This window comes from Corynebacterium durum (assembly GCF_030408675.1).
GTDB classification, from domain to species: Bacteria; Actinomycetota; Actinomycetes; order Mycobacteriales; family Mycobacteriaceae; genus Corynebacterium; species Corynebacterium durum.
The window spans coordinates 518635-980007 of the sequence record NZ_CP047200.1; the positions used below are offsets into that span (position 1 = coordinate 518635).

General features: G+C 57.3%; 444 protein-coding genes, 4 tRNA genes, 6 rRNA genes, 1 other RNA gene, 6 pseudogenes and 1 riboswitch (2 of these 462 cut by a window edge). Of the genes and pseudogenes, 258 read left to right on the plus strand and 203 right to left on the minus strand.

Features of this window, described 5'->3' with window-relative positions; translation table 11 throughout:
• Both CDUR_RS02390 and CDUR_RS02395 read left to right on the plus strand, forming a co-directional pair.
• Positions 1-42 carry the final stretch of an NAD(P)H-hydrate epimerase gene (locus CDUR_RS02390; protein WP_179418841.1) on the plus strand. It extends 1305 nt beyond the left edge of the window, so only the last 42 of its 1347 coding nucleotides appear in the window; the start codon falls outside the window, past its left edge; the stop codon is at positions 40-42.
• Positions 43-179: 137 nt separating this feature from the next.
• Entirely contained in the window at positions 180-791 is a 612-nt protein-coding gene (locus CDUR_RS02395; RefSeq protein ID WP_179418842.1) for a hypothetical protein, read from the plus strand.
• Between the two features lie 38 nt (positions 792-829).
• Here CDUR_RS02395 and CDUR_RS02400 read toward each other — a convergent pair whose 3' ends face one another.
• Positions 830-1183: a hypothetical protein gene (locus CDUR_RS02400; RefSeq protein WP_290208018.1), complete on the minus strand. Its 354-nt coding sequence runs from the start codon at positions 1181-1183 to the stop codon at positions 830-832.
• A gap of 28 nt (positions 1184-1211) precedes the next feature.
• Between CDUR_RS02400 and CDUR_RS02405 the strand changes: the two genes are divergently transcribed.
• On the plus strand, positions 1212-1505 hold the full coding sequence (locus CDUR_RS02405; RefSeq protein ID WP_060996048.1) for a hypothetical protein: 294 nt from the start codon (positions 1212-1214) through the stop codon (positions 1503-1505).
• A 39-nt stretch (positions 1506-1544) separates the two neighbouring features.
• Positions 1545-3113, plus strand: a complete 1569-nt coding sequence (gene guaA / locus CDUR_RS02410) for a glutamine-hydrolyzing GMP synthase (RefSeq protein ID WP_179418844.1) — start codon at positions 1545-1547, stop codon at positions 3111-3113.
• Here the strand turns inward: guaA and CDUR_RS02415 are convergent.
• The 3 genes from CDUR_RS02415 to CDUR_RS02425 form a co-directional block, all read right to left on the minus strand.
• Complete coding sequence (locus tag CDUR_RS02415; protein WP_179418845.1) at positions 3097-4377, minus strand: DUF418 domain-containing protein; 1281 nt, start codon at positions 4375-4377, stop codon at positions 3097-3099. The genes guaA and CDUR_RS02415 overlap by 17 nt on opposite strands.
• A 119-nt stretch (positions 4378-4496) precedes the next feature.
• Complete coding sequence (locus CDUR_RS02420) at positions 4497-5747, minus strand: DUF418 domain-containing protein (RefSeq protein ID WP_179418846.1); 1251 nt, start codon at positions 5745-5747, stop codon at positions 4497-4499.
• 50 nt (positions 5748-5797) lie between these two features.
• A complete protein-coding gene (locus CDUR_RS02425; RefSeq protein WP_179418847.1) occupies positions 5798-6928 on the minus strand; it encodes a PspC domain-containing protein in 1131 nt (376 codons plus the stop codon).
• 126 nt (positions 6929-7054) lie between these two features.
• On the opposite strand from CDUR_RS02425, the gene CDUR_RS02430 reads away from it, so the two are divergent.
• The 4 genes from CDUR_RS02430 to CDUR_RS02445 all read left to right on the plus strand — a co-directional run bounded on the left by CDUR_RS02430 (position 7055) and on the right by CDUR_RS02445 (position 11518).
• Positions 7055-8266 (plus strand): ATP-binding protein, encoded by a 1212-nt coding sequence (locus tag CDUR_RS02430; RefSeq protein ID WP_006062629.1) that lies wholly within the window; start codon positions 7055-7057, stop codon positions 8264-8266.
• Positions 8267-8365: 99 nt separating this feature from the next.
• On the plus strand, positions 8366-9082 hold the full coding sequence (locus tag CDUR_RS02435) for a LuxR C-terminal-related transcriptional regulator (protein WP_040359131.1): 717 nt from the start codon (positions 8366-8368) through the stop codon (positions 9080-9082).
• Positions 9083-9176: 94 nt separating this feature from the next.
• On the plus strand, positions 9177-9887 hold the full coding sequence (imuA', locus tag CDUR_RS02440) for a DnaE2-dependent mutagenesis accessory factor ImuA' (protein WP_290208019.1): 711 nt from the start codon (positions 9177-9179) through the stop codon (positions 9885-9887).
• Positions 9884-11518 (plus strand): DNA polymerase Y family protein, encoded by a 1635-nt coding sequence (locus CDUR_RS02445; RefSeq protein ID WP_179418849.1) that lies wholly within the window; start codon positions 9884-9886, stop codon positions 11516-11518. The genes imuA' and CDUR_RS02445 overlap by 4 nt, the downstream gene beginning before the upstream one ends.
• On the opposite strand, the gene CDUR_RS02450 is transcribed toward CDUR_RS02445, so the two are convergent.
• A complete protein-coding gene (locus CDUR_RS02450; RefSeq protein WP_179418850.1) occupies positions 11515-12162 on the minus strand; it encodes an AMIN-like domain-containing (lipo)protein in 648 nt (215 codons plus the stop codon). The two genes, CDUR_RS02445 and CDUR_RS02450, sit on opposite strands and share 4 nt — an antisense overlap.
• Positions 12163-12342: 180 nt before the next feature.
• On the opposite strand from CDUR_RS02450, the gene CDUR_RS02455 reads away from it, so the two are divergent.
• The gene (locus tag CDUR_RS02455; protein ID WP_179418851.1) at positions 12343-13299 is read left to right on the plus strand and encodes a ferredoxin family protein; all 957 of its coding nucleotides are present in this window, start codon (positions 12343-12345) and stop codon (positions 13297-13299) included.
• A 1-nt stretch (position 13300) separates the two neighbouring features.
• Here the strand turns inward: CDUR_RS02455 and CDUR_RS02460 are convergent, their stop codons facing one another.
• The 3 genes from CDUR_RS02460 to CDUR_RS02470 form a co-directional block, all read right to left on the minus strand.
• Entirely contained in the window at positions 13301-13969 is a 669-nt protein-coding gene (locus CDUR_RS02460) for a methionine ABC transporter permease (protein ID WP_179418852.1), read from the minus strand.
• Positions 13966-15057: a methionine ABC transporter ATP-binding protein gene (locus CDUR_RS02465; RefSeq protein WP_390886541.1), complete on the minus strand. Its 1092-nt coding sequence runs from the start codon at positions 15055-15057 to the stop codon at positions 13966-13968. The genes CDUR_RS02460 and CDUR_RS02465 overlap by 4 nt, the downstream gene beginning before the upstream one ends.
• Positions 15058-15123: 66 nt before the next feature.
• Positions 15124-16002, minus strand: a complete 879-nt coding sequence (locus CDUR_RS02470) for a MetQ/NlpA family ABC transporter substrate-binding protein (RefSeq protein WP_179418854.1) — start codon at positions 16000-16002, stop codon at positions 15124-15126.
• Between the two features lie 349 nt (positions 16003-16351).
• Here CDUR_RS02470 and CDUR_RS02475 point away from each other — a divergent pair, with 349 nt between their 5' ends.
• Complete coding sequence (locus tag CDUR_RS02475) at positions 16352-19582, plus strand: error-prone DNA polymerase (RefSeq protein ID WP_179418855.1); 3231 nt, start codon at positions 16352-16354, stop codon at positions 19580-19582.
• Here the strand turns inward: CDUR_RS02475 and CDUR_RS02480 are convergent, their stop codons facing one another.
• The 4 genes and pseudogenes from CDUR_RS02480 to CDUR_RS02495 form a co-directional block, all read right to left on the minus strand.
• Positions 19583-19999 (minus strand): hypothetical protein, encoded by a 417-nt coding sequence (locus CDUR_RS02480; protein WP_179418856.1) that lies wholly within the window; start codon positions 19997-19999, stop codon positions 19583-19585.
• Positions 19992-20798 carry an HAD-IIB family hydrolase gene (locus CDUR_RS02485; RefSeq protein WP_179418857.1) on the minus strand — a complete coding sequence of 269 codons (807 nt, stop codon included), beginning with the start codon at positions 20796-20798 and terminating at the stop codon, positions 19992-19994. The genes CDUR_RS02480 and CDUR_RS02485 overlap by 8 nt, the downstream gene beginning before the upstream one ends.
• A 208-nt stretch (positions 20799-21006) precedes the next feature.
• On the minus strand, positions 21007-22353 hold the full coding sequence (gene manZ, locus CDUR_RS02490) for a PTS mannose transporter subunit IID (protein WP_290208104.1): 1347 nt from the start codon (positions 22351-22353) through the stop codon (positions 21007-21009).
• Positions 22354-22524: 171 nt separating this feature from the next.
• Positions 22525-22860 (minus strand): annotated as a pseudogene (locus tag CDUR_RS02495) (PTS sugar transporter subunit IIA); the annotation flags it as partial.
• 258 nt (positions 22861-23118) lie between these two features.
• On the opposite strand from CDUR_RS02495, the gene CDUR_RS02500 reads away from it, so the two are divergent.
• The 5 genes from CDUR_RS02500 to CDUR_RS02520 all read left to right on the plus strand — a co-directional run bounded on the left by CDUR_RS02500 (position 23119) and on the right by CDUR_RS02520 (position 27427).
• Positions 23119-24240, plus strand: coding sequence for a metal ABC transporter substrate-binding protein (locus CDUR_RS02500; protein ID WP_179418858.1), 1122 nt, complete (start codon positions 23119-23121; stop codon positions 24238-24240).
• Between the two features lie 27 nt (positions 24241-24267).
• Complete coding sequence (locus tag CDUR_RS02505) at positions 24268-24972, plus strand: metal ABC transporter ATP-binding protein (RefSeq protein WP_179418859.1); 705 nt, start codon at positions 24268-24270, stop codon at positions 24970-24972.
• Positions 24962-25840: a metal ABC transporter permease gene (locus tag CDUR_RS02510; RefSeq protein WP_179418860.1), complete on the plus strand. Its 879-nt coding sequence runs from the start codon at positions 24962-24964 to the stop codon at positions 25838-25840. Before CDUR_RS02505 ends, CDUR_RS02510 begins: the two co-directional genes overlap by 11 nt.
• On the plus strand, positions 25840-26697 hold the full coding sequence (locus tag CDUR_RS02515) for a metal ABC transporter permease (protein ID WP_179418861.1): 858 nt from the start codon (positions 25840-25842) through the stop codon (positions 26695-26697). Before CDUR_RS02510 ends, CDUR_RS02515 begins: the two co-directional genes overlap by 1 nt.
• Positions 26698-26758: 61 nt before the next feature.
• Positions 26759-27427 carry a metal-dependent transcriptional regulator gene (locus CDUR_RS02520; RefSeq protein ID WP_179418862.1) on the plus strand — a complete coding sequence of 223 codons (669 nt, stop codon included), beginning with the start codon at positions 26759-26761 and terminating at the stop codon, positions 27425-27427.
• Here CDUR_RS02520 and CDUR_RS02525 read toward each other — a convergent pair.
• Positions 27377-28312 carry a CPBP family intramembrane glutamic endopeptidase gene (locus CDUR_RS02525; protein ID WP_179418863.1) on the minus strand — a complete coding sequence of 312 codons (936 nt, stop codon included), beginning with the start codon at positions 28310-28312 and terminating at the stop codon, positions 27377-27379. The two genes, CDUR_RS02520 and CDUR_RS02525, sit on opposite strands and share 51 nt — an antisense overlap.
• Positions 28313-28336: 24 nt before the next feature.
• The gene (locus tag CDUR_RS02530) at positions 28337-28807 is read right to left on the minus strand and encodes a tRNA (cytidine(34)-2'-O)-methyltransferase (RefSeq protein ID WP_179418864.1); all 471 of its coding nucleotides are present in this window, start codon (positions 28805-28807) and stop codon (positions 28337-28339) included.
• 44 nt (positions 28808-28851) lie between these two features.
• Here CDUR_RS02530 and CDUR_RS02535 point away from each other — a divergent pair, with 44 nt between their 5' ends.
• Together CDUR_RS02535 and CDUR_RS02540 are read left to right on the plus strand one after the other, a co-directional pair.
• A complete protein-coding gene (locus CDUR_RS02535) occupies positions 28852-29709 on the plus strand; it encodes a bifunctional methylenetetrahydrofolate dehydrogenase/methenyltetrahydrofolate cyclohydrolase (RefSeq protein WP_179418865.1) in 858 nt (285 codons plus the stop codon).
• A complete protein-coding gene (locus tag CDUR_RS02540) occupies positions 29693-30061 on the plus strand; it encodes a DUF3017 domain-containing protein (protein WP_006062603.1) in 369 nt (122 codons plus the stop codon). Before CDUR_RS02535 ends, CDUR_RS02540 begins: the two co-directional genes overlap by 17 nt.
• Here the strand turns inward: CDUR_RS02540 and metX are convergent, their stop codons facing one another.
• Positions 30062-31156 carry a homoserine O-acetyltransferase MetX gene (gene metX / locus CDUR_RS02545; protein WP_179418866.1) on the minus strand — a complete coding sequence of 365 codons (1095 nt, stop codon included), beginning with the start codon at positions 31154-31156 and terminating at the stop codon, positions 30062-30064.
• 65 nt (positions 31157-31221) lie between these two features.
• Positions 31222-31821 (minus strand): hypothetical protein, encoded by a 600-nt coding sequence (locus CDUR_RS02550; protein ID WP_179418867.1) that lies wholly within the window; start codon positions 31819-31821, stop codon positions 31222-31224.
• Between the two features lie 186 nt (positions 31822-32007).
• Here CDUR_RS02550 and CDUR_RS02555 point away from each other — a divergent pair, with 186 nt between their 5' ends.
• From CDUR_RS02555 to CDUR_RS02575, 5 genes are all read left to right on the plus strand, one after another.
• The gene (locus CDUR_RS02555) at positions 32008-34035 is read left to right on the plus strand and encodes an HtaA domain-containing protein (RefSeq protein ID WP_179418868.1); all 2028 of its coding nucleotides are present in this window, start codon (positions 32008-32010) and stop codon (positions 34033-34035) included.
• 66 nt (positions 34036-34101) lie between these two features.
• Positions 34102-35205, plus strand: coding sequence for a heme/hemin ABC transporter substrate-binding protein (locus CDUR_RS02560; RefSeq protein ID WP_233452981.1), 1104 nt, complete (start codon positions 34102-34104; stop codon positions 35203-35205).
• A 132-nt stretch (positions 35206-35337) separates the two neighbouring features.
• Positions 35338-36315, plus strand: a complete 978-nt coding sequence (locus CDUR_RS02565) for a FecCD family ABC transporter permease (protein WP_179419185.1) — start codon at positions 35338-35340, stop codon at positions 36313-36315.
• Positions 36315-37157, plus strand: a complete 843-nt coding sequence (locus tag CDUR_RS02570; RefSeq protein WP_179418869.1) for a heme ABC transporter ATP-binding protein — start codon at positions 36315-36317, stop codon at positions 37155-37157. Before CDUR_RS02565 ends, CDUR_RS02570 begins: the two co-directional genes overlap by 1 nt.
• Positions 37158-37277: 120 nt before the next feature.
• Positions 37278-38135: an HtaA domain-containing protein gene (locus CDUR_RS02575; protein ID WP_179418870.1), complete on the plus strand. Its 858-nt coding sequence runs from the start codon at positions 37278-37280 to the stop codon at positions 38133-38135.
• 74 nt (positions 38136-38209) lie between these two features.
• Here CDUR_RS02575 and CDUR_RS02580 read toward each other — a convergent pair whose 3' ends face one another.
• Both CDUR_RS02580 and CDUR_RS02585 read right to left on the minus strand, forming a co-directional pair.
• Positions 38210-39526, minus strand: coding sequence for an O-acetylhomoserine/O-acetylserine sulfhydrylase (locus CDUR_RS02580; RefSeq protein WP_179418871.1), 1317 nt, complete (start codon positions 39524-39526; stop codon positions 38210-38212).
• Positions 39527-39607: 81 nt separating this feature from the next.
• Complete coding sequence (locus CDUR_RS02585) at positions 39608-40384, minus strand: hypothetical protein (protein WP_179418872.1); 777 nt, start codon at positions 40382-40384, stop codon at positions 39608-39610.
• Between the two features lie 217 nt (positions 40385-40601).
• Between CDUR_RS02585 and CDUR_RS02590 the strand changes: the two genes are divergently transcribed.
• Positions 40602-42893: a carbon starvation CstA family protein gene (locus tag CDUR_RS02590; protein WP_179418873.1), complete on the plus strand. Its 2292-nt coding sequence runs from the start codon at positions 40602-40604 to the stop codon at positions 42891-42893.
• Positions 42894-42933: 40 nt separating this feature from the next.
• Entirely contained in the window at positions 42934-43104 is a 171-nt protein-coding gene (locus tag CDUR_RS02595; protein ID WP_233453122.1) for a YbdD/YjiX family protein, read from the plus strand.
• Between the two features lie 492 nt (positions 43105-43596).
• On the opposite strand, the gene CDUR_RS02600 is transcribed toward CDUR_RS02595, so the two are convergent.
• From CDUR_RS02600 to CDUR_RS02625, 6 genes are all read right to left on the minus strand, one after another.
• Entirely contained in the window at positions 43597-44949 is a 1353-nt protein-coding gene (locus CDUR_RS02600; RefSeq protein ID WP_179418875.1) for a DUF6620 family protein, read from the minus strand.
• A gap of 31 nt (positions 44950-44980) precedes the next feature.
• Positions 44981-46006, minus strand: coding sequence for a hypothetical protein (locus tag CDUR_RS02605; RefSeq protein WP_179418876.1), 1026 nt, complete (start codon positions 46004-46006; stop codon positions 44981-44983).
• Between the two features lie 45 nt (positions 46007-46051).
• Positions 46052-46243, minus strand: a complete 192-nt coding sequence (locus tag CDUR_RS02610; protein ID WP_006062593.1) for a hypothetical protein — start codon at positions 46241-46243, stop codon at positions 46052-46054.
• On the minus strand, positions 46244-47227 hold the full coding sequence (locus tag CDUR_RS02615; RefSeq protein WP_179418877.1) for an SPFH domain-containing protein: 984 nt from the start codon (positions 47225-47227) through the stop codon (positions 46244-46246).
• A gap of 246 nt (positions 47228-47473) precedes the next feature.
• Positions 47474-48322 (minus strand): MerR family transcriptional regulator, encoded by an 849-nt coding sequence (locus CDUR_RS02620; RefSeq protein WP_179418878.1) that lies wholly within the window; start codon positions 48320-48322, stop codon positions 47474-47476.
• A gap of 109 nt (positions 48323-48431) precedes the next feature.
• A complete protein-coding gene (locus tag CDUR_RS02625; RefSeq protein ID WP_179418879.1) occupies positions 48432-50648 on the minus strand; it encodes an NADP-dependent isocitrate dehydrogenase in 2217 nt (738 codons plus the stop codon).
• Positions 50649-50788: 140 nt separating this feature from the next.
• On the opposite strand from CDUR_RS02625, the gene CDUR_RS02630 reads away from it, so the two are divergent.
• Entirely contained in the window at positions 50789-51130 is a 342-nt protein-coding gene (locus CDUR_RS02630; RefSeq protein WP_179418880.1) for a helix-turn-helix domain-containing protein, read from the plus strand.
• Here CDUR_RS02630 and CDUR_RS02635 read toward each other — a convergent pair.
• Both CDUR_RS02635 and CDUR_RS02640 read right to left on the minus strand, forming a co-directional pair.
• Entirely contained in the window at positions 51127-51735 is a 609-nt protein-coding gene (locus tag CDUR_RS02635; RefSeq protein WP_179418881.1) for a ClpP family protease, read from the minus strand. The genes CDUR_RS02630 and CDUR_RS02635 overlap by 4 nt on opposite strands.
• Complete coding sequence (locus CDUR_RS02640) at positions 51732-52364, minus strand: ClpP family protease (protein WP_179418882.1); 633 nt, start codon at positions 52362-52364, stop codon at positions 51732-51734. Before CDUR_RS02640 ends, CDUR_RS02635 begins: the two co-directional genes overlap by 4 nt.
• Before the next feature lie 117 nt (positions 52365-52481).
• Between CDUR_RS02640 and CDUR_RS02645 the strand changes: the two genes are divergently transcribed.
• The 6 genes from CDUR_RS02645 to CDUR_RS02670 all read left to right on the plus strand — a co-directional run bounded on the left by CDUR_RS02645 (position 52482) and on the right by CDUR_RS02670 (position 58219).
• Positions 52482-53660 (plus strand): serine hydrolase domain-containing protein, encoded by a 1179-nt coding sequence (locus CDUR_RS02645; RefSeq protein ID WP_179418883.1) that lies wholly within the window; start codon positions 52482-52484, stop codon positions 53658-53660.
• Positions 53661-53947: 287 nt separating this feature from the next.
• Positions 53948-54301: a VOC family protein gene (locus CDUR_RS02650; protein ID WP_179418884.1), complete on the plus strand. Its 354-nt coding sequence runs from the start codon at positions 53948-53950 to the stop codon at positions 54299-54301.
• 34 nt (positions 54302-54335) lie between these two features.
• A complete protein-coding gene (locus tag CDUR_RS02655) occupies positions 54336-55181 on the plus strand; it encodes a DUF4261 domain-containing protein (RefSeq protein WP_179418885.1) in 846 nt (281 codons plus the stop codon).
• A 124-nt stretch (positions 55182-55305) separates the two neighbouring features.
• Positions 55306-56250: an RDD family protein gene (locus CDUR_RS02660; RefSeq protein ID WP_179418886.1), complete on the plus strand. Its 945-nt coding sequence runs from the start codon at positions 55306-55308 to the stop codon at positions 56248-56250.
• 213 nt (positions 56251-56463) lie between these two features.
• Complete coding sequence (locus tag CDUR_RS02665) at positions 56464-57291, plus strand: DUF4261 domain-containing protein (protein ID WP_040359120.1); 828 nt, start codon at positions 56464-56466, stop codon at positions 57289-57291.
• A gap of 16 nt (positions 57292-57307) precedes the next feature.
• On the plus strand, positions 57308-58219 hold the full coding sequence (locus CDUR_RS02670; protein WP_179419186.1) for an exodeoxyribonuclease III: 912 nt from the start codon (positions 57308-57310) through the stop codon (positions 58217-58219).
• 10 nt (positions 58220-58229) lie between these two features.
• Here the strand turns inward: CDUR_RS02670 and CDUR_RS02675 are convergent, their stop codons facing one another.
• Positions 58230-58805 (minus strand): hypothetical protein, encoded by a 576-nt coding sequence (locus CDUR_RS02675; RefSeq protein ID WP_051033913.1) that lies wholly within the window; start codon positions 58803-58805, stop codon positions 58230-58232.
• 159 nt (positions 58806-58964) lie between these two features.
• Here CDUR_RS02675 and CDUR_RS02680 point away from each other — a divergent pair, with 159 nt between their 5' ends.
• Together CDUR_RS02680 and trpS are read left to right on the plus strand one after the other, a co-directional pair.
• Entirely contained in the window at positions 58965-59858 is an 894-nt protein-coding gene (locus tag CDUR_RS02680; RefSeq protein WP_179418887.1) for an LGFP repeat-containing protein, read from the plus strand.
• Positions 59859-59884: 26 nt separating this feature from the next.
• The gene (gene trpS, locus CDUR_RS02685; protein ID WP_006062577.1) at positions 59885-60907 is read left to right on the plus strand and encodes a tryptophan--tRNA ligase; all 1023 of its coding nucleotides are present in this window, start codon (positions 59885-59887) and stop codon (positions 60905-60907) included.
• Between the two features lie 4 nt (positions 60908-60911).
• Here the strand turns inward: trpS and CDUR_RS02690 are convergent, their stop codons facing one another.
• From CDUR_RS02690 to CDUR_RS02700, 3 genes are read right to left on the minus strand one after another with little or no spacing between them, the layout of a single operon-like run.
• The gene (locus CDUR_RS02690; RefSeq protein WP_179418888.1) at positions 60912-62468 is read right to left on the minus strand and encodes a polyamine aminopropyltransferase; all 1557 of its coding nucleotides are present in this window, start codon (positions 62466-62468) and stop codon (positions 60912-60914) included.
• Positions 62465-62956 carry a DUF2617 family protein gene (locus tag CDUR_RS02695; protein ID WP_179418889.1) on the minus strand — a complete coding sequence of 164 codons (492 nt, stop codon included), beginning with the start codon at positions 62954-62956 and terminating at the stop codon, positions 62465-62467. The genes CDUR_RS02690 and CDUR_RS02695 overlap by 4 nt, the downstream gene beginning before the upstream one ends.
• Before the next feature lie 15 nt (positions 62957-62971).
• On the minus strand, positions 62972-63586 hold the full coding sequence (locus tag CDUR_RS02700) for a DUF4178 domain-containing protein (protein ID WP_233452982.1): 615 nt from the start codon (positions 63584-63586) through the stop codon (positions 62972-62974).
• 565 nt (positions 63587-64151) lie between these two features.
• Between CDUR_RS02700 and CDUR_RS02705 the strand changes: the two genes are divergently transcribed.
• On the plus strand, positions 64152-65279 hold the full coding sequence (locus CDUR_RS02705; protein WP_179418891.1) for a YhjD/YihY/BrkB family envelope integrity protein: 1128 nt from the start codon (positions 64152-64154) through the stop codon (positions 65277-65279).
• A gap of 16 nt (positions 65280-65295) precedes the next feature.
• On the opposite strand, the gene CDUR_RS02710 is transcribed toward CDUR_RS02705, so the two are convergent.
• Positions 65296-66621, minus strand: coding sequence for a D-alanyl-D-alanine carboxypeptidase family protein (locus CDUR_RS02710; RefSeq protein WP_233452983.1), 1326 nt, complete (start codon positions 66619-66621; stop codon positions 65296-65298).
• 62 nt (positions 66622-66683) lie between these two features.
• On the opposite strand from CDUR_RS02710, the gene CDUR_RS02715 reads away from it, so the two are divergent.
• A complete protein-coding gene (locus tag CDUR_RS02715) occupies positions 66684-67973 on the plus strand; it encodes an adenosine deaminase (protein ID WP_179418892.1) in 1290 nt (429 codons plus the stop codon).
• 40 nt (positions 67974-68013) lie between these two features.
• Here the strand turns inward: CDUR_RS02715 and CDUR_RS02720 are convergent, their stop codons facing one another.
• The 3 genes from CDUR_RS02720 to CDUR_RS02730 are packed head-to-tail and all read right to left on the minus strand — an operon-like array spanning position 68014 to position 70453.
• On the minus strand, positions 68014-69237 hold the full coding sequence (locus CDUR_RS02720; RefSeq protein ID WP_179418893.1) for a SatS C-terminal domain-containing protein: 1224 nt from the start codon (positions 69235-69237) through the stop codon (positions 68014-68016).
• Positions 69238-69257: 20 nt separating this feature from the next.
• Complete coding sequence (locus CDUR_RS02725; RefSeq protein WP_179418894.1) at positions 69258-70172, minus strand: C40 family peptidase; 915 nt, start codon at positions 70170-70172, stop codon at positions 69258-69260.
• Positions 70169-70453 (minus strand): hypothetical protein, encoded by a 285-nt coding sequence (locus tag CDUR_RS02730; RefSeq protein WP_179418895.1) that lies wholly within the window; start codon positions 70451-70453, stop codon positions 70169-70171. Before CDUR_RS02730 ends, CDUR_RS02725 begins: the two co-directional genes overlap by 4 nt.
• 78 nt (positions 70454-70531) lie before the next feature.
• Between CDUR_RS02730 and upp the strand changes: the two genes are divergently transcribed.
• Complete coding sequence (gene upp / locus CDUR_RS02735; RefSeq protein WP_040359118.1) at positions 70532-71167, plus strand: uracil phosphoribosyltransferase; 636 nt, start codon at positions 70532-70534, stop codon at positions 71165-71167.
• Positions 71168-71170: 3 nt separating this feature from the next.
• Here upp and CDUR_RS02740 read toward each other — a convergent pair whose 3' ends face one another.
• The gene (locus CDUR_RS02740; RefSeq protein ID WP_179418896.1) at positions 71171-72739 is read right to left on the minus strand and encodes a phospho-sugar mutase; all 1569 of its coding nucleotides are present in this window, start codon (positions 72737-72739) and stop codon (positions 71171-71173) included.
• Between the two features lie 153 nt (positions 72740-72892).
• Between CDUR_RS02740 and CDUR_RS02745 the strand changes: the two genes are divergently transcribed.
• The gene (locus CDUR_RS02745) at positions 72893-74059 is read left to right on the plus strand and encodes an amidohydrolase (RefSeq protein ID WP_006062564.1); all 1167 of its coding nucleotides are present in this window, start codon (positions 72893-72895) and stop codon (positions 74057-74059) included.
• A gap of 79 nt (positions 74060-74138) precedes the next feature.
• Positions 74139-75551, plus strand: a complete 1413-nt coding sequence (locus CDUR_RS02750) for an NAD(P)H-quinone dehydrogenase (protein ID WP_179418897.1) — start codon at positions 74139-74141, stop codon at positions 75549-75551.
• A 25-nt stretch (positions 75552-75576) separates the two neighbouring features.
• Here the strand turns inward: CDUR_RS02750 and CDUR_RS02755 are convergent, their stop codons facing one another.
• The 6 genes from CDUR_RS02755 to CDUR_RS02780 form a co-directional block, all read right to left on the minus strand.
• Positions 75577-76926 carry a phytoene desaturase family protein gene (locus CDUR_RS02755; RefSeq protein ID WP_179417164.1) on the minus strand — a complete coding sequence of 450 codons (1350 nt, stop codon included), beginning with the start codon at positions 76924-76926 and terminating at the stop codon, positions 75577-75579.
• Positions 76927-76957: 31 nt separating this feature from the next.
• Positions 76958-78475: a glycerol kinase GlpK gene (gene glpK / locus CDUR_RS02760; protein ID WP_179418898.1), complete on the minus strand. Its 1518-nt coding sequence runs from the start codon at positions 78473-78475 to the stop codon at positions 76958-76960.
• A 1-nt stretch (position 78476) separates the two neighbouring features.
• Complete coding sequence (locus CDUR_RS02765) at positions 78477-78866, minus strand: hypothetical protein (protein ID WP_179418899.1); 390 nt, start codon at positions 78864-78866, stop codon at positions 78477-78479.
• An 11-nt stretch (positions 78867-78877) separates the two neighbouring features.
• Entirely contained in the window at positions 78878-79429 is a 552-nt protein-coding gene (locus CDUR_RS02770; RefSeq protein ID WP_179418900.1) for a DUF1707 SHOCT-like domain-containing protein, read from the minus strand.
• Between the two features lie 139 nt (positions 79430-79568).
• The gene (locus tag CDUR_RS02775; RefSeq protein ID WP_179418901.1) at positions 79569-81350 is read right to left on the minus strand and encodes an acetyl/propionyl/methylcrotonyl-CoA carboxylase subunit alpha; all 1782 of its coding nucleotides are present in this window, start codon (positions 81348-81350) and stop codon (positions 79569-79571) included.
• Between the two features lie 274 nt (positions 81351-81624).
• Complete coding sequence (locus CDUR_RS02780) at positions 81625-82515, minus strand: sulfurtransferase (protein WP_179418902.1); 891 nt, start codon at positions 82513-82515, stop codon at positions 81625-81627.
• 533 nt (positions 82516-83048) lie between these two features.
• Here CDUR_RS02780 and CDUR_RS02785 point away from each other — a divergent pair.
• The 4 genes from CDUR_RS02785 to CDUR_RS02800 all read left to right on the plus strand — a co-directional run bounded on the left by CDUR_RS02785 (position 83049) and on the right by CDUR_RS02800 (position 88195).
• Positions 83049-84113 (plus strand): Cj0069 family protein, encoded by a 1065-nt coding sequence (locus CDUR_RS02785; protein ID WP_006062555.1) that lies wholly within the window; start codon positions 83049-83051, stop codon positions 84111-84113.
• 153 nt (positions 84114-84266) lie between these two features.
• A complete protein-coding gene (locus tag CDUR_RS02790) occupies positions 84267-84824 on the plus strand; it encodes a PadR family transcriptional regulator (RefSeq protein ID WP_179418903.1) in 558 nt (185 codons plus the stop codon).
• Positions 84808-85515 (plus strand): ABC transporter ATP-binding protein, encoded by a 708-nt coding sequence (locus tag CDUR_RS02795; protein WP_179418904.1) that lies wholly within the window; start codon positions 84808-84810, stop codon positions 85513-85515. Before CDUR_RS02790 ends, CDUR_RS02795 begins: the two co-directional genes overlap by 17 nt.
• Positions 85508-88195: an FtsX-like permease family protein gene (locus CDUR_RS02800; RefSeq protein WP_179418905.1), complete on the plus strand. Its 2688-nt coding sequence runs from the start codon at positions 85508-85510 to the stop codon at positions 88193-88195. The genes CDUR_RS02795 and CDUR_RS02800 overlap by 8 nt, the downstream gene beginning before the upstream one ends.
• A gap of 94 nt (positions 88196-88289) precedes the next feature.
• On the opposite strand, the gene CDUR_RS02805 is transcribed toward CDUR_RS02800, so the two are convergent.
• From CDUR_RS02805 to CDUR_RS02815, 3 genes are all read right to left on the minus strand, one after another.
• The gene (locus CDUR_RS02805; protein ID WP_006062551.1) at positions 88290-88871 is read right to left on the minus strand and encodes a hypothetical protein; all 582 of its coding nucleotides are present in this window, start codon (positions 88869-88871) and stop codon (positions 88290-88292) included.
• A gap of 247 nt (positions 88872-89118) precedes the next feature.
• The gene (locus CDUR_RS02810) at positions 89119-89715 is read right to left on the minus strand and encodes a Maf family protein (protein ID WP_179418906.1); all 597 of its coding nucleotides are present in this window, start codon (positions 89713-89715) and stop codon (positions 89119-89121) included.
• Between the two features lie 9 nt (positions 89716-89724).
• Complete coding sequence (locus CDUR_RS02815; protein ID WP_179418907.1) at positions 89725-90612, minus strand: NAD-dependent epimerase/dehydratase family protein; 888 nt, start codon at positions 90610-90612, stop codon at positions 89725-89727.
• A 105-nt stretch (positions 90613-90717) separates the two neighbouring features.
• Here CDUR_RS02815 and CDUR_RS02820 point away from each other — a divergent pair, with 105 nt between their 5' ends.
• Positions 90718-91395, plus strand: a complete 678-nt coding sequence (locus CDUR_RS02820; protein WP_179418908.1) for a TetR/AcrR family transcriptional regulator — start codon at positions 90718-90720, stop codon at positions 91393-91395.
• Between the two features lie 99 nt (positions 91396-91494).
• Here CDUR_RS02820 and CDUR_RS02825 read toward each other — a convergent pair whose 3' ends face one another.
• The 3 genes from CDUR_RS02825 to CDUR_RS02835 all read right to left on the minus strand — a co-directional run bounded on the left by CDUR_RS02825 (position 91495) and on the right by CDUR_RS02835 (position 95190).
• A complete protein-coding gene (locus CDUR_RS02825) occupies positions 91495-91743 on the minus strand; it encodes an acyl-CoA carboxylase subunit epsilon (protein ID WP_006062547.1) in 249 nt (82 codons plus the stop codon).
• A gap of 26 nt (positions 91744-91769) precedes the next feature.
• The gene (locus CDUR_RS02830) at positions 91770-93404 is read right to left on the minus strand and encodes an acyl-CoA carboxylase subunit beta (RefSeq protein ID WP_179418909.1); all 1635 of its coding nucleotides are present in this window, start codon (positions 93402-93404) and stop codon (positions 91770-91772) included.
• Positions 93405-93558: 154 nt separating this feature from the next.
• A complete protein-coding gene (locus CDUR_RS02835; protein WP_179418910.1) occupies positions 93559-95190 on the minus strand; it encodes an acyl-CoA carboxylase subunit beta in 1632 nt (543 codons plus the stop codon).
• Positions 95191-95531: 341 nt separating this feature from the next.
• Here CDUR_RS02835 and CDUR_RS02840 point away from each other — a divergent pair, with 341 nt between their 5' ends.
• From CDUR_RS02840 to purE, 4 genes are read left to right on the plus strand one after another with little or no spacing between them, the layout of a single operon-like run.
• Positions 95532-96359, plus strand: a complete 828-nt coding sequence (locus tag CDUR_RS02840; RefSeq protein ID WP_179418911.1) for a biotin--[acetyl-CoA-carboxylase] ligase — start codon at positions 95532-95534, stop codon at positions 96357-96359.
• A 1-nt stretch (position 96360) separates the two neighbouring features.
• Positions 96361-96942, plus strand: coding sequence for a hypothetical protein (locus tag CDUR_RS02845; protein WP_006062543.1), 582 nt, complete (start codon positions 96361-96363; stop codon positions 96940-96942).
• A gap of 36 nt (positions 96943-96978) precedes the next feature.
• Entirely contained in the window at positions 96979-98202 is a 1224-nt protein-coding gene (locus tag CDUR_RS02850) for a 5-(carboxyamino)imidazole ribonucleotide synthase (RefSeq protein ID WP_290208027.1), read from the plus strand.
• A gap of 20 nt (positions 98203-98222) precedes the next feature.
• A complete protein-coding gene (purE, locus tag CDUR_RS02855) occupies positions 98223-98720 on the plus strand; it encodes a 5-(carboxyamino)imidazole ribonucleotide mutase (protein ID WP_179418912.1) in 498 nt (165 codons plus the stop codon).
• On the opposite strand, the gene CDUR_RS02860 is transcribed toward purE, so the two are convergent.
• The 5 genes from CDUR_RS02860 to CDUR_RS02880 all read right to left on the minus strand — a co-directional run bounded on the left by CDUR_RS02860 (position 98710) and on the right by CDUR_RS02880 (position 103777).
• On the minus strand, positions 98710-99246 hold the full coding sequence (locus CDUR_RS02860; RefSeq protein ID WP_179418913.1) for a MarR family winged helix-turn-helix transcriptional regulator: 537 nt from the start codon (positions 99244-99246) through the stop codon (positions 98710-98712). The genes purE and CDUR_RS02860 overlap by 11 nt on opposite strands.
• 467 nt (positions 99247-99713) lie before the next feature.
• Positions 99714-101615 carry a vWA domain-containing protein gene (locus CDUR_RS02865; protein WP_179418914.1) on the minus strand — a complete coding sequence of 634 codons (1902 nt, stop codon included), beginning with the start codon at positions 101613-101615 and terminating at the stop codon, positions 99714-99716.
• A 106-nt stretch (positions 101616-101721) separates the two neighbouring features.
• On the minus strand, positions 101722-102348 hold the full coding sequence (locus CDUR_RS02870) for a Type 1 glutamine amidotransferase-like domain-containing protein (RefSeq protein ID WP_179418915.1): 627 nt from the start codon (positions 102346-102348) through the stop codon (positions 101722-101724).
• A 2-nt stretch (positions 102349-102350) separates the two neighbouring features.
• Positions 102351-103499: a hydrogenase formation protein HypD gene (gene hypD, locus CDUR_RS02875; RefSeq protein ID WP_179418916.1), complete on the minus strand. Its 1149-nt coding sequence runs from the start codon at positions 103497-103499 to the stop codon at positions 102351-102353.
• Positions 103500-103507: 8 nt separating this feature from the next.
• Positions 103508-103777, minus strand: coding sequence for a HypC/HybG/HupF family hydrogenase formation chaperone (locus CDUR_RS02880; protein ID WP_179418917.1), 270 nt, complete (start codon positions 103775-103777; stop codon positions 103508-103510).
• A gap of 69 nt (positions 103778-103846) precedes the next feature.
• Here CDUR_RS02880 and hypE point away from each other — a divergent pair, with 69 nt between their 5' ends.
• On the plus strand, positions 103847-104974 hold the full coding sequence (gene hypE / locus CDUR_RS02885) for a hydrogenase expression/formation protein HypE (protein ID WP_179418918.1): 1128 nt from the start codon (positions 103847-103849) through the stop codon (positions 104972-104974).
• Between the two features lie 10 nt (positions 104975-104984).
• Here hypE and CDUR_RS02890 read toward each other — a convergent pair whose 3' ends face one another.
• Together CDUR_RS02890 and hypF are read right to left on the minus strand one after the other, a co-directional pair.
• Positions 104985-105335, minus strand: coding sequence for a DUF2185 domain-containing protein (locus CDUR_RS02890; RefSeq protein ID WP_179418919.1), 351 nt, complete (start codon positions 105333-105335; stop codon positions 104985-104987).
• Between the two features lie 47 nt (positions 105336-105382).
• On the minus strand, positions 105383-107533 hold the full coding sequence (hypF, locus tag CDUR_RS02895; RefSeq protein ID WP_411763068.1) for a carbamoyltransferase HypF: 2151 nt from the start codon (positions 107531-107533) through the stop codon (positions 105383-105385).
• Between the two features lie 172 nt (positions 107534-107705).
• Between hypF and CDUR_RS02900 the strand changes: the two genes are divergently transcribed.
• The 6 genes from CDUR_RS02900 (at position 107706) to CDUR_RS02925 (ending at position 113929) form a co-directional block, all read left to right on the plus strand.
• Positions 107706-108104, plus strand: coding sequence for a hydrogenase maturation nickel metallochaperone HypA (locus CDUR_RS02900; protein WP_179418921.1), 399 nt, complete (start codon positions 107706-107708; stop codon positions 108102-108104).
• Positions 108105-108122: 18 nt separating this feature from the next.
• A complete protein-coding gene (hypB, locus tag CDUR_RS02905) occupies positions 108123-108908 on the plus strand; it encodes a hydrogenase nickel incorporation protein HypB (protein ID WP_179418922.1) in 786 nt (261 codons plus the stop codon).
• A gap of 243 nt (positions 108909-109151) precedes the next feature.
• Positions 109152-110468: a hydrogenase small subunit gene (locus tag CDUR_RS02910; RefSeq protein ID WP_233452984.1), complete on the plus strand. Its 1317-nt coding sequence runs from the start codon at positions 109152-109154 to the stop codon at positions 110466-110468.
• 5 nt (positions 110469-110473) lie between these two features.
• Positions 110474-112219, plus strand: coding sequence for a nickel-dependent hydrogenase large subunit (locus CDUR_RS02915; protein WP_179418924.1), 1746 nt, complete (start codon positions 110474-110476; stop codon positions 112217-112219).
• A complete protein-coding gene (cybH, locus tag CDUR_RS02920) occupies positions 112216-113427 on the plus strand; it encodes a Ni/Fe-hydrogenase, b-type cytochrome subunit (protein ID WP_179418925.1) in 1212 nt (403 codons plus the stop codon). Before CDUR_RS02915 ends, cybH begins: the two co-directional genes overlap by 4 nt.
• Positions 113428-113440: 13 nt before the next feature.
• A complete protein-coding gene (locus CDUR_RS02925) occupies positions 113441-113929 on the plus strand; it encodes a HyaD/HybD family hydrogenase maturation endopeptidase (RefSeq protein WP_179418926.1) in 489 nt (162 codons plus the stop codon).
• On the opposite strand, the gene CDUR_RS02930 is transcribed toward CDUR_RS02925, so the two are convergent.
• The gene (locus tag CDUR_RS02930) at positions 113911-114246 is read right to left on the minus strand and encodes a hydrogenase maturation nickel metallochaperone HypA/HybF (RefSeq protein WP_290208028.1); all 336 of its coding nucleotides are present in this window, start codon (positions 114244-114246) and stop codon (positions 113911-113913) included. The two genes, CDUR_RS02925 and CDUR_RS02930, sit on opposite strands and share 19 nt — an antisense overlap.
• 37 nt (positions 114247-114283) lie before the next feature.
• Here CDUR_RS02930 and CDUR_RS02935 point away from each other — a divergent pair, with 37 nt between their 5' ends.
• Both CDUR_RS02935 and CDUR_RS02940 read left to right on the plus strand, forming a co-directional pair.
• Positions 114284-115390: a nickel-dependent hydrogenase large subunit gene (locus CDUR_RS02935; RefSeq protein ID WP_179418928.1), complete on the plus strand. Its 1107-nt coding sequence runs from the start codon at positions 114284-114286 to the stop codon at positions 115388-115390.
• Between the two features lie 2 nt (positions 115391-115392).
• Complete coding sequence (locus CDUR_RS02940; RefSeq protein WP_006062521.1) at positions 115393-115626, plus strand: HypC/HybG/HupF family hydrogenase formation chaperone; 234 nt, start codon at positions 115393-115395, stop codon at positions 115624-115626.
• 120 nt (positions 115627-115746) lie between these two features.
• Here the strand turns inward: CDUR_RS02940 and CDUR_RS02945 are convergent, their stop codons facing one another.
• From CDUR_RS02945 to CDUR_RS02970, 6 genes are all read right to left on the minus strand, one after another.
• The gene (locus tag CDUR_RS02945; protein ID WP_179418929.1) at positions 115747-115962 is read right to left on the minus strand and encodes a hypothetical protein; all 216 of its coding nucleotides are present in this window, start codon (positions 115960-115962) and stop codon (positions 115747-115749) included.
• Positions 115963-115964: 2 nt separating this feature from the next.
• Entirely contained in the window at positions 115965-116786 is an 822-nt protein-coding gene (locus CDUR_RS02950) for a carbohydrate ABC transporter permease (RefSeq protein WP_179419189.1), read from the minus strand.
• Positions 116786-117835 (minus strand): carbohydrate ABC transporter permease, encoded by a 1050-nt coding sequence (locus CDUR_RS02955; RefSeq protein ID WP_218865903.1) that lies wholly within the window; start codon positions 117833-117835, stop codon positions 116786-116788. Before CDUR_RS02955 ends, CDUR_RS02950 begins: the two co-directional genes overlap by 1 nt.
• 101 nt (positions 117836-117936) lie before the next feature.
• Positions 117937-119202 carry an ABC transporter substrate-binding protein gene (locus CDUR_RS02960; RefSeq protein ID WP_179418931.1) on the minus strand — a complete coding sequence of 422 codons (1266 nt, stop codon included), beginning with the start codon at positions 119200-119202 and terminating at the stop codon, positions 117937-117939.
• 143 nt (positions 119203-119345) lie between these two features.
• Positions 119346-120014 (minus strand): TIGR03089 family protein, encoded by a 669-nt coding sequence (locus CDUR_RS02965; RefSeq protein ID WP_179418932.1) that lies wholly within the window; start codon positions 120012-120014, stop codon positions 119346-119348.
• Between the two features lie 47 nt (positions 120015-120061).
• Positions 120062-121618, minus strand: a complete 1557-nt coding sequence (locus tag CDUR_RS02970; protein ID WP_179418933.1) for an LCP family protein — start codon at positions 121616-121618, stop codon at positions 120062-120064.
• Positions 121619-121731: 113 nt separating this feature from the next.
• On the opposite strand from CDUR_RS02970, the gene rfbD reads away from it, so the two are divergent.
• The 4 genes from rfbD to CDUR_RS02990 all read left to right on the plus strand — a co-directional run bounded on the left by rfbD (position 121732) and on the right by CDUR_RS02990 (position 125249).
• Complete coding sequence (gene rfbD, locus CDUR_RS02975; protein WP_179418934.1) at positions 121732-122598, plus strand: dTDP-4-dehydrorhamnose reductase; 867 nt, start codon at positions 121732-121734, stop codon at positions 122596-122598.
• On the plus strand, positions 122595-123482 hold the full coding sequence (locus CDUR_RS02980) for a glycosyltransferase family 2 protein (protein ID WP_006062513.1): 888 nt from the start codon (positions 122595-122597) through the stop codon (positions 123480-123482). The genes rfbD and CDUR_RS02980 overlap by 4 nt, the downstream gene beginning before the upstream one ends.
• A 35-nt stretch (positions 123483-123517) precedes the next feature.
• On the plus strand, positions 123518-124609 hold the full coding sequence (gene manB, locus CDUR_RS02985; protein ID WP_006062512.1) for a mannose-1-phosphate guanylyltransferase: 1092 nt from the start codon (positions 123518-123520) through the stop codon (positions 124607-124609).
• Between the two features lie 286 nt (positions 124610-124895).
• The gene (locus CDUR_RS02990) at positions 124896-125249 is read left to right on the plus strand and encodes a WhiB family transcriptional regulator (protein ID WP_375379369.1); all 354 of its coding nucleotides are present in this window, start codon (positions 124896-124898) and stop codon (positions 125247-125249) included.
• 24 nt (positions 125250-125273) lie between these two features.
• Here the strand turns inward: CDUR_RS02990 and CDUR_RS02995 are convergent, their stop codons facing one another.
• Positions 125274-125729: a metallopeptidase family protein gene (locus tag CDUR_RS02995; RefSeq protein ID WP_040359105.1), complete on the minus strand. Its 456-nt coding sequence runs from the start codon at positions 125727-125729 to the stop codon at positions 125274-125276.
• A 97-nt stretch (positions 125730-125826) separates the two neighbouring features.
• On the opposite strand from CDUR_RS02995, the gene CDUR_RS03000 reads away from it, so the two are divergent.
• The 4 genes from CDUR_RS03000 to manA all read left to right on the plus strand — a co-directional run bounded on the left by CDUR_RS03000 (position 125827) and on the right by manA (position 130132).
• Positions 125827-126300: a DUF3499 domain-containing protein gene (locus CDUR_RS03000; RefSeq protein ID WP_040359104.1), complete on the plus strand. Its 474-nt coding sequence runs from the start codon at positions 125827-125829 to the stop codon at positions 126298-126300.
• A gap of 164 nt (positions 126301-126464) precedes the next feature.
• Positions 126465-127838, plus strand: a complete 1374-nt coding sequence (locus tag CDUR_RS03005; protein ID WP_179418935.1) for a phosphomannomutase/phosphoglucomutase — start codon at positions 126465-126467, stop codon at positions 127836-127838.
• A 10-nt stretch (positions 127839-127848) separates the two neighbouring features.
• Complete coding sequence (locus CDUR_RS03010) at positions 127849-128856, plus strand: hypothetical protein (RefSeq protein WP_179418936.1); 1008 nt, start codon at positions 127849-127851, stop codon at positions 128854-128856.
• A 40-nt stretch (positions 128857-128896) separates the two neighbouring features.
• Positions 128897-130132, plus strand: a complete 1236-nt coding sequence (gene manA, locus CDUR_RS03015) for a mannose-6-phosphate isomerase, class I (protein ID WP_179418937.1) — start codon at positions 128897-128899, stop codon at positions 130130-130132.
• 136 nt (positions 130133-130268) lie between these two features.
• On the opposite strand, the gene CDUR_RS03020 is transcribed toward manA, so the two are convergent.
• On the minus strand, positions 130269-131384 hold the full coding sequence (locus CDUR_RS03020) for a hypothetical protein (protein WP_179418938.1): 1116 nt from the start codon (positions 131382-131384) through the stop codon (positions 130269-130271).
• Between the two features lie 125 nt (positions 131385-131509).
• Between CDUR_RS03020 and CDUR_RS03025 the strand changes: the two genes are divergently transcribed.
• From CDUR_RS03025 to secA, 9 genes are all read left to right on the plus strand, one after another.
• Positions 131510-131863, plus strand: a complete 354-nt coding sequence (locus CDUR_RS03025; RefSeq protein ID WP_179419191.1) for a DUF4259 domain-containing protein — start codon at positions 131510-131512, stop codon at positions 131861-131863.
• A gap of 87 nt (positions 131864-131950) precedes the next feature.
• Positions 131951-133393, plus strand: coding sequence for an adenosylhomocysteinase (ahcY, locus tag CDUR_RS03030; RefSeq protein WP_179418939.1), 1443 nt, complete (start codon positions 131951-131953; stop codon positions 133391-133393).
• A gap of 2 nt (positions 133394-133395) precedes the next feature.
• Positions 133396-134004 carry a dTMP kinase gene (locus CDUR_RS03035; protein ID WP_006062502.1) on the plus strand — a complete coding sequence of 203 codons (609 nt, stop codon included), beginning with the start codon at positions 133396-133398 and terminating at the stop codon, positions 134002-134004.
• Between the two features lie 19 nt (positions 134005-134023).
• The gene (gene mtrA / locus CDUR_RS03040; protein ID WP_179418940.1) at positions 134024-134704 is read left to right on the plus strand and encodes an MtrAB system response regulator MtrA; all 681 of its coding nucleotides are present in this window, start codon (positions 134024-134026) and stop codon (positions 134702-134704) included.
• A gap of 26 nt (positions 134705-134730) precedes the next feature.
• The gene (gene mtrB / locus CDUR_RS03045; protein WP_179419192.1) at positions 134731-136620 is read left to right on the plus strand and encodes an MtrAB system histidine kinase MtrB; all 1890 of its coding nucleotides are present in this window, start codon (positions 134731-134733) and stop codon (positions 136618-136620) included.
• Entirely contained in the window at positions 136617-138377 is a 1761-nt protein-coding gene (lpqB, locus tag CDUR_RS03050; protein WP_290208029.1) for an MtrAB system accessory lipoprotein LpqB, read from the plus strand. Before mtrB ends, lpqB begins: the two co-directional genes overlap by 4 nt.
• A 23-nt stretch (positions 138378-138400) precedes the next feature.
• Positions 138401-139012 carry a ComF family protein gene (locus CDUR_RS03055; protein ID WP_179418941.1) on the plus strand — a complete coding sequence of 204 codons (612 nt, stop codon included), beginning with the start codon at positions 138401-138403 and terminating at the stop codon, positions 139010-139012.
• Positions 139013-139142: 130 nt separating this feature from the next.
• A complete protein-coding gene (gene hpf / locus CDUR_RS03060) occupies positions 139143-139808 on the plus strand; it encodes a ribosome hibernation-promoting factor, HPF/YfiA family (protein ID WP_179418942.1) in 666 nt (221 codons plus the stop codon).
• Positions 139809-139971: 163 nt separating this feature from the next.
• Positions 139972-142506 (plus strand): preprotein translocase subunit SecA, encoded by a 2535-nt coding sequence (gene secA, locus CDUR_RS03065; protein WP_179418943.1) that lies wholly within the window; start codon positions 139972-139974, stop codon positions 142504-142506.
• 9 nt (positions 142507-142515) lie between these two features.
• On the opposite strand, the gene CDUR_RS03070 is transcribed toward secA, so the two are convergent.
• On the minus strand, positions 142516-143025 hold the full coding sequence (locus tag CDUR_RS03070) for a hypothetical protein (RefSeq protein WP_179418944.1): 510 nt from the start codon (positions 143023-143025) through the stop codon (positions 142516-142518).
• A gap of 172 nt (positions 143026-143197) precedes the next feature.
• Between CDUR_RS03070 and CDUR_RS03075 the strand changes: the two genes are divergently transcribed.
• The 3 genes from CDUR_RS03075 (at position 143198) to CDUR_RS03085 (ending at position 144773) form a co-directional block, all read left to right on the plus strand.
• On the plus strand, positions 143198-143608 hold the full coding sequence (locus CDUR_RS03075) for an HAD family hydrolase (RefSeq protein WP_006062493.1): 411 nt from the start codon (positions 143198-143200) through the stop codon (positions 143606-143608).
• A gap of 3 nt (positions 143609-143611) precedes the next feature.
• Entirely contained in the window at positions 143612-144118 is a 507-nt protein-coding gene (locus CDUR_RS03080) for a DUF6912 family protein (protein WP_179418945.1), read from the plus strand.
• Positions 144119-144329: 211 nt separating this feature from the next.
• Complete coding sequence (locus tag CDUR_RS03085; protein ID WP_179418946.1) at positions 144330-144773, plus strand: hypothetical protein; 444 nt, start codon at positions 144330-144332, stop codon at positions 144771-144773.
• 101 nt (positions 144774-144874) lie between these two features.
• Here CDUR_RS03085 and CDUR_RS03090 read toward each other — a convergent pair whose 3' ends face one another.
• From CDUR_RS03090 to aroA, 5 genes are all read right to left on the minus strand, one after another.
• Entirely contained in the window at positions 144875-148354 is a 3480-nt protein-coding gene (locus CDUR_RS03090) for a DUF5979 domain-containing protein (RefSeq protein WP_179418947.1), read from the minus strand.
• A gap of 388 nt (positions 148355-148742) precedes the next feature.
• The gene (locus CDUR_RS03095; RefSeq protein ID WP_179418948.1) at positions 148743-149312 is read right to left on the minus strand and encodes a phosphoesterase; all 570 of its coding nucleotides are present in this window, start codon (positions 149310-149312) and stop codon (positions 148743-148745) included.
• Between the two features lie 45 nt (positions 149313-149357).
• On the minus strand, positions 149358-150641 hold the full coding sequence (locus tag CDUR_RS03100) for a chloride channel protein (protein WP_179418949.1): 1284 nt from the start codon (positions 150639-150641) through the stop codon (positions 149358-149360).
• Between the two features lie 63 nt (positions 150642-150704).
• Positions 150705-151712, minus strand: a complete 1008-nt coding sequence (rsgA, locus tag CDUR_RS03105; protein ID WP_179418950.1) for a ribosome small subunit-dependent GTPase A — start codon at positions 151710-151712, stop codon at positions 150705-150707.
• Positions 151705-153036 carry a 3-phosphoshikimate 1-carboxyvinyltransferase gene (aroA, locus tag CDUR_RS03110; RefSeq protein WP_179418951.1) on the minus strand — a complete coding sequence of 444 codons (1332 nt, stop codon included), beginning with the start codon at positions 153034-153036 and terminating at the stop codon, positions 151705-151707. Before aroA ends, rsgA begins: the two co-directional genes overlap by 8 nt.
• 128 nt (positions 153037-153164) lie before the next feature.
• On the opposite strand from aroA, the gene CDUR_RS03115 reads away from it, so the two are divergent.
• Both CDUR_RS03115 and rsrA read left to right on the plus strand, forming a co-directional pair.
• Positions 153165-153764, plus strand: coding sequence for a sigma-70 family RNA polymerase sigma factor (locus CDUR_RS03115; protein WP_179418952.1), 600 nt, complete (start codon positions 153165-153167; stop codon positions 153762-153764).
• Positions 153761-154027, plus strand: a complete 267-nt coding sequence (gene rsrA, locus CDUR_RS03120) for a mycothiol system anti-sigma-R factor (RefSeq protein WP_179418953.1) — start codon at positions 153761-153763, stop codon at positions 154025-154027. Before CDUR_RS03115 ends, rsrA begins: the two co-directional genes overlap by 4 nt.
• Positions 154028-154501: 474 nt before the next feature.
• Here the strand turns inward: rsrA and CDUR_RS12955 are convergent, their stop codons facing one another.
• Together CDUR_RS12955 and CDUR_RS03125 are read right to left on the minus strand one after the other, a co-directional pair.
• Positions 154502-154576 carry a 50S ribosomal protein bL37 gene (locus CDUR_RS12955; protein WP_011274008.1) on the minus strand — a complete coding sequence of 25 codons (75 nt, stop codon included), beginning with the start codon at positions 154574-154576 and terminating at the stop codon, positions 154502-154504.
• Positions 154577-154712: 136 nt separating this feature from the next.
• Entirely contained in the window at positions 154713-154973 is a 261-nt protein-coding gene (locus CDUR_RS03125) for a WhiB family transcriptional regulator (RefSeq protein ID WP_040359724.1), read from the minus strand.
• 481 nt (positions 154974-155454) lie between these two features.
• Here CDUR_RS03125 and CDUR_RS03130 point away from each other — a divergent pair, with 481 nt between their 5' ends.
• A complete protein-coding gene (locus tag CDUR_RS03130; protein ID WP_179418954.1) occupies positions 155455-155904 on the plus strand; it encodes a hypothetical protein in 450 nt (149 codons plus the stop codon).
• Between the two features lie 18 nt (positions 155905-155922).
• Here the strand turns inward: CDUR_RS03130 and CDUR_RS03135 are convergent, their stop codons facing one another.
• Positions 155923-157188, minus strand: a complete 1266-nt coding sequence (locus tag CDUR_RS03135) for an Rv3212 family protein (RefSeq protein WP_179418955.1) — start codon at positions 157186-157188, stop codon at positions 155923-155925.
• Positions 157189-157190: 2 nt separating this feature from the next.
• Positions 157191-158531, minus strand: coding sequence for a DEAD/DEAH box helicase (locus CDUR_RS03140; RefSeq protein WP_179418956.1), 1341 nt, complete (start codon positions 158529-158531; stop codon positions 157191-157193).
• A gap of 73 nt (positions 158532-158604) precedes the next feature.
• On the opposite strand from CDUR_RS03140, the gene CDUR_RS03145 reads away from it, so the two are divergent.
• The 8 genes from CDUR_RS03145 (at position 158605) to CDUR_RS03180 (ending at position 171595) form a co-directional block, all read left to right on the plus strand.
• Complete coding sequence (locus tag CDUR_RS03145; protein WP_040359728.1) at positions 158605-158853, plus strand: DUF3107 domain-containing protein; 249 nt, start codon at positions 158605-158607, stop codon at positions 158851-158853.
• Positions 158853-159740: a DUF3152 domain-containing protein gene (locus CDUR_RS03150; RefSeq protein WP_179418957.1), complete on the plus strand. Its 888-nt coding sequence runs from the start codon at positions 158853-158855 to the stop codon at positions 159738-159740. Before CDUR_RS03145 ends, CDUR_RS03150 begins: the two co-directional genes overlap by 1 nt.
• A gap of 149 nt (positions 159741-159889) precedes the next feature.
• The gene (locus CDUR_RS03155) at positions 159890-160753 is read left to right on the plus strand and encodes a TIGR02569 family protein (protein WP_179418958.1); all 864 of its coding nucleotides are present in this window, start codon (positions 159890-159892) and stop codon (positions 160751-160753) included.
• Positions 160754-160915: 162 nt separating this feature from the next.
• Entirely contained in the window at positions 160916-164134 is a 3219-nt protein-coding gene (locus tag CDUR_RS03160) for an ATP-dependent helicase (protein ID WP_179418959.1), read from the plus strand.
• Positions 164124-167627, plus strand: coding sequence for an ATP-dependent helicase (locus CDUR_RS03165; protein ID WP_179418960.1), 3504 nt, complete (start codon positions 164124-164126; stop codon positions 167625-167627). The genes CDUR_RS03160 and CDUR_RS03165 overlap by 11 nt, the downstream gene beginning before the upstream one ends.
• Positions 167620-168705: a potassium channel family protein gene (locus CDUR_RS03170; protein ID WP_179418961.1), complete on the plus strand. Its 1086-nt coding sequence runs from the start codon at positions 167620-167622 to the stop codon at positions 168703-168705. Before CDUR_RS03165 ends, CDUR_RS03170 begins: the two co-directional genes overlap by 8 nt.
• On the plus strand, positions 168698-169507 hold the full coding sequence (nudC, locus tag CDUR_RS03175) for an NAD(+) diphosphatase (protein ID WP_179418962.1): 810 nt from the start codon (positions 168698-168700) through the stop codon (positions 169505-169507). The genes CDUR_RS03170 and nudC overlap by 8 nt, the downstream gene beginning before the upstream one ends.
• A 9-nt stretch (positions 169508-169516) precedes the next feature.
• A complete protein-coding gene (locus CDUR_RS03180) occupies positions 169517-171595 on the plus strand; it encodes an ATP-dependent DNA helicase UvrD2 (protein ID WP_179418963.1) in 2079 nt (692 codons plus the stop codon).
• Between the two features lie 618 nt (positions 171596-172213).
• Here CDUR_RS03180 and CDUR_RS03185 read toward each other — a convergent pair.
• A complete protein-coding gene (locus CDUR_RS03185) occupies positions 172214-173074 on the minus strand; it encodes a hypothetical protein (protein ID WP_179418964.1) in 861 nt (286 codons plus the stop codon).
• Between the two features lie 55 nt (positions 173075-173129).
• Here CDUR_RS03185 and CDUR_RS03190 point away from each other — a divergent pair, with 55 nt between their 5' ends.
• Entirely contained in the window at positions 173130-173684 is a 555-nt protein-coding gene (locus CDUR_RS03190) for a M48 metallopeptidase family protein (RefSeq protein WP_179418965.1), read from the plus strand.
• A 271-nt stretch (positions 173685-173955) separates the two neighbouring features.
• Here the strand turns inward: CDUR_RS03190 and CDUR_RS03195 are convergent, their stop codons facing one another.
• The gene (locus tag CDUR_RS03195) at positions 173956-174195 is read right to left on the minus strand and encodes a helix-hairpin-helix domain-containing protein (RefSeq protein ID WP_179418966.1); all 240 of its coding nucleotides are present in this window, start codon (positions 174193-174195) and stop codon (positions 173956-173958) included.
• On the minus strand, positions 174195-175739 hold the full coding sequence (locus CDUR_RS03200) for a zinc-dependent metalloprotease (RefSeq protein WP_179418967.1): 1545 nt from the start codon (positions 175737-175739) through the stop codon (positions 174195-174197). The genes CDUR_RS03195 and CDUR_RS03200 overlap by 1 nt, the downstream gene beginning before the upstream one ends.
• A 156-nt stretch (positions 175740-175895) precedes the next feature.
• Here CDUR_RS03200 and CDUR_RS03205 point away from each other — a divergent pair, with 156 nt between their 5' ends.
• Complete coding sequence (locus tag CDUR_RS03205; protein ID WP_179418968.1) at positions 175896-176948, plus strand: YlbL family protein; 1053 nt, start codon at positions 175896-175898, stop codon at positions 176946-176948.
• 7 nt (positions 176949-176955) lie between these two features.
• Here CDUR_RS03205 and CDUR_RS12960 read toward each other — a convergent pair whose 3' ends face one another.
• The gene (locus CDUR_RS12960) at positions 176956-177345 is read right to left on the minus strand and encodes a hypothetical protein (RefSeq protein WP_375379396.1); all 390 of its coding nucleotides are present in this window, start codon (positions 177343-177345) and stop codon (positions 176956-176958) included.
• On the opposite strand from CDUR_RS12960, the gene CDUR_RS12965 reads away from it, so the two are divergent.
• Entirely contained in the window at positions 177344-177646 is a 303-nt protein-coding gene (locus tag CDUR_RS12965) for a hypothetical protein (RefSeq protein ID WP_375379397.1), read from the plus strand. The two genes, CDUR_RS12960 and CDUR_RS12965, sit on opposite strands and share 2 nt — an antisense overlap.
• A gap of 19 nt (positions 177647-177665) precedes the next feature.
• Here CDUR_RS12965 and CDUR_RS03215 read toward each other — a convergent pair whose 3' ends face one another.
• Positions 177666-178151, minus strand: a complete 486-nt coding sequence (locus CDUR_RS03215; protein ID WP_179419195.1) for a PPA1309 family protein — start codon at positions 178149-178151, stop codon at positions 177666-177668.
• 115 nt (positions 178152-178266) lie between these two features.
• Here CDUR_RS03215 and CDUR_RS03220 point away from each other — a divergent pair, with 115 nt between their 5' ends.
• Positions 178267-181266 carry a UPF0182 family protein gene (locus tag CDUR_RS03220; RefSeq protein WP_179419196.1) on the plus strand — a complete coding sequence of 1000 codons (3000 nt, stop codon included), beginning with the start codon at positions 178267-178269 and terminating at the stop codon, positions 181264-181266.
• A gap of 118 nt (positions 181267-181384) precedes the next feature.
• Positions 181385-181458: transfer RNA gene (locus CDUR_RS03225), tRNA-Met, on the plus strand.
• 88 nt (positions 181459-181546) lie between these two features.
• On the opposite strand, the gene CDUR_RS03230 is transcribed toward CDUR_RS03225, so the two are convergent.
• A complete protein-coding gene (locus CDUR_RS03230) occupies positions 181547-182047 on the minus strand; it encodes a hypothetical protein (protein ID WP_179418969.1) in 501 nt (166 codons plus the stop codon).
• Positions 182048-182335: 288 nt separating this feature from the next.
• Here CDUR_RS03230 and CDUR_RS03235 point away from each other — a divergent pair, with 288 nt between their 5' ends.
• Positions 182336-182653, plus strand: coding sequence for a hypothetical protein (locus tag CDUR_RS03235; RefSeq protein WP_006063254.1), 318 nt, complete (start codon positions 182336-182338; stop codon positions 182651-182653).
• 720 nt (positions 182654-183373) lie between these two features.
• On the opposite strand, the gene CDUR_RS03240 is transcribed toward CDUR_RS03235, so the two are convergent.
• Positions 183374-183733, minus strand: coding sequence for an aldo/keto reductase (locus CDUR_RS03240; RefSeq protein WP_006063257.1), 360 nt, complete (start codon positions 183731-183733; stop codon positions 183374-183376).
• 390 nt (positions 183734-184123) lie between these two features.
• Here CDUR_RS03240 and CDUR_RS03245 point away from each other — a divergent pair, with 390 nt between their 5' ends.
• The 5 genes from CDUR_RS03245 (at position 184124) to CDUR_RS03265 (ending at position 188826) form a co-directional block, all read left to right on the plus strand.
• Entirely contained in the window at positions 184124-185620 is a 1497-nt protein-coding gene (locus CDUR_RS03245; RefSeq protein ID WP_006063260.1) for a methylmalonyl-CoA carboxytransferase subunit 5S, read from the plus strand.
• A 13-nt stretch (positions 185621-185633) separates the two neighbouring features.
• Complete coding sequence (locus CDUR_RS03250) at positions 185634-187190, plus strand: acyl-CoA carboxylase subunit beta (RefSeq protein ID WP_040359747.1); 1557 nt, start codon at positions 185634-185636, stop codon at positions 187188-187190.
• An 11-nt stretch (positions 187191-187201) separates the two neighbouring features.
• Positions 187202-187462: a hypothetical protein gene (locus CDUR_RS03255; RefSeq protein ID WP_006063262.1), complete on the plus strand. Its 261-nt coding sequence runs from the start codon at positions 187202-187204 to the stop codon at positions 187460-187462.
• Positions 187463-187480: 18 nt separating this feature from the next.
• The gene (locus CDUR_RS03260) at positions 187481-187849 is read left to right on the plus strand and encodes a biotin/lipoyl-containing protein (RefSeq protein ID WP_006063263.1); all 369 of its coding nucleotides are present in this window, start codon (positions 187481-187483) and stop codon (positions 187847-187849) included.
• 182 nt (positions 187850-188031) lie between these two features.
• Positions 188032-188826, plus strand: coding sequence for a S1 family peptidase (locus tag CDUR_RS03265; RefSeq protein ID WP_081598654.1), 795 nt, complete (start codon positions 188032-188034; stop codon positions 188824-188826).
• Positions 188827-188864: 38 nt separating this feature from the next.
• Here CDUR_RS03265 and hisN read toward each other — a convergent pair whose 3' ends face one another.
• Complete coding sequence (gene hisN / locus CDUR_RS03270) at positions 188865-189650, minus strand: histidinol-phosphatase (RefSeq protein WP_006063265.1); 786 nt, start codon at positions 189648-189650, stop codon at positions 188865-188867.
• Positions 189651-189656: 6 nt separating this feature from the next.
• Positions 189657-190526, minus strand: coding sequence for an inositol monophosphatase family protein (locus tag CDUR_RS03275; protein ID WP_179418970.1), 870 nt, complete (start codon positions 190524-190526; stop codon positions 189657-189659).
• A gap of 54 nt (positions 190527-190580) precedes the next feature.
• On the opposite strand from CDUR_RS03275, the gene prfB reads away from it, so the two are divergent.
• The 6 genes from prfB (at position 190581) to CDUR_RS03305 (ending at position 194961) form a co-directional block, all read left to right on the plus strand.
• Entirely contained in the window at positions 190581-191687 is a 1107-nt protein-coding gene (prfB, locus tag CDUR_RS03280) for a peptide chain release factor 2 (RefSeq protein ID WP_040359754.1), read from the plus strand.
• Between the two features lie 70 nt (positions 191688-191757).
• A complete protein-coding gene (gene ftsE, locus CDUR_RS03285) occupies positions 191758-192447 on the plus strand; it encodes a cell division ATP-binding protein FtsE (RefSeq protein WP_006063268.1) in 690 nt (229 codons plus the stop codon).
• Positions 192448-192481: 34 nt separating this feature from the next.
• Positions 192482-193384 (plus strand): permease-like cell division protein FtsX, encoded by a 903-nt coding sequence (gene ftsX / locus CDUR_RS03290; RefSeq protein WP_179418971.1) that lies wholly within the window; start codon positions 192482-192484, stop codon positions 193382-193384.
• 29 nt (positions 193385-193413) lie between these two features.
• A complete protein-coding gene (locus CDUR_RS03295; RefSeq protein WP_179418972.1) occupies positions 193414-194043 on the plus strand; it encodes a flagellar basal body-associated FliL family protein in 630 nt (209 codons plus the stop codon).
• A gap of 34 nt (positions 194044-194077) precedes the next feature.
• On the plus strand, positions 194078-194575 hold the full coding sequence (gene smpB, locus CDUR_RS03300; RefSeq protein ID WP_006063271.1) for an SsrA-binding protein SmpB: 498 nt from the start codon (positions 194078-194080) through the stop codon (positions 194573-194575).
• Positions 194572-194961 carry a DUF488 domain-containing protein gene (locus CDUR_RS03305; protein WP_006063272.1) on the plus strand — a complete coding sequence of 130 codons (390 nt, stop codon included), beginning with the start codon at positions 194572-194574 and terminating at the stop codon, positions 194959-194961. The genes smpB and CDUR_RS03305 overlap by 4 nt, the downstream gene beginning before the upstream one ends.
• On the opposite strand, the gene CDUR_RS03310 is transcribed toward CDUR_RS03305, so the two are convergent.
• On the minus strand, positions 194942-195394 hold the full coding sequence (locus CDUR_RS03310; RefSeq protein WP_179418973.1) for a YheV family putative zinc ribbon protein: 453 nt from the start codon (positions 195392-195394) through the stop codon (positions 194942-194944). The genes CDUR_RS03305 and CDUR_RS03310 overlap by 20 nt on opposite strands.
• Positions 195395-195478: 84 nt before the next feature.
• On the opposite strand from CDUR_RS03310, the gene ssrA reads away from it, so the two are divergent.
• Together ssrA and CDUR_RS03320 are read left to right on the plus strand one after the other, a co-directional pair.
• Positions 195479-195855: a transfer-messenger RNA gene (ssrA, locus tag CDUR_RS03315) on the plus strand.
• A gap of 157 nt (positions 195856-196012) precedes the next feature.
• The gene (locus CDUR_RS03320; protein WP_179418974.1) at positions 196013-197173 is read left to right on the plus strand and encodes a tyrosine-type recombinase/integrase; all 1161 of its coding nucleotides are present in this window, start codon (positions 196013-196015) and stop codon (positions 197171-197173) included.
• On the opposite strand, the gene CDUR_RS03325 is transcribed toward CDUR_RS03320, so the two are convergent.
• The 4 genes from CDUR_RS03325 to CDUR_RS03340 all read right to left on the minus strand — a co-directional run bounded on the left by CDUR_RS03325 (position 197163) and on the right by CDUR_RS03340 (position 199414).
• The gene (locus tag CDUR_RS03325) at positions 197163-197402 is read right to left on the minus strand and encodes a hypothetical protein (protein ID WP_233452985.1); all 240 of its coding nucleotides are present in this window, start codon (positions 197400-197402) and stop codon (positions 197163-197165) included. The genes CDUR_RS03320 and CDUR_RS03325 overlap by 11 nt on opposite strands.
• Entirely contained in the window at positions 197402-197671 is a 270-nt protein-coding gene (locus tag CDUR_RS03330; RefSeq protein WP_179418975.1) for a hypothetical protein, read from the minus strand. The genes CDUR_RS03325 and CDUR_RS03330 overlap by 1 nt, the downstream gene beginning before the upstream one ends.
• A 56-nt stretch (positions 197672-197727) precedes the next feature.
• Complete coding sequence (locus CDUR_RS03335; protein ID WP_179418976.1) at positions 197728-197934, minus strand: hypothetical protein; 207 nt, start codon at positions 197932-197934, stop codon at positions 197728-197730.
• Positions 197935-198616: 682 nt separating this feature from the next.
• Entirely contained in the window at positions 198617-199414 is a 798-nt protein-coding gene (locus tag CDUR_RS03340) for a hypothetical protein (protein ID WP_179418977.1), read from the minus strand.
• Between the two features lie 325 nt (positions 199415-199739).
• On the opposite strand from CDUR_RS03340, the gene CDUR_RS03345 reads away from it, so the two are divergent.
• The 48 genes and pseudogenes from CDUR_RS03345 (at position 199740) to CDUR_RS03575 (ending at position 234089) form a co-directional block, all read left to right on the plus strand.
• On the plus strand, positions 199740-200189 hold the full coding sequence (locus CDUR_RS03345; RefSeq protein ID WP_179418978.1) for a hypothetical protein: 450 nt from the start codon (positions 199740-199742) through the stop codon (positions 200187-200189).
• A complete protein-coding gene (locus tag CDUR_RS03350) occupies positions 200177-200959 on the plus strand; it encodes a phage antirepressor KilAC domain-containing protein (protein WP_179418979.1) in 783 nt (260 codons plus the stop codon). The genes CDUR_RS03345 and CDUR_RS03350 overlap by 13 nt, the downstream gene beginning before the upstream one ends.
• A gap of 96 nt (positions 200960-201055) precedes the next feature.
• Entirely contained in the window at positions 201056-201682 is a 627-nt protein-coding gene (locus tag CDUR_RS03355; protein ID WP_179418980.1) for a hypothetical protein, read from the plus strand.
• Entirely contained in the window at positions 201679-202533 is an 855-nt protein-coding gene (locus CDUR_RS03360) for a YqaJ viral recombinase family protein (protein ID WP_179418981.1), read from the plus strand. The genes CDUR_RS03355 and CDUR_RS03360 overlap by 4 nt, the downstream gene beginning before the upstream one ends.
• Entirely contained in the window at positions 202534-203043 is a 510-nt protein-coding gene (locus CDUR_RS03365; RefSeq protein ID WP_179418982.1) for a hypothetical protein, read from the plus strand.
• Entirely contained in the window at positions 203030-203212 is a 183-nt protein-coding gene (locus tag CDUR_RS03370; protein WP_179418983.1) for a helix-turn-helix domain-containing protein, read from the plus strand. Before CDUR_RS03365 ends, CDUR_RS03370 begins: the two co-directional genes overlap by 14 nt.
• Positions 203209-203565: a hypothetical protein gene (locus CDUR_RS03375; RefSeq protein ID WP_290208030.1), complete on the plus strand. Its 357-nt coding sequence runs from the start codon at positions 203209-203211 to the stop codon at positions 203563-203565. The genes CDUR_RS03370 and CDUR_RS03375 overlap by 4 nt, the downstream gene beginning before the upstream one ends.
• On the plus strand, positions 203565-203966 hold the full coding sequence (locus CDUR_RS03380) for a hypothetical protein (RefSeq protein WP_179418984.1): 402 nt from the start codon (positions 203565-203567) through the stop codon (positions 203964-203966). The genes CDUR_RS03375 and CDUR_RS03380 overlap by 1 nt, the downstream gene beginning before the upstream one ends.
• Complete coding sequence (locus tag CDUR_RS03385; RefSeq protein ID WP_179418985.1) at positions 203967-204269, plus strand: hypothetical protein; 303 nt, start codon at positions 203967-203969, stop codon at positions 204267-204269.
• 446 nt (positions 204270-204715) lie between these two features.
• Positions 204716-204877 (plus strand): annotated as a pseudogene (locus CDUR_RS12930) (helix-turn-helix domain-containing protein); the annotation flags it as partial.
• 324 nt (positions 204878-205201) lie between these two features.
• Complete coding sequence (locus CDUR_RS03390) at positions 205202-205567, plus strand: LvrA C-terminal domain-related protein (RefSeq protein WP_290208031.1); 366 nt, start codon at positions 205202-205204, stop codon at positions 205565-205567.
• Positions 205568-205682: 115 nt separating this feature from the next.
• A complete protein-coding gene (locus CDUR_RS03395; RefSeq protein ID WP_179418987.1) occupies positions 205683-206183 on the plus strand; it encodes a hypothetical protein in 501 nt (166 codons plus the stop codon).
• Between the two features lie 14 nt (positions 206184-206197).
• Positions 206198-206677 (plus strand): single-stranded DNA-binding protein, encoded by a 480-nt coding sequence (locus CDUR_RS03400; RefSeq protein ID WP_179418988.1) that lies wholly within the window; start codon positions 206198-206200, stop codon positions 206675-206677.
• Positions 206658-207068: a RusA family crossover junction endodeoxyribonuclease gene (locus CDUR_RS03405; protein ID WP_179418989.1), complete on the plus strand. Its 411-nt coding sequence runs from the start codon at positions 206658-206660 to the stop codon at positions 207066-207068. The genes CDUR_RS03400 and CDUR_RS03405 overlap by 20 nt, the downstream gene beginning before the upstream one ends.
• On the plus strand, positions 207068-207328 hold the full coding sequence (locus CDUR_RS03410; RefSeq protein ID WP_290208032.1) for a glutaredoxin family protein: 261 nt from the start codon (positions 207068-207070) through the stop codon (positions 207326-207328). Before CDUR_RS03405 ends, CDUR_RS03410 begins: the two co-directional genes overlap by 1 nt.
• Positions 207321-207452, plus strand: coding sequence for a hypothetical protein (locus CDUR_RS03415; RefSeq protein ID WP_267903402.1), 132 nt, complete (start codon positions 207321-207323; stop codon positions 207450-207452). The genes CDUR_RS03410 and CDUR_RS03415 overlap by 8 nt, the downstream gene beginning before the upstream one ends.
• The gene (locus tag CDUR_RS03420; RefSeq protein ID WP_179418991.1) at positions 207440-207967 is read left to right on the plus strand and encodes an MmcB family DNA repair protein; all 528 of its coding nucleotides are present in this window, start codon (positions 207440-207442) and stop codon (positions 207965-207967) included. The genes CDUR_RS03415 and CDUR_RS03420 overlap by 13 nt, the downstream gene beginning before the upstream one ends.
• 306 nt (positions 207968-208273) lie before the next feature.
• Positions 208274-209332: a DNA cytosine methyltransferase gene (locus CDUR_RS03425; protein ID WP_179418992.1), complete on the plus strand. Its 1059-nt coding sequence runs from the start codon at positions 208274-208276 to the stop codon at positions 209330-209332.
• Position 209333: 1 nt separating this feature from the next.
• A complete protein-coding gene (locus CDUR_RS03430; RefSeq protein ID WP_179418993.1) occupies positions 209334-209819 on the plus strand; it encodes a hypothetical protein in 486 nt (161 codons plus the stop codon).
• Complete coding sequence (locus CDUR_RS03435) at positions 209812-210129, plus strand: hypothetical protein (protein ID WP_179418994.1); 318 nt, start codon at positions 209812-209814, stop codon at positions 210127-210129. Before CDUR_RS03430 ends, CDUR_RS03435 begins: the two co-directional genes overlap by 8 nt.
• Before the next feature lie 11 nt (positions 210130-210140).
• Positions 210141-210509 (plus strand): hypothetical protein, encoded by a 369-nt coding sequence (locus CDUR_RS03440; protein ID WP_179418995.1) that lies wholly within the window; start codon positions 210141-210143, stop codon positions 210507-210509.
• A gap of 8 nt (positions 210510-210517) precedes the next feature.
• Positions 210518-210688 carry a hypothetical protein gene (locus tag CDUR_RS03445; protein WP_179418996.1) on the plus strand — a complete coding sequence of 57 codons (171 nt, stop codon included), beginning with the start codon at positions 210518-210520 and terminating at the stop codon, positions 210686-210688.
• Positions 210685-211284, plus strand: coding sequence for a hypothetical protein (locus CDUR_RS03450; protein WP_179418997.1), 600 nt, complete (start codon positions 210685-210687; stop codon positions 211282-211284). Before CDUR_RS03445 ends, CDUR_RS03450 begins: the two co-directional genes overlap by 4 nt.
• A 112-nt stretch (positions 211285-211396) precedes the next feature.
• Positions 211397-211582 (plus strand): hypothetical protein, encoded by a 186-nt coding sequence (locus tag CDUR_RS03455; protein ID WP_179418998.1) that lies wholly within the window; start codon positions 211397-211399, stop codon positions 211580-211582.
• Positions 211572-211853 carry an HNH endonuclease gene (locus tag CDUR_RS03460; protein WP_179418999.1) on the plus strand — a complete coding sequence of 94 codons (282 nt, stop codon included), beginning with the start codon at positions 211572-211574 and terminating at the stop codon, positions 211851-211853. Before CDUR_RS03455 ends, CDUR_RS03460 begins: the two co-directional genes overlap by 11 nt.
• A gap of 612 nt (positions 211854-212465) precedes the next feature.
• Entirely contained in the window at positions 212466-212774 is a 309-nt protein-coding gene (locus CDUR_RS03465; RefSeq protein WP_179419000.1) for a terminase small subunit, read from the plus strand.
• Positions 212758-214359, plus strand: coding sequence for a terminase large subunit domain-containing protein (locus tag CDUR_RS03470; RefSeq protein ID WP_290208033.1), 1602 nt, complete (start codon positions 212758-212760; stop codon positions 214357-214359). Before CDUR_RS03465 ends, CDUR_RS03470 begins: the two co-directional genes overlap by 17 nt.
• Positions 214360-214372: 13 nt before the next feature.
• Positions 214373-215623 carry a phage portal protein gene (locus tag CDUR_RS03475; protein ID WP_233452986.1) on the plus strand — a complete coding sequence of 417 codons (1251 nt, stop codon included), beginning with the start codon at positions 214373-214375 and terminating at the stop codon, positions 215621-215623.
• The gene (locus CDUR_RS03480; RefSeq protein WP_179417165.1) at positions 215624-216199 is read left to right on the plus strand and encodes an HK97 family phage prohead protease; all 576 of its coding nucleotides are present in this window, start codon (positions 215624-215626) and stop codon (positions 216197-216199) included.
• A gap of 2 nt (positions 216200-216201) precedes the next feature.
• The gene (locus CDUR_RS03485) at positions 216202-217416 is read left to right on the plus strand and encodes a phage major capsid protein (protein ID WP_179419001.1); all 1215 of its coding nucleotides are present in this window, start codon (positions 216202-216204) and stop codon (positions 217414-217416) included.
• Positions 217417-217428: 12 nt separating this feature from the next.
• On the plus strand, positions 217429-217584 hold the full coding sequence (locus CDUR_RS03490) for a hypothetical protein (protein WP_179419002.1): 156 nt from the start codon (positions 217429-217431) through the stop codon (positions 217582-217584).
• 7 nt (positions 217585-217591) lie between these two features.
• Entirely contained in the window at positions 217592-218089 is a 498-nt protein-coding gene (locus CDUR_RS03495; protein WP_179419003.1) for a hypothetical protein, read from the plus strand.
• On the plus strand, positions 218086-218436 hold the full coding sequence (locus tag CDUR_RS03500; protein ID WP_179419004.1) for a hypothetical protein: 351 nt from the start codon (positions 218086-218088) through the stop codon (positions 218434-218436). The genes CDUR_RS03495 and CDUR_RS03500 overlap by 4 nt, the downstream gene beginning before the upstream one ends.
• Complete coding sequence (locus tag CDUR_RS03505) at positions 218429-218701, plus strand: hypothetical protein (protein WP_179419005.1); 273 nt, start codon at positions 218429-218431, stop codon at positions 218699-218701. The genes CDUR_RS03500 and CDUR_RS03505 overlap by 8 nt, the downstream gene beginning before the upstream one ends.
• Entirely contained in the window at positions 218701-219096 is a 396-nt protein-coding gene (locus CDUR_RS03510) for a hypothetical protein (RefSeq protein ID WP_179419006.1), read from the plus strand. The genes CDUR_RS03505 and CDUR_RS03510 overlap by 1 nt, the downstream gene beginning before the upstream one ends.
• Positions 219093-220046: a phage tail tube protein gene (locus CDUR_RS03515; RefSeq protein ID WP_179419007.1), complete on the plus strand. Its 954-nt coding sequence runs from the start codon at positions 219093-219095 to the stop codon at positions 220044-220046. Before CDUR_RS03510 ends, CDUR_RS03515 begins: the two co-directional genes overlap by 4 nt.
• A gap of 95 nt (positions 220047-220141) precedes the next feature.
• Entirely contained in the window at positions 220142-220525 is a 384-nt protein-coding gene (locus tag CDUR_RS03520) for a hypothetical protein (RefSeq protein WP_179419008.1), read from the plus strand.
• Positions 220526-220551: 26 nt separating this feature from the next.
• Positions 220552-220884: a hypothetical protein gene (locus tag CDUR_RS03525; RefSeq protein ID WP_179419009.1), complete on the plus strand. Its 333-nt coding sequence runs from the start codon at positions 220552-220554 to the stop codon at positions 220882-220884.
• Positions 220885-220891: 7 nt separating this feature from the next.
• Positions 220892-226846 (plus strand): phage tail tape measure protein, encoded by a 5955-nt coding sequence (locus tag CDUR_RS03530; protein ID WP_290208035.1) that lies wholly within the window; start codon positions 220892-220894, stop codon positions 226844-226846.
• A 10-nt stretch (positions 226847-226856) separates the two neighbouring features.
• Complete coding sequence (locus tag CDUR_RS03535; protein WP_179417167.1) at positions 226857-227645, plus strand: hypothetical protein; 789 nt, start codon at positions 226857-226859, stop codon at positions 227643-227645.
• 3 nt (positions 227646-227648) lie between these two features.
• Positions 227649-229256, plus strand: a complete 1608-nt coding sequence (locus CDUR_RS03540) for a Gp37-like protein (RefSeq protein WP_218865394.1) — start codon at positions 227649-227651, stop codon at positions 229254-229256.
• Between the two features lie 12 nt (positions 229257-229268).
• Entirely contained in the window at positions 229269-229664 is a 396-nt protein-coding gene (locus tag CDUR_RS03545; protein ID WP_179419012.1) for a phage gene 29 protein family protein, read from the plus strand.
• A complete protein-coding gene (locus tag CDUR_RS03550; protein WP_179417168.1) occupies positions 229654-230346 on the plus strand; it encodes a hypothetical protein in 693 nt (230 codons plus the stop codon). Before CDUR_RS03545 ends, CDUR_RS03550 begins: the two co-directional genes overlap by 11 nt.
• Before the next feature lie 11 nt (positions 230347-230357).
• The gene (locus tag CDUR_RS03555; RefSeq protein ID WP_179417169.1) at positions 230358-231779 is read left to right on the plus strand and encodes a hypothetical protein; all 1422 of its coding nucleotides are present in this window, start codon (positions 230358-230360) and stop codon (positions 231777-231779) included.
• A 29-nt stretch (positions 231780-231808) separates the two neighbouring features.
• Positions 231809-233125 (plus strand): GH25 family lysozyme, encoded by a 1317-nt coding sequence (locus CDUR_RS03560; RefSeq protein WP_179417170.1) that lies wholly within the window; start codon positions 231809-231811, stop codon positions 233123-233125.
• Positions 233126-233135: 10 nt separating this feature from the next.
• A complete protein-coding gene (locus tag CDUR_RS03565; protein WP_179417171.1) occupies positions 233136-233447 on the plus strand; it encodes a hypothetical protein in 312 nt (103 codons plus the stop codon).
• Positions 233444-233797, plus strand: a complete 354-nt coding sequence (locus CDUR_RS03570) for a hypothetical protein (protein WP_179417172.1) — start codon at positions 233444-233446, stop codon at positions 233795-233797. Before CDUR_RS03565 ends, CDUR_RS03570 begins: the two co-directional genes overlap by 4 nt.
• A 79-nt stretch (positions 233798-233876) precedes the next feature.
• The gene (locus CDUR_RS03575; protein ID WP_179417173.1) at positions 233877-234089 is read left to right on the plus strand and encodes a helix-turn-helix transcriptional regulator; all 213 of its coding nucleotides are present in this window, start codon (positions 233877-233879) and stop codon (positions 234087-234089) included.
• A gap of 159 nt (positions 234090-234248) precedes the next feature.
• Here the strand turns inward: CDUR_RS03575 and CDUR_RS03580 are convergent, their stop codons facing one another.
• Together CDUR_RS03580 and CDUR_RS03585 are read right to left on the minus strand one after the other, a co-directional pair.
• Positions 234249-234719 (minus strand): roadblock/LC7 domain-containing protein, encoded by a 471-nt coding sequence (locus CDUR_RS03580; RefSeq protein WP_006063274.1) that lies wholly within the window; start codon positions 234717-234719, stop codon positions 234249-234251.
• A 3-nt stretch (positions 234720-234722) separates the two neighbouring features.
• A complete protein-coding gene (locus CDUR_RS03585; protein WP_179417174.1) occupies positions 234723-235352 on the minus strand; it encodes a hypothetical protein in 630 nt (209 codons plus the stop codon).
• A gap of 96 nt (positions 235353-235448) precedes the next feature.
• Here CDUR_RS03585 and CDUR_RS03590 point away from each other — a divergent pair, with 96 nt between their 5' ends.
• Both CDUR_RS03590 and CDUR_RS03595 read left to right on the plus strand, forming a co-directional pair.
• On the plus strand, positions 235449-235817 hold the full coding sequence (locus tag CDUR_RS03590; protein ID WP_006063276.1) for a roadblock/LC7 domain-containing protein: 369 nt from the start codon (positions 235449-235451) through the stop codon (positions 235815-235817).
• A 159-nt stretch (positions 235818-235976) separates the two neighbouring features.
• Positions 235977-236378 (plus strand): YbaN family protein, encoded by a 402-nt coding sequence (locus tag CDUR_RS03595; protein WP_290208043.1) that lies wholly within the window; start codon positions 235977-235979, stop codon positions 236376-236378.
• Here the strand turns inward: CDUR_RS03595 and deoD are convergent.
• Entirely contained in the window at positions 236335-237051 is a 717-nt protein-coding gene (gene deoD / locus CDUR_RS03600) for a purine-nucleoside phosphorylase (RefSeq protein ID WP_179417176.1), read from the minus strand. The genes CDUR_RS03595 and deoD overlap by 44 nt on opposite strands.
• Before the next feature lie 499 nt (positions 237052-237550).
• On the opposite strand from deoD, the gene CDUR_RS03605 reads away from it, so the two are divergent.
• The 3 genes from CDUR_RS03605 (at position 237551) to rrf (CDUR_RS03615) (ending at position 242791) form a co-directional block, all read left to right on the plus strand.
• Positions 237551-239093: ribosomal RNA gene (locus CDUR_RS03605) — 16S ribosomal RNA — on the plus strand.
• A gap of 271 nt (positions 239094-239364) precedes the next feature.
• Positions 239365-242490, plus strand: a 23S ribosomal RNA gene (locus tag CDUR_RS03610).
• A gap of 182 nt (positions 242491-242672) precedes the next feature.
• Positions 242673-242791 (plus strand): 5S ribosomal RNA (gene rrf / locus CDUR_RS03615).
• Together the 16S, 23S and 5S rRNA genes form the textbook arrangement of a ribosomal RNA operon.
• A 242-nt stretch (positions 242792-243033) precedes the next feature.
• Here the strand turns inward: rrf (CDUR_RS03615) and CDUR_RS03620 are convergent.
• From CDUR_RS03620 to CDUR_RS03630, 3 genes are read right to left on the minus strand one after another with little or no spacing between them, the layout of a single operon-like run.
• Positions 243034-243675 (minus strand): DUF3239 domain-containing protein, encoded by a 642-nt coding sequence (locus CDUR_RS03620; protein WP_179417177.1) that lies wholly within the window; start codon positions 243673-243675, stop codon positions 243034-243036.
• A 1-nt stretch (position 243676) separates the two neighbouring features.
• A complete protein-coding gene (locus CDUR_RS03625; RefSeq protein WP_179417178.1) occupies positions 243677-245338 on the minus strand; it encodes a DNA repair helicase XPB in 1662 nt (553 codons plus the stop codon).
• Positions 245339-245374: 36 nt separating this feature from the next.
• The gene (locus CDUR_RS03630; protein WP_179417179.1) at positions 245375-247759 is read right to left on the minus strand and encodes a helicase-associated domain-containing protein; all 2385 of its coding nucleotides are present in this window, start codon (positions 247757-247759) and stop codon (positions 245375-245377) included.
• A 76-nt stretch (positions 247760-247835) separates the two neighbouring features.
• On the opposite strand from CDUR_RS03630, the gene CDUR_RS03635 reads away from it, so the two are divergent.
• Positions 247836-248027 carry a hypothetical protein gene (locus tag CDUR_RS03635; RefSeq protein WP_006061432.1) on the plus strand — a complete coding sequence of 64 codons (192 nt, stop codon included), beginning with the start codon at positions 247836-247838 and terminating at the stop codon, positions 248025-248027.
• 107 nt (positions 248028-248134) lie between these two features.
• Here the strand turns inward: CDUR_RS03635 and CDUR_RS03640 are convergent, their stop codons facing one another.
• The 4 genes and pseudogenes from CDUR_RS03640 to CDUR_RS03655 form a co-directional block, all read right to left on the minus strand.
• Positions 248135-249763, minus strand: a complete 1629-nt coding sequence (locus CDUR_RS03640; RefSeq protein WP_179417180.1) for a monocarboxylic acid transporter — start codon at positions 249761-249763, stop codon at positions 248135-248137.
• Positions 249763-250122 (minus strand): DUF485 domain-containing protein, encoded by a 360-nt coding sequence (locus CDUR_RS03645; RefSeq protein WP_179417181.1) that lies wholly within the window; start codon positions 250120-250122, stop codon positions 249763-249765. The genes CDUR_RS03640 and CDUR_RS03645 overlap by 1 nt, the downstream gene beginning before the upstream one ends.
• 361 nt (positions 250123-250483) lie before the next feature.
• Positions 250484-251077 (minus strand): resuscitation-promoting factor Rpf1 domain-containing protein, encoded by a 594-nt coding sequence (locus tag CDUR_RS03650; protein ID WP_179417182.1) that lies wholly within the window; start codon positions 251075-251077, stop codon positions 250484-250486.
• Positions 251078-252022: 945 nt separating this feature from the next.
• Positions 252023-252404, minus strand: a pseudogene (locus tag CDUR_RS03655) (transglycosylase family protein); the annotation flags it as partial.
• A 506-nt stretch (positions 252405-252910) separates the two neighbouring features.
• On the opposite strand from CDUR_RS03655, the gene CDUR_RS03660 reads away from it, so the two are divergent.
• Positions 252911-253300, plus strand: coding sequence for a cold-shock protein (locus CDUR_RS03660; RefSeq protein WP_040358180.1), 390 nt, complete (start codon positions 252911-252913; stop codon positions 253298-253300).
• Positions 253301-253327: 27 nt separating this feature from the next.
• Here CDUR_RS03660 and CDUR_RS03665 read toward each other — a convergent pair whose 3' ends face one another.
• Both CDUR_RS03665 and CDUR_RS03670 read right to left on the minus strand, forming a co-directional pair.
• Positions 253328-253870 (minus strand): DUF2771 domain-containing protein, encoded by a 543-nt coding sequence (locus tag CDUR_RS03665; RefSeq protein WP_006061425.1) that lies wholly within the window; start codon positions 253868-253870, stop codon positions 253328-253330.
• A gap of 36 nt (positions 253871-253906) precedes the next feature.
• A complete protein-coding gene (locus CDUR_RS03670) occupies positions 253907-254755 on the minus strand; it encodes a glutaminyl-peptide cyclotransferase (protein ID WP_233452897.1) in 849 nt (282 codons plus the stop codon).
• A gap of 28 nt (positions 254756-254783) precedes the next feature.
• Between CDUR_RS03670 and CDUR_RS03675 the strand changes: the two genes are divergently transcribed.
• Entirely contained in the window at positions 254784-255503 is a 720-nt protein-coding gene (locus CDUR_RS03675; protein WP_290208047.1) for a DUF3027 domain-containing protein, read from the plus strand.
• A gap of 13 nt (positions 255504-255516) precedes the next feature.
• Here CDUR_RS03675 and CDUR_RS03680 read toward each other — a convergent pair whose 3' ends face one another.
• A complete protein-coding gene (locus CDUR_RS03680; protein ID WP_179417184.1) occupies positions 255517-256230 on the minus strand; it encodes an aminotransferase class IV in 714 nt (237 codons plus the stop codon).
• Positions 256227-258146, minus strand: coding sequence for a chorismate-binding protein (locus CDUR_RS03685; protein ID WP_179417185.1), 1920 nt, complete (start codon positions 258144-258146; stop codon positions 256227-256229). The genes CDUR_RS03680 and CDUR_RS03685 overlap by 4 nt, the downstream gene beginning before the upstream one ends.
• A gap of 136 nt (positions 258147-258282) precedes the next feature.
• Here CDUR_RS03685 and CDUR_RS03690 point away from each other — a divergent pair, with 136 nt between their 5' ends.
• Positions 258283-259746: an NCS2 family permease gene (locus CDUR_RS03690; RefSeq protein ID WP_179417186.1), complete on the plus strand. Its 1464-nt coding sequence runs from the start codon at positions 258283-258285 to the stop codon at positions 259744-259746.
• Complete coding sequence (locus tag CDUR_RS03695; RefSeq protein ID WP_179417187.1) at positions 259746-260573, plus strand: TrmH family RNA methyltransferase; 828 nt, start codon at positions 259746-259748, stop codon at positions 260571-260573. The genes CDUR_RS03690 and CDUR_RS03695 overlap by 1 nt, the downstream gene beginning before the upstream one ends.
• Before the next feature lie 236 nt (positions 260574-260809).
• Here the strand turns inward: CDUR_RS03695 and CDUR_RS03700 are convergent.
• The 3 genes and pseudogenes from CDUR_RS03700 to serC all read right to left on the minus strand — a co-directional run.
• Positions 260810-261673, minus strand: a pseudogene (locus CDUR_RS03700) (DUF6928 family protein); the annotation flags it as partial.
• A 5-nt stretch (positions 261674-261678) separates the two neighbouring features.
• A complete protein-coding gene (sepH, locus tag CDUR_RS03705; RefSeq protein ID WP_179417188.1) occupies positions 261679-262725 on the minus strand; it encodes a septation protein SepH in 1047 nt (348 codons plus the stop codon).
• Between the two features lie 114 nt (positions 262726-262839).
• Positions 262840-263970 carry a phosphoserine transaminase gene (serC, locus tag CDUR_RS03710; protein WP_179417189.1) on the minus strand — a complete coding sequence of 377 codons (1131 nt, stop codon included), beginning with the start codon at positions 263968-263970 and terminating at the stop codon, positions 262840-262842.
• Between the two features lie 562 nt (positions 263971-264532).
• Between serC and CDUR_RS03715 the strand changes: the two genes are divergently transcribed.
• Positions 264533-265894 (plus strand): citrate synthase, encoded by a 1362-nt coding sequence (locus tag CDUR_RS03715; RefSeq protein WP_179417190.1) that lies wholly within the window; start codon positions 264533-264535, stop codon positions 265892-265894.
• Between the two features lie 108 nt (positions 265895-266002).
• Positions 266003-266362, plus strand: a complete 360-nt coding sequence (locus CDUR_RS03720; RefSeq protein ID WP_179417191.1) for an FKBP-type peptidyl-prolyl cis-trans isomerase — start codon at positions 266003-266005, stop codon at positions 266360-266362.
• Between the two features lie 37 nt (positions 266363-266399).
• Here CDUR_RS03720 and CDUR_RS03725 read toward each other — a convergent pair whose 3' ends face one another.
• The 3 genes from CDUR_RS03725 to CDUR_RS03735 all read right to left on the minus strand — a co-directional run bounded on the left by CDUR_RS03725 (position 266400) and on the right by CDUR_RS03735 (position 270043).
• Positions 266400-267620, minus strand: coding sequence for an NAD(P)-dependent malic enzyme (locus tag CDUR_RS03725; protein ID WP_006061413.1), 1221 nt, complete (start codon positions 267618-267620; stop codon positions 266400-266402).
• A 146-nt stretch (positions 267621-267766) separates the two neighbouring features.
• The gene (locus CDUR_RS03730; RefSeq protein ID WP_006061412.1) at positions 267767-268519 is read right to left on the minus strand and encodes a hypothetical protein; all 753 of its coding nucleotides are present in this window, start codon (positions 268517-268519) and stop codon (positions 267767-267769) included.
• Between the two features lie 15 nt (positions 268520-268534).
• Positions 268535-270043 (minus strand): carboxyl transferase domain-containing protein, encoded by a 1509-nt coding sequence (locus CDUR_RS03735; RefSeq protein WP_179417192.1) that lies wholly within the window; start codon positions 270041-270043, stop codon positions 268535-268537.
• 109 nt (positions 270044-270152) lie between these two features.
• On the opposite strand from CDUR_RS03735, the gene CDUR_RS03740 reads away from it, so the two are divergent.
• Entirely contained in the window at positions 270153-272528 is a 2376-nt protein-coding gene (locus CDUR_RS03740; RefSeq protein ID WP_179417193.1) for an HAD-IC family P-type ATPase, read from the plus strand.
• Here the strand turns inward: CDUR_RS03740 and CDUR_RS03745 are convergent.
• A complete protein-coding gene (locus tag CDUR_RS03745) occupies positions 272525-273478 on the minus strand; it encodes a DUF1906 domain-containing protein (RefSeq protein WP_179417194.1) in 954 nt (317 codons plus the stop codon). The two genes, CDUR_RS03740 and CDUR_RS03745, sit on opposite strands and share 4 nt — an antisense overlap.
• Positions 273479-273948: 470 nt before the next feature.
• Entirely contained in the window at positions 273949-274593 is a 645-nt protein-coding gene (locus CDUR_RS03750; protein ID WP_179417195.1) for a DUF4291 domain-containing protein, read from the minus strand.
• A 78-nt stretch (positions 274594-274671) separates the two neighbouring features.
• Between CDUR_RS03750 and CDUR_RS03755 the strand changes: the two genes are divergently transcribed.
• A tRNA-Arg gene (locus CDUR_RS03755) sits at positions 274672-274744 on the plus strand.
• Positions 274745-274763: 19 nt separating this feature from the next.
• Here the strand turns inward: CDUR_RS03755 and CDUR_RS03760 are convergent.
• Both CDUR_RS03760 and CDUR_RS03765 read right to left on the minus strand, forming a co-directional pair.
• Positions 274764-275228, minus strand: coding sequence for a P-loop nucleotide/nucleoside kinase family protein (locus CDUR_RS03760; protein WP_233452899.1), 465 nt, complete (start codon positions 275226-275228; stop codon positions 274764-274766).
• The gene (locus tag CDUR_RS03765; RefSeq protein WP_179417197.1) at positions 275225-276334 is read right to left on the minus strand and encodes an LbetaH domain-containing protein; all 1110 of its coding nucleotides are present in this window, start codon (positions 276332-276334) and stop codon (positions 275225-275227) included. Before CDUR_RS03765 ends, CDUR_RS03760 begins: the two co-directional genes overlap by 4 nt.
• Between CDUR_RS03765 and CDUR_RS03770 the strand changes: the two genes are divergently transcribed.
• The 3 genes from CDUR_RS03770 to cobF all read left to right on the plus strand — a co-directional run bounded on the left by CDUR_RS03770 (position 276333) and on the right by cobF (position 278068).
• Positions 276333-276836 carry a DUF1877 family protein gene (locus CDUR_RS03770; protein ID WP_179417198.1) on the plus strand — a complete coding sequence of 168 codons (504 nt, stop codon included), beginning with the start codon at positions 276333-276335 and terminating at the stop codon, positions 276834-276836. The two genes, CDUR_RS03765 and CDUR_RS03770, sit on opposite strands and share 2 nt — an antisense overlap.
• A gap of 144 nt (positions 276837-276980) precedes the next feature.
• Positions 276981-277259, plus strand: a complete 279-nt coding sequence (locus tag CDUR_RS03775; protein WP_006063220.1) for a cg0963 family protein — start codon at positions 276981-276983, stop codon at positions 277257-277259.
• A 56-nt stretch (positions 277260-277315) separates the two neighbouring features.
• Positions 277316-278068 carry a precorrin-6A synthase (deacetylating) gene (cobF, locus tag CDUR_RS03780; protein WP_179417199.1) on the plus strand — a complete coding sequence of 251 codons (753 nt, stop codon included), beginning with the start codon at positions 277316-277318 and terminating at the stop codon, positions 278066-278068.
• 38 nt (positions 278069-278106) lie between these two features.
• Here cobF and CDUR_RS03785 read toward each other — a convergent pair whose 3' ends face one another.
• The 6 genes from CDUR_RS03785 to CDUR_RS03810 all read right to left on the minus strand — a co-directional run bounded on the left by CDUR_RS03785 (position 278107) and on the right by CDUR_RS03810 (position 284016).
• On the minus strand, positions 278107-278748 hold the full coding sequence (locus CDUR_RS03785; RefSeq protein ID WP_179417200.1) for a hypothetical protein: 642 nt from the start codon (positions 278746-278748) through the stop codon (positions 278107-278109).
• Between the two features lie 93 nt (positions 278749-278841).
• The gene (locus tag CDUR_RS03790) at positions 278842-281064 is read right to left on the minus strand and encodes a hypothetical protein (protein WP_179417201.1); all 2223 of its coding nucleotides are present in this window, start codon (positions 281062-281064) and stop codon (positions 278842-278844) included.
• Positions 281065-281376: 312 nt separating this feature from the next.
• Positions 281377-281625 (minus strand): mycoredoxin, encoded by a 249-nt coding sequence (locus CDUR_RS03795; protein WP_006063215.1) that lies wholly within the window; start codon positions 281623-281625, stop codon positions 281377-281379.
• Between the two features lie 3 nt (positions 281626-281628).
• Positions 281629-282156, minus strand: coding sequence for a dihydrofolate reductase (locus tag CDUR_RS03800; RefSeq protein WP_179417202.1), 528 nt, complete (start codon positions 282154-282156; stop codon positions 281629-281631).
• A complete protein-coding gene (locus CDUR_RS03805; protein WP_179417203.1) occupies positions 282156-282959 on the minus strand; it encodes a thymidylate synthase in 804 nt (267 codons plus the stop codon). Before CDUR_RS03805 ends, CDUR_RS03800 begins: the two co-directional genes overlap by 1 nt.
• 298 nt (positions 282960-283257) lie before the next feature.
• On the minus strand, positions 283258-284016 hold the full coding sequence (locus CDUR_RS03810) for a 3'(2'),5'-bisphosphate nucleotidase CysQ (protein ID WP_006063208.1): 759 nt from the start codon (positions 284014-284016) through the stop codon (positions 283258-283260).
• Between the two features lie 34 nt (positions 284017-284050).
• Between CDUR_RS03810 and CDUR_RS03815 the strand changes: the two genes are divergently transcribed.
• The 3 genes from CDUR_RS03815 to CDUR_RS03825 all read left to right on the plus strand — a co-directional run bounded on the left by CDUR_RS03815 (position 284051) and on the right by CDUR_RS03825 (position 290081).
• Positions 284051-288748: an ATP-dependent helicase gene (locus CDUR_RS03815; protein ID WP_179417204.1), complete on the plus strand. Its 4698-nt coding sequence runs from the start codon at positions 284051-284053 to the stop codon at positions 288746-288748.
• A gap of 119 nt (positions 288749-288867) precedes the next feature.
• Positions 288868-289686, plus strand: coding sequence for an Fpg/Nei family DNA glycosylase (locus CDUR_RS03820; RefSeq protein WP_179417205.1), 819 nt, complete (start codon positions 288868-288870; stop codon positions 289684-289686).
• Between the two features lie 20 nt (positions 289687-289706).
• Positions 289707-290081 carry a YccF domain-containing protein gene (locus CDUR_RS03825; RefSeq protein WP_179417206.1) on the plus strand — a complete coding sequence of 125 codons (375 nt, stop codon included), beginning with the start codon at positions 289707-289709 and terminating at the stop codon, positions 290079-290081.
• A gap of 23 nt (positions 290082-290104) precedes the next feature.
• On the opposite strand, the gene CDUR_RS03830 is transcribed toward CDUR_RS03825, so the two are convergent.
• Both CDUR_RS03830 and pgi read right to left on the minus strand, forming a co-directional pair.
• Positions 290105-291346, minus strand: a complete 1242-nt coding sequence (locus CDUR_RS03830) for a HipA domain-containing protein (RefSeq protein WP_179417207.1) — start codon at positions 291344-291346, stop codon at positions 290105-290107.
• A gap of 556 nt (positions 291347-291902) precedes the next feature.
• Positions 291903-293543: a glucose-6-phosphate isomerase gene (gene pgi / locus CDUR_RS03835; protein ID WP_006063202.1), complete on the minus strand. Its 1641-nt coding sequence runs from the start codon at positions 293541-293543 to the stop codon at positions 291903-291905.
• 307 nt (positions 293544-293850) lie between these two features.
• On the opposite strand from pgi, the gene CDUR_RS03840 reads away from it, so the two are divergent.
• Positions 293851-295287, plus strand: a complete 1437-nt coding sequence (locus tag CDUR_RS03840; RefSeq protein ID WP_179419014.1) for an NAD-dependent succinate-semialdehyde dehydrogenase — start codon at positions 293851-293853, stop codon at positions 295285-295287.
• A 26-nt stretch (positions 295288-295313) separates the two neighbouring features.
• On the opposite strand, the gene CDUR_RS03845 is transcribed toward CDUR_RS03840, so the two are convergent.
• Positions 295314-295610, minus strand: coding sequence for a chorismate mutase (locus CDUR_RS03845; protein WP_006063200.1), 297 nt, complete (start codon positions 295608-295610; stop codon positions 295314-295316).
• 51 nt (positions 295611-295661) lie between these two features.
• Between CDUR_RS03845 and pcrA the strand changes: the two genes are divergently transcribed.
• Positions 295662-298013 carry a DNA helicase PcrA gene (gene pcrA / locus CDUR_RS03850; RefSeq protein ID WP_179417208.1) on the plus strand — a complete coding sequence of 784 codons (2352 nt, stop codon included), beginning with the start codon at positions 295662-295664 and terminating at the stop codon, positions 298011-298013.
• Here pcrA and CDUR_RS03855 read toward each other — a convergent pair.
• Entirely contained in the window at positions 297982-298566 is a 585-nt protein-coding gene (locus CDUR_RS03855; protein WP_231287142.1) for a TetR/AcrR family transcriptional regulator, read from the minus strand. The genes pcrA and CDUR_RS03855 overlap by 32 nt on opposite strands.
• A gap of 116 nt (positions 298567-298682) precedes the next feature.
• Between CDUR_RS03855 and CDUR_RS03860 the strand changes: the two genes are divergently transcribed.
• Complete coding sequence (locus CDUR_RS03860; RefSeq protein WP_179417209.1) at positions 298683-299180, plus strand: flavodoxin family protein; 498 nt, start codon at positions 298683-298685, stop codon at positions 299178-299180.
• Positions 299181-299330: 150 nt separating this feature from the next.
• Here the strand turns inward: CDUR_RS03860 and CDUR_RS03865 are convergent, their stop codons facing one another.
• Complete coding sequence (locus CDUR_RS03865) at positions 299331-300056, minus strand: M23 family metallopeptidase (protein ID WP_179417210.1); 726 nt, start codon at positions 300054-300056, stop codon at positions 299331-299333.
• A 287-nt stretch (positions 300057-300343) separates the two neighbouring features.
• Between CDUR_RS03865 and CDUR_RS03870 the strand changes: the two genes are divergently transcribed.
• The 4 genes from CDUR_RS03870 to CDUR_RS03885 all read left to right on the plus strand — a co-directional run bounded on the left by CDUR_RS03870 (position 300344) and on the right by CDUR_RS03885 (position 304936).
• Positions 300344-301843, plus strand: coding sequence for a cell division protein PerM (locus CDUR_RS03870; protein ID WP_179417211.1), 1500 nt, complete (start codon positions 300344-300346; stop codon positions 301841-301843).
• A 31-nt stretch (positions 301844-301874) separates the two neighbouring features.
• Complete coding sequence (purN, locus tag CDUR_RS03875) at positions 301875-302426, plus strand: phosphoribosylglycinamide formyltransferase (RefSeq protein ID WP_179419015.1); 552 nt, start codon at positions 301875-301877, stop codon at positions 302424-302426.
• The gene (purH, locus tag CDUR_RS03880; RefSeq protein WP_179417212.1) at positions 302423-304006 is read left to right on the plus strand and encodes a bifunctional phosphoribosylaminoimidazolecarboxamide formyltransferase/IMP cyclohydrolase; all 1584 of its coding nucleotides are present in this window, start codon (positions 302423-302425) and stop codon (positions 304004-304006) included. The genes purN and purH overlap by 4 nt, the downstream gene beginning before the upstream one ends.
• Before the next feature lie 75 nt (positions 304007-304081).
• Complete coding sequence (locus tag CDUR_RS03885; protein WP_179417213.1) at positions 304082-304936, plus strand: HpcH/HpaI aldolase/citrate lyase family protein; 855 nt, start codon at positions 304082-304084, stop codon at positions 304934-304936.
• 3 nt (positions 304937-304939) lie between these two features.
• Here CDUR_RS03885 and CDUR_RS03890 read toward each other — a convergent pair whose 3' ends face one another.
• The 5 genes from CDUR_RS03890 to CDUR_RS03910 are packed head-to-tail and all read right to left on the minus strand — an operon-like array spanning position 304940 to position 310134.
• Positions 304940-305755: a class II aldolase/adducin family protein gene (locus tag CDUR_RS03890; protein WP_179417214.1), complete on the minus strand. Its 816-nt coding sequence runs from the start codon at positions 305753-305755 to the stop codon at positions 304940-304942.
• A gap of 16 nt (positions 305756-305771) precedes the next feature.
• Positions 305772-307223, minus strand: a complete 1452-nt coding sequence (locus tag CDUR_RS03895) for a rhamnulokinase (protein ID WP_179417215.1) — start codon at positions 307221-307223, stop codon at positions 305772-305774.
• Positions 307224-307228: 5 nt separating this feature from the next.
• Positions 307229-308407 carry an L-rhamnose isomerase gene (rhaI, locus tag CDUR_RS03900; RefSeq protein ID WP_179417216.1) on the minus strand — a complete coding sequence of 393 codons (1179 nt, stop codon included), beginning with the start codon at positions 308405-308407 and terminating at the stop codon, positions 307229-307231.
• 28 nt (positions 308408-308435) lie between these two features.
• Positions 308436-309734 (minus strand): MFS transporter, encoded by a 1299-nt coding sequence (locus CDUR_RS03905; protein ID WP_006063187.1) that lies wholly within the window; start codon positions 309732-309734, stop codon positions 308436-308438.
• A 25-nt stretch (positions 309735-309759) separates the two neighbouring features.
• Complete coding sequence (locus CDUR_RS03910; protein WP_179417217.1) at positions 309760-310134, minus strand: L-rhamnose mutarotase; 375 nt, start codon at positions 310132-310134, stop codon at positions 309760-309762.
• 389 nt (positions 310135-310523) lie between these two features.
• On the opposite strand from CDUR_RS03910, the gene CDUR_RS03915 reads away from it, so the two are divergent.
• A complete protein-coding gene (locus tag CDUR_RS03915; RefSeq protein ID WP_218865396.1) occupies positions 310524-311591 on the plus strand; it encodes a LacI family DNA-binding transcriptional regulator in 1068 nt (355 codons plus the stop codon).
• A gap of 15 nt (positions 311592-311606) precedes the next feature.
• Here CDUR_RS03915 and CDUR_RS03920 read toward each other — a convergent pair whose 3' ends face one another.
• The 6 genes from CDUR_RS03920 to rpmB all read right to left on the minus strand — a co-directional run bounded on the left by CDUR_RS03920 (position 311607) and on the right by rpmB (position 314390).
• Positions 311607-312263, minus strand: coding sequence for a TetR/AcrR family transcriptional regulator (locus CDUR_RS03920; protein WP_179417218.1), 657 nt, complete (start codon positions 312261-312263; stop codon positions 311607-311609).
• A gap of 42 nt (positions 312264-312305) precedes the next feature.
• Positions 312306-313220: a putative nucleotidyltransferase substrate binding domain-containing protein gene (locus tag CDUR_RS03925; protein WP_006063182.1), complete on the minus strand. Its 915-nt coding sequence runs from the start codon at positions 313218-313220 to the stop codon at positions 312306-312308.
• Between the two features lie 193 nt (positions 313221-313413).
• Positions 313414-313662, minus strand: coding sequence for a 30S ribosomal protein S18 (gene rpsR, locus CDUR_RS03930; protein WP_006063181.1), 249 nt, complete (start codon positions 313660-313662; stop codon positions 313414-313416).
• Positions 313663-313674: 12 nt separating this feature from the next.
• Positions 313675-313980 carry a 30S ribosomal protein S14 gene (gene rpsN / locus CDUR_RS03935; RefSeq protein ID WP_006063180.1) on the minus strand — a complete coding sequence of 102 codons (306 nt, stop codon included), beginning with the start codon at positions 313978-313980 and terminating at the stop codon, positions 313675-313677.
• Between the two features lie 3 nt (positions 313981-313983).
• The gene (gene rpmG, locus CDUR_RS03940) at positions 313984-314148 is read right to left on the minus strand and encodes a 50S ribosomal protein L33 (protein ID WP_006063179.1); all 165 of its coding nucleotides are present in this window, start codon (positions 314146-314148) and stop codon (positions 313984-313986) included.
• 5 nt (positions 314149-314153) lie between these two features.
• A complete protein-coding gene (gene rpmB, locus CDUR_RS03945; protein ID WP_006063178.1) occupies positions 314154-314390 on the minus strand; it encodes a 50S ribosomal protein L28 in 237 nt (78 codons plus the stop codon).
• A gap of 490 nt (positions 314391-314880) precedes the next feature.
• On the opposite strand from rpmB, the gene CDUR_RS03950 reads away from it, so the two are divergent.
• The 7 genes from CDUR_RS03950 to CDUR_RS03980 all read left to right on the plus strand — a co-directional run bounded on the left by CDUR_RS03950 (position 314881) and on the right by CDUR_RS03980 (position 320364).
• Positions 314881-315147, plus strand: coding sequence for a type B 50S ribosomal protein L31 (locus tag CDUR_RS03950; protein ID WP_040359706.1), 267 nt, complete (start codon positions 314881-314883; stop codon positions 315145-315147).
• Positions 315148-315161: 14 nt separating this feature from the next.
• On the plus strand, positions 315162-315335 hold the full coding sequence (gene rpmF, locus CDUR_RS03955; RefSeq protein ID WP_040359703.1) for a 50S ribosomal protein L32: 174 nt from the start codon (positions 315162-315164) through the stop codon (positions 315333-315335).
• 171 nt (positions 315336-315506) lie between these two features.
• A complete protein-coding gene (locus CDUR_RS03960; protein ID WP_040359801.1) occupies positions 315507-316199 on the plus strand; it encodes a response regulator transcription factor in 693 nt (230 codons plus the stop codon).
• Complete coding sequence (locus CDUR_RS03965) at positions 316199-317842, plus strand: HAMP domain-containing sensor histidine kinase (RefSeq protein ID WP_179419017.1); 1644 nt, start codon at positions 316199-316201, stop codon at positions 317840-317842. The genes CDUR_RS03960 and CDUR_RS03965 overlap by 1 nt, the downstream gene beginning before the upstream one ends.
• 212 nt (positions 317843-318054) lie before the next feature.
• Entirely contained in the window at positions 318055-319539 is a 1485-nt protein-coding gene (locus CDUR_RS03970) for a S1C family serine protease (protein WP_233452900.1), read from the plus strand.
• 26 nt (positions 319540-319565) lie between these two features.
• Positions 319566-320132: a MogA/MoaB family molybdenum cofactor biosynthesis protein gene (locus CDUR_RS03975; protein ID WP_006063170.1), complete on the plus strand. Its 567-nt coding sequence runs from the start codon at positions 319566-319568 to the stop codon at positions 320130-320132.
• Between the two features lie 7 nt (positions 320133-320139).
• A complete protein-coding gene (locus CDUR_RS03980; RefSeq protein WP_006063169.1) occupies positions 320140-320364 on the plus strand; it encodes a hypothetical protein in 225 nt (74 codons plus the stop codon).
• Positions 320365-320498: 134 nt separating this feature from the next.
• Here the strand turns inward: CDUR_RS03980 and mscL are convergent, their stop codons facing one another.
• The 3 genes from mscL to CDUR_RS03995 form a co-directional block, all read right to left on the minus strand.
• Entirely contained in the window at positions 320499-320915 is a 417-nt protein-coding gene (gene mscL, locus CDUR_RS03985; protein WP_179417219.1) for a large conductance mechanosensitive channel protein MscL, read from the minus strand.
• Between the two features lie 193 nt (positions 320916-321108).
• A complete protein-coding gene (locus CDUR_RS03990; protein WP_233452901.1) occupies positions 321109-321846 on the minus strand; it encodes an SAF domain-containing protein in 738 nt (245 codons plus the stop codon).
• 12 nt (positions 321847-321858) lie between these two features.
• Positions 321859-322557: a 5-formyltetrahydrofolate cyclo-ligase gene (locus CDUR_RS03995; protein ID WP_179417220.1), complete on the minus strand. Its 699-nt coding sequence runs from the start codon at positions 322555-322557 to the stop codon at positions 321859-321861.
• A 114-nt stretch (positions 322558-322671) separates the two neighbouring features.
• Between CDUR_RS03995 and CDUR_RS04000 the strand changes: the two genes are divergently transcribed.
• From CDUR_RS04000 to CDUR_RS04025, 6 genes are all read left to right on the plus strand, one after another.
• Positions 322672-323580 carry a UTP--glucose-1-phosphate uridylyltransferase gene (locus CDUR_RS04000; protein WP_006063165.1) on the plus strand — a complete coding sequence of 303 codons (909 nt, stop codon included), beginning with the start codon at positions 322672-322674 and terminating at the stop codon, positions 323578-323580.
• Positions 323581-323604: 24 nt separating this feature from the next.
• Positions 323605-324936, plus strand: coding sequence for a molybdotransferase-like divisome protein Glp (glp, locus tag CDUR_RS04005; RefSeq protein ID WP_179417221.1), 1332 nt, complete (start codon positions 323605-323607; stop codon positions 324934-324936).
• Positions 324937-324941: 5 nt separating this feature from the next.
• The gene (locus CDUR_RS04010; RefSeq protein ID WP_390885468.1) at positions 324942-325661 is read left to right on the plus strand and encodes a GNAT family N-acetyltransferase; all 720 of its coding nucleotides are present in this window, start codon (positions 324942-324944) and stop codon (positions 325659-325661) included.
• Between the two features lie 151 nt (positions 325662-325812).
• Entirely contained in the window at positions 325813-327132 is a 1320-nt protein-coding gene (gene sepX, locus CDUR_RS04015) for a divisome protein SepX/GlpR (protein WP_179417223.1), read from the plus strand.
• A 109-nt stretch (positions 327133-327241) separates the two neighbouring features.
• Positions 327242-327646 carry a DoxX family protein gene (locus CDUR_RS04020; protein ID WP_006063161.1) on the plus strand — a complete coding sequence of 135 codons (405 nt, stop codon included), beginning with the start codon at positions 327242-327244 and terminating at the stop codon, positions 327644-327646.
• Positions 327643-328326, plus strand: coding sequence for a zf-HC2 domain-containing protein (locus CDUR_RS04025; RefSeq protein WP_179417224.1), 684 nt, complete (start codon positions 327643-327645; stop codon positions 328324-328326). Before CDUR_RS04020 ends, CDUR_RS04025 begins: the two co-directional genes overlap by 4 nt.
• Positions 328327-328345: 19 nt before the next feature.
• Here the strand turns inward: CDUR_RS04025 and pmt are convergent, their stop codons facing one another.
• The gene (pmt, locus tag CDUR_RS04030; RefSeq protein ID WP_179417225.1) at positions 328346-330010 is read right to left on the minus strand and encodes a protein O-mannosyltransferase; all 1665 of its coding nucleotides are present in this window, start codon (positions 330008-330010) and stop codon (positions 328346-328348) included.
• A gap of 82 nt (positions 330011-330092) precedes the next feature.
• Here pmt and rsmI point away from each other — a divergent pair, with 82 nt between their 5' ends.
• The 3 genes from rsmI (at position 330093) to metG (ending at position 334772) form a co-directional block, all read left to right on the plus strand.
• Positions 330093-330941 carry a 16S rRNA (cytidine(1402)-2'-O)-methyltransferase gene (gene rsmI, locus CDUR_RS04035; protein WP_179417226.1) on the plus strand — a complete coding sequence of 283 codons (849 nt, stop codon included), beginning with the start codon at positions 330093-330095 and terminating at the stop codon, positions 330939-330941.
• 148 nt (positions 330942-331089) lie between these two features.
• Positions 331090-332889: a BCCT family transporter gene (locus CDUR_RS04040; RefSeq protein WP_179417227.1), complete on the plus strand. Its 1800-nt coding sequence runs from the start codon at positions 331090-331092 to the stop codon at positions 332887-332889.
• 50 nt (positions 332890-332939) lie between these two features.
• Complete coding sequence (gene metG, locus CDUR_RS04045; protein WP_179417228.1) at positions 332940-334772, plus strand: methionine--tRNA ligase; 1833 nt, start codon at positions 332940-332942, stop codon at positions 334770-334772.
• 99 nt (positions 334773-334871) lie between these two features.
• On the opposite strand, the gene CDUR_RS04050 is transcribed toward metG, so the two are convergent.
• Both CDUR_RS04050 and CDUR_RS04055 read right to left on the minus strand, forming a co-directional pair.
• Entirely contained in the window at positions 334872-335330 is a 459-nt protein-coding gene (locus CDUR_RS04050; RefSeq protein ID WP_290208051.1) for a hypothetical protein, read from the minus strand.
• A 408-nt stretch (positions 335331-335738) separates the two neighbouring features.
• The gene (locus CDUR_RS04055) at positions 335739-336380 is read right to left on the minus strand and encodes a sugar transferase (RefSeq protein ID WP_179417230.1); all 642 of its coding nucleotides are present in this window, start codon (positions 336378-336380) and stop codon (positions 335739-335741) included.
• A 193-nt stretch (positions 336381-336573) separates the two neighbouring features.
• On the opposite strand from CDUR_RS04055, the gene CDUR_RS04060 reads away from it, so the two are divergent.
• Positions 336574-337398: a TatD family hydrolase gene (locus CDUR_RS04060; protein WP_179417231.1), complete on the plus strand. Its 825-nt coding sequence runs from the start codon at positions 336574-336576 to the stop codon at positions 337396-337398.
• Here CDUR_RS04060 and CDUR_RS04065 read toward each other — a convergent pair whose 3' ends face one another.
• Entirely contained in the window at positions 337399-338025 is a 627-nt protein-coding gene (locus CDUR_RS04065; RefSeq protein ID WP_179417232.1) for a TetR/AcrR family transcriptional regulator, read from the minus strand. It lies immediately after the preceding gene.
• A 90-nt stretch (positions 338026-338115) separates the two neighbouring features.
• Between CDUR_RS04065 and CDUR_RS04070 the strand changes: the two genes are divergently transcribed.
• From CDUR_RS04070 to CDUR_RS04110, 9 genes and pseudogenes are all read left to right on the plus strand, one after another.
• On the plus strand, positions 338116-338976 hold the full coding sequence (locus tag CDUR_RS04070; protein WP_179417233.1) for a siderophore-interacting protein: 861 nt from the start codon (positions 338116-338118) through the stop codon (positions 338974-338976).
• A gap of 240 nt (positions 338977-339216) precedes the next feature.
• Positions 339217-340371 (plus strand): resuscitation-promoting factor, encoded by a 1155-nt coding sequence (locus tag CDUR_RS04075; RefSeq protein ID WP_179417234.1) that lies wholly within the window; start codon positions 339217-339219, stop codon positions 340369-340371.
• 168 nt (positions 340372-340539) lie between these two features.
• Complete coding sequence (locus CDUR_RS04080) at positions 340540-341973, plus strand: hypothetical protein (RefSeq protein ID WP_179417235.1); 1434 nt, start codon at positions 340540-340542, stop codon at positions 341971-341973.
• Positions 341974-342000: 27 nt separating this feature from the next.
• Positions 342001-342861, plus strand: a pseudogene (gene rsmA / locus CDUR_RS04085) (16S rRNA (adenine(1518)-N(6)/adenine(1519)-N(6))-dimethyltransferase RsmA); the annotation flags it as partial.
• A gap of 15 nt (positions 342862-342876) precedes the next feature.
• Positions 342877-343767, plus strand: a pseudogene (locus tag CDUR_RS04090) (4-(cytidine 5'-diphospho)-2-C-methyl-D-erythritol kinase); the annotation flags it as partial.
• An 8-nt stretch (positions 343768-343775) separates the two neighbouring features.
• Positions 343776-345554, plus strand: a complete 1779-nt coding sequence (locus CDUR_RS04095) for an ABC-F family ATP-binding cassette domain-containing protein (protein ID WP_179417237.1) — start codon at positions 343776-343778, stop codon at positions 345552-345554.
• A gap of 69 nt (positions 345555-345623) precedes the next feature.
• On the plus strand, positions 345624-345947 hold the full coding sequence (locus CDUR_RS04100) for a putative quinol monooxygenase (protein ID WP_179417238.1): 324 nt from the start codon (positions 345624-345626) through the stop codon (positions 345945-345947).
• Positions 345948-346032: 85 nt separating this feature from the next.
• A complete protein-coding gene (ppk2, locus tag CDUR_RS04105; protein WP_179417239.1) occupies positions 346033-346950 on the plus strand; it encodes a polyphosphate kinase 2 in 918 nt (305 codons plus the stop codon).
• A gap of 39 nt (positions 346951-346989) precedes the next feature.
• A complete protein-coding gene (locus CDUR_RS04110) occupies positions 346990-348033 on the plus strand; it encodes an enoyl-CoA hydratase/isomerase family protein (protein WP_006063143.1) in 1044 nt (347 codons plus the stop codon).
• Positions 348034-348553: 520 nt separating this feature from the next.
• Here the strand turns inward: CDUR_RS04110 and CDUR_RS04115 are convergent.
• Together CDUR_RS04115 and CDUR_RS04120 are read right to left on the minus strand one after the other, a co-directional pair.
• Positions 348554-349282, minus strand: a complete 729-nt coding sequence (locus tag CDUR_RS04115; protein WP_179417240.1) for a nicotinamide mononucleotide transporter family protein — start codon at positions 349280-349282, stop codon at positions 348554-348556.
• Between the two features lie 7 nt (positions 349283-349289).
• Positions 349290-350570, minus strand: a complete 1281-nt coding sequence (locus CDUR_RS04120) for a DUF6882 domain-containing protein (protein ID WP_179417241.1) — start codon at positions 350568-350570, stop codon at positions 349290-349292.
• Positions 350571-350671: 101 nt separating this feature from the next.
• Here CDUR_RS04120 and CDUR_RS04125 point away from each other — a divergent pair, with 101 nt between their 5' ends.
• Entirely contained in the window at positions 350672-352036 is a 1365-nt protein-coding gene (locus tag CDUR_RS04125) for an alpha/beta hydrolase (protein WP_290208052.1), read from the plus strand.
• Positions 352037-352041: 5 nt separating this feature from the next.
• On the opposite strand, the gene CDUR_RS04130 is transcribed toward CDUR_RS04125, so the two are convergent.
• From CDUR_RS04130 to CDUR_RS04145, 4 genes are all read right to left on the minus strand, one after another.
• The gene (locus CDUR_RS04130; RefSeq protein WP_179417243.1) at positions 352042-352629 is read right to left on the minus strand and encodes a TetR/AcrR family transcriptional regulator; all 588 of its coding nucleotides are present in this window, start codon (positions 352627-352629) and stop codon (positions 352042-352044) included.
• The gene (locus CDUR_RS04135) at positions 352629-354938 is read right to left on the minus strand and encodes an MMPL family transporter (protein WP_179417244.1); all 2310 of its coding nucleotides are present in this window, start codon (positions 354936-354938) and stop codon (positions 352629-352631) included. The genes CDUR_RS04130 and CDUR_RS04135 overlap by 1 nt, the downstream gene beginning before the upstream one ends.
• A gap of 124 nt (positions 354939-355062) precedes the next feature.
• Positions 355063-355659 carry a response regulator transcription factor gene (locus tag CDUR_RS04140; protein ID WP_179417245.1) on the minus strand — a complete coding sequence of 199 codons (597 nt, stop codon included), beginning with the start codon at positions 355657-355659 and terminating at the stop codon, positions 355063-355065.
• Between the two features lie 4 nt (positions 355660-355663).
• Positions 355664-356362 (minus strand): sensor histidine kinase, encoded by a 699-nt coding sequence (locus CDUR_RS04145; protein WP_233452904.1) that lies wholly within the window; start codon positions 356360-356362, stop codon positions 355664-355666.
• A 565-nt stretch (positions 356363-356927) separates the two neighbouring features.
• Between CDUR_RS04145 and CDUR_RS04150 the strand changes: the two genes are divergently transcribed.
• A complete protein-coding gene (locus tag CDUR_RS04150) occupies positions 356928-357779 on the plus strand; it encodes a CPBP family intramembrane glutamic endopeptidase (protein WP_290208053.1) in 852 nt (283 codons plus the stop codon).
• Complete coding sequence (locus tag CDUR_RS04155) at positions 357776-358468, plus strand: DUF1648 domain-containing protein (protein ID WP_179417248.1); 693 nt, start codon at positions 357776-357778, stop codon at positions 358466-358468. The genes CDUR_RS04150 and CDUR_RS04155 overlap by 4 nt, the downstream gene beginning before the upstream one ends.
• Here the strand turns inward: CDUR_RS04155 and CDUR_RS04160 are convergent.
• The 4 genes from CDUR_RS04160 to CDUR_RS04175 all read right to left on the minus strand — a co-directional run bounded on the left by CDUR_RS04160 (position 358465) and on the right by CDUR_RS04175 (position 364761).
• The gene (locus tag CDUR_RS04160; protein ID WP_179417249.1) at positions 358465-360102 is read right to left on the minus strand and encodes a peptide chain release factor 3; all 1638 of its coding nucleotides are present in this window, start codon (positions 360100-360102) and stop codon (positions 358465-358467) included. The two genes, CDUR_RS04155 and CDUR_RS04160, sit on opposite strands and share 4 nt — an antisense overlap.
• Positions 360103-361258: 1156 nt before the next feature.
• Positions 361259-361636 (minus strand): AAA family ATPase, encoded by a 378-nt coding sequence (locus CDUR_RS04165; protein ID WP_179417251.1) that lies wholly within the window; start codon positions 361634-361636, stop codon positions 361259-361261.
• Positions 361637-361946: 310 nt separating this feature from the next.
• A complete protein-coding gene (locus CDUR_RS04170) occupies positions 361947-364550 on the minus strand; it encodes a multicopper oxidase domain-containing protein (protein WP_179417252.1) in 2604 nt (867 codons plus the stop codon).
• Positions 364551-364629: 79 nt separating this feature from the next.
• A complete protein-coding gene (locus tag CDUR_RS04175) occupies positions 364630-364761 on the minus strand; it encodes a hypothetical protein (RefSeq protein WP_006063126.1) in 132 nt (43 codons plus the stop codon).
• Positions 364762-365429: 668 nt separating this feature from the next.
• On the opposite strand from CDUR_RS04175, the gene CDUR_RS04180 reads away from it, so the two are divergent.
• The 6 genes from CDUR_RS04180 to CDUR_RS04205 all read left to right on the plus strand — a co-directional run bounded on the left by CDUR_RS04180 (position 365430) and on the right by CDUR_RS04205 (position 372304).
• Positions 365430-366972 (plus strand): 16S ribosomal RNA (locus CDUR_RS04180).
• Positions 366973-367210: 238 nt separating this feature from the next.
• Positions 367211-370337, plus strand: a 23S ribosomal RNA gene (locus tag CDUR_RS04185).
• A gap of 174 nt (positions 370338-370511) precedes the next feature.
• Positions 370512-370630, plus strand: a 5S ribosomal RNA gene (gene rrf, locus CDUR_RS04190).
• A 210-nt stretch (positions 370631-370840) separates the two neighbouring features.
• A complete protein-coding gene (locus tag CDUR_RS04195) occupies positions 370841-371272 on the plus strand; it encodes a hypothetical protein (RefSeq protein WP_179417253.1) in 432 nt (143 codons plus the stop codon).
• Complete coding sequence (locus CDUR_RS04200; RefSeq protein ID WP_179417254.1) at positions 371269-371607, plus strand: nitronate monooxygenase; 339 nt, start codon at positions 371269-371271, stop codon at positions 371605-371607. The genes CDUR_RS04195 and CDUR_RS04200 overlap by 4 nt, the downstream gene beginning before the upstream one ends.
• Positions 371579-372304, plus strand: a complete 726-nt coding sequence (locus tag CDUR_RS04205; protein ID WP_179417255.1) for a nitronate monooxygenase — start codon at positions 371579-371581, stop codon at positions 372302-372304. Before CDUR_RS04200 ends, CDUR_RS04205 begins: the two co-directional genes overlap by 29 nt.
• Before the next feature lie 35 nt (positions 372305-372339).
• Here the strand turns inward: CDUR_RS04205 and CDUR_RS04210 are convergent, their stop codons facing one another.
• From CDUR_RS04210 to CDUR_RS04220, 3 genes are read right to left on the minus strand one after another with little or no spacing between them, the layout of a single operon-like run.
• Positions 372340-373104, minus strand: coding sequence for an ABC transporter permease (locus CDUR_RS04210; RefSeq protein ID WP_290208054.1), 765 nt, complete (start codon positions 373102-373104; stop codon positions 372340-372342).
• Positions 373105-373134: 30 nt separating this feature from the next.
• Positions 373135-373812, minus strand: a complete 678-nt coding sequence (locus CDUR_RS04215; RefSeq protein WP_179417257.1) for an ABC transporter ATP-binding protein — start codon at positions 373810-373812, stop codon at positions 373135-373137.
• Positions 373805-374365 carry a TetR/AcrR family transcriptional regulator gene (locus CDUR_RS04220; protein ID WP_179417258.1) on the minus strand — a complete coding sequence of 187 codons (561 nt, stop codon included), beginning with the start codon at positions 374363-374365 and terminating at the stop codon, positions 373805-373807. The genes CDUR_RS04215 and CDUR_RS04220 overlap by 8 nt, the downstream gene beginning before the upstream one ends.
• 54 nt (positions 374366-374419) lie before the next feature.
• On the opposite strand from CDUR_RS04220, the gene CDUR_RS04225 reads away from it, so the two are divergent.
• Positions 374420-374731 carry a hypothetical protein gene (locus CDUR_RS04225; protein WP_179417259.1) on the plus strand — a complete coding sequence of 104 codons (312 nt, stop codon included), beginning with the start codon at positions 374420-374422 and terminating at the stop codon, positions 374729-374731.
• Positions 374732-374812: 81 nt separating this feature from the next.
• Positions 374813-376255, plus strand: a complete 1443-nt coding sequence (locus CDUR_RS04230) for a glyceraldehyde-3-phosphate dehydrogenase (protein WP_179417260.1) — start codon at positions 374813-374815, stop codon at positions 376253-376255.
• Positions 376256-376327: 72 nt separating this feature from the next.
• Here CDUR_RS04230 and CDUR_RS04235 read toward each other — a convergent pair whose 3' ends face one another.
• From CDUR_RS04235 to pth, 3 genes are all read right to left on the minus strand, one after another.
• A complete protein-coding gene (locus CDUR_RS04235) occupies positions 376328-377770 on the minus strand; it encodes a serine hydrolase domain-containing protein (RefSeq protein ID WP_179417261.1) in 1443 nt (480 codons plus the stop codon).
• A gap of 177 nt (positions 377771-377947) precedes the next feature.
• On the minus strand, positions 377948-378607 hold the full coding sequence (locus CDUR_RS04240) for a DUF6891 domain-containing protein (protein ID WP_179417262.1): 660 nt from the start codon (positions 378605-378607) through the stop codon (positions 377948-377950).
• 266 nt (positions 378608-378873) lie between these two features.
• Positions 378874-379473 (minus strand): aminoacyl-tRNA hydrolase, encoded by a 600-nt coding sequence (gene pth / locus CDUR_RS04245; protein WP_179417263.1) that lies wholly within the window; start codon positions 379471-379473, stop codon positions 378874-378876.
• A 101-nt stretch (positions 379474-379574) separates the two neighbouring features.
• On the opposite strand from pth, the gene CDUR_RS04250 reads away from it, so the two are divergent.
• The gene (locus CDUR_RS04250) at positions 379575-380096 is read left to right on the plus strand and encodes a hypothetical protein (protein ID WP_179417264.1); all 522 of its coding nucleotides are present in this window, start codon (positions 379575-379577) and stop codon (positions 380094-380096) included.
• Between the two features lie 63 nt (positions 380097-380159).
• Here CDUR_RS04250 and CDUR_RS04255 read toward each other — a convergent pair whose 3' ends face one another.
• From CDUR_RS04255 to CDUR_RS04270, 4 genes are all read right to left on the minus strand, one after another.
• Complete coding sequence (locus tag CDUR_RS04255; RefSeq protein ID WP_179417265.1) at positions 380160-380768, minus strand: 50S ribosomal protein L25/general stress protein Ctc; 609 nt, start codon at positions 380766-380768, stop codon at positions 380160-380162.
• 213 nt (positions 380769-380981) lie between these two features.
• Positions 380982-381959 carry a ribose-phosphate diphosphokinase gene (locus CDUR_RS04260; protein ID WP_006061738.1) on the minus strand — a complete coding sequence of 326 codons (978 nt, stop codon included), beginning with the start codon at positions 381957-381959 and terminating at the stop codon, positions 380982-380984.
• A gap of 10 nt (positions 381960-381969) precedes the next feature.
• Positions 381970-383460: a bifunctional UDP-N-acetylglucosamine diphosphorylase/glucosamine-1-phosphate N-acetyltransferase GlmU gene (gene glmU, locus CDUR_RS04265; RefSeq protein WP_006061739.1), complete on the minus strand. Its 1491-nt coding sequence runs from the start codon at positions 383458-383460 to the stop codon at positions 381970-381972.
• Positions 383461-383589: 129 nt separating this feature from the next.
• Complete coding sequence (locus CDUR_RS04270) at positions 383590-384462, minus strand: CAP domain-containing protein (RefSeq protein WP_179417266.1); 873 nt, start codon at positions 384460-384462, stop codon at positions 383590-383592.
• Positions 384463-385239: 777 nt separating this feature from the next.
• Between CDUR_RS04270 and CDUR_RS04275 the strand changes: the two genes are divergently transcribed.
• On the plus strand, positions 385240-386067 hold the full coding sequence (locus CDUR_RS04275) for a hypothetical protein (RefSeq protein WP_179417267.1): 828 nt from the start codon (positions 385240-385242) through the stop codon (positions 386065-386067).
• A 185-nt stretch (positions 386068-386252) separates the two neighbouring features.
• Here the strand turns inward: CDUR_RS04275 and CDUR_RS04280 are convergent.
• Positions 386253-386324 (minus strand) — tRNA-Gln (locus CDUR_RS04280).
• Positions 386325-386503: 179 nt separating this feature from the next.
• Here CDUR_RS04280 and CDUR_RS04285 point away from each other — a divergent pair.
• From CDUR_RS04285 to CDUR_RS04295, 3 genes are all read left to right on the plus strand, one after another.
• Positions 386504-387178, plus strand: a complete 675-nt coding sequence (locus CDUR_RS04285) for a TetR/AcrR family transcriptional regulator (RefSeq protein WP_179417268.1) — start codon at positions 386504-386506, stop codon at positions 387176-387178.
• Between the two features lie 150 nt (positions 387179-387328).
• Positions 387329-391015: a transcription-repair coupling factor gene (mfd, locus tag CDUR_RS04290; protein WP_179419020.1), complete on the plus strand. Its 3687-nt coding sequence runs from the start codon at positions 387329-387331 to the stop codon at positions 391013-391015.
• Positions 391016-391034: 19 nt separating this feature from the next.
• On the plus strand, positions 391035-391910 hold the full coding sequence (locus CDUR_RS04295) for a DUF4261 domain-containing protein (RefSeq protein WP_179417269.1): 876 nt from the start codon (positions 391035-391037) through the stop codon (positions 391908-391910).
• 4 nt (positions 391911-391914) lie between these two features.
• Here CDUR_RS04295 and CDUR_RS04300 read toward each other — a convergent pair whose 3' ends face one another.
• The 4 genes from CDUR_RS04300 to CDUR_RS04315 form a co-directional block, all read right to left on the minus strand.
• Positions 391915-392385: a hypothetical protein gene (locus tag CDUR_RS04300; RefSeq protein WP_006061747.1), complete on the minus strand. Its 471-nt coding sequence runs from the start codon at positions 392383-392385 to the stop codon at positions 391915-391917.
• A gap of 121 nt (positions 392386-392506) precedes the next feature.
• Positions 392507-392740 carry a hypothetical protein gene (locus CDUR_RS04305; protein WP_179417270.1) on the minus strand — a complete coding sequence of 78 codons (234 nt, stop codon included), beginning with the start codon at positions 392738-392740 and terminating at the stop codon, positions 392507-392509.
• 6 nt (positions 392741-392746) lie between these two features.
• Complete coding sequence (locus CDUR_RS04310; protein WP_179417271.1) at positions 392747-393679, minus strand: AEC family transporter; 933 nt, start codon at positions 393677-393679, stop codon at positions 392747-392749.
• Positions 393680-393728: 49 nt separating this feature from the next.
• Positions 393729-395219 carry an amino acid permease gene (locus CDUR_RS04315; protein ID WP_179417272.1) on the minus strand — a complete coding sequence of 497 codons (1491 nt, stop codon included), beginning with the start codon at positions 395217-395219 and terminating at the stop codon, positions 393729-393731.
• 67 nt (positions 395220-395286) lie between these two features.
• Here CDUR_RS04315 and CDUR_RS04320 point away from each other — a divergent pair, with 67 nt between their 5' ends.
• From CDUR_RS04320 to CDUR_RS04360, 9 genes are all read left to right on the plus strand, one after another.
• Positions 395287-396030, plus strand: a complete 744-nt coding sequence (locus tag CDUR_RS04320) for a MazG nucleotide pyrophosphohydrolase domain-containing protein (RefSeq protein ID WP_179417273.1) — start codon at positions 395287-395289, stop codon at positions 396028-396030.
• Positions 396031-396214: 184 nt separating this feature from the next.
• Positions 396215-396991, plus strand: a complete 777-nt coding sequence (locus tag CDUR_RS04325) for a lytic transglycosylase domain-containing protein (RefSeq protein ID WP_040358540.1) — start codon at positions 396215-396217, stop codon at positions 396989-396991.
• 199 nt (positions 396992-397190) lie between these two features.
• Positions 397191-398468: a phosphopyruvate hydratase gene (gene eno, locus CDUR_RS04330; protein WP_179417274.1), complete on the plus strand. Its 1278-nt coding sequence runs from the start codon at positions 397191-397193 to the stop codon at positions 398466-398468.
• A gap of 109 nt (positions 398469-398577) precedes the next feature.
• Entirely contained in the window at positions 398578-399147 is a 570-nt protein-coding gene (locus CDUR_RS04335; protein ID WP_179417275.1) for a septum formation initiator family protein, read from the plus strand.
• Positions 399148-399161: 14 nt separating this feature from the next.
• Entirely contained in the window at positions 399162-399719 is a 558-nt protein-coding gene (locus CDUR_RS04340) for a DUF501 domain-containing protein (RefSeq protein ID WP_006061756.1), read from the plus strand.
• The gene (locus CDUR_RS04345; RefSeq protein WP_006061757.1) at positions 399716-400666 is read left to right on the plus strand and encodes a Ppx/GppA phosphatase family protein; all 951 of its coding nucleotides are present in this window, start codon (positions 399716-399718) and stop codon (positions 400664-400666) included. Before CDUR_RS04340 ends, CDUR_RS04345 begins: the two co-directional genes overlap by 4 nt.
• A 63-nt stretch (positions 400667-400729) precedes the next feature.
• Positions 400730-400806: transfer RNA gene (locus CDUR_RS04350), tRNA-Leu, on the plus strand.
• Between the two features lie 250 nt (positions 400807-401056).
• Positions 401057-402019, plus strand: a complete 963-nt coding sequence (locus tag CDUR_RS04355; RefSeq protein WP_179417276.1) for a helix-turn-helix domain-containing protein — start codon at positions 401057-401059, stop codon at positions 402017-402019.
• Positions 402020-402101: 82 nt separating this feature from the next.
• Entirely contained in the window at positions 402102-402911 is an 810-nt protein-coding gene (locus CDUR_RS04360; protein WP_179417277.1) for a Bax inhibitor-1/YccA family protein, read from the plus strand.
• A 59-nt stretch (positions 402912-402970) separates the two neighbouring features.
• Here CDUR_RS04360 and CDUR_RS04365 read toward each other — a convergent pair whose 3' ends face one another.
• From CDUR_RS04365 to CDUR_RS04375, 3 genes are read right to left on the minus strand one after another with little or no spacing between them, the layout of a single operon-like run.
• On the minus strand, positions 402971-403471 hold the full coding sequence (locus CDUR_RS04365; protein ID WP_179417278.1) for a hypothetical protein: 501 nt from the start codon (positions 403469-403471) through the stop codon (positions 402971-402973).
• A gap of 29 nt (positions 403472-403500) precedes the next feature.
• Positions 403501-404025: a transcription elongation factor GreA gene (gene greA, locus CDUR_RS04370; RefSeq protein ID WP_006061761.1), complete on the minus strand. Its 525-nt coding sequence runs from the start codon at positions 404023-404025 to the stop codon at positions 403501-403503.
• A 53-nt stretch (positions 404026-404078) separates the two neighbouring features.
• Entirely contained in the window at positions 404079-404525 is a 447-nt protein-coding gene (locus CDUR_RS04375; protein ID WP_006061762.1) for a DUF4307 domain-containing protein, read from the minus strand.
• Between the two features lie 139 nt (positions 404526-404664).
• On the opposite strand from CDUR_RS04375, the gene mca reads away from it, so the two are divergent.
• Genes mca through CDUR_RS04395 form a run of 4 tightly spaced genes read left to right on the plus strand, consistent with a single transcriptional unit; the run spans position 404665 to position 407218 of the window.
• Complete coding sequence (mca, locus tag CDUR_RS04380) at positions 404665-405567, plus strand: mycothiol conjugate amidase Mca (RefSeq protein WP_179417279.1); 903 nt, start codon at positions 404665-404667, stop codon at positions 405565-405567.
• Positions 405568-405573: 6 nt separating this feature from the next.
• Positions 405574-405855, plus strand: a complete 282-nt coding sequence (locus tag CDUR_RS04385; RefSeq protein WP_006061764.1) for a hypothetical protein — start codon at positions 405574-405576, stop codon at positions 405853-405855.
• 48 nt (positions 405856-405903) lie between these two features.
• Positions 405904-406680, plus strand: coding sequence for an isoprenyl transferase (locus CDUR_RS04390; RefSeq protein ID WP_006061765.1), 777 nt, complete (start codon positions 405904-405906; stop codon positions 406678-406680).
• 10 nt (positions 406681-406690) lie between these two features.
• Complete coding sequence (locus CDUR_RS04395) at positions 406691-407218, plus strand: flavodoxin domain-containing protein (RefSeq protein ID WP_179417280.1); 528 nt, start codon at positions 406691-406693, stop codon at positions 407216-407218.
• Between the two features lie 14 nt (positions 407219-407232).
• On the opposite strand, the gene coaA is transcribed toward CDUR_RS04395, so the two are convergent.
• On the minus strand, positions 407233-408177 hold the full coding sequence (gene coaA, locus CDUR_RS04400) for a type I pantothenate kinase (RefSeq protein ID WP_179417281.1): 945 nt from the start codon (positions 408175-408177) through the stop codon (positions 407233-407235).
• 159 nt (positions 408178-408336) lie between these two features.
• Here coaA and glyA point away from each other — a divergent pair, with 159 nt between their 5' ends.
• Positions 408337-409638, plus strand: a complete 1302-nt coding sequence (gene glyA / locus CDUR_RS04405; protein WP_060995924.1) for a serine hydroxymethyltransferase — start codon at positions 408337-408339, stop codon at positions 409636-409638.
• A 1-nt stretch (position 409639) separates the two neighbouring features.
• Here glyA and CDUR_RS04410 read toward each other — a convergent pair whose 3' ends face one another.
• Positions 409640-410014: a DoxX family protein gene (locus CDUR_RS04410; RefSeq protein ID WP_179417282.1), complete on the minus strand. Its 375-nt coding sequence runs from the start codon at positions 410012-410014 to the stop codon at positions 409640-409642.
• Between the two features lie 232 nt (positions 410015-410246).
• Here CDUR_RS04410 and CDUR_RS04415 point away from each other — a divergent pair, with 232 nt between their 5' ends.
• Complete coding sequence (locus CDUR_RS04415; protein WP_179417283.1) at positions 410247-412226, plus strand: vWA domain-containing protein; 1980 nt, start codon at positions 410247-410249, stop codon at positions 412224-412226.
• Between the two features lie 5 nt (positions 412227-412231).
• On the opposite strand, the gene CDUR_RS04420 is transcribed toward CDUR_RS04415, so the two are convergent.
• Positions 412232-412879 (minus strand): hypothetical protein, encoded by a 648-nt coding sequence (locus CDUR_RS04420; protein WP_179417284.1) that lies wholly within the window; start codon positions 412877-412879, stop codon positions 412232-412234.
• 120 nt (positions 412880-412999) lie between these two features.
• Here CDUR_RS04420 and CDUR_RS04425 point away from each other — a divergent pair, with 120 nt between their 5' ends.
• Positions 413000-413491 carry a MerR family transcriptional regulator gene (locus tag CDUR_RS04425; protein ID WP_179417285.1) on the plus strand — a complete coding sequence of 164 codons (492 nt, stop codon included), beginning with the start codon at positions 413000-413002 and terminating at the stop codon, positions 413489-413491.
• Positions 413472-414515, plus strand: a complete 1044-nt coding sequence (locus tag CDUR_RS04430; protein ID WP_179417286.1) for a zinc-dependent alcohol dehydrogenase family protein — start codon at positions 413472-413474, stop codon at positions 414513-414515. Before CDUR_RS04425 ends, CDUR_RS04430 begins: the two co-directional genes overlap by 20 nt.
• 49 nt (positions 414516-414564) lie before the next feature.
• On the opposite strand, the gene CDUR_RS04435 is transcribed toward CDUR_RS04430, so the two are convergent.
• The gene (locus CDUR_RS04435; protein WP_179419021.1) at positions 414565-414915 is read right to left on the minus strand and encodes a DUF5997 family protein; all 351 of its coding nucleotides are present in this window, start codon (positions 414913-414915) and stop codon (positions 414565-414567) included.
• Positions 414916-414977: 62 nt separating this feature from the next.
• Here CDUR_RS04435 and CDUR_RS04440 point away from each other — a divergent pair, with 62 nt between their 5' ends.
• Positions 414978-415655: a LysR family transcriptional regulator substrate-binding protein gene (locus tag CDUR_RS04440; RefSeq protein WP_179417287.1), complete on the plus strand. Its 678-nt coding sequence runs from the start codon at positions 414978-414980 to the stop codon at positions 415653-415655.
• Positions 415656-415663: 8 nt separating this feature from the next.
• On the opposite strand, the gene CDUR_RS04445 is transcribed toward CDUR_RS04440, so the two are convergent.
• The 6 genes from CDUR_RS04445 to CDUR_RS04470 all read right to left on the minus strand — a co-directional run bounded on the left by CDUR_RS04445 (position 415664) and on the right by CDUR_RS04470 (position 421626).
• Positions 415664-417247 (minus strand): MDR family MFS transporter, encoded by a 1584-nt coding sequence (locus tag CDUR_RS04445; RefSeq protein WP_179417288.1) that lies wholly within the window; start codon positions 417245-417247, stop codon positions 415664-415666.
• Entirely contained in the window at positions 417228-417926 is a 699-nt protein-coding gene (locus CDUR_RS04450; RefSeq protein WP_179417289.1) for a TetR family transcriptional regulator, read from the minus strand. Before CDUR_RS04450 ends, CDUR_RS04445 begins: the two co-directional genes overlap by 20 nt.
• Before the next feature lie 114 nt (positions 417927-418040).
• Positions 418041-418928 (minus strand): 5-oxoprolinase subunit C family protein, encoded by an 888-nt coding sequence (locus CDUR_RS04455; RefSeq protein ID WP_179417290.1) that lies wholly within the window; start codon positions 418926-418928, stop codon positions 418041-418043.
• Positions 418921-419544: a 5-oxoprolinase subunit B family protein gene (locus tag CDUR_RS04460; protein WP_179417291.1), complete on the minus strand. Its 624-nt coding sequence runs from the start codon at positions 419542-419544 to the stop codon at positions 418921-418923. Before CDUR_RS04460 ends, CDUR_RS04455 begins: the two co-directional genes overlap by 8 nt.
• Entirely contained in the window at positions 419541-420329 is a 789-nt protein-coding gene (locus CDUR_RS04465) for a LamB/YcsF family protein (RefSeq protein WP_179417292.1), read from the minus strand. Before CDUR_RS04465 ends, CDUR_RS04460 begins: the two co-directional genes overlap by 4 nt.
• A 52-nt stretch (positions 420330-420381) precedes the next feature.
• Positions 420382-421626 carry an NRAMP family divalent metal transporter gene (locus tag CDUR_RS04470; RefSeq protein ID WP_040358563.1) on the minus strand — a complete coding sequence of 415 codons (1245 nt, stop codon included), beginning with the start codon at positions 421624-421626 and terminating at the stop codon, positions 420382-420384.
• Between the two features lie 352 nt (positions 421627-421978).
• On the opposite strand from CDUR_RS04470, the gene CDUR_RS04475 reads away from it, so the two are divergent.
• Positions 421979-422662, plus strand: a complete 684-nt coding sequence (locus CDUR_RS04475; protein ID WP_290208061.1) for a GntR family transcriptional regulator — start codon at positions 421979-421981, stop codon at positions 422660-422662.
• A gap of 61 nt (positions 422663-422723) precedes the next feature.
• Here the strand turns inward: CDUR_RS04475 and CDUR_RS04480 are convergent, their stop codons facing one another.
• Together CDUR_RS04480 and glpX are read right to left on the minus strand one after the other, a co-directional pair.
• Positions 422724-424127 (minus strand): class II fumarate hydratase, encoded by a 1404-nt coding sequence (locus CDUR_RS04480; RefSeq protein ID WP_006061783.1) that lies wholly within the window; start codon positions 424125-424127, stop codon positions 422724-422726.
• Positions 424128-424268: 141 nt separating this feature from the next.
• A complete protein-coding gene (gene glpX / locus CDUR_RS04485) occupies positions 424269-425276 on the minus strand; it encodes a class II fructose-bisphosphatase (protein ID WP_179417294.1) in 1008 nt (335 codons plus the stop codon).
• 179 nt (positions 425277-425455) lie between these two features.
• Here glpX and CDUR_RS04490 point away from each other — a divergent pair, with 179 nt between their 5' ends.
• Positions 425456-426031, plus strand: coding sequence for a DUF4245 domain-containing protein (locus CDUR_RS04490; RefSeq protein WP_179417295.1), 576 nt, complete (start codon positions 425456-425458; stop codon positions 426029-426031).
• Here CDUR_RS04490 and CDUR_RS04495 read toward each other — a convergent pair.
• Both CDUR_RS04495 and xseA read right to left on the minus strand, forming a co-directional pair.
• On the minus strand, positions 426028-426261 hold the full coding sequence (locus CDUR_RS04495; protein ID WP_006061786.1) for an exodeoxyribonuclease VII small subunit: 234 nt from the start codon (positions 426259-426261) through the stop codon (positions 426028-426030). The genes CDUR_RS04490 and CDUR_RS04495 overlap by 4 nt on opposite strands.
• 21 nt (positions 426262-426282) lie before the next feature.
• A complete protein-coding gene (gene xseA / locus CDUR_RS04500; protein WP_179417296.1) occupies positions 426283-427524 on the minus strand; it encodes an exodeoxyribonuclease VII large subunit in 1242 nt (413 codons plus the stop codon).
• A 154-nt stretch (positions 427525-427678) separates the two neighbouring features.
• Between xseA and CDUR_RS04505 the strand changes: the two genes are divergently transcribed.
• Entirely contained in the window at positions 427679-428653 is a 975-nt protein-coding gene (locus tag CDUR_RS04505) for a 4-hydroxy-3-methylbut-2-enyl diphosphate reductase (RefSeq protein ID WP_006061788.1), read from the plus strand.
• On the opposite strand, the gene CDUR_RS04510 is transcribed toward CDUR_RS04505, so the two are convergent.
• From CDUR_RS04510 to CDUR_RS04525, 4 genes are all read right to left on the minus strand, one after another.
• On the minus strand, positions 428654-430105 hold the full coding sequence (locus tag CDUR_RS04510) for a DUF6542 domain-containing protein (protein ID WP_179417297.1): 1452 nt from the start codon (positions 430103-430105) through the stop codon (positions 428654-428656).
• A gap of 11 nt (positions 430106-430116) precedes the next feature.
• Entirely contained in the window at positions 430117-431661 is a 1545-nt protein-coding gene (locus tag CDUR_RS04515) for an AI-2E family transporter (RefSeq protein ID WP_233452996.1), read from the minus strand.
• A 79-nt stretch (positions 431662-431740) separates the two neighbouring features.
• A complete protein-coding gene (metS, locus tag CDUR_RS04520) occupies positions 431741-431905 on the minus strand; it encodes a methionine/alanine import NSS transporter subunit MetS (RefSeq protein ID WP_006061791.1) in 165 nt (54 codons plus the stop codon).
• A gap of 61 nt (positions 431906-431966) precedes the next feature.
• Positions 431967-433592, minus strand: coding sequence for a sodium-dependent transporter (locus CDUR_RS04525; RefSeq protein ID WP_179417299.1), 1626 nt, complete (start codon positions 433590-433592; stop codon positions 431967-431969).
• A gap of 310 nt (positions 433593-433902) precedes the next feature.
• Between CDUR_RS04525 and ychF the strand changes: the two genes are divergently transcribed.
• Positions 433903-434988, plus strand: a complete 1086-nt coding sequence (gene ychF, locus CDUR_RS04530) for a redox-regulated ATPase YchF (protein WP_179417300.1) — start codon at positions 433903-433905, stop codon at positions 434986-434988.
• A gap of 91 nt (positions 434989-435079) precedes the next feature.
• A complete protein-coding gene (locus tag CDUR_RS04535; protein WP_179417301.1) occupies positions 435080-435643 on the plus strand; it encodes a hypothetical protein in 564 nt (187 codons plus the stop codon).
• A 119-nt stretch (positions 435644-435762) separates the two neighbouring features.
• On the opposite strand, the gene CDUR_RS04540 is transcribed toward CDUR_RS04535, so the two are convergent.
• Positions 435763-437253 carry an ATP-dependent nuclease gene (locus CDUR_RS04540; RefSeq protein WP_179417302.1) on the minus strand — a complete coding sequence of 497 codons (1491 nt, stop codon included), beginning with the start codon at positions 437251-437253 and terminating at the stop codon, positions 435763-435765.
• A gap of 658 nt (positions 437254-437911) precedes the next feature.
• On the opposite strand from CDUR_RS04540, the gene CDUR_RS04545 reads away from it, so the two are divergent.
• Complete coding sequence (locus tag CDUR_RS04545; RefSeq protein ID WP_179417303.1) at positions 437912-438373, plus strand: hypothetical protein; 462 nt, start codon at positions 437912-437914, stop codon at positions 438371-438373.
• A 77-nt stretch (positions 438374-438450) separates the two neighbouring features.
• On the opposite strand, the gene CDUR_RS04550 is transcribed toward CDUR_RS04545, so the two are convergent.
• The 11 genes from CDUR_RS04550 to CDUR_RS04600 all read right to left on the minus strand — a co-directional run bounded on the left by CDUR_RS04550 (position 438451) and on the right by CDUR_RS04600 (position 445117).
• Complete coding sequence (locus CDUR_RS04550; RefSeq protein WP_179417304.1) at positions 438451-438771, minus strand: transcriptional regulator; 321 nt, start codon at positions 438769-438771, stop codon at positions 438451-438453.
• Positions 438761-439324, minus strand: a complete 564-nt coding sequence (locus tag CDUR_RS04555) for an Asp23/Gls24 family envelope stress response protein (RefSeq protein ID WP_179417305.1) — start codon at positions 439322-439324, stop codon at positions 438761-438763. Before CDUR_RS04555 ends, CDUR_RS04550 begins: the two co-directional genes overlap by 11 nt.
• Positions 439321-439896, minus strand: a complete 576-nt coding sequence (locus CDUR_RS04560; RefSeq protein ID WP_179417306.1) for an RNA polymerase sigma factor — start codon at positions 439894-439896, stop codon at positions 439321-439323. Before CDUR_RS04560 ends, CDUR_RS04555 begins: the two co-directional genes overlap by 4 nt.
• Positions 439886-440557, minus strand: a complete 672-nt coding sequence (locus CDUR_RS04565) for an Asp23/Gls24 family envelope stress response protein (protein ID WP_179417307.1) — start codon at positions 440555-440557, stop codon at positions 439886-439888. The genes CDUR_RS04560 and CDUR_RS04565 overlap by 11 nt, the downstream gene beginning before the upstream one ends.
• A gap of 11 nt (positions 440558-440568) precedes the next feature.
• Entirely contained in the window at positions 440569-441117 is a 549-nt protein-coding gene (locus CDUR_RS04570) for a DUF6286 domain-containing protein (RefSeq protein ID WP_179417308.1), read from the minus strand.
• Positions 441114-441476 carry a hypothetical protein gene (locus CDUR_RS04575; RefSeq protein ID WP_233452905.1) on the minus strand — a complete coding sequence of 121 codons (363 nt, stop codon included), beginning with the start codon at positions 441474-441476 and terminating at the stop codon, positions 441114-441116. The genes CDUR_RS04570 and CDUR_RS04575 overlap by 4 nt, the downstream gene beginning before the upstream one ends.
• The gene (locus tag CDUR_RS04580; RefSeq protein WP_179417310.1) at positions 441473-441649 is read right to left on the minus strand and encodes a hypothetical protein; all 177 of its coding nucleotides are present in this window, start codon (positions 441647-441649) and stop codon (positions 441473-441475) included. Before CDUR_RS04580 ends, CDUR_RS04575 begins: the two co-directional genes overlap by 4 nt.
• Before the next feature lie 20 nt (positions 441650-441669).
• Entirely contained in the window at positions 441670-442161 is a 492-nt protein-coding gene (locus CDUR_RS04585; protein ID WP_179417311.1) for an Asp23/Gls24 family envelope stress response protein, read from the minus strand.
• Between the two features lie 12 nt (positions 442162-442173).
• Positions 442174-442431 (minus strand): GlsB/YeaQ/YmgE family stress response membrane protein, encoded by a 258-nt coding sequence (locus CDUR_RS04590; protein ID WP_179417312.1) that lies wholly within the window; start codon positions 442429-442431, stop codon positions 442174-442176.
• 308 nt (positions 442432-442739) lie between these two features.
• On the minus strand, positions 442740-444131 hold the full coding sequence (locus CDUR_RS04595) for an NAD-dependent succinate-semialdehyde dehydrogenase (protein ID WP_006061806.1): 1392 nt from the start codon (positions 444129-444131) through the stop codon (positions 442740-442742).
• Between the two features lie 92 nt (positions 444132-444223).
• Positions 444224-445117, minus strand: coding sequence for a CPBP family intramembrane glutamic endopeptidase (locus CDUR_RS04600; RefSeq protein WP_179417313.1), 894 nt, complete (start codon positions 445115-445117; stop codon positions 444224-444226).
• Positions 445118-445445: 328 nt separating this feature from the next.
• Here CDUR_RS04600 and CDUR_RS04605 point away from each other — a divergent pair, with 328 nt between their 5' ends.
• From CDUR_RS04605 to CDUR_RS04620, 4 genes are read left to right on the plus strand one after another with little or no spacing between them, the layout of a single operon-like run.
• Complete coding sequence (locus tag CDUR_RS04605) at positions 445446-446228, plus strand: SDR family oxidoreductase (RefSeq protein WP_179417314.1); 783 nt, start codon at positions 445446-445448, stop codon at positions 446226-446228.
• A gap of 41 nt (positions 446229-446269) precedes the next feature.
• On the plus strand, positions 446270-448072 hold the full coding sequence (gene nhaA, locus CDUR_RS04610) for a Na+/H+ antiporter NhaA (protein WP_290208067.1): 1803 nt from the start codon (positions 446270-446272) through the stop codon (positions 448070-448072).
• A 1-nt stretch (position 448073) separates the two neighbouring features.
• Positions 448074-448781 carry an SDR family oxidoreductase gene (locus tag CDUR_RS04615; RefSeq protein WP_179417316.1) on the plus strand — a complete coding sequence of 236 codons (708 nt, stop codon included), beginning with the start codon at positions 448074-448076 and terminating at the stop codon, positions 448779-448781.
• 46 nt (positions 448782-448827) lie between these two features.
• Positions 448828-449037 carry a type II toxin-antitoxin system VapB family antitoxin gene (locus tag CDUR_RS04620; protein WP_006061811.1) on the plus strand — a complete coding sequence of 70 codons (210 nt, stop codon included), beginning with the start codon at positions 448828-448830 and terminating at the stop codon, positions 449035-449037.
• A gap of 749 nt (positions 449038-449786) precedes the next feature.
• Here CDUR_RS04620 and CDUR_RS04625 read toward each other — a convergent pair.
• Positions 449787-450023, minus strand: a complete 237-nt coding sequence (locus CDUR_RS04625) for an AbrB/MazE/SpoVT family DNA-binding domain-containing protein (RefSeq protein ID WP_040358653.1) — start codon at positions 450021-450023, stop codon at positions 449787-449789.
• Between the two features lie 180 nt (positions 450024-450203).
• Between CDUR_RS04625 and CDUR_RS04630 the strand changes: the two genes are divergently transcribed.
• Together CDUR_RS04630 and CDUR_RS04635 are read left to right on the plus strand one after the other, a co-directional pair.
• Positions 450204-450755: an isochorismatase family protein gene (locus CDUR_RS04630; RefSeq protein ID WP_179417317.1), complete on the plus strand. Its 552-nt coding sequence runs from the start codon at positions 450204-450206 to the stop codon at positions 450753-450755.
• Positions 450752-451642 (plus strand): GlxA family transcriptional regulator, encoded by an 891-nt coding sequence (locus CDUR_RS04635; RefSeq protein WP_179417318.1) that lies wholly within the window; start codon positions 450752-450754, stop codon positions 451640-451642. Before CDUR_RS04630 ends, CDUR_RS04635 begins: the two co-directional genes overlap by 4 nt.
• Positions 451643-451648: 6 nt before the next feature.
• On the opposite strand, the gene CDUR_RS04640 is transcribed toward CDUR_RS04635, so the two are convergent.
• From CDUR_RS04640 to CDUR_RS04650, 3 genes are read right to left on the minus strand one after another with little or no spacing between them, the layout of a single operon-like run.
• Entirely contained in the window at positions 451649-452545 is an 897-nt protein-coding gene (locus CDUR_RS04640) for a patatin-like phospholipase family protein (RefSeq protein ID WP_179417319.1), read from the minus strand.
• 4 nt (positions 452546-452549) lie between these two features.
• Entirely contained in the window at positions 452550-453470 is a 921-nt protein-coding gene (locus tag CDUR_RS04645; RefSeq protein WP_179417320.1) for a DUF808 domain-containing protein, read from the minus strand.
• A 52-nt stretch (positions 453471-453522) separates the two neighbouring features.
• On the minus strand, positions 453523-456183 hold the full coding sequence (locus CDUR_RS04650) for a cation-translocating P-type ATPase (protein ID WP_179417321.1): 2661 nt from the start codon (positions 456181-456183) through the stop codon (positions 453523-453525).
• Between the two features lie 304 nt (positions 456184-456487).
• On the opposite strand from CDUR_RS04650, the gene CDUR_RS04655 reads away from it, so the two are divergent.
• The gene (locus CDUR_RS04655) at positions 456488-457912 is read left to right on the plus strand and encodes a subtype B tannase (RefSeq protein WP_290208105.1); all 1425 of its coding nucleotides are present in this window, start codon (positions 456488-456490) and stop codon (positions 457910-457912) included.
• A gap of 3 nt (positions 457913-457915) precedes the next feature.
• Here CDUR_RS04655 and CDUR_RS04660 read toward each other — a convergent pair whose 3' ends face one another.
• Complete coding sequence (locus tag CDUR_RS04660; protein ID WP_179417323.1) at positions 457916-458524, minus strand: DUF4232 domain-containing protein; 609 nt, start codon at positions 458522-458524, stop codon at positions 457916-457918.
• A gap of 23 nt (positions 458525-458547) precedes the next feature.
• A riboswitch (TPP riboswitch) is annotated at positions 458548-458651 on the plus strand.
• On the opposite strand from CDUR_RS04660, the gene CDUR_RS04665 reads away from it, so the two are divergent.
• From CDUR_RS04665 to CDUR_RS04675, 3 genes are all read left to right on the plus strand, one after another.
• Positions 458641-459231, plus strand: coding sequence for an ECF transporter S component (locus CDUR_RS04665; protein WP_179417324.1), 591 nt, complete (start codon positions 458641-458643; stop codon positions 459229-459231). Its footprint overlaps the riboswitch before it by 11 nt.
• A gap of 4 nt (positions 459232-459235) precedes the next feature.
• Complete coding sequence (locus CDUR_RS04670; RefSeq protein WP_179417325.1) at positions 459236-460711, plus strand: ABC transporter ATP-binding protein; 1476 nt, start codon at positions 459236-459238, stop codon at positions 460709-460711.
• On the plus strand, positions 460712-461373 hold the 5' portion of the coding sequence (locus CDUR_RS04675; protein ID WP_179417326.1) for an energy-coupling factor transporter transmembrane component T family protein. Its footprint extends 97 nt past the window's final position; the window shows 662 of its 759 coding nt (coding positions 1-662); the start codon lies at positions 460712-460714; its stop codon lies beyond the right edge, outside the window. It abuts the gene before it with no gap.

Consider the following 461373-nt stretch of genomic DNA (forward strand, 5'->3'; position numbering starts at 1 on the left):
GAAGCGCTCACACTGGTGGTCAGCCAAGCGGTGGCGCGCTAGGATTCCCGTAGATTTCATGCCTTAGCGCTATGGCTATACCCACAGAAAGATGTGTAAGCCGTCTCAAAAATAGGGAAACCCTGAATGAATTCTGTACTGTAAATGAAATTAGTGTTTTGTATGGGAAGGATTTTTGGGTGCGCAAGCAACTTTTGGCAGTGGCGACCATCGTCTCGGCACTGCTCCTCACCTCTTGTACCCAAGCTGGACAACGCTCCACCGCTGACGCGGCCACCGGCACGGCATCAGCAACTGCCGTGAACGTGAATTCGGCTGCGGAATCCTTAAGTGGAAGCACTGAGGGGGGCGTAGGTGGCGCAACGGGTGAGTCTGAGACCTCCACAGAGACCCCCACAAGCACCACGCCAGCGGTCAAACAAATAGGCATCTACGGCACTGCCGGTGACTATGATCCACTCAACACGGGACATATGTTCAACGGGCAGATCGCGGGCGTGGTCACCAACGCTCGTGACCTCAACCCCGACTATGTGGTAGACAGTGGACAGATCTACCTAGATCTCTCCGGTATGGAAACCCTGACCGAGCCAAAAACCGTATCCATCTACATCAACTCAGGGCATTTTGACCTCAAAATGCCCAAAAACGTTCCCGTGGACTTGACCTGTAAAGTTCCTTCGGAAAAAAGCAACTGTAAGACCAAAAAATACAATTCCGACGCGCCGGGAAGTATTTTCACACTCAACATCACAAGCAACACTGCTCGGGTTACTATTGCAAAGAAGTAGTTGTAGCAAAAGTTCTTTGCGGTGACTGCTCATAGATGTCAGGGCGGCACCACGTCGCCCGTCATAGGGGCGACATTCGCCTCAGAGAGGAAAAGATCGGTGACTAAGAAGATTCTTGGCGCAGGTGTCATTGCCTCTGCTGCACTGCTGTTGGCGGCATGTGGCGGTGGCGGAAGCTCCTCAGGAGGATCAGGATCCTCCAGCAGTGCCATGGCCTCCAGCTCAATGTCAACCTCGGAAAGCAGCAGTTCTAGCAGCTCAAGCGGTTCTGGTTCTTCTGGGGCTAGTGCTGGCGCGAGTGCGTCGGGCGGGTCGTCGTCAGGTTCCCATAGCGCTGCCACCGCCGTTGGTGTTGATGTTCCTGCTACCAACGGATTCGATCCACTGGGCACAGGCACCGTGTTTCAGGGGTCCATTGATGTGAGCACCAGTGATGCCAATGCCTTGGATGAGAATTACGCTGTTTCCAACGGTCAGGTGACACTGAACCTGCAGGATCTAAAACCCTTGGATAAAGACAAGACCGTCAACGTATACGTGGACGTGGGGACTGTATCGGTAACGCTGCCAGACGATGTTCCGGTGGAGATGACCGCGAAGGATTCCGTGACGCTAACGACCCCCAGCCACAAGACCTACAATGAGAGCGCTTCTGGCAAGAAGCTAACACTGAACGTTCAGGTCAACAACGGTCCCGTTACTATCGCTGAGTAGTAGTGGTGGCTGCGGGGTGATGAAGTAGAATCGTGTAGCGTGACACAGCAGACTCATCGCCCCGTTCTTGTTATTGATTTCGGCGCGCAATATGCACAACTTATTGCGCGCCGTGTGCGTGAAGCCCGGATTTATTCTGAGGTTGTTCCCCACACAGCATCCGCTGAGGACATTAAAGCTAAAAACCCGGCTGCCCTGATTCTTTCGGGCGGCCCTTCTTCTGTCTATGCCGAGGGTGCACCGTCGCTTGATGCCGGGATTTTTGATCTCGATATTCCGGTTTTTGGCATTTGTTATGGTTTCCAGGCTATGACGCATGCGCTGGGCGGCACGGTGGCTAACACGGGTAACCGTGAATATGGTCGCACTGACATGACTATTGACGGCGGTCTGCTGCACGAGGGGTTTGAACAGACGCACAAGGTGTGGATGAGCCACGGTGATGCCGTTTCCACTGCTCCCGAAGGGTTTGCTGTGACGGCTCAATCGGCGGGTGCGCCTGTCGCCGCTTTTGAAAACCTCGAACGTCGCATGGCTGGGGTGCAGTACCACCCTGAGGTAATGCACTCCCCGCACGGCCAGGAGGTGCTGGTCCGCTTTCTCACCCAGATTGCCGGGTTGGAGCAGGATTGGACCCCGGCGAACATTGCTGAGGAGCTTATCGACGCCGTACGCACCCAGGTCGGCGAGAATGGTCGCGCGATCTGCGGCCTCTCGGGTGGGGTGGATTCTGCCGTCGCCGCCGCCATCGTGCAGCGCGCCATCGGTGACCGCTTGACCTGTGTGTTTGTTGACCATGGCCTGTTGCGTGCAGGCGAGCGCGAGCAGGTGCAGAATGATTTCGTCGCCGCCACCGGCGCAAAACTGGTGACGCTGGATGAGCGTAAGGCATTTTTAGCCAAACTCGCCGGGGTAACTGACCCGGAGGATAAACGTAAGGCCATCGGTCACGAGTTCATTCGTGCCTTCGAACGCGCCGTTGCCGGAGTGCTTGCCGACGCCCCGGAAAACTCCAGCGTGGACTTCCTAGTGCAGGGAACGCTGTACCCGGATGTGGTGGAATCCGGTGGTGGGTCCGGTACCGCCAACATCAAGAGCCACCACAATGTGGGTGGTCTGCCTGATGATGTGGAATTTGACCTTGTTGAGCCATTACGCCTGCTGTTTAAAGACGAAGTGCGTGCGGTGGGTCGTGAACTTGGTCTGCCGGAGGAAATTGTCAACCGCCAGCCTTTCCCTGGCCCTGGGCTGGGGATTCGCATTATCGGCGAGGTGACCGAGGACCGCTTGGACACACTGCGTGCCGCCGATCTTATCGCCCGCACCGAGCTGACTGCAGCGGGCTTGGACTCCAAGATTTGGCAATGTCCGGTGGTGTTGCTCGCCGATGTTCGTTCCGTTGGTGTGCAGGGAGACGGACGAACCTACGGCCACCCCATTGTGTTGCGACCGGTGTCCTCCGAAGACGCCATGACTGCGGATTGGACGCGTCTGCCCTACGACGTCCTGGAACGCATCTCTACCCGCATCACCAACGAAGTCTCCGACGTGAACCGCGTTGTGCTGGACTGCACCTCCAAGCCCCCGGGAACTATTGAGTGGGAGTAAAAGTAGTGAGGCCGGTGCGTCCGTAGGAGAGTCTGCGGTGCACCACCTCGAAGGGGCCGCGCAGGTTGGCCTTTTCAAGGGCGTAGGCGATGACCAGGGTGATGGCCCAGATGAAGATGGCGATCAGCGTTGCTTCCCAGGCTCCCTGCCCCCTGCCCAGGCCGAAAGTAAACTTAGAGGTCAGCAGGACAAAGAGAATGGATTGCAGGAGGTATCCGGTCATAGACCGCTTGCCCAAGGCAATAATGGCCTGGAGCGGGACGGGCAGGGTGTAGTCGGTGTTGCTTGTCTGGGCGGCGTCGATACGCCGCTGGAAGGGGATGGTTGCCAGAGCGATGATGGCAACAATGCCGGGGCCAGTGAATTGCCCGCCGAACTGATTGAACACAAATAGTGACAGTCCGAGCCTTTCGGGCAGGGCACCAGTATCCGCCAGTCCGATGGGAATGCCGACGCCAAAGGATATGGCAACAGCGATAGTACCGGCCCATGTTAGTTGCTTCTTGTATTTTTCAGGTTGGCCCAGGACATTATTACGGGCGGCGACCATACCCAGAATCATGATTGGGCTAATGCTGAATATGCTGCTGGGGATTGCGGTGCCGAGTTGGAATCGCAGGGCGAGGCCAGTATCCCCCACAAGTGCGAGATAACTATCAGGATTGGCTAGCGTCAAGGCGGAATGGTTATTGGTCATGGAATGCAATGTGTCGGCGGGGATGAAAAAGATACTCGCAGCCATTGCAAGTGCAGAGAGCAAACACAACCCGCCCAAAACTCCGGCGATGATGAGTAACGTTTTATCTTTGAAGCGGCTCAGTAGTGCGAGAATCATGCCCATAATTCCATAGAAAAGCATGATGTCGCCGTAGAAAAGGAACGTGATGTGGAGGATGCCGAATATCGCGAGAAAGAAATAGCGCCTGATTAGTACCAGTCGTGCTTTCTTTGGTGGATAATTGCGGCGTTGCAAGCTTACAGTAATCATGCCCACGCCGTATCCCAGTAGGGTGGCGAACATGGGTAGGCCGCGCACGTGGGTGAAAATAGTGCCAATGAAGATGGCTATTTTGTCAAGAATGCTGTCATTGACAATGCCGCCAGATAGGAATCCAGGCGTGCCAACTGGCATAAGCAACCATGCTGTGGTGGCGTTGGCGGCAGCGATGCCTAATAATGTGAATCCGCGGGCACAATCGGGCGCTAACATGCGGGGTTGTGTGACTTGTATTTCGGAGCTCATGGTGTTTTTACTGTCTGTCATTCGCTTCATCTCGAAAATATATATCGCTGCGGTGAACCATCAAGTGCAGTAGTTATCGGTGCAATAATTGTATGGCTGAGATTTACGTGGTGGCGCACAGTGTGATGAAGGTCAACCCGTTATTGGGTTGTGAATTGGTTGAGTTGTCCGGTGCGTCCGTAGGAGAGTCTGCGGTGCACGGATTCGAAGGGGCCGCGTAGGTTGGCTTTTTCGAGGACGTAGGCGATGACCAGGGTGATGGCCCAGATGAGGATGGCGATCAGCGTTGCCTCCCAAGCTCCCTGGCCTCTGCCCAGGCCAATGGTGAAGGTAGAGGTCAGCAGGACAAAGAGAATGGATTGCAGCAGGTATCCGGTCATAGACCGCTTGCCCAAAGCGATAAGTGCCTGGAGTGGCACAGGCAGAATGTACTCGGTGTCGTTGGTGTGGGCGGCGTCGATACGTCGTTGCAGGGGGAGGGTGGCCAGAGCGATGGATGCGACAATGCCTGGGCCTGCCCATATGCCAGCAACCTGGTTAAGGCTTTGGAGATGCAGCACGGTGTTTTCTGGCAGGACGCCGATTTCCGCGAGTCCAAGAGGAATTCCCACACCGAAAGAAATAATGACTGCGACAATAGCGAAGCGGGTGAGTAGTGTCTTGTATTTTTCGGGTTGTACCAAAACATTGTGGCGGGCAGCCACCATGCCCAGAATCATGATAGGGAAAAAGAAAAGGAATCCTGTTAATAGATTGCCAATTTGAAAACTCAATGCAGTAAAGGCATGGCTGACCAACGTAGCATAGCTATCTGGTGCTGATAGAGTTTGCATAGCCGAGATCATTACCTCGGTTCTGGATGATCCACCTCCGGCTGAGATGTAAATCATCATAACGGCGGTGAGTATGAGGCCAAGGGTGCCCAAAACGCCAGTAATGATGAGTAGGGTTTTATCTTTGAAGCGGTAGAGCAGTGCGAGGATGATGCCCATTATCCCGTAGACGAACATGATGTCGCCGAAAAACAGCAGACTCAGATGAAGTATGCCGAATATCGCTAGGAAGAAGTAGCGCCTGATTAGTACCAGTCGTGCCTTTTTGGGCGGGTAGTTGCGGCGTTGCAGGCTCATGGCGATCATACCCACGCCGTACCCCAGCAGTGTGGCAAACATAGGTAGGCCACGCACATGGGTGAATATGGAACCAAGAATGATGGCGATTTTGTCCAGGATGCTGTTATCAACAACACCGCCGGCTGTTGATCCAGGTGTGTCGGGTGAGATGTATAGCCAGGCCGTGGTGGCATTGGCGATGGCGATTCCGAGCATGGTGAATCCTCGGGCGACGTCGGGTGCCAAAATGCGGGGTTGTGTTACTGCTGCGGAATTCATGATGGGGTTCCTATGCCTTATGCGTGTGACTTACATAGTTGTGCTTGGTGTTAGTTGCCCGCTGGCTTTTGCTCTTCTGGGTAGTGGATGGTGGTCGTTCCAACCCCAGATTTGAGATCAATGGTGAGGGTCTTTCCTTGTGCTTTGTTGTTGTAGGTTCCGGCGATGCAGTTAGTGTCGCCGATGCCGTTGGTGCAGGTTAGGGTGACAGGCATGGTACTGGGAAGATACACATCGGTATCACCCACGCCAGTATCAATGGTGATTTTCTTGTCTTCGGGCAGGGGTTCCAACCTCTGAAGGTTGAGGTTAAAAGAGCCAACACCTGCGGAGTAGTGGTCTTGGAGGTCGGTGGCCCTAGTGGCAACGTAATGCTGATCACCCACGCCACTTCTGGAACCACCGTCACCTTCTGACATGCCGGCGGCAATGATGATGCCCACGGTTCCCAACGAGCACACAGCGACGATGCCTGCAATGATCACGACAAAGGGGTTACGCTTTTTCTTCTTGGGCTTCTCTTGGACGACTGGTGTAGGTTCCGGCAGATCCCAGGCGAAGGGGGCGACTCCCAGCGGATCCCACGCGGGTGGAGTGGACGGGGAGTAAGGGGCGGTAAATCCTTCAACGGGCTGGAGCGTGGAGAGGTAGGTCTTCAGGTCTTCTGGTCGGTTGACGTCCATTTCTGTATCTTTCTCAATTAACAATCCTGCAGGTGGAGTGGGGTGTTGTGTGTGCAGGAAGTACCACGCTCCGAAGAACACTAGGTAGGCGATGAAGGCTGGGGCGATGAAGATAGTGGTAAAGGTGCCTCCGCTACCGCCGCTGAAGATCAGGAACCCAATGAGAAGAGCAATTCCTAGGTTGCGTTCCTTTCTCAGTTGAGGGTTGTTGTTTTTGTTGCCAAATAACGCTTCGGCGGGTGATATCGGTAGGGAATAGCGAGGCATGAACGCCCAGGCCAATAGGTATAGTGCGATGCCCGTGGAGTTGGCGAAGAGCACACCGATGACAAACAGCACCCGCACAATGATCGGGTCAATGTTGTAACGGACACCGATGCCTTCACACACGCCAGCGATTTTCCCTTTCCCGCCCTGGTCAGAGGGCAGTCGCACGGGTCGGGTGGCCCACATGTCGCGGAGTGTGGTGGAGGCTGTTGCAGTTGATGTATCGCTCATGGTTTTTATTGTGGCCTGCCGGGGTCTGGTTGCACATCAGGGAAAACCCCGATTTTTCCCCGATCTGTGGGAAATAAGGGATAACCCTGATGCCATCAGGGATGAAGGCATGAGAGTATCTGGAGTATGACCAACTCTGTGCAGACTGTTCAGTACCCGTACCGCACATTCACACGTCCAAAAAAGGATCGCGTGGTGGCGGGGGTTGCGGCTGGACTGAGTCAGCAACTGCGTGTCGACGTCCTGTTGGTTCGGCTGGTGCTTGTATTTTTCGCCCTTCTCAGTGGTGCAGGTTTACTGTTTTATGCCTGCCTATGGATCTGGACCAAGCCAGGAGATGCTTCAGACGGAAATGCCTACATATCTCAGGATGATGTGCGTATCCGCACTAAACACACCCTGAATCGTGCTGGTTACCTCGTGTTGGTTGTTGTGGCCATTGCGGGTGCGCTGCTTTCGTTTAGTTCCCTCACTGGGTTCGCCGGGGCGAATGTTGTGCCGTTTGGGGTGGTGGGGGTGGGTGCACTCGTCGTGTGGACCACCTACGACCGTGGCCTTGACCGGCTATGGAACGGCAATAATGCCCTTCTCATTGTGGCGGGCGTGTTACTCATGAGCATTGGCGTTGTGCTGGTGACCATAAACTGGGAAAGCCAAAAGGTATTCGGATCCACTCTTGTGGCTGTCGTGCTGACCCTGTTGGGTGTGGCTGCACTGGGATTACCGTTGTGGCTGCGCACATGGGATGCCTTGACCAAGGAGCGTTCTGAAATTGCCGCTGCCGCCGAGCGCGAGGAGATTGCGTCGAGGCTGCATGACTCGGTGCTGCAAACCCTGGCGCTGATTCAAAAACGTGCCGAGGAACCCAGTGAGGTTGCCCGTTTAGCGCGAAGCCAGGAGCGTGAACTACGCCAGTGGCTTTTTGGGTCGCAGGACAATCTCTCCGGCGGGGCATCCACTGTGTTTAAGGCCGTTGAGTTGGCGTGCGGCGAAGTGGAGGACTTGTTTGGCCTGCGCATCGCTCCGGTTTTGGTGGGGGAGGACCATCCCCTTGATGACCACACTCAGGCCGCCGTGCTGGCCTCGCGCGAGGCTATGGTCAATGCTGCGAAGCACGCGGGTGTGGCTGAGATCAATGTGTACGCAGAATCCCTGGGTGAGCATATACAGATTTACGTTCGTGACCGTGGAGCGGGCTTCAATCCCGATGAGGTGGGAGAGGATAGGCATGGTCTCCGGGAGTCCATTTACGGTCGAGTCGAGCGCGCGGGCGGCACTGTTGAGGTGAAAACAGGCGTTGGTCAAGGTACGGAAATTGTGGTTGATATGCCGGTGTAAGGTTATGTTCACCACGCGTGGAAGCGTATGTGCTGCACAATGATAAATCGCGCATGATGCTGGATTCATGAGAGGGCGAGAAACGTTAGCATGGAAGGTATGCTCTCTGTCTTCCTTGTCGATGACCACTCTGTTTTTCGGTCCGGTGTACGTGCGGAATTATCTCAAGCCGTCAACATTGTTGGTGAGGCGGGTGGTGTCACGGAAGCTATCGCGGGTATTTGCACAACACATCCCGATGTTGTGCTTCTTGACGTGCACATGCCGGATGGTGGAGGACAGGCCGTGATCCAGGGCGTCGATACGCCGACGACGTTTCTGGCGTTGAGCGTGTCTGACGCTGCTGAAGACGTCATTTCGGTTATTCGTGCCGGTGCCCGGGGGTATGTGACCAAAACCATTTCTGGGCCTGAGCTTATCGACGCTGTGCGCCGCGTCCACGACGGTGACGCCGTGTTTTCGCCGCGGCTTGCGGGGTTTGTGCTGGATGCCTTTTGTGCGCCAGACAAGCACGTGGGGGTGGGGGTTGTGGATGCTCCAGAGAAAGATGCTGCTGTAGAAGAGCGAGTCGCTGCTGGTGAATCTGCGCATGAGGATATGGAAGATCCTGATGATGATGTTCTTGATGCCCTTACGCGCCGGGAATTGGAGGTGTTGAGGCTGCTTGCCCGCGGCTACACCTATAAGGAGATTGCGGCAGATTTGTTTATTTCTGTAAAGACGGTGGAGACGCATTCTTCGAACATTCTGCGCAAGACTCAGCAGTCTAACCGCCATGCATTGACTCGATGGGCGCATTCCAGGGATTTGGACTAGGGGTGTTGCGCATGTCTGTTCGATCTATTTTAATGAAGGTGTGCCTAGAACAGAGTTTCGACTAAGTCGCGAGCCATATGAATCTCTGCGCGACTTGCCAAAGGAGCGGCGTATCGCCGCTTTACGTGAGCGAATGGCTGTCATGGGTGCTGCGGTGGGGGCGGATATGGCTGCGGCTCGACTGGATAGGGGAGCGCCGGAGCGCTTTTTCGATGTAGTTCAGCTGCCAGAACGTTTAGCGCGATGTTTTCCTGGGGGTGGTTTGCCACGTAAGGCGGTGAGCCAGGTATCTGACTGTGCCACGTTGGTGATAGAGATTATTTCGGCAGTGACGGAACAGGGCGGGTATGTTGCCGTGGTGGGGTGGGCTGATCTGTTGTTCGCTGGTGTGGTCGATTCGGGTGGAGATGTGTCAAAAATTGTGTCGGTACCCGATCCGGGTATTGACGCCCTGCCTGTCGCCGCAGTGTTCGCAGAGGGGATGGATATGGTGGTATGTCGCTCAGCCGCGCCCCGTCGGCTCACTCCCACGAATGCTCGGCCTTTCTTGGCAAAAGTGCGTCAGGGTTCCGCAGCAATGCTCCTTGCGGGAATCAGTGTTCCCAGCCCCGCACTCACCGTGTCTGCGCAGGTCACAAAGATCTATGGACTTCACCGTGGGGGCGGGCGCATTCGGGGACTGGACGTGGAGGTAGAGGCGGCGTCGAAAAGCGCCGATCATCAGCGGATACGCACGCTTCTCAGGTGCGGGGAAGCCGCCCAGATGGAACCATCGCCGGGGCCTGGACTGCAAGCGGTGTCATGACCGTAACATCAGAGCAGCGCTTTTTGGCGTTGTGGTTTCCCGATTGGCCTGCCCAAGCGGTGGCGTGCGCAGACCATCACGATAACCAAGCCCCCAGGGTGGTGACAGGTGAGGGGAAAAACCGTGCCGTTGTGTGGGTCTGCTCAGCATCGGCGCGGGCGATGGGGATTCGGCGTGGCATGAAGCTTCGGTACGCCCAGGCGCTCTGCCCAAACCTGGAGATCGCGGGCTACGACCAGGAACGCGACGCGTGCATGTTTGAACCTATCCTCGCAGGTCTGGACCAGATCGCCGCAGGCGTGGAGGTACTGCGACCTGGTTTGGCGGTGGTGGATGCAGGGGCGGCAGCACGTTACCACGGCTCGGAACACACGGCGGCCCAGCTGCTTATCGACGCCTCCGCCTCCGCAGGCATCGATTCCTGCGCGGGTATTGCCGGAGAACTGTTCACGGCACTCATTGCCGCGCGTGTCGGTGCGGTCGTTCCGCCTGGGGTGGGTGAAGGGCGGGCTTTCCTCCGCCCGCTGTCCATCACCCTGCTGTCAGCGGAAGAAGCCTTGGGCTGTGATCCCGAAACCGTGGCAAGCTTCCAGCAGCTTGGCATCCGCACCCTTGGGGAACTGGCGGACTTGCCCTACAAGAAGGTGGTCACCCGTTTTGGAGAGGCGGGTCAGCGCTGCCACGATATTGCCCATGCGCACCCCAGTCGTAGCATCGCACCGCCGCTTCCCACTGATGATCTGCGCGTCATGCACGAACCCGATGACCCCATCGTGCGTGTCGACGTCGCGGCCTTCCTCGCACGCCAACTAGCCACCGCTCTGCACGCACGCCTTGCGCGCGCCGGGGTGGTATGCCACCTGCTGACGGTGCGCGCCACCATGGCGAATGGTGACACCGTGGAGCGGACCTGGCGCACTCGCGATGCGCTCACAGAACACGCCACGGCTGATCGGGTGCGGTGGCAACTGGATGGCTGGTTGACTACGCGGCGTACAGGGGGTGACTGGGCGTCGACAAGCAGTGATGACGGTGTGGTCCGCCTAGAGCTTGACCCCGTCGAATGCGTTGCGCCGCAACAGGATGCCTCAGGGTTGTGGGGCGCACGGGGGGAGCGTGAAGCGGCGGTGCAGCGTGTGGTCGCCCGAGTCCAATCAACACTGGGTACGGACGCGGTGCTGCAACCACGGCATGTCGGTGGGCGAGGTCCTGCTGAACGTATTGACTATGTTCCCTTTGGCGAGGAACGTCCCTACCCCCGTGATCCTGACGGGGCGTGGCCTGGGCGGATACCGGCACCACACCCGGCACAAGGGTATGCAACTGCGGAACCCGGCGGTTCATGCGTGGCACTGTACGACCAGCATGACCGGGCCATTATTGTGACCCAAGACGTGCAACTGAGTGCCCAGCCTGCAACGCTGCAGTGGGGCCAGCGTCGCTTTGACATATGCGGATGGGCGGGGCCATGGGGAGTGGATGAACGCTGGTGGACGCCCCACGGAAAGACATACGCACGCCTGCACGTTGCGGGGACAGAAACGGGTGATGATGCGTCACAGAAACGTGAAACGGCCTGGCTCCTGGTGTGGAGCGCAGGCCGGTGGGGGATAGAAGGAAGCTACAGTTAAGAGGAAATATCCAACACTAGGCGCACAGGATCCTTCAGCACCTGTACCGAATACGGCTTGGCGGAACCCTTGATGCCCACCACGAATTGTGAACGCCCCTCAAACGTTCCTGCGCTTACCACTTCCGTGACAATCCCACCTGAGCCGGGGACGGGGTTGAGCCGCGGGTCAGGAATGCCCACCTCAAATGGATATGCGGTGCCATCAATATTGATGTTCAATGCCGTGTCACCCGTGTACTCCACGGGACTGCCGCTGCCCTGCTGGGTGGGGGAATCAGAGTAATCAATGAACCACCCTGGGTCGCCTGACCCATGGAACTCAAAGACGATACGCTCGAACCCCTCATGAGTACCCACGCGCACATTCGTCACGACTAACTGTGCCGGGGCGCCCGGTCGCTGAGTTTTAAGGTTCGTATTAGCGCTTCCCAAGGAACGCATGCCGGCATCGGGGGCTGGTGGTGTGGTTTCGGAACTGCCGGAACCGGAAGAAGCGGACAATGTAGAAGCAACAGAATCGGAACCACTGTGGGCGGTAGATGTGCCTGAATCAACACAGGCGGTCACACAGGCTGCAAAAACGATAGTGCCCACGACGGCAACTGCAGCACGACCAAAAACAAAAGCCGGGGATGCGGTCATGCACCCAACCGTAGTACCAAATAATTGTGTAGAAAACTCAGAAAGGTACAAAAACAGAAAACTTTAACAAAACGTGATAAAAACGTGAGCGTTCGGTGTTTTTTGGACGATTTTCGGGTGGTTTGTAGCAGATTTCTGGAAGATTTCTAGCGGCCTGCGACGCACACTATTGTGGACACCATGACCACAACCACACCTGAAACTCGTTGCTCACAAGTGGTGCGTGAACCCCTTCCCGGAACGGCAAAAACTGGGACGACCTACGTGGCGCTCGAACACCTCCGTGGCTGGGGCAGGGACGTGCTGGACGGTGAAGCGTTAGGGGAAGAACTCACACCACTCGTGGCGGCGCACCTCAAAAAATGGAGTGCAAGCCTGCAGCTCATCCGCAAACCCGGGCGGGCGGGGCAACATCGGCCCCGCCGAAAGATGTATCTCATCTACACCGGCGATGGCGACACCCCGCCCGCCATGGAAGAACTCGATGTAGATGGGCCGGAAACAATACTTGAACTGGATCTTTCCGGTCCCGGTGCGAATGCTAGCCTTGGTGCGCGGTCTGTGGACCACCCCATCCTGCTCGTCTGTTCTCACGGCAAACGCGATACCTGCTGTGCCCTCAAAGGACGTCCCGTAGCAGCCGCCCTGCAGACCTGTTTTTACGGTGATGAAATATGGGAGTCCTCCCACACCAAGGGGCATCGCTTTGCGGCATCCATGCTGCTCATGCCCTGGGGATACTCCTATGGCAGGCTCAACTCTGCCGCTGCCATCGATATGCTGAAGCACGCGACCCGTGGTGAGATGTTCCTCCCTGGTAATCGCGGACGGGGCTGTTTTGATGCGCCTGGGCAGGTTGCAGAGCTTGTGGTTGCCGACAGGGTGATCAGCGCTGAAGGCTCGTTGGACGTGGGGACTCTGCGAGTGGACGCGGAACTCAACGAGCCTGGGGACGTTGACGGAATGGCGGCTGATGAAATGGTGGTGCGCCGCGTGGCCCATTCGGACGGGAGGGTGTGGCGGGTACAACTGAAACAACGCCCTGTGGAGGGCGTTGTGGCGTCATGCGGGGATGCTCCCAAACAGGGCAGCACGTGGGTGGTTGTGGACGTACAACCGATGGAGGACATCGAGTAGTTTAGCGGCGCATGATTTTTTTGGACAGGAAATTGCCCAGGAGCTGCGCCACCTGAACAATGAGGATGATCACGATGGTGCCGGCAAGTGTAATTGTCGGATTGAATGCGTTGTAGCCGTAGGTAATGGCAAAGTCGCCAAGTCCGCCGCCGCCGATGTAGCCCGCCATGGCGGACATATCAACCACAGCAATGAAGATGAACGTGAATCCCAAAATCAGGGGACCGAGCGCTTCACGAATGATCACTGAGACAATGATCTGCAAGGGGGAGGCGCCCATGGCACGAGCCGCTTCAATGACCCCAGGGTCAATAGACACAAGGTTTTGTTCCACGATGCGGGCGACACCAAATGTGGCCGCGATGGACATGACGAAAATGGCGGCTTCAGTACCGATCGTGGTACCAATGACGCTGCGGGTCAGGGGGCCGATGGCAGCAATCAGAATGATGAACGGAATGGGACGAACAAAGTTCACCAGAATGTTGAGGATTGTGTAGACGAACTTGTTGCTCAGTACGCCGTTTTCACGCGTGGTGTAGAGCAGTGTTCCCAGTGCTAAGCCAGCTATGCCGCCAATGAGGATGGTGAGGCTCACCATCACTAGTGTTTCCCCGAATGCTGTGCTGAAGTCTTCGCCGGAAAAAACCTCCAGAATGTCGTTGATCATCGTACGATCTCCTCAATGTCAGTGTTGCGGGAAATGCGCTCGTAGAACTCGTTGATAACATCGTCCGGTCCGGTCAGGCGGACCGTGACTTTGCCAAAAGAATGCCCTTGAAGGGTGGTGATACCGCCGTGGACAATACTGATGCCTACCCCCTTTTCACGGGCCGCAGCCGAGGAAGCGAAAAAACCAGAATTTTCACTGAGGTCGATGGTGAATAACCGTCCCTCATGGATGAGAAGATCGTCCGCCTCTACCAGATCCGGGGTGTTGCGGAGGCTGGTGGCAACAAACTTCTTGGCTACATCGGTGCGTGGGTTGGAGAAAACCTCGTACACGCTGCCGTATTCGACGATACGGCCGCTTTCCATCACGGCAACACGATCAGCAATGGAGCGCACGACGTCCATTTCGTGAGTAATCACCACGATGGTGATGCCGAACTCTTTGTTTACTCGTCGCAGCAATTCCAACACGTCGTGCGTGGTTTCAGGATCAAGGGCCGAGGTGGATTCGTCTGCAAGGAGGAGACGGGGGTTTGTGGCTAGAGCTCGGGCGATACCAACGCGCTGTTTCTGACCACCGGACAATTCCTCTGGGTAGCTTGTTCCCTTGTCTGCCAGGCCCACGAATTCAAGCAGTTCCTGCACGCGTTGCTCACGCTTGTGCTTATCGACACCCGCCAGCTTCAGCGGATACGCAATGTTTCCAGCTGCGGTACGTGAGGAAAATAGGTTGAACTGCTGGAAGATCATTCCAATCTTGCGGCGCAAGCCACGCAGTTCACGCTCGGGCATGTTCACGATATTGACGCCGTCCAGCAGTACATCGCCTGAGGTGGGTGTGTCTAGGCCGTTGATCATGCGCACGAGGGTAGATTTACCTGCGCCAGAGTAGCCAATGATGCCAATAATCTCACCCGGTTCAATGGTGAGGTTTACATCGGACAGTGCGGTGGTGGTGCGGTTGAACACCTTGGATAGGTTGCGGAACTCGACTCGGGTTCCTTGGGGAGTATCTGGAGACGTCACGGGATTCTTTCCTGTAGGGGGAGAGGCTGGCTGTCTATCGGGGCGTCGATAAGCAGCCATGAGGCGTGAGTGAAATGCGGAAACCCCGCGGCGGGCGCGGGGGAGAGCTGCGGGGTTTAAGCAGCCTTATTTCTTTTCCGCTTCTTCGAGACGCTTCAAAATGTCCTTCAGCTCTGCTTTGGGGCGGTTGACCTCAATGGCAGTGCCTTTGGAATCTTCCTGGTTGGCGGCAATAACCTCTGGGTCGTGCCACAGTTCCACAAGCTTGGCTATTTTCTCATCATCTTGCTTATCGGCCTTAGTGACAAACACATTGATGTAGGGCTCGGCCTCGGGGGAATCAGGGTTGTCCTTGAATACTGCTGTTGTGGGATCAATTCCGGCACGCTCAAGGAAGGAGTTATTGATGATCGCGGGGCGGCCCTCGCCATATGCCGATGTGGTTTGGGCGGCGTTAACTGGAGTGACCTTGACTTTAGAGGCGCCTTCATCGATATCGCCAGGAGTGGGGGTGACGATATTTTCGGACTTCAGTTTCACAAGTTCCGCCTGTACAAGAACGTTAATCGCGCGTCCCTGGTTAGAAGGGTCGTTGGGAATGACGATATCTTGACCGTCAATTCCATCGAGCGATGAGTGGTCTTTCCAATAGATGGCCAGCGGTACGATCTGCGTGGAGCCGACGGGTGTGAGATCATCTTCGGCACCTGTGTTGTATTCGGCGAGGAATTTCAGGTGCTGGAATAGGTTAGCGTCCAATTGTCCCTCGGACAGGGCGCGGTTAGGGGCGTTGTAATCGCTAAATGCCTGGAGTTTGATGTTGATGTCGTTGTCTTTGGCTTTTTTCTCCAGCACTTTCCAGGACTTTAATTGTGGTTCCGTGGTGCCGATGCGGATGGTGGAACTGTCAGTGGATCCGCCTGAGCATGCCACCAGAGTAGCAGCGGCGAAGGCGCTAGCAATGGTGATGGCGGCGGCGCGGCGAAGGAAACGACGTGCAGACATGATTGATTCCTTAAGGTTTGTTTTTTGGGGTGTATCGTACGCGGTTATCGATATAGACAGAGCTTTCTAGTTGGTTGTCTACCGTAGCATTGTGGTGGTTATATGTACAGCTCGGTCTATATTATATTGGCTTCATTGTGGGATAAATCACTATAGTGGACTTGCTTGGGGAGGGGTGTCCATGTTTTCGATTATGTATGTTATCCGTTGGCTGATGGCTGGGGACGTGGGGGATTATTTCTCGTGTTTGTAGCGGTGATGAATGCTATTGCCGGAATATTCATTAGGTCACTATGCGCTGATGTGTTCGAGTAAAGTGTAGATGTGATCGTTACTATGGGAGGTAGGCATGGAGTGGGATAGTGCCGGGCGCGGCTTCAATGGTACAAAGCTACGGTGGTCGCAACTGGAGCAGATTCTGTCAGGATCCGCACCATCAGCTGACGATGCTGCATCTGTACATTCACCTGCACGTGAAGCGCCAGAGATGGATACAGACCCGCAGCCTAGACCGCACCTGAGCCTTGTCCGCGACACGGACATGCCAGCAGCGCCCCCAGAAACAACCAACATCCCCTTCGCGGAACTCCATGCCTACAGCAACTACCACTTCCTCAATGGAGCATCAGAGGCAGAGGACATGGTGCGTCAGGCACAACGCCTCGGGTTGAGCGGACTGGCCTTGATAGAGCGTGATGGATTCTATGGTGCCATGCGTTTTGCTGAAGCGGCCGCCGAAGAAAAATTAAGCACCATTTTCGGTGCGGAACTCAGCACAGACAATGGTGTTCTGACCGTGCTGTGCCGTGGCCCTGAAGGCTACCGCAGGCTCAGCCGCGTCATCACGGCGGCGCACATGCAGCAAGGAAACCACAACAGGCAACCTCGTTATCCGGATTTCACAGAGTTAGCGCGAGTCGCCGATAACCACTGGTACGTGCTGCTCAATGCAGCACTTGCCAACAATGCCGAAGATATCGTCACTGCGTTTGGTGCCAACAACGTCATCGCAGAATGCCACGTGGGATTCATCCCAGAGGACGCCGATAATATTCGCCTTGTCACAGACATGGCTGCCACCTGGGGGCTGATCACCATTGTTAGCTGTACCCCCAACGCTGCAACCCGTGCGGATGCGCGTCTCGCGGCGGCAAAACATGCACTCAGTGACCGCCGTGACCTGAACAATGCGGAGGCGGACTGCCCGCCCCTTGGGGGCACATGGCTCCGCAACGGGGCACACATCCGCGCGGCCCTCCCGCCCCTCCCGCACAGTGATGACATGATTGCTAATACAGTGCACATCGCCAGTGAATGCGCCTTCACCCTCAACCTCATTGCCCCCGAGCTTCCCACAACTGACGTACCCGCTGGACACAATGAAATGTCCTGGCTGGAGCACACAGTATGGGGGCGCGCAGAGGCGCGATACGCCACACGCACGCCTGAACTCTGGGAACAAGCCCGTGCACAAATCACCTACGAACTAGACGTGATTAAGCAGCTCAATTTCCCCGGATACTTCCTCATCGTGTGCGGCATTGTTGATTTCTGCAAAGGCAACAACATCCTGTGCCAAGGACGCGGATCCGCCGCGAACTCCGCAGTGTGCTTTGCCCTGGGGATCACCAACGTGGAACCCATATCCGCTGGCCTGCTGTTTGAACGATTTCTCTCCCCAGAACGTGACGGCCCGCCCGATATTGATATTGACATTGAATCCGGGCGCAGGGAAGAAGCCATACAGTACGTATACAACCGGTACGGTCGGGACTACGCCGCTCAGGTGGCCAACGTCAATACGTATCGACGCCGCGGTGCCATCCGCGATGCTGCCCGCGCGTTAGGCTATCCACAAGGAAGCATTGATGCCTGGGCGCGCCGGGCTGCGGATCCGCCTGAGCAGGTTATTCGCTTGGCAGAGCAGTTTCGGGGACACCCCAGGCACCTCAGCATTCATTCAGGTGGCATGGTGATATGCGACCGGCCCATTGCTGATGTTGTGCCCGTGCAATGGTCCGCTATGGAAAACCGTAGTGTGGTGCAGTGGGATAAAGACGATTGCGCCTCCGCTGGGTTAGTAAAATTTGACCTGCTGGGATTGGGAATGCTGGAGGCGCTGCACCACATGGTTGACCTGGTGCAAGAGCATCATGGAAAAACCATTAACTTGTGGGAATTGGATCTCACTGACAGCAATATTTACGCCATGTTGTCCCGCGCTGATGCGGTGGGGGTATTCCAGGTGGAGTCGAGGGCGCAGTTGGCAACGTTGCCGCGGCTCAAACCACGGACTTTCTTTGATCTGGTGGTGGAGGTTGCGTTGATCCGTCCAGGCCCCATCCAGGGTGGAAGTGTGCATCCGTATATTAAGCGCCGCAATGGTGTTGATCTCGTGACGTTTGACCATCCATGCCTTAAACCTGCGTTGGAAAAAACACTGGGTATCCCGCTTTTTCAGGAACAGCTCATGCAGATTGCCAAAGATGCTGCTGGGTTTAGCGCGGCGGAGGCAGATAATTTGCGGCGGGCCATGGGGTCGAAACGTTCCCCGGCGCGTATGGCGGCGTTGAAGAAAAGGTTCTATGACGGTTTGTTCCAGACCAATGGCATCGAAGGCCAGGTGGCGGATGTGTTGTGGAACAAGATGACGGCGTTTGCGGCGTATGGCTTTCCAGAGTCGCATTCACAGTCGTTTGCGGCGTTGGTGTTTTTCTCTGCGTGGTTTAAGTTCTATTATCCGGCGGAGTTTTGCGTGGGGTTGCTGCGGGCACAGCCCATGGGGTTCTACTCTCCGCAGTCGCTTATTTCTGATGCTCGCCGCCATGGGGTGACGATCCTGCCAGTGTGCGTGAACCAGTCGAAGAAGGAGTCAGATTGCCCCAGTGGACAGATCCGGTTGGGATTGAACCTGGTCAAAGGCGTTGGCGATGCGGCTGCCGAGCGGATTGAAGCGGAAGCTCCGTTTAGCGGGATTGCGGACCTGGCGAGGAGGGCGTCGTTAAGCGTCCGCCAGGTTGAGGCATTGGCGAGGGCGGGGGCGCTGGAGTGTTTCGGGGTGGATCGTCGGCAGGCGCAGTGGGCGGCGGGGATTGCGGCGACGGAGAGTGCGGACATGCTTCCGGGGTTGAGCTCTGTGGATGTGCCATCCTTACCGGGAATGTCGGCGTTTGAGCTGTTGGCCGCCGATGTGGCACACACAGGGGTAACGTCCACGCAGCAACCGATGGCGTTGCTGCGTTCGCTTTTCGATGCCCGCGGCATCACCCCCGCCGCGCGTTTGCTTGAGGTTGCCGACGGTACCCGAATCGTTGTGGCGGGAGTGGTGACCCACCGACAGCGGCCGCAGACCGCCAGTGACGTGACCTTCATGGGGTTGGAAGATGAGACGGGTTTGATGAATGTGCTGGTGTCTCCTGGTTTGTGGGCGAGGTATCAGCGTGTGGCTGGAACGGCAAAGGCACTGGTTATTCGCGGAATAATTCGGAATTCAACGGGGGCTCCAACGCTCATTGCCGATAAATTGGAGCCGCTTGCTGTTGCTGAGGCACTTGCTGGTGGGTCGCGTGATTTTCGGTAGCTAGGTTGTGTGCGACGCTGCCCAGTCCATAAGTTGTGTGATTTCTTGTTTGGCTAGTGGGGTGAGTGCTTTGTTGTCGTTGAGCATTTGCTCACCACGGAGGCGGATAAACTCCAGGTATTCCGCGTTTTCTGTGGCGGTGTAGCCTTCTTTGGCTGTTCGCATGTCGGCGAAATCCTGAGTGACTTGCCGCAGGATGATCCATCGGCCCCACATCACAATGATGGCGCACACCAACGCCACAATGGAGGCGATGGGGGTGAGAAAATACAGTAGGCCCGCCAGCACCATCAGGCCGGTGACAAGGACACCTACGGAGTACACATAGTCGGTACGCCGCTTGGACAGGGTTTGTTGGCCAACAGCAATGAAGGTGTCTTTGAAACCTGGTCGGTCATTTTCTGGGGTGTTATTCATGGGCAAGAACGCTCTGGATGTAGTCGGCGGCGGTGGGGGCAACAGTTTCGGTGAGTTCCTGGATTTCTGCGGGGGAGTGTGGGAATGAGACGGAGTGGTCGGCCCAGTGGTGCATGTCAATGTCGTTCCAGGAATCACCGAGGGAATAGGTTTCGTATGTGGCACTGGTGGTGCTTCGCAGGTGCTTCATCAGCCACGCAAGCCCAGTTGCTTTTGTGCAGTTCGGTGGCACAATGTCCAGGAAATCCTGGTTTCGGTGGCAGTCGAGGACATCTCCGTAAGTGTCCAGAATCCAGGTATGCAGGCGTTGGATGGTCTTTTCTGTCTCGTCGCCAGCACTGACCCAGATGGGAATGCCCACGAAGGTGTGGTGGGGAATGTCCTCGTACTTTAGGGGATCGAAATACTGCAGAATATCAGTGCTGAGTTCGGGTGGGATGCTGCTGTAGAGCCGTACATCGTTGGTGTCCAGGGTGGTGGCGAAGACGCTGATGCCTTGTTCCTCTGATAGTTTTTGCACAAGCTCAGAGACCAGTGCGCTGGGCAGGGTGTGGCTCATCAACACGTTGTAGTTCTTGTCGGTAACAACGGCCCCGGTGTAGAGCACGTTGTAGTCGAATTCGAGGCCACTATCGCGGAGTGCAAAGCGGGTGGCTTCAATAGACTTTCCGGTGGAACACACCGCGATGTTGCCGGCTTGTTGCCATTGGTGAATTGCCTGAATGCTGTCGGGGCCGATGGCCCGGTCGAAGATGATGGTGCCGTCAAGGTCACTGCTGAGGAGCTTGATAGGTGCCATGATTCCAGTATTCCTAAGATTATGTGCTGTGGTTGTGAAGGCTTATGCCCTGGGAAAGTCATGGAAAACTAGTGCAAGAAACTAGTACAGGGAGCTGGTGCATATGGCGACAGCTATGACGGCTGGTACCAGTGATGCATCAACTCCCTTTTCTTGCTTTCCCCGTTAGTGCAGGAGAAGCGCAGGACTGCAGGCGATCAGTGTGTGATCAGGATCCGGGAGCAAGGATTCCGCCCCAGTATCCAAAGATGCCGATTGCGAACATGCCGAAGATGATCCAGATGGCGTTGATCTTTTTGCGGAGTAGCCACATGCAGAGGAAAGTGAGCAGCAGGGCAGCCAGGCCAGGCAGGAGAGTGTCCAGGATGTCTTGGACAGTAGTGGTGACTTCCTTGCCGTCCTTCTCGTAGGTAGCTATTGCCACTGGGATGTTGATAGTTGTCCATTTGGACACCAGTGACCCCATAACAAACAGGCCCATGATGGACGCCGTTTGCGTGAGTTTACGCAGCGTGTTGCCACCGGCTTCGGAGACTATTTCCACGCCTTTTTCGTAGCCAAGTTTGAACCCGTACCACCGGGTGGCCATGCGGATGATGCAGAGGCCGAAGAAGAACAATAGGGGGCCAAGGATGTTTCCGTCGGCAGCGATGGAGGCGCCGAGGGCGGCGAAGACTGGGCGGGCGGTTCCCCAGAAGAGCGGATCGCCAACACCGGCAAGGGGACCCATGAGTCCGATTTTGACGTTGGTGATGTCGGCATCGGAAATGTCTTCACCTGCTGCTTTTTGCCGTTCCATGGCGGCGGTGACACCAAAGATTGAGGAAGAAATCCAGGGGTGTGTGTTGTAGAACTCCAGGTGCCGTGTCAGCGCGGCTGCCTGGTCTTCTTTTTTGGTGTAAAAGCGCCGGATGGCTGGCATCATGGTGACGCACACGCCAATGGCTTGCATGCGCTCGAAGTTGAAGGAGCCGAGCATGAATGTGGAACGAATGTAGGTGGATATGTAATCCCGCCTTGTGAGGTGCGGCACCCCGTCTTGCCCTGCAACCTCGTTCGATGGGGTTGTTGTCGTCATGATTGTGTTTCCTTTACTCAGAAGCTCATTCAAGCTCGTTGGCACTTGTTGCAGTGTCATGGTGACTCCTAGATCGTTGATGGCTTTGTATGCTTCGACGTGTTCGTCGTTGACTGAGACGGCTTCGGTGATCAGTGTCATTCCTGGTTTGAAGGTGACACCGCCGACGTTGACTTCGTCTACTGTCACCCCTGCTTCTAGTAGTTTGAGTGCGTCCATGGGGCTTTCAACGACGATCATGGTTCGCATGTCTTTGTATTCTGGGTTGAAGTACACGCGAATGGTTTTTGCGATGTCCAGCACGTTTGTTCGTGCTGACGCGGGTCCCACTTGGAGGAGCAAGGTTTTGCGCAGCTCATCGCTCGCGGCGCTATCAGAGGCAGCGATGAGTGTTTGCGGTGCCACATAGCTGACCCATGCTCCGGCGACTTGCCCGTGGATGAGGCGGGAATCGATGCGCAGTGCCGCCACCTTCATAGTGGCGTTGGGGTCGCGGGGGAAATTGGGGTCGATCTCTGTTGCCTCGCTTGTTGACGCCGTGCTTTCCGCTTCTGCATTCTGTGGGGTAGAGGTCTGCGCGGGTTTCGCGGGTTTTCCTGCCTTGAAGGCCCGTACTCCGGTGCTGCCTGCTTTGAGGGCTTTTGCGACAAGTTTGTCTATGGTGGCGTTGGGCCGCCGGGCGGCGGTAAATACTTCTACTAACATGGGAATGTTCACGCCTGAAACAACGTCGGAGCCTTCGCGTTCGGCGACGAAGCGCGCTCCCGCGTTGTAGGGGCTGCCACCGAATAGGTCAACCAGGATGAGGACGTCGTCGTCGCTGTCGCCGATGGCGTTGCCTTAGGCTTCCAGGAGGTCGTCGGGGCCCTGGCCTGGGACGAAGGTCACGGCGTGGACGTTGTCGACATCGCCGACGATCATGGTGGTGGAGCCGAGTAGTGCGGGGGCTGATTCCCCGTGAGCCGCGACGATAATCGCAACCATATGGTCCTCCAAATTCCGAATATGGGATCTTTAATAACACCTAAACTGCGCTTCATGGTATTCCCGGAATGTTAGGTACACAACGCTTCACCTTCAATTGTGGCTTTGGTCATAAAACTTTAGTTCTCGCTTGTATGGGGGTTTGCAGGGGTGCTTCGTGGAGGAATTATGCCATTTTCATTGTTCAAACACATGAACTCTGTATATGGTGCTAATGAAGACTGAATATCAAGAGCGTTTTCTGCCGTGGAGGAACTCATGAAATCTAGACAACCTTGGGCTGTGATCTTGGGGGCTGTAGCAGCATCGTCGTTGCTGTTAGCAGGTTGTTCGTCGAGTACTGGTGAAAAGTCAGATGGCCTCAACGTTGTGGCCACAACGACTCAACTCTGTGACTATGTCACCCAGATCGGTCGGGCGGCTGCCGAGAAAGAAGATTCACTGTCCTTCACCAAAGTGGATGCTGCGGGGACGTCTACAACCGTCGGGGGGGATAGTGGCACACGTGCAAGCACGTTGAATTTAACGTGTCTTCTTGCCCCTAACGCCTCCGCGCATAGTCATGAAATGACTGTGAATCAGATGAAGGCACTGAGCAGCGCCGACCTGTTCCTGGTGAATGGCGTGGACCTAGAGCACTTCCTTGATGACGCCGTGTCGTCCTCGGGTTTCCACGGCACCATGGTGGTTTCTTCCGGCGTTGCCAGTGCCAACAACGCCAAGGCGAAGGACGCTGCGTACACCCTTGATGAAGGGGACGAAAAAGTGCAGGTCGCCCCGTGGCCTTTCCCGCCGGAACACGGCGACACCCCCGAGTTCCAGTACGATCCTCACGTGTGGACAAGTCCTGCCAACGCCGCGATACAAGTGCATAACATTGGCGCGGCATTGACCGATAAGCAGCCGGTTCTCAAGCCCTATGTCACTGAGTATGAGAATCGTCTCACTAAGCTGGACGATTGGGCTCGGCAGTCGCTGGAGTCTGTTCCGAAGGACAGCCGGGTGCTGTTTACCTCGCATGATGCTTTTGGGTATTTTTCCCACCATTACGATGTCACGTTCATCGGTGCAGCCCTGTCTGACTTCAACGAACAGCAAGATGCCACGGCCGAGCATATCCGTGCTGCCGCTGATGAGGTGAAAAAGTCGGGCGCGAAAGCGCTTTTTGCGGAGAACTCCAACAACTCGAAATCAATTGAGGCGATTGCGCAGGCCGCTGGTGTGAAGGCAATCGTGGGGGATGATGCCCTCTACGGGGATTCTCTCGGCCCGGAGGGAAGTCCCGGGGAGACGTATGTAGGCTCCATTGTGCACAATGTGTCCACCTTGGTTGATGCCTGGGGTGGTACGCCTGCTGAGTTGCCCGCTGACCTGTACTAACCCCACCACATAACAGGAAGAAGCCCTATGTCTGCTGCACTTGCTTTTGATAACGCTGCGTTCAGTTACGGCGGCCCGCCGTCACTTACTGGCGTGACGGGAGAAGTGGAACCGGGTGAAGCACTCGCGCTTATCGGTCCTAATGGTGCTGGTAAAACTACATTGCTGAAAGGCATCGTGGGATCCACTGCGCTTGCGGATGGGACGATGAGCATTGATCGTCGCGGTGCCTTGGGCTATGTGCCGCAGGTGGCTGATCTTGACCCAACTTTTCCTGTTACGGTCGCTCAGGTTGTGGGCATGGGGTTGTATGGCGAGCTGGGGTGGTTTCAGCGTCTGAGTCGGCGGCATAAGGAGCGCATCGCTCAAGCTCTGGATCGCGTGGGTTTTGCTGATAGGGGGGACGTTCATTTTGGGACGCTGTCGGGTGGTCAGCGTCAACGCGTGTTGCTTGCTCGGGCGATTGTTGCGGATCCAACGATCATCCTGCTTGACGAACCCTTTAACGGCCTCGACCAGCCCAACCGCGCCGCCTTGATGGAAATTATCCAGTGGGTAAAAGGCCGTGGTGTCGCGCTCGTTATATCCACCCACGATTTTGATTTGGCTGAGCAGACTTGCGACAAGGTGGCGTTGCTTGCTGGGCATCAAGTGGCGTTTGGTCCGCTGCAGGAGGTCTTCACGCCCGAGTTGTTGGACCGCGCGTTTGGGCGGGTGCCTCATGTGGGTTGAGCAGATCCGGATATTGCTTCTCGACGCCCCGTTCATCGGTGATTTCACCCAGGCACCGTTTCTATTTCGCCCGTTCCTTATGCTTGTTACCTTGGGCGTGGTGTCTGGGGTGGTGGGCGTCGTAGTGAATCTGCGTCGTTTGGAGTTTAATGCTGAAGCCATGGTGCATTCGGTTTTTCCGGGCGTGGTTGCGGGAGCTGTGTTTGGTGGGCTGGACATGATCATCCCTGGTGCTGGACTAGTGGGGATCGTCGTGGCGGTGGTGCTCACGGTCGTCGGAAAGCGTGGGGTACATACCTCTGAGGCTGGCACTGCGGTGGTGCTGACCTCGTTTTTTTCGCTGGGTATTGTGTTGTCCCTACGGTTGGGCGACAAGTCTGGGCAGTTGGAGGCGTTGATGTTTGGTCGGCTGCTGGAGGTGACCAATCAACGTCTTGAGCAGTCGCTGATTGTGTGTGCGGTCGCGTTGCTGATGGTGGCAGTGACGTGGAAGAGGCAGATTTTTGTTGCTTTTGATCGTGTTCAAGCGCAGGCACAGGGCGTCAATGTGCTTGCCATCGACCTTATTATCAATGTTGCTATTGCTGCGGTGGTGATTGCAGCGGCATCAGCGGTGGGGGTGCTGCTGGTGGTGGGATACCTGGTGGTTCCTGGAGCAACAGCGCGGTTGCTGGCGCGCACGGTCCGCACCATGGTGATTATCGCGATCGTCGTGGGGGTGGCGGGTGGTCTGATCGGTATGAAGATCATGCTCGCGGACACTCCGCACCCCGTATCGCCGCAGGCGGCCGTGGCATTGTCGGTGATAGGGGCATATTTTGCCGCGCTTCCAGTCGCTTATGTGCGCAGCAGGATCGGGGCACGCTAATGGACACATCGCTGGTACACACGTCACTGTGGGAGATTGTCAGACTTCCCCTTGTGGAAATATGCATCGTGGGCGCGTTGGCGGGCCTTGTTGGCGTATTCGCGGTGCTGAAACGCCGCGTGTTTTTTGCCGAATCGGTCACACATGGCACGTTCCCCGGCGCGGTCCTCGGTGTCGTCGTGGGCAGTTCCTTGTCTCAGGGGGATCATCATGTGTTGTCGCTGTGGCTGTTCGCCGGGGCATTCGCACTATGCGTTCCCCTCGCTGGTGTGATGTACGCGCTGGCGCGCATCCCAGGACAATCGTCCCAGGCAGCGGCGGGAGTTGTGCTGACGGTGGGGTTTGCGCTCGGTTACTTCTTAAACACCTGGTTTGCCCCGCTGCCACTGAAAATTGAGGGATTTCTGGCTGGATCAGTGCTAAATGTCAACGTGCTGGATGTGAGCGTCGCGTTTGCAGTGCTGGCCGTGGTGATGGTGATCGTGGTGGGCTACGGCAAGCAACTCGTGTTCTATGCCTTTGATGAGCAGGGATTTCGGGCAGCCGGGTTCAGTGCGTCCCGCGCGGAACTGCTCATCCTCGGCATGGTGGTGGTCACGGTGGTTGCTGTCATTCCGGCCATTGGGACGGTGCTGTCCATCGCTCTGATCGCGGCACCCGCAGCGGGGTTGATACCACTGATGAAGAACTCCACAGCGCTGATTGTCGCGGCTCCGCTAGCAGGAGCACTCATCGGCGTCGTCGGTTTAGGGTGTGCGCTGTTGTGGCATCTTTCCGTTGGCGGTTGCATCGCGGTCCTAGCGGGAGTGTTCTACGCCGGATGTTGGTGCCTGCGAAAGGTGCTTTTTACGTCATGACCGCACACGTTATACACGTGTCTAGCGGCGGGAAAAGCGCCTCTTGGATAGACTGATTTCTATGCATGTAACCCATTTGCCTGAAAAAACTCAGGATTATTTGAAAACGGTGTGGGATATTTGCGAACGCACCGGTGCCCCAGCCGCGCTGGGTAAAATTGCAGAGCAAATGGGCCAGAAAACCTCCACCACATCCGAGGCCATTAAACGCCTCACCGAACGTGGGTTACTTGTGCATCCAAAATATGGGGGCATTTCCCTCACCCCAGAGGGCAACGCATTCGCCATGGCCATGGTGCGCCGCCACCGACTTGTGGAAATGTTTCTCTACACCACCCTTGGCTACACCTGGGACGAAGTGCATGACGAAGCTGACCTGCTCGAACACGCGATTTCAGACACCCTGCTTGCGCGTATCGACGCCCACCTGGGTCACCCTACCCGCGACCCCCACGGCGACCCCATTCCTGATGTGCACGGCAGCATCGAAACCGTGGCTGAACTTGACTTAAGCCAAATTGAACCTGGGCAGACCGTCACCGTTGACCGCATCCATGACCGCGACCCCGAACTGCTCCGCTACCTTGCGGAACATAACATTTGCCCTGGCGTGCGCATTACTGTGTCTACCGACAATTTTCCGGGAATGCGCGTGGTGCATGTTAACGGTAATGGCGCATCAGTGCCGCTCGCGCATTCCAGCCTGTGGGCGATCAACGTTCATGCTTGAGGCTTGTGGCGGTCGTGCCGGTATTCGCCGCAGCACTAGCGTGATGACGACCAAGATGACGCACCCCACTACCCCAGTCGGTGAATACACCAACCACATTGTCGGGGAGGAATCCATGAGCAAAACATGTACTCCAGCAAGCCCGTTGATCGTGCCGTGCGCAACGGCAGCGGGATAAATCGAATGGCTACGATTCCGCAGTTCCAGCAGTAGCGCCCCTGCGCATATGCAATACACCACAAACATGCTGCAAGCAGCCACGCGATTGACCCCAGGGTAGTTGTAGCCAACCATATTGATCGGTAGGTGCCACAACCCCCATATCGTTCCAATGACAATAGTATTTACCCAAAAATTCTGTTCCTGGCGTTGAGTTGCCCACCAGCCGCGCCAGCCGACTTCTTCACCCAACCCTGCTACTGCGTTTAACGAAAATCCTCCGACAATACCGCTGACCAGTGCGATGACGAGCAACACCCAGGCGGGTGGCAATGTCGAAGGATCCAACTCTGAAGAGATACCTGGAGCATCAAGCACCCGAGCGTGGACCGCTGCGTCAGAAAAGCTAAAGTTACCAGCACCGGATAATGCCCCCACCATAATCGTTGCTATCAATTGAATAACAAGAGAAAACGACGCCACGCAACACCACCACAACACTGTCAATGGCTTTCCACCCCGCAACGCTGCGACGTCGATAAACGGTTTACCAGAGCGATATATGCAGTGCGCTATTATCGCCGCCAATGTTGGCATTAACATCATCCCAAGCGCGGTTACCTGCAACAACCAAGAGGGTCGCGATTGCGACAGCCATAAAGGCAGGGCCACCAACCACGCCAATACGAGACTTAAAACAACAAAAACAATCTCCTTGCGTGTCATGAACTCATCGTAATAAGCAACACGCTATAAAGCACCAGGAAAACCCAATTGCCGCCACGCCTCATAAGCTGCCACTGCAGCGGCATTAGACAAATTCATGGACCGCCGACCCGGCAACATGGGAATGCGTACATGCTTTGTCATGCGCGGATGTACCAACGCAGTCTCCGATAATCCTGTGGGTTCCGTGCCAAACAACAACACATCTCCCTCCACATATGCGATGTCGGTGTGACGAACCATACCCCCAGTTGTGAATGCAAAGACCCGCGCGCCGGGAAGTGCATCCAGGGCGGCGTCGAGATCTGCATGTACCGTCACATCCGCAAGATCGTGATAGTCCAAGCCTGCGCGACGCAGGTTCTTTTCCTCCAGGTTGAACCCCAGTGGCCCGGCCAAGTGCAGGTGAGCCCCTGTTCCTGCGCACATGCGGATGGCGTTACCAGTGTTAGGTGGGATGCAGGGCTGGTCGAAGATAATGTGCGCAAATGGCATGTTCAGGATGTTACAGGCATGGGTATGCGTGCAATAATGGGCGCGTGACTGCGATCAAATTGGATGGAAATCTTTACCGCGACGAAATTTTTGCCGACCTCTCCACGCGGGTTGCAGCGTTGAAGGCACAGGGAATAACCCCTGGTTTGGCCACAGTTCTGGTGGGGGATGATCCGGCAAGCCACGCGTATGTGAAGATGAAGCATCGCGACTGCGAACAGATTGGCGTTCGGTCCATTCGTAGAGATCTTCCCGCAGACATCAGTCAAGAAGACCTGCTTCGGGTACTCGACGAACTGAATGCGGACCCAGACTGCACCGGCTACATCGTGCAGTTACCACTGCCGAAACACCTGGATGAAAATGCGGTGCTGGAGCACATCGATCCGAGTAAAGATGCTGACGGCCTCCACCCGGTGAACCTTGGAAAGCTGGTGCTGAACGACCCTGCCCCCTTGCCCTGCACCCCCCATGGCGCGATTGCTTTGTTACGGCGCTTCGACGTTGAGCTGAACGGCGCGAAAGTGGTGGTGATCGGCCGCGGTGTGACCGTGGGTCGCCCCATCGGACTCATGCTGACGCGGCGCAGTGAAAACTCCACTGTCACGCTGTGCCACACAGGTACCAAGGACTTAGCTGCGGAAACCCAGACCGCCGACGTGGTTATCGCCGCAGCGGGACAGCCGCACATGCTGACTGCTGACATGATCAAACCTGGTGCCGCTGTTCTTGACGTGGGAGTGTCGCGCCGGGATGGGAAGCTGCTTGGCGACGTCCACCCTGATGTGTGGGATGTTGCTGGTTATGTCTCGCCCAACCCCGGTGGGGTAGGGCCCCTGACTCGCGCGTTTTTGGTGCGCAATGTCGTGGAACGAGCGGAACAGCGTGCTGCAGGGAATTAGGGGAATTAAGCATCCGGCTAAGGATCCACAGCTGGAGCGGGCGCTAGCCAACCCGCACGATGCCGGTGCACCCCCGTCATTACTGCCCCCAGTTTTGCAGTACTGTGGCCTGGGCATTTTTGGGGCGCTGCTGGTATTTGCGCTGGTATGCGGGGTGACGGATCACTGGCGGCGCGCCACGTTCGCCCTTGGTGTTGCGTTGACGTGGCTTGCGGGGTTGCGACTGGTGTGTGACAGCCGAGTTATGGGTGTTCTGGGCGTGAGGTCGCGGCGTTTCGACGCCGCCTTTACCACCACGCTGGGGGTCAGCATGATGTTTGTGGCGGGTACCGTCGATTCCTTGGGAAGCTAGTTAAATACCGGCAAGCACGCGGAACCTGCGGATGATGCGGTCCACTTGGCGTATTTCGGCGAGAAAGGCGTCGTGTCCGACGGGGGAGACGATTTTGGCTACTCCCAAGAGGTTTCCCAGGTTCCGCGACAAGTGTTCTTGCTGGTGGTACGGGTACAGAATGTCGGTGTCCACGCCTACCACCATGGTGGGAACCGTGGAGGATGCCAGCGCTTTGTTCAAGCCACCGCGCCCCAGTCCAATATCGTGCCGGTTGAGGGAGTCAGTGAGCGTCACGTAGGAACCTGCGCAGAAGCGTTCCACCAGTTTCTTAGCTTGGTGGTCTAGGTAGCTATCCACCGCGAAGCGCTGCGTGGAACTGCGGAACTGACCTCGGGGATTTTCGCCGGGTTGGGCGTCCGCACCGAACCGTTCATCAACCTCTTGCTCGCCGCGATAGGTCAGGTGCGCGATGCGACGCGCGGTGGCCAGCCCCTGATCTGGGGTGCGACCGGTGTTGTGGAAATCTCCGCCTTGCCAGTTAGGATCATGCTCAATGGCGGCGATCTGCGAGGACTGAATGCCGATCTGCCATGCACTCGCTCTAGCGGATACGGCCATCACCAGTGCGGATCGTACAACGGAGGGATAGAGGAGCGACCATTCGAGGCACCGCGCCCCGCCCATGGATCCACCCACGACGGCGGTGATGGAATCAATGCCGAGTGAGTCAAGAAATTGTTTTTCAGTAGATACCTGGTCGCGGATGGATATTCCCGGGAATCGCGAACCCCACGCCGCACCGTCGGGATGAATCGAGCTGGGGCCTGTGCTGCCGCTGCAACCGCCAATGACATTGGTACACATCACGCAGTAGATGTCGGTGTCTAGCGCTTTGCCGGGGCCGATGATGCCCGGCCACCACGCAACTGCGTTGGAATCACCGGTGAGGGCATGTTCGACGAGGATGATGTTGCTGGTTCCCGAGGCGTCGATACGCAGTTCCCCCCACCGTTGGTAAGCAATGACAACGTCGGCGATCTCTGCCCCCGCTTCGGTGCGTACCGTGCCAATGCGCTGGTGGCCGAGAGTGTTCTCCTCAACGAGTGGTTGCATGCATCCACCTCAGATCGTAGGGGGCGTGGTTTTTTCGAAATTGTAGACGTACAGCTCTGTCTAGTCTAGTTGCTGTGGTTGTCGGTCCCCGTAATGTCGAACTCGGCGGTATCCGCAACGCTGGGTTGGGGATGCGCTGATGAAGTTTCCTCAAGAAAACCTGAGTCAACATCAAAAAAACCTGTGTCATCTGATGTGTTAGTAGTCTCACCCCACAGAGGGGAGAGGCCGGGCAAAAACAACATAATCACACATGCGGCTGCGGCTGCCCCACAGGCTCCCCAGTAGGTGTATTGCGCGGGGACGTACCAGAGGCATGCGCCGGTGATCACGCTGATAATAAGCCACCCAACAGGAACGATGATATCGGTACGTAAATGACGGGCGGTTCGGTACTCAATCCAGTCTTCACCGGGAAAGCGTGATCGTGCTTCGTGTCGGATCCTACGGTTCGTTTTGGAGGCAGTGATAATAATGCTGAGCAGGAATAATGCAAAACCTGCTCCTGTGATTCGGAGGTCTCCAGCGGCGGCGCCAAACACGAGGATGCCGGTTGAGGCTACGATCGCAAAGTGCTCTCCCCGTCCGAGTCGGATGGGTGTGGTGGGGTCAACCTCTGGGTAGAGATTACGGAAGTTTTGCGAGGGTGTTTCTGTCGCAGTCATGGCACTAAAATCCGGTCCTTTGCTGTTGCGGATAAGGGGTAGGGACGGGGTTAGACAAATGGTTTCTTATGAATCTTCTGTGGGTTAGGTTAGTCTAACCTTGAACTAATTTGAAAGGATGCATGGACTGATCTCTGAGAATGAGATTAGAGAAGCTGAGTATCTTAGTTTAAGGAGAGTACCCGAATGTTGTCTGTGAGCCGCACGGCACGCGCTTTCCGACGCCCCCTCGCGGCCGCTGCCATCGCAGCTGCGGCGTGTGTGACCGTCACTCCTATCGTGTCCCCCCATAACACACTGATGGGATCGGCAGGTGCCCAAGCAGGCGAGAAGTGTGCAGTCTCGCAGGTGGGCTGGGGCGTGCGCCAGTCCTTCCGCAGCTACATTGAAGGCAGGATTGCCAAGGGCGGTTGGAAAACGGAAGGGACCGTCAATTACAACGGCGATGAGTTCGTGTTCAACGAGCCGTTCCCACCGATTGAAACCACCGATGACGGCACTACCATCGTGCCCCTTGGGGAGGACAACGGCATCCGCTTTTATGGGCACAGCTATAACGACAAGCCCAAACTCGACATGACGCTCAAAGATTTCAGGATTGCGGTCAACGGAAGCTCCGCCAAGATTCTGGTGGATTACGATGCCAACCTGCCGGATGATATGAGTGCAGATTCCCCGGACAACTTTGTGCGAGGCGACGACGTTGCTATCGCCGAGGTTGCCTTGAACGGTACACCTGACTTCACCTCGGATGCCGTTGATTTGAGCGGTGACGTCACCCTTACCGATATTGGTGACAAGCTCTTCTTAGGCAACTACGGCACCGGCGGCGAGATGGATCCGCTGAACGCCAACATCAACCTTGGCGCCGAATGCGCAGCTCGTGTGGCTAACGTCACCAACGGCAATAGCAGCGGCGGACGTGGCAACGGCGGTGGTTCCAAGACGACCTCGACCAAGAAGAACAACGCCCCGGGTCTCGATGCCCTGAAAACAGCCAATGACTACGGCACCGCGGTGAACAACCTGCTGTCCACCACGGATAAGATCATCACCAACATTGATAAGTTGGGTGCCCGTTTCAACCAGAACGGTGCGTCCGTCAATGGCCCTGGCCCTGGCCCTGGCGGTGGCACAGTTAACCGCGCAAGCGGTGCGTCCGGCACCGGGAACGGTGGTGGAGCCGCAAAAGGTGGGGATACCGCTGGGCGAGCTGTTGCCACCGCAGGGACTGCGGGTGGAGGTCACCAAGGTGCCGCAGGAGGCGCGGCGTCGACAAGCGGTGGCGGTGCCGGATCTGTGTGTACAGCCGAAAGTTCGCTAGGCGTGACGGAAGCTAGCGCGGCCTGGGGTGTTAAGCAGTCCTTCCAGTCCTACATCACTGGTTCCATCGCGAAGGGTTCGTGGGAACTGAGCGGTGTGTCCCACAGCGATGGCGAATTTCACTTCGCCGGCAACTCCGGGGCCGTGGACCCAAAGGCGAACACGGGTACCATCCTGTTCCCTGGATCCATGCACTTCACAGGTCATAAAGGGGTGCTTCAACTGAACATGTCCAACCTGGAAATTCAGTGGAGCGGCAACTCAGGTTCCCTGGTGGCTACCGTTTCCTCCAACAATATGGAGGGACACAACACGGACTTTGGGCGAGTTGCACTGGCGAATCTTTCCTTCAACCAGCTCAACGTAGGTGACAATGCAGCATCAGGTTCTGCCACAGCGTCGCTGACTCAAGCCGGTGCCCAAGCGTTCGCCGACTTTTACCCTGAAGGCACCCAGCTAGACCCAATTAGTTTCACCGCATCTCTTGGTGGTGCAGCAAGCTGTACTGCGGGGCAGGGGTCTGGTGCTTCTGGTGGGGGAGTTGCCGGTGCCGGCGGCAATGCTGCGGCTGCCGCTGCAACCAAAGCCGGTGGTTCGTCCGGCGCAAACGGTGCAAAAAGCGGGAATGCCGCTGGCGGTACCAACGCCAAGTCGGGGTCTGCTGCCGCAGCGAAGCTTGGCGTGAAGACCAATGGGGCACAAGATTCCTCCGAGGGAGCAGGATTTGACAGCAAAGGCTCGTTCAAAATCAAATCCGCAGCGGCGGACGCTGATGGTGCAGGCACTGGCGGTTCGCCTTTTACCACTCCCATCCTGATGATCCTGGGTGCGTTTGTGATTGCCGGAGCCACCCTATCCCAGTTTGTTTCCCGAAATCCCAACAGCCGTTAACCACCCATGCGTTTCACCATTCACCACACCACTAGGAAAGGTCCGCTTGTGATCCCAGCAGCGACTATGCGTACTACGTTCACAGCAGTGCTCATGTGTGCTGCCTTAGCTTTCACCGGGGCGCTCGCCGGATGCAACGCGCCGTTGTCCACGAATGCCTTAGGGGACAGCCAGGCAACAACCAGCGATCAGGAACTCCGGGAATCGTTACCCGACCGTGCTTCATTGAAAGACCCGCGCACGTTTACCGGAATTTCAACTGTTCCAGACATGGGTGACGTGGTTCCTGTGACCGATAATGCTCAGCCTCAGCTCCCTGTTGAACTCAACGATGCTGATGGTTATAACGTCACCGTCAAGGATGTGTCGCGCATTCTTGCCCTCGATTTGTACGGAACCTACACCAAAACCCTCATGGGCCTCGGGCTGCAGAACAACATCGTTGGCCGCACAGTTAGTTCAACCGAACCGGCACTGGCTGATCTTCCCGTGGTCACTCAAGGTGGGCACAACATCAACGTTGAAGCTGTGCTCCAACTGTCCCCAAGCCTGGTGATTGTTGACCACAGCATTGGCCCCCGCGAGGCTATCGATCAGATCCGTGATGCGGGCGTGACCGTGGTTGTCATGGAGCCGACTCGAAACATCGCCTCCATCGGCGATGACATTAAGAACCTTGGTTCGGTGGTCGGCCTGCCTGATGAAGCCGACAAACTGGCAGAGCGCAGCAAAAAAGACCTTGATGCCGATATGGAAGCAGTGAAGAAACTTGCACCAGACCAGCCGCTACGTATGGCGTTCTTGTACGCGCGTGGTAACGGTGGCGTGTTCTTCATCCTGGGCGAAGGCACTGGTGCGCAGGATTTGATTGAGGGCATTGGTGCGGTGGATGTGGCCGCAGAAAACGGTTTGAAAGATGCCGCCCCAGCAAACGCTGAGGCACTGGCCAAACTCAACCCTGACGTGTTCATCATGATGACGGAGGGGTTGAAATCCACCGGCGGCATTGAAGGATTGATGCAGCGACCTGGAGTAGAGCAGACCACGGCTGGGCAGCATCAACGCGTTGTTGCACTGCCGGATGGGCAGTCGCTGGCGTTTGGTCCGCAAACCGGTGAATTGTTACTGCGAACGGCGCAGGCAGTGTATAACCCAGATCAGGCTCAGTAAAAGGCGCTGACAGTGACGAATACGAGTATCGTTCAGTGCCCAGAGTACAGTCGGGATACGGCGAAGGCAGGAAGACCCGCTGCGAGTGAGGTGTTCCGCACCCGAACGCGGCGTCGAGTAGTGCTGTTTGCCATGCTCCTTGTGCTGTTAGTTGGTGGTGTCCTGTTTTCTGTGTCGGTGGGGCAATACCACATTCCTGTTGGTGACGTGCCGCGTATCCTTATCGCAGGTCCAGAGGGCGTTAGCCTTGCCGAATCTGTGGTGTGGAAGATTAGGCTGCCGCGCCTAGTGCTGGGACTGCTGGTGGGAGCCGCGTTGGGCGTCAGCGGTGCGCTGATGCAGGCGGTTTTTGCTAACCCACTGGCGGAACCGAGTGTCATTGGCGTGACCAGCGGCGCGGGCGTTGGCGCCGCCTTGGTTATTGTTTTCAACATTACGATTTTTGGCACGTCCACTGTGCCTGCTGCGGCGTTTATCACGGCTGTAGCGACCACCGCAGTTGTGTACCAGCTGGCGCGTCACGACGGCCGCGTGCACGTGATCAACCTCATTCTTACAGGCATTGCCATTAATGCCGTGGCAGGTGCGATCATTTCCTTCCTCGTTTACCTTGCTCCCACGACATCGCGTGAGCAGATTATCTTTTGGCAAATGGGGTCACTGAACGGTTCGCAATGGAAGCATGTAATTGTGGTCGCGCCGATCATTATTGCGGGTGCGGCTATTTCGCTGCGCATTGGTGGGCAGCTTGATGTGTTGGCACTGGGTGAAAAAGCTGCGGGGCACATTGGCATCAATGTTTCCAGGCTGCGCATTACCGCCATTGGTGCCTCCACATTGCTCACAGCTGGTGCCGTGGCCTACGCCGGACTGATCGGCTTTGTTGGTCTAATTGTTCCGCATCTGCTCCGTGGAATTACGGGACCTGCGAATAAGGTTCTCATTCCCGCGTCTGCGTTGGCTGGCGCGGTGCTCATTGGGTTATCGGATATTGCTGCGCGCACGCTTATTCCCTTTGCCGATTTGCCCATCGGTATTTTCACCGCCCTGGTGGGTGGACCGACGTTCTTTGTTCTGCTTCGGCGGATGCTGATGAAAGGAAGGCACTGATGCCTGCTGAGGCTTTGCTCTCTGCCACTGGTATTACGGTGGTCATGGGGGAGAAAACGCTGCTTAACGACGTCTCGGTGGTTGCTCGCCGCGGTGAAGTACTGGGCCTCATTGGTCCGAATGGTGCAGGAAAATCCACGCTACTGTCTGTCCTGAGCGGTGATCTCATTCCTTTCTCAGGTTCGGTTTCTATCTGTGGATACGATCCCGTGCAGGCATCGGCGTTGGAGTTGGCGAAGTCGCGCTCGGTGATGCTTCAGGATGTGTCTGTTTCTTTTGCTTTCTTGGTTCGCGATGTGGTGTCCATGGGTAGGCGTCCATGGGCACGCACGGACCAATCTGTGCGCGACGATGCGATTATCGATGCCGCGCTTGCTGCCACTGAGGTAAGCCACCTGTCGGATCGTGACATTATGACCCTCTCGGGCGGGGAGCGGGCGCGAGTGGCGCTGTCGCGTGTGTTGGCGCAACAAACACCCGTTGTTCTGCTTGATGAACCTACCGCTGCCCTGGATATTGGGCATCAGGAGCAGGCGTTGGGCTTGGTTCGGGCACTCGCAAAAAATGGCGCTGCCGTGATTGTGGTGTTGCATGATCTTAATGCCGCCGCTGCGTATTGTGACCGCATTGTGTGCCTTGCTGACGGTACTGTGGCGGCGCAGGGGACTGTTGCTGAGGTGTATACCAAAGAGACGCTGAGTGCGGTGTACGGCTGGGATATTCAGGTTGTGCTGTCGCCTGCAGGAGATGTTCAAGTTTTCCCAAAGCGGGGGAGGGAAGCGGGGGTAGGTGATGGTCTACAGGAAACCCTTAGTGAGCTGTTCAATCTTACATTTAACTAAATGTTTTATTAACAAATACAGAGCTAAAGCTTGATTTTTACTAAGTTTTTAAGCTAAGGTGTGCCTATCCTAAATATTGTTTTCCGGGTGGTTGACGCCCGCTCACTACAGGAGTCTCGTATGACAAGCGCAAGTCGTTTCCAGCATTCATTAGCCGCTTTTATGGCGGCATCCATCGCTGCTGGGGCAGTAGTTGTCCCAACCACTGCAATCGCGCAGCAGCAAACAACCTGCACCGATGACAAGGCTGTTTTCAAAGTCACTGGTGGCGAATTTGAGTGGGATTTCCGCGATAGTTGGAATAATTACATCCACGGTACGATCGCTCATGGAACATCAGAACTCACGGGCGGAATCACCAACCTGAACGAGGCCAATAAGGCCAAAAGCAACTACAAGTTTGTTGCCTCTAAGGGGGTTTCTACAGGCGTCAACCAGGCGGAATTGAATGTGGATGGCACCATGCACTACCAGGGACATAAGCATGGTGATAACTATGTTCTGGACAATACGTTCAGCAACTTCAACCTCAAGGCTGAGGGAAGCAAGCTTGAGCTGTACGCAGACGTTCACTACCGCAAGCGTGTAGATAACAACACTGCCGGAGAATGGCAAGACGCAAAGCAAATTAAGGTCTCCGAGTGGACCTTGAAGGAACCGCTCGCGCTCAAGGCCGGTGATGTTGCATTTGCTTCCAATGGTCAAGGCAAGTTTGGTTCCCAGGACGTTATCAGCGCTTTGGGTGACTTCTATAAAGACGACATTCACACCGGCGCAATTACCGGCAAGGTGAAAGTCTCCCAGAACTGCTCTCCGGCACCCGCTCCCAACCCGAATCCAGGTGAGCCGACTGCGCCTGGCAGCAGTAACTCTCAGTTCGTCAAGGTTCTTGCAGGTCTGGGCGTCGCTGGCGCGATCCTTGCGGCTATCTTTGGGTTCTTGCGGCACTCCAACATTCCGCTGCCGTTCCGCATCTAGTCTTCTTCGTTGAAGCGTAAAAATCCCTCTCCCAGCACCAGGGACGAGGGATTTTTTCGTTCCGCTAACAGGTCTTAGCTGATGGCAGCGAAGCCCGCTTCGAGGTCGGCGATGATGTCATCAATGTTTTCAATGCCCACCGAGAGTCGGATGGTGGACTGGTTGATCCCGGCGCGGCGGAGTTCTTCCTCGTTTGACTGCGAGTGTGTTGTGGTGGCGGGATGGACAACGAGGGAGCGCACATCACCGACGTTGGCGACGTTGGAGTGGAGTTTCAGGGCGTCGATAAACGCCCATGCTGCATCCTTGTCGCCTTTGATGTCAAAGGAAAGGACGGAGCCGGTGTAGTCGAGTCCTAGTTTTTCTTTGATGCTGTACCAGGGGGATGTTTCAAGTCCGGCGTAGTTGACAGTGGCGACTTTGGGGTGGCGTGCCAAAAATTCGGCGACTTTCTTGGCGTTGCTGTTGTGTCGTTCAACGCGCAGGGACAGTGTTTCCAAGCCTTGGGCAGTGACCCATGCGTTGAAGGCCGAGGGGGCTGCACCGGTGTCGCGAAGGAGTCCGACTCGGGCTTTGAGCCCGAAGGCAGCGGGGCCGAGGTCGGCGTAGCGGAGGCCGTGGTAGGCGGGGTCGGGTGTGACAAAGTCGGGGAATACGGGGGCACCATTGCGTTCAATGGTCCAGTCGAATTGCCCACCGTCGACGAGGACACCGCCGAGCGCGGAGCCGTTGCCGGTGTAGAACTTGGTCAGGGATGCGACAACGATGTCAGCACCCAGTTCGAGGGGACGGACGAGTGCTGCGGTGGCGAGCGTGTTGTCCACAATGAACGGGACGTTGTTGGCGTGTGCCACCTCGGCAATAGCGGGAATGTCGAGGATGTCGGCCTGGGGGTTGGCGAAGGTTTCGCCGTAGAAGGCGACGGTGTTGTCTTGGACGGCAGCCTGCCAGGAGGCAGGATCGTCGGGGTCGTCCACGAAGGTGGTTTCTATTCCCAGGCGGGCGAGGGTGACGGTGAATAGCGTGGTTGTGCCGCCGTAAAGCCGCGGGGAGGAGACGATATGGGAGCCTGCGCGGGCGAGATTGAGGATTGCTGCTGTTTCGGCCGCCTGCCCGGAAGCGAAGAGGACAGCATGCACGCCACCTTCCAGTGAAGCGAGTCGGTTTTCTACGACTTCAACGGTGGGGTTGGTGAGGCGGCTGTATACAGGGCCGAGGTTTTCGAGGGCGAAGCGTTGTTTAGCGTGTTCGGCGTTGTCGAATACGTAAGAGGAGGTGAGGAAGATGGGAAGGTTGCGTGCACTGGTGTCGCTGTCGACTGTTTGACCCGCGTGGATGGAGCGGGTGTCGAAGCCCCAGTCGGCTGCATTGCTGTTGTCGTATTGTGGCATGGGTAGCAATCCTTAGTATCGATGAATTTTACACCAACATAGTGAACAGCTCGGTCTAGTGCAAACCGCTCTGTCTGTCCATTATCGTTGTGCCTGGTGTCGGCTTGGTTTTCTCGAATTAAACCAAGCTTTTACCCCTACAAGGAGGGCGGCGACGATCGCTGCTGCGATGAGTGCCTTTTGTTGCCAGGGCATGGGGCGTGCGTCAGCTAGTTCATCGGCGCAGTGTGTGAGGTTGGTCTTCAGGGTTTGTTGTGCGGAGTTGTAGTCAGCAGCGCGGGTGCTGAAGAGTTCGGATCGGAGGGCGTCGATACGCATGCCGGAGGATGCTTGGCTCTGCAGGGTTCCGGAAATGGCTGCGGCGGGGTTGTCGCCGATGTCCTGCGCGGCAGTGCGTGCCTGCTGCTCGGTGTATTCGGTTCTAAAACCGGGGTCGGTGGCGGCATCAATTCCGGCATCGGCCGCGGTTTGTGTGGTGAGCATACCTAAGCCTTCCTGTCCGCCCGTATTGGTGATGCGCTGTTGCAGGTCGTTGACAGTTGGCGCTCCTTCCCTGCCTGATTCGTAGGCGGCCAGGTCGGCGGCAAACCCTGGGGAGGCTTTGTCGATTTCTGCGATGCGTGCCTTGCGGACATCGTTTTCCAGCTTGTTCCAGAAGTCCCGTACCTGCGAGGGGGAGTTAGGGTCTACCCGACACAGCTGCTTCTCTGTGTCGGCTGTCACCGTGAAAGCGTTGCTTGCTGGCGGCGTTAGGAGTGCGGCAAGCGTAACGACGGCCGCCGTACCCACTGTTGTCACGATGGGCCTGCGGGTGACGGGGGTAGGTGGCAGGGGTGGTTGATGAAAAGAAAACCTCATAACACAAGCCTACGTTGTGGGTTTGGTTATGTGATTTGTTCCTCGCGCCGTGTGGCTGAGCAGTGTTTATGCGCGGTTTGATGGATTTTTTTCAGTAGCAGTGACCTAAAACCCCTTTTAAAGTCCCATCATTCGGGATACGGTGTGACCAGGCGCATAATTTTGAGCTAAGTATGACTCACCTCATATTTTTGGAGTTTGGAAAGGAAGGGCTGTCATGACAAAACAGGATGTCAAGGACAGACTCACGGTTCCTGACGGAGTGGAACTGGTCTATTCAGATGCGTGTGACCTGCCTGTTGGTGTCCACGACCACAGACGCATGTCGTTGAAGAAAAAGATCGTGCTTCTCCTTGTGGCCATCGCAGCAGCAGCCGGGTGGGGAACCATCGCGTTATCCCGTGGCGAAACAGTCAACGCAGTGTGGTTGGTGCTTGCTGCAGTTGGTTCCTACATCATCGGCTTCACGTTCTACGCGCGGCTTATCGAATACAAGGTGGTGAAGCCTCGCGACGATCGCGCTACCCCTGCCGAATACGCCAATGACGGCAAGGACTTTATGCCAACTGACCGGCGAGTGCTATTCGGGCACCACTTTGCTGCGATTGCGGGTGCTGGCCCGCTGGTGGGGCCTGTCATGGCAGCCCAGATGGGGTATCTTCCCGGTACTATCTGGATTGTTGTGGGCGTTATCCTGGCTGGTGCTGTGCAGGACTACCTGGTCTTGTGGGTGTCAACGCGCAGGAAAGGTCGCTCACTGGGGCAGATGATCCGCGATGAAATGGGAGTCGTTGGTGGCACTGCCGGCATCCTCGCCGTGATTACCATCATGATCATCATCATTGCGGTGTTGGCACTTGTGGTGGTCAACGCCCTTGCAGAAAGCCCATGGGGTGTGTTCTCCATCACCATGACTGTGCCGATTGCGCTGTTCATGGGCGTGTACCTACGCTATCTGCGCCCCGGACGCGTGAGTGAAGTTTCCGTCATCGGTGTTGTCCTGCTGCTTCTGTCTATCGTCGCTGGTGGCTGGGTTGCTGATACCTCCTGGGGTGTGGAAATGTTCACCTGGTCCAAGATCGTGCTTGCCTGGGTGCTTATTGGTTACGGCATTGTCGCAGCCATCCTGCCCGTGTGGTTACTGCTTGCGCCACGCGATTACCTGTCCACCTTTATGAAGGTTGGCGTGATCGGGCTGCTTGCAGTGGGTATTCTCATTGACCGCCCCGAGGTGCACATGCCCGCCATCACCGACTTTGCTAAAAACGGCAACGGGCCAGTTTTTGCCGGCAATCTGTTCCCCTTCCTTTTCATCACCATCGCTTGCGGTGCTCTCTCTGGGTTCCACGCGCTGATTTCCTCTGGGACCACGCCCAAGCTGGTGGAAAAAGAAACGCAAATGCGCGTGATCGGGTACGGCGGCATGCTCATGGAGTCCTTCGTGGCCATCATGGCTCTCATCACCGCCGTTATTTTGGACCGTCATGTGTACTTCGCGATGAACGCTCCAGCCTCCATGACTGGTGGAAAACCCGAAAGTGCTGCTGAGTTTGTGAACTCCCTGGGACTTCCTGGCTCTAACCTTATGCCCGAACAACTCACCAGTGCTGCTGCGGCGGTGGGGGAGCACACCATCATTTCCAGAACTGGTGGTGCGCCGACGCTCGCGTTCGGTATGTCGCACATTCTGACCGACATTTTCGGGCACCCCGAGATGCAGTCCTTCTGGTACCACTTTGCCATCATGTTCGAGGCACTGTTTATCCTTACCACCGTGGACGCTGGTACCCGTGTCGCACGCTTCATGATGACCGACACCCTCGCCAACGTCCCCGGCCTCGCGCGTTTCAAAGATCCCACCTGGACTGTGGGCAACTGGATTTCCACCATTGCGGTGTGCGCTTTGTGGGGAGCCATTCTGCTCATGGGTGTGACTGATCCGCTCGGCGGCATCAACGTCCTGTTCCCGCTTTTCGGCATTGCAAACCAGTTGCTTGCGGCCATCGCCTTGTCCCTTGTCCTCGTGGTTGTGGTGAAGAAAGGTATGTACAAGTGGGCGTGGATCCCTGCCATTCCGTTGTTCTGGGACGTGATTGTGACTATGACTGCGTCGTGGGAGAAGGTATTCTCCAGCAACCCATCCATTGGGTACTGGGCCCAGCACAACCGCTTTAAAGAAGCTGCCGCTCAAGGACTCACCACATTTAAGAGTGCCAAGTCCCCAGCGGAAATCGACGCCGTGGTTCGCAACACCGCAATCCAAGGCGTGCTGTCCATACTCTTCGCGGTGCTTGTGCTTATCGTTATCGCTGCGGCTGCAGTAGCCTGCTACAAAGCCATTGTTGCACGCCAGCGGGGCGAAGAGATTGCTACGAGTGAAGAACCCTTCAGCCCGTCCGCGTTTTTTGCTCCTAGTGGTTTGGGGGCGACGAGCATAGAAAAGAGTGTTGCTCAGGTGTGGGCAACAGAGGCGCCGCCGACGGAACGAACAGCACATGCTCACCACTAATCGCATCATTGTGAGCGCAGTGGCGAAGGTGTGGCAGCTCATGCGCAGCTGCTGGGTGTATATCGGTGATGTGATGGGGGAACGTGACTATGAAAAATACGTCACGTACCTACAACAACACCACCCTTGTGCACCCATACCCACCGAGCGAGAATACTGGCGTATGCGGTGGGCTGAGCAAGAACTCAATCCGAAAGGACGGTGCTGTTAGAGGAAAACAGCTGAAACCATCCGCCCTGGTTCTATTTGCCTTTATCTGGCGAGGATCACGGGCGGATTGCGTACTATTATGGGGGCGTCGGGGGTGTTTTAATTCGTGTGACTAGTTTATTAAAATCCCAGTTCAAGGCCAGTTACGGGGGTATGGGTGGATGATTGTTATGCAAAAATTTTCCCGATTATCCATGCCAAGTGTTAACCTTTCTTTAAATCTGCTGAACACATAAGGGGTGTGGCGCGGACCGTGGAGATTCGGGGGAATCTCTGCAAATGATATTTCCATTATGGAAATGCATGTGATGATATAATTCGTGCATTTTCATAGTGGAAATATTTTTCTATTGATGGCACTATTGAGCTGATGTGCATGGGCTTATCAGACGTGCGGGTGTACGCGGCGTCGCTAAGCAAGAGTTTTTGAGCCACTGTGGCATGGAAAACGGGGCGGCAGAAAGGTGAACTGCTGCCCCGTTTTATGTGTTACTTAGAACTCGATATCATCTGCGGCACCTGGGCCAGCAAGTTGTGCAATCTCCTTGGCTATCTCTGCTTGTCGAGACTGAATCAGAGTGGTGAGTTCGCCCGCCTGAGTAAAATCAGACATCCACGTCACGCCTGCGGCCCCAGCCTCAGCTATGGAGACGCCGTAGTGCTCATGAAGGTAGCCGTCAGTGTCAATGCCAGCTTCACCAGCTGCACCCATAGCTGCAGCAACCTCAACGTAGAAATTGCGGTCGGTGCTCAGTCGAGCCGAGTTATTCCCGGCCTGCCCCGTTTGGGAGGAGCCGGCCCCAGCTGCCCCACTGAACAGCGGATGCGGCTGCGACATAAGGTTGCTGTACTCCACCCCCACGGTCATCGGGTGAGTACCAATGCGGTGCTGCCATTCCGCTGCTGCCTGATCCCATTGCGGGCGCTCAATGCCCAGTATGGTGGTGACTTCTTCAATGGGCGCGTTGGCGTGAAGCCTCTGTGAACCAGCAACGAAGTCGTGCAGGCTCACGCCAGCAATTGGCTGGAGCTCGGGTGCGGAGGTATCCACGTTGCGCATGGCCATTAACGGTGCAAATGCCTCTTCCTCCGCCTGTCGCGCAGCTTGGCCGCTGGGATCCTGGTAGAAACCAGCGAGAATTTCATTACGCCTCGTGTAGAACCCAAACAATGTACCAATGCAGTCGTAGATGATCTCCTGCTTGTCTTCTTGATCAAGGGAGTCCCAGTCGATGCGCTTGGCCAGGTAATCCCTGGATACCTCAATGTAGGTGTCCACAGATTCGTGCATGTCACTGTTGCCCAGCACAAGGTTGCGAGCGCCCTTGAAATCGCCGAGCTGGGTGGCCTCAGTATCAATGGCGCGCAAGACCCCCTCCCAGCGCTCTAGTGCATCCTGGGCTCCTGGAACAGACTTATTGGTGTCGATCTGCTCATAAAACTCGAACTGCGGCTCCAGGGCACGTTCCCACAGGTCAAGCCATTTATCTGCGTACTCGTACGCATCTGCAGGGAAGCCTGCCGGGGGTTGTGGTTTGGGCAGCCATGCGAGTGCTTCCTCATCGAAGCTGTCATGAAGAAACTCTCCGGTGATGGCAACGCTGAAGGGGTGCACAAAGAACAGTTCGCCGTTCGGTCGGTATCCGAAGGTGGAGCCGTCCGGATTCGGAACTCCGGTTTCCTTGGAGTTGGGGCGTGCATTATAGGCGGCAGCGGGTGCTTTGCCAGGGTTGGCGCCTGCTGCTTGGGCTGTGCGGGATCCACCGGCGGAGCGCCCAGAAGATGCGGTAGAAGAGGGAGCATCCTCGGAAGCGCCACCGAAGAGCTTTTTCAGAAAATCAAACATGTATGTGTCCTTTGCTGGGGTTGAGTAGGGGTTAGTAGTCCTCAGGACTGCGGGACGCTATAGCGGCGTATTTTTCCCACAGTTCGTCCGTGTATGTTCCGTTGATGATGGCGTTTGCGACTTCGCACCCAGGTCGCGCAAGGTCACGGACAATGAGTTCAACAATGTTGGCGAACTGCGTGTCCTGTGCTGCACGTAGGTTGCGCATCGTGTCGCCGAGGCTGCCCATCACGTTGTAGTAGGTGACGTCAGCTTCGCGAGTTCCTGCTGGTTCAAGTTTCGTGTGTCCCTTGGTTCTTGCTTCTTCCACAATGGATTTGCGGAGGAAATCAACCCGGGTTTCTGCGTATGCTGGCAGTAGACGCACAAGCTCGCGATGCTGCGCCAGTTCATAGTTGATGTGCAGCATGATAACTTGACCAACCCAGCCACCGGGGGAAGTGGCAATGCGGTAATTTTCTTCCTCTATATGACGAGTACGAAGTTCCGCGAGTGCCTCCGCCGCTTGTGGTGCGTTCCGCATTGCCGTTGACGGCATGAATGTTGTTTGCGTTCCGCATCCTGTGCAGGTGAGGTATTGTGCCTGGTAGTACAGTTGCGTGACCGGAATCGGGGCACTGCACTGCGAACAGGTAAAACGTGCAGCAGCTTCCTTCCAATCGGCAACAGCCTGGTTGTACTGTTTTTCGGCGTCGTCGGTTTCTGACTCCATGAAAATGGATTCGGTGAGCGTGTCAATGTAGTCGCTGAAGTCCTCAACGGCGTCCTCTGCCTCTAAGAAGACGGCGCGGACGTTCTGGTCTTCAACACTCATATACACAGAGAACTGCTTGTGGAACACCTGCTCTGCCTTCTCCACCAACTGGTGCATCTGGTTGCCAATTCCAGTTTGAAAAGCCAGGAATGAGCGTTTGTACTCATCGGTGTCGTTTGCTTTGATCTCTGGTGCCGTAGCTCGGGCTTCGGCGGCGATTTCTTCGCCGCGCTGCCGGAGCTTGCCCAGAAATACGTCAAGGCGTTCCCGTAATTCTGTAATCATCTGGAGAGATTGCCCCATAATGTCCTTCAATCCTTCTTAAAAATTATGTTGTTTGTTGTGCTGCTACAGGTCGGCGCTGATAAACACGTACCCGCAGTAGCGACATTCCTTAACGCCGTGTTCTTCCGCACGGCCGGCGCCGCACCCAGGGCACACTGTCGTTTCAGTGGTGAGTTGTTCCTCTTCGTAGTGCACGTCACGTTTTGTGCTGGCGAACGCCTGTCGGCGCATGCGCTCAACGATCGATTCAGCCATTTACATCTCCTCCAAGATCGCGGCTTTCTTGGCGGCGTATTCCTGTTCGGTGATGAGATCCGCGTCGAACATCTGCTTCAATGTGGTCAGCTTCTCCATGGGGTTAGCTGCCGCAGGTGTTGCCGCTGGAGCGGGCGCCGGCGCCGCCTGTTGTGTCTGTTGCTGGGTCGCCGCCATCTCGCTGAACAACAGTCCCATGGCCATGCCGTCTTGCGCGCCAGCACCTGCGGCAGTCCGGGCGTCGCCAGTAGCGAGCGCGGTGTTGAATCGCTGGAACTTGTCCATGTCGCCGATCATGTTCATACCGGTGACTTTGTCGTAGTATTCGTTGACCTCGTCGGGGAGGGTGACGGAAGCGATGCTGAATTGCGTGACGGAAACCCCCAGGTCCTCGAAGTATGGGGCTATGGCGGGGGCGAGGCGTGCGTTTACCATCGACAGGTTCGCGGCGAAATCCATGACGCTGATGCCGGAGGTGGCCATGATCTCGCCGAACTTTGCGGCAATGTAGTCGCGTAGCTGAATCTCAAGGTCGCGGATGCACAGTAATGGGTATGAGCCCGCGTATTCACGGAAGAACCGCGCGGCGTCGGTAATGCGGACGTTGTACGAACCGAAAGCTCGAACGCGAACCTGGCCGAACTTGGGGTCGTGCATCATGACGGGGGCGGGGGTGCCCCATTTCAGGTCTACGAATTGGCGCGTGACCATGAAAAATACGTCGTAAATATTGGGTGAGGCGAACCCGTATTTCCAGCCCTTCAACTGGTCTAAAACCGGTATGTTCACGCTGGGAAGCGTGTGGCGGCCGGGGCCATACACCGCGCTTGCTTGGCCGTGTGCCAGCGTCAACGCGATCTGGTTTTCGCGGACGATAAGTTGGGCACCCGTTTTGATTTGCCCGTTTTCAACAGGCCATTTCCACATAACAAGCTGCGGATCTGGGTCAAGGCATTCAATGAGGTCGACAAAAGGGATGCCCATATGTGTCCTTTCATGCGGAAGTAGCTCAATCTCTACTAGTATGCACTATTGCTACTTGAAGTATTGAATCGGTGCCTTTTTCTGCGGTAACGCCTATCGATACCGCGGACCGTCCAGGCGCTCAGTGCATAACTGTAGTAAATCCGCTATGGTAGACATTGCTATTTATTTTTCGTATATAAGTTCGATAGCCGGGTAAAAGATAATGGGTGCGCACGCTTTGGTGCACACCCGTACGGTAGGCGGTTATAGTGATGCTTCTGTTACTGGGAAGCACACATCAGTGATCCAGCTGCTGGGGTCTGGATTCTGGGCTGGGCTGACGCGATAGATATTGAACATGGGGCCAGTGGTGAGTCCATGGTCAGCGATGTATGCGCCAATCGCTTGGGTGACAGCTGGCATCTGAGAGTAATCGCCATGTAGCGTGGCCATGACAACATCGCGCTCGGGTACGCTGCGGCACTCCAATCGGGCAGTGCCAGTGAATGGCTCAGTTACCTGAATCCACACCTCAATGTCCACATCGTTGTCGCGGAATTCGGGGTCGTAGAACGTTGCTCCAGAGATGCCTCCGGCGGGGAAGGATACTCCAGCTTCCTGGAGCAGGGGCATGATTTCCTGCCACAGGATGCCTTCGTCGTGGTAGCCGGGTACGACATGGCGGAGACTAGCAATGGTTAGTGCTGGCAGTGTGGTCCTGATGACATCAGTCATTTCAGGGTGTCCTTTCAGGGTGGTGGTGACGAGGTCAAGCGCCGCCTGCTGTGCATTCAGTTCAGCTCGATGCTGGGCGAGAAGGTCGCGTTGGGCGCTCAGAATATGCTCAATACGAGCGGAGCCACCAGAAGACTCTTCAACTGCATCAAGGACATCGGACATTGCGTCGATGGAAAAACCCGCCTCACGCAACTGGACGATCAAGTGTGCTGTGCCAAGCTGGTCGCTTGTGTAAAACCGGTATCCACTGAACTGGTCAATATGCGCGGGAATGAGAAGTCCACGTTCCTGGTAGTGACGCAGCATCCGCACGCTGATCCTAGATAGCGTGGAAAACGTTCCTATCTGCAGTAAGCCATTGTCCTGGTGACTCATGTCTTCATCACACACCCTCACATCATGTCAGACACAAGTAACGCAACAACCCCTGACCACACAACTAGGGGTAGTGCGTATCAGGGGTTGTGCTGCGTGAAAAGCAGAGTTACTTCTTCACGCCATCAATAATCGCGTTGAACGTTGCGGAAGGACGCATCACAGCGTTGGTTTTTTCCTCAGAGGGGCTGTAGTATCCGCCAAGGTCCGCAGGGGATCCCTGAACATCAATAAACGTTGCGGTGATCTCTGATTCTGCAGCGGCCAGTGCTTCTGCCACCGGAGCAAACACCGCAGCCAAATCCGCGTCCTCGGTCTGGGTGGCCAGTTCCTTAGCCCAGTTCAAGGTCAGGTAGAAGTGGGAGCCGCGGTTATCAATTTCACCGGCCTTGCGGGAGGGGGATTTGCCCTCGTTGAGCAGGGTTTCGGTGGCGCGGTCCAGGGCGTCGGCAAGCACGGCGGCCTTGGCATTGCCGTCGGTGTTGGCAAAGTGGCGCAAGGACTCGGCCAATGCCAGGAACTCACCCAGTGAATCCCAGCGCAGGTGGTTCTCCTCCACCAGTTGCTGGACGTGCTTCGGGGCGGAGCCACCGGCACCGGTTTCGAACAGGCCACCGCCGGCCATGAGAGGAACAACTGACAGCATTTTCGCAGATGTCCCTAGCTCCAGGATGGGGAAGAGGTCGGTGTTGTAGTCACGCAACACATTGCCTGTGACGGAGATGGTGTCTTTGCCCTCACGGATACGGTCAATGGACACCTGAGTTGCCTCCACTGGAGACTTGATGCTGATGTCCAGCCCCTCGGTGTCGTGATCCTTCAGGTATTTTTCCACCAACGTGGTGAGGTTGCGGTCATGCGCACGCTCGGGATCAAGCCAGAAGATAGCGGGCATGCCAGACAACCGTGAGCGAGTAACGGCGAGCTTGACCCAGTCCTGAATGGGTGCGTCTTTGGTTTGGCAGGCGCGCCAAACATCGCCAGCCTCCACGGCGTGCTCAATCAGCACGTCGCCAGCGGAATTAACCACCTGGACAGTGCCATCGGCCGGGATTTTGAAGGTCTTGTCATGGGAGCCGTATTCCTCAGCCTTCTGTGCCATGAGGCCGACGTTGGGAACAGTGCCCATGGTGCTGGGATCGAAGGCCCCGTGAGCACGGCAATCATCAATCACCGTCTGGTACACGCCTGCATAGGAGGAGTCAGGAATAACAGCCAGCGTATCCTGCTCTTCACCAGCGGCGTTCCACATGTGACCGGAGGTGCGGATCATGGCGGGCATGGAAGCATCCACAATCACATCGGAAGGAACATGCAGGTTGGTGATGCCTTTATCTGAGTTGACCATGGCTAACGCCGGGCCCTCGGCCAGGGCCTTATCAAACGCGGCTTTGATTTCAGTACCGTTATCGAGGGAATCCAGGCCGGCATAAATGGCGGCCAAGCCGTTCTCGCCATTCAGACCAGCCGCGTTCAGCTGGTCACCGTACTGATCAAACACATCAGCAAAATAAGCGCGCACCACATGGCCGAACAGCACCGGATCGGACACCTTCATCATGGTGGCCTTCAGGTGTGTGGAGAACAGCACACCCTCTTCCTTAGCGCGTGCAACCTGCGCAGCTAGGAACTGGTCGAGTGCTTTTGCCGACATGAAGGTTCCATCAATGACCTCACCGGCTAGCACCTTCAAATCAGACTTGAGAACGGTCTCAGTTCCATCGGCACCAACAAGCTTGATCGTGAGCACATCGTCGGCGGGCATAATCACCGACTTCTCGTTGTGACGGAAGTCGTGGTCGTCCATGGTGGCCACGTTGGTCTTAGAGGACTGCGACCACACGCCCATACGGTGTGGATGTGCCTTGGCAAAGTTCTTCACAGCGATGGGGGCACGGCGGTCGGAATTACCCTCGCGCAACACCGGATTAACTGCGGAACCCTTCACGGCGTCGTAACGCGCGCGAACATCCTTCTCTTCATCGGTGCTGGGGGAGTCCGGGTAGTTAGGGAGCGCGTACCCTTGGCTCTGCAGCTCGGCGATTGCGGCCTTCATCTGTGGGACGGATGCCGAGATATTGGGAAGTTTGATGATGTTCGCTTCGGGGGTCTGGGCCAGCTTGCCCAGTTCAGCGAGTGCGTCGTCCGCACGCTGTTCTTCAGAAAGATAGTCGCTGAACTGAGACAGGATGCGGCCCGCGAGGGAAATATCACGGGTCTCAACATCAATTCCGGCGGTGGCGGCGAATGCCTCAACAACTGGTTTTAGTGAGTACGTGGCCAACAACGGTGCTTCGTCGGTGCGGGTGTAAATAATTTTTGCCAATGTTGCTCCCTGCAAGAAAAAAGTTTGCGATACGGCATACTAGGATACCCCTGTTTGCGCCGCTGCAACCACTTTTTTCGCGTATCGACGCCCACAGGGGTACCCGACTTCAACCCCGAATACGCGTGTACACTTTCCACATGTACGTCATCTGCTCCGAACCACAAACGCCACCCACCAAGGACACCAGTATCACTGGTGAGTTGTGGCGGGAAATGCTTGGCAAAGAAATCCGATCAGCGCGCACGCAGCGCGGGGATCGTCTCTCTGACCTTGCTGAACGTTCGGGAGTTTCGCCTCAGTACCTGTCCGAAATCGAGCGCGGAATGAAAGATCCGTCCTCTGAAATGATTGATGCCATTGCTGGAGCATTAGGAATGTCTACGCTTGACCTGGCGAAATCCGTGGTGGAGAAGGGTGACAGTGGGAACGGCGACATCCACAACGCCGCGAGCACGCCGGTGTTGTTGCTGGCGGCCTAACTATCGGGGCGTCGAGAAGTGGCAACAATATTATCCGCCAGGCCGTAATCCACGGCCTGCTGTGCGGTAAGAACCAGTTTCCTTTCGGTGTCTTTGCGGACCTGCTCGGCAGAAACGCCGCAGTGCTGGGCAAGAATCTCTTCCTGCATGCTGCGGATACGCTCAATTTCCTCGGCTTCAATGATCAGGTCTGGGATCGCGCCACGACCGCCCTCTGTGACGGGTGCATGCAGTACCACCCGGCCGTGCGGCAGGATCAGTCGGTGCCCGTGCGTGCCTCCAGCAAGGAGCAACGCAGAGGACGACACAACTTGGCCGACGCATGTTGTTTCAAGGGTGGGGTGAACAAATTGCATGCAATCGTAAATTGCCAACGTCGCGGACATGGAGCCGCCAGCGGAATTGAGGTATAGGGAAATGGGCATGTCGGCGTTGTCGTTTTCCAGATGTAATAGCTGGGCAATAACGGCATTAGCTACGCCATCATCAATGGGGGTGCCGATGTAAATGATGCGCTCATCAAGCAAGCGGCTATAAATGTCAACCGTCTTTTCGGTGTTTCCACTGCGGGTTGTCACATAGGGGATTGTGTACGTCGAACTCATGAGTGCGCATGTCCTTTCGCTGAAAGCCCCATGACCCGGGTGGGACGTTGAAGAAACTGGGAGACATCTGCGGTGATGTGATCAACGAAGCCGTACTCCAAAGCTTGCTTGGCGGTGAACCAACGATCACGCAGGGAATCATGGGTGACCTCCGCGAGGCTGCGTCCGGTATCCTCCGAAATGCACTCCAACACCGAGTCCCGCGTGTGGCGAATATCGTTAGCTTGAATTTCAATATCCTGCGCCACGCCGCCAATTCCACCCGAACCCTGGTGTAACAACACCTTGGCATGGGGAAGGCAGAAACGCTTGCCTTGCGTTCCGGCGGACAACAAAAACTGTCCTGCGCTGTATGCCATGCCTAGATTTACTGTGATCACGTCGTTGGGAATGCCATTCATGCAATCGCGAATCGCCAACATTCCGGGCACGGACCCACCTGGGGAATTAATCAAAAAGACAATATCGGCGGTGGGATCGCGGAAAGACAAGAGAAGAAGCGAGGTGCATAAGCGGTTTGCATTATGCTGCTCCAACGCGTCAGCAAGGATAATAATGCGGTGGTCGAAAAGCTCCCGGTAAATGTGCTGATCCAGGATCTGCGTCACATCAACTGATTGTTCGGACATGTATCCATGCTCCGGTATCGGTGCAGCACACGGCAATGAAATCCGCTCCCAGCGGATCCGCTGACAGCGGAAATGGTGGTGGCCTGCTCAGAGACAAAAACAACTACCATGAAAACTATGGACCCCAATACTGTTCAAGGCATTCTTGAGCAAGGTCTGCATGCCATTGGTTGTCCAACCGGGGCCGCAGTGGTGGTTACATCTCAGGGCATTGTTGATAGCGCGACTGTTGGCGATATGAATAGTGAAACCCCCGTTGTTATCGGTTCTACAAGCAAGTCGCTCACCGGGCTGGCTGTGACGCAGCTGGCTGATCAGGGGCTTATTGACGTGCAGCAACCCCTCACGCACTACCTCCCCAACGCCCATGTTCTTCCTGACGCCACTGTTCATGACGTTGCCAGGCATTGCAGCGGGCTCCGGTCCGATTCAACATGTGCCCGCACCAAGAAGTTTCGTTACTCCAACCGTAACTACAACCTCCTCGGTGAACTCGTTGAGAAGATCTCCGGTCTGCCGTTCATGGAGTACGTGCAGCGCAACATTATTGACCTCCAGCACCACACTCCAGTGATATTTGGGCACGTGGCATTCCTTGGGCATTATTTCCCTGCAACCCCCTTCGACCTGTCCACACAATCCTGGATTCAACCGCCTTCCGGAGGCATTGCCATGAACATCCAGGATGCAGCACACTACCTGCAGTCTTACCTGGTTGGTGACTTTTCACTTGAGCACATGCTTATCGACGCCGCGCCTGCCGACGGTTCCCCCGCAGTTTCCGGTGTCCTTGGAGACAAGGGCCGATATGGTTACGGGTGGATTGAAAAAGAATACTCAGACCACCGGATATACCTGCACTCTGGAAAAGTCCCAGGTGTCACAACATTGTTTGTGCTTGTTCCTGGCCGTGATGTGGGTGTAGCGCTACTTGTGCCTGCTGGTGATTTTCTTGTGGGCACTCCACTCATCGAAAAATTGGGCGAGGCGCTTATTCTGACCGCTATGGGGGAACATGGTGATCTTCCCACCAAGCGTGAACGTGTGATTGCGCGAACGCGGCTGACCGTGAGATACGCGCTCTTTTTGGTCTTTGCGATGATGGTGGGGGCGACATCTGTGCACTGGAATCTGCCACTAGTGGGGATTGGATGTGCTGCTGTTATTGCTGGTGGCGTTCGACTGCTCGGCGGCACCCCGACGGCCTGGATCTACCGCTTCGCTCCTGACTTCTTCTGCGTGATCCTTGTCGGTATTTTACTGATGGCTGGGACTGGAATCTATGCTTTTGTGTAGCGGCAGATCCGTGGAAAAAGGTGCGGCAAATCAGAAAAAGCGCAGCTAGAAGTGATAGTGTGTGGTGTGTGAATATCTTACGCAGACTCCCAATATGAGTGCGTTCACTACCATTCGGAACGTACGACGGAAGCTTGGCGATCGTGTGATTGCGGGTATAGTTCTGCACACAGGTACGCACGCAAGTCGTATGGAAGATTGGCTGTATCAGTTGCCGGTAAGCGCACTGTGGCGGCATTCTGTGTGACGACAGAGACTCAGTGCTTATCTGTTACTAGGCTGGGTTCATGTCTGTGCAGCGTTCCATGCCACTCGTAACTGTTCGTGACCTTGATGCTGCGATTGAGGAGTACTGCCGTCTTACTGGAATGAAAGTGATCATGAACCATGGTTGGATTGCCACTTTGGCATCTCCGAAAGATCACTCCATCCAAATCAGTCTGATTACTTCTGACCCCACTGCGCCCGTTAACCCGGTGGCATCCATTGAGGTCGAAGACGTTGATGCTGTATACAGGATCGCCCAGGATAATGGCTGGGAGATTGTGCACGATCTCGCTGTTGAGGAATGGGGAGTGCGTCGCTTCTTTGTGCGGGATGCTGATGGAAATGTCGTTAATGTGCTATCGCACGTAGGATGATATGTCACAGACAGGCGACAGAGAGGACGCTATCATGCCTGGTGGAATTGCGATGCTGCTTCAACATCATGTGGATGCGGGGGTGACACCGGAGGCGGTTCGGGATCAGATGCTTGCTGATTGGCCGGATCTGGGGCCGATTACTGTGATGCCGCCGTCGGACATGGATGATGAGGATGGCGCAGTCGCACAGTTCAGTTTGGAATGCGAGAATGCGATCATCATTGTGACCACCATGGACTCTCAGTTCGCAGATGATACCGCCGAACTGTGTGCGGGTAGTAGGTTGTGGCCAGACGCAGCCACTTTTGATACTGATTATCAAGCAACCACCATTGTGGCTGTGTACTTCGAGGATGAAGATGCTGCCGACCTTGCGGTTCGTGCCCTGCTAACGCAAGCTATGGCGTCAATAATTGCGGTGTCGAACGAGGCTTTCGCTGTGTACTGGGGTGATGCGGATCATGTGATTATTCCTCCACTGTTCCGAGAGATGGCTCAGGAGATTCTTCCCAATCCGCCTCTTTATCTGTGGGTAGCATTCAACGCGGGGTTCCGTGAGGGCGGCGAATTTGCGTCAACGACGGTGGGGTTGGATTCGTTGGGCCTGATGGACATAGAGATTCCTGACAGCTCCAAGACGCCTGAGGACACTCAGGAATTTGTTCTTAACCTTGTGATCTATCTGCTAGAAAACGGCCCGGTCATCGCTGATGGCGATACCGTCGGGGAGAGTGAAACCGAGCGGATCCGCGCGGTATACACGGAATCGATGTTCTACCCTGATAAGACCGTCATTCAGCTGCGCAATGAGCAATCTGGTTCTGACAAAGGCAACGGCAAACCCAAGCGTTCGTGGTTCCGTCGGGGGCGTCGTTAAGCGCGGCGTCGTTACGCGTGTGGTGGCGCAACCCTGAGAAAAATCAGGGACATCCCTGATGGCAGGGGAAGTGCTGATCGTTTACGCTGGATACAGAAATCAACGAGGAAGGCGTGTAACCACGATGAACGAGTTTGCCCCCAATTTGTATGAGTACTTTGGGTTGAATCCCCAGGAAAGCAGCGATGTCCTAGGGGTGACACTGTCTGAACGTATTGGCCAGCTTGAACAGACGGGTCTGGGGGCGAATTCGCCACAGCAGCAGCAAATCCAGATCGCTTATGGCGTGCTCAGTAACGTGTCACACCGAGCAATCTATGACGAGACCATCAAGGTTCGGCAGGTTGCATGGCACGAATTGGGTCACCTGGCTAATTTTGGGCGTTTTCCTGTGCAGGGTCAGGCGAGCCCGTTCCAGACTAATCCGCAGACACCACCAGCACAGGGCGGTGTGACGCCGCCTACGGTAGGACCTGGTAACCAGTACGCGTATTACCAAGACCCGCAGCAGTCACAGTTTCCTCATGCTGGGGCAGCGCCGCAGGGTGGAGCACAAACATACGCCTATGGTGACAGCAGCTCCTATGGTACGGGCGGTTATCCCACCAGCAATGTCTATGGAGCGGCTGGTAGCGGTATAACTCAAAGTGGCGAGAGGCCGACTGCAGGCACCCGAGCGGGAATGGCGGTCGTGGATCTAATAATCGGCGGCCTTCTTTCCGGTATTGTTACATTCCCTGTGTATATTGCCTCTGATAACACTACCCTGGGTTCGCTGATGGGTGCGTTACTCTTGGTCGTGTATTACGTGGGGTGTGAGGTGCTGTTGGGTTCAACCCCAGCGAAGTTAATCTTTGGTTATAAGGTTCAGGATGCCACTACTGGCCAACCCCTCAGCTGGGAGCAGTCTTTCAAACGTAACTGGTGGCGCCTCGTGAGCATTGTGCCGTGGGTTGGTGGACTCGTTTCAGCCATCTCGGCAATCGTGGTGTTCACCACCATTAATGAAGCAAGTCAGATGCGTGGCTCACACGATCGACTGGCCAACGCGGAGGTGGTCAAGAGGTAACAAACCCACTCTGTGGCTCTTGGTGTAAGAGGCGTATTTTCTGCGTTTCGTATGGGTTCGGGCATGCTCAAAAATAAATCTTGAGTGACAAAGCCACAAAAAGTAGAGCATGTGGTGTGCGACTGGTGCTAGGCTTTCGCCAGGGAATGTTTTACAGGAAAATAGTTTCCTGGGGCATGACCCATGTGGTAGTCGCTACACCAAGGAGTTTTCATGCCATCGCTTGCTATGTTGTGTCAGAATCAGGTTGACGATGCCATTACTGCGGAGACCCTGCGGGAGCAGCTGCTCAAGGACTGGAAGGAACTGGAACCTGACCTGCTGACCGTCTCAGCGGACAATGGGGATGATGTGGTGGCGCTGGATTACGGGGAAGCGTACATCGCGGTGATGAATATCCCAGCTCCTATTGGCGACGATACCGTGGAGCTTGTAGGCCCTAGTCGGTTATGGCCGGAGACGGAAGCGTTCAACAGTGATTATCAGGCGCATGCCGTGGTCACGGTGACGGGATTTGGGGAGGATCTCACGGGGCTTGATGACACGTTTTTGCTGTCCAAGGTGGTTGCTTCGCTGGTGGCCATTTCGCCTGAGACTTTTGCTGTGTATTGGGGTTCCGCAAATCACCTGATTTATCCTCCGCTGTTTCGTGAGATCACGATGGAGGCGTTGCCGAATCCGCTGTTGCTGTTGTGGGTTGCCATCAACGTGGGGGAGCGCCCTGATGGTGTGATGACGGGGCATACTGTTGGCCTTGATGCTGTGGGCTTGATGGATATTGAAATTCCGCAGACACCTAAAACCGCTGAAGAGACTGTGGCTTTTCTCGTGGATGTCGCAGATTATCTGCTCACCAACGGCCTTGTGATTAAAGACGGCGATGCGGTGAAAGAAACCGACGAGGAAACAATCCGTGCGGTGTATGCGGTGTCGCTACTCGACCCGGAAAAGACTGTTATCCAGCTGCAAAGCGACATGCCCTACAGTGAGGTCATAGAGCCGCCAAAGAGAGGTTTTCTGGCCCGGTTGTTTGGCAAGTAGTGTGGTGTGAATGAGCCTGACCATCACAACTGTTAATGTCAACGGCATTCGAGCTGCGGTGAGGCAGCGAAGCGAAGAAAACCGTGGTTTCCACCAGTGGCTTCGGCGCAGTTCTACCGATGTTGTGCTGATGCAGGAAGTTCGCGCGACTGAGCAGCAAACCCTCGATGTGCTTGCCCCAGCCATTGATGCGGGTTGGCATTACATTGGCGCTGAGGCATCCGCGAAAGGCCGCGCGGGGGTGGGGGTCCTCTCCCGTTTCCCGCTCGCTGACGTTCAGGTCGGCATCCCCGGGTTTGAAGACGCAGGCCGCTACATCGAGGCATCGCTTGTCGACGCCCCGTTATCCGACGTTCGCGTCGCCTCACTGTATCTTCCTTCCGGGGCTGCGAACACCGAAAAACAGGATGAGAAGTACAGGTTCCTGGACATCTTCGAGGACATCCTGGAGCAGAAAGCCACCTCATACTCGCACATGACCATCGGGGGCGATTGGAACATCTGCCATCGCCGCGAGGATTTGAAAAATTGGAAAGCCAACCAGAAGAAATCTGGATTCCTCGCCGATGAACGCGCATTTATGGATGCGGTTTTTGGCACCTTCCCTGACGAAGAATCCCAGGTAGCTGACCATGGGGACTTCCTGGGTGCGGTTGACTACGTGGGGACGAAGGGGCGTCGACAAGCGGCGGTCCATCCGCAGTGGTTTGATGTGGCGCGGCGCCTTCACCCTGACGATGCGCCGTACACATGGTGGACCTACCGGGGGCAAGCCTTTGACACAAACGCCGGGTGGCGCATTGATTACCAAGCGGCCACGGGGGCAATGCTGGAACGAGCGGAAAAAACCTGGGTGGACAAAGCCTCTGCGTATGAGCTGCGATGGTCAGACCATTCGCCGCTTAACGTCACCTACACCACCAACTAGCGGGGAGGCTTTAAACGCTGGGCCGCGGCCTAGCGCGGCGTTGCAGCTGAACATAACGCAGGATGAGAATGAGGCTCATGCCGCAAAAAAGAAACAACGATATCCCAGCGCACAACGATTTCAGCAGGGTAAATGCGTTTCCGGCCTGCGCAATAAAACCGGGGATCTTGGGGTACAGCGCGAGGAGAAGAAGCGCGGTGAAATTTTCAAGGTAGTCGAACACGCCGGTCAATACAGGTGCTAGCCGCAGGATTCTGTTTGGCCGGGAATCCCACCGTAGTGCCGTCTGCAACGTGGCAATAGAAAGTGTATACGTGAGGGCAAAAAGCCCTGGGTAGAGCATGTCAAGAGGAAGCTGCTTGGTGAGGTAATATCGGCGGCCGTCGTCCCCCAAGGCATCAAACAGCGAACTGATGTAGGTGGAATCGTACCCTAGGGGCCGCATGTCAAGGGGATACATTCCACCTGCTGCGTCCCGAAGATGGGGGAGCGTGATCAGAAGCATAATGAAGTAGATGCCGGTCGTGCACAAAAGGAGCACAAGGAGAAAAAAGTTCTTTGGTGCACTGAGCGGGTTCTGCAACATGGACTCCTGGGGTCTTGATAGTTCCACCATACAAAATACGTCGTAGGGGTCAGCTCCCGCCTCAGGCGCGCTGTAACGGCTGTTTCATGGTTGTGTTTTGTTGCCGAAGCCGCTCGAACAAGGGTGTTGAAATGAGGAAAACCCGGTAGCATGGGCAGCGTGAAAGAATCTAGCCTGCTTCCGCTTTCCCTTATTACTGCAGTCATTGCCGTCACGGGTTTAACCGTTGGCGGCGTGTACTTGAGTTCTACTGCTGGGCACTCCAAGGGGCCTGAGTTTTCCTACAAAGAAGTGCAAGCCGTCCCGGCATCGCAGCCGACGCCACTGGACCAGGGGCTTCCTCCGGAATCGGACATTAACAAGGTCATCACTGGACTTGCCGATCGCCAGGCCAAGGCTGCAGAAAAAGGGGACCGTCCCACTGCTGGTGGTAAATGCGCCACGTACGATGGTTTTACCCTTTGCGGGGCCATGAATAAGCGCTACCAGGAATTAGGTGGCGTTGATGGTGTGCTGGGCCGTCCCATGAGCAATGAAGTACTCAGCCAGGATGGTCACGGTACCCGTGCTGTGTTCCAGCGAGGCATGATGTTTTACTCACCTACCACGGGTGCACACGAAGTCACGGGGGCAAACCTCATTAAATACGCGCTGTTGAAGTTCGAGGGTGGCGTGCTGGGCTATCCCACAGGCAGTGAAGAAAAGCAGGATAACGGCACTATCCAGCCCTTTGAAGGGCATACCTATCTCACAGCGTCGAGCAAAGGGGGTGTGCACTACATTGGCGGACGCATCTACGAATACTGGCAAAAGCATGGCGGCCCCAGTAGTGAGTTTGGATACCCGCAATCCGACATAATTGACGTTTCCGCTGAATACCAGGGAATAGGTGACCGATTAGTCCTGTTCCCCACGGGCCAAGTCATTGTGTCGTCCTCGCGGACCGGAGACATTGTGGTGGAGCAACTGCCACAGCAACAACAGCAGCCCCAGACGGTAGAGCCCGAGCAACCTGAAGCTCCTGAGGAAGCTCAGCCAGTGCCCAACAGTTAGCTGTCCACCGGTTACACTAGTGGACTATGAGCGAACAGACTTCTGCGAAGAAACAACGCGCCGTATCTGGCATCCAACCCACTGCTGATTCTTATCACCTGGGAAATTACCTGGGTGCCTTGAAGCAGTGGATTGCGCTTCAGGACGAGTACGAGGCGTTCTACTTCATCCCAGATCTGCACGCCATTACTGTTGATCAAAATCCGAAGGAGTTGCATGAACGCACTATCGCCGGCGCGGCTCAACTGCTTACCTTAGGTATCGACCCCAGCAAGTCCACCCTGTTTGTCCAATCCCAGGTGCCCGAGCATGCGCAGCTCGCATGGGTGCTGAACTGCCTCACTGGTTATGGTGAAGCAAGCCGCATGACGCAGTTTAAAGACAAATCAGTCAAACAGGGCGACCGCACCTCCGTTGGATTATTCACCTATCCCATGCTGATGGCGGCGGATATTCTGCTGTACCGGCCGCAGGTAGTGCCTGTGGGGGAGGACCAGCGCCAGCATCTCGAACTGACACGCAACCTTGCGGAGCGTTTCAACGCGCGGTACAAAAAAACCTTTGTCGTGCCAGAGGGAATCATCCCCGACGGCACCTCCAAGATTTACGATCTGCAGAACCCCACCGCCAAGATGAGCAAATCAGGGGATAACCCCAAGGGCCTGATCAACCTGCTTGATGATCCGAAGGTATCTGCCAAGCGCATCAAGAGTGCGGTGACTGACAATGATGGTGAAATCCGTTACGACAAAGAACACAAGCCGGGTGTGTCCAACCTTTTGGCTATCCAATCGGCTTTGACTGGTCGCAGCATTGATGATCTTGTAGCAGGCTACGAAGGCCAGGGCTATGGTGCGCTCAAAACCGATACTGCTGATGCCCTCGAAGCATTCACGGCACCGCTGCGTCCTCGTTACGCAGAACTCATGTCAGACCGCGCAGAGCTGGAACGTGTGCTGAAAAGCGGGGCCGACCGCGCCCGGGAAATCGCATCCCGCACCCTCGCGGACGTTTATGATCGTGTGGGTTTTCTTGCCTACCCAGGGTAGATAGCTAGTCTCCGGCCTGCCGGTAGCCGCGTCGGAGATCGTCCACAATATACGGTCGATCAAGCGTTGACGCTGGTAGGTCGCGCGGCTGGTTATCCCGCCCAAATACCCCAGCGGCCTGCAACACCTCTGTGGAGGCATACCGTAACTGTGGTGCACGTTCGGGGACTTCTAACCGCGTGCCTTCAGGCGCGCACAATGCGTAGCCCCAATCGCCAAATGTTGGTACATGTACGTGATACGGAATGACGCTCGGGCAACCGGCGGCTTTCAACGTGGACTGTACCCGCCAGAACACATCGGGAGTGGAATAGGCACTGGAGGCTTGAACCACCATCCGTCCCTCTGGGGCGAGCTGCTTTCTGGCTAAGACGTAAAACTCCTCCGAATACAGGCGGGCAAGAATGCTGTTGTCGGGGTCGGGGAGGTCAATAATCACGGCATCGAAAAGCGTGCCGTCGCCACCTTCCCGCAGCCATGTGAATGCATCCGTGTTAATGATATGGACGCGGGGATCCTCCATAGAACCGCCATTATCTTGGCGCAGAATTGTATTTGCCACGTGTACCACCTCAGGATCCAGTTCAACCTGAGTCACATGAATATCCATGCCGATGAGTTCGCGGGCTGCGAGTCCGTCACCGCCGCCAATGACCAGGACATTCTTAGTTTTTTCGGATATGGCTGGGTATACGAGGGATTCTGTGTAGCGGTATTCATCGCGGCTGGAATATTGTAGCCCGCCATTGAGGTATAAACGGTGGTCTTTGCCCTGAATTGTCACCACAATATCCTGGTAATCAGATTGGTGACTATACACAATAGGATCACGATAAAGTCGCTGCTTCGCGCTATGCAAAATTGATGAACTTAACACCAATGTGCTCACCAACACCACCCCCGATGTCGCCAGCGCCGTAATGGTGACAAACACATGCACACGGGGCATGGAGCGCCGCAATAGCACTGCAGCGATAAAGAGCGCCGCAGCAATATTGACCATGCCAGCAGCAAGCGTCCCACGCACCATGCCCAGCCAGGGGAGTAGCACAAACGGCCACGCAAGCCCGCCCACCAACGCCCCCACATAATCGGCAAAATTCAGGGTGGCCAGTAATGAACCGCTCCCACGGGCATCGGTCATCTTGCCCTGCTGGATTAAGGTCATCAGCAACGGCAATTCAGCTCCCACCAGCACACCAATCGCCAACGTTGAAATCACCAACGCCACCAGCGACTGTCCTACGGTGGCGAACACAATATACAGTGCTAGTGCCGACGCCCCGCCAACCACGCCCAACAACGCCTCAACCACGAGAAAAGTCTGCGCCGGTGCCTTCAAAAAAGGCTTGGCCAGCAACGCTCCCAAGCCCAACGACGCCACATAACCCGCCACAATTAACGACGTCTCCACCACGCCGCCGCCATTCAAACTTGCGGAAAGAGTCAACAAAGCCAATTCATAGACCAGTCCCGATGCTGCGCAAATGGCCACAGAAACGAGAAGTAACCAGCGCCAAATGGGCGTGCTGGGTTGTGAGGGTGGTGTCTTGTCCGTCATGCGAGGTTGAACCTACTCCACGTCGTCACAATAGTGTTTTCCGACGGATACACATGATACGACGCCCATTCCAACCCGTCCTCGGTCGGAGCGCCGCCAAGAGCCGTAATGTGAAAATCGCCCTCACCAGGGAATTGAACCACCAGTGTATCGAGCGCTGCGATGTGCTCTGCGTGGCTGCGGAACGCGGCGTTGTCAAGCGTGCTGATGGCTGACTGCAACCGGTACCCCGGCAGCTCAGCGTACATGGGCAGCGGCTGGCCTTTCGAACGGGCCGTGCACGAAATTTCCTCCCGAAAAAGCGGCTGGTCCGGTGCCGATACGCTGGTTACCGTCACCACATGCGACGCGCCGATCACGCCAAGATGTAGCCGGTATGAATTATGAATGACGGTATCTTCAGCAAGCACCTCCGGCAGAGGTCCATTCCACCGCACCCCCAGATCGGCAGCGCTGACATCTTTAATTGGGCAGCTAATACGATGCATCCTCGCTACTACCTGCTATTTCGGTGCCGGGTAGACGGTGAACTCCCCGGGAAGCACCACACGACCGGTGGACATTTCCCACGAATCATCATTTGCCCAGCCCTCAAAACCTAAACGAAGCTCGCCGGTGCTATCCGCCATGTCGATATACCGCATCTCGCCCGACTGCGGCAGCCCCGTCGTGCCGATAGAACGATACTGCGCGTGCCCACGCTCACCTTCATGGTAGGTGACGCCCTCAAAATCAAGAGGGGATTGCGGATGAAGCGCCTGCTTACGGGTGGTCCACCACACCAGCTCAAGCTGCCCCTCGTCAACCTCAACGCCCAGCCAGCTTGCGCCATCACCACCGTCCAGTAAATGCTCGTACCACGTAAACGGTCCCTGCTGCACAACCAGTGTGCCGCGGACCACATAATCCGTGGCACCATAGACAATGATCGCTCCAGGAGCGAGCCTGTCCGGACCGAACTCTGCGGCACCAGTCACCTCGTCAAAAGGATCGCGTTCGGGCGCCGACGCCGCGTTATTACGCATTTCTGCTAAAGGATCACGGTTTCTCATGGCCAATACTGCAACAACCAGCAGAATCGCGCCAATAATCACAACAAGGGCAATAAGAAGGGTCATGATCATTATGTTTTAGCCTTATAAAGTATAGAGTGCACTGCAGTATTTCGGCCCCCAGTATATACACCTGAAGCAGGTGGGCTGGCTGTATGCGGTATATGCAGGGAAATTAGATGTTCGTACCATATGCCCGGATGTGTCATTTGTGCTGCCAATATGCTCTATCTGTGTGTGTTTTGTTCGAATGGCTACCCAAATTGGGGTGGAAAATGTGCCCGTTTTGCCATGGGCTAGCGGCGGGGTCGCGAATGCTCTACACTGAGGACTTGTTGGGGTTGGGTGAACAAGTGAGAAGGGGCAAATAAGGGAGGGGCATGTCCGCTGGTGCGCGTGACCTAGCTAGCTTAGCTAGTCTGGCTACACGCATCAGTTAGGACGTGGCACAACTTGACACTTTCTTTGGGGGATTCACCTAACCCTGGCGCTCTGCTGTTCCAGCGTACTGTGTAAGGCGAGATTCTGAACAACAGTTTGAACCCCGTTTCCAGCACGCTAGTGTTAGATGAAACACGTGCCCGCACGTGTCATCCGCGATCTAGCAACAACACCTACACCACGTTAGGACATGGCCACCGTGACCTCGAACAACGAGAATGGTACGACCCCGACAACTCGCCCGCATCCCCGAGACACAGACGACTTTGGGATCGAGCGTGTCACTCAGGATGAGCCAGGATTTGTTGACCGCTACCGCCAAAAGTGGCCGTGGTTTGACCACATTATGCGGATGAATGAGCGTTACTCCCAGATGGGTGGCAGCCAGTATTCTGCAGGCATCACCTACTTCTCAGTGCTGTCTATGTTCCCCATTTTGATGCTGGCTTTCGCCGTGATTGCGTTCATCTTGGCGGGGCGTCCCGACTATGTTGAGCAAGTGCAACAGCATATCTCCCGCATGGTCAATGGTGAGATGGGGGAGTCGGTGAACAGTATCATCGAGGTCGCTATTTCACAGCGCGGCACCATTGCGGGTTTGGGTGCCTTTACTGCGGTGTGGTCGGGGCTTGGATGGATGAATAACCTGCGGTACGGGGTGTCCAAGATGTGGAAGATTGACCCCACTCGGGGAAGCGCCGTCATGATGAAGCTCAAGGATCTGCTCGGTTTAGTGCTGCTATTCTTTATTTTTTCCTTGGCTGCGGCAATAGCTGTTCTTGGATCATCGGGAGTGAGCCACCAGGTTCTCTCATTCCTGCGTATTGACCAAAGCCTAGCGTTTGCGCCGCTGTTAAAGGTCATTGCGATCCTGCTGGGCGTCGTAGCTAACTTTGTGCTCTGTTTCTGGTTGATCGCGTATCTTCCACGAACCAAGGTACCCCGACGTTCCGCATTCCATGCGGCGATGATCGCGGCGGTTGCGTTTGAGGTGTTTAAACAGGTTGGGTCGATGTTTTTTAGTAGCGCGCTCACCAACCCCGCCGGAGCCACATTTGGGCCGGTTATTGGCGTTATGGTGCTGCTCTACATTCTGTGGCAAATCCTGCTGTACTGCTCGGCGTGGGCCGCGACCACAGAGGAATCACTCGCGACTGCTCACATCGATGCTCCCGAACCTGCGGTCATTCGAATCCGACAAGAAGTGGCTTTGGTTCCTGAACCAGCAACCTCTGCGAAAATGCTTGGTATCGGTGCGGCGCTAGGTCTCGCCGTGAGCGCGATGTGGCGGGGCGTGACACGAACACAACGGCGCTAAAAAATCCCCAGAATGGTTAGTCGTCCCGACGGTGAAGACGAAGCTGCACCATTGCCCACACCAACACTGCGGTGAGTAGACCGGCAACAATAATAAGAGGTGTGAGGATCTTCCAGGTGGCAACACGGTCTGAGTCCTGGCCACCTGACTCGGATGCCGAATTTACTGGAGGTGGTGTGACGGTTTCCGTCGAATCCGCATGAGAGTCTGATGAACGGGAAGCAGATGCCGCGCCAGGTAGTGCCTGTACAACCCCCAGGTTACTGGGGTGTGAGGCAAGAGCGGCGTCGATAAGCAACTGGCCTTGCCGCCAGGTTGGTGCGGCATCGGTGGTGGCGTCAAGGAGTATGACCGCCGTCCTGTGCCCATTTCGGTTGACGGCGCTCACATATGTGTGGTTTGCCGCGTCAGTGAAGCCGGTTTTGCCACCGATACTGGTCGGGTCCTCATGCAGCATCTGGTTATCGTTCCACATCTGAAACCCGGGGTTATCGCCCCAGCCGGGGAAATCGTACTGCGGTGTGGACACAATTTTCGCAAATTCCGGAATGCTCCAGGCGTGCCGGTAAATGAGGCCAAGATCGAATGCCGATGTGGACATGCCTGGGGCATCCAATCCCGAGTAGCTGGCTGGCCGTGTGTCTTGGGCGCCTAGAGACAACGCAAGCTTATTGATCTTGTCCAGTGTTGCTTCATCGCCACCGAGTTCTTGGGCAAGCGCATGGGCGGTGTCATTTCCGCTGGACAGTAGCAGGCCGTAGAGAAGCTGTTCCACAGTGTAATGGCCTCCATCTCCAATTCCTGCGGCAGATCCTTCGACCTCAGTGCTTTCATGAGAAATGGTGACCTCTTTATGAAGGTCAAGCTCTTTGATCGATACGATTGCGAGCAAGACCTTGATAATGCTGGCTGGCCGATAACGCCCGTGGGGATCCTTAGCGGTGAGAACTTCGCCGGTGTCAAGGTCGTAGACAAGCCAGGCGGATGCTCTGACCTCGGTGGGAAGTGTGAAGTCCGAAGCTGCGATGATTCCGCACTCTGACATGCGGTTGCCACCGGCTTTGGTTTCTGCGGTGGGTAGTGGTGCCAGTGCTGGCACGCCAGGTTTGGGAGACTCAGAGCTGGAGTCTACCTGCGGTGGCTGGTAAGCCTGAGGGCAGTTATCGGTGTTGGGTGGTGCTTCCCGCGTGGTTGTAGATGTGGTTTGCGCGTGCGCCACCCCCAGTGGTGCAGCTAAGGAACAAGCGGCAGCTGTAGTTGCAGTGATGGCAAGCAGACGAAAGGCAGGCATGCGAAGTAGATATGAAGTGCGCGAGGAAGACACCGACAAGAGGTTTGCCATAGGGAACTAGTGTATGTGACTTGTACCAGGTGATTGTAGATTTCCGGGTAGTGTTGTGGGGTATGCAGAGTCATTCTCATGATCTCCCCGAGATAAACCCAGAGTACAAGTCACTATCCCGCGAGGTTGTGCACCAATTGCCAAAAGTTGTGTTGCATGACCACCTTGATGGGGGGTTGCGTCCAGCCACCATCGTGGAGCTGGCTGCAACATCAGGGTACAGCGGACTCCCTACCACTGATCCGGAAGAACTGGGTCAATGGTTTTTTGATGCTGCGAATTCAGGCTCGCTGCCACAGTATTTAGAGACATTCGCCCACACCTGCGCGGTCATGCAAACAGAAGACGCTATTGAACGCGTAGCGCGGGAGGCCGTAGAAGATCTTGCCGCAGACGGTGTGGTGTACGCGGAGTTGCGTTTCGCCCCCGAGCAGCACCAGGAGCAAGGTTTGACACTGCAACAGGTTGTAGATGCTGCCGTTCGTGGATGTAAGGCAGGTGAACAATCCGCACAAGAACAGGGGCATGTGATTATCGCTCGCCTCATACTGTGCGGTATGCGGCACGCAGCGCGTACTCAAGAAATTGCAGAGTTGACCGTCCAGAACTGTGGCCTGGATTCTCCCGATTCGTATGTGGTTGCTTTTGATATCGCTGGCGCTGAAGACGGTTTTTCCCCTGACCAGCATGCTGAAGCATTTACGCTGCTACGTGATAATTTCGTGCCCTTCACCGTTCACGCAGGTGAAGCTGCAGGTGAGGAGTCCATTGCTGCGGCTATGCGCCAGGGGGCATGCCGCCTTGGGCACGGCGCTCGGGTATACGAGGACTTCGGCGTTGATGCAGAGAACGTGGGGATTCAGCCAGGCCGCATGTCCAGTTTCATCCGTGATCGCGGGACTGTGCTGGAACTATGTCCCACCTCAAATGTACAGACCGGGGTAGTTGATGATATTGCGGACCACCCACTTCCACTTCTGCATCAGCTTGGTTTTGCCTGCACGGTGAACACCGACAATCGCCTCGTCTCTGGCACCACCATGACCGACGAGATGATGGTGCTGGTCGACGTGTTCGGTTACGATCTTGAAGGGTTGTTTGAACTCACCACCACGGCTATTGACGCCGCGTTCCTCCCTGTTCTGCGGCGCCGTGAGATTTACGACACCCTTATTGCTCCCGGCTACGCCAAGTTTGCAGCTGAACAGGACCATCAGGCTGGGCACACTGTTAACCACGATCATGAGCGAATCAACGCGGCGGATCTTCACCTAGATGAGGAAACCCTCGCCATGATTGATCCCCAGATGCTGGAAGAACTGGGGATTGATCCTAAAGACTTGGGTCACTGAGAGTGGGTCACCGAGAGTGACCCGGTGACCGTTTTGTTACTCAGAATTTGCTGAAGCGTTTGGTGAGGCTTTCCTCAAGTTGCTTCCAGCCTTCTACCTCGTTGGTGTAGGGTGCTGACGGAACATAACCAGAGGTCGCACCCAGCATGTAGGCGATGTACTCCTGCAGCGCTGGGTCCGCGACGAGGATGGAGTTGACGGCATCATCAGCAGCCCAGTCTGCGGCGTCGGCCAATAGTTCATAGGCTTGGCGCATTTGGTCCGTATCGACAGCCTGGGGGCCTTTGGCAATATCATCCGCAATGCCAGTGAAGGAATAGGCGTTATCGGAGTGGACCTGCACCTCCAGGGTGCCGCCGTTTGCGGCCTCCATGATGTCGCTCCATGTCGATACGGAAGCGAGGTCATGATCAGAGTGCTCCACCAGCCACCGGACCAGGCTACGCCTGTTGTTGAAAGTGTAGATTTCGCCGTAACGCCCTAAAAATACTGGTTGCCCGTTGATGTAGGTTCGCAGGGAGTATAGGAGGCGGCCGTCAATGGCGATTTTGATGGGGTCAATACCTGCTTCGCCCCAGACTGATGCGTCGTAGGGGTCGGCTTCCTCTTCGGCTTTTTTGGCTGCTTCCGCTTCTTCGGCGCGGCGCTTTTCGGCGGCGATGTTAGCAGCATCAATGTCGGATTGGGCGGTATTGACGGCGTCGGCATCGGTGTCGGGCACGAAGACGATGTCATCAAGGGAATCAAGAATTTTGTCCCAGTTGTTTAGCACAGCGTGCCCCACCGAGGTCCATTCGGACATGCCGCCTTCGCCTGCATAATGCTCGCTGCCGCGTTGCACATTCATGAGCATGCTGTGGCTGTTAAAGAAGGATTCCACATCGGTGAGCGCACATACGCCTGCGAGGCTGCGGGCTACGGCGAAGCTGCGAGCAACCCCGGAGACATTCTCATGCGAGGGTCGCCCTGCAAGGAAACCTGGCACCCCAACAAGGTCCATCGTTTCCTTTGAGGTGGGCACGACCCGTGCCGCATCGCGTGAATTAAACGCCCCCCACTTGGGGTGTGTTTGCAGGTCGTGCTCCTGATCGGAGGAGAGAAAGGCCAACAGTTCTGCTGGGGAGTGGAAGAAGTAGACGTTATCGTCGCCACCCAGGAATGCTTGCCATTCCTGGCCGTGTTCCTTCCAGCTTGGTGCCCAGAGGGTGTAAAAGTCACCGTCGGTGAGGGAAAGCTTGACGGGAATAATTCCTTGTTGTGCCATGACGCTAGATACTAGCTGGTTTAGCCCGTTGGTCGGAAGTAACCCTTGAAAGCCATTCCAGAGTTGGTGGTCCGCAATGGGCCGGTTTGCACTGGATCACCTGCCTCGATGATTTGACCGTCGCCTTTGTACATGGCCACGTGGCCGTCCCAGACAAGAAGATCACCAGGGATGAGTTCCTCAGCGCTGACAGGGCGACCAATGTTTTGTTCTTGGGCGAGCCTTGGCAACTCTACCCCGGCTTGTCTCCATGCCCACTGCGTGAGCCCTGAGCAGTCAAATCCTGCTCCAGGGGTGGTTCCTCCCCACACATAGGGGGTTCCTAATTGGCTGAGTGCAGCGTTGACTGCTTTTTGTCCGGCATCACTGGGCGCGTTTTTGTTACCTGCCTTTTCCATGTGTGCTTGTGGCGGTTGCGGGTCGCCCTTGTCGCCTCGTGGCGCACCGTCTGCAGTTTTTGGTTCTTTAAACTGGGTGACGTTGCTGGGTTGTGGTTTCACAGCCGCGAGGTCGTTGAGTTGTTTGGTCAGTGGCTCCAGCTCGCGTATGAGTTGGTTGCTGCGGGACACCGCTGCTTTCTGGGTTTGTTGGGAAAGGTTTTCTATCTGTGCAGTGGTTGCCGCCATGGTTACGGGAACGAATGTAAGGTACTGCGAGGCAAGCTTGCCCGCTTCACGAAGGTAGTTGACCCCCATCGTGACCATGTCTGCCTGGGCTTTTGAGATGGGGGCGAGGGCATCGGCCACGATTTTTGCTGTGCGCTGCATATCGCCGTCTAAGGCTGTAGCGACGGCCATGATGGTTGGAGTGGACACACCAAAGTAGTTGGCGAGCGGTCCGGCGGCGCTGGCATCTGGCACTTTCCCCAGATCGACCTGTGGGAGGGGCATGGGGGTGTTGTCGCGTAGTACAGCGAGGGTCTGCAACATGGTCATCGCTGTGCCGCCTCTAGCTTGTGCCCTAGTTCGGAGTCCGCATGGAGGATACTGTCGATGCTGGCCAGCGAGGCGTCGACAATAGTGGAAATGTCATCCACAAGTTGGCGGTGGCGGGTTCTGCTGGCTTCTAGCGCTGCTGAAAGCGCATGGTTAAAATCACGCACTCCAGGACTGTCGGGGAAAGACACTGACGGCGCGGGCAGGCTTTCTGATGCTTCATGGAATAAATCTGATACGAGTTTTCGGGCGTGTGGGATATCAATATCAAGATCGCTCATACAGCTTTGGACTGGCAATGCCCCCACAAGGTTCCCTCGTTAAAGAACTCAATGAGGAATATGCCTACGATAAAAGCTATGCACATCACTGTTGTTGATCATCCGCTTGCTGCATCACGGTTAACTCTTATGCGCGATGAGCGCAGCGATAATGCTACTTTCCGGGCCGCCTTGGCTGACCTTGGCACCATGCTGATTTACGAGGCATCACGACACCTGGATGTTGAGCATTTCGATACGAAAACCCCGGTAGGAATAGCTCAGGGCACACGGCTGAAGAATCCGCCGATCATTGTTCCAGTGATCCGGGCTGGTTTGGGTATGGTGGATCCGGCATTGTCTATGATTCCTGATGCTCAGGTTGGTTTTATTGGGTTGGCGCGTAATGAACAGACCCACGAACCCGTGCCTTATCTTGAGGCGCTCCCTGAGACACTTGCGGGGCAGACGGTGTTCGTGGTGGATCCGATGCTTGCGACAGGTGGATCATTGCTGCACGCCATTCAGCTGCTTGCGGAACGAGGTGCCACCGACATCACCGCCATTTGTATGGTGAGTGCTCAGCCGGGTGTCGACGCCCTGGCAGCATCCGGTTTGCCGGTGCGCCTGGTTACTGCCACCATTGACCCGCAGCTTAATGATGATGCCTACATTGTTCCTGGACTCGGTGATGCGGGGGACCGACTCTATGGCCCACGCAATATTGACCTTTAGGGATCAGACCCGGTCGACAAAGCGTCGTATGTCTGACGTAGCTGCGTCCAAGACCGATTGTGCTTTATCACGGTCGGTCGGGTGCATCGCCTCACTATAGATTTTGACTTTGTTTTCGGTCCCAGATGCGCGAATGGACACACGGAGAGTCACACCAGTGGTGGCATCATAGCCGGTGAGACGAAGCCCCTGACCGTCGACCACCGTGGACGGCGTGACCGTGCATCCCGCAAGGGTTGCGGGGGCAGGAGTGTCCGAGAGGGCGTCGATGAGAGCGTTCGGGTCGGTGGTGCGAACCGCTATCTGGGTGCCAACAAAATACCCATATCTTTTGTACAACCGATCAAGCTCGTCGGCGAGGGTCATGCCGCGTGCTTTAAGTTCGGCGGCCCATGCACACGTGATGAGTGCTGTGGCGATGCCATCTTTATCCTGAACCAGGTCAGGGGCGGGGCATGTGCCATTCGCTTCTTCGTAGGCGAATGCGAGCTTTTCATCAGGCCCTGCAGCCCGTGAGAGGTTTTTAAAGCCGGTGGGGGTTTCACGATAGTCCCAGTTGTGATCCGCCGCGATCGCGCGAAGCAATTGGGATGATACGGCAGAGGTAGCAACGATGGGGCGGGGATCAGCATCGCCTGTCGGTCCACCTGCGGGCACGAGTCGAACTGCAAGTAAAGCGCCTAGTTCGTCGCCGCTGAGCATGCGGTGCGAACCATCGGATGTTCTGTAGCCAATCGCGCATCGATCAGCGTCGGGGTCGAGCGCGATGATGATATCGGCATCCTGTTCGGAGGCAAGCTCTAGGACCAGCTTGGTGGCATGTGCTTCCTCTGGGTTGGGGAAACTGACAGTAGGAAAGGTGGGGTCGGGATAGTGCTGCGCCAGCACCGGCCAGGTCAAGGCAAATCCCGCTGCCTGTAATGCCTGGTTCATAGTGCGCCCACCGACGCCGTGCAGCGCGGTGTAAGCCACTCTCAATGCGGCCCGCTCGTTGTTAACCCGCAGGAGGTCTCCCTGCCTGGGCTCGACGAGTTTGACCACAGCGTCGATGTAGCGTCTCACTTGGTCAGTGGTGGGGCGCACCGTGACGCGTGGGACGTTGAGTGGGTCGCCCACGGCTGCTATGGCGGCTTCGATACTGGGTTCGTGGACGCGGGAGATCTGCGCGCCGTCGCCAGCGTAGATCTTGTACCCGTTGTCAGGTGCCGGGTTATGCGAGGCAGTGATTTGTATGCCGGCATCGAATCCCCTGTTGCGCACCATCCATGGCACGAGTGGCGTGGGTGAGGGGACGGGAAGGAGCGTGACTTCAAAACCGGCACCCGCACATACCTCGGCCGTTGTGGTGGCAAAGATATGTGAGCCGTAGCGGGCGTCGTAACCGATCACTACTGATGGCGTGACATCGCTGCTGAACACGCTGTCGGGCAATGGATGCGACTGGTCGTCTTGCCGTTCCTGTGACAGTTCCTGCGATGTGTGAGCGGCCAGCCAGCTGGCCAGGCCGGCGCTGATGCGAGTCACCTGCAACACGTTCATGTGGCCTTCGGCGGGGCCGACGGGAGCGCGCATTCCTGCCGTCCCAAAATGAAGTCCACAGGTGTGGTTGTGAGGCTCATGTGTCTGTGCTGAATCACGTGGTGGGTTGTGGGGTGATGCATGGCCTGTCATGGCATAACTATAGAATCGGGGGAGTAGAGTTTGCCAGGAAAGGGGCATTTTTTAATGGGTATCCGCCAGCACGTTGATGAATGGCTTGCCGCGCATGGCGAGACAGTGATTGGTTGGCGGAGGCATTTTCATACTCACCCTGAGCTTTCGCACCAGGAGCGCCACACCACCGAGTTCATTACGACTGTGCTCCGCGAGCACGGGATGACTCCAACCTTGTTTCCCACCACAGGGCTGATGGTGGATATTGGCCCTGGTGTCGGTCCGCGTATTGCTTTTCGTGCTGACTTGGATGCGTTGCCCATCGAAGAAACCGCACCCGTGGCTTTTCGCTCCGCCTCCCCTGGGGTGATGCACGCCTGTGGGCACGATGTACATACCGCGATTGTGTTGGCGCTGGCGTGTGCGTTGAATACGTATCCGCTCACCGTTGGGCTTCGTTTTATTTTCCAACCGGCGGAGGAAGTCATGGAGGGTGGCGCGCCAGATGTGATCACCTGGGGCGGGTTGAATAATGTGAGCAGCATTTTTGCCCTGCACACGGAGCCGAAGCTTCGGGTTGGCAAGGTTGGGCTGCGCACTGGAGCGATCACGTCGGCTGCGGACATTATTCATGTGCATGTGCATGGCCCTGGTGGGCATACCTCCAGGCCACAAGTCACCACCGATGTTGTGTACGCTCTGTCCAGCGTGGTCACGCAACTTCCCGCGTTGCTCAGCCGCAGGCTGGATCCGCGTACTGGCACCGTGCTGGTGTTCGGGGCTATCAACGCAGGCCATGCGCCGAATGCCATTCCAGAAACTGGCAGTGTGTCCGGAACCATTCGCACCGCCGACATTGGGGTATGGCGGACCGTGCAGCCGCTGTTGGAAGAACTCATCGCACAGATCATCGCCCCCACCGGCTGCGGCTTCTCCATCGACTACATCAAGGGGGTACCCCCTGTAGTCAATGATGACGTTGCCACTGCTTTGCTTGCCGACGCCGCCCGAGCCATTGACCCGCATGCGCTTGTCCACTCGCCCCAGTCATCCGGGGGTGAGGATTTCTCCTGGTATCTCGAACATATCGCGGGTTCGATGGCCCGATTGGGGTGCTGGTCGGGGGAGGGCGAGCCGAAAGACCTTCACCAGGCTGACCTGTACATAGACGAACGATGCATCAACGTGGGCATTCGGCTTTTTGCATCCGTTGTGGAGGAGTATTCCCGCGCTGAGTGAAAAGCAGGGGGGTGTGCATTACACTATCTTGTGTGATCCTTACCCCGCCACCCCTGAGCAGCCCAGCAGAGGAGACCTTGTGACCAAGCGAATCGTTATTATCGGCGGCGGCCCAGCCGGATACGAAGCCGCACTTGCCGGCGCAAAGTATGGGGCTGACATTACCCTGGTGGAGGACCAGGGGCTTGGGGGTGCGGCGGTCATTCACGACTGTGTCCCCTCTAAGTCTTTTATTGCAGCAACGGGGATTGCTACGGATCTCCGCCGCGTCGACGACATGGGTTTCCAGCGCCCTGAGGTCGCGGGGAAACTTCTTGAACTTGAGGCTGTCAATGCTCGCGTTCAAGCGCTGGCGCAGGCCCAAACAACGGATATTCGTGCACAGATGGACCGCGCTGGCGTTCGTGTGATTGACGGTCGGGGATGTTTTGACGACTACAACCCCAAGCAGGTCACGCACTACATTAAGGTGACGCATGCGGATGGCCGCGAGGAGACCATCGAATGTGATTTGGTGCTGATAGCAACAGGGGCGTCGCCAAGGATTCTGCCCGGTGCGCAGCCGGACGGGGAGCGCATTCTCACATGGCGGCAGGTGTATGAGATTAATGAGCTGCCGGAACATCTGATCGTGGTGGGGTCCGGCGTGACCGGTGCGGAGTTTGTGTCCGCCTTTGCTGAGCTTGGCGTTCCGGTCACGATGGTGGCGTCGCGTGACCGCATTCTCCCGCACGATGACGCTGATGCCGCCGACGTGTTGGAGACGGTGCTGGCCGAGCGCGGTGTGACCTTGGAAAAGGACGCTCGCGTCGATTCCGTGATACGCACCGATGATGGCGGAGTGTTGGTTCGTACCACGGACGGGAGGGAAATCAGGGGTTCGCATGCGTTGATGACGGTCGGCTCTGTACCCAACACCGATGACCTGGGACTGGATATTGTCGGTATCGAGACCACGCCGTCGGGGCATATCAAAGTTGATCGCGTGTCACGCACATCTGTGGCCGGGGTGTATGCCGCTGGTGACTGCACTGACCTCTTCCCCTTGGCCTCGGTCGCCGCGATGCAAGGGCGCATAGCCATGTATCACGCGTTGGGGGAGGGAGTGAGTCCTATCCGCTTGAAGACCGTGGCCACGGCCGTGTTCACCCGCCCGGAGATCGCGGCGGTGGGGGTCACCCAAGCGCAGGTCGAGTCCGGCGAGGTGGCTGCCCGGGTTGTGGTTTTGCCGCTGGCGACAAACCCGCGCGCAAAAATGCGTTCCTTACGGCACGGGTTTGTGAAGCTATTCTGCCGCCGCCACTCAGGGACCATCATCGGTGGTGTGATTGTGGCACCCACCGCGTCAGAGCTCATTCTGCCCATCGCTGTTGCCGTGAACAACAGCCTCACCGTGTCCGACCTCGCTGGGACTTTTTCGGTGTACCCCACCTTGTCCGGGTCCATCACCGAGGCGGCCCGCCAGTTGGTACAGCACGACGACCTCGGCTAACACGCCGCTTATCGACGCCCCACGCCTACCCGTACAGTTCCAGTGCCCGGCGCGCCGCATGGTAACCTGCCATGCCGTGAACACCACCACCGGGTGGTGTGGAGGCAGAGGCGAGGTAGACCCCAGGCACGCCGGTGTCGTAAGGGGCGCGGAGTCGGGGTCGAGCCACGAGCTGGCGGAGTGTGTTTGCCCCGCCTGCGATGTCACCGCCGCTGTAGTTCGGGTTGTCGTCCTCCAACTGTTGTACTGATCGGCTCCACACCTGTTCGATCTGGTCGTGGAATCCGGGGGCGTGGTGCTCGATGTGGGTGAGGATGTGCGATGTCACATCGCCCCGGTATCCTGCGGGAACGTGGGCGTATGCCCAGATGGGGTTGAGGTTTCCGGTACTTCGGGTGGGGTCTGCGAGGTATTGCTGCCCCACAAGCGTGAAGGGCAGGTCGGGGAGTTTTCTTGCGGCAATGTCGTTTTCTGTGGCCACGGGGTCGCCGAGGTGAATAGTACCGGCGCGCCGGGCGTCGTCGTAAAGCCAGGGGATGTCACCGCGGAGGGCGATATCGATGCGGTAGGCGGCGGGGCCGTGGCGGAAGCGACGGTAGCGCTTTGCGATGCGGCGGGGTTGCTGGGATGTGGCCAGGAAGTCGGCGGCGAAGCGCGGGGTGGTGTTGAGGATGACGACGTCGCGTTGTGGATGTGCGTCGAGGTCGCGGAGTGAGGTGATGCGGGTTGAGGTGGTGAATTGTACCCCTGACCCTGCTCGTGTGGATGCTTCGACAAGTGCGGCGGTGAGTGCGCCCGATCCGCCGACGATGACGGGCCAGCCAACAGTGTGTGCGTATGTTCCAAGGGCCAGTCCCACGGCTGAGCTGCCTGGTGTGTCGAGTCGGGTAAAGGCGTGCGCGGCGATGCCTTGGAAGAGGGGATTGTAACGGGACGCGGGCGTGGCAGCGTGCCGCGCGAAATGGATGGTGGTGGGCAGGTGCGTGTTGCGGCGGTTGAAGGTGAGGGAGGTGACGGCGTCGATATGTGAGGTAAGGGGGCGGAAGATGCGTTGCCATGAGCGGGGCATGTGGGTGATGTCCCGGTGGAGGGTGAGGCCGTCGCCGTCGCTAAGGGGGTGAGTGAGTGGAATGTCCGGCTGGGCGTAGCTTATGGGGAGGTCCAGGCTTTGGAAGAAGGGGGATGCGAGGGCGGTGGGGTGGATGGCGGCGCAGGTGTCTATGGTGAGTCCCTGGCGCGTGATGCTGCGGCAGCCGCCCCCAAGGGTGTCAGATTGTTCGAAGACTGTGGTGCGAAAACCCGCGCGCGCTAGCACAATGGCGGCGCTGAGTCCGTTGGGACCGGAGCCGATGATAAAAGCGCGTGGTGTAGGCACGGGTTTAAGGATACGCGTGAAGCGAGTCCGTTTACGCCCACCCGAGGGTTCGTTCGACGGCTTTGTTCCACCCCGCGTACAGCTCGTCGCGTTGCGGTGGTGGCATGGTCGGCTGGTAGGAGTGTTGTTCGCGCCAGAGCCTGCGGATGTCATCGGTGGAGGACCAGATGCCAGCGGCGAGTCCGGCTGCGTAGGCGGCCCCGAGGGCGGTGATTTCGGTGATGGCGGGGACGATCACGGGCACCCCAAGTTGATCGGCCTGGAATTGCATGAGTAGTTTGTTGCGGACCATCCCGCCGTCTACTTTGAGTCGGGTGAGTGGGATGCCGGAGTCGTTGTTCATGGCATCAACGACCTCCCGGGTTTGGTAGGCCACGGCTTCCAAAGCTGCGCGGGCGATGTGTGCTTTGGTGTTAAAGCGCGTCAGCCCAGCGATAATGCCGCGGGCATCGTCACGCCAGTGTGGTGCCAGGAGTCCCGAGAACGCAGGGACGATGTAGCATCCTCCGTTATCGGGCACGGTGTTTGCTAAGGTTTCCACCTCTGGCGCACTGCGGATAATGCCGAGGTTGTCGCGCAGCCACTGTATGAGCGACCCTGTCACAGCGATGGACCCCTCCAAGGCGTACACAGTGGGTTGATCGCCCAGTTTGTAGCAGACGGTGGAAATAAGTCCGTGTGTGCTGCGACGCAGCTCCGTGCCCGTGTTGAGCAGGAGAAAATTCCCTGTTCCGTAGGTGTTTTTCGCCTCCCCGGGTTCCAGGCAGGCTTGCCCGAAGGTGGCTGCCTGTTGGTCGCCCAGGATTCCGGTGATGGGTACCCCGTTGAATTCGCCGGATTGCGCTACGGTTCCGATCTCTTCGGAGGAGGAGACAATACGGGGGAGCATGGACTGAGGGATTCCCAGCGCCGCGCACAGCTCAGCGTCCCACTGCAACGTGTTGAGGTCCATCAGCATGGTGCGGGAAGCGTTGGTGACGTCCGTGCAGTGTACATTCCCCTTGGTGAGCCGCCACACCAGCCAGGAATCAATGGTGCCAAACGCCAGCTCACCGGCGTCTGCCCGTGCCCGTGCTCCAGGAACATTGTCGAGGATCCAGGCGATTTTCGGGCCGGAGAAGTAGGTGGACACTGGCAGCCCGGTTCGTTCGAAAAGATGCGGATCGAGCTCGGAGCAGATGTCTGAAGTGCGGGTGTCTTGCCACACGATCGCGTTGTAGACAGGTTCACCAGTGGTGCGGTCCCACACAACAGTGGTTTCGCGTTGGTTGGTGATGCCCAGCGCTGCAATGTCGGTGCCGGAGTACTCGCTGAGGGCCAGTACATCGGCCATGACGCGGCGGGTGTGCGACCAGATTTCCATGGGGTCGTGCTCCACCCACCCGGCGCGGGGAAAGACCTGATTGTGTTCCATTTGGCTAGTGCCAAGGCTGTTTCCCGAGGCGTCGAAAAGCATGCATCGTGTGGAGGTGGTGCCTTGGTCAAGAGCCGCGACCAAGGTTCCTGTGCCGCGGCGGGTGGGGCGCCGTAGTCGTGGGAATCGCGGCATACTAGATGACTTTCAGCCCCAGATAGCTTTCCGCCCAGCGCTGCACGGTGTCGCGCCCTTCGGCGACGGCATCGCCCACAGTTTTCTGCTCTAGCACCGGATCGTTGGGGAGCTGACGCTCAGGGTCACCGGCTGGAAGGGCTTCAATGTGCGCGGTGCCGTCTCCCTGCGGGGTGAGGGTGATCAGCGCCAGCATCTCCACGCTGGTTTGCTCGCATGCGGCCCAGCTGTAGGTGCTTTCCGACGCCCATTCCTGCCGCCGTTTTTCCACATAATCCTCCGGGATGGGGTGGTTGTGGATGACGCTGAGGGCTGGGCGGTCGTCGATACGGTTGTCGTCGTGAAGTGGGCGGACGTAGAAGCGGCCGCCGTTGATGTCCATGGGTTCCATAAAAACCCAGTTTAAGGGTTGGCGTCGCCCTCTAGTTCTTGTTGGAGATTTTTCTGGTGACGTAGTCGTTTCAGCTGTCGGCGTTCAAGTTCTCCTGCGGAGGGAACATACCAGCGTGCAGGGCCGACTTTGAGGACGAAGAGGAGAATCGCCACGATGGGGTTTAAGACGACTATAAATAGTGGGTTTGCTGTGATTGCGGTTGCGGTAATCCCGAAGATGGCGGTGATGCACATGATTCCGACACGAATTTGGAAGCCTGATGCCCGGTTTTGGGTGGCATCAGGCAGCATGGTGTAGTCATAGGCGTCGGGCGATTCTAGGGACACTGGTTTTGCAGCTTCTTCTGATGCATCAGCCGAGTCATCAGAGGCTGTGAAATCAACGCCGGGGATGTCGTCGAAGAGTCTTTTAATGTCACCTCTGGTTCGGGCGATTGCTGCGGCTGCTGAGCGTTCGTCGAATTCGTCAACGGTGAGATGCCCGCTTGCCGCGAGTGAGGTGAGGGATTCGAGTGCTCGGCGGCGATCGTTATCGCCGATTCTGAAGTGATCGTCATCCATAGGTTTCAGTGTAGCTACACAGTGGTTATGACGGCGTGGAGAAAGGAAATTTGGCTAGACCGCCGGGACATGGTGCAAAAAGTAGTCCCCTCAGCGGAAAAGCTCACTGGGGGACTACTTGTAACCGGGGACTGAGTTGCTACTTGATTTCCATCAAAACGGAACCCTTAGTCACGCCTTCACCCGCTGCTGCGGAGAGGCCAGTGACCACACCGGACTTGTGGGCCTTGACCGGGTTTTCCATCTTCATGGCCTCAAGGACAACCACGGTTTCGCCTTCGGCAACTTCCTGTCCCTCTTCGACGTTGACCTTGATGACGGTGCCCTGCATGGGGGCTGCGACAGCATCACCAGAAACAGCCTTCTTGCCGCCGCCTGCGCGGCGTTTCTTGGCCTTCTTTTTGGCTGCGCCACCATTGCCGCCTGCTAGTGCCAAGTCGCCAGGCAAGGCGATTTCGACGCGGCGGCCGTCAATCTCCACAACGACCTTTTGCGCTGGTGTTGTTTCCTCATCGTCCTCAACATCGGCGGGATCGACATAGGCGGGGATGGGGTTGTCCCATTCTTCTTCAATCCACTTGGTGTACACATCAAACTTCTCACCGTCGCCCACAAAGGCTGGGTTTTCAATGATGTGTTTGTGGAATGGGATGGCAGTGGGCATGCCCTCAATGATGTACTCTGCGAGGGCGCGGCGTGCCCGCTGCAGGGCCTGGTCACGGGTTTCGCCAAAGACGATGAGCTTTGCCAGCATGGAGTCAAACTGTCCGCCAATGACAGAGCCTTCTACAACGCCGGAGTCCATGCGAACGCCCGGACCTGCAGGCTCGATGTACTTGGTGATTTTGCCGGGGGCGGGCATGAAGTTGTTGCCTGCGTCTTCGCCGTTGATGCGGAACTCAAATGCGTGGCCGCGCGGGGTGGGGTCTTCTTTAATATGAAGTTCCTTGCCCTCGGCGATACGGAACTGTTCGCGCACTAGGTCCAATCCGGTGGTCACCTCGGTGACGGGGTGTTCCACCTGCAGACGGGTGTTGACCTCAAGGAAGGAGATCAGTCCGTCGGATCCAACGAGGTATTCAACGGTGCCTGCGCCGTAATAACCTGCTTCTTTGCAAATCGCCTTAGCGGATGAGTGCAAGCGTTCGCGCTGCTCATCGGTGAGGAACGGCGCGGGTGCTTCCTCCACCAGCTTTTGGAAGCGGCGCTGCAGTGAGCAATCGCGGGTACCTGCAACAACAACGTTGCCATGTTGGTCGGCGAGAACCTGGCACTCCACGTGGCGGGCTTTATCCAGGTAGCGTTCCACAAAGCATTCGCCCCGGCCGAAGGCCGCGAGAGCCTCACGGGTGGCGGATTCGTAAAGGTCCCTGACCTCCTCCATCGTGTAGGCGACTTTCATGCCGCGTCCGCCGCCACCGAAGGCGGCTTTAATGGCGATCGGCAGCCCATACTGCTCAGCGAAGGCGATGACCTCGTCGGCATCTTTGACGGGTTCTTTCGTGCCGGGGGCCATTGGGGCTTCGGCACGCAGCGCGATGTGACGGGCGGTGACCTTGTCGCCCAAGTCGCGGATGGACTGGGGGGAGGGGCCGATCCAGGTCAAACCTGCGTTAATAACGGCCTCAGCAAAGTCGCCGTTTTCGGACAGGAAGCCGTAACCCGGGTGGATGGCATCAGCGCCGGACTTCTTTGCAGCATCAAGGATCTTGTCAAATACCAGGTAAGACTCCGCCGAGTTCTGGCCGCCAAGGGCGAAAGCTTCGTCCGCCATAGAGACGAACGGTGCGTCTGCATCTGGTTCTGCGTAAACGGCGACGCTGGCAATGCCCGCATCGCGCGCAGCACGAATAACGCGAATCGCGATTTCACCACGGTTTGCCACGAGAACCTTGGTGATCTTCTTGAGTTCGACGGTCACTAAAAACCCTCCTGAGTTTTACACGTTGACGTCAGTAGGTTCACTGTCCGACGCCGTCCAAAATAGTATGCGCTGTGCCCCACAACACTGTTGCAGAGCAATTGACACCACTCATTGTTACATATAGCCCGCATATGCAAAGGGCTGATGGGTTTAAAATGGGTGCTAGGGGGTAGGAAACTACACCTAAAATTGGGTAACATTGCCCCTCAACTGCAGGATTGAACAATGTTCGCCCTATGTTGGGGGGAGTGGGGGTGGAGGTCTGCTGTTATTATTGCCCGAACTCGCCCGGCTCGTCACCCACATAAATGGGCATGCGGATCATGTTGCCCCATTCAACCCACGACCCATCGTAGTTACGTACATTCTCAAAACCAAGCAGGTATTTCAGTACAAACCACGTATGGGCAGAGCGATCACCCACACGGCAATACGTCACAGTCGGGGAGTGTGGATCGAGGCCAGCGTAGATCACCTCCAGTTCAGTACGGGAACGGAAGCGGCTGTTTGGGTGTACTGAACGATCCCACGATACATTCACCGCTGTGGGAATATGCCCGCCGCGTGCAATAGCGGAATCCGAGGCGCTACCGAAGCTCGTGCGGTTGCCCACATATTCTTCTGGTGTGCGTGTATCGAGAATCGTGCCCTTACCAATGTGGTCAAGAACATCCGAGGAAAAGGCGCGCGACGGGGCGTCGTCACGCTCAGGCACAGGGTATGTTGTGCGCGGATACTCCGGCACAGCAAATGATGTATCGCGTTCCTCCGCAATCCAAGCGTCCCTCCCGCCGTTGAGTAGTCGCACATCTGGGTGTCCAAACAATTCAAAAACCCAGAACGTAAACGCCGCCCACCAGTTGGATTTATCGCCATAAATCACTACAGTGTCGTCACGGTTAATGCCTTTTGAACGCATAAGTTCCGCAAAGTCCTCCGGCCCAATAAAATCACGTATCACGGGATCGTTGAGTTCCGTGCGCCAGTCAATGCGGAGCGCGCCGGGTACATGGCCGATGTCGTAGAGCAGCGCGTCCTCATCGGATTCCACCACGCGGAGACCAGGGCTTCCTAGCCGTGCGCTCAACCATGAGGCGGACACTAAACGCTCGGGGTGTGCATAATCCTTAAATTCTGGGCTTGGATCATTGGGTACTGGCATGGTGCTTCCTTTCGTGCGACTCTTCGTACTTTCCTGTGTTGGGCGGGCTGTGTATTGTCGCGGTCTCGTGCGTGGCGTCGTGGTTGTAGGGCCACGACTGCACTGTTCCACCTGTGCTCTCCCTGGTGTTGTGGAACCTTATAGGAAAATGATGCGCCCGAGCGTGGGCATCGGTGGTGTCGGTCACCTGTTATTAAAATAGTGGCCAAGAACCAGCATAGAGATGATTGGCGGGGGAGGTCATAAACCCATTCAGGTGTGGTATTAATTACGTTGTTGCAAAAAGGTGTGTGCTATTACAGTATATGCCCTAGTGTCGGGGCTACCGGCGGGTGTAACTTCGCGCGCATTTGATTCTTCACAATGTTTGAGAATGTGATGAGATTTTGCCCCGGTCGGGGTTGCTGAGCTCAATACGCCCTTTCTGTTGCATCCATGAGGTTCAATAAAGGATGGGGAGTGCTGACTGTGCGACGCCCCTGCACATACTGTGAAGACAGCTGGAGACACCAGCTCATGTAAGGAGAACCTACGTGCATAAAAGCATCGTTGTATTCGAGGTTGAAGGCGGCAGCGATAAGCAGTTCAACGGTCACCGCAAGGACACCATGCCGATCGTTGATGCCATCAAGGATCAGGGATGGCATGCGGAAGTTGTGTATTACCGGCCTGAGTGGTCCGACGACCTCTATGACTACGTCTCCAACAATTTCGATGCCTATATTTCCCGTGTGAACCCAGGAAATATTCCTGGTGGTGAAAAAGGCTACTTTGATTTACTTACCCGACTTTCTGATGAGGCCGGTCTTGTGGGCATGTCTCGTCCCGATGAGATGATGTCCTACGGTGCGAAAGACGCCCTGGTCAAGCTTGCTGACACTGACCTTGTGCCGTCCGACACCTACGCCTACTACGATGTTGACACGTTCCACAAGACGTTCCCCTCCTCACTGTCGTACGGTGAGCGCGTGCTCAAGCAGAATCGTGGTTCCACTGGTTCCGGTATTTGGCGTGTGCAGCTGGAGGATAAGGAACTTGCTGCAAGCATTGAGCCCGGCACCACTCTTCCGCTGGACACGAAACTGCGCTGCACGGAGGCCGTGGACAACCATACCGAGGTTCGCGAACTCGGCGAGTTCATGGACTTCTGTGACCAGTACATCATCGGTGACAACGGCATGTTGGTGGACATGCGATTCATGCCCCGCATCGTTGAGGGTGAAATTCGTATCTTGCTGGTTGGTCCGCACCCGGTGTTCGTGGTGCACAAGAAGCCTGCCGCTGGTGGGGATAACTTCTCGGCCACCCTGTTCTCTGGTGCGCAGTACACCTACGATTCCCCAGAGAAGTGGCAGGAACTGGTGGACATGTTCGCTGAGGTTCGCCCAGTGATCGCCGAGAAACTCGGTGGTGACAACATTCCGCTCATCTGGACTGCTGATTTCATGCTTGACGACGCCCCGGGAGGTGGCGACACCTACGTCCTCGGCGAGATCAACTGTTCCTGCGTCGGCTTCACATCGGAGCTCGACATGGGTATTCAGGAGATGGTGGCCAAGGAAGCCATCTCCCGTGTGGAGGCGAAAAACGCTAGCTAAACACCACTGTTTCTAGCTGAAGTGGCGCGGCGCCGTGTGGCGTGTGCGCCACTTTTGTCCTTCTTCACAGCAAGGGGTGGTCAATGGTTACTCGGTAACCTATAGTAGTGGTTACCGAGTAACCACACCTGAATGATGAATGGTTAACCCAAAATGTCAATAAAACTTGCCTTGCTCAGCTTGTTGGCTGACCATCCCCGCGGTGTTGGGCAGCTGCGTCATGACTTTGAGGACATCACCAAGCACACATGGCCTGTGAACGTTGGCCAGGTTTTTCAAACCATCCAGCGCTTGGAACGTGACGGCCTTATTGCCCACCACGGCAGTGAAATTGGTGAAACGGGCAGATCCGCAGAGATCTACGCCATCACCCAGGCGGGGAGGGATGTTGTCCACGACTGGTTAACCACCGCCAGCATGCGCCCACGCGATGACCGAGATGAACTCGTGATAAAAATCGCCATCGCAGCTCAGCTTGCTGTCTCACACACCACCATGGTGAATCTACGAGAACTTATTCAGACGCAACGCCGCGCCACCATGAATGAACTTCGAGAAATCACACGGCTCAAAGCGCAGACGCCTGCCGAACAATCCGCGGAACGGTTGCTGTACGAGCGCCGCATCTTTGATCTTGAGGCAGAAGCCCGCTGGCTCGACCATGTAGAAACACTTGCTACCCCAAGGAAACACGATGACAACTCCATCTGATGACGTCCCAGCCCTAGTTTTAGAGGACGTATGCCGCATTCACCAAGACGGGCCAACGACCATCACCGCACTTGATCATGTGAATCTCACCGTGATGCCAGGCGAGCTGGTCGCCGTCATGGGTCCATCCGGCTCCGGCAAAACCACCTTGCTGAACATCGCTGGCACGCTTGATGCCCCAACTTCAGGAAGGGTTTTTATCGCAGGTAATGATAGTGGGTATCTTCCGCCGACAGCCCGCGCCACGATCAGGCGCGCCCACGTAGGTTTTGTTTTTCAAGACTTCAACCTAATTCCCACTCTCACCGTCTTGGAAAATGTGTCCCTCCCGCTGGAACTGGGGAAAATGCCGACCAAAGAAGCCCGCGCGCAGGGGCGCGCTGCGCTGGAGGACATTAACCAGGCTGATCTGGCGGACCGCTATCCTTCGGAAATTTCCGGTGGTCAGCGCCAGCGCGTCGCCATTGCCCGGGCGCTGGTGGGGGTGCGGCAGCTCATACTCGCGGACGAACCCACCGGCGCTCTGGACACCACCACGGCGGAATCCGTCATGCAATTGTTGCGTCGCCGCGTTGACGACGGCGCGGCATGCGTGCTGGTCACGCATGAACCACGTTTTGCCGCGTGGGCTGATCGAGTGGTGTACCTGCGGGATGGAAAGATTGTGGATGAGGCGGATAACAATGGCTAGAGCATCAATAGCCGTACGGCTGGCGTGGCGTGACCTGATGGGGCACCGCCGCCGCTTCGCACTGTCGGTGGCGCTGTTTTCCCTGCCTATCGCCTGCATTGTTGCTTTCTTTACGCTTATTTCTAGTGAGCGCGTGGAGTATCCAGACATTGGGGAGCCGGCGACGTCGATAAGCCTGACCAATACGCCCTGCAATTATGACTCGTGGGCGAAGAACAAAGACTGGTGCCTAAGCCCAGATCATGCGGATCGTGCCGACCTCTCAGATAAGCAACGCATTAGCGACGCGTTGGGGCATGACCCAGAGTTGATCTCGAAGGTGTACGCGAGCCTCAGTACCTACGCCACCATTAGTGCCAACGGTGAGCAGGCTTCCTCTGACATGGTGTCCAAAGAAGTGAATCCCTCCGGGCCAAAGCCCGGTGAAGTGCTCCTAGATAAGGATTTTGCTGAACTTTTGGGGGTGTCACCAGGTGATACGGTGACTATAACTGTTCCGGTGCTTGGCAATCTAGAGGAGCAGAAGGAGCTCTCGCTCGTAGTGGCTGGTTTCTCACAGACACAACGAAACGTTGCAAACTATGAGGATCTATCACGTGCTATCGGCATCACTGATTCGGCTCGAGACTCAGAGCTGGGGCGCTCAGCGCATCTGAGCTGGCGTTCCGATGAGCGTATGTCAATAACCACCGAACCTGGAATGGGAATCTCAGTCTCGTCAGCTGAGCGGGGTTCGCGCTCAGGGACAATCGTGGGCGAGGCGCGGGGTCTGTTTAGTTCTCCCGAGAACATGGTTGTCGGTGTGGTTGTTCTTGTGCTGCTTCTTTTGCTGGTGGCTGCCATTATTGGCCCGATTTTTGCCGTGTCGGCGCGCAGAAAACGACGCATGCTGGGGCTGTACGCATCCATCGGGGCATCACCGAGTGACGTGCGCAATACTGTGCTGATGGAAGGCATTATTGTCAGCTGCATTGGTTATATTTTGGGCCTGGTTCTCTCCCTGCCCGTGTTCTATGCTGTGACGTTGCTTCCCGGTATTGGCGTGATTCACCTGCAGTGGGCATGGGATGTCGCGTTGGTGCTGCTCCCGGCCGTCTTTGTGTCCGGTGTGGGTGCAGCATTGATTCCTGCAGTGTGGGTGGGCACGGAGAATCCTGTGCATGCCCTGGCCGACGGGGCGTCGAGACGCATGCGTCGGTTCCATTGGATGATGGCGCTGCCGTTGTTGCTGTTCATCCCCATTATGATTCTTGCTGCACTGCCTCAGCATGCGCTCACCTCAGTGTGGTGGAACCTGGCTGGTATTGCTGCGATTTTGTGTGCGCCGCTTATGGTGTGGGTGGTGGCGCGCTGTGGTACCGTCCTGCCTCTTCCTGGCAAATTGGCCGCGCGCGATGCGTTGCGGAACATTCACCGAACCGCACCCGCTGTCGCGGCGGTGGCGGGGACAGTGTATAGCTGCGCAATGCTGTTAGGGGTGATGGGTCCTGGAATGGATGGAGTGGATGCTAGTGACGTGGACAAAAACCCGGCCCGCGCAACGCAGATGGTTGCGCGGACAACGGTGGATACTGCGACAGCACGGCCCTATGAACAAGATGTGCGTGCCATCCGTGAGCATTACGATGTGAATCATCAGGCTGATGTGTATGAGCTGTCCACCAGCTACGGTGAGGCTCGTACTCTTCTGACGTGCGCTTATGGTGACCAGGCCAATCTGCCTCAGGTAGAGGCATCGACAGAATCTGAAGATAGTATTTTGTTCAGTTCCATAACCAAGATCGACAGCTGCATGGTGATCGCTGAGCCGGACTATCTGGATACTGTGGCATCGTTGCATCCTGGTCAGGTCACTCCAGAACAGCTTGCAGCAGCGAAGCAGGCACTAGCCGACGGTAAGGCGGTGGTAGACAATACAAACTACATCCGCGACGGCAAAGTGCGCGTTGATATGTATCACAACAGCGACATAGCAACAGGGTATGAGTTTTCTTTCCATGCTGATGACGGTTGGACAGTCAACAAAACAGATGCAGAGCCTGAAAGCACCACGCTTCTTGACGCCGCGCCACTCAACAACAATGCATCTCCAGTGACCAGGTGGGGCACGCCTATACTCATCACACCCGAGACCGCCCGAAAGCTGGGAGCTGACATCGTGTACGCAGGTAGCGTTTTTGAACTGTCGGAACCCTTATCGCTTGTTGAGTTGATACTTGTAGAACTGGGCGCGCCTCACGGTGTGCGACATATGACGGTCACGCTACCTGGGGCATCTCAACCTGAAAAACTCGTGATTCTGCTGCCGCAAGTCGCTATGTCTGGGGCGTTGACCATTGGGGTTGTTCTGCTCATCGTGTTCTTAGCGGCTGCGGAATCCCGCAGTGACATGGAAGCGATGGCAGCGTTGGGCGCGCCGAAGTCCTTGGTGCGGCGATATGCTGGGGCCCAGGGCATGGTTGTTGGTCTTGCTGGTGCGGTAGCAGGCACGTTGTGCCTGGTGATTCCAGGTACAGTCAACTACCTCAGCAACGCGCAGCTTTTCGGTAGATTTGCCCACTGGGATCTGCAGTACATCGAAGTGTATGGTCTGTTTTTGCTCTTTATCGTTGGGCTTTCCTGGCTGGCGGGCGCGTTGTTTGGGGTGCGGTCCGTTTCGGATTATCCCCGCAGGCGCTGAGGGGAGTGGGCACGTATAACACAAAAAAGCGCTGGGCCGCTGAACGGATGATAACGTTCAGCGGCCCAGCGTCTTGTGTTGGCGCTACCTTATGCTAGGAGCCGTTTTTTGCGGCTTTGGCGTCGGCTTTGTATTTTTCCAGACCCGAGGTGATGATCACCTCGGTGATCTTGTTGTTGTCGTAGGCGAAGACCCAGGCCAGATCAAGTGCCGAGTTGGCATCATAGACGGCGTAGGTGTGTCCGTTGGAGGATCGGTAGGCGTGGATGGGAGCGCTGTACTTTGCCGAGGCGTCGAGAATCGGCGAGCCGATTTTAATCCCGTCGGGGGTTTGTTGCACGCTGATGCGCTCTACCTTTGACCCGTTTTCAGTGGGCGTGAAGTAGAAGCGTGAGTTTTTGTAGCTCACTTCCGCAAGGTGCTGCCCGGTTTCGCTGTGGGAATCGGTGCTTGTCTTGGGAAAGTCAGGGTTCAGACCTTCGACGGTGTCACGCGGCATTCCAACGGATATGCCGTTGACAACGATGTCGCCTTGAACATTGCGCAGCACGGATTCTTGGCTGGTGACCTGCGATGCGCCATGTGAGCCGGTTTCGGCTGGGATACCGGACAGCAGTTGAGTGAGCATCGCAACCACGGAGCCAAGCGCGGTGAGGAGCACAAAGAAGGACTGCATACTGTGAGAATATCAAGAATTTCTAAAAAATGCAGTCCCGTTCCTGTTCAATTTTCAGCTATTAATTATATTTAATTTACTGAGCTGCCGAAACGGTTGCTTCCGTGATACGTACCTCTCTCACCGGTGCACTGTCGGTCAGTTCATGAGCACTGCGTGTGGCTGCACTTGTGCGAACCGCGTTGTTGTGGGGTAGGGAAGCGTCGCTCTAGGTGAGGAAGGGCTGAGAACCGTTAGCCCCATCTAGTTAGCGCCACACGTCGGCAACATCAATGCCAAAGCTGTACAGCGCGCGCCGCACTAGTGGCAGCGATAACCCGATGACATTGGAGGGGTCGCCGTTGATGCGGTCAATGAACCATCCGCCCAGCGCTTCTAAGGTAAAAGCGCCTGCGCATTCGAGTGGTTCGCCGCTGCGCGCGTAGGCGTCAATGTCGGCATCGCTGACATCGCCAAAAGTTACGCTTGTCGACGCCGCGTCCAGTACCCGCTGTTCACCACCCGGCGCGACGATGCAGTGCCCGGTGATAAGGTCGGCGTTCTTGCCGCGTTGGGCTTTCCAGCGGTTAATGGTCGCATCAATGGTGTGGGGTTTTCCTTGGAGAGTCCCGTTAAGTAGCAGCATGGAATCACAGCCGATGACAATGTCGTCGGGATACTGAGCGGCCACTGCCTCCGCTTTTGCGGCGCAGAGCGCAAGGATGACCTCGCGTGGTGGGGCGTCGTTAAGCGAGGCGATGAGGGCGTCTTCGTCGATGTTGGCGGGGTGGATGATGGGATCCACCCCGGCTGATTCGAGGATGAAGCGCCGCGAAGGGGAGGCGGAGGCGAGAACGATGCGCATGCACCTAGCCTACGGATTAGGGAAGATGCTGGCGAGTGGGGTCGGGGTGAAGTGGAAAGCACGCTGGAGTTCGGAGTCGTCCAGGATGTAGGTGTCGGTGTGTTGGTAGTGGATGGCCAGCACTTCGCGCACCATGGGCGAGAACAGCGCAATGGTTTTGAGCATTGCTGGTGGGAGCTGTTTGACGGATGCCTTGGGGTTGATGCGGCGTGCGATCTCCCGCATGGTGGCATTGCCTGAGGATGGCCCAACCCAGTATTTGCCTGATAGTTCGGGTGTGGTGGCGAGGATGGCTAGGCATTCCCCGATGTCGGGGAGGTAGGACCAAGAATGTAGTGCGTCGGGGTCACCGATGACTCGTGCGGTTTTGCCGTTATGGACAGGTGTGGTGAAGCGGTCTCCGAGGTGTGTGACAGGCCCGGCGTCGTCGCCAAAGTAGTCGCTTGCCCGTAGCTCGGACACGAGGATGCCGTGTTGCTCGGCGGCCTGGGTGAGGGTTTTCCATAGTCCGGCTCTGACCTGACCTTTTGTCTCTGTGGGGTTTTCGGGTGTTGCGTTGGTCATGGGGCCGGTAGGCCGCCCGAAGGGGTAGAGGTTTCCCATGAGCACAATGCGTGCCTGCGTATTGACGGCCGCGCGCACCACCGAGTCGATGATGGGAGGCCATTCCTTTGCCCACTGGTGGTAGGGCGGATTGGTGCAGACGATGATGCTGTCGCATCCTGTGGCCGCGCGGGTGAGTGCTGGGGTGTCGGTGGCATCCAGGGTGACACTCTCTGCGCTACCGTAGCGCGTTCCGCTTCGGGTGGCGATGGTGACAGTGTGGCCCCTCTTCTGTAGGGCTGTGGTGGTGGCGCGGCCAATGGGGCCTGCGCCAATGATGAGGTGGCGTGCCATGATGACGATCCTTTCGAGAACGGTGTTCTCTCTTTACTGTAGCATAATGAGAACAGTGTTCTCGTTTTGTGGTGAAAGATCACATGATGTGAGATAATGCATCACATGAGCCCGACCCGCCCGCAGTCACAAGGAAAGCGAGCCGTAGGAAAACGAGCCACTGCCCGTGCTGCGACAGAAAAAAAGATCATTGAGGCGGCTGAGCGGCAACTTGCCGAAGTTGGGGCTAGCGGCATAAGTCTCCGTAAAGTAGCTCAAGATGTGGGCATGGCGCCCTCTGCGCTATACCGCTACTACAACGGGATTGACCAGCTTTACACCGCGATGATCATTCGCGCCTTCAATGAACAAACCGCCGCAGTTCAAGCTGCGTTTGATGCCCACGCCACGCCCCCGCCCACCACCTGGGACGATACCGTTGAATTGGTGGTGTTATTGGCCATGACGTTGCGCCAGTGGGCGCTTGACAACCCTCATAAATACGCGCTGATCTACGGCACGCCCGTGCCGGGGTACAAAGCCCCCCAAGACACCATTCCCCCTGCGGCCGGAGTTGGGCGGATTTTCGCCGCCAGCTGTGTCTACCTTACAGACGGTGTAGTTTACGACCCAATGGACTACCTGCCGGAATACATGGCATCGTTTTTTGTGGCCATCTACGGTGTGATCAGTTTTGAACTGTTCGGCCACCTTGTCGGCGTGGTGGATGATCCGGCGGTGTTTCTCCGCCACACCGTGGAAAATAATCTTGAACTGCTGAGAAGCCATTTCCCAGGGAAGTAGAAGGTGCAACCGCAGGGCGCGGGAAACCGCTACTCCAACAAAAGAGGTCTACCTGCCAGGCTTTGTGCCTGCAGATAGACCTCTGTGAAACTCACACCCCTAGTAGAAGCTCACGTTTTGGAACGCGGAGGGGCTGTAGCTCATGGGACGGCGTAGGCGCTCGTCCAGGTTGCCCCACAGGTTGCGGTCACGCTGTTGTTCCTGAGCGGCTGCCGCATTGCTGGCCATGGTGGCAAACAGCGCGGTTAGGGTGGCTACCTGTGTAGCATCCGGGTTGCCCTTGAGGATGCGAAGGAACGGCTTCGCGGGCTTTTCCTGGTTAGCCCCGCTGTTTGTGGATTCGGACATGTGTACACTCCCGTTGTTGGTGGGTTCTACAGCGGAATATTACCGTGCTTCTTGGCGGGCACGCTGACAACCTTGCGGTCCAAAAGCCGCAGGCCTTCAATAATCTGACCGCGGGTCTCAGATGGCGGAATAACCGCATCCACGTAGCCGCGTTCAGCAGCCATGTAGGGGTTGACTAGTGTCTGCTCGTACTCGCGCTCGTACTCCTTCATCACCGCCATCACGTCTTTACCTTCGGCGGCGGCCTGCTTCAGCTCCTTGCGGTAGATGAAGCCGACGGCACCGGCGGCACCCATGACGGCGATCTGGGCGGTGGGCCATGCGAACACGATATCGGCACCCATATCCTTGGATCCCATCACACAGTACGCACCACCGTAGGACTTGCGGGTGATCACAGTAATCTTGCCCACGGTGGCTTCAGCGTAGGCGAACAGCAGTTTTGCACCGCGGCGGATAATGCCGTCGTATTCCTGGGAGGTGCCGGGGAGGAAGCCAGGGACGTCCACAAATTCAATGATCGGGATGTTGAAGGCATCGCAGGTACGCACGAAACGCGCGGCCTTTTCCGACGCCTTGATGTCTAGGCAGCCTGCAAATTGCATCGGCTGGTTGGCAACAATGCCTACCGAACGTCCTTCAACACGGCCGAAACCGATGAGCACGTTCTCGGCGTAACCTTCCTGAATCTCCAGGAAGTCACCATCGTCGACAACGCGGGTGATCACGTCTTTCATGTCGTACGGCTGGTTCGGGGAATCTGGGATGAGGGTATCCAATTCCAGATCGGAGTCGTTGATGTTCTCCTTGATGGAACCGACCATGATGTCTGCTTCCGCGCGGGGAGCCTCGGCGCGGTTGTTGGATGGCAGGTAGGACACGAGTTCACGGGTCCAGTCGAGGGCGTCGGCATCGTCAGACGCGGTGTAGTGCGAGGTGCCAGACATGCTCATGTGGGTGTTAGCGCCGCCCAGCTCCTCCTGGGTGACTTCCTCGCCGGTGACGGTTTTGATAACGTCCGGGCCGGTGATGAACATCTTGGAGGTCTTGTCCACCATGATAATGAAGTCTGTAAGAGCAGGGGAGTAGACGTGCCCACCCGCGCAGGCACCCATAATCAGGGAAATTTGGGGGATAACGCCGGAGGCTTGCGTGTTGCGGAAGAAAATCTGGGAGTACAGGCCCAGGGACACGACACCTTCGTGAATGCGGGCACCTGCGCCTTCGTTGATGCCGATCAGCGGCACACCAGTTTTGATGGCCAGATCCATAATTTTGACGATTTTCTCGCCATAGACCTCACCTAGCGCGCCGCCGAAGATTGCGCCATCCTGGGAGAAGACGCACACCTTGCGGCCGTCAATGGTGCCGTAGCCGGTAACCACGCCGTCAGTTACGGGGCGTTTTGCGTCAAGCCCAAAGTTCTTGGAACGGTGCCGGGCAAGGGCATCAACCTCGACGAAGGAATCATCGTCAAGTAAGTATTCGATACGTTCACGTGCGGTTTTCTTGCCAGCATCGTGGGAGCGTTCAATGGCGGCCTGCCCCATCGGGGCATTTGTCTCGGCCAGGCGGGAGCGCAGGTCGGCAAGTTTGCCTGCGGTGGTAGTCAGATCGGGGGCGGTGGTGCCCTCAGTATGATTCTGTGTGGCAGTCGTCATGGGGATAAGTGTAAAGGGTAGGGGAGAAAAATTTCCCGTTGTGGGCAAAGTGGCTACGCAAAGTGGTGGGTAACCACACATATTTGGGGGTAGCCAAAGATTTAGGCAGTCCCCGTTTTGGGACTGCCTAAATATAAGGTACGAGACTTAAACCTTACAGCGGGATGTTGCCGTGCTTGCGGGCCGGGCGGTGTACGTTCTTGTCGCGAAGTAGCCGTAGGTTGCGTGCAATCTGGCCTCGGGTCTCGTTGGGGAGGATCACGGCGTCGATAAGTCCGCGTTCGGCGGCGAGATACGGAGTGAGCATGTAGTCCTCGTACTCGCGCTCGAAGGACTTAACCAGTTCCTCAACGTCGTGGCCCTTCTTCTGAGCGTCGGCGATTTCCCGGCGGTGCAGGAAAGTGACGGCACCGGCGGCGCCCATGACGGCGATCTGGGCAGTGGGCCATGCGAGGTTGAGATCGGCACCTAGGCCCTTGGAACCCATCACGCAGTATGCTCCGCCGTAGGCTTTGCGCATGGTGACGGTGATCTTCGGGACGGTGGCTTCGCCGTAGGCGTACAGGAGCTTGGCACCACGGCGGAGGATGCCGTTGTGCTCTTGGCCGGATCCGGGGAGGAAGCCGGGGACGTCGACAAGCATCACAATCGGGATGTTGAAGGCGTCGCAGGTGCGGATGAAGCGGGCGGCCTTTTCTGAGGCGTCAATGTCCAGGCAGCCTGCGAAGTGCAGTGGCTGGTTGGCCACGAACCCCACGGACTGGCCTTCGACGCGCCCGAAAGCGATGACCACGTTGGGGGAGCGGTCTTCCTGGATCTCCAGGTATTCGCCGTCGTCGGTGATGCACTCGATTACGTTGCGGACGTCGTAGGGGACGGTGGGGGAGTCCGGGATCATCTCATCAAGGCGCAGGTCGTCTGCGGTGAGGTTGTCGGTGATGGCTCCCTCTTCGCGTTCGAACTCCGTGAACGGGGCGTAGGAGCGGTTGTTGGAGGGAAGGAAGCTCACCAGCTCCTGGACCCATTCGAGGGCTTCCTCGTCGGATTCTGCGGTGAAGTGGGAGTTGCCGGCGGTTTCCATATGGATGGAGGCGCCACCCAGGTCTTCCTGGCTAATGTCCTCGCTGGTCACGGTCTTGATAACGTCCGGGCCGGTCACAAACATCTTGGAGGTTTTATCCACCATGACCACAAAGTCCGTCAGTGCCGGGGAGTAAGCGTTGCCGCCCGCGCAGGCGCCCATAATCACGGAGATCTGTGGAACCACGCCGGAGGCGTTGATGTTGTGGTAGAAGGTCTGCGCAATAAGGTCGAGGGAGACGGCACCGTCTTGGATGCGGGCGCCGGCACCTTCGTACAGGCCGATCAAAGGGCGGCCGGTTTGTACGGCCAGTTCCATAATCTTGACCATTTTTTCGCCATAAACCTCGCCTAGAGCACCACCGAATACGGTGCCGTCTTGGGAGAACACGCATACTTCGCGGCCATCGATGGTGCCCCAGCCGGTAACGATGCCGTCGGTGGCGGGGCGCTTGGTGCCCATGCCGAATGCGTGGGTGCGGTGGCGGGCAAGTTGGTCGGTCTCAATGAAGGACCCCTCATCAAGGAGGAAGTCTAGGCGCTCACGGGCTGTGAGGCGGTCAGCCTGGTGCACCTTGTCAACGGCGCGCCTGCCCATGGGATAAGTGGCTTCAGCACGACGAGCTTTTAGGTCGGCGAGTTTGCCGGCTGTGGTGTTGATGTCGGGGAGGGAAGCAACGTCGATCAAAGGTGAGGAAATGGTCATGTTTTGGAAGCCTAGACCAAACCATCCTTGTTTTCCAGAACAAAAGAGGCGTGATTTGGGCCACTGACATTGTTTATTAGTCCGCTAAACCCACAAATCCGCAGGTTGCAGCCGTGCTAACCGGACAGAAACAAAAATGTATCGTGTGGGTGTGGTTATGAAATGTGGTGCATGACACTGGTAAAGGCGGCCGAACGACACGGTTTGATAACACTTCGATGTCTTTTCGGCGCTATCTGAGGTTATTTGCAGCCAGCATCTGTCCGCCTGCCTGTGGCTTTGATGTGATGGTGGTGTGGCGACAATATTTCACACCCAAGAAAAACGCTAGAGTGTGTTCTATGACTTCTCGTGAACCCGTTGACATTGCGGCGATCCGCGCCGCCGTTGCCAACCCCAGCGGACCTTACGCGCGGGTGGATTACACGGCCTTCACTGGATCCACCAACGCGGACCTCGTTGCAGCGGGCCACCAGAACGCCCCCGCATGGACCGCAGCAGTCACCGAATACCAAAACTCCGGCCGTGGCCGCCACGGGCGCGTCTGGACCGCCCCCAAAGGTTCCCAAGTCACCCTCTCCATTCTCATCCGTCCCACCGCCGAAAGCATCGAACGTTTGGGCACCATGCCGCTGGTCTCGGGGCTTGCCATTATCGACGCCCTGACCGCCACCGCAGCACGCCACCCCGATGCCACCGACAAACTCACACCCCAGCTGAAATGGCCCAATGACGTGCTCATCGACGGGCGTAAACTCTGCGGCATCCTTGCCGAGGCGGTCAGTTTAGGCCCCGAACCTGCGGTGGTCATCGGCTTGGGGTTGAACGTCTCCATCACCACCGAGGAGCTACCCGTCCCACACGCCACCTCACTCGACCTGGAAGCCCCTGGCATTGAGATTGACCGCGCGCAGCTCACCGCTGACGTGCTGCTGGCACTGCATCACCGCATCAACCAGTGGGTAGATGCGGACCCGCAGCTCATGGCCGACTATCGTGCCGTGTGCTCCAGCATTGGCGCTGACGTGAAAGTCCTGCTCCCCGGCGACGAAGAGTTGTTGGGCACCGTCCGCGATGTTGCCGACGATGGCCGATTGGTGGTCGTCGATAAGCAGGGATCTGAGCACGTTCTTGCCGCAGGCGATGTGACACACCTGAGGTTGCAGTAACATGGCCAACCCCAAACTCGCGCCAGGTGAACACATCCTGGTCAACGTGACGGCGACAATGCGCGCTATGCTGTTTCCCACCCTGGAGCTGCTGCTGATCACAGGGCTGGGGTGGATGATCATTGGGTACTTTGATCGCATTCCCACCTACGACGAACTTGGCGTGCAAACCGGACTGACCCTGAGCGTCCAAGGTCGCAACATGCTGGTGGTGGCGTGGATGGTGTTAGGCTTCCTGCGTTTCGTGCTTCCGCTCGTGCGCGCCTGCCGCTCGCGGCTTGTGGTGACCACCAGCCGTGTACTGTTGCGTGCCCCTGGGCTGACCACCAGCCTGGACACCATTCCCCTGGTGGGAATCTACAACGCCTCGCGGCGCGGCAACCATCTGATCGTGAACACCCACGGTTTCGGACCCATCCTGATCCGCAACATGCCGCGAACGAAGAAAATAGCGCAGACCATCAACGATGCCATTGCCGTGGCGCACCACAACGCTGCAGGGCAGGTTGGTGGGGGCTACGGCGGTTCAGATGGGCCAGCTGGTGGGCCTCAGTACCCGAACCGCTACCAACCATTGCGCTGATCAACGCGCCGGGTGTGTGTCGCTATAGTTGAGCGCGTGACTAACCTCCCGAACACTGTTGACAATGTGAGCGCACACGCCCCCGGGATGCCCGTTGTGGCGGTGGTGGGCGATGGCCAACTTGCCCGAATGATGCAGACCGAAGCTGTCGAGCTGGGGCAATCGATACGCCTGTTGGCTGGAGCACTCGATGCGTCCGCTGCTCAAGTGGCCGCAGACGTGGTGCTAGGCGACTACACCAACCTTGACGACCTCCGCCGCGCCGCTCGTGGTGCCAGCGTGGTCACCTTCGACCATGAGCACGTGCCCACCGAACACCTGACAACCCTCATATCGGAGGGGATTAATGTTCAACCTGGGCCGCATGCGCTGGTGAACGCCCAAGACAAACTGGTCATGCGTGAGCGCCTCCAGGGTATGGGTGCGCCGGTGCCGCCGTTTGTAGCCATTGAGACTGCGCAGGATGCGTTGGATTTTTACCGGCAGGTTGATGGTGCGGTGTGCCTCAAAGCCCGACGCGGTGGCTACGACGGCAAGGGTGTGTGGTTCCCACACGGCGCTGAGGAGCTAGAACAGCTGGTGGAGGATTTGCTCGGCCAAGGGGTGCCGCTCATGGCGGAAAAGAAGGTTGAGCTCGTGCGGGAACTGTCCGCGATGGTGGCTCGCACCCCGTCAGGTGAGGTGGCATCGTGGCCGGTGGTGGAATCCGTACAGGTTGGGGGAGTGTGTGCGGAGGCGGTTGCTCCCGCGCCGGACTTGCGGGAGGACCGGGCGTCGCAAAGCAGGGAACTGGCGGTGCAGATTGCTACTGAATTGGGGGTAACGGGGGTGCTAGCGGTGGAATTGTTTGAGGATGCTGAGGGCATCTGGGTCAACGAGCTGGCCATGCGCCCCCACAACACTGGCCACTGGACGCAGGACGGGTGTGTGACCAGCCAGTTTGAGCAGCACCTGCGGGCCGTGCTGGATTTGCCGCTCGGCTCGACAGACATGCTCGCCGAGACCACGGTGATGGCGAACGTGCTGGGCGGACCTGACGACCCCGACATGCCCATGCCGCAGCGCATGGCCGAGGTGTGGCGTAGGTTCCCCGATGCGAAAATCCACCTGTACGGCAAAACCTGGCGCCCGGGACGTAAAATCGGGCACGTCAATGTTTCCGGTAACAGCCCTGCCGCTTCTGCCGCTTTACGACGCCGCGCCCAGCTCGCCGCCCATTTCCTGGTCCATGCCGTGTGGGCTGATGGATACGTGTCTTAACTTCACAAAGGAGTGCTGCTATGAACCCGCTTGTTGGCCTGATCATGGGGTCCGATTCCGACTGGCCCACCGTCGAACCCGCCGCTGAGGTGCTGGCCGACTTTGGCGTTCCGTTCGAAGTGGGGGTGGTCTCTGCGCACCGAACTCCCGAACGCATGCTGACTTACGCCAAGGAAGCACACACACGTGGGCTGAAATGCATCATCGCCTGCGCCGGTGGGGCCGCACACTTGCCTGGCATGGTGGCGGCAGCCACCCCGCTGCCCGTGATTGGCATCCCGCGAGCGCTGAAAGACCTCGACGGCATGGACTCGCTGCTCTCCATCGTGCAAATGCCGGGCGGCGTGCCAGTGGCCACCGTCTCTATTGGTGGTGCGAAAAACGCTGGCCTGCTGGCCGTGCGGATTCTTTCAGCTGGCATTCCCGAACTGTCGGACAAAATGGTGGCATACCAGGAAGGTATGCGTGACGAGGTGCTGGCGAAGGATGAGGCGCTGCGGAAGAAGCTTATGGGGTAGGGGGTTGTTTGGGCTGGGTGCGGAGGAGGTTCCTGGCACGGGTGAGCAGGTCTTTTAGCTGCTCTTGTTCCGCCTGAGTGAACTCGTCCAGCAGTCGCTGCTCCACCGCGCGCGCGTGCTCGTCGGCCTGGAGGACAAGTTCTTCCCCTTCTTTCGTGAGGGAGGTGAGCAGAACCTTCGCATGTGCCTCCGATGGAGTGCGGCTGATGAGCTTCTTATCCTCCAGTCGCGCCAACACACTCGCCATCGTCTGTGGGGTGACGGCGGCGGTTCGTGCCAACTGCGCTGACGATTGCCCCGGGTGGTAGTACAACGCCGCAAGCACCGCATACTGTGCGACCGGCAATCCGAAAGGCTTCAGTGCCTCGGTTTTCGCCGCGATGAGGGCCTGTTCGGCGAGCTTGATGTGCAAGCCCAACCGAGCCATGCTGTCCGCCTCGAAGAAAGCTTTGCCGCGGCGAAGCCGGGGGAGACATGGGAGTGCTTGCGGAGTGTCGGTGTCTGTGGGGTTAGCGTCGTCAGTCACGTGACTAGGGTAGCTGAGGACACAAGACGTAGGGAGGCTTTCCTTTACCTAGTGGTATTGGATAACACTGCTAGGCCATTGCTGAAAAGCGATACTGCGAGTAAAGCGGCGGCAACATTAATTTTCAATTCTTTAAAGAAGAAAAAAGTTCCCAAGCAAACGAAACCCCAAACAATAAGGATTAGTATTCTTTGAATGACAGGCATCGATTTTGCAAGAGGAATATCTGATCGTCCGTCAATGTTCGGGCCATCATCACTGTTTAAACCGAGCCATGTGGATACTGGCTTCTTATTCTTGCGTGGTTCCAATTGAGAGCATCACCTTTTCTATGTCGCCGTGATTTTAGTTGCACAATAGTGTAACGTGCATTCCCGGATAATGCCGCCAACGCATGCAATAGCGGCAACGATTCCAATTGGGGGGGGGATCATGAACCGAACTGTTTTTGTGGGTGCGTGACTTTCTTACCCCTTACTCCTCCTCACAACCCACATGACTGCGCCCACAACAACTAATAGCAGCACGGCAAGTGCGCCAACACCCACATACAACCACCGGTTCAGTCCTGTCTTCTGTGCTTGAGCGGTGGAATCTGGTGCGGCCATACTCGTAGAACGGGAATCGGCCCCACCAGAACTGTTCACCGCCGTGTTATCAAACTTTGGACCGGCAACTTCTTTGCCGGATGGCCTGAGTGTTACGCGGTATTTCACTGGTTTGAGTTGGGTGTGTTCGTCGGTGCTGCCGACGTAACGTTCAAACCGGACCCGGAAGTAGTTTTTTCCGGCGAGCCATGAGGTTTGCTGTTGCACGTCGTTGACATCAACGTTGGCGTAGGAAATGGGGTACATGGTGCCAGTTGCCACAGGTTTTCTGATGTCAGCCACCCTGAGCGTGTCGGTGTCTTCAATGAGGGATTGTTCTTCGCCGAGGGAGTTCACCGCACTGAACTTAAGGACGCGTGCAACTTTATCCGAAGCGCTGTTTTCTTTGTCTGATGGGTCGTCAAGGACTTCCACTGTTGCGTCCAGCGCTTGGCCCCAGCCCACGGGTGCTGCAAAGTATTGGGTTTCTCCCTCCACAATTTCAGAGATGGCGGTGTCCTTGACCTCAGGGGCGTTGTCTGCTTGGGTTCCCCCTTTGACCTCTGTGGTGTTCCCGGCGGCAAAGGGTAGAACGTCGGTTTTGGCACGTGCTGCGCTGGGGGATTCGTTGAAAGCGTCTCCTTTGTCGCTGGGAATGGGTACGGCTGCGACGGTCATGTCCACGGTGTGTGGGGCGTCTTGTGTGCGTACGCCAAGATAGAGTTTGTCTGGTGGGCAGTTGTTGCTGTTTTCCTTGGTAGACATCAGCCAGCCGAGCTCTGGTTCAGCATCATCGACGCTGGTCACGTAATTTTCGTCAGTATCCCCGCAGGGGTAAGGACTCGATGCTCCTGGTCCGTATATACCCATACCCAGGCCGTATGCGTCCCCCAGCATCCTGGTTCCAATCTTGTTGGGAACGACGGTGTAGCCCACGTGGAGGCGGTGGTTGTTGGGGAAGTTCACTTTGACAAAGCTGTTCTTAGACATGGGCATCGTTGGTGGTTTCGCGGAAACTCTGGCTGGATTATCAACGGTTCCTACCTCAAGCGTCTGGGCGTCGCCTTGATTTGGTGTGAATTCGATGGTTTTTTGTGCTGCTTGATACCCCACAGCCGTGCGGGTGGCGGCCTTGGTGAGTGTGGCTTTCAGACTTTCTTTGCTGGAGGCGTCAGCGTAGGTGCCACCAGTGACGTTGGCGACACAGGTGAGTTCGGCGCGCGCGGCGTCGTCAACCATGAAACCGATGGCGTGAACCACCAGTTCAGTGCCTTGTTCCTTGAGTTGTTTGGCCACGTCGCAGACGGGCGGCGGTGCGCAGGTGTCGATGCCGTCGGAGACCAGGACGATGGAGCGTTTGCCGTCTTTGGGTAGTAGTTCGTTGGCCTTGAGCAGGGAATTGCCGATGGGCGTGTAACCCCTGGGTTGCAGGCCGTTGACCTCATTTTTCAGGGCGTCGCTAGGCTTCTCTCCGGGCCTGGCGAGCACGGTGATGTCCCTGCAACCTGCTTCTTTTTCAGCATCGCTGCTGCCGGTGCCCGTGCCGTAGGTAACCAGGCCGAGCTGCGCGTCCTTGGGGGCTTCGGACACAAACTCGGTGGTGGCTTGTTTTGCGGCGTCCATGCGGGTCTGTCCACCCACGTCTTTTTGCAGCATGGACCCTGATGCGTCCAAAACGACGACCGTGGGATCCATGTTCTCCGTGGCCCCTGCGGGCGGCATCAACGCCAGTCCCAGCCCGATGATGGTGCCGAGAGCTGCGAGTATTCGCGATCTGTGCATGTGAAACACCTCTACCGTTGTCAACGTTTACGCTAAAGGAATGCGCGCTGCGGTGGAGAATGTTCCCGCATACATGCGTTCGGTTACATGTTACCCCTAAACGGGGTTACTGTGCGGCTAAGGTCGTGGCTATGCCGTCGTGAATATGCACTGCTTGCTGGTCGGTCAGCGGCAGGAGACTCAATCGGTCCGTGTAGTCAGCGATGATGGTGTGCACTGCCTTATCAAACATGGGGTTGCCCACGTGGGGAACAGGGTAGAAATCAACTGCGCCCAGCCCACGGGTATCAACACTGCCGTTGAGTTTGTTCGAATCCATATGCTCCATTGCGGTGCAGTAGCCGATATCAGGAGTTGTAATGATGGAACCTGCGGAGTTGCCCATGTAGAGCTTCCCGGCGCGGATATGGTTTTTGACCAGGTCATATGCGCCAGTGCGTTTCAGCTCTTGGAGCAGGTAGAAGGTGTTTCCGCCGTCAATGAACAGGGCATCAGCCTGAGTGATAGTCTGCTCAATCTCTGAAGGTGTAGCTGTGGAGAGTTCTAATTCAACAACGGCGAACCCCAAGCCTTCAAGCGCCTGTCGGTTTCCTGCGGTGTACTCAGACATGTCCACGGCCTCCGCTAACGCGGCGGTGGGAATAAACACCACCTGCGTGCCAACAGTGCTGTTACCTAGCACCGTTGGTACAAGCGATGTGGCCTGAGCAAAGTGGGAAAACAGCAGCATCATGACTACAGTGCCCCAGCTGCAGCCGCAGCAGCCTCCCGGTTGATGCGCCCGAAATTGTAGTAGGCGGCACAGGCACCCTCGGGGGAGACCATGCAGGTGCCGATGGGTGTTGCGGGCGTGCAGGCGGTGCCAAAGACACGGCACTGCCAGGGCTTGATTTTGCCGGTCAGCACGGATCCGCATTCGCAGGCTGCGGGGTCGGGCACGCGGTTGCCGGGGATGGTGAAGCGCTTCTCGGCGTCCCACTGCGAGTATTCCTCTGCAATGGCCAGGCCGGATTCGGGAATCCAGCCAAGTCCGCGCCATTCGAAGGTCTTGCGCACTTCAAAGACACGCGACATGAGTTTTAGAGCCACAGCATTGCCTTGTTCGGAAACCACGCGCGCGTATTGGTTTTCCACGCGGGCGGGTTTGCCGTAGAGGTCGCGTGCCAAAAACTGCGTGAGCAGCATGTCCACGGCTTGAAGGATGTCCAAAGGTTCGAATCCCGCGATGACGGTGGGTTTGTTGTGCTGTGTGGGCAGAAAGTCAAAAGCCTTCGTGCCCACGATCGTGGCAACATGCCCCGGCGCGATGAAGCCGTCAACGTTGGTGTCGCCGCCATTGATGAGCGCTTGGAGTGGAGGTTCGATGGCAACGTGGTTGCTGAACACAGAGAAGTTGGTCACGTTGCCTACGCGGGCAGCCTCCAGCGTCGCTGCGGTGGAGGGCGCGGTGGTTTCAAAGCCGATGCCAAAGAAGATGACTTCCTTGGAGGGGTTTTCTTTGGCGAGCTTGAGGGCATCAAGCGGCGAGTAGACGAAGCGGACGTCGGCACCCCGCGCGCGGGCTTGCATGAGGGATTCGGTGGAGCCGGGCACACGCATCATGTCGCCGAAGCAGGTGAGAATGACGTTGGGCTGTTGGGCGAGCCACAGGGCGTCGTCAACCCGGCCCATGGGCAGTACGCATACCGGGCAGCCGGGGCCGTGCACCAGTTCAATGGAGCTGGGCAGTAGGTTTTCCAGCCCGTAGCGGTAGATGGTGTGGGTGTGCCCGCCGCAGACTTCCATGAGGGAGATGGATCGGCCTAGTTTCTCGGCGTCGTCATGGATGCGGGTGAGCAGGGCTTTTGCGGCGTCGGGGTCGCGGAATTCGTCAACGTATTTCATAGTTCAAGTCACTCAATCTGTGAGGAGGTGAAGGATTCCAATTCGTCTTCGAATGTGCCGCCGCCGAGTTGTTTGATTTGTTTCAGCGTTTCGGTGGCTTCGGCTTCGTCGATTTTCCCGAGCGCGAAACCCACATGGATGAGGACCCAATCGCCAACGGCGAGTTCTTCACCAATCATGAGGTCGGTGGAAATCATGCGGGAGACCCCACTGATGCTCACTGTGGCTCGGGCTGTGTCGTGAATATCCACGACTTGGGCTGGTACCCCTAGGCACATGTTTCACTCCTTCTGACGTGTTTGACACTACCAGCACCTGCAGGGGGTATCCGACTACCATGTGTTCACATGGATCCGAAGAATCGCCTCAACGACAACGAAGATACCGTCAACACCAATATCAATCGTGTGCGTGCGCGGCCGTTCCGCCTCACCGACGATTATGTGACCCTCGCCCACGGCTCCGGCGGCAAAGCATCAGCAGCGCTGGTGGAGAACGTGTTCTACGGCGGTTATGGCAATGAGGTGCTGGATGCGCGCGGGGATTCGGCGGTGCTTGCGTTGGCGGACCTGGCTGCTGCTGGCTCCGCATCGGGTGGTGCTTCGGGTGCCGACGCCGCTTCCCTGGCGTTTTCCACCGATTCTTACGTGGTCAACCCCATTAACTTTCCCGGTGGCTGCATCGGTGAACTCGCGATCAACGGAACGGTGAACGATCTCGCAGTCGCGGGTGCGGAACCTGCGGTTATTTCCGTGGCCTTCATTCTGGAAGAGGGGCTGCCCATCGCGGAACTGCGCCACCAGGCCGAGGCGATGCGCGCCGCCGCTGAACGCGCCGGGGTGCGCATTGTTGCTGGGGACACCAAGGTGGTTCCTCAGGGTGCCTGTGACAAGATGTACATCACCACCGCCGGGGTGGGCATGGTGCCCGCCGGGAGGTTGACGGAGAAGCCACAGGTGGGGGACAGGATTCTGCTGTCTGGCCCAATTGCTGATCACGGCATGGCCGTGATGCTTGCCCGCGGCGACCTGGCCATTGCCGCTCCCATTGAATCCGACACGCAGGCGATCAACCACTACACCTCCGCGCTGTTCAACGCCGCCTCGCCCCACTGGCTCCGTGATGCCACCCGTGGCGGCCTGGCCACCGTGATGAACGAACTCGCCCGCGACACCGGCCTGGGCATTGTGCTTGATGACGCCGCGATTTCCGTCCGCGATCTCACCCGTGGGGCCTGCGACATGCTAGGTATTGACCCCCTCTATGTGGCCAATGAAGGCACCTTCGTGGCGGTGGTCAGCGACGCGGAGGCGGACGCGGCTCTGGAGGCTTTACGAGCCGCAGGCTGCCCAGAGGCGGTGAGTATCGGACGCATCGTGGAAGAACCCGCTTCCTCTGTAGTGCTGACCACCGGCTTTGGTGGCACCCGCATGGTGGACATGCTGGTGGGCGACCCGCTGCCGAGGATTTGCTGACGCGGACTTCTTAAGCACGTTTGTCCGGCGGCACATACCATGCTTCTACGGGGATTTCCCGACCGGTCGGAGTATCGAAGATGCGTATACGATCATCACGCACAATCTGCAAGTCGGAGCCGACCGGCATATCCCAAATGCCAATCAGGGCGGGTTCGATGGCACACAGATCGTTGAAGTCAACAATCCGCCAGTTGGCAAGATCGTTGAGATACTCGGTGGTGTCCAGGTGGCTCATGATCTGCCAACCATTGTCTGCGGGCATCTGAGATGGGACGCGAACCATCCACCGCACAACACCCGTTCTGTTAATAACGTTGAGCGTAGCCAGGCACGCGCCAGCATTTGGTATGAATTCCATGGATCCCACTCAACCTGGTGCTTCGCACCCCCGCACTATGGTTAAAGTCACTGGTTGGAAGCGTAACGACGCCCTGCTACCGCCTGTCCCAGGCTCAGCCCGCCGTCGTTGGCGGGTACATGGTGGTGAGTAAGTAAGTGGTAGTTCGCCAACTCGTCTTGAAGAAACCGCATCAGGAGTCGATTCAGTGCGCACCCGCCGGTGACGCCAATGGTGCGGGTTCCGGCTGCCTCGGCGGCGGCTCGTAACTGCGCAGCTAGGAGCCGCGCAACCCCGTGGTGGAACCGTAAAGCACGCTCCGATATGTCACCGGGGGAAAGTAATTCCATGAATAAATCTGGAAATGATGTTGCTGCGCTTGTTGTGCCACGGGCGTGATCGACTCGGCTCGCCACGTATTCAAGATGCATGGCAGCGTGTGCTTCAAACGTCGGGGTGATGCCAGTGAGCAGCCAGGACGCGGCGTCGAAAAGCCTTCCGAGCGAACTGCTCTGCACAACCCCGAACCCAGATTCCAGTTGTGAGGCCACCAGTGCAGCCTCCGGGGAGTCGGGGAGGGGAATGTTCAGGTCCCAGGCGTGGCTGATGCCTGCGGCGATCCGCCAGGGGTGATGAACGGCGCGATCTCCACCCACCAGTGGAAACGAGGATACATGCCAGGTGCGGGACCAGCTGTAATCTTCCGCAATGGTGAGTATTTCCCCGCCCCAGATGGTGCCGTCCAGGCCGTAGCCTGTGCCGTCGAAAGCGCCGACCACCACTGGCCCTTCATCAACACCGTGCTCCGTAAGCAGCGACAATGCATGCGCATAGTGGTGTTGCACAGGTATTACGTCAACGTTGAATCGTTCAGCCAGGCGCTCCGCCAGCGCAGTAGTGGCATATCCGGGGTGCAGGTCACACACCACCAGCGACGGTTCCGCGCGTTGAATCCTGAGCATCTGCTCAACCCCACGGTCAAACGCCTGCTGGCTGGCCAGCGACCCCATGTCACCCACATGCGCTGACACATGCACACAGTCGCCGTGTGCCAGGGCAAACGTGTTTTTCAATTCGCCACCCACGGCTAGGACGGTCGGTCCCGGCGCGACCGGAATCGGCAGGGGCGCGTACCCCCGGGAACGCCTGCTCGGTGTAGTTCCCACAAACACTGAGTCCTCCACTGGAATGTGAATATCGCGGTCGTGCAGCACAAACTCGTCGGCGAGCGCGCCCAGCTTGGACATGGCATCGTCGTTGGTGAAGCACAGCGGTTCGCCCGCCGCGTTGCCGGATGTGGCCACCATCGGGCGATCCACCAGCAGCGAATGCAACGGCGTGTACGGCAACAGCACGCCAATATCGCCCAGGCCAGGGGCGATGCCGGGGAGTTCCACGCGCGCCGATGCGATAACGATGGGTCGCGCCGGGGAGGTAAGTAGTTCTTCTTCCTCGGGGGTGAGGGTGACCAGTCGGCGCGCCCAGTCCAGGTCAGGCACCATGACGGCAAAGGGCTTATCAGGTCGGTTTTTGCGGCGGCGTAGTTCGGAAACGGCGTCCTCATTGGTGGCGTCACACATGAGGTGGAAGCCACCGATGCCTTTGACGGCGAGGATGCGCCCGGCGTCGATAAGCGCCCGAGCTGCGGCGATGCTCATGGAAAGCTGCGGCCCGCAGTTGGGGCAGCTGATGGGTTGCGCGTGGAAGCGGCGGTCGGTGGGGGTGGTGTATTCGGTCTCGCAGGCGGGGCACATGGGGAAGATCCGCATGGTGGTGTTCGGGCGGTCGTAGGGGAGGTCTTCAATGATGCTGAGCCGCGGGCCGCAGTTGGTGCAGGTGGTGAAGGGGTACTGGTAGCGGCGATTGCCGGGGTCTGCCATGTCCGCCAGGCACTCATCACAGGTGGCCACATCCGGTGGGATCAGTGTGCGTTCGCCCGGGTTGCTTATCGATGCCGCGATGCTAAACCCCTTCTCCTCGCTGACGGGCAGGCTGGTGTCGGTGCGGTCAAGGACGTGAGCGAGCGGCGGTAGCGTTGCCAACACGTCGGTGATGAACGCCTCAACGGCATCGCGGGTGCCTTGTGCTTCGATGAAAACGCTGGTGGCGTCGTTGCCGCAGAAGCCAGTGATGGGGTGGCGGGCTGCCACCTGTGCCACATGCGGCCGGAAACCCACGCCCTGCACTACGCCGCGTAGTACCACGCGTTGTCGAACCACGTCCATAGGGTTTCATGCTAGTGGGTGGGTCTGGTTGGGTGGGGAAGTGGCGGTTTGATAGATCATGACGCTCGTAACGGCCTTGAACAGCGCTAGTGCAAACTTTTGCATAGAAAAAGGTCTACCGGCGGGTACGGAAACACCCTGTTTGTGTACCTGGCGATGGACCTACATGACAAGCACAGTCGCGGTCTTTCACATTGCCACCCCTGCCCGACTAGGCGCTAGATTCGAGTCTGTGCACGAAGTAGCGTTGAGTACTCAATTAGCCCGCCTAGTCAGCAAGGCTGCGGAGGGGAGACGGGTGCTCACCGTGCGCTTAGAAATAGGGGCGTTGCGGCAGGTGGTGCCGGAAACACTGGTGTATGCGTGGGGGTTTGTCACGAAGAATACTCAGTTAGAGGGTGCCGAACTGGATGTGGCCTGGGTCCCTGTGCGGCTGCGCTGCGCGGAGGGCCATGTGACAGAGAAACAAGGGTGGGGATTCGGGTGCGATTACTGCGATGCCTCCACAACCGTGGTCACCGGTGAAGAATTTAGAGTGATTGATATAGACGTTGAAGCTAGTTGAATCCAAGGGAGGATCATCATGGGTCGGTTCCACCGCCACGACGACGGAACGGTACACGAGCACCATCACGGGGATCACCCCCACGATCACAGTCACCACGACCACGGCGACCATTCCGGCTACGAAACCGGGCGGGAACGCATTGAGGTGCTGGAGGATATTTTTGCGGAGAATGATCACTGTGCAGCACACAATCGGGACGCCTTCGATGCGCATAATGTGCAGGCCATCAACGTAATGAGCTCCCCCGGCTCGGGTAAGACCACAGTGCTGCAGCACGTGTTGGCAGCGGCGCAGGCTGCAGGAATAAGAACCGGCGTGATTGAGGGGGATATTGAAACCTCACTGGACGCTGATCGGCTGGGTGGCTATGGGGCGCAGATTTCCTTGCTGAACACGGGCAATGGCTTTGGTGGGGAATGTCACTTGGATGCCCCCATGGTGGCGGCGGCACTGTCTAGGTTGGATCTTTCCGCGCTGGACCTTGTGCTTATCGAAAACGTGGGTAACCTGGTGTGCCCTGCGGAATTCGAAGTGGGGGAGCATCGCAAACTAATGGTGTACGCGGTGACGGAGGGGGAAGACAAGCCTCTGAAATACCCGGTGATGTTCCGCTCTGTGGGGGCGGTAGTGGTGAATAAGGTGGATTTGCTGCCTTACCTGGACTTTGATCGGGAGCTGTTCCTTGCCAACCTGGAGAAAGTCAATCCGGGCGTTCCGGTGTTTGAGGTGTCGGCGAAAACCGGGGAGGGCATGGTCGAACTGCTGCGCTGGTTCTCGCCAGAACTGAAGCCGGAGCTTTAATCTCGGGGCTTTTAACCTGGGGTGGAAACGGTGTGGGCCTGGGCGTCGTCACGCGTGTCACGTGGCGCGTGATGCGGCGTGCTAAACGGCAGGAAGTGGCAGGCCGGATGGCTACATTTGGGGGTAGTCGAATGTCCGAACTCCACCCACAGTGAGGGGCGTGGTTGATACGCTTCAACTAAAGGTGATTTTGGCGCATGAAGGCCGAAATCGAGGTCACCCGAGATGATGGGGCGTGTTCGAATGAACTTAGGTGGAAGCTGGCAGGGTGAGACCTTGCGCGACAACCTTGAGCGGAGGGGAGTATCGCGACGCGATTTTATGAAACTCTGCGGTGGCCTGGCGGCGGTGTTCGCCTTTGGTTCCCCCGAGCGCGCCCCGGCTGCGGCGGCGCAGGAACTGGAGGAAAGCACCAATCTCATTGCTGAACGGCTGGGAAACGTGACCAAACCCAATGTCGCGTGGCTGCAGTTGCAGGAATGCACCGGTTGCATGGAATCGGTGCTGCGCTCGGGCGGTACTACCGTTGAAGATGCCGTGCTGGATTTGCTGTCCGTAAACTATAACGAGCTGGTCATGGCCGCGTCGGGGGAGGCGGCGGAACACGCATTGCATGAGCTGAATCAGCAACCGCACATTCTTGTGGTCAATGGTTCCGTGTCCACGGCGGAAAACGGTGTTTACTGCACCATCGGCGGCAAAAGCTCGGAAGATATTCTGCTGGAGGCGGCGGAACACGCCAGTATGATCTTGGCGGTGGGGGCATGCGCCGTCTACGGATCAGTGCAGGCCGCCAAGCCGAATCCCACGGGCGCAGTGGGAGTGGATGAGATCATCAAAGACAAACCAGTGATCAACGTTTCCGGGTGCCCACCTATCGGTGAGGTGATCACGGCCACCATCTCCTACATTCTCACCCACGATGCCCCGCCGAAAGTGGATGCGGAAGGGCGCCCACTGTTCGCCTACGACCAGCGCATTCACGATTCCTGCCCGCGCCGCGCGCATTTCGACGCCGGGCAGTTCGTGCGCTCCTTTGATGATGCCGGTGCCCGCAGCGGCTGGTGCCTGTATGAGGTGGGGTGCAAGGGTCCCTCCACCTTCAGTCCGTGTCCTATCATTCAGTGGAATATGAAATCTGGGTGGCCCATTGGTGCTGGTCACCCGTGTATTGGATGCACAGAGAAGCACTTTTTTGATAGATTCACGCCGTTTTACTCCACCCTGCCGGATGTGGAAGGCCTGGGTATTGAAGCCTCGGCGGAGAAGGTTGGTTGGGGTCTTATTGGGGTCGCCGCTGTGGGCACCGCGATCCATGGCAGTATCACCACCGTGAAATCCATGGCGCGCCGCCGAAGCGCCCACGACGAGGAACTACTCGCTGCCTTCGGTGAGGTGGATGACCATCACCATGCGGGTGGCCTGGTGGGCCGGAATCTACTGGCCGGGGGCCATGAGGTGTTTGAGGAACCACGCTCAGGTACTGCTGGCACAGATAGTGGTGCTACCAGCCCAGACGATACAGATACTGATACCAACAACAGTGGGAAGGGCGAGTAATTCACATGGCTACGGAAAGGGTTGTCATTGATCCGCTGACCCGCATTGAGGGGCACTTACGCATCGAGCTGGAATGCGACGACAATCAGATTAAAAACGCCTGGAGCGAATCCACACAATTCCGCGGCATTGAAACCATTGTTGAGGGGCGGGATCCCCGGGATGTGTGGGCTTTTGTTGGCCGTATTTGCGGCGTGTGTACTGGAACGCATTCGGTGGCATCGGTGACGGCTGTGGAGGATGCCATTGGGTCCAATCCTCCTAAACAGGCCCAGCTGATCCGCGACCTCGTGATGGCCTCCCAGGAAATCCACGACCACGTGGTGCATTTTTATCATTTGCATGCCCTGGACTGGGTCAACGTGGTGAGCGCTGCGGATGCGGATCCTGCTAAGGCGGTTGAATTTGCTAAATCTATTAATTCCACCTGGAAGGGCAACACAGAGACACAGTTTGCCAAGGTTCGGGACACTATTCGGGGCGTGTTGGACTCTGGGCAGCTCAGTATTTTCACCGGAGGATATTGGGATCACCCCGACTATCGGCTCCCACCTGAGGCGAATTTAATGGCTGTGTCGCATTACCTGGATGCGCTGCAGTTTCAACGGTCGATTATCCGCATTAATACGATCTTTGGCGGGAAAAACCCACACCCGAATTTCCTGGTGGGCGGCATGGCCTGTTCCATTGACCCGGATAAGTCGGAGACGGTGAATCAGGTCCAGTTGGATCAGATGGGGGTGTGGGTGAATGAAATCCTGGACTTTATTAACGGCTGCTATTATCCCGATGCGTTAGCGATCATGTCTGTTTATAAAGACTATTTTGACATTGGTGCCTCCTCGCCAACATTTATCGCGGCGGGCATGGGAGGTGCGCGGTACGAAGGTGGCACTGAACGCCCAGTCTCGTCTGGGCATACTGACATCAAGGGCGGCGTGATCATGGACGGCGACTACACCACCGTCCATCCACTCGACCCGAAGAAAATCAAGGAGTACATTTCCTCTGCCTGGTACACCTACACCGAGGGTGATGATGCCGGTGTCACCCCCGACGTGGGCGAAACAACGGTACGCTACACCGGCCCGAAACCCCCGTATGATTGGCTCGCCGACAACGACAAGTACACGTGGTCCAAGGCCCCGCGTTACGACGGCCGCCCGGCTCAGGTCGGCCCGATCGCCAGGGTGCTCATTGCCTACCTGCAAGGACATCCAAAAACCGTATCCCTGCTCAATGATGCCCTCGACGCAGTGGACGTGCCGCTGGAAAAAATGAACTCCACCGCAGGCCGCACACTTGCCCGCGCCTTGGAAGCCGTGACCACGGCAGATCACCTGGCCCACGAGCTTCTACCAGCCTTCAAAGATGGCTTGCGCCACGGCGACTACGACGTGTTTGACCCCACCAAGTGGGAGCCAAGTTCCTGGCCGAAAAAGGCAAGCGGCTTCGCCATGATGGAGGTGGCGCGTGGTTTTCTCACCCACTGGGTGACCATCAAAAACGGCAAGGTGGACAACTACCAGGCTGTGGTTCCAACCACGTGGCTCGCCGGTGGACGTGACCCCGACGGACATCTCGGCCCCTACGAGGCGGCGCTGGCCAGTAGCGGAACCCACCCCCTGGCGGATCCGAAGCAACCCTTGGAGCCGCTGCGCACCATCCACTCGTTTGACCCGTGCATGTCCTGTGCGGTGCATGTTTTTGATCCCGACGGCAACATTCAGGTTCAGGTGATCACCCCATGACAAACGTTGCTTCCCCACAGCGCGTCATCCGCGTGGCGCGAGCCTACAGCGTGCGCAAGCTCAGCCCCGGCCGACTACTCGCAATGGCTGCGGTGGCGCCGTTTGATTCGGAAGACCCAGTGGACGTAGCGCTGCACGCCTCACTGCGCGTCAACCGCCCCGATATTGTTCCCATCAGGGTTCCCGCAGATGAGTTCAGTCCAGCCACCCCGAAACGTAAATACTCGCTGGTCAGGGTCGATGATTTTCCCGTGGAAGACGTGCCGAAAAACGTGATGATCATGCGCGGAGACATGGAATCCGTACTGGCTAAGGCCACCATCAGCCGCGAGGAACGCACCCTGTTTATCCGCAACGCTGAAGTGATGCGGATGTCCGGACAGCGCTGCCTGGCCGTCGCGTCTGCCGAAATTGCCGAAGACGGCACAGTAGGGGAGTTCTTTGTTGAGGGTTTCGTGGCTATGGTCCTGGAGAAACCCTCCCAGGTGGCCAAGAAATTCTCCAGCAACCCCAACGAATGGGTCCGCATCAACATTTGGTCGGCCACGCTGCGTTTCCAGCACTGGGCCAACATGGCGCTCATCGTCATCATGTCCATGAGCGGCTACTACATCATGAACCCGTTCTTCGGCCCCGCAGCCGAAACCGGCCACGACGTGGGATACCTCATGGGTTGGGTACGCCTCATCCACTACGTCTCGGCCTACCTATGGCTGGGGCTCGGGTTCTCCCGCCTCGTACTATCCTTCACCGCCAAAGACCGCCAGCTTCGATGGCGCAGCCTCTGGCCCCTCAACTCCCGCGAGGACGTCAAAGGACTGTGGGGCACCATACAGTACTACCTGTTTCTGAAAAAAGAAGGACCACTCTACCTGGCGCACAATCCACTGCAGCAGTTCGCCTATACCGGCATTTACGTCATGTGTCTGATCCAAATGCTCAGCGGCATAGTGCTCTACGGTTTGTACAACCAAACAGACTGGTTCTGGGTCATTGTGGCCTACCCCATGCACTGGATGGGGGTGTCCACCATCCGCATGATCCACGCCCTAATCATGTTTGTGCTGTGGAGTTTTGTGATCGTCCACGTCTACCTGGCCACCCGCGCGGACGCCCTGGAACGCCACGGCGGTGTGTCCTCCATGGTCAATGGTGGCGTGTGGCTGCGGCGTGGGGCGAAGCCTGTCGACGCCCCGGAAATCGGGTAGGGAGCCTAGCACCATGCCGGAACCTATTACCGTACTGGGCATTGGCAACCCCATCATGAGCGATGATGGCGTTGGCCTAGAAATCCTCGAACAGCTTCGCGCACACTACACGGACCAGCAGCACCTAGAATTCGTCGACGGCGGAACCTCCGGGATGGAGCTACTGCCCACAATCCAGGACGCCGAATCCATCCTCGTGCTGGACGCCCTCGCGCCGACGGCACACAGTAACCCGGGGGACGTCGTCACGCTTATCGGCGACCAGATTCCCCGCCTGCTGAACTCGAAACTCTCCCCGCACCAGGTGGGACTGCTGGACTTGCTGTCGGCCGCGCGCCTGCTTGGCACGGAGCCGCGCCGGGTTGCGGTGGTGGGGGTGGTGGCCGAGTCGACGGAACTTCATGTTGGGCTGACCCCCACCGTCACACGTGCCCTGCCAAGTGCCGTGGCGGAAGCCCGAACACTGCTGGATGAATGGCTATGTCACTCCACATCGATGTAGGCGACCTCGAATTCCCGGCCGTGGCGCAGATCCGCCGTCGGGGTGTCGCATACGGGACAGGTCAGTGCAAAAAACTCGTCGATCTGCTGCTCCGCTGCGCAGGTCGGGCACCACACGGTTGCCTCGATATGCTCCACGGTGAGTTCCGCGTCGGCGCAGGCGGTGCCCAAAGAGGCGATCGGCCACGCGGCGTGCAGCGCCTCGGGAACCACCCCGGATCGCGTGCCCACCCGCAACGCCACCCGTCGAATAGTACGCTGGTCAGCGGCCTGAACAACCACATCAACCACGCCGGACAGCAAACCTAACTCATGCACACTCCCATTATCGCCCATCAGTAGGAAGGAGCCGCAGGTGAGTACAACGCTCCGTCTCGACCAGTTCGTGGACCCCAACGAAGCAACCGTCATTTACACCCGAGACGAGTCGGGAACCGTCATTGATGCCCGGTTCGACCTTTCTGGACTCCCGCGTCTTGACCCCATGCTGATCGGCCGCCCCGCCGCTGACGTCCCCGACATCGTCAAACGACTCTGCGGCATTTGCCCCGTCACTCACCACCTGGCGGGCACTCGTGCCCTCGACGCGCTTATCGACGCCCCCATCACACCCACCGCGCGCGCCGTTCGCGCACTCCTGCACCACGGTTCGCTCATCGACGCCGCCGCACCCAAGCTGTTTTCCACCAACCAGGAACTTGCCATCCAGCTCAAACGCTTCGGCAAAGCCGTCATGGCGGCCGCTGGGTGCCCCGGGCATTTCCCTGACGTTGCCATACCCGGTGGCGTGCGTGCTGCCGCAGACCCCGATCTTGTCGCGGCGCTTAGCATCCCCGAACTCCCTGAGGCGTTGGCCGTTGATGCCATCGTGCCGGACTACGATGGTTACGACCTCGCGGTGACCAGCGATAACGGTGAGCTCGACCCCCTGGGCACACACATCGCCATGCACCGCAGCGGACACACCGAACTTTTTCCCATCCAGGACTGGCCTCGCCGCGTCCACGAAACCCAGCCCGGCGCGCCCGCCCCCAGGCCCGTCATTGGGGACCGGCCCTACCGGGTGGGTCCGTGGGCGCAGCAGCGCATCGCGGCGTCAACAAGCAACCCCACCGTGGCCATGATTCAGCGCAGCCTTGACGCCATCGCCGAACTCACACACAACCCCGCGCTTATCGACGGCGCGGTGGCCACGGAAGGGCAGCTCCGTGCAGGTGTTGGGGTGGGTGTGGTGGATGGTCCGCGGGGGCTGCTGGTGCATGTGTATACGGTGGATGATGCGGGCGTGCTGGTGGACTGCCAGATCCTCACCCCGACGGCGCAAAACGAATGGTGGCTGGCTGGGATGCTGCGGGAGATGGTTGATGTGGAGTCCTCGATACGTACCGCCGACCCGTGCCTGCCGTGCAGCTCAGCACCGCCCGGGCAGATGAACGTGACGATCAAGGAAGAAAGGCTGTAGCGATGTGCATCGGCATTCCAGCGCGCATCATCTCCATTGAGGGGGATGTGCTACCGAACGCGGTGATTGATGTCGCCGGGCAGCAACGCACCTGCTGCCTGGCCTACCTGCCGGAGGCCCAGGTGGGGGATTATGTGCTGATTCAGAACGGCTTTGCCATGAGCATTGTGGACGAGCAGGAAGCACAGGAATCGCTACGGACCATTGCGGAATACAAGTTGATTAATTACGACTGAGCGGAGACGTTAAACATTCATTTCAAGCCAAAACGCTAGGGTACGGGTTGATTCAGATGGCCATGTGGTGATCCCATCAAGCAGTTCTCACGCGGCGTAGGCGCACATGGGCAAACCCTATTACCGTGACCTCCCAATCCGCCATACAGTTACCGCCGCGATGACCAGAACTAACGCCAGTACTGCTGGCCAGACGGCGGGTTCGGGGGAGAGCAGGTTCACCACCGCCTGGATCACGGAGAGGAAGGCGAAGAAGCCGACGAACCCGACGAGCGTATCCCACATGAGTTTTCTGCGTTGCCGCTCGCCGGGTCGGTGATTGTTGTGGTCGGCCATGTTTAGGCTTTCACGCCGCCTGCGGTAAGTCCGGCGACGATGCGACGCTGGAACACTAGCACCATGATCACCAGGGGGATGGTCACCAGCGTGCCAGCGGCCATGATGGCGGCGTAGGGATACTCGAAGGCGCTGGGACCTGAGAAACGTGCGATGGCCACGGTGACGGGTTCGGTGGCATTGCTGGATAGCTGCTTGGCCAGCATGAATTCGTTCCAGGTGGCAATGAACGCTAGGATCGCCGTGGTGAACAGCGCCGGTGCGGCGAGTGGCAGGAGCACAAGGCGGAATGCTTGGCCTCGGGTCGCGCCGTCGACACGCGCGGCTTCCTCCAGCTCCCAGGGCAGCTGCCGGAAGAAGGAGACCAGTGTGTAAATGGTGAGGGGGAGAGCGAAGGAGATGTTGGGGATGATCAGGGCGCGGTAGGTGCCTATCCAGCCGAGGTCGCCAAACAGCTGGAACAGTGGTGTGACCAGGGCGATTCCGGGGAACATGGAGGCGGCGAGGACGATGCCCGTGACGATGCCTTTGGCGCGGAAGTCCAGGCGTGCGATGGCGTAGGCGGTGAACACGCCTACCAGTACCGCGAGGAATGTGGTAACCGCACCCACCAGAAGTGAGTTTCCGATGGCACCGAGGAAGTCATTGCCCTTGTCCGTGGCTAGGGCATCGCCGAAATTCTCAAGCGTGACATGCGTGGGCCACGGTGTGGTGTCAAAGGTGTGGTCTTTGTTGCGCAGTGCGGTGACCACCATCCAGTAGAAGGGGGCCAAACCCCACACCAGGATTACAACAACACCGCAATAGTTGCGTACTGCCTGCATCATCGGGTGGCCTCCTTGCGTTGTTTCGCGTGTGCTGGGCGCGTTTGTGCTTGTTGTTTCCGTGCCTGTTTCTGCGCCCGTCTTTGTGCGCGTTTCATGATTCGTTGGTCGCCGCTGCCGCTCACGTCAGCGCCGAGGAAGCGGATCATCACGAAGGCCACGAAGAAGATCAGCAGGAACACCAGCGTGGACAGGGCGGACGCGGAGTTGAAGTGGTTCTGACGCATGTCTTCAACCACAAGCTGGGAGATGGTGGCGGTGGGGGAGTTCGAGGAGGAGGAAATCAAGATCACGGGCAGGTCGTACATGCGCAGCGCGTCCAGGGTTCGGAACAGGACTGCCACCATTAATGCTGGTTTGACCAGTGGCATCGTGATCTGTGTGAACATTTGCCAGCGGGAAGCGCCATCCACGCGCGCGGCCTCGTACAGGTCCTTGGGGATCATTTGCAGGCCGGCAAGAATAAGCAGCGCCATGAACGGTGTGGTTTTCCAGACATCGGCAATGATCACGGCAATTCGGGCGGCCCAAGGGTCTGTTGTCCAGTGCACATGAGTGCCCAGTAGGGAATTAATAATGCCGTGGTCGGCGAAAATGAACTGCCACAACTTGGCGGTCACGGCCGTGGGAATCGCCCAGGGGATGAGCACTGCCGCGCGGAGCATGCCCCTGCCCTTAAAGTCGTGGTTCATCACTGTGGCCATCCACATGCCTAGGAGCGTTTCCAATGCAACAGTGACCACGGTGAAAAACAGCGTGATGCGTAATGCGGGCCAGAAATCTGTGGCTAGCACTCCGGGCGGACACGTTGAGACAGCGCCACTGGGGGACATGCATCGTTGCGTGGTCCAGTACAGGTAGTGTTCAAGGCCCGCAAAACCGCCGTCAGTAAATACTCCGGTGGTGGGGTCGAGCCCTTTATCGGCCTGGAAGGATAACCAGATCGCACGAACAATGGGGTAGCCGATAACAATGGCCAGCACAATCATCGTCGGCGCTATAAGCAGCGCCGCCGCGCGGGATTGTTTGGGTGTGGACACTCGGCCCATCACCTCCTCAAACGGTAAGACACGTAGGGGTAAAGCGGAAAGAACAAAAAGGGGAGTGCTCACCAAGGGTAAGCGGCTCCCCTTTCAGTGACATAAAGGAACTACTTCGATGCGTTTTCGATGGCGGCCTTCATGTCGGCTGTGGCAGCGTCAACGCTCTTGTCCGTGGTGAGCGCTGCGTAGGCGTTGTCCTGGATGGCCTTGGAAATGGCCGGGTAGAACGGGCTGACCGGGCGCGGCGAGGCGTTTTCCAGGGATTCCTTCAGAGCGGGCAGGTACGGGTACTTTGCCACCAACTCTGGGTTATCGTAGATGGATGCCAGCACGGGCGGGAAGGAGTTATCAGCGAAGGACGTCTGGTTTTCCTCGTTGATCACGAACTCCACGAAGTCGTGAGCGGTGCCCTTGTGCTTGGAGAATGCGCTGATGCCGTTGTTGTACCCACCAAGAGTGGATACGCCCACGCCGTCCTTGCCCACCAGTGGCTGCACCTCAACCTTGCCGGCCACGGCGGATCCTTCTTTAGTGGCGTTGGCATACATGTACGGCCAGTTCACGGCGTAGGCGGTCTTGCCTTCAACGAAAGCGAGGTTGGTTTCCTCTTCGGTGGCGGAGGTGGAGCTCTTAGCAATCACACCGTCCTTGTAACCTTTGACCAGTTCCTGCAAACCTTCCTTTGATGCAGCGGAGTCCACTGCGGGAGTGGTGCCGTCGGATTCGAGGACGCCGCCGCCCCAGCCTGACATGAAGCCAGCGGTGTTCACCGTCAGACCCTCGTACTGCTTCAGCTGCAGGGTGAGGCAGTCTTTGCCCTGGACCTGGTGGCAGCTTTCAGTCAGTTCACCCCAGTTTTTCGGAGCATTGGGAGCAAGTTCCGTGTTGCGGAACAGCAGCTGGCCATTGGTGTTCTGGGGAACTGCGTAGAGGGTGTCTTTGTAGGTGGCGGACTTGACTGTTGCGGGCAGCAGTTTGTCAGTGTCCACCTTCAGGTCACCAGTCAGCGGGGTGAGCCACTGATTGGCGGCGAAGTCTGCGGTCCAAATGACGTCCAGTGCCATCACGTCGTAGTCACTGTTTTTCGCCTGCAGCGCCTGCACCAGGGTCTCGCGCTGTGCGTCGGCTTCACCGGCCAGTTCCTTCAGAGTCACCTTCTCATCGGGGTGTTCCTGGTTCCACTTTTCGATCACCGGTTTGATCTTGTCGGTGTCGTTTTTGCCCATCGCAAACGTGATGGGGCCGTGGTCCGTGTTGTTGTCTCCTCCGTTCGATGAGGAGCCACCAGAGGAACAACCGGCTAGGGCGATTCCAGCAATCAGTGCCGATGCTGCAAGAGCTGTAGCCGCTTTGCGGGTGTAGTACAACTTCATGAGAGAATCCTTACATCTCGTAGACGCTCGCAGGCGTCTGTGTTGTAGGCGTCTCTACTGAATGTAGTGATATGGAGGTCACAATCGAATGAAAGTAGAACAAAAGTGTCATTGGTAACCCCTTTTTGGGGGTGAAATATCTGCTAAATTGGAAGCAAAGTCACAGTAACCCGTTCTGATTTAGCAATCTGCTCGACGCGGGCGCTATCAATCAGCCCTGACACCACAACCACCGATCCTCCCGCAGCAAGTGGGGCGAGAATGTTCGTGTCAAAGCTCGCGCGATCCCGCCACCCGGCACTGAGCACCCGGGAAGCTGCCAACGGTTCGATCACCGCGGCGTCGAAAAGCGCAGGTAATGCTGGAGTATCACCGAAAAATTGGTCGCCGTAGAACCGGACCGTGGGACCGAAATCCACCACACCATCTGGCACAGACCCACCCGTCTCGACGACCCCGCGACCAAAAGGATCCGTAGTCACCAATGCAATATCGCCGGTAAAGCTTGCATCCACACGATCTGGGGAGCAAAACAACACGTCAGCATCGTCAGTGGTGCCGAACGTGAAATCGACGTGTGCAGCAAGCGCCCCCAACGCGATGGTGACGGCCTGCCAGCTCACCGGCAGGTCAATGGCGATGCGGGAATCCTCATCAAGATCGAACTCCTCAATGAGCATGTTGCCCACTTTGGCCGCCCAGTTATCCAACGTCACTGCGGAAAAATCCAATCGGGAATCCGTGGCCTCGTCGTACACGGTCAAGCGGGGCTTCGCGGCATCGGCCTCAAGCAGGTGACTCAGCAAATTCATAGCATCCAGGGTAGGGGAAAACCGGCCTGGATGCGCTCTAGCTATGTTTAGTTCACACAGCGAGGACCGTCGCCACCCGCATCGATATTGGGAGATTTTGCTGCGTCAGAGGATTTGTCGCTGCCTGCTTGGCCCACTTCTTCGGGGGATTCGGTGATGGGGCTGTTGGACTTCGGGCCGTCGTAGTCGGATCCCACCACCACGGCGACCTCATTGGCGTTGAGGCTATTGGAGGCTTGGATCGGCAGTCCGCCGAGCTCGCCTGCGAGCGCGATGGCGGCGGGGTCGTCGGCACGCGAGGCGACGATGGTGGTTTGGTTGTACAAGCCCGGTTCGGCGTTGGTCACCTGATCGATCTTCAGGCCCATATCACCGAGCGCACCTGCCACAGCGGCGGCGAGACCGGAGGTTTGAGTGGCGTTGAGTACGTTGATGGACGTGTTGCGTGTGGCGTCGAGAAGCGCCTGCTTCGGGTTGTCGCTGGGTGGGGCGCTGCTGGAGGGTTCAGATTTTTCTCCTAGGAGGGTTTGGAAGAACTTGTTCACATCTTTGGTGTTGATGGTCACCACCGACTCACCGTAGTCGCCCACGCCGTCAATGGAGGTGACAGGGATGGTGCTGAATTGCACATTGCCGCCCGCCAGGTTCTGCATCTGCATGGCGAACTGCGCTGGGTCTAGGTTGGCATCCAGTTTCACCGAACGCCGCACGGCCTCGCTGAGGTCAGCGAACTTTGAGGGGCTGGATAGCGTGCCGGACGAGAGCACCTTGTTCACAATTGACGCCATGAACACCTGCTGGCGCACAACACGGTCGAGGTCGCCGCGGGGGAGGCCGTGGCGTTGGCGGACGAAGGAGAGGGCATCTGGGCCGTTCAACGTTTGCCGACCGGCCTTGAATTTAGCACCGGAGAACTCGTCATCCACGGCTTCGTTGAGGCAGACGTCAACGCCACCCACGGCGTCAGTGAGCAGAACGAATCCCAGGAGACCCACCTCGGCATAGTGCTCGATTTTGATGCCGGACAAGTTGCTGACCGTATCCATAAGGGCTTTTCGGCCTGCGTTTTTGGATTCCTCTTCCAGTTTCGCGCCTTCTATGCCGCCTTTTTGAGAGAGCTCTGCTTTCCTTTCGTTCTTGTAGGTGCCGTAGACGCCGTTGATTTTCATGTTGCCGTTTTTGGCGTCGTGAATATACGTATCGCGCGGAATGGATACGGCGGTTGCGGAGGAACCATCGTTGGGGATACGGATCACCATGATGGTGTCGGTATTGTCGTTTTCCTCATCGCCAGCGCGAAGCATATTGATCTCGTCGGGGGTGAGGGCGTTGCCCTCGGCGTCAGAGCGTGAATCGGAACCGACGAGCAGAATGTCGGTGGCACCGTCGGCGGCTTGGCCGAATGTACTTTTATCGCCACCGATTGTGGGACCCTTGCTGAAAGTATTTCCGGCAACATAGTATCCGGCTCCGGAGAGCCCCAGTACCAGAACCGACAGGAATATCAGCAACCCACGGACCGGTGCTGGTCCTTTTTGTCGCAGGTTTACGGTCTGCGTGGGTGCTGCTTTGATGTCGCGCCCTCGGCGATACTTGTCGGCCACGGTGGTTCTCCAGTGCGTCGTACGGCGGTCGTCTTTCGTCAGCTGTGGGTAGCTGTGGATGCTAGCTCAGTCGGTATGGTTAGAACCGACACACTACTCAAGGAGTCTATTTTATGCGCGTGGTGGTGACGGGAAGCGAAGGGCAGCTAGGTTCGGCTCTGAAACTCACCTGCCCGGCGGATATCGAGCCGGTCTGGCTTGGCCACAAGGACCTGGATATTACTGACGAGGCAGCCGTGGCCCGGCACCCCGCGTTTGAGGGGGCGGACGCCATCATCAACACAGCCGGGTACACCAATGTCGATGCCGCCGAGACCGACCGCGATGCCGCATGGGTGCTCAACGCCAGCGCACCGGGGTTTTTGGCTCGCCGCGCCGCCGAGGTTGGGGCACACCTAGTGCACCTAAGCACAGATTATGTCTTTGGCACTGTTGCGTATCGACGCCCCCTCGTCCCCGACACTCTTACGCACCCCACCTCGGTGTACGGGGAGAGCAAACGTGCCGGTGAATGTGTGGTGCTCGACTCGGGGGCGAACAGTGTGATTGTGCGCACGGCATGGGTTTTTTCTGGTGCAGTCTTGCCCACGCATCGCGATTTTGTGTCGACGATGATGGCTTTGGAGAAGCAGCACGACACCATTTCCGTGGTGGATGACCAACACGGTAACCCCACTTTTGCCCCTGATCTGGCACTCGGACTGTGGGAAGTATGTCATGTGCAGCCGACGGGGGTTCTTCACGGGGTTAGTTTTGGGGAGACAACATGGTATGGCGTGGCGCGTGAAGTCTTTAAAAATATAAGCGCGGATCCTGACAGGGTTCGCCCCTGCGCAACGGCCGATTTTCCCCGGCCAGCGGCACGCCCTGAATGGTCCGTCTTAGATACCTCCAGCTGGACTGAGGCTGGGCTGAGAGCGCTGCCGGAGTGGCGCAGCGGTGTTGCGAGGGCTACCCAAGGTACACTCAGACAATTGTGAGCACTCCTATAGCCGTCATCACAGTGACGTACAGCCCAGGCACTTACCTGGAGTCCTTCTTGGATTCTATACCCGGTGCCACGGAAAGGGCTGCGTACGTCGTGTTGGCCGATAACGGTTCCACTGACGGTGTTCCCGAACAGCAAGCTGATAAGCGTGAGAATGTCGAGTTTTTTGCCACCGGCGGAAACCTAGGGTACGGCACGGCCATCAATAGGGCTGTGCAACACCTTAAGGAGCGCAAAGAGCGCGGGGATATAGACGGCGACTTCTTTGTTGTCTCCAACCCTGACGTCGTCTTTGATCCCGGTTCTATTGACGCCATGCTTGAGTGTGCGCAGCGCTGGCCAGGTGCTGCCACCATTGGCCCGCGCATTAGGGAAGCTGACGGGGCCGCTTATCCTTCAGCACGTACCGTGCCCACCATACGCAACGGTGTTGGGCATGCCTTGTTCGGGACCATCTGGCCCTCAAACCCCTGGACCAAGGCATATCGTGATGATGACGATCTCACCACGGAACACCCAGCTGGTTGGCTTTCCGGCTCCTGCTTGCTGGTGCGGTGGGATGCCTTCGATGCCATCGGAGGCTTTGACGAGCGCTACTTCATGTACATGGAGGATGTTGATTTAGGTGACCGTTTCGGTCGCGCCGGTTACTCCAACGTGCTGTGCCCTTCGGCGGAAATTACCCACGCCAAGGGGCATGCTGCGGGGGAGAATCCAGCCGCGATGCTGCCTGCACATCACGACAGTGCCTATCGTTTTATTGCGGATAGGCATGCTGCGTGGTGGCAGGCACCACTGCGACTGGTGGTACGTATTGGACTCAAAATGCGGGCATGTATCGCTGTGTATTCTGCACGTCGCGGACAAGCTAGCTAAATTAATTAATAAAGCCCAATATGAATTGAGGAAAAATGCCTGAAATTCACCCACTTGCCCACGACACTGATGCCGTTATTCTTGTCGGCGGAAAAGGCACTCGCCTCCGCCCATTAACGGTGTCTACTCCGAAGCCGATGTTGCCTACTGCGGGTGCGCCGTTTTTGAAGCACCTGCTAGCGCGCATCAAAAGTGCTGGAATGCGGCATGTGGTGTTGGGAACCTCGTTCCAAGCCGAGGTATTTGAAGAATACTTCGGCGATGGCTCAGAGATGGGTCTAGAGATCGAGTATGTTTTTGAAGAAAAAGCCCTGGGTACGGGCGGTGCGATCCGTAATGTGATGAATAAGCTGCGCCACAATAACGCCATGGTTTTCAATGGTGACGTATTGGGCGGTACGGATCTCAACGCTATTTTGCAGACCCATGAACAAAAGCAAGCGGACGTGACCATGCACCTTGTGCGGGTTGCGGATCCGCGTGCCTTTGGCTGTGTTCCCACTGATGAGGATGGCCGTGTGGTGGCATTCCTGGAAAAAACCATGGATCCGCCCACTGACCAGATCAACGCGGGGTGTTATGTATTCCGCAAGGAGATCATTAACACCATCCCAGCTGGTCGCGTAGTGAGCGTGGAGCGGGAGACCTTCCCGCGCCTGCTGGAGGAAGGACTGCGCGTCTACGGCCACGTTGATCATGCTTATTGGCGGGATATGGGCACGCCAAAGGATTTCGTCCACGGCTCTTCTGACCTGGTTCGCGGCATCGCGCCATCGCCGTTGCTGGCGGGCCAGGTGGGGGAGTCGTGGACTGACCCTACTGCGGGTGTGAAAGGGGGCGTGATTTTGCTGGGTGGCACGGCGGTGGGCCGTGGCACGGAGATCGGTGCTGGTTGCCGTTTGGACCGCACGGTGGTGTTTGAAGGGGTGACCATCGAGCCGGGTGCGATTATCGAGGATTCGATTATCGCCTCGGGCGCGCACATCGGCGCTAATGCCAGGATCAAGGATTGTGTCATCGGTGAAGGTGCGCAGATTGGTGCCCGTTGCGAGCTGAAGGGCGGTCTGCGGGTTTGGCCGGGCGTCGTGCTGCCTGATGGTGGTATCCGGTTCTCCACTGACGCATAGACCCTGATGTGTAAGTAAAGCTTAAGTAACATGTGCTACCTGTGAGTTTGGTTGCATATTTACTACATATAGTACCCCCGACTATTGCCCCCGTTTGAGTCCTTTTGGGGCTGATGTTGCTCGTGTGACTAGCTTGCTGGGAATAGGGCTAGAGGGGGCTATTTTTTTCTGAGCCAGGTTGACTGTATCTAGTGATAGCGTGTGTAATCGGCTTGTGTGATCAACGGTGTTGGTTATCAACAAGAAATAATTGCCCACAAAAACTATCGGAGAACAGGAGCGTAGCGTGGAAAACATTGCAGGCGACGCAATGCCTCGCGGAAACGCAAAGTCCGATGATGGGGAGCAAAACTCCGGTTTGCAATCTTCGCAGCAAGGCCATCGAGTCGAATTCTCTTTCGATGCATTGTTTAGCGCTGTAGAGCAGGAATGGCAGGAACAGGCTCTGTGTGCTCAAACGGATCCTGAGGCATTCTTCCCTGAAAAGGGTGGTTCTACGCGTGAGGCTAAGCGCATTTGTCAGGCGTGTAGTGTTCGCGATGAATGTCTGGAATACGCACTGGAGCACGACGAGCGTTTTGGTATTTGGGGCGGACTTTCAGAGCGTGAACGCCGCCGCCTTAAGAAACAAATCAGCTAACCATCTGCGTGGTGTCGGGGTGCGTCACCACGGATGATTCGGATTGATGGTTGTTGGCTCAATGTTCAAATAAGCCGCAACCAGTGACGTAAGAACTGTGTGGAGTAATTCCACTTTTTCCTTCATGTCGTCGCAGCGTTGCTCAATGGGCATGCGAAACAGCACAATACGCGGACGCGTTGGCCTGCCGCGCTGATCAATTCCGGCGGGGATGAGCCGCCCTAAGGGGACGGGGCCATCTGCGGCTATTTCGTCGCTGTAGTGAGATACATCTGGGTTGAGTCGCATGCGTGGAACAGTGTCTACGGCGATGTCGATGCTGGCAAGCTCGTCGGGAAAGGCGGCCTGAATGGGGGAGTAAGCCTCAATCAGGGCGGCGTCGAAAAGTTGACTGCGGTTGCGATAACGACGCACCGTGCGGGGGTAAACAGTGCCACGCATCCCCCGGCCGCGACGATCTCGAAAAGATCTTATGTGCATAAAACCACAGCATAGCCGGGGTTTGTAGGCTGGTGGTGGGGGCGCGCCGTGGCATCTTAACTACACAAACCTAAAGTTCGGGTCTAGACTTTGTGGCGTGAGTCAATTTCGTCGTTGTTCCCGCCCAGGATGTGGCAAGCCTGCAGTAGCCACATTGACCTATGCCTACGCTGATCAAACCGCTGTTGTTGGTCCGCTTGCTGTTGCGAGTGAGCCGCATAGCTGGGATTTGTGTGAGGCCCACGCTGCTAAAATCACAGCTCCTCTTGGCTGGGAGCTTATGCGCGTGCATGATATTTACCCAGACGCTGATGAGGATGATGACCTCACAGCTCTGGCGGAGGCGGTGCGTGAAGCGGGGCGACACTCTAGCGGGCTTGTTGTTGATGACCAGCCTGCTACACCGCCCCAACAACGACCAGTGATCCAGCACCGCGGTGACGGTGCCCAGGGTGCGGATGGCGCGAACCATCCGGTGCGTCGTTCTAAGGAAATTCGCGCGCATCGTGCGCAACGCCGCAGTCATCTTTTCGTTGTGCCGGATCTCAACGAAACAAATGATGATTCCTAAGATTAGAATTTTTGCCCTGTAGGGCCCTAAAGTAAGGCGGAGAGCCCTCGCGCGGCGGGGAGCCACGCCCTTGGATGTAAGCCCCTTGTGGCGTTACACAACCATCACGCACGGCGTGTGGTGGTACACGGCATAGTAAAGCGGCAAGGAGATAAACCCACATCATGCGCACTCGTGAATCTGTTGAAGCTGTCATTAAGGCATATGATGTTCGGGGGATAGTTGGAGAAGGATTTGACGCCGAGTTTATGCAGGAAACCGGCGCTGCCTTTGGGCGACTCATGCGGGGCGAGGATGCCAACGTTGTGGTGATTGGCCATGACATGCGCGATTCCTCGCCGGGGTTGTCGCGCGCGTTTGCGAATGGCGTCGCGGATCAGGGTTTGAATGTCCTCTATCTGGGGCTGACTTCGACGGATGAACTGTACTACGCCTCGGGCGTTCTGGACTGCCCAGGTGCCATGTTCACAGCAAGCCACAACCCGGCGGAATACAACGGCATTAAAATGTGCCGCTCGGGTGCCCGCCCTGTGGGGCAGGAATCGGGACTTCGTACAATTATCGACGACCTGGTGGCCGGGGTTCCCACGTATGACGGCGCGCGCGGCACGATCAGCGACCGTGATGTACTCGACGGCTACGGCGAGTTTCTACGCGACCTGGTGGACCTGCGGGGCATCCGCCCCCTGAAAGTTGCCGTGGACGCAGGCAACGGCATGGGTGGGTTGACGGTGCCGGCGGTTCTGGGCGCGGCCGGACTTCCCCTGGATATTGAGCCGTTGTATTTCGAGCTGGACGGTAGTTTCCCCAATCATGAGGCGAATCCGCTGGAGCCGAAGAACCTGGTGGATCTGCAGAAGTTCGTGGTGGAGACCGGCTCGGATATCGGTCTGGCGTTTGATGGCGATGCTGACCGCTGCTTCGTGGTGGATGACAAAGGCCAGCCGGTCAGCCCCTCAGCAATCTGCGGGATTGTGGCGGAGCGTTACCTGGCACAGAAGCCGGGTGGGACAATCATTCACAATTTGATCACGTCGAAGGCTGTCCCGGAGATCATTGAGGAAAACGGCGGCAATCCGGTACGCACGCGAGTGGGGCACTCGTTTATCAAGGCGAAAATGGCCGAGACCGGCGCTATCTTTGGTGGTGAGCATTCTGCACACTACTATTTCACCGAGTTTTTCAACGCGGATTCCGGGATGCTGGCCGCCATGCATGTGCTGGCTGCTCTGGGGCATCAGGATAAGCCGTTGAGCGAGATGATGGCGGCCTACAACCGCTACGAGGCATCAGGAGAAATCAATTCCCGCGTTGCTGATCAGGAGGAAAGCACCCAGCAGGTGCTCGATGCCTTTGCCGACCGCATCGACTCCATCGACACCTTAGATGGCGTGACCGTGCAGCTGAAGGGCACTCCAGCATGGTTTAACGTACGGGGTTCGAATACTGAGCCGCTGTTGCGCCTGAATGTTGAAGCTCCGACGCGCGCGGAGGTGGACGCCTTAGTGGACGAAATCCTGGGTATCATTCGTCGCTAGAATTGGTGCCATGCAGGAGCAGGAAAAACTGAAGTTTTTTGAGGTTGCCCACGAAGGCGCCTTTGTCCGGGCGATGGCTGAGGCCGTCGCCAACGGCGTGTTTAGTGACCTTCGTGAATTCGCTCCTCGCTCTATCGTCGCTGTCTGCGGCGATGATGCTAGCCGTCACGCTGCGGAGATTGTCTCCGCATTGAGTGGTCCTTTGTCGATCCCGGTTGTGGTCACCGACCAGCTGCCAGTATTTTGTGGCGCATTGGATGTGGTTTTTGTCACCCAGTCGGCCGGACAGCGTACAGGATGGGGTGCGGAGGCATTCGTGCAAACGGTGGCCAGAGAGGCGTCGCGACGCGGCAGTCTCACTTTCTGCTGCGCGCCGCACCAGTGGGAGGACGCTCCGAGAGGTATGACGGTGCTGCCGAACCTCCCAGGAATGGAAGGGCGGTTTTCCGCAGCACGGGTGATCACCTCCCTGTGGGCGATTGTTGCGGCACTGGACACACCCCAAGACGCGCTGGGGGAGACGCTTGCACACTGCGCCGAATCTGTGGATGAGGAGCTGCATGCCTTGTCGCCGCAGCGCGACGCCCTAGTCAACCCGGCGCGGGGCCTGCGTAATTGGGCGCATGGTACGCGGGTGGTGCACAGCTCATCGTCGGCAGTGGGTGTACGCATTGCGGCCTTAGCGGCCCTGTTGTGGGCCGAGCATGGTCTGGTCAGCAGCGTCTTGTCTGCGGAAAACCTCACGGAGGCGCTACCCGCGCTGGAAGGGTCGGAGCGGGACATTTTCTACGACCCGTTCCTGGATGAAGACGAAGACACGGCGCCCCCGCCGCTTCCCTTAAGGATTGTGATGTGGGTGACCCCGGCGGACGTCGATAAGCTGCCGCCCGCCGAGCTGCTTCCCCCAAACACGCTGATTGAGCGGAGTGACAGCCCGAACACCAGCGCCCTCGCGGCAACACTGATTGTGCTCACCCGAGCGTGGGCCGCCGCGATTTTTGAGCCAACGACCGACTAAACCGCCTATCAACATTATCTATCAACACCGGAGGACATCTATGCAACTACTCAGTGGAGCCATGCGCAGTTACCCATGGGGATCGCACACAGCGATAGCTGAGTTACGGGGGCACGCCAGCCCCTCGGATAGCCCTGAAGCTGAGCTCTGGTACGGTGCCCACCCCGGTGATCCCTCCACCCTTCACGGGAGTGAACCGCAGGACACTAAGCCCCTTGACCAGGCAATTGCTGCAGACCCTGAGTACCATCTTGGAGCTCGGGTGCGTCGAGAATTTGGCGACACCCTGCCGTTCCTCCTGAAAATCCTCGCCGCCGGTGAGCCCCTGTCCCTGCAGGCGCACCCCTCCCGCGCGCAGGCCCAGGAAGGGTTTGCGCGGGAAAACGCTGCGGGCATCAGCCTTGATGCCCCGGAGCGTAACTACAAGGACGATAACCACAAGCCCGAGTTGATCGTCGCCCTCACCGACTTCCAAGCCATGACAGGCTTCAGGCCCCTCGCGCGCACTCTTGAGATTGCTGCAGCTTTGAACTGCCCCGAACTCGACCGCTACATCTCCATGCTGGATGTAGACAATGAGGACAGCAGCATCCGCGCCCTGTTCACCACGTGGATCGCCATTCCAGTTGCCAACCGCACCAAACTTATCGACGCCATGACTGTCGCCGCACGCGCCTATGTTGCGCGCCCCGACGCCGTGGACTGGATTGCTGACACCCTGAACAATATCCTGCTGCTGGATGAACGCTACCCGGGGGATTCTGGTGTCCTCGGGGCGTTCCTTCTGAACAAAATCAACCTGAAACCTGGTGAAGCCATCTATCTTGATGCTGGCGAGCTGCATGCCTATGTGCATGGTCTGGGCATTGAAATCATGGCCAACTCGGACAATGTTCTCCGCGGTGGGCTGACCACCAAACACGTGGACGTTCCAGAACTGGTGCGGGTACTCAACTTTACGCCGCTGACGGACCCCAGCATTCGGGAATCCGACCTTGCTGAGACCACAACGGCAAATAGAATTACCTACCCGGTGCCCATCAACGAGTTCGCGCTCTCTGCGCTGAATTTTGATGGTTCGGGCGAGGAGACGGTGGAGTGGTCTAGCGATGGCCCCAGCATTGTGCTGTGTACGGGTGGTGAGCTGCACCTTACCGACTCGGGTTCTGAACTAGTCATACACCCGGGGGAGTCCGTGTGGATCCCTGCCGCCAATGACCAAGTGACTATTCGCTCAGGTGGTGGTGCTGCGCAGGCATTTGTGGCATCGGTGTAGGCCGGAGCGATTTTGTGTCGCAGTGATCTGTGTAGGGCCTGCCGAAACGTGAACGGTGTAACGCCTTGAGCAGCGTTTACGCAAGGTAGGCCCCCACTGCCAGGTTTGAAAATGGGGTGTTGTCGTGCCTGGCGGATTATTCTGTCGAAGCTGAGTCTGTTGGCTCGGCCGAATATGTAGTGCTAAAGCTCGTTGCGTTGGGCATACTGTCTTGGCCATGCACTGTCGTGGTGTTATTTTCGTTGGCTGCTGCCTGGTCAGCCGGACTGTAGGAAGACGGGGCGGCCTGCTCAGACTGCTGGCTTTGTGTGCCTGCGGAACCCTGCTGTGTGGGTTGCTCGTTCTGGGTAGCTGTTTCAGCAGTGTTGTCGCTGGATTGCTGAGTGCCAGAAGTGTTGCTGCCGGAGGCATCGATGGGGACATCGGGGCCGCCCATGCCATTAAATTCGCGTGTTTTCTGTTGTCCTGTGCTGGTATGTTCGCCGCTAGTGAGGTCGCTAGGCGTAGGCGTGTTCGATGCAGTGGCGGGAGACTGCCCCGACTGCTGCCCATTGCCCTGGGGAGATGGGTAGCTGGGTAGGTGTTGGCCAGGAAGCTGATTGGGTGAATGCGGCCGTGATGGAATCGCCGACGGTTCCTGCGAACTCGTGTCGTTTCCCGAGTTTCCTGTCGAGGGGCTTTCTTCTTCAATGAAATTGTCGTTACCCGAGCCGGGAGTTGGCCGTGTATTGGTTGATGGTCCTGCCAGGCTGGGGGCGGGTACATTGTTGTCGCCACGCTCCTGAGTATCCGGCCTGCGATGGGTATTGCCGCCACCAGTATTGGGCTGGCCAGGATTGGCTGGGTTGTTATCAGGATTGTTATTCCTGGGTGTGGTTTTTCCTCGAACAGGACCTGGGGCACCCGGAGTGTTTAATGGGTTTGGTTCAGCAAAATTCCTGCTGGCCTGTGCTTGGGGGCGGTACAGTTTTGTCGGCGCTACTTCAGGCGTATCCCGGGGGACAAATGCGTTGGGTGGCAGCAGGGGGTCACCCATCAAAGGGGAGGCCACGGCCGTAGGCGGGGCCGGAATATCCGATGAACTGGATGTTGTCTTGGTGGATGATGAGGAAGTGGTTGAGGGAATGGAAGACCTGTCGCTAGCTTTTTGAGCATCGGGGCTAGTAGATTGCCATACAGCATATCCGACACCGCCTGCGGCTATGCATCCAACGGTGGTGAATATGACAAAGCCGCGAGTGTCTGCTTTCACCAGTTTGTCTCCTCAACTACATTCGCAATTAACTAATCACAGTCATTAGCGCTGACAATAGCACGGCCGGGTAGGTTTTTGGTAGAGCAACACTAAGAAGATTAACTAGTTTACAGGAGGAAATGATGGGAGCGTGGGACGACGCGATCTTTTCCGAGGAAGTCAACGTTGACTTCCTTGATGAGCTGGCCAACCTCGATGAAGAGGACGTTCTGGAAGCTGTGGAAGATGCGTGCACCGTTGTGGCGAAACAGGATTCTGTCAGCGACGATGAAGTAAAAAATGCATTGTGTGCTGCAACAATTGCTGCTATTTGGGCGGGTGCGCCTTTTTCGGCGGGAGAAGTTGCTGACACGTACACTTTTATCCGGGAAATGAGAGGGTCGGGTTCTGATCAGTTGCGCGAAGTCGCGTTGGATGTGTTGGAAAATGCGGATGTGGATGAAGACCTGGATGTGTATATTGAGGCCCTCACCTAGCCCCTGACCTAGCGTCCGCTGGGGCTTCTATTACGATGGTGGCTGCGTACATGCCTAATCCATTCCCACTGTTTCAAGGAGTCCCAGGTGAACTTCAAGGTCGCGGACCTCACATTGGCCGATGCTGGCCGCCATCAGATCCGACTCGCCGAGTATGAGATGCCCGGCTTGATGGAGCTGCGCAGGGAATATGGTCCTGAGCAGCCACTGAAGGGGGCTCGCATCGCGGGTTCCATTCACATGACTGTGCAAACAGCTGTGCTGATTGAAACGCTGGTGGCGTTGGGGGCGCAGGTGCGCTGGGCGTCGTGCAATATTTTCTCCACTCAGGATGAGGCTGCGGCTGCTGTGGTGGTGGGGCAGGGCACGCCCGAGGATCCGCAGGGTGTGCCGGTCTTCGCCTGGAAGGGGGAAACCCTCGACGAGTACTGGTGGTGCCTGGACCAGATTTTCACCTGGGGCACTGATGATCAGGGCAACGAGATCCTTCCGAACATGATTCTGGACGATGGCGGGGATGCCACCATGGCCGTGATTCGGGGCACGCAGTTCGAAGAAGCCGGTGTTGTGCCCGCCACACAGCCCGATGATTCGGATGAGTACATTGCCTTCCTGGGCATGCTGCGCGAGTCCGTGGCCAAGGATAAAAGCCGTTGGACCCGAATCGGCAAGGCCGTGAAGGGCGTGACGGAGGAAACCACCACGGGCGTGCACCGCCTCTACCACTTCGCTGAGGAAGGGGTGTTGCCGTTCCCCGCGATGAATGTCAACGACGCGGTGACCAAGTCCAAGTTCGACAACAAGTACGGCACCCGGCATTCCTTGATTGACGGCATCAACCGCGCCACCGACATGCTGATGGGCGGCAAAAACGTGCTGATTTGCGGCTATGGTGACGTCGGTAAGGGCTGTGCCGAGGCAATGGCGGGCCAGGGTGCGCGTGTCAAAGTCACGGAGGCTGATCCGATCAATGCCTTGCAGGCACTCATGGATGGTTTCCCGGTGGTCACGGTCGACCAGGCCATCGCCGACGCGGATATCGTGATCACCGCCACCGGCAACCTGGGGATCATTACCTTCGATCAGATGCTGGCCATGAAGGATCACGCCGTTCTGGGCAACATTGGGCATTTTGATAACGAGATCGACATGCACTCCCTGTTGCACCGTGATGACGTCAGCCGCGTAACGATCAAGCCGCAGGTTGATGAGTTCACGCTGCCGAACGGCCGCTCCATTGTGGTGCTTTCGGAAGGGCGTCTGCTGAACCTGGGTAACGCTACCGGTCACCCGAGTTTTGTTATGTCTACGTCGTTTGCAGACCAGACCATCGCCCAGATCGAGCTGTTTCAGAACGGCGACAAGTACAGCAACGAGGTGTACCGCCTGCCCAAGATCCTCGACGAGAAGGTAGCCCGCATCCACGTCGAGGCCCTGGGCGGCCAGATCACCGAACTCACCAAGGAACAGGCAGAGTACATCGGCGTGGACGTCGCGGGTCCCTACAAGCCCGAGCACTACCGCTACTGATCATGATCATCAGCATCGAAGGTATCGATGGCGCGGGCAAAAACACCCTTGTTCGCGCCCTCACCTCGCGTATCGACGCCGCGACATTGACGTTTCCACGCTATGACACCTCCATCCACGCTCAGCTAGCTGCCCGCGCCCTGCACGGGCAGATGGGGGATTTGGTGGATAGCGCCCACGGCATGGCAACGTTGTTCGCGTTAGATCGGTATGGTGCGCGCGAGGTGTTAGATCGCTACGCCGACTCTGATGAGGTGTTACTGCTGGACCGCTATGTCGCCTCCAATGCGGCCTACACAGCGGCCCGCTTGAAAGACGATGCGGCGTTCGACTGGGTCTACGACTTGGAATTTGGGCAGCTGGGCTTGCCTGTGCCGCACCTGCAGGTGTTGTTGGAAACGTCGGTGGACGAGGCGTCGATACGTGCCCAAAAGCGGGAAGCCTACGACGCAACACGCACCCGGGATGCCTACGAAAAAGATGGCGAACTGCAGGACCGTACTTTTGCCGCCTACCAGCAGTTAGCCGCGAAACAGTGGGCCAGTCCGTGGCTGACTAGCAGTGACGCGGACGACGTGAGTGAACACATCATACAGGTTATTTCTTCATAACTATGACACCATAGAACTTATGAACGCCAAGATTCTTGTTGTGGATGATGATCCAGCCATCTCTGAAATGCTGACCCTTGTATTACAGGCGGAAGGCTTTGACACGGTTGCCGTAGCTGACGGCGCAGAAGCCGTGGGGGCTGCCGAGGCCGAGCAGCCCGATTTGATCCTGCTGGATTTGATGCTTCCTGGCATGAACGGCATTGATGTGTGCCGTACCATCCGCGAAACATCAACCGTGCCTATTGTGATGTTGACAGCTAAAACCGACACCGTGGATGTGGTGTTAGGGCTTGAATCCGGCGCGGATGACTACGTGAATAAGCCGTTTAAGGCCAAAGAGCTGGTCGCACGCATTCGCGCCCGCCTGCGCCGGACGGAAGACGAAGTCAGCGACGTTATTGAACTTGGCGATCTCACCATTGACGTGGCGGGCCATCAGGTGCGGCGCGGGAACGAAGAAATTCCCCTCACACCCCTGGAATACGAATTGCTGCTTCTCCTGGCACGGAAACCCCGTCAGGTGGTGAGTCGTGAAGAACTGCTCACCAGCATTTGGGGTTATCGCTCCGCATCTGACAGTCGCGTGGTGAATGTTCATGTGCAGCGGCTTCGAGCGAAAATTGAGAAAGATCCCGAAAACCCGCAGATCATCGTGACCGTGCGGGGAGTGGGCTACAAGACAGGATGCGGTGAGTAACGGTTTTTAGGGAATATTTTCTTCGCCTGCGGGACACGTCGCTGGAACAGTGGCGCACGTCCCTGCAGGTGCGTGTCATTGGTTCCATCCTGGCGTCGTCAGTGGTGGTGGTACTTCTTCTCGGTTTCTCCATGATCAACGTGGTCACCCAGCGGCTTGTGGACGCCAAAGTTGATGTCGCAAGCTCCGAAATTGATCGCGCCCGCACCACCGTCGAACGCCAAATATCGGAAACAGACACCTCCAATTCCCTCCAAGTCCGGCTGAACTCCGCGCGGTCGGCCATCTCCATGCGGGACTCCTCAACGGGGCAGGACAGCGCTGCCGTGTTTGAACCAGTCATCTTGGTCAACAACAACGACGGCACCATCACCACCGCGCCAGAGGGTTACCGCATTCCCGAACCCCTGCGAAACTTCGTCTCCCAAAACCAAGTTTCCTACCAGTTCTCCACCATTGATCGCGTGGACGGCTCCCGCTACAAGGCACTCATTATTGGCACGCCCACCGAAAGCGACATTCCCGGGCTGCAGCTTTACCTGGTCATGCCCCTGGACAACGAAGAAGCCACGCTCGCCCTCATGCGCGGCCTGCTCTCCGCCGGTGGCGTGTGCCTGATTGTGCTGCTCATGGGCATCGCCTGGCTGACCACCCAACAAGTCACCGGACCCGTGCGATCCGCCAGCCGCATTGCCCAACGCTTCGCCGCAGGTCACCTCCGGGAACGCATGGTGGTGGACGGCGAAGATGAAATGGCCCGCCTGGCCATCAGCTTTAATGCTATGGCGGAATCCCTGTCCAAACAGATCCGTCAGCTGGAAGAATACGGCAACCTACAGCGGCAATTCACCTCCGATGTCTCCCACGAACTGCGTACCCCGCTCACAACAGTGCGTATGGCGGCTGACATGATCGCCGACCAGAAAGACGACCTCGATCCCTACACTCAGCGCGCCTCCGAACTGATGGTGCGCGAACTAGACCGGTTCGAATCACTTCTGGCGGAACTGTTGGAAATCTCCCGCCACGACGCCGGCGTGGCCGACCTCTCGGAAGACCGCATCGACATCCGGACCTGCGTCAACGCCGCATGGAGCCAGGTGCAGCACCTCGCCGAAGAACTCGACGTGGAGGTATCCTTCAACGAACCGGACGAGCCCGTGTCGGTGGTGGTGGACTCCCGCCGCATCGAACGCATCATGCGCAACCTCATCGCCAACGCCATCGACCACAGCGAAGGCAACCCGGTGGAAGTGACCCTTGCTGCTACTGACGACGCCGTGGCCATCACCGTCGTCGACCACGGCGTGGGGTTGAAGCCTGGGCAAGAAGACCTGGTGTTTAACCGCTTCTGGCGTGCCGACCCCTCCCGCAAACGCCATTCCGGCGGCACTGGTCTGGGGCTGGCCATCTCCCGGGAAGACGCAGTAATTCACGGCGGCTCCCTCGACGCAACAGGAATCCCTGGCATTGGATCATGCTTCCGCCTGACCATTCCGCGAACTCCCTTGGCGAAATTCCAGTACAGCCCACTGCCGCTGGCCGTCCCAGGGTGGGAGCAGCACAACGATGTGGATGCGGTAGTCGAAGAACCGGAGCCACTGACCGAGGCAGACGTGGTGCTGACGGGACCGAACCACCACAACTACCGCGCCCCCCGCCGGGATGATGCTGTGACACTAGATGCCCAAGCCGAACCCCCCTCAGCGCTGTCGGTTGATGCGGTTGGTGACGCTCAGCCTGCTGATGCTAGCGAAGCCGAGGAACCAGCACGCACGTCGTACTCCGTTGAACTATCCACCGACCCAGTGGTTCCGGTGGTTGTGCCAGGACTTTCCTCCGAGGCAGACGCCAGTGACACAAGCCTCGCAGACAGCGGGCGCGGTATTCGCGACGAGAAGGGCACTCCACAGTGACACCCGTATCCACATCGGTGCCAACGCACACCACGCCACGAAAAACCGTCACCACCACCCTGGCCGTCGTCTCCATCATGGGTCTTGTCGCCGGGTGCACCACAGTGCCAGGGGACTCCACGCCTCAGGCGCTTCGCTCCTTCGCGCCCGCACAAAGCAACATTGACGTTCCCTCCCCAGTTCCCGGCAGGGAACCCGACCTGCTGCTCAGGGACTTTTTCACCGCGTCCGCCAACCCCACCCAAAACTATCAGGCAGCCCGTTCCTTCCTCAGCCCTGACATGGCGTCACAGTGGGATAACCAATCCAACACCCTCATCCTCGACCGCATTGATCTCAACGCCAATGCGGGTGCCACGGCTGACCGCATCAGCTACATTGTGCGAGGAACCGTGGTGGGCAACATGAGCACTGGCGGTGTGTACGCCCCAGAAAACGGCGACTACGAAGCCTCCATCGAACTGAGAAAAATCAACGGCGAATGGCGCATCACCTCACTGCCGCCAGGAGTCATCCTGGAAAAGGTGGAACTACGCAACAACTATCAGCCCCATGAGCTGTATTTCCTCGACCCGACCGGGCGATTCCTGGTGCGCGACCGGCGGTGGGTCTACAACGGTCAGCCTTCCACCGGCTCGGCGCTGCTCTCCCTCATGGTGGAGGGACCACAGCGTGGCATCGCCCCGGGTGTGGTCAACGAAGTACCCGAGGGGGCCGTGTTCAGCGGCATGAAAGACGGAGCTTACACCTTCATTGGGTTTGGCGAACTCAATGCCGACCAGCGGCACCGTTTCGCCGCCCAAGTGGTGTGGACGCTTGCCCGCGCCGGGGTGGCTGGCCCTTACAGAGTCACCCTTGACGGCGTTCCCCTGGAAATAGGCCAGGCTGGCCTATCGGTCGAAGACGTTGCGGAATTCAACCCCAACGTAGGCGTGGGGTCGCTATCCCCGCTGTACGCGCTGAGCAACGGACAGCTGTATGTGGTGTCCTCCGACCGCGTTGATCTCGCCCCCGGACGGTGGGGTGCGCAGGACGCGCAACTCGAATCGGCCGACATTTCTGCCACCGGCGACGTTGTGGCAGCGGTGCAAACCACAGGCGAAGGGGACGACAAGAAATCTCAAGTGCTGCTCGGGCCACTCAACGGCGAGACCACCACTGCACTAGAACGCCGTACCCTTTCTCGCCCCAGCCTGGAATACGACGCCTCCGCCTTCTGGACAGTTCTTGACGGCACCACCATCGCGCGCGTCTCCCGATCCAGCGCCACCGGGGAAATGTCACAAATCGAGGTAGATAAAGATGCCTTCGGTGACGCCACGGGCGCCATTTCTGTGCTGCGGCTGTCACATTCCGGTGTCCGGGTGGCCATGATTATCGACGGCCGCGTCTACCTCGGTACCGTCTCACGGCCCGCGCCGGGTGAGAGGAAGATCACCAACCTGGTTCAGATCGCACCAAGCATTGGGAACACGGCGCTGACATTGGATTGGCAGCATGACGGCTCATTGTTGGTCGGGACGTCGTCGCCGGACACGCCAGTGCGGCGAGTAGAGCTGGACGGCTCGGAAGTCACGCCGCTGTCGGCGGGGAACATCACCGCGCCGGTGGTGGCCGTGGCATCGTCAACGAACAACATTTACGTGACGGATTCCCGTGCGGTGCTGCAATTGCCGTCAAACGGGCCGTCGTCAGCGTTTTGGCGTGAAGTTCCTGCTCTTCAGGGCACACGTGCGGCACCGGTGGTGGCACACTAGAGATACAGGAAAAGAGGGGGGACATGCTGGAATTGTTGTTTCCGAAGAGCTGCGCTGGATGCGGTGCGGCAGGGGTGAGTTTGTGTGCGAGCTGCCAGGAGGAGCTTCGGCGGGTGCCGCATCGAGTGTCCTGCACGGTGGATCCGCGCGTGCCGGTGTGGGCGCTGAGTCCGTACGCAGGGGCGCATCGCCAGCTTGTTATCTCCATGAAGGAGCGCGGGCGTCGAGACGCGTGTGCTTATGTTGGTGCGGCGGTGCGGGCAGCGGTGGATTTCCTTGCCGCGCGGGGCGAGCTTCCATTCGCAGTGGACCTCACTCTGGTGCCGGCCCCAACACGCGCTCGCTCAGCACGGTTACGGGGCGGCGACACGGTCACGGCGGTGTGTGCGTCCTCAGGCTTATCGACGGTCCCGTGCGTGCAACACCGCAGTTCAGTGCGGGATTCTGTGGGGCTTGATGCTGCTGCGCGGCGTCGAAACCTGGCGGAAGGCGTGGACCTGCTTCAAGTGCCGCCGTCGCCAGCGTTGCTGGTGGACGATGTTGTGACCACCGGGGCGACGGTGGAGGCCACCTGTGCCGTGCTGTTTAGCGCGGGGGTAGAAGTCAGTGGAGTTTTGGCTGTGTGTGCTGCGTGAAAGGTGGGGTTATGTAGCGCAGAGGTTATGACCAGAGGTATCCTTAAGGTGTAGTAATTCACATCATCGCGGACGTTGTGAGTAATCCCGCTCACATTGTGCGGTGGATACAACCGGGAGGTAAGAGCAAGTGACCATACCTGCTGAAAACAACGATGTCCTGCGCCCGGACACCCAGGTGACTATTACCGGACGCAACGTCGAGGTTCCCGACCACTTTGCCGAGCGCGTGCACGCCAAACTGGCAAAAATTGCGCGTCTCGACCCCACATTGACGTTCTTCCACGTTGAGCTTCAACATGAGCCTAACCCGCGTCGCGCCGACGAGAGCGACAAGATTCAGATCACAGCTACAGGTAAAGGTCACATTGCCCGTGCTGAAGCTAAGGAAGATAGTTTCTATGCAGCGCTGGAAACAGCCCTGGCACGCATGGAACGCTCACTGCGCAAAGTGAAGGCACGGCGGCGCATCAGCCGCTCCGGGCACCGCGCCCCCAAAGGGGTGGGGGAGGTCGCAGCGGATCTGGTGGCAGATGCAACTGCTGCGGTATCACAGCAACCCGAGGGCAAGTTTGATGTGGATCCCTACGAAGATTCCGTCACCGACGTTGTGCCTGGTCAGGTCGTTCGTACCAAGGAACACTCCTCCACGCCGATGAGTGTGGACGATGCTCTTTCTGAAATGGAACTTGTGGGTCATGATTTCTACTTGTTTGTCAATGAAGAAACCGGGCGCCCGTCTGTGGTATACCGCCGTCATGCCTTTGACTATGGGCTGATCAGCCTTGCTGAATAGGCGCATTTCCGCCGGTTAACGCCGGTACATAGTCCTTACACCGCCATCGTGTTAGCATTACCGAAGCTAGCCACGGTGGCGGTTTCTTAAGGCGTGTGGCAAACAGAGTAGACTAGTCAAGACTGTAAACGCGAAAGCCAAAGTTAGAAAAGGACGAACGCCTGTGTTTGGACTGTCCAAGATCCTCCGCGTCGGTGACGGTCGCGCTGTAAAGCGCTTGAAAAAGATCGCCGACGAGGTGATCGCACTTGAGCCGGAATACGCTGATCTCAGCGATGAGGAACTGAAGGCCAAAACGGCGGAGTTCAAAAAACGCCTGAAAAAGGGCGAAACGCTTGACGATATTCTGCTGGAAGCCTTCGCCGTGGCGCGTGAAGCCTCCTGGCGAGTACTGGACCAGAAACACTACCCCGTGCAGATCATGGGTGGTGCTGCACTCCACTTTGGCAACGTCGCCGAAATGCGCACCGGTGAAGGCAAGACCCTCACCTGTGTGCTGCCCGCCTACCTCAATGCCCTCGAAGGCAAAGGCGTGCACGTGGTCACCGTCAATGACTACCTTGCCAAGCGCGACTCGGAATGGATGGGTCGTGTGCACCGCTTCCTGGGACTGACCACCGATGTGATTCTTGCGGACATGACCCCGCAAGAGCGTCGAGACGCATACAACGCCGACATCACCTACGGCACCAACAACGAATTGGGCTTCGACTACCTGCGCGATAATATGGCGCGCTCCATCGACGAACTCGTGCAGCGTCCGCACAACTACGCCATCGTTGACGAGGTGGACTCTATCCTCATTGACGAAGCCCGCACGCCGCTGATTATTTCCGGTCCTGCGGACGGTTCCTCCCAGTGGTACACCGTGTTCGCGCAGATCGTTCCCCGCATGACCCGTGACGTTCACTATGAAGTAGATGAGCGCAAACGTACCGTCGGCGTCAAGGAAGAAGGCGTCAACTTTGTGGAAGACCAGCTGGGCATTGAAAACCTCTATGCCCCCGAGCACTCCCAGCTGGTCAGCTACCTCAACAACGCCATCAAAGCCGAGGAACTATTCACCCGCGACAAGGACTACATTATTCGTGGTGGGGAAGTCCTCATCGTGGACGAATTCACGGGCCGTGTCCTCGCCGGTCGCCGTTACAACGAAGGCATGCACCAGGCCATTGAGGCCAAGGAAGGCGTGGAGATCAAAAACGAAAACCAAACCCTGGCCACCATCACGCTGCAGAACTACTTCCGTTTGTACAACAAACTCGCAGGTATGACTGGTACCGCCGAGACAGAAGCCGCCGAGCTGCACCAAATCTACAAACTCGACGTGGTGACCATCCCCACCAACCGCCCCAACCAGCGTGAAGACCTCACCGACCTGGTGTACAAAACCCAGGAAGCCAAATTCGCCGCTGTGGTGGACGACATTGTCGAACGCGTGGCCAAAAACCAGCCAGTGCTGGTGGGTACCACCTCTGTGGAACGCTCCGAATACCTTTCCCAACTTCTGCAACGCCGTGGCGTGAAACACCACGTGCTTAACGCAAAACACCACGAACAGGAAGCCGAAATTGTCGCCCAGGCAGGCCTCCCCGGTGCCGTGACCGTGGCTACCAACATGGCCGGTCGTGGTACCGACATCGTGCTCGGCGGCAACCCCGACATTCTTGCGGACATCAACCTACGTGCGCGTGGACTTGATCCGGTGGAAACCCCCGAGGAATACGAAGCAGCCTGGGACGCCGAGATCAACCGCATGCGTAAACGCTCTGAAAAGTACGCCGAGCGGGTCCGTAAAGCCGGTGGCCTGTACGTGCTGGGTACCGAACGCCACGAATCACGCCGCATTGATAACCAGCTGCGCGGACGTTCTGGACGTCAGGGCGACCCAGGTGCCACCCGCTTCTATCTATCCATGCGCGATGAACTCATGGTCCGCTTCGTCGGTGCAACCATGGAAAACATGATGAACCGCCTCAACGTGCCTGACGACGTCCCGATCGAGGCCAAGATTGTCACCAACTCCATCAAAGGTGCCCAAACCCAGGTGGAGAACCAAAACTTTGAGGTGCGCAAAAACGTGCTCAAGTACGACGAGGTGATGAACGAACAGCGCAAAGTCATCTACGCCGAGCGCCGCGAAATTCTCGAAGGCCGCGACGTGGCCAACCAGGTGGAAAGCATGATTGAGGAAACCGTCGCCGCCTACGTCGCCGGCGCCACCGCCGATGGCTATGTGGAGGACTGGGACCTCGACGAACTCTGGAATGCCCTGAACGGCCTCTACGGACCCACCATGACCTGGGAGTCACTGCTGGATGGCAGCGAATTCGGCGAACCAGGCGAACTGCCCGCCGACGAACTGCGCGACGCTCTCATTGAAGACGCCCTAGCCCAGTACAAAGAGCTGGAAGAGCAAGTTGCCAGCATCGGCGGCGATGCTCAAATGCGCGAAATTGAGCGCATGGTCATCCTAGGCGTGGTGGACCAGAAATGGCGTGAACACCTCTACGAGATGGACTACCTCAAAGAAGGCATTGGCCTGCGTGCCATGGCGCAGCGCGACCCGCTGGTGGAATACCAAAAAGAAGGCGGCGACATGTTCAACGCGATGAAAGACGGCATCAAGGAAGAAACCGTCCGCCAGTTGTTCCTGCTGCGTCAGCAGATGCAGCCAACGCAGCCTGCTGAGGTGTAAATAGGCGAGTTAGAAGATTCGGAGTGCGACCATGGTCCACTCCGATTTTTCTATGACCCGACGCCGCTGCAGCCGCGCGGCAAAAGCAAAGGAATGATCGCCCACGACGCATGTGCCGCACACCTCAGCGGCGGTGACAGCGTTCTGAGGGGCAGTGCCCTCAGTGTTTGTGGAAGTTGGCGGGGGAGGGGCGTCGTCACGCGGCGTAGACGGGACAACCAGCGGAAAAATATGCAGTGACCGTAACCTGGCAGCCCCACGGACAGTGGATTGTCGCAGGCGCGCTGAGACATGAATGCGTACACCCGAGCTGAAGCGTTGAGGGGTGATGTGTGCCAGTGGACGCCTGCCGAATGCCACTCCCAGGGCTACTGTGACTAAAAGCACTGTAGCGTGGTGGAGGTCGGGCGGGACGCGCATCTCCCGCGCAGATGTGTCTGATGTATGTGTCAGTGGCGCCATCGGCGCGCATGGCACCAGCGTTTTTAAGTAACTCATGCCGGGAATCACAGTAAGCATATGTGCTCCTTTGTGTCGTGTTTTCCACGGCAGGCTTGAATCACATGTTCTATCGCGTGGGGTGCGCGACAAAAAGAGGAAATCGGGCTAGGTTTTACTATGTCACAAATGAAGGCGATACATAAAACATCTATGCTCGGTTGTACTGAAAACGTAATAAGGAAGGTGGCGCGTGCGCGGATTGATCGTTGACTATTGCGGAGTCCTAGATGGACCCGAGGAGGACCAGGCCAGGTGGCGTAGCCTGCTGTCCGCCGCCCGCAATAATGGGGTAGCAACCGCAGTGCTTTCCAACGACCCGGGCGGTCCCGGTGCCGAGCCGATCCGTGAACTGGAATACCACGGTATTGTGGACGCCGTGGTGCTCTCTGGGGAGATCGGAGCGGACAAACCAGACCCCGAAGCATTCCGAATCGCCGCAGACACCATTGACCTGCCCATGCGAGACTGTGTCATGGTTGATGACTCAATACTGAATGTCCGTGCCGCCGTGGACTGTGGCATGGTTGGTGTCTATTACCAGCAGTTTGATAGAGCTGTGGTGGAAGTGACCGGTCTCTTCGGAATCGAGGGAGAATTCTAAAACATGCGAGTCTACCTTCCGGCAACCTTTAGCACCCTTCAAGAATTAAGCGACACCGGAGGGTTCACCGTGCGGTCCGGCTACGGCTTTGCCGTCACCCCCGCACTTAATGATTACTTCGTCTCTGGCGACCCCGAGGAGGTCGCGCATTTCGCGTTTATCGACGCCGCCCGGGCCTCCCTCCGCCTCCTAGCCATTGGCGACAACGAAGCATTCCCGCACCGTCGCGTGGTCATCTCTGCGGATATCGACGACAACCTGGTTGAGTTGCAGCCCCACAACGGGGAATCAGTGGTGAAACTCAGCCCCGCGCACGTAGAGCTCGATGCTGTAGCGGCCATCCACGTGGACATTGAGTCCTCTGAAGCCGCCACCGCTGCCGCTATTGAAGCTATCGACGCCGCGGACCTTGGGGATGAAGATGCCGAGTTCACTGTTGGCGATGCTGACGACAATTTCATGGCTTGGTACGACCCGGTTGAACTCGCCGTGCTGGTTGAGTTGATGTAGGTTCCGCAGGTCGGGGGACCGGGGGCTGGGATTCTATTCTTCGGCGTTACCTGACTACTTGTGTGTAGATGAAAATGGGTTTGGGTCAAATTGAATCAATTCAGTTGAGAAGTGTGGGGCTCTATAAATATGTGCATGTCTGGGGGTGGCGAAGAAAATGGTCGAAATATTGGTAAGTATAGGTGGATGATCATATTAGGGGAGTGTTGGTTTGCGCAATTATGGCCAAATAAAGTTAGTTGAGAAGAGAACTCCCTATTTGTGGTGGGTTTTAATCGGATTTTTCTTAATGCTGGTCGGTTTGTCTGCGACGTTTATTACGGGACCGGATTCTGATGATGAAAATATCGGCGGAGCAATGACCGCTATATTTGGATTCGTTTTTTGCATAGGTTCTATTGTGTGCATTGTGAGACCGTTGGTGTTGACTATCGATGAGACCGGAGTGGAAATCCGTGAAGGTTTTGCTCGTGCTAAGCGCATAGCCTGGCATGACGTTCGTGAGACTTCACTAGGGAATACTGGTGTAACTATTTTTCTTAAAGGTATGCATAGTAAAATTGTCCAGGTGCCTGATTTTGCTGGTGTTGATCGAGAACAAGTGCACGATCTTCTTGACTATCGCTTTAAATGGTATCGAGAAAATAGCAAGTAAAAATTATCGTGTAAAATAACCCGACCAACGCCACACCCCCTGTTCCTTGCGGTTGTCAGACAAGGAACAGGGGGCGTGCTGTTACGCGGCGTAGTTACTGTTTAGTTTTTGCGCCGTTTCGCAGCGATCATGAGGCCAACACCTAGTGTGAGTACCAGCATGGCGATCAGGGATAGTCCGATCACGCTGGCGCCGGTGTTGGCGAGCACTCCGCCTTCTTTCTTTGCTTGAGGCTGTGCTTGCTCGGATGCTTTGGGTATTCCCTTTTCATTCCCGTTTGCTGCGGGGCTGTTGGGGGAGTTGGGCGGGAGTTGCCCAGCTTGAGCTGTGTAGTTTCCATCGCTGGATCCGGCGGCATTGGCTGCACCACCAATGGCCAGGGGAACCAGCGGTACCAGCAGCCACCACCAGGGGATGTTGGCAGTGTTGGTGATTTTCACTGGAGTGGGAGCGGCGAAGCTTCCTGCTTGGACAGTGATGGTTGCCGTGCCGTTGCCGTTATCGACAAGTGCGGCAGCGTTGTCTGTGGCAAAACCAGGGGTGTTCCATTCAGAAACGATGGTGTTGTCCGGTTTCTTTTCTTGAATGGTGACCACGGTGCCTATCGGAAGACCCTTGAATTCCTCCTTGTCGCCGTCACCCAGGGTGAAGTCCTTGGTTTCGGTTTGCTTGGTCATGGGGTTGATCCAGCTTGCGGTGAAGTTGAATTTCTTTCCACCGTTAAGCGGCGCTGCGGTACCGCCGACCTGTTTGGTCAGGGTGAAGCTGCCTTGCTCGGTGTATTTGTTTGTGAATTCAACGGCGCAGATGGTGTTCACACCAAGGGTGATCTCCTGTGTTTTCTGCGGGTAAACGGTGTGGCTGTATCCCGGAATTTCTGCGGATTCGGTTTTCTCCGTTGCCGTGCACTTGGTGTCGGGTTTGAATTCCTTTTTGTAGGTGACGGTTTGGCCAGCAGGAACCTTCATGGTGAATTTTTCGTCGCCGCAGGTGACATCAAATTCGTAGGTCTTGTTCTTGGCAGCTTCTGCGCCTTCAACGTTCTTGGTGATGGCAAATTGGCTGAAAGGCTGCTTGTTGTAAGCGTTCTTCACCTCAACGTTCACCTTCGGCGCGTTCACCGGAACATTATGGGCCTGAGCCAGTTTCAGGTCATACCCAGCAACAGCGCCGTTGGTTTCAGTGATGTCGCAGGTGGTGCCGTAGGGCACAGCGATGCCCAGAGGAACAGGTGCGCCTGGTTTGATGTCTTTGGTGCCGGTGGTGCCGTCGCTGCACTTGTAGGCGAAGGTGAAGGAAGCGGGGGCTTTCGCGGCGTCGATACCCGTGACGGTCTTGGTGAGCGTGATGTCACCAGTGAGGCGCGGGTAGGTGTTTACGAACTTTGCTTCAGCCTTTTTACCTGCCTCGACGGTGATCGGGCCGGGGATGGTGGGCTTGGGTTCACCGTAGCCGTCACGTGCGGCGCTGCGCAGGTCCTCGTTGAAGGTACAGGTGTAACCAACCGGAATGGGCAGGGTATCGACGCTCTGACCGTTGCCGGCTACTTTCACGGCACTCGCCACGGCCGGAGCTTTGTCGTCTGCTGGATCGACGCAGCGGTAGCTGACGTTGTACTGCTGTTTTTGGAACTCGGCGAGGTTTTTCTTGTCGGTGTCGTTGAGCGCGCCGTCGATACGCACGTCTTTGGTGACCTTCAGCGCAACAGCCTGCTTGGTGTAGCTGTTGATGAATTCAACCTCGGGCTTGGTGTCCGCACCAACCTTGACATCATTCTGGCTGATGGTGAGTTTCGGCTCGGCGAAACCGTCACGCGCAGCTTTAGCCATGTCTTCGCTGAAAGTACAGGTGTAACCCTCAGGAATGACTTCAGTTTCCACTGGAGTGTTCGGCTTGGCCGTAACAGTCTTGGTGATCTCCTTGCCGTTTGAGCCTTGCGGCGCAACACAGCGGTAGGTGAGCGCGAAGTCGGAATTGTTCAGCGCATCCACCTGGCGTTGGGAAAGCCCGGCTGGGTTGATCTTTTTGACTAGGTTGAACTTGGCCTGAGCCTTCTTGTTGGCGTGGTTGGTCAATGTTGCGGCGGTGACTTTACCGCCTTCAGTGGTGAAGCTGATCTTTTCGCCGGTGTTGTTACCAACTGCAAATTTCGGCTTGTCCCAAGCGATCTTGTCGGAAGCCGGAGCCTTGTCCAGGTTTTCAGAAAGGGTGACCACGGAGCCCTTCGGCAGGGGAGACATGAGGGCTTCGGTCTTGCCCAGAGCTGCTTCGAGGGTCACAGTGCCGCCGGTTTTATCGGCGTTCGGGGTGCCCACAGGCTTCCAACCTGGGTAATCGCTGAACGTGCGGCCCTCAGGGAGTTTGTAGTCAACGGTGACGTTGAACTTTGCGTCGGTGGGAACCAGGCTCGTGGCATCGCCTTCAAGGCGCTTTTCCACAGACACGGAGCTGAACCCAGGCTCCAGGTTTACGTCCACGCGGCCGGTTTCCGTGTAGTGAATCTCGGCGTGGGCGGTCTGCAGCGTTCCGTTGATGTCTAGATCAACATCGTTGGTGTACATCACGCCCTGCTTGGCGTTGCCGCCTTCAACAGTGGTGGGGGCGGTGATTACGTAGGAGGCATTCGCCTGCCATGGGCCGGTGATTCTGATGATGGTGTCGGTGTCAGAGGGCAGGACTTCCATGGTGAAGCCGTTTGCAGTGCGCTGTGCACCATCAACAATGAGCTTCTGCTCGGAATCAGGGGCGTCTTTGCTGCGCTTGAAAAACAGCCTGAAGTCCTTGGGGTCCTTGACGTGGGTGATGCCAGGACCGGGACGGTCAGTGAAGGTCAAGGTTTGCTCGGTGCGGCCGTCAAAAATAGTGCTCTTGCCGCTCTTGCCTTTGGACTCAGATCCAACCTTTTTAGCCAGGTTTTCCGTGTTGAATGAGATGTACCAGGGAATGGCAGCGTTCTTGGGGCCGATGGGAGTTGCGTACTTGTTCAGGTCAAATGCGCTGTATTGCGGGGAGCGGGTGATGATGCCGCCAGGAATCTTCGCCTCGGTCTCTTTACCGTTGACCGTAAAGTTGATGGTTTCCTGCTGGTATTCGGCGGTTGCGCTGAGCAGGAACTCGCCGCTACCGGTGAGGTTGCTCAGTTCGTTCTTGTCCATGGCATTGAGCTCGTCGCCAAAGGTACAGGTAAGAGATTTGTTTTGGACTTCGCACTCGCCGACTTTGGTGCCGTCGCGTTTCAGGTCAAAGCGGTGCCCGGCACTATCGCGGCCCTCGAATTGTTCGGGGAAGCCGATAACAAAGTGGTCCCCAGGATGCACGACGGCTTCAGGTTTAACTGTGTGGAACTTAAATTTCAGCTTTGCGACACCGCTGACGTAAATCTTCTGGGTCTGTTCAACGCCATTGGCGTCGGAGGAAATGAGGGACATCTCGTCCATGATGATGTCCGTGTTGGCGGTGGCATGTGCCGAAGGAATGGCTGTTACCAGTGACAATAACAGCGTAAGGATTGCAGAAATGGCTGCGGCTACCCGCGGTGCCGACGCGCGCGGAAGCGCTATCGACGAGGAGGGTAATACCATTGGGACTCCTTGTGTTCCGTGGAAAGCGGAGGCTGGTTCTTGGTCTTGGCCGACATTCATGGGCCAAGACCAAGAAAAGCTTGCTTTTACCGAAGAATATGATTGACAAGAAGTAAGAATATTCCCAGTTTTGTTCGCACGTCAACTATCTGCAGATTAGCTACAGTGGCCTGACCTGCAATTATTGAGGAATCTAGCGCGCATCGTTTCCTAAAAAGGTAGCTCACCTGCTGATAAGTAAAGTCTCAGGATTAGGTCGTGAGACTGGTGTGGAGGGGTGAGTGAGGGGGGGGGAGTGGGCTGTCTGCGCTGCCACGGATACCCGCGCGTATCGACGCCCCGTTGTGGTTGCCGACCGCTTCCCTTGGTTTCAGAGAAGTCCTATCAACTACGTTAGAAAGAGTTGATAGGACACTGCCGTCACCGCTGCCCCGGCGATGACACCGACGCCAACCTCTCCCCACGAATGGCCTTTTAGCACGACCCGCGACCAGCCAATAACTGGGGCTACAACCAGCGCCACCCACCATAGAGGCGAGACTGTTAAGGCTAGAAAAATGGTCACGCATACCCATAAACCAGTATGGATTGATGCTTTGCACCACAACCGAGTTACTACGGCGAAGGTTGCAATGAACATGACAGCTGATAGCACAGAGACCCATATAACTCTTGGCGTATGAAGATGCCATAATCCCGCGAGTGCTGCACCCAACAGCACAAAAATCGCTGCAAAAACTATGTATCTTTGTTCGCGTTTCTGAACGTGGCGCCCTTCTGCTTTTCCTTGTAGTGTCAGTACCCTAATCGCAGCCATTGGCATGATTGATGTGCCTAGGATTGCTGTTATCGCTGCAGGCCATGCGTGTGATGTGGCACCTAATACAAGAAAAAACCATAGGTTTGTCACCCACGGCGCACATACCTCGCTAATAAGAAAAGCTGTTTTCGTTTTCATTCGGTATTTTCTCCATGATAGCCACGTCATCACGAACCCCGGCATCTATGGCTTCACCTCTGCCTCGCCGGTCCATGCCGCAGAAGTGAAGGGTTGGATACGTTGGTTTTTGTTGGTGATTATTCCCCATAGGCGTACGGCAAGCGCTGCTCCGACGACGGCAACGAACATGGGGAGATAGCCTTGCGCAGGCATGTCGGTGAACTCAATGGCGGCGATCATTCCGAACATGGGTGCGGCCATGGTGGTGGAGAGGAATGCGCCGGCTCCCATAATGGCGAATGCACTGAGGCTTAGGGAAGGAAATAGTCCGGCTAGTGCTATTCCGATGATCGACCCCGTCGTGGCTCCAAGAGAAAAAGCCGGTGTGAGGTTTCCGCCGACGGTGCCTACACGGAAGCACATAATCACGATTCCCATGCGCAGAACCACAAAGAGAAGCAGTGTGGCTACGGGGAGTCCTGTGGTGAAAATGGTGTCAGCCGCCCAGCGTCCGTTGGCGCTTACGCCAGGGACGAGGTAGGAAATAACGGCTACCACAGTGAATGCGAGGGGCATCTGCCAGAGTATGGCGGCACCGCGCGGTCGTGCTGCTACTGCTTTGCGGGCGACGATGCCGAACCAATGCCCGAGCATTCCGGCGATGATTCCTACGATGAGCGCGGCCCCGAGCATCGCCGGGGTTTCGTTGAGTTCGACGGTGCTGAAAATAGGGTGGGGTTCAATAAAAATGCTGGTTACGGCAACGGCTATGGCTGAGGTGAGCATGGTGGTGACTACCGCACGGGTGGTCATTTCTACCAGGAGTAGTTCGAGGGCGAAGAGCGCCCCTGCGAGCGGGAGGTGGAAGGATGCTGCTAGTCCTGCCCCGGCTGCTGAGGCGATGAGGATGCGTCGTGCTTGGGGGTCGAGTTTGAATGTTGTGGCAATCCAGGATGCGGAGAGTCCACCCGCCACGCGGGGCGCGTTTTCGCGCCCAACGGGCGCACCTGCCGCAACGGAGATGACTTGGAGGAACACGCTGCACAGTGTTTCCCAGAGCGGCATGGGGGTACCGTTCATGGTTCCTGGCACGGAGACGGCGGGTTGTCCAAACCGGTTGAGCAGATACCACGACCACGAGGTAATAATCCCAACGACAACAAGTGTGATCGCTAACCGCAGGGGTGTCACCTGCGAACCGGGGTCAAGTGCCTTGAGGTGGTCAACGCCGTAAACGAGCCGTTCAGTGGCGACGATAGCTCTGTTGAGCGCCGCAACAAGCAGGCCGGTTCCTATGCCTGCGAGCACTCCCAGCACTGCGAGCCTGTTCAGCGGTGTTTCTGTCATGTGTGGTCGGGTGTGACCAGTTCCGCCGGAAGCTCCCTTTTCAGTTGTCCCTCCCATGGGCGGTTACATCCATTCTTCGTTGGTACGTAGCGCGCCCAGGAGTGTGCGGACGGCGTGGGTGCGGTGTGCGCTTGCGCCGGCGAGTTCGTCGAGCGCACATTCGGGGTCTGCTGGTGGCCCCATGTGTGTGCAGCCGCGGGGGCAGTTGTCGGCGGCTGCGGCGAGATCGTCGAATACGGCGATAACGGTGTCGGCGTCAACATGCGCGAGTCCGAAGGATCGGATACCCGGAGTGTCGATGATCCAGCCGCCTGCGCGGAGTCGTAATGCGATTGATTGCGTGGAGGTGTGTCTGCCTTTGCCTATCCCCGAGACCTCGCCGGTGGCGCGGTCGGCATCGGGAACGAGCCTGTTGACCAGCGTGGATTTTCCTACGCCGGAGTGCCCGATGAGTGCGGTGATGTGGCCGTCAACAACATCGTGCACGTGAGAGATAGGGTCGTGAGTGCCGCAGGTGATCACGGGGACGTCGAGGTCGGCGAACTTTGCGGCGAAGGCATCGGGGCTGGCCAAGTCTGTTTTGGTGAGGCAGATAACGGGGTTGAGTCCGCCGACGAACGCCGCAATCAGGGCGCGTTCCACGAATCCCGAGCGCGGCGGCGGGTCGGCGACGGCGGAGACGATGAGGAGCTGGTCGGCGTTGGCAACCACGATGCGCTCGTAGGGGTCGGTGTCATCGGCGGTGCGTCGTAGGACGCTTGTGCGCTCGTCGAGCCTGACTATGCGCGCTAGCGTTCCGGGGTGTCCTGAGGTGTCGCCTACTATTCCCACGCGGTCGCCGACCACAATGTCGGTGCGGCCGAGTTCGCGGGCGCGCATACAAACGGTGGGGGCTTGGCCTGCGGGGGCGTCGTCAAGCACTACGCCCCAGCGACCTCGATCTTTGGTGACCACCATGCCGTACTGCGCGTTGTTGTGGGCTGGGCGGTCTTTGGTTCGGGGGCGGGAGCCTTTTCCTGGTCGGATTTTTACATCGGATTCGTCCCAGTCGCGGTGTGCGCGTTTAGCCATGCGCCACCAGCTTTGTCCACATGTTCGCAAAGTCGGGGAGTGTTTTGGTGGTGGTGGCTATGTCTTCGACCTCAATTCCGGGGACGGCGAGTCCGATGATGGCACCTGCGGTGGCCATGCGGTGGTCCGCGTAGGAGTGCCAAAGGCCGCCGTGCAGCTGTTCGCGGGGGATCGGTGAAATGCATAGCCCATCGGCCAGTTCGGTGCACTGCCCGCCGATATTATTGATTTCCCTGGTCAGTGCAGCTAGCCTGTCGGTTTCGTGGCCACGAAGGTGTGTGATGCCGGTGAGTCGTGATTCGGTGTTGGCCAACGCTGCCAGCGCGGCGACGGTGGGGGTGAGTTCGCCGACGTCGGAGAGGTCGATGGAGATGCCCTTGAGTCCGTGCTCGCCGTAGACACCCCCGGCGGGGCCGGTGACCACGAGGTCGTAGCTGGGGCCAACGGCAGTGATGTCAACGGTGCACCCCATGCGTTCGAGGATTCCGCGGATGGCGTCACCGGGCTGGGTGGTGCGTTGTGGCCAGTGCCGGATACGCACGGTTCCGCCGGTGACGGCGGCTGCGGCGAGGAAGGGAGTGGCGTTGGATAGGTCTGGCTCGATACGCCAGGTCCGCCCGCTGATTGGCCCGGCGGGGACGGTCCATTCGTTGGCGCGACTGGTGTCCACGGTTACCCCGGCCTCGGCCAGCATGGCGATGGTCATTTCGATATGCGGCATGCTGGGCAGTTTCCCGCCGGTGTGGCGGACGGTGATCCCGTTACTGAACCGAGCCCCGGCGAGTAGTAAGCCGGAAACGAATTGGGAGGATCCTGAGGCGTCGATATCCACGGTGCCTCCGGTGGGGGTGCCGACGCCGTCGATGATGAAAGGCAGGGCGTCGCCTTGTACCTGAATGCCCAGTTCACGTAACGCGTCCAGCATGGTGGACATGGGGCGTGTGCGGGCCTGTGGGTCGCCGTCGAAGAATACTGTTCCGGTGGCGATCGCAGCGACGGGCGGCACAAAACGCATCACGGTTCCTGCGAGCCCACAGTTGATGGTGCCGCCGCGCAGGGGGCGGGGCTCAATGTGGATTTCCGACCCCTGGTCCCGCACACCCACACCAATGCTCTTCAACGCAGCAAGCATGAGGTTGGTGTCGCGGCTGCGAAGCGCCCCTACAATAGCCGACGGGCCATCCGCCAGCGCCGCCAGAATGAACGCACGGTTAGTAATGGACTTGGAACCGGGCACCGTAATCACCCCATCAATGGGGGTACGCGTGTGCGGGGCTAGCCACACAGGTAGCGTCTCTGAACTCAACTCTTCCACGCCCACCATCTTACTTTTGCTTATCGACGCCGTGCTGGTTACCGCCCCAGAACTGCCTGCGGTACACAATGTGGGGATATGTGGTCCTTTACAATGGGATAAATGCCCCTGACCGTAAAGAAGGAAGCACCCATCACATGACGGAGCTCGCCGCAGAATTAACCCCGGCTCAACGCTTTGAACAGGATGCGTTGCCGCTGCTAGACCAGCTATACGGCGGAGCGCTTCGCATGACCCGCAACCCTGCCGACGCGGAGGATCTTGTCCAAGAAACCTACGTGAAGGCGTTTCAGGCGTTCGAACGCTTCAAACCGGGGACAAACTTAAAAGCGTGGCTGTACCGCATCATGACCAACACCTACATCAACTCCTACCGCAAAGCACAGCGGCGACCCTCACAATTACCCACGGAAGAGATCACTGATTACCAGCTGCTTTCCCACGCGTCCCATGATTCCTCCGGCTTGGAGTCTGCAGAAGTCGAGGCGTTGAAACTGCTGCCGGACTCCCAAATCACCGAGGCATTGAACCAGCTCAGCGAAGACTATCGCATGGTGGTGTACTACTCCGATGTGGAGGGGCTGCCCTACAAAGAAATCGCCGAAATAATGGACACGCCACTCGGTACTGTGATGAGCCGCCTTCATCGTGGAAGAAAACAGCTCCGTGATCTGTTAAAAGAAGTAGCGCACGAACAAGGCATCGGACTGGACTACGAGAAGGGCGGCACAAAATGAGCACTGGAGCCGAATCCTGCCACTGCGGTTGCGACGATGTATACCGTTCAGTGTTTGAGCTTCTCGACACCGCCGATGAACTGACACCACAACGCCGCAGCGAACTGCAACATATCTTCGACACCTGTCCACACTGCTTTGAAAAACTGGGCCTGGAACAGGAAGTTCGCGCCATGCTGCGACGCTGCTGCTCGACCACCGCGCCGAGGGCACTTCGCGAGAGGATCACCATCTCCATCCGTGTCACGCGCACTGACGGCTGAGGGGAGAAGAAGTAGTATACGAGCCTCTGGAGTTTTGCTGTGATTCCACAGTGTGGGTTCGACCCGCGCACAATGTGCTTATGCTCAAGCACGAAAATGGGGTGTTTTTCGGCTTGGAGATAAGCACACTTTACGTGCTTGTCATATAGGTCCATCGCTGGGCTCGAAAACGGGGTGTTTCCGTACCTGGCGGTGGACCTATCTTTATGCAAAAAGTTTGCACTAACGGTGTTCAAGGCTTTCCCACTCGCCGCGCTCTATCACGCTGCCATTTTTCCAGGGGTTTTTGACAGTTTGATAGATCATCGCCAGTCACACAGCCGTAGCACTCTATCAAACTGCCCGCTCCCGCACAGTGTGTATACCGCCAAGGCCCAACAACACCTTTGACCGGAGCGTATACACACTTCACGCCACACCCCACACACAAGTAAACCCCCGAACTGTGTGCACAATTCGGGGGTTTGCGATGTTTTAAGAGTTGGGGCGTTTGCCGTGGTTTGCCTTCTTCTTGCGGCGGTCCTTGCGCTTGCGTCCACGCTTGCTCATGTTGTGCTCCTTTATCCGAAACCGGGGTGTGTCAACCGACAACAACCATATCGTGACAACCTTATCGTGTTGTCAGTGTGCCGTTCCAATCGGCAGCCAAACCGTCGGGTCCAGCATCGCTGGTAGCGCGATCGGGTTAGACGGCTGCGCGGGTGCGGCCGCGGCCGCGGTTCTTGCGGCGCTTGAGAGCACGACGCTCGTCCTCGCTCATGCCGCCCCATACGCCGGCATCTTGGCCGGTTTCCAGTGCCCATGCGAGGCACTGGGAGGTGACGGGGCACCGGTTGCACACCATTTTTGCGGTGGCAATCTGTGCGAGAGCGGGGCCGGAGTTACCGACCGGGAAGAACAGCTCAGGGTCTTCGTCGCGGCAAACAGCCTTGTGGCGCCAGTCCATGTACATTCTCCTTTTCAATTTTTAAAACTAACGGGCTGGTGGCGTGGTTGAGCAGAACTACCCAGATGCTTTGTGGCAGGGGAAGCCAATGGAATGCCGTAAGGCGGATGAGTAGTGGTTCTCTGGTGGCATTAAGTATGGACTTAATGCCGCGCCTGAATCGTGTCCGTTCAAATGTCGGACATCTTTGCTACCGACAAATCATGACACGCGCCTCGCTGCTTGGCTAGGGTTTCGGTAACAAATGTGTTGCAATTCACAAATTTAAGTGCGCGTGGCTTAGTCGATAAGGGCAAAAATAAGAGAACTTGCTACTCTGCTTCTATGTTTTTATTGCCCGATTGAGCTGCAGAAATGACGAAAAAAATATAGTGAGTACCTAAAAACTGTTTTAGTCAAACCAGTGGTATGTGACATGCCGGAAAGCGTTGCAGAAATGATACAAAAGGGCGGTCAGACCCATCGGATAGACTGTGTTTTTGTGAACAGCGCTCCACATGACCAAACCAGCGGCCACGCCAGCACTATCCCTCCAGAACCTGTCCGTTGGGCTGGGATGCTTGGCATCGGTGAAAGCCTCGCAGGCATTGCTTATGCCGTGTTTTTGGTGGTGTATAACGCGTTTTTCTCCCACGATGTGGGCGCGGTGTTCAGCGAGCAGGGGCGTGGCCCCCTGCTGGGATACGGGACCGCCGTTTTCTTTTTTGTCATTTTTGGCGTTGTCGCGTTTGCGGGCGTGAACATGCTTCGGGGTAAACGCTGGGGGCGCGGTCCGGTGATTATGCTGCAGATGCTGCTGCTCCCCATTGCGTATTACATTTTTTCCGCTGGGCAGTGGTTGTGGGCCATTCCGGTCGGGGTGATCGCGCTTGTCGGTTTGGGGTTGTCTTTTCATCCCCGTTCACTGGCGTGGGCTGCACAAACATACTAAACAATCACAACAAGAACCCTAGTTAAGCGCCACGTAGGTGTCATCGCGTTGTTCGATGATGGTGTGGCCTGCCTGGTTGAGGGAGACGGGGCCGTCGTAACCCTGGCGGTCGACGGGGATGACGCGCAGGATTTTTCCGGTGTTCCAGTCGGCGACAGCGATGCCTTCGCGGTTGGGGTAGAGCAGCTGTCCGCCCACGGCGATGCCGGTGCCTAGGGCACCTTCGAAGATGTGGGAGATGAGTAGGTTTTCTGGTTCGAAAAGGTAGAGGCGTTGGCCGTCGAACCAGCTCATGTGGTGCGGCAGGTCTGCGATCTGGGGTGTGTCGACTCCGGTGCGGTCGTCGTGGTGGGTGGGTGCAGTGCCGTCGAGAAGCGGGGAGCTGGGGACGGTCGCTGCGTTGAGTTCCTTGCCTTGCTGGTTGAAGCTTGTGATGCGCGCGGTGCCTGCGGGGGTTGTGGGGGTGTAGACGGCGGCTGCGGTCTGCCCGATGGACACAAGCGTGGAGTGTGGTTCAAGGTCAATGGATTGTTTGATTTCTGGCTGCCGGGAATCTTCTGGCGTGGTGCCCATGAAACGCAAGGCTACCCCGTTTGTGATGGAGTCGGGGCAGCGGTCGGTGATAGCGAGGAGTTCCATGCGGGTCAGCGCAGAGGTAAGAGCGCAGTCAGGATGGGGTTGCTGGTCGGCTTCCTGGGGTGCTTCGACGTGCCCATATTCGATGGTGCGCACGAGGTCGCTGCGCCACAGTTCGAGGCGGTCGCGGCTGAGGGTTCCCACGGCGCTGTTGGAGCTGATGGGCACTGTATTAAAGCTGTTGATGGCACTCCGCGTTGCCTTATATGTGCCGGTGTTTGCGTTTATAGCAACAACATCGCCGCAGCCGACATTGGTGTTGTAGGTGGCGATCACGGATTCAAAGGCGACGGACAGCGAGCAAAGCTGGTCATTATCGCGGTGGTAGGTCCATACGCGTTCCCCGGTTGTGGGATCAAGCGCGTGCACATCACCACCGTCTGGTTGGATCAGTAGCCCCGCGACGCTCAAGGGGCGGTGTAGCCCGGTGATGGGGTCGACGGTCACCCTCCAGCTTTCGCTCAGCCTATCCGGTGCCTGCACAAGGGGGTCGGTGGCAGTGAAGGTGCCGTCCGCCGGGGTGAGCTCGGCCTTCCGGATCGGCGCAGTCAGCCACACAACCGACACCGCGAACACGGTAAGAAAGCACAGCACACTCGCCGCGATGATGTCCGCTCGGCTTCGCTGGAGGATAGGGGCCTTGGTCATGCTTAACTCCTCCGTCGCGGGTCTGCTTTTCGACGTCCCGACCGCCCCTCTTTCCGTCCACCTCGCGCTAGGCTACGGGCTTGTGCTGGGCGTGTGACCATCGCGCCGCCGAAGACTTTACGGGCGGGTCCCACGGTGGCGGATGCGGATTCGGGGATGTCCAGGGCGTCGAAAAGCTCGGGTGAGGTGGAGAACCACTGTGGAGGTTCCGGGTTGTCGAGGTTCAGCTCGCTGTTGATCAGTTGCCATTTAGGCAGTTCGTCGTAGCCAACGAGGGTGACAGCGGTTCCTGTGTGCCCGGCGCGGCCTGTGCGCCCGATGCGGTGGACGTAGGTCATTTCATCATCGGGGGTTTGGTAGTTGATCACGTGTGTAACGTCGTCAATGTCAATGCCGCGGGCGGCAACATCAGTGGCCACAAGGATCTCAATGTCGCCGCTTCGGAAGGCGGTGAGTGATTTTTCGCGGGCGGGCTGGCCCATGTCACCGTGGACCGCGCCGACGAGAAAGCCGCTTGCGGCAAGGTCGTTGGCAAGCTCGGCGGCGGAGCGTTTAGTGCGCGCAAAGATAATGGTTTTGCCGCGCCCTTGAGCTTGGAGGATGCGAGAGACCACAGCAACTTTGTCCATGCGGTGCGCTTGGAAGACCACTTGTCGGATGTCCTGGTTGGTTTGTGCAGCGTCGGGTTCTTCAGCGCGGATGTGCACTGGCTTGTGCATGAAGGTGCGCGCGAGGGTGACAATGGGTCCCGGCATGGTCGCGGAAAACAGCATGGTTTGGTGCTTGTGGGTGAGTGCCTTGAGGAGCTTCTCAATGGCGGGGAGGAAACCGAGGTTGAGCATTTCGTCGGCTTCATCAAGCACCAGAATGGCCACTTGGTCGAGGGTGAGGGAGCCGCGCTGGTACAGGTCGAGGAGCCTGCCGGGGGTACCCACCACTACGTCAATGCCTTTGTCTAGGGCGTTGATTTGCTCTTCGTAGGGGCGGCCGCCATAGATGGTGAGGATGCGCACGGGAAGGTTTTTGGCGGCGCGGTGAAGGTCATCGGCGACTTGGATGGCCAGTTCGCGTGTGGGGGTTACCACGAGTGCGCGGGGTGTGCCATCGAGTTCGGCGATGTCCGCGCTGTCGAAGATGCGGTCAAGGAGCGGCACTCCAAAACCCAAGGTTTTTCCCTGCCCGGTGCGGGCTTGTCCGATAAGATCAATACCGTCGAGGGCGAGGGGAAGGGTGAGTTCCTGAATGGCAAAGGTGTGCTGGATGCCGAAGCTGTCGAGGGCATCGGTAATCTCAATGGCGACGCCGAGTTGCGCGAATGTCGGAGTGCTGCTTTGTTTGGACACGCCATAATACTATCGTTGCCTCACTATGATAGGGGAAAACCCTATCATTGTTGTTGATCTCAAGGAGAAAAGTATGGACATAAGAATCGGTTTTGTTGACAGTGGCCGGGAGCTGGCCATCACTGGCGTGGAGCGCGTCTCGGGCGTGTCCGTCAGTCAGCAAAGCGAGGCCGTCGCGCTTATTGATGGCGCGATGGAAAATGATGCTGCAGTCGTGGAATTTACTGATAACAAGGGGCGTCGTTACCTGGTGCGGTCAAAGCAGATCGCGTTTGTTGAGGTCGATAACGATACTCCACGTACCGTAGGATTTGCCGGATAGTGTCTTCCTCTGAACCGTTGCTTGTGCGCTTCGCCCGTGACTACGGGTGGCGTGCCTATGCGATCCCGGCGTTAGTGGTCATTACGCTGTGGGTTCTCGTTGATGTCTTCATTATGCCGGATAATGGAGCCATCTCTTCACAAATGCAAGCTGCGTCAACGGCAAATGATGGTGGAGAAAACGCGACCAGTCAGCCCGAAGGACCCGACCCTGCGAAAGCTGATCGTGGGGCCCAGCTTCCCGTTGGTGATCTTCCCCCGGGTGGAAGTTTCACGGAAACAGGTCAGGGCACATATCACCTGGTTCCTGGCACGATGCCGAAGGTGGGGGCTGGGGATGAACGTACCTTTAAGTACGTCATTGAGGTCGAAGACGGGGTGGACACTTCTGTCTACGGTGGGGACGATTCCTTTGCCAAAATGGTTGATGCCACACTGTCCAACCCCAAGAGCTGGACGCATGACCGCAAGTTTGCGTTTGAACGTGTAGACCCTGCGGTGGTGTCTAACCCTGATCTGCGCATCCAACTGTCCTCACCCGCCGCCACTCACGCGGCGTGCGGTTCGGATATTGCCATGGAGACCAGCTGTTTCACCTCCGAGGGAAACCGTGTGGTGTTAAATGAATCCCGCTGGGTCCGCGGCGCGACCACGTTCCAGGGGGACCTGGGCCTGTACCGCCAGTACCTGATTAATCACGAAGTGGGGCACTCCATTGGGTATGCCAAACATGAGCCGTGCGGTGGTCAAGGGCAATTGGCCCCGGTGATGATGCAGCAAACCCTTAATTTGAATAATTCCGAGTTGTACAAAATTGACCCGGGTGAAGTGTATCCAGACAATAATCTCACCTGTTCATTGAATCCGTGGCCATACCCATTTGCGTAATTGCATAACACTCTAAGCCTCCGTGCTGGCAATGATGAAACTGCTGGCTACGGGGGTTTTGTTGTCTTGTCAGCGTATTTTCTATGGGTTTTGTTGTTAAGTGGGGTGCATTGTTCACACCATCACTGACGGTGGGTACGCTAACGGGCATGAGTGTGATTCCTGAGCATGTGCGTGTCGCTTTCCAGGTGGTGGAGGGGACCCCCATTCCGCTGTCTGCGGCCTGGGATCGAGGCTACAGGGTTGGGCAGCTGGCCCTCTCTGAAGTGGCGGATTCGGAGGTGGCTGCGTGGTCGGCAAAGGTTAGAGAAAGCCTGCAACCTGAAGGGCTGCGTATCGCTCGACCCGTTCGGACCACTGATGGCCGCTACCTGATGGCAGGATGGCGTGCCTCGCATTATGTTGACGGTGCTGTGGCCAAGCGTGTCGATGAAACTGTTGGCGCTGCCCTCCGGCTTGCCGACGCCCTGGCATCCGTTGAGGTTCCCAACTTCGCCGTCGCCCACGTGACCAAGCAGGCATCGCCGAAGGACAACTTTGTTCTTGCTGACCGAGCAGCCTGGTCCGAAGACCCTACCCTCATGCTCAACACAACAGTTCCGCCCGAGGTGCAGGCCACCGAAAAATGGGCGTGGGCACTGGATTTCAGCAATCGTCTGCGCCACAGTTGGCAGCCTATCGACGCCCCCGACCAGGTCGGTCATGCCGACATGCTCGCCACCACCATTTTCCACGGCACCCAGGCGCCGGTGGTGACCGACATTGTGGGAGTGGCCCACCCCCACGGGTACACGGCGGCGCAGGTGATGGTGGACGGCCTCATAGCCGGAGTTGTCGACGAGCGCATCACCGACCGCTTCTCCCATCTCCCTGACAATGACCAGCTCATGCTGCGCGGCCTCCTCTACCGTATCTATATTCACGCACTCAGCGAGGAACATGACGAAACAGTGCGCGCCACCATGGAAGACGTTGCCGACCTGCTCATCGCCCGCATCGGCAAGGATGCATAAGGGCTTGCTGCCAACACAGTGCGTCGCTTATGGGTCTAGCGCAGTGTGCTTATCATGTAGGTCCACTGCCAGGTACGCAAGCCCTCCTCTACACCGCGCCACCACACACCAATTCGATGTCGTGTGAGGGCTGTGCCTGTCCCGCGTGTCACAATGTAGGGCATGACCGACAGTGAACCAGCCCAGCGTTTCGGAGTGCCGCCTCATCCACAGGTTCGCTTGGTAAGTCGACCCGCATCGGTACCCCCGCATACGTGGCAGGGCCAGGCGGCAGAACTGGTGGCCGCAGCGGAGAGTTCCGCGCGGTCGGGGGTGTGGCGCGTCACGGGTGTTGCGGGGTCGGGAGTCACGTCGCTACTGGTAGATGCCCTCACGGCACGCCTGGGTAGTGGCGCGCCAGCGTCGTCGGTGTGTGTGATTGCCACGTCAAAGGAATCAGGGGGCAGGCTGCGCCGCGTGTTGGCGGAGCGTGCGTCTCAGCTAGAAAACTCTCACTATGTAGCGGAGGGGACATTGGTGCGGTCGGTGCATTCGTTTGCGTTTGCGATTGTGCGGGCGGCGTCGATACGCGCGCAGAAACCGGCACCCCGGTTGATCACAGGCGCGGAGCAGGATGCGGTGATTCGGGAGTTATTGTTGGGGCATGCCGCGGACGGCAGGGGGGAATGGCCGCCGGAGCAGCGGGAGGCGTTGCGAATGGTGGGTTTCGCCAGGCAGTTGCGTGATTTTTTGTTGCGTGCCGTGGAGCGTGGTGCTGGACCGGAGGATGTGGAAGAGCTGGGTCGTCGCTATGACCGCCCCCTGTGGGTGAGTGCTGGTGCTTTTCTGCGGGAGTATGAGCAGACGATGGCGTTGAGCGGGGCGCATAGTTTGAACGCGTCGGAACTTGTGACCGCCGCGTTGGAGGCATTGTCCCTGGATCCGGGGCTGTTGACTATGCTGCAGGAGCAGTGGGAGACGGTGATGGTAGACGATGCCCAGCATTTGGATCCGCAGTCGGCACGTTTGGTGAGCCTGTTTCTGCCCAGCGCCAAGCTGGGGGTTATTGCGGGGGATCCAGCTCAGTCGGTGTTTCGTTTCCGTGGTGCCCGGCCGGAGTTTTTGACCAAGTATCCCGCCAACCATGAGGTGGTGCTCAATACATCATTCCGGCATCCAGAGGATTGTTCAGTTGTGGTGGCCCCCACGGCTTCGGAGCATGCCCTGGTGGTGGCCAATCGTGTGCGGCGCGCGCACCTGTTGCATGGGGTGCCGTGGTCGGACATTGCGGTGATTGTACGTTCTGTGCGTCAGCTTGCTGGGGTGCGCCGGGCATTGCTGCTGGCTGGCGTGCCGGTACATCTTGATCCGACGGATGTGGTGTTGGCGGAGCAACGCATTGTTGCGTCCATGATGTTGGGCGTGCGGGCGCTGACGCAGCCACTGAATTCTGCGGAGCTGGAGGAACTGGTTCTTGGCCCTATTGGTGGTGCGGATCCGGTGACGCTGCGTCGCTTGTATCGGGGGTTGCGTCAGGCGGAGATGATGCGGGGTGGTTCCCGGCGCGCGGTGCAGGTGTTGGCGGATCTGGTGTTGCCAACATCGTGGCGTGGCACCCCACCAGAGGAGCGCGCCACTGAGTATGAGGACGCGACGGCGCGGCTGACGGAACGCGAAGTAGACGTGCTCACGCGCATCCGCGCTGTCCTGGACGCTGGTTTTCAGTCGCGCGCTGCGGGGGATAGCGTGGAGATGATTTTGTGGTCGTTGTGGGAGGCCACGGGTCTGTCGGATCGCCTCATGGCCGCGAGTTTGCGCGGAGGTGCGGCCGGTTCGCAGGCTGACCGGGACGTGGATGCGATGATGTCGTTGTTTGACGCAGCGGGTGACTATGTTGAACGCCGCCCCACCGCCAGTATTGAAAGTTTTGTTCGACATATTGCAGAGCAGCAGTTACCCACTGGTTCACGCGATCGCCGTGGGGTTCTCCCGGATGCGGTTCGAGTGTTGACGGCGCATGCTGCGGTGGGCCAGGAATGGCACACAGTGGTGGTTGCGGGTGTGCAGGAGGGCACGTGGCCGACACTGGGGGAGACGGGGTCATTGTTTGGCCAGGAGGAGCTCGTGGATGTACTGGACGATGGCATCGATCCAAACATTCCCATCTCCCGGTCGGTGGAACGTTTGGCCGAGGAGCGTCGCCTGTTCCGCTTAGCGACGTCGCGGGCCACAGGTTCCCTGTTCGTCACCGCGGTGGACGCCCCAGATGCGGAGGACGCGTTGGAGCCTTCTCGTTTTCTGGAAGAATTGTGCTCGGAGCGAGGCATTGAGGCTGAGCGCGTTGAGGAGCAGGAAACCTCCATCGCAGGTACCCCGGGTGGTCGGCACGATCGCCGGTTGTTGTCCACGACGGCGATTGTGGCGGAATTGCGTCGCGTGGTGTGCGACCCGGCGGAGCGGCCGCTGCGCAGAGAGCAGGCGGCACGCCAATTGGCCCGACTTGCCCGCGCCGGGGTGTACGGCGCGGATCCTGAGGACTGGTGGGGGATGCGGGGGGCGTCGACACGCGAACCTTTGCAGAAGCCCCGACGGTCGGTGCAGTTGTCGCCGTCACGGATCGAGTCAACGCTGCGTTGCCCATTGCGGTCGGTGCTGGACCGGTTGGTTGATGATGCGGATACGCCGATCCATATGGTGCGGGGCACGCTGGCGCATGGGTTTGCGGAGGCGATTGCGCGCGGCGCGGACAGTGACGCAGCGAGTGCGTTGGTGTATGAGGCGTACGCTGGGTTGCTGGATGTTCCTGTGTGGCAGCGGGATACGGCGCTGCGGGAGTGGGACACGCTGATCGATAATCTGGAGCGGTGGCTGGAGAATACTCGTGGCCAGTTTGAGCAGGTGGGGGTGGAAATGGACATGCGGGTGAGCGTCGGCACCACGGAGAGCGGCGCTCCGCTGCGCATCAAAGGGCGCATGGATCGGCTGGAACGCAACAACGACGGTGAGCTTGTGGTGGTCGATGTGAAAACAGGCTCGTCTAAGCCTGCACAGAAGAACATGGGTGAGCATGCGCAGCTGTCGGCGTACCAACTGGCGCTGTCGCGGGGTGTCGTGGACGGTGACAGTGTACGAGATCCCTATCCTGGGGAAACGCCCGATTCCGTGGGCGGTGGCGTATTGGTGTACCCCAGTGCCACAGATGTTGGAAAGTACACAACCCGGGAGCAAGCCGCAAAAACCCCCGAAGAACTGGAGGAACTGGCCGCCATACTGCCCGGGGTGGCGGCGGCGATCCGAGGGCCCGCGCTGACGGCCATTGTCAACGACAATTGTGATAACTGTCGGCTGCAGTCCATCTGCCCCGCCCAACCGACCGGAAGGATGCTCACCAATGGCTCGTAACCCCATTTCCCCGGCATTATTGTCGCGGTGGCTGGGCCAAGAGCATCTGCCCACGGAGCAGCAAGCCGATGTGATCGGTGACCAGCCCGGCCCGCTGCTGGTGGTGGCAGGTGCGGGGGCCGGGAAAACCGAAACCATGGCGGCCCGTGTGGTGTGGCTCGTGGCCAATGGTTTTGCCACGCCCGACCAAATATTGGGGCTGACGTTTACCAAAAAGGCTGCGCAGCAGCTTTCCCAACGCATCCGCGCGCGCCTGGCCACCCTGGCGGGAATCCCTCGGCTTGCAGACCTTGATCCCACGGGTGAATTGCAGACAAACCTGCAGGCCATCACCCCCACGGTCTCCACCTACGACTCCTACGCCGGGCGCATCGTCGGCGAGTACGGGCTGCTTCTCCCCGTGGAACCATCCTCCCGCATGATCACCACCGCCGAGCTGTACCAAATCGCCTGGGACGTGGTGGGAAACTACACGGGGCATGTCGATGCAACCGTCACGCATGGCACCGTCACTGACCGTCTCATCTCCCTGGTCAGCGAGATGGACGGCCACATGGTTAGCGCAGCCGACATCGAAGCCGAAACAGAGCCGTTTGTCCGCTTGTTTGACGAACTCCCCAAAGGCCCCCGGCAGCGCGACAAACTCAACGCCGCCATGCTAAAAATCCGGGATACTCAGCTCGCCCGACTCGACTATCTTCCCCTTGTACGACAGCTGAAAGAGGAGATGGCGGAACGCGGGGTCATCACCTTTGGTGAGCAAATGTCCCTGGCCGCAACAGTAGCGCAGCGGCATCCCGTGGTGGGGCGCAGCCAGCGGCAACGCTTCCGTGTGGTCATGCTCGACGAATACCAAGACACCAGCCACGCCCAGCGTGTGCTGCTCAGCAGCCTTTTCGGGGCGCCTACACGGGCGGGCGCGCCAGATACCGCCCCTGACGTCACCGTCACTGCTGTGGGCGACCCCATGCAAGCCATCTACGGCTGGCGCGGAGCCACCTCAGCGAACCTGGAACGTTTCGTCACCGACTTCCCTCAGCATGCCGAGACTCCCACCCCAGCGCCGAAAAAAGAGCTGACCACCAGCTGGCGCAACCCCGGCCTCGTTCTCGACTGCGCCAACACGGTATCCGAACAAGTGCTGGGACCTGCGGGAAGCCCCACACGCACGGTGCAGCCCCTCACCCCGCGTCCCGGCGCGGGCGACGGTGAGGTGGCTCTGGGGTGGTTTCCCACCCGCGACGAGGAACGAGCCTGGGTGGCCCGCTGCCTCGCCGACGAGTTTCACGCCTACCGCGAGCGCGGGGAGAAATTCACGGGTGCGGTGCTGGTGCGCAAAAATGCGGACTCCGGCCCCATCGCTGCGGAACTTCGGGCGTTGGGAATCCCCGTGGAAATTGTGGGTTTATCTGGGCTTCTCGACATTCCAGAAGTCGCCGACATGGTTGCCTGTGCCACCATCCTCATCTCTCCACAAAACACCGCCGCCGCTCTCCGCCTGCTGTGCGGGCCTCACTGTAACCTCGGCATCGCTGACCTGCAGGCACTGTACAAGCGTTCCCGAACACTCGCCGCCCGCGTCACCACCCCCGAAGACACCACAGAACAACCCACGCTTTTCGACATCCCGGCAGACGACCCCGATGCCACCAATCCCACTGACCCGCTCGAACACCTGAAACACATCATCGACGACGCCACCTCCACCGTCCCCGAAGCTGCCGTCGGGCTTGGCGACGCCCTCGGTGACCTCGGGGAACCCGAAGCCTACAGCCCCGAAGGCTATCGCAGGCTCAGCGAACTCTCTGCGGAACTTCGGCACCTGCGCACCCGTAGCCTCACGCAGCCGTTGCCTGACCTTTTCGCCGACATTGAACGCGTCCTGGGAATCCGCACGGAAGTGCTCGCCAGGGAAAACCCGCAGGCAGACGGCGCAGCCGGTACCGTTCACCTCGACCGCTTCCACGAAGAAGTAGCACAGTTTTCCACCATCCCCGGCTCAACCCTTGCATCGCTTCTTGATTATTTTCGGCTTGCTCGCACCCATGACCGTGGTCTCGCGCCGGGCGAGGTGCGGGTGAAGGGGGATTGCGTGCAGATCCTCACTGTGCATAAGGCGAAGGGCCTGGAGTGGAAGGTCGTGGCGGTGTTGCACGCAGATAACGTCACCTACGCGGATACCACCACCCCCGGCCAGCAGTTGAAGGTCCCAACGTGGCTGTCGGATGTGACTCAGATTCCCTCAACGCTTCGTGGCGATGCCCAGGAACAGGAGGGCGACATGGTGGGCAGCCCGGTGCTGGACGTGTCCGAGGTGGAGGATCGCAAGCAGTTTGAGGTGGCGATGAATGAACATAAGGCCGCCTTCAAGGAAGCAGCGATTGAAGAGGCCAGCCGCCTGTTTTATGTGGCGCTGACTCGAGCGGAAAAAACCTTGTGCGTCACGGCGTCGGAAAGCAACGACAAGGGGGGTAAGGCCAAGCCGTATTCCATGCTGGATTTGTTGCGTAAGCGGCAGCCCGATTCTGTGGAGCAGTGGTGGGATGAGAGCAATGCCGATGCTGAGTTAGCAGAAGCGCCTGATGTTTCCCCTGCGACGGGTGTGTTTCCCCAAGATTTTTTGGGGGAGCGTCGTCCTGCGGTGGAGCAGGGGGCGGAATTGGTGCGGCGCGCTATGCAGCAGTTGCCCACTCCCAGCGCTGATAACGATGTGGAGGCGTTGTGGGAGGAGGAAGTCACGGCACTCATTGAGGAGCATGAGCGCATGAAAGCCCCGGTGGTGGACGTGCCGCTGGGGCAGGAGCTGACGGCGTCGGACGTGGTGTCCATCGCGCGCAACCAGGAGCAGTACGCCCGTAGGCTGCGACGTCCCGTGCCGTTTAAACCCAACGCATACGCCAAGCGTGGTACGGCCCTGCACCAGTGGCTGGAGGACTATTTTGGCGCGAGTTCCCTGCTTGATGAGGATGAACTGCCAGGTTTTGGGGAGGACGAGGATCCGCAGGGGGCTGAGCTTGAGCGTCTGAAAAAGGCATTTCTGGCAAGCCAGTGGGCGGACCGCACCCCGACCCATGTGGAGCAGCCGTTTGAAATTGTTGTCGGTGGTCGAGTGCTGCGCGGGCGCATGGATGCGGTGTTCCATGAGGGTGACGATCCCGAGGCCGGGTGGATGGTCGTGGACTGGAAGACGGGCCGACCCCCGGAAGGCCAGGAGATGCGGGCAGCGGAGATTCAGTTGGCGGTGTACCGTGTCGCGTGGGCGCAATTGCTGTCACACACGCTGGGGCGTAGCGTTAATCCAGATGCTGTTCGAGCTGCGTTTCATTACATTGCTTCAGATCGCACCTTTGAACCCAGTAGACTACCTAACGCCGAGGAGCTAGCTGACTTGCTTGATATTAAGGCTCCGCAGCAGACAGCTCAGCCATCGGCATCTGGCCCAGCAACCCCGGATTCGCCACAGACGCAGACACAGAGGAGGAACGATGCGTGATGCTTTCCGTGAGCGCCTCCAAAGTGACACGGAGCTTGATGATCTCCCTGATCACGCGCTACTGAATATCATCCAGATTCCCAGGGAGCGGCAGGTCAGTCCTTGGGCGTTGATTACCCGGCGCGTTTTCTACGCGTTGCTGTTGCTCACCGGGGTGTCGTTGCTGGTGTACCTGGATAAGGATGGCTACAACGAGCCGCTTACTTTCATTGATGCGGTGTATTACTCCGCCGTGTCGCTGTCCACCGTTGGATATGGTGACATTACTCCGGTGACCCAAGAGGCGCGTTTGATCAACATTATTCTGATCACGCCGATCCGAATTGCGTTCCTGATTTTGCTGGTCGGTACGACCTTGTCGGTGCTGACGGAAGAGACGCGACGTACGTTGCAGATTCAGCGTTGGAGGAAAAGAATGCGTAATCACACTGTTGTGGTGGGATACGGTACTAAAGGTCGTTCCGCTGTGTCAGCGCTGCTGGCCGATGGAGTGCACCCCAGCCAGATTGTTGTGGTGGACACTGACACACATTCGCTTGACATGGCTGCTGGTCAGGGTTTGGTCACGGTGCATGGCTCAGCTACTAAGGCTGATGTGCTGAAACTTGCAGGTGTGACGCGTGCCCGCGCGGTGGTGGTCGCTCCGAACATGGATGATACGGCGGTGTTGGTCACGTTGTCGGTGCGTGAGATTGCGCCGAGCGCGACGGTTGTGGCGAGTGTGCGCGAGTCGGAGAATCTGCATTTGCTGAAGCAGTCGGGTGCAGATTCAGTGGTTATTTCCTCCGAGACGGCGGGTCGAATGCTGGGGTTAGCCACGGTCACCCCGTCGGTGGTGGAGATGATGGAGGATTTGCTTTCCCCAGGCGAGGGGTTCTCCATTGCGGAACGCCTGGTGGAGGCCGACGAGGTTGGGGCGAACCCCCGGCATTTGGCTGACATTGTGTTGGGTGTGGTGCGTTCCGGTGAGCTGTACCGCATCGATTCGCCGGAGGCAGAAACCGTGGAGCCCGGTGACCGGCTGCTATATGTTCGCCGCGTGTTCCGTGAGGACCTTGAGGACCAGGCACGTGGCTAGTATCCCCGAGTTTTACGCCTGTGTTAGCCCAGCTGACCAGGTGCTGTGCACCGCAACTGGCGATGGTGTGCTGTGGCTTGATGCTGATACTGCCCGCACGCTGGGGGCAGACCTGACGGCCCGCGTGCTTATCGACGCCCCGGACTCCCGCAGGTGGGCCGTGCGCGCACCGCTGCTGAGTGGTCCGGAGGGGACGCCGGATGGCGGGGTACTGCTAACTCCCCGTGACGTGGTCTTTCATGGGGATGTGGCCCAACTGGTGTATCGCGCGGTGGCGCTGCTGAGGCATCGGGAACGGTACCGCTTTGACCCCATGGACGGAACTCCGCTGACCTACGCGGATTCCGGGGAGTATGCAACGGGCGAATCGGGGCATCAGGTGTTTCCGCGCATTGACCCTGCGGTGATCGGCATTGTGGAGCACGCAGAATCACAACGCATTTTGCTGGGGTCGAATGCCACGCGTCCGGAGTACTTTTCCCTGGTGGCGGGTTATGTGTCGGTGGGCGAGACCCTGGAGCAGGCGTTTGTGCGTGAAGTGATGGAGGAGACGGGGCGTCGTGTAGCGGACGTGCGCTATGTTTCCAGTCAGCCGTGGCCGCTGGGGTCGTCGCTGATGATGGGTTTTCACGGCTACAGCACAGACTTAGATGCCATTGCTCCCACCGACGGTGAGTTGGCTGAGGTGCGGTGGCTCAGCGCTCCGGAAATCCTGGACGGGGTGGTGAAGTTGGCGCCGGCGGGGTCGATCGCACATCACCTGATATATTCGTGGGCACATGCGCAAGCTGCACAAACATAAGGGGGAGTGATGTTTAGTCTTGATGATCTAGACCCGGATCAGCGGCTCGCTGCTACCGCACCGCGGGGGCCGGTGTGCATTCTCGCGGGCGCAGGCACGGGCAAAACCCGCACTATCACCTACCGCATTGCGCATTTGATTGCGCAGGGTTTTGTGAGTCCGAATCGTGTGTTGGCGGTGACGTTTACTGCCCGGGCTGCAGGGGAGATGCGGCATCGCCTGAACATGATGGGGATTGGCGGGGTGCAGGCTCGGACGTTTCACGCGGCGGCGCGCCGCCAATTGCAGTATTTTTGGCCGCAGGTGGCGGGTGACTTGCCGTGGCGGCTGCTGGACAATAAGTTTCCGTTGGTAGGCAGGGCTGCCCGGTCGGTGGGGGTAGAGTCAACCACGGAGAACGTGCGAGACTTGCTTTCGGAAATAGAGTGGGCGAAGGCGTCCCTGGTCACGGCGGATATGTACGCCGAGCGTGTGGCCCAAACCAAGCGCACTCCACCAGTGACCCCAGATAAGGTTGCGGAGGTGTATCGCCGGTACGAGGCGATGAAAACCACTGATGAAGGCATGTTGCTGGATTTCGATGACCTGCTGCTGCACACGGCGGGTGCACTGGAAAACTCCGCTGCGATTGCGGAGGAGTTTCGGCAACAATACCGTTCGTTTGTGGTGGACGAGTATCAGGACGTCACCCCACTGCAGCAGCGCCTGCTGGAGGCGTGGCTGGGGGAACGTGATGATCTCACCGTGGTGGGGGACGCCAACCAGACCATTTATTCGTTCACGGGTGCGACCCCGGAGTACTTACTGCAGTTTTCCAGGACGTATCCGCACGCAGCGATCACACGCCTGCAGAGGGACTACCGTTCGACGCCTCAAGTGACCACGCTGGCTAACACCGTCATTGGCCATGCGTCCGGGCGTATGGCGGGTACTCGCCTAGAGCTCATGGGCATGCGCCCAGCGGGGCCGGATCCTGTATATAACGCGTACCCCGACGAACCAACCGAGGCACGAGAGGTGGCGGCGCAGATTGATGCCCTGCTCAAGCAGGGGGTACCGGCGTCGGAAATTGCCGTGCTGTACCGCATCAACGCGCAATCTGCGGTGTTCGAGCAGGCACTTTCCGACGCCGGGATTGTGTACCAGATTCGCGGCGGCGAAGGGTTTTTCACTCGGCCGGAAATTCGTCAGGCCATCACACAGCTGATCCGTACTGCTCAGCGCCCTGATCTTCCGCAGGATGCGGTGGGGCCGGAAGTACACCGCATCGCCCGCTCGGCGCTGGCCCCCTTAGGGTTGACCCCCACGGAGCCGGAAGGCGCGCAGGCTCGGGAGCGGTGGCAGTCGCTGCAGGCGTTGGTGGATCTGATTCAAGAATTGGGCACTGCCACGCCAGACATCGACCTGAGTGGTGTGTTGGTGCAACTGCGGCAACGCGCCGAGGCGAAGCATCCACCCACCATGGAGGGAGTGACATTGGCCTCGCTGCATGCGGCGAAAGGCTTGGAGTGGGATGCAGTGTTCCTTGTCGGGCTGGTTGATGGGTCCGTGCCTATTTCCCATGCGATCAAGGCAGGAGACGCGCAGATTGAGGAAGAACGTCGACTGTTTTATGTGGGCATTACCCGAGCCCGTGAACATCTGCGCTGTTCGTGGGCGCTGGCACGCCAGGAAGGCGGCCGTGCCAGTAGGAAACGCACACGCTTTTTGGATCAGATTGCACCGGACACGGAACTGGAACAATCGCGTAACAAAAAGGTACGTCCGAAGAAATGCCGAGTATGCGGGAAACCGCTAGAGACTCCCGCAGCGAAAGTTCTGATGCGGTGTGAGGATTGCCCCTCAGATGCAGATTCCGAGGTTTTTGAGACTCTCCGCTCCTGGCGCGCTGAGGTCGCCCGGGAACTCCAGACACCCGCATATATTGTATTTTCGGATGCCACGCTCATGGCTGTGGCGGAGTCGATGCCAACGTCTGTAGAGGAACTGCTGGGCATCTCTGGTATCGGGCCAGTGAAGGTCGAACGTTTCGGGGAAGAGCTGCTGGCTGTCGTTCGAACATGTGCTGAAGCATCGGACGTTTCATAGACATCTACGTCTTGGTGTAGCTCATGCCGCGAGCTGCATTGTTGTACCCCGATGCGTTGTGCTGCCGTGTCCATTGGCGCACACTCTTGTCCAGAGGATACTGGTAGTGTTTCTGCTTTCTTGCTGTGGGGTGGACATGCCCTGAAACTTAGCTGGTGCGAACATAGAATATTGCAAAAATATGCATCAGCAAAAAATTATGTAAATCTTATATTTCTTTGTTACCAAACCGTAGTTTTCTTGCATGTCATTCCGGTCGTGTTTTATAAAACCCCAGGTGAAAATGATAAAGACCTGCAGTATCGGATCGCCTAAAATGGCAATAAGAACAAAGTGTTACGTCAAATGATGTGAAATAGTTTACAGTTTTGTAATTGAATCTTGCTGGGATTGTTCGCTACACTCGCTCTTGTAATTGTTCATCCACTACGTAAGGAGCAGACATGCTTTCTACTCTCGCATCCAACACCTTCTGGGGCGTCTTCAACTTCATTCGCACCCTGATCGGCTTCCCGAAGTAATCGTATTTCCCAGAAGGGAAATTCATCTGAAGCACCTGTTGCTCTTGATATGTATCAAAAGCAACAGGTGCTTTTGTGTAGCTAACTGGAATTATGATCAATTATTCATCTGCCAACATGCGGGGCAACTGGGGTGGGACTCGTACGACATGAGTGTGACATCAAGGCGATAAGGATCCACTTCCAGCAGGTCACCGGGCTGAAGTTGTAATAGCGGGGTGCCAGGGGGCTCGTAGGACGTGCCCTGCAGTGTTGTTACCACGCTCAGTAGTCGCGCAGCTGTTGCGTGAGCAACCACTGGGTCGTGGGTGGTGTGGGCGGCTGCGACCTGCGCCAAGAGGGTGGGCCAATGCTCGTCGACAGCCATGCGATGCAGATCCATGCATAGTGGGCACGGACCCGCGCCGTTGATGTGCAAGGGGCCGATGGTTCCGCGGCCGTCGATAAGCGAAATGGGGATGAAGGTGCCTCGGCGGCGGACAAGCGGTGTGGAGAGGCGTCGGGCGTGGGGCATCCTGTCTACAAGGATCAGGGGTGTGTCGGCGGGGCAGCGGAGGAAAAACTCCTCATCGGTTTCGCCGCTCATCAGTGGATAGACTCGAAAACCGCTCGTGGTGAACGCAGAAGTAATGATGCTTGCTAAGGGCGAATGCCCGAGCACATACACATCCTGTGTGCCTGTTGGGGCGGGTCGTAACACACGATAATCGAAGAGTTCTTCCAGCAGGGTTTCGGCCACGGAGCGGGGCAGGCCCGCCTCTACCAGCGAGCGGCTCAACTCGCTCCACGTGATGTCAGTGCGAGCCCGCAGTAGCGTGCGCAGAATCCCCGACATGTGTTCCTCGTCTATGCCGTCAATCACCCCGGCGCGCGTGGCATCCACCCCGAATTGTAGGGCAGGCCCCGGGCGCACAAACACGTGCGCAGCAGGTGATAGGCGCACAACAATATCATTCATGGTTCCCCCTGAATCCCCGCGCTGATGGTTCACACTTTAGCTAATATTTGTTGTCATGCCTACTTACGCCCCTGATGTGGATGTGATTCGCTCGGCTCGTCGCACCCGAACCAGCAGCGCACGGCTTGTCGAAGGCCGCATTCAGGTCCGCATACCCGCGTGGCTCAGTGAGGAACAGGAACGCGAGACGGTGGAGAAACTCGTGGCGAAGGTCCGCAAGCGCACCACCCCACGCAGGTTTTCCGACGCCCAGCTTGCCGAACGTGCCGAGCGCCTCAACCGCACGCTTCTCGACGGCCGCGCATGCCCCGGAAGCATCCGATGGGTCAGCAACCAAAACTCTCGCTGGGGGTCCTGTACACTCAGCACAGGAGCCATTCGCATCTCTGATCGGCTGCAGAACGTTCCCGACTACGTGCTGGATTCGGTGATCGTGCACGAACTGGTTCACACCTTCATACGAGGCGGCCACAGCGCGGAATTCTGGGAATGGGCCAACCGTGCGCCCAAAGCCGAGCGTGCCAGGGGCTACTTGGAGGCATATCAGGAATTTTCCCAGGGCGGGGGCGGGCAGTGTGATAGAGCACGGCGGCTACGTGGTTGGCGATGATCTACCAAACTGCCAAAAACCCTAGGAAAAATGGCAGTGTGATAGAGCACGGCGAGCAGGAAAGCCGTGAACACCGTTAGTGCAAACGTTTGCATAGAAAAAGGTCTACCGCCAGGTACGGAAACACCCTGTTTTCGAGCCCAGCGGTGGACCTATATGACAAGCACGTAAAGTGTGCTTATCTCCAAGCCGAAAAACACCTCATTTTCGTGCTTGAGCATAAGCATATTTTGCGGGGGTCGAACCCACCTTATGGGATCACAGCAAAACCCTAGCTCAGCTGTTCGTGTGCCACTGCGATGGCATTGGCGATTGCAGTGCGCGATTGTGGAGAGTTTTTCCAACAGGAGGAACCTAGATGTGCGGCGGCGCGGTCGACAATCTCATCCACAGATGCCGCCGCCAGACTGCTCATATCGCCGAATCCAATTTCTTCTAAGCGCTGCACCACGGTCGGTCCGACAAAGCGGGCACTCAGCAGCGCCTCGCGTTCGTGGGGAGTGAAAGACATTACTGTTCCTCCTCGTCGTCTTTACTCTTGTCGTCGCCAGTATCGCCGGATTCGCCCTCTGCCTTTTCGGCTTCCTCGGCGAGCATTTTTTCTAGTGCATCGATTTCAGCAATGGGGTCGAACCCATCGACTTCACCTTCGCTGAGGAGGCCGTCGATGAACTCTGCGGAGCTGTCAATGTCGGAGGCGACGGGCAGGAAGTCGGGGTGGTTCCACACTGCGTCGCGGCGAGTAGTACCCACCGCAACGCCAACGCGGCGCCAGAGTTCTTTCGCGGCGTCGACACGCGGTGCGCTGATGTCGATGCCAACAACTTGTTTGAGCACGTTGTCTGCGGATCCGCCGGAAGTGCGGCGGCGCTGCCAGGCGTCGTTCATGATGGCGGTGGAAGGCATGCGTTCGCCCATGGCTTCCGTGACTACCAGATCAACCCAGCCTTCAATGAGAGCCAGCAGTGTTTCCAGGCGGCTGATGGCGGCGGCGTTGTTGGAGGTGATGCGTGGGGTCAGGTCGGATTCTTGGAGTCGCCCGATGAGGTCTTGGATATTCATGGGATCGTCGGGGTTGATGTCCATGGAGCGGAGAACATCGTCAATTTCGGTTTTATCTACCACTAGGCCCGCAGCGAATTCCTCCACGGAGGACACGAACATTTCCGTCAGGTAGGGAATGTGTGTGAAGAGTCGTTGGCGTGCGGCTTCCCGGGCGCACAGGTACACGAGTGCTTCTTGTGTGGGAATGTTCAACCCCGAGGTCAGTTCCGCCAGGCGCTGCGGCATGATCGCGGTGACACCAGCTGGAGCGAGAGGAAGGCCAAAATCGGTGCCGCTAAGTGCTTGGGGTGCGAGGTCCCCGAGGCTGTTGCCCAGGTTCATGCCCTGGTGCATGCGGGACATGTGTTCGATCATGTTCTTCATGGGGCCCAGGTCGCCTTGTAATTCTTCAGGCAACCCCGAGAGTTCGGCCTCGGCAGTGCCTTCAGCAACCGGGCTGATGAGCCGTTTCCACATAGGCAGCGTTTCGGTCAGCCAGGTGTCGGGATCCCACGCAACAACGCGATGACCAGCGGTGGGGAAGCTGGTGGCATCATCCAGCCAGAGTTCCGCCAGCCGCACTGCTTCTTCAACAGCCTTGGTGTCGTGGTCGCGGACGCCCGCCGCAGTTGAGTGCTGGCTGTGGTAACTGGTAATGGCTTGCCGGGCGATGCGCTCAGCGAGGGGAAAATTCACCGGGCCTTGAGCATCAGGGGAGTTCATGCTGGAACCCATGCCGGAAAGCATCTGCCCAAATTGGCTGAGAATATCGCCTAATCCACCAGTACCGTCGCCACTGGAACCGGACGCCCCTCCCGCGCCAGAGCCGTCTTGGTCACCAAAGGCACTGCTAAAACCGGATCCAAAGCCTCCGCCGAATCCGGGTCCGCCAAAGCTAAAGAAACCAAAGGGATTGTGGTTATCCTGGTTGTCGTTGTTGCGGCGGTTGTCGTCGTCATTATCATCGTCGTCGTTGTTATGTGCGGAAAAACCAAAATTGTTAGGACTCATAGGCTCTAACCTACCGGTACGTCCCCGAACCTAGCCATGTACAACCCAACGCTGTGAGCGAACACGTTGGCGGTGTGTTGATGCCCCACACTTCCACACCCCGCGCGCCAACCCGGCGTGTTAGCATCCCGCCATGCCTCCTGTATCCTAACTGTCGTGAATCGTCGTTTACGTACTGTGACCCTTGGAGCTCTCCCCGTTTTGCTGCTGACACTTCTTGCGACGTCGTCCAGCATTCCGGGCACGAATATTTCCCTCGCGGTGCCGTTTGCCGCAATGGGTCCGGGGCCGAGTTTCAATACGCTCGGCGATTTTGACGGCAAACAAGTGGTGGATATTCAGGGCGCTGAGGTAGATAAAACAAGCGGAAACTTTAACATGACCACAGTGGCGGTGCGCCAGAATATGTCGCTTGCACAGGCCGTGTCCCGCTGGATTAGCAGCAGTGACACTTTTGTGCCGATTGACCAAGTTATTCCGCGCGGACAGTCCAGGGAACAGACGGAACAGGAAAACCAACAGGCGTTTCTTACATCAGAATCTGCGGCCACTTTGGCGGCGATGAACTACCTCAAGCGCCCCGTTGAAGTGGAGGTCATGCAGTTGGTGCCCGACTCGGCGGCATCGGGGAAACTCTCTGAGGGAGATGTGATCACAGCGGTGGACGGTACAACTGTCACCGAACCAGCCCAAGTTCGGGAGATTGTGCAGAAAAAGAAACCCGGCGACGAGATCACCGTGACCGTCAAACACGATGGCGCAACTGAAGATAAGGCCATCAAGCTAGGCAAACATCCCGATGATGAGAATACGCCGCTACTAGGTGTAACCATGGGTGCCGCCCCCTCAGATGGCGTGAAAGTGGACTACAACCTGGAAGACATTGGTGGCCCCAGTGCTGGTCTGATGTTCGCATTGGCTGTGGTGGATAAGTTGAGTCCCGGCGAACTCAACGGCGGTAAGTTCGTTGCGGGCACCGGCACCATTGATGACACCGGAAAAGTCGGTGCCATCGGCGGCATAGAGCACAAGGTGAAGTCCGCAGAAGACCTGGGTGCTGAGGTGTTCCTCGCTCCGGCTGATAACTGCAAAGAAGCCATCAAAAACCACCCCAAGGATATGACGGTCCTCAAGGTGACGTCCCTTGAGGACGCCATCCATCAGCTGGACGCCTACAACCGTGGTGACGGCTACACCACCTGTGGCTAGGACAGGTCTACTTTGATGTAGGTTCAGCTGAAGCCTTGGACTCCTCGGATGCTTCCGGCTCTGCTGAGGTGCTGGTGCCAGATTCCGACGTCGACTCTGACTCCTTGCTCTCCGTCAACCCCAGCTCATGAATACGTTTCCTCGGATCCTGCTTATCAGTCGAAATCATCTGCTGCATCACCAGGCCCTTGTTGTTGTCCACTACCGTCACAATTGCGGTGTTTCCTAACGTCGACCACCCGACAATACGGTCGCCCTTGTCCTCCACTATCCGCGAACCCCGCAGCTCCGTCAGCAACTGCGTCGTTGACGCCGCCTTCGACTCGTTGGCAAAGAACTGGAACTGCCCCACCTTCAGCCCGGAACAGGCTACCGAATCCGCCACACCGTTAGGCATGCACGACTCGAACTGCTGGAACAACGACTCCGGGGCCAAACTCCCAAACGTCTTCTGCGCCTCCGCGACACTCTTCGCATCCTTGGAGGTCGTGCCGCTTGCCGACGCCCTGCTGCTCGCCGTGGACTCTACCGTCGAGGTCTCCGTCCCCGACACACTCGACCCACCCGAGTCGTTGGGGGAGGACTGCCCACCACATGCCGCTAACACCACCACACTGGCGGACAAGACGGCACCTAGCACTAGGTGCCGCGAAGAAAAACGTGAGGACAACACCTTACGAGCCTCCAGAAACGTATGAGAAAACGACACAATACAACTTACTCGGCTTCCTGCTCCAAGGTATACCGAAGTGCAGCAATAACGCCGGGAGCCACCTGAGGGCCGCCCCGCAGTTCAATATTATCCTCTGCAAACGGGCCCTGAGCGGCCAGCTCGTCCTCCGTTGGCCTGATCTGAAGCAGCGTCAATTCCTCGCCACCACGCAGTACCCCCGAAAATAAGCGCGCCGGGCGGGGTTCGTTGGAGGGGGAAGGGGAGTCGCGGAACATGATTTCCTGCGCGAGGATCACCCCAGCCACGTCAGCAGGCCAGGCGAGGCGCGAAATATAGTCCTCCAATTCTTCTGAGCCGCCTCCCAGGTTCGCTGGCAGCGAATCTTGGACAACGAGGGTGAGTGGCGCGGTGTCGTCATCGCCGTCAGTGGATGGCAGGGCGTCGATAAGCAGAGAGCTTGGTACCAGCGCAAACAGCGTTGGTGCGGCGTCCCAGCCCTCGGCATGGATGAAGTCGACGGCCTCCATCATGGCTTTATTGAGGGCTTGTTGGGTGAGGGGGGAGTTGGTCACGGTTGTCCTTACACTTATAAATGTCCGTAAAGTAGGAAACTACTTGGCATCACGACTATATAAGGAGTTGGAGTTGGCTACCGGCCTAACACCACCATCACCCTCCATTAAACGGCCACCACGCATCCTCACTATCATCATCGCGGTGGTGGCTGTCATTGGGCTGGTTGGACCTTTGCTTGTTAGCTACTACACGGACTGGCTGTGGTTCGGCGAAGTGCAATTTAGGAGTGTGTTCACCACAGTGCTGGTCACGCGCCTTGTCTTGTTCTTTGTGTTCGCACTGGTCACGGCCGCGATTGTGTGGCTAGCAGGGTATGTGGCATACAGGAATCGCCCTGATTTAATGACGGAATTCGGGGTCTCCAGCCCCATCGTGGAATATCGCAGGATTATGGAACGCAGCGTGAGGAAAATACTGGTCACGCTGCCCATCCTTGCGGGTGCCGTCGCAGGTGCGATTGGTCAAAATTCATGGCAGACCGTTCAAATGTTTTTGAATGGTCAGTCATTTGGCCAGCGTGACCCGCAGTTTAATATGGACTACGGCTTTTACGCATTTACGCTTCCTATGCTTCGGCTGGTCATTGGGTCATTCTCCGTGCTTCTGCTTGTCGCATTTGTGATTATGCTGATCGGCAATTACCTACTGGGTGGCATTCGCGTGGGTAATCAAGCATTGGGTGTGAAAAGTAGCATCACCACCGCAGCTCGTGTGCAGCTCATGGTGGTATTGGGCCTTTGGATGCTGCTGCGTGTGGTCTCGTATTGGCTGGATCGTTTTGACCTTTTAAGTTCCCAGCAGGCTATGTTCACTGGTGCCGGATATACCTCTATTCACGCGATTTTGCCTGCGAAAATCCTCCTCATGGTCATTGCCGTAGTGGTCGCGGCCGCGTTCTTCTCGGCGATTGTGCTGCGTGACATGCGCATTCCCGCTCTTGCCACAGTGCTGATGCTGTTTAGTTCCCTGATTATCGGCGTGGCCTGGCCTTATGTTGTGGAGCAGTTCTCTGTTCAGCCTAACCGCGCGGAAAAAGAAACCCCCTACATTGGCCGCAATATTGAGGCGACGCGCTACGCCTACGGTCTGACTGACGACAAAGTCACCTACATGAACAACTGGGGTGCTCAAGGGGCCACCGACGAGGAAGTAGCAAGTGATGCCAACACGCTATCCAACATTCGCCTCCTCGACCCAGAAATTTTGAGTCCCACGTTCACGCAGCAGCAACAGCTGAAGAACTTCTACGGCTTCCCCAAGAGCCTCACTATGGACCGCTACAACGTGGATGGCGAACTCCGTGACTATGTGGTCGCTGCCCGCGAGATGGATCCGCAGGCGTTGAGCGACAACCAACGGGACTGGGTGAACCGTCACACCGTGTACACCCACGGCAACGGTTTCATCGCAGCACCGGCCAACAAGGTTGATGAGGTCGCCCGAGATGTCGGCTCCACCCGCGGTGGTTTCCCCGTGTACACGGTGTCTGACCTACAGTCCATCGAGCGCAACGCCAGCAGCCCGGATGCGGAATCCCCCGATAAGCTGGGCATTAACGTCACCCAGCCGCGTATGTACTTTGGTCCGGTTATCGCAAACGTGCCGGAAAACCTGGATTATGCGATCGTCGGTAAGGCCGGTGGCGAGAACTCCTTTGAGTACGATACGGACACCTCCAACTTCACCTACGACGGTAACGGTGGTGTGAATATCTCCAATCCGGTCAACCGTGCGGCGTTTGCGCTGCAGTACCAGGAAATGAAACTGCTGCTTTCTGATCGCATCGGTGATGGTTCGAAGATTATTTTCAACCGCGATCCGCGCGCCCGCGTGGAAAAGGTGGCACCGTGGCTGACCACGGATACCACCACCTATCCCACCGTGATCGACGGCCGCATTAAGTGGATCGTGGACGGCTACACCACGCTGGAGAACCTGCCTTACTCCCAGCGCACTTCCCTCACCGAAGCCACTGAGGATGCCATCAACCCCACCGGAACCACGCAACAAATGCTCACCGAGCAGGTGGGATACATCCGTAACTCCGTGAAAGCCGTGGTGGACGCCTACGACGGCTCGGTGGAACTTTATGAGTTTGACGAGCAAGACCCAGTGCTCAAAGCCTGGAAAGGTGTGTTCCCCGGGACGGTCAAACCCAAGAGCGAAATTTCTGACGAATTGCGCGACCACCTGCGCTACCCAGAAGACCTGTTCAAGGTGCAGCGTTCCTTGATCACCAAATACCACGTCAATGACCCGCGGCAGTTCTTTACCAACGATGCCTTCTGGTCTGTCCCTGGTGACCCGACCGTGGAAAACGAGAACCGACAGAGCCTGAACCAGCCGCCGTACTACATCGTGGCCGCCGACCCGGAAACCAAAAAACCTAGTTTCCAGCTGATCACCCCATTCCGCGGGCTGAAGCGCGAGTTCCTGGCGGCGCACATGTCGGTATCTTCCGATCCTGACAACTACGGCAAGATCACCGTCCGAGTTCTGCCCACTGATACCCAAACTCAGGGACCGAAGCAGGCTCAGGACACCATGATGTCCTCCGACCAGGTCGCCCGCGACCGCAGTCTGTGGAAAGGCACCAACGACCTCAAGAACGGCAACTTGCTCACCCTGCCGGTGGGCGGTGGTCAGATCCTCTACGTTGAGCCGATCTACTCGCAGCGACGCGACCAAACCTCTGCCTTTCCGAAACTGCTGCGCGTGCTGGTGTCCTACAACGGCAAGGTCGGCTACGCACCCACAATTGCGGAAGCACTCAGCCAGGTTGGTATTGACCCCCGCGAAGCCAGCGACGTTGAAGATGCCGTCGCCGCAGGTGCGGACACCACCGCCAACAAGGGTGACGACGCCCAGGGCAACAACAACGATACCCAGCAACCGGCCTCAGCTCCCGCAGCCAGCTCTGAAGGTGAGGCGCTGGACCGTGTGAACAAGGCCCTTGATGGGCTTCAGGAAGCCAAGGGCAAGTCCTTCGAGGAATATGGCAAAGCCATCGACGAGTTGGACCGCGCGGTGGACGAGTACCGCAAGATCAAAGGCGGAGGTGGGCAGTAAGCTGTCGTAAGTTTGCTGAGTTTTCGCAGCTCAGTGCCGCGATTGGTGTTTTAGGCCGAACCTATGTAAAGTGATCATTCGTTGCCAGTTAATGGCAACAAGGTGAATAAACACCCATCGCGGGGTGGAGCAGCTCGGTAGCTCGCTGGGCTCATAACCCAGAGGTCGTAGGTTCGAATCCTGCCCCCGCTACTAAGTAAGCCCCCTACCAAGGAAAACACCTGGTAGGGGGCTTTATTTTTGCTTCAGAAGTGCTAGGTGACCTCTTTGAAGAATTTGGCTACTTCTCATCGTCCTCGTCGCGGACGATGAGAATCTTCTTCGACGCGGCCATCAACGCCGCGTTCCACTTCTCGGCCGTCTCATCAATGTTTGCCAGGGAAAGCATCATAGCCTTATAGGAGACGAAGACGGCAGCGCTCACGGTGATCATGTAGGCAATGGCCGCAAAAACCGACAATACAAAGCCACCAAAGCCGTCAGTGGCCACACCTGCGATCCAATCCCCAAAAGAGCCGATATCGAGAGCGCAAGCAGCCACGTCGAGCGGTAGCAAGACCCACATGGCCGATAGCAGTAGGGCAGAAGCATGAAGACCGATGCCGCCGACTGCCCGCCATAGCGCCCGCTGCCACGACCGCCCTGCCTCCATCTCTGCTGCGTAGCGCTCCCGCTCTTCTCGCAGTTCCTTGACAACCTCGTGGTGATACTTCACAGCGTTTTCCGAGCGTTGCGTCGCAATCTCGGCACGCTCGGCCGCGTTTTCGATCGCTGCCGTCACATTCTTTGAAACGTCAATGGTCAACGCTCGCAGCCATTGAAGGAAAGGATGGGGATGCTCTGATCCGTATCGCGATTAATACTGCGCTGGAGAACACCACCTGGTCGAGACGAGATCAGCCATCTTCACCGGGTCGTGATGGAAGTTTCTGCGCCTCAGCCCAGATTTACTTGGTTAATAAAATTCGTGGGACGATTGTTAAGACGCTTGAACCTTCAATTTTTGTGGCAGAGCACGGACATCATGTCATCACGGCTTTCCCCACCAATACCTCGAAGTGTAAATGATATGAGTCTTGCACAAGAATTTATCGATGCTCTTAATACAGATAACTCTGCTGATGCCGACCATGCTGCTTTGATTGGATCTGACGGTGATGCGCTTTTGGTGAGATATAGGGGGCAAGACCTGCCATGGCAGATTCCTGTACGAATCCAAGAGTCCGGGTGGAGCAAATTACAGCACAATTTAGAGAACCCCTGGGGGCCGAGCTTTGGTCTCAGTCTTCTAGAGGAACTGTATAAGCTCGACGAAAGAGCGTGGATAAAACCAGAGCTACATTTAATCAATGACTCTGGAGTATGGCAACTGCTAGAGACTGCCTAGAACTAACTGTTGTTATAAACATCTGTCAACCCCGCACGACTTCTCAGCCCTCAGCAATGGCCCCAGCGGTCTGTCTCCACGCCCCCTACGACATCCGTGGCCACTGGGTTAACCTGGCCGATCTCGACCTCGACGAGCACACCGAAATGATCGTCGACTACGAATACTTCCCACACGATTACATCAACTGCCCCTGTCGTCGCCGCGTTCGAGGCGTGGCAGGACATCTGAGGGGTTTTGTTGTGTGTACTGCGTTAAGTTTGCCTATTTCCAGGTTGGGAAAAGAGGTATTTCGACTCGCCGTGATCTATCAAAATCGCGTTTTAGGCAGGGTTTTCGTGCAGTTTGGTAGAGCATGAGAAGTAATCCATCCGCCCGTTCACAGGGCGGGCAACGTAGGGTTCCTCAAGGTAGGTAACTTCTTCGCTCGTGAGGTTTATCTCAAGTCTTCGTACCGCGCTGTAGTTGAGTTTCATGATCTTATCCATCTTCCACCGCTCGGAATTTGAATGCCATTCGCGACGTGCCAGGTGCCCAGATGAGAGTGGGCTGTAGGGGGTTATCGCCAGGTCGTAGTGGCGGCATACTGGCAGCAACTCCCGCTCGTCTTCGCAGTAAAGCAGATTTTAGTGAATTGCATTGATGTAAAGGGTATCCACCCGTTTAGCTCAGCCACGATCTCCATGTTGTGCAGCTGGTAAGCGTACATTTCTGAGGCGCCTAGGGCGCATACCTTCCCGGCCTTGACCAGGGAATCTGGTGCCTCCATGGTGTCCTCAATGGGGGTGGAGTAATCAAAATCGACGGTTCTAAATAGTCGGTGCCGAGCCGTGTCAGGCTTCCGTCGATCTCGCGGGCAATAGCCTCAGCGGAGAGAGCGCCGTCGTTGAAGTACACCTTGGAGGCAAGCACGACGTCGTCACGCGGGACCCCCAGGTTTTTGAGTGAGCGGCCGATGAATTCTTTGCTGGTTCCGTGCGAGTACACGTTTGCGGTGTCAATAAAGTTGATGCCGAGTTCCAGTGCGCGCTTGATGACGTCGCGCGTGGTGTCTTCGTCGTGGGCCCAGGGCGTCGTCACGTGGAACCGTCGCACACTGTCCAGAGTGCGATAATGGTGTCACTATACGCCTTTCTTGGGGGATCGCTTGTGCCGATGACGGTGCGGCAGTGCCTTTTTCACCCCCGCGACACAAGTATTTTTGTCAGTCACATACACCCGGATACCCCCGAATAACAGTGTTCAGTCGCAGATTCTTTACTTCTGAAAATGCGATATTTTTCACTAGCCAGCGGTTTGACGCGGTTCTTGCGCACCTGACCAGGGTTACCTAATTTTTTCATTATCGTGCATATATGCCCGTTCGGGCATGTTTTTGGCGAGGTGCTTCTGCAAAAGGCTGTTGTAAACCGGACAGCTGTACCGGTTTTTTGCCTGCATATACCAACAAGATCACATAGATTTGGATGTATGAGTCCGCGAAAAATTGGCGTAACGGAAGTCGCTCTGCGCGATGCGCACCAGAGCCTCATGGCCACACGCATGGCTATGGAAGACATGGTTGGGATATGTGAAGACATGGACCAAGCAGGTTTCTGGAGTGTTGAGTGCTGGGGCGGCGCTACGTTCGATGCCTGTATCCGTTTTTTGAATGAAGATCCATGGGAGCGTTTGCGCACATTCCGCAAACTGATGCCCAACAGCAAGCTGCAGATGCTGCTGCGTGGCCAGAACCTCCTGGGATACCGCCACTATGAAGACATGGTGGTGGACAAATTTGTGGAGAAGTCGAAGGAAAACGGCATGGACGTTTTCCGTGTGTTCGACGCCCTCAATGACCCCCGCAACCTTGAGCACGCCATGGCCGCCGTAAAGAAGGTGGGTGGGCATGCGCAAGGAACCATTTGTTACACCGTGTCCCCGCTGCACACAGTGGAGGGATACATTGAACAAGCTGGTCGCTTGCTTGACATGGGTGCAGATTCAATCGCCCTGAAAGATATGGCTGCCCTGCTCAAGCCGCAACCGGCGTATGACATCATCCGTGGTATCAAAGACACCTACGGTGATGACACTCAGATCAACGTGCACTGCCACTCCACGACGGGTGTCACTCTGGTGACGTTGATGAAGGCCATTGAGGCTGGTGCTGACGTGGTGGATAGCGCCATTTCCTCTATGTCGCTGGGTCCGGGCCACAACCCCACCGAGTCTCTGGTGGAAATGCTGGAAGGCACCGATTACACCACTGACCTGGACATGGATCGCCTGATTGCTATCCGTGACCACTTCAAGACCATTCGTCCGAAGTACGCCGAGTTCGAGTCGGAAACTCTGGTGGACACCAACATCTTCCTCTCCCAGATTCCGGGCGGCATGCTGTCCAACATGGAATCCCAGCTGAAAGCTCAAGGCGCTGGTGACAAGATCGATGAGGTGATGCGGGAGGTGCCGCTAGTCCGCAAGGACGCTGGCTACCCGCCGCTGGTTACCCCGTCCTCCCAGATCGTGGGTACTCAGGCCGTCTTTAACGTATTGATGGGCCGCTACAAGGTGATGACCGCCGAGTTTGCAGACCTCATGCTGGGCTACTACGGCGAGTGCATTGGCGAGCGCGACCCAGAGCTGGTCAAGCAAGCCGAAGCGCAGACCAAGAAAAAGCCCATTGACGTGCGCCCCGCCGACCTGCTGGAACCAGAGTGGGACCAGCTTGTTGAGGAGGCCAGCAACCTCGAAGGCTACGACGGCACGGATGAGGATGTGCTCACCAACGCACTCTTCCCAGGTGTCGCACCCGGTTTCTTCAGCACCCGTAGCGAGGGTCCGAAGAACGTGGGTAAGACCGCTGAGCAGCTGGAACGCGAGAAGGCTGCCGCCTCGGGTTCCGCCAACGCTGTGCGCGAACCGATTAGTTACAAGGTCACTGTGGGTGGCCGCTCTCAGACCGTCAAGGTCGAACCGGCCTAAGGAGGATTGACACATGTCTACTGAACCCACAATGCAGGAGCGCCTTGACCGGCTCGACGAGGAGAAGGCTCGCGTTTCCCTTGGCGGTGGCCAGGACAAGATTGAAAAACAACATGAGCGCGGCAAGCTCACCGCTCGCGAGCGTATCAACGCCCTGGTGGATGAAGATACATTCCAAGAGACCGGCATGTTTGCCACCCACCGCACCACGCACTTTGGAATGGATAAGGCCGATGCGCCTGCTGACGGTGTGGTGACTGGTTCGGGTGCCATCTTCGGTCGCCCGGCTCACATTGCGTCGCAGGACTTCACTGTGATGGGCGGTTCCGCTGGTGAAACCCAGTCGAACAAAGTGGCTGCCATGATGCAGGCTAGCGCTCACACGGGCACGCCGTTCATCTTTATCAATGACTCGGGTGGAGCCCGCGTCCAGGAGGGTATCGATTCCCTCTCTGGCTACGGCAAGGTGTTCTACAATAACGTGCTGCTGTCCGGTCTGGTGCCGCAGATTTCCATCATCGCCGGCCCCTGTGCTGGTGGTGCTGCCTATTCTCCGGCGCTGACTGACTTCATCATTCAGACCCGCAACGCCAATATGTTTATCACCGGCCCCGGCGTGATCAAGTCCGTGACTGGTGAGGATGTTACCGCAGAGCAGCTGGGCGGTGCAGATGCACATATGAACAAAGCCGGCAACATTCACTTCATTGCCGACGATGACGAGCAGGCCGTGCTGATCGCGCAGAAGCTACTGAGCTTCTTGCCCCAGAACAACACGGAAGAGCCACCGATCGTTGATCCTGACGAAATTGTTGAGCCAGATCCCGAGCTTCGGGACATTGTTCCCGTGGAAGGCAAGAAGGGCTATGACGTTCGCGAAGTCATTGGCCGCCTTGTAGATCATGGTGATTTCCTTGAGGTGCAAGCTGGCTACGCCCAGAACCTGGTGGTCGGTTTCGGTCGACTCATTGGACGCACCGTGGGTGTGATTGCCAACCAACCGAACGTGATGTCGGGTGTGTTGGACATTAACTCCTCCGACAAGGGCAGCCAGTTCATCCGTTTCTGCAACGCTTTCAATATTCCGCTGCTGACGCTGGTGGACGTGCCGGGCTTCATGCCAGGCGTTGCTCAGGAGCACGGTGGCATCATTCGCCACGGTGCGAAGATGCTGTACGCCTACTCCGCCGCAAGCGTCCCGAAGGTCACTGTTGTGCTGCGTAAGTCCTACGGTGGTGCATACCTAGCCATGTGCTCGAAAGACTTGGGAGCAGACCGCGTGTTCGCATGGCCGACCGCTGAGATTGCTGTGATGGGTGCCGACGGTGCCGTCAATGTGGTGTTCCGCCGCGAGATCGCCGAAGCGGAAGACGCGGAATCCAAGCGTGAAGAGCTTGTCAAGCTGTACAAGGAGACATTCTCTACACCGTTCATGGCTGCCTCACGTGGCTTGGTGGATGACATCATTGATCCTGCCGATACCCGCCGCGAGGTCGCGATGGCATTGGAGATTCTCACGAACAAGCGTGTCGCTCGCCCGGCCAAGAAGCATGGTCTGGGGCCGGTGTAAGGAGAAAGGTCATGCAGGAACTATCTCAGGAGCAGCTGCTTGAGCTGGTGAAATCACTATCTACGCGTCTCGACGCCGTGGAAAGCGAACTCGCCGATCTCAAGGCACGCTCCGATTCCGAAATCTCTGAGGATGTGCTGCTTGCCATCAGTGCCGCTGTGTCCGCGTACATGGGCAACAAGGGCAAGGTTAGAGCTGTGCACTTCAGCCGCCACCGTACCTGGGCTGCGCAGGGTCGTCAGGCCGTGCAGGTCCGAACCCGTCGCTTGTAGAAGATCGAAGGAAAAGTCATGAAACTTAAAGTGACCGTCAATGGCATCGCCTACAGCGTCGATGTCGAGGTCGAAGAGGAGCAGCGCAAGCTCGGCTCCATCATCACGGGGGGTGGCGGCGGCGTAAGTAATACCCCCGCCGCTCCGACCACCGCCAGCGTGGAGGGCATGTCCGCCAATGCTGTTGTGGCTCCGCTAGCCGGGTCTGTGTTTAAGATTTTGGTCAATGAAGGTGACGAAATCGAAGCAGGTCAAGTGCTTTTAATTCTGGAAGCCATGAAGATGGAGACAGAGATTACTGCCCCGAATGCGGGTACTGTCGCCCGTATCAGCGTTGCGGTAGGCGACGCCGTGCAGGGTGGTCAGCCTCTGGTCGAGATCAACTAAAAAAACGTCCCCCTGAGTTATTTCTTTGCTCAGGGGGATTTTTGCTTCTATGATGCTAAATCTTGTGGCATGATAGGCAGGGCTTAAGTTTTTTCATGCAAGAAAGTAGGTAACCCTGCCTCATGCACCTTCGGAACCTTATGCGGTCTGTTGCCTCAACAGGAGTCTTAATAGCCGCAGTTATGAGTGCGCCCCATTCCATGGCTCAGGACGCCACAGCCTATGTGGATAAAGCCTCTGGCCCTAACTATCACTGGACTGAAGATTTGCAGTCCCAAATCATGGCCGGTCGTGCCGGCGCGATTCTGCATCGCGTCGCTGGAAGCTGGTTTAACGCCCCAGACATCCCGCAAGAGTCGAAGGATGCGCAGGCGCGTGGTAAATCCCTCTACGGCCCCGGTACGCCGCTTTTTGTGGGCCCCTCAACGCTGTGCACCTTGGCTGTAGCAGGCATTGATGGACAAGGGCGTATGGTGGGCATCACCGCAGGGCACTGCGGGGGCGTCGGTGATGCCGTAGCTTCCGCAGACTCCTGGGAGGTTGGCGTCTCTGGCACTGTGGTGAAGGTGAACCCCCAGCTGGACTATGCGGTCATCGAGTTTGGGTCTAATGCAGAAGTGACTCGCAGCTATAACGGTGTCACCATCAATGCTCTAGGTGGGCCCATTGGTAATCAGCAAACATTGTGTAAGCAGGGCGTCGCATCTGGGTGGACGTGCGGTCCGTCGTGGCAGACGGGCAGTGTCTACAACACGTCTCAAGTGTGTGCTATGCAGGGTGACTCAGGGTCCCCGCTGCTGATTGGGGATCGTTTTGTCGGCTTGATTTCCGGTGGTACGTTGCCCGTCCCAGAATGGTCGTGCCGCACGCCGCTGCAGGGGTCCGCGCATTCTCCGACTAGTGGGCCGATCGCCGATGTGATTCTGGCTGATCTGAACGCTAGTGGGGGAGTGGGGGCAGGTTTCCACCTGCCATAACGTAACCTGCGCTAACCCGTTGTGAATCGATGCCGTCGCTAGGGGGTGAGGCGGCGGAGTACCTCATCATGGAGGAGCCCGTTGGTGGCTACAGCATCGCCACCATGCGGGCCCTCTTCGCCTTTCAGGGAAGTAAAACGCCCGCCTGCCTCCGCGACCAGGATGCTTAAAGGGGCCAAGTCCCAGAGGGAGACTTCTGGCTCGGCAGCAATGTCCACGCTGCCCTCTGCGACCAGGCAGTAGGAGAGGAAATCCCCGAAGGCGCGTAGCCGCCATATGTCCCTGGTGATTCCCAGGAAATGTTCTTGCTTGGCGCGGGTTTCCCAACCCTCGAAGGAAGAGAAGGAGAGGGAGGCGTCGGCGAGTGTCGATACTTTTGATACCTGCAGTTGGCGTGGTTTCCCGCCGTTGAAGCTGCGCCAGGCACCCCCGCCACTGCTGGCCCACCAGCGTCGCGTCAACGCAGGCGCGGAGACGACACCGACGACGGGCACCCCATCTTCCAGTAGTGCAATGAGTGATGCCCACACTGGCACTCCGCGTACGTAGTTTTTGGTGCCGTCGATGGGATCAATGATCCACTGGCGGCCATGCGTGGCGGCGTCGCCACCAAATTCTTCGCCGAGGATGGAATCGTCGGGTCTGTGCTGTTCAATAAGGTTGCGTAGTGCACCCTCACAGGTAAGATCCGCGTCTGACACGGGCGTCATGTCGGGTTTCGAATCAACCTGCAATGTGGAAGATTCAAAACGGTCAAAGGTGATCGCATCGGCGGCATCGGCTAGCTGAAGGGCAAAGGCTAGATCTGTGGAAAAATCGCTCATGCCTGGTTATTCTACGGCACTCATGCTCTCAGACAGGGCGTGCTGAATCTCCGAAACAACCGTTGCGTTTCCGGCAACATGCCAGGTCACGCCGCCTGCTGGAATGGTCAGGCAGGTGCCTCCGACACCTTCAACTAGTGCGCGGCCGGGCAGCCAATCCCATTCAGCCACGGAATGTTGCATCCACGCGCCTAAAGTTCCTTCCGCCACTCCCGCCAGGTCAACGCTGCCGGCCCCGAGCATGCGGATGGATGCGCAGTGGGTGGACACGGACAGCCATGCGTTCCTAACCTCCACCTGCCCTAGGTACGTGGGGTGCAGGTAGGTTCCCAGGCCCGTATGGGACAGGGGGACGTCGTGAAGCTCTGGCAGAGGCTTGGCATCGCGGGTGGTGGGAATGCCCGGCCCGCCGAACCAGGTGTAACCCATCGCTGGGCGGTGAACCGCGCCGAAATGCAGCTGCTCGGGGTTGCTCGGATCGCCGGTGACCAGCGCCAGCGCCGAACACCAGTAGTCGGAGCCGCAGCTAAAGTTGTACGTTCCGTCCACTGGATCCACCACCCAGGTTCGCCCGCTTGTCGACGCCGCGTTCGTCCCCTCTTCGCCCACGATGCCGTCCTCGGGGCGCAAGGCCGCCAACGCGCCAGCAACGAAGCGCTCGGCGGCGTGGTCGGCATCTGTGACCACGTCGGAAATGGAAGTTTTCTGCTCTGTCTGCACCCCCGCTTCGCGCATCCGCCAGGCCAACCTGCCAGCGTTAAACACCAGTGCTTGTGCCAAGTGTTCGTCCGTATCCTGGTCGTGGGCGATCACAAAGGTTTTGGTCACTGCATCGATCATGGTGTTGAACTCGGTCGGGTTCTTCGGAGCTGTCATGATCCCTATTGTGCCCTGCACAGCGGGGATATGCATGCGGTAGGCTTATGCACTGTGCAACCAGACGTGACTGCAGACATCAATGATCTCAATGCCGCTCTGACCACCATTGAAAAGGTGCTTGACCTCGATGGCATGGCAGAGCGAGTGCGCGAGCTTGAAGCCCAAGCTTCCGACCCCTCACTCTGGGATGACCCTGACCATGCGCAGCAGGTGACCAGTCAACTGTCCCATGTGCAAGCGGAGTTACGCCGTGTGACGGAGCTGCGCCAACGGCTCGACGACCTTCCCATCTTGTATGAATTTGCGGAGGAAGAGGGAGACGGCATTGAGGCCGCCGATGAAGAGCGTGCCGCCGTCCGTGCTGAGATTGAAACGCTGGAAGTCAAAACTATGCTGTCGGGGGAGTACGACGCCAGGGAAGCGCTGATCAATATTCGCTCCGGTGCTGGTGGAGTGGACGCGGCCGACTGGGCTGAAATGCTGCTGCGCATGTACACCCGGTGGGCGGAAAAAGCAGGGTACAGCGTTGACATTTACGATATTTCCTATGCCGAGGAAGCCGGCATCAAATCGGCCACCTTCGTAGTGCATGGTGAATACACATATGGCACCCTGTCCGTTGAGCAAGGGGCGCATCGCCTTGTACGTATCAGCCCCTTTGACAATCAGGGGCGGCGGCAAACGTCCTTCGCTGAGGTAGAGGTGCTTCCTGTGGTGGAGCAGACCGACCATATTGAGGTGCCTGATTCGGAAATCCGTGTGGACGTGTACCGTTCCTCCGGGCCGGGTGGGCAGTCAGTGAACACCACTGACTCTGCGGTCCGTCTCACGCACATTCCGACGGGGATTGTGGTGACCTGCCAGAACGAAAAATCCCAGATTCAGAACAAAGCGTCCGCGATGCGTGTGCTGCAGGCGAAGCTGCTGGAGCGCAAACGGCAGGAAGAGCGGGCAGAGCTAGACGCGCTGGGTGCGGGCGGCAATGCTTCGTGGGGTAACCAGATGCGGTCGTATGTGCTGCACCCGTACCAGATGGTGAAGGATCTGCGCACCAAGTACGAGGTCAACGACCCATCTCAGGTTCTTGATGGTGAGATTGATGGATTTCTTGAAGCGGGGATTCGGTGGCGCATGGCCGAGGAGCAGCAGAATTCCTAACCTAACAAAGTTGGCAAAACCTCAGCGGGGTTGCGTCGCCTAGGGCCGAGAGTGAACTAGTGTGATGTGAGTGATCACCTTCGACCAGATAACAAAAACGTATAAGACATCAACGCGCCCAGCGCTGGATAATATTTCGGTGACCATTGAGAAGGGGGAATTTGTCTTCCTCATTGGTCCGTCTGGTTCAGGCAAATCCACGTTTCTGCAACTGATGCTTCGAGAGGAAACTCCAACGTCGGGTGATCTGTACGTTGCTGATTATCACGTGAATCGACTTCGCGGGTCGCAGGTGAACAAGCTACGCCAGCGCATTGGCTATGTGTTCCAGGATTTTCGGCTTTTGCCGAAAAAGACGGTGTACGAGAACGTTGCTTTTGCCCTAGAGGTGATTGGCAAGCGGAGGTCTGTGATTGATAAGCAGGTTCCCGCAACGCTTGACATGGTTGGTTTGGCAGCCAAAGGTGACCGCATGCCTGGCGAGTTGTCCGGTGGTGAGCAGCAGCGTGTGGCCATCGCCCGCGCTTCGGTGAACCGACCGTTGTTGCTACTTGCCGACGAACCCACGGGCAACCTCGACCCGGAAACAGCCAACGACATCATGGTCTTGCTCAACCGCATTAACAAGACGGGCACTACCGTTGTTATGTCCACGCACAACAATTCGGCGGTGGACGCTATGCGACGCCGCGTGATCGAGCTTGAGCTTGGCAAACTAGTCCGCGACGAAGCCCACGGCGTGTACGGCGTCGGACGCTAACCAACGCCGACGCTACAAGGAGAAAGTACATTTCATGAGACTTGCATTCGTTTTCCGTGAGGGCCTGCGCGGGCTGGGGCAGAACATCACCATGACCATCGCGTTGGTCATTACCACGGCCATTTCGCTGGCCTTGCTGTCCACGGGTTTCCTTGTTACCGGTATGACGGAACGCACTAAAGAAATTTACCTTGACCGTGTTGAGGTCATGGTGGAGCTGGACGAAGATATTTCTGCCAGCGATAAGGACTGCTCCTCGGCGAAATGCAGTGAGGTGCATAAGCTGTTGGAGGAATCCTCGGGGGTGGAAAGCGTGACCTACCGTAACCGTGAACAGTCCTATCAGCGTTTCATGGAACTCTTCCAAGACTCTGACCCATTGCTGGCGCAGGAAACCTCCAAAGATGCATTACCGGCGGTTCTGCATGTTCGCTTGAAGGATCCGCTGGATACATCGCCGCTGGATGCTGTGCGGGGTCTGTCCCAGGTGAGTGACGTGATTGATCAGGTAGAGGATCTTCATGGAGCGACGGAAAATCTGGATGCGATCCGTAACGCCACGTTTATTCTCGCCGCTGTTCAGGCGATTGCTGCAATGTTCCTAATTGTGAACATGGTGCAGATCGCGGCGTTTAGCCGTCGGGAAGAAATGTCCATTATGCGCATGGTGGGTGCGTCTCGGTGGTTCACACAGGCTCCGTTTGTGCTGGAGGCTGTGCTCGCAGTGTTGGTGGGGTCGCTGCTGGCTGTCTTTGGTTTGATCATGGGTAAATCGCTTGTGGTGGATAAGGCCTTGGAAAGCCTGTACCGTTCCCAGCTGGTAGCCCCAGTGACTACTCAGGACATTGGCGTGGTGTTCCCTGTCGTAGCGCTAGCCGGTATGATATTTGCTGCAATCACTGCGGCTGTTACTTTGCGGCTGTATGTTCGGAAGTAGCGGCGTCGATAAGTGAGTTGATTAAGACAGTGAGCGATGCAAAACCCAAGAAGCCGAAATGGCGGATAACAGGGCTGTTTGTAGTGCTGGCGGTGTGCCTGGGGCTGATTGGTGGTGGAGTCGCGGGTGTGGTCTGGTGGCTGAAGAATACGGAGCTTCCGGGCGACGGGTTGCCGGCTATTGTGGATCATACGTCGGCACCTCCGGCACCTGGGCCGGAGTTTGACACCCCGTCTGCTCACATGTTCGACCGAATTGTGCAGGAATTTTCTGCGCTTCCTCTGGAGGAGGCCGCTGGTCCGGCACCGTCCGCACAGTGTCGAGACCTGTCGACGGATCCACGGCCTGAGGGCACCCGCCACATGTGTGCTATCCAGGAGCGTGAAGGGCGGTCGATCACCTACCTGGGGTTCGTCTATCGCGCCGACTTGAACAACTCTGGTTGCACTGCGGATCCAGTGGCCGTAAAGGACGGTTTTTCGGCTGCGCTGCAGCGTACCTGCGCGAGTGAACAGCACCCGGTGTTGTATCTTCTCGACGAATCCCGCGAGGTCATCGCTTCTGACGGCCAAGTAATGCATCCTACGCTGGTTGTGGAGGGCGTGGAGACACAACAGCAGGCGGAAGAGCTGCTGCGCACGTGGGGGATAGCGCCGTAAACGTTGGTAGTGTTTCGGTACACTTGACCGGGTTATGGCTAAGAAAACGAAGAAGAAAAAAGGTAACGACAACCCGGTTATTGCCACGAATCGTCGGGCACGGCACGATTACACCATTCTTGATACTTACGAATGCGGCATTGTGCTCGTGGGCACAGAGGTGAAGTCGCTTCGCGAGGGCCGGGCCTCCCTGGTGGATTCCTTCGCCACCATTGACGAAGGCGAAGTGTGGCTGCGTAATCTCCACATTCCCGAATATTCCATGGGTTCCTGGACTAACCATTCCCCGCGCAGGACCCGCAAGTTACTGCTGCATCGCCGGGAAATTGATTCCCTCATGGGAAAAGTCCGCGACGGAAACAAAACCCTCGTTCCGTTGCGACTGTATTTCAGTAATGGGCGCCTCAAAGTGGAACTGGGTCTTGCACAGGGTAAACAGGACTACGACAAACGCCAGGACCTCAAACGTCGCGCCGAGGAACGCGATATTACCCGCGAACTTGGGCGCAGAGTGAAGGGAATTAAAGGATGACTGTTACCGCCGTTAAAGTCCACGACATTATCCATGACCCACCACTTATCGACGTCGTGGGGGCCACCGTCCTCGTTGACCGACTCTGGCCACGTGGGGTGGCAAAAACACAGTTCACACCCGATTATTGGCTGAAAGACGTGGCACCCTCAACTGAACTGCGAAAGTGGTTTGGCCATGAGCCAGCGCGTTTTACAGAATTTCGGGAACGGTACCTCGCGGAACTTGATGCTGCATATTCTGCGGGTAGTCAGGAACTTCATGAGTTGATGTCCCTTGTGGAGTCCGGCGACGTGGTGCTTGTGTACGCAGCGCATTCCCGTACCTGTAACCATGCGATTGTTTTAGAAGAATGGTTGTCTGCGCCTAAAGATGGGAGTGAATAACTTTTAACTCGTGGCCGTCAAGTTGTTTCTGTAGACGGGAGAGAAATGATCCGGTGATGCTGTGTTCTGGGTTGTGAAAGGTTATCGCTAATTCTCCGAGCGCCCACGGTTCGCCGTCACTCCATGCCCACTCCGAAACGCGGCTGGTGTGCGCGCAGTGAGGGCAGGCCACACCGTCCTCGCCGCGGTACTCGACCCAAGCGGTGAGAGTATCGTTTGCGATGTCGACCCAATCGGATACCTTGTTGCTGCATCTCGGGCAGACGGCGATGGTGCCGCAATTTGCGTTCGGCGTAAAAACCCGCCGACCAGTGTCAATGTCGGCGGTGAGTTCTTGTTGATGCAGCCAGCGCTTCAGGGCGTCGGCAAGCCGAGTGATCTCTCGCTCACCGCGAACATCCAGGTCAACTATGATCACCGAACTATCACTCATGATTATCCCTCCTGATCCAAAGTGTAGTACAGTAGGAAGTCCTTCCACGCAGTCCTGGCACGGGACCCGGCGTGAAGGATGCACGGGGCTGATATGGTTTCGACTTCGTACATTGAGTCAGGGGAAGCGTGCCGGTGCAGGCTAGAGACCACCGTAAGCGTCGTAGCAAACTCATAAGCGCCGAGAATACTCAGCGCGACTACGCCCTCGCTGCCTAATACAGCGACCGCGTGTCTGTCGGCCCAGGTTTGTCCCTGACCTGGCAGCCGGCATCGACTAAGGGACTTGCTGCCCAGCCGTGTTGACGGGGTTGGGTGGGACTTCATACCGCCAACTGGGCCCATCATCTGGACGTGTTCGACCGATCCAGAGGGCCGAGTAGAGATTCCGCGCGAACTGCGCACGGAGAAGCCCTGGCAAAGCGACGGAGGACCCGGGTTCAATTCCCGGCAGCTCCACAGATGGAAAACCCCTGGTAGTTATCTACCGGGGGTTTCTTTCTTGTTTTCGCAGGTCACAGCGTTTTTAGGGTGTGTACATTTGTATACATCTGAGGGCATCTGTACGCTCAAATTGTGCAATAATTGTGCAATAGAAAAGGAAAGCAGTCCGGGTAATATGTCCAGGTCAAAAAGCAGTTTCGGCAACGTAAGGAAGATCGGGAAGTTATGGTACGCGAAATACTTCCACCAGGGGCGAAGTCACACGCCGGGGCATTCATTCCGCGCGAAAGCAGCCGCGCAAGCGTGGCTGTCGTCCGAGTGGAGGCTGATTGAGCTTGATGAGTGGACGCCCCCCGCGCACCGCGCACAGCAGGCAGAGTACGGCAACGTCACCGTGGGGGAATGGCTAGAGCAATTCCATGCGGCGCTGGCAGCCCGCGTACGTGCCTCAACCCTGCAGAACTACACCAGGGTAGCCAGGCTGCGAATTCTCGACGCAGACGGCAAGGCAGGCAAGCTAAAAGGCATTCCCCTAGCGGCGCTCACGTCCGCCGATGTCCACGCCTGGTGGGATGCAGTCTGTGCGGCTTTCCCCGGGGCTGAGACCACCAACCAGGCCGCGTACAAAAGGTTGCGTGCGGCATGCGCGGAAGCCGTGGAGCGGGGCCTTATCCCCACCAACCCCGTCAACGTACGTGCGGCGCGACGGCGGCCCGCAACCAAAGTGAAGAAAATGCCCGATGATGCGGAATTGCGCGCCATCTACGACGAGATGGGGGATCGATGCAAGCTGGTCACGGCGCTGTGCCTTTTCCACGGGGTGCGGGTAGGGGAGGCTTTGGCGTTGAAGCGGCGGCACGTCGTCGTGAAGGGCGGGAAAATTGTGATCAAGATCAGGGGAAATGTGCAGAGAATCACAAAAGATGGGCATGTGGAAATGGTTTTGCAACCGCCAAAATCGTCAGCAGGCAGGCGTGATGTGCCCATTCTCGCAGAATTTGCACCCCTGGTTATTGACCATTTGAAGCGGTTCACCGGCCCCAAGGCGGATGATTGGGTGACTCCCACCAGCAATGGGGGCGTGATGTTCGACACGTCGTATCGGTCGATCTTCATTCGGGCGCGTGCCCGCGCTGGTGTGCGGGACGATATTACCCCACACCATGGCCGGAACTGGCTTATAACGCGCCTGCTGGAGCAGGGGGCCACAGTGAAGGAAGTTGGTGCGTTACTCGGTCAGGACGACGTGGCAACGATCCTAGGGGTGTATGCGCGAGTTTCCGATGGACGCCCCGCCGCCCTTATGGAGGGCGTGGGTAAGGCGCTTACCGGCTAGCTTTGCGGGGCCGTCCAGTTCTGCCTGGACGGTTCGCCCACCAGGTTTTAACGGCTTCAGCATCCCATAGGCGGGTGCGTTCGACATGGTGGGTGGGGGCGGGGGCCTGGCCCCGCGCAACATATGAAGTGAAGGAGTGCGGGGGAATGCCTGTGTATTCGCTGATCTTGGTGACAGACCAGAGAACCCCGCCACCGGGGAGCATGATTTCGGTGAGCGGGGCAGTCATTAGATGCGCCCCTTCGCCTCGTAGAAGGCGCGCACTGCAATCAGTGCGGCGGCAGCGATAGTAATCAGCCAATTGCCGTAGCAAATGCCGCCAATCAGGCAAACAGTGCTGATCAGGTAGGGTACGATCCGCGCCACTAGAGCAAGCTTTGAGGGGTGCCCCTCAAACTCTGGAAGCTCGTCGATGTAGCCTAGCGGCTTGAACTCTCCATCATGCTCAACCATGACCCGGTATTCGCGGGGGTCAAACTCGAATTTTTCGTCTCCCATTTCTTTTCCTTCCTGGGATTACCCGGGGCGCGCGGCCCTGGGGTTTTGGTTGTGGGCTAGTTTTGGCTGCTGTCGTGCTTGCGCACGATGTCCCAGAATTCGCCATCATCGGCGGTGATGATGAAGCCCTGCGTTTCGGCGTCGTAGGTGCTGATTTCGCTGGCTATGGCCTCGATATCGAAATCTTGGGGGTAGCCTTCGGAGGTTGCCAGGACTTTGTGCACGTAGTCTTTGACGTCGTTGATCGTGGTGTATGCGGTCATAGGTCTTGTCCTTTCGGGGTTGGTGTGGAAGGATTTCCCCTTGCGGGGCTGGATATTACGGTTATCCAGCCCCGTGGGTTACTTGCGGTGGCGTCCTTGGTACTTCTTTCGGCCTTGTCGCACGATGTAGATAACTTCAATGGCCTGAAGTACGATCGTTGCGATCATAAGCTTTTCGGAGAGTGTCAAGGTCTTCACCTCCCTTCCACTATTGAGTTTTCGTAAGGGCTGTTTGCCTTACAAGATTTATATTACAGCAGACTGCGACCACTTTCAAGTGGTGTGATACCTTTACCCTACAACGGGGGGCATTGGGCATTAGAAAACATCAAGCAATTGCGGTGCGCAACGCCAAGCCTCATGCCGCCGCCATACCCCAAGCAGGTGCCGGGTCACCCCCAATTCCTGAGAGATAAGAAAATCCTCCCCCGGAAATAGTCGCTCCAATTCGCGATACTCATCGGCATCGATAAGCGCCCTTGCCGCCCACCTATCGGCCGCTAGCTCATTGCAGGGTGAGTGCCCCGCCGGGTGTCTAAAATGAGCGTGCCCCAACTCGTGAGCAAGTGTACTAACAGCCCCCCCCCCTATCAAATCTTCCCTGATAGATACGCGTTTCAGGTGCGGTATCCATGCCCCTTTGGGGCCGTGTTTGTGGCAGGTAATTTCCACATTGAGGCGTCTAGCTTCGGCCTCCAGTCGTGCGTAGCTCATCGGGCCATGTCTCTTCCGGGCTTGAGTCAGCGGCGTATTCGTGCGGTGCATAGTCGAATACTGGAATGCCTTCATCGTAGCTATTCTTCTTACGATTTGCATGTATTTCACTTATATTTTTATTTGATTCTTGTAAGGTAGCTTCTTTGAATCTTGCGGTGTCGAGGTCGAGCCGCGCGGCAAGTTCCTGCACTAATTCCCGCCCCGTGAGCCATTTGGTTTCGCCGGTTGAGCGCTCAAGATCGACCTCATCTAATGTGAGATACCCGGTGGACACTAGCCCCTGAATGGGGGACTGGTCATAGGCGCGACAGATAGCGATAACCGTTTCTGACAAGAGCCTCCCCCTGCGCAACTGTTGACTGATTACCGAATCGGAAACGCCGATCTTCCTCCCCACTTCGCGAAACGACGCGCCGTCTGTGGCGACTTTTAACCATTCTTTGTGGTCCATGTGCACAACTTTACTCACCCGTACGCATCTGTGCAAAAGCTTAAAATTGCTGGTTAATCTGCTTAACGGGGGCAAAGAAGGGGCGGCAATATCGAAGACGTTTGACAAATCTTCACACTTGAGTAAAACTGTGGTCAGTCGAGCAAGGCGGGCGGCTTGGAAAACCACCGCACAGCGGAACGGCGTACCGGCCATAACCGGTAAACCAATCCCCGCCAACCTGACAAGTGTTGTGTGAAAAACCAATAGTGCATAGCTGGCAGCGTGGCCATGATCACGTTGCCGCCCACCTAGATAAGGCCACTTGCCCATGCGAGCAGGGGTTTTAGAATGCGATGACCATGGGTGCAGATATGCGGAAACCTCCCCACAACCGTAGCGGGCTAGGGGAGAGGTAAGCCTTATCGACTTTCGGGCGTTAAACAACGGCGTGAACCAGCGACTAGCCGGGATGCGAGTACCCGGCACGCCACGGGGGAAGTGAATCGCCCCATATTTTCACACTCATCTTGGAGGAAAAATGTACTCACCATTCACGATGTTTCTACTCACAATCATTAACCTGCTTGTCATTTCCTACTGGTCATAACAAAAAGTGTGCATGGCTTCACAGACATGCACACAGAAAGAAAAAGACATGAGCAACAATACCCCGAAGCCACAGGCTTCACAAGCAAACCGAAACGATGCCCCCAAAGTCGGGGGCGTCGATAAGCTCAACATCCCGCCCACCCTGGAGCAGCTGCAAATGCAGCTTTCCGCCGCACGCACGCTTATCGACGCCGCTAGCGACACCCTAAAACAGGTGCTAAAAGGTTGCTTCCACGAGCGCACACGCGCCGAAGTCAAGAGCGTTGTGCCGCGAATCTATTCCGCGTTAATCCTGCTTGAGCGCGACCTTTGCGTACAGTCTGGAGACCTTGAAGAGATGGAAACACTTTTTCAGGAGGCTTCCGACGCTGTGTGTGTCGGATGGGGTGAAAAAGCCACAGTGACAAAAGAAGGTCACAGCGTTCCGGGTGATAGGTTCCACGAGCTTTTAGATGAAATGTTCGAAAACGAACGGAGAGTTTCATGGGTGAACTGATCCCCATCACCCGCACTGACGAGGGGATGCACGCGGTCATGGGCCGCGACCTGCACGCCTTCCTGGAAGTCAAGACGCGCTATAACGACTGGTTTCCGCGCATGCTCGAATACGGCTTTGAGCAGGGCAAAGAGTTTTACTCATTTTTGAGCAAAACCCCCGAACAGGCAGGACGTCCCCGCGAAGATCACATCATCAGCCTGGACATGGCCAAAGAAATCGCCATGATTCAGCGCACCGAAAAAGGCCGCCAAGCCCGCCGATACTTCATCGAAGTCGAAAAACAGTTCAAAGCACAAGCCCCCGCGCCGCTGCAAGGCCACGAACTCATCGCCGCCGCGCTCATCGAAGCCAACGGCATCATCGACAATCTCACGCGCGAACGCAACCAGGTAGAGGCGCAAAACATCTTGCTTCATGCACAGGTGGGGGTCGCGCAAAAGCAGCTTGAGGAGCAAGCCAGTGAGCTGGCCCCGAAGGCCCAAGCCTACGATGCGTTCATTGAGGCTGAGGGCACCTACTCGGTGGGGTCGGTGGCGAAAATGTTCGGCTTGTCGCAAAACAAGCTGTTTCAGATGCTGCGAAATGCCGGCATTTTGATCCCGAAGGGACACATGCGGAACACCCCATACCAGCGGTACATGAAGTATTTCGAGGTGAAGGCATACGCCTACCAGCGCGGCAACGGCACCGACGGGGTTTCCTACACGACGCGGGTGCAGCCGTCTGGAATTGACTTCATCCACACGAAATTGGGGCTGGAGTCATGAGCGATCTGAATTGGGCCATGTGGGGAGCCGTCAACGGCGTCCTTCTCGTGGCCATCGTCACACTAGCTGTTTGTTTCTAGAAAGAAAGTTTACGACATGGGCGGATTCGTCATCGACAAAAAAGACCTCACCCAAGCACTCAAGGAGGTCACGCCGTGCGCAAGCAAAGATGAAAAGCTAGCACCAATCAACCAGGTGCAAATCGCCATCATCGAAGGCGTACCACTACTTTTGGCCACCAACCGGATCATCTGCATCGCGAAAAGACTCGACGCAGTAGCAACCCGAACAGGGGAAATGCCAAACGCCGCGCTGTCACTCGCTGACTGTAAAAGCCTCAAAACATGGCTGGCAAAAAAACGAGGAATGGTCACACTCGTTTTCGACAAGGAACATGTGCAGGCAACCCAAGGCACCGACCGCATCGAATTCAACAACGCCGCACTTGCGAAACCGCTGGACATCATCGGCATGATCAAACTCACGGTGGGTAACGCCACCGACACCATCAACACCAATGAGCTACTACCCGTCAACCCGCACCTGTTGCGACACCTGAAAGGCATCGCCGTCCGCCCCGTCGCGGCCGGAGCCACTGCATGGGTGTTCCACAGCCTGTACGACGAAAGTGTCATCGGGGTTGTCATGCCCATGTGCCTCGCAGAAGAAAAGCAATCAATCGACTACCTACGCCACATGGCCGGAATAGGGGGAGCCAAGTGAAAATCCTGCTCAACACCAGCCGTGAGGAATGGCTGGAACAACGCCGCAACGTCGTCACCGCCACCGACGTCGCACGCCTCCACCTAGGAGGCCCCGGCACGTGGCGCACCGTCCGCGCCGAAAAGAACGGCAAAACCCGCGACCTCAGCAACAACCCCGCCATCAAATGGGGTGTTGCCCGCGAACCCTTCATCAGTGATTACGTCACCCTTTTCGCTGACCAGACACTCACGCACAATGACAAGCTGATCTTGTCTGATGAGGATGAGCGGTTCGCCGCGACCCCGGACATGATCGGCCCCAACAGTATCGGTGAAATCAAAACCACCAAGCACGATTGGGACGAGATTCCACAGAACTACCTGCTTCAGGTGCAATGGCAGCTTTTTGTGACCGGCATGCGCTGGTGCGTGTTCGCCTGGGAGGTGCACGACAATTACACCCCGGTCGAGATCAAGCACCAGGTCATCCATGCTGACCCGCAAATACAGCAGGAGCTGAAGGCAACCGCGTTGCGCTTCCTCGCGGGCGATGAGAATATTCCGACCGCTGACCAAGTGGAATGGAGCATACTCATCGAGGAGTACAAGCGCGCGTTTTTCGCGCAGCAGGAAGCCAAGCACCGCCTCGACGCCGCCAAAGAGAAAATGCGTGAACGCGCGGGAGGCAAGGACATGAAGTTTTCTTCCGACTGTGGGGCCATCACGATTTTCACCCCGAAGCCAGCGGCACGCTTCGACGCGAAACGCTTCAAGGAGGATCACCCGGATTTGCATGCCGAGTATATGCGTCAGGGTGCCAGCACAACGCAGCAGGTGAAAGTGACTTTGCCGAAGAAGGACGGTGAATAAATGGCGGGAAAAATCAACCTCAATGACTATGAGCCGGTCGAAGAGCGCCTAATACGCTTCCGTGAGAAATACCCCCACTACCGCATCCAGACGGAACTAGTCGAACACATGGGCAACATCGGGGCGACCCGGTGGGTGATGAAGGCCACCATCTGGAAGCACAAGGATGACGAGAAGCCCGCCGCAACCGGTTGGGCGTTCGAGGTGGACGGCAAGGGCATGACACAGGCCACAGCCGCGCTGGAAACCTGCGAAACATCAGCCATTGGCCGCGCGCTGGCAAACCTTGGGTACGTCGGAAACAAACGCGTCACCCGCTCCGAAATGCGCAAAGTCAAGGTGAAAGAGCTTGACGACCGCATCAAGAACGCCCAAAACCCCGATGAGCTGCGCGAGATTTGGAACGACGCACAACAGAACAACGTCCTTGACAACGTGCGTGAACAGCTCATGAACCGAAACAAGCAACTTCAACAGCCCGTAGAGGAGAACGGCAATGCCGCCGCGTAAAACCGAACCTGAACTGATCGGGGTGAAAGACGCCGCCGCACTGGTCAGCGTCCACCCCGCCACGATCCGGCGATGGATCAGCCAGGGCGTCCTGAAAAGCTATTGGCGCGGCCGCACCGTGCGACTGCGCAGGGAGGAAGTGCTTGGAATCTTCAGGGAGGGGCTGTGACAACCCCCGTCCTGAACCCGGTGGAGGTTGAGCAGCGAATCCTTGAGCTGTCCAACCGGATCGCCAAAGGCGTCGCCGTGGTCACCGACGCGCTGAAAGCCCGCGACGAGTCCGCCCGCAACTTCGACAAGGAGTACGCGGCGGCGTTCCTTGGGGCTGAGGGTGCGGTGAAAGAGAGGGAAATGCGGGCGTCCCTGCTAACCATGCCCGCACGTGAGGAGAAAGAATTAGCCGAAGCCGCCTATCGATACTCGGACAGGTTGGCCAAGGCGCTGGAACTGGAGTTGAGGGCGTTACAAAGCGTTGGTGCCAGTGTGCGTGCGATGTACAGCGTCGCGGGGAGGGGTGAGTGATGTTTGAGGTGAAAAGCCTCAACGAGAAGGGCAAAGAACTGGGGTTTGTCGAGTCGGAAAACCGGCGAACCTACACGTTCATGCGACACGCCTCAGGCCGCGCTGTGATCGTCGAGGGTGGCGGCAGTGACCCCGCCTACGCGGACACCGTGGAGCTGCTGGAGCGCACAGCAGGCCGCACAAGCCGGGGAGATTGCTACATTGACCGGCTGGAATCCCTGATCGAGGACATTGACAAGCAATTACGTGTGGTGTGCCGCGAAAAGTCGAGGCGCGCGGCCATGGATGCGCGGCGACTGCTGAAGCGCCGCCGGGGCCTGTGTGACGATTTGAAAGCTGCTGGGGGTTTCCCCTGGGAGTTCAACATGAATGTTGGTTCAGTGTTGGTAGGAGCTGCGTAAATGGAAGACATGGTTTCGGTCACTCTGCTTGGCCAAAATTTCACAACGTCGGAAAAGTACATCGTCGGAAGCGACTACGTGGCACGCCCCATGGCGGGGAACTTCCCCCTGATAGGCGTCGATGCGTTCATCACCGTGAATAAGTCAGGGTTAGCGACGCTGCGTTTCGTGCCGAAGGAAACCGGCATACCGAATGTTGACCCCGCGATTTTCGAAGTGATGTGCGATGCTGAGGCGCTGGCCGCGCTAAGCGCGGTGGCGCAAACGCTGATCGACCATGCAAGGGCACGGTGGGGGCAATGAACGCCAGTGTTGTGAACACAATCCTTGAGCGGTCTCAAGGCTGCTGTGAGGCGATGCTGTTGCAGTCTGGGTGTAATGGGCGGGGTGAGCATATTCACCACCGGCGATTGCGTTCACAGGGCGGCGGCGACACGGCCACAAACTGTGTCCACATCTGCCATAAGTGCCATGATTATATTCACCGGAAAACGGGGGATTCTTACCATCGCGGTTTGCTGTGTCGGTCATATTGGGAGCCTGATGCCGTGCCGGTTGAGTATCGCGGAATTTTGGTTTTGTTAAATCCAGACGGCACATATATTAAACAGTGTGAAGGTGGTTTTTATGCGGAAAGATAGATTTGATTTCTTCTGGTATTTCACAATTGTAATGTTCACGTGGTTTTTCATGCTGATCTACATGCTTGAGGGGCTGTAAAAATGAGCTTGAAAGCAATGATCTGGGTCATGGAAGATGCCCCGGTCGAAAACCATGCTGAACTGGCGATCCTATACGCGCTGGCGGACAGGGCAAATGACGATGGCACAGCCGCATGGCCAACGCAGGCATGGCTGGCTGAGCGGGCAAGATGCTCAGGTAGGACGGTTCGACGTCATCTAGCCGCGCTTGAAGAGCGTGGGGTTATTCGCAGGGGCGATCAGCGTCTAGTTATGTGGGAGCGATCCGACAGGCGACCAATCGTGTGGGATTTGAACATGTCTTTGGCGCGCCAAAGAAGTGACAAATCCCCATCAGCGGCCGGACAAAATGACCCCCCGCCAACGGCCGGACAAAATGGCCGGGCGGACAAATCAGGTACGAACGGCCGGACAAATCAGGTCGAACGACCGGACACAGCTGTGTCCTATAAACCGTCCACAACCATCCATAGAACCGTCCTAACCCCCTCAAGTCCCCCAGCGACGCCAGCGGTTGCCGCGAACAACGTTGATGTGGCTCACGCCACATCGAGCGAGACTATCAAGGATGGCTACCCACCGGAATTTGAAACCTGGTGGATGATCTACCCGCGAAAAACTGGGAAACGCGCAGCGTACAAAGCCTGGCAGCAGGCACTTAAGCGCGTCTCAGCCGATGTGCTTTCCGTGAAAACCGATGCATTTGCGCAGCTAGTGCGGTCGGAACGGCGCGAAACCAGGTTTATTCCTCACGGCGCGACCTGGCTAAACCGCGATGGATGGCTGGATGATCTCGACGCCGAACGGCATGCGGGAACGGGCAACGCGTTCCTGGACATGCTCAGCGCCCCGCAAACCGCCGATTTAAGCGGTTTGAAACAGCTTCCCCTACACAGATAGTCAACCCGCCCTGAAAGTTGCCCAGACGGGCAGCCAGTCCCGAAAAACAGCAAAAATACCGAACGGAGGTCACGACATCGCAAGCCAGTCGCAGAACTGGCCAGAAATCGCGCAAATGGTGCTCGCCGCCACAGCCGAATTTGACAATCGGCTGAGAAACCTCGCACCCGAGGAAGCCCGCAACAAGGTTTCCGCCTGGGCACAGGCCCTGAGCAGGACAAACCTAAGCTTGGAAGACCTGCTAGAGGGCGTCCTGAGAGCCTACCGAGACGCCCGCCGACCAGATAACCCGGTTGGGGCGATCATCCAGGAAGCCAAAGCCCACCGCTTGGCGAAACCACGGGCACGGGAATTGCCCGCAAACGTCCACATAGGCGGCGTCGGATACGCAATCCCAGCCGCCTACGAAATCGATGACGTTCTGCACATCCAATGCGAATGCGGCGCGAAACCAGGGGAGTACTGCACCCACAACGGGGAGACAAAGAAAATCCCCCACGAAACCCGCCTCGCAACCGCCTGGAGGCTCAACAACCCAGAGGGTCGGAGATTGCATCAGGAGCGCGAACAACACCTAGCCAGATTCCGAAAAACAAACCACCTCAAACGTAAATAGAACAGGAAAGTCAATTGGCACACATAGCCTTCTCAGGCAACCTCGGTAAAGACCCCGAACTGAGATACACAAACGACGGACGCCCCTGGGTGAGCCTGTCGGTCGCATGGTCTGAACGCCACAAGACAAACGGCAACTGGGAGGACGGTCCCACCGAATGGGTGAACGTCACCGTCAACGGCCCCATGGCGGAAAACATCGCCTCATCCCTGCATAAGGGCATGACCGTGGATGTCGCGGGCCGAATTTCACCCCGCGAATGGAACGGGCAGCAAGGCCCGCAACGGTACTTGCATGTCATGGCGGACACGGTGTCCCCGAGCCTGCGTTTCCAGCAGGCACAAGTACAGCGCATCCAGTCGAACAACCCGCCGCAAGGGCCAGGTAACCAGTATCAGCCGCAAGGCGCTGGTGACGTGTGGGGCTCACAGCAGGGAAATCAATCGTGGGGAGGTGATGTAACCGCCGTCCAGGATGAACAGCCCCCGTTCTAACCGCGTCTTCATCCCCGGTGTCCCCGCCCCACAGGGCTCTAAACGTCATGTGGGCGGGGGCCGGTTGGTGGAGTCGTCGAAAAAGGTCAAACCGTGGCGGCGAGCGGTCAACGCCGTCGCGCGACAAGCATTCCCTCAACCCCTCACTGGCCCCGTGGAGCTGCATCTTGTGTTCCGCATGCCCCGAACCAAAGCCCACGGCAAAAAGACCGCGCCGCCGATGGTGCAGCGCCCCGATCTGGATAAGCTGATTCGCTCCACACTCGACGGGCTCACAGGTGCTGTGTTTGTGGATGATTCCCAGGTTGTTGCGGTGCACGCGTCGAAACGCCGCGCGGAAGCCTGGGAAATCACCGGGGTTGAGGTTCAAGCCACAGAAATTGAGGGATAGTGACAAGCAAACCCATAAACGTAATCATCTACACAACCAAGGTATGCAACGCTTGCATGCTTACCAAACGCCTGTTTCGCCGCGCGGGCATCCCCTACGAGGAGCGGGCGTTAGCCGCGCACGGCGATGTGGCGGAACGCTTCATCGCGAAAGGCGCAACACAAGCCCCCATCGTGCAGGTCATGCGCGGTAATCACGTCGAGGACGAATGGGCCGGGTTCCAGCCCGCGAAAATTAAGCGCTGGTGCGGCAATGGCTAAACCCTACCCACTGGACGACGCGCACGAATACATCGACTGGCGTGGGTGGGAAATCCGGCGGGATGCAGCCCGCGAACTGGACTATGAAATCAGGAAGGATGAGGCCGTGGAATGGGCGTCCTAGACAATGTTGACGCGTACAGGTACTGGACGTCACCGGAAACCGAAGAACAGTGCTTCCAGGCCATCCATAGCAGCTACACGCGCCGTAACGAGGCCGTGTGTCCACACGCTCCGCTTGGGTTGACCCCGGTGCAGGGAGCCAAACCCGGCTCAAGCAAAAGCATCAGGCGTATCGACGCCCTCATACTTTTCCGTAACGGTGAGCGGTGGGCAGTCGAGATCAAGGTCAGCAAGCAAGACCTTGCCCAAGAGTTGCGCCGCCCGGAGAAAATAGCCTTGTGGAAAGAACACGCACACGCGTTCTACTATGCCGTGCCGGTCGGACTGCTTGGGTATGCGCTGGAAAGCGTACCCAAAGGTGTTGGCGTCATGGTGTGCGGCCGTCATTCCACGGAAATCGCACGCAGGGCACGCAAAAACAAAACCCCCACCGAGATTCCCTACTCGACATGGCGGCGCATCGCGGGACGCCTGGGGGATGCACACATCAAGAAAATCGAACAAGAGAAAAAATGACCCCGAGTGAACTGCTTTCAAACCTTCAAGCGGCACATTAGGCCATCCAAAAAACACATCGCTACTGCGCAAGACTGCACGGCGGCCAGAATCAGGCCCATTGATCACCGGTTCCCAAATGTAACCTTCATCAGGAATGTGGGCCTGGAAACCTGTGTGATCCGTGACGACAAAACCGGCAAGCTCGCGATCGATCTACTTACCTCAATGCCCATGGCTACATTACCGCTCATGACGCGGAAGAAATGGCGTGGGAACTGTTTGCCGCTGTGGATGAGATCAAACGGATTGAGAAGGAAAAATCTGGTGAATAGCCTGCGTATTGGTTCACTGTTCAGTGGCTATGGAGGCATTGATGTGGCGGTGCAGGTTGTGTTTCCCGCCGCGCGCCCTGCCTGGTTCGTGGAGCGCGATGCCGCCCCCGCTACCATCTTGGCTCACCATTGGCCCGACACACCCAATTTTGGCGACATCACCGCCATTGACTGGAGCGCCGTGCCGCCGGTGGATATTTTGACCGGTGGGTATCCCTGCCAGCCATTCTCACACGCAGGACGACGAAAGGGGGAAGCCGATGAGCGGCACCTATGGCCCTATGTCAGGGAGGCAATTCGCCACCTACGACCCCGCTACATCTTCCTGGAAAATGTGGCCGGACACAGGTCTTTGGGGTTCGATCAAGTACTCGGAGACATGGCCAAGGACGGGCTGCATGCGTGGTGGACAAGCCTTCGAGCTTCCGACATTGGTGCCCCGCATCACCGCGAGCGGCTTTTCATCCTCGCGGCTTTTCCCGACTCCGAAAGCCTCCGACGGGATCATGGGCAGGCCCCGCACGCGGGGCCGCCCGATCGAGAAATCCACGCACCTCACCACGATCGTAACCTTGCTACCGACCCCGAGGGCGGCGGACCATCAGGCCACGATGGGATCGGCGGGGGCGCGCAGGCACGTGGAGAAAGGCAACGGCTCGCTAGCGGAAACCGTGGGGGTGAGGCTGCTGCCCACGCCCACGGCGTCGGATTCACGGCGGGCGGACAGTGCGACCGACAGGGCGCGGAATACCCCATCTTTGACGGTGGTGAGCGCGTATTTTCCCGATTTGATTGGGGAGATTATGAGCCCGCGATCCGGCGATGGGAAGCCTTGACCAGGCCAGCACCCAACCCGGTTGAGATGAACCGCAATGCGCGGCCGCGTCTTTCTGCGGCGTTCAGCGAGTGGATGATGGGCCTCCCCTTGGGGCATGTCACTGGCGTGCCGGGGCTATCCCGCACGGCACAGTTGAAAGCCATCGGGAACGGGGTCTGCCCACAACAGGCAGCCGTTGCGCTGCAGCAGCTACTAGCAATGAAAGGGGAGTGACATGCCTGGCGGCGATATGCCGAAGGCGAGCCTGTTCAAGATGCCGAAAATCGTGCGCATCAACACCGATGCGCTTGAGTGGGTCATTGCGATCCAAGAAGAACACAGGAAGCTTATTTACGAGCTTCTTGCCAACATCTACGAAAAGGAGAACAAAATGAGTCGAGAACTCGCACAAAGCGCAAGCCTTGGACTTGCGGCCCTGCACCTCAGGGACGCGGGCATTATGACCGAGGAGGGTACTCACGTTGAAGCATACAGGCGGTTGAACGCCGCGTACGAGCGGCTAACCGAAGTGCCGCATGGACTAGAGAAACAGTACCGGGCCGCCACGGTTGGGCTGGACGGGATCGTTTACAGGGGGTGGGTTGACAGCCTTGAAACGGCTCGCGCGGAGGCGGACACTGAGGGCGGTTTCGTTCAGATGCGGTTCGTCACCGAGCCGCAAAAAGTAGCATCTGTTGAGGTTGGGGGTCGTCATGCCTGACGGCGATGTGCCGCGTCTGAGCATTGGGACCATCGCGATCCTTACTGTTGGGAGCTATATCGCGGGGTACATGCGCGACGCAGGACTTTCCGCGTGGGGGATTAAAGAGGTTGAGCGTCACATACTGCTGCAGGTGGTGACGAGGGAAATCGAAGGGGTTGAAACCCCCGTATTGCACTGCGTTGAAGCGTACAGGGCGGCCTGCTGTGGCTACATCTACGTGCTGGAACAGCTTCTACTTGATGGTTGGGAGCTTGCGGTAGTTGATTCGCCTGAACAGTGGCGGAAAGCCATCGGGGAAGCCAGGTAGAAGGAGGAAAAATGGAAACAATGCAAATCAGCTTGGATGAGCTGCTGCGCATCTTCAGGGGACAACCTGAAACCCTGGAGCAGATCATGGCCCGCAACTACGGAGCTGATGGGCTCGTGGGGGTGCATATCGAAACGATTGATCGTGAGCACCTAATGATCGTGGACCCCTGGCCTAATGAAGATCAGGAGGTACGGGCGGTCACGCATGCGCCGGATGGTGATATGCAAATCCGCCATGTTGACCTTGCACGCGTGAAGGAGTTCACCCCGTCGAACGGCATGCACGCCACGTGTCAGGAACAACAGCTGAAAGCCGCACGGAAGACCTTGGGGGAAAGCCCCATCGAAGAAGCACGAAAGGGCGAACCACAGTTTTGAAATTCCGTGTGCCCTTCACCACGACCATCACACACACCGAAATCATTGAGGCTGACAACTGGGAAGACGCCTACGACAAAGCTACGGCCATTAACCTACCGGACGCACTCAAAATCGAATTTGAGCAGGATGACAGCTGGGAAATCGACCACGAGAACATCGAAGAAGTGGAGGAATGATCAAAAACCGCATTATCGACGCCCGGGGATTCCAACGCCAAATCAAACGCGTGGCCGGGCTGTTCGCCGAACTGGATGACGCGAAAACCCAGAAACAGCAGCACAGTGAAGGCGGCGGCTCGAAAGCCTTCGGCCCCCGCGACCCCGGCAACGCATGGGCTATCGGCCTATCCATTGAGCTGACGGAGAACCTGTTTGAGGTTGTCCGCGATGCCGCGAACCACATCACCCCCACCCGCATACTCAGCAAAGACCCCATTGAGCTGTGCGACTGGCTGGTGTTCAACGCGGATGGGGTGCTACGCCTGGAATTCGCGCATGACCTCAAGGGCGAAATCAACAACATTGACAAGCGCCTCACCGGCGCGCTGCACCCGGAAGACCTGGAGGCACAGCGCAAGGAAGAGAAATGGGAATCAAGTGAAAGCATCATCGTGAAACTTCGACGACGTGGCCACCACGTCACCCGTGACAACCTCCACACGTGGGCGAAACGCGGGCATATTCAACGCCGCAAGGACGGCCCGAGAAACACCTACCGCATGGGTGATGTACTAGCCCACCTGTCAGGCGATTCAACCCGATTAGGCAACTGACCGGAACGTGTGTATAATGGGGGGTGGAACAAAACCCATGCCCGCGCGGCATGGGTTTTTGAACATTCACCCCCTCCACTGGAACAACCCCCAGGGAAAGGGGACGAGGGCAATGGCCCACCAACCAAGCCGGGTAGACACCCGCACCATAATCCAGTCCACCCTTGACGAGTACGAGGATCAAATACGTTTAGGACTGGTCACCGCATTCCAAGTCGCATCTATCGCCGAAGCGCGCCTGTACGCCAAAGCTGTTGAGTGCAAAGCAAACCGCGCGGGGCGACGTAATGCCATTTGACTCAAGCAGATACTCACGCAAGTTCAGCAAGCAACTGCGTGAAGAATGGGAAGCAGTCAATGCGCCTTGCTACCTGTGTGGGCAGCCAATCAACTATGCGCAACGCGGCACACGCGACAGCCTTGAGATTGAGCACGTCATACCAACAAGCAAACAACCAGAGCTGATGTACGACCGCGCGAACCTGCGACCAGCTCACCTGTCATGCAACCGCGCCAAATCCGACGGCGCACCACAACCTGAACTAGGGGAGCTAAGCGAACAATGGTGAGCGCCTTGAACACCTTCAAAACCGATGCACTTCGACGCTTCGCAAGTGGACGACGAGTGTCACGCGCACTGACCAAAACCCTTCTACATGAAGGGTTCATAGCACGCGATGAATACGGAAGCTTGATCCTAACAACCAAAGGGAGTGAGGCGCTGCAAAATGCGTGAACCAATAAGTGACGCAATGAAGAACCTTAGGAACGCCGTCAACCTAGTGAGAGCGGCTTTCAATGTAGTCGCGGAACGCCTCAGGCGCGTATACCGCGAAATCGCGCCAATCATCAAACAAGTCGTAAACATGAAACATCGTGGCATCACCCACGTGGGACGCCCATCACCAATAGACGACAAGTACATCCTTAGGCACGTTCACATTGGTGACCTGCCAATACGGAAAACGCCGCACCAATACCGACGCGGCGCATAACCCACACAACCCCCTAATAGGTGACCAACGTCACCAACATGCCCAAACATGGGGGAGGGGGCCACAAAATCACAACACCCAACCGGCCGGACAGGAAAAAGGGCCGGAGCTGTCCTCCCTCCCCACTTGGATAACCCCCATCGCGCGCGCGTGGGGGTTTCGTCGTGTCTAGCGAAAGGAGGGGGCATGGTTGGTGAGTTGGAGCAGTTCGTTATTGATTCCGTGGCTGCGCGGGGTTCGGCTATCGGCGATTCCGACGCGGCGGCTGTAGCGTTGGCGCGGTCGTATGCGGCTCAGATCGACGCGGTGCCTTTTGATGCTGGTCAGGATCGTACGAAGGTCTTGTATTTGGGGCCTCATTTGTTGAAGGTGCTTTCCGCTTTGGGGTGTACCCCTGATTCGCGGGGCGAGGCTTCGGCGGAGGGGAATGCGCCTGCTGGCGGTATGAGCATTCTGGAGCGTATGAAGGCGGCCGGTGGTGGTCAAGGAGGTTAAGGGCTTCGAGCAGCCGCGCCTGTTTCCCCCGCCGTTGCGCCCGCTGACCCTGGAAACCTCGAAGGGGTTTGAGGCCATTGAGTTCGCGGAGCAGCTTGGCATCAGGCTGTATCCGTGGCAAAAATGGTTGCTGGTTCACGGCTTGGAGCTGAATGAAGACCTGACCGACTTCCGGTTTAAACGCGTCATTGTGGAGGTTGCCCGACAGAATGGGAAGACAACCCTGATGACGGTGCTGGGACTGTGGCGGTTGTTTATTTTTGGGGCGTCGGAGATCGTGTCATCGGCGCAGAAACTCACGGTCGCTGAGGCAACCTTGGAAGATGCGTTCAAGATTGCGGCTTGGCAGCCGGTTCTGAGGGGCTTCCTTCCTGATGATCCGCGCCCGAAGGATGGGCGGTTCAATGGCGCGTGGATGCGTGAGACGAACGGCAATAAGCAAATTGAGCTGAATGCTGCGCCGGTGCCGGAAAAACTCGACGTGTTCGGGGCGCTGCCTACGTGGTCGGTCACCACAGCTGACCGCAAGGGTGGGCGTTCCTCGTCGGTGGATTTGGCGTTCATTGACGAGCTGCGTGAGCTGCTTACGTGGGACGGCTGGAACTCTATCGAACCGACCATTAGCGCGCGGCGTGAGTCGCAGCTGTGGGGTTTCTCTAACGCGGGGGACAAGCGTTCGATTGTGTTGAAGTCATTGCGTGATGCGGCGATTGAGCGGATTGAGCTTGGCAGTACTGACGGCATGCAGACGGCACTGTTTTCCTGGTCTGCGCCGTCTGACGCTGAGGTCACCGATGTTGACGCGCTGCGTCAGGCGAACCCGTCGATGGGGTATGGGGCTATCACTCTGGATAAGCTTCTGGCTGAGGCTGAGGAGACGAAAAACCCCGATGGCTTTAAGACCGAAAAGATGTGCGTCTGGGTTGAGAACCTGGAGCCGGGCAAGATACCGGTCGCGGCGTGGCGTGAAATCGCAGACCCGTCTTCCGTGCGTGGCGCGGGGGAGCGTGTCGCGGTGGGCGTTGATGTTTCAAAGGATGGGCGGTTCGCTTATGTTGCGGTCTGTGCCTTGCGTGCTGATGGCATTCCCCATGTCGAGGTGGTGGCGCAGCGGGCCGGGTACGCGTGGGTGGCTGAATGGCTGCGTCAGCGTCTTGCTGCAGCGTGGTTTGATGGTCGCGTCGCTATCCAAGTGAAGGGCGCGCCGTCTGCTGATCTAGTTCCCGCTCTGCAAGCGGTGGAAGGTGTTGAAATTGTTGAGTGGCAAGGCTCTGCCATGTCTTCGTCAGTGCTGGGTTTCTTTGACGCGATTCGTAGCGGCATGCTGGCGCACCGTGACCAGCCTGTTCTTAATCTCGCTGCTGAGGGGGCGAAGGACAAAAAAGCCGGCGATTTGTTCATCTGGGACCGCCAGAACAGTGTGGGGGATGTATCCCCACTCATTGCGGCCAATATTGCTTGGTGGCATTTGACGCACGAGACTGAGGAAAAGTTTGTTTCAGCCTACGCGGCTGATTACTACGACGATGATCTTATCGACGCTGCTGACTATGACGATGACGATGACTACCTGTTGATCGTCTAGAGGGGAGGGCCATATGGGGCTTTTAAGCCGTTTGGGGATTCTCCCTAAGGTTACTAGCGCGCCTGATGCTTACGTGCTGGCTGCGCCACTGATGGAGGCGATTTCAGATGAAATCGGGGCGTACAGTGTAGAGAAGCTTTGGAAGGAGCAGCCGCACCTACGTGCGGTGACAACCTTCATCGCCCGCAACATTGCGAACATTTCCATCCATGCGTATGAGCGTGACGATGATGGTGGCCGCGTCCGCGCGCGCGGTGGGGCGCTTCCGCTACTGCTGAAGCGCGCGAATGCTTCCCAGCTGATGCAGACTGTTATCTACAATTCGATCATGGATTTATGCCTTTATGACGAATTTATTTGGATTATTGGCGACGATAACGGGGAATGGGAAATATATCCCATTAGTCCCGCATGGGTAATTAATCGCAAATTCAAAAACCCATGGACACTCAAATCAATCACCTTCAGCTACGAGGGTGAACAGATCGAGATTGATGCAGATAATGTGATCCGCGTTTGCGGCTACCGGCCTGGCAGCTTCAAAAAAGGCTCAAGCCCTATCAATGCCCTGAAGGACACTCTGCGTGAGCAGCTGGAGGCGGCCGCGTATCGCGGGCAGCTGTGGCGTCGAGGCCCGCGAATCAGTGGGGTGATTGAGCGCCCAATGGGGGCGAAGTGGGAGAACTCTGACCGGCGTCGCTTCAAAGCGTCATGGCAGGCACAGTACTCAGGGCGTGGGTCTGGAACCGGCGGTACCCCGATCCTTGAGGATGGCATGAAATTCGTGCCGCACCACCTCAGTGCGCATGATGAGCAGCTTGTTGATGTGGCCAAGCTGAGCTTGGCGACGGTTGCCAGTGTGTACCACGTCAATCCCACCATGGTGGGTTTGCTGGATAATGCGAACTACTCGAATGTGCGCGAGTTTCGCAAAAGCCTTTATGGCGATTCCCTTGGCCCGATCATTAAGCAAATTGAGGGCACGCTGAATGTGTTTCTGCTTCCCAAAATGGGAATTGACACCGATAGGTTTTATGTTGAATTCAACCTAGAGGAAAAGCTACGCGCCTCATTTGAGGAAAAAGCTGCGGTGACTTCCACGGCTGTCGGTGCGCCGTGGATGACAGTGAACGAGGCTCGTGAGCTGAATAATCTCAAGAACATTAACGGTGGCGATGAGCTGATAATGCCGCTGAACATGACGAAAGTCGAACAAGGTGGCGATGAAGGTGTTGGCGATGGTGTGGACCAGGGAGGTGATTGAGTGAAAACGAAAAACGTTAATATCCTCGTCAAAGCGGTAGGCGACGAGGGTGATACCGGCGATCAAGGCGTGATTGAGGCGTACGCCTCGGTGTTCGGCAATCGGGATTCGTACGGGGATGTAGTTATGCCTGGCGCATTTACTGAGACCCTTCAGGAATGGGCGGAATCAGGGAATGCGATTCCCCTGCTGTACGGCCATGACTTTGGTGACCCGTTTAGCAATATCGGCGCGGTTACTTCCGCGTCGGAGGATGAGCATGGGCTGAAAATAACAGCTAGCCTTGACCTTGACAACGCCAAGGCTAAGCAGGTGTACCGGCTGCTCAAAGAGCGACGGCTGACACAGATGAGCTTTGCCTACGACATTATTGACGGCGGCGAGGGGAAGCTTGATGATGAATGGTGCTTTGAGCTTCGAAAACTGAAACTATATGAGGTTTCGGTAGTGCCGATTGGTGCCAATCAGGAAACCGAAGTGACATCAGTTAAATCATTTGATGACGCGGAAAAGAAAGAATCCACAGGCCGGAATAATTACATTAATTCCCGGCTGCTAATCCTGGAGAAGGAGTAAATATGAAGCTTAAAGAACGTCGCGTTTCCCTGCTTAATGAGGTCAAGGAAATGCACGCCGCATACGGCGATTCCATGACTGATGACCAGTTCGCGGAAATCAAATCCAAATTCGACGAGGTGGACGCCCTTGATGTTGAGATCAAGGCCGCTGACGAGCGCAATGGCACTTTACGTCGCCTGAAAGCCATGGGCGGGGATGATGACCCGCGAACCGACACGCATGAGGTGAAAGCTGCTAGCGTTGGTGAGCACTTCGTCATGCACGCCAAGGGCGCGCTGGCTGGCTGGGAAAAGGGCACACCCCTAAGTGTTTCCGCGCCCGAATACAAAGCCGCTGATGATGCGTTCAAACGCACGGACACGCTCAACAACTTCGAGGCTGAGCGCATCCGCCCAATCGTGAACCAAAAGCGCGAACGCCTGGTAGTCGCGGACCTCATGGGCGACCATCCCATGAGCGGCGCAATTATTCAGTACCTTGTGGAGAAAAACAAGCGCATCGCCGATGGCGGCGCAGACACTGTTGCTGAGGACGGCAAGAAACCGTACATCAAGTACGACGATTACGATCTTGTGACGGAAGCCCCATCCAAGATTGCGGTACTTACGCGCATCACCGACGAGATGATGCAAGACCACGCGTATGTGGTGGGCAAAATCAACTCTGATCTGGTCTATGACCTGTCGGTCAAGGAGGAACAGCAGCTGTTGTTTGGCGACGGCTCAGGTAGTAACCTGCGCGGCGTCGCCAACCGTTCCGGCATCCAGACGCTGGCAAGCTCTGCTTTCACCAACTGGTCTGATGATTTCTACCGCGCTATCAACATGGTAGGTAACGCCACCGACTTCGAGGCTGACGGCATCGTCATCAACACCGCTGACTATGAGAAGCTGCGCCTAATGAAAGACAGCAATGGTCAGTATTTGGGCGGCGGTATTTTCCAGGGTCAGTACGGTCAGGGCGGCATTCTCATCAAGCCGCCACTGTGGGGCCTGAACACTGTCGTGACGAATGCCGTGCCGAAGGGCACCGCGTTTGTTGGCGCATGGCGTATGGGTGCGACGATCCTGCGTAAGGGGGGCATCCGCGTGGATGCCGCGAACACCAACGTTGATGACTTTGAGCACAACCGTGTGACGTTGCGTGCTGAAGAGCGTCTAGGTCTGATGATTCAGATTCCGGCGTCGTTCGTGAAAATGACGCTGACTGAGTGATAGGAGAGCTGCGTGAACGAGTATCGGGTCAAGTTGCCGAACGGTTTTGAAACAACGTTGCTGCTCGACGAGGAGCACAAGGAGCGTGATTACCCTGATGCCGTCCCCATGTCTGACGTTGATGCGGGGGATGATCTGAAAGCAAGCAGCACAGTGAAAACCGAATAGGGGGGATATGCCAATGCCTGATCACGGCATAACCCCCGACATGGTGCCAACCAGTAGCGCAATTACTGGTGATCAGATTGATGCGGTGGTGGAGACCGTTAGACGTATATGTGGTTGGCATATCTGGCCGGTGCGTGAGGAAACGGTAAAACTTGATTCTTCCGGCGACTGCCTTCTTTTCCTTCCTACTAAACGGCTCGTGGAGCTCAAGAGCATCGAGGTTGGTGGCAAGTCTGTTGGCCTGGACGCGGTGCAATGGTCGGAAGATGGCTACCTGCAAGGCCATTTCCCCGAAGGGCTACGGAACGTCGCCGTGACTATGCGGCACGGATACGACAGTGCCCTTGATTTGGTTGGTGTGTGCCTGCAGATGGCGAAACGGACGGCGGAAGCTCACTCCAGCTACCAGGTTGGTGGCATATCGGTGGGGGCATCCAACGGCATCACTCCACAGTCAACGGAGTGGCGCATAGTCGATTGCTACAAGCTGGGGCCGTTGCCATGATCTTCAATCAGCGGATCAGTATCCTGCGCGCAGGTAAAAAGCAAAGCCCTTACTCCACCAAGCCTGTCGCAGATTGGGGCAACCCAATAGTTATCCCCGTTGATTTCTTTGTCTCTATTCAACCTCAATCTACTTCCGAAGGCCCCTTAGAGCGCCCGAAGGTTGAAGCATCATGGCGGATGTACACGCCGCCCGGAACTGATCTTGATTTGCGCAGTGGTGACCGCGTACGGCTGTCTGGGATGCTCGATATGAATGTTGTTGGGAAACCGGCTAAGTGGCCAGACCCGTTCAACCCCGGTGCCGTCCACCATGTCGAGGCAAGTCTTGAGGTTGTTGATGGATAAGGTAACAGATGCTGTATGGCGTGCGGCGAACAAAAACGGGGAACTAACGCGCAAGATGCAGGAAGTCGCTGAACGCATCGCGGCCAGCGCAACGATGATTAGCCGCCGCGAAGGCGGTAAAGCAAACTATCGGGTTGAAACATCCATCCGCCCCGCTGGGCGTGCGCAGGTTCTTGTGGTTTCCGACGACCGCGATGAAGAGTATGGCACAGAGAAAACTAAACGGATAGGCGCTTTACGGCGCGCGGCGAAGGGGGAACATTAATGGATGTTTATAAGGCCCTTGTCGCCTTCCTGGGGGATAAGGGGTTCGGCCCTGTGTACACAGAGCTTCCACACGATGCGGAAGCGGATGGACTACCTTTCGTGGACCTGCAGCCCGTGGCGAAGCCTTTCACCACACATGGACTCAACGTACTCGGATTTGACGAGATCGATATTGATATTGATCTTTACGTTTCAGCCGATGACTGGGCTACCGGCAAGGCTGCGCGTCTTGCGCAGGTTCTACGGCTTCGCCTGCACGCGTTCCGCGATCCAGCGATCCGGGTCAAGGCCATTTCGGCACCTGCTCGACGCCCTGACAGGAACAACAAAATACGACGATTAGGGATAACTGTCACAGTGATGGTTCCCGCTCATATAGGAGATGATTCATGACCACGAAACTCTATACCGATGTTGACCTTACGGAACCGAATTACGCGGCTGAGCTCGCTCTGATTGGCGTGACCGGCGCACTGCACTACGCACCCTACGGCACGCCGCTGGCTCTCAATATGGCGCAGTATGAAAAACCGCATGTGGATTTCGGCTGGATTTCCGAAGATGGGCTAACGGAATCCTTGTCTGAGGATAAAAACGACTGGACCCCATGGCAGTCGCTGGATGCTCTGCGTTCGCAGATTTCCAAACGTGAAGTCACTTTCAAAGTTGTTGTGTGGTCCATTGGCGGCCTCGCTAATGCACTGTTTTACGCGGTGCCTGAGGAGGATATGGCCTATGACGCCAGCACGGGTATCACTAGCTTTGAGCAGGGCCAGAACATCCCGGACAAGTACAACTTTGTCTTGAGTATCGACATCCTCGACGGGCAGAAAGCGCGGCGTTTCATCATGCCGAACTGTGAGGTTGTGGAGCGCGGCGACATTAAGTACGGGCGCGGTGACCTTGTTGGCTATGAGTTCACGTTTAAGGCTGCCTACGATAAGGAATCTGGCTACTCCATCCGGCGTGAGTTCCGTGAAGGCTGGAAGCCTGGCACCGCTGGTACTGCACTGGCTGGCACGGCAAAAGTGAAGTCGTTGGGTGACTGGTCTGGTAATGCAAATGAGAAGGCTGGCGATGGTAAGACCTACCTGTTCAGCCTGAAGGGTGCCACCGGCGGCGTGTTTAAGATCACGGTTGGTTCTGCTGTTGTCGATGGTAACGGCGTGAAGATCACTGATGAGAAGCTTCAGGCTGAGCTGCGCAAGGCCGGAGAGTCCAAGGCAATGGTTTCCGGTTCGATCAGCACCGGATTTGTAGTGTCTGGTGTGTCTGCTAAGCCGGTACTTGACATCACGAAACTTGAGGGTGTATCCACGGCCGAAGTAACGGAAATCCCGTAGCCAATTACGCCGCACGCGCGGCAAACCACAAGGGGAGTCTCCAATGAGGCTCCCCTTTTTCTATGAAAAGACTTCAATAGGGGAAGGCAACAATAATGACTGTTATCAACATCGATGCAATGCTTGAAAAGCGCCGCGAAGTGCTTGGCGAAGGTGACCGATTCCAGATCGTCGTGAACGAAAAAGAGTTCTGGCTAAAGGCTCCGGAACTAGCTGATCAGGAATGGAACGACGAGTTTAGCGCCTTCCGTGAGGATGCCGAAGCTGGTCGCCTGACCAACGCCGATGCCCGCGAATGGCTGGTTAGCCTGTTCGTTGATGATAAGGAAGTCGAAGCCCTCAAAGAGGCATGCGCGGCACTGAAGATCGACATTGCCGCCGTCATTCAGTACGCCATCGCAGAGCATGCCGAGGAAGTAGCGGAAAACCCTACCCCGAAATCCTCGCGACGTTTCCGGCGGCAGTCGAAGCGTCGCTAATCGCTCACTACGGGGGGCGCGATTGGGTGGCCAAGTTTTGGCGCGGGGAGATCACCACACGCATGCTGGTCGCCCTTATCGAGGGGCTGCCTGAGGATTCCTACCTGCAGCGCGTCATGAACGACGGCAAGCCGTGGACCACGATGCACGCAATCATGTGGCAAATCCTCCACCAGGAGGCTGTTAATAACGTCAATTGGGCGGCAAAACTGTCCGGCAAGAAGCAGGATTACCCAGACTGGCCGGAAGACCCCTGGGATAAAACCAACAAGACCAAGCAGAAGCATCACGGGCTTGTCGAGCGCGGCGATGAAGAAGCGGCGGTTAACTACCTGATGGGATTGTCCGTGAGGGGGTGAATGTTTCATGTCTGCAACAGACGGGACAATGTTCGTCCCAGTTTTGCCTGACTTCAGCAAGTTCTTTTCCGGCGTCGAGAAGGCAAGCAAGGAATCCGGCGACAAGGCCGGTAAAGACTTCTCGGAAGCCATGCAGGACGGCATGGACCGCGCGGAGCGCGCCCGAAACAAAGCGGCCGATGCTTATCAGCGGGCTATGGACCGCGCGCAGGCTTCAGCCGAAAAGGCTACTGTCCAACAGCTGAAGCTTGTCGAGGCGGTTGAGAAGTACGGCGATGAGTCGGTTCAGGCCATCGATGCGGCGAACAAGTATGCGCAGGCCATGCGCGAAGTGGAGCGCAACGAATCTAGTGCAGCATCCGCATCCAAGCAACTTGAGAAAGCTGAGCAGGCTTTAGCTAAAGCCGCTGGTGAGGCCGATAATGCCATATCGCTTCAGACTAAGAATTTCGGCAAGTTCGGCACCGCAATGGACGCCACGGAAGGCAAAGCCAACAAGTGGCGTTCCGTGCTGTCTGGCATGGGAGCTGATGCTGATGGGTTCGGCGGTAAACTGTCCGGCATTATCGGCACCGTCGGTAAGTTCGGCGGGCTGATCGCCGGGGGCCTGGGAATCGCGGGCGGCGTGTCTTTCTTTGGCGACGCCATTGGCAAGGGGCGGGAGCTGTCCCAGGTGATGGGGTCACTGCAGGCGGTGACCGGCTCGACGTCCGACGTTATGGCGCAGGTCTCGCAGCGCGCCCGCGATCTTGGCAATGATGAGACGCTGGCGGGCACTTCGGCCGCATCAGCAACGGATGCGATGCTGGCGCTGGCGAAAGGCGGCATGTCCGTGTCCGACGCGATGGAGGCGGCCAAAGGGTCGATCCAGCTGGCGGGCGCGGCGCAGGTGGACGCTGGTACAGCGGCTGATATTCAGATTGCCGCACTGAACGGCTTCCACTTGGCGGCTAGCGACGCTTCCCTTGTTGCCGATGTGCTGACGAATGCGGCGAACAACAGTGCTACGGGCCTGGTGGAGCTTGGTGATTCCATCAAGTACGCCGCGCCTACGGCATCTACCTTGGGTATTAGTCTTCAGGATACTAGTACTTACCTGGGCCTTTTCGCCAACCTGGGCATCAAGGGTTCCGAGGCTGGCACTGCGATGCGGTCCGCGCTGCTGTCCCTAACGAATCCATCGAAAGAAGGGGCGAAAGCCCTTGCTGAGATGGGTGTCAACGCGTTCGACGCGCAAGGCAAGTTCGTGGGCATGCGGGAAATTACTGGGCAACTAGCGGCCGCGCAGGACCGCATGGGGGCATCGGCATTCACGGCGGCGGCGGCCACCGCGTTCGGGCGTGAAGCGGTGAGTTTCGCGACGACGGCCGCGAACAGCGGCGTTGAGGGGTTTGACAACCTACGCGCTTCCCTCGACAGGCAAGGCTCTGCAGGTGAAACTGCAGGCGCTAAGCTTTCCGGCCTAAACGGCGTTATGGACCGTATCGGTAACGCGGTCGATGACCTGCAGTTACGCCTGTACGAGCTTGCAGAACCGAAACTGTCCGAGTGGGGCGACAAGCTTGGCAACGCCATCGGCTGGATCACCGACAAGATTCCCACAGTAATAGGGTTCCTTAAAGAGCATAAGGATTTGCTGGTGGTCACCGGCGGCGCTGTCGCTGGCGTGGCTTCCGGCATGGTGGCACTGAAGGCGGCGCAAACTGGGTTGTGGGCAGTGTCTGCGATTTCCAGCTACGCCAAGATGCTTTCAGCGTTCCCCGCGTTGCTGGCGGCACAGCGCGCGGGCACTTTGCAGGCCACGGCGGCACAAATGGGCTTGAACGCAGCCATGCTAATCAACCCTATAGGCTTGATTGTCGCCGGTATAGCCGCCGTTGTTGGTGCCCTGGTCTTGTTTTTTACGAAGACCGAGACGGGCAAGCGGATTTGGGGCGAGTTCACCAGCTTCATGGGGCAAGCCCTGCAGCCGGTGTTCACACTGTTCGACAATCTGAAAGCCGCATGGGGTGAGATTACCGAGGCTTTCAATGGCGGCGACGCCGGATTTGGTGCCCTCATGGACATCTTCGGCGCTGACAAAGCGCAGGCAATCGTAGATTTTGCTGAACGCATGGGCGTTGTATTCCAAAACGTGAAAGCTTCTATCGGGGAGCTGTTTGCTGCGTTCCAGGGTGATGATGCAGGTATCGGCGGCCTGACCGCCTTGTTCGGCGCTGACGCTGCGCAGGGAATCGCCGATGCTTTCACGACCGTGGGGAACGCGATGGAATGGATTCGCGGGATCATTACGGATTCGCTGAGCGGCACTTTCACGAGCCTGTGGAACACTGTCACGACCTTGGCCACGACCATGAACGGGCTTGGGCAAACAATCGCGGGCGGGGTGTGGAATGCCCTTCAGGGGCTTTGGGCACTGTTGTTGCAGCTGTGGAACCTACTTGAACCTGTGCTGATGCCAGTGCTAAAGACCGTTGGCATCGTTGTTGGTGGCGTGATCATCGGGGCGATTCTTGGCGCAGTGAAAGCGGTTGAAGGGTTCGCCTGGATACTCTCTCAGGCAACTAACGCTCTGTCGTGGATTGTCACAAACGGCTTTAACCCGCTGATCAGCATCATTGGCGTGGTGATTCAGTGGGTGGGAACGAACCTGGCTGACGCTACGCGCGCAGGCATTCAGTTCCTAGGCGACGTCTGGAACGCTATTTCGGTGGGCATTTCCTGGGCGTGGAATACCTTAATCAAGCCTGCTTGGGATGCTTTGGAGTATGCAGCGAAGGTTGGACTAGCGGTCATCGGTACCGTGGTGCTGACACCGCTGCTGCTGGCTTGGGAGGCCCTGTCATGGGGCATTAAAGCCGCATGGGAAAACCTGATTAAACCGGCATGGGATTTGTTGCAGGGAGCAGCAAACTTCATGTGGACTAGTGTTTTGATGCCGATCTTCGGGTTCATCAAGTTTGAATGGAACGGCCTGAGTCTTGCCATTCGTCTTGCGTGGGACACGATCATCAAGCCTACATGGGATTTGCTGATGGCCGGTATCACATGGCTGGCAAATAATGTGTTCACACCCATGGTCGGGCTCATTAAAGCGGCGTGGGATGGCTTGGGGTCGGGCATCAAGTGGGTGTTTGACTTTGTGATTACGCCCACTTGGAACCTGATGCAGACTGGTTTGCAGGCGCTGGGCGATTTCTTCTCCAACATCTGGAATAACTACGTCAAGCCCACTTGGGAGGCGCTAGGCAATGGTATCCGCTGGGTGGCAGATAATGTAGTCCACCCAGTGTTTGAAGGGCTGAAAGACGGCCTGACTAGGGTCAGGGATTGGTTCAGCCAGACCGTCGATAATATCGGACGCATCTGGGATGGCATCAAGGACAAGACGAAAAAACCTGTCGAGTTCGTGGTCAACACGGTCTACAACGGTGGCATCCGCAAAGCCTGGAACACGGTGGCCAAGCTTGTCGGTCTCGACGAACTGCCTGAGCATCATTTCGCTACCGGCGGTGTGATGCCTGGCTATTCGCCTGGTCGCGACATTCATCACTTCTTTAGCCCTACCGGCGGTTTGCTTAGCTTATCTGGCAATGAGGCGATCATGCGCCCTGAGGTTACTACGGCCATGGGCGGCGAACCCGCCGTGAACGCTCTAAACGATGCCGCTATTCGCGGCGGCGTGAGTCGTGTTAGGAAGCTGCTGGGTGAAGGTGCGGCGTTCGCTAAGGGCGGCGTGTTCCGTACTTTGGCGTTCGCTAAGGGCGGCGTGTTCCGTACTTTGGCGTTTGCTAAGGGCGGTGTGTTCCCTAATGGCGGCACCGAGCAGCGCGATAAGCTGACTGAACGTATCGCATCACTGTTCGATGCGATTAAGAGTGAGCATGGCAAGCCTTATCAATATGGGGGCACCGGCAATCCCTCATGGGACTGTTCGGGCCTGTGGTCAGGCATTGTACAGTTCCTGAACGGTGGGAATTTGCGCGGTGGTCGCATATTCAATACCGAAAGCAATTTCGGTAACTTCGGTTTCGTCCCTGGACTGTCCGGCCGTGTGACCATTGGTGTGCTGTCTGGCAAAGGCGGTGGTGAGAACGGCCATATGGCGGGCACCATCGACGGGGTTAACCTGGAATCCGCTGGTGACCACGGTGTGCAGATCGGTGGTGCGGCTCGCGGTTCCGATAATGGCATGTTCAACCACGTCTACACGCTGCAGGAGTTCCTTGGGGAGTTCATCAGCGGCGGCAACGGCGGTGGTGGCGGTTTCAACCTGGGGGCCATGGTCAAAGGCTTGTGGGATGCGGCGATCAGCAAGATCGGAGATTTCCCAGGCAAAGACAAAAATGGTGACTTCGGGAAACTGCCTGGTGCTGTGGCGAAAACCTTGGCCGATAAAGCTTGGGATTTCGTCAAGTCGAAGATCGGCGTGTTTGCCGGTTCTGCTGGTGTCGCTGGTAGCGCCGAATCTTGGCGCGAAATGGCGATGGCGGCGATGCGTCGCCAGGGCTTCAATGCAGATGATCCACGCCAGGTTAACGCCATGCTGGCTCAGATTATGAGTGAGTCGGGCGGCAACCCCGGTATCGCGCAACAGATCGTTGACGTCAACGGCACCGGCGACAGTGCAGGCGTTGGCCTGCTGCAGATCATCCCGGGGACTTTCGCGGCTTACCGTGACCCGGAACTAGCTGATGACAGACGTGATCCGTGGGCAAATATGAATGCCGCGCTCAGGTACTACCGGGCCAAGTATGGTGGCGATCTGACGAGCGTATGGGGTCATGGTCATGGCTATGATTCCGGCGGCTGGTTGAAACCAACCCCGAACGGGTTTGGCACCTACTACAATCATTCTGGCGAACCTGAGGCCGTTCTGACTGGTCCCCAATGGCGGGGCGTCGAGAAGCTGGCCGATGGCGTGTACCGGCTGTCCAAGCCGCTTGGCGACATGGTTGCAGGCTTCCCAGCTGCTGTTAGGCAGATCGGTGATGCCTTGCAGCACACGGCCACTACCGGGGATTATCCTGGTGCACCGCTTATTGATGAGGATTCACCCCTTGTTGATGCTGCGCTGGCTGTGCATCGCGAGACTGATTTGCTGGCGACGGCGCGGGGCGAATTGGGTACGGCGTTTGCTGGTGGTGATGATGGGTATGGTGCCCTTGCTGACCTGCTGGGTAACGACGAGTTGGCGCGGAACCTGGTGAACTTCACCGGCAATGTTGGTGTTGCTGGCCAGGAGCTTTCTACGGCGTTTGCTGGTGGTGATGATGGGTATGGTGCCCTTGCTGACCTGCTGGGTAACGACGAGTTGGCGCGGGCAATCGTAACCGGTATCGGCGACGTCGGAACTGCTGTCCGCGAAACCAGTGCCGCCATCGACCGCGCACACAAGGGCTTCAACGAGTGGGCCGCCGAAAACGAGAACCATGGACGCATAGGGTCACCTGAAGAGTGGGCCTTGCACTACGGTTCAGCGGCCGGGGCTAGCATGCTCGACGACGCCCTTGGGCTTTTCGGTCTTGATGGGATCGTTGGCGGCACTCTGAAGGATTCGTTTGTGGAGCTGGTTAACCAGTCAGCGAACTACACGAACGGGGCTTTGGACTACTACGGCGTTCCCAGCGCACGGTTCGGGCACATTTCAAAGGACTCACTGAAGCCTTTGAGTGTGCTCGATAATGATGGGCGCGTACCAAAGGTTGAGGTTGCACAGCCTGCCACAGTGGAGGTTAATGACACTGTGACGGAAAGCAAGCCTGCGGCCACGGGCGACCCGTCAGGCGGGAAACAAACGATCATTGTTCAGCTGGAAGGCGATAAGACCTACACAGGTGAACAGGTCAAAAAGATGTTCAACCAGCTCGACGAGAAATACGATTCCCTCAAATTCGAGGTCGAAGACCTCAAGGACAAGAACACCGCCCCGGTAACTTCCGGGGTAGGTGGAATCGTGTAAGGAGGTTGTCGTGTTTCTGTCGGTCACCTGGATCGGCGCGGACGGTTCGGTGTGGCCCCTTGAGGGGGAGCTGACCGACTTGGCTGGCGTCGTCTTGGCAAAGCCTAGTGGTTTGACGTCGAAGCTTGACCGCTCCACAATGGTGCGCCCCAATGGTGTGGGGGTGGACGTTGCGGATTACGCGATTCCCGCTATTCAGGGGTCGCTTGATGTGCGTGTCCACCCCGATAAAGCGGCGGGCTTGTCGCTTGGCGATGTGTGGCGTGCGTGGTGCGCGTCATGGTCGATGATCAATCCGGGGGAGCTGGTGGTGTCGGATTCGTCTGGCTACCGGTGGCGTCTGCAGGCGTTGCTTGAATCGCCTATCGACGCCCCCGCCGTTTCCCCTGAAGCGCGTGGCGTGCCGTTCATTGACTCCACAGTCAACTTGTTGGCGACTGGTGGGGTGTGGCATGGCGAAAGCGTTGCGAGCGGCGGCAATACCGTTCAGGTATTCAACCCCGGCGATCTTCCTACCTTCCCCCGCGTCGGTTGGATTGGGCAAGGTAAGCACGTCACCCCGCCTACCGGCGGCAAGATACAGCTGCCTACCTCGTCTGATTGGGTTTGGCTTAGCACAAATCCGGGCTTGGGGTATCGCGTCGAGAATGAAGCGGGCGAAACAAAAACAGCGGTGTGGGCATCAATGCGCGGCCGCCCCGTACCCGGCATTCTGCAGCCGGGGGCAACAGCCTCGTGGAGCATGCACAGTGATGTACGCATCGAGGTTGTTCCCGCCTGCACTAACCCGTGGAGGTGATTGATGGACTGGTCTGATGTGCGCGCTGCTGTGCACAATGTCGGCGATGGTTGGGGTTTGTGGCTTCTCGACAAGGACATGAACCCCATCGCTGACCTGCATGGGGCCTTGTCGATCGAGCTTCCCGAAGCAGTGAATGAAACCACGGCATGCAAGATCGAGATTCGCGGCGACCATCCAGCCGCAAAGCTCATCTTGCCACTTGATGGGGCGAACCTATCTAACCCGTCCGAGACGTGGAACCGGCTTGTAGACGATGCGCAATGGATCATGGCGGAAGGCCCTGGAGGCGAAACAGAGCGCCTGGTGTACCGGGTCGCGCGGGTTACAGATAAGTCCGAAAACCACGGTCCGGGCCGGATCACGATTGAAGGCAAGTCGCTTTACAGGTATGTGGAGAAAATCGCATGCCGCGCTGACCCGGCTTCCCCGTTGATTGCGCAACTTCGTTACCGTGACTTCCGGGCTGGCGATTCCTTGCGAGTCATCAAGGAGTATCTGCTTGTTAACCTCATGCGGGATTTCCAGCCTCGCGCTATTACCGGTTGGGACTTGTGGTCTTCGACTGCATGGCGGGCGGTGTCCCCGACGCTTTGGCCCGCAATAGTCAACCCGGTCCATAAGTCAACTTCCACGCAGGCCGCAGTACTGGATGCGCGATTCGACATGGCGGCTGATCTGTTTAAGGAAACGCTCAATGCTGCAGGGCTGATGCTTACTGTGAACTTGTGGCTGGAGGGTGATAAGCAGCCCGCCCAAAGCCATATGACTTTGAGTGCCCCGACGCTGCTTATCGACGTCGTTCCACGCCAGTTTGACACCTCGACTACCGGCGGTGCGCTGGATGTTTTACGTGGCGTTGTTCGAAGTTTCGACAGGGACCGCAATGCCCCTAAGCTTGGGTTGGGGGATACCCCCTCAACCGCGTCCGGGTTGTTGCCGTGGGTGGTGTGGCGGCCGGAAGACATGGCGGGTATCACATCAGAGTTCACGGTGGTGAAGTCAGAGGATTGGCATGTAACCGTTGGTGGGCGTTCCCCGGAAGTTCTGAACAAGTTCATGGCGGCGGGCACAAAGTCCCTGTTTCAGGGATTGGCGGCGGCGCTATCGGCTGCGTTTCCCCCGTTTGCGCCTTTGATTGCGGCGGCTGGCGCGTTCCTTGGGGACGTTGTTGGGGCTTCGCTCAAGGACAAGCTTTTTGCCTGGAACGAGTTTACCGACGCGGTGCGACGTGAGGCGCATGGGCGTTTCGCCTACCGCGATGCGGTGGGTTCCGGCGACGGCTGGACGCTTTCGGCGTGGCAGCAGGGGTTTCAGATGCTGGCGCAGGGCGCGGGAATGGTCAGCGTGGGGTTCCAGTCTTCTGGGGCGTCGCCCTATGAGTGGGGTCGTGATTTCCGTGCGGGGGATCAGCAGGGCCTACTGCATCGCGGCGTGTTGTTCGCCACGTATGTGCATAGCGTCACGCTGAAATACCAGGTGGGTAAAGGCTGGTCGCAGGAGCTGACTTTGGGTGACCCGCGCGCCCGTGAATCGTTTGTACGCGGTGCTACGCGCTCAATCAAGGGCGTGAAAAACGCTGTTGACCGGGTTAAAAGCTTCATTATGTAGAGGGGAATGACGGTGGAAGATATATACCCTTATCAGGTTGCTGATAATCATCACCCACTATCGTGGGTTTTCTTTAACGCGGGCGGGTTGAGCCTTGACCTGGAGACCGCTGAGGCGCTGGCACGCCATGTTTTCGACGCCCTTGGATGCGGGAAACCAGGCAGCGCGGCCGTGCCGTCCATCAAGTACGACGCGCTTGGCGGGTCTGGCGGGCCATGGGAGCCGGGTGTGTGGATACCGGTGAAGGATGCCCGCATGGGGGTTTCCGTGACAGTGCCGCATGTAGACGTGGGGGCAATGAGTGAGGCTGAACGCGCTGAGCTGCGTGCGGTTCTTGATGCCGCCGATGACGCGGCACGTGCAAGCTCCCTTATCGACGCCGAAGGAGGTGAAGCTAATGGGGGTTAATCTATCCGGGCAAATACCCGGCAACCCGTCGCAAGTGGGGAGTGTTTTCGACCTGCTGCATAACGGAGCCGGACCCATCGGCACCGCCATCGGACAGGGGTTCACGGCCCTAGTTGATGGGATCGCTTCGGCACTCGCGGGCGGCATCGCTAAGGGGAACCCCTTCTACCAGATTTCCGAGGCCACAAAGCCCTTCCGCGATGGACAGCGAGACATCCAGGACCGCATCGACCTGCTTTCCCCGCTGCTTGATTACGGTGCGGTGACACTAGCTGAGCGCGGCAATCGCGGCAATGGGAAGCTTGGGTTTTACGACCAGGTGGGGCCATTACGCGGCATGGAAGTGCTATCCGGCGGGGGTTTCAAGTTGCTGGACAAGGGCCTTTGGGATATTGACGTTCAGCTCGAACCTAGTACGGTGCTGCTTGACTTCGGTATTTTTGTCACCACCAAGGTGGAGATTCGCGTGTTGCGGCCGAATGGATCGACGTATGCGGTGCGGGATATTGTCACTGGCTACGGTAATCGTCACACGATGAATGGGCGCATGAGTGTCGTTGTTCCTGAGGCCGGTTACCGCATTGAAGTGTGGTGCACAGAGATTCGCACGTTGCGCACTTTCGATTCGGGCGAACGCAGTTCAATCCTTGCTGTCCAGCACATTTCACGGAAAACCAGCTAAGGGGGTTAAGTATGCGAACACTCACTATCGACGTCAAGGATGTTGGCGGCACTGCAAGCATTGGCGATTCTGTGGTGATCCGGTCGCCCGCCGTGCGGGCTTCCGAGACTAGTGGACGCCTGGTATCCCCAACCCCTATCGTCGTCGCCCTGAATAACGGCGTGGGGGAGGCGCAGGTGGAGCCGGGGCCGCTGCTAGTGCAGTTCAGGTGTCGCAACGTTTCCAACACTGAGCCCATTGAGGCGACGGTACCAGCCGGTACGGGGCGCATTACGCTACGCGAGCTGATCGAGCAGCACATCAAGTATGAGCCAGCGGTGATCCGGGGCGCGCAAAAAGCGGAGCGGGACGCTAAGGAGTCCGCTGACCGGGCTTCCGGTAGCGCGTCTTCAGCAGGAAGTAACGCCACCCGCGCGGAAAAGGCCGCTAGAAGCGCGGAAGGCAGCGCAAGCACCGCCTCAGGTGCAGCGTCAACCGCGTCGCAGCACGCTTCCGCTGTGGAGTCAGCTAGGCAGCATATTGACCAGCAGCTAAAAAACGCCGATGCAGCAAGGTCTGATATGAACGCGGCGGCGACGGTATTCAAGTCGTGGGACGCCAAATACCAGTGGTTGCGGGACAACTTTTCCACCTTGTCGAACACCGTTAATTCGATCATGACGAGCGCGGCCAGTACGCTGCGTTCCGAAGTGCAGGGCCTGAAGGAAGCTGCTGAACGGTACAAGAACGAGGCTGGCACACACGCGCAACGAGCGCAGGTTGCAGCTAACAGCGCGGCGAATGCGGCCACCGCCGCTGTCACCAACGAGATCAACAAGCTGAAGGGTAATGCCCCGGCCGCGTTTGACACGCTGGAGGAGATTGCGAACCGCGTCAAAGCTGGGGGTTCGCTTGAGGGAGAGCTACTAAACAAGCTTGCGACTAAGGCAAGTCAAGCGGATTTTCAGAACCTGCTTGACCGAATGAATAAACTGAATATCGGTTCAATTTCTGGACTTTCCCAGGCGATTTCAGGGTTTATTTCGAATCAAGATGTATCGATAACCGGCACTCCCTATAAGATCGCACGACGAAACGGCAACGGAAATTTATTGGTGAATCCAACCACGTTTTACGACAACGACAATGTGGCAGTGTCAAAAGGCTATGTTGACCAAGGAGGGATCACTGCGCTTTACTCGCATGGCAGTATACAAGTTCGTCGTGCCGGAAGAATGGTGACGATAACTACGAATTCGAGTAACAGCAATTCGGGCGCTTCCCTCAGCGACATAACTAACCTAACTTTGCCCGAGTGGGCTAGGCCACACTCCATAATTCATGTCGCTCCAGTAAATATGTCTGGCGAACTTTTCATAAACCCAAGCGGGGAGATAACCGAATATTCTATGCGCTCGTCCGGCATTAGATTCTCCGTTACTTACATTGCCTAAAACCCCTAATCATTAAGGAGATGTGATATATGACAACGATGCCCGTTGAGCAGGGCTTTTACATTACATCGCCGTTCGGTTGGCGTGACGGCTTCATACACTACGGCACAGATTTCGGCTGCGACGGCGGTTCTGGCGGGCACCCCGTCTACGCGATTCGTAGCGGAACTGTCGTGCACGCGGGCCCCGCAAGTGGCTTCGGGCAATGGGTAACCGTGGATCACCCCGCCGAAGTTGGCGGCGGCTTCAGCGTCTACGGCCACACGATCCCCGAGGTCACACCAGGTCAGCATGTGGAGGAAGGGCAACGCATCGCCCGGATCAACCCCGATCCGAACACTAACGGCGGCTTCCCCCCGCACCTGCATCTAGAGTTCCACCGCTACGTGTGGAGCCCACCGGGGCCGGATCGACTGGACCCGGAGCCAATACTTGCAGGCGCTGGGTGGCCTAACCAGCAACGAAAGGAGGAAAAACCAATGAGTGAAACAATTTTCGGCGTGGACGTTTCCGAATGGCAGGACGGTATCAGCCTGCGTCGTGCCGCCGATGAAGGTATCCGCTTCGCGATTATCCGCACCACGGACGGCACATATCGCGACCGGTGCTACCAGTCGCACATGCGTGATGCCGAAGCGGCGGGGCTCGTAACCGCCGCATATCATTTCTTGCGCAATCCAAGTGAAGGTACAAGCGTGCGGGCACAAGTCGATGCGTCACTTGACGTAATGGGCGACCTGCGACGCCCCGTGTGGATTGACTGTGAAACCGAAGCAGGCTTGTCTATCAATGACATTTGGGAGTGCAAGCGCCTGTACGAGGCGAACGGGGTGCGCGTCATTGGCATGTACAGCTACATTCCCTGGTGGGAGGGCCGGGTTTTCGAAGGTGAGCCAGACCTGAAAGACAGCGGCCTTGGCGCGCTGTGGATGGCCTACTACGGGCAAAACCCTGGTGGCCCGCCCGCTGCGATCTACCCGGGTGACGCACACCCCAAGTGGGATTACCCGCTTGGCAATGTCAAGCCAGTCATTTGGCAGTTCGGTTCACAGGGGCATGTGGCCGGATTCACAGAGGTTGATGTCAACGCCTTCCGGGGCAGCGTGGAGGAGCTACGTGCTCTGTTCTATGGGGGCAACCCCGAAACCGACGAATTGGAGGAAATTTTGTCTACTGTACGCCCGTCTCTTATCAGTCCTGATAAGCAGTTTGACGGCTTCGATTTTCTGCGTTTCAGCGACGCGGCCGCATGGGAGATTCGCGTGTTGCTGATCTACCTGATGCATGCGTTGAAGCTCGACCCGGAAAAGGTCTTGGCTGACGCCAAGGCCACAATCAACAAGTGAGGAGATTCACATGCCAAAGCATTTGAAAGTTGACGGGGCCGTGTTCCCCGCACAGGTCCGCAAGGGCCTTTATTCCGTGGCCACGCTCGTGGGCTTGGTGCTCGTGTGGTTCGGTGTCGTCCCCAATGACGTCGTGGTGACCGAGTGGGTGGATAAGCTGGAGCCGGTTTTCGGCGCTGTGGTGGCGCTGGTGAGCATGGTGGCCGCGCGTCACGTGCCCGCCCCGGCGGCCACGCCTGAGGCCCCGAAGCCGGTTGAGGTGAAGCCCAAGGCAAAGCCCACTGTGTCGTTGGACACTCTTCGGGAGCTGCTGGCTAAGTGATGAATGTCTCCCTTCTTGGGGAGGCGTTGCCCTTCGGGCTTGACCTGAACGTCATTTTTCAGTCTGTTTTGACGGCGGCGCTTGGCTTTTTCACAGCTATTGCGACGATGCGCGGTGACGCGCGGCGGGCTAATAATGACGTGCTGGGCCGCCTAATGGAGCGTGTGGACCAGCTGGAGGATGATAAGGATCGTCTTTCGGGGGAAGTGGCCGACCTGCATGAGGACCGCGTGAGCGATGCTTATGTGCGCGCCTACGCACGCATCCTGTATGACGCTTGGCGACGCCCCCCTGATCCGCCTGAGCCTTCTCCGATTGCTGCGAGGGCTTTGGGCCTTGAGTCTAGCTAGTTGTTTGCCCCTGCCTTGTGCGGGGGCGTTTTTGTTTTGCGCATTGTGCAGCGCTAGCGCTGCATGGGGAGGTGGTTTGATGACACCGATTATTACCGATGAAGTAACGGGCGTGAGATTGCTCACGTCGATGGAGTGTGCGGCAAAGGCTGGCATCGCCATAGGTACATGGCGCGCGTATGTGGCATTGCGGAATGCTCCGAAGCCGGTGGCGAAACTGGACGGCCGCACGCCGTTGTGGAGCGAAGGGGAGGTGTTGCAATGGGTAAAAAGCCGCGCGATTGTGCAATGATTGTGCAATGAACACGCCTATGAAGATAAAAACCCCTTTTGAACAGTATTTATATTCGTCGTATTTCATTCCCCGGCAGCTCCACAGATGAAGCCCCCAGTTTATGGTTTGAACTGGGGGCTTTGCCGCGGTGGAACTGCGTGCGTTGTGTTAAGTGCCTTAGTCGTCAACCAGCCATTCGGCGAGTTCGTCGGCCGCGTTGCGGATGTGGTGGATGACCATTCCTAGTTGGGTGTCCTCGGCGGAGACCCAGAGGAGGAGGTTGTTGACTGGCTCGTAGTCGACGCTGACCACCATGATAATTTCGTCGGGCATGGTAACGGCGACGACGGTTTCCCCGCCTGCGGCATCAGGATGACCCATGAGCTGTACCTGAGCGCCTGAAACACCATACATGGAGGAGTTTAGGGCGGACAGGCGGGCGGCGTCTTCGGCCTTGCTAAGTCCGACGGAACAGATGTGAATGCCGTCGCGGGTTCCCAGAAGTACGGCACGGATGCCGGGAAGTTCTCTGCGGATTCTGGTGATGAATGGCAGCGCAGCAGCGGCAATGTCGTTGGTGTTCAGGTCGCGACCACGGATTTTGCGATGACGTGCGCCGGTTTCTGCTGTTTGTGTGGACTTTGACATGGCTTAAACTCCGTTGAACTGTAAAACGTCGTTGACAACGCGGCGAACATCGTCAATGTTTCGAGGATCGGCGGTAGTGACGCGGATATGGCCGAGTTCGAGCTGTTCAAGGGTTGCTTTAATCTCGTTCAGACCTTCGTCGGTGGGATAGTTCACGCCGATAAGGATGCGGTGGCTGTTGGTCGGGCCGCCTGCTGTGGTGATCCACGACCCCAAATCAGTGCCTAGTGTGTCGCTGTCCCCGTAGAGCCAGATCACGATTCCCGCGTCGGGGTTGAGTAGGGGAGTGCGGGAGTCGGTGAACCGATCCTGTCCGGTTGTTCCGAACAATCCGATGACTTTCCCGTCTGGACGTACCCACATTCCGTAGTCAATGCCAACGGTCGTGGTGGTTTTTGACGTGTGCAAAAACTCCTCCGCCCCTTCAAACATCATGACTTCAGTATTGATTGGTGGCACAGACGACAATGTCTGCACCGCAGTGGTTTTGCCCACACCAACGGGGCCAATGAACACAACCTCGGCATCAGAAGGGGAGCCGACGATCGCATCATTAGCGATTTCTTCCTCTACCGTTGCTTTTCGACGCCGTGACCGTCGCGGTTGTTCGTTAGTAATCGGGTGTTCAGTCATTTTTCCTCCATCAGTTGAAACAAATTATCACAATTTGTTTGCATGTCTACTAAACGGTATGATTGTATAGATAAGAAGTAACTGAAAGGAACGTGAATGTCACGCCAAGAAGAACTTAATCGTCTGATCAATAACATTGCCTCTGACCTGGAAGGCTTCATGGGGGCCTCGGTGGTAGATGTTGAAACCGGTATGTCTCTCGCCAGCGTCTCGCGCATCAACGACTTTGACCTGGATGTTGCCTCTGCGTACAACAGTGAAATGGTGAAAGCTAAGCTCAAGACCATCCGTGCGTTGAACCTTCAGGTCAACCTGGTGGACATGCTTCTCACCCTGGAAAATCAGCTCCACCTTGTACGCCTCCTTGACTCTCAGCTGTTCCTCTATGTGGCTGTCAGTAGCGATAACTGCAACTTGGCCCTCCTGCGCTCCACCGTTGCGCGTCGCGTTGCTGAACTGGGATAGAATTGGCAGTTAGAAGACTGCTTGGTTGCTAGCTAACGACCCTCACGGATAACAATAGTGAGGGTCGTTAGCATTTGCGATAAAAACGACTGAACGTAAGCAAAAACTCAGATAAATTTAAGTATGGCCCGTGAGGCCAGGCTGCCCTACAGTGGGGGTGTGACTGTCTTCAAGGGAATCTTGATCGGGTTGGGAACGGTGTTCCTTGTGCTTGGGGCAATAGGCGCAGTGGTGCCTTTGTTGCCTACCACGCCGTTCCTTCTTGCTGCGGGAGCATGTTTTGCGCGAAGCTCTGATCGAATGCACGCTTACCTGTATAACCATCGGATTTTTGGAGAGTATCTCCGTAACTACGAAAAACGGGAGATGACGACTCCTCACAAGGTTCGGACGTTGACGGTGATGTGGTTGGGGATTGGACTGTCCATGTTTCTTTCAGGTAAGCCGATTGTGATTGTCATTCTTGGATGTATCGCGACGCTGGTCACAATACATATCGTCCGCCTTAAGCCTGTTCTTACTGCTGAGCAAGTGGAAGAGCGAGCTCCATCATCGTTGTAAACGCATGTTGCCTTTCTTCCGGTGTGGTTTTCGCTCCGGTGACAATACTGTCAGAGACAGTAAAAATTCCCAGTGCCTCAACGCCTGCATGAGCTGCAATCGAGTAGAGTGCTGCAGTTTCCATCTCCACAGCAAGAACGCCCATGCTTGCCCAGCGCTCATTGAAGGCGGAGTCAGCGTTATAGAAAACATCACTAGACAGGACATTTCCTACATGTGGGATGACTCCCTGGCGCTGTGCTTGCTCTAGCACAGCGGAGATAAGCGGCCATGAACCGGTTGGGGCATAGGTTCCGGGCAATTTGTATTGCTGTAAGAAGTTGGAATCAGTGGACGCTGACTGTGCAATGACAACATCGTAAAGGTCAAGATTTTGCTGCAGTGACCCGCACGAACCGACACGAATCAGCCTCTTTGCGCCAAAAACATGAATGAGTTCCCAGGCGTATATCGATATCGATGGCATACCCATGCCGCTGCCCATCACGGAAACCAGGTTGCCCTGATATGTTCCAGTAAAACCCAACATGTTCCGCACTGAATTGAACTGCACAGGATTCTCTAGATACGTCTCGGCAATGAACTGTGCTCGAAGTGGATCACCAGGCATAAGCACGGTCTCGGCTATTGGGACTCCTTGTGGGTTTATATGTGGTGTGCTGGCCTGGCTCATGAAGTCTCCTTGGCGGTGAAGGGTAAGAATCTGATTCTTATGCTAAGAATGTGCACAATGTTTGGCAACGATGTGAAAGGTGCCGTCTGCTGGTGCGAGAAAAGTGCCCTGACCACCACACTTGTCACACCACACACCACTCTGTATATTAGAACAACGTCAGCGCAACAACACTGACACCAACAACCAGCACCCAACACAGAGTTGACAACCAACCCTGCAAGCCGGTAAGTTGGAAAAAGTCACTCCTCAACCCTTAAACCAACATAAAAAATTAAGGGACACCTTGAGAAGCGCTGACAATACCTCTTTTTTGTTGTGTGAGAACTCAATAGCGTACCAAGTACTACACACACCCACACACTAGTGTTGTGTGGGTGTCGCACACCCCGACCCTGGTAGTGGTGGGGGTGTGTTGCTCTTGTCAAGAGATACACGCTTGAAACACTATTATTTTGTTTTTGTTTTGTGCACGACACACGCATTTGTTTGTGTGTTGTGGTTGGAGAGTTTGATCCTGGCTCAGGACGAACGCTGGCGGCGTGCTTAACACATGCAAGTCGAACGGAAAGGCCTGCCACCTTGGTGGTGGGTACTCGAGTGGCGAACGGGTGAGTAACACGTGGGTGATCTGCCCCGCACTGTGGGATAAGCCTGGGAAACTGGGTCTAATACCACATACGACCATGGCGTAGGGGTCATGGTGGAAAGCTTTATTGCGGTGTGGGATGAGCCCGCGGCCTATCAGCTTGTTGGTGGGGTAATGGCCTACCAAGGCGGCGACGGGTAGCCGGCCTGAGAGGGTGGACGGCCACATTGGGACTGAGACACGGCCCAGACTCCTACGGGAGGCAGCAGTGGGGAATATTGCACAATGGGCGCAAGCCTGATGCAGCGACGCCGCGTGGGGGATGAAGGCCTTCGGGTTGTAAACTCCTTTCGCCCGGGACGAAGCCCACCTGGTGGGTGACGGTACCGTGGAGAAGAAGCACCGGCTAACTACGTGCCAGCAGCCGCGGTAATACGTAGGGTGCAAGCGTTGTCCGGATTTACTGGGCGTAAAGAGCTCGTAGGTGGTGTGTCGCGTCGTCTGTGAAATTCCGGGGCTTAACTCCGGGCGTGCAGGCGATACGGGCACGACTAGAGTGCTGTAGGGGTAACTGGAATTCCTGGTGTAGCGGTGAAATGCGCAGATATCAGGAGGAACACCGATGGCGAAGGCAGGTTACTGGGCAGTTACTGACGCTGAGGAGCGAAAGCATGGGGAGCGAACAGGATTAGATACCCTGGTAGTCCATGCTGTAAACGGTGGGCGCTAGGTGTGGGCTGTGTGTTTGCAGTCTGTGCCGTAGCTAACGCATTAAGCGCCCCGCCTGGGGAGTACGGCCGCAAGGCTAAAACTCAAAGGAATTGACGGGGGCCCGCACAAGCGGCGGAGCATGTGGATTAATTCGATGCAACGCGAAGAACCTTACCTGGGTTTGACATGCACCAGATCGGCGTAGAGATACGTCCTCCCTTGTGGTTGGTGCACAGGTGGTGCATGGTTGTCGTCAGCTCGTGTCGTGAGATGTTGGGTTAAGTCCCGCAACGAGCGCAACCCTTGTCTTATGTTGCCAGCACATTTTTGGTGGGGACTCATGAGAAACTGCCGGGGTCAACTCGGAGGAAGGTGGGGATGACGTCAAATCATCATGCCCTTTATACCCAGGGCTTCACACATGCTACAATGGTCGGTACAACGGGTTGCGACACTGTGAAGTGAAGCTAATCTCTGAAAGCCGGCCTCAGTTCGGATTGGGGTCTGCAACTCGACCCCATGAAGTCGGAGTCGCTAGTAATCGCAGATCAGCAACGCTGCGGTGAATACGTTCCCGGGCCTTGTACACACCGCCCGTCACGTCATGAAAGTTGGTAACACCCGAAGCCCATGGCCTAACCACCACTTGTGGTGGGGGGAGTGGTCGAAGGTGGGATTGGCGATTGGGACGAAGTCGTAACAAGGTAGCCGTACCGGAAGGTGCGGCTGGATCACCTCCTTTCTAGGGAGAATATGTGGTGTGTATCCATAATGGGGGTGTGGTGCTTGGTGTGGCTGTTGGGTGTCCCACATAATAAATGTGTGGAATTTTACGTCCTTGTCTGCTGGTGATCATGATGGTTGCTGGTGGTGGGGTGGTGTTGTGTGAGAACTGTATAGTGGACGCGAAATCATTTTTCTGTTTAATTTCTTGTGTTGTTTTGTGTGTGTTTTTCGTGTGGCGCACCGCCATTGAATGCAGCAACCCCCGTGTGTGGGGTTGGTGTAGGTGGTGTGTTTGTTGTAAGGGCGCACGGTGGATGCCTGGGCATGTCAAGCCGATGAAGGACGTGAAGGGCTGCGTTAAGCCTCGGGGAGTTGCCGATTAAGCGTTGATCCGAGGATGTCCGAATGGGGAAACCCGGCCGTGGTTATGTGCGGTCACCTGCTGCTGAATGAAATAGGTGGTATGGGGGTTACGCGGGGAAGTGAAACATCTCAGTACCCGTAGGAGAAGAAAACAATATGTGATTCCGTTAGTAGTGGCGAGCGAAGGCGGAGGTGATGGCTAAACTCTATGCGTGGATGATACTTGGTAGGGGTTGCGTGTAGGGGGTTGTGGGATGCGTGTGTCTGGCTGGCTACCACTGGCTGGCACCCTTGGATTGTGTGTTAGGGGAAGTGGTGTGGAATCGCCTGCCGTAGACGGTGAGAGTCCGGTACCTGAAGACATGTGGTTGGGGTGTGTGCGTATTTTCCCGAGTAGCAGCGGGCTCGTGGAATCTGCTGTGAATCTGCCGGGACCACCCGGTAAGCCTGAATACTTGGCGTGACCGATAGTGTAGTTAGTACCGTGAGGGAAGGGTGAAAAGTACCCCGGGAGGGGAGTGAAATAGTTCCTGAAACCGTGTGCTTACAATCCGTCATAGCCCCTTGTGTGGGGTGGTGGCGTGCCTTTTGAAGAATGAGCCTGCGAGTCAGCGGCATGTCGCGAGGTTAACCCGTGTGTGTGGGGTAGTCGTAGCGAAAGCGAATCCTAATGAGGGTGTGTTAAGTGGCATGTTCTGGACCCGAAGCGGGGTGATCTACCCATGGCCAGTGTGAAGCGGTGGTAAAACATTGTGGAGGCGCGAACCCACTTAGGTTGAAAACTGAGGGGATGAGCTGTGGGTAGGGGTGAAAGGCCAATCAAACTCCGTGATAGCTGGTTCTCCCCGAAATGCATTTAGGTGCAGCGTTGCGTGGTTGTTGTTGGTGGTAGAGCGACTGGTTGGTTGATGCGGGACGATCATCTTAGCGATGCCAGCTAAACTCCGAATGCCAATAATATGCGAGCGTGGCAGTGAGACGGCGGGGGATAAGCTCCGTGACGTCGAGAGGGAAACAGCCCAGATCGTCGGTTAAGGCCCCTAAGGGTGTGCTGAGTGGAAAAGGAGGTGTCATCGCGAAGACAGCCAGGAGGTTGGCTTAGAAGCAGCCATCCTTGAAAGAGTGCGTAATAGCTCACTGGTTAAGTGGTGATGCGCCGATAATGTAGTGGGGCTTATAAAGTACACCGCCGAAACCGCGGCAACATGCACGTCTTTGGTGTGTGTTGGGTAGGGGAGCGTCGTGCATGCTGAGAAGCTGTCACGGAAGTGGTGGTGGAGTGTGTGCGAGTGAGAATGCAGGCATGAGTAGCGAAAAACATGTGGAAAACGTGTTCGCCGGATGACTAAGGGTTCCTGGGTGAAGCTAATCTTCCCAGGGTGAGTCGGGACCTAAGGCGAGGCCGACAGGCGTAGTCGATGGATAACGGGTTGATAGTCCCGTACCCGTGTATGCGCGACCAGTGGTGACTCGGTTGTACTAACCACCCACTACCATTGATGTTCACACGTTGTGTGTTTGTTGGTGTGTGGTGCGTGGGATCTTGATCGTTGGTAGCCAAGCGATGGGGTGACACAGATTGGTAGTCAAGGCCACTGAGTGGATTGTGGTGTAAGCGTGTGGCCCGCAGGATAGGTAAATCCGTTCTGCATATAAGGGTGAGGCGTGATGCGTACCCAGATTGTTGGGGATGTTTGATGTGCCTGTGCTGTCGAGAAAAGCCTCTAGCGATGTGTGTGCACGGCCCGTACCGGAAACCGACACAGGTGGTCTGGTTGAGGATACTAAGGCGTTCGGGTGAACTATGGTTAAGGAACTCGGCAAAATGCCCCCGTAACTTCGGGAGAAGGGGGGCCATGTGCGGCAATCACCCTTGTGCGGTGTGCGTTGTGTGTGGCCGCAGAGAAGTGAGGGAAGCGACTGTTTATTAAAAACACAGGTCCGTGCGAAGACGTTGCAAGTCGAGGTATACGGACTGACGCCTGCCCGGTGCTGGAAGGTTAAGAGGACTCGTGAGCACACCACGTGGTGTGTGAGGCGGGTAATTGAAGCCCCAGTAAACGGCGGTGGTAACTATAACCATCCTAAGGTAGCGAAATTCCTTGTCGGGTAAGTTCCGACCTGCACGAATGGCGTAACGACTTCCCTGCTGTCTCAACCATAGGCCCGGTGAAATTGCAGTACGAGTAAAGATGCTCGTTTCGCGCGGCAGGACGAAAAGACCCCGGGACCTTTACTATAGCTTGGTATTGGTGTGTGCTGCAGCTTGTGTAGGATAGGTGGGAGACGTGGAAGCATTCACGCTAGTGGGTGTGGAGTCGATTGGTGAAATACCACTCTGGTTGTTGTGTGCATCTAACTGTGGGCCCTGATCGGGTTTTGGGACAGTGCCTGGTGGGTAGTTTAACTGGGGCGGTTGCCTCCTAAATGGTAACGGAGGCGCCCAAAGGTTCCCTCGGCTTGGTTGGTAATCAGGTTTTAGAGTGTAAGTGCAGTAAGGGAGCTTGACTGTGACACTGACGGGTGGAGCAGGTGCGAAAGCAGGGACTAGTGATCCGGCATCAACGTGTGGGTGTGGTGTCGCTCAACGGATAAAAGGTACCCCGGGGATAACAGGCTGATCTTCCCCAAGAGTTCATATCGACGGGATGGTTTGGCACCTCGATGTCGGCTCGTCGCATCCTGGGGCTGGAGTAGGTCCCAAGGGTTGGGCTGTTCGCCCATTAAAGCGGCACGCGAGCTGGGTTTAGAACGTCGTGAGACAGTTCGGTCTCTATCCGCCGCGCGCGTGGAAACTTGAACAAGGCTGTCCCTAGTACGAGAGGACCGGGATGGACGTACCTCTAGTGTGCCAGTTGTCACGCCGGTGGCATGGCTGGTTGGCTATGTGCGGGAGGGATAACCGCTGAAAGCATCTAAGCGGGAAGCCTGTTGTGAGATGAGGTTTCTGTTGAGGTTCCCTGTAGATGAGGGGGTTGATAGGTCGGAGTTGGAAGCATCGTAAGGTGTTGTGAGATGACCGATACTAATATGACCGACACAAACACACCCCATAGTGGTGGTGTGCCACAGGATTGTGTGCGATAGGGCACATGGTGTGGGAAACATATGCGTGTGTTGACAACACAGAGGAATGATGAAAACAGGACGTCGCTGCCGTTGGTGGTGTGTGGTTTCGTGGTCTGCTGTGCAGTGTCTGGCGCAACACCTGGTGTGTTGTTGTGTTGGGTGTGTTGGTGGTGATAGTCGCAGGGTCACGCCCGGTTGTCCTTTTCGAACCCGGTTGCTAAGTCTGTGGGCGCTGATGGTACTGCACCTGGGAGGGTGTGGGAGAGTAGGTTACTGCCAGCATTGATAACTTCAAATAGATGGTGGGTGGGGTGTTGTGTGTGCCTGGTGTGGCACTGGCACCCCACCCCCTTTTTTTTGTTGTTTTGTTTGTTTGTTTTGCTATACGGGTGCGGGGTTATGGGGTGTCGTTGATGTAGGCGATGAGTTGTTGTGCTTCGTTGATCAGGGGGTTGCCGAAGAATCGGGGACTAGACAACAACACCAACACAACACCAGCCGCCAGTACGTGATAGAAGCAGAGCCTAGAGATCGATGAGATTATGGGGGGAAGAAAAGACCTCGTCAAGGCGTCCTTTATTTTGTTTAAGCAGTTCCCATTGTTCCTGCGGGATTGCAGCGTGAGCATCGGCAATGACCTTGCTGGAGGGGGTTGCCCAGGCGATGGGCATGGGAGTGATTTCGTCCCACTGGTCTTTGGTGTTCAGGGAACGTCGGCCAGACACACCTACGCTGGGGACTTCTTCACCCTCAACCCGCTCATGTCCGTTGATTCGGGTGATGTTACGTGCAGCCAGGGCCCATTGAGGTGAAAGATCTGGGTCGATGTTTTTGTTTACGAGTGCAAGGAGAACCAGGTCGCGCGGGTTGACTTGGGCGATGATGGCGGGAACGAGGGGGTACTGGCGGTAAATGTTCTCGGGGGTTCCTACTTTTTTGGGGATGATGTTGATCATGGCGAAGCTGATGATGGCCATGATGCCTAGGACAATGGCAAGAATCCAGCCCCAGATGGCTTGGTTGGACCACCATAGTGCGGCCGCAGCGAGGATGAGTTGGAGAAGTCCGTAAACGCCGGCGCTGGTTTGCAGTCGCTTTGTGTCTTTGAATAGTTCGTTGTTTTTCTTGTTGTGCTCGATATCCACGTCGAACGTGAAGTTGTTCATCCTAGTTGTCCTTGATGGGGAAGAGTAGATCGTCGGCATCGACAATGCGGTAGGCGTAGCCTTGTTCAGCGAGGAAGCGTTGGCGGTGTGCCGCGTATTCGGTGTCGAGCGTATCGCGGCTGACTACGGTGTAGAACAGGGCTTCGCGACCGTTAGCTTTGGGCCGGAGGAGGCGGCCTAGGCGTTGGGCTTCCTCTTGCCGAGACCCGAACGTGCCGGAGACTTGGATGGCCACGGCCGCTTCGGGGAGGTCGATAGAGAAGTTAGCCACTTTACTCACGACCAGCACGTTGAGGGTACCTTTACGGAAGGCATCAAAGAGTTCTTCGCGTTTTTTGTTGGAGGTCTTGCCATCAATGACAGGGGCGTCAAGGATGCCGCCGAGTTCTTCAAGCTGGTCAATATAGGCGCCGATCACCAGGGTTGGCTCGCCTTTGTGCTGCTCTACAAGTTTTTTTACCACTTTGTTTTTGGTTTCAGCGCAGGCTGCAAGGCGGTAGCGGACCGATCGTTCAGCGGTGGCGTAGGCCATGCGTTCTGCTTTTGTCATGGTCACGCGTACTTCAACGCATTCGGCGGCGGCAATGTAGCCTTGGGCTTCGATGTCTTTCCACGGGGCGTCGTAACGTTTGGGGCCGATGAGGGAGAAGACGTCGCCCTCTAGACCATCCTCGCGGACAAGCGTGGCGGTGAGGCCGAGGCGGCGGCGGGATTGCAGGTCCGAGGTCATGCGGAAGACGGGAGCGGGGAGAAGGTGAACTTCGTCGTAGATTATCAGTCCCCAGTCGCGAGAGTCGAAAAGCTCTAGCGCCCGGTATTCACCTTTTGTTTTTCGGGTGACTACTTGGTAGGTGGCGATGGTCACAGGGCGGATTTCTTTTTTTTCTCCCGAGTATTCGCCGATTTCTTCTTCGGTTAGGGACGTGCGGCGGAGAAGTTCGTCGCGCCATTGGCGGCCTGCCACAGTGTTGGTCACCAGTATGAGGGTTGTGGCCTGGGCTTTTGCCATTGCTGCAGCTCCCACCATGGTCTTCCCGGCTCCGCAGGGAAGGACGACGACGCCGGAGCCACCTTCCCAGAAGGAATCAGCGGCGAAGCGCTGGTAGTCACGCAGTGACCAGTCGGTTTCTTCAAGGGCGATAGGGTGTGCCTCGCCATCAACGTATCCGGCGAGGTCTTCGGCAGGCCAGCCTACTTTCAGTAGTTCTTGTTTCAGGCGTCCGCGTTCGGAGGGGTGCACGACCACGGAGGTGTCGTCAATCGTGGCTCCCAGCATGGGGGCTATTTTTTTGTGCCGGGTGATTTCGGCAATGATGGCGGGTTCCGCAGATTCCAGAATGAGCCCGTGGGCTGGGTGTTTGTGAAGCTTGACCCGGCCATAGCGACTCATGGTCTCCACGACGTCAATAAGCAGGGGGTGGGGAACGGGGAAGCGCGAGTAGCGTTCCAGGACGTCGACAAGCTGTTCTGCATCGTGACCGGCGGCGCGGGCGTTCCACACGGCAAGCGGGGTGATGCGGTAGGTGTGAACATGCTCAGGGGCGCGTTCCAGTTCCGCGAAGGGCGCGAGGGCAGCGCGGGCTTCGTCGGCAAGCGCATGATCGATTTCTAGAAGGACTGTTTTGTCGGATTGGACGATGAGCGGTCCATCACCAAAAGCCACGAGGTCTCCTTACAGTATGTAAAGTAAACCTCCATTCTAATCCAGTATCACCTCAGTGATGCGGTGTAGTTGAAAGCGGTGGACCTTCCCGGTTGCGGCGTCCAGTGCGTCCACCTGCCCGCCAGATACAGTAAGCGGCCGCACCACACGATGCATCTGCGTCCCTTGCTTATCGACGAACCCGAGGGTTACTGTTTTCCGGCCCCGTACGGCTGCCTGCAACACACTTAATGCCTCCCGGCCTTGGAGTACTTGCCCTTGGTCGTTGGTAGCAGTGGTTCCTTGGGACGCTGCGGTGGTGGCGGTGTTGTTGCGGCGCAGTTCGGAGACAACAGCATGGATGAGTCCGGCGTCGATAGCCTCGCGAGTGGCGGCAGGGCGACCTTGGTAGGAAGTGATACGGCTGGGGGATGGGCGGACGTCAATACTCGCGCCGGTGGCATCTTCCGCGACGGGCTGGAAGCCTGCCTCGCGGAGGTTGTCCAGCACCTCAATGAGCGGTGCCTGGGAGATGGCCACGGTGGGGGCGATGAGTCGCAGTGCGAGACGTGCGGCGGCTGGGGTTTGGACAGCCTGAGCGAGGAGCGCGGGGTCGTCGCTACGTAGGTAGGAGATGGCAGGACCACCGCGGAGGGTGCCGTGCCGCCGCGCTACATCAGTGATGAGGTAGGTGATGGATTGGGGGACGTCGCCAAGGACGTTTTCTTCAAGGAACTGCTGCAGGTCCGCACCCGTGCGTCCGGTGTCCAGAGCCCTGCGTATTGACGCCTCGGTGATTCGGTACACGCTGGCAAGACCCGGAGATTCCACGTCCGCTAGTGTTTCCACCTGTTCTTGAATCTCCGTGGTCAGTGGCCCTGGTGCGAGGATCGTCATGTCTGCCTGGGCGATGAGGGTGGTTCCGGGTTCTGGGGTGAGGCTTTGGGTGACCTTGCGTAGTGCCTCATAAGCATCGGTGTCGGAAGTACCCATCATGGTGCGGAGTGGGGTGCTGGCGGCATTAAGGGCGATGGCACCTATCCACTCCGCGTTGCTGCAGATATCAGCAACGCGGGTGGGATCGATGTGACTGCCACGCAGGGGAGAAAGGTACCGCATGTCCATGCTGACATTGTCTGGTGGTACTGGTGTCCCTGGGGGGAGGCGGAGGAACGGGCGCATGGTTAGCGCGGTGATGGCTGGGAGGTGAGTGTCGAGTGCTGCGTGATCGAGGAGGTGGATGGTTTTGTTGGTGTCGTCTTTGTGCCCCACGAGCCAGGGCGACCATTGCGAGTTTCGCCAGGCTTCCAGCAGGCTTGCCCATTGGTCGGCAGGATCGCTCTGGAGCCAGTCGTCGGCGAGCGGGGTGGGGGCGAGGTAATCGCCGAGGTTGTCGTTCTGCGGCGGCGGATCGGGTTCGCCAGTGCTGATGAGATCTGCGCTGTCAGCTAGGCACATCAGGCGGGCGAGGGTGAGGTTATCAATGTCTAAAGTTTTGGCGAGCTTTGTGGCTGCGCGAACGCCAAGGGACCCATTTTTGAGGCAGGGTGCGGGTTCTCGACCGAGTTCCTCAAGCAAGCGCCGCATCATACGGGTGACCTCTAGACCGGCGGCGGTGGCGGCCTGGTCGACCTTCTGGACATCTTTATCCGAAGGCGGAGTATCCGGCATGCGGGTTGCCGGGACGAGGGTATACCTGTGGGGCGTGTTGCTGGGGTTGAGGAGTACGTTGCGGGTGATGGCCCGCAGGCGCACAGTGTTGTGATCAACCCGGGTGAGTAGTCCCTTGGCTATGAGCATGGCCACGGGGCGAGTGGGGTCGGCATCGGGTGCCGCGTCTTTGCTGAGGCCCACGCCACCAGCCTGCGCGAGTGTATCCAGGATTTTGCTTTCCTGTGGGCTTAACGCATCAAGGAGTTCCTCGACCTGCTGGTGGGTAAGTGGTGGACCGGCGCTGGCGGATTCCGGCAAGACGAGGAAGTGGCGGGGTATTTCGCTCATTACCTCTGGGAGGAGCTGGAAGGAACTTCCGTCAGTGGTTGTGCTATACAGCAATGCATGGTCTTTGAGCGTTTCCAGTGCGGCCTCGACGTCGTATTGGGTGGGTATGTCCTCGTCGGGGGTAGAGTACGCATGAAGTCTCCCCCTGATTTCCTCCACCACTTCGGGGGTAGACACTGGTTGTAATTCTGCGCCTCGTGCTGAAGCGGCTTCAACCACAGCGATGTCCATGGCACCGAGCTTGTCCACGGCGCGTTTGACCGCAAGGGGGAGCCGCAAACGTGCAGCTAAAGAGCTGAAACTTGGAGGTATGGGGAGCGCACAATCAGGGCGGTTTCGCAATATGGTTGCCAGCCGTTCGTCTGGTTGCTCACTCAGCCATTGTTCGAAAGTGAGGGGGGAGGCGGAATCCGCATTGTTGTTGTTCATGCGTTTTTTCATGATGCACCTCATTGTAACGCCACCCTGGAATGCCCAAGAGGTGACTTTTTTGGCCAAGGTTTGAAACAATGGCCTCATGGCAAAAATGGAGAAGAACACGTACGTTGATCCTGGCTGGCCGGAACACACGCCTGGCGAACACCCAGTTACTGAGCTCATCTCTAAAGTGACTGGTGCGTCCAGTCCTTACGGTGATGAAACCGCATTCCCCGTACCAGCAGAGCAGCTGGGTTACGTCCACCCGTATACCAAGGTGAATAAGTCTTAGATTAGTGCTTGCGCATGAGGCCGCAGCATGAGGCCACGGCCCCGCACTCTCATGTGAGTATGTGCGGGGCCGTGGCTGTTGTTGAGGTGTGGGGCTGTTAGCACTGGCTAGTGCTGGACCGCCTTTTCCACGCCTACACCGGTCAGGGATCGAACTTCCATTTCCGCAGCCAGCTCGTCGTAGTTGTCCGGCTTACCCACCAGGGTACCAATGATGCCTAGCAGGAAGCCCGCAGGAATGGCGACAACGGAGGGGTTGGTTAGCGGGAACCACGCGAAGTCCATGCTGGGTATCATGGCTGTTTCTGCACCCGAGACGGCCGGGGAGAAAATGATCAGCACAATAGAGGTGAGTAGCCCGCCGTAGATGGAAAACAGGGCACCGGTAGTGTTGAACTTCTTCCAGTACAGCGAGTACAGGATGGTGGGCAGGTTTGCCGACGCCGCGATACCGAATGCCAGCGCCACCAGGAAGGCAATATTTTGCCCCATGGCACCAATGCCTAGAACAATGGCCAGCACGCCAATCACGACGACTGTGATGCGGGATACGCGAACCTGTTCTTCTTCCGTAGCCTGGCCGTTGCGAAGCACCGAGTTGTATAGGTCATGCGCCACTGATGCGGATGCGGTGATGGCCAGGCCCGCGACCACTGCGAGAATGGTGGCAAACGCAATGGCGGAAATGCAGGCCATGAAGATCGTCCCGCCCACTCGAGAGGACAGCAACAGTACAGCAGAGTTCACTCCGCCAGGAGCAGCCTGAATTTGCTCGGGGCCAACTAGGGCTGCAGCGCCGTAGCCCATGACGACAGTGAGTAGGAAGAACAGCGCGACAATCCCGATGGTCCAGGTCACGGAGCGGCGAGCCTCCCGGGCGGTGGGCACCGTGTAGAAGCGCATTAGAACATGGGGGAGTCCAGCGGTGCCGAACACCAGGGCGGCACCTAAGGAAATGAAGTCCAGTTTGGTCAGTTCGTTCTTGCCGTATTTGAGTCCCGGGTTCACAATCGCTTCGCCTTTGGGGTGGTTGGCAATCGCGGTTTCAACAACAGCGTTAAAGCCACCCTTGATGAACCAGAACGTCAACAGCGCGATAATGATGGAACCACCAACGAGCAGAACGGCCTTGATCATCTGCACATAGGTTGTGCCCTTCATGCCGCCGACCAGAACGTAGATGATCATGAGTACACCGACGATGGCGACAACACCGGCCTGCGCGGCTTTGCCGGAGATGCCCAACAACAAGGCAACCAAGCCGCCCGCACCGGCCATCTGCGCGATTAGGTAAAACAAGGAGATCATCAACGTGGACATCGCGGCGGCTGTGCGCACAGGTCGCTGCTTGAGGCGGAATGACAGCACATCGGCCATGGTGAATTTCCCGGTGTTACGCAGCGGCTCGGCAACGAGGACCAAGGCAACGAGGAGGGCGATGAGGAAGCCCACGGAGTAAAGGAACCCATCGTAACCGTAGAGCGCAATTGCGCCGGTTACCCCGAGGAACGCGGCGGCGGACAGGTAGTCACCTGCGATGGCGAGGCCGTTTTGCCAGCCAGAGAAGGATGCTCCGCCAGTGTAGAAATCGGAGCCTTTTTGTGAGGTCTGCCGGGTTGCGCGCACCACTATGGTCATTGTGGCGACGATGAAGATGACAAAAATGGCAATGTTGAGAATGGGGTTGCCGGTTTCGATTGTGTTCTCTGCTGCGAGAATGGTGGAGTGGAGAGTCATTACGCGTCCTTCGGATTTTCCATCATGGTGCGAATAGCCTCGGCGGCCGGGTCAAGCTTGTTGTCGGCAAAGCGGACGTAGGCCCAGGTGATTAGGCCGGCAGTGACAAACTGCGCGAGTCCCAATACCATGCCGACGGTGATGACACCGAAGACGGGACGCTGAACAAAACTCGTGGCGTAGGTGGCGGTAACGATGTAGCCGAGATACCAGGCCAGGAATGCAATGGTCATGGGGAAAGCAAAGCTGCGGAACGTGGTCTTCAGCGATGCAAACTCAGGGCTTTGGGAAACCTCAAGGAATTCCTTGGGTGTTGGTGTGTGTGTCGGTATGTGCTGGGCACGAGTCGAATCAGTCATCTCTACCTTTCTCGGTAGGCGCTAGGGGATCGTGCTGCAACGGCGCGATCCTCAGTGAGCAATGTACATCACCTAGAGATGGCGATGTGAGTCATTACACATGATGTTTTGTCTCATGTCACATAATTGGCAGAAAAAGTTGTGAGCAATAGCGGAGCTGAAGGGTTGGCGGTGGTGTGCGCAGTGCCGCATTATGGGGGTGGGGTTGATGTGCTCTTTGGGCTTATGAGGAGTGCTTTTGGTCGGGGCGTCGATACGCAAAAAGCCGCCCCACTGCGATGTGGAACGGCTTTCGGGAACCTTGTTTTGCGGTTTAGGGCACAAAACAAAAACCCCCATTTCGGGGGTGTTTTATGGGTGCTTAATGGGCAAGCATCGCGTCGATGGTGCCGCGGTTAGCGTTGTAGAAGTTATTGAAGTCGTGGCGGTTAGCGTTGTACAACGCAGTCACCTGGCTGGGGACCTCCATACCGCGGGAACTGAACGCGGAAGAGATGGCATCATACAGGGAATCCACAGCGGCGGAGTCGGATGTGTTGTTCTGAGGGGCGGCCGGCGTGGATGCGGCAGGCTGGGCTTCGTCGCGTGGGGTGGCGCCGGCGCTTAGGCCTAGTTTGCGGGAGCAGGACGGCCATGCGCCCCAGCCCTGTCCGGCCAGGACTTTTTCGGCCACTGCAATCTGCTGTTCGCGAGTTGCCTGGTAAGCGTTCGGGGCGTAGCGGTTGCCGCCGTATGCGTTCCATGTGCTTGGGGAGAACTGAAGGCCACCATGGAAACCATTGCCGGTGTTGATGCTCCAGTTGCCACCTGCCTCGCACTGTGCAAGGCGATCCCAGTCGGAATCGGGGGCCGCGGAAGCCGTCGGGGACATAATCGTAGCGGCGGTCCCGAGGGCTACGGTAGATGCGGCGAGCTTAGCGAAGGTGGACTTGGTAGCAGCTGCATGACGTGCCATGAAAAGTGTGTTCCTCTCATAAAAAATTGTCGCCTGCGAAGTTAGCTGTCGGATTCGGACCGAGGAGCACCACCGTCCGGTTCAGGGATAATCTGAACTTCATCCTGGGGGAAGTGCGCTGGTGAGCACTTCCTGTGGCTTTCTGGGGGAGCCAATGGTTTCCCGCCCCTGTCTGCATTCAGTTTGTATAAGTGGTACGAGTACCTTTTTGGTCCGGCGCAGTTGAGCCTTAGGATCACGCCCCTCCCAGACAGGGTTTGGCGAAAAAGGAACGCGAGCCTTCGCTGTGCCTACCTATAAACCGTAGCGGTTTGTAACGAAATAGTCACGTTCGGATCGATGAAAGTTCATCAAACGTGACCAACTGAGCCGCTCCACCGGGATGTGGAACGGCCTTTGGAAACCTTGTTTAGTGGTTTATGTCATAAAATAGATGCCCTCGATTGGGGGATCTGTGGGCGATTTAGTGGGAAAGCATCGCGTCAATGGCTGCGCCGTTTGAGTGGTGAAAGTCATGGAGGTTAGCGTTATATGGCGCAGCCGCCTGGTCAGAGACCTCCATGCCGCGGGATGATAATGCGGAAGAAAGGGTGTTGTCCGGTGAGGTGTCTTGGTCCTGCGTAGTTTGTGTAGTGTCGTCGCCCTCCTGTGGCTTAGATGGCTCAGCTGGCTTGGCTGGCTGTTTATCCTGGTCGGCGGGTTTGTTCTGGTCGGCGGGCTTGCCTTGATCGGTAGGTTTACCCTGATTGGCGGGCTTGCCTTGGTCGGCGGGTTTGTTCTGGTCGGCGGGCTTGCCTTGATCGGTAGGTTTACCCTGATTGGCGGGCTTGCCTTGATCAGCAGGTTTGCCTTGGTCGGCGGGCTTGCCTTGATCGGTAGGTTTACCCTGGTCGGCGGGTTTGTTCTGATCGGCGGGTTTGCCTTGGTCGGCGGGCTTGTCCGGGTGGGCTTCGTCGCGTGGGGTGGCGCCGGCGCTTAGGCCTAGTTTGCGGGAGCAGGACGGCCATGCGCCCCAGCCCTGTCCGGCCAGGACTTTTTCGGCCACTGCAATCTGCTGTTCGCGAGTTGCCTGGTAAGCGTTCGGGGCGTAGCGGTTGCCGCCGTATGCGTTCCATGTGCTTGGGGAGAACTGAAGGCCACCATGGAAACCATTGCCGGTGTTGATGCTCCAGTTGCCACCTGCCTCGCACTGTGCAAGGCGATCCCAGTCGGAATCGGGGGCCGCGGAAGCCGTCGGGGACATAATCGTAGCGGCGGTCCCGAGGGCTACGGTAGATGCGGCGAGCTTAGCGAAGGTGGACTTGGTAGCAGCTGCATGACGTGCCATGAAAAGTGTGTTCCTCTCATAAAAAATTGTCGCCTGCGAAGTTAGCTGTCGGATTCGGACCGAGGAGCACCACCGTCCGGTTCAGGGATAATCTGAACTTCATCCTGGGGGAAGTGCGCTGGTGAGCACTTCCTGTGGCTTTCTGGGGGAGCCAATGGTTTCCCGCCCCTGTCTGCATTCAGTTTGTATAAGTGGTACGAGTACCTTTTTGGTCCGGCGCAGTTGAGCCTTAGGATCACGCCCCTCCCAGACAGGGTTTGGCGAAAAAGGAACGCGAGCTATCACTGTGTCTACTACCCACCGTAGCGTTTGGTAGCGAAATAGTTGTGTTCGAAACGGTAGAGGTTTACTACACAGCACTAGTCGGGTCGCAGTTTTTATTAAAAACCCAGGTCATGGCAATAACGTGAAAAAGGTCATAAAGGTGTATAGTTATCACTTCATAGCACTTCGTAGCTAAGCAAGGAACGATCCAACGAAAATTTTGAAGGAAACGGTGAGTGCACGTGCCTATCGGAAAGGTGAAGTGGTACGACGCTGAACGCGGTTACGGCTTTGTCTCTAACCCGGGCAACGAGGACTGCTACGTCAGCAAACAAGTACTACCCGACGGGGTGGAAGAACTCCACCAGGGCCAACGCATCGACTTCGACTTCGCAGCCGGACGCCGCGGCCCCCAAGCGCTGCGGGTGAAAATCCTAGACACCCCCCGCGTCTCTAAAAAACCCCAGCATAAATACGAACCAGAAAAGCTCCACGGCATGGTCTCTGACCTTGTGACCCTCCTAGAGTCTAAAGTCCAGCCACTCCTGCGGTCAGGGCGTTACCCCGACCGAAAAACTGGCCACCAAGTCGCAGAAATCCTCCGCGCCGTGGCCAAAGAACTAGACAGCTAACAACTCGCATAACACCCCTACCACCTGCTAGTCAGTGACTTTCACAGACCACACCACCGAGTAGGGCGTTTCCTCCCCGGCATCGTTATGCCCAACCATGGCGGTGGAAATTTCCACCACCACCAGACGGGGGCGGGTGGTGCTGTCTGCGGTACGTGGTTCCGCAGAACCCGACACCTCCACCTCTTGCTTCTCGTGAGCTTTAAACGAAGATTGGTCGTTGGCGGCAGGGTCGTCGTAAATGGTCAGTAGTGACCAGCCCTGGTCATAGACCTCTTTGGGCACGGTGACCTTCACTTTGTCTTGCTCGCCAAGGCGCACCTCTGGAACTGAGTTTTCAGCACAGGTGGTTCCAGGTTCGCACACCGTAAATGGGCTGATTTTTTGTTCCCCCGACGGTGCAGACACCGTCAACTGAATGTCTCGCGGCTCTGGGCCTGGGCGATTGTTCCACCAACGCTGGAACGTGATGGAAATTGCCACAACAGCGACTACAGCCACCGTCAACATCAGGAATTGCGTGAGGTTTCTGCGCCGTGTCTTTTTGCTGCCCGTCTTTTTGCTGCCCATAGTCCAAAATCCTAACCATCAGTGCTGTGGGTGGTGTCACCGGGGGACAAAGCGCACCTCATAAAGCTGCGGCCACCGCTTGCCGCCCACAAGAAAACGATCCGTACCTGGGATGTGCGCAATACCGTTCAACACATTGTTGGGGTCCGGTGCGGCGTTGCTGGCCAGTGTGGAGGCATCAATGGTGTCAGTGACGTTGCCTGACGCGGCGTCGATACGCACGATTTCGGAAGTGAGAAAACGGTTGGCATAGATGTGTCCGTCGGTGCAGTCCAGTTCGTTGAGCTTGTCTAGCGGAGCGCCGTCGCGGGTGACCTGGATGCGCTCGCGTTCCACAAAGGTGTCCGGGTCGAGGACGCGCAGCTGGGAGGTACCGTCGGACATAATGAGGCGGTCCCCGAAGGAACATAAGCCCCAACCCTCGCCGCTGTAGTTCGTGCGGGCCACCTCGGCGAGTGATGTCGCGTCACGCTTGACAGCCGTGCCGTGCCGCCAGGTCAGCTGCCACACGTGATCCCCAGCGCGGGTAATTCCCTCGCCGAAAAACTCGCGGTCTAGGGGAACCGACTGCTGTTCTTTGCCGTCAAGAGAACTGCGGTAGACACGGCTTTCGCCCTCCTGGCCGGTGCTGATCAGCAGCGAATCCCCCTCAACCTCAAGACCCTGGGTAAAACTTGACTGGTCAAAAGGATGCGTAGCGACGACCTCGACCCCCATGGTGGGTTGTGCGGTGACGCTCGTTGGTGGTTGCTGCCTCTGGTCGGCGGTGTCCGTGGAGGAACTACACGCCGCAAGGGTTGCCGTGAGGCTCAGCGCCACGACAATCCCAGCGAGTGTGCCGTGAGTGGTTCTGCGGTGAGAGAGGGGATGGCGGTAAGCGTTCATGAACAACATCATGCCTTAAAATAATCCGGTGCCAACCTCACGTCACCCATCACAGCATCGCCGACGCGCTCGCAGCGCCGCCCGCACGCCAGCGTTTCTCCACGGTGACAACGCAGTGGCGGTTGCCCGCGCGGCGCTGATCGAGGAAGGCGGTGCGGCTGCGGTTGGGGAGCATGTGTCCGTGACATCCCACGGGGACGGCGTAGCGGAGCACCGTTTCGCGGCGACGGTACCTGGTTACTGCGGATGGGAATGGTGCGTGATCCTTGCCTGCGTGTCGGGGTCGAACCGTATCACCGTCAACGAGGTGGCGTTGCTTCCTGGAGCGCAGGCGCTGCAGGCCCCCGCGTGGGTGCCGTGGGCGGATCGGGTGCGGCCCGGCGACCTGAAACCTGGTGACCTGATGCCGCCGCGTTCCGACGACCATCGGCTTGACGACGCTCCGGCGGGTCACCCATCACAAAAAATACTCAGCACCGAGGGCCTGCATACTACGATGGCTCGGTGGCGTAGCGGTGATTTTGGGCCCTGTTCTGAATTTGCTAGGAAAGCGGAAGAACACTGCGCTACCTGTGCGTTCTATCTACCCATGCCCGCGCCAGCCGGGACAGCGTTCGGCGCGTGCGTCAACGAGTTTTCCGCTGACGGGCGCATCGTCCACTCCGACTACGGGTGCGGTGCCCATTCCAACACCCGTGCCAATGAAACATCAGTGGTGGAGAAACCCTTTGATGATGGTAACTACTAAGAAAAGACGAGCATTAGACGACGTCCGCCTGCTCCCACAGCCATCGGTTGACTTCTTCTGATGTGGGCACCTGGGCTGCGGCGGCCCGACCAGCCGGAACATCAATCACATCCCCGTATTCGGCCCATGCTGTGACCAGTCGAATACCAGAAAACGCGTTGAGATCCCACACTTCCGCTTCATGAAGCTCCTGGAGAGTAAACCCTTCAGTCCGTTCCACCACTGTCATACCGCACTGTTGCAGATAGGGGATCACCTGGGCTGCGGTGATCGAACGTAATGTGCGAGGGTGTGTGCTCACCGCAACCTTGTTGCCGTGGAGCGCAATCAGATGGGCGTAAATCCCCTCAATGATGCGGCCGCTAGGGGCTTTGAGCAGGCCCTCATCCGCGCCGCGACCCTTGGTAATGTTCATGCGGGTGGATAACCACATCAGGTCGGGGCCTTTGACCTGAGGTTGGCGGCGCTCGTCGTTATGGGGGTGTGCGTCCATGATGATGTGGGATTTGATGGTGCGGTCGGGGCGCACGTCTATGGTCCATGATCCCGTATCGGCCCAGATAATGGGGTTAATGGCGTAAGCGCCGCTGGCGGCGGCATCGTGGACGCGTTGACGCAGCTCTGTGCGCAGCCGCTGGCTTTCAGCTTCAGACAAGCCCAAGCGTTCAAGATGCCCGGCCAGATTGCGTACCTTGCCGTCACGGACGCGAAAGGAGGTAGCTCTCACAGATCTTCACTCGCTTCCAGCACTAAGCGTAATGGCAACATCTTTACAAGCACCTCTTCGTATTCTGCATCTGCATCGCTCAACCTGGTCACCGCACCGCCAGCCCCATAGCGCACAACAGCATCCTGAACCACGGCTGTGCGGATTAAAATATTAAAATCCACGTCACCGTTGGCGGAGACGTAACCAAGGCAACCAGAGTAAAACCCACGAGGTGCAGCTTCTAACTCGGCGAGAATATCCATACTTCGTTGTTTCGGAGCGCCCGTCATGGAACCGCCAGGAAACGCTGCTAGCACCGCGCCCAACGACTGCATAGGTGTTGCTGCATGAGGCAACCGCCCTTGAATAGTGGATATCATCTGGTGAACCCGGCTGAAAGTGTACACCTCGCATAGTTCGGGGACGGAAACAGATCCGGGGAGGCAGGAACGTGCGAGATCATTACGCAGAAGATCCACAATCATGAGGTTTTCCGCGCGGTCCTTCACGCTGTGCTGCAGCTCAGCCTTCAACGCTGCATCTTCCTCGGCCGTCGCCCCACGTGGACGGGTGCCCTTAATCGGGCTTGCCGTTACCAGCCCGTCCCGCACCTGCACGCAACGCTCTGGGGAGGATGAGAGCACCGCATAGTCGGGTGTGAGCCACAGCCCGGCCATCGGTGCGGGTGCCACCGACCGCAGACGAAGATACAGGTCCAGCACATCTGCAGGTGTGGTCAGTCCTGTGACCGGTGCCGATGCCGAGGTGGTCAGACATAACTCGTAGCTTTCGCCGCGATCTATGAATTCTTGACAGCGGCGCACCAACGCTACGTACTCCTCGCGGCTATGCCGCAGAGTGATGGGACCAGCATCCACCGGGCCTGTGGGTGTGACCTCCTCGCTGTGTGAGGGAAGCGGTGGAGGTGCGGCGTCAATACCCGCGCGCTGCATGAGGAAACACCGCCCGCACTCATACTGTAGAACGACCTCGGGGACAAGCAGCTTCTCCTCGGAATCAACGTGGGATGGCAAGGTGCCGTCCCAGCCGCCGGTGGCCTCGTAGCGCAGTGCCCCCAGTGCTCCAGGAATAAAGTTGAGAGCCGTTTCGGCGCTGTCCGGGGTGAGGTGGCCCGGTGGAATATCAACGGGGTGAACCAGGGTGTGGCCAGCTGCGATGATGTGTGTTCCTGATGGGTCCGTCGCGGTGTCCAGCCAGCACACATACGGGTAATGCTCGGCCCACAGCGTTGCGACGGCCGTTGGGTGAGGTGAGTAGTCAAGCTCGGCGCGGTGCCAGAGCGGCGTGCGCAGTACTCCGGCGGCCTCGATAAGATTGCGCATCAGGCGCTCACCAGCTGCAGTCCCTATGGATTCGGGGTGAAACTGCACGCCCCAATGTGGACGGTCAGTGCGGCGCAGAGCCATGATAGTGCCGTCGTCCGCGCGGGCCAGCACCTCAAGAGGGGCCTCACTGTCGGCATCAAGTGTGACATCCAGGGAGTGGTACCGAATCACCCTCATGGGTGAGGAAATTCCCTCAAACATACCGGTTGAGTTGTGGATCACATTGCTGGCGAGGCCGTGCATCGGGGCCGTCGCCCGCTCTACTCGAGCGCCCGCTTCCAGCGCAATGGCCTGATGCCCCAAACATACCCCAATGACCGGGGTTGTCTCCTGCTGAACCGCCAGTGTCGACGCCCCGATATCTTCGGCTACCCCAGGGTGGCCAGGGCCGGGAGAAATGACAATTAAGTCGGCGTTGTCCAAGGTAGACGCCGTTAAATCCGGGGAATTATTCGGCAGAATTGTCGGGGAAATGCCTACCGCGCGCCAGATAAGGTCACCCAGCAAATGGGTAAAAGAATCGTGGTTATCAATAAGCAGAATCTGCGGGGGAGCAGAAGTGATAAGAGGCTGTGTTGGTGAGTGCATTGAATAACCAGAAATTTTTTATGTTCTACCAGAGGCTACGCAGTTGCCGAATGGCCAGTTTAGTGCCATTGTAACCGGTGGTGCATTATCACAAATTGTGCCACCACATCTTAAATAACAATAGGGAGAACTCACAATGACTGGGAGCTCAAGCAGCGCTCAGGGTACCAGCACCCTTGATCGTTTCTTCCACATCACTGAACGCGGCTCCACGGTAGCAACCGAAGTCCGCGCGGGTCTGGTGACTTTTTTCGCCATGGCCTACATCATCATTCTTAATCCCCTGATTATCGGCACTACGGAAGACCACACAGGCCATGCGTTGGGTATCCCACAGGTTGCGGCGGCAACGGCACTGGCAGCAGGCGTGATGACCATCGCCTTCGGCCTGATCGCCCGCTATCCTTTCGGCATTGCCACCGGCCTGGGCATCAACACACTTGTTGCCGTGACCTTAGTGTCGGGGGAGGGGTTGACCTGGCCGGAAGCCATGGGGCTGGTGGTCATTGACGGCATCATCATTGTGCTCCTCGCGATTTCTGGGTTCCGTGTGGCTGTGTTCAATGCCATTCCCCGTGAGCTCAAAGCAGCCATGGGTGTGGGTATCGGCCTGTTCATCGCCATGATCGGACTAGTGGACGCTGGTTTTGTGCGTCGTATCCCCGATGCCGCAGGCACCACCGTTCCCGTTGGGCTGGGCATTAATGGGTCCATCGCATCCTGGCCAACCTTCGTATTTGTGGTGGGGTTGATTATGTGTGGCATTCTCGTGGCTAAGCAGGTGCGCGGTGGGTTGTTCATCGGCATTGTGCTCACCACTGTTTTAGGCATGATCATTGAGGCCGCCACCGGTGCTGGCCCCTCAGTAGTGGACGGCAAACCCAACCCCACCGGCTGGAACCTGGCCGTGCCCACCATTCCGAGTTCCTTTGGTGGTTTGCCTGACCTCTCACTGGTTGGGGCAGTGGACTTGATTGGTGCGTTCTCCCGCATTGGAGTGCTCTCGGCCTCCCTCCTGGTGTTTACTCTGGTGTTGGCTAACTTCTTCGACGCCATGGGAACCATGACTGCGCTGGGCAAGCAGGCGGGGCTGGTTGATGAAGATGGCAACCTCCCCGACATGAAGAAGGCCCTGATCGTTGAAGGAGCCGGAGCGATTGTGGGCGGTGGCGTATCCGCGTCCTCTAATACCGTCTACGTTGACTCTGCTGCAGGCATTGCTGATGGCGCCCGTACCGGCCTCGCCAACGTGGTCACCGGCGTGTTGTTCCTGCTAGCCATGTTCCTCACGCCGCTGTACGAGATTGTCCCCATTGAAGCGGCCTCTCCGGTGCTGGTCATCGTGGGTGCCCTGATGATGGCGCAGATCAAGGATATTGATTTCTCGCAGTTCCACATAGCGCTACCAGCGTTTTTGACCATCATCATCATGCCGTTCACCTACTCCATCGCCAATGGCATCGGCGTCGGCTTTATTACCTACGTGCTGGTTGCCGTAGCCACGGGCCGCGCGAAAACCGTGCACTGGTTGCTGTGGCTGATCGCAGTTCTGTTCCTGGTGTACTTTGCTATTGATCCGGTGATGTCCGCCGTAGGATAATGCTCATGTTCATCACCGACCCCGGCGACCCGCGCCTTGATGATGTTCGCGACCTCAACAGCTCTGATAGCCGCCCAGACCTGCCAGGCGGCAAAGGGCTGGTGATCGGGGAGGGGCCACTGGTGGTCGGCCGGATGCTGGAATCCCGGTTTCCCGTGCGGAGCATCGTCGGATTCGCGCCGAAACTGCACACCTTCCTGGATACACACCAGGTGCCGGATGACGTGCCGGTCCACGAGGTTCCCCGAGAGGTGCTTGCTCAGGTCGCCGGGTTTGACATGCATCGTGGACTTGTTGCCGCTGCTGATCGCGCCCCCGCGTTGAGCGTGGACGAGGTTATCCGCGATGCCAGCACAGTGGCGGTGCTGGAGGGGGTGGGGGACCACGAAAACATTGGCTCGCTGTTCCGCAACGCGGCAGGTATGGGGGTGGACGCCATCTTGTTCGGCGCGGGCTGCGCCGACCCCCTCTACCGCCGCGTGGTTCGGGTATCCATGGGGCATGTGCTGCGGCTTCCGTTCGCACACCTCGGTGGCACCACCACGACGTGGCAACGCAGCCTGAGCCAGCTTCATCACGCTGGGTTCCACACTGTCTCACTCACCCCCGACGCAGGTGCCGTGGACCTTTCCACCGCACTTGTCGACGCCCAGCACACGCCCTATCCACGGTTGGCGCTGCTCGTAGGGGCTGAAGGTCCAGGTCTCACCGAACACGCCATGCGCGCCACCCATACCCGGGCACGGATACCTATGTCGGAGGGGACCGATTCACTCAATCTGGCAACGGCTGCGGCCATTGCCTTTTATGAGCGTTTGCGCTCGTGAGGGTCGTCGGAATCCTCGGGGAAATCCTCAATGGGTTCGTAGGCGAGGATGTCCGCCTGATCACTGATATGGTCGCTGATGCCTTCGGTGATTTCGGCGACCTCGAGGATCTCAGTATCCGTGGTTTCTATCTCCTCTGAAAAGTCTTCTTCTGGATAGTCCCCCAAGTACTCCGGGTTGTTGCCGCGTCGGCGAAGTCGCCTGGGTAAACGTTGGGTGCGTGGTTGATTTGGGTCGCGGTCGGTGTGCCGAATCTTTTCATGCAGACTCGACCCGAACTCCCGAAACCGGATGCGCGTGGTGTCTCGGGCGGAACCTAACGCGCGCAATCCCCGCTGGGCGATGCGATTTAAGGGGTTGGGGTCCTCAAGCTCGCCATCTTCGTAGTCATCATAGTCACGGGTTGCGGGATTAAAACCCAACTTGTTGGATGCTGCCGCAACCAGATCACCGATATTGCGCTGCTTTGGGTTGTCCACCACCTTCGGTTCTGGGCGACCGTCAATGGCGTAGGCGACAATGTTAATGTCCGGTCCGTCGGGGGAGACGGGCACACCGATCCATTCTTGCTGGGCGGTGTCCACCAGATCGATGGGGTTGAAGGGGAGGTTGTTGCTGCCGACTTCCGGGGCATCGTCGTCGCTATTCCAATAGCGGTGTTCAAAATCCTCGGGGAAGCCAATATCCTCATAGACGCGATTGCGCCGGGCGCAGAACGAACGTTTCAATGTCCCGCCGCGCCAATGCGCAATCCCGCCCAAACCGGTGGACGGGTTGGCAGCCAACGCGTACACGTCGGTCGCAGGAATAGAAGTGAGCAGTCGTGCATCCAGCTCGGAAAGCTGGTGGGCGTTATTGATCACCGTCTGCACGATGGCCACCCCTGGGTAGCCTCCCACGTAGAACTCCCCCGGGGAGGCGGGCACGGATCGGTTCAAGTCAAATTGCCCAATGGGAGTGATTGGCCAGGCCGGGTTCAGGTGGGCCAGATATTTGCGGCCATACCCACGGTCAGCTTTGGGTTCGGCACGGAGCGTACGTGCGGGTTCGGCGGCCGTAATAAACCAGAGTGTTACCACGGCGTCGTGACGCGCGACCATGGACCTCAGCTTTCGTCTCGTTTAGGGGAACGCTTGGTGGATGGGCGGACACCCAACAAAATATCCTCCCACCCTGGGGTGACAGCCTTGCGGCGGCGTCGTGACGGCGAGGGGGTCGGTGCCGGGTGCGCTGGGCGGTGCACCGGACCTGTATCGTCGGGGCCGTCGTCATCATCGGTGATCACGGGCAGATCGTCCCTGGTGTCCTCCACCGAGGGGGTCGTCGGCACGCGGGATAAGCTGCGGACGGGCTGCGCAAACGACGGATCGATGAGGTCCGCCGCATTAGCGTTCCGGGCAACAACCGTCAACGTGCCATTCTTGCGGTGGAAAGTCCACTCGGCGGAATTGTGGGAAATGCCGGACTGCCAGGTCACCCGAACCACCCATTGGTGAGCGGGGTCACGGTAAGCGTCCCACTCAGTGGTGGTTAAATCCAAACCTCGTGCGGCGAAAGCCGTGGCCAGGACTTCCCAGAGGGTGAGCTTGGCGGGGCCGTCGTCACGCACAGGGTTCGCCTGCTTCGCCTGCTGAGCAATGCTCGCACGATCCGCCAGCACGGGATGTGCAAACGGTTCGATGCGGCTGACCGGAACACCGATCTCGGCGGCAAGTTCAGTCAGCGACGCCCCACTGCGGATCCGGTCCTGAATCTCCCGCGGGCGCATCGTCAGCGGTGCCGAAAGATGCGGATCTGGCTGCTTGGAGTGCGTATCCTTATCCACGTCTTCTTCCGGTGTGACTCCAGAAAGATGCTCCGGTAGATTTTTCGGAAGGTTCGGCGTCTCCTGCGGTGTGTCCGCCATCTCCACCACATTCTGTTGTTTCTCCGACGACTCCAGCTCAGTGGTGGCGACCGGAAGTTCAACGGGTTCCTCGTGCTCCACGACGCGCGGAGCGGGGAGGGTTTGGTGGAAGACATCGTCAGGCGAGGTCAAAATCTCCAGCAAGGAATCATCTACTGCCAGAAAAAATTCCTCATCCGAGTCGGCGGCGCGGAACACAAGCGATGTAGCTGTGGACTCATTGGCAACGAGGTGCACTTCGCGCATGCGGACTCTCCTCAGGGCTAAACGTGACTGTTGTTATTTACAGACCACCATAACCCACAAAGGCGCAGGAACGTGGGACTCCATACGCCCGTGTGTGCCAATTTTTAGGCGTTTTTAGGAGTTCGCGTAGCCGCTATTCACAATAAAGTCGATCGCCTGGGTTAACGTCCGAACATCAGCAGAATCGATAGCGGGGAACATGCCAATCCGCAACTGATTGCGACCCAGCTTGCGGTACGGTTCTACATCCACAATGCCGTTAGCCCGCAGCGCGGAAGCAATCTTTGCGGCATCAATGGAATCCGCAAAATCAATGGTGCCCACCACTAGCGAACGCTTCGCAGGGTCGGTGACGTAGCACGATGCCACCTCGTGGTTATCCGCCCAGCCGTACAGAATCGAGGATGATTCCGTGGTGCGGTCCACCATGCCTGCCAGGCCGCCATTGTTATTCATCCACCGAACCTGATCGTCCATGAGTAGCAGCGTGCTCACGGCCGGGGTGTTGTAGGTCTGGTTTTTGCGGGAATTATCCACCGCCGTTTGTAGGTTCAAAAACGCTGGAATGAAACGGTCTGAGGCAGCAATCTTTCCGATGCGCTCGATGGCTGCCGGACTCATGGCGGCGAACCACAGACCACCATCAGAGGCGAAGCATTTCTGCGGAGAGAAGTAGTATGCATCGACCTGCGACATATCCACTGGCAAGCCGCCAGCACCAGAGGTGGCATCAATGGCAATCAAGGCATCCGTATCCGGTCGGGTCACCGGAACCATGGCACCTGTCGACGTCTCATTGTGTGCCCACCCAATCAGGTCACAGCCCTCCATGGGTTGCGGTGCTGGTGCGTCACCCGGCTCGCTAGACACAACCGTGGGTTCCTCAAGCCAGGGGGCCTTCTTTGCGGCCGAGGCGAACTTCGAGGAAAATTCACCGAAACTCAAATGTCCCGACTTTTTCTCAATCAGACCGAACGTAGCGGCATCCCAGAAAGCAGTGGCTCCACCCAGGGACAGGATAATCTCGTAGCCCTCAGGAAGTTGGAACAGCTCACTTAACCCCTCCCGAATGGACCCCACCACGTTCTTCACTGCAGGCTGGCGGTGGGAGGTGCCCATGATGCCTGGGTTGCCCTTGCTGACGTTGGTGATTTGGGAGTCCCGGACCTTTGAGGGACCGCAGCCAAAGCGGCCGTCGTGGGGAATGAGTTCGGCGGGCAGGGTAGGGGTAGTGGTGTCAGACATATTCACAGCACTTTCTTGATGAATGTTTGCAGCTAGCTCATGGCTAGTGTGCTCATGGCTTCGGTGAGGATCTGGACCTACTTTAGTACTGAACGTTGCCATTATGAATGGTCTTACTTTCTTCGGGGTTAGGTTTCGCGGTTTTTGATACCTGCGCATGTGGTGTCGATAGGCATCGGGGGTATCTGTCGGGGGAAGTGATCTAGGCGATGTGAACAGTAAAAAGGGAGGTGAGTTAAGGTGCTGTAGAAATGTGACTAGCGTCTCAAACTGAGATGTCATTTCCATCACACATTTTGCTACACTGTGGGTTATTCCACGCACCAAGATGCTGTAAAAATAGTCTCCGTGACTACAAAAATTGCTGTTCATGGTAGGTAAACGCGGTTCGGTGCAGTGGTGACAACTAAACAATGAATGACGGACCAGCCGTCAGGCTTGCATTTCAGCATTCCACTGCCAACAACCCACCATTTTGTGGCGATACCGCGATGGTGGGGAAGCCGCTCAAGATTTTTCGTTCGTGTGGCTAAAAAGAGTATCTCCGGTATAGCGTGTATGCATGCCCATCAGGGCGTATGTTCGGGCTGGTTTGCGGCTGGTTCAACGACAGAAGTGTGAAAGGGAAACTGTGGCTACTGAGAACAATAAGGCTGTGCTCCACTACCCGGGCGGCGAGTTCGAGATGGACATCATCAGCGCAACCGAGGGTAACGACGGCATTGCGCTGGGGAAAATGCTGTCCGAGACGGGTCTGGTCACCTACGACCCAGGTTATGTCAGCACAGGCTCCACGCAGTCTGCCATCACCTTCATCGACGGCGATAAGGGGATTCTGCGTTACCGTGGCTACTCCATTGAAGACCTCGCAGAGCACGCGACCTTCAACGAAGTCAGCTACCTGCTTATCAAAGGCGAACTTCCCACCCAGGAACAATTACTGCACTTCAACGATTCTGTTCGCCACCACACCCTGCTGGACGAAGACTTCAAAGCACAGTTCCGAGTCTTCCCACGTGATGCGCACCCCATGGCTGTGCTGGCTTCCTCCATTAACATTCTGTCCACCTACTACCAGAACGAACTCAGTCCCCTTGACGAGGAACACCTCGACCTGGCTACCGCGCGACTCCTGGCCAAAGTTCCCATGCTTGCCGCCTACGCACACCGCGCCCGCAACGGCCAGCCTTACATGTACCCCGATAACTCCCTCAACGCGCGGGAAAACTTCCTGCGCATGATGTTCGGCTTCCCCACAGAACCGTACGATGTTGATCCGCTTCTAGTCAAAGCCCTTGACCAGTTGCTCATCCTGCATGCCGACCACGAGCAGAACTGCTCCACCTCCACGGTGCGTATGGTCGCCTCCGCGCAGGCCAATATGTTTGTGTCTGTAGCCGCAGGCATCAACGCGCTGTCTGGTCCCCTCCACGGTGGTGCCAACCAGGCTGTGCTGGAAATGCTGGATGAGATTCACGCTCGGGGTGGCGACGCCACCGACTTTATGAACCGGGTGAAGAACAAGGAACCCGGCGTACGCCTTATGGGCTTCGGACACCGCGTGTACAAGAATTATGACCCGCGCGCCGCAATCATCAAGAAGACCGCGCACGAGGTGCTAGAAAAGCTGGGTGGGGATTCCCTACTTGAGCTTGCGCTCAACCTGGAAGAGATCGCGCTGGCAGACGACTACTTTATCAGTCGCAGGTTGTACCCCAACGTGGACTTCTACACCGGCCTGATCTACCGTGCGATGGGATTCCCCACGGACTTCTTCACCGTGCTGTTCGCCATGGGTCGCCTGCCAGGCTGGATTGCTCAGTACCGTGAACTGGTAGAAAACCCCGCATCCAAGATTTACCGTCCGCGTCAGATCTACGCGGGTGAAGGTTACCGGGCGTTTGTGCCGCGCAACGAACGCTAGAAATAACACCACAAAAGGGCTGGCCCTATCGCGCACCACGTACACTGGTGGGGATAGCTCCAGCCCTTTTTGGCATTTTCACTGACGATCATAAGGAGAGTGCGCCTGATGGAAAAGCCTCACGTCGAAGCGAAAACAGCTCCGGCCCCCGAGGATGTAGTCATCGCCGATCTGATTGAGGGCGACGGCCCAGAAGCCCAACCAGACGGCTATGTTGAAGTCCACTACGTGGGCGTTGATTACGAAACAAACCAGGAATTCGACTCGTCCTGGGACCGTGGCGGTCCGGTTGGGTTCTGGCTGAATGGGCTGATTGCTGGGTGGCAGGAAGGCATCCCAGGTATGAAAGTCGGCGGTCGGCGTGAACTCATCGTCCCGCCGGAAGCTGCCTATGGCCCCGAAGGCGGCGGCCACCCACTGGCGGGCCGCACGCTGGTGTTCATCATTGATTTGATCGGCGTCGGTTAGCTTTAGATTCGGCTAGCGACGCCGCGACCATCGGCGTTTACTGGCCGGTTACTGCCGCTGCTTGGACGGCGGCACTCACTGCGGGAGCCACCCGCGTATCAAGGGGGGAGGGGACAATGTGCTCCGCGTCCAGCTCATCGCCCACAATGTCGGCGATAGCACGGGACGCGGCAAGCTTCATTGCGGAGGTGATCTTCGGGGCACCCGCCGCCAACGCGCCGTGGAAAACACCCGGGTAGGCCAGCACGTTGTTGATCTGGTTGGGCATGTCTGAACGGCCCGTAGCCACCACGGCACCATATTTGTAGGCCAGTTCCGGGCGAATTTCTGGATCTGGGTTGGCCAGTGAGAACAAAATCGGATCGGGGGCCATGCGCTGCAGCTCTCGTTCCCCCACATGGCCGCGGGATAAGCCGATGAAGGTGTCGGCCCCATCAAGAGCCTCGGAAATTCCGCCCCGAATGCGGCGGGGGTTAGTGATCTCCGCGAGTTCTGACTTCACGCTGTTGAGCGGCGTGCGCTCCGGGTGAATGATGCCGCGGGAGTCCAGAACAACCACATCCTTCACGCCAGCAGCGATCAACATCTTTGCGCAGGCGACGCCGGCTGCGCCCGCGCCGGAGATGACTACGCGAAGGTTCTTCAGGCGACGGCCCAGCAGCGTACAGGCATTACGGAGGGCGGCGGTGGCTACCATGGCAGTGCCGTGCTGGTCATCATGCATAACGGGAATGTTCAAGTGATTCTTCAGCCGCTTCTCCAGCTCAAAGCACCTAGGCGCGGAAATATCCTCCAAGTTGATTGCGCCGAAAGAGGGTGCGATGCGGCAGATGGTGTCAAACATTTCGTCCACATTGGTGGTGTCCAAGACGATCGGGACGCCGTTGAGACCAACGAAGCGTTGGAACAACTGGGCCTTACCTTCCATCACGGGCAGTGCCGCCTGCGGGCCGATGTCGCCCAAGCCCAGTACAGCAGTCCCGTCCGTAATGATGGCCACGTTGCGTCCTGCCCACGTGTAGTGGTGTGCGAGGGAAGGGTCCTCATGGATGGCCTCACACACGCGCGCCACACCGGGGGTGTAGGCGATAGACAAGTCGCGGATGGTTTCCAGGTTCAACCGAGAGGTTGTTGCGATTTTTCCACCCTGGTGGGCGTTGAAAATCTCGGCATCGGTGAGGTCAGCGAACTCGTGTGACGTGCCATGGATGCCGGGAACGTCGGCGCTGATGTGGTCGGTACTGCTTGAATCGGACATAAACCCACTTCCTTGGTGTGGAAAGCAACAAATTGTGCGGCGTTCTTACAGATAACTTAGGTGATCATCATTAATCTACGGTCAAGAATGTGAGAAAGGCAACAGGGTAATGTTTGGTTGTGTGGTACCGGGCATGTGACTCCCAGCTAGAAGTTGCGATGTTCCGGCTTGTTATGCGCGGGCACCATTCCAGAAAACATAATGAGCTTTCCGTTCAGGGTTGCCCATATGTGCTGAAGTACGGTGTTGTCGAAGCTCGTGGTGGTCCCCAGCACCACCTCTACCTCCGAACCGTTCGCGGTGGGGAAGAAGTGCTGTTCAAGAACATGCACGTTACGCAACCCCCGGCGTGGATTATCGCCAGTAATAAATTGTTGCGGAATGCGCAAAAACTCCGTCAAAGGTTTTATTTCTCCAGTCCCCATTGTTAATGCTGCCATGTGGGGGTGTGCTCGGAAATGTGGTTGGGGGAACGTATCTAAAATGGAATAGCTGTACTCGCCGTGGGTGTCTATGAGTTTTTGTATCTCCGCCTGATATTCCTTGGGCTGATAATCCGGCTTTTTGCTCAAGTCTATGGATTCCACGCAGAGGCGAGGTGTCCCTTCAACAACAAGAAGCGCGTAACCCGACCAGGGAAAGATGTCGGTGAATGTCCATAATGCCACGTCGTGGGTGAAATAAGTGTGCAGCACTGGGGTTGGGGGTGGCAGGGTATCCGGCGCCGCAAACGACAAGTACCAGGCATGTTCATCGAAGGTGCGAAGGAGATGGTTGCCTCTGCCAAACCCTAATGTGCGGGAACGGTCGCGCTGAACGCTGTGCCCTTTTTGGTATGCAATGGCTGTTTCGTAAAGGCGGTCGAGCCATGCTTGTGGGTTATTATGCGAGACATTCATAATAACACCATAGGCTTATATAAGGCGTTTTGCTAGCGACTCATAATGTTGAAAACGTTGCTCCCTACCAACGCGTTGTGGGGACGTCTCTAATTCCTTTATGGTGTGCTCAATATAAAACATTGTTCGGCGAACAAACTCTTCTGGTTCTGCAGCTGCATCGCCTTTTTCGGGAATGATGTCATCAACAATTCCGGCGCTCACAAGCGCCCGCGCGGACACTCGTTGTTCTTCCATCATGCGTGGGGCATGGGAGGTGTCGCGATAAATAATTGCCGACGCACCTTCTGGGGGAAGAGGGGAGAGCCACGCGTTTTCTGCAGCGAGCACGCGATCCGACGGCAGCATGGCCAGCGCGCCACCTCCACAGCCCTGCCCGAGGATGATGGACACGGTGGGTACATCGACGTCGACAAGCTCTCCCAGCGTCCGTGCAATAGAGCCGGCCATGGCGTTTTCCTCGGCGTGCTGTGATAGCTCCGCGCCAGGAGTGTCGATAATACTGATCAGCGGTAGTTGCAGTTCATGCGCCAGCTGGATGCCACGCCGCGCCATACGAAGCGCCGATGGTCCCAGCGAATGCCTGCCCAGCGGCGGCTGTTTGTGCCGGTCCTGGCCGATCAACACCACCGGACGAGAGCCAATCCGCGCCAGCATCACCGTTACTGCGCGGGAGGTGCGGCCGTCGCCCGTTCCACTCAACGCCACCGTGTTCGGGGACAGCGCCTCCACTAGATCCCGCAACCCAGGGCGCTCTGGGTTTCGGGTGATGGTGATGCTCTCCCAGGCGCTGCGCTCTATGCTCACTTCCGTGTCCAGCACACCGGTATCGACGTCTTGCTCCTCCTTCTCCGCAGGAAACAGCACCGACACAATCTTCAGCACGGCCGTTCGCAGCTGTGACGGGGAAATCACGCCATCAATCACGCCGTGGCGGGCGAGGTTTTCTCCGGTCTGCACGCCCTCCGGGATGGGAGTGCCTGTGGTCAGTTCCACCACACGGGGACCAAGGAAACCCAGCAGCGCGCCGGGTTCTGCGAACGTGAAATGCCCGGCCGATCCCCAGGAAGCCAGAACTCCGCCGGTGGTGGGGTTGCGCAGGTATACAAGGAACGGCAGGTTTTTGTCTTTGTGGCGGTATACAGCGGTGGTGATGGAGACCATCATGGCGAATGCTGGGCTGCCTTCCTGCATGCGTGTCCCGCCCGAAGAGGGGGAGATAAGCAGGGGAAGGCCAAGCTCGGTGGCGCGGTGAATGCCTGCGATGATACGGCGCGCGGTGGCGGCGCCGATGGAACCGCCAAGAAAGGAAAATTCGCTGAGAACGAAGGCAACTCGAACGCCGCCTACGGTGCCTTCACCGGTGATAACTGCCTCGTCAACGCCGGATTTTTCACGTGCTCGGGCGAGATCGGCCTCGTAGCTGGGTGAAATACTGCCGTAGTCCGGGGGTGCGTCCCAGCTGATGAAAGAATCGGGGTCTAATACCTTGTTAATCAGATCGTGCGCGCTGGTGTGAGTCATTGTTACACCATAACGTGACGGGCAGGTGAGGTGACAGGAATTGTGGTAAGTAGGGGTGCCTGCGGGTGTGGCTGCTCCGAATATGTCAAGCTCACCTAAAGTTAGCTGCATGAGTGTTTCGGTTCCGCAGCGCGAGGACTGCGTGACAGGTCCTGGCGGCCTGAGCCAGAAGGACGTCGATACGCGGGTATCTCAGGGGCTGGTGAACCATTCCGTGCGCCGTACCGGGCGACGGACTGTGGACATTATCCGTAGTAACGTGTTCACCCGCATCAATGCGATGCTGGGAGTGTTGCTCATTATTGTGCTGTCTACGGGGTCTTGGATTAATGCGGCATTCGGGCTGCTTATTGTGGTGAACTCAAGCATCGGCATAATCCAGGAACTGCGGGCCAAACGAACTCTGGACCGGCTGACCATTGTGGGGGAATCAAAACCCACAGTGGTACGAGAGGGCGAACATATATCGGTGCTGCGGGATGAGCTGGTGCTGGATGACCTCATTGATTTGGGCAGCGGCGACCAGCTGGTGGTGGATGGGGTGGTGCGCTCTGCCGACGGCCTCATGGTGGATGAATCCCTCCTTACCGGTGAGTCGGACCCGGTGCTTAAAAAACCAGGTGACGCCGTGTTCTCGGGGTCGTTTGTGTCCTCTGGTAAGGGAACTTACCAGGCCACTGCCATCGGTGACGATGCCTATGCTGCGCGGCTGATCGCGGAGGCCGGGCGCTTCCAACTCACCGACTCACGCCTGCAGGCGGGCATCAACAGCATCCTGCAATTGATCACCTATCTGTTGGTTCCCACCGGCATACTCACCATATGGACACAGCTCAGCCGCACCGGCGCGCCGCTTCGCGACGCCCTGCTGTCCATGGTCGCCGCGCTCGTGCCCATGGTCCCCGAGGGGCTGGTGCTCATGACCTCCATCGCCTTCGCCGTCGGCGTTGTTAGACTGGGCCGACGAAACGCCCTGATCAACGAGTTACCTGCCATTGAAGGACTCGCGCGAGTCAACGTGGTGTGCACCGACAAAACCGGAACTCTGACCGAAAACCGCATGGAACTGGAGCACATCCAACTCCTTGATGACACCAGCCTTGAGACTGTACACCGCGTGTTGCAGGGATTCGTCGCTGCGGACAACCGGCCCAACGACACGCTCCACGCCATTGCGGAAGGCGTCGGTGACGAGGGCTTCGGCGACGACGTGCTGGATTGGGTGGCCTTCGACTCCGCCCGCAAATGGTCCGGCGTCTCGCTGGCGGAGTTGGGGGACTGGGTGCTCGGCGCGCCTGATGTGCTGCTACCAGCAGGTTCGGAAACGCTGGAACAGACTCAGCCACTGGAAGAACGCGGACTGCGGGTGCTGCTGCTGGGGGCGGGTGACGGGGCGTCGACAATCGAACCCGTGGCGCTGGTGGTACTGGGGCAGAAACTGAGGCCCGATGCTGCCGACACCCTCGACTACTTTGAGCAGGAAAACGTAGAGGTCAAGGTGGTGTCGGGTGACCACGCGACCTCCGTTGGGGCCGTGGCACACCAACTCGGCATCACCGATCCGCCTATCGACGCCCGCACATTCCCCAGCGACCCACTTGCCTTCCGGGAGGCAGTAGTGAACGGGCGGGTGTTCGGGCGTGTGACCCCCGAACAAAAACGCGACATCGTGCAGGCCCTCCAACAAACAGGCAGCACAGTCGCCATGACCGGGGATGGCGTCAATGATGTGCTTGCGCTCAAGGATGCCAATATTGGTGTGTCCATGGGGGCTGGTTCCCCGGCTACGCGTTCCGTGGCGCAACTCGTGTTGCTCGACAATGGGTTTTCCGCTTTGCCTCACGTGGTGGGGGAAGGGCGGCGCGTAATCGGCAACATCGAACGCGTGGCCAACCTCTTTCTCACCAAAACCGTGTACTCAGCGCTCATGGCGCTCATTGTGGCGATCTGGGGCGTGAGCTTCCCCTTCCAACCCATCCACGTGACCATGGTTGGCTGGTTCACCATCGGAATTCCCGCCTTCATACTGAGCCTTGCCCCCAACCATGAACGCGCTCTGCCAGGATTTGTTGGCCGGGTGCTGCGGCTCGCCCTCCCCTCAGGGGCCATTATCGGCGGCCTGACTGTGCTGTTCTGGATCTGGGGCAACCCCGGTGTTGATGCTGCGATAGAGGTGAAGCAGCAAGCCAGCACCGCCACCCTCGCGGTGCTACTCATCATGGCGCTCTGGGTGCTGTGCATCGTGGCCAGGCCCTACCAATGGTGGAAAATCGTGCTGCTGGCTGTCGCCATCGGATTCTACGTCGTGCTATTCAGCGTGCCCGTGCTCGGGTCGCTGCTCTTGCTGGACAACTCCAACCACGGACTCATGCTGGAAGCCATCGGCGTGGGCGTTGGTGGGGCAGCGCTGATTGAAGCCTGCTGGCAGATATTCGGGCGGTGGAAAGGGAGGCTACTGCGGCGGATTATGCGAAATGGGGATTAAGCAGCGGAGAAGGACTGCACCACGCGGGTGATCTCCGTGATCTGCTGCGGTGTCAGGTTATTCACCGTCAGGTTGTGGAACGCCGGAATTTCACGAAGCTGCTGCAACTGCTGTGGTGTCAAATTCAGTGCCGAAGAGGATAGGTTTGCTGCTGTGGGACCGTTGTTGTGGGTAGCAGTTGTCGTCGGTTGCGCCCCGTTAGCATCGCCGGGAGCCCACTGACCCCAGTCTTTGGCGTACACGTTATTCACGTCCACCGTCACGCCACCGACGCTCTCCTGCCAGCCAGCCTTCTGGTGAATAGTCACCTGCGGGTGGATCTGACCCTCAGAACCCCAATCGTGTTGCCAGAAGAACTCGCCCAGGCCATCCTGAATCGCCCAGTTGATGGTGTTGTAGTTGCCGTAGATGCCCATAGAGTAACCCGCGTCAGACAGCAGTGTGCGGAATGTCTGCAGGTAAGGACGGATCTGGTTGTCGTACTGCTCGCGGGTGGGGTTGTCGTCAATGGCGACGTAGATCGGGCGGCCAGTCGGGCCACCAGCAGCACGATGAAGCTCAATTGCCTGCGGGGCGTGGACACGAGCACCCTCCGCGCCCTGCTTCCAATCCGCAGTCTCCTCCTTGCCGAACTGGTACACACTGGCAGTTTTCAGGCCGAGATTCGCCATAGCATCAGTTTCCTGCCTGGTCACAGGCTTGCCGAGCATCCACTCCGCGCCGGGGCGGCGCTGCGACACGTAGCGCACAGCACCAAGGTAACCACCATCCTTGACGGCCTGAGCATCTGGAACGCCAGCCGCGAAATCAATGACAGTTCCGACGATCGTGCCAGGCTCTGCTTTGGCAAACGGTGCGGTTGCGGTAGTGAGGGCACCAGCGGTGATGGTGAAAGCGGCTGCCTTGAGCAGGCTGCGACGGCTGATACGTGAAGCGAACATCGTGGTCATGTGCAGGTTCTTTCAGGTCTCGTGGAGGCGTTCGTTGTGGAGTTGGGTCTGGTGTTTGCCAAGGTTTTGTGCTGTTGCTGGCCCCAAGCTCAACAAGAAAAACTTTAATTAACAGTAGTCACAATAGTAACAGTGGTGCACTGCTGTCAATGGGTTGGGGTGAGCGTTTCGTGGATGTGGCGCCCGGGCGGTTTGTGAACAGTGCTGACATGCAGGGATGGTGTGAAGTGTGCATACGCTGAGGTCTGAAAATGGGGTGTTTTGAGGCTTGACGGTATACATGCTTTGTGGGGGTGGATGGTTTGATAGAGCGTGGCGGGCGGAAAAGTCTTGAACACTGTTAGTGCAAACATTTGCATAAAAATAGGTCCATCGCTGGGTACGGAAACAGGGTGTTTTCGGACCTGGCAGTGGACCTATATGACATGCATGGTGGTTTCTAGTGGTCGTGGGTAAGGTGCACAGCGGTTTTATGAAGAGTCTGTAGGGGTAGCACCAATACGTGCCGCAATCACAGATGAGAGTGGGTATGGGCGCTCGTGGGCGAGGATCTCGTTGAGGAGGCTGGTGCGTGTCATGTTTTCAGACGCTGCGATGCGGTGCACCGTGGATGTTATGTCCGTGATGCTGGTGACCCATTCACTGGCATAACGGGGAACAGCGTCTCCTCCCACGCCAATCTGAATACTCCGCCACTCCAGGCGATCTAGTGCTGCGGATCGTTCGGGGTCCCACTGGATCCGCACTGGTGATTCTGTCTTGAGCGTCGACCATTCTTCTTCTGTGGCATAGGTGTTGGGTTCATAATGCGATAGACATGAATGCGACAGTGCCCATTCAAATCCTTCTCGGGTGATGTCCACGGCAAGAACTCGCTCCTGACCAGGCTTGGTGGCCCATCCGCAGCGATACATCATCCATAAAAACGACGGCTTGATCCACGTCATGCGGTCAAGTGAAAAAGGTGGGACGAACCGGCCTGCTGCCACCGCCGCATCAGCGATCTCGGGGCGATAAGCCTGATATACGCGGACTGTTTCTGAATCATAGCGTGCGCGGATCTGACGGTACGGCGGAGGCGCAAGGAAGCTGGTAGAAGATGTGATATTTTGCATATGGCTAGGCTACGCCAGTGCGTTTTTGATGGGAACTTGCACCATATGCCCCCACATGCGCTAACCTTATGGAGTTCCGCCCTAGTAGCTCAGTGGATAGAGCACGGCTCTCCTAAAGCCGGTGTCGGAGGTTCGATTCCTCTCTGGGGCACAACGTAAAATGTAGGGTATTAGCCCAACGCAGTATCAACAACCACGCGCTTGCCATCACTGTCCTCGTCCCACTGTTGATAAAGCTCGCAAGCACACCGCATAACATCGTCCCAGTTGGGAGTTGTGGGGTCCGAGCGGTGGCGTTGCGATACTCTGCGTCGATGAAGATCAACATCGCGCAGCACACATTCGAACTGTATAAGGTGGATGTCCATCTCAGCAGCGAGGTCAACGAAAAGTGCGCGGGTGCAGTGGAGGGGATTGACGGCATCAATAATGACATCATGGCCGAGGAGTAGATTTTCTCTCGCAACATTCGATGCGGACCTGTAGCCGAAGTCGCGCAGGTCGCCGAATGGGGTGAAGGGGGACTCCAGGGCGTCGATACGCAGGTAAACGGCATGCAGTGTGGCGGCGAGTTGGCGGGCGAGGTGAGTTTTGCCGACTCCAGGTAGTCCGGCAAACACGATGAGACGGTTCATGGTGACCATGCTTTGATACGGGCGGCGGCGATGGTCGTTAAGCCCTGTAGTTCCTCGGGATTCATACCGTACTCGGCAAGTTGATCAACTGTTCCATGCCACGAGCCTATTACAAGACAATGTCCATCAGCTGTGCGGAAAAGAGTCGCGGAAGCGTGTGTGGGGCCAAGGGGAGCGACCGTGAGAATATGCTGCGGGAGGGTGATGTTCGCATGGCCGATGATTACGGCGGAATCGGAAATGTGGGCACGCCCTCGGATAACAGAATGCCCCGAGATGTGCGCATTACCTGCAATGAAAGCAGCGCCAGAGATGTGCGCCGACGCACCGACCTGAGCGTAGTCGCAGATGTGAGCATCACCCTCTACATGGGCGTGATCAAAAATTCGGGCGCTAACGTTGATTTTTGCCGTCCCATCAACGGTAGCGTTGCCAAAGATTCGAGCGGAACCCCCGACCTGGGCATGCCCAGATACGATGGCTGAGCCGAGGATCTGTGCGGAATCGCTCACCAACGCTGCGTCCGTCACTTGTGCAGCACCTGTAACCAGGCAGTTGTGAACCCGAGCATTGCCGTTTACCTGCGCAGCTCCCATTACTCGCGCATTTCCTGTGAGCTGTGCGGAATCCCCGACGTGGGCCTGCTCAGAAACCATAGATTGGCCGCTAAGTAGTGCATCGTCCGAAACAGTGGCTCGCCCAGATATTTGTGCTTGCTCAAAGAGAGTTGCGTGATCGGACATCCGCGCCCGACCAGATACTGTCGCTCCTTTATCTGCGTCAATTGTCACAGAATCGGACACGACGGCATCGTCGCTGATGATCACTGGACCGCTGACCTGAGCTTTATCCCGTACTTCGGCTCGCCCGCAGACGAGAGCATGACGCGTTACAACAACGGAACCCAGAACTTTTGCGGAATCGGCGACCCAAGCGCCGTCACTAAGCTGTGCTTGCGGGGAGACCCAACCGCCGAGGGTGCCTGCCGCTACCCCCTGTTCTGGGATGGCGTGGGTGGCGCGAATGCGGTGCAGTGTTTCGCCAACATGAGTGATCGTTGAGGTTGTTAGCTCCCAATACTGGTCGGCAGGCGAGGGGGTGGGCATGGTGATCAGAGTACTGTGGACCCCACTAGCCGCGAAGGAGGACACCGTGAGTTCTGTTGCGTACTACATCCCGATTGATCAACGCCAGGCCGACGAACTACGTCACAGTGCTGACGCGAGTGCGTGGGCGGAGGAAAGGTTGGAGGAGGTGGTGTTGAACGGGGCGTCGATAATAGATGACCAGCAGTGGATGGGCATGTATTTTGCGCTGCGACAGCTACCCCAAGCGCAGGTGACGCCGGAGCTTCCGCAGGCGGCGACTGGGATCGAGCAGCTGGGGGAGGAGCCGCCAGTGGTGTTGGTGCCCGCCGAGGCCGTCTCCGCAATAGCAGATGCACTATCAGGGGTGGGTGCTGAGGAACTTGAGGCGGCTGCAGAGAACGTTCGGGCCGAGTACCCCGATGTGCTGCTTGACGACGCCGAGACATCGCTGAAGGCTCTCACCGCTCTGTATCGAGAGGCTGCTGAGTCGGGTAAAACCGTGGCGGTTGTGGTGTCGTAGCTGGGCGTTACAGTGGCTTGCGCGTGTTATGTTAGGGGTGTTGGAATGCATACCCCCGCACGGCTTGTTTTGCTGCGGGGTCGGAAATTTCATTCTAAGCTGTACTGGATACTATCTCGTGACTGGACCCAAAGGGGTGCTCTTTTGACTAACTTAAAACCAAATTTCACCGACGTTGATGGCCGTAAAATTGTCACCCGCATCGTTGAGCACAAGGACTTTGAATATTTATCAGTAGAGCTGCTTAATGAGGAGGACGGTACCACCGAAATTCTCATGAGACTGAACATGTACGACGCCAAGAAAATGGGTAGCGCTTGCGACGTGTTTCTCCAGCACACCGTGGCTAAAAACTTCGGCAACTTTAGTGGGCATCTTTCCCCAACGGAACGCGCCGACCTGTTCAATGACGACGACGTTTAAAACACAGTGAACCTGCCTACGAAAGGCAGGTTTTTCTTATCAAGGAGGCCATAAAGGTGCGCCACATACGAGTAATAGGAATAGGTGCAGGTAATCCGCAGCACATCACCCTCGAAGCCATCAGTGCGCTTCAGGGCGCCGACGCCGTTCTCGCCCTCGACAAAGGCGAAATCAAGGCCGACCTGCTCCAACTCCGACAACTCATCGTGGACACCCACGCCCCCGCGGTGCCCATCGTCACTGTTGACGACCCGCCCCGCGACCGCTACCCCCGCAACTACTCTTCCGAAGTCCGTCGCTGGCACCAAGCCCGCGCCCAGCTGCTTAACGACGCCCTGGTGGACACTGTTCCCGAGGATGGCACCGCCGCATTCCTTGTCTGGGGGGATCCCTCCCTTTACGACTCCACTCTTCGCATCATCGACCACATGCGTGAAACCTGCGGACTCGAATGCGATGTGAGTGTTGTGCCCGGCGTTACTGCCGTCCAAGTACTGACCGCAGCGCACGGCATCACCATCAACCGTATTGGCGAAGCCATCCATATCACTACTGGGCGAAACCTGCACGCCACCAGCGAAAAAGACCGGCGTAACTGCGTGGTCATGCTCGACGGCGGCACCGCCTGGCAGGACGCCCACACTGAGCACACCTACATCTGGTGGGGAGCATATCTGGGTACATCCCAGCAAGAACTCCGTTATGGATACGTCAAAGACGTGGGTGACGAGATTGCCGAGCTGAAAGCCTCTCTGCGTGAGGAACACGGGTGGATTATGGATACGTATTTGCTGCGAGAGGTTGATTGAGTGGGGGGATTGATTGGTGAATATCTGGACGGTTGCTACTAATAACGGGTAATAAGTTTGCTTTTCATTATTCCCCAATCAAAAAAGGAATCGTCTATATCACCACTGGAATAGGCGGATATATATGCGGGGCGATGGGGGAGTCCCATGTCGCCCTCATTATCTTCATAGAAGACCATTAACGCCCAGCCGTTGTATATCTCTTTCTGGAAGGGGTTGCAGTCTTCTCCTTCATATTCTGGGTTGAAAGTGTTTTCATAATGCTGGATGATATTGTTTGGGAGTTTTGAATCCCTTGCGATCATTAGTTTTCCGGCGGAGCGTAGTTCTGTGCCATAACATATCGAACTCAGTTCTTTGGGTGACACTGAGGGTGATATCTCAATAATTGCCCCGTAGTTTCGTTCCGTGGGTTGGAGGGCTTCGACAAGTATGGGTATGAGGTCAGCGTCTAGTTCTGGTGTTATATCCTTCCACCAATGCACTGTAACGTGATCATTGTTTAACCAGCCATCAATTTTATCCTTGGTGCAGCGATCTGCAAAAAGAAAAAATTGTGTTCCTGGGTGTTTATTTACATACGTGACAAAACGATCAAAAGGAACCGTTGTGGGCTCATTCATGGCGTCCACTTCATAGAAATAGTATATGAAGTTACCGTCTGATTCTTGTGAGGGCATGGTGTTTCCTTATTCTAACAGGGTGGAATAGAGGATTCCATTGTAGCCGATAATCGCGTAATGTAGTTCCTAATCGCGTGTGGATACTAGATGCTAGCAAGCATCTAAAAGAATTCTTGCCTGCGCTTGATCTGCAGCTTTGTCAATGGTTTTGGCATTGTGGGCGCGGGCCCACAGTCTCATTAACTCACCCACCGACAGTCGGTTCTTCGTGGCCTCCATCTCGGCTTGAGCCACTTTTAATACGTCTTGCTGTCCCATTGATGAACAACCGCCAAATTGATCGCCAATGGAAGTATCCAGCCAGATAAGCTCCCACTGTTCAAGATCCACAATAAGCGGAATCGCTGAGATGGAACGAACAGTAACATGCGCAGCGGTTTCCACGGTACGGGGTTCAAACACTTGACCAGCCATGCTGTGGGTCCTGGTCATCACTCCGGCGACGGTGTCAATATCGGCAAATAACTCTCCGTTGTAACCTTTGTTAGATGAAACTATAGACATAATCGCGTAACGGGCCGATGGGAATTTCTGTATAAAGTCCGGCCTTTTGCCAATCCGCGACAGTATGTGATTGTGCTTGTGGCGCAGCGTGATATCAATAAACTCGCACATGCCATCCTGTGTCGAGGCATTGGTAATATCCCCTGAATGTGTGACAAAACCGTGCATAGGATTACGGATAATATTGGCGTAATCCAGAGAGTCGATAATATGTTGGAAGTGGGTGTCGGTGAATACCACACCGAGACAGATATCGTGTCCGAACCCATGAACAAACATACGGATGATGTCGGTGGTATCTTTATCCGGCAACGGAAGGCGTTCACCACGGCTGATGTGTCTTAGCTTTGGATAGATATCGTTGCCGAACCAGGGGACAAACATGCGGATAACATCAGTGATGTCCCTATCCTGCGCTGGAAGATGCTGACCACAACTGGCATGTCTTAGCCCTGACGAGGCATCACGCCTAACCAATTCTACTGGGGCATCACCAACTACTGGTACTGGCGCTATAGGCGGCGGGGCGGTGGCAAGGCGCGCGACCATGCCGTCCAGCAACGCTGCTGTGACATTGCCCAATAATTTTGCATCAACTTTCGTTATTACTCGTTCACGCAGCTTGTTACTGCGACTGCCCACCCGGGTAACCACCACACGCGAATCACGGTTTTGTAGGCCGTTATACGCCGAAATTAAAGTAGTCAACGAAACTTTGGACAGTACTTTGCGGGCTGTATTTTCGATAGCACGTGCTTTCTTCTCCCAGTCTTTTGTGCGCGATGACGTAGCCAGACGCATTAGGTGGTCCAAGCGGCGAACAAAGTTACCCGGGGTATGTTCTAGTAATCTGACTGCTTCAACCACGTCACTGGTCTCCAAGGCTGCTTCAATGCGGGAGTTTAAGGTGCGATAGTTGCTGTTTCCATGGATAACGTCAAGTTGGTGTTGCGCGGCCTGGTGGCCAGTGACATCAAAGGGGTGGATGCGCCGCATCAACCGCCGCCAGAGGTGACGACGGTGTGCCAGCAGGTCGAGGTTGAAGTCGTTGCTAAATCGTGCCAGTGCGGTGATGATGGCCACGCGGTGTCGCCTGGGTATAGGAGTGATGTTGACGGGGTGCTCGGCGCTGCAGAGCAGGTCGCGGGCGCGTTCGGAGTCATCCACGAACACAGTGAGCACGGTGCGCAGTACATCGTCAACATTGCGTGCGGAATCCAATCCTGCGCTCAGGGTGGCGTCCTGGTTGCCGCCGGTGGCGTACCACACGTCCCACAGCGCGGTCGCGAAGTTCTCACCGTTGCGGAAGGTGGCTGCCTGGAATAACGCAGCAGTGTCCGTGTCCAGGTATTCAGCGAGATCGTGCACAAACTCACGGTCTGCTTCTGACAAAGCCCTAGCCTTTTCCCATTCGTTGACCAGCATGAGCGTGTCAGGTGTGACTAGTGCGAGCACTCGCGGTGAGGCGGTCTTCAGCTTTGAATGTTCGTCCGGTCGCCACTGCCTCAGTGTGAGGTAATGAGTTATGGCGTTGAAGAACACTGCACCATCGGATATGTTCATGACCTGCTCGGGGAAGCCTGGGTACATGGGCACCCATGTACGGTCCGCACCAATAAGTTGTGCCGCCGTAGCTATAAGTTGTTTGAGTTCCTCCACGGGAAGTTGTTGAAGCTGTTCAGGGTTGGCGATAAATCCGAGGTTGAGTAGTTCGATTGCTGCGGTGGTGGCGACGATACGATTAGACGGAGAAGCGGCCGTGGGTCGAGCAACAAACAGTCCACGGCGCATAAACGCAGCGGTAGTCATGATAAACCTTTGCAGGTAGGGAAGGTGCGAAGACAATTTATCCCCCAACTATCATGGCGCGTTGGGGGATAAGTGAGGAAAGAATGCCCGTGAATCTATTCCGAGGATAGTGTAAAAGTAACGAACAGATATGCCTCACGCAGATTTCAGTGAAGCATATGTGAAGCCTGAAATCAAGCCTTACAGATCTAGCAGGTTATCTGCTATTCGGCAGTGAGGGTGTTTGGTCTGGCTTGCAGGTCAAAGTTCTCAAAACGCTACCAACATCTCGTGTCTTGCGGTGGGGCTATTCGCGTCAGCCCCACATTCCTTTTATCCCGCAAGCTCGTCAAGTTTGCGCATGACAGCTCGGGCGCGGGGGTTGGTGGCGTGGCTGCCGTCGGGGTATTTGACGGTGGGGACGATGCGGTTGCCGTCGTTGACGGATTTGACCCACTCGCCTGCGGCTTCGTCTTCGTCAACGTCAATGTTGACGTAGGTGACTCCAGCGGCATCAAGATCGCTAGTCAGGCGTTGGCAGAAGGGGCACCAGGTGGTGGTGTAGAGGGTGAGTTCATTCATTGTTTAAGTCCTTACATAGGTGATGTATTTGTACCGTAGTGGCGTCTTTTTGCCGCCGACGCCACTAGAGTCAACACCATCGTCACTGCGAATAATCCCACGTTCGGAGGTGAGCCAGTCGGTTTCTGATTCGATGGTGAATTCGCCTGTGATGTCAGGTGCGAAAACAGCACGGTTACCAAGGTGAGGGGCCAGGTGGGCGTCGATAAGTGTCATGGTGATGGCATCAACCAGAGGGAGTGTGCTGGCGTAGACTTGGCCACCGCCGATGATCCAGCCGTCTTGTGGGGGCTCTGTGGTCACGGTGGCGCCGGTGGACCAGTCGCCAGGCGGGCGGGTGGATAGGATGATATTGTCACGGCCGGGCAGGGGGCGGCGGGGAAGTGATTCCCACGTGGCGCGGCCCATGATGATGGGGTGGTCGAGCGTGGTGTTTTTGAAGTGTGCTAGGTCTTCAGGCAGGTACCAAGGCATGTCGTGGCCGTTGCCGATGACGCGGTCGTGGGTTTGAGCCCAGATGGCGCGGAGCATTAGACGGCGACCTGTGCGCGGATGACGGGGTGTGGATCGTAGCCTGTGAAGGTGATGTCGTCGAAGGTGTACTCAAACATGCTGTCGGCTTTTCTGAGTTCTAGTTGCGGGTAGGGGCGGGGTTCGCGGCTGAGCTGAAGTTTGACCTGTTCGCGGTGGTTGTCGTAGATGTGGCAGTCGCCGCCCGTCCAAATGAATTCGCCGACTTTTAACCCTGCTTGCTGCGCAAACATGTGCGTGAGTAGCGAGTAGGAGGCGATGTTGAACGGTACCCCAAGGAACATGTCAGCGCTGCGCTGATAGAGCTGGCAGGACAGCGTCCCGTCCGCTACGTACAGCTGGAAAAGTAGGTGGCAGGGCGGCAGCGCCATGTTGTCGATCTCGGAGACGTTCCAGGCGGAGACGATGTTGCGGCGCGAGTCGGGGTTGTTTTTCAGCATGTCCAGCGCTCCTGCGATTTGGTCAATGTGCCCGCCGTTGGGAGTGGGCCAGCTGCGCCATTGCACACCGTAAACGGGGCCGAGTTCGCCGTCGGGGGATGCCCATTCGTCCCAAATGGTGATGCCGTGTTCGTGGAGGAAGGAGATGTTTGAATCGCCGCGCAGGAACCATAACAGTTCCCCCACAATGGACTTGACGTGCACTTTTTTGGTGGTGATCAGTGGGAAGGAGTGCTGAAGATCAAAGCGGATTTGCTGCCCGAACAGGCTGGTTGTGCCGGTGCCGGTGCGGTCGTCTTTGTGGGTTCCGTGTTCAAGGATGGTGCGGAGGAGGTCTTCGTAGGGTGTGGCCACGCCAGTCATGGACAATAGTGTACAGATGCTCGTACGGGTTCCGTGGAAGGGCATGGGAGGTTATTGTCGTGGCAACATACACTCTGTAGCGCAAGCACTTGAACACTGCCAGTGCAAACTTTTGCATAGAAAAAGGTCTACCGTCAGGTATGGAAACGCCCTGTTTTCGTACCTGGCAGTGGACTCATATGACACGCATGGAAAATATGCTTATCCCCAAGCTGTAAAACACCCCATTTTCATGCTTGAGCATAAGCATACTGTGCGCCGGGAAGCGATGGTCTATCAAACTGCCACCCAACAGCCCCTAGTAACTCCCGTTCTCTTCCAGGAATCCCGCAGCTGCCTCTAGCATGTCGTCAGCGAGTTCGGGTCGGCAGATGAGGATATCAGGCAGGTAGGTGTCTTTGTTGTTGTAAGTGAGGGGAGATCCGTCGAGGCGAGAGCAGTGCAGCCCGGCGGCGGTGCAGACTCCCACAGGAGCAGCGCTGTCCCACTCGTATTGTCCACCTGCGTGGACGTAGGCGTCGGCATCGCCGAGGAGAACGTGCATGGCTTTAGCGCCGGCGGATCCCATTTTGGTGGTCTCAAAGCCGAACTTGTCGGCGATGTGGTGCGCGACGGCGGGCGCACGGTTGTGGGACACAACGATGTTGCGGGAGAGTGGCCCGAGGACGGCTTTGACGTCATCGGAGTGGAAGACTACGCCGAGGTCGGGCAGGCCGACGGCGGCGGTAATGGGGAGGCCGTTTTCAACGAGGGCGATGTGTACGGCCCAGTCTTGCCGCCCGGTGGCGAATTCTTTGGTGCCGTCAAGGGGGTCGATAATCCAGACGCGGTTTTTGCCGAGGCGCGCGGGGTTGTCGGCGGCTTCTTCGGAAAGGAATCCGTCGTCGGGTCGGTCTTGTTCGAGGACGCGTGCGATCCAGCTTTGGGCGAGGTCGTCACCAGCCTCACCGAGGTTGCGGCCGCGGAGGAGGCCAACGTTTCGAACACCTTTGAGGATTTCGCCGGTGCCTTGCGCGAGGCGTCGGGTGAGGATGGAGTCGTCAAAGTGAACAGTCATAACTTAAATCCTAGTTGTTTGGTTGTATGGAGGTATGGCTGACAGTGTGCTTGCTCGTTTTTGCCCTCCAGTGGCCGAGTGGTTTCGGGGTGTTTTCGCCGCCCCGACTCCAGTTCAGCAGGAGGCCTGGGAGGCTATTTCTGCTGGTGAGCACGCATTGGTGGTCGCTCCGACTGGTTCGGGTAAGACGCTGGCGGCGTTTTTGTGGGCATTGAATTCTCTGGTGTCGGCACCGGGGCAGTTATCGCTTATCGACGCCCCTCCTACCGCGGCGTCGTCACGCAAGGGCACTGGTGTGCGGGTTCTGTATGTGTCGCCCTTGAAGGCGTTGGGCGTGGATGTGGAGAATAACCTGCGTGCGCCGCTGTTGGGTATCGGGCGCACAGGGGAGCGTTTGGGGCAGCCAGTGCCGGAGGTGCGAGTTGGTGTGCGATCGGGGGATACGACGAGCGCTGAGCGCAGCAGGCAGGTGCGCCAGCCGCCGGATATTTTGATCACCACTCCGGAGAGCCTGTATTTGATGTTGACGTCCAAGGCGGGTGACATTCTGGTGGATGTGGATACGGTGATAATCGATGAGATCCACGCCATTGCGGGCACGAAGCGCGGTGCTCACCTGGCGCTGAGCCTGGAACGACTGGAACGCATCACTACAACTCCGCCGCAGCGTATCGGCCTGTCGGCAACTGTCCGCCCGTTGGAGCGGGTGGCGGAGTTTTTGGGCGGCAACCGCGAGGTACGGATCATTAATCCGCCCGCAGAGAAGAAGTGGGCCTTGGATGTGCGGGTGCCAGTGGAGGACATGTCGGATCTGCCCACCCCAGAGATTGGCTCAACCATCGGGGAGGCGGTGATCGATGATCCTTTGGGGCTTTCCGGCCCGAGTCCCCTGGAGGAGTCGGCGCTGCCAACACAAAAGTCTATTTGGCCGTTCGTTGAGCAGGACGTGTACGCGCAGATCATGGCAGCACATTCGACGCTGCTGTTCGTCAATGCCCGCCGCACGGCGGAGCGCCTGACCAGCAGGTTGAATGAGTTGTGGGCGGCGGAGCATGACCCGGAGTCATTGTCGCCGCAGCGGCGTCGAGACCCGGCGCAGATGATGTCCTCAGCGGACGTGGCAGGGAAGGCCCCGGTGGTGATCGCGCGGGCGCACCACGGATCAGTAAGCAAGGACGAGCGCGCACTCACGGAACAGATGCTGAAGTCGGGGGAGCTGAAATGCGTGGTGGCCACCTCCTCGCTGGAGCTGGGCATTGACATGGGCGCGGTGGACCTGGTGATACAGGTGGAATCTCCGCCATCAGTGGCCAGCGCCCTCCAACGTGTGGGGCGTGCTGGTCACACGGTGGGCGCGGTGTCAACAGGTGTGCTGCATCCGAAAAACCGCAGTGACCTGTTGCAAACCGCCGTAACGGTGGAGCGCATGCTGGAGGGGAAGATTGAGGAACTGAAAGTACCCTCCAACCCTCTCGATGTGCTGGTGCAGCAGACCATCGCTGCCACCGTCACAGCCGATATTCACGTGGACACCTGGTACGAGACGGTCCGTCGCGCCTACCCGTATAAAACCCTGGACCGCGACGTCTTCGATGCTGTCATTGACCTAGCCAGCGGCGTGTACCCCTCAACGGATTTTGCTGAGCTCAAACCCCGCATCGTGTTCGACCGCATCACCGGCATGCTTTCCGCGCGCCCAGGCGCGCAGCGGGTGGCGGTGACCAGCGGCGGAACCATTCCTGACCGTGGCATGTTCGGGGTGTTCCTCATCGGCTCGGAGGACACGAAAGCCCCACGCCGTGTTGGTGAGTTGGACGAGGAGATGGTGCACGAATCCCGCGTGGGCGACATCTTCACGCTGGGGGCCACGAGCTGGCGGGTGGAAGATATCACCCGCGACCAGGTGCTGGTCTCACCCGCGCCGGGGCATACGGGCCGTCTGCCCTTCTGGAACGGGGACGGGTTGGGTCGACCCGCCGAACTGGGCAAAGCCGTGGGTAGGTTTCGCCGCGAACTAGCTGCCGACCCGGCGCGAGTGGCGGCTTTCAGCGATAATGCGCGCGCCAACCTGGTGAATTATGTGCAGCAGCAACAGGAGGCCACCGGGGTGGTCCCAGACGAGAAGACCCTGGTGCTGGAGCGTTTCAAGGATGAGCTGGGGGATTGGCGCGTGGTGCTGCATTCCCCGTATGGGCGGGGTGTGAATGCCGCGTGGGCGCTGGCCATTGGCGCGCGTATCGCGGAGCAGACGGGGATTGACGCGCAGCCTGTCGCTGGTGACGATGGTATTGTGTTGCGCCTCCCCGAGGGGGAATCCCCGCCGGGCACCGAGCTGGTGATGTTCGACCCAGGGGATATTGAGCAGATCGTGGCGGAGCAGGTGGGTAATTCGGCCTTGTTTGCGTCCCGGTTCCGGGAGTGCGCCGCCCGTGCGTTGTTGTTGCCGCGCCGGAATCCGGGCAAGCGCGCGCCGCTCTGGCAACAGCGTCAACGCGCAGCGCAGCTGTTGGATATTGCCCGGAAGTACCCCTCGTTTCCCGTCATTTTGGAGACGGTGCGGGAATGTCTTCAGGACGTGTATGACCTTCCAGCCTTGAAGTATCTGTGTCGAGACCTGCAGGAACGCCGTGTTCAGGTGGCTGAGGTGACGGTGGAGCAACCCAGCCCTTTTTCCTCCTCGTTGCTGTTTAATTACACAGGCGCGTTCCTGTATGAGGGCGACAGTCCCCTCGCGGAGAAGCGCGCCGCCGCTTTGGCTCTGGACCCGGCGCTGTTGGCCAAGCTGCTAGGCACGGTGGAGCTCCGGGAACTGCTCGACCCGGACGTGATCGAACAAACGCACTCCGAGCTGCAGCGAACCCTTCCCGGTCGCCAGGCCCGCACTGCTGAAGAGCTTGCGGACGTACTGCGGGTTATCGGTCCGATTCCCTACGATGACCTGCCCGCGCACTGTGCCTTCGACGAGCCCTTCGCCGCCCTGCACACCCTTGGTAATCGCGTGATGCAGGTACGTATTGCCGGGCGGGAGCACGCCGCCATCAGCACGGATGCTCCGTTGCTTCGCGACGCCCTGGGAATCCCCGTCCCGCCTGGGGTTTCGGCACCCACGCATTTCGTGGATGACGCCTTGGAACAGCTAATTCATCGCTTCGCCAAAACCCGTGGGCCGTTCATCGTCAGCGACGTGGCAGAGGCTTTTGGCCTTGGCGTGGGCACCGCGCACACCATCGTCCGGGAGGCGGCACGCGCCGGGATTGTGGTAGAGGGGAGGTATCGGCAGGGCGTCGATACGCAGGAGTATTGCGCAAAGGATGTGCTGCGGACCATTCGTCTGCGGAGTTTGGCGCGGGCGCGGGAGCAGGCCGAGCCGGTGAGCCAACACACCTACGCGCGGTTCCTGCAGCAGTGGCACGGTATTGCGGAGGTAGGGCAGCGCCCCGAACTGCAGGGTGCCGACGGTGTGTTTGCTGTGGTGGAGCAGTTGGCGGGTGTGCGGCTGCCTGCCAGTGCGTGGGAATCCTGGATTTTTCCGACGCGGGTGGCGGGCTACCAGCCCACCATGCTGGACGAACTCACCACCAGCGGCGAGGTCAGCATCGTTGGTGCGGGCAAAGCCGGGGCGCGCGATCCCTGGATCATGCTGCTGCCCAGCGACTATGCCGCCGAACTCGCGCCGATTGTGGACGTCACACTCACACCCACTCAGCAAGCGGTGGTGGATCTGCTGGCGCGCGGCGGCGGATTCTACTTTCCCGAACTGCTCAGCGACGTTGGCGGCGGGCTCGTCGTGCCGGGTACGATGCAGGCCACCGAACTACAGGACACGCTGTGGGAACTCGTGGAGATGGGTATGGTCACCCCGGATGGCTTCGGGCCGATTCGTGCGCGCCTCGCCGCAGGTACGTCAGGAAAGTCCGCGCACCGCGCGAAACGACGCCCCGTGCGCGGCAGACTTCGCCGGGGACGCACCAGTTTCGGCCCTGTGCGCAATAACCCTACGCCGCCCGACATGCTGGGGCGCTGGTCGCTGGCTGTCACTCCTGCCACCGACGCCACCCACCGCTCCATCGCCCACGGTGAGGCATGGCTGGAACGCTACGGCGTGGTCACTCGTGGCAGCGTGGTTGCCGAAGACACCATCGGTGGGTTCGCCCTCGCCTACAAGGTTCTCGCCGGGTTTGAGGAATCTGGCAAAGCCACCCGCGGCTACCTTATCGACGCTCTGGGAGCCGCGCAGTTTTCCACGCCCGCCGTGGTGGACCGCCTGCGCGGTATCGAACGCGCCTCTGCGCCATGTGGCGTGGTGGTTCTCGCCGCCGCTGACCCCGCCAATCCCTACGGTGCCAGCTTGCCGTGGCCCGATGATGGTGCTCGTCTTACTCGTGGTGCTGGGGCACTGGTTGTGCTTAACGACGCCCAGCCTATCGCCCACCTCACGCGCGGCGGACGCACCCTCACTCTCCTTGGCGAGGACTGCGTGGGGCTTGTCGTGCACGCTTTGGGCGATGCGATTGCGCGGGGCATGACCAGCAGAATCACGGTGGAGAAAGTCAACGGCGACCCTGTTTTGGAGTCCGCCCTGCTTGCCGAATTCCGCGCCGCTGGAGCGCACATCACCCCACGCGGCGTGAGCATCGGGGGAGCCGGGAGTACTGGTTCGCGTGGCGGTGCTGGAGCCAGTGGCATTGGGGGTCGGTCGCTGGGTGAGGCATTGGCTGAGCTGGGGGATTAGGGGTGTGGCGTAGTGTTTGCTTATCAAACTGTCGTTTTTGGGGCTTGAACAGGACAGTTTGATAAGCAAACATTACGGGGAAATATTGAACCCCCATCCCCTATGGCACAATAGCCACCATGCCTGAAGGCGATTCGGTATTTCAGTTGGCGTCCAGGATGCAGTTCCTGGTGGGCCGGGAAGTGCTGCATACGGACCTGCGGGTAGCCTCGGTGGCTACCACCACGTTCACAGGAGAGACCGTCGAGCGCATCTGGCCATACGGCAAGCATTTGTTTATGCAGCTGGGGGAGCAGGTTCTGCATACGCACCTGAAAATGGAGGGCACGTGGTCGTTTCATCTCAAGGGTGATAGGTGGAAGAAGCCTGGCTATAAGGCTCGCGTGGTGTTGGCTGTGGATGGCACTCCGCACCCGCGTCCGATTGAGGCGGTCGGGTTTGAGCTGGGTTTTGTGCGCGTGTTTTCGCTGCGTGATTACCCAGATCGGATCGCTCATTTGGGGCCGGATGTGCTGGGGGAGAACTGGAATCCGGAGGAAGCGACAAAGCGGATTCTCGCCAGGACAGAGCGCCCGATTGGCACGGCGTTGTTGGATCAGCGGAATCTGGCGGGAGTGGGAAATGAGTATCGCGCGGAGGTGTGTTTCATTGCGGGCGTGCACCCTGCCACGCCGGTTGCTCACACGGATGTGCCAAAGATCGTGGACATCGTGCGTCGAGTCATGTGGGCGAACCGTAATTCACCTATTCGCGTGACCACGGGGGTGCGACGCGCCGGGGAGAACGGCTACGTGTTTGGCCGGAATAACAGACCGTGCCGTCGATGCGGGACGCTGATTGTAAAAGGCGAGTTGGGCGGCGTCGATAAGGGTGGTGACGAGGGGGAGTTGGAGCGCATCATCTGGTGGTGTCCGGCGTGCCAGCCCCGGGTTTTGTGATGTAGCTACACTGGAGGGGTATGCGAACGCTATTGAATATTATCTGGGTGATCACCGGCGGGATTTGGCTGTCGTTGGGGTATTTTTTCTTCGGGCTGCTGGCGTGCGTTCTGGTGGTGACCATTCCGGCAGGTGTGGCATCGTTCCGCATGGCTAATTACGCGCTGTGGCCGTTTGGGCGCACGGTGGTGGAGAAGCCGGGTGCGGGCGCGATGAGCGGCCTCAGTAACGTGATGTGGTTCTTTGTAGCGGGCTTGTGGCTGGCTGCGGGGCATATCGCTACGGCGGCGGCGCAGGCCGTCACCATCATTGGCATTCCGCTGGCCATTGCGAACCTGAAGATGATCCCGGTGACGTGCTTTCCGTTCGGCAAGGAGATTGTCAGCTCACGTTAGACGGACTGCCTCCTGGACGCCACCTAAAGCCGTCCGGGTAGCGTGTCGAATAGCTGGGCCACGGGGTTGAAGATGCGTGCGGGTGCCTTGTGGTCCTGGATTTCCTGGAGGATGAGCTCGGGAGCGCCTTTCCAGATGGTGGTTACTTCTTCCAGCACCCAGTCAGCCTCAAGCCCGGCGTCGGTGGCAAACTGCTTCCAGTCGCTCATGGTGACGGTGCGGAAGTTAAAATTCGTGCCAATAGACAGTGCAAGTTCTTGACTGTAGCTGGGGTACGGTGCCACGGAAATGAGGTCGTATGCGGGGGCTAGCCGAACCTCGCCGCCCGGTTTGATCAGCAGCGAATGGTTCTTTCCGTGCGCGTCACCGTTGCCGATCGCCACGTTGAACGCTGCCTGCCGCACCAGCGCCTGCACATCCTCCTCGGCGTTGCTGGAATGCTCACGCAGGAACCGCACATAGTCGCTTAACGACGGCCCGCCCGCCTTCTGGTATTTCTTCTCAGGGCTCAGACCCCATGCCTGAATGATGTCTTCTTGATGGATACGGAGAGTTCCTTCCGGCAGCATGGTGCGGTCAAATCGTGCCGTCACGTACGCGCGCTCACTGCCGACGCCCACCAACCCGGCCGTCGCCGTATTGATTCCGATGGTGCGTGCCGCCGTCATGATCGCAGCTTCAAGGCGATCAATGTCCCGAAACTGCATCGATGCAGGTTTAAAAATATGAGTAGACGGGGTGGTCCCATCAGGCAAGAACCATTGCTTGTCGTGGTAGGCCAGCGCAATCTTCTCGTGCGCCCCCGAGAGGGTAGCGCGGGGAATCACACGATGTGAGGGGAGTGCACCGCCGAATTCCCGCACCGATGCAATGAGGGTTTCCACGTCGCGGTCGCTGAGCGGATGGGAAAAATCATCAAAACCAGGGATGTTACCTGTGCGAACAAATTGTGCTGCGCCGGCAATGTCCTCGCCCATATGGCCAAGAACCTCAAAAGCATCATTGGCGTTGACAATGTTATAGCGCCGACCCCAATCAGACAGGAGCTTCTTATTCTCCGGTAGCAAACCCTGTAAAATGTATTCTATATTTGTGGTGGTATGCGGATCTGCTTGCAAAGGCAAACTTAAAGAAAAAGGATAAGCATCTGGGTTGGCAAGCCATTCATCTGAATATTGAAGTAGGCATTCGCCATTAGCGTCGCGAGAGACGTAAGCAGCAAACTGTCCAGAAAGGTACAAGTCAAGGCTCTTTACTTTACCCACTGTCTGCTCCCTCGCTTTGATTGCCCTGCGTTACGCGCATGTTGTTTTTCCCAACCGTTTTTCCGACCATGGACAGTTTACACAACGAACATGTCCCCCAAACCGCGCGGCCGCGTGCCGACTGTAGCTATATTGCTATATAAATTTCTTTGTTAGCCTGAACTGCCGAAATGCTGCATTCTGAAAAGGTAGCAGACTCGCGTAAAAATGGGGTGCTGGATTGATCTACCCCCGAGATGGAAAGTGTTGTGGCTTGGGGCGCTGGGTGGTGTGTGAAATGTGTATACCGTTAGGTCCGAAAATGCGTTTTTTGTTGCCTGGACGTATACATACTTAGATGCAAACGGTGTAAAAATGCTAAGCCCCGCACAGTGTGCTTATGCTCAAGCACGAAAACACCCCCTTTTGTGGCCTGGGGATAAGCACACTTTTCATGCTTGCCATGATCTATCAAACTGCACGTTCGACCAGTGAAAAGCGGGAGTTTGGTAGATCATTGGCAGCCACCCCTGCGCCATGATCTACCAAACTCCCAGAAACCCCAAAAGAACCAAACCTACCGGTTGGCGCGGTACCACTCGATCAAAGAATCGGTGGACGGATCACCTGATTCAGGCGCTGCTGCGCCAGTCACGGCGGGGAGCAGGTCGTTGGCTTGCTTTTTACCGAGTTCCACGCCCCACTGGTCGAAGGAGTTGATGTCCCACACCACGCCTTGCACGAAGGTAATGTGCTCGTAGAGCGCGATGAGTGCGCCCAGCACAAACGGGGTGAGTTCTTGTGCGAGGATGGTGGTGGAGGGGCGGTTGCCGGGCATGACTTTGTGGTTGATCAGGTCCACAGGCACGCCTTCGCCGGAGATTTCTACCGCGTTTTTGCCAAAGGCGAGGACTTTGGTTTGTGCGAAGAAGTTGCTCATGAGCAGGTCGTGCATGCTGCCTGTGCCGTCGGCGGTTGCCAGATCGGTTTTAGGCCGGGCAAACCCGATGAAGTCGGCTGGGATGAGCCTGGTTCCTTGGTGCATGAGCTGGAAGAAGGCGTGTTGCCCGTTGGTCCCCGGTTCGCCCCAGTAGATTTCGCCAGTGTCGCAAGTGACGGCGGTTCCGTCGTGGCGGACGGATTTGCCGTTGGATTCCATGGTGAGTTGCTGCAGATAGGCGGGGAAGCGTGCGAGGTCCTGGGAATAAGGCAGCACAGCGTGGGTTTGTGCGTCGAAGAAGTCGGTGTACCAGATTCCCAGCAGACCCATGAGTGCGGGCACGTTTTTTTCAAGCGGGGTGGTGCGGAAGTGCTCGTCCATGGCGTGGAAGCCGTCGAGGAAGCGCATAAAGTCCAGGGGGCCGATCACAGCCATGAGCGAGAGCCCGATAGCCGAATCGACGGAGTAGCGGCCGCCCACCCAGTTCCAAAAGCCGAACATGTTGTTGGTGTCTATGCCAAATTCGGCGACTTTCTCGGCGTTGGTGGAGACGGCGACGAAGTGCTTGGCCACGGCGGCCTGGTCGCCATCGAAGGCATCAAGAAGCCAGCGCCGTGCAGCAGTGGCATTGGCCAGGGTTTCCTGGGTGGTGAAGGTCTTGGATGCCACCACAAACAACGTGGAGCCAGGGTCTAGGCCGTCAAGTTTGCTCACCAAGTCTGCTGGGTCAACGTTGGAAACAAAGCGGGCGGTAATTCCAGCGGTGGCGTATTCCCGCAGGGCAAGCGTCGCCATCGCGGGGCCGAGATCGGAGCCGCCGATACCAATGTTGACGATTGTTTTGATGGTGTGCCCGGTGTGTCCCAGCCAGTCGCCGGAGCGCAGGGCATGAGCAAAATCACGCATCCGCCCAAGCACGTCGTGCACGTCAGCAGCGACGTCTTGGCTGTCCACTACTAGGTCTTCCTCCACGGGTAGCCGCAGCGCGGTGTGTAGTACGGCACGATCCTCGGTGTTGTTGAGGTGGGCGCCGGTGAACATGGCTTCCGTTTTTTCTTTGAGCCCAGCGGCGTTGGCAAGGTCAATGAGCAGCGCCAGGGTTTCATCGTTCACGCGGTTTTTAGAGAGGTCAACATGCAAACCCGCAGCGTTGAAGGTGAGTGTGGAGGCGCGGGAGGGGTCGGCGTCGAAAAGCTCGCGCAGTGTTACTTCCCGTAGCGAATTGTGGTGGTTTTCCAACGCTTTCCACTGGGTAGTGGAGGTGATGTCGGATGCCATGTTTTCTCCTTAAGAAACTATCTATGAAATGGGTATTAACCTCTTCCACGTTAGTCAATCTCACACACGCGCGCCTGGGGAGTACGTCACTTAATTTGATACCTAAGACATACAGCAGACACACACCGACCCCATAATCACAATAGTTAGTTTTGCTGGCATAGTGGTAGCCATGACAGAGCTAAACACCCAAGAACAAACCCAAGCGCACAACACCCAAGAACACACAACCCATTCGCACGGTATGCATGCCGCGCCCTCGCAGACTGCGGGTGTGCAGAGTGTGCAGGAGCGCATCGATTATTTGATGAGCTACACCCCAACGGGGCTCTTTATGAACGGCGACTACACCGACGCCTCTGATGGCGGCACGTTTGCGGTGTATAACCCGTCAACGGGCGCGGAGTTAGCCCAGGTAGCGTCGGCCACGGCGGAGGATGCGCGCCGGGCGTTAGACATGGCCGTCGATAAGCAGGCAGAGTGGGCGGCTATGTCCACGCGGGAGCGTTCGGAGATTCTATACCGTACGTACGAGCTATTGCTGGATGTTACGTCGGAGTTGTCGCTGCTTCAGAGTTTAGAGTTGGGTCGCGCTTTGCCGGATTGCCAGGCTGAGGTGGCGTACGCTGCCGAGTTTTTCCGTTGGTTTGCGGAGGAGGCGGTGCGGGTTCGCGGTGATTTCCGCCCCAGCCCCACCGATAATGCGCGCTTCCTAGTGACTCAGCAGCCGGTGGGTCCGGTGCTTGCAGTGACGCCGTGGAATTTCCCGCTGGCGATGGGCGCTCGCAAGCTTGCCCCAGCGTTGGCGGCGGGCTGCACGGCGATTGTGAAACCGGCATCGAAAACCCCGCTGACCATGTTGTATCTTGCGGTGGTTCTCCGGGAGTCGGGCCTGCCGGACGGAGTGCTCAGCGTGCTGCCCACGGCCAATGCTTCAGTGATTTCGGATCTGCTGGATGATCCACGCCTGCGCAAGCTCACCTTCACCGGCTCGACGGGGGTGGGGCAGCAGCTCGCTGCGAAGGCCGCCCAGCACACCACGCGCGTCAGCCTGGAGCTCGGCGGTAACGCGCCGTACATTGTGCTTGACGACGCCGCGGTGGACCTCGCCGCACGCGAGGTTGCGGTGGCGAAGATGCGCGGCGCGGGACAGGTGTGTATCGCGGCGAACCGCTTCCTGGTGCACGAGTCCCTGGTGGATGAGTTCGTGCCCGCTGTGGTGGAGCAGATGAAGAGCTTCACCATGGGGCCGGGTTACGAGGACGGCGTAACGTTGGGTGCACTGTCCGGGCCGGATCAGGTGGATTCGGTGGCGGAACTCGTCGACGATGCGATTGTCGCAGGCGCGACCCTATGCCTGGGCGGGATTCGTGAGGAAGGGGAGGGGTCGTTTTACCCCGCCACAGTGCTCACGGAGGTTCCAGCTGAGTCCAGGATTGCCAAGGAGGAGATTTTCGGCCCAGTAGTGGCGATTCAGACCTTTAGCACCGATGCGGAGGCGATTCGCCTGGCTAACGACACTCACTTTGGCCTGGCGGCCTACGTGTTCAGTGAATCCTTGGAGCGCGCGCTGAACGTGGCGGAGTCTCTGGAGGTGGGCATGGTGTCCATCAACAAGGGGGCGCTGTCCGATCCGGCAGCCCCGTTTGGCGGTGTGAAGGAGTCGGGTGTCGGCCGCGAGGGCGGTTTCGAGGGGATTCGCGAATTCCTGGAAACCAAGCTGATTTCCATTCCGCCCCGCTAGCCCAAGCTGCGCGACCCCAAGCCCAGCTAGCCTAAGCGTCCGCGTCCTAAACGCAGGAGAATGTTTGCCAGGGCGGGGCCTTCTTCGCCGAGTTCTTCGCGGAACTGGTTGATAATGGCTAGCTCTCGCGTGTAGACCAGCCGGGTGCCGCCTGAGCCCATGCGTGTCTTTCCGATGGCTTTGGAGATGTCGCTGCGGCGTTTCACAGCATCCAAGATTTCGCGGTCCAGCCGGTTGATTTCTTCCCGGTACCGCTGGATTTCCGCATCAGACAGGGGGTCATCGGTGCCGGACGGCATGCGGATCTCAAAGTTTTCGGGCATGGTCCATATTCTGCCATGATGTCTGACGCACCCTGTAGGTTAGTAATCACTATGGAAAATTCGCGTGATCTCACTGCGGGGTTGAATCCGCAACAGAAAGAAGCTGTGGAGCATACCGGTGTGCCGTTGCTGATCGTGGCAGGTGCCGGCTCTGGGAAAACAGCGGTATTGACCCGCCGGATCGCGTATTTGCTGCAGCACCGTGGGGTGCATCCGGGCCAGATTTTGGCGATCACATTTACGAATAAAGCCGCTGCGGAAATGCGGGAACGTGTCATGGATGTGGTGGGTCCGGTTGCAGAACGCATGTGGGTGTCCACTTTCCACTCGACGTGTGTAAGGATCCTGCGTCAGCATGCGAGCATGATCCCCGGCTTGAACACTAATTTTTCCATCTATGATTCGGACGATTCCCGGCGACTGCTCGCGCAGATTGCCAAGGATATGCAGCTGGATCTGAAAAAGTTCACTGCGCGTTCCTTGGCCACGGCTATTTCCAATTTGAAGAATGAGTTGGTCTCGCCGCAGGATGCTGCCACCGAGGCGGAGAAAACCCGCAACGAGTTCGAGGTGGTGGTGGCCAAGGTCTACGCCGATTATCAGGCGCAGTTGCGCCGCGCCAACGCCGTGGATTTTGACGACCTCATCGGCGAAGTGGTGGGTATCTTCCAGCGGCACCCTGAGGTGGCAGAGCATTATCGACGCCGCTTCCGCCACGTCCTCATTGACGAGTACCAGGACACCAACCACGCCCAGTACATGCTGGTGTCAACGCTGGTGGGTAAGCCCACGGACGATCCTTATGCGGCGCCCCCGAGCGAATTGTGCGTGGTGGGTGACGCAGACCAGTCCATTTACGCTTTCCGTGGTGCGACGATCCGCAACATTGAGGAATTCGAGCGGGACTACCCACAGGCGCGCACGATTCTTCTGGAGCAGAATTACCGTTCGACACAGAACATTCTTTCCGCTGCGAACGCGGTGATTGCCCAGAACGAGGGACGTCGGGATAAACGGCTATGGACTGCCCTAGGGGACGGGGAGAAGCTGGTCGGCTATGTGGCGGATAACGAGCAGGACGAGGCGCGTTTTATTGCCCAGGAAATTGACAACCTTGCCGATGACGGGGCGTCGTTTAGCGACATTGCAGTGATGTACCGCACGAATAATTCCTCCCGGGCGCTGGAAGATGTGTTCATTCGTACGGGCATTCCGTACAAAGTTGTGGGCGGCACCCGCTTCTACGAGCGCAAGGAAATCCGCGACATTGTGGCCTACCTGCGTGTACTGGATAACCCAGACGACAGTGTGTCGCTGCGGCGCATCATTAACACCCCGCGCCGCGGTATCGGGGACCGCGCGCAAGCCTTCATTGCCTTGCACGCCGACACCAATGGCATGAGCTTCGGTTCTGCGCTTATCGACGCCGCGAACGGCAAGGTCAGCATGCTAGGCACCCGCGCCAAAAACGCCGTGGCAAAGTTCGTGGACATGATGGACGGCCTGCGTTTTATCGCGCAGACCTCCATCAATGAAGACACAAACTTGCCGGACCTGGGGGCGATCGTGTCGTCGATTTTGGACGTGACTGGGTACCGCAGCGAACTGGAGGTATCCAACGACCCGCAAGATGGCACCCGTCTGGATAACCTCAACGAGCTGGTCTCCGTCGCTAGGGAATTCACCTCCGATGTGGCCACCATGCTGGCCTACGCGGACGATGAGCAGCAGCAGGATACGGGGGAGCCGGAACCCGGGAGCCTTCAGGCGTTTCTGGAACGCGTATCTCTAGTCGCGGACGCGGATCAGCTTCCCGACAACGATCAGGGTGTGGTGACCCTCATGACCTTGCACACGGCGAAAGGGTTGGAGTTTCCCATCGTGTTCCTCACTGGATGGGAGGACGGTCAGTTCCCGCATCTGCGTGCGCTGGGAAACCCGCGTGAGCTCGCCGAGGAGCGCCGTTTAGCATATGTGGGTATAACGCGTGCCCAACGGCGTTTGTACGTCTCTAGAGCGCTGATGAGGGCTTCCTGGGGCAATCCTGTGACCAACCCGCCGTCGCGCTTCCTCCAAGAGATACCCGGCGATCTGGTGGACTGGCGTCGAGAGGAACCACAAGCCCAGTCCTGGAATGAGTGGGACGACTGGGGTGAGAGCTCCTACCAAGCCTCATCAAGGCCGTGGCAGCCACCCGCCGCCCCCAGCCCCCAGCGTGGCGGGGGACGCAACAAGGAGCTGAAACTTGCGGTGGGGGACCGCGTGAACCACGAAAAATACGGTCTGGGTACCGTGCTCGAGGTCAACGGCACTGGCGTGCGCGCGACCGTGGTTATTGATTTTGGCTCGTCTGGGACGGTCCGGTTGATGCTTATTGGTGGTCTTCCGATGGAGAAGCTGTGAGCTGTTCCATGAATCCTGTGCTGGTCAGGGCGTCGTAAAACACATCCCTCAGGGGGCGGACACTGCCGTCGAGATACCACTGTTCCAGGCTGCCGAAGTAGACACCGAACACCAGTGACCGCGCGAGTACGCGCGCCTTGAGAGGGGAATGCCCACGTTGTTGTAGGTCAGGGATAAGTTGTTCGGCGTAGTCATCAAGTTCGGCGTTGATGGCTACGCGGACAGACGGTTCCTGCAGGATGTAGGTCATTCCCGAAAAATTCGAGGTGGCGGCAATCCGATCAATGGATCCGATGAGGTCATCGAGATCAATGAGCTTCAGCATGCTTCCGCCCTGATTGCGCAGCGGATCTGTGGTGATGAGCCCTTCCTTGGTGCCGAACCAGCGGTAAAACGTTGCTTCGGAAATCTTCGCGGCTTTGGCGATTTGCGCGATGGTGGTGTTTTGGTATCCCTGCTGTTCAAACAGCTCGAACGCAATGGTGGTGACGTGATGCACCGCCTCAATGTGTCGTTGTTCGCGCAGGCTTAGTGTTAGGGGTGGCTCATCCACGCAGTCCAGTATAACAAACATCACACGCAATGAGAGTTGCTTTCATATTGACAGTAACTCTCATTCGGGGTGACGATGGGTAGTGATGTACCCCATGCCCTAAGGAGGTAGCTGGAATGACTCTCTATGTGATTACCGAATCATTCTTCGGTAACACTCGACGTATCGGTGAAGTGATTGCCACCGAACTTGATGTTGTCCTTTACGGTGCCGCGAGTGCGCCAACGGATTTTGCCGATGGCGATGCCGTCATTGTTGGCGCACCCACCCACAATGGCCGCCTACCCACGCCCGCGACTCGTGAGAAAGCGCTGGCCATGGAAGGTGCGCGGATGTATGACAACTGCGCTGGACTTTTGGAATGGCTGGAAGAAGTTCGTGGCAACGGTAGCAGTGTCCGCGCGGCGGCCTTTGACACCGTTGTGCCTGGTGGTGCGTGGTTTGGTTCTGCTGCGAAGCGATCAGTAAAGAAGCTCAAGCGTATCGGCTTTCAGGTGGATACTCCCGCTGAGCATTTTCTTGTTGCCGGCACTCCGCCGGTTTTGCGGGATGGCGAATTGGTCCACGCCCGTGACTGGGCAGCGCGTCTTGCTGAGCGGTGGCAGGTTGGGTAATGCACGCTGCCCTGAAGTTCTCAAGGGAATGACGCCGTTTGTGGTCAGTCCAGCTCCTTGCGAGAACGCCAAAAACCCAGTCCCTGTAACCGAGATGGGACTGGGTGTTTTTGGAAGTTAACAGCTTCTAGCTGACAGCAGGAGAACTGCTTAAACGGAGATGCCTCGCTCTGCGAGCCACGGAACCGGGTCAACGGGGCCTCCGCCACCAGGGTGGACCTCGAAGTGTAAGTGGGAACCTGTGGAGAAGCCACGGCTGCCCATTCCGGCGATCTTCTGGCCTGCGGTCACGTGCTCACCGACGGATACGTCAAGGGTTTCCATGTGGCCGTAGACGGTGATAGTGCCATCGTCATGGCGGAGGCGGATCCACTGCCCGTAGCCGGAGGCTGGGCCGGAGTCGATGACGGTTCCGTCCATGACTGCGTTGATCGGGGTGCCAATGTTGTTGGCGATGTCAATGCCGTTGTGCATTGTGCCCCAGCGGGGGCCGAAGGGGGAGGTGAAGGTGCCTTGCGTTGGTGCGGCGACCTGTGGGGCGCGGGCTGCTTCGTCGGCTGCGACGCGCTCTTCGTTGTAGTGGATAGCTTTGGTGAGCTGTTCGCTGAGGTTAGATACCGGCTTGAACTCAGAGATTGAGAGGATCTGGGGTGCGGCATCCAATGGAAGGGACGAGGATGAAGCGTCGCTTGCCAGCTCGATGGAATGATTCTCGGTGGTGTTCGCCTGTGCATGTGCCGCTGCAGCTCCACCTGCTCCTGCGGTGGAGACTGCTCCGGTTGCCATTGCGAGCAGTGCTACGCGGCTCTTGGCTGCGGGCGATACAGTCTGCTTGCGGTGGGCGCCGCCGGTTTTCCGCTTAGCGTTCTGTTGCATGAAGCCTACTTCCTCGTTGTTCCTAAACTCGATGATTCTCGGTTGTAACCATCTTGTTACCTAACGAGGATTTACGATAACGGTTTGTTACATTTCCAGCAACCTGTTTCGCTGCGTTTCCTAATATTTTTCTGATCTTTCGACGAAGTTGGGGCCAGTGTTACTGATGGGGGTGGTGGTTTTAGCCCTCTTTACCCCCGCTGGAACCCTCTCGTATCGAACAATTTTGAAGGGGGCTTCGACGCGCCTCACCGATGCGGTGGGCTTGGCGTGGCAGAGTGTGGGGGGTGAGTAAAAAGTCGAGTCCACAAGCACGTTCGGTGCGTCGTCCGCGTTCGCGTGGGCGCATAGATTCGGATGTGCGAAGTGTCCCGCAGGCACGTCGGGGGCGGCAATCAGGGCGTGAAAAAGAGACGGATCGGGTGAGTCTGAAAGGGCGGATTACCTATTTCCTACCTTTCACCGTGGTACCTAATGTGATTATCGTCTCAGTCCTGTTGATGCTGGCCATAGCAGGTTTGATGTTTACGAACACGACATTAGTGGCACTTCCGGCGACAGTTGCCCAGCTCTGGCTGCTGTTTAACGCCTCTCCATTATCGGGTGACGGGCAGGTGGTCGCTGCCGTACCGATTCTTCCTGCGCTTATCCTCGTCGCCGTGCTGAGCAACCGCGTGTTCAAGGCGGTCAAGGATAAGGTCAGTTTGGCCGACTTGAATGTACTGGTGGGGCTGGCGCTGGGCTTTCCGCTTACTTTGACGCTTATCTCCTGGGCCATGCTTCTCGACGCCGCGTCCGTCTTCCCGGTTGATGCGCCGCCGCTGTTGGCTGCCTTAGGGCGCACACTGCTGGTGCACGTTTTGGTGCTGGTGATTGGTATGGGGAGCAGGTTGTGGCGTGCGTTGTGTCGTCGTTTCGGCCTGCCGCAGTGGATTGTGGACGCGAATTTCACGGCGTTGAAGTTCCTGGGCTCAGTGAGCGTGGCCGGGCTGCTGTTGTCTGTGATCATGATGGCCGCCCACACCAGTTCGCTGGGGCAACTGTTTTCCAACTTCCACGGCGTGGGCGCGGCGGGTTTGGTGCTGCTGTCGCTTCTGTACCTCCCAAACGTCATGGTCGGGTCGAGTTCTGTGCTGTTGGGCGGCGAGTACCACTTTGGGGACGCCTGGGTCTCGTTGTTTGGCTCCCACACAGTTCCCTTTCCGACGCTGCCTTGGTTTGTGGTGATTCCTCAGACTGTGTACCCCTTTGCCGGTGCGTTGCTGATCATTCCGGTGGTGCTGGCTGTGTGGGGGGTGCGTGGCCGCCTAGATCGCACGGATCAGCCCTTTGCTGAGATGATCGTCTCCGGCTTGTTCACCGGGCTATACACACTGATTGCGTGCCTGCTCATTACGGGACGCATGGGTGTCTATAGCCAGACCGGCCCCATGACATGGTTGACTGCGGTGCTGGCGGTGGCGTGGCTGTCTGGGGTGGGGCTCTTGGTCTCTGGGGTTCAGAACATGATGGGTCGTCGTGCGGCAGCGATGCCGTTGCCGCCTGAGCCGGATTACCCGAATGATCCAGAAGATCTGGACTACCCGGATGATGAAGAAGGGGCAGATAAAGAAACGACAGAGGACCCTGCAGAAGAAACAGAAGAAGAAGTGGACGACTCTGACGACCTCCATGAGATAGATGAGGACGTTGACGAGTACGCAGACGAAGACCCTGAAAGTGATCCCGAAAGCAACCCCGAGATCCAAGAGCCGGAATCCACTCAGGAATTCACTCAAAGGGATTAAAATCATCGGCGTGACCTCTCAACACACACCCATGCGAGTGGTGATTCTGGCCAGTGGAACCGGCACCCTCGCCCAGGCAATCATTGACGCGGCGGATAAGCACTACACGGTTGTTGGTGTTGTCGCTGATCAGCCGTGCCAGGCCATCGCACGCGCGGAGGCTGCAGGAATCAGCCACACTGTCGTGGAATTGGGGGAGGATCGGCAGGAGTGGAACCGTAGGCTCGCGGCGGCCGTCGATACGCATCGCCCCGATCTGGTGGTGTCGGCGGGTTTTATGCGGATCCTTGGGCCGGAATTTCTGGGTGTGTTTGGTGGGAAGGTCATTAATACACATCCGGCGTTACTGCCGTCGTTTCCGGGCGCACATGCCGTGCGGGACGCGCTGGCGCACGGAGTGAAAGTCACGGGAACGACCGTGCACTACGTAGATGAGGGCGTGGACACCGGACCCATCATTGCGCAGGAAGCCGTTGTCATCCAGCCTGACGACACGGAAGATACTCTCCACGAACGCATCAAGCAGGTGGAGCGGGCACTCATCGTGAGTGTGTTAAAAAATGAAAGGTTTGCATCCGTATGAGCACCGACCAGAGTGATCGCAAGAACATCAAACGCGCCCTCATCAGCGTCTACGACAAAACAGGACTCGACGACCTCGCCCGCGCCCTAGATGCCGCTGGGGTGGAGATCGTCTCCACTGGCTCCACCGCAGCAACCATCGCGGGCCTGGGCATCAACGTCACGCCCGTGGAAACGCTCACCGGATTCCCCGAATGCCTGGAAGGCCGCGTGAAAACCCTCCACCCGCGTGTGCATGCCGGAATCCTCGCAGACACCCGCAAACACGACCACCTGGATCAGCTCGCAAACCTCGAGATCGAGCCCTTCCAATTGGTGGTGGTGAACCTGTATCCCTTCACTGAGACCGTCGCCTCCGGTGCCGACTTCGACGCCTGTGTGGAACAAATCGACATTGGCGGTCCCTCCATGGTGCGCGCCGCCGCCAAAAACCACCCCTCCGTCGCCGTGGTCGTGGCGCCCGCGCGCTACGGCGAGGTTATCGACGCCCTCGCCGCTGGTGGCTTCACCCGCGCCGAACGAACCGCACTGGCTGTCGACGCCTTCCGCCACACCGCCGCCTACGACGTCGCCGTGGCCACCTGGTTGGGCAATAACGCTGAGGCGGGCACCGGAAAATTCCCAGCCTGGATTGGTGCCACCTACGAGCTGTCCACACCGCTTCGCTACGGAGAAAATCCGCACCAAGCTGCGGCGTTGTATTGTGACGAGGCCGCTCCTGTTGGGCTTGCTCAGGCCACCCAGCTGCACGGCAAGGAAATGAGCTACAACAACTACACCGACTCGGATGCCGCGTGGCGTGCCGCCTGGGACCACGAGCGTCCCTGCGTGGCCATCATTAAACACGCCAACCCCTGCGGCATTGCCGTGTCCGACCAGTCCATCGCCGCAGCACACCAGCGCGCACATGCCTGCGACCCCGTGTCCGCCTTCGGTGGTGTTATCGCCGCCAACCGCGAAGTCACCGTGGAGATGGCCACCAACGTCGCCGAGATTTTCACCGAAGTGATCATCGCGCCCAGCTACGAAGACGGCGCTGTGGACATCCTGGCCCAGAAGAAAAACATCCGCATCCTCCAAGCACCGGCCCCTGAGCGCGCAGGGGTGGAGCGTCGGGAAATCTCTGGTGGCCTGCTGGTGCAGCAGCGCGATCTGATTGATGCCGAGGGTGATAACCCCGCCAACTGGACTCTTGTTGCTGGTGACGCTGCATCCAATGAGGTGCTGGCAGAACTGGAATTCGCGTGGCGAGCGGTTCGTGCCGTCAAATCCAATGCGATTCTGCTGGCCCGTGACGGTGCTACCGTTGGTGTGGGAATGGGTCAGGTCAACCGGGTGGATGCTGCAAAACTCGCTGTTAAACGCGCCAACACTTTGGGTGATGAGGAACGTGCGTCTGGTTCCGTGGCGGCTTCGGACGCATTCTTCCCCTTCGCCGATGGGTTCGAGGTGCTGGCCGATGCCGGTGTGACTGCGGTGGTCCAGCCAGGCGGCTCCATCCGCGACGCCGAGGTTATTGATGCCGCGAACAAAGCCGGGGTGACCATGTACCTGACCGGTGCGCGGCATTTCGCCCACTAACTGCTCCTATACCAATGGTTGATAGACGCGTCGGAGCTTTTCCAGGGATAATGTGGATGAGATGGAAGGAGAGCCATGCATCGCTCACGGCCTGATGACTTGATTGTTGGACCCGCTATTTTGTTCGCACCCGCAAATCGCCCCGACATTTTCCCGAAGGCGACGGCGATCGCGGACATGGTGATCCTTGACCTAGAGGACGGCGCGGGCGATGCGGAGCGCGACGTGGCACGCAACAACATTGCCCAGGCATCGCTGGACCCATCGCGCGTGATTGTCCGGGTGTGCGGCCCCGATGATCCAGGATTTAAGGAAGACGTGGAGATGGTACGGTCCACCCCGTATTCCCTGGTAATGGTGCCCAAGGTATACACGGACATTCCGAAGGAACTGGAAGGTCTGCACGTCATAGCCATGATAGAAACACCCCAAGCGGTGGTGGGCATACAGGGCATTGCTGAACACCCGGACGTGGTGGGGTTGTTCTGGGGTGCGGAAGACCTGACCGTTCTCCTGGGGGGTACGCATTCCCGGTTCATGCCTGACGAGGGCGCACCCGATAACCGTCCAGGCCCGTACCGAGACACCATGCGCCTGACGCGCGCTCTGATGCATATTCACGCTGCTGCTGCTGGAAAATTTACCATTGACGCAGTGCATGCCGATTTCCACGACCAACAGGGCATGTTCGAAGAGGCTGTTGACGCCGCCCGCTCAGGCTTCGCCGGAAGCGCCTGCATTCACCCGAAACAGGTGGAGACAGTGCGGCGGGCGTATCGCCCCGAACCCGCTCAGGTGGAATGGGCTCTGCGAGTGGTGGATGAGTCCCAGCATTACCCCGGCGCGTTCAAGCTGGATGGGGAGATGGTGGACGCCCCGCTGATCGCCCAGGCGCACCGTGTGCTGGCACGGGCGCACGGCGCGGGCTAGCAGCTAGCGGTAAAAGGGGGTATCCACGCCAAAGGCATCGATAACGGCGATGATTTCGGAGTCGAGAAGCCCTTGGCCGTGTCCGCCTTCCATGGCGTTGCGGATTTCGTACATGGCACCGGTTTCGGCGTATTCGGTTTTGTCCACGGCGTCAAGGGGGGAGACGTCGGAACGCACCATGATGCCGTGTTTGGACCAGATGGTCATGCGGTGGTCGCGTAGTCCTCGCACGTTGTTCTCCATGAGGGTATCGGACCCGGGAACCATGAAGTCTAGGACTTCCACACCGTCGGGAAGTTGGACGATGGTTTCTGGTTCCCACCTGAACAGGGCTTTGTTGAAGTCGGTGTTGTTGCGCAGTGCTTCGTTGTGGGAAAGTTGCACCAAGTAGGGTGGCTGTGCGTGAATTACAGCGTGAATGGCAATGCCGCGGCGCCCAATCTGGTCCGCATGGACCGCGAGGTGCGAGTTGAATTCACTGGTGGGGCGGGCAAAGGTGCGGTCGTGGTGGTAGCGCCATGTTGCGGTGGTGCCGTCGGGGTCGATGATGAAGGCTGAGACGGTGCGCGTTGGCTGCTGAGCGACATCACGGAGCCTGCACCCGGACCCTGTGACCAGGATGGTGTAGCCTGCGAGTTCCGGTACGGCCAGCGGTAAGGGTGCACCGGGTTCGGCATTGGGGAAGAGCTCGTCGAGTCCATCGACATCTCGGAGTGCAACGGAAAGGTTGCCTGCGCCTGCCTCGACGGCATGCATGGCATCGAGGCGTTGCCCGGCTGCGCCCATATCGGCGAGCGCGTCGGTGATGGTGGGGTTCATAGGGGGTCTCTCCTTGTTAGTGGGAAATGGTGGCGTCGAGGCGGTCCCACAGCGCCAACTGTTCGCTTCGTGGGTAGTACATGGTGGTGGTGACGGAGGCGCGGATGATCTCCCGCACAGCCTCACGATCGGCGCCGAGGGGCGTGGTGGCTGCGGCCTGAACAACCAAGTTGCCCAGAGCGGTTCCTTCGGTGGGCCCTGCGACCACGGGAATGCCCGTGGCATCGGCGGTGAGCTGGCACAGCAGCGTGTTATTGATGCCGCCTCCCACCATGTGCACCGTGTTGAGGGGCGTGCCAGTCAGTGCCTCGGTGGTGTGCAGGGCGCGTCGATAGGCGAGTGCCAAGGAGTCAATGATGCAGCGCGTCACCTCCGCCTGGGTATGTGGTTGGGGCTGGCCTTGTTCGGCGGCTATCGCGCGGATGCGGGCGGGCATGTCGCCGGGAGCAAACAGGCGATGATCGTTGATGGGGATGACGCAATGACCAGCAGGAATGGACGCCGCTTGCGCACACAGGGTGGGAATGTCTGCGTCGTTCCAGCGGTGCGCGCATTCGTTGAGCACCCACAGACCCATGATGTTTTTCAGGAAACGAACAGTGCGCCCGTACCCCAGTTCGTTGGTCATGTTCGCTGCGCAGGCTGCGTCGCTGGTGAGGGGTTGGGTGCGCTCCACACCCACCAACGACCACGTGCCGCAGGAAATGAAATAGGGGTTGGGTGCATCAGTGGGTACCGCGACCACGGCGGATGCGGTGTCGTGCGAGGCCACCGTCACTACCTGCGCGTCGTGTCGCTGGCCCACCACGGTTCCCGGTTCCACCAGCGGCGCGAACAGCTCGGCTGGCCGCCGCCCCGTTTGCTTCTCGATGACCGCCCCTACCGCATCGTCCCAATCCCTAGTGACGGGATCCAGGAGTGCGGTGGTGGAGGCGTTGGTGATGTCGGTATGTGGTTCGCCCCCCAGCCAGGAAGTGAGCAGGTCCGGCATGAGCAGAGCCTGTTCGGCATGTTGGAGAGACGTGCTTCCAGCAGCTGCGATGAGCTGGAAAACGGTGTTGAACTGCTGGAATTGGATGCCCGTCCGGCGGTAGTGCTCGTCCCGGGCTAGGTCCGCATAGAACTGCTCTGGCGCTGTGTCGGTGCGGGGGCAGCGGTAGCAAGACGGATTGGCCAACAGTTCGCCATTGCGCCCAAGGAGGGCGTAATCCACCCCCCACGTGTCCACGCCGATACTGGTCGGAGTGAGGCTGGTCAGGGCGTCGATACGCGCGAGTCCCTGATCAATGGACTCCCACAGGTCAAGGATGTCCCAGTACAGGTAGTCGCCGCGCCGGGTGGGCAAAGCAATTGGGCGGTTACGGAAGCGGGCGATCTCCGTCATGGTGATCGTGCCGCCGCTGAGGGTGCCCGCGATGATGCGGCCGGATGAGGCGCCCAGGTCGATCGCGAGGTGGAGGGTGGACATGGAGGTTAAGCCCCCCAACCTGCTTGTTCGCCGCCTGCGCGGGCCGCCCGAATGGTGTCAAGATAGCCGGATTCCGCAAAAGCGGCCATGGGGTTTGCGGCGAGTCCCTTGCTTTCCCGCAGTTCGGCGAGCGCATCGCGTACGTCGGTGTTGTAGGCGTCCATGAGTACGGCATTGGCGGCGAGTACATCGCCGGAGTGCTGGGCCTCGGTAAGGGCGGAGTGGTCGACTAGCAGAGCTTTTGCAGTGGCTTCCTGGATATTCATCACCGAGCGAATTTGGCCGGGGATTTTTTCTTCCAGGTTGTGGCATTGGTCCAGCATGAAGTTCACACCGGAGTTTTTGTCCAGCGCTCCTACGGCGACGATTTCGTGCATGATGCGGAAAAGCTGGAAAGGATCGGCGGCACCGACCATGAGGTCGTCGTCCGCGTAGAAGCGGGAGTTGAAGTCAAAAGCACCGAGTCGTCCGACGCGCAGGAGCTGGGCAACAATGAACTCGATGTTGGTGCCTGGGGCGTGGTGTCCGGTGTCCAGAACCACCATGGCGTTGGACCCAAGTGCCTGGCAGTGCACCAGCGCGGTACCCCAGTCGGGAATATCGGTGTGGTAAAACGCGGGCTCGAAGAACTTGTATTCCAGGATGATGCGTTGGCCCTCGCTGAGGTCGGCATAGATCTGTTGGAGGGAGTCGGCGAGGCGGTCTTGGCGGGCGCGGATGGAATCCTGCCCGGGGTAGTTGGTGCCGTCGGCCAGCCAGATTTTCAGGTCGGTGGACCCCGTCTGGTTCATGATGTCAATGCACTCGCGGTGGTGGTCAATGGCCTTGGCGCGGATGCGCTGGTCGCTGTGGCAGAGGGAGCCGAGCTTGTAGTCGTCGTCCTGGAAGACGTTGGAGTTGATCGCCCCGATGGTTACGCCGTGGTCGGTGGCGTATGCGGCTAGGTCGGCGAAATCGTCCACGCGGTCCCAGGGGATATGGAGGGAGACGCGGGGTGTGATGCCGGTGTAGGCGTTTACCTGAGCGGCGTCTTCCAGTTTTTCGTAGGGGGTGCGTGGCACGCCGCCGGTGGTGAACACTTTAAACCGTGTGCCGGAGTTTCCGAACGCCCAGGAGGGGAGTTCGATGGTTTGTTCCTCAAGGAGGCGACGGGCTTCGGGGGTGTAGTCGTTGAGAGTGGTCATGGTGGAAGATCCTTACTGGTGTGCTGGGTTACTGGGTCGCAGTGGTATTGGTGACTTTGGTGCCATAGCGTTCGATTTCGATCTGTTCCAGGCTCTTACCTTGGGTGCGCGGGGCGAAGATGGTGCCGATGAGTGTGGCGGCAACGAGGAAGCCGATGAGAATCAGACCGTCAATGAGCAGGCCGTTGGGCTTCATCAGGATGACTGGGAAGATGAGGGAAATCGCGCCACTGGCCATGCGCACAATGAAGAAGACGATGCCCTGCGCGCCAGAGCGGTATGGGGTGGCAAACAGTTCAGGTGACCACACGGAGTAGAAGGCTTGGGCCGAGGGACCTGCGGACAAGCCCCAGATGATGGCGTAACCGAAGGCCACCCAAGCTGCATCGGAGGGGCCGAAGACCAGCAGGATCCACGCGGCGATGGCCAGCAGGCCGCCAGCGAAGTAGTGCCAGCGATATGACACGCGGTCCACCAGGTACATGAAAATCACGGTGCTGATGATCACAAAAGCCCAGGAGAGCATGGCGAACAGGTCGGACCGCGTGGTGTCGTAGCCCATGGAGTTGAGGATGGTGGGCAGGAAAATACCGTTTTGGCTGGCCGCCTGGTTCCAGAAGGTATAGATGGCGGCCAGGAAGATGAGCGCTGTGATGTTGACTTTCCGGCTAAATAGTGCGCGGAAGGATGCGAACATTGATGGCGGTTTGGCTTGGGCTCCGCCTTTGGATTCCTCCCAGGATTCTGATTCCTGAAGGCCACGCCGAATCCACCAGGTGACCAGCGCGATAACGACGAGGTGCGCGAAGACAATACGGCTGCCCAGCAGGCCCAGTGGTGCTAGCGCGGCGGCCAGTCCGAATCCGATGAAGGGGCCAAAAGACCAGGCCAGTTGGGTGGCGCCGATGTGTCGGCCGCGTTGCTCAGTGGGAGCGAACTCCGCAATGTAGGTCCAGCCTGCAGGTACTGAGGCACCTACCGCCAGGCCAATAATCACGAATCCGATGAACAGCATGGGCAGGTTCATAGCAAAGGTGACGATGATACCGCCGAGCGCGTATACCAGCAGGTCGTAGGTGTAGATGAATTTTCGCCCGTACTTGTCGCACAGCGGTCCGCCGATCAGAGCACCGATGGCGGCCCCGAAGGCGTTGGAACTGAAGGCGGCGAGGATGCCGGCAATGGAGCCGTCGTCGTTGGGGAAGTAGGCGGCACCCCAGAAGGCGAGGGATGTGGCGATAGCGATGATCGAGCCGGAATCGATGTAGTTGGACATGGACACCGCAGCGGTGGCTTTCCACCCGGTGATTGGTGCGGGTTGAGACATGATGGTGGTCCTTATTTCACGGGAATTAGGGAAGGTAGAAGTACTGCTGAAGGGGGGTCGGGGTTCCGCCGTCTGGCTGGACGAAGTAGCGTTGCATCTCTGCTTGCCAGCGGGTGTTGACGTCTGTGTCGGCCATGGCTTCCATGGCGGCTGCAGTGTCGTCGGATTCGAAGTATCCGACGACCAGGCCGGTGTCGGGGTTGAGGAAGAGTGAGTAGTGCCGCCAGCCTGCTGTGGTGAGGGCGTCGCGCATCTCCGCCCAGACTCGTTGATGCACGTCCACATATTCTTCGAGGGCTTCTGGGCGGACGTGAAGGAGGAAGCAGGCGCGGCCTGGGTCTTTGGCGCTGGTGGTGTTCAGGAGGGTGGTGAGGGGGTTGGTGGGGGATTGATCAGGCATAATGGTGGGGTCCTGTTGCTGGTGTCGGGGGTGTCTGGTTTGGCTATCACAGGTTGCTGCAGCGCAGAATGTTGAAACGTTTCATTTTCAGGTTTCGCAAATCTGCGGCGTTGTTGTGATGGCGCGGTTAAGCTGGGGAAATGGTGAAGAAAGTTCTACGTTTCGTTGTTTGAAACGTTTCATTCTTAACCATAAAGAAGGGGTAGCTGATGTGTCAATAGTCGCTGTGTTTGCTACATTGTGGCACTGCCCACAGCCACCCCCGGTAGTGCACGCCCGCATCGGGGTGAAAAAAGGTAGCTGAGGTAGACTTTTCCCACGTATCTTCCATCACCTACCTTCCACACATGCCACACCAGGCAGAGGGAAGGAGGACACAGCAAAGGGGAATGTCCGCAGTGACCATGAGCGGTGAACAACCCCGGCCTTCAGTGCGCGATGTCGCCAAAGCGGCGGGGGTATCCGTCGGCACGGTGTCCCACGTGCTGAACCACCCCGAACGCGTCAGTGAGGAAACTCGCCAGCGGGTTCATGACGCCGTGACCTCCCTCGGTTTCGTGCGTTCGGCATCGGCTCGTCAACTGCGCCAAGGCACCTCCACCACCGTGGGTGTGATCATCCTGGATTTCACCAACCCGTTTTTCATGGAGGCGGCGCAGGGGATTGACCAGCGCCTCCAGCGCGATGGCTGCATCATGACCATCGCCTCCTCCAATGGCGAACCGCGCAGGCAGCTGGAACTGCTCAGAATCTACGAATCCATGCAGGCCAGGGGGATTATCCTCACGCCTTGCGGCACGCAATCACCTGCAGTGGTGGAGGAACTTGATCGGGTGATCCATAAGCTCAAGGTTCCGGTGGTGCTGTTCGACCACCCCGCCATTATCACTGGCATTCCCACCGTTGATGTGGATGATGTCACCGGACAATCGCATGCCATTAATCACCTGCTAGAGCTGGGGCATCGCCGCATTGGTTTTATTAACGGACCGTTTTCGGTGCGTCAGGCGGTGGATCGCTGGGACGGCGCGTGCCATGCCGTGCGTGCGTACGGCCTTGATCCTGAGGATGTGCTCACGCTCCAGACAGCCTCTGCGTTTACGGCTGCGGGCGGTGCGGAAGCGGCTCAGGTGTTGTTGGACACGTCCAGCGACACCAACGACTCACCTGTCACCGCCTTTGCCTGCGCAAATGATGTTCTCGCCATTGGGGCGATGCGGGTGCTACGCGCTAGGAACATTCCCATCCCCCAAGGAATGGCCATCACCGGCTACGACGATATTCAAGTCGCGGCGGAACTCATCACCCCCCTGACCTCTGTACGTCAGCCCATGCGCGAGATGGGGTGGCACGCCGCCGACAACCTACTGGCTGCGGCGCAGAATCCCGACACCCCGTACACAGAACTGTTTCAACCAGAACTGTCCATCCGGGAATCCACGGCCGGTCACTGCTAAAGCAACTCAGGTCAGTTAGCTGGGCAGAAGCTCTCGTGTGCGTTCGATGCGGTCATCCGGCAGGGGAGCGCCAATGACGGTGAGGGCGGCGTCGGCAAGCATGATGGCGGTTTCCGGTAATGCTCCGTCGGCGGGGTAGGGGGCTGTGCCGGTGTTGTCTCGCATGTCCGTGACGGTTTGGGCGATGTGGAAGGGCAGATCCAGTCGAGGGTCGTCAGCACCCACGATTTCCGCAGCGAGCGTGCGGTAGGTATTTTTCAGCTCGTGGCGCTGGGCATGGAATTCTGCGAATTCTTCTGAGGCTACGATGGGAAGCTGATACAGGCGCCCGACGTTCCAGCGTGTGGATAGCAGCAGGTGGGTTTCCGCCGCCACCAACGCCCACAGGCGTTGTGCGGGACTCGCATCAGAAGCACCCAGCTCGGCCGCGAGCGCCATGGACGGCTCCACCGTGGATTTCAGCAGGGTGAGAAAGATTTCCGTCTTGGATGGGAAGTGGTAGTACAGCGACGCCTGGCGGATGCCCACCGCGTCGGCAATTTGGTGCGTGGAGGTCGTGGCGAAACCGCGCGTGGTAAAAAGCTCCGCAGAGGCATCCAGAATCTCCTCGCGAGCGGTGTTTCCCCGCCGACGAGGGCTGTTTTTGCGTGGGCGACCAACGGCACCTGCCATACTGTCACGTTCCTTCTGTACTCAGGCTGTAGCCATCTGATTTTACACTCTGTGATGCGCTGCAATCGATTGCATCACCAGTGACACATCCCGGCAGCACGCCCCAAACAACGCCCGCTGCACCTGCGTTAACTGGTCCAGTGTCGTTCCGTTGCCATCGAGATGCTCTGCCCACCGCTCCAGGCGTAAGGCAATGCCTGCCCGCCACGCTGCCGACAGGTAATCCGCCTCCTGCTGCGTGACGACGCCCCCGTGCACGCCCGCCGCGATCCGGTCCAACGTTTCCGTTGCCGAGGATCCCGCCGCGATCGCTGCCCAGCGGGCCAGTCTAGCCAATGGGCTAAGAAGATCACGGCGAATATCAATGGGCACGTCCTTGCGAGGGAGCCCAGCCTGAGTTTGCACCGCCGGGGGCCGGTGCTCCACCGCATTGCGAAGCAACGCCGGTGGGGCCATGCGTGAGGCTAAAACCTTCTCTGCCATCCACGTGCCGGCATCGGTGTACACTCCCAATGCTTCACCATCCCCATGCTCCAGAGCATGATCGATGCGATGTTCCCAATCCTCGCGAGTGGTGGGCAGCAGTGTTGCAGGCAGGGGCGCTAGCACAAATCCCGTTTCGGTCAGAACCTTTTCCAGATTCTGGTTGTACTGGTACGGCACGCTTTTAGGGAGGATACTGAGCCATTCCACGGGGGAGGTGGGCATTCCCTCGCCGCGACCGAACGGGCCGGTCACAATTTGGATGCGGCCGTCGGTAAGTTCCGTGGCGGCGGGGCTGTGCAGGGCGTCGGTAAGCAGGCGCGAAAACCAGTGTGCCACCTCAACGGCGTTGGTGTCGTGTGCGAGGGCATTACGGGTTAAGTCGTGGGATTCGGTGAGGACACCACGAAGCGTTGCCTGGTCGGTGCACAGTGGGGCTTGTTCAGCTAGTTCAATGAGGGAGGCATGCAACACTGGAGAACTCCAAGAAGAGAGGTTTATGTAGATACCATAATGGCCCGCATCTGTGCTCACAAAGAAGGAGCATTGATGCGGGCCAAAAGGACTTTATGCCGTGTCACGAATGCCAGCGGCTAAAGTGCGCTGTCATCGCAGGTCCCAAGGTTGTTGGTCAACCATGGGATAGCGTGTTGTGTCCCCAGTCGGTTTAGCGGCTGGTGAACGGCAGGAGAGCCATTTCACGTGCGTTCTTCACAGCGGTAGCAACCTGACGCTGCTGCTGCGGGGTCAAACCAGTGACGCGGCGAGAACGGATCTTGTGGCGATCAGAGATGAACAGACGAAGGGTGTTGATGTCCTTGTAGTCCACCTTCTCAATGCCAGCGGCTTTGAGCGGGTTTTTCTTCGGGCGGCGGGACTGCTCCATCCGCGCCTTTTTAACGTTACTGCGCTTCATTACAACTCCCTTTTACCAGCTGGACTTACGAACACCCGGAAGCTCACCGCGGTGAGCCATTTCGCGGACGCGGACACGGGACAGGCCGAACTTGCGGAGGTAACCGCGGGGACGACCGTCAGCGGCATCGCGGTTGCGGACGCGACACGGGGAGGCGTCACGCGGCTGGCGATTCAGCTCGAACTGGGCATCCAAACGCTCCTCATCAGGAGTGTTCGGGTTTTTGATGATGGCCTTGAGCTCCTGGCGACGCGCCGCGTAACGAGCGACGATTTCCTTGCGCTTTTCGTTCTTGGCGATCTTAGACTTCTTAGCCATAAATTATCGCTCCTCGCGGAATTCAACGTGCTTACGAACAACCGGATCGTACTTCTTCAAGGTGATGCGATCGGGGTTGTTGCGCTTGTTCTTACGGGTGACGTAGGTGTAGCCGGTGCCAGCCGTAGATTTCAGCTTGATGATAGGACGAATATCGTTACGTGCCATATGTGTTAAACCTTCTCTCCACGGGCGCGGATCTTGGCGACCACAGCTTCGATGCCGTCACGGTCAATAACCTTCAGACCCTTGGTGGACACGGTCAACGTGATGGTACGGCCCTCAGAGGGCAGGTAGAAACGACGACGCTGCACGTTGGGGTTCCAACGGCGGTTGGTGCGTCGGTGCGAGTGCGAGACAGACTTGCCGAAACCCGGCTTGCGTCCCGTTACCTGGCAAATAGCCGACATGGACTTAAACTTTCTCCTAGCCGCCCACGTTCAACGTTAAGCCGCAGCCGCACCAAAGAAACCTCACTGAAGGGGCCTTCGGGGCGCGGCTTTGCCAGCTGAGACGGGGCGTAAACGAATACTTCGACAACAGCAAGGGAAAACCATACCCTGATGTGGGCTGATTTCCTAATCTTGGGAAAAATTTTTTGCTAAGCCGCAGGTCGCGGTGGGGGTGGGGAGGGTGCAGAAAGAAGGCGTGGTTGGGTTTTGCGTTCTTGCCTATCTAGAGACTAGTATTGAGCGGTCGAATTGTTCCCGCCTCTGTGCAGTGGTTTCTTGCTGTTGGGATATGGGATTTCGGTTTCGGCGGTCTACGTTGTAGGATTCAACGACGCGTACGTTAAGCCTCTTGGATGAGGTCACTTGGCGTGTCGTGGATAACGGGATTTCCCACCCGGTAGCGTCCAGGCGCGCCGAGAAGCACATGTACTTGATCTAAGGGATGAGAATGAAGAAGGATATTCACCCTGACTACCACCCGGTGGTCTTCCAGGATGCGGGTACGGGTCACCAGTTCCTAACCCGCTCCACCGCGACCAGCAACCGCACTGTTCAGTGGGAAGATGGCAACGAGTACCCACTGATTGTTGTGGATGTTACCAGCGAGTCGCACCCGTTCTGGACCGGCGCTCAGCGTCTCATGGACACTGCTGGCCGTGTTGAGAAGTTCCAACGCCGTTACGGTGGCCTCGCCCGCCGCGCTAAGAAGTCCTAAGGAGGGAAAGAACAATGGCAGTACCAAAGCGCCGTATGTCCCGCGCAAATACTCGCGCCCGCCGTTCCCAGTGGAAGGCGAACAACGCCGCCCTCCAAAACGTTACTATCGACGGCCACACCTACCGCATCCCGCGTCGCCTCGTGCGCGCAGCTCGCATGGGCCTTGTGGAAGTCGAGCAGTTCTAATACACGACACGGTTACCTCATATTTCGGGGATCACAGTGTTTTTGTTGCCGTCTCCTCAAATTTTTGGGGAGACGGTTTTTGCTGGTCACGGGGAGATTAAGGGAAAACACTGGAACTTTTAGGGGGGTTAACACAGCAAACTCACAGCAGGACAAGGCACAATGGTGGTTATGAAAATTCTTGTTGTTGATGATGAACAAGCTGTACGAGAATCTTTGCGCAGGTCACTCACCTTCAATGGCTATGATGTGGTTTTAGCTGAAGATGGGGCCTCAGCCTTGGATCAAATCGGCAAAGAACAACCCGACCTCGTCATCTTGGATGTCATGATGCCACGCATGGACGGCTTGGAGGTGTGCCGTACGCTCCGCAGCAGTGGCGATGACCGTCCCATCCTTGTTCTGACGGCCCGTGACGGCGTGTCTGATCGTGTGGCCGGGCTTGATGCAGGTGCAGACGACTACCTGCCCAAGCCTTTTGCCTTGGAGGAGCTACTCGCACGTGTTCGTTCTCTGTTCCGTCGCGCGGCGGCGGAAGCCATCGGCAACGCCTCTACCTCGGACTTGGTGTTTGAGGATCTGCACCTGAATCCAGACACTCGCGATGTCACGCGCGGTGAGCGCACCATCAGCCTTACTCGCACCGAGTTTGCGTTGCTGGAGCTGTTGATGGCCAACCCTCGTCGGGTCCTCAGTCGCAGTGCGATTCTGGAAGATGTCTGGGGATATGATTTCCCCACATCTGGCAACGCCCTCGAAGTTTATATTGGTTACCTGCGACGCAAGACTGAGGCGGGCGGTGAGCCTCGTTTAATCCACACCGTTCGTGGTGTTGGTTATGTTTTGCGTGAGACCGCACCGTGATGCTTCGTAAACCCGCAAGCCCTGTAGATGACATCTACGGGGCTGAACCTGTTACGGAGCCCGAACAAACTAAACCCCAAGGCTGGGACCGTAAAGCATCGTTGCGATGGCAATTGTCCATGGTGACGGCATCCATGGTGGCTATTGCTGTGGCCATGATGACCATTGTGGCTTACTGGACGGTGTCCACATCACTGACGAACGCGGTGGACCAGGAGTTACAGGAAAAAGCTTCCGCATTTCTGCAGAACAGTTTCGACCCAAGTTTTTTGCTGAGTCCCACGGCTGAGATTCAGGCATTCAAGTCTTACAACCCCGACGTGCGTGTGGCATACTTCTCACCGGGCGCATCTCGGGGAATAGGCGATAATCTGCCTATTACGAATGATGAGGCTGCTGTGCTGCGCGGGGAGTTGGACATGTCGACCAACAACAGCGGCGATGAGCGTGTTTTGGCGCTGCGCAATGAAGTTGGTGCCACGTTGATTCTCGCGCGGGACCTCAAAAGCACCCACCAGCTGATCAGTTCTCTGGGTACGGTGCTGTTGATTATTGGTGCGTTGGGCGTGCTCATTGCCATTGCAACGGGCACTGTGGTGGCCACCACAGGATTGCGCCCAGTGATGCGCCTGCAGCAGGCAGCCGAGTATGTGACGCAGACGGACGATCTGCGTCCCATTGCCGTGGTGGGTAATGACGAATTGGCTCAGCTCACCCGGAGTTTTAATGACATGCTGGAGGCGTTGGAAGCCTCCAGAGTGAGACAGACACAGCTGGTCGCTGATGCTGGGCATGAGCTGAAAACTCCATTGACGTCGCTGCGCACCAATGTCGAATTGTTGATGATGGTCTCTCAATCCAAGTCGGCCATTCCGCCAGAAGAGCTGGAGTCGCTGTCTCGCGACGTGATCGCGCAGATCGAGGAGCTGTCCACCTTGATCGGTGATCTGGTCGACCTTGCCCGCGAGGACGGACCACAGCAGATTGTTGAGTGTGTGGACTTGGTGGAATGCCTGGAGACGTCTCTGGAACGCGTGCAACGCCGTCGCCCCGACGTGAAGTTCACCTTGAACACGCAGCCGTGGTTCCTCTATGGCGATCCCTTTGCCCTGGGGCGCGCCACCCTCAACCTCATGGATAATGCCGCTAAGTGGTCCCCGCAGGATGGCGAGGTGCGCATCACCATGACGTCTGAGAAGGAGGGTGTCATGGAACTGACCTTTGCCGACTCCGGCCCGGGTATCCCAGCGGAAGACCGTGAGAAAGTCTTTGAGCGTTTCTATCGCTCCATCAAGGCGCGCTCAATGCCTGGTTCGGGCCTAGGATTGGCGATTGTGCAGCAGGTGATTAATCGTCACGCTGGCACGATTGTTGCGGAGGAATCCGATGATGGCGGTGCGCTCATGCGCGTAACCCTGCCTGGTAATCCGTTCCCGCCAGGTGCACCAGAAGCGGACTTCAATGTGAGTCTGCAGCCCGAGCTGTTTGACAAGCATAGGACCAAGAAGAAGCCACTGCCACGGGCGCTTCCTAAGGTGAAGGACCGCCCCGATAATCGGCATAAAGGGCCTGTTCAGGGCATTAAGATGGACGATTTTAGTCAGCTGTGGGCATCGCGCCAGCGCCGCTACACTGATGAGTGACGGCAGTGAGTTTTTCTTACATAGGTTTCCTTCACAGCTGACGTGAAGGAAACCTGGGCAGCATGTGTCGGAAAGCATGCCACCTCCGCCCAAGAAACCGCCTGTTCAGGGAATCAACTGGCGGTTGTATTGCCAGGGAACTGCCAGTCTTTCACAATAAGCTGGCAGTGGCCTCACAGCTAAGACACAGCGAACAAGGTAACAATGTAGGTATGAATAACAACGACGATCGTAAATTTGAACACATTTCCGACCCCTATCGACGCCTCGATCCGCAACAACCCCCGCATGATAACCAGTATGCACAGCCCCCGGTCCAGGGGCCGACGCCCGGACCGCAGCAGCCACCTGCGGGTTATTCTCAGGCACCCAACCAGGGTTTTGACCAGGCGCAGCAGCCTGTGAATCATCAAACCTCGGAAATGCCTGGTATGGGAGCGCAGACCAGTGCCGCTTCCACTGCTGGGCCTACCGCGCCTGGCCCCACCGCTGCTGGTTCTGCTGCTGGTCCCACGGCCCCTGAAGCCACCGCTGCCGGAGCTGGTGTGGGGGCTGCGGCAGGTGCGGCGTCGATAAGCGGTCCGCAGGGGACGGCCGTGGCGGAGGCCCCGAAGGAGAAGCGGACAGTGAGTTTAGGCACGGCGCTGGCGTTGATGCTGGTAGGTGCGCTTGGCGCGGGCGCGATTACTGGCGTTGCGGTGGGGCAACCGTGGAAGAACAGCAGCGGCTCGGTGGTGAATGCGCTGAGTGAACCGGCGGTGCACCGCACGGCCACCGACAAGGAAGGCTCAGTTGAGCAGGTCGCGGAGAACGTACTGCCGGCTGTGGTGTCTATTCGCGTTTCCAACGGTTATTCCGTGGAGGAGGGGTCCGGCTCGATTATTTCCGACGATGGCAACATTTTGACCAATAACCACGTGGTCAGCAGCGCCCAACAGGGCGGCGAGATTACGGTGCTACTGAACGACGGCAAAGAATACAAGGCCGATTTTGTTGCTGGTGACGGTTCCACCGACATTGCGGTTATTAAGCTGCGGAATGCATCGAACCTGCCCGTTATGAGTTTCGGCAACTCCGATGAATTGCAGGTGGGCCAGCAGGTGGTAGCCATTGGCTCGCCGCTGGGGTTGAGTGCCACTGTGACCAGCGGTATCATTTCCGCCCTCAACCGTCCTGTGCGCGCCTCTGGGGGCGAGGGCGGTGAATCGTCGCTTATCGACGCCGTGCAAACTGATGCCGCCATCAACCCCGGCAACTCCGGTGGGCCGCTGGTGGACATGCAGGGGCGGCTCATTGGCATGAACTCGGTGATCGCCACCAACTCGGGTGACTCTGGGCAGTCCGGTTCCATCGGTCTGGGCTTTGCCATCCCTGTCAACCAAGCGCGCCGCATCGCGCAGCAGCTGATGGATGAGGGTAAAGTGACGCAGCCGATGATCGGTATTCGGCTTTCCAATAACAGTCGTGAGCGCGGTGCGCTCGTGGGTGATGTGGAACCAGACGGGCCAGCGCAAAAGGCAGGCATCACCCAGGGTGATCTGATCGTCGGGGTGAATGATCGTGTGATTGACAGCGCGGATGCACTAATTACCGCGATTCGCGCCCGAGATTTCGGAGAAACTGTCACACTTAAGGTAACCCGACCCGATTCAGGCGATGTGCGTGACGTGAAGGTCACTCTCACTGAAAAGAAGTAATTCGTCTGTAGAAAGGACTGACACCAATGTCCCGCCTTGAGAACGACCTTGAGTTCCTTGAGGAGCCAAACGCCGAAGATCTTCGAGCTGTCGAGGAACTAGGCGACCGCCCCGCTCAGCGCCGAGCGTTGGTCGTTCTGGTGGCAGACCATGCGCTGAGCAGTGGGGAGGACACAGATCGCTTGGTCACGGAGTTGCTGCAAGAAGATGGTTTTGCGGTGGACGCAGTGGTGCGTGTGCAGTCGAAACGTTCGCTGATTTGCCAGGCCATTGAAACCGCCGTCATCGGGGGCGCGGACCTTGTGATCACCGTCGGCGGGACAGGCGTTGGTCCGCGCGACAAAACCCCAGATGCCACGCGTGCCGTATTGGATAAGATCCTTCCTGGCATTTCTCAGGCGTTGCGTGCGTCTGCGCTGGCGTGTGGCGCGATTGATGCGTGCACGTCACGCGGCGTCGCTGGGGTCTCGGGGTCAACTGTGCTGGTGAACCTGGCCCCCTCGCGTGCCGCGATTCGCGACGGCATGGCCACGCTGGGGCCACTGGTCCACCATGTTATTGACCAGCTGCAGGACTGGTCTGTTGATAAATGAGTAACGCATGAGTTCGGCGCGTAGCGGCGGTGTTCCTGGCCGTCGTGCTCGCCGCAGGGTAGAGCGCCCCTCTACGGCACCATTTGTTGACCGCTCGTGGGATCAAGCTGGTGCCGAAGATCTGTTTTCGTTGGGGGAGCGTTCACCAGATGAGCGGCGCGAGCGGGATGCAGATAGCGTGGAGTTGAACGAAGAGTTTTGGATATCTGAGAAGCCACCGCACTGGGGTTGAGAGCTGTGCATATAAAAATTAACTCGATTCTTGACGCCTAAAATTAAAAGGCTCTAAGAATCGAGTTAATTTCTTTTTATTACGCTGTGGCGTTTTGTGTGTGAACAGGCGAGAAGAGCCTCGTCCTACACGTTTTAACGCTGGGAACGTTGGGCTTTCAGCAGGTCGCGAATTTCAACAAGCAGTTCTGCTTCGCTGGAGAGGATGACGCTATCTTCGTCCTCGTCAGTAGTACCAGCACGAGCTGCGGAGAATTCCTTGAACTTGTTCATGGGAAGCACGAAGATGAAGTACACAACACCTGCGGTGATCAGGAAGTTCAGGGCAGCGGTGATGATCTTGCCGAAGTCGATGAAGGTAGCCTCTTTACCTGCTCGGAGGTAGAAGCCGAGGCCGTCGGCGTTTGCGCCGCCGATCGAAGCGATCAGCGGGTTGATCAGGTTGTCCGCAAATGAGGTGACGATAGCGGTGAACGCAGCACCGATGACGACGGCGACAGCCAGGTCGATCACGTTGCCGCGCAGGATGAAATCTTTAAAGCCCTTAAGCATGAATACTCCTTAGTGTTATGCATTCCCAATGGCGTACAAATACCCCGGCAGGAAAATACTGGGTGATTCCCAATGAATTTCATGTCGGTGTGTTCTAGTTGGGATTGGTCGAAACAGTGACCTATTTCTCCGCATGGACAAACGTAGGCCCGTTTTGATCACAGCACACTTTAGCCAAAATTGGAACAAAAAGTTATTCCATTCCGTTCGCCTTTGCCCGCTCACCTGTTAGCACAACTGCCAATGGCGAGGTTAATGATGCGGCGGCAACGCGTTTTGCCGGAGTTTCGGGTAGTGCGATGAGTATGGTTCCGGGTTCGCGTGACGAGCTTGCAGCAAATCCGCCACTTTTTTGTTGAAGTGTGCTCAAAACTACACGTCCACCAGCGGCAATCGTGATCGGTTCGGGCGCGTTATCGTCGTGAGTTACCACGGTCACGGTGTCGCCGTGGTTGAGTAAGTGAGCGAGTGTTGGATCGGCCAGTTTAATGGGTACCAAAGTTGGCGGGCCGAGATTTTCCTGTGCCGAGTCAGTCTCCGGATTGGTTACAAGTGTGTCCAGATTCACAAGATAGCTAGCGAGTTCGGAGCCGACGAATCGGAGATGTGACGGGATTTCGTTGGGGCTAATGGCTGCGACAGCTACGTGCCCCACCACATCATCGGTGGAGTCAAAAGTCCCTTCGGGGAGGAGGTTCTGTGGCACGCGCCGTAACGCAACATCCTCTGCCGTGACGGTGCTGCCGGCGTCAATGGTGCGTACCGCAACAACAACTTGCGGATCTTTCTTGAGCGCGCTGTGGAGGGCTAGAGCTGCTGCCATCAGGACGAGAAGGATGGCAATGGCTCGTCGAATGAGGCGGGTTCGGTGCCAGCCGGGTGCATGGAGGGCCGTGGTGATCTTCATGCCTTCTTGGACTGTGAAGTCCATCGGCAGGTTCCCCTAATGGTTTGTCCAGATGATTCCCTGCGGGCATATGATCACGTCAACCGGCATATCGTGCGGTTCTGTCGGAACGTCGTCACGAACTTCATTGTTATAGAGCAGTGTGGACACGACCGGGCGGTGTGAGGCTGCATACAGTGGTGCGAGTGCGCGGTCGTAGTATCCGCCGCCTTTGCCTAGGCGTTGCCCGGTGGGTGAACAAGCAACAGCCGGGGCAACGATGAGGGTGCAGTCTTCCAATGTGAAAGTTGGATCAGGGTGGCTGCTGGGTTCAGGTATTCCGTAACGACCGGTGCGGAGTGGCAGGGTGCCATCATGCCGTGCCCAGGTCATCTGACCGGCTGGGCCTACGCATGGGAGATAGAGCTCGGAGGTGTAATCCATGAGAGTGGTAAGAAGTGTGTCGCCGCCGGGTTCGCTGCCGTGTGGAACGTAGGCGGCAACGCGGGAACTGTCCGCCGTCCTATCGGATGTTTCACAGGGGGAAGTATCGGAGGTGATTTTGGGTGTGATTTGGGAAACTTTGTTAGTGCCTAGAAAGCGTTCACTGTCGCTGTGTAGTGTGGCCAGGAGGGTGCGCAGATGGGCGATGATCGCGGCGTCGTCACGCAGTCGGTGGGGGTGGTTGGCGCGCTGATTGAGCAGGTAGTGCCGTAGTTGTGCTTTTTTATCGGTGCTGTGGGGAGTATGGGGCATTGCGCGTTTTTCGGTGAGTATCAAATCTGAAATATATAAAATTTTCGTAAAAATAAGCTGTGATTGAATGGCGTTAGGGGCATGGGTAACGCTGCAGCAAGGTAGTCTAACTGTATGACCGACCCTATCAGTGAGTACAAATTTGCGGTGAAGACCGTGGTGGTTCCAGCGGCCGGCTTGGGAACCCGTTTCTTACCTGCAACAAAAACGGTTCCCAAGGAACTACTTCCAGTTGTGGATACCCCCGGCATCGAACTCATCGCTCAGGAAGCCTCTCGCTTGGGGGCCTCTCGCTTGGCCGTTATTACCGCGCCGAATAAAGAAGGCGTATTGGCGCATTTTGAACATAATGAGCGCCTTGAAAGCACCCTGGCTGAGCGGGGTAAAGAGGAGCAGCTCGCTAAGGTTCAACGCGCAGCAGAATTGATCCAAGCCGTCTCAGTTTTGCAGGAGCTGCCGCTTGGTTTGGGGCACGCGGTGGGCCTTGCGGAGCAGGTGCTGGACGATGACGAAGATGTGGTGGCCGTGATGCTGCCCGACGATATTGTGTTGCCCATGGGCGTTATGGAGAAAATGGCACAAGTTCGCTCTGAGCTGGGCGGTTCCGTGCTGTGTGCCTTTAATGTGTCCCGCGACGAGGTGAGCAATTACGGCGTCTTCGACATTGAGGAATCTGATCAGCCGAACGTCAAACGTGTTCGGGGCATGGTGGAAAAACCAGATGTGGAGGATGCTCCGTCAACGTTTGTGGCGACGGGTCGCTACTTGCTTGATCGCGCAATTTTCGACGCCCTCCGTCGTATCACCCCTGGTAAGGGTGGAGAGTTGCAGCTCACTGATGCTATTGAGCTACTCATTGAAGAAGGTCACCCCGTGCATATTGTGGTGCACGAAGGTAAGCGACATGATTTAGGCAACCCGGGTGGGTATATTCGTGCTTGTTTGGATTTTGGCTTGCAGGACCCAACGTATGGCCCGGGTTTGCGGCGTTATATGGAAAGATTGCTAGCTAATCAGGATTAAGCACTTCGGGAAGGAACCTCGCGTATGCGGTCCGTGGATCAACAGCTAGCTTTGGTGACGCAGGCGGCCGTGTCACCTGAACCAGTACGGATCGCTATTGCGGACGCGATGGGCCTCATGTGCGCTGAAGAGGTGCAAGCTGCCAAGGCCCTCCCCGGTTTCGCACAGGCCGCCATTGATGGTTATGCAGTGCGCGCCGTTGATGTTGGTGGCGAGCGGAGCCTACATCACCAACAGCGCCGTCGTGGAGAAGGCGATGGTGATGCCGCGCGCAACAACGGGGACACTCAGGAACGGAGTAGCAGGCAGCACGCCGCCGCTCCACAAAAGTCCCTGCCCGTGGTTGGGGAGGTTCCAGCGGGTTCTCAACAACCTCTCCGTTTGCAGCCGAAACAGGCCGTCCGCGTTCACACAGGCGCACCACTTCCCACGCTTGCCGACGCCGTGCTTCCCCTGGAGTGGAGCGACCGTGGGCAAAAGCGAGTCATGCCGACCCGACCGGTTCGCAGCGGCGCGTTTGTCCGCCGCGCCGGGGATGATATTCAGCCTGGCGATGTCGCCGTGACCCCCGGTTCGGTGCTGGGACCGGCGCACATTGGTTTGTTGGCCGCCGTTGGCCGGTCGAAAGTGCTGGTGTATCCACGACCGCGTATGTCGGTGCTGTCTGTGGGGTCTGAGTTGGTCGATATCGACCGCGAACCGGGCCTGGGGCAAGTGTTTGACGTGAATTCCTATGCCCTGGCGGCTGCCGGTAGGGAAGCCGGCGCAGATGTGCATCGCGTCGGCATTGCCGCTGGTGAACCCCGTCGTATCCGGGAAATCATTGAGGGGCAGATGCTGCGCAGTGAGATCATCGTGGTCTCTGGTGCGGTCGGCGGTTCGGGTAACGAGAATATTCGTAAGGTGCTGGCCGACTTGGGTGAGATTGATACCACCCGTGTGGCCATGCATCCAGGCTCTGTGCAAGGGTTCGGATTGCTGGGCGACGAACGTATCCCGGTGTTTTTGCTGCCCAGTAACCCCGTCTCGTCGCTGGTTATTTTTGAGATTTTCATCCGTCCGGTCATTCGATTGGCGCTGGGGAAACGGCATGCCGCGCGGCGCGTCGTTCGTGCACGCGCGCTGAATCCGTTGGAATCTCGCCCAGGTCGTCGCGGGTATATTCGCGCGCGCTTGATGCGGGATGCGGAAACCCAGGATTACCTGGTAGAGGGGCTTGGCGGTGCGAGTGGCGCGCCTGCGCATCTGCTGGCGGGTTTGGGGGATGCGAACGCGATGATTCGTATCCCCGAGGACGTGACGCATATCCGCCCAGGCGATGTTGTTGAAGTTATCTTCCTGTCCCAAACCGCCTAGTGCTTATGCTTGATCTTTTTGGTTTTGGCCGGAGAGGTCGGAGGGGTAATGGTGCCCCGCCGCCGATGATGCCCCGGCATGCTATCCATCCAGGGTGGCCCGAATCCACGCAGTCGGTGACTGTGAATCGTTCCGACGGCGCGGGGGATATGGTGCTGCGTTTGCGTCCGCTGGTTCGTGGGGATTTTCAAGATTGGCAGGATATGCGTATTGCGGACCAGCATATTCTTCAGCCGGTGGAACCAACCGTGATGGGGGATTGGGAGGACGCACATTCCAAGCGGCAGTGGTGGCAGCAACTGTTGCAGCTACGCAGCGCCGCTGATGCGGGGACCGTGGTGCCGCTGGCCATTGAGGTGAATGGGCGTTTTGCGGGGCAATTGACGTTGGGAGCGATTCAGCACGGCGTGGGTTCGGATTGTTGGGTGGGCTACTGGGTGCATAGTGCATTGTCCGGCCAGGGTGTGGCCACGGCGGCGGTGGCGTTGGGTGTGGATCATGCGTTGCAGCGCGTGGGCGTGCACCGCGTGGTGGCAACGTACCTACCGTCGAACACTGCGTCGGGACGTGTACTGGAGAAAAACGGTTTTCGTCAGGAGGGCTACCTGCACCGAAACTTGCACATTGATGGCCGCTGGCAGGACCATTACCTTGTTGCTTTATGTGATGATGATTACTCCCTCAGTTGTATAGAACGTCTGCGGCATAAAGGCCAGGTCGTGTAGCACTTTTGGTAGTTTCAAAATTTACTTAAGCTGTCTGATTTTGCGGCGTGCCTCCCCGCATGGCGTTGGCGCACCACTAACGTACGTGAAGAACGTGTTATTTTTGTGACTGTTGTGAAGAATGGTTGATCGCGAAAGGTGAAGTGGCCTCGTGTCTGGAGCTCTCATTATTGGCCTCATTGTTGTCGTGTGGCTTTTTGTCCTCGCTCCCTTAGTTCTGCGGGGCTACCGCCCGATTCGTCGCACTAATGATGCCTTTGAGGAAACCCGCGTGGTTGTTGCTGGTGGAGACACTCCCACGCCGCCACGTAAGCGCCCCCGCTTCAGTGCTGAGGATGTTCGCGCGACCGACGATGCTGATGCCAGCGTTTCCGCGCAAGACCGCGCCGAGGATGCGGATCGAAGCGATGACACTGTTGAGCTGGAGGGCCTGCCGGTTGCCGATGGGCTTATCGACGACCCGCAACCGCTGTTCGTCAGCGAAAAGCTCACTGAGGTGCTGGCCGCAGCACAGGAAACTGTGAATGCGAATCGCCGCGCAGAGGATGCTCACACAGAGGATGCTGTGGTTGCTTACACTGAGCCGAATCCTGCGGCAGCGGTGGAACTGCATGAGGTGAGCGAGCATGAGGCGGTAGAGGACGCGGACGTCGATGCTGAGCTTCCGTATGGTGATGTGGATGCGGTGCGCAGCGATGAGGCGCTGGAGGTGGTCTACGATCCGAACGCCGAGTCGTTGTTCATTGAAGACATTGATAGCCCGCCTTCAACCGACACGTTCGCTGTTGTGGCCGATGCGTACGACGAGATTGATGCCTTCGAGCTGGCCGATGAAAGCGAACCGTACTACTACGACGATGCCTACATGTCTCCGGCTGATTTCCTGGACCCCGACGCGGATTACGAATTTGCCGATGATGCCTTTGATGATGATTCCACTCTTGCGGCCGAGCTGAGTGAGGAAATTGCTGCGGATGAGGACCTCACTGATGAGGATCTTGCCTTTGCTGCGCGTCGTCGCGGGCGTGGCGGTTACGACCCCGAGGTTGATGCCGCTGTGGCCATGAGCCGTTACCAACGTCGCCAGCGTACCTTGGCCACGCTCGTCGGCGTGGTGCTGATCAGCGTGGTGGTTGGCTTTGTGTTCGGCGGTTGGTTCTGGACCAGTTTGGTGATCTCGGCGACGCTGACCGTGCTGTATCTGTACGCGCTGCGCAGGCATGTGCGTGCGGAAAGCGCACTGCGTACCCAGCGTATCCGTCATATGCGGCGCGCTCGGCTTGGTGTGCGCAATGCAGTCGATGAGAAATTGGGTATCCCGGAGCGGCTACGTCGGCCCGGCGCGATCGTCATTGAGTTGGATGATGAAAGCCCCGACTTTGTCAATCTTGATACCTTCCACAGCAACTTTGGACACGAGGAGCCTGAGGTGTGGGAGGACGAGTATGTGGATACCCGCCGCGTCGGCTAGGCAGGTCTGGTTCGGTGCGTCGATTCGGTGACGTGACACCCCTGACAGTCGTCCCCAGGTGGGCGTGGAAGGTTTCCGTGCCCACTGCCTGACGGGTAGTCTATCGGCTATGGATAAACCAGTTGTTAGGGATGCCGCACTGCTCATTTTCCGTGCCACCTTGGGTCTCATTTTTGTGGCCCATGGGTGGCAAAAACTGTTTATGGACGGTCCGGTTGAAACAGCTGGGAAGCTCAGTGCCGCGGGGATTCCACAGGCGAAGCTGTCAGCCTACATTGTGGGTGGGGGAGAGTTGCTGGGTGGGGCGCTGCTGGTAGTAGGGCTGCTCACCACGCTGGCTGCTGGTGCGTTGGCGTTGTTGATGCTGGCGGCGCTGTATTTTGTGCATCTCAATTCGGGATTGTTTATCGCCGATGGTGGTTTTGAATACGTGTTGGTGCTGATTGTGTCGCTATTGATGATTGTTGTTTTTGGTTCGGGGCGAGCAAGTATTGACGGTGTCTTATCCCGATGATTGACTGCGCTCGGGTGCAGGCTGCGCTGTCGGCGCGCCTTGATGGCGAGGACACGGGGGTTCCCGACGACGTGGTGGACGCGCACCTTTCCGGCTGCGTGGAGTGTCAAGCGTTTTTTGAACAGGCTGCTCGGCTGAACCGGCAGCTGCGCCTGACTGAGGTACCCGTTGGGGACGCGGTTCCAGACCTATCGGAGATGATTCTTGCTGGTGTAGAGCCTGTGCGTCGCCGTCGCGCCGCGTCCCGCGTCCTGGGGCTCGCGCTGTCACGCGTGATGTTGATCCTCGTGGGACTGGGTTTGGTGGTGTGGGCGTATCGCCTGGTGGCGCTGTCCACCGTGGGGCCGGGGGTGGAGTTGTCCGATGTGGACACATCGGCAGCCTCGGGGCTGCTTGTCGACGCCGCGGCCATCCGCCTGGCGCTTGCCTGCGGGTTGTTTTTCGCGGCCTGGCGCCCCCAGATTTCTGCGGCGCTCATGCCTGTCTACGGCGCTTTTGCGGCGTTTAGCTGTGGTTTTGCCACCCGTGACCTGGTGTTGGGTCAGATGACGGCACAGGGACTGGCGGGGTTGGCATTGTTGGTGGCCTCCGCAGCCGCGTTGCTGTGGGCGTGGCTGAATAGCAGCGGCTTTGGCGAGTTTGGTCGAGTGTGGCGGTCGATTACGGCCCAGCCTTACTAGTCCAGCCGTGCTAGCGCGTTTAGCGCCAGCTGCGTAGCCACATGAGTTCAAAGTAGGTGCTGTCAGGGATCTCCATGCCGTAGAGCACAGGGGAGAAGTAGAGGAACATGGTGGCCACCAGCGCCAGGTAGGCGATCACCCACAGCGCGCCGGTGCGGGTTGTGGCACCGAACAATCGTTGCGCCAGTTCCGTGACTCGGTTGGCGCGCAGCTGGTTGAGGGGTTGTCCGGTGCTGCCCAGTTGCCCCAGCGTGAGGGCGATGAGGACGATGGTGAAAGGCACCAGCGGCACAGCGTAGAAGAAGTACATTTGCCGGTCGAAAGTGGCAAGCCATGGCAGGAACCCAGCCGCCCAGGCGACGAGTGGGATGAGGACGTACATAGCGCGACGCACCACCAGGCACCAGAGCGCCCACAAGACCACGGGGACTGTCAGCCACCAGATCGCTGGGGTACCAAAGAGGTAAATCATGCTGCGGCAGGGGCCGTCGCTGAGAAAACAGTGCTCATTGGAACTGGAATAGTAGAGCACGGGACGGGCTGCTACTAGCCACGACCAGGGTTTGGAATCCCAGGGATGGCTGTGTCCGTTCGAGGAGGTAAGGGAGGAGTGAAACTCCAGCACGGTCTGGTGGTAGTGCAACCACCCTGCCAGGGCATCGGGAAGCAGCATGAGGGGCGAATTGGGGTCAATGTCGCCGTTGCTAGCGCTGTGCCGGTAGATGCTGGTCTCGTGGGCAAACCATGCCCGCCAACTCCAGACATACAGCAACACAGGCACGATGACTAGGGACGCAAAAGCCGGAAATGCGTCATATGCAAGGCTGCCCAGTATGGGGCGGCGAATGCGGTAGCGGTGGCGTAACCACATGTCCAACCCGACGCTGAGCAGACCAAAGAAGACAATGTAGTACAGGCCGGACCATTTCACCGACAGGGACGACCCGAGCATAATCCCGCAGATAAACCGCCACCAGCGGAAACCAAACCGTGGTCCAAGCTCGCCTACGCTGCACAGGCCGCTCACGTAGGCGCGGTGTAGGCGCAGATTCATCTGTTCATGGTCGCGGGCAAGCGCGTAGGCCGCCGCAACGATGAAAAACGCCTGGAAAATGTCGAGCATGCCGAAGCGTGAGGCGGTGAGCAGCACGCCGTCGAAAAGCGCGAGAGTACCGGCGAAAGCCGCAACGGCGGTGGAGTGGCTGATGCGGCGCGCGAGTCCCATGATGCTTAGCACGGTAGCTGTGCCGAACAGTGCAGTGATGATCCGCCAGCCCAGCGGCGAGTAACCAAACACGAATTCGCCCAGTGCGAGGAGCTGTTTTCCCAGCGGTGGGTGCACAACCAAGCCAAACCCAGGGTTGGATTCGATGCCGCCGATCATGGGGTTGGTGGTGGAACGCACCATGTCCCACGCTTGCGGAACATAATGTTTTTCGTCGAACACGGGGGTTCCGCCGCTGGTGGCAAAAGTAATCAAGACAAACCGTGACACCAGCGTCGCAATGGCAATAATGCTGAACACCCACGTGTCTGTGCGGGTCCATCGCAGGATGTGCGGTTCACGCGCCGCAATCACTGGATCAATGGCCCCGTTATCGGGGCTGTGCTGCGCGGCTTGGTGCGTGGCGTCGTGCGTTAGCTGGAGCGTACGCTGCTGTGGGGGTTCGGTCACTGCACCCATCTTAGTGGGAGTGTGCGAATCGGGGTAGTGTTACCTGGGTAAATACTGGGTAACTATGGGGCAGGTATGCGAGACTATGACTATGAATATCCCGGTTGAGCCGCTGCCCCGCGGCATTATCATTGCGGCTACTCCATTGGGAAATGTGGGGGATGCGTCGCCCCGACTCGCTCAGGCGCTCGCACAGGCGGACGTGATCGCGGCGGAAGATACTCGCCGTACCCGTTCGTTGGCCGCAGCTTTGGGTGTGGAGATTACTGGCCGAGTGGTGTCCAATTTTGACCACAACGAACAAGATCGCGTCACACAGCTGCTTGATGCCGCGCGGACAGGAACGGTTGTGGTGGTTACCGATGCCGGCATGCCCAGCGTATCCGACCCAGGGTTTGCGCTTATCGACGCCGCGCACACCGCTGGCCTTCCGGTCACATGCTTCCCCGGCCCCTCCGCAGTTCCTACGGCCCTTGCTCTCTCGGGGTTGCCGGTGGGCAGATTTTGCTTTGACGGCTTTGCCCCACGCAAGTCGGGGGCGCGCCGGGCGTGGTTGGAGGAGCTTCGTGGCGAGAAACGTGCTGTGTGCTTTTTTGAGTCACCACACCGCATTTCGGACACGCTGTCCGAGGCGGCCGAGGTGCTGGGGGAGGATCGTCGCGCTGCGGTGTGTCGGGAATTGACAAAAACGTTTGAAGAAGTACGTCGCGGTGGGTTGGGGGAGCTTGCCGACTGGGCGCGCGATGGTATTCGCGGTGAGGTGAGCGTGGTGATTGAAGGCACGACACAGGCGGGTGCAGATGTGAACCTGTTGGTTCCTGCCGTGGAAGATCTTGTGGCGGCGGGGGAGCGACTGAAAACAGCCTGTGCGGAGGTGGCGGCTCGGCACGGAGTGTCTAAGAAAGAGTTATATGATGCGGTTTTGGCTCACCGCTCCTAAATCTTAACGAAATTGTTACATTTTGCCCACAAAACCTATTCTGGGCTGGGAATAAGTGACATCACAAATTGGTAACATGTAGTGAAAATGGCCTGTGAAAAGCATGTTGGGCTTGAAAAGTATGTAACAAACTAACCATCGTTAAGATATGACAAACCCCGATCCTACATATGTTGACCCAGTGGTGGAGACTCCCATCAGTGCGACTGAAGAACTCGCAGCAATGCTGGATCACAAGCAGCACATTGCGCCGGAACTGGTCGAAGAGCCAATTGAGCTGGAGGGGGAGTCAGACTCAGCAACGTTGAACTGGGGGGTTATCGCGCCAGCGGCACTCATCATCGTCGCAGTGGTGGTGTGGGGCTTGTTCTTCCCAGGGTCGTTTTCCGCTTTCGCGGCCACCGCACTGACCAAGGTGGTAGATAACCTGGGGTGGGCCTTCGTGTTCTTTGGCACGATCTTTGTGTTCTACATTATCGCGATTGCCTGCAGTAAGTTCGGCAACATCCGGCTTGGGCGAGATGATGAAGCGCCTGAGTTTTCTAACTTTTCCTGGTTCGCCATGATGTTTGCTGCAGGCATGGGCATCGGTTTGATGTTCTACGGAACCACCGAACCCCTGACCTTCTACCGCAACGGTGTGCCTGGGCACGAAACGCATGACATCGGAAATGCGTTTGCCAGCACCCTGTTCCACTGGACGCTGCACCCCTGGGCCATTTACGCCATCGTTGGCCTGGCCATCGCGTACAATACCTTCCGTATTGGTAAAAAACAGCTTTTGAGCTCTGCGTTTATTCCACTGATTGGTGAACGTCGGGCAGAAGGCTGGCTGGGACGCCTCATTGATCTGCTGGCTATCGTGGCCACAGTGTTCGGCACCGCGGCGTCGCTAGGCATTGGTGCGCTGCAGATTGGTGCTGGCCTGGACCGTACCGGTCTGATCACCTCGCCCAGTATGAAAGTGCTGGTGGGCATCGTGCTCGTGTTGACCTTGGCGTTCATTTTCTCCGCCATGTCCGGCGTGGGCAAAGGAATCCAGTACATCTCTAACGCCAACATGGTGCTGGCGGCAATCCTGGCGATCTTCGTGTTTGTCTTTGGCCCAACGGTGAGTATTTTGAACATGCTCCCCATGTCCGTGGGCAGCTACTTCAACTCATTCTTTGAAATGGCATCCCGTACGGCCGATCTGGATAGCGGTGATACCGCAACATGGTTGAGCAGCTGGACCATCTTCTACTGGGCATGGTGGATTTCCTGGAGTCCCTTCGTTGGCATGTTCGTTGCCCGCATTTCCCGTGGCCGCTCCATCCGCGAATTTGTTGTTGGCGTGATGATCATCCCCGCAGCAGTCACCGTGGTGTGGTTTAGTATCTTCGGCGGCACTGCCATCCACTTCGAGCAGGAAAACCGCTCAGTGTGGGGTGAGGGCGATGCGAAACGCCAGCTCTTCGACCTACTGTATTCCCTACCTGGCGGCACCATTGCAGCCATTGTTGCCATGATCCTGCTGGCCACGTTCTTTATCACCTCCGCAGACTCCGCAGCCACTGTGATGGGGTCCATGAGCCAGCAAGGCGTGCTCGTTGCTAACAAGTGGGTCACTGCAGCTTGGGGTGTGCTTACCGCAGCCATCGGATTGACCCTGCTGGTCTCCGGCGGTAACGACGCCCTGTCTAACCTCCAAAACGTGACCATCATTGCGGCCAGCCCATTCCTGGTGGTGATCATCGGGCTGATGGTGTCCCTCTACCGAGGACTCAGTGACGATCCGCTCTACCTCGACCACAAGGAACAGCAAAAGTTCGCTATGAGGCTGGCACGCGAACGTCGTGTCCACTCCGAAATGCGGGCTGAACTGCAAGCTGAACAGCGCCGTCGCGCCCGCAAGGCGGCGCGCGTCAATCGACGTCCCATCCGCTTCCGCGCACCCAAAACCGACTAGTTTCTGGCTAGTTCCTGTGCGTTGTGACGCCATAAATTAAAGTGAAACCCATGACAAAGTCTGTGCTCACTGCTGTTGCCTGGCCCTACGCCAACGGTCCCCGTCACATTGGACATGTGGCGGGGTTCGGCGTGCCCTCCGATGTTTTCGCCCGTTACCAGCGAATGACCGGCGCGAATGTACTGATGGTGTCCGGCACGGACGAGCATGGGACCCCGCTGCTGGTGCAGGCCGAAAAAGAAGGCTTGACCGTGCAAGAACTGGCGGACCGCTACAACCGCCAGATCGTGCACGACCTCGCAGGGCTGGGCCTGTCCTACGATTTGTTCACTCGAACCACCACCCGTAACCACTACGCAGTGGTGCAGGAATTGTTCCGTGGTCTGCACGACAACGGCTACATGGTCAAAGAAACAACCATGGGCGCTATCTCGCCATCCACGGGTCGTACCCTGCCGGACCGCTACATTGAAGGCACCTGCCCTATTTGTGGTGCCGACGGCGCGCGCGGCGATCAGTGCGACAACTGCGGCAACCAGTTGGATCCCGCCGACCTGATCAACCCCGTGTCTAAAATCAACGGCGAAACACCGCAGTTTGTGGAAACCGAGCACTTCTTGTTGGATCTTCCGGCACTGGCCGACGCCCTGTCTGCGTGGTTGAAAGAGCGGCAAGATTGGCGCCCCAACGTTCTGAAGTTCTCGCTGAACCTTCTTGAGGACATTCGTCCGCGAGCCATGACCCGCGACATTGACTGGGGTGTGCCCATCCCCATTGAGGGCTGGCAGGACAACAATGCCAAGAAACTCTACGTGTGGTTCGATGCTGTTGTGGGCTACCTATCCGCCTCCATTGAATGGGCCTATCGCATCGGAGAACCAGAGGCGTGGCGCACGTTCTGGACCAACCCTGATGCTGTCTCGTACTACTTCATGGGTAAAGACAACATCACCTTCCACTCTCAGATTTGGCCCGCTGAACTGCTGGGCTACCGTGGTGAAGGTTCCCGTGAGGGTACGGTCGGACAGCTCGGCTCGCTGGAGTTGCCCACCGAAGTTGTCTCGTCTGAGTATCTGACCATGTCCGGGTCCAAGTTCTCCTCCTCCAAGGGGGTGGTCATCTACGTCAAGGACTTCCTGGAGGAATTTGGTGCCGATCCCTTGCGTTACTTCATCGCTGTCGCGGGACCGGAAAACAACGACACCGACTTTACTTGGGACGAGTTTGTCCGTCGCATTAACAACGAGCTGGCCAATGGCTGGGGCAACCTGGTCAACCGCACAGTCTCCATGGCGCATAAAAACTTCGGTGAGGTTCCCACCCCTGGCGAGCTTAGCGATGCTGATCAGGCCATCCTTGACCTCGCTTCCCGCACGTTCGATGAGGCTGGCGATGCTCTCAGCCACTCTCGGTTCAAGCAGGGCATTACTAAAATTATGCACGTAGTGGGCGAAGCCAACGCTTACATCGCGGAGCAAGAACCGTGGAAATTGGCCAAGGATGAAACTCAACGCGAGCGTCTAGCCACAGTGCTGTGGACAGCGCTTCAGGTGGTCAGCGACTGCAACACCATGCTCACCCCCTTCCTTCCGCATACGGCGCAGGCCGTTCACGAAACCCTGGGGCGTGACGGCGTGTGGGCCGCACTGCCTGAGGTTGTAGAGGTCACAGATGATCAGCCGGTCGAACCGGTGGGCGCGGGTCTACCCGAAAAGGGACGCAGCTACCCCGTGATCATGGGTAACTACCGTGACCAGCAGGCGGTGTGGAAGCGTATCGACGTCGTGCCAGGCACCGCCCTCAGCAAACCACGGCCACTCATTGCGAAACTGGACCCAGAACTGGCGGAAACCGGGCCGTCCTGGGCTCCGGTGAACTCCTAGCATATCCAGGAATATTGGGGGTCGGGGGATGCAAAAAGTGGACTCTAGGAAGGGTTAACCTAGAGTCCACTAAACGGGGAAGCTGTGGTAGGGGTGCCCTTAGCGGATCACGCCCTGGAACTTCAGGAAGTTGATGATGGGGAAGACCACAAGGCCGAGGAAGGAACCAACCAGGCCAGTGGCGGTCACAGCACGCAGAGTCTTAGCCCACTTCGGGAGGTTGGCATCTTTCTCCTCGGAGCTCATCTGAACGCCGGTGGCGGCCTTATCAGCCTCGTACTTCTTCTGAAGTTCTGCGCTCGGCTTGCCGTCTTCGCCTAGGTACTTGTCGCTGGAGCCAACGGCTTTCGCATCTTTACTTTTACCACCTTCAGAGCTTGAGCCCTGCTGAGCGGCAACATCCGTGGGGAGGCCTTGTTCTGCAGCGTGAGCAGCTGCGACGCCGCCCAGGGTCAGGGCGAGTGCGGTTGCGGCGGCAACGGCGGACTTGCGGATGTTCTTCATGGGGAGACCTTTCAGACGGAATACGGAGAGAAGTAGTCCTATGGGACTTTTCATGAGACTGCCGCGCGTCGACAAACTCGACCACACAGGTTAGTATCATGAAATATTAAGTTTTAGATACTGAGTGGGTGCAAACCGTTTGGTTTGCAAAAGCGCAGTTAAAGACCTTTCTTGGGTGAAAACCTAACCTACTATAGGGGTGGTATTCAAACCTAGAAAGTTTGAGCAGCGTCCGTTTTGCGCGTCTCTCACTATCTGGCACCTACAATACATTAATATAAAACTCAGCTAAAGTTAACAACTAAAACGTGCGCTATTTGTCAATCTCTGTGACTAATGTGATCATTGGGGCAAAATTTCCACCCCTGATAGGGGTATCTTGTAGCATGTGTGCGGCTTTGATGGTGGTGGAAAGTTGGGAAAGGGTGCAGACAAAGATCATCCCAGGTGTAGCAACCATGCTCAGTAGGCTCCAGTGTGTGTGACGACGGCGCCGACTGTGCGGGCAATGGTTTTCATGTCGAGCAGCATTGACCAATTGTGGACGTAGTAGAGGTCCAGGCGCTTGGCTTCATCGGCCGACAGGTGTGATCTGCCGCTGACTTGCCATAGTCCGGTAATGCCTGGACGTATGGTGAGCCGGAGATGCATGTCCGCATCGTATTCATCAACTTCACGTTGTACCTGGGGACGTGGCCCCACAATGCTCATTGTTCCATTAAGTGAATTAATAAATTGCGGTAGTTCATCGATACTGTATGTACGAATAAAACGTCCGATGGGGGTGAGGCGTGGATCATCTTTCATTTTGAAAAGCAGAGCATTGCCACCCTGCTGTCGAATAAGTTCGTGTACCTTAGTATCGGCGTCAACAACCATGCTTCGGAATTTCCATAGGGTATAGGGGATTCCATCGCGACCGATGCGTTCGCTGAGGTAGAAGGCAGGTCCGCCGTCGTAAAGCTTGATGGCAAGAGCAGTAACAAGCAGGATTGGCGAGGTCAGGATAAGCATGATAAGGGATAAAAGAATATCGAATACTCGCTTAGTAGTTCCGTTTGCGTCACTATATTTTTTCTGATCTGATAATGTCACGCGCACCATCCTTAGAGGCGTTTGAATTATGCGGGAATTCTATTCCGTGATGGTGTGTTTCTACAATTTATTTCAACTTGGGCTTTGTTGGTGTTCTTCACACATGCATGGCAATAGGTGCAATAGGTGCTGTCGGTTACGGGTCGCGATGCATCTGTGCCCTGACAGGATGGACATCACACCCTCGCTACACTGAGGACTTATGTCAAGAAAAAAGCCACGTCCGATTCCGGTTCCGGCGCGCACTATTCCTGGGCTCATTGATGCCCACACGCACCTTGCGTCGTGTAAGGATGACGCCGCAGCGTTAGTTGATCGTGCATGTGCGGCGGGCGTCGATAAGCTGTGCACGGTGGGGGATGGTCTTGCGGAAGCGGAGGCTGCGTTGGCAGCTGCGCATGCTTTTCCCCAGGTATATGCGGCGTGTGCGATTCATCCGACTCGGGTGGGTGAATTGGATCAGGCTGCCCAGGCGCGGTTGGTGGAGATGATTGCGGATCCGCGGTGTGTGGCGGTCGGGGAGACCGGTCTGGACACGTACTGGATTGGCAAATCGGAGACGTGTGCGCCTCTGGACATGCAGGAGGAGGCTCTGCGGTGGCACATTGACCGTGCGGTGGAGGCGGATAAGGCGCTGATGATCCATAATCGTGAGGCAGACGCGGACTTGTTGCGTGTGTTGGCGGATGCCCCAGCGCCGCGCGCCACCATACTGCATTGTTTTTCGTCCCCGCTGGATGTTGCTCGGGAGGCTCTGGACCGCGGTTACGTGCTGTCTTTTGCAGGCAACGTCACGTTTAAACGGAACGAGGAACTGCGGGAGGCGGCGCGGCTAGCCCCAACGGGGCAGGTGCTGATTGAAACTGATGCTCCCTATATGACTCCTGAGCCGTTCCGTGGGTCGCGGAATGAACCGTCGCTGATCGGTCACACCGCCCTGTGTGTGGCAGAGGCGCGTGGGTTGAGCCCAGAAGAGTTGGCTGAGGAAATTTCGGCCACGTTTGATCGCGTGTATGGGCAGGCGTGATTAGCGTAGTCCGAGCATGTCAAGGGTGCCACGGATGGTAGCGCGCATGGACCAGTTGAAAAAATCGTCCGGACTCCACTGTTCCGTCATGCGTGCCCCAGAAGTGATCGTGGGTACGTTGCCGGGGAGTTCGCTGTGGTGTGCCAGCGCGTTGTCGCGATGACTAAGCGGAGCAAGGTGTGCAAGGGCAACCGCGTGTTCTGCCACCACCGATAGGACGATGCTGGCCTGATGGGGGAGCCAGCCGTATGTAGTTGCGTATCCGGCTTGGGTTTTTTCGATCGCGCTCAAGGCGGTGGTGTGCTCGGGGGTGAGTTGGGTGAGGAAAGTACCGATGCCGGGATTGTCCTGCACAAAGCGGCGCAGCGCTTGGGCCATGTCCGTCAGAGAATCCTCGGGATCGGCGTGGTGGGGTTCGGGGAGGGATTCACGGGCAATGATGTGCTGCGCAACAAGGTTTCGTGCCGTCTCCAGGTTGCGGACATGCCTATAGATGGACATCTCGCTCACGTTCAAGTATTCCGCTAGCCCGCGGATGGTGAGTTTATCCAATGTGATAGTGCGGCCTGCTTCTCCGATCTGCTCAAGGGTGATGCTGGGCGGCCTGCCGTGAGTTTTTCTGGGCATTCCTTAATTCTGACACAAGACAGCAGGTAAAGATTTTTGTTAGACTGTATAACAAAAATAGTCTTTGGTTGTGCGAGAAAGGTAAAGATCGTGAGCGAGCATCAACTGACGCAATCGGAACTTGCGGAAATGAACGACGTGCTTACCCATCCCGACCACACCCGCGGGTTGGAGGAAGGGGAGCTGGTGGTCACTGCTCTGGAGGTGTTGAGTTCCACATTCATTCGCATCCGTGGCCGGCTTGAAGGGTTCCGCAATCCCGATGCCTGGCGACGTCCCAATACCACCCTCCGCATGGAGGTGCCCGTGGATAACGACGTTATTGAAGGCGTCGCGACATCGTCACGCGTGTACACCATTGCAGAGGTCTTTGGCGACTATGACGTGGCTATTGACGCCGTCGCGCACGGCACCACCTCGCCGATGATGCGTTGGTTGGCGTCCGTGAATCACGGCGACCGCATCGTGGTCAAAGGCCCGCGCCCGCATCAGCTGTTGAATCCCGCGTCGGTGAACTACATGCTTGCCGACGCCTCGGCGCTGCCCGCCGTGCGCAATATTCTGCTGTATCAACACGAGGTTAAGGAGAAGCCAACAGTGGTGATTGCGGCACCGCAGGCTGATGCGGAAGCCTATGTGGCTGATTGTGCGGACCGGGCAACCATCATTCACCTTGGGGAGACTGGAGACCTTGCTGCTGCGTGTGCAGAGTTGGGTATTGCGGCGTCGGCAACCGTGTGGGCGGCGGGGGAGCGTGACCTGATGCGCGCTATCAGGCGCTACTGTAAAGAAGATCTTGGGCTGGAGCGGTCCGCACTGAGGATTTTTGGGTATTGGAAAGAGGGCACCTCCCACACTCTGCTTGATGTGGCGCGGATGCGGGCCGCCAAGAGGCGTGTCGAATCTGGGCTGGGGCTAGACGGGGCTGATGATTTTGATTTAGAGATATAGCTAACATGCTCGGGGGGTCTCGCGGGGGTATGAGGCCTAAGCGTAATAGCTTTGTTGTTACTTATGAGACTTATGTGACCTGCTATGTGGTCGATATTAAGCATGCTGTTAAGTGTTTCTGAACAAAATAACTGCATGTCAACCGTGGTAAGCTCGAATCACCTAGACAAAGGGGTAATGTTACCGTATCGTTATGGTCATTGATGTTTACACGGCCTTGAAATGGAGTTGACTTTCTCAGTGACTACTCACAAAAAGTCTCAGATTGACCGCCTCAATGGCTCCACCTCTGTGCCCCTCCGTATGGCTACAGGGAGCATGCTGGCCACCCTTCTTGTTGGTGGCGGCCTCGCGGTAGTAAACAAAAAAGACGTCACCATTGACGTCAACGGTCAGCAGATGGATCTGGTGACCATGTCCAATTCAGTCGAGGGGGCGCTGAAACAAGCAGGCATTAAAATTGGACCCGATGACCTTATTGTTCCTTCCCCCAGCGAACGCCTGACCCGCACCGAGTCAATTAAGGTTCGGTCTGCGAAGTCCGTGGCGGTCGTGGTGGATGGTCAGGAAAAAACCATCAAATCCACTGCGCTGACAGTTGACGAGCTCGTCTCTGAAATCGGCTCCGAAATCGGTGGGGTGAACGAAGGCGACCTGCTGTCCAAGGGGCGCGACACCGTTATTCCTGCCGACGGCATGAAGCTGGACATTACCCGTCCGAAGGTCGTCTCCATCAACGATGGCGGCGACGTTACCTACACGCAGATGGCCGCCTCCAATGTGGGTGACCTTCTTCGGCGGAGGAATATCAACCTCAATCCAGAGGATGTGGTGACTCCCTCCATCACTTCTCCTGTTAAAGCCGGCATGGACGTGCGTATTGACCGCGTCCGCACTGATCAGGTCCGCGAGACCGTGCCGTTCGAGGTGCCCGCAAACTACAAGGACGATGCAACCGCCTTCGAGGGTGACGAGGTTGTTGAAGAGGCGGGGACGCCCGGCAGCAAGGAAGTTAAGCGTTCCATCCGTATTGTCAACGGCAAAGAGGAAAGCAACACCGTCATCTCCGAGAAGGAAGTCACTCCGGCTAAGCCCGCCACTATCAAGCGTGGTACTAAGGCAAAGTCCAGCGCGCCTTCAGTAGCCAATGGCTCGGTGTGGGACTCCCTTGCGCAATGTGAAGCGGGTGGCAACTGGGCAATCAACACTGGTAACGGCTTCTCCGGTGGTTTGCAGTTCACCCCGTCCACATGGCTTGCCTACGGCGGTGGCCAATACGCTCCCCAGGCGCACCTGGCTACCCGCGAACAGCAAATCGCAGTGGCCAGTAAAGTCCAAGCTGGTCAGGGTTGGGGTGCATGGCCAGCATGTACCGCAAAGTTGGGACTGCGCTAATCACGTTGCTAGTTAATGTTGGTATTTCACCCCTGTCGCACTGTGGTGTGGTGGGGGTGAACCTGTCTCCCCGTTAAGGGGTGGCGGGATCTACCCTATGTAGAAAAAGTTATACCTTTCGGAGTGTGAGCATAGTTTCTGGCATATATAGCTGTTAGGCTACGTGCTATGTCGTACCGATCTTTGCGCACCAAAAATACTGTTAGCTCGCGAGTTCTTTCATTGCAGGTGGCCACGACGGCGCTGGTCATGGCCGGGATTGTAGTCGGTTCCACCACCGCCGCTGGTGCGGAGCCTTCAACAACCAGGCCAACAACCACGTCTACGTCGGCAAGTGCATCAGCAACCACACCTGCCAGTGCAGCCGCTGATCCATCCGCCAGCCAAGCACCTACCAGCCATGACCGCCTTGTTCCCGTCACGGAGAAGGGCTATCGTCTCGATTCGCAGGAAATGTCGCGCCTGTATGGCCCAGGAGTGTTCACGCAAACTGCGCTGAGCAACACAGTGGTCGGCGCAGCTAAATCTAAGTTCACAATCGTGTCCAATCGCTTCCGTGCCACAGAAAGCGGGGAACTTTCGTTTCTGAGGTTTTACTGGCCTACCGGATCGGGATATGCCAGCGGCACCGGCGGAAACATTAAGATCACAGTCGTGCCGGACGATGGATCCTCCGAGCACAGGCCCGATCTGAAAGCGGAACCACTGGCGGTGACGCATTACCAACCGAAACTGGTGGACGGAAAGAAGCAGACGAAACAGGAGTTGTTGTCGGAGATTCCGATAGAGCAGAGCAAAAACGCGCTCACGAGCGGTCAGCTATATCACGTGGTGCTGGAGAATGTGGACCCGAAGCCGCAGGATAACTTTATTAGCAGCAATAATTCCATAACTGTCAAGGAGGACGGTAAGCCCGCGCGCTGGCTCAACTCCACGGATTGGTCCACCCTGATGGGCTCTCGGCCCGCCAATGACAACACAGCGGACTATCACTGGGATGACCTAACGCGTGACGGCTCAGGGGAGAAGTTGCTGTCGCCCATCATGGAAGTGGGCCTCACCACCGGCAAGAGCATCGGAATGTTTGACATGGAGTCGGGGAGTGTTCACCCGGAAAGGATCTACGCTGCCAGCCAGAATAAGCCAGTGCGCGAGCATTTTACGCCGAGTACGCAGAAGCGGGTGAGTGGTTTTTCGGTGGCGTCCGCAGCGTCAACAGGCGGTGCTCTGGGATGGAGCATTAAACAGGGGGATCGGGTGTTGGCATCGGGCCAGATTGAACAGCCAGAGGCGAATTTCACCACCCACAAGCTGACCAGGGTTGTCGGTTCGTTTACATGGTACGACGTGGCGCTTCCGCAGGATGTGGTGCTGGAGGCGGGGCAGAGTTACGACCTGGAATTCCGTCCGGTGGGCAACAGTGTGTGGCAGTTTGGCGACCACAGCAATGGCAGCAACTATGGCGTGAAATGGCCCGCCGCGTTCACGGAATCGCAGGCCCAGCACCTGCAGGATGGGACGTGGATCAACACGAATCACTGGGATCACACCAAACCTGGAGGTGGTACGAACTGGCCGGTAGTGCTGCATGTGGCGCCGTAACCTGGGTGCGGTAACTTTATAGGCACTATGGTCAACCACACTTCAGCGTTGCTCGGGCCGGCGGAGATTAGGCAGCTGGCGGATAAGCTCGATATTCGGCCGACAAAGAAGCTGGGTCAGAACTTCGTTCATGATCCCAACACCGTCCGCCGGATCGTTGCCGCCGCAGAGGTAACCGCCCAGGATCATGTGCTGGAGGTTGGCCCTGGTTTGGGGTCGCTGACCCTCGCGTTGATCGATACGGTGCAGGACGTCACGGCCGTAGAGATCGACCCACGCCTTGCTGCGGAGCTTCCTGCCACGCTTGCCTGGCGTGCCCCCGAGCACGCCCACAAGTTGCGGTTGATCGTGAAGGATGCGTTGCAGGTCACCCGACAGGACGTCGACGATGTTGGCGCACCAATGCCCACAGCGCTGGTGGCCAACCTGCCCTACAACGTCTCGGTGCCGGTGCTGCTGCACCTGCTTGAAGAGTTCCCCACCATCACCCGTGTGCTGGTGATGGTGCAGTCGGAGGTGGCCGACCGCCTCGCCGCCGCTCCCGGCTCGAAAGTCTACGGCGTACCCAGCGTCAAGGCATCGTTCTACGGTCAGGTTCGTCGCGCCGGGGCGGTGGGCAAGAATGTGTTTTGGCCCGCGCCGAAGATCGAATCCGGACTGGTGCGCATCGACCGTTTCCAGCCGTCACCGTGGCCAGACGGTGTGAAGGACTCCGCGTTCACGCTTATCGACGCCGCGTTTGCCCAGCGCCGCAAAACCCTGAGGGCGGCACTTGCGGGCGTGTTCGGGGCGTCGTCACGCGCTGAGGAGGCGCTGGTGCGTGCCGGGATTGATCCAACCCTGCGCGGGGAGAAGCTAGGCGTGGATGATTTTGTGCGACTGGCGGGCTTCATGCGGCACGAGGCCGTGGCGCATGGAAAGGTGAACCTGCACCTGGGTGTGGGGGATGCGCGGCCGGACGGGTACCACGAGCTGACCACGGTGTTTCAGTCGCTGGCGCTGGCCGACCGCATGAGCGTGAGTGTTTGTGAGGGGACTGCAGGGGTCGCGTCGCTCTCGGTAGCCGGTGCCGACGCGGACAAAGTGCCCACCGATAGCAGCAACCTGGTGTGGAAGGCTGCTGAACTCGCGGGGGTGTCCCAGGCGCTGAATGTGCACATTGATAAAGGCATTCCCGTGGCTGGTGGCATGGCGGGCGGGTCTGCCGATTCCGCCGCCATGCTGCGTATCATGGCGGTGCTGAACGGGCTGGATAATACGCAGCTGGAGGAGATCGCGGCGCAGCTGGGTTCCGATGTGCCCTTCACCCTGCATGGTGGCACGATGCTGGGAACAGGACGCGGTGAGAAGCTGGAACCACTGCCCACCTCTGGGGAGTACCACTGGGTACTGGCGGTGAGTTCGGAGGGACTTTCCACACCCACAGTGTTCGCCACGCTGGATGAACTTCGGGACACCAACCCCGAACTGCCGCGCGCTGGGGCGGTTGATGCGCTGGCGAGCGCCTTGCTCACTGGTGACCCGGAACAGGTCGCCCCGCATCTGGCCAACGATTTGCAGGCGGCGGCCGTGGCACTGCGGCCCGGTTTGCAGGATATTCTGGACGCCGGAATCCAGGCCGGGGCGCTGAATGGCATCGTGTCCGGTTCCGGCCCCACCTGCGCGTTTTTGTGTAGGGATGCGACACATGCGGAGCAGGTTGCGGCTAGGCTTCGCGCAGAAAAAGTTGCCGATGCCATCTACACCACTTACGGCCCCGTCGCCGGGGCGCATCTGATCACCAACGAAAGCTAAACAGTACTGTGGCTAATCTTGTCAGCGTAGAAAACGTCTCTAAGTCCTTTGGTTTGAAAACCCTGCTTGATGGGGTGAGCCTGGGCGTGCAGACCGGCGACCGCATCGGCGTGGTCGGGTTGAACGGCGGCGGCAAATCCACCCTGCTGAAGGTGCTCACCGGCCAGGAGCAGCCTGATGAGGGACGCGTCTCCCTGATGAACGACATCAGGGTGGCGATGGTTACGCAAGAAGCCAACCTGAATCCAGAGGACACGGTGGCCGACGTCATGCTGAAGCCTTTGGGGGTGGAGACGTTCGAGTGGGCGTCGAAAAGCAGCGTGCGTGACGTGCTGGACGGCCTGGGGATCACCGAACTCGGGTTGGATAGCAAAGTAGGGCAGCTGTCCGGTGGGGAGCGGCGGCGCACCAACCTTGCGGCGGCGTTGGTGCAGGAATTGGATTTGCTGGTGCTGGACGAACCGACCAACCACCTCGACGTGGAAGGGGTGCAGTGGCTGGCCGACTACCTGCTGAAAACTAAGGCGGCGCTGGTGGTGGTCACGCACGACCGCTGGTTCCTGGACACCGTGGCCACCCGCACGTGGGAGGTGCACGACGGCAGGGTGGACACCTACGAGGGTGGCTACAACGACTGGGTGTACGCGCGGGCCGAACGTGCGCGGCAGGCCGACGCGGTGGAGCAGCGGCGTCGAAACCTGGCGCGCAAGGAACTCGCGTGGCTGCGGCGCGGTGCCCCCGCCCGCACCTCGAAACCGCGCTACCGCATCGAAGCCGCCGAAGCACTCATTGCCGACGTCCCGGCACCCCGCGACACCGTGGAGCTCATGGCCTTTTCTAAACAGCGCCAGGGGAAAGTGGTTATTGAGCTGGAGGATGCCTATATTGCCACGCCCGACGGTCGCGACCTCGTGTGCGACCTGACTTGGCGGCTTGCCCCCGGCGAACGCATCGGCCTCGTAGGCGTCAACGGCTCCGGTAAAACCACACTTCTGCGCGTGCTGGCAGGGGAATACGCCCTCGGTACGGGCCGCCGCATCGAAGGGAAAACCGTGCGGCTCGGGTGGTTGCGCCAGGAACTCGACGACCTAGACCCCACCATGCGGCTTCTCGACGCCGTGGAATCCGTCGCCTCCTACGTACAGTTCGGAAAGAAGGAACTCAGCGCCTCCCAGCTGGCGGAGCGATTGGGTTTTTCCGCGAAACGCCAGCGCACGCCCGTCGGTGACCTTTCCGGTGGTGAGCGCCGACGCCTGCAACTTACCCGCGTGCTGATGGCCGAACCCAATGTGCTGCTGCTCGACGAACCGACCAATGACCTGGACATTGACACTCTGCAAGAACTGGAATCCCTCCTGGATTCCTGGCCTGGAACACTGGTGGTCATTTCCCACGACCGCTACCTCATCGAGCGCATCTGCGACTCCACCTGGGCGTTATTTGGGGACGGTCACTTGACCAATCTTCCCGGCGGTATTGATGAATATCTGCGCAGGCGGCGGGACATGGCTGGTTCTGGCGTCATTGCTGGTGGTGGTAGCGCTGCGGTGGCCGAAAAGAAGCGCGATGCGGCCGCCGACCACAAAACCCGCAAGGCCATGACGTCGCTGGAACGCAAAATCACTAAACTCCAGGAACGCGAGCAGGGCATCACCGCGAAAATGGCCGAGGTGGCCACTGACATGGATGCCCTCAACGAACTGAATACCGAACTAGCCGGTGTTCGCGACGAGATAGAAACCCTGGAAATGGAATGGATGGAGCTGGGGGAGCAGCTGGAGGGATAAGTGGGACGGAAGTCGGGGCGTCGTTAATCGGGCCTGGTGCTTCAGCGCGACCTCGCTATACTTGGCGGCATGATTTTGATCAACGTGAAGTTCAAAGTCCGTCCAGAGTATGTTGAGACGTTCCGCGATGAGGCCGCCGAATTTACCAATGCCACCCGCGCCGAGCCGGGTTGCCTGTTCTACGAGTGGTACCGCTCCACCGACCGTCCTGACGAATACGTGCTGGTAGAGGGCTTCCAGGATGACGCGGCGGAGGCGCACGTGAACTCCGAGCATTTCAAGAAAGCCACCGAGTTGTTCCCGACCTTGCTGGTGGAAACCCCGACCATCATCAATACGCTCATTCCCGGTAAGACGGAGTGGGACGAAATGGCGGAGTTTAAGGTCAACTAACGCGGCAGCTCAGGGGTGTCATCGGGAGCGCGGAGGGGCAGCCCCCGCCACACCCGATGTCCTACCTGGGTAGTACGCTAACCCTATGGGAAACAGTGACCTAAAACGCAGTTCCAAAAGTTCCACAAAGCCGCCGAAGCTTGAGAAACAAGCTTACGAGGAAGAGCTGAAACGCCTCCAGGCAGAACTGGTGGACATGCAACAATGGGTGGTGGAAACCGGGGCGCGCATCGTGGTCATCATGGAAGGCCGGGATGCTGCGGGCAAAGGCTCCGCCATTAAACGCATCACACAGTACTTGAACCCCCGAACCTGCCGCATTGAGGCCCTGCCCGCGCCCAGTTCCCGGGAACAGGGGCAGTGGTACTTTCAGCGGTACGTGGAAAAACTGCCCACGGCCGGGGAGATCGTTATTTTTGACCGCTCGTGGTACAACCGCGCCGGGGTGGAACGCGTCATGGGTTTCTGCACGTCGCAGGAGTATCGGCGATTTTTGCACCAGGCCCCGATTTTTGAACGGCTTCTCACCGAAGACGGCATTATGCTGCGGAAATACTGGTTCTCCGTGTCAGATGAAGAGCAAGTTCGCAGGTTTACCTCGCGCCGGGAGGATCCGCTGCGGCGGTGGAAACTGTCGCCCATGGATTTGCAGTCGATTACCCGCTGGGAGGACTACTCCCGGGCGAAGGACGAGATGTTTATCCACACGGATATTCCATCGGCGCCGTGGTACATCGTGGAGTCGGAGGACAAGAAGCGCTCCCGCATTAATGTGATCAATCACCTACTGTCCACGATTCCGTACGAGAAGATTAACCGCCCCCTGCCGGAGATCCCGGAGCGTCCGGTGTCTACTCAGGACTACGAACGCCCACCTCGGTCGGATTTCCGCTATGTTCCAGACGTGGCGGAGCATCTGGAGAGGCGACGTGTGGAAAACGCGGGCGTCGAGAAGCGCGAGGGCAAACGGGGTAAGAAGGGGCACAAGAAACGCAAAAAGTAACGCATATCTATAGCGGACTAAAAAGTGTTGTGCGACACTATGAGTATGAGTGTGTGTCCAGTCAATGTTTCCGTCCGCAATAGCACAGGGCTGCTTGAGCTGAACCGCCCCAAAGCCCTGAACTCCCTCAACCCCCGAATGGTGGACCTGATTACGGACGCCCTGGAGAAATGGGCCGACGACCCGGACGTGCACCGCGTGATCATCTATTCCAGCTCGCCGAAAGCGTTCTGCGCCGGTGGCGATGTCAGGCTGGTTCGTGAGGAAATCACCGGCGGTTCCTACAAGGCCGGCGACAAGTTCTTCCTCGACGAATACGAGATGAACAACGCGCTGGCCAACTTCCCGAAACCCGTGGTCGCACTCATCGACGGGGTTGCCATGGGCGGCGGCTTGGGTATATCCGCGCACGGCTCGCACCGCGTGATCACAGAAAACGCACTCGCCGCCATGCCGGAAATGGTTATCGGCTTCAGCCCCGACGTCGGCATGACCTGGATGATGGCGCGCATGGTCGGCGAACCCGGCCGCCCCATACCCGCGCTTGCGAGTTTTGCGCTACTCACCGGCTGGCGATTCAGCCCTGCCGACATGCTCTGGAGCGGCCTGGCCACGGACTACGTACCCTCCGAAGACCTCGGCGAATTCATGGACACTGTCATCGCCGAATCGCTTGACGACGCCCTCGAACGCTTCAGCACCCAACCTACCGGGGAGTCCGAACTGGCGGTATGGCTCCCCGAGATCGAAGAGTGCTTCGGGCACCCCACCTGGGCGGATATTTCCGCAGCATTGTCGGAGTGCGCTAACGCGGAATTTGTGGAGCTGGTGCACGGTTTGATGCGCGACGCCAATCCAAGTTCCGTGGTTGCTACCGTCGAACTTTTCAACGCCAACCTTGAGGTTTCGTCCTTGCGCGTGGCTCTGGAAAACGAAAACGCCATTGGCTCGGAGCTTCGGCGGGAACCCAATTTCCCGGAAGGCGTGCGCGCTGTGCTCGTCGACAAAACCCGCGATGCCGAGTTCACCCCATCTGATTACAAGGACGTAGACGTGCGCACGTATCGTACGATTTTGTCCTAAGTTGTAGGTTTTCGGGGTTCGGGCTTTCGGGGGGATTTTGTGGAGGAGATAAGTGGGCTGGTTTTTTCTCGGGGGCTTTCGGCTGCGGAGTGGCAACAGCTCAGTAGAAAACGTCGATCGGGTGAGTACCTGAAATTGGCCCCTGGGGCATATGTGCCTATGGGGGTGTTTGCCGAGGCACCACCCTGGGAGCGGCACCGTCTAAGCGTGTTGGCGGTCGGTGCGAGCGGGACGCACATTCTGGCCGGAATCTCAGCGGCTGCTCTTTGGGGAATGTGGGTGTACATAGTCGATGATGCTCCGGTGGAGTACTACGTGACTCAAGGACGAGTGAGACCGCAGGAAGTGGGCATGCGCTTTCGGGGAAGATTGCCTCAGGGACACCGAATCACTGGTCAGCGAGCGACGGTGACCAGCATTCCGCGCACCATCATCGACCTTGCTCGTTTCCATGGGTTCGAAGCATGTTTTATGGCAATGACGTGGGCTTTTCGGAATAACCGCTGCACGCCGGAGGACATTAGGTCCGCGCTGATGCCACCGCCACTCCCGCGCCTCGCCGTTGCACGCGCAGCCATACGCCGAAGCCCCAGAGAACAAAGAATGCATAGACGATGTACAGCACAGCTGAGGGGTAAAAGCCTCCGGCGAGGAGAAGTGGCACCCCGACAATGTCCACGCCAATCCAAACGAGCCAGAATTCCGTCCAGCCACGCGCCATGCCGTATGTCGCCAGGATGGAGCCGGTGAAAATCCAGGCGTCGGCCCAGGGACCCCACGAGCCCAGCGCAGTGAACACCCCAGCGAACACCAGGGTGCCCACAATCAAAAAGGTAACCATGCCGACACGTTCGCGGGGGCGTGCCCAGCGGGGCTGCACAGCGACGGAGTCTTCGGCGGGTGTGCTGACAATGGATCGCGACGGGTCTGTGTCTTGGCATTCGCGCAGGCCACGGCGTCGTGCGGCTGACCATTGATACCAGCCGTAGGCGCTGACAATCATGAACATGACTTGCCGCCCAGCCTGGCCGTAGAGATCCAGGTTTTGAGGCGTGTTGAACACCCCACCCAGGAAGACGGTGAGTAGCAGCAGGTTTCCCACAATTCCGATGGGCCACGCCCAGACCACGCGTTTCATACCGCCGTAGGCGCTGGCCAAGCCGAAGACGTTGCCGATGATTTCACGCCAGAGGATGGGCGCACCACCGATCACGAGGGTGGCGTCGAGTAGCTGCGTTGCTGGATTCACCGGTTTATCATACAGGCAGCTCAGTGTGCAGCAGATGATGATCCCCGTCAAAAGTCACATGTATAGGTGCTTCGGGGGCGTGCACAATGGCGTGTTCTTCCAGCTGGTCGAAGGAGGAATTCACCCCACGCAGCCGCGCGTAAGAGCGCACCGCCTGGCGGGCATCCAGCTCTGCGGGTAGAGGTGTCTGAAGGGTGGCGTGGAGGGCGTCGGTCGTTGCTGTGGGGAGCCGCAGCTCGGGGTGGTCGAAAAGCAAAACGGCAGTGGTCCCGTCGCCGAGGGGAACAGCGGTGTGGATCCAGCGCTGCAGGGGCGGTTTGACGGCGGTGAGTACACCCCAGGATTCGGCAAGCGAGACGGGAAGCTGCGGGTAAAGGAAAGCGGGAATGCCCAGATGCGCGCCGGTTTCACGGAGCTTCAGGCTGGCCTGCTGCAGGTGCGGGGGCAGGTTGCTCGCCCACGCCCAGGTCCAGGTGTCGTCGCGTACTGTTGCCAGCACCATGGCGTGCACGGTCAGTGCGGGCCTGCCCGCCTCAAACTGGGAGAACAAGGTGAGCAGACTGGTCACCGGGTCGAACTGGGCGGTAGGGGTGGCGGGGGAGTTGGGGTACAGGGCGTCGAAAAGCAGTTGCTGCTCAACGTTGAAGTAGAAGGCATCGGCGCGGAAGTCGTCGAGGCTGAAATCCCCGGAAATGCACTTAATCAGGTTGTCTTCTAGGGTGAGGTCGGTGCCGTCGCTGAAGCTAATGGTGGTGTCAGTTTCGTAAATTCCTAGACCGGTGGCGGCGGCGTAGGCGCGTAGTGCACGGCGGATGTCCATGGTGGGCAGTAGGTAGGGGATGCCGTGGGTGAGGGCGCGCCGGGAGTTGGGGGTGGGTGGTGGCGTGTCGAGAACCAGGACGGGGGTTTCGCCGTTGCGTTGCGGTGCGTAGAGGGCAGGGCGGTTGCCGTGCAGTGTGCGGGCTGCGGCGAACAGCGAGGGGGAGTAGGGGACATCGCCCTCGAACTCAGGAATGTTGAAGCTGGTGTGGGCTTGATGAGCGCGTGGCGACGTCCAGTGCAGCATGCCCTGCGCAGAGTTCAGCACTGCAACCTGCTCGGCGTTGGCGGTAAAGATCGAGCCGAATGTGGGCTTGAAGTGCACAACGAAGCTGTCACCAGCACTTTCCACATCGACGTGGGCGATGCTGCCGAGGTTGCTGTTGAAATCGGAGTCGTATTCTGCTTGGGCGAAAATACCGTCTGCAACGACGTCGGTGATAGTTTGTGGGCTGAGATAATCTACCATTGAGACTCCTAAATAAAATTGTTCTCTGAGTATCAATCTTAGAACTTATACTGCACCATTCCTACATTGGTGGTCATAATACAAGAGAGACTGGACTGCATATGGGCGTAAAAAACGCATCTAGCTGTATGAAGATGGCGGCATCGCTGATTGCTATCACCTGTGTATTGCTTGGGATTACCCCTGCAAATTCCCAAGAAAAAACTTACGACTATGGCATGGATCCGACCATTGTGAAGAACCCCGCAGACAATGATCTCCCCCGTGCGCAAGGGCCTTTTCATAAAATTCCTAAGCTCGGATCCCTGCTGACCCGAGGTGGATCCAGTGACAACACCACTTTCGAGCTCTACAGCTCCCAAGAGCCGCAAGAGACCAACCCTATGTTTCCTGCTGGTCGCAGTCACCTGCCTACAGCCACCATCGATATGAATCCAGAAGTGCTGGCCAGGCTGCGGGAATGGGCAAAAGTAGATGGCACAAAAATCCGGCAGATCAACGCCTACTCCCCGTCAATGGGGCGCACCATTCCGCTAGTGTGGATACCCGCCAAAGACACCTCGCAACCTAGGCCCGTGCTCTATGCACTCGGTGGTGGCGACGGTGGCCAAGGCGAGAACAACTGGATCACCCGCACCGACATGGTGGACTACATGCGGGAGCGCAATGTCCACGTCATTATGCCCATGCTTGGTGCGTACAGCCTGTACTCCGACTGGGAAACAGAACTGCCCGCCCAGGGCGGAAAACAAATGTGGGAGACCTTTCTCACCCACGAGCTGCCAGAGCCACTAGAAAAGGCAATTGGTGCCAACGGGAAACGCAGCCTCATCGGCATGTCCATGTCCGGGGCGACCGCACTTATTTACGCCACCCACCAGCCAGGATTGTATGACTCGGTGGGTTCCCTCTCTGGTTGCGGGCTGACAAACTCCTGGGTGGGGCGCCGCACCGTAGCCGCCACCATCTACAACGCTCCCGCTGAGCCGGACGATCCGTGGGGGCCGATGAACTCTCCGCAGTCTCGGTACAACGACGTGTACATCAACGCCGAAAAACTGGCGGACCAACCCAACCTGTACGTTTTCTCTGCTTCCGGCACATATGGCATCAACGACATGAATGGCCCCAACGCGCCGAAAGAATGGGAGAAGAAAGATCGCCGAACCGCGGGCTTCCAGATCGAAGCGGCCGCAAATTACTGCAACCACCTGCTCAAATCGCGGACAGACAGCCTGGGGATCCGTGACAATATTTCCTGGGATTTCCGGCTCACCGGAACGCACTCCTGGGGATACTGGCAGGATGCGCTGCACCGCTTCTGGCCCATCATGGCCCGCGGATTTGGGCTTGACGGCGGCAGTGTCCCAGATATGGACACCGATGGTGAAATCACTGGTGGGTCATCGGCATTAACCACCAACGACCTGCTGTCTTCTGACTCGGTGTTATCCTCCGAAGACTAAAAACACTAAGAGGACGGTGTCCCGTTGATGCCGTGGTCCAGAATGTCGAACACGGCATGCAGTACTTCCTTGTAGGGGGCAATATCACCAATTTTTAGGGCAAGCCCTCCAGAAAGGAACGACAAGATGGTGATGATGTGGGCGTCAATGCAGTCCAGCTCGCCGCCGTACCGTTCGTAGAGAGCGTTGCCCAGTTGCAGGAACAAGCCCTGTGCCCGCTCATTTAGGTCCCGCCCCAACGAGGCTGACGTGTGATCAAGCAAGTACATGACGTTTTTCGCCGAATAGGGGTCATCATCGGCGAGGCTTACTTGCGCGAAGATGATGCGCTTGAGCAGGTCAATTGGTGCTTCGTCTGCGGGGGCGTCGGTGATTTCCTGCAGCCAGCGGTTCACCAACGTTTCAAAGAAAAAGAAAAACGCATCGTCCCGGCGCGAAAAATAGTTATGGAAAGTGCGGGGGGAGACCCCGGCCTGTTCTGAAATCCTAGCGACGGTGGCGTGTTCGTCCCCTTCTTCGGACAGGAGCGCCACCGCCGCTGCGGCTATGCGTTCGCGGGTTTGTTGCTTTTTCCTCTCCCGGAGACCACACATTAGTGCACAGGTGCCTTTCTGGTGAGCGATTCGCCTTCAATGTCTACATGAGGAATCATACGGTCTAGCCACCGGGGAAGTCTCCAGGCGCGGTCGTCAAGGAGGAACATCGTTGCGGGGATAATGGTCATGCGAACGATGAAGGCATCGAAAAATACCGCGACGGCTAGGGCGAAGCCCATGACCACAATGAATTTTTCGTCAATGAGCATGAAGGCGGCGAACACGCTGATCATGATGAGCGCTGCGGCTGTGACCACGCGCGCGCCGTGCTTGAAGCCGTTGGCCACGGCGTTGCCTGCGGTTTTGCCGTGTACGTAGCCTTCTCTCATACGACTGACCAGGAAAACTTGGTAGTCCATGGCCAGGCCGAAGACGATGCCGACCAGCATGATGGGGAGGAAGCTGATGAGCGGCTGCGGGTCGCTGACCAGTCCAGCGAAACCCTGCTGCCAGATGAGCACGGTAAGTCCGAAAGTTGCCGCCACGGTGAGTGCAAATCCGAGGGTGGCAATCAGCGGCACCCAGATAGAACGGAAGACCAGCATGAGCAGAACGAATGCGAGGCTGAGTACGACGGCGAGGTAGGGGAGCAGGGCGTCGTTAAGCCGCTGGGAGATGTCCTCGAACATGGGGCCGACACCGGTGATCTTGTAGTTGTCGGCGTTGTTGCGCAGGTCGTGCAGCAGGTCGCTGGTGCGTTCATCGGTGGCACCGTACTCGGGGGTGATCAGGACCTGTGCGGTGTCCTGGGCGTCGTTAAGTGCAATGATCTGTGCGTTGGTTACGCCGTCGGTTCCCTGCAGCTTTTCGACGGCCGCGCCAAAGCTCTGCATGCGCTGATCCTCCGGCCTGGAGGTGGCTTCGACCACGGCGATCATGGGGCTGTTGCGGCCGGGGCCGAAAGCGTCTTCGGTCATTTCGTAGGCGACGCGGCGGGGGGAGCCGGGTTCGGTGACACCGTCGGTGGGCATGGATAGGCGCAGGTTCATGGCGGGAATGGCCAGCAGGATCAGGACGAGTGCACCAGCGCCAAGGAAGACGAGTGGCTGGGAGCGGACCTGACGGATCCAGCGTAGACCCATAGTGGGCTTTTCTTGCTCAGGATCTGGTGCCGTGACAAACGGTGCGGTGACAGAGAAGACGCGGGTTCCCACCAGGCCGAGGATGGCGGGCAGCAGGGTGATGGCCACGAGGACGGCGACGGCGACGGTCGCGGCGGCGGCCAGGGCCATGGCCGACAGGAAGGAAATGTTCACAATGGTGAGCGCCGCCAGCGCGATGAGCACGGTCAACCCAGCGAACACCACGGCGGAACCGGCTTTGCCTACCGCCAAGCCCGCGAGGTGAGCGCGGTCTTCTCTGCTGATTTCGCGAAGGCGGGTGCTGAGCTGCTTGGGCGTGAGGTCGTGCCCGTTGATGTGGTCAATGAGTTCGCTGCGGAAACGAGAGAGGATGAACAGCGCGTAGTCGATGCCCACGGCCAGACCAATCATGGAGGCCAGGGTCGGGGTCATGCTGTTGATGGAGTCGGTGAAGCCGGTGGCGGCGGTAACACCCATCAAGCCGAATGCCACGCCCACCACGGCGGTGAGCAGTGGAAGACCTGCTGCGACAAGGGAACCGAACGTGATGATCAGCACTACCGCGGCGACGGTGATGCCGATGAGTTCACTCTGCATTCCCAGGGATTCGCTGTCTTGGAAGGCGTTGCCGGAGTAGGCGGTGGTGAGGTTACCGCTGTCATTGGAAATGATGGTGGTAATGGCATTGCGCTGTTCGGAGGTGACATCCCCTGCTTTCTCTGCCTCGAAGGTGATGTCAATGGTGCCTGTGCGCCTGTCCTCGCTGAGCGGGGAGATGGCTTTCAGGTCCGCGTCGATTTGTTCCTGTGGGATGCCCTGCGCAGCTTTCTGCTCTGTGAGCTGCTGCTTCATGCCCATGGCGGCCATGACAGGATTGACCAGCTCGTCGGTGTCTTTCAGCTTTCCGGAATCTTTGAGGCTGGTCACCAGCTTGTCTACATCGGCACTGACATCGGAGTCTTCCAGAGTTTTCCCCTCTGGTGCCTGCACGATCACCTTTGCGGTGGGGGCGGTGAGGGCATCGTCGGATGTGTTGAAGCGTTCTTTGATTTCGTCTTGGGCTTCAATGGATTCCAGGCCGGGGATAGTGAAGTTATTGGACAGCGGTTGTGACAGGTTTGCCGCTGCGGCTGCCATGCCTGCGATGAGTAGGAGCCACACCACCAGCGTTTTCCAGCGGTTCAGGTAGGTCAATCTACCGAGTCTGTAGAGCAGCTGCGCCATAAAAGATCACCTCGTAACGGGGATTGGGTGTTGAAGACAGTTAAACAACCCCGAATGTTACACGGTGAATGCAAAAATGCACAACTAACGCAATAATTTGGTGGGGCGATTGGTGGGGGCGCTTTTAGGTGTGAAAATGCAGTGCAAGCCGCGTGCGGTCAGGTACCTGGGTCTTGCGTAGCAGTGCCGAAATGTGATTCTTCACTGTGCCTTCCGCGAGGTGAAGTTCCGCTGCTATCTCCCTGTTAGATAGTCCCTGGCCCACCAGCTCCGCCACGGTTTTCTCGGTGGGGGTCAGCCCCGCGAATCGGCTAGGAAGAGCGAGCAAGTGCGCTACCCGTGGATCCACATAAGGGTGGCCGTCATAGGCGGCGGTGATTGCCTCCGCAAGCGTGGTGGGGGAGACGTCTTTGAGTAAAAAGCCAGCGGCCCCGGCCTTAATGGAACGCCGGACAATCGTGGCGTCGTCAAACGTGGTCAGAATGATCACCGGCAGCGATGGCCACAACGTGTGGCACTGTTCCACCAGCTCGGGGCCATCCATGCCAGGCATCACGGCATCCGCGAGCACCACATCAACCTCGCTGTTGTGCAGGCTGACCAGGGTTTCTGCGGCCGATGCACAGGTGGTCACCACCTGGATTTCAGGAGACTGCGCAAGCAGAAGTTTCAGGCCGCGGCGAAGAAGTTGCTGGTCGTCGACAATAAGCACACGAATCATGGGGTCACACACTTTCCGTCAGCGGCAGGGATACGCCCAGAAAAAAGCCCTCGGTGGTGGGTTCGGCGTGAAGCATTCCGCCCGCTTGCTCGGCGCGTTCCCGCAGCGACCGCAGGCCGTAGCCCTCATCCTTAGACTCCGCTGGAATTGAGCGCTGCAGTGAGGTAGAAAAGTCCTCCACCGTGAGAGTGGCTGCATCATCTGTGCATTTCAAAGTGAACTGCAGCGCATCCGGGTGCCCGTGTCGCAGGGCGTTGGACAGGCCCTCCCTGGCAGTGACCTGGAAAATCTCACCGGCAGTAGCCCCCAAATGATGCTTCGCCTGCGGGCCTTGAATGTAAAACTCCAGGCCAGTGCTGGCAAATGCCTGCGATAGTGACTCCAAGACGGTGACTAATTGCATGCTGTCCTCGGGGACCGGCGCGGGCGGTGGATCCAACGCGCGCACCCATCGACGCAGATCCCTCAGCGCTTGCGTAGCTACCGTGTGAGCGTGATCAACCTCCATCCAGGCATCGTGCTCTTTTGTGGTTTTCAGGGCCTTCGCCACATCAAAAGACATGGTGATCGCCACAAGCTGCTGCCCAATGCCGTCATGAAGCATGCGCGCCGCCTCACTTCGCTCATTATCGACGGCCGCCGCTACCGCAAGTTTCCGTTCACGCTCGCCGCTTTCTTCAAAAGAGGTTAGAAGCCAGGCCAATAGTAAAAAGAGTACCGACAGGACGAACATTGCGAATGCATGCCAGAACAACTCTATTGCTGACGCATGTCTAAAAATGTGGGGAATGGGGGCTGTTACAACGCATGCAGCAACAATGATCAAACAGATGCGCATACTAAAAGAGCGAAGCACAATCCATAGTGCGACGGCCATAGTGCCTGATGCAATGGTGTCATCTCCGACGAAGGACAAGATGAGGTTAATGCTTGCTGTGGCGGTAGCAAGTAACTTATTACGTGGATTCTTTGACCAATAATAAAGGAGAAGTGCATCGATGGCTACTAATATTATCGCGACGACAATTCGTATTTGTGCATAAAAATATATAAGCGGAGAGTATCTATCTGGAAAGCATAGTGGTTCGATGCATATCAGAATAGAAGATATTAAAGAAAAGGCAACAAGATACAACCCCGGTGACCGATAATTTAGCGTCATAAAATAATCTTAACAGCGACGACATGCGTGTACCCATGACGTGGGTCACGAGTTTTGATGACTCACGGCACTATCGACCCGGGTTGTACTGTGAGACGCTGAGAGCATGGCAACCTCACATCACGTATCTCATCAGTCTTTGAGGCTACCTAGTATCATTTTAAGGCCTATTCTTGCTGTTGTGATCCTCGTGGTAGCTGATCTTTCCTCAACGCTGCCTCTATTAATTCCCTGGGTTAAGGCTGCCCGAAGGCAGGCTGTTGGCCACGGAAACGCAAGCATAGCGCTGTTCTGCGTTGTAACGCTGATCTGCGTCACGTTAACCACACTAGTTACATGCGCGTCTGTATGGTTTTTATGTCGTTATCTAGACAAGATGCCATTTTCCATTGTGGACTTACGCCTTACTAGTCGTGGGGTGTTGTGGTTCTTCTCTATGATTGCTGTGGCGTGCATTATTTTTGCCATTACTATGGGGATCGCACATCTTGCTGGAGTAAAAGGAATTCCAGAAGACTCATCGGGTGATACATGGTGGGCAAATATGATTCTCTCCTTTGGGCTTGGATTCCTTTTGCAAGCTATCCCCGAAGAAATAATATTTCGTGGCTGGTTAATTCCTTCCCTGGGAAACACGAAACTTGCTGTTGCGCTCAGTGTGGTGACGTTCGGGGTCATACATATCGTCTCGCAAGGTGGTCAGCAAAATCTTGTCGAACGCTTCATCTACCTCATCATGCCGTTAGGATTTGCGTTTGCCGCTGCCATAGTGCGACTTGCTTCTCATTCCGTCTGGGCAGCGATAGGTGTTCATGGTGGTCTTCATATCTCCGGCACTATCATGTTCTTCCTACCGAATGAATCATCGCCGTTGCAGTGGACACTCTTGGGCGTTTTGTGGGTGCTCGTGGGGATTATTGTTAACTGGCGGTATAAAGTTCTTGAAAATCTGGCATGACGGGACTTCTTCCTATGAGATCATTGTGGTGGTATGTGGCATCGCACGCGGTAATGGTTATTGCCATTGCTGTCGCGTTGTACCACTATCCTCAGCTTCCAGATCCTCTGCCGCTTCACTGGGGTCAGGACGGCACTGTTGATAATGCAGCGCCAAAAACTATCCCTACTGTTCTTTTTCTTGTGGGTCTAGGTCCTGCCATTGTGATCGCGGCAGGGGCCGGTTTTGCTGGATACTCTCAGTTCTTCGCGTACAACAGCAGAGAAAGAGATGCAGTGTCTCGTCAGCGGACGATTCTGATTAACAAAACAACTCAGTTAACACTGGGGTTCTTCACATTAAGTGTCACCACTGCAATATCTTTCCTGGTCACACGTGCTCTTGTGTGGACTGTTGAGACGTGGGAGCTTTATCTTTGTCTTTCCTTTATTATAGCGGTGCTGGTGTGGGCTGTGTCGGCTGATATACGCGCACGTCGTCACGCAGATATCATCTACCCACCCAGTAACTACAAACCACGAGCATTAAAGGGAGGAATGTTCTATTGGGATGAGGGGGATTCTCGAACTTTTATCGAACTTGATGCTAACACCATGGCGCTGAACTTAGCTAAGCCCAGTGCCTGGGCGGTTATGGCGATGCTTCTTATACCTGTCTTTGTTATTGGTTGCGTTGTCGCCTTTGCTTAATCAGCCACCAGGGCTTCCAGGAAGAATTCGGGGTGCTCTTTTTGAATGAACTGCAAACGCCATTTATCGCCAAACAGAGCGATGAGTTCGCCGTCGGTGCGGGTGAAGATCTCCACGCCACGTTGTTTTGCTAATTCTGGTGCGGTTTCCGCATTGGTGCGGCGTGCCACGGAATAGGGGACCGGCTCGGCGATTGTTTCTACGTTGTATTCGTTATCCATGCGGGCCTGCATTACTTCAAACTGCATGGGGCCAACGGCGGCCATGACGGGCGCGGCGTCGCCACGCGCATCGTTTTTGAGCACCTGAACCACGCCTTCCGAATCCAGCTGTTCCAGCGCTTTACGGAACTGCTTGTATTTACCCAGGCTTTTTGCGCGCAAGGTGCGAAAATGCTCGGGCGCGAATTGCGGCATCGGCGGGAATTGAACCTTTTTTCCGGTGTAAATTGTATCGCCGGGGGCGAGCGAACCTGCGTTTACCAAACCAACAATGTCGCCCGGGTAGGCAGTTTCTACCGTTGATCTTGTGCGACCAAACACCGTGAGCGCATATTTCGTAGAAAATGATCGCCCCGACTGTGCATGCGTCACCTGCATTCCGCGCTCAAATTCGCCCGACACCACCCGCATAAACGCTAGCGAATCGCGGTGATTTTTATCCATCCCCGCTTGTACCTTAAACACCACACCCGAAAACTCGTCACCCGGTTCACGGCCATTGTCCATGGCGCTTTGCGACGCCGCGACTGCCGCCTGATCACCCGCACGTGCGCCCGGTGCGGGTGCCAATTCGCACAAAGTGTCCAAAATTTGATGTACGCCAAAGTTCAACATTGCCGAAGCGAAAATCATGGGGGAGGTGGTGCAGTCAAGAAATAGCTCCTGGTCGTGCACCGCGCCGTCGGCGGCCAGTAGTTCCGTCTCCTCGGCGGCGGTTTCCCAGGTATCGGCTTCCTTATCAAGCGCCTGTTCAGGTGTGTAATGCTCCTCGGGCGCGATGGTAGAACCGCCGGCGGTGCGAATGAAGTGAATGTACTCTTGCGGTTCGCCCTCATCACTCAGCTTGGCAAGACCCCGGAAATCACCAGCCTCGCCGACCGGCCAATATAGGGGAGTGGGCTGCAGCCCAATCTCCGTGACAATCTCGTCCACCAGCTCTAAAGGTGACTTTCCGGGGCGATCCCACTTGTTCACCACAGTGACAATCGGCAATCCACGTGCCTTACATACGCGGAACAGCTTGAGGGTTTGTGGCTCCAAGCCTTTCGCGCCGTCGATAAGCATGACTGCAGCATCCACGGCAGTGAGCACGCGGTAGGTGTCCTCTGAAAAATCTGCGTGACCAGGAGTATCCACCAGGTTAATCATGTACGGTTCGCCTTGATGGCCTTCCGGGGCGTACTCAAACTGCAGCGCTGATGAGGCGATGGAAATGCCGCGGTCCTTCTCCATCTCCATCCAGTCTGACACAGTAGCCTTACGACCAGCTTTACCGTGCACGGCGCCAGCCTCCGCGATCACATGCGCGTGTAGCGCAAGCGCCTCCGTCAACGTGGATTTACCAGCGTCAGGGTGGGCAATCACAGCGAACGTACGCCGGCGGGCGGCCTCGGAAGAGAGCGGAGAATTCATAAGGTATAAGGATAGCGGGTCAAGCCAAAAAACTTAACTTACTGCTGGCAAAGCAACGGCATTGTTGCCATCATGGCAAAGCTGGTACGTGGCACCGCTAACCGAAATGTCCACCATAGGGGCGGAAAACTTTAATTTGCTCGCTGAGTATTCTTGCCGGTTCTATATCTCTCGTTTGAAGATAAATATCGGCTGACTGTAAAGCTGCTGTTGTGAGTTCTCGCCATTGCTTCGGGGAAAGCGGCATATTATTGATGGAGGCATCAGCATACAGCCATTGCATGGACCTCAAGATACTTGATGTAGGGGAGAGATATAGTTAATGTCTATATAGAATATGGCAAGTTTTTCATCTACGGGGCCACCTAGTTCACGTTCGATCTTGGCGAGTGATTTCTTTATATTCCACTCCGGACACTTATCCATGCGAGATATTGTGTAAAGCGCGTAGATAAAGGTAAGTGGTGTGTATATTATGAAAAATGCTTCGGAAGCGATAATAAGCGTACCGTATTTCATTGTGGGACTTGAGGTAATGATCGTAAATGCTGCAAACCATAGTATGAGACTAATTATCATCTTTGGGAAGTAACTTTTGTTGCTTTGCTTCTCTATTTTAAACGGATTGCTGCCTTGAGAAATCCTATCAAGGAAATCTATTCTGTCCCTGCATATCCAGGCGGAGGGGCCATGGAGAAGTTGTTCAATGGATTCTGAAGTAATAAGAGGGCTTGTTCGTGAGAACGATTTCCCCAAGTGGCCAAATAGTGTATCCATTACCTTGTTATGCGCCGCTGTGGATATGGGCTGGTGATGTGCATATTTTAGATAGCTCGGGTGATCTAGTGTTTTTTCGTTATTATCCTCATCTTGAATAGTAGAGTCTAAAATGTGAGTATTTTTATTAATGTTAGTGCAGGCATTTAGCTCATCGCAGATCGAGTGTATGTCGTCAATGGAATCATTGTTTTTCTGTTGCCATGTTGTTGTTAACTCGATTTTATATAGTTCCAGTAATGGGTAGCAGTGTGCGCTAAAAAAGTAAGGGCTATTCCATGGATATCCGGTAAAAAATTCTAGTTCATTGCCGCGAAGGGTTGGTGGCCGTTGAAGTATATGCCCCGCAAGAATTAGCTGTACGCCCCCAAAGGGATTGCTATTCCGTGAGGGCAGTGTTGATCATGTCAAAATGATCAGCTCTTACCATGGAAATTTCGTCTATAATTAGAATGTCTAACGATTCTAGGATCTCTGTATATTCTTCATTGGGCGTCTGGCGGTATGATCTCGTGGTATTGACGGGTTCGCTTTGTGAAAAACCGAATACTTCACCGATTGTCATACCACCAACTTTTGATGCTGCATCTTCGGTGGGTGCTATAATGAGGCAGTTTCTTCCGCGGGAATACTCGTTGATGAATGTGCAAAGTAGGGCCGATTTTCCTGTTCCTTCGCGTCCTGTAATTAAGAGATTTCGCCCTCTTTGCATTTCCAAAAGTGTTGAGGAGAATTCTTTTGTCATATTGACATTCATTACCCGATCCTTTGATTATACTTTGATTGCGTTTATTGATTTTGGGTTGAAAATGGCACCTCTAAGCCAATCATGTTTGGCGTCGTCAAGTGCTGTAGTGGCTTGGATGCTGTTTGGTGCGTAAAGGTTTCCTGAACGGTAAAAATGTGATCCATGATACTTTGTGGCCGCGTTTGGATGCTGTTCATGGCTTTTCTGCTCAGTCAGGAACCTGATATCTGCTAGGCCATCGAGGGGATTTCGCAATCGTTAAAGCCCGTACCGCTTCCAGAAGAAGCAAGTACGGGCTTACCCCAGCGTTGCACGCCGTCTACTCCACTTTGACTTTCCCCATTGCCCCGCGCTCGGCGTCGATGAATTGGTGGTTGACCATGGTGTAGGTCCCTGCTTCGAGGAAGCGCGTCTCGACAAACCCGCCTTGTGCGGCAAGCAGATCCAGCGCCTGTGAGCCGCCTTGGTTTTCGGAATCTCGGAGTAGGTAGGCACCTTCCTTGTACGAGGTGTGGAATTGCGTTCCTACAATATGGAATGCCTCGGACAAGTTTGGTCCAGCGTTGAGCAGCCAGAATCGTGTCGATTCGCCCGCTTTTACCTGTATCTGATTATCTACATATTGGTTTTCAATGCCGTTGAACACCACCGCATCAGGAACTCCAGCCGCTAGTTTTTCGGAGTCAACGGGAGTATCGGAAGTGCCTTCTAGCCCATAGACCTCGGACTGCACAAGTAAGTATTCGTGGTCAACGGGAGCCAGGTCAGGGGGGTCAATAACCACGGCACCGAACATTCCAGACGCAATGTGCATGCTTACTGGCGCGGTTCCGCAGTGGTAGAGCCAGATGCCTGCGTGCTCGGCGGTAAAGCGATACACAAGTTCTTCACCTGGGGCAATGGACCGCATCGGTTCGTCCGGCGAGACCATCCCGGCATGAAAATCAAGGGAGTGGCTGATAGTGCCGCTGTTTTTCAGTGTCACTTCAAATACGTCACCAACTTTGCCCCGCAACGTCGGCCCCATGGGGCGTCCATTGAACGTCCACCAGCCCCGTTCCACTCCACGCACTGGTCCGCTGATTTCCTGCACATCCAGTGTCACGCGGTGAATATCTGTGTCTTCTCGGGGCGCTAGTTCGGGATTGCGCCAGTTGGCCTGCTCCAGCGGCGCAGCATTCTGACTATTCTGCCCAGAATGTTGCTGGTGTTGCCCGCCATGTCCACCATGCCCATTGTGATTCCCAGAGCCGCTATGCCCGCCACTTCCAGCCTGATCAGGCACAATGGTGAGCGTCATGCCCTGTTGACGGTGCCCAGGGATGGTGCACCATCCTTCCATTTCCTTACCGATCACACCTGCATCAATGGTGGCCTGCTCGCCTGAACCGAGTCGCCCGGTTTCGGCACCGCTGGCAACTTTTAGGTCGTGAATTTGATTGTCGTTATTCACCAGCGTGATTTCTAGGCGATTACCAGCAGGAACGCGAATAACGTTCGGCTCGAACGACATTCCTTTCGCGGACACTGTCACTCGCGTTGTTTCACCTGTCGCGGCAACGGTGTTCGAAGAACCATCAGAATTTCCGCCATCGCCAGAACCGAAACCGCCACCTAGCGTGCCAGCCACCAGCGCCAGCACAGCTAGTGCGGCGGTGACCTGGCTGTAGGCTGGAGCGGAGCGGGCTTTCGGGGCGTCGACACGCTTCATTAGTACGGCGCGCTGAGCGCGGACGGACATAGCTACCAGGGGGATAAACGCGGCCAAACTTGCCAGGGCCAGCACGGATACGACGCTCGTGACCCGCTCGGAAGGGGAGAGAAGCCACAGCGCTAGTCCCACGTTCAACAGTGTGGAGCGGAAGAGTCCAGCGCGGTCGAGGGTTTGCAGGCCAGCTCGGCTCGCTCCGGGGCCGCCGCCGATAGTGGAGGGCAGGAGGAAACTCATGACGCCAATGAGCAGTTGTGCCGCAAATCCCACCAGCAAGGATAGGGTTGGCAGGTTCACGTGTGCGACGTGTGTATCCGCATCAATGGCCTGAATGGCCAGATACAACAGCGAACCGATCAGCCACAATGGTGCGGCCGCGACGGACACGCTGGCAAAAGTCACACGGTCTCGCGGCTCCTGCAGTACGGTGCGGACGTTGTTTGCCCAGGGGAAGGCGGCAATAATCCAGCCGCCGCAATAGATCAGCAAGCCCGCGCCCGCGATCTGCCCCAACCCCAGAAGTGACCCAATCACGATGGTCAACAGGCCAACCATAGTCAACGACAACACCTGGCCCATGCGGTCTGTGCCTGCGCGCGTGCGCCAGATGGTGGGGAACAATATGGCCAGCGACCCCACCGCAGCAAAACCCAAAAAACCAAGAATATTAATGGCCAGGTGCGCCAGTTTCAGGCGGTCATACCAGGGCGTACCGACGCCCGCCGCAAGCAGCGCCCCAGCCGTCGCGCCGAAAGGCATGCAACAGGCGCTAGCAACGTACGCCAACACCACAGGCGCGTAACGCTGCTGCTCATTGTGCTGCCGATACTGTCTGGCCAGAGCAATTGCATGCCACGCAAGAATTAGACCAACAATAGCCGCACCCATGGTGGTGACCTGCCAGAAAGTAGTCAGTTGGCCCACTACAGTCACCACAATGCCTAGGTTCAGGGCGTATATTCGGCGCAACTGCCACGGGCGTGCCTCGTCGGGGGCAGGAGCGTGTAGGAACTTTTCCGTAAAGTGCTGTGACCACACCACAATCGAATTCGTGACCGCGCCGAGGGTAAACAGATGAATGAGTACCCAGCGTGAATTGGGAAGAAGCTGGTGGACCAATCCGGCGACGACAATGGCTCCTAGCCACAGTGAGACCGGACGTCCGGCCTTACGATGCCAAGAACGGCGATCCCATTTCCCTTTAGCACTCATTCCTCTGAGCGTAGTCGCTATGATGACTCCCGATGAATACGGATGTGACGGGGACTATAATATAAGCTGTTTCCTACTCTTATGTCTGTGCAATGTGCACGTGTTGGCGTTCGCCGTAGGAAAGAGGGCGGTAGTACGCGTCTATCATGGTGGCACACAACAGCAAAATGCCACCGAATGGGGCGGCGATGCGAATAAGGTGTCGGTGCATTCTGCGCAGGTGTGGTATGGCCAAGCCGATAAACCTAACAAGATCACGCGCATGTGCTTGATGTTAATGCCTAACGACGCCGCGACATCCCCACCGAATGCGAAACCATCCAGCATCGTATTGCAAGTTTTGATAATGCGACCTCATTGCCGAGAATGTTGTTCGCCAACCGTTCAATCTTGTCGACAGGTCTTCGGGCTTCAGCGATGGATGAGACCTGTTAGTAGAAGCGGTTGATGTGTTGTGGTTGGTGCTGTTCATCGCACCACACACCCACCGTGAAACCACCCTGCACGACATTCTGTATGACACCAACCCACCACCACAACCGCTAGCAAAAACCTGTGTTGTGCTGGGGGTTTGCCAAACCCCCACACGGTGGGTAACTTATATCAGGTCCCCGAAGCAAAACCCCAGCACACACGCGTGTGCTCCAGGGGTTGGTGGATGCTTATTTTTTTGTTGTGTGAGAACTCAATAGCGTACCAAGTACTACACACACCCACACACTAGTGTTGTTAGTGTTGTTGTGTGGGTGTCGCACACCCCGACCCTGTGGTGGGGGTGTGTTGCTCTTGTTGAAGAGATACACGCTTGAAACACTATTTATTTTGTTTTTGTTTTTGTGCACGACACACGCATTTGTGCGGTATGCGCAGTGTGTGTTGTGGTTGGAGAGTTTGATCCTGGCTCAGGACGAACGCTGGCGGCGTGCTTAACACATGCAAGTCGAACGGAAAGGCCTGCCACCTTGGTGGTGGGTACTCGAGTGGCGAACGGGTGAGTAACACGTGGGTGATCTGCCCCGCACTGTGGGATAAGCCTGGGAAACTGGGTCTAATACCACATACGACCATGGCGTAGGGGTCATGGTGGAAAGCCTTGTGCGGTGTGGGATGAGCCCGCGGCCTATCAGCTTGTTGGTGGGGTAATGGCCTACCAAGGCGGCGACGGGTAGCCGGCCTGAGAGGGTGGACGGCCACATTGGGACTGAGACACGGCCCAGACTCCTACGGGAGGCAGCAGTGGGGAATATTGCACAATGGGCGCAAGCCTGATGCAGCGACGCCGCGTGGGGGATGGAAGGCCTTCGGGTTGTAAACTCCTTTCGCCCGGGACGAAGCCCACCTGGTGGGTGACGGTACCGTGGAGAAGAAGCACCGGCTAACTACGTGCCAGCAGCCGCGGTAATACGTAGGGTGCAAGCGTTGTCCGGATTTACTGGGCGTAAAGAGCTCGTAGGTGGTGTGTCGCGTCGTCTGTGAAATTCCGGGGCTTAACTCCGGGCGTGCAGGCGATACGGGCACGACTAGAGTGCTGTAGGGGTAACTGGAATTCCTGGTGTAGCGGTGAAATGCGCAGATATCAGGAGGAACACCGATGGCGAAGGCAGGTTACTGGGCAGTTACTGACGCTGAGGAGCGAAAGCATGGGGAGCGAACAGGATTAGATACCCTGGTAGTCCATGCTGTAAACGGTGGGCGCTAGGTGTGGGCTGTGTGTTTGCAGTCTGTGCCGTAGCTAACGCATTAAGCGCCCCGCCTGGGGAGTACGGCCGCAAGGCTAAAACTCAAAGGAATTGACGGGGGCCCGCACAAGCGGCGGAGCATGTGGATTAATTCGATGCAACGCGAAGAACCTTACCTGGGTTTGACATGCACCAGATCGGCGTAGAGATACGTCCTCCCTTGTGGTTGGTGCACAGGTGGTGCATGGTTGTCGTCAGCTCGTGTCGTGAGATGTTGGGTTAAGTCCCGCAACGAGCGCAACCCTTGTCTTATGTTGCCAGCACAACTTTGGTGGGGACTCATGAGAAACTGCCGGGGTCAACTCGGAGGAAGGTGGGGATGACGTCAAATCATCATGCCCTTTATACCCAGGGCTTCACACATGCTACAATGGTCGGTACAACGGGTTGCGACACTGTGAAGTGAAGCTAATCTCTGAAAGCCGGCCTCAGTTCGGATTGGGGTCTGCAACTCGACCCCATGAAGTCGGAGTCGCTAGTAATCGCAGATCAGCAACGCTGCGGTGAATACGTTCCCGGGCCTTGTACACACCGCCCGTCACGTCATGAAAGTTGGTAACACCCGAAGCCCATGGCCTAACCACCACTTGTGGTGGGGGGAGTGGTCGAAGGTGGGATTGGCGATTGGGACGAAGTCGTAACAAGGTAGCCGTACCGGAAGGTGCGGCTGGATCACCTCCTTTCTAGGGAGAATATGTGGTGTGTATCCAATAGGGGGTGTGGTGCTTGGTGTGGCTGTTGGGTGTCCCACATAATAAATGTGTGGAATTTTACGTCCTTGTCTGCTGGTGATCATGATGGTTGCTGGTGGTGGGGTGGTGTTGTGTGAGAACTGTATAGTGGACGCGAAATCATTTTTCTGTTTAATTTCTTGTGTTGTTTTGTGTGTGTTTTTCGTGTGGCGCACCGCCGGATGGGTGGTGTGTTTGTTGTAAGGGCGCACGGTGGATGCCTGGGCATGTCAAGCCGATGAAGGACGTGAAGGGCTGCGTTAAGCCTCGGGGAGTTGCCGATTAAGCGTTGATCCGAGGATGTCCGAATGGGGAAACCCGGCCGTGGTTATGTGCGGTCACCTGCTGCTGAATGAAATAGGTGGTATGGGGGTTACGCGGGGAAGTGAAACATCTCAGTACCCGTAGGAGAAGAAAACAATATGTGATTCCGTTAGTAGTGGCGAGCGAAGGCGGAGGTGATGGCTAAACTCTATGCGTGGATGATACTTGGTAGGGGTTGCGTGTAGGGGGTTGTGGGATGCGTGTGTCTGGCTGGCTACCACTGGCTGGCACCCTTGGATTGTGTGTTAGGGGAAGTGGTGTGGAATCGCCTGCCGTAGACGGTGAGAGTCCGGTACCTGAAGACATGTGGTTGGGGTGTGTGCGTATTTTCCCGAGTAGCAGCGGGCTCGTGGAATCTGCTGTGAATCTGCCGGGACCACCCGGTAAGCCTGAATACTTGGCGTGACCGATAGTGTAGTTAGTACCGTGAGGGAAGGGTGAAAAGTACCCCGGGAGGGGAGTGAAATAGTTCCTGAAACCGTGTGCTTACAATCCGTCATAGCCCCTTGTGTGGGGTGGTGGCGTGCCTTTTGAAGAATGAGCCTGCGAGTCAGCGGCATGTCGCGAGGTTAACCCGTGTGTGTGGGGTAGTCGTAGCGAAAGCGAATCCTAATGAGGGTGTGTTAAGTGGCATGTTCTGGACCCGAAGCGGGGTGATCTACCCATGGCCAGTGTGAAGCGGTGGTAAAACATTGTGGAGGCGCGAACCCACTTAGGTTGAAAACTGAGGGGATGAGCTGTGGGTAGGGGTGAAAGGCCAATCAAACTCCGTGATAGCTGGTTCTCCCCGAAATGCATTTAGGTGCAGCGTTGCGTGGTTGTTGTTGGTGGTAGAGCGACTGGTTGGTTGATGCGGGACGATCATCTTAGCGATGCCAGCTAAACTCCGAATGCCAATAATATGCGAGCGTGGCAGTGAGACGGCGGGGGATAAGCTCCGTGACGTCGAGAGGGAAACAGCCCAGATCGTCGGTTAAGGCCCCTAAGGGTGTGCTGAGTGGAAAAGGAGGTGTCATCGCGAAGACAGCCAGGAGGTTGGCTTAGAAGCAGCCATCCTTGAAAGAGTGCGTAATAGCTCACTGGTTAAGTGGTGATGCGCCGATAATGTAGTGGGGCTTATAAAGTACACCGCCGAAACCGCGGCAACATGCACGTCTTTGGTGTGTGTTGGGTAGGGGAGCGTCGTGCATGCTGAGAAGCTGTCACGGAAGTGGTGGTGGAGTGTGTGCGAGTGAGAATGCAGGCATGAGTAGCGAAAAACATGTGGAAAACGTGTTCGCCGGATGACTAAGGGTTCCTGGGTGAAGCTAATCTTCCCAGGGTGAGTCGGGACCTAAGGCGAGGCCGACAGGCGTAGTCGATGGATAACGGGTTGATAGTCCCGTACCCGTGTATACGCGACCAGTGGTGACTCGGTTGTACTAACCACCCACTACCATTGATGGTCACACGTTGTGTGTTTGTTGGTGTGTGGTGCGTGGGATCTTGATCGTTGGTAGCCAAGCGATGGGGTGACACAGATTGGTAGTCAAGGCCACTTATTGGATTGTGGTGTAAGCGTGTGGCCCGCAGGATAGGTAAATCCGTTCTGCATATAAGGGTGAGGCGTGATGCGTACCCAGATTGTTGGGGATGTTTGATGTGCCTGTGCTGTCGAGAAAAGCCTCTAGCGATGTGTGTGCACGGCCCGTACCGGAAACCGACACAGGTGGTCTGGTTGAGGATACTAAGGCGTTCGGGTGAACTATGGTTAAGGAACTCGGCAAAATGCCCCCGTAACTTCGGGAGAAGGGGGGCCATGTGCGGCAATCACCCTTGTGCGGTGTGCGTTGTGTGTGGCCGCAGAGAAGTGAGGGAAGCGACTGTTTATTAAAAACACAGGTCCGTGCGAAGACGTTGCAAGTCGAGGTATACGGACTGACGCCTGCCCGGTGCTGGAAGGTTAAGAGGACTCGTGAGCACGCCCGTGTGGTGTGTGAGGCGGGTAATTGAAGCCCCAGTAAACGGCGGTGGTAACTATAACCATCCTAAGGTAGCGAAATTCCTTGTCGGGTAAGTTCCGACCTGCACGAATGGCGTAACGACTTCCCTGCTGTCTCAACCATAGGCCCGGTGAAATTGCAGTACGAGTAAAGATGCTCGTTTCGCGCGGCAGGACGAAAAGACCCCGGGACCTTTACTATAGCTTGGTATTGGTGTGTGCTGCAGCTTGTGTAGGATAGGTGGGAGACGTGGAAGCATTCACGCTAGTGGGTGTGGAGTCGATTGGTGAAATACCACTCTGGTTGTTGTGTGCATCTAACTGTGGGCCCTGATCGGGTTTTGGGACAGTGCCTGGTGGGTAGTTTAACTGGGGCGGTTGCCTCCTAAATGGTAACGGAGGCGCCCAAAGGTTCCCTCGGCTTGGTTGGTAATCAGGTTTTAGAGTGTAAGTGCAGTAAGGGAGCTTGACTGTGACACTGACGGGTGGAGCAGGTGCGAAAGCAGGGACTAGTGATCCGGCATCAACGTGTGGGTGTGGTGTCGCTCAACGGATAAAAGGTACCCCGGGGATAACAGGCTGATCTTCCCCAAGAGTTCATATCGACGGGATGGTTTGGCACCTCGATGTCGGCTCGTCGCATCCTGGGGCTGGAGTAGGTCCCAAGGGTTGGGCTGTTCGCCCATTAAAGCGGCACGCGAGCTGGGTTTAGAACGTCGTGAGACAGTTCGGTCTCTATCCGCCGCGCGCGTGGAAACTTGAACAAGGCTGTCCCTAGTACGAGAGGACCGGGATGGACGTACCTCTAGTGTGCCAGTTGTCACGCCGGTGGCATGGCTGGTTGGCTATGTGCGGGAGGGATAACCGCTGAAAGCATCTAAGCGGGAAGCCTGTTGTGAGATGAGGTTTCTGTTGAGGTTCCCTGTAGATGAGGGGGTTGATAGGTCGGAGTTGGAAGCATCGTAAGGTGTTGTGAGATGACCGATACTAATATGACCGACACAAACACACCCCATAGTGGTGGTGTGCCACAGGATTGTGTGCGATAGGGCACATGGTGTGGGAAACATATGCGTGTGTTGACAACACAGAGGAATGATGAAAACAGGACGTCGCTGCCGTTGGTGGTGTGTGGTTTCGTGGTCTGCTGTGCAGTGTCTGGCACAACACCAGTTGTGTTGGGTGTGTTGGTGGTGATAGTCGCAGGGTCACGCCCGGTTGTCCTTTTCGAACCCGGTTGCTAAGTCTGTGGGCGCTGATGGTACTGCACCTGGGAGGGTGTGGGAGAGTAGGTTACTGCCAGCATTGATAACTTCAAATAGATGGTGGGTGGGGTGTTGTGTGTGCCTGGTGTGGCACTGGCACCCCACCCCCTTTTTTTTGTTGTTTTGTTTGTTTGTTTTGCTATACGGGTGCGGGGGGTGGGGGGGGTCATAGAGCGGGGGATACCCTCGAAGGGTTTCGCATAGACTGGTGTTTTCGACGCGGTTTATACGAGAGTGAAGGCGGGGTTGCATGTCAACACCTGGTCCTATGGAACAGTCGGGCGGATTTCCCGTGCCAATAGGCTATGCGGAAGCCACGCAGGTTGCGCAGAATGCGTTCGAAGGTGGGCTTATTGATATCGGTGAATTGGATCGTCGTTTGGCAGTTATTGCCCAATCATCATCGGAGGCTGACGCGTGGGAATCTGTCAAGGATTTGCGGAGTGCATCACTGAATAACGCGCGGCAACCCAATAAACAGAATTCGGTTAATTGGGTTGAACTGGGGATGAGTATTCCCTGGTATGTCGCGTGCGTGGCCACGTTGGTGTGTGTCGTAATCTGGGGTTTAGTCGCAGTGATGTCTGGCCCTACAGTCTTTTGGCCGCTATGGATGTCTATTCCGTTGATTGTCACATATGCGGTGCATTTCGCAGGTAAGCGTTTTTTTCGGAAACAATGATGAAAGCCTTAGTTAATTCTCTTACATGCCCGATTATTGCGGCACCAATGGCGGGCGGTCCGTCTACTCCGACGCTTACGGATGCCGCATGGCGTGCAGGTGGTTTTGGTTTTCTTGCTGCTGGGATGCTCACGCCGGAGGCGTTGGAGCGTCAGATGCGGGCTACGACCTGCCCTTATGGGGTTAATGTGTTCATGCCGCACGATGATCCCGCGTCGTTTGCACCTCTTTACAACTACGCTGCGCGGCACGGCTTGAGCATCGACCCGACCTCGGTGGATCCCACGGACGGCTGGGGACGCCAAGATGGCGCTGATCTTACGTGCCGCTGGTGAGGGCTGGGGTCCGCGCGTGGTGTCGTTCACGTTTGGGCTTATCGACGCCGCGACGGTCGCTGCTCTGCATAGCCTGGGGGTTGAGGCGTGGGTGACGATTGCGCGTGCCGATGCGGTGGATGCTGCGGTAGCGGTGGGCGTCGATACGCTGGTGGTTCAAGGACCTGAAGCCGGTGGACATCGTGCAACATGGACGGTGGCAGAGGGGCTTGATCAGACATCTTTAAAGGACATGATTCGTCTGGATATACCGATTCCAGTGGTGGCTGCTGGGGGCATTGGGACGCCGGAGGCTGTTCGGGAGGCGTTGTCGTGGCCGGGTGTGGCGGCGGTGGCGTGCGGCACGGCGTTTTTGCTGGCAGATGAGGCGGGGACGGGTGAGGTGCATCGTCAGATGGTTCGGGATGGGGAGAAAACGGCGGTGACGAGGGCTTTTTCGGGCAGGTGGGCGCGGGGCGTCGAGACGCAGTTCATGCTGGATAATGTCGATGCCCCCGCTATGTACCCTCATGTGAATACGTTACTGGGGCCTTTGCGGAAGGCGTCTGCGGCTAGCGGTGATTCGGCGCATGTCGCTGCGTGGGCAGGGAGTGGTTTCCGGCACGCTCGGGAGGGGAGTGTGGATGCGATTATGCAGAATCTCATTGGGGCCAAAATTGAACGGGTGTCTGGGCATACGGCCCCAGCCTCCAGGTAGTTTCGGTCTTGGCCAACGTCGGTGCTGACGTGGGGTTAGGCAAGCTGCATGCGGGACCACCGGGCGTAGGTAAGACTGGCAAATCCCACCGATAATGCCAGGAAAACCAGCAGCTGTGGCGTGGTCGTCGGAACAATTTGCAACGCCCACAATGCCGGAACGGCAGGTGGTATCCAGCCGCTATTGGCACCCAATAAGGCGCCAAGCTGGCCGAGAGTAATCAGCGCAAGGGCAGTGCCGCAGCCAGCGATAAGGGAACGAGTGCGCACAGAAACCCACGCAATAACGGGGGTTGCGAGGAGTGTGAACGCTCCGAGCACGAGGAACCGCAGGATGTGCGCTCCTGTAGGGAATCCATAGCGGAATCCCACGGCGATCAGAAGCATCACGATAGCCAATAGCAGATGAGTGATAAGGGTCCATGCTGCATAAACCAGGAATTTGCCTGTCATGGTGATGTGCCGACTCATCGGTAGCATGGCTAGTCCGATGGCGGTGTTATCCATAAACTCTCGGGCATATATCCAGGCGATCATGGTGCCAAAGCCCAATATTTCCGCAGCCGCTGTGATCTGTGTCGCTACAAAGAAGAAACCATTCCCATCATGAGTGGCAGCAGCTCCCGCCTTGGCGAGAATGACCGGATTGTTGTGGGCGATAGCAATCATCATTGCCGAAACAACAAGTGGGATTCCGGCCAGCATCGCGCCAGTGACTCCCCATGCCGTTGCGGATTTTATTACCTTGAGAGCCTCGACTTTCACCGTAATTATTAACGTCGAGTGACGAAAAGATGACATAGACATAGAAAACTTCTCCCAACTTATCGCCTAAGTGTCTGCATTGGCGTTTGATTGATCGTCTGAAAGAATGGCCTGAAAGAAGCGGTTTTCCAGTTGTGGGGTGGTAGGGGACAACTCTGTAATGATGCGCCCGGAATTTACCACGACAATGCGATGGGCAATGGCGGCCACCTCATCCAAATGGTGACTGCTGACTACCACGCCGCATCCCGCAGCCGCCCGCTCTTTCACGACGGTCCGCAGGGTGACTATTCCCATCGGATCAAGGGCATTGGTGGGTTCGTCAAGCACGATAAGTCGCGGCTGATGCTGAAACGCCCCAGCTAAACCCACCCTCTGCTTGTTTCCTAGCGACAGTTTCCGAAAGAGGCGATCGCGGTATGGTTGCAGCTCCCACTGGTTGATGGAGTCGGCGATGCGCTCAGGGTCGATGCCATATAACCAAGCATGCATGCGTAGGTTTTGACTCACGGTCAGCTCGGAATAGCAAAACGGCGCGTCGATAAGCTGCCCAATATCGCCATTGCCCACGGTGCGGTGAACCGTGCCGGCGGTGGGGTGGATGAGGCCAAGCGCGAGCCGTAACAGTGTGGTTTTGCCGGCGCCGTTGCGGCCAATGAGCGCGACGATTTCGCCTGCTGCCACCGAAAAATTGAGCTGAGTAATCCCGCGGTTTGCCGCCGAAACGTTGCGTAACTCAAGCATGAGTACCCGCTAAAGCATGTAAAACACCGTGCAACGTCGGCATGAGCGGCTGATTGATGTGCGTACTCCAGTCTATTAACGCCCTGGTCAGTCCAGCAATGACTGCGGTTGCCACAGCCGTTGCCGTGAGCTTGTCGACGCCCCGGGAAGTCAACGCTGTGGCGATTGCGGTAATCGTTTCGTCGTTGCTGTGGATTGCTGCCGCTGCCAATTCGGGATTATCAGCTACGATGCGTAGCCGGGTACGCAATTGCTCTTCAACATCTGGGGTGAAGGTATCGAGGAGCGACTGGATTCCTGCGGTGATTGCGCGAAGCGGCGTTTCTTTGGCTGGGCGCTTTTCGACGGCTTCCGCGATCGCCGGATCAAACGGATCCTGAAGAATCAGCGACTCCTTGGTGGGGAAATGGCGGAAAAGCGTCATCTGGCTTACCTCGGCAACGGCTGCGATTTGTGCGGTAGTGGTGGCGGAATATCCCTGGTGAGTAAAGAGTTCCAGGGCGACCAATTGTATATGCGTGTGGGTCCGATCCCATTTAGGTGAGGGCGTCATGCTTGCTATCGTACGTCATAATGTTAGTCACTAACATTATGATATCGTTCACGTTTGGGCTTATCGACGCCGCGACGGTCGCTGCCCTGCATAATGTGGGAGCTGGGGCGCGGGCGTCGATTACGCGGTGCTGATGCGGTGGATGCTGCGGTAGCGGTGGGCGTCGAGACGCAGTTCATGCTGGATAATGTCGATGCCCCCGCTATGTACCCTCATGTGAATACGTTACTGGGGCCTTTGCGGAAGGCGTCTGCGGCTAGCGGTGATTCGACACATGTCACTGCGTGGGCAGGAAGTGGTTTCCGGCACGCTCGGGAGGGGAGCGTGGATGCGATCATGCAGAATCTTTACCCCCGATTTGGTTGAAAACCATAAAAAACGGGCGTTGGAATGTAGGTTTATGTACGTATTCACTCTTGACCCCACTTCGGAGGACTGATCGATATTATGGCTGCCCAGGCACACAATGACTGGAATGAACGGATTGCGTTAGCGCAGCAGATGTTGCCGCTTCTCGGACAGCTGCACCGTAACAACAATGTAGTGACCTCGGTTTTCGGACGCTTGCTGGTGAATGTGAGTGATGTGGACATCATCAAGTCGCATCGTTACGCCCGACATATCACCGAACACGAACTTCCACTGGAAAAAACACTGCCCATTGTGCAGGAACTGGTGGCCATGAACCTGGGTACTGCTTCTATCGATCTGGGGCACCTGGTCACATTGCACGACGAACAAGGAGGCGACCTCGGTGAGTTCCTGAAGCGTGAACTTGCCGACGTGATCGGCACCAGCACCGAACACAAGCAAACCGACGTTGTGCTGTACGGCTTTGGTCGTATCGGTCGGTTACTGGCACGCATCCTTATTGACCATCAATCCGTGGACACCGGATGCCGTCTTCGTGCCATCGTGGTGCGCAAAAACGGCGAGAATGACCTGACCAAGCGTGCGTCCCTGCTGCGCCGCGATTCCGTACACGGTCCCTTCCACGGCTCGATCAGCATCGACCACGACAACGACATCCTGTGGGCAAACGGCACGCCCATCCAAATCATTTATTCCAACGACCCTGCTACCGTTGACTACACGCGCTACGGCATTAACGACGCAGTGCTGGTGGACAACACTGGACGCTGGCGCGACCGCGAGGGCCTGGAACAGCACCTCAAATCCACTGGCGTGTCTAAAGTGCTGCTCACCGCACCCGGCAAAGGGGATGTGAAGAACATCGTGTACGGCATCAACCACGATGTCATTGGGGCAGATGACACGATCTTGAGTGCGGCCTCCTGCACCACCAACGCCATCACGCCGGTGCTTAAAGCTGTGAATGATCGCTACGGTGTGGAGTTCGGGCACGTGGAAACCGTGCACTCCTTTACCAACGACCAGAACCTTATTGACAACTTCCACAAGGGCTCACGCCGTGGCAGGGCAGCCACCCTGAACATGGTGCTCACTGAAACCGGCGCAGCACGTGCCGTAGCCAAAGCCCTGCCGGAACTTGCCGGAAAACTCACTGGCAACGCCATCCGCGTTCCCACCCCCGATGTGTCCATGGCCGTGCTGAACCTGACGCTCAAGCAGGATGTGGACCGCGACGAGGTAAACAACTACCTGCGATCCGTCTCACTGCTCTCCGGCTTGCGACAGCAAATCGGGTACATCGAATCCCCCGAGATTGTGTCCACCGACTTCGTAGGCAGCACCCACGCCGGGATAGTGGACGGGCTGGCCACCATTGCCCAAGATAACCACCTTGTTCTCTACGTCTGGTACGACAACGAGTTCGGCTACTCCAACCAGGTCATTCGTATTGTCGAAGAGATTGCGGGCGTTCGGCCAGCGGTTCTGCCTCGGCGTAAAGAGCTGAGCGAGCTGTAGGTCTAGCTGGTTGTTGGTTGCGGTCACGCGGGGTGCTTCATGTGGGTGTGTACCCTGCGTGACCCTACGCGGTTAACCGCTTGCGGCCGCCGTTTTCCGTCGCCATGCGAGTTGGCGGGCGGTGATAATCAACGCGAGGATGGTTGTTTCCGCAGCTAGCGCCCAGAAGTTCAGGGTGAGATCAGGGGTGGATATGAGCAATTCCTTCCAAGTCATCCCACCAATTGCTGCTGGTACGCCGATCATGATTGCGACTGTCGTGCCAAGCCCCAGAATCAAAGCGCTGGCAATGGTGATGATAGTGCGGCGTTGCGTACGTGACGGTGCTGGACGTCGTACCCATGTGCGTAGGGTGAGTGCAATGGCGACGAGCAGTATCACTATGAGCGCAACCTGGACCCAGAGGGTAATGTCGCCGAATGCAATACTGGGCGGAAGATCTTTGTGGGACTCTGTGCCCAGTGCTTCCGCAATAAAGGCTTCTCCCTTAATGTTCATATTCATGTTAAGCTGCCTGCGTAGTCCCTGGGAATTGAAAAGCACGACGAAACCTTTTCCAGTGGTTTGGTTGAAACCAAGATATGTCGTGTAACCCCAGATAGCACCATTGTGGGAGACAATTTCCACCTCGGAGCCGTCGATGCTGCTTGTGGCTTTTGCGTACTCTAAACCTGCACCGTATTCGGAGGAACCTTCGCCTGTTGGTACTGTGCTGAAGGTGCTGGGCAGTTGTCCTTGTTGGTGTTGACGGAGTTGCCAGGCACCATAGGTTGCTAGTTGACGCCCCGTGCCCGCAAGATAGCCTTCACCTGCTTCGGCATCACGAACTGGGTCTGACACTGTACGGTTGCCCATGTAGAAAGGCACATATCCTTCAGGGACACCCTTTTCGGTTGCTTCTTTGCTGGTGCTGATCGGCGAAATTCCGGTGGCTGGGTTGAGGTAGTGGGTGAGTAGTTCGCTGTAGCTTTGCCCGGTTGCTCGTTCCATGGCGTGTTGAAGAAGGACGTAGCCGATGTTGGAGTAAGAATGGCTGCCGGTGGGGTTGACGTTTTTGAGTTCTTTGACTGCTTCAATGACTTTTGGCAGTTCACGCGGGTAGATGCCTAGCTCACGAGGGAGGCCGGAGGTGTGGTGAATCAGATCGGTGATGGTGGCACCGTTATTGCCGAAGGCTGTGTTTCGGAACTCGGGATAGTACTGGGTGACAGGGGCGTTAAGATCGATGAGCCCTTTGTCTGCCAGTTCTAGAGCAAGTGCGCCGGTGAATGATTTAGACACTGATCCCCAGATGAACAGGGAATCGGCGGTGATGGGATTGTTATTGCCGTCCACACCAACGTAGTGTTCGCCGGTGATGCCATTTGCGTCGAATTCCACCATGGCGAGTCCTGGTATGTGGAGGTCGTGGGCGAGTTGTTCGTAGCGGTCTTGTTGAGCCTGTGCGGGAACAATCAGTACCAGAGTGGCAAGTAGTGTTCCCAGCACCGCAAGTAGGGTTCGTGCTGTTTTCATGCGGTTTAGCCTAGAGAGTTGGGGCTGTGTCAACATCGGGGAAAACCCTGAAAAACACCCTGATATTGCGTGCACTCACTACACAGCCTGCGCTATGCAAAGTATGCCCATGTCGAGGCACGAAAAATGGCGTTTTTCGCGCTTGAGCGTAAGCAAACTTTGCACACCTCTGCCGCGCTAAATGGGTTGGTAGTACACAGCGTTCGTCAAGGTTACAAGGTCGGCAATGCTCCCGCTCCATTGCGTTTCGACGCCGTGTTTCGCCAGCGTCGGCAGCACAATGTCGGTCATCATTGCCAGGGTTTTAGTCTCATAGAGTTCGTCAGCCTCCCTGTCGGGGAGGGCATCTTCCTCGTCGGTGAGGATCGCGCCGTAGGCCATGTCAAGCGCTGCATCGCCCTCGAATTCGATATAGGCTTCAATCTGCTGGCCGGTGATAAAGACGTGCCCGATCCAGGGTTCACCATTGGCGCGCGGGATGTCGGCGGCTTCGTCGAGGATCTCGGCTTGGCCTTCGCCCACGGTCCAGCCGCAATAGGCGCGTGCGATGATCCCGTGCTGCTCAAGCTCGGCAAACGCGGAATCGAGATTGGTGGTCACATCGCCAAATTGTTCCTGCTGCGCGCGACGGGCGGTGATCAGGTACTCGGCGATGTTTTTGGCCTGCTCGTTGCTGATCTCGTCGTACTCTTCCGCGATGATCTCGGCGATGTCCTCAACGCTGTCGCCTATCACCACCGCCACCCAGCACACCCCGATCACGTCGTCGTCGAAGTCGTCGGGTAACAGGTCGGCGGGCAAGATAAGGTCTTCGGGGATAGCGACATATGTGGTCATATCACACATGATACTAAAGGCCTCGGTAGTACCTGGGGATTAGGTTTGGCTTAGATACATGTCTTAGAATGGCGTCGTGAAGATGGATAAGCTGCGCAAAAAAGCGTCAAAGGGGGGTAAGAAAAAATGTTGCCGCTCCAAAAAACGCTGCAAAATCTGTCCCGTGGTCATTCATCGTCTCCGCAAGTCCGGTGCCTTTGAGCTTGACGACGCCGCGCTGGCCAAGGCTCTCAAGAAAGCCCGTAAGTGGTAGTAATACACCGTGATTAGAGAGCGTGAATGCGGTTTTGGGCCAGCTCTAATCCCTGGTTGATGATGAGTTCCGCGCCTTCGGCAGCGTGTTCGCAGATGAGTGGTAGTCCTTCGAATTCCTCCTTGCTGAAGGGTCTCAGCACATAGTCGGCGGGTGCCTGTCGCCCCGGTGGCCGTCCAATACCGACACGGATGCGGTAATAATCATTTGTTCCGAGCGACTTGGTGGTGGAACGCAAGCCGTTATGCCCATTATCGCCGCCGCCTAGTTTGAGGCGAACAGTATCAAAATCAAGGTCCAGTTCATCGTGGACCACAATGATGTTTTCTTTTGGCACTTTATAGAATTGTATGAGCGCCGCAATGGGGACGCCGGAGAGGTTCATAAAGCTGCGCGGCTTGGCCAGGATAACTTTCTTGTCTCCAAAACGAGTTTCCACAACGTGGGAATTTGAGCGCTTATGAATAGAGAATGTGGACGGCATGGGTAGCGTGCGGTCTGCTAACTCATCAAGCACCATAAAGCCCACGTTATGGCGGGTTGTTTCATACTGTGGGCCGGGATTTCCCAGGCCAACGACCAGCCAGGGGGAGTCTGCGTGTGTTGCGTTCATAAGGGATGATGATACCTCACCTGCGCAGTTGTTGACGGACCCAACAATATATAGTAAATTTGCTAATCGCAGTGTTGATGTATCTCTCGGGAGGATAAACAGTGAAAAAGACCAGGGTTGTTTCAATCGCGCTTGCTGCAATTATTGCCGCGACAGGTGCTATGCCATCTGCAGGGGCAACCGCGCCGGAGGACTTTTTGAAGGGGTACGGTTACCATGTGCGACTCGTTCCCACCGAGAAGTGTGAAACGGTTAAAGAGAATACCAAGAGTTTTTTCGAAAATCGTGATATTAAAACCACCGGCGACTTTTTGAGGGTGGCCGAGATTTTCACCACGTACGCAGAGCAGAACCCAGAAACGATCCGGGAAGTCGGTGCCAACAAACCAGGTCTGCTGAAAAGTTTCAACGCGGAGCAGCGCAGCCGATTCTTTGCCCTCATGCGTGAAGACAATAAGGCATCAGCGACAAGACTTGCAGAGTGTAAGGTCTTGACCACAGGCGATGTGAGCACGCCTCAACCCGAGCCGACACCGCAGCCGAAGCATGATCTAACTCCGCCGCCCGCTGCAAAGAAGCCAGAATCCCGTCCAGTTGTGGGTTCAAGCTTCGGTTCCAGCTAACCCATAGTAGCCCTCTAAACCAAAACCCCCAGACCGGCGGCCTGGGGGTTTTCGCAAGAGTGATTACTCGCTGTCTTCGGTAGCTTCTGCCTCAGTCTCGGTATCGGGTGTTTCTGTGACAGAGCCGGACTGTGCGACGAAGTTGAACACCAGCAGCTCGGCATCGTCAGCCAGGGTGACACCCTCCGGAAGGGCAATGTCGCCAGCGTGGATCTGGGAGCCGATTTCGCGGCCGTCGAGAGGCACCGCGATCTCGTCTGGGATGGAGAGAACGTCGGCGGTGACGCGGATGGTGTCGGCTTCCTGGATGACCATGGCACCAGGGCCGGTCTCGCCAGTGGACACAACCGGGACCTCAACCTCGACCTCTTCGCCGCGGTGGATGGCCAGCAGGTCGGCGTGGTCGATCTCCAGGCTGAGTACGTTCTGGTCAACGGCTTTGATCATGGCCAGCTGCTTGCCGCCATCAATGTCAACACTAACCACGGTGTTCAAGCCGTGGTTACGAACGATAGCGGTGAATTCCAGGCGCTCGACGTTGATGTGCTTCGGCTCGAAACCGGGGCCGTAGACTACAACAGGGATCAGGCCAGCGCGGCGGGCGCGGCGGGCGGCACCTTTGCCGAATTCTGTGCGTGGGGTTGCGGCTAGGTCAATGGCTTTGTTGGACATTGTTCCTCCTCAGGTGGTTGTTACTGTGTGATGGGTTCAGACACAACAAAAGCCTGCGTCCGAACTCGATGATGTACTCGTCGAGTCTTCGCAGGCTGTATGACCTGTGGAAAAACAATCGCGTCGATAACGGCTGTTAAGCCCTCGCCGAGACTCATAGAGGTTATCACACAGTCCTAGGCGAGGGAAAACGCAGAAAGTACGAAAAGCTAGCTACGCCTGACCTTCAAACAGTGAGGTGACGGAGCCGTTTTCAAACACTTCGCGGATTGTTTTGGCAAGGAGTGGTGCCATGGAGAGCACGGTAAGGTTATCCCAGCCTTCTGTGGTCTGGGGGAGCGTGTCGGTGGTGATCACTTCCTTGGCGCCGCAGCCAGAGAGGCGTTCCCGGGCAGGGCCGGAGAACACGCCGTGGGTGCAGGCGATGATCACGTCGGCGGCACCAGCTTCGCGAAGTACGCCAACGGCACCGGCAATGGTTCCACCGGTGTCGATCATGTCGTCCAGCAGCACACAAGTGCGGCCAGAAACATCGCCAACCACGCGATTTGCCACAATTTCATTGGCCACGTCGACGCTACGGGTTTTGTGAACAAAGGCCAGGGGGGCGTCGCCAAGCGTGTTGGCCCACTTTTCGGCGACCTTCACGCGGCCCGCATCGGGGGAGACCACGCAGATGTTGTCCAACGGGTACTTGGACTTAATGTAGTCGGTGAGTATCGGCATGGCGTGCATGTGATCGACCGGACCGTCAAAAAAGCCCTGGATTTGGTCGGTGTGCAGGTCCACGGAGATGATGCGGTCGGCACCGGCGGTATAGAGCATGTCCGCAACTAGGCGGGCAGAGATGGGTTCGCGACCGCGGTGTTTTTTGTCTTGGCGTGCGTAGGGGTAGAACGGCAGGATTGCGGTGATGCGTTTGGCGGAGCCGCGTTTAAGTGCATCGATCATAAGCAGCTGTTCCATCAGCCATTTGTTGAGCGGCTGGGTATGTGATTGCAGAACGAAGGCATCGCAGCCACGCACTGACTCTTCAAAGCGGACGAAAATTTCGCCGTTGGCAAAGTCGCGTGCCGTCATGGGAGTTAGCTTGACTCCCAGTTCTTTGGCCACTGCCTCACCAAGTCCTGGGTGGGCGCGCCCAGAAAAAAGCATGAGATTTTTTTGATTGTCAATCCAGTGAGCAGTCATCGTGGTCTGCTTAACCTTCCTGAGTTGAGTCTGCAGTTGGAGCTGCTTGGGTAGAGTCAGCGTCGAGGGCGCGGGCTGCTGCTTCCGCTGCGGGGGTGCCGGGGCGTTTGCGCACAACCCAACCTTCAATGATGCGCTGAGGCCCCCCGGACACGACCAGTGCCCCTGGGGGTACGTCCTCCTTAATTACTGTACCTGCTCCTGAGTAAGCGCCATCACCAACTGTGACAGGGGCGATGAACATGGTGTCGGATCCGGTACGCACGTGACTGCCGATAGTGGTGTGGTGTTTGTTAACGCCGTCGTAGTTGACGAACACCGAAGACGCCCCAATATTGGATTCCTCGCCAATCGTCGCATCCCCCACATAGGTGAGGTGTGGGACTTTCGACCCACGCCCAATCTGTGCATTTTTCGTTTCCACAAAACCGCCGAGTTTGCCGTTGTCGCCCAGAACGGTTCCTGGGCGCAGATAGGTGAACGGTCCAACAGTGGCACCTGCGCCGATCTGTGAATCGGAACCGTGCGTGCGCACCACCGAGGCGCCTTCACGAACGATCATGTTCTTCAAGGTTGAGTCCGGTCCGATCTCGCAGTTGTTGGCAATCCGCGTTGTGCCTTTGAGCTGGGTGTTTGGCAGGATAATAACGTCTTGCCCTACCTCCACTTGCACATCAATCCACGTTGACGCAGGGTCCACGATGGTCGCGCCGCCGCGCATGTGCTGTTCGCAGATACGGCGATTCATTTCCGCCCCGATCATGGCTAGCTGCACGCGGTCGTTGACCCCGGCGACCAGCGCGGCGTCGTCAAGCACATGCCCGCGCACGCTGCGGTTATTGGAGCGGGCGATGCCGATCACATCCGTCAGGTAAAACTCGCCCTGGGCGTTATTGGTGTCCAGTTGGGTCACCGCCGTACGCAACAGGTCAGCGTCGAAAGCGTACACACCGGAATTAATTTCTGTAAGGGCGCGCTGGTCCTCGGTCGCGTCTTTTTCTTCCACAATGCCCATGACCTCACCGTCAGCGGTCCGCACAATGCGTCCATAACCAGTGGGCTTATCGACGTTCGTGGTCAGCACCGTCACTGCCGCGCGCGGCAAAGTGTCGTGCTCTGCGAGGAGAGCAGCCAGTGTTTCCGCGTTGAGCATGGGAATATCGGAGGTCGTCACCAACACAGTGCCACTAAAATCGTCTGGCAGTTCATTCAACCCGCAGGCAACGGCATGACCCGTGCCGTTTTGTTCTTCCTGAACTGCGGTTGCCACCTCAGTGACCCCATAGTCGCTCAGATCTTCCTGAGCAATAGCAGGAACGACCTGGTCTCGGCCGTGGCCGACCACTGCAATCAAATGCTGAGGATGCACCCCCGCCGCCGCGTGTAACGCGTGCGCCACCATGGAACGCCCCGCAACCTCATGCAACATCTTCGGGGTTGCAGATTTCATTCGCGTACCCGCGCCCGCTGCCAAAATAATGACAGCAATATCGTCAGCCATAGAACTCCGATCATAAAAACATATGTCAATGCCAGTTCCACGCTACCGGATGCCTATATATAAGGAATGTGGGTGACACCCAACAACTGGGGAGTCACCCACATTTAGAGGTGGTGAAGTGCAGAATCTTTAGCGGAATCGCTGGACGTAGAGGATGCCACCGGGCATATTGCCTTCATGCTTAGCTATGGACACGCCGATCCTAGTGATGTGTGGATCAACAATGTTCTTGCGGTGACCAGGGGAGTTCATCCACTTTTGCAGCGCATCCTGAGCATTGGGTCGACGATACTGGTTGGAGACCAGTAGGTTTTCGCCAAAATTGCCGTGAGCAGGGTGTTCGAAGCCGCCCATGCGCACCAGGTGGTCGGCCCAGCCTTTCGCGCCAACAGCTAAGTCCTCGTCCCACACGACGGGGCAGAGTCCAAGTTCGGCACGGACGCGGTTGGTTTCTTGCACAATTGCCTGTGCATCAGCCGTGGCCAATGCACCGTAATTCGGGACGATGCTATCGCTCGCGCAGGAGGTGCCGGAGTTGTTTCTGGAGTGGCCTGCATTCGTGGCGTCATTGCCAGATTGCCGGGGTTGTGCAGGTTGAGCTGGTTGAGTGGAACGAGCGGGCTGCGGTGCGGCAGCAGGGGCCTGGACTCGTGGCTGCGATCCCCGATTTGCGGTGATGCTTTGCTTATTGCGGCCAAAGAGTGAGGCGAGCATCGCAAAAATAGCAGCACCGCCGAACGATGCCAGGATCGGACCAAGTTGACCAAAATTGGGAAGTCCGGCACCTATATGACGTGCGGAATTAGGATCAATCTGCTGTACCGGCAGGCCGGGAATGGTGATGGGATTGATGGGAGCGGCCTGAGCAACGACCTGGTTGTAGTGAACCGTGTGAGGGGTTTCGGCGGAGGCGACGATGCTGTGGCCGAGCGTCATGGAAAGGCTCAGACCTGCGGCTATCAGGATGCGGGTGCGGTTGCGACGGCTAGTGCGGTGAAGCATGTCGTTCCTCCTTAATTGAAAGGCTTGCTTCATGGGGCGTTTTCGCTTCGACCAGTGTTTTTAGGATCGATCGAAAACGTAATTACATAAATTAGATTAATCATTTATGTGATAATCCTGAAAAAATACCCCCGCGAGTGAAAAGATCACACGAGTGGTGTCCAGGGATTATGTCCCTGAGCTTTGTTAATGAGAGGTATCATTACTGCAGGTGGACATAGATAAGTAGATACCTATGTGTTTTTGTGTGTTCTTCGGTAGTTAAGGGGGTAAAAAACACCCCCGAAAGCGCCCGTTTCTGCGGGATTTTCGCCCTTTTCTGTCATTGAAGAGCGCCTTTGATAAGATAATACTTAATTAAATTTAAGGATAAGGCCCCGTTTTATGTGGTGGATGATGGGGTGGCGATCGCATCTCTGCTGGTGTCATTTGACCGGCTCGATTGTTTGGATGTTGGGTCTGGCAAGGTGTCGATCTGGGCGTGTATGCGGCTGTGGGTGTGGAGTTTGCAACCAATGGACTCAATGGTCACACTTGTGGCGTGCGAGGGGGGCGATGCCTTGGCTGGACCTATAGCGAATTTGCTATGCTTGGGCGGTGGTGATTTGCGAGTGACATGTTTCCGCTGCCACTAGAAACCGCACGGGAAATCCGCGGGGTGTGAAGCATAAACGAAAAGAATATCCAACTTAATATTGTTTCTACTCTGATTGGTAGATGAATGTTTGGCATGGGAAAGATGGAACAATTGTGGGGAAGTGGCAAGCAAGGTAGGAAATGAAATCGGAAAATAAATATTGGGAGTTCACCGAAGAAGAGATGCATCATTTTGGGCATCGACTTCGCCGAATTCGAGCGTTAGTTGACTTGCCGGATCGTCGAGTGAAAAAAGGAGACATTGGGGGATGGGTTTCTGACTCTGCTGAGATTTCTGGGTTGGCGTGGGTTTATGACGAGGCGAAAGTTTATGAAAATGCGCGGATTACTGACTCTGCTGAGGTTTCTGGCTCGGCCTTGGTTTATGGATCCGCATGGGTTGCTGGTTCGGCTCGGGTTCGTGAATATGCTGGGGTTTCTGGTAAGGCTCGTATTTATGGCTCAGCCCAGGTTTATGGTTGTTCTGAAGTGCTTGATAAGGCTTGTATTTATGGCTCGGCGCAGGTTTATGGATTCGCGCGGATTTATGATAAAGCTCAAATTTATGATCAGGCGCGAGTTGCTGGCTCAGCTCGGGTTTATGGCTTAGCTCGGGTTGGCGGTACGGCTGGGGTTTATGACGGGGCTGAGATTTTCAGTTCGGCGCGGGTTGAGATGCAAACACACGTTATGACTTTGACTAGCATTGGGAGTGAAGATGCGACTGTAAATCTTGTGCGTACTGAGGATGGGCATTATCTACAAGTGGGGTGTTGGGAGGGGACTGCATATAACCTGATGGAAGAGGTGTATAGGCGCAGCGGGCGTTACGAAAAATGGTTACGTGATGAAACCGTGAAGCAGCAATGGATCGAGGAGTATCAAGCTTTGGAAATGCTCGCTATGAAGCGTGTTACTGCATGGGAAAAGGCCCGAGGCGCAGAAAATAGGGGACAGGTAGGGGGATGATGTTGCCCGGTCACACTTTGGCTCATGTGATGACAGTCCGCACGAAAACCGGGCTAATGGACAGAAAGTGTGTCCCGGTCTAGTCACTTAACCCTCATTACACCGCAGGTCACAGCAACCCACCAAAACCGCAAAAAACCCGCCAATCAGAACCAAAAGCACTGATCAGCGGGTATTTTCGTCTGCTTCCCCGCCAGGACTCGAACCTAGAAAGCTGGTACCAAAAACCAGAGTGTTGCCAATTACACCACGGGGAACCGCAAAGCATGTGTGGAAGATTCCATTGCTCGCTTCAGCTACTTTACCCTATTGCCTGCGATGCGCAATTTCAACCTGCGATCCCACGCCACCGCCTCCACGCCACCGCCTCCACGCCACCGCCTCCACGCCACCGACAACCATCACCAACAACCCCAACCCCGCTAGGCTGTTACCTATGGTGAAGCAGCGTATGACGGGTAAAGAGCGTAGGGAACAGTTGATCAGTATTGGGCGGGGTGTGTTTGCGGAGCGCGGTTTTGAGGGGACGAGTGTGGAGGAGATTGCTGCTCGGGCTGGTGTTTCTAAGCCTGTGTTGTACGAGCATTTCGGGGGTAAAGAGGGATTGTATGCCGTAGTGGTGGATCGTGAGATGTTGCGGCTGGAGGGCATTATCACGGCTGCCTTGGAAAATGGTCGTTCTCGTTTTCGCATTGAGCAAGCGGTGTTGGCGCTGCTGACGTATGTGGAGGAGCATACGGATGGTTTTCAGATTCTGGTTCGAGATGTCTCACCAGGTGGGGAACACAGTTATTCCACCATGCTGAATGAGGCGGTCGGCCAAGTGTCCCATATCCTTGAGCAGGCATTTATCCGCTCTGGCCTTGATTCCGACCATGCGGTCCTCTACGGTCAGGCGCTGGTGGGAATGGTATCAATGACGGCGCAATGGTGGCTGGATGTTCGACAGCCCTCAAAAGAGCAGGTAGCAGTGCATATTGTGAACCTGTGCTGGAATGGTTTGGCACGGATGGAGCGGGAGCCGCATTTACTTACCGCACCTGTGACGAATCCGACACCACTGGCAGCTACCCCAGATGACGGTGGTGATGTCGAGCCAGACGGGGAATGAGGGACGTCGAGAAGCCGCGCGAAAGTAGCAGTGACACGGCGCAAAAGACCAGTTCACAGCCCATAACAGTGCGTGTCTGACCCATCGTATATTGTTGGTCAGGTGTCCACCCAGAATTCCTCGCACACCACCAAACACGCCACTACACCTATGCTTGCGGGTTTGCTGAGCACCGCAGTCACCGACCCAAAGCTGACGGGGCTGCTCACGCACATTGGTGAGCCGTATCTTCACATCACAGGCATTGCGCAATCACGCCCGTGGACGGTGGCGGCAATCGCGCAGCGTGCGCCGGTGTTGTTGGTCACGGCGACGGGGCGTGAGGCGGAGGACGTGACGGCGGAGTTGCGAGCAATGATGGGGGAGAGCGTCGCGTGGTTTCCGTCGTGGGAGACCCTACCGCATGAACGTCTCAGCCCCGGTGTGGATATTGTGGGTCAGCGCGCGGAGGTGCTGCATAAACTTCCCGAGTTGAAGGTCGTGGTAGCGGCGGCCCGTGCGTTTTGTCAGCCGATTCTGTCCAGCGCACCAGGCAGGGATCCGCTTGTAGTTGAGGTGGATCGTGAGTATTCCTTTGAGGATATTACGCGTGACCTGGTGTTTCGTGGTTATAGTCACGTGGACATGGTGGGCAAGCGCGGGGAGTTTGCTACGCGTGGCGGCATCATCGACATTTTTCCCACCACGCTGGACTATCCGGTGCGCATTGAATTTTGGGGTGATGAGGTCACCGATATTCGCCAGTTTTCCGTGGCCGACCAGCGCACCATCCCTGATATTGAGGTGGCCCGCGTTGAGGTGTATCCCTGCCGTGAGCTGCTGGTCACCGATGAGGTCTCGCGGCGCGCGCAACAATTGGCGGTGCAGCACCCGGGCAATCCGACGCTGGTGGAACTGCTCACTAAGCTCGCCGATGGCACCCCCGCCGACGGCATGGAGGCACTGATACCTGCGCTTATCGACGCCCCTCTCACCCCACTGCCCGCACTGATGCCCCAGGGCACGCACGTTGTGCTGCTGGATCCCGAGAAAATCCGTACCCGCATCGCCGATCTGGAGGCCACCGACGCGGAATTCCTCGCCGCAGGTTGGGAGGCCGCCGCCATGGGCGCGAGCGGCCCCGTTGCTGCGGAGGGCTTGGACCTTTCGGCCAGCTCGTACCGGTCCTACAAGTCCCTGGAAATCTCCACAACGAAGGCAGGTAATTCCTGGTGGACGTTTGCCCCGGAGGGGATGTTTGCCGCCGACGAGACCGATACGTTGCCGCTCGCTTTCCAGCCAGCACCTGCGCCCCGCGGTGACGTCGCACAGATCGATGCCATGATGGCTGAGCTTCTGGAGCACACGCGGAAAGGCGGCCCGGTCGCCTATATTGCGCCCGGCGCGGGACCGATTAAACGTATGGTGGAGCGTTTTGCAGACAAGGGAATCCCCACTAGCGTGGCCACGCCGGGTGCTCAACCAACCGGTGGGGAAGTCACCCTTTACCAGGCGTTATCGCACGCCGGTCTGGTGTTTGACAGTAGTGGCGGCCAGCTTATCGTCATCACCGAAACAGACCTCACGGGCAACCGTGTCGGCGATATCGCGGGCGCTAAACGACGTCCTGCCAAGCGCCGTCACAAGGTCGACCCGCTGGCGCTGAAAACCGGTGATCTGGTGGTTCATGAGACACACGGCATCGGGCGATTTGTCAAGATGACGGAGCGCACCATCAACACGGGGGATGAAACCTCCCGCAGGGAATATGTGGTGCTGGAGTACGCGCCGTCGAGACGCGGCGCACCAGCGGACCAGCTGTATGTACCCATGGACAGCCTGGACATGCTGTCACGATACGTGGGTGGGGAGAAGCCAACCCTGTCGAAAATGGGCGGGTCTGACTGGAAAAACACCAAGAAGAAAGCCCGCGCAGCCGTGCGGGAAATTGCCGGTGAGCTGGTAGAACTGTACGCTAAGCGGCAAGCCGCACCGGGCCATGCTTTCGCTGCTGACTCGCCGTGGCAGCGGGAGATGGAAGACAACTTCCCTTTTGTGGAAACCGAGGACCAAATGCTGGCCATCGACGCAGTGAAAGGGGACATGGAACGCGCCGTGCCCATGGACCGCGTGATTGTCGGCGATGTGGGATACGGCAAAACCGAGGTGGCGGTGCGCGCTGCTTTTAAGGCTGTGCAGGACGGAAAACAGGTGGCGGTGTTGGTTCCTACCACGCTGTTGGCGCAGCAGCATCTGGCGACGTTTGAGCAGCGTATGGATGGTTTTCCCGTGACAATCCGGGGATTATCTCGCTTTACCTCGAATGCAGATGCGAAGAAAATTACGCAGGGGCTTGCCGATGGCACCGTGGATATTGTCATTGGGACTCACCGACTTCTGCAGACCGGTGTGCAATGGAAAAACCTTGGTCTGGTGGTGGTGGACGAGGAACAGCGTTTTGGTGTTGAACACAAGGAGCACATCAAGGCGTTGCGCACCCACGTGGATGTTCTCACCATGTCTGCGACCCCGATTCCCCGCACCCTGGAAATGTCCATGGCCGGAATCCGGGAAATGTCCACGATCCTCACGCCGCCGGAGGACCGTCACCCTGTGCTCACCTATGTGGGTGCGCAGGAGGATAAGCAAATCGCGGCGTCGATACGCAGGGAGCTGCTGCGCGACGGCCAGGTTTTTTATGTGCACAACAAGGTGGCGTCCATCGACAAACGTGCCCGTGAGCTGCGGGAACTAGTTCCGGAAGCGCGCATTGTGGTGGCGCATGGCCAGATGAGTGAGGATCTTCTTGAACAAACCGTGCAGGGGTTTTGGGCCCGCGACTATGACGTTCTTGTGTGCACCACCATCGTCGAAACTGGCCTGGACATCGCCAATGCGAACACTCTCATCGTGGAGAATGCGCACCACATGGGCTTGTCACAGCTGCACCAGCTGCGCGGACGTGTTGGACGTTCCCGCGAACGTGGCTACGCCTACTTCCTGTATCCCAAGGGCATTGAGCTTACTGAGACCTCTTACGACCGCTTAGCCACAATCGCGCAAAACAACGACCTCGGTGCCGGCATGGCTGTAGCCATGAAGGATCTGGAAATGCGCGGTGCCGGGAATGTTCTCGGTGCGGAACAATCCGGGCATATCGCCGGGGTGGGGTTCGACTTGTATGTGCGGCTCGTGGGTGAGGCAGTGGAGGCGTTCCGGTCGCTCGCCGACGGCAAAGTGGTCGATGGTGCTGATAAAGCACCCAAAGAAATACGTGTCGACCTGCCCGTTGATGCCCACATTCCTGATACCTATGTCAACTCCGAGCGCCTGCGCCTTGAGGTGTACCGCGCGCTCGCGCAATCCACCAGCGAAACGGATCTGCGGCTTACCGTCGAAGAAATGGAAGATCGCTACGGTCCCATTCCTGTGGAGGTTTCCCGCCTGCTGGCCGTCGCTCGCTTGCGGCATGTCATGCGCGCGGCGCGGCTTTCCGACGTCGGCGTGCAGGGAACCCGCATCAAAGTTCACCCTGTGGAACTTCTCGATTCCCAACAGGTGCGGCTGAAACGGCTCTTCCCGGGTGCAACATATCGCGCGGCAGCCAAAGCAATCCAGCTGCCGTTCCCCAAAGCAGGCCGTAATGTCACTGACCCGCAGCTTCGCGATGTTGACTTGGTGCAGTGGGTGGCGGATTTCATTGCCACCATGTTTGACGTCGATGGCATCGATGTGACTGGCGGCGGGGATCGTGATGCCCAGGGCGCACAGAAACGAGTGATTTCTGTCGGCGGAGCGCAGGGAAAGGGGAAACCGTCTAGAACTGCTGACAGAACGTCACGGAGGAGCCGCCGCTAGTTTCCGTACACTAAGCGGTATGCTTCACCGACAAAAGATAGATGAACAACCAGCTGAGCTTGGACCGTTTCACGTGTTGTTCTATTGGAATGAACAGCCGGATTTTCATCTGGATGCGCGCGTGGTGGCTGATGCCATAGCGCGCAGCTGCGATGTTGGGCCCATGACATGTAAGGACAAACTGATTGTTTTGGACGGCTTGGCCGCAGCCTACAACGCGCCCATGCAACCCATGCTGATGTTCAGCAGTATGTGGGAGGTAGAGGATAAAGCTGGTTTATTGTCGCCACTGGAGTCGGGGCAACTGTGGCGCATCAAAGGGCGTGAAGAAGAAGTGCTTGCCACCATGAATTACGCCATGGGCATGACGGAAATGTTCACCGCCATCATGGCTGGGGACTACCCGCTGTTGCTGAGGCTCAGCATCTATGCCGCCGCTATCCACGCTATGGTGTCCACCTACAGTCCCGATGTTGTGCACGTGCTGCACTGCGGTGATCTTTACGACGCCGCAGAGCTTCTTCGCTCCATGGATGAGAGTAGGTTCTCGCCACTGAACCTTGCGTGCACTGTTCGGGCGTTTAACATTGCGGGATCCGAGCAGGATGAGTTTGTTATGGATTCTTTGGGGCTGTTTTTGTTCGGACTTCCCGATGTGCAGGTGCACGCCCACAGTGTGGATCGTGGCGAGGTGGAATCAGATATCTGGCCGCTTGCTCACTACCTTTTGGACAGTGGCGACGTGATTCAGAATGGGGATACGGTGTGCGAGCACCACTACCGCTGTCAGCACGAAAATGCCCTGATAGGGCCGCCGAGGGAAGTCCTTGATATTAATATTGGTGCCTACGCGGCGGGTAACCGCGCGGCACCGACGGAGGATCCAGGGGCGTAGCCTGCTAGAAGCTGAAGTGCACCAGCTCCCGGTGCTCTAAGTCCCGTTCAGGGGAGATGCCGGTCCACTTGTGGATGTAGTTCCACACAAGTTCGCTACGTTCCTCGTAGTCGTCGGTGAACACGGCATCGCCATGTTGTTCCACAACGTTGCCCATGGCCAGGACGGATTTGCCGACCACGGAGCCGTCACGGCTGAGCTGGCCGTAGTAGGTGTTGGACACGTCAGAGACGAGGAATGAGAACATGTCGCCGTCGGAGCTGGGTGTGAGCGAGAGGATGCTGTCCATGCCAACGAGTCCGAGCGTGCCGGATTCCGTGTGTAGGACGTCAACACTTTGAAGATCGTGGAATGCGGAGGCCGCGTCCTCAAAGGACGCGGTGCCATCAGCGGTGATGGCATGTCCGACGATGGCAGCCAGGTCGCCATCGGAGAGGCGGCGGTTGCATACAAAGCCTGCGAAGTTAAGTCCCATGAGGGAAAGCTCCTTATAGAAGATTAGCTTCTTACTTTTTGCTAACTACTATAAGCACTATTTGATGGGGTGCCGTTGATTTTTGGCACTCCTCGCGGGCGTGTCTTTGCGGCATATCTCACTATTGAGGTGGTTGTGTAACCTCAAAAAGGCCACGCCCCCACCAGTCGTCGTCGCTTTTAATCCCAGGTGAGTAGGTAAAAATGACGGAGGATTCGTAGCGCACGTACCCGTTCATTGTGTCGTGCCGAGAAAACTTCGATCGAATCGGAATGAAAATATCCTCTGAGGACTTCACACGCTCAAAGCCATCCGTGCCGTCAATGAAGTTGTGTGGCGTGATGTGAGAGTGCATACCGTATTAACGCCCGAACATAAGGCTGATCAGAAGCATTGCTGGGAGTGCTGCAAAGGTTGTCACTAGAACGGTATCGCGGGCAATGACAGTGCCTTTTTGGTAGGTAGCGGCGTAATTGTAAATGTTCTGCGCGGTGGGTAATGCTGCGAGGATTGCGGCAACGTAGAGCAACTCGCCGTCAAGATGGAACACAAAAGCGCCAATGGCTACAGCAAATGCTGGCATTCCTAACACCTTGAGTATCGATGCCGTAAGTACACCAACGCGTTGTTCGGGAGTATCCAGCACACGGCTGGAATGAAGCGACGCGCCAAAACTGATCAAAATCATAGGAATAGAGGCTCCGCCAAGAATTTCCAAAGGCCTCAGCACTGCGTCTGGAAGGTTCACATGTAGCAGGCTCACCACCATTCCCACGAGTGCCCCCAGCACCATGGGGCTCAGCAAAGATCCGCGAATAATGTGGGCTACTTTATGCCGATTGCCATCCCCTGTAGCTGCTGCCAATATCGCGAGAATAATGGGTGTGAACAGTGCCATTTGAAACAACAGAATCGGTGCAACATAGCTGCCATTTCCCAGGACGTACATGCCCACAGGTAACCCAATGTTGTTGGAGTTGACGTACGCGGATGAGGCTGCGGCGATGCAGGTGGTCGCGGCGTCGTGACGGAAAAAGATCCGGGACACCGCAACGTAGACTCCTGCGGTGGCAATGGCCGAGAGGGCTGCCACGGCCACCACAGGCGACAGCAGCGTTTCGACATCAGCCTTGCTCACCACCATAAAAACCAGGGCGGGGGTCGCGGAGTAGAATGCGATGCGGTTGAGCACCAGGCGTTCGGATCCGCTGGCAATGATCCCCGTCTTCGCCAGGATGTAGCCAACCAGAACGATGCTGAAAATAATGGCAAAACCGATGATGACTCCGGTCACAGCATGGCCTCCTTTAGTGCTTAACGACGCCCCGAGAGGCTGTTCGGGCTCAAGACAGGCTCAGTACTCCAGTACTTAACCCGTAAATGGCGCACACGCCACCGAGCGCGACCAACGCTACAACGCACCATTCAAAGGAGTTAAATATTCTGTTTCCGGTGCGGAGGCGAGTCCAGACGTAGGGGACCATTCCGGGGATCACCAATAGTGCGCCGAACAGCAGATATGTGACGTCTGCGGCGTAGAACAGCCACAGCGAATAAATCGTAGCTATGGCCGCGACGGCCTCGTGCCTGCGGTTTACCTGCGAGGAAACCTCAGGGCCGGAGTCGTCGAAATGCGTGCCAGCACCAGGGTGTGCGATGCCGCGCCCACGAATGGTGAGGAGCAGCAGGTAAAACGAGGTGAAAAAGTAGGGCAGCATGTACATCATCGTGGCCAGCTGCACCATGGAGTTATAGGTGGTTTCGTTGAGGAAGAAGACAATGACAAGGATCTGGATGACAATTGTGGATACCAGCTGCGCATAGAATGGTGCGCCGGCTTTGTTGGTGCGTCCCAGCTGCTGGGGGAGCAGGCCGTCCAAGGCCATTAGGGTGATGGGTTCAGCGCAGAGCATCTGCCACGATACGTATGCGCCGAGCACCGAAAGGCACAGACCAATAGAGATAAAGGCACCGCCCCACGGTCCCACTACTGCTTCCAGGACACTGGCCATGGAGTTATCGGGCAGACCTGCCAGTTCTTCCTGACTCAACGCACCATAGGACAGGGTGGCCACGGTGACGAGCAGGACGAGCACGGTGGTAAAACCGATCACGGTGGCCCGGCCGACGTCGCGACGCGTGCGGGCTTGCTTTGAATACACGCTGGCCCCTTCCACACCGATGAAGGCCCAGACGGTAAACACCATGAATCCTTTCACCTGCTCGATCACCGACACGTTGGAGGAGTGCGACCAGAAATCCATCGTGAACCTATCCCAGCTGAACCCCAGAAACGCGGTGAGCAGCACGAAAGCAAGAATGGGGAGAATCTTGGCCACGGTGGTCACCAGGTTGAGAAACGCCGCCTGGCGGATTCCTCGGGTCAGGCCGAAGAAAATGAGCCAAGTCAGAAGTGATACCGCCATCGCCGAGGCCCAGCGGTTTTCCGCAGAAAAGAGTGGGAGGTAATGCCCCAAGGTGGAAAAGAATAAGGTTGCATATCCAACCTGCGCGATAACACTGCCCATCCAGTAGCCCCATGCCGACGCGAAACCCACGAAGTCACCCAGCCCTGCGCGTACATAGGAGTAGACACCGGAGTCGAGGTGTGGCTTTCGGCTTGCCAGGATCTGGAACACGAAGGCGACGGAGAGCATACCCACGCCAGCGATGGACCAGCCGATAAGCATTGCGCCTGGACCAGCCACTGATGCCGCGTTTTGGGGTAGTGCGAAAATTCCGGTACCAATTGTGGAGCCGATGATGAGCGACACTAAGGTCCAAATGCGGACGTTATGGGTCTTTTTCGTTGTGTCTGGGTGAGATGAGGTCACGCTGTCACATTAGTTGGTAAAAGGGGTTTTTAATAGCACTCCCAGACAAACACGTTAAACTTTGGGCATGTCTGTTCTGCTTCTAGACCCACGACAGCCCACGTTGATACCACTTGAATTAGTTGTCCACCTCCGGGGTAGCGTGGAATATACCGAGGAGGTGCCCATCCGTGTGCGCTGGGCAATTGCTGATCTAGGAGCAGATGTTGTGGACGGCGCGCCGGTGCTGGTGAGTACCGAGCGGCGTTCTGATGAGGTGCAGAACCGGCTTGCTGCAGGTGAGGAGCTCATTGAGCTGTCCTCGTATTTTATTAGTGACGAGTCCCCCCAGATTGAGGTTGAGTCAACAAACCGGAGCAGCATCGAGGAGGCAATTCGCGTGATTCGGGACGCTGTGCGCCTCGGACAGTGGGAAAGTGAGCAAACTCACCGTACGTTGTTGCCTTTCCTTCGGGAGGAATTGGAGGAGTATGCGGAGGCTGTCGACGAGTGGGAAGCGAATGAGCTCGGTGCAGAGGATCAGCTCAAACTCGAATTATCAGATTTGCTTCTCCAGGTGCTCTTTCATGCGCAGGTAGCGCAGAATCGCGGCTCCTTTAATATTTATGATGTTGCGCAGGCGTTTGTGGACAAGATGCGTTCTCGCCAACCGTATCTTTTTGATGGTTCGGTGGGTGTTGTCCCGGTGGATGAGCAAAAGCGTTTGTGGCAGGAAGGGAAAGAGCAGGAAAAGGTGGAGCAGCAAGAGCGTACCTCTGAGTTGCAGCGCAACTTCTCTGGCGGAGGTGGAGCCGCAGAACCGGAGGAGTAGCTGCTTGAGGTCGCATCAACAGTCGCTGCCTGTAGGAAAAAGTAGTATCGTTCGCTGTGGGTTTCTGCTGTACTGCAGCCGTACTACAGTGGTGGAATGCTCTGGTTGGTGCGCACAGTCACCGAGATAGCTGCCAAGTAATACTCACTGAAATATTTCTAGGGAAGGCTGGGCTGGGATAGTCGTGCGGCGTGTTGTAGGTTGTGGCCTGGCTTCGGTTTTAGCGATTGTGCTTGTGATCACTGTGGTGGGGTGGTTGCTATCCACACTTGATGTTTCGAATCCGACGCGGACTTTGCAGCCCGTTCCGCAGGACGTTCCGCCTGCGGCGGGTGCCGCAGTGCCGGATATTAATATCAACGAATCGGGTCGCACGTCGTTGAAGCTTGCGTTTTGGGCGGATCCGATTGCAGAGAAGACGGGTATCCCCTCTGATGCGTTGAAGGCATATGGAAACGCCGCCTTGATCGCTCAGGAGAGCTGGCCGAGCTGCCATGTTACATGGAACACACTTGCTGGTATTGGGCATGTAGAGACGCGCCACGGTACCTACTCGGGAAAACTTTTCGGGGGTAGCAAGATCGACGCGAACGGATTTATCGATCCGCCCATTATTGGGGTTCAGCTCAACGGGTCGCCCGGGTTTGCCGAAATCAAGGACACCGATCACGGTGCCCTTGATGGTGATTCCGAATTTGACCGCGCCGTAGGGCCGATGCAGTTTATCCCAGGTTCATGGGGCATTTATGGGCGTGACGCGGATGGTGATGGCACCGCTAACCCAAACCAGATTGACGATGCCGCTCTCTCTGCTGCGAACTTGTTGTGCGCGCATAACAGGGATTTGTCCACCCCCGAGGGGTGGACGGAGGCTATCCGTTCCTACAACTCGTCGTCGGAGTATCTGGTGAATGTGCGCAACGCTGCGGCATCGTATGCACTGGAGCAACCCGCTGGGTAAACCGAGTGGTTTTACTAACTTTTTCTGCCTCACACTCGTAAGCCGAGGCATTCCGTGCCACAATTGAATCTAGGCGTGACGCACGACAAATGTTTGAATGTTTTTGATCGGGCTTTTGATCGGGCACAAGTTCACACAGTCGTCGGGCCGTTGCGCAAAGGAAGATTCAACAAATCCTTCAATTGGCTAGGAGGCCACTGTGGCTGGAATTATGCACGTTTTCGCTCGCGAGATTTTGGACTCCCGCGGCAACCCCACTGTCGAGTGTGAAGTATTCCTTGATGACGGTTCCCACGGTGCAGCAGGCGTCCCCTCCGGTGCGTCCACTGGTGTGCATGAGGCCCACGAACTGCGCGACGGCGGTGACCGCTACCTGGGTAAGGGCGTGCTGCAGGCCGTTGAGAACGTCAACGAAGAGATCGCTGACGCACTGCGCGGCATCGAAGCCGACGACCAGCGCCTCGTTGACCAGACCATGATCGATCTGGATGGAACCCCGAACAAGGCACGCCTGGGCGCCAACGCCATTCTCGGTGCCTCCATTGCGGTGGCCAAGGCAGCCGCTGATTCGGCTGGCCTGGAACTGTTCCGCTACGTTGGTGGCCCGAACGCCCACGTCCTGCCAGTGCCGATGATGAACATTGTTAACGGTGGCGCTCACGCCGACTCCGGTGTGGACGTTCAGGAATTCATGATTGCCCCCATCGGTGCGGAATCCTTCGCTGAAGCACTACGCATCGGTGCCGAGGTCTACCACGCTTTGAAGAGCGTTATCAAGGAAAAGGGCCTGTCTACCGGCCTGGGTGACGAGGGCGGTTTCGCTCCCTCCGTTGGCTCCACCAAGGAAGCACTGGATCTCATCGTGGAGGCCATTAAGAAGGCTGGCTACGAACCCGGCAAGGATGTCGCCCTCGCCCTTGACGTCGCATCCTCCGAGTTCTACAAGGACGGCAAGTACCACTTCGAAGGCGGCGAGCACACCGCTGAGGAAATGTCCAAGGTGTACGAGGACCTGATTGCCAACTACCCAATCGTCTCCATCGAAGATCCGCTGCAGGAAGACGACTGGGAGGGCTACACCGCCCTCACCGCCGCCATTGGCGACAAAGTGCAGATCGTCGGCGACGACTTCTTCGTCACCAACCCCGCCCGCCTGCGTGAAGGCATTGAGAAGAAGGCCGCCAACGCCCTGCTGGTGAAGGTTAACCAGATCGGTACCCTCACCGAAACCTTCGACGCCGTTGAGCTGGCCCATCGCAACGGCTACCGCACCATGATGTCCCACCGCTCCGGCGAAACCGAGGACACCACCATCGCTGACCTCGCCGTTGCACTCAACTGTGGCCAGATCAAGACCGGTGCCCCCGCCCGCTCCGAGCGCGTGGCCAAGTACAACCAGCTGCTGCGCATCGAGCAGACCCTCGGTGCCGCCGCCAAGTACGCCGGCCGCGACGCTTTCCCGCGTTTCCAGGGCTAAACACTAACCACTGAAGCCGACCCGCCGAACCCGGTAAGGTCGGCTTCTCTGCTTCTTGCCGGCGCGCTTATCGACGCCCTCGCCTCCCGCACGCTAGTATCAAGAAACTATGAAGGATGCAGGAAAAAAGCGGAATCGAGTCGTCCCTGTAGCACGCCGACGCACAGATGCTTCCGCACGTGGACCCAGGCCCGGGGCCGCTATTCCGCGAACCGCGCCCTTCAGTGCAGCCCAAACCCTCACCCTGGTGATCGTCCTTGTTCTGCTCCTCCTTGGCATTGCTTTGCCCCTGCGCAACTACTTCCAGCAGCGCAGCGACATTGCCCAGACCCAATCGGATATTGCCAGCAAGGAAAAACGAAAAGAAGAACTTCTTGCTGAACTGGATAAATACAACTCCAAAGCTTACGTCGAAGAGCAAGCCCGTAACCGCTTGAACGTGGTCAAAGAAGGCGAAACTGCATTCCGTATCGTTGACCCCGCCATGGACAGTGATTCCAGTGTCACCTCCGCAGAGGGGGAGGCCCAACCCGAATCAGATGCCTGGTACACCACGGTGTGGCGCTCCATCGCCGACTCTGATGCGGACCTGAAGCTCGGGGGCGTCGACAAGCAGCAGGAGGAACAACAGCCTGAACAGAGCACCCAACTGCCAATTGAACCAACCCAAGCGCCCTAATATGATGTGTGGCTATGACAGTTACCGCAGCCGACCTTGACGCTGTAGCCACGCAACTGGGTCGCACCCCACGTGGAGTGCTCGACATATCCTACCGGTGTCCAGATGGCGCGCCGGGTGTGGTAAAAACCGCCCCGAAGCTGGACGACGGAACGCCATTCCCTACACTGTATTATCTCACCGACCCCCGACTCACCTCCGAGGCATCGCGGTTGGAGGTTGCGCACGTGATGAAGTGGATGACCGCGCGCCTAGAAACCGATGCTGAACTTCGAGCCGACTATCAGCGTGCCCACGAATATTTCCTGGCCAAACGCAACGCCATTGAAGACCTCGGAACCGACTTTTCCGGCGGCGGGATGCCTGATCGCGTGAAATGCCTGCACGTTCTCATCGCCTATGCGTTGGCGGAAGGGCCGCAGCATTTTCGGCTAGGGACCGAAGCCGTGGCCATGGCGGCTGATCATGCTGGGCTGCGTGGCACCGCCGTGCCCGATGACTGGCCCACCTGCGCCGATCTGAGCATCAACCTGGAGGACTTTGACTTCACCCACGCTGAGGTCGGGCGATGACCCGGCTCGCCGCCGTCGATTGCGGAACAAACTCGATTCGCCTGCTCATTTGCGATTCCACCGATGGAAAAATCAAAGAAATCCACCGCACTATGGAGATCGTGCGCCTAGGTGAAGGCGTGGACGAGACGGGTCACTTCTCGGACGCTGCCCTCGCGCGCACCGCCAATGCGCTCGAAGGCTACGCCACCATCATGGACATTGAGCGTGTGAACAAGGTACGCATGGTGGCCACCTCGGCGTCGCGAGACGCCGCCAACAAAGATGAGTTTTTCGCTATGACCGCCGAACTACTAGGGCGCGTGGTCCCGGGAGCGCAGGCGGAAATCATCAGTGGTGAGGAGGAAGCGGCGCTTTCCTTCAAAGGTGCCGTCGCTGATCTTCCCCCAGAGGACGGGCCGTTCTGTGTGGTCGACCTCGGGGGAGGCTCCACCGAGTTTGTGGTGGGTTCCCACGGCGGCCCGATCAGTGGCAGTTACTCCGCGCAGATGGGATGCGTCCGGCTCAGTGAACGCATCATGCGTTCCAACCCGGCCACTGCGGAGGAAGTCACTCAGGCCGACGCCTATGTGGCGGAGCAGCTTGCTCGTGTGCGTGCCGACGTCCCGATCGGTTCGACCCGCACGCTCGTGGGCTGCGCCGGTACTTTTACCACGCTATCCGCCCTTGCTCAGGGCTTGGAAACCTACGACTCCCACGCCATCCACGGATCTGTCCTGCGTTTCGACGCTCTCCGTGTACTTACCGCGCAGCTGATCCGGGAATCCTCGGAGCAACTCTCTATCAACCCAGTCATCCACCCAGGTCGCGCTGACGTGATCGCAGGTGGGGCAGTGGTGGTCAACGGCATTATGGCCCTGCTCGCCGAGGAAGCCGATGTGCATACGATGACCATTTCGGAAAAAGACATCCTCGACGGGATCATCGCTGAACTCGCCGGGGAGTAGGTTGGGCGGGGCTACCGGCTCGATTCCATATCACCGCGCATGATGGTTTAGAATCATGAGCGCGCCCCTATAGCCCAATTGGCAGAGGCAGCGGACTTAAAATCCGCCCAGTGTCGGTTCGAGTCCGACTGGGGGCACCAAGAAAATGCAGTTTGAGTTTTGCAAAGTGTGCTTATGCTCAAGCGTAAAACTGGAGTGTTTTGCGACCTGGAGATAAGCACATTTTCCATGCGTGTCATGTAGGCCCACTGCCAGGTACAAAAACACCCCATTTTGGACTGTCCTCGATATCACACCGATCCACCTGAACTTGCGCGGCACTAGCATAATTCGCAGAAAAGGGCTAGTCTGATTTAGGTTAGCTTCCCCTAAATTGAGCAAGGATACGGGATGGATCTGCATATTGCGGGGCCGGTGCTGTTGTGGTGCCATGAAGGAACGGCACTTGTTACCCACTCGACCTCCACAGCACAGCTCATTGCTGGTGACGTGTATTATTCGCCGGAATCGGTCATGGTTGAAGAAAACGGCCTGGTCATCCCCCTGCTGTTCCCCGACATACAGATTTCAGGTTCCGCGCGGCGGGTTCATGTGGGTGTGCGTTGGTCGGATGTGATTGTTCACGAGTTTTCACGCAGCCTCGGCTTGTCCATTCCCGCAATGCGTCCGTCTCCGGCGTTGCTGCGCATCTTTGATGATCCTGTCGCTCTGCCGCCGGTGGCTCAGACTCCTGAGGCGCATGCTGTATCCTGCGCGATTGCAGATAATCCCGCTGATCAGACCGGGCTTGAGGAGTTTGCCCAGCGCCACGGTATTAGCTCGCGCACCCTGCAGCGTCAGTTTGTCAACGGCACAGGTTTCACATTTAGCGAGTGGCGCACAGCCTATCGCGTGCACGCGGCATCGGAACTGCTCTCACTGGGCTTTAGTGTTGCGGTGGTGGCCAATATGGTTGGTTTTGCTGCCACCAGCAGTCTGACCCGCGCTTTTCGACGCCACACCGGTTGCGCACCGTCGAAATACTCGCTGGGGATGACAGGCATGGGAGCTACAGGCGAAGTGCCCCGTATCCCTGGTTGCACGGTTCAGGCGCCGAAGGAGACCATGTCTATATGGGTGTACAAGGGCACGGCTACATTCACTGATGGGGACTTCTGTCGTTTCATGGGCGCGGGGGAGAGCGTGACCATCCTCAAGGATAGCGATGCGCAGCTAGAAGTTGCGGCGCAATCCATTGCCTTGCCCGTGGCCTACGACGGTGTTATGCCAGATCAGCCGGGGTTGAAGGACGTCGTGACATGGTGCCGAGCTCGGTATGAATTGGTGCGAATATTGAATGAGAAAGTAAAATAACTGCGGTCGGGAACTTTTGACATAGCGCGCGCGTTGCACAGTATGTAACGTGCAGTGCTAACAATGAAAGGACATGTATATCGTGCGCAGTAGTAACCCGGTTTTCAGCTCGTTGACGAGCTCCCGCAACAGGAGCGCCTACCAGAATCCGTATCAGCAGATGCCTTATGGCGGTCAGCAGGTTCAAACGTCTGATCGGGCAATGACTGTCGATGACGTGATTGCAAAGACTAGCATCACGCTGGGCATCATCATCACTTTCGCTGTTATTAACTTTGCCATTTCGACTTTTAGCCCGGCGCTGGCTGTGCTGCTTACCATCGTCGGTGGAATCGGTGGCTTTATTACTGTTCTTGTTTCTACTTTTGGCAAGAAATACGGTTCCGCCCCGGTGACCATCATCTACGCTGTGTTTGAGGGCCTGTTTGTCGGTGGTGTTTCGCTACTGTTCACAGGTCTGTTGGGCAACAGCTTGGGTAAGAACATTGACGCTGGTGTGATGATCGGCCAAGCGGTTCTGGGAACCATTGGCGTGTTCATCGGCATGTTGTTCGTGTACAAGACCGGTGCGGTGAAGGTTACTCCGCGGTTTAACCGCATTCTTACCGGCTGCATTATCGGCGTGGTTGTCCTTAGCGTGGGTAACGTGCTGCTGTACATGTTCACCGGCAGTAACCCGCTGACTGATGGCGGCCCGCTGGCGATCGTATTCTCCCTGGTCTGCATCGTGCTGGCTGCGTTGAGCTTCCTACAGGATTTTGATATGGCTGACTCCCTGGTCCGCGCTGGTGCTCCGTCCAAGATGGCGTGGGGCGTGGCTCTTGGTTTGGCTGTGACTCTGGTGTGGCTGTACACCGAGATCCTTCGACTGCTGAGCTACTTCCGCAACTAAAACAACAAACAAAAATCTCCACCCGGTAAAAACCGAGTGGAGATTTTCTTTATGCCAAATTATTGTGCAATGACCTCATTGTTCACAGTGAGTTGGGTGAATGTCATGCCTTGATCGGTTTCGGTGGGTACTCCCATTTTCACCTCAACGTTATTGACTGATTCGATATGACCATCAGCGCAGTTCGGGAGGCAGGTATTGGTTTCCCGGGTTGCTGTCCCCACTGCCTCGGTTGCATCCCAGCGACTCCATGTGATGTTAACCAAGCGGTCGTTATTATCGCCGCAAGCTAGGGCAATATAATTCGGCTGAGTAACGGGGGCACCAGTACAGTCAATGTAGGTAGGAGCTGATCCTGTAGCGGGTGCAGGATGCGCGTTGGATGTCTTGTTTGTTGATGCAGCCGACACTGCGCGGGATGCACCACCTTGTCCTGCGGTCACTGATGTGGCAGTGTCTACGCGTTTATGGGAATCCACCTGGTGTGGTGGAGAACATGAGGCAAGTGTTAGGCCGATAACTGCGCTGACAAGTGCAGTGTACAAAGATGAGCGTTTCATCGTTGATAGGTATCCTTTGCTCACGCCTTTTAGGAGGCTGCACGTGGTGTCGCGGCTTTTTCCGAGTTATAGGGTTCCGCAGACAAGATGGTGACGGTGTTGGTGACACCGTTGGGGGCTGTGTATTCGCGGGTGTCGCCTTCACGTGCACCAAGCACTGCGGCACCCAGCGGAGACTGTTCAGAATAGGTTTCCAGGTCCTTGTTGTCGGACGCTGCGGCGCGGGTGCCGATCAAGAAGGTTTCCTTATCGTTTTCGTCGCCGTTGTAGTAGACGTGCACCACGGATCCGATGTGTGCCACACCTTCTTCGATGCCTGAGCGTTCGGTGGTGGAGTTGGCAAGAATTTCAGAGATCTGCTTGATGCGGGCCTCTTCCTGGTCCTGCATCTCGCGGGCAGCATCGTAACCAGCGTTTTCTTTGAGGTCACCCTCTTCGCGGCGTTCGTTAATTTCAGCTGCGACGACCGGCCGGTGCGCGATGAGTGCGTTGAGCTCATCCTCCAGCTTCTGCTTCGTTTCAGGTGTGATGTACTGCTTCTGCATGTCAGCCATGTGAATACCTTTGCACAATCATGTGGTCAAATAGTGTCAGAATTTTACCATGATCACTTGGAAAGCGGTTTCAGGTAACTCGGCGGGTTGTCGGAACATCCATACACGGTACCCGCAACAGCCACGTCTCGGGTGGGAATGTCCACGGAGAAACGTTTCGTCCGGTCACCACCTGGCTCGATGAGGAATTCTCTGCGCCCAACCTCTGCTTTTCCGTAGTTCAGCGCTGTGATAATGCAGTAGCTGGGGATCTCAACATTGTCGCGGGTGACATCCACGGAGACGGTGAGTGTGCGGTCGTCGATACGCGAAAAGCCTGTGGTGGTGGCGGAGACGGTGGCGGAGGTGACTTTCTGGTAGTACTGGTAAATCACAATTCCAGCGAGAACCACGAACACCACCGCGCCCACGGCGATGAGTTTGCCGACGATAGCGGAGCCTTTCCCAGGCGCAGCGTTGTAGCGTGCGCTGGGTGATGGGGTGGGGGTAGGCGTTGTCATGGTGCGGAAACTTTCATGCCGTGATATGCGTAAACAGTTTAATCATATACATGACGCAATGTAGGGCTAAGATGGCTGGGATAGGTGCCATCTTAGCTCCACATGTACACAGACTGACCTAAGGAAGGACTCGCCCACCGTGAGCGGTTTCCGTCTTCTCGCTATTCATGCCCACCCTGATGATGAAGCAAGCAAGGGTGCAGCAACGATGATTCGTTACGCCCGGGAGGGGAATGAGACGATGGTCGTCACCTGTACAGGTGGTGAGCGTGGCGATATTCTCAACCCGGCCATGAACCGCCCAGGAGTGTTGGAACGCATCCCAGAGATCCGTAAAGAAGAAATGGCTGAGGCCATTCGCCTTCTGGGGGCCAAACACCGCTGGTTGGGTTATGTGGATTCCGGCTTGCCACAAAGCGATCCGTTGGCCGAAAGGGCAGGCAAAGCCGAGCTGCCCGCAGGGTGCTTCGCCCTACAAGACACCGATACAGTGGTGCAGGATCTTGTGCAGGTGATCCGCGAGTTCCGTCCGCATGTGATCATCACCTACGACGAAAACGGCGGCTACCCGCACCCAGATCACCTGAAAGTCCACGAAACATCCATGGTTGCGTGGGATAAAGCAGGTGACCCGGATTATCACCCTGAGCTGGGTAAACCCTGGGCGCCACTCAAGCTGTACTACACCCACGGTTTTATTCGTCAGCGCTTGCAAATGTTCCACGACCTGCTCATTGAGGAAGGCAAAACCAGCCCTTACGCCGAAATCTTGGAACGCTGGAAACCACATCAAGCAGACATCATGGCACGCGTGACCACCCAGGTGCCCTGCGCCGAGTATTTTGATGTGCGTGACGACGTCCTGCGGGCTCATGCCACGCAGATTGACCCCGCCGGAACTTTCTTTGGCACGCCTGTTGACGTACAACAGAAGCTGTGGCCAACCGAAGAATTCGAACTTGCGGCCACCCGGGTTCGGACCTCGATTCCGGAGGATGACCTGTTCGCCGGGATTCCGGCGGACAGCGACGACAACGAGTAGGACACCATGCTGAATGCTGTGGCAGTAAACGTAGTAGCCCAGGCGGAACGATCAGGCCCGTTGGGGCCCGAGTTCGGGAAGGCATCTCCCGTTGGGCTGCTAGTGATCGTGCTGCTTTTCGTGGCGGTTCTCTGCATTGGCTGGGCAGTAACCCGCCGCATTAGGCGCCTGAATCGTCGCCGTGAATTCGCCGAAGCCAATGGCCTCGATGTGTTTGACGTTGCTGCTGTTGATGCGGCAATGGCAGAGCAGGGGTTGGCAGAAGTAGGTAAGAAACGCTTCTTTTAGCTTTCTCATCACAGCGCCTCAGTTACGCGTCCATCACCCGCTACACTAATGAATGTGAATTTTCTGCAAAAGCTCCTCTACCCGGTGTATGAACAACGCTTGCGCCGCGAGTTGAAGGGGCGCCCACACCCCAAGCACATTGCCGTGATGTGTGACGGCAATCGCCGTTGGGCCCGCGAAGCAGGATTCGCTGATGCGAGTCACGGGCATAGGGTGGGGGCTAAGAAAATAGGCGAAATGGTGCGGTGGTGCGAAGACACTGACATTGAACTTGTCACTGTGTACCTTCTGAGCACCGAAAACCTGGGCAGGGAAAGCGACGAACTTGACCTGCTCTTTGACATCATCGCCGACGTTGTTGCAGAACTCGCCGCCCCTGAAACCAACTGCCGCGTGCGGTTGGTCGGACACCTTGATCTTCTGCCGGACAACATTGCACAGCGCCTCCGGGATGCTGTGCGCAATACCGACAACAACACCGGTGTCGCCGTCAATGTTGCCGTGGGCTACGGTGGCCGCCAGGAAATTGTCGATGCTGTGAAAGAACTCATCAAGGAACAAGCCTCACGGGGTGTTGCAGCCGAGGATATTTCCGGCAACGTTGACGTGGACTCCATCTCTCGTCATCTATACACGTCCGGGCAGCCCGACCCGGACTTGGTGATCCGCACCTCTGGTGAGCAGCGCCTTTCTGGTTTCCTTCTCTGGCAGGCCGCGTATTCAGAAATTTGGTTCACAGATACCTATTGGCCTGCATTCCGGCGCATTGACTTTCTCCGAGCCTTACGCGCCTACTCCTCACGAACTCGACGTTTTGGAAAGTAACCCCTTTTTCATGAACAACACCCTGATCTTCTACAACTCTGTCTACGGATCTACTCGGAGCTACGCCGAAGAACTGGCCCGCCGACTGCACACCACAGAGCACGCCCTTGATGACGCACCCGAGTTGCTGGAAAGCAATCCCGAGGCGCAGACGGTCATTGTGCTCTCACCGGTCTACGGCCCGGCAGTTGCTGGGGCTACCTTTATCAAAGACTCCCAACGGTTACTTCAGGGGCGCAGGGTTGCACTCGCATCCGTGGGGATGACGCTTACCGATCATGCCCGCGACAAGGACTCCAGCGCCCGTTTGCTTGGCGACGCTGCGGACGCCACCACCCGCTTTTACCTCCCCGGTCGCCTGTACTATTCGGAAATTTCCCGTGTCCATAAGGGTGTGCTTTGGTCCATCGTCAATATGCTCAAAGGCAAAATCAACCGCAACGCCAACGACAACAACATGATTGACACCTACAACACAGATGTTGATCGCGTTGACTATGCGGAACTCGATGCCATTGCTGAATGGGTGCGCGATTAACTCGAACGGTTAACTCAAACCTTGCGCATTCGTACCCGCTCGACGGAATGATTGTTGGATTTAAACAGCACCAACGATGCACGCACGCGAGTGGGCAGAATATTTTCCACCAGGTTCGGGAGGTTGACGGACTGCCAAATTTCGCGGGCCTCAGCCTCCGCGTGGGCGTCGTCAAGCTCGGCGTAGTGTGAAAAATGCGCGCCGGGCGTGCGGAAAGCGGTTTCACGCAGCTTGAGGAACCGATCAATGTACCAGTGCTCAATGTCCTCGGTGCGGGCATCAACATAGACGCTGAAATCAAATAAGTCGCTGACCATGAGGGTCGGGCCGGTTTGCAGTACATTCAGCCCTTCCACAATGAGAATGTCCGGCTGATCAATAATGACCTTCTCATCGGGGATGCGGTCATAGAGCGTGTGAGAATACACTGGTGCCTCGCACCGTGGTTTGCCGGCCTTGACGTCCGTGACAAACCGGAGCAGTGCGCGCTGATCGTAGCTTTCTGGAAAGCCTTTACGATTCATAATTCCGCGCCGATTTAATTCAGCGGCGGGGTAGAGGAAGCCATCAGTGGTAATTAAATCCACGCGTGGGTGTGATTCCCATCGTTGTAAAAGCACTTGCAGCAAACGTGCTGTGGTGGATTTGCCCACCGCCACCGAGCCCGCCACCCCAATAACAAAAGGAACGTCCTCGACGGGGCTGCCCAAAAACGTGGCCGTTGATGCCATGAGTTCCTGGCGCGCCCGCACCCGCAGGTGGATGAGACGGCTGAGGGGGAGATACACCTCAGAGACCTCGTCCAGGTCAATGCGATCGCCAACACCACGGAGCTTGACCAGCTCTTTTTCAGTCAAGACCTGAGGCATCGAATTCCTCAGGTTGCGCCACTGGTGTCGGTCAAAATCCAGGTATGGGCTGATGTCCTGGGGGCGTGCCGGGCGAACCATAGGAACCATTGTGCATGCGGTGGACGAGTTATAGGGCATTAGGGTGGGGTTAGTTAAGAGGAACTGTGTAATCCAGTGTGTTTAGCGCTACACTATCTGTGCATTCATCAATGTCCCGTGCGCGAGGTCTTGTGGCGGGACTGGCTTTATGAAAGGTAAGGCGGCCACATGTCCGATGCTACCCACAACAATGTCCTGTACCAGCCGCTATCAGCGCTGGACCCCGAGGTGGCCACAGCAATGGCCGGGGAACTTGCCCGTCAGCGCGATACGTTGGAAATGATCGCTTCGGAGAATTTTGTTCCGCGCGCTGTGCTTCAAGCTCAGGGATCTGTACTGACCAACAAATACGCTGAAGGTTACCCGGGACGTAGGTACTACGGTGGCTGTGAAAACGTGGACATCGTGGAGGACTTGGCCATAGCTCGCGCCAAAGACGTCTTCGGTGCCGACTACGCCAACGTTCAGCCGCATGCCGGCGCGCAGGCCAACGCTGCAGTACTCATGGCGTTGGCAAACCCGGGGGAGAAGATCATGGGCCTGTCGTTGGCTCATGGCGGCCACTTGACCCATGGCATGAAGCTGAACTTCTCCGGCAAGCTGTATGAAGTCGCGGCCTACGGCGTTGACCCAGAGACCATGCGTGTGGACATGGATCAAGTAAGGGAGCAAGCACTCGCCGAAAAGCCAGACGTGATCATTGCCGGCTGGTCGGCCTACCCCCGTCACTTGGACTTTGCCGCCTTCCGTTCCATTGCCGATGAGGTTGGTGCGAAACTGTGGGTGGACATGGCCCACTTCGCCGGTTTGGTGGCAGCCGGACTGCACCCCTCTCCGGTACCGCACGCCGATGTGGTATCGACGACCGTGCATAAAACGCTTGGTGGCCCCCGTTCCGGCATGATCCTGGCCAAGGAAGAATGGGCAAAGAAGTTGAACTCGGCGGTCTTCCCGGGCCAGCAGGGCGGTCCGCTCATGCACGCCATCGCTGCTAAAGCCGTGGCCATGAAAATTGCCGGGACTGAGGAGTTTAAGGAGCGTCAGCAGCGCACCCTGGATGGTGCTCGGATTTTGGCCGAACGTCTCACCGCTCAGGATTGCGCGGCAGCCGGTGTGGATGTTCTGACTGGCGGCACTGACGTGCACCTAGTACTTGCTGACCTGCGCAATTCCGATATGAACGGGCAGGAAGCCGAGGATTTGCTGCACGAGGTGGGCATTACCGTCAACCGCAATGCCGTGCCGAACGATCCGCGCCCGCCGATGGTTACTTCTGGGCTGCGCATTGGCACCCCGGCGCTGGCGACGCGCGGCTTCGACGAGGCCGCTTTCACCGAGGTTGCGGACATTATTGGTACCGCATTGGCCGCTGGCAAGGGTGCCGACGTGGAGGCGTTGCGTGCCCGCGTATCGGCCTTGGCCGCGCAGTACCCACTGTATGAGGGCCTTGAGGAGTGGACACTGGTCTAAGTTACTGGGGTGGTGATTCGCGGTAGATTTTCCATGCGCCGCGAATCAACAGGATTTGTAGTGGAACTCGTGCAACAGCTACAGCCTTGGCCAAAGGCGAGCGTGGGGGATTCTGCTGTGTGAGGTAGTTACGCGCCATGTAGATGTTGCCTGGCCACACCCCGAGAAGCAGGGCTGCCGAGAATAAACCTCCGAAGCTGCGGGTGCGGCGGTTGCTTAGTAAGGCAGCCGCGACAAGTTCACACACGCCGGACCCATAGGTCCATGTGCGTTGGCGTCCTGGCAGTTGCTCGGGGACCAACGCATCAAACGTCGCGGGGCGAATAAAGTGCATGACTCCCGCGAAACCGAACAATATGGTGTAGAAATTTTTCACGGTGTCTACGCTACACCGTCGCTGACCTGCGTCAGCAGATGGAAACCTTGGAGGGGCGACGCTGGCGGGTGCGGCGTCGGTAATGTGCGGTAAAAAATAGCCGGTTAGAAGAATAGCTAATAGCAAACTAGCTAAATGTGGCATACTTGTATCCGCGGGGCGATCTGAAGGCCCCTTATTTTGTGGTTTTTCAAATTCTGCAATAGATAAGTGAATGGTGAATCAGGTGATAATGAAATATAGAGCGCTGACCAAGGCGATTGCGCACCTCGTGGTGTGTGCTGGCCTGATCGGGGGATCGTTTCTGGCTGTTCCACATGTTGCTCTGCAGGCTATGGCCCAGACCAAGCCCACACAAGGAACTCAGCATGTTGCGCAGGCCGATGGCAATGCCCCAACCATGGTGATCCTTGATGCCTCAGGGTCGATGCTGGCCCAAGACGTGGACGGGAAAACCCGCATGGCAGCCGCCAAGGAAGCACTCACCGGATTCTTGAACGACGTCCCTGATAATGCCCCACTTGGTCTGATGACCTACGGCACCAAAACCGGCAGCTCCGACGCAGAGAAGGCTGCTGGCTGCAAGGATGTGACGCTGCTGTCCGCGCCGGGTCAACGCACGGCGAAAAGCCTGGTCGGAGATATTCAAGGGATAACTCCGAGAGGCTACACACCCATTGGTTTATCCATTCAACAAGCCGTGCAACAATTGCCCAAGCAGGGGCCGAAGTCCGTGGTACTGGTCTCCGACGGTATTGAAACGTGCGCTCCGCCTCCCGTCTGCGACATTGCCTACGAGTTAAAGCGGGAGCATCCCAACCTGCTGATTCACACGGTGGGCTTCAAGGTTGACGACGCCGCGCGCACCGAACTCAGCTGCGTCGCTCAGGCAACCGGTGGCACCTATACCGATGCTGACAGTGCCGAAGCGTTGCGCAGTACCCTGACCACAGTGACCTTGCGCACTGGCCAGGGCTATCAACTCCCAGCAAAGCGCGTGAAAGCCTCCGCAAACAGCGATGATAAGGTTCCCACGGTAAACGCCGGTCCCGTTGGTCACCCCACACGCGTGACAGTGGAAACCCCGGCGGAAATTAAGGATGAAATTGCGGCAGAGGACTATTACGTGAAGGTCCGCGTGCCGGAAGGCCATCAACTGCATGTCGCCTATACCGCCAAACATCAGGTTGGTTCGGGCGGACTGTTGCCCGGCGGCATCGAGGTTGATACAAAGGTCCAGGATAGTAAAAGCCACCAATGCACGGCCTATGTGAAGCATATTGACTCAAATAATCACATGAACATTCCGCGTTCTGGCGAGATTATTGTCAACCGCAATTCCGGATGCACTGGCGAAGAATATCTGCTGGACTTTTCTGTTGAGCGGAACTTCGGTTTCAAAAGCCCTGTGGAATTTGACACCACAATCGTGGCGGTCCCGCAGCTCAGCGATGTGGGGGATCCCGCTAATAAAGCACAATCACCTGTTCGCAAAGATACTGACCTTGCAGCAATTCCTGCGGTGGGACAACAGCTGGTCACCCCCGGTACCGAGCCGGATAGCGCGCCAAATGTTCCCCCAACATTCCGCTCTGAGATTGTTATTGGTGAAACTCAGTACGTGAAAATCCCGGCCGGTTGGGGCCAGAACCTCAACTTTGAACTTAGCGTTGTTGATGAGGGGCGCGTGGACGATCAGCTCTTCGAAGATGCGGTGAAGGAGTTTGAATTTGCTCTGCTAAATCCCGCCCGAGAAAGCGTGGACTTGATTGGTGCCACCACCTCTGATGTGACGGACGTGAATAAACCGGTACGTTTTGGCACCGCCCGCGCTGTTTCCTTTGCTAATGCCGACCAGCCGAATCCCGCCTGGCTTGCCGGTGATCACTATCTGGCAGTCACACTAGCCAGGAACATTGGCGACAACACCGACGAGAAAACCCTGTCGGTGCCCGTGCGCTACCAGATTGCTTTTGCTCCGGTTGGTGTCGCTGTCGCCGGTCCGATCTTCCCAGATTTCAAGCTGCCGGAAGAAAGCGTATCGACGTCCACCACCTCAGCGTCCTCTGCACCGTCCAACGCCGCCGCGAACGCCGATGTGTCATCCACTAGCGCAACCACACGCCTTGCTATCGGCGTTGCGGTTGTGGGGATTGTTGTCCTTCTAGCCGCAGTATTGGTCGTGACAACGGTGATTCGGCGGCGTCGGTAAGTGAGCTAGCTTGAACGGCTGCTGAGCTGCCCGGACGAATCCACGATTTCGGACAGCTTCGCCTGGCCACCCACGTTGTTCACAGTAATAATGCCCTTAACGGTGCCGTTGTCCAGGATGAACACCAGCCCCACACCATCGGCGTGACTCGAGTTGAGGAGATCGAGGCTGTTGTGCTTCACCTCGGTTTCCTTCTTGCCCACGTTGTCGGTGATTTTGTCGCCCGTTACTTGAGCAGCGATCATTCCTGCGTAGGTGATGTCAGCGTAGTCACCAAGACTGAGATTACTGCTCCCAAACAGGTCTTTCGGTGTGGAGTAGGAATCACCGCTGGACTTGCGTGTGAGGAAGTCTTCAAGATCGTTTTTATCCGCTGTGTCGGCATTCTTGTCCAGCCAGGATTTCACGGCTGAGGAATCGGTGAGGTTCACAAACTGCTGGGCAAGCTGCAGGGCTTGCTCTTCTTGCGCGGCCACCTTGCCAGTTCCAGCCTGCAGGGTAACGGACTGTGTGGCCTGCGTGGACTGGGAGGATGCTGCGGGCGGGGTGTTTGTCGGTTGTGACGCGGTGTTTTGCTGGCCGCCGCACGCGGCGAGGAGGAGAGTGGTAGTGAGGGCGACTGCGCCGACTGCGACGTGCTTAAATGTTGTCATAACATCAAAAAGTAGCAGTAGCACGCCTGCTGAATGAAATTGCATGCCCAAATGACACAAGACACGCCCATGGGTTGGCGTTCTTGAATTAAAGTGCTTGAAGTTCTTACGCTCGTGCATATGGCCAGTTCAGAACACTATTCCATTAAACAAGTGTCGGAAATGTCCGGACTGCCATCGAGCACGTTGCGCTACTACGAAAGCATCGGCATTATCCCCGTGATCTCCCGTGATTCGAGTAGTAAACAGCGTGTATACAGCGAGGATGATCTTGGTTTTATCAAGAATGTTGCGTGCTTGTATGGCCTTGGATTGTCCATCACAGACATGCGCGACTACCTCACCAATATGGCCGGTGCCACCCCGGTACACGCCCATAATCAGGTCGCGTTGTTGCAGCGGCAGGCTGAAACCCTGGAGGAAGAGGCCGCGCTGTTGGAATCGCGGCGTCGATACGTGGCGGCAAAAGTCGCCTATTGGCAGGCCGTAGAGGCGGGCGACCAGGAAACGCTGGCCAGTGCTGATGAGGAATCCAGGCGGCGTTCCGCCGACCTACGGCAAGCAATTCATACCATGAGTAAAAGGAAAGATAATGAAGACAGCGATATTTAAAAAGCCCGGCCTGATTGCCGTTGAGGACCACCCTAAGCCCACCATTCAGCAGCCCACTGACGCTGTGATGCGCGTGGTTCGAGCCTGCGTGTGTGGCAGTGACCTGTGGTATTACCGGGGCGACTCCGAGCATGGCCAGGACGCCATCGGCCACGAGGCTATCGGTGTGGTGGAGGAAATCGGTGACGATGTGACCACCATGAAACCCGGTGACCTGGTGATCGTGCCCTTCGCCTTCAGCGACAACACCTGCCCACACTGCGAAAACGGCGTCCAGACCGCCTGCCAGAACGGTGGCTTCTTCGGTGCCGGAGAACCCGGCAACGGCTGCCAGGCCGAATACGTGCGCATTCAGCAGGCCGATGGTACGGCCGTTGTGGTCCCCGCCGGTAATTACAGTGACGAACAGCTCGCGTCCTTCCTCGCTCTCACAGACGTTATGGGCACCGGCTACCACGCTGCTGTTGCCGCTGGTGTGAAACCCGGCAGCACGGTGGCTGTGGTTGGTGACGGCGCGGTTGGTCTGGCTGGCGTGCTCTCCGCCAAGCTGCTCGGTGCCACGCGCATCATTGCCATGAGCCGTCACGAATCCCGCCAGAAGCTAGCCACCAGGTGGGGCGCCACCGATATTGTTGCCTCCCGCGGGGATGACGCTGTTGCTGAGGTCATGCAGTTCACAGACGGCATTGGTGTTGACGCCGTGCTGGAATGCGTGGGAAGCAAAGATGCCACCGAAACCGCTTTTGCTATTGCTCGACCCGGCGCGATTGTTGGTCGTGTTGGTCTGCCCCATGAAGCCCCGATTGATGAGGTGGGAACCTTCTTCCGCAATGTAGGTACCCGTGGCGGCCCTGCACCGGTCCGCGAGTACTTGCCGGAGTTGCTGCGCGCCACCCTCGCCGGGGAGATTAACCCCGGTGAGGTTTTCGACTACGAAACCGACCTGGATCACATCGACGAGGCATACCAGGCCATGGACAGCCGCCGCGCCATTAAGGCACTCATTCGTGTGAGCGAGGTGTAGAAAGAAAGGCTGCGCTTTGGGACAGTTTCTTCAAAATAGTCGACAGTGACTATTTCCCCAGGTTCCGAAGCTCTTTCCCTCGCTGTTCTTCACGCTTTTCAGCCATCGCGGTGCGTGCTGCACGTAGCCAATCGGGTTGGTTTTCCAGCAGGGCTTTGATGTCTGCTGTGGTCAGGGGCTTGTCCAAGTCGTTGCGTTTGAGGGCGGCGATGGTGATGCCGAGCTTCTGGGCGACCACGGGGCGTGGGTGGGGGCCGTTGCGGCGGAGGTTGGTAAGCCATTCCGGCGGGTTGCTTTGTAGTTCGACAAATTCTTGGTGGGTGAGTGCCGTATTTTGGAACTCCTCTGGCGTGGCCGGCAGGTAGATTCCGAGTTTCTTGGCCGCTGTCTGGGGTTTCATTGCGGTGCCGGATGGGGTGCGTGCAGATTCTTCGTTCACTCCTCAACGGTAACATCTTCTGCATGAGCCTCACGATCGCCTACGTCAAGGGCACAGCTCCCGGCAAATGGCTGACACGGTTTGCGGAACGGACTGGGCACGGCGCGTTGCATAGTTTTGAGTCGCGTGACCCGTTTCCACTGCTTACCGACGCCCCGACTGACCGCACTCGCCCCGATCTTGCGCTGGTCCGCCTCCCGGATCGGCGAGTGGATGAGCGTTTTCATGTGGTGCGTTTGTACGAGGAGCAACCGGGTGTGGCAGTGCCGAAGGATAGTGAACTGACTCTTCTGGACGAACTTTCGGCAGCTGATCTTGAGGATCAGCACGTTAATTACGCCCCTGATGAGCACAATGAGGTGGATGTGTCGGCGGTGTTCGATGCTCTTGACGTGGTGGCGGCAAACGTGGGGGTTGCTTTCGCGCCCAGACCGCTTTTGCGGTCGATAAACAACAAGTCCACGGCCCACCGGGACTATGTGGATGGCCAACCCACCAGTATCGCGTTGGTGTGGTTGAAGGATAAGGATAGCGATGCGATCCAGGATTTCGTGGGGATCGCGAAGGGGCGCACAGCCAACACGTCCAGGCAGGCCGTGCCTAAGCGAACAGCGAAGGAAAAAGCTGCTGCAAAGAAAGCAGCGCGAGCGAACAACCAGCGGAAGGTCGGTCGCCCTGCGCGTCGGAGGGGGCGTCGATAAGCGATGCGTTAGGAGATGGTGTCCTTGAGGTTGTCTTCACGCACAAAGATGAGGACTACAGCAGACACCAGCGCCAACGGCACCAGCATCAGGAATACTGGGGTGAGGGCATCGTTGTAGGCATAGTCGATGGCCAGGCGCAGCGGTTCCGGCAGGTGAGTGACGGTGGCCGGGGTGAGCCGGGACGTGCCGGAAGCGAGCATGTCTTTGTAGTTTGCGGCGCCGGCACCCAACTCTTGGATTGCTGCGGGCATGCGGGTGGCCAGCTGGTCGCGCAGATTGGCCACAAAAATGCCGCCCACCAGCGCAGAGCCGATCGCGCCGCCGATTTGCCGGAAGAAATTGTTTGCTGCGGTGGCGGTGCCAACCACGGCGATGGGGAAGGAGTTCTGCACAATCAGCACCAGAATCTGCATGGCGTTACCCACACCGAAGCCCAAGAGGAATAGGTACAGTCCAATGACAACCAAGCTGGTGTCGGGTTCCAGGGTGGATAGCAGTGCCAATGCTGCTGCGGTGGCGATCATGCCAATGATGGGGTAGTGCTTGTATTTGCCGGTGCGGGAGACGATGCCGCCCACGATGGTGGAGGTGCCCATGACACCGAGCATCATGGGGGTCATCATCAGACCAGCGGTGGTGGGGGACATGGCATGCACCATCTGCAGGTAGGTGGGCAGATAAGACATGGAACCGAACATGAATATGCCCACAGCCAGACCCACGGACGTGGTGAGTACGAAATTACGGTTGGCAAAAAACGTCATGGGAATCAGCGGATCCTCAGCACGCAGTTCCACCAGCACAAATACGGCGGCAAACACAACGGCGGTGATGCCAAGGCTAATGATCTGGGGGCTGGTCCAGTCGTATTCGTTGCCGCCCCAGGTCACTGTGAGAATGAGGCTGGTGGTGGCAACGATCATGGTGAGGATGCCCAGCCAGTCCATCGTCAGTTTTTTCTCGCGCGCCGGGACACGCAGCACCAGGGCAGCAACAATAATCGTGACAATGCCGATCGGAACGTTGAGCCACAGGCCCCAACGCCAGCCGGGGCCGTCGGTAAACCAACCACCTAGTACCGGGCCGAGCACCGAGGAGACACCAAACACGGCACCGATGATGCCCATGTATTTGCCACGCTCACGGGCGGAAACCACGTCAGCCGTGATGGCCTGCGAGAGGATCATCATGCCGCCAGCGGAAGTACCCTGAATCGCGCGGGCGACAATCAGTACCGTCATGGACGTGGCCAGGCCGCCGAGCAGGGAACCCACCACAAAACCCGTAAGTGTGCCAAGGAATAAACCTTTTCGGCCAATTTGGTCGCCCAGCTTGCCGAACAGCGGCAGGGAAATCGTCTCACCCAGCAGATATGCGGTAATCACCCATGTCATGTGGTCCACGCCGCCGAGTTCTCCGACGATGGTGGGGAGTGCGGCCGAGAATACGGTTTGCCCCAACGAACTCAGCAACATGGCCAGCATCAGTGCCGTGAAAATCAACGGCAAGCGTGGGCGATGTTCTGCGGTGTGAGGGGGAGTTGGTGTGGAGCTTTGCGTGGGGGTGGGGTCAGAAATGGTCTGAGTCATGAGTTATTTCTTCTTTTTTAGTAGGTTTTTCCAGGAGTTCGGTGATGTTTGTCAGCGCATCTCGACAGCTTTGTCTGAGACCTTCCATCAGCGTTGCACCGGGGGGAGAACTGCTGTGAATCCAGTTGTGCATGCCTAACTGCATGGCGCTGGACATGATGCTCACCAAGGTCAATGCTTCCGTTTCTACGGTCTGGTTAGGCAGTCGGCGGGCATCGGGCCATTGTTCGAAATAGGCCACAAGCAGACGCATTGCGGATTTTCGCACGTTGTGGAACTGCACCAGTTGCTGGGCTTGTCGCTCTGGGTGCTTCAACGCAATACACTTACGACGCCGCAGAATGTCGCCCATCCTGGGGTCCTCGCGGTTCAAGTAGGGGTCAAGCAGTCTGCTGCTGAGGGCGATAAGAGCTTCCAGGACGTCCTCATGGCGGTTTTCGCAAAAAACAGCGATCTCTCGCTCGCCGATTTCTTTGGGGGCTGCGCCGAACACGGCGCATTCCTTGGAATCTACATAGTTGAAGAAGGTGCGCCGCGAAATACCTGCTGCTTGGCAGATGTCTTCAACGGTGACGGCATCAAATCCATGGTCCATTACTAACCGGGTGGCGTGATCAGTAATGGACATGTGTGTGGCAAGGCGTTTCGCCTCGCGCAGGGATAGTTTTTCCTCACTCACGTAAAGTAAACCTAGTGCATTATTGCACTCAGTGCAAATTTAGTGGACGAGGGGACGTACGTGGGTCAACTGAAGCGAGCGAGACAGGCAGTTCAGGCCCCAAGAGTCACCAGACTACTCCGCCACCACCCGCCGAAAACGCACAATATCCCCAGGTCGCAGTTGGGCGGTGCAGTCAGAAGAACACCAATCCAACACACCGATTACCGGATAGCCTCCCGTCACCGGGTGGTCCACCCCAAACAACACCGGAAACCCGCTCGGCGGAACCTGAATAGATCCCCGAACCATGCCCTCGCTGGCTATCTCCCCAGCTAAAGCCCGTTCCAGTGGCTGCTCACCATGAACCCGGATGCCAATGCGGTTGGACTCGCTGCTCACCTCAAACGGTTCGCTATAAAAACGCTCCACAGACTCCGCAGTAAACCACTCTTCCCGAGGGCCAGGAATGACGCCCAAGGTGACAGTGTTCGTCATGGCTCGAACAGGCGCACAATCCCGTACCCAGGAGTACCAGCCAGGGCCAGATACATCAGTGCCGACAACCAGCGTGTCACCAACACGCAGCTGATCAGGACCGATAGCACTGAGCATGTCGGTCGACGCGCTGCCCAGCACCTGCGGGGCAGCAAACCCACCACGCACCGCGAAATATGTGCGCAACCCCTGCTGTGCTGAATCGAGAGTGAGGCGAGTGCCAGGCTGGACGTCGATAATTGTGTGAGTGTACTCAATGTATTGGTAGCCATTGGGTAGCTCCACATGCACAAGGGCGTTGGTGCCCGTAAACACCACGGTTGCTGCTGTCAGCGCCTCAACGCTGAACCCGCCGAACAGGATCTCCACCACCGTCGCGCCGGGAGCATTACCCACCACCCGGTTGGCTTGGACGGCGCTCGCGCGGTCAAACGCACCAGAAGGACTCACGCCGCTGGACATATACCCAGAACGGCCCGCGTCCTGGAACAACGCTTGCGGGCCACTGGCCAGTACTTTAAACATCGTCAACCTCCACGAATCGCACGGTATCCCCAGGCTGAATGAGCGCCGGAGATTCCCGCGTCAGATCCCACATCGGGGTTGTCGTAGTGCCCAGCAGCTGCCATCCACCCGGCGACGCCTGGGGATACACCCCCGAAAACTCCCCAGCCAACCCCACAGAACCAGCGGGAATACTGGGACGAGGCTGGCTATGCCGAGGCACATCCCACCAGTCGTCAGTCGGCGTGAGGTACGTAAACCCCGGAGCAAAACCACCGAACGCCGCACGCCACTCCATGCTGGTATGTGCATCAATCAGCTCGCGCTCACTGATGCCAAGGTGGGCAGCAAGGGTGGATACATCAGGGCCGTCGTAACGCGTGGGAATAGTCACCGTTGCTGTGTGCAGGGCGCTTGTCGACGCCGCGCCCACCACCAATGTTTCCAAGGTTGCTGCTGTATCTGCCTGAGATGCGATGTGCGGATTGAGGTGAACAGTGATGGTTCGGGCTGCAGGGACAAGCTCGCGGACCTGCGGAAGGTCAAGTGCCTGAATCTGCGCGTGCAGATCCACCACGTCGTCGAGACTGTCCAGGTCGATGATCAAGGCGTGATCGCCGTTGCGTGCAATATTCATGGCTGAGCTTGTACCGCCACCCCAACGTGACCGAGTTGCTCAATGATGCGACGCGAAAGGCTAATCGCCTCAGGGTTGTCGCCGTGAACGCAGAGGGAATCAGCCTGGACAACTAGTTCCTGGCCATCAATGCTGGTGATGGGAGCGCCGGTGGCAAAGGCAATAGCTTGACCCGCCACGATATCTGGATCATGGTGCACCGCGCCGGGTTGGGAGCGGCTGACCAGGGTGCCGTCTGCGTTGTAGGCGCGGTCGGCAAAAGCCTCCGCGAGGGTAGACAGCCCCTCGGCGGACGCCCAGTCGAGGATCGGAGAGCCTGCGAGGCCCATGAGCTTCAGTGTGGGATCTGTGGCAAGAATTCCCTCAATCACGGCCATGGCTTGGGTTTTATCGTGGGCGATGCGGTTGTACAGGGCACCATGCGGTTTGACGTAGGTAACCTGCGCCCCCACCGATCGGGCCGCCGCCTGGAGAGCACCGATCTGGTAGATGGTTTCTGCCCGCAAATCATCGGGGTGGTAATCCATGTTTCTCCGACCGAAACCTGCGAGGTCGCGGTATCCCACGTGCGCGCCGATGCGCACGCCCCTTTTTTGGGCGAGATCACACGTGCGGATCATCACCAGCGGGTCGCCTGCGTGGAATCCGCATGCGATGTTGGCGCTGGTCACCAGGTCGAGGACGGCACTGTCGTTGCCGATAGTCCATGCGCCGAAGCTTTCGCCGAGATCGCTGTTGAGGTCAATGGTTGGGGTGGCTGAGGTTCCTGACGGAGAAGTATGCATGAGAATTGGCCCTTCTTTGTGGGGTATATGTGTCTTTTCCAATGGTGACGTGCTATTTGAGCAGGTCAAATACGCCCGAGAAGGAGTTCCACGCCAGAATCCAGGCCACTACCGTTGCCACGATGCCGATGATGATTAGCCACAGTGGGTACTTGTATCCGTTGAGAAGATCCTTGGAACGGAAAGCTGCAACGTAGATCATCATGGTGAAGCCGATGGGGAGTACTAGGCCATTGAACGCGCCAGCAAAAACTAGAAGCGTGGTTGGTGCCGTGCCGAGGATGAGGAACAAAGTGCAGGAAATGACGATGAATGCAATGGTCACCCAGTTCTGCAGTGATTTCTTATCGGGTGTGTTGGGCACGAGGAAGGTTGCGGAGGTGTAGCTAGCACCAACGATGGAACTCAGTGCCGCAGCCCACAAGACCACGCCGAAGAAGCGTAGACCAAGGTCACCTGCTGCTACCTGGAAAGCTTGGGCTGCGGGGTTACCCTTTGGATCCAGAACCGTGCCGCCAGCGACCACGCCTAACACCGCCAAGAACAGCAGGACTCGCATGATGCCGGTGAGCAGGATACCTGTGACAGAGGATTGGGATACATCCTTGACGTGTTCCGCGCCAACCTTGCCGGAATCCAACATGCGGTGAGCGCCAGCGTAGGTGATGTAACCGCCCACAGTTCCGCCAACAAGGGTAGTGATGATCAGCCAGTCAACCTTTTCTGGCATGACTGTGTTGCGCAGCGCATCGCCCACAGGTGGCCCTGAGACGATAGCCACATAGAGCGTCAAACCCATCATGAGGATTCCCAGGAAAACCAGCACCCTATCCAGCACTCCGCCAAGTCTTTTAGCGAGGAAGAACACAATAGAGATGGCTGCAGTCACAGCACCACCGATTTTCGCATCCAGCCCCATCATGGCGTTGGTTCCGAGTCCCGCACCAGCGATATTGCCAATGTTGAATACAATGCCGCCAATGGCCACAAGAACAGCGAGCACCCAGCCCAAGCCGGGTATCACCCGGTTGCCAAGTTCCTGGGCACGCATCCCGGATACGCCGATAACGCGCCACACGTTCAACTGCACAGCGATGTCGAGGAGGATTGAGACGACAATCGCAAACGCGAAAGCGGCTCCCAGTTTGCCAGTAAATACGGCGGTTTGCGTAAGGAATCCAGGGCCGATGGCGCTGGTTGCCATGAGGAAAATGGCGCCGAGAAGAGCGGTTCGCGTTGATGCGCTGGCCGCAGCCTGCCCGAGCGTTGGCCCCTGTTGTGATGTTTGTTCAGGCAAGGCTCATGCTCCAATCTTGTGATGGCTGCGCGGCATGGTTAGCCGTGTGGTAATCTACGTGACCTTCCCGCAGGCACCAATGCGCGCACACGGGCTTAAGTGAGGGTCAGCATTAATTGTTCAACAATGTGTTGCGGGTCTCAGTATATCCCTCTTTGTGTTCCAGGGAATAGCGTTAAGTAACAAGGGGGAGCCGACGGGGGTAGAAAACTCCCGAACCGTTGGCACGCTACCGCGTTTGAACTGCTCTTTTTCTGAAAGCTGACCGTGTTGAGAGGTGTACCTTAGTAAGGCTGGCAGCAGCGCGAAAATGTCCGTTATGGTGAGTTCTATGAGTGCACACAATGATGGGATGCCCCCGACATCCCCTCTTACCTCCGTATCATCGGTGGAGCAACTCGCGGCCTCCATTACAGCCAGCATTAATATTGGTGTTCTCGTGCCGGGCGTTCAGTTGAGCGAAGTAGCGCTTGCCCAGCAATACGGTGTGTCTCGGAATACTCTGCGCGAGGCGTTTCGGCTGCTCGCCCGCGACGGCCTGGTAGAACACGTGCCGCATCGCGGAGTGTTTGTGCGCACCATGACCGCCCATGACCTTAAGGACATTTACGCTTATCGACGCTTCGTGGAACTCGGCGCCATCACCTATGCCTACAGCGATGCACACCGCACCCTTGATTGCCTGCGGCGCATGCGTGTTGCCTGCGACCATGGGGAAGCGGGGATGCTGGCGGAGAACTGGATCGATGTGGGAAACGCCAATGTTGATTTTCACCAGGCGATTGTGGATTTCGTGGGATCCGCCTTTTTGACCAGGAATGCGCGCATTGCGCTCGCACAATCACGGCTGGCGTTCCTTGTGCACCCCAACGGCAATGACGTGCACGCCCCCTTTGTGAAGAAAAACCGCTATATCGTCAACCTTCTCGCCACCGGTGAGGTGGCGGCTGCGCGCGATGAACTGTCCACCTACCTTGATAGGGCCGAATCGATCAATCTGAAGCTTGTTGCTGACGGAAACGAGGACAGTGAATAATACATACACCCCGTGCCCGCGTTATGGGGCTTGGGGTGTATATATACAGTGATCAGGCTATCTACTGGTCGCGATCCGTGTTGCACATATCCAACACATTCAAGCGCTTGTCCAGCTCTTCCTCGGTGAGGTTGTCGCCGTCAACAAAGCCCAGGTCAATAACCATCTGGCGGATGGTCTTGCCTTCCTTCAGGGCGGTCTTAGCCACCTTGGCAGCGTTTTCGTAGCCGATGGCGGAGTTCAGTGGCGTGACGATGGAGGGTGAGGACTCTGCAAGGGTCTTCATGCGCTCCTCGTTGGGCTCGATGCCGTCAACCAGCTTGGTGGCAAACACGCGAGCGGTATTGCCCAGCAGGCGCGCGGATTCCAGGACATTGCGGGCCATCATCGGGATAAACACGTTGAGCTCGAAGGCGCCCTGGGCGCCACCGAAGGCAACCGCAGCATCGTTACCTATCACCTGTGCGGCAACCTGGGTTGCGGTTTCGCACAGCACTGGGTTGACTTTGCCGGGCATGATGGAGGAGCCGGGCTGCAGGTCAGGCAGGTGAATCTCGGCCAGGCCAGTGAGTGGGCCGGAACCCATCCAGCGGATGTCGTTAGCCATCTTGGTCAGGGAGACCGCGATGGAACGCATTGCACCAGAGAATTCCACCAGGCCGTCGCGGTTGGCCTGTGCCTCAAAATGGTTGACGCATTCGCGCAGTTCCTTCACACCAGTCAGGTTGACCAGCTCGGCGGTGACCTTTCCGCCGAAGTCGGCAGGGGTGTTCAGGCCGGTACCCACTGCAGTGCCGCCGATGGGCAGTTCGCCGAGACGGGGAAGTGTTGCTTCAACACGCTCAATGCCGGCCTGGATTTGGCGGGCGTAGCCGCTGAATTCCTGGCCGAGGGTGACCGGTACGGCATCCATAAGGTGGGTGCGGCCGGACTTGACCACGTTCTCCCATTCCTTAGCTTTCTTGGCCAGCGATTCCTGCAGCACCTTCAGGCCGGGGATGAGGTCTTTCACGGCGGCCTCGGTGGCTGCCACGTGGGTTGCGGTGGGGAAAGTGTCGTTGGAGGACTGTCCCATGTTTACGTCATCGTTGGGGTGAACCTCAACGCCGTTCTTTGCGGCGATAGAGGCGATGACCTCGTTGGTGTTCATGTTGGATGAGGTGCCGGAACCGGTCTGGAACACGTCAATGGGGAATTCGGCGTCATGCTTGCCGTCGGCGATTTCCTTGGCAGCGGCGATGATGGCGTCAGCTTTCGCGGCGTCGAGAAGCCCACGATCCTTGTTCACCTGTGCGCAGGCTGCCTTCAGTAGGCCCATGGCGCGGATCTGTGCGGACTCGAGGCCGCGGCCTGAGATGGGAAAGTTTTCCACGGCGCGCTGGGTTTGTGCACGCCACAGGGCGTTGACGGGCACTTTCACTTCACCCATGGTGTCGTGTTCGATGCGGAATTCCTGCTCGGTCATGAAAAATCCACCTTCACTAAGAGAGTCGTAGAACTTATCTACATAAGTATGGCGTAAAAAAGGGCGGTTGTGTGGCGAAGGGTGTCTACCCCCGGGGAGTGTGACGGGTTTCGCACTCCGCACACTCCTCACTGCGTATGGCTAGTTCTTGGCGCTGTAATCCACCGCAGAGTATTCCTGCAGCTTGGCCAGCTGGTGCACGGATTCGATGAAACGAACCGTGCCGGAGCGGGAGCGCATGACCAAGGAGCGGGTGGTGGCGCCGTTTTGGCGATAGCTGACACCGCGGAGCATGTCGCCGTTGGTCACGCCGGTGGCCACGAAGTAGCAGTTATCGGAAGAAACCAGGTCATTGGTGGTCAGGACGGTGCCAAGATCCAGGCCCGCGTCCTGAGCTTTGCGGATTTCCTCGTCGTTAGTCGGATAGAGTTTGCCCTGAATTTCACCCCCCATACACTTCATGGCGCAGGCGGTGATAATGCCTTCTGGGGTGCCACCGATGCCCATCATGATGTCCACGGAGTTGGTGTGTTGTGCTGCGGCAACGGCACCGGCGACGTCGCCGTCCCTGATCAGACGGATCTTGGCGCCTGCCTCACGGATCGCGGCAATGAGGTCATTATGGCGCGGGCGGTCCAGAACCACCACGGTGACATCCGAGGGGGAGATTCCTTTAGCCTTGGCAACGGCGCCGATGTTGACGGCTACTGGCGCGTTAATGTCAATGACACCTGCGGCTTCGGGGCCAACAGCGATTTTCTTCATGTAGAACACTGCGGATGGGTCATACATGGTGCCGCGTTCTGCGGCTGCGAGGACTGAAATAGCGTTGGGGCGGCCTTCCGCCATGAGTGTGGTGCCGTCAATCGGGTCGACGGCAATATCGACATCGGCACCCTGGCCGGTGCCTACTTCTTCGCCGTTGAACAGCATGGGGGCTTCATCTTTTTCACCCTCACCGATGACCACAACGCCACGCATGTTCACTGAGTTGATCAGTTTGCGCATGGCATCCACTGCGGCACCGTCGCCTTCGTTTTTCATTCCTCGTCCAACCCAACGTCCGGACGCGAGTGCTGCGGCTTCGGTCACGCGGACCAATTCCATGGCGAGGTTACGGTCTGGACATTCGGTTTGGCGGGTATTCATCTGTGCGGCCTCCTACAGTGGCTGGGCATATGCGGGTGTAACGCCCGAATATAAAGGGATGACTAAAAGGGTGGTGTTGGTGATAACCACCATTTCTATTCTTGCATTGATGCGTACGCTTTTGCCCGCTTTGTCCACCCGAATCGGGGGAGTCGGTGAAAGTCTGCCATACTATCCAGGTGGCTGAGAACAAACCTCGTATCTTCCAAGACGGCCGAGACATCAGCATGACACTCATTGTCATTATCGTGGTGATGGCACTCACGGTTGCGTTCACCGGCATGTGCAGCCTCAACCCGGGACGCCCTGAAAATGGTCCTGTCCAGGAGGTTGATGCCCGGCAATTTTTAGATATAGAGGCACGGGGGATGGCTTTCCCGCTGCGTTACCCGCAGATGCCCGACGGCTGGACGACTAATTCCGCTCGCCGCAGTTCTGTTGATGGTGCGCCCGCCCCCGTGGTGGGCTGGGTCACTGCCCAGGGTGCCTATGTGCAGCTTCTTCAAACAGACCGCCCGCTTGAGGATGCAGTGAAGGACCATGACGACTACGCGCGGAAGGAACAGACGTCGACAAGCATCGCAGGAACGGACGTTCACGTGTACACGTCCGAGGAGCATGATGCCCGCGTGCTGTGGGTCGCTGACCTCGGTGATGTGCGGCTGCTGGTGTCTGGAACCGCAGGCGAGACCGAGTACACGCAGCTCATGGAAGCGACGCTGAAGACAGCGCCTATCGACGCCCATAGACCCTAGGTTGTTGCGTCGTTTCCGTTGTCGGTGCCCAAGGCGGTCTCCACACGCTGACGCGCCCCGGCCAGGTGTTCTTCGCAGCGCTTCGACAAGGCTTCGGCGCGCTCCCAGTACTTCAGGGATTCGTCCAGACCCATCTGTCCGAGTTCCAGGATTTTCACGATTTCAATAAGCTCCGCCAGCGCGGCCTCGTAGGTGAGTGTTTCAACAGCGGGGAAAGCATTCTCGTTCATTGTTGTCCTCATATATAGGGTTTAGTCAGCGGGGGAATGGGCAATAGATGCGGCAGTGACGGACCCATCGGCCACACGAATGCGCAGCTGGCTACCGGGCGGGGCCTGCTCGTAGCTGGTCACTACCTCCGGCTCTGAGCCGTCACGCGGAATCACCTGCACCACCGAGTAACCCCGCGCCAGCGTCGCCGACGGGCCCAGCGCCGAAACCTGCGCGCGCAGGGCCCGAACCTGGGATTCGTGGCTGTTGAGTAGGTAGGTTATATCACGCCGCACCATGGTCAGCGCCCGCTGAACTTCTTCCTCTTGGCGGGTAATGGGGGTGAACGGATCTGCCAACACCGGCCGGGAGCGCAGCGCCTGTAGGTTCTGCTGCTGGCGATCCACCCAGCCTCGGAGCGCTGCGGCGGCGCGCTGACGCAGTTGATCCAAGCGCAGCAGCTCTTCCCGTGCATCCGGAACCACGCGTTTTGCCGCGTCCGTGGGGGTGGCGGCGCGCAGGTCAGCTACATTGTCCAGCACCGGGTTATCCGGCTCGTGCCCAATCGCTGATACCACCGGGGTGCGGGCGCGTGAGACCGCGCGTTGCAGCGCTTCTTCGGAAAACGGCAGCAGATCCTCCACCGAACCGCCGCCGCGGGCGATGATGATCACATCAACCTCGGGGTCCGCGTCCAGTGCTTCAAGGGCGGCAATCACCTCGGGAACCGCTGGGGCGCCCTGCACTGCCGTGTTGATCACCTTGAAATTCACGTGTGGCCAGCGGTCTTCCGCCACTGACAACACGTCGCGCTCTGCGGCTGAACCGCGACCAGTGATCAAACCAATGCAGCGCGGAAGGTAGGGGAGAGGCAGTTTGCGGGAGGCGTCGAAAAGCCCTTCACTGGCTAGTTGTTGGCGTAGGCGCTCGATGCGGGCCAGTAGTTCGCCCACGCCCACTGGGCGAATCTCTGTCGCTCGCAGCGAAAATGAACCCCGGCCCGTGAAAAACGTTGGCTTGCCGTACACCACCACGCGGTCACCATCGCGCAGGGGAGCGGGGGCGTTTTGAAGTAGAGCTGTGTCGCACGTGACTTGCAGGCTCATTTCGGCTTCTACGTCACGCAACGTTAAATACGAAAATCTCCATGACGGTTTTATGTTTACCTGGGCAAGCTGGCCCTCAACCCACACCGAACCAAGACGCTCGATCCATGCTTTGACCTTGGAATTTACCTCCCGAACCGGCCACGGATTTTCGGCAGACGTTGGCTCGTTGCTCACACAGACTCCTCAACACATCGGACACATAACGACGGTACGTGTGGTGCGCATCAGGCACACAATAACGCCCACTATAGGCGGTTTGTCCGGACCATCACCGACGACAGTGACCTAGACTACGCACACCTCACCCTACTTGGATAGGCTGTAGGACATGACAACCCCTGAAGCCGCAGACGCGAAAAAAGTTCTGCTCGCCGCGCCCCGCGGCTACTGCGCAGGTGTGGACCGCGCCGTCGAAACCGTCGAACGTGCCCTAGAGAAGTACGGGGCACCCGTCTACGTGCGCAAAGAGATCGTGCATAACCGCTATGTTGTGGACACCCTCGCCGAACGGGGTGCCATCTTTGTTGATGAAACTACCGAGGTCCCTGAAGGCTCGCACCTGGTGTTTTCCGCGCACGGCGTCAGCCCCGCTGTGCATGCAGAAGCGAAGGCGTTGTCGCTGGAAACCCTCGACGCTACCTGCCCGCTGGTGACCAAAGTTCACAATGAAGTGAAACGCTTCGCCCGTGACGGATACCAGATCCTGCTCATTGGGCACGAAGGCCATGAGGAAGTTGAAGGCACCGCCGGGGAAGCCCCCGATGTGGTGCACCTTGTGGATGGTGCCGCGTCCGTTGACTCCCTTGACTTTGGGCCGGAGGACAAGCTTGTGTGGCTTTCCCAAACCACGCTTTCCGTGGACGAAACCATGGAGATTGTGCAGCTACTCAAAGCCAAGTTCCCGCACATCACCGACCCGCCCAGCGACGACATCTGCTACGCCACCCAAAACAGGCAAGTAGCCGTCAAAGCCATCGCGGAACGCAGTGACCTAGTGATTGTTGTTGGCTCTCAAAACTCCTCCAACTCCAAACGGCTTGTGGAGGTTGCTCTCCAAGGCGGAGCCGATGCCAGCTACCTCGTGGACTACGCCCACCAGGTTAAGCCGGAATGGCTCGATGGGGTCACCACCGTTGGTGTTACCTCAGGGGCATCGGTGCCGGAAATTCTGGTCCAAGATGTGATCAAGCTTCTCGACGACCACGGCTTCCACACCGTCGAAGAAGTCACCACCGCCGCCGAAAAACTCGTGTTCTCCCTGCCGCGCGTCTTGCGCCCCGCCCGCACGCCTTCTGGCCGCTAGTTAATACAGGTCGTCGTGGCGGCTGTTACGGCGACTATCCCGACCCGTCGAATCACGGCGCGGCTGGACCTTCCGCACTTGGCGGCGCTGCACAGTCCGCGGCTGCCTCTGTTCCTCATAGGCCGCTGGTTGCTGACGCGGTTGCTGGCGGCGCTGCTGCGACTGCCTCGACTCCTGCTGACGGTTGTCACGTTGCTGCTGATCACGCTGGCGCTGCCCTCGCGCCTGCGCCGATTCGCTACCACGCGACGTGTACCGGCCACCGCCGGTGCTGTGATTGTGTGCCTCCGCGCGTGACGACGACCGCTGTGGTTGCTGCACCCTTGGCGTCTGCACTGTGCGCTTGTGGGGACGCTGCTGGTCATGGCCACCAGTCTGGCCGCCTGCCCTGCTGCTTCCAGCGTCGGCAGTGGGTCGGCGGATACTCCCCGAACGTTGTGGCTGTTGCCGAGTGCGCTCTTGGCCGGGGTGCTCTTGGTGTGGTGCTTCCTGACGCATGGCCTGCTGGCGACGCTGACGCTGAGCCTCACGGCGTTGAGCATCGCGTTGCTCGGTGGACGCGGCGGCACGGCGTGGAGGTTGTGGTGGGCGCCCTGAGCGCTCGTGTTTACTGTGATGATCCTCCTCAGGGCGCTGGTGCGCGCCCGTCTTCGGAGAGGCTTTTACGGGGGAAATCACCATCGTAGGTGGTGACTGCGGCTTAGTGCGCTTCGGTTGCTCAGGTGTCGATGGTGCCGCGTGGGGTTGTTGAGCGGCAGGCCGTTGCTGGGGCCTAGGGCGTTGTACAGTGCGCTTGTGCGGCTGCTGGGGTGGTTCCTCCGGTGCTGACGCTCGACGTTGCAGTTCCTCAACCGTCACGCGTTGCGACGCCGCGGCTGGCTCCTTGTGAGGAGGAATATCTTGCTGATTACGGTTGCTCAGACGGCGTGCACGTGAGGTGGTTTCACGGTTGGTGCGGTCCGCCTCTTGCGTCTTTCTACGCTCGCGCTCCGCACTCCGAGCCTGCGACCCCATGGTTCGCCTGAACTGCCAGATACGCAGAGCTGCGATAATAGCGCACCCCAACGTGACCAAGCCAAGGGTTGGGAAGTGCTGCGCCAACGGGTACACCAAGGTGAGAATAGTTGTCGCTGACAGCTTCTGCGGGACATTAGACACTGAGGCATTGATCATCCAGGCTGTCAATGGAAGTGAAATGCCAAACAATAAGGGGAGTTGCCCAACAGTGAGCATCAATCCGCGTGCTTCCACGAGGATGGTCACCACGACGCTGCCCGCAGCAAAAGCGATAATGAAGGGCAGGCCAATGGTCTGCTGCCGCACGCTGATCAGTAATCCCACAGCCAGGGCTGCGAGCATGATGAGTGTGCTCGACCATGTGGGAAGGCCGAAAGTCCGCGTGGGAGCTGCGGTGCTTCGCGGGCGTGATGTTCTGGAAGTGTGTTGGGACACGAGCGCTAATGTTACCTAGGTTGGGTCGGATTCTCCGAACTACTGGACTGGGCTTTGTTATTTTTGTGGAACAACTGGACAATTTTCGCTGATGCGTCAGACAAGCGTGCTAGAAGCGTTTCAGGATCCTCCTCGCTGGCATCACCATGTGTGGTTCCTTCCTCACTGTTTGCGCTGGATGCTGAGGCGTGGCGGTCACGACGGGCGGCACGCAGCTTGCGCCCCAGCACCTCGCCATGCATGCCGGTGAGCGAACCAGCTGCCGTAGCAAATTCAATTTGATCAGCGGTTTTCTCGCCGGACCTCAACGCCACCATGTCACTGAGGTAGCGGAACAACACCGCCACAAGTGCAGTCACGGGAACGGCCAAGAAAGCACCAACAATACCGAAAAGGCTTGACCCGATGGTAACTGACAACAGCACGATCACGGGATGCAGATTCATGGCGCGGGACTGCAACATGGGGGATAGGATGTTTCCTTCCAGCTGCTGCACTGCAACAACGAGAGCCAAAACAATGAGGGCTTTAGTGAAGCCCAGTGAAACAAAAGCAATCAGCACTGCCAGCGCCCCGGCGACAAATGCCCCCACGATGGGGATGAAACCCGCAATAAAGGTAAGGGTTGCCAACGCCAGAGCCATGGGAACCCCGAGGAATACCAGGCCCATGCCGATGAACACGGCGTCGACAAGCGACACAATAGCTTGAGCCCTGATGAAGCCGGCGAGAGTGTTCCAGGACCGTGTGAGTAGTTCTGTGAGGTGCCAGCCCGCGCGACGTCCCGTGATGGAGCGAAGCCACGGGAGAAAACGGTCGCCATCCTTGAGGAAAAAGAACGTCAGCACAATGACAATACCCAGCGTGACCATCACCGTTGAAGCAACGCCGATACCTGCGAACAGTTCACCTGCGATGGTCCCGGATTGTCGCTGCAACCATATGGTGGCATCGGTAAACCATTTATTGATGTCATCGTCGCGGACATTCAGCGGTGGGCCCTGCAACCACAACTGCACCTTCTGTACGCCCTCAAACGCTTGGTAGTACAAGGTTTGGGATTGCTGGCCGATGCTAGGGGCAATGAGCGCAATCAAACCGCCGAAAAACCCAAAAGCCGCAAGGATCGTAGCGAAACTCGCTAGCCCTGCGGGCACGCCAATGTTGCGCAACGTGCGTGTGATAGGCCACAGCACCGAACAAATGAGGATTGCCAACGCGAGGGGGAGGATGCCACGCGAAAATTTACTGAGCAGAAACCACGCGGCGTAGGCTGTCACCGCGATCACAAGGAGGCGGAGACACCACCACGCGAATTCCTTCACGCCGTCGGCGATAACCTCCGAACGATCAATACGGTCCTCGCCTTCCAACTCCTCGAACGTGCGAGAAGCCTCCAGCTGTAAATGCTGCAAATAATCTGCCTCTGACGCAGACAGGTCGGACGCTGGCAGCTTTGATGCCGACTGTGATGCTGGCTTTGATGTGGTCGACGTTGGGTCAGCCAGAGCATCAGCGGGCGTCTCTGAAGACTGTTTATTGCTCACTTGTCCCATCATGCCTGAAAACCCCGCTGCACGCCGATAATTCTGCATGTAGCGGGGCTGCTGGACATACCAGCGGTTCGGTTAGGGGTTACACCTCGTGGCTGATCAATACCTCGTCTGTGGCGTACTCAGATTCACCGAGCAGGCCCGATTTTTCATCCGGGTTGCGGCGCAAGGCGATAATACTAGCGGCAAGACCGCCCCAGATCACCACCATGAACAACACCATCATCATCACTGCTGTACCACTCATGTCAGCGATTCCTTTCTGTTTAGCTGGGGTCTTTTACGCGGGTCTTTGTACCCGGAGTGTGCTAGTCATCGGACTTTTGCTCGGCGGCGAACCCGGCCGCGCGCCGCTCCTCGGGAGCGTACTTCCGTGGGCGGGTGATGGTGCGCTGCAAGTCAGAATCAATACCAAAGTCCGAGCCGGGTGGGCCAACCAACGACAAAGAACCGCGCCACGGAACAATTGTCAAAGCAAACGCGGCGGCGACAATGATGCCCAGCACAACCCAGCCGAAAATGGTCACTTGGGTGGAGGTATAGCCGCCATATGGCTTGGACACCAAGGTGAATAGCTCCTGCATCAGCGTGTAGCCCAGCACAATCGTGGTCAGATTCACCACGCAGATGCGCCACAGCGTGCCCACCTGGAATGAAGACACTGCGTTCAAATGCAGGGCAAATTCGTTGGTGCGGCGCAGAATCCAGTCGATCACGATGATCGCGATCAGGGCGATGGCGACGATACCAATGTTGTTGGTGAACTTATCCATAATGTCCAGCGTGGCCAGGCTGGAGGTGGTGGAGAACAGCGCCAAGGAAATCAACGCCATGACCACACCAACGCTCACGGCCGTGGTTTTACGCGGCAGATCCAGCTTGTCTTTCACCGCAGACACCACGACCTCCAGTAGGGAGAACAAGGAGGTGAAACCGGCAATAGTCAGCGAGGCGAAGAAGAACACGCCGAAAACAGCGCCCAGCGGCATCTGGTTAATGATTGCGGGGAATGCAATGAAAGCCAAACCAATACCGGAGGTGGCGACCTCGCTGACTGGGACGTTCTGCTGGGTGGCCATGTAGCCCAAGGCTGCAAACACGCCGATGCCCGCCAGCACCTCAAAGGAGGAGTTCGCAAACGCCGTGACCAAGCCCGTGCCCGTCAAGTTCGTGCGCGGTTTCAGGTAGGAGGAGTAGGTCAGCATAATGCCGAAGCCCACTGACAGTGAGAAGAAGATCTGGCCATAGGCTGCAACCCACACCGTGGGGTTACGCAAGGCGTCCCAGTTCGGGGTGAAGAACGCATTCAAGCCTTCGGCGGCACCATCCAAAAACAGTGCTTGGATCACCACAATGATGAACAAGACGGTGAGCAAGGGCATGAAAACCTTGGAAATCTTGCCAATGCCCTCGTCCACGCCCATGGCCATGACGATAATCGCCAATACCCACACCAGCGCCAAAGCGATAGCAATCTGCGGAACAATCTCCGTGGACACCGTTTGGGAGGTGTCGGCCTGCAGGAAGTCCTTCATAAAATAGTCTTCCGGCATATCGCCCCATGCCTTATTGAAGGACTTGACCGTGTACAGCCCGGCCCAGCCAATAATCGCGGCGTAGTAAATAGTAATGAAAAACGCGATCCCTACCTGGATCCAGCCCACTGGCTCGGCCCACGAGCGAATCCGCCGGAACACTAGGGGAGCGGAACCACGGAAACGGTGCCCCAACGAATAGTCCAAGAAAAGAAGAGGAATACCCGCAGTGAGCAGTGCAATCATATAAGGAACAAGGAACGCGCCGCCACCGTTATCGTAGGCGACATACGGGAAACGCCAAATATTTCCCAACCCCACTGCAGAACCAATAGCTGCGAGCAAAAACGCGATGCGGGTGGAAAACACTTCGCGACGAGGACTAGTTTGATCAGCCATGCTGACGGGCCTTTCCAACGTGTGAAATGTTAACGATGAGACACCACAGGCATCACGGGCCTTCAGGTGGTGGCCCGGAAAGTATGCCCGGTACTCGACAATGTTTGCGGTAGCGTTGGGTTGGCGCCCAGCTCATCGGGTAATTTTCGCGTGCACCGTCCCACTACGTGGAAAAATCCTAGCACCTTATTCCACAGACTGAAATAGAGAGGTGCGTGAGGCGGTGGCGTACGCGGCGTCGATAAGCCGTGCGATAGGGGTGATGGTGGCAGTAGAGCCGTGTCCGGTGGCGTTGCTAGGATAAACAACCGTGACCTTAACTCTTGGAATTGTTGGCCTGCCGAACGTGGGCAAGTCCACCCTCTTTAACGCCCTCACACGCAACGATGTGCTTGCAGCGAACTATCCCTTCGCCACCATTGAACCCAACGTTGGCCTCGTCGAACTGCCCGATCCGCGGCTGAACAAACTTGCCGAAATTTTCGGGTCTGAAGTGATCAAACCCGCCACCGTTAGCTTCGTTGACATCGCAGGCATTGTGAAAGGCGCCTCCGAGAATGAAGGGCTGGGCAACAAATTCCTCGCCAACATCCGGGAAGCCGACGCCATCTGCCAAGTCGTCCGCGCCTTCTCCGACGACGATGTCATCCATGTCGACGGCCGCGTTGACCCCAGCAGCGACATCGCAGTCATTGAGACCGAACTCATCCTCGCAGATCTGCAAACCATCGAAAAGGCCCTGCCGAGGCTAGAAAAAGAAGCCAAGCGCGACAAAGAAAAAGCAGGCGAAGTCGCAGCCGTAAAACGAGCACAAACCATCCTCGAAGACGGACGCACCCTCTTCTCCGCTGCGGGTAACGGCGAAATCGAGCTGGCGACGCTCCGGGAACTCCACCTGCTCACCGCCAAACCCTTCCTCTATGTATTCAACTCCGATGAAGGGGTGCTTACCGACGCCGCGCGCAAAGACGAACTCCGCGCCCTCGTCGCCCCAGCCGACTGCGTGTTCCTTGACGCCAAAACCGAAACCGAACTCTTTGAACTCGACGACGAGGAAGCCGCCGAACTCCTCGAATCCGTTGGGCAACACGAACCCGGACTACACTCACTAGCCAAAGCCGGATTTGCCACACTCGGACTGCAAACCTACCTCACCGCAGGCCCCAAAGAAGCCCGCGCCTGGACCATCCACAAGGGCGACACCGCGCCCCAAGCCGCAGGCGTAATTCACAGCGACTTCGAACGCGGATTCATCAAAGCCGAAATCGTCTCCTTCGACGACCTTGTCGCCGCAGGCTCCATGGCCGAAGCCAAAGCCGCCGGACGCGTGCGCATGGAAGGTAAGGACTATGTTATGGCCGATGGGGACGTGGTGGAATTTAAGTTTAATGTGTAGGGGAGAATGTAAGAACTGTGGAAATCTGATTCCATCAGGAAATAAGTTTTGTGGAGAATGTGGCTGTTCTGTGGAATCGGGTTCGACAAATATGGCAAATGCTGGTGGAGATATTCATGGCGGCCTGTATCAAGCTGGCCGTGATATAGTCGTTAATTCTTCGAAGCCATCCGAATCTGTGGAGGCGTCTTATGAGGCGGTCCCAAAGTGGCGGAGTCCTGTAACACTGGGAGTTCTAACCTGGGTCTCAATTGGTCTTGGGGTCCTCGCTTTCTTTCCTATTCGTGATATTCTAAAACCGGTTTTTGGATTCCTATTTTCTTTTCCTCGCGATTATGAAGTGGAAGGGTATCAGTATTATAATTCTCGGTTAATTTTTATACTTGCGATTATCGTGCTTGCTGTGCCTATAATGCTTTTACTTAATATTGCTCGCAATCAGATTCGAAAACCGCTGTGTTTTAGCTGGGCAATTAATGGCGCAGGAAAACGTTTAACGTTGGAGTGGATTCGCCCAAATAGTTGCCCAATATGTGGTGGGAAAATGCGATACTGCAAAAATTTAGATCGGATGCCTATTCTTCTATGTTCAAGAAATTCAAACCATTGGTTTGAGGTGGATCAGGCTGAGGATGTTATTGATGATTCTCGTTGAAAACTGAACTTTGCGAAGGTGTTTGTTTTTGTAAAAGCACCAAGATTACGGTAGCTATTATTATGACTACGTTGTTAGATTTTTGAAGTTTTTTTGCGCCATGTAACTAATGTATCTTTCTAACGTGAATTTTTCTCAATCCAAGTATGTATCGCCTGTTCAAGCTCCTCAATCGCAATAATTAGTTGCTGGTTGTTGTACCTTGGATTCTTGGTATTTTCAGGATGGTGTACTGAGTTTCGGACATATACTACATTTGGAACATTGTAATACTTGTTATCACGATTATTGTACCATTGTAGCGAACTACTAATTCCGAGTTCTTCTAATTTAGTTACAATATCTTTTTCACGTGCGGAATCCTTCTGCAGACAAAGGTTCTGGAAGTGGCCATACAGTTCATCCATAAACTCAATACTGGGGATCATGAATGCATAATAGTTAATTGCATTCCAGGATACGTAAGGGAGTTGGCATGTGTTAAGCTCGTCATGCGTTTTGATTTTTGGTGTGCCAGATTCATTTTTCATTACCAGCATCGTATAAGAGTCATTTTCTTCAAATCCCTGAATCATATAAGGAGAATGTGTGATTAAAAGCACCTGTTGATTGTCTGCAATTCCACGTATTGCTTTGGCTAAGCTCAACTGAGCTCTTGGGTGAAGCCATGTTTCTGGCTCATCCAGTCCAAATATCATTTTTTGATAACCGCTAGAGCCTCTTTTTTGTGATTTTTGTCCAAAAACCTGCAAAAGGGCCAGCATGAATGCTCGCTGAAGGCCGGTTCCTTTATTTTCTAATGGTGTTTCGCCTTCATTATTAATATTGCTAGACAGTAATACTTGACCTGATTTTAATAGTGATGTTGGATCGGGAACTTCAAAGTTGAACCGTGCTGTTGCTTTCCCGTATTGTTCAGTTATGACCTCTGAAATTTCAGTTGACAGCTCCTGCAAGGCATTTTGCACCGTTCCTTCGCCTTGCTGGGTGAATAGAGCTTTATGCGCCTCAGTGAAATTAAGCCAAGGTTTACATTTATCAATATCGGAAATGGCAGCAGATATTAACTTTCCTAATGTTTTAGATGTTCCCATGTTGACATGAGCTTCTGGTGCGTCGTCAGCATAAATAAAGTTTAAGTCAAGAAGGGATTTAAACTTTGTATCAATTCCAGTTATAGCTTCAAACTGGCTTGATTTGGGATTCCAGAATGTAATCTTTTTTGCGTCGATATTTACTTTTTTCTTACCTTGCTGTACTGTTTCTTGATTGGATTGGCGCCGTACGCGTAAAATTTTGGATTTTGACAAATCTTTACTTTGCTGATCGCACCACAGAAAATCTTGAAGTTTGTTAAAATCTTCGTTTCCAAGCATTTCTTCTAAGTCGTCACCACTTAGATCAACTATCACCTGAGATTCGTTGCTGTTGGTGGTATATATTTGTTCATTATTATTGGTGCCATTTCTTAGGTATTCTATAGCGAATAGTATTGTTGATTTTCCCACGTTATTTTCACCAACGAGATAATTCAGGCCAGGAGAGAGATCAACTGTAGTTGTTCCGCGTAAGCCACGTATATTATGCATTTTTATGCGTTTTATGTACATATATTTTCCTTTGGTTTCATGAGTATGGTGGTATTGTTAGGACGGAACTGTGGCACCACTGGATCGGATTTTTTCTTAGTATAGCGATTGTGGGTATAGTTCTGTCAATTCGTTTCTTCGGTATTTTTGCAAGATAACTTACTTTTGTTTTTGTTGATTGCTCACATACTTGCTACGTTGACATGTACATAATGTTTAGCGGGTGGCTGGCGGTCGACTTATCTGATTTGTTGATATTTAAATAAAGCTAGTCACATGGCGATGTCTTTGGAGAAATTTTTGATTAGTCGTCCGTTTGATTGGCGGGAGGTTGATACCTCTAGGACTCAGCTGTGCGCAGAGATCAGTGCCTATCGTCTGTAGGAATTTCGTGAGCAAGCAGAGGCGACGCAAACTCGGTTGATTAAAGAAATTACGGGTCAGGTTTCCAAGATTGAGCATAGAGATCATGTCAAGCTCGCTGAATGCCCTGCCAGAGGCTATTTTTCGGCACACTTAAACTTGACGCTTTTCCGTATTATGAACAGTAAGCTACCGCGGCTGTAAGAACATAAGCTAATGAGATCGCATAGGGATGCAACATATATGCCACCAACGAACGCGAAGGTAGAAACCCATGGATAACAACCCCAGAGAAGTAAAGCATGACGAGATTCCTGTGCCGAAGCCTCCTGAAGGGTGGACCCCGCCACCGGATCCGACTCCAGAGGAGTTGAGGGAAGAAGCTCTTGCGCGTCTGGCCAAGATCGATCAATGTCGCGCAATCGAGGCATTAATCCGTGACGGCTGGAATGATCAGCGTATTGCCGCTTACCAGGGCGTCGATGTCAGCAAAGTGCGCGTTGTTCGTCAGCGCATGGAGTCGGAGGAAACGAGCTGCCCGGTCACTCCTAAAGAGCTGGGATGGCGTCGAGCTGCGGGGCACATGAGCGATCAGGATATGATGGATCGCCTGCGATCATGGCCTTATACTTTTAGCCGCGTGGTCTTTGATGCCATCGATTATGGCGACTGGGATGATGTCGTGTGGTTGCGTGAAAAAGGCTATATCTCCCGCGAGGAGTTCGGTGAACTGAAAGCGATCACTGACTCGATGCCGAAACGTCCCGACATCCTCTAAGGTAGCCGGGGCGAATCTTTTACGGGGCGTGCTTTCCAGGGGCGTCGATACCCAACCACGTACCCCAACCACGTCCTTTACATCAGCAAAGACTGCACCCGCACCCTCACTACTGTCTCATCCCCATTCCCGCGTGCCTCCGACACAGCAAGAATGACCGTCTCTTGAATATCCCGAACAATGTCTTTGACCAGTCGGGAACCATCAATGCCTACCTCAAGAACAATGGATTGCTCGTCAGCGTCAATGATGACTCCGAAGCGGGCATCAGCATCATTGCCTTGGATGTGGCTTCCCACGGTTTTGAGCGTGCTGCTTATGCCCGGCTCGACCCCGCGGACTCCAGGAACTGAGGTGACCGCTGTGGCTAGTTCGGCTGCTGAGATGCTAGTCGTCATCGTGCAAGTCCTCGATATGAACGTTGACGGTGGGGGACAGTCCTAGGTTCTCATAACATGCTTCTCGTACCGCATCGCGGACCTGTTGGGCGAGTTCTGGCAGGTGCTGTGTTGTCACGTGGGCAGAAATTCGGCAGAAAATTGTTTCCGGCACCCCTAGTTCGCGGGCCTCAACGGGGTCGTCGGGGGCTTCGGCGTGCTGGAAGGATGTACGTAATCCTCGCGCGCTGTCGACAGAGTCTACCGCTTGTCGAACAAGGGAACGCAGTGAAAACTCCGAAAGACTGTAGGGACCTAGGTCGGTGGGGGGCATGTGTACCTGCGCTCCATGGCGCGTCGCAGCGACAATTGCGTCCATCATGTGACGCTGGGGCATCACTGACACGTTCGACTCGGATTCTAGCCGGTCCCATGTTTCGTGGATGGAGGCAATGAGGCGCATGTACTCGCGCGTTGCAGCATCGTCCCGCGCGGCGTCGTCACGCACAGAAGCGGGAGAAACCTCAGGGGAGAGTAGTGTGGTGCGGTGGTTGTGGCGGCTGGCGGGAGTCATGCCCACTCCTTCATGTTGCGCATGACCAGTGAGCGGGCGCGTGCGAGCCTTCCGCGGACAGTGGATTCTGTCAGGTTCAGAGTTTTGGCAATCTCCTCGTAGGACATGTCATCAACCTCTCGAAGCACCCAGACGATGCGAAGTTCGGGCTGTATTGAAGATAGCAAAATAGCTAATGCCCCAATTTGGGCGTTGACCTCGCTGGATTGTGCTGGGTCTGCAGTTGTGTTCGATGGTGTTTCAGTGAGAGTGCTCGCGGTTTCAAGACTCTCGTGGTCGTAGGATTCGGTGGCGCGGCGTTGTTGCTTACGGATGGCACTGGTCGCACTGTTGGTGCAGATGCGCATAAGCCAACTTCGAAAAGCACTGGGTTCCTGGAGCAGGTGAAGACGTCGCCAAGCCTGGATAAGGGTTTCTTGCACGATGTCTTCACTGTCGTGGCGGTTGCGTACGATCATGTACGCGGTGCGGAACAGGCGGCCTTGGTAGCGTTCAACAAGTCGTTCGAAGGCTTTGATATCGCCATCTTGGGCTCGCAGTACCAGTTGCCTGTCGTCATGATCATGCGTCATCGCCAGACCTGGTGCTTTCAGTCATGCGCGATTCCTCTACAGCGCGGGCGCGGCCAGTGCGTGCAGTACTGGCAATGCTGCGGGAACGGCTAGGACTATCGAGTGTGAGCAGCACATCCACTTGTTTGGGGTGCGCGCCCAGCGATACGGCAAGGTCGTTGTCGAGTCGGCTTCTCAGTTCTGACACCGCCCATTCGACCTCGGAGTTCTGGGATACGGTTGCGGTGGCTTGTACCCGCAGGTTGCCGGGGGATCCGGTCACCCACGCGGAACATCGTTTGACACCGGACACGTCTTCGCCTCGCTCAGACAGTGCCTGCGCCAGAACCTCGGGGCTTATGGTCGCCAGCAGCGTGCCGTCGGCGTCGGTGAAACGCAGGGGAGAGGCGGACGCTTTCCGGGGCACCTGCATGATCAGCAGAACCACGCCAAGTAGCACTGCGATTATCGACGCCGCGAACACGGCCGGTAATAGCCACGCTTCCTGCCCCATTGTTGCGTTGTCGATTCGTGTGCTGGCCGGTGCCAAGAACGATGTTGTGGCGGGCCAGTGCTCACGGACGTTCAAGCCAGATGCTAGTACCCATGATGCGGCGATTACGGTGACAATACCAGCGCTGGCCAGAATTATTCTGTTCCAGGATCCAGATACTGAACGCATAGTGCTCTCCTTTAACTCGTTTTCTGTACGCGCACATGGCAGCGCCGAATACCCTCGGGTTTCAGCACCTCCAAGGTCTGAACAGCATTGCTGTGAGCTGCTTCGCGTACGGGCTCCAGGTTGTCTAGTACGCTCAGTACTTTTACGTTGACTCGTGATCTTTGGACGCGGACTGAGGCGCTGTGAACGCCGTCCACCTGCTCGATGTTTCTGCGCACCAGAGCAGCTAGGTCTTTACGGGCAATAGCGGTTTGTCCGGCTACCTCGTCGGGGAGAACATCGGTGCGGTCATAAGCCCCGGGCCACATGGCCGCGATGATCATGGCCAGACCGCATACTGCCGCGATGCATGCCAGCACGATAATAAGCGTGGATTCGAAGGGGGAAGATCCGAATCCATTCACCGCTGCGGTTGTGCCCGCAGGCCATGCCCCGTCGAACAGGCGAACGCCGCAGAGCCAGATCCCCAGCCCGCCCACAACGAGAAGCAGTAGTGCGAGAAGGGACGTCGCAACGCTTCTGGAGGGGCGGCGGATGAGTTTTGGTGCAGATGTTCTCATTGCAGGGCTTTCCTTACATGGTCGTTCGGATTGAGCCAGGAGATGTCGATGGTTATTTTCCCGACAGTCAGCCCAGTGAGATGCTCAACATGCTCGCGCACATAGTCGCGAAGATGCTGAATAGTGGAGGCCACAGGAGTGGGGAAGGTCAGTCCAAGATTCAGATGGAGGACCGCAACCTGCCCGTACAGTTCACAGTCTGCTTCTGGGCGCGAGTGGAAGTCACGGCGAGCGCCGATTCCCAGAACTCCTCCTGCGTTCGACCCTACATGTGCCGTCTCGTAGGCAGCCTGAGCTGCAATCTGAGCGACCACTGCTGACGGAATAGTGGTGATGCCACGTTGATCAGGCGCCGTCACTTTTTCCGCCAATCAAGGATGTTTCGGACATCGATCTGGCCTTCCATGTACAGGCCCACCGCTGCTCCGGCTAGCCCACAGAGGGTGACCAAGATAAAGTCGGCGAAAGAGCCAAAGGCGAGAACTGTTCCCAGGAACAGACCCACAAGGAGGGCCAGGTGCGTTGTCTTCATAAAAGCTCCTTAGATAAGGATTACGTGAGGTCGACTGCTGAGCTTGAGGAATCGGAGTCTTCGTCCGGCAGGTGAACGTCGGTGACGTTGATGTTCACTTCAACGACCTCTAGGCCAGTTGTTCCCTCAATTTGTTCAATGATGTTGCGGCGAATGGCGTTGGCCACCTCGACGATGGGAGCGCCGTAGTCCACTACCACGGTGACTTCAATGGCAGTCTGGGTTTCGCCTTTCTGCACGCTGATTCCGCCCGCGACATTGGTTTGAGCGTTGGGAATGCGATCTGTTACTGCGCTGAATGCGCGGCGCACAGCATTTCCCATGTCGTACACTCCAGGTACTTCACGGGCCGCCATTCCGGCGATCTTTGCGACGACGTTCTCATCGATGGTGGTCACGCCGTGAGCGGTTTGCAGCGGGCCGCGAGGAGTGGTTGCTACTTCTTTTTTCTTTTCCTCGCTGCGCTCGCGCTCGCGCTGCTGACCGGTTTGAGGGATAGATGCGTTGCTCATGGAGATACCTTTTTACTTCCTGTGAGTGATGCTGAGGTAGATAGAAATTGCGATGACGGCTGCCACGATGGAAAGCGCCCACCGAATCCAGTCGATACCAGCTGTTGATTCGACGCCGAAGAAACCGGCCACTCCTCCACCAACGAAGGCGCCGACTGCGCCCAGGATGATGGTCCAGATGATGGAGATGTTCTGTTCGCCTCGCATGAATAGTCGTGCCAGCGCGCCAATGATGGCGCCGGTGATGATCATTCCAATGAATCCAACCATGGTGTTTTCCTTTGTGAAGGTCCGATGAGGCTCGGTGTAAGCCCGCGTGCGGACGCCGTCAGGGTATAGCGTGCAGTTCAGTAAATGAACATGAAATGCGACGCTGATAGGAAGACGCTGCGACGTCAACGACCGTCATGGTTTTATCCAATAATGTGTTGCAGATCACTTATAGGTGTGTGTTTAAGCGCGTGGCGACGCCTTACTTGCTACATCGGAGCAGCAAAAAGGCCCGTGTTGATGGAAACACGGGCCCAGAGCGGATCAGGTACCACCGCGCCGTCGATAAGCGGGGGATGTCCGGGGTATTAGAAGGAACCGTCGATGTCGGTGACCACCACGACCTTCTCGTTGACGAATTCTTTGATGCCCAGGTCAATCAGCTCGTGACCATAACCGGAGCGCTTGACGCCGCCGAAGGGAATGTCTGCCTTCACGCCGGTCGGCTGGTTGATGAAGACCATGCCGGTGTCAATCCGGCGGGCGATCTTGCGGGCACGCTCAATGTCCGTGGAGAACACCGAACCACCCAGGCCAAACGGCGTGTCGTTGGCGATGCGCACCGCATCATCTTCATCCTTTGCCCGGTAAACCTGGGAGATGGGGCCGAAGAACTCGGCTTGGGAGGTTTCGGACCCCTCTGGGATGTTGGTGATGAGCATCGGACGAACGAACGCGCCCTGTTCCGGAACCTCAGCACCGATGGCCTCGACGGTAGCGCCTTCAGCGCGCGCAGCCTCGACCTGCTTGAGAACGTCATCGGCAGCGGTCTGGCTCGACAGTGGGGCGAGAGTGGTTGCGGGATCCATCGGATCACCGGCTACGAATTCTGCGACGTGCTTCTTATACTCGGCGAGGAAGCGATCGTACACGGCATCAACGACGATGATGCGCTTCGACGACACGCACACCTGCCCTGCGTTCCAGTGGCGACCAAAAGCAGCCCACTTTGCGGCCTTCTCGACCTCAGCATCTTCCAGAACGACGAAAGCGTCAGCACCACCAAGCTCCAGGGTGGACTTCTTCAGGTTCTTTCCTGCGATGGACGCGATAGCACCGCCTGCTCCTTCGGAACCGGTGAGAGCCACACCGCGGACGCGTGGGTCGGCGAGGATCTGCTCACTGGCCTCATGGGAAGCGAAGATGTTGGTCAGCACGCCGTCCGGGAATCCGGCCTGGCGGAATAGCTCGACCATCCGCAATGCGGACTGGGGCACGTTCGATGCGTGCTTCAGCAGGATGGTGTTACCCGCCAAGGTCTGCGGTGCGGAGATGCGGATTACCTGGTAGTAGGGGAAATTCCATGGCTCGACGGCGTAAAGCACGCCCAGCGGGTCGTTGACTAGGGCGACGTCCTGATCGCCGAAACCTTCGGCACGCAGGTAGCGCGGTGCCAGGTGCTGAGCGCCGAACTTGGCGTAGTAGTCGAGGATGGCTGCGGAGAGCTCGACTTCTGCTTCTGCCTCTGCGATGAGTTTGCCCATCTCCAGGGTCAGCGTCTCTGCGTAGTCGCGCTTGTTGGCGCGCAGGATTTCTGCGGCCCGGGAAAGGAGAGCTGCACGATCTTCGATGGGGGTCTGCGACCACTCGCGGAAGGCTGCGTCGGTGGAGTTGATCGCCTGGTTGATTTCCTCAGGGGTGGCGGTGTCAAAGGTCTTGACGGTTTCACCAGTGTAGGGGTTTGTTGTTGCGTACGCCATGTTGGCTACCTCATTTCACAAAGTTTGAGCCGCGGTGGGTTATGGCTCCCCATCGTAACATCACAGCACGTCCTGCGAGTGGTGTTTCATCATCAGTGATACCCGTTTGCTTTGGCCTGGTTTTTTATTCTCCACCTGCGGATTCCAAGCCCTACGCTAAGTAAAATGACTGCAGGAAGTAACCCCGTATTGGTGGAGAAAACAAGTGCCCAGCGTGGATCGAGTGTGATTGTGCCATCGATAAGTAGGGGGAGGGTGACGGCATCCTCCAATGCGTGTGCCAAAACTAATGGCCATATTGAGCGAGTTACGCGGAAGATTTCGGTGAACATGACATTCCAACAGAAGAAGACGAGGATTGCGGCAACAACGAGCACTATTCTGCCCGCAGGTACGATACTTTCGACCTCTTTGGTATTGAGCATGATGAGCCAGTAAGGCAGATGCCATGCCCACCACACCAGCCCGGCGATGAGGTAAAGCTTCCAATCGGACATGGTGAGCTTGAGTAGCTGGTTGGTGAGATAACCCCGCCAAAGTGATTCTTCAAAGAAGTTTTTCGCGCACTGTATCACGAACTGGGAGGCAATGAGCGTCAGGACGGCAGACATATTTAGCGCTGCCACGTGCATGGCTCCCACCTGCGTGCCTAACAGGATAACCACACAGGTTGTCGCAGGGTAGACCGCAATAGAGAGTGCGTAGAGCCACCCGTTTCCCCTGATATTCAGCGCGTATCCTGCATTCTTCCAACCGTCACCGCAGAAAGTTCTTAATGCGATGACAACTAGCAACGGGGCAACCGTCCACAATCCCATGCCGAGGGTACCGCCACCGTTCAGCGTTGCGACGTCCTGATAATCAGGTTGTCCTGTCAGTTTATCGATCGCAATCCCCACCCATCCGCTGGCCACAATGCTGATGGTGAAGATGATCAGGTTTCTTCGAAGGGTGTGCGGGGTGCGTCCGGTTTGTGCGGGGTCCATGACTCCTCCTTGTTTCTTTGAGTAGTGTTACTAAAAGTAGTAATGCTCTTTATAGAGAGCCTTGACCTGATGAATCGTTACTTTTTGCCTAACGCATCAAAACGTGCATATGGTGTGTAGCTCTGGAGCTGTTGGTGCACATGGAACATGCTCGATTGCTCGCGGCTTTAGGTGGGCCTGACCCTGCGGCACAGACACTGACGCGGCGTCGTCATGCGGTTTTGCCGTCGGCATGCGTGTGGTAGACATGACTAGTCTTACCTTTGGGAGGGTACGTTGGGGTGGCATGCCCTAACACACAAGACGTGCATTGATAAGGAATACTTGGATGCCAACATTTGATCTTGGTGGTCGCACTGCTGTGATCACTGGAGCCACAGGTGCCATCGGCTCGGCGGTGGCGCGTACTTTTGTCGAATCGGGTGCGAAGGTTGCGCTCATTGCCCGTAACCGGCGTAGATTGGAGCGCCTGTGTGCTCGTTTTCCTGAGGAGGCGGAAACCCTTGTGTGTTCTGCTGACGTGAGCAGCGCCTACGACTTGGTGGAGGCACGCGACAAGGTGCTAGAGGAATTGGGGGCACCTGACTTGGTGATCACTGCTGCCGGTGTGCGCCGCGCTGCGAATTTTGATGAGGCAATTCCTGCTGACTGGCGGCGGATGCTGGCTACGAATCTTCGTGGAACATTACAAACTGTGCAGACTTTTTCCCCAGATGTCTTGGCCGCGGGGGAGCGTGGCGACCGCGCTGATATTGTGATGCTGAGTTCCGCGCCGGCACGTGAACGCCAGCACGCCTATTCAGTGTTTTCGTCGCTGGGTGCGTCCTTGGGGCAATTTTCCAAGCACCTGCGTGCCGAATATGGCTTGCGTGGTGTTCGGGTGCATTACTTCGATTCCATCTACACGGGCGGGAGTTTCTTTACGCAGGGCAATTTGGGATCCAATCGCGCTACGAGTGACCATCACGACGTTATTCAGGGGCCTTTGCCTGAGCTTGAAAGCATTGCGATTGACACTGCGCACGTCGCTGAGGAGGTTGGTTTTGCGGCGTCGCTGCCTGCGCATGTCAACATGGCCAGTGCCACGATCTTGCCACTGGAAGGGAACTGATAGTCGTGCTGACAAAGTTTAAGAGTTCTTTCTCAGCGTTCGTGCGTAATGAAACCTCGGGCGCTACGTTGCTCCTCGCGGCCACTATTGTGGCATTGCTATGGGCCAACCTGGGCGGCCATTCCTACGAGCATTTCTGGCACACGCATTTCTCCATTCACCTGGGCGACGTTTTCTCAGTTGATATGTCGCTGCAGCACTGGATCAATGACGGCCTGATGATGATGTTTTTCTTCCTAGTCAGCCTTGAAGTCAAGCACGACTTTGTGATGGGAGAACTGCGTGAATGGCGGCGCGCCAGCGTGCCGGTGGTAGCCGCTGTTGCTGGTTTGATTGTTCCCGCGTTGATTTTCTACGCCTTCAACGCGGGCACCGATGACGCCGATGCGTGGGGAGTGGTGATTTCCACGGACACCGCCTTTGTGATGGGCATTCTCGCAGTGTTCGGCAACAGGCTTCCCGTGCAGCTGCGTGCGTTTTTGGTCACCCTCGCCGTGGTGGACGACGTCGGATCGCTGCTGGTCATCGCCACCGTGTACACGGAGCGCATCAGCTTTGTCCCGCTGATCGGTGTGGTTGTTATTGCCGCCCTGTTGTTCCTGGTTCAGCGCGCTCGTGTATACCGTTCGTCCGTCTACATTGCAGCTGGTGCGACTCTGTGGCTGCTGTTCTTAGCATCCGGCGTGCACGCCACCATTGCAGGTGTAGTTCTTGGTCTTCTGCTTCCGGTCTTTCCGCCGGAGCGTAGCGAGGTGCTCCGCGCGGAGGAGCTAACACATCACTTCCGCCGCACCCCAGTCGCATCCACTGGTAGCGCCGCTGTGATCGGTATTCTGCGTTCGGTTTCCATCAACGAGCGTATGCAACTGGCCCTCGCGCCGATCGTGAATCTGATTGTTGTGCCCGTGTTCGCCCTGTCCAACGCCGGTGTGATCATCTCCGGCGAGACGCTGCAGCACGCCTTTAAGTCGCCGCTGACCTGGGGTATTATCGCCGGTCTTGTCGGTGGTAAGTATCTGGGTGTGTTCGGCGCAAGCATTATTGCCACCAAGCTGCGTATTGGCGAACTCGCGCAGTGCTTGGCTTACCGCCACATCAATGCTGGCTCGATGCTCACCGGTATTGGCTTTACCATTTCCCTGTTTATCATTGACCTGGCCATTAAGGATGAAACTGCGCAGTCGGATGCACGTATCGGTGTGTTGACGGCGTCGATACTCGCCGCAATTATCGGCATGGTGGCGTTGGTACTGACTGCGGCTTACGACGCCCGTCATGCCCCTGAACGCACGCGCCTTAACCGTTCCATTGACCCCAAGCGTGACCATATTCTGGGTGACCCGAATGCTCCGCTGACCCTCGTGGAATACGCGCAGTTGGGTGGCGTGGATGACACCACAGTGGAAGAAGTGGTGCGCGAGGTGCGCGACTACTTTGGCGATGACCTGCGTTTTGTCTTCCGCCACAACCCGATAGGGGATGAGACGGCAGAGCGTGCAGCGGAGGCACTGGAAGCGGTGCATGCGCAGAGTCCAGAACTGTTTAATTACGCCCGCACTGAGTTGTCACGCCTGTGCGAAGACGAGGAGCTGGATTCGCGTGTTATTCGTCGCGCCGCCGTCGATGTTGGCTCCAACCTGCCTCGACTAGAGAAGGATATGCGGCAACGCACCTACCTGTCGCGCATCCACGACGATGCCGACGATGCACTGGGCATGGGCCTGACCAGCACCCCGACGTTCTTCATAGGCGATGAAATCTACGAAGGCCCCATCGAATCCAATGCGATTATCGCGGCGTTGGAAGCTACCCGTACTGCAGAAATCACGACCGTAGGAGTCTAGGATGACTACTCGAACCATTGTTGTTGCCGGCGGTTCCTCCGGTATCGGTTTGGCGGTGGCGCAAAAAGCTGTGGTTGACGGTTGGCGTACCATCATCGTTGATCGCCAGGAGCCCACCGAACCGGTGGACGCCACATTTTTTCATTGTGACCTGCTAGATAATGACTCCGCCCACCAGGTCTTAGACGGTATTGTTCGTGATCAAGAGCGTATCGACGCCCTGGTCATCAGCGCCGGTGGTGCCATGAACGGCAGGCTGGAGTCCAAGACAATGGAGGAGTGGGACAACTACTACTCCAATGACACATTGCTTGTGTTACGCACCACCCGCATACTGTTGCCACGTTTGAGGGAAACTGCCGAACGCTATGGCATTGCCGATATCGTGGTCATGGGTTCCATTGCCGGTACCACAGCGTTTGAAGATGCGGCGGTGTACGGTTCGATCTCTGCAGCACGCAACGCTTTAGGGGAGCAGCTGCGCCTTGAACTGCGCGGTGAGCGCATCCGTGCCCGGACTATTGCCACAGGTTATGTGGAGACACCGCTGACAAAGCGCATGAGCATGAACGCAGTGACCGAACAAATGGGGCAAGATCCGTTGCGCCCCAGGGATATTGCGGAGATTGTGCATCATGGGATCAATCTGCCGCCTGAGGTGACAGTGCACAACATTGTTGTGGTGCCCACTAAGCAAGGCTGGGCATAAAGCCGCATTTCGTGCGCATTGTTGTTGCGTCAACAAGGCGCGTAGCATGAATGCCATGCAGATGCGGTTAATAGTCACGCTTGACGATGAACTAGTGGCCAAGGCCAGCAAACTCACCTCCATCACCGACCATTCTGCCCTCGTTCACGCGGCGCTGGAAGCGTTAATCCAGGACCAAACAGAGCGCCAACTCGGCGAGCCGACAACCTCTGAGGCTATGCCGCAGCGCACACACCTCATTGTGAAAAAGCAATAATTAGGGGCATGCCGACCTCCTGGATGGAATGTGCTGCCGTTGGCTTTGAAAGTGTGCTTATGCTCAAGCATGAAAATCGGGTGTTTTTCGGCCTGGGGATAAGTGCACTTTGCATGCTTGTCATATAGGTCCACTGCCAGGTACGAAAACAGGGTGTTTCCGTACCCACCGGTAGACCTTTTCCTATGCAAAAGTTTGCACTAACGGTGTTCAAGAGCTTGTCCTGCAGAGTGTATATACCATCAAGCTCGACAACACCCATTCCTGAACCTGAACGTATACATACTTCACGTAACACCAGTGCCCACGCGAAAAGCACCCCGGCCGTAGTGGTGCCGGGGTGCTCGGGTGCCTTGTGGAGAGAGCACCCAGTCTAGTGTGCTGTAGCTCTTATGAGGACAGCCCGCCGATGAAGGAACGAATGTGCCAAACGGTGGACAGGGGGACGAGCCACAGGGTGTCAAGGCTGAACATGTTGTACTCCTAGTTGTTTTCAATGAATGTGTACGTGTTCAAGGGTAAAACTATTGGCGTGGCTCTGCCACACCGGTATAAATGCGCATCAATTTCCACAAATCCGCACCTGAGAAAACGTATAAAGAGTCTCGCGGGTCACATCAAAACGCCAGGAAGAAGCGCTCCCTGTATCCGATTTTTTCTCAACAAAAATATAGGGGGAGTGACATAGGGGAGCAAAAGTAGGGTAGGCTCTACCCTATTCTGTGTGACTTTTGAGGCTTGTGAACAGGCTAAATCTCACCCTTGCCAAATGCTGCGTCCATGACGTCTTGGTACTCGGCTGGGTTGACAAGTGCGATGCCGCGTTCCTTGTCAGCGAGCATGAGCAGCGTTGCACCAGGTTCCAGGTTGAAAATATCGCGCACTTCCTTCGGGATCACAATCTGGGATTTTGGCCCGAGTTTGACCATCCCGATGTACTTCCCTTCGTAACTCTGATCGGCTCCCCGATTGCCATCATCAGCCACAGTTATGCTCCCATCGCACTCTGACATTGCACCTTAACGGCGGTACGTAGGGAAGTCTACTCCAGCGGCCACATCTACCAGCCCACACCCCAAAAATCACTCACATGCTGACCAGATCGTTCCGCTTTCTGGCCAGCGCATCCCTGGTGGCGATATCTCCAGTCCAGCACACTAGACACCATGAGAACAGCAATCATTGTGATGGATGTGCAGGAATCGTTTCGTCAGTTGCCGGTGTGGGCGGAGGTATCCAACCCAGAGATCGTGCGGGACGTCGATACGCTGGTGCAGCAGGCCCGAGCGGAGGGGCATGCGGTGGTGTGGGTGATGCATGCCGCGCCGGGAAGCGGAACCGCCTTTGACCCGGAATTGGGACATGTGCGATTGATGGAGGGGCTCACACCCGATCCAGGCGAGCCGACGTTTGTCAAAACCACAAGGAATGCGTTTACCAGCACCGAGCTTGCGCGGTATCTCACTCAGGAGCACATCACGCACCTAGTGATCGTGGGCATCCAAACGGAGCAGTGCTGCGAGACCACAGCGCGTCTGGCGGCGGATATGGGGTACGACGTTACGTTTGTCACCGATGCCACCGCTACGTTCCCTATCGTTCGCCCCGACACAGGCGAGGTGCTGCCTGCCCATGAGGTTATCGAACGCACCGAATACGCGCTAGCAGGGCGGTTCGCGCATATTGAATCGAAGGACGCAGTAAGCTGGCGCAGGTGAATACCGTCGTGTTCGTGGTGCCTGACCGCGTTCAGCTTCTCGACATCGCTGGACCCGCCCAGGTGTTCAGCACCCTCCGCGATCTCACTGGCGAGCCCTCCACCATTGTTTATGTGGGGGAGCAGCAAACCGTCCAGTCGAAACAAGGGCTACCAGTGAATGTGAGCACCGACTGGCCGGGCCTTACGCCGGATGATCTGCTGATCATTCCCGGTTTTGCAGCTACGGCACACCCGCTCAACAATAATCTGCTCGCCAGCATCGCAGCGCATCATGCTGCAGGCGGCACAATCGCCAGTATTTGTGCAGGTGCGTTCATCGTGGCGGAGGCAGGGCTTCTCGACGGCCGCCGTGCCACCACCCACCACGACCTTCAAGACACCCTCGGCGCGCGCTACCCTCGTGTCCACGTGGTGCGTGACGTGCTATTTGTCGGTGGTCAGGGCATCTACACCTCCGCCGGGATTGCCAGTGGCATCGACCTATCCCTGCACCTAGTGGAGCAACATTTCGGCGCGCGGATTGCGGCCCGCATTGCTAGGACCATGGTGGTGTACGCCCGCCGCAACGGAAACATGGAGCAGCACAGTGTGATACTGCGCTATCGTGACCACTGCGATGATCTGGTGCACCGCATCCAGGATTTTTTGAATGATCATTTTGCCCAGAGCTTTACACTCGCGGACTTGGCCCGGCGCGGCAACGTTAGCGAACGCACCCTGAGCAGGTCTTTTATGAAGAATATTGGGCTAACGCCGAGCCAGTACCAACGGGCTGTGCGCCTGGAACATGCGGAGCTGTTGGTCGCGCAGGGTGCCACGATGGAGCAGGCGGCACGGCAGGTTGGTTTTGCGGATGCCAGATCGTTGCGTAAGCATCGCGCTTAGCGCGGATCAGTCCGGCTCGCCCAAAAATTCCCTGATCGCTGGCCATTCCCGCTCGGCTTGCTCCCGCCCGGCGCGGTAGGATTCTTGGAGTTTATGCAGGTTGCGTTCCCGGTTTTCCACTGACATGTTCTCGGCGAAGAACAGGTAGGCGTTGCCGCCACGTTCCAGATCGAGGAGTCGGGCGCGGGTGGCGTTGTAGTGGTCGGGCCGCGCTATCAGGGCGTCGGCAATGGCCGGGTGGGTGCGAAAGACCTGGCGCAGGATGCCCGCAGGGGTGGCTTTGCCTTTGGTGTAGGCGCGCGGCCTGCTCATGATCACTAGAAAGCGCCGGAATCCTGCAGCTTCAGCAGCATCGATGGGGATGCCTCCGCTGGGGCCGAGGGCGCCGTCGGCGTAGAGCTCGCCGTCAACGTGGGGCATGATCATGAAACCGGGCATGGTGGAGGAAGCGCGGACGCGGAGCATCAGGGCGTCGATAGTGGAAGTGTGGTCGCGGTTCCACCAGGTCATGCTGCCGGTGTCTACGTGGAATGCCCCGATGCTGAAGGGGGTGGGGTTTCGGAGGAAGGCGGGAAAATCGAAGGCGGCGATGCGCCCGCCGGAATGCTCAAAGGTGCGTAGTGGTGCTTCGTGGTAGATGTAGGTGCTGTCGAAATAGCCGCGTCCCCGCACGAAAGACCCCCAACCGCCCGTGCGCGGGTTGGCACCAATGCTGACAAAACTCTCCCGAGTGCGCAGCGGATCGCCCGCCAGAAAGTTCGCCGTGTGCGAGGCACCTGCGGACACGCCGCCCACCCAACCGAACTCGATGCCCTCACGCATGAGCTTTTCGACGACCGCCCCGGTGTAGCTATTGCGCATGCCACCGCCCTCAATGACCAGCGCAGTGTCAGAAAACCGCATGAATCTAGTGCTTTTTGCGGAAAGGAAGCAGGTGCATGACGCCCACAATCAGGGCACCGACGATGCTGCCGACGATGAGTGAGCAGAACGTATCCACAAGCCATTCGGCGAAACCACCCAGGTGATGAACCGCGTGGGTTGCATGGTGGATGATGTCATGCGGAGTGTGCCAGCCAAGCTGGTCCAACCCAGATACGATGATGTGCCCGCCGACCCACAGCATGGCGAACGTGCCGATTACGGCGATGATGTTCAAAAGACGGGGCATCGCTGCCACCATTCCACGCCCAAGTTTCTGCGCCCCGGCGCTGTCGCGGGAGGCTAATCCCATCCCCACATCGTCCATCTTCACCAGCAGGCCCACCACTCCGTAGACCAGTGCGGTAATCCCGATGGCCACGATGATGAGCACAATAGTGCGCATGGCCAAGGGTTCGGCTGCGACCTCGTTGAGGGAGATGACCATGATCTCTGCGCTGAGGATTAGGTCAGTGGTGACTGCGCCGCGCACCAGCTTGTTTTCCGCATCGGGTCCGGTATCCACTGCGGCTTCCTCGTGGTCCTCGTGGCCGCTGATTTTCTCCCAGACTTTCTCGGCACCCTCAAAACACAAGTAGGCACCACCCAGCATCAATATGGGGTTCAGTAACCACGGGGCAAGCCAACTGAGCAGCAGTGCCACAGGCAGAATGATCACCAATTTGTTGAACAGTGAGCCTTTGGCGATGCGCCAGATGATGGGGAGTTCGCGCGCCGGGGTGACTCCTTGGACGAAGCGGGGGGTGACGGCGGCGTCGTCAACAACGATTCCTGTGGCCTTGGCGCTGGTTTTTCCTGCGGCGGCGGCGACATCATCGATGCTGGCTGAGGCTGTTTTGGCGATGAGCGCGACGTCGTCAAGCAGTGCTGCAAGACCTCCGGGCATAGTGACACTCCAGTGGGGTAGTAGGCAGTAAGCCCTATAATCTTACCTTTATTTAAACTTCCAGGGCCCATCGTACAAACTTGGACATTTCCTCAGCACACAGCACCAGCGATGCCATGCCGATGGCTACTACCCAATGCGTGAAGTCCAGGGAGGCAGTTCCGAAGGCTGCTTGCAGGAACGGAATGTGCACCACGCATACCTGCAGGAACACCGCGATGCCGATGGATGCCCACAGCCAGCGGTTGCGGAAGATGCCGATGAATGCGGAATGAATGTCGGAGCGGGCGTTCAGGGCGTTGAACAGCTGGGCAAACACAAGGGTGGTAAACCCTGCGGTGCGGGCCACCTCCAAAGAATCGTGGCCGTTCACAATGCCGCCGGGGAGGAAGAAATCAATGGTGGCTAGCGTCACGGCCCCCATAATCACGCCAATGTAAATGACCTGTGCCCACATGTCGCGGTTGATGATGCGATCGTTTATGCGTCGGGGTGCGCGCTCCATCACGTCGTCATCTGCGGGATCAACGCCCATGGCCAGCGCCGGTCCGGAATCGGTGATCAGGTTGATCCACAGGATTTGGGTTGCCAGTAAGGGAAGAACCACCCCACCGCCGCTGTCGTTAAGCCCTAGCCACCCCGCCAGCAGGACACCGAAGAACACGGTGACCACTTCGCCCATGTTGGAACTCAGCAGGTAGCGCAGAAATTTTCGAATGTTGTCAAAGGTCACGCGCCCTTGCTCCACCGCCGAAACGATGGTGCCGTAGTTGTCATCGGCGAGGATCATCGTGGCGGCTTCTTTGGTTACCTCGGTGCCCGTGATGCCCATGGCCACGCCAATGTCGGCGCTTTTCAGCGCAGGTGCGTCATTCACGCCGTCGCCGGTCATGGCCACGATGTTGCCGTCCGCCTGTAGTGCGTCCACAATGCGGAGTTTGTGGGCGGGTGCGACGCGGGCATACACGTCGGTTGTGCGCACCGCTTCAGCAAATTCCTGATCGCTCATGTCATCGATGTCCTTGCCGGTGAAGGCGGCGGTGGCATCAAAACCCAGGGAGGTTGCTATGCTGCTGGCGGTCACCGGGTGATCGCCGGTGATCATGATTGTGCGGATACCGGCATGGTGAGCCTGTTCGATGGCTTCCTTCGCCTCGTCGCGCGGTGGATCGATAATGCCGACGACACCCAGGAAGGTCAGGTCATCTTCTTCCAGCGCCACCAAACCCGTGCGCCGCGCGACCCCCAGTGTGCGGTAACCCTTCCGCGATAACTCTTCGACGGTGTCCAGGATTGCTTCACGACGCCCCGGTTCAAGCTCACGTTCGCTGTTACCCACCTGCTCTCGGGTGCAATGCTCCAACAACACATCGGGAGCACCTTTACTGTACAGATAGCCGGGAACCAAGACGGTCATCATTTTGCGCTCAGAGCTGAACGGGATTTCTCCCAGCCGCTGAGGGGCAGGGTCTGGGTTTAACACCACCTTTGGCAGCGCCACCAAAAACGCCGCCTCGGTTGGGTCGCCTACAATCTCCCAGCCGTTGGTGGTGTACTCCAGCTGCGCATTATTCGCGGTTGCACCAGCAACCATCGTCAACTCCGCCTCAATGCGGGCGTTGTCATTGATGCTGGTCGCGTCGCCGGAAGAATCGTAGCCGGACCCCTCCAGGATGGTACTTCCAGATGCTGTGACGATTTCCCGCAGGGTCATTTCGTTTCGGGTGAGCGTGCCGGTTTTATCTGAGCACACAACGCTCGCGGAACCGAGGGTTTCCACGGATGGAAGATTCTTCATCACCGCGTTTTTGCGTGCCATGGCCTGAACGCCCAGCGCTAACACCAGCGACAAAATTGCAGGCAGTCCCTCCGGCACCGCCGCCACCGCCAGGGAGACGCCGAGCAGCAAAATATCCACCGCATCTTTGGTGCTGTGTACGCCGTTGACCAGTGCGAGGGTGACCATCACGATCACCGCAATACCCACGACGAGGAGGCCAAGTGTTCGGGAGATGGTAGCAATTTCCTTCTTCAGCGGCGAGTCTTCCGCCTCGGTCTCGTCCAGCATGGTGGCGATCTGCCCCATTTGGGTTTCCATGCCGGTGTGCATGACTTCGGCGGTCCCCACGCCCCGAACCACGGCGGTGCCTTTAAATACCATGTCAGTACGGTCTCCCAGGGGTTCATTCTCTGGGGTGGGGGATGGGTCTTTGATAACTGCTTCGGATTCGCCTGTCAGTGATGATTCCTGCACGGCGAGATTCGTGGCGGAAATCAGTTTCGCGTCGGCACCAACAGCGTCGCCTTCCGCAAGAAGTAGAATATCGCCGGGAACTAATTCTTCCGATGAGATGACGGTTTGTTTACCGTCGCGAAGCACAGTGGAATGCGCCGCTGTCATGTGCGCAAGTGCTTCGACGGCATGTGCTGCCCGTTGTTCCTGAGTAAAGCCGAGAATCGCATTAGCTATAACGATTAAACCAATCACCACTGTGTCAATTGGAACCCCATGTGAGCCTTCAATAAACCATGCTCCGCAGGAAATTGCCATGGCGATAAACAGCAAATACACCAGAGGGTCTTGGAATTGGCGGAGAAAAACCAGCCATGTGGGTTCCGTTGTTGCCGCGCGGAGTTCATTGCGCCCGTAGGTGTCCAGGCGTTGTGCCGCGTCCGCAGACGTGAGTCCAGTGGGGCGATTCGTTGCTGTCATTGATGGCACCTTTCGTCAGCTCTCCATGCTACGACAAGTTTTGTGCAGGTTTGTGACCTAGCAACCTCACTGCAGTCTCACGGTGGCATCAGACCGCCTCGCCTACTCTTTGGCTAAATTTCTAGACAATTTCCAGCATATTTACAGCATTACTACTTAGCCTTAGATAAACAAGGTGCGGCGAGAAGGAGAAACGATAAGACGACGGTCTTTTATTGGTGTGACAGCGGGTGCTGTGTTGGGCATTCCCATCATCAGCGCGTGTAGCAGTTCCGGTGGGGGCAGCGGGACGTCGACAAGCTCAGTGTCGGCAACAGGGGGCAGTAATTCTGCGTTAAATTTTGATCCCAAAGCATTCACTGCGGAAAGTACCACAGTGACAATGGCAGACGGTGAAGAAGTGACTGTCAACTACAAACTGTGGAAGGGGATTGTGTATGTCGCCAACCCGGTTGATGCCGAATATCAAAGCATGAATATCAAACAACCTACGTCCGTGAATGGAAAGGAAGTGGACGCTTCAGGGGCGCCCATTGTTTTTGCCATGAACATTGGTGGCTACACATCATCGGCCGTCAACGCTGAACAGCCGGGCGGAATGCCGGGCGGTGGCATGCCTCCAGGTGGTGGCGCCCCGCCGGCCGGGGCCGGTGGAGTTGAATCCGGCAGCGGCGCGCAAATGAGTGCCGGAAAGCATATTGACCTCGGCGATTATGCCCTGGCTAGTGGCCTTGTGGTGGTCAATCCTGGCGCACGCGGTCGCGATAACGTCAATGCGGATGGCGTGTACTTTGGCAAGGCACCTGCCGCGATTGTGGATCTTAAAGCAGCCATGCGATACCTGAAGGCCAACTCTGGTGTCGTGCCTGGTAACACCGATCGGATTGTCTCAAGTGGTAGTTCCGCTGGTGGTGCGTTGTCCGTGCTGTTGGGGGCGTCCGGCGGCAGCGACCTGTATCAGAAGGATCTTGTGGCGCTCGGGGCGGCGGATGCCAGTGACGTCATTTACGCCGTTGCTGGTTATTGCCCCATCACTGACCTGGAGAATGCGGACGCAGCCTATGAGTGGTGCTTTGGTGATGCCACGAACGAAACAGTCTCGGTCAACGCCACCGTCTCCGAGGAGTTGCGTGCACGTTTCCCGCAGTACATGGAGCGTTTGGGCCTCAAGGATGATCAGGGCAGGAAACTTACTGCGGATAACCTGGCGGAGCATATGTTGTCGGTGCATCTGCGCCCCTCGGCGAAGCGTTACCTGGATGGTCTATCGGATGAGGACCGGGCAGCATATGTGGCACAAAATCCGTGGGTGGAGGGTGATTTCACCTGGGAACAGTTCATTGATCACACAGGTCGCGGGAAGGGTGCTCCAGCATTTGACGCGCTTGATTTAAGCAGCGGCGAGAACAGCCTGTTTGGTAATGAGAACACAAATGCCCGGCATTTCACCACCTATGCACAGGGTGGCGATCTGGAGGAAGGAGTGGAGGATGCGGTCACGCGCATGAACCCGATGGGCTTTATCCTGGACCGCAACCCCCAACGCGCTCAACATTGGTTCCTCCGGGTGGGTGCGAAAGATACGGATACCAGTTTCTCTATTGTCAGCAACCTTGCCTCGGCGTTAAGTAACGCTGGTGACGCAGTGGACACGTCCTACTACTGGGACGCAGGCCATGGTGCTAATGAAGATCCTGATGCATTTATCGCATGGGTTAAATCACTATAAGAGTTAGGACATGTGCGTTACTGACAGAGTCTCCACCGATTCATCGGTGCAGGTTTCCAACGTCAATGGTGCCGTGATTGATCCAGTGTCATTCGGGGGGTAGACCTGCACAAACACTGATTCCGCAACGGAATCACAGTTGTGGATGTGTGGGTTGCTGGACCTGAGGCCAAAGTGCGCGTTAGAACCGGTTTGGATCAGGCCGTCGGAACCGGAATTGTCGGATTGTCCCTCGCCTTCACGGGTGGCGGCTGCACCGATCTGGTTTTTCGCGCCGTCGAGAAGTGATAGCCCCGGGAAGCCTTTGAGGATGCAGGCTGGGCCTTTGTTGGTGAGGGTGATTTCTGTGAAGGTGGAGCCTGCGCCGTTGCCGCTGGGGGTGGCGACCATCTCTAGTTGCTCAGCTTCGCAGGGGCCTACGGGGGTGCTTTCGGGGGTGGATGGGGGTGCTTTATGGGTGGTGGTTGTCTTGGTGGTTGAGGTGGAAGTGAGCGGTGTTGCTGCGTTCATCTGCGAGGTGTTTTGTGTTCCGCAGGCACTGAGTCCTACTGCTAGGCAGAAGGCGGCTGCCGCGATTCCTATGGTTGTTGTGGTGAGGCGTGGAGTAGTCATACTTCCCAGTCTATGTATAGTAATGGCGACCCCGCGGGTGCCAGGCGCGTAATGGCTGTGGCTGAGAATAAACCGCACGAACCTGATCCGGGTAATACCGGCGCTAGGGAGGATAAATGAAAAAGATGATGACGTGGCGTGTCGTGGACATTGTTGTTGCGGCAGTGCTTGGCGTGGCCTGTGGCCTGCTGTTTTGGGTATGGAATTCAATTGGCTACGCCTGGTACACGGCGGCGCAGGCCATAACACCCGGTTTCGGGGGTATCGCAACGGGTATCTGGTTGATCGGTGGCGTCTTGGGTGCACTGGTGATCCGCAAGCCGGGTGCCGCGATTTTCGTCGAAGTGGTGGCGGCTTGTGTGTCGGCCGTTCTGGGTAACCAGTGGGGGATAGAGACGGTGTATTCCGGCCTGGCTCAAGGGTTGGGTGCGGAACTAATGTTTGCGATTTTTGTTTACCGCCGGTTTTCCCTCCCGGTGGCTGTGCTCGGGGGTATTGGCGCGGCCGTTGGCGGCTGGGCGCTTGAACTGGTGACTAGTGCGAACTACGCAATGTCTGTGACTTTCAACGTGATTTATCTGTCCACCATGTGCGTCAGTGGCGCGTTGCTTGCTGGTGCGTTGGGGTTTGTGTTGGTGCGCGGCTTGGCGGCGACGGGCGCGCTGGATCGTTTCGCCGTGGGTCGCGAGCGCCAGCGCCTGGTGTAGCGCCATGCCCGTTGCGGTACGTGTCCAGGATTTCGGCTGGCGGCACGCCGGACGTAAAAACCCCACCCTTGAGGGGTTGACCCTGAGTATCGACCAGGGCGAGCGGGTGCTCCTGCTCGGGGAATCTGGCTCGGGCAAATCAACACTGCTTGCGGCCATCGCCGGGATTCTCGGCGATGATGAAGGGGAACAGGCTGGGCAGGTGCTTATCGACGGCCACCCCTCCCGCAGCGTCCGCGGCATGGTGGGGTTGGTGCTGCAAGACCCCGATTCGCAGGTGATTTGTTCCCGCGTCGGCGACGACGTGGTGTTTGGCTGCGAGAACCTGGGGGTTCCGCGTGAGGAGATGTGGCACCGTGCGCGTCGCGCTCTGGACATGGTGGGATTGCCGCTGCCGTTTGATCACCCCACGGAACACCTCTCTGGCGGGCAGAAGCAACGATTGGCCCTCGCCGGCGTGATCGCCATGGGGGCGCGAGTGATCGTGCTTGATGAACCTACGGCGAACCTTGACCCGGCTGGTGTACGGGACGTCCGCGATGCCGTCGCCCAGGTCGCGGCGGAGACGGGCGCCACGCTGATTGTGGTGGAACATCGCGTGGACACGTGGTGTGACGTGGTGGATCGGCTTGTGGTTCTCGGCACCGCTGAGCGGGGCATCATTGCCGACGGTCCGCCTCACCACGTGTTGGAACACTATGGGCAACGTCTGGCCGACGTTGGTGTGTGGGTGCCCGGCATCGATGTTCCTATTGAACCGCTGCCTGGGGTTGGGGATGCACAATCTGCTCTCCAGGCAACACAATTGAGCGTTGGCTGGGACTCTCACACCCCTGTTGGCGAACCCCGCACATTGCACCTTCCCCTCGGCTGCTCCACGGTGATCACTGGACCCAACGGCGCGGGTAAAACCACCCTTGGTCTTACTCTCGCCGGGTTGCTGAACCCGATTGCGGGCACCGTTGAGGCCGACGCTACTGTTGCGCGCGGGCTTGGTACCAACCCTGGCGGGTGGACATCGGAAGAGCTGGCCAGCCGCATCGGGTGCATCTTCCAAAACCCCGAGCACCAGTTCCTAGCGCGCACTGTCCGGGAGGAACTGCTCATCGGTGCCACGTTGCGCGACGGCGCAGGTGGCAGGGGTAGGGGTTGGTTCCGCAAGCGCCGCACACCCACCACCGCAGACCTGGAACGCGTCGATGAATTGCTTCATATGCTGCGCCTTGACCATCTCGCCGAGGCGCACCCTTTCTCGCTGTCCGGTGGCCAGAAGCGCAGGTTGTCGGTAGCAACCGCACTGGTGTGCGCGCCCAGCGTCATCATCATGGACGAACCCACGTTCGGTCAGGATCGTCAAACCTTCATTGAACTCGTGCGTCTCCTTCGCGGGCTGCGTGAGGAGGGAATTACCCTCGCCGCCATCACTCACGACGAGCTCTTCATCGCCCTCATGGGCCAACACCACATTGAGGTGCGTTAAATGACCAGCTTCATGGACGCCATCAACCCCGTCACCAGGATTGGCGCGGTTCTTCTCCTGGCCACGCCGCTGCTGGTGAGCGTCGATGTGGTCTCCGCCGCCGTGGCACTTACAGCAACTATTCTGCTCGCGCCCCTCGCGGGGATGCCGTGGTTACAGCTCATCCGCCGCAGCTGGCCTATCCTCGCCGCCGCACCCATCTCGGGACTGTCGATGGCGCTCTACGGACGCCCAGAAGGAACGGAATACGCCAGTTTCCTCTTCGCACACATTACCGACAACTCCCTCCAGCTCGCGTTGGCGATTATGGTACGTGTTCTGGCCATCGGCCTGCCAGTGGTGGTGCTCACCGCGCGTGTGGACCCCACTGACTTTGGCGACGGCCTTGCCCAAGTCCTCCGATTTCCAGCACGTTTTGTCATTGGGGCTGTCGCAGGTGTCCGCCTCCTTGGACTCTTTCGCAGGGACTGGGCATCTCTCGGCAGAGCACGCCGCGCGCGGGGTGTTGCCGACACCTCCCGCATCCGCCACGCCGCCACCATGTCCTTCAGCCTGCTCGTTGTGGCACTGCGACGCGGTACGAAGCTCGCCACCGCCATGGAAGCCCGAGGATTTGGCGCGCCGGGTCTGCGCACATGGGGTCGCGCATCCACGGTTGGCTG

Excerpts from the sequence above, each read along its gene's own strand:
- CDUR_RS02415 (WP_179418845.1), bottom strand. The coding sequence starts at position 4,377 with ATGACAGACAGTAAAAACACCATGAGCTCCGAAATACAAGTCACACAA.
- CDUR_RS02420 (WP_179418846.1), bottom strand. The coding sequence starts at position 5,747 with ATGAATTCCGCAGCAGTAACACAACCCCGCATTTTGGCACCCGACGTC.
- CDUR_RS02425 (WP_179418847.1), bottom strand. The coding sequence starts at position 6,928 with ATGAGCGATACATCAACTGCAACAGCCTCCACCACACTCCGCGACATG.
- CDUR_RS02430 (WP_006062629.1), top strand. The coding sequence starts at position 7,055 with ATGACCAACTCTGTGCAGACTGTTCAGTACCCGTACCGCACATTCACA.
- CDUR_RS02435 (WP_040359131.1), top strand. The coding sequence starts at position 8,366 with ATGCTCTCTGTCTTCCTTGTCGATGACCACTCTGTTTTTCGGTCCGGT.
- CDUR_RS02445 (WP_179418849.1), top strand. The coding sequence starts at position 9,884 with ATGACCGTAACATCAGAGCAGCGCTTTTTGGCGTTGTGGTTTCCCGAT.
- CDUR_RS02450 (WP_179418850.1), bottom strand. The coding sequence starts at position 12,162 with ATGACCGCATCCCCGGCTTTTGTTTTTGGTCGTGCTGCAGTTGCCGTC.
- CDUR_RS02455 (WP_179418851.1), top strand. The coding sequence starts at position 12,343 with ATGACCACAACCACACCTGAAACTCGTTGCTCACAAGTGGTGCGTGAA.
- CDUR_RS02460 (WP_179418852.1), bottom strand. The coding sequence starts at position 13,969 with ATGATCAACGACATTCTGGAGGTTTTTTCCGGCGAAGACTTCAGCACA.
- CDUR_RS02465 (WP_390886541.1), bottom strand. The coding sequence starts at position 15,057 with ATGGCTGCTTATCGACGCCCCGATAGACAGCCAGCCTCTCCCCCTACA.
- CDUR_RS02470 (WP_179418854.1), bottom strand. The coding sequence starts at position 16,002 with ATGTCTGCACGTCGTTTCCTTCGCCGCGCCGCCGCCATCACCATTGCT.
- CDUR_RS02475 (WP_179418855.1), top strand. The coding sequence starts at position 16,352 with ATGGAGTGGGATAGTGCCGGGCGCGGCTTCAATGGTACAAAGCTACGG.
- CDUR_RS02480 (WP_179418856.1), bottom strand. The coding sequence starts at position 19,999 with ATGAATAACACCCCAGAAAATGACCGACCAGGTTTCAAAGACACCTTC.
- CDUR_RS02485 (WP_179418857.1), bottom strand. The coding sequence starts at position 20,798 with ATGGCACCTATCAAGCTCCTCAGCAGTGACCTTGACGGCACCATCATC.
- manZ (WP_290208104.1), bottom strand. The coding sequence starts at position 22,353 with ATGAAGGTGGCGGCACTGCGCATCGATTCCCGCCTCATCCACGGGCAA.
- CDUR_RS02500 (WP_179418858.1), top strand. The coding sequence starts at position 23,119 with ATGAAATCTAGACAACCTTGGGCTGTGATCTTGGGGGCTGTAGCAGCA.
- CDUR_RS02505 (WP_179418859.1), top strand. The coding sequence starts at position 24,268 with ATGTCTGCTGCACTTGCTTTTGATAACGCTGCGTTCAGTTACGGCGGC.
- CDUR_RS02510 (WP_179418860.1), top strand. The coding sequence starts at position 24,962 with ATGTGGGTTGAGCAGATCCGGATATTGCTTCTCGACGCCCCGTTCATC.
- CDUR_RS02515 (WP_179418861.1), top strand. The coding sequence starts at position 25,840 with ATGGACACATCGCTGGTACACACGTCACTGTGGGAGATTGTCAGACTT.
- CDUR_RS02520 (WP_179418862.1), top strand. The coding sequence starts at position 26,759 with ATGCATGTAACCCATTTGCCTGAAAAAACTCAGGATTATTTGAAAACG.
- CDUR_RS02525 (WP_179418863.1), bottom strand. The coding sequence starts at position 28,312 with ATGACACGCAAGGAGATTGTTTTTGTTGTTTTAAGTCTCGTATTGGCG.
- CDUR_RS02530 (WP_179418864.1), bottom strand. The coding sequence starts at position 28,807 with ATGCCATTTGCGCACATTATCTTCGACCAGCCCTGCATCCCACCTAAC.
- metX (WP_179418866.1), bottom strand. The coding sequence starts at position 31,156 with ATGCAACCACTCGTTGAGGAGAACACTCTCGGCCACCAGCGCATTGGC.
- CDUR_RS02550 (WP_179418867.1), bottom strand. The coding sequence starts at position 31,821 with ATGACTGCGACAGAAACACCCTCGCAAAACTTCCGTAATCTCTACCCA.
- CDUR_RS02555 (WP_179418868.1), top strand. The coding sequence starts at position 32,008 with ATGTTGTCTGTGAGCCGCACGGCACGCGCTTTCCGACGCCCCCTCGCG.
- CDUR_RS02560 (WP_233452981.1), top strand. The coding sequence starts at position 34,102 with ATGCGTACTACGTTCACAGCAGTGCTCATGTGTGCTGCCTTAGCTTTC.
- CDUR_RS02565 (WP_179419185.1), top strand. The coding sequence starts at position 35,338 with ATGCTCCTTGTGCTGTTAGTTGGTGGTGTCCTGTTTTCTGTGTCGGTG.
- CDUR_RS02570 (WP_179418869.1), top strand. The coding sequence starts at position 36,315 with ATGCCTGCTGAGGCTTTGCTCTCTGCCACTGGTATTACGGTGGTCATG.
- CDUR_RS02575 (WP_179418870.1), top strand. The coding sequence starts at position 37,278 with ATGACAAGCGCAAGTCGTTTCCAGCATTCATTAGCCGCTTTTATGGCG.
- CDUR_RS02580 (WP_179418871.1), bottom strand. The coding sequence starts at position 39,526 with ATGCCACAATACGACAACAGCAATGCAGCCGACTGGGGCTTCGACACC.
- CDUR_RS02585 (WP_179418872.1), bottom strand. The coding sequence starts at position 40,384 with ATGAGGTTTTCTTTTCATCAACCACCCCTGCCACCTACCCCCGTCACC.
- CDUR_RS02590 (WP_179418873.1), top strand. The coding sequence starts at position 40,602 with ATGACAAAACAGGATGTCAAGGACAGACTCACGGTTCCTGACGGAGTG.
- CDUR_RS02595 (WP_233453122.1), top strand. The coding sequence starts at position 42,934 with ATGCGCAGCTGCTGGGTGTATATCGGTGATGTGATGGGGGAACGTGAC.
- CDUR_RS02600 (WP_179418875.1), bottom strand. The coding sequence starts at position 44,949 with ATGTTTGATTTTCTGAAAAAGCTCTTCGGTGGCGCTTCCGAGGATGCT.
- CDUR_RS02605 (WP_179418876.1), bottom strand. The coding sequence starts at position 46,006 with ATGGGGCAATCTCTCCAGATGATTACAGAATTACGGGAACGCCTTGAC.
- CDUR_RS02610 (WP_006062593.1), bottom strand. The coding sequence starts at position 46,243 with ATGGCTGAATCGATCGTTGAGCGCATGCGCCGACAGGCGTTCGCCAGC.
- CDUR_RS02615 (WP_179418877.1), bottom strand. The coding sequence starts at position 47,227 with ATGGGCATCCCTTTTGTCGACCTCATTGAATGCCTTGACCCAGATCCG.
- CDUR_RS02620 (WP_179418878.1), bottom strand. The coding sequence starts at position 48,322 with ATGAGTCACCAGGACAATGGCTTACTGCAGATAGGAACGTTTTCCACG.
- CDUR_RS02630 (WP_179418880.1), top strand. The coding sequence starts at position 50,789 with ATGTACGTCATCTGCTCCGAACCACAAACGCCACCCACCAAGGACACC.
- CDUR_RS02635 (WP_179418881.1), bottom strand. The coding sequence starts at position 51,735 with ATGAGTTCGACGTACACAATCCCCTATGTGACAACCCGCAGTGGAAAC.
- CDUR_RS02640 (WP_179418882.1), bottom strand. The coding sequence starts at position 52,364 with ATGTCCGAACAATCAGTTGATGTGACGCAGATCCTGGATCAGCACATT.
- CDUR_RS02645 (WP_179418883.1), top strand. The coding sequence starts at position 52,482 with ATGGACCCCAATACTGTTCAAGGCATTCTTGAGCAAGGTCTGCATGCC.
- CDUR_RS02650 (WP_179418884.1), top strand. The coding sequence starts at position 53,948 with ATGTCTGTGCAGCGTTCCATGCCACTCGTAACTGTTCGTGACCTTGAT.
- CDUR_RS02655 (WP_179418885.1), top strand. The coding sequence starts at position 54,336 with ATGCCTGGTGGAATTGCGATGCTGCTTCAACATCATGTGGATGCGGGG.
- CDUR_RS02660 (WP_179418886.1), top strand. The coding sequence starts at position 55,306 with ATGAACGAGTTTGCCCCCAATTTGTATGAGTACTTTGGGTTGAATCCC.
- CDUR_RS02665 (WP_040359120.1), top strand. The coding sequence starts at position 56,464 with ATGCCATCGCTTGCTATGTTGTGTCAGAATCAGGTTGACGATGCCATT.
- CDUR_RS02675 (WP_051033913.1), bottom strand. The coding sequence starts at position 58,805 with ATGTTGCAGAACCCGCTCAGTGCACCAAAGAACTTTTTTCTCCTTGTG.
- trpS (WP_006062577.1), top strand. The coding sequence starts at position 59,885 with ATGAGCGAACAGACTTCTGCGAAGAAACAACGCGCCGTATCTGGCATC.
- CDUR_RS02690 (WP_179418888.1), bottom strand. The coding sequence starts at position 62,468 with ATGACGGACAAGACACCACCCTCACAACCCAGCACGCCCATTTGGCGC.
- CDUR_RS02695 (WP_179418889.1), bottom strand. The coding sequence starts at position 62,956 with ATGCATCGTATTAGCTGCCCAATTAAAGATGTCAGCGCTGCCGATCTG.
- CDUR_RS02700 (WP_233452982.1), bottom strand. The coding sequence starts at position 63,586 with ATGACCCTTCTTATTGCCCTTGTTGTGATTATTGGCGCGATTCTGCTG.
- CDUR_RS02705 (WP_179418891.1), top strand. The coding sequence starts at position 64,152 with ATGGCCACCGTGACCTCGAACAACGAGAATGGTACGACCCCGACAACT.
- CDUR_RS02710 (WP_233452983.1), bottom strand. The coding sequence starts at position 66,621 with ATGGCAAACCTCTTGTCGGTGTCTTCCTCGCGCACTTCATATCTACTT.
- CDUR_RS02715 (WP_179418892.1), top strand. The coding sequence starts at position 66,684 with ATGCAGAGTCATTCTCATGATCTCCCCGAGATAAACCCAGAGTACAAG.
- CDUR_RS02720 (WP_179418893.1), bottom strand. The coding sequence starts at position 69,237 with ATGGCACAACAAGGAATTATTCCCGTCAAGCTTTCCCTCACCGACGGT.
- CDUR_RS02725 (WP_179418894.1), bottom strand. The coding sequence starts at position 70,172 with ATGACCATGTTGCAGACCCTCGCTGTACTACGCGACAACACCCCCATG.
- CDUR_RS02730 (WP_179418895.1), bottom strand. The coding sequence starts at position 70,453 with ATGAGCGATCTTGATATTGATATCCCACACGCCCGAAAACTCGTATCA.
- upp (WP_040359118.1), top strand. The coding sequence starts at position 70,532 with ATGCACATCACTGTTGTTGATCATCCGCTTGCTGCATCACGGTTAACT.
- CDUR_RS02740 (WP_179418896.1), bottom strand. The coding sequence starts at position 72,739 with ATGCGCGCTCCCGTCGGCCCCGCCGAAGGCCACATGAACGTGTTGCAG.
- CDUR_RS02745 (WP_006062564.1), top strand. The coding sequence starts at position 72,893 with ATGGGTATCCGCCAGCACGTTGATGAATGGCTTGCCGCGCATGGCGAG.
- glpK (WP_179418898.1), bottom strand. The coding sequence starts at position 78,475 with ATGCCGCGATTCCCACGACTACGGCGCCCCACCCGCCGCGGCACAGGA.
- CDUR_RS02765 (WP_179418899.1), bottom strand. The coding sequence starts at position 78,866 with ATGGAACCCATGGACATCAACGGCGGCCGCTTCTACGTCCGCCCACTT.
- CDUR_RS02770 (WP_179418900.1), bottom strand. The coding sequence starts at position 79,429 with ATGGATGACGATCACTTCAGAATCGGCGATAACGATCGCCGCCGAGCA.
- CDUR_RS02780 (WP_179418902.1), bottom strand. The coding sequence starts at position 82,515 with ATGCCAGTACCCAATGATCCAAGCCCAGAATTTAAGGATTATGCACAC.
- CDUR_RS02790 (WP_179418903.1), top strand. The coding sequence starts at position 84,267 with ATGTCAATAAAACTTGCCTTGCTCAGCTTGTTGGCTGACCATCCCCGC.
- CDUR_RS02795 (WP_179418904.1), top strand. The coding sequence starts at position 84,808 with ATGACAACTCCATCTGATGACGTCCCAGCCCTAGTTTTAGAGGACGTA.
- CDUR_RS02800 (WP_179418905.1), top strand. The coding sequence starts at position 85,508 with ATGGCTAGAGCATCAATAGCCGTACGGCTGGCGTGGCGTGACCTGATG.
- CDUR_RS02805 (WP_006062551.1), bottom strand. The coding sequence starts at position 88,871 with ATGCAGTCCTTCTTTGTGCTCCTCACCGCGCTTGGCTCCGTGGTTGCG.
- CDUR_RS02810 (WP_179418906.1), bottom strand. The coding sequence starts at position 89,715 with ATGCGCATCGTTCTCGCCTCCGCCTCCCCTTCGCGGCGCTTCATCCTC.
- CDUR_RS02815 (WP_179418907.1), bottom strand. The coding sequence starts at position 90,612 with ATGGCACGCCACCTCATCATTGGCGCAGGCCCCATTGGCCGCGCCACC.
- CDUR_RS02820 (WP_179418908.1), top strand. The coding sequence starts at position 90,718 with ATGAGCCCGACCCGCCCGCAGTCACAAGGAAAGCGAGCCGTAGGAAAA.
- CDUR_RS02825 (WP_006062547.1), bottom strand. The coding sequence starts at position 91,743 with ATGTCCGAATCCACAAACAGCGGGGCTAACCAGGAAAAGCCCGCGAAG.
- CDUR_RS02830 (WP_179418909.1), bottom strand. The coding sequence starts at position 93,404 with ATGACGACTGCCACACAGAATCATACTGAGGGCACCACCGCCCCCGAT.
- CDUR_RS02835 (WP_179418910.1), bottom strand. The coding sequence starts at position 95,190 with ATGACCATTTCCTCACCTTTGATCGACGTTGCTTCCCTCCCCGACATC.
- CDUR_RS02840 (WP_179418911.1), top strand. The coding sequence starts at position 95,532 with ATGACTTCTCGTGAACCCGTTGACATTGCGGCGATCCGCGCCGCCGTT.
- CDUR_RS02845 (WP_006062543.1), top strand. The coding sequence starts at position 96,361 with ATGGCCAACCCCAAACTCGCGCCAGGTGAACACATCCTGGTCAACGTG.
- purE (WP_179418912.1), top strand. The coding sequence starts at position 98,223 with ATGAACCCGCTTGTTGGCCTGATCATGGGGTCCGATTCCGACTGGCCC.
- CDUR_RS02865 (WP_179418914.1), bottom strand. The coding sequence starts at position 101,615 with ATGCACAGATCGCGAATACTCGCAGCTCTCGGCACCATCATCGGGCTG.
- CDUR_RS02870 (WP_179418915.1), bottom strand. The coding sequence starts at position 102,348 with ATGATGCTGCTGTTTTCCCACTTTGCTCAGGCCACATCGCTTGTACCA.
- hypD (WP_179418916.1), bottom strand. The coding sequence starts at position 103,499 with ATGAAATACGTTGACGAATTCCGCGACCCCGACGCCGCAAAAGCCCTG.
- CDUR_RS02880 (WP_179418917.1), bottom strand. The coding sequence starts at position 103,777 with ATGTGCCTAGGGGTACCAGCCCAAGTCGTGGATATTCACGACACAGCC.
- hypE (WP_179418918.1), top strand. The coding sequence starts at position 103,847 with ATGGATCCGAAGAATCGCCTCAACGACAACGAAGATACCGTCAACACC.
- CDUR_RS02890 (WP_179418919.1), bottom strand. The coding sequence starts at position 105,335 with ATGGAATTCATACCAAATGCTGGCGCGTGCCTGGCTACGCTCAACGTT.
- CDUR_RS02900 (WP_179418921.1), top strand. The coding sequence starts at position 107,706 with ATGACAAGCACAGTCGCGGTCTTTCACATTGCCACCCCTGCCCGACTA.
- hypB (WP_179418922.1), top strand. The coding sequence starts at position 108,123 with ATGGGTCGGTTCCACCGCCACGACGACGGAACGGTACACGAGCACCAT.
- CDUR_RS02910 (WP_233452984.1), top strand. The coding sequence starts at position 109,152 with ATGAACTTAGGTGGAAGCTGGCAGGGTGAGACCTTGCGCGACAACCTT.
- CDUR_RS02915 (WP_179418924.1), top strand. The coding sequence starts at position 110,474 with ATGGCTACGGAAAGGGTTGTCATTGATCCGCTGACCCGCATTGAGGGG.
- cybH (WP_179418925.1), top strand. The coding sequence starts at position 112,216 with ATGACAAACGTTGCTTCCCCACAGCGCGTCATCCGCGTGGCGCGAGCC.
- CDUR_RS02925 (WP_179418926.1), top strand. The coding sequence starts at position 113,441 with ATGCCGGAACCTATTACCGTACTGGGCATTGGCAACCCCATCATGAGC.
- CDUR_RS02940 (WP_006062521.1), top strand. The coding sequence starts at position 115,393 with ATGTGCATCGGCATTCCAGCGCGCATCATCTCCATTGAGGGGGATGTG.
- CDUR_RS02945 (WP_179418929.1), bottom strand. The coding sequence starts at position 115,962 with ATGGCCGACCACAACAATCACCGACCCGGCGAGCGGCAACGCAGAAAA.
- CDUR_RS02950 (WP_179419189.1), bottom strand. The coding sequence starts at position 116,786 with ATGCAGGCAGTACGCAACTATTGCGGTGTTGTTGTAATCCTGGTGTGG.
- CDUR_RS02955 (WP_218865903.1), bottom strand. The coding sequence starts at position 117,835 with ATGGGCCGAGTGTCCACACCCAAACAATCCCGCGCGGCGGCGCTGCTT.
- CDUR_RS02960 (WP_179418931.1), bottom strand. The coding sequence starts at position 119,202 with ATGAAGTTGTACTACACCCGCAAAGCGGCTACAGCTCTTGCAGCATCG.
- CDUR_RS02965 (WP_179418932.1), bottom strand. The coding sequence starts at position 120,014 with ATGAATTTGCTGAGTCACCTGCTTGAGGCCGATGCCGCGAAGCCCCGC.
- rfbD (WP_179418934.1), top strand. The coding sequence starts at position 121,732 with ATGCGCGTGGTGGTGACGGGAAGCGAAGGGCAGCTAGGTTCGGCTCTG.
- manB (WP_006062512.1), top strand. The coding sequence starts at position 123,518 with ATGCCTGAAATTCACCCACTTGCCCACGACACTGATGCCGTTATTCTT.
- CDUR_RS02995 (WP_040359105.1), bottom strand. The coding sequence starts at position 125,729 with ATGCACATAAGATCTTTTCGAGATCGTCGCGGCCGGGGGATGCGTGGC.
- CDUR_RS03005 (WP_179418935.1), top strand. The coding sequence starts at position 126,465 with ATGCGCACTCGTGAATCTGTTGAAGCTGTCATTAAGGCATATGATGTT.
- CDUR_RS03010 (WP_179418936.1), top strand. The coding sequence starts at position 127,849 with ATGCAGGAGCAGGAAAAACTGAAGTTTTTTGAGGTTGCCCACGAAGGC.
- manA (WP_179418937.1), top strand. The coding sequence starts at position 128,897 with ATGCAACTACTCAGTGGAGCCATGCGCAGTTACCCATGGGGATCGCAC.
- CDUR_RS03025 (WP_179419191.1), top strand. The coding sequence starts at position 131,510 with ATGGGAGCGTGGGACGACGCGATCTTTTCCGAGGAAGTCAACGTTGAC.
- CDUR_RS03035 (WP_006062502.1), top strand. The coding sequence starts at position 133,396 with ATGATCATCAGCATCGAAGGTATCGATGGCGCGGGCAAAAACACCCTT.
- mtrA (WP_179418940.1), top strand. The coding sequence starts at position 134,024 with ATGAACGCCAAGATTCTTGTTGTGGATGATGATCCAGCCATCTCTGAA.
- CDUR_RS03055 (WP_179418941.1), top strand. The coding sequence starts at position 138,401 with ATGCTGGAATTGTTGTTTCCGAAGAGCTGCGCTGGATGCGGTGCGGCA.
- CDUR_RS03070 (WP_179418944.1), bottom strand. The coding sequence starts at position 143,025 with ATGCTTACTGTGATTCCCGGCATGAGTTACTTAAAAACGCTGGTGCCA.
- CDUR_RS03080 (WP_179418945.1), top strand. The coding sequence starts at position 143,612 with ATGCGAGTCTACCTTCCGGCAACCTTTAGCACCCTTCAAGAATTAAGC.
- CDUR_RS03090 (WP_179418947.1), bottom strand. The coding sequence starts at position 148,354 with ATGGTATTACCCTCCTCGTCGATAGCGCTTCCGCGCGCGTCGGCACCG.
- CDUR_RS03095 (WP_179418948.1), bottom strand. The coding sequence starts at position 149,312 with ATGAAAACGAAAACAGCTTTTCTTATTAGCGAGGTATGTGCGCCGTGG.
- CDUR_RS03100 (WP_179418949.1), bottom strand. The coding sequence starts at position 150,641 with ATGACAGAAACACCGCTGAACAGGCTCGCAGTGCTGGGAGTGCTCGCA.
- rsgA (WP_179418950.1), bottom strand. The coding sequence starts at position 151,712 with ATGGCTAAACGCGCACACCGCGACTGGGACGAATCCGATGTAAAAATC.
- aroA (WP_179418951.1), bottom strand. The coding sequence starts at position 153,036 with ATGGTGGGCGTGGAAGAGTTGAGTTCAGAGACGCTACCTGTGTGGCTA.
- CDUR_RS03115 (WP_179418952.1), top strand. The coding sequence starts at position 153,165 with ATGACGGAGCTCGCCGCAGAATTAACCCCGGCTCAACGCTTTGAACAG.
- rsrA (WP_179418953.1), top strand. The coding sequence starts at position 153,761 with ATGAGCACTGGAGCCGAATCCTGCCACTGCGGTTGCGACGATGTATAC.
- CDUR_RS03125 (WP_040359724.1), bottom strand. The coding sequence starts at position 154,973 with ATGGACTGGCGCCACAAGGCTGTTTGCCGCGACGAAGACCCTGAGCTG.
- CDUR_RS03135 (WP_179418955.1), bottom strand. The coding sequence starts at position 157,188 with ATGACCAAGGCCCCTATCCTCCAGCGAAGCCGAGCGGACATCATCGCG.
- CDUR_RS03145 (WP_040359728.1), top strand. The coding sequence starts at position 158,605 with ATGGACATAAGAATCGGTTTTGTTGACAGTGGCCGGGAGCTGGCCATC.
- CDUR_RS03155 (WP_179418958.1), top strand. The coding sequence starts at position 159,890 with ATGAGTGTGATTCCTGAGCATGTGCGTGTCGCTTTCCAGGTGGTGGAG.
- CDUR_RS03160 (WP_179418959.1), top strand. The coding sequence starts at position 160,916 with ATGACCGACAGTGAACCAGCCCAGCGTTTCGGAGTGCCGCCTCATCCA.
- CDUR_RS03165 (WP_179418960.1), top strand. The coding sequence starts at position 164,124 with ATGGCTCGTAACCCCATTTCCCCGGCATTATTGTCGCGGTGGCTGGGC.
- CDUR_RS03170 (WP_179418961.1), top strand. The coding sequence starts at position 167,620 with ATGCGTGATGCTTTCCGTGAGCGCCTCCAAAGTGACACGGAGCTTGAT.
- CDUR_RS03180 (WP_179418963.1), top strand. The coding sequence starts at position 169,517 with ATGTTTAGTCTTGATGATCTAGACCCGGATCAGCGGCTCGCTGCTACC.
- CDUR_RS03185 (WP_179418964.1), bottom strand. The coding sequence starts at position 173,074 with ATGAATGATATTGTTGTGCGCCTATCACCTGCTGCGCACGTGTTTGTG.
- CDUR_RS03190 (WP_179418965.1), top strand. The coding sequence starts at position 173,130 with ATGCCTACTTACGCCCCTGATGTGGATGTGATTCGCTCGGCTCGTCGC.
- CDUR_RS03195 (WP_179418966.1), bottom strand. The coding sequence starts at position 174,195 with ATGTCTTTCACTCCCCACGAACGCGAGGCGCTGCTGAGTGCCCGCTTT.
- CDUR_RS03200 (WP_179418967.1), bottom strand. The coding sequence starts at position 175,739 with ATGAGTCCTAACAATTTTGGTTTTTCCGCACATAACAACGACGACGAT.
- CDUR_RS12965 (WP_375379397.1), top strand. The coding sequence starts at position 177,344 with ATGCACGACTCGAACTGCTGGAACAACGACTCCGGGGCCAAACTCCCA.
- CDUR_RS12960 (WP_375379396.1), bottom strand. The coding sequence starts at position 177,345 with ATGCCTAACGGTGTGGCGGATTCGGTAGCCTGTTCCGGGCTGAAGGTG.
- CDUR_RS03215 (WP_179419195.1), bottom strand. The coding sequence starts at position 178,151 with ATGATGGAGGCCGTCGACTTCATCCATGCCGAGGGCTGGGACGCCGCA.
- CDUR_RS03235 (WP_006063254.1), top strand. The coding sequence starts at position 182,336 with ATGAGTCTTGCACAAGAATTTATCGATGCTCTTAATACAGATAACTCT.
- CDUR_RS03245 (WP_006063260.1), top strand. The coding sequence starts at position 184,124 with ATGAGTCCGCGAAAAATTGGCGTAACGGAAGTCGCTCTGCGCGATGCG.
- CDUR_RS03250 (WP_040359747.1), top strand. The coding sequence starts at position 185,634 with ATGTCTACTGAACCCACAATGCAGGAGCGCCTTGACCGGCTCGACGAG.
- CDUR_RS03255 (WP_006063262.1), top strand. The coding sequence starts at position 187,202 with ATGCAGGAACTATCTCAGGAGCAGCTGCTTGAGCTGGTGAAATCACTA.
- CDUR_RS03260 (WP_006063263.1), top strand. The coding sequence starts at position 187,481 with ATGAAACTTAAAGTGACCGTCAATGGCATCGCCTACAGCGTCGATGTC.
- CDUR_RS03265 (WP_081598654.1), top strand. The coding sequence starts at position 188,032 with ATGAGTGCGCCCCATTCCATGGCTCAGGACGCCACAGCCTATGTGGAT.
- hisN (WP_006063265.1), bottom strand. The coding sequence starts at position 189,650 with ATGAGCGATTTTTCCACAGATCTAGCCTTTGCCCTTCAGCTAGCCGAT.
- CDUR_RS03275 (WP_179418970.1), bottom strand. The coding sequence starts at position 190,526 with ATGACAGCTCCGAAGAACCCGACCGAGTTCAACACCATGATCGATGCA.
- ftsX (WP_179418971.1), top strand. The coding sequence starts at position 192,482 with ATGAGACTTGCATTCGTTTTCCGTGAGGGCCTGCGCGGGCTGGGGCAG.
- smpB (WP_006063271.1), top strand. The coding sequence starts at position 194,078 with ATGGCTAAGAAAACGAAGAAGAAAAAAGGTAACGACAACCCGGTTATT.
- CDUR_RS03305 (WP_006063272.1), top strand. The coding sequence starts at position 194,572 with ATGACTGTTACCGCCGTTAAAGTCCACGACATTATCCATGACCCACCA.
- CDUR_RS03310 (WP_179418973.1), bottom strand. The coding sequence starts at position 195,394 with ATGAGTGATAGTTCGGTGATCATAGTTGACCTGGATGTTCGCGGTGAG.
- CDUR_RS03320 (WP_179418974.1), top strand. The coding sequence starts at position 196,013 with ATGTCCAGGTCAAAAAGCAGTTTCGGCAACGTAAGGAAGATCGGGAAG.
- CDUR_RS03325 (WP_233452985.1), bottom strand. The coding sequence starts at position 197,402 with ATGACTGCCCCGCTCACCGAAATCATGCTCCCCGGTGGCGGGGTTCTC.
- CDUR_RS03330 (WP_179418975.1), bottom strand. The coding sequence starts at position 197,671 with ATGGGAGACGAAAAATTCGAGTTTGACCCCCGCGAATACCGGGTCATG.
- CDUR_RS03335 (WP_179418976.1), bottom strand. The coding sequence starts at position 197,934 with ATGACCGCATACACCACGATCAACGACGTCAAAGACTACGTGCACAAA.
- CDUR_RS03340 (WP_179418977.1), bottom strand. The coding sequence starts at position 199,414 with ATGGGCAAGTGGCCTTATCTAGGTGGGCGGCAACGTGATCATGGCCAC.
- CDUR_RS03345 (WP_179418978.1), top strand. The coding sequence starts at position 199,740 with ATGAGCAACAATACCCCGAAGCCACAGGCTTCACAAGCAAACCGAAAC.
- CDUR_RS03350 (WP_179418979.1), top strand. The coding sequence starts at position 200,177 with ATGGGTGAACTGATCCCCATCACCCGCACTGACGAGGGGATGCACGCG.
- CDUR_RS03355 (WP_179418980.1), top strand. The coding sequence starts at position 201,056 with ATGGGCGGATTCGTCATCGACAAAAAAGACCTCACCCAAGCACTCAAG.
- CDUR_RS03365 (WP_179418982.1), top strand. The coding sequence starts at position 202,534 with ATGGCGGGAAAAATCAACCTCAATGACTATGAGCCGGTCGAAGAGCGC.
- CDUR_RS03370 (WP_179418983.1), top strand. The coding sequence starts at position 203,030 with ATGCCGCCGCGTAAAACCGAACCTGAACTGATCGGGGTGAAAGACGCC.
- CDUR_RS03380 (WP_179418984.1), top strand. The coding sequence starts at position 203,565 with ATGTTTGAGGTGAAAAGCCTCAACGAGAAGGGCAAAGAACTGGGGTTT.
- CDUR_RS03385 (WP_179418985.1), top strand. The coding sequence starts at position 203,967 with ATGGAAGACATGGTTTCGGTCACTCTGCTTGGCCAAAATTTCACAACG.
- CDUR_RS03395 (WP_179418987.1), top strand. The coding sequence starts at position 205,683 with ATGGTGCTCGCCGCCACAGCCGAATTTGACAATCGGCTGAGAAACCTC.
- CDUR_RS03405 (WP_179418989.1), top strand. The coding sequence starts at position 206,658 with ATGAACAGCCCCCGTTCTAACCGCGTCTTCATCCCCGGTGTCCCCGCC.
- CDUR_RS03415 (WP_267903402.1), top strand. The coding sequence starts at position 207,321 with ATGGCTAAACCCTACCCACTGGACGACGCGCACGAATACATCGACTGG.
- CDUR_RS03420 (WP_179418991.1), top strand. The coding sequence starts at position 207,440 with ATGGGCGTCCTAGACAATGTTGACGCGTACAGGTACTGGACGTCACCG.
- CDUR_RS03430 (WP_179418993.1), top strand. The coding sequence starts at position 209,334 with ATGCCTGGCGGCGATATGCCGAAGGCGAGCCTGTTCAAGATGCCGAAA.
- CDUR_RS03435 (WP_179418994.1), top strand. The coding sequence starts at position 209,812 with ATGCCTGACGGCGATGTGCCGCGTCTGAGCATTGGGACCATCGCGATC.
- CDUR_RS03440 (WP_179418995.1), top strand. The coding sequence starts at position 210,141 with ATGGAAACAATGCAAATCAGCTTGGATGAGCTGCTGCGCATCTTCAGG.
- CDUR_RS03450 (WP_179418997.1), top strand. The coding sequence starts at position 210,685 with ATGATCAAAAACCGCATTATCGACGCCCGGGGATTCCAACGCCAAATC.
- CDUR_RS03455 (WP_179418998.1), top strand. The coding sequence starts at position 211,397 with ATGGCCCACCAACCAAGCCGGGTAGACACCCGCACCATAATCCAGTCC.
- CDUR_RS03460 (WP_179418999.1), top strand. The coding sequence starts at position 211,572 with ATGCCATTTGACTCAAGCAGATACTCACGCAAGTTCAGCAAGCAACTG.
- CDUR_RS03465 (WP_179419000.1), top strand. The coding sequence starts at position 212,466 with ATGGTTGGTGAGTTGGAGCAGTTCGTTATTGATTCCGTGGCTGCGCGG.
- CDUR_RS03475 (WP_233452986.1), top strand. The coding sequence starts at position 214,373 with ATGGGGCTTTTAAGCCGTTTGGGGATTCTCCCTAAGGTTACTAGCGCG.
- CDUR_RS03485 (WP_179419001.1), top strand. The coding sequence starts at position 216,202 with ATGAAGCTTAAAGAACGTCGCGTTTCCCTGCTTAATGAGGTCAAGGAA.
- CDUR_RS03495 (WP_179419003.1), top strand. The coding sequence starts at position 217,592 with ATGCCAATGCCTGATCACGGCATAACCCCCGACATGGTGCCAACCAGT.
- CDUR_RS03500 (WP_179419004.1), top strand. The coding sequence starts at position 218,086 with ATGATCTTCAATCAGCGGATCAGTATCCTGCGCGCAGGTAAAAAGCAA.
- CDUR_RS03505 (WP_179419005.1), top strand. The coding sequence starts at position 218,429 with ATGGATAAGGTAACAGATGCTGTATGGCGTGCGGCGAACAAAAACGGG.
- CDUR_RS03510 (WP_179419006.1), top strand. The coding sequence starts at position 218,701 with ATGGATGTTTATAAGGCCCTTGTCGCCTTCCTGGGGGATAAGGGGTTC.
- CDUR_RS03515 (WP_179419007.1), top strand. The coding sequence starts at position 219,093 with ATGACCACGAAACTCTATACCGATGTTGACCTTACGGAACCGAATTAC.
- CDUR_RS03520 (WP_179419008.1), top strand. The coding sequence starts at position 220,142 with ATGACTGTTATCAACATCGATGCAATGCTTGAAAAGCGCCGCGAAGTG.
- CDUR_RS03530 (WP_290208035.1), top strand. The coding sequence starts at position 220,892 with ATGTCTGCAACAGACGGGACAATGTTCGTCCCAGTTTTGCCTGACTTC.
- CDUR_RS03540 (WP_218865394.1), top strand. The coding sequence starts at position 227,649 with ATGGACTGGTCTGATGTGCGCGCTGCTGTGCACAATGTCGGCGATGGT.
- CDUR_RS03550 (WP_179417168.1), top strand. The coding sequence starts at position 229,654 with ATGGGGGTTAATCTATCCGGGCAAATACCCGGCAACCCGTCGCAAGTG.
- CDUR_RS03555 (WP_179417169.1), top strand. The coding sequence starts at position 230,358 with ATGCGAACACTCACTATCGACGTCAAGGATGTTGGCGGCACTGCAAGC.
- CDUR_RS03560 (WP_179417170.1), top strand. The coding sequence starts at position 231,809 with ATGACAACGATGCCCGTTGAGCAGGGCTTTTACATTACATCGCCGTTC.
- CDUR_RS03565 (WP_179417171.1), top strand. The coding sequence starts at position 233,136 with ATGCCAAAGCATTTGAAAGTTGACGGGGCCGTGTTCCCCGCACAGGTC.
- CDUR_RS03575 (WP_179417173.1), top strand. The coding sequence starts at position 233,877 with ATGACACCGATTATTACCGATGAAGTAACGGGCGTGAGATTGCTCACG.
- CDUR_RS03580 (WP_006063274.1), bottom strand. The coding sequence starts at position 234,719 with ATGTCAAAGTCCACACAAACAGCAGAAACCGGCGCACGTCATCGCAAA.
- CDUR_RS03585 (WP_179417174.1), bottom strand. The coding sequence starts at position 235,352 with ATGACTGAACACCCGATTACTAACGAACAACCGCGACGGTCACGGCGT.
- CDUR_RS03590 (WP_006063276.1), top strand. The coding sequence starts at position 235,449 with ATGTCACGCCAAGAAGAACTTAATCGTCTGATCAATAACATTGCCTCT.
- deoD (WP_179417176.1), bottom strand. The coding sequence starts at position 237,051 with ATGAGCCAGGCCAGCACACCACATATAAACCCACAAGGAGTCCCAATA.
- CDUR_RS03620 (WP_179417177.1), bottom strand. The coding sequence starts at position 243,675 with ATGAACAACTTCACGTTCGACGTGGATATCGAGCACAACAAGAAAAAC.
- CDUR_RS03630 (WP_179417179.1), bottom strand. The coding sequence starts at position 247,759 with ATGAAAAAACGCATGAACAACAACAATGCGGATTCCGCCTCCCCCCTC.
- CDUR_RS03635 (WP_006061432.1), top strand. The coding sequence starts at position 247,836 with ATGGCAAAAATGGAGAAGAACACGTACGTTGATCCTGGCTGGCCGGAA.
- CDUR_RS03640 (WP_179417180.1), bottom strand. The coding sequence starts at position 249,763 with ATGACTCTCCACTCCACCATTCTCGCAGCAGAGAACACAATCGAAACC.
- CDUR_RS03645 (WP_179417181.1), bottom strand. The coding sequence starts at position 250,122 with ATGACTGATTCGACTCGTGCCCAGCACATACCGACACACACACCAACA.
- CDUR_RS03650 (WP_179417182.1), bottom strand. The coding sequence starts at position 251,077 with ATGGCACGTCATGCAGCTGCTACCAAGTCCACCTTCGCTAAGCTCGCC.
- CDUR_RS03665 (WP_006061425.1), bottom strand. The coding sequence starts at position 253,870 with ATGGGCAGCAAAAAGACGGGCAGCAAAAAGACACGGCGCAGAAACCTC.
- CDUR_RS03670 (WP_233452897.1), bottom strand. The coding sequence starts at position 254,755 with ATGAACGCTTACCGCCATCCCCTCTCTCACCGCAGAACCACTCACGGC.
- CDUR_RS03685 (WP_179417185.1), bottom strand. The coding sequence starts at position 258,146 with ATGCACTCACCAACACAGCCTCTTATCACTTCTGCTCCCCCGCAGATT.
- CDUR_RS03690 (WP_179417186.1), top strand. The coding sequence starts at position 258,283 with ATGACTGGGAGCTCAAGCAGCGCTCAGGGTACCAGCACCCTTGATCGT.
- CDUR_RS03695 (WP_179417187.1), top strand. The coding sequence starts at position 259,746 with ATGCTCATGTTCATCACCGACCCCGGCGACCCGCGCCTTGATGATGTT.
- sepH (WP_179417188.1), bottom strand. The coding sequence starts at position 262,725 with ATGCGCGAAGTGCACCTCGTTGCCAATGAGTCCACAGCTACATCGCTT.
- serC (WP_179417189.1), bottom strand. The coding sequence starts at position 263,970 with ATGTCTGACACCACTACCCCTACCCTGCCCGCCGAACTCATTCCCCAC.
- CDUR_RS03715 (WP_179417190.1), top strand. The coding sequence starts at position 264,533 with ATGCCCATCAGGGCGTATGTTCGGGCTGGTTTGCGGCTGGTTCAACGA.
- CDUR_RS03720 (WP_179417191.1), top strand. The coding sequence starts at position 266,003 with ATGGAAAAGCCTCACGTCGAAGCGAAAACAGCTCCGGCCCCCGAGGAT.
- CDUR_RS03725 (WP_006061413.1), bottom strand. The coding sequence starts at position 267,620 with ATGTCCGATTCAAGCAGTACCGACCACATCAGCGCCGACGTTCCCGGC.
- CDUR_RS03730 (WP_006061412.1), bottom strand. The coding sequence starts at position 268,519 with ATGAATGTCTCGCATAATAACCCACAAGCATGGCTCGACCGCCTTTAC.
- CDUR_RS03735 (WP_179417192.1), bottom strand. The coding sequence starts at position 270,043 with ATGACTCACACCAGCGCGCACGATCTGATTAACAAGGTATTAGACCCC.
- CDUR_RS03740 (WP_179417193.1), top strand. The coding sequence starts at position 270,153 with ATGAGTGTTTCGGTTCCGCAGCGCGAGGACTGCGTGACAGGTCCTGGC.
- CDUR_RS03745 (WP_179417194.1), bottom strand. The coding sequence starts at position 273,478 with ATGACCACGATGTTCGCTTCACGTATCAGCCGTCGCAGCCTGCTCAAG.
- CDUR_RS03750 (WP_179417195.1), bottom strand. The coding sequence starts at position 274,593 with ATGCAAAATATCACATCTTCTACCAGCTTCCTTGCGCCTCCGCCGTAC.
- CDUR_RS03760 (WP_233452899.1), bottom strand. The coding sequence starts at position 275,228 with ATGAACCGTCTCATCGTGTTTGCCGGACTACCTGGAGTCGGCAAAACT.
- CDUR_RS03770 (WP_179417198.1), top strand. The coding sequence starts at position 276,333 with ATGGTGATCAGAGTACTGTGGACCCCACTAGCCGCGAAGGAGGACACC.
- CDUR_RS03765 (WP_179417197.1), bottom strand. The coding sequence starts at position 276,334 with ATGCCCACCCCCTCGCCTGCCGACCAGTATTGGGAGCTAACAACCTCA.
- CDUR_RS03785 (WP_179417200.1), bottom strand. The coding sequence starts at position 278,748 with ATGCCCTCACAAGAATCAGACGGTAACTTCATATACTATTTCTATGAA.
- CDUR_RS03790 (WP_179417201.1), bottom strand. The coding sequence starts at position 281,064 with ATGACTACCGCTGCGTTTATGCGCCGTGGACTGTTTGTTGCTCGACCC.
- CDUR_RS03795 (WP_006063215.1), bottom strand. The coding sequence starts at position 281,625 with ATGAATGAACTCACCCTCTACACCACCACCTGGTGCCCCTTCTGCCAA.
- CDUR_RS03800 (WP_179417202.1), bottom strand. The coding sequence starts at position 282,156 with ATGCTCCGCGCCATCTGGGCTCAAACCCACGACCGCGTCATCGGCAAC.
- CDUR_RS03805 (WP_179417203.1), bottom strand. The coding sequence starts at position 282,959 with ATGACTGGCGTGGCCACACCCTACGAAGACCTCCTCCGCACCATCCTT.
- CDUR_RS03810 (WP_006063208.1), bottom strand. The coding sequence starts at position 284,016 with ATGACTGTTCACTTTGACGACTCCATCCTCACCCGACGCCTCGCGCAA.
- CDUR_RS03815 (WP_179417204.1), top strand. The coding sequence starts at position 284,051 with ATGGCTGACAGTGTGCTTGCTCGTTTTTGCCCTCCAGTGGCCGAGTGG.
- CDUR_RS03820 (WP_179417205.1), top strand. The coding sequence starts at position 288,868 with ATGCCTGAAGGCGATTCGGTATTTCAGTTGGCGTCCAGGATGCAGTTC.
- CDUR_RS03825 (WP_179417206.1), top strand. The coding sequence starts at position 289,707 with ATGCGAACGCTATTGAATATTATCTGGGTGATCACCGGCGGGATTTGG.
- pgi (WP_006063202.1), bottom strand. The coding sequence starts at position 293,543 with ATGGCATCCGACATCACCTCCACTACCCAGTGGAAAGCGTTGGAAAAC.
- CDUR_RS03840 (WP_179419014.1), top strand. The coding sequence starts at position 293,851 with ATGAGCTACACCCCAACGGGGCTCTTTATGAACGGCGACTACACCGAC.
- CDUR_RS03845 (WP_006063200.1), bottom strand. The coding sequence starts at position 295,610 with ATGCCCGAAAACTTTGAGATCCGCATGCCGTCCGGCACCGATGACCCC.
- pcrA (WP_179417208.1), top strand. The coding sequence starts at position 295,662 with ATGGAAAATTCGCGTGATCTCACTGCGGGGTTGAATCCGCAACAGAAA.
- CDUR_RS03860 (WP_179417209.1), top strand. The coding sequence starts at position 298,683 with ATGACTCTCTATGTGATTACCGAATCATTCTTCGGTAACACTCGACGT.
- CDUR_RS03865 (WP_179417210.1), bottom strand. The coding sequence starts at position 300,056 with ATGCAACAGAACGCTAAGCGGAAAACCGGCGGCGCCCACCGCAAGCAG.
- purN (WP_179419015.1), top strand. The coding sequence starts at position 301,875 with ATGCGAGTGGTGATTCTGGCCAGTGGAACCGGCACCCTCGCCCAGGCA.
- purH (WP_179417212.1), top strand. The coding sequence starts at position 302,423 with ATGAGCACCGACCAGAGTGATCGCAAGAACATCAAACGCGCCCTCATC.
- CDUR_RS03885 (WP_179417213.1), top strand. The coding sequence starts at position 304,082 with ATGCATCGCTCACGGCCTGATGACTTGATTGTTGGACCCGCTATTTTG.
- CDUR_RS03890 (WP_179417214.1), bottom strand. The coding sequence starts at position 305,755 with ATGAACCCCACCATCACCGACGCGCTCGCCGATATGGGCGCAGCCGGG.
- CDUR_RS03895 (WP_179417215.1), bottom strand. The coding sequence starts at position 307,223 with ATGTCCACCCTCCACCTCGCGATCGACCTGGGCGCCTCATCCGGCCGC.
- rhaI (WP_179417216.1), bottom strand. The coding sequence starts at position 308,407 with ATGACCACTCTCAACGACTACACCCCCGAAGCCCGTCGCCTCCTTGAG.
- CDUR_RS03905 (WP_006063187.1), bottom strand. The coding sequence starts at position 309,734 with ATGTCTCAACCCGCACCAATCACCGGGTGGAAAGCCACCGCTGCGGTG.
- CDUR_RS03910 (WP_179417217.1), bottom strand. The coding sequence starts at position 310,134 with ATGCCTGATCAATCCCCCACCAACCCCCTCACCACCCTCCTGAACACC.
- CDUR_RS03915 (WP_218865396.1), top strand. The coding sequence starts at position 310,524 with ATGTCCGCAGTGACCATGAGCGGTGAACAACCCCGGCCTTCAGTGCGC.
- CDUR_RS03920 (WP_179417218.1), bottom strand. The coding sequence starts at position 312,263 with ATGGCAGGTGCCGTTGGTCGCCCACGCAAAAACAGCCCTCGTCGGCGG.
- rpsR (WP_006063181.1), bottom strand. The coding sequence starts at position 313,662 with ATGAAGCGCAGTAACGTTAAAAAGGCGCGGATGGAGCAGTCCCGCCGC.
- rpsN (WP_006063180.1), bottom strand. The coding sequence starts at position 313,980 with ATGGCTAAGAAGTCTAAGATCGCCAAGAACGAAAAGCGCAAGGAAATC.
- rpmG (WP_006063179.1), bottom strand. The coding sequence starts at position 314,148 with ATGGCACGTAACGATATTCGTCCTATCATCAAGCTGAAATCTACGGCT.
- rpmB (WP_006063178.1), bottom strand. The coding sequence starts at position 314,390 with ATGTCGGCTATTTGCCAGGTAACGGGACGCAAGCCGGGTTTCGGCAAG.
- CDUR_RS03950 (WP_040359706.1), top strand. The coding sequence starts at position 314,881 with ATGAAGAAGGATATTCACCCTGACTACCACCCGGTGGTCTTCCAGGAT.
- rpmF (WP_040359703.1), top strand. The coding sequence starts at position 315,162 with ATGGCAGTACCAAAGCGCCGTATGTCCCGCGCAAATACTCGCGCCCGC.
- CDUR_RS03960 (WP_040359801.1), top strand. The coding sequence starts at position 315,507 with ATGAAAATTCTTGTTGTTGATGATGAACAAGCTGTACGAGAATCTTTG.
- CDUR_RS03965 (WP_179419017.1), top strand. The coding sequence starts at position 316,199 with ATGCTTCGTAAACCCGCAAGCCCTGTAGATGACATCTACGGGGCTGAA.
- CDUR_RS03970 (WP_233452900.1), top strand. The coding sequence starts at position 318,055 with ATGAATAACAACGACGATCGTAAATTTGAACACATTTCCGACCCCTAT.
- CDUR_RS03975 (WP_006063170.1), top strand. The coding sequence starts at position 319,566 with ATGTCCCGCCTTGAGAACGACCTTGAGTTCCTTGAGGAGCCAAACGCC.
- CDUR_RS03980 (WP_006063169.1), top strand. The coding sequence starts at position 320,140 with ATGAGTTCGGCGCGTAGCGGCGGTGTTCCTGGCCGTCGTGCTCGCCGC.
- mscL (WP_179417219.1), bottom strand. The coding sequence starts at position 320,915 with ATGCTTAAGGGCTTTAAAGATTTCATCCTGCGCGGCAACGTGATCGAC.
- CDUR_RS03990 (WP_233452901.1), bottom strand. The coding sequence starts at position 321,846 with ATGGACTTCACAGTCCAAGAAGGCATGAAGATCACCACGGCCCTCCAT.
- CDUR_RS03995 (WP_179417220.1), bottom strand. The coding sequence starts at position 322,557 with ATGCCCCATACTCCCCACAGCACCGATAAAAAAGCACAACTACGGCAC.
- CDUR_RS04000 (WP_006063165.1), top strand. The coding sequence starts at position 322,672 with ATGACCGACCCTATCAGTGAGTACAAATTTGCGGTGAAGACCGTGGTG.
- glp (WP_179417221.1), top strand. The coding sequence starts at position 323,605 with ATGCGGTCCGTGGATCAACAGCTAGCTTTGGTGACGCAGGCGGCCGTG.
- CDUR_RS04010 (WP_390885468.1), top strand. The coding sequence starts at position 324,942 with ATGCTTGATCTTTTTGGTTTTGGCCGGAGAGGTCGGAGGGGTAATGGT.
- CDUR_RS04020 (WP_006063161.1), top strand. The coding sequence starts at position 327,242 with ATGGATAAACCAGTTGTTAGGGATGCCGCACTGCTCATTTTCCGTGCC.
- CDUR_RS04025 (WP_179417224.1), top strand. The coding sequence starts at position 327,643 with ATGATTGACTGCGCTCGGGTGCAGGCTGCGCTGTCGGCGCGCCTTGAT.
- pmt (WP_179417225.1), bottom strand. The coding sequence starts at position 330,010 with ATGGGTGCAGTGACCGAACCCCCACAGCAGCGTACGCTCCAGCTAACG.
- rsmI (WP_179417226.1), top strand. The coding sequence starts at position 330,093 with ATGAATATCCCGGTTGAGCCGCTGCCCCGCGGCATTATCATTGCGGCT.
- CDUR_RS04040 (WP_179417227.1), top strand. The coding sequence starts at position 331,090 with ATGACAAACCCCGATCCTACATATGTTGACCCAGTGGTGGAGACTCCC.
- metG (WP_179417228.1), top strand. The coding sequence starts at position 332,940 with ATGACAAAGTCTGTGCTCACTGCTGTTGCCTGGCCCTACGCCAACGGT.
- CDUR_RS04050 (WP_290208051.1), bottom strand. The coding sequence starts at position 335,330 with ATGAAAAGTCCCATAGGACTACTTCTCTCCGTATTCCGTCTGAAAGGT.
- CDUR_RS04055 (WP_179417230.1), bottom strand. The coding sequence starts at position 336,380 with ATGGTGCGCGTGACATTATCAGATCAGAAAAAATATAGTGACGCAAAC.
- CDUR_RS04060 (WP_179417231.1), top strand. The coding sequence starts at position 336,574 with ATGTCAAGAAAAAAGCCACGTCCGATTCCGGTTCCGGCGCGCACTATT.
- CDUR_RS04065 (WP_179417232.1), bottom strand. The coding sequence starts at position 338,025 with ATGCCCAGAAAAACTCACGGCAGGCCGCCCAGCATCACCCTTGAGCAG.
- CDUR_RS04080 (WP_179417235.1), top strand. The coding sequence starts at position 340,540 with ATGTCGTACCGATCTTTGCGCACCAAAAATACTGTTAGCTCGCGAGTT.
- CDUR_RS04100 (WP_179417238.1), top strand. The coding sequence starts at position 345,624 with ATGATTTTGATCAACGTGAAGTTCAAAGTCCGTCCAGAGTATGTTGAG.
- ppk2 (WP_179417239.1), top strand. The coding sequence starts at position 346,033 with ATGGGAAACAGTGACCTAAAACGCAGTTCCAAAAGTTCCACAAAGCCG.
- CDUR_RS04110 (WP_006063143.1), top strand. The coding sequence starts at position 346,990 with ATGAGTATGAGTGTGTGTCCAGTCAATGTTTCCGTCCGCAATAGCACA.
- CDUR_RS04120 (WP_179417241.1), bottom strand. The coding sequence starts at position 350,570 with ATGGTAGATTATCTCAGCCCACAAACTATCACCGACGTCGTTGCAGAC.
- CDUR_RS04125 (WP_290208052.1), top strand. The coding sequence starts at position 350,672 with ATGGGCGTAAAAAACGCATCTAGCTGTATGAAGATGGCGGCATCGCTG.
- CDUR_RS04130 (WP_179417243.1), bottom strand. The coding sequence starts at position 352,629 with ATGTGTGGTCTCCGGGAGAGGAAAAAGCAACAAACCCGCGAACGCATA.
- CDUR_RS04135 (WP_179417244.1), bottom strand. The coding sequence starts at position 354,938 with ATGGCGCAGCTGCTCTACAGACTCGGTAGATTGACCTACCTGAACCGC.
- CDUR_RS04140 (WP_179417245.1), bottom strand. The coding sequence starts at position 355,659 with ATGATTCGTGTGCTTATTGTCGACGACCAGCAACTTCTTCGCCGCGGC.
- CDUR_RS04150 (WP_290208053.1), top strand. The coding sequence starts at position 356,928 with ATGGCAACCTCACATCACGTATCTCATCAGTCTTTGAGGCTACCTAGT.
- CDUR_RS04155 (WP_179417248.1), top strand. The coding sequence starts at position 357,776 with ATGACGGGACTTCTTCCTATGAGATCATTGTGGTGGTATGTGGCATCG.
- CDUR_RS04160 (WP_179417249.1), bottom strand. The coding sequence starts at position 360,102 with ATGAATTCTCCGCTCTCTTCCGAGGCCGCCCGCCGGCGTACGTTCGCT.
- CDUR_RS04165 (WP_179417251.1), bottom strand. The coding sequence starts at position 361,636 with ATGAATGTCAATATGACAAAAGAATTCTCCTCAACACTTTTGGAAATG.
- CDUR_RS04170 (WP_179417252.1), bottom strand. The coding sequence starts at position 364,550 with ATGAGTGCTAAAGGGAAATGGGATCGCCGTTCTTGGCATCGTAAGGCC.
- CDUR_RS04175 (WP_006063126.1), bottom strand. The coding sequence starts at position 364,761 with ATGCACCGACACCTTATTCGCATCGCCGCCCCATTCGGTGGCATTTTG.
- CDUR_RS04195 (WP_179417253.1), top strand. The coding sequence starts at position 370,841 with ATGTCAACACCTGGTCCTATGGAACAGTCGGGCGGATTTCCCGTGCCA.
- CDUR_RS04200 (WP_179417254.1), top strand. The coding sequence starts at position 371,269 with ATGATGAAAGCCTTAGTTAATTCTCTTACATGCCCGATTATTGCGGCA.
- CDUR_RS04205 (WP_179417255.1), top strand. The coding sequence starts at position 371,579 with ATGGCGCTGATCTTACGTGCCGCTGGTGAGGGCTGGGGTCCGCGCGTG.
- CDUR_RS04210 (WP_290208054.1), bottom strand. The coding sequence starts at position 373,104 with ATGTCATCTTTTCGTCACTCGACGTTAATAATTACGGTGAAAGTCGAG.
- CDUR_RS04215 (WP_179417257.1), bottom strand. The coding sequence starts at position 373,812 with ATGCTTGAGTTACGCAACGTTTCGGCGGCAAACCGCGGGATTACTCAG.
- CDUR_RS04220 (WP_179417258.1), bottom strand. The coding sequence starts at position 374,365 with ATGACGCCCTCACCTAAATGGGATCGGACCCACACGCATATACAATTG.
- CDUR_RS04230 (WP_179417260.1), top strand. The coding sequence starts at position 374,813 with ATGGCTGCCCAGGCACACAATGACTGGAATGAACGGATTGCGTTAGCG.
- CDUR_RS04235 (WP_179417261.1), bottom strand. The coding sequence starts at position 377,770 with ATGAAAACAGCACGAACCCTACTTGCGGTGCTGGGAACACTACTTGCC.
- CDUR_RS04240 (WP_179417262.1), bottom strand. The coding sequence starts at position 378,607 with ATGACCACATATGTCGCTATCCCCGAAGACCTTATCTTGCCCGCCGAC.
- pth (WP_179417263.1), bottom strand. The coding sequence starts at position 379,473 with ATGAACGCAACACACGCAGACTCCCCCTGGCTGGTCGTTGGCCTGGGA.
- CDUR_RS04255 (WP_179417265.1), bottom strand. The coding sequence starts at position 380,768 with ATGTCCAACAAAGCCATTGACCTAGCCGCAACCCCACGCACAGAATTC.
- CDUR_RS04260 (WP_006061738.1), bottom strand. The coding sequence starts at position 381,959 with ATGACTGCTCACTGGATTGACAATCAAAAAAATCTCATGCTTTTTTCT.
- glmU (WP_006061739.1), bottom strand. The coding sequence starts at position 383,460 with ATGGCTGACGATATTGCTGTCATTATTTTGGCAGCGGGCGCGGGTACG.
- CDUR_RS04270 (WP_179417266.1), bottom strand. The coding sequence starts at position 384,462 with ATGCTTCACCGCACTAGCCGTCGCAACCGCACCCGCATCCTGATAGCC.
- CDUR_RS04275 (WP_179417267.1), top strand. The coding sequence starts at position 385,240 with ATGAAATCGGAAAATAAATATTGGGAGTTCACCGAAGAAGAGATGCAT.
- CDUR_RS04285 (WP_179417268.1), top strand. The coding sequence starts at position 386,504 with ATGGTGAAGCAGCGTATGACGGGTAAAGAGCGTAGGGAACAGTTGATC.
- mfd (WP_179419020.1), top strand. The coding sequence starts at position 387,329 with ATGCTTGCGGGTTTGCTGAGCACCGCAGTCACCGACCCAAAGCTGACG.
- CDUR_RS04295 (WP_179417269.1), top strand. The coding sequence starts at position 391,035 with ATGCTTCACCGACAAAAGATAGATGAACAACCAGCTGAGCTTGGACCG.
- CDUR_RS04300 (WP_006061747.1), bottom strand. The coding sequence starts at position 392,385 with ATGGGACTTAACTTCGCAGGCTTTGTATGCAACCGCCGCCTCTCCGAT.
- CDUR_RS04305 (WP_179417270.1), bottom strand. The coding sequence starts at position 392,740 with ATGCACTCTCACATCACGCCACACAACTTCATTGACGGCACGGATGGC.
- CDUR_RS04320 (WP_179417273.1), top strand. The coding sequence starts at position 395,287 with ATGTCTGTTCTGCTTCTAGACCCACGACAGCCCACGTTGATACCACTT.
- CDUR_RS04335 (WP_179417275.1), top strand. The coding sequence starts at position 398,578 with ATGAAGGATGCAGGAAAAAAGCGGAATCGAGTCGTCCCTGTAGCACGC.
- CDUR_RS04340 (WP_006061756.1), top strand. The coding sequence starts at position 399,162 with ATGACAGTTACCGCAGCCGACCTTGACGCTGTAGCCACGCAACTGGGT.
- CDUR_RS04345 (WP_006061757.1), top strand. The coding sequence starts at position 399,716 with ATGACCCGGCTCGCCGCCGTCGATTGCGGAACAAACTCGATTCGCCTG.
- CDUR_RS04355 (WP_179417276.1), top strand. The coding sequence starts at position 401,057 with ATGGATCTGCATATTGCGGGGCCGGTGCTGTTGTGGTGCCATGAAGGA.
- CDUR_RS04365 (WP_179417278.1), bottom strand. The coding sequence starts at position 403,471 with ATGAAACGCTCATCTTTGTACACTGCACTTGTCAGCGCAGTTATCGGC.
- greA (WP_006061761.1), bottom strand. The coding sequence starts at position 404,025 with ATGGCTGACATGCAGAAGCAGTACATCACACCTGAAACGAAGCAGAAG.
- CDUR_RS04375 (WP_006061762.1), bottom strand. The coding sequence starts at position 404,525 with ATGACAACGCCTACCCCCACCCCATCACCCAGCGCACGCTACAACGCT.
- CDUR_RS04385 (WP_006061764.1), top strand. The coding sequence starts at position 405,574 with ATGCTGAATGCTGTGGCAGTAAACGTAGTAGCCCAGGCGGAACGATCA.
- CDUR_RS04390 (WP_006061765.1), top strand. The coding sequence starts at position 405,904 with ATGAATGTGAATTTTCTGCAAAAGCTCCTCTACCCGGTGTATGAACAA.
- CDUR_RS04395 (WP_179417280.1), top strand. The coding sequence starts at position 406,691 with ATGAACAACACCCTGATCTTCTACAACTCTGTCTACGGATCTACTCGG.
- coaA (WP_179417281.1), bottom strand. The coding sequence starts at position 408,177 with ATGGTTCCTATGGTTCGCCCGGCACGCCCCCAGGACATCAGCCCATAC.
- glyA (WP_060995924.1), top strand. The coding sequence starts at position 408,337 with ATGTCCGATGCTACCCACAACAATGTCCTGTACCAGCCGCTATCAGCG.
- CDUR_RS04415 (WP_179417283.1), top strand. The coding sequence starts at position 410,247 with ATGAAATATAGAGCGCTGACCAAGGCGATTGCGCACCTCGTGGTGTGT.
- CDUR_RS04420 (WP_179417284.1), bottom strand. The coding sequence starts at position 412,879 with ATGACAACATTTAAGCACGTCGCAGTCGGCGCAGTCGCCCTCACTACC.
- CDUR_RS04425 (WP_179417285.1), top strand. The coding sequence starts at position 413,000 with ATGGCCAGTTCAGAACACTATTCCATTAAACAAGTGTCGGAAATGTCC.
- CDUR_RS04430 (WP_179417286.1), top strand. The coding sequence starts at position 413,472 with ATGAAGACAGCGATATTTAAAAAGCCCGGCCTGATTGCCGTTGAGGAC.
- CDUR_RS04435 (WP_179419021.1), bottom strand. The coding sequence starts at position 414,915 with ATGAAACCCCAGACAGCGGCCAAGAAACTCGGAATCTACCTGCCGGCC.
- CDUR_RS04440 (WP_179417287.1), top strand. The coding sequence starts at position 414,978 with ATGAGCCTCACGATCGCCTACGTCAAGGGCACAGCTCCCGGCAAATGG.
- CDUR_RS04445 (WP_179417288.1), bottom strand. The coding sequence starts at position 417,247 with ATGACTCAGACCATTTCTGACCCCACCCCCACGCAAAGCTCCACACCA.
- CDUR_RS04455 (WP_179417290.1), bottom strand. The coding sequence starts at position 418,928 with ATGTTTAAAGTACTGGCCAGTGGCCCGCAAGCGTTGTTCCAGGACGCG.
- CDUR_RS04460 (WP_179417291.1), bottom strand. The coding sequence starts at position 419,544 with ATGAATATTGCACGCAACGGCGATCACGCCTTGATCATCGACCTGGAC.
- CDUR_RS04465 (WP_179417292.1), bottom strand. The coding sequence starts at position 420,329 with ATGCATACTTCTCCGTCAGGAACCTCAGCCACCCCAACCATTGACCTC.
- CDUR_RS04475 (WP_290208061.1), top strand. The coding sequence starts at position 421,979 with ATGCCCCCGACATCCCCTCTTACCTCCGTATCATCGGTGGAGCAACTC.
- CDUR_RS04480 (WP_006061783.1), bottom strand. The coding sequence starts at position 424,127 with ATGACCGAGCAGGAATTCCGCATCGAACACGACACCATGGGTGAAGTG.
- glpX (WP_179417294.1), bottom strand. The coding sequence starts at position 425,276 with ATGAATACCCGCCAAACCGAATGTCCAGACCGTAACCTCGCCATGGAA.
- CDUR_RS04495 (WP_006061786.1), bottom strand. The coding sequence starts at position 426,261 with ATGAACGAGAATGCTTTCCCCGCTGTTGAAACACTCACCTACGAGGCC.
- CDUR_RS04505 (WP_006061788.1), top strand. The coding sequence starts at position 427,679 with ATGACAACCCCTGAAGCCGCAGACGCGAAAAAAGTTCTGCTCGCCGCG.
- CDUR_RS04515 (WP_233452996.1), bottom strand. The coding sequence starts at position 431,661 with ATGGGACAAGTGAGCAATAAACAGTCTTCAGAGACGCCCGCTGATGCT.
- metS (WP_006061791.1), bottom strand. The coding sequence starts at position 431,905 with ATGAGTGGTACAGCAGTGATGATGATGGTGTTGTTCATGGTGGTGATC.
- CDUR_RS04525 (WP_179417299.1), bottom strand. The coding sequence starts at position 433,592 with ATGGCTGATCAAACTAGTCCTCGTCGCGAAGTGTTTTCCACCCGCATC.
- CDUR_RS04535 (WP_179417301.1), top strand. The coding sequence starts at position 435,080 with ATGGCAAATGCTGGTGGAGATATTCATGGCGGCCTGTATCAAGCTGGC.
- CDUR_RS04540 (WP_179417302.1), bottom strand. The coding sequence starts at position 437,253 with ATGTACATAAAACGCATAAAAATGCATAATATACGTGGCTTACGCGGA.
- CDUR_RS04550 (WP_179417304.1), bottom strand. The coding sequence starts at position 438,771 with ATGACGACTAGCATCTCAGCAGCCGAACTAGCCACAGCGGTCACCTCA.
- CDUR_RS04555 (WP_179417305.1), bottom strand. The coding sequence starts at position 439,324 with ATGACTCCCGCCAGCCGCCACAACCACCGCACCACACTACTCTCCCCT.
- CDUR_RS04560 (WP_179417306.1), bottom strand. The coding sequence starts at position 439,896 with ATGACGCATGATCATGACGACAGGCAACTGGTACTGCGAGCCCAAGAT.
- CDUR_RS04565 (WP_179417307.1), bottom strand. The coding sequence starts at position 440,557 with ATGCGTTCAGTATCTGGATCCTGGAACAGAATAATTCTGGCCAGCGCT.
- CDUR_RS04570 (WP_179417308.1), bottom strand. The coding sequence starts at position 441,117 with ATGAGAACATCTGCACCAAAACTCATCCGCCGCCCCTCCAGAAGCGTT.
- CDUR_RS04580 (WP_179417310.1), bottom strand. The coding sequence starts at position 441,649 with ATGAAGACAACGCACCTGGCCCTCCTTGTGGGTCTGTTCCTGGGAACA.
- CDUR_RS04585 (WP_179417311.1), bottom strand. The coding sequence starts at position 442,161 with ATGAGCAACGCATCTATCCCTCAAACCGGTCAGCAGCGCGAGCGCGAG.
- CDUR_RS04590 (WP_179417312.1), bottom strand. The coding sequence starts at position 442,431 with ATGGTTGGATTCATTGGAATGATCATCACCGGCGCCATCATTGGCGCG.
- CDUR_RS04595 (WP_006061806.1), bottom strand. The coding sequence starts at position 444,131 with ATGGCGTACGCAACAACAAACCCCTACACTGGTGAAACCGTCAAGACC.
- CDUR_RS04600 (WP_179417313.1), bottom strand. The coding sequence starts at position 445,117 with ATGGACCCCGCACAAACCGGACGCACCCCGCACACCCTTCGAAGAAAC.
- CDUR_RS04605 (WP_179417314.1), top strand. The coding sequence starts at position 445,446 with ATGCCAACATTTGATCTTGGTGGTCGCACTGCTGTGATCACTGGAGCC.
- CDUR_RS04615 (WP_179417316.1), top strand. The coding sequence starts at position 448,074 with ATGACTACTCGAACCATTGTTGTTGCCGGCGGTTCCTCCGGTATCGGT.
- CDUR_RS04620 (WP_006061811.1), top strand. The coding sequence starts at position 448,828 with ATGAATGCCATGCAGATGCGGTTAATAGTCACGCTTGACGATGAACTA.
- CDUR_RS04630 (WP_179417317.1), top strand. The coding sequence starts at position 450,204 with ATGAGAACAGCAATCATTGTGATGGATGTGCAGGAATCGTTTCGTCAG.
- CDUR_RS04640 (WP_179417319.1), bottom strand. The coding sequence starts at position 452,545 with ATGCGGTTTTCTGACACTGCGCTGGTCATTGAGGGCGGTGGCATGCGC.
- CDUR_RS04645 (WP_179417320.1), bottom strand. The coding sequence starts at position 453,470 with ATGCCCGGAGGTCTTGCAGCACTGCTTGACGACGTCGCGCTCATCGCC.
- CDUR_RS04650 (WP_179417321.1), bottom strand. The coding sequence starts at position 456,183 with ATGACAGCAACGAATCGCCCCACTGGACTCACGTCTGCGGACGCGGCA.
- CDUR_RS04660 (WP_179417323.1), bottom strand. The coding sequence starts at position 458,524 with ATGACTACTCCACGCCTCACCACAACAACCATAGGAATCGCGGCAGCC.
- CDUR_RS04665 (WP_179417324.1), top strand. The coding sequence starts at position 458,641 with ATGAAAAAGATGATGACGTGGCGTGTCGTGGACATTGTTGTTGCGGCA.
- CDUR_RS04670 (WP_179417325.1), top strand. The coding sequence starts at position 459,236 with ATGCCCGTTGCGGTACGTGTCCAGGATTTCGGCTGGCGGCACGCCGGA.